Origin of the sequence: Rhodococcus sp. LW-XY12, assembly GCF_019317345.1 — a bacterium.
GTDB lineage: Bacteria > Actinomycetota > Actinomycetes > Mycobacteriales > Mycobacteriaceae > Rhodococcus > Rhodococcus pyridinivorans.
Map to the genome: position 1 here is coordinate 4,426,566 of NZ_CP079225.1, position 458,102 is coordinate 4,884,667.

The 458,102-nt window shown below is 66.9% G+C and carries 432 protein-coding genes, 1 tRNA gene, 12 pseudogenes and 1 riboswitch (1 of these 446 only partly in view); of the genes and pseudogenes, 222 read left to right on the forward strand and 223 right to left on the reverse strand.

The genetic code is table 11. The annotated features are described in order from the left end of the window. Positions 1-175 precede the first annotated feature (175 nt). From ahpF to KXC42_RS20265, 3 genes are all read right to left on the reverse strand, one after another. Entirely contained in the window at positions 176-1,771 is a 1,596-nt protein-coding gene (ahpF, locus tag KXC42_RS20250) for an alkyl hydroperoxide reductase subunit F (RefSeq protein ID WP_033096297.1), read from the reverse strand. A gap of 146 nt (positions 1,772-1,917) precedes the next feature. Beyond that, positions 1,918-2,481 (reverse strand): alkyl hydroperoxide reductase subunit C, encoded by a 564-nt coding sequence (ahpC, locus tag KXC42_RS20255; protein WP_006552642.1) that lies wholly within the window; start codon positions 2,479-2,481, stop codon positions 1,918-1,920. A gap of 406 nt (positions 2,482-2,887) precedes the next feature. After that, entirely contained in the window at positions 2,888-3,130 is a 243-nt protein-coding gene (locus KXC42_RS20265; RefSeq protein ID WP_006552644.1) for a DUF2630 family protein, read from the reverse strand. A 100-nt stretch (positions 3,131-3,230) separates the two neighbouring features. On the opposite strand from KXC42_RS20265, the gene KXC42_RS20270 reads away from it, so the two are divergent. Further along, a complete protein-coding gene (locus KXC42_RS20270; protein ID WP_033096299.1) occupies positions 3,231-3,653 on the forward strand; it encodes a hypothetical protein in 423 nt (140 codons plus the stop codon). Between the two features lie 18 nt (positions 3,654-3,671). On the opposite strand, the gene KXC42_RS20275 is transcribed toward KXC42_RS20270, so the two are convergent. Then, positions 3,672-4,607, reverse strand: a complete 936-nt coding sequence (locus KXC42_RS20275; RefSeq protein WP_219129483.1) for a DUF1214 domain-containing protein — start codon at positions 4,605-4,607, stop codon at positions 3,672-3,674. Between the two features lie 124 nt (positions 4,608-4,731). Beyond that, entirely contained in the window at positions 4,732-5,238 is a 507-nt protein-coding gene (locus KXC42_RS20280; protein ID WP_219129484.1) for a VOC family protein, read from the reverse strand. A gap of 237 nt (positions 5,239-5,475) precedes the next feature. Between KXC42_RS20280 and KXC42_RS20285 the strand changes: the two genes are divergently transcribed. After that, a complete protein-coding gene (locus tag KXC42_RS20285; protein WP_006552647.1) occupies positions 5,476-5,904 on the forward strand; it encodes a hypothetical protein in 429 nt (142 codons plus the stop codon). 3 nt (positions 5,905-5,907) lie between these two features. Here the strand turns inward: KXC42_RS20285 and KXC42_RS20290 are convergent, their stop codons facing one another. Further along, positions 5,908-6,693, reverse strand: a complete 786-nt coding sequence (locus KXC42_RS20290) for a DUF1206 domain-containing protein (protein WP_219130527.1) — start codon at positions 6,691-6,693, stop codon at positions 5,908-5,910. A gap of 180 nt (positions 6,694-6,873) precedes the next feature. On the opposite strand from KXC42_RS20290, the gene KXC42_RS20295 reads away from it, so the two are divergent. Continuing rightward, positions 6,874-10,185: a bifunctional proline dehydrogenase/L-glutamate gamma-semialdehyde dehydrogenase gene (locus tag KXC42_RS20295; RefSeq protein ID WP_219129485.1), complete on the forward strand. Its 3,312-nt coding sequence runs from the start codon at positions 6,874-6,876 to the stop codon at positions 10,183-10,185. Positions 10,186-10,251: 66 nt separating this feature from the next. After that, entirely contained in the window at positions 10,252-10,632 is a 381-nt protein-coding gene (locus KXC42_RS20300; protein WP_016696235.1) for a hypothetical protein, read from the forward strand. 4 nt (positions 10,633-10,636) lie between these two features. On the opposite strand, the gene KXC42_RS20305 is transcribed toward KXC42_RS20300, so the two are convergent. Next, positions 10,637-12,211 (reverse strand): hypothetical protein, encoded by a 1,575-nt coding sequence (locus KXC42_RS20305; protein ID WP_219129486.1) that lies wholly within the window; start codon positions 12,209-12,211, stop codon positions 10,637-10,639. A gap of 110 nt (positions 12,212-12,321) precedes the next feature. Between KXC42_RS20305 and KXC42_RS20310 the strand changes: the two genes are divergently transcribed. The 3 genes from KXC42_RS20310 to aroD all read left to right on the forward strand — a co-directional run bounded on the left by KXC42_RS20310 (position 12,322) and on the right by aroD (position 15,219). Continuing rightward, positions 12,322-12,645 (forward strand): hypothetical protein, encoded by a 324-nt coding sequence (locus KXC42_RS20310; RefSeq protein ID WP_024102029.1) that lies wholly within the window; start codon positions 12,322-12,324, stop codon positions 12,643-12,645. A 117-nt stretch (positions 12,646-12,762) separates the two neighbouring features. Then, positions 12,763-14,406 carry an MDR family MFS transporter gene (locus KXC42_RS20315; RefSeq protein WP_006552653.1) on the forward strand — a complete coding sequence of 548 codons (1,644 nt, stop codon included), beginning with the start codon at positions 12,763-12,765 and terminating at the stop codon, positions 14,404-14,406. Between the two features lie 42 nt (positions 14,407-14,448). Next, positions 14,449-15,219, forward strand: a complete 771-nt coding sequence (gene aroD / locus KXC42_RS20320; RefSeq protein WP_219129487.1) for a type I 3-dehydroquinate dehydratase — start codon at positions 14,449-14,451, stop codon at positions 15,217-15,219. Here aroD and crcB read toward each other — a convergent pair whose 3' ends face one another. The 3 genes from crcB to KXC42_RS20335 are packed head-to-tail and all read right to left on the reverse strand — an operon-like array spanning position 15,220 to position 16,930. Then, entirely contained in the window at positions 15,220-15,588 is a 369-nt protein-coding gene (gene crcB, locus KXC42_RS20325) for a fluoride efflux transporter CrcB (protein ID WP_006552655.1), read from the reverse strand. Further along, complete coding sequence (locus tag KXC42_RS20330) at positions 15,585-16,046, reverse strand: CrcB family protein (protein ID WP_219129488.1); 462 nt, start codon at positions 16,044-16,046, stop codon at positions 15,585-15,587. Before KXC42_RS20330 ends, crcB begins: the two co-directional genes overlap by 4 nt. Then, entirely contained in the window at positions 16,031-16,930 is a 900-nt protein-coding gene (locus KXC42_RS20335; protein ID WP_006552657.1) for an alpha/beta fold hydrolase, read from the reverse strand. The genes KXC42_RS20330 and KXC42_RS20335 overlap by 16 nt, the downstream gene beginning before the upstream one ends. A gap of 85 nt (positions 16,931-17,015) precedes the next feature. Here KXC42_RS20335 and KXC42_RS20340 point away from each other — a divergent pair. Together KXC42_RS20340 and KXC42_RS20345 are read left to right on the forward strand one after the other, a co-directional pair. After that, a pseudogene (locus tag KXC42_RS20340) lies at positions 17,016-17,267 on the forward strand (cytochrome P450); the annotation flags it as partial. A 9-nt stretch (positions 17,268-17,276) separates the two neighbouring features. After that, entirely contained in the window at positions 17,277-19,397 is a 2,121-nt protein-coding gene (locus KXC42_RS20345; RefSeq protein ID WP_219129490.1) for a thiamine pyrophosphate-dependent enzyme, read from the forward strand. Between the two features lie 16 nt (positions 19,398-19,413). Here the strand turns inward: KXC42_RS20345 and KXC42_RS20350 are convergent, their stop codons facing one another. Both KXC42_RS20350 and KXC42_RS20355 read right to left on the reverse strand, forming a co-directional pair. Next, entirely contained in the window at positions 19,414-20,121 is a 708-nt protein-coding gene (locus KXC42_RS20350; protein ID WP_024102037.1) for an HNH endonuclease family protein, read from the reverse strand. 41 nt (positions 20,122-20,162) lie between these two features. Further along, positions 20,163-21,185, reverse strand: coding sequence for a beta-ketoacyl-ACP synthase III (locus KXC42_RS20355; protein WP_064852312.1), 1,023 nt, complete (start codon positions 21,183-21,185; stop codon positions 20,163-20,165). A 163-nt stretch (positions 21,186-21,348) separates the two neighbouring features. Between KXC42_RS20355 and KXC42_RS20360 the strand changes: the two genes are divergently transcribed. Beyond that, positions 21,349-21,957, forward strand: coding sequence for a bifunctional 2-polyprenyl-6-hydroxyphenol methylase/3-demethylubiquinol 3-O-methyltransferase UbiG (locus tag KXC42_RS20360; RefSeq protein ID WP_219129491.1), 609 nt, complete (start codon positions 21,349-21,351; stop codon positions 21,955-21,957). 97 nt (positions 21,958-22,054) lie between these two features. Then, a complete protein-coding gene (locus KXC42_RS20365) occupies positions 22,055-23,890 on the forward strand; it encodes an acyl-CoA dehydrogenase (RefSeq protein ID WP_006552663.1) in 1,836 nt (611 codons plus the stop codon). Between the two features lie 230 nt (positions 23,891-24,120). On the opposite strand, the gene KXC42_RS20370 is transcribed toward KXC42_RS20365, so the two are convergent. Beyond that, on the reverse strand, positions 24,121-26,796 hold the full coding sequence (locus tag KXC42_RS20370) for a VanW family protein (protein WP_257605899.1): 2,676 nt from the start codon (positions 26,794-26,796) through the stop codon (positions 24,121-24,123). Between the two features lie 231 nt (positions 26,797-27,027). Further along, on the reverse strand, positions 27,028-28,341 hold the full coding sequence (locus tag KXC42_RS20375) for an acetyl-CoA C-acetyltransferase (RefSeq protein WP_006552665.1): 1,314 nt from the start codon (positions 28,339-28,341) through the stop codon (positions 27,028-27,030). A gap of 124 nt (positions 28,342-28,465) precedes the next feature. Between KXC42_RS20375 and KXC42_RS20380 the strand changes: the two genes are divergently transcribed. Then, entirely contained in the window at positions 28,466-29,812 is a 1,347-nt protein-coding gene (locus tag KXC42_RS20380; RefSeq protein WP_024102043.1) for a 3-oxoacyl-ACP reductase, read from the forward strand. Next, the gene (locus tag KXC42_RS20385) at positions 29,813-30,670 is read left to right on the forward strand and encodes a MaoC/PaaZ C-terminal domain-containing protein (protein ID WP_219129492.1); all 858 of its coding nucleotides are present in this window, start codon (positions 29,813-29,815) and stop codon (positions 30,668-30,670) included. It begins immediately after the preceding gene. A 114-nt stretch (positions 30,671-30,784) separates the two neighbouring features. On the opposite strand, the gene KXC42_RS20390 is transcribed toward KXC42_RS20385, so the two are convergent. Further along, on the reverse strand, positions 30,785-31,393 hold the full coding sequence (locus KXC42_RS20390) for a TetR/AcrR family transcriptional regulator (protein ID WP_024102045.1): 609 nt from the start codon (positions 31,391-31,393) through the stop codon (positions 30,785-30,787). A gap of 75 nt (positions 31,394-31,468) precedes the next feature. Next, entirely contained in the window at positions 31,469-32,647 is a 1,179-nt protein-coding gene (locus KXC42_RS20395) for a glycoside hydrolase family 3 N-terminal domain-containing protein (protein WP_024102046.1), read from the reverse strand. A 113-nt stretch (positions 32,648-32,760) separates the two neighbouring features. Between KXC42_RS20395 and KXC42_RS20400 the strand changes: the two genes are divergently transcribed. The 4 genes from KXC42_RS20400 to KXC42_RS20415 all read left to right on the forward strand — a co-directional run bounded on the left by KXC42_RS20400 (position 32,761) and on the right by KXC42_RS20415 (position 38,947). Next, positions 32,761-33,228, forward strand: a complete 468-nt coding sequence (locus KXC42_RS20400; protein ID WP_019290888.1) for a universal stress protein — start codon at positions 32,761-32,763, stop codon at positions 33,226-33,228. Positions 33,229-33,283: 55 nt separating this feature from the next. Continuing rightward, positions 33,284-34,366, forward strand: a complete 1,083-nt coding sequence (locus tag KXC42_RS20405; protein ID WP_219129493.1) for an isochorismate synthase MenF — start codon at positions 33,284-33,286, stop codon at positions 34,364-34,366. A 140-nt stretch (positions 34,367-34,506) separates the two neighbouring features. Further along, positions 34,507-34,680 carry a DUF2613 domain-containing protein gene (locus KXC42_RS20410; RefSeq protein WP_006552672.1) on the forward strand — a complete coding sequence of 58 codons (174 nt, stop codon included), beginning with the start codon at positions 34,507-34,509 and terminating at the stop codon, positions 34,678-34,680. After that, the gene (locus KXC42_RS20415) at positions 34,661-38,947 is read left to right on the forward strand and encodes an alpha-(1->3)-arabinofuranosyltransferase (RefSeq protein WP_219129494.1); all 4,287 of its coding nucleotides are present in this window, start codon (positions 34,661-34,663) and stop codon (positions 38,945-38,947) included. The genes KXC42_RS20410 and KXC42_RS20415 overlap by 20 nt, the downstream gene beginning before the upstream one ends. On the opposite strand, the gene KXC42_RS20420 is transcribed toward KXC42_RS20415, so the two are convergent. Continuing rightward, entirely contained in the window at positions 38,836-40,008 is a 1,173-nt protein-coding gene (locus KXC42_RS20420; RefSeq protein WP_071935768.1) for an acyltransferase, read from the reverse strand. The genes KXC42_RS20415 and KXC42_RS20420 overlap by 112 nt on opposite strands. Positions 40,009-40,254: 246 nt before the next feature. On the opposite strand from KXC42_RS20420, the gene KXC42_RS20425 reads away from it, so the two are divergent. After that, positions 40,255-41,490: a DUF3068 domain-containing protein gene (locus KXC42_RS20425; protein ID WP_072740554.1), complete on the forward strand. Its 1,236-nt coding sequence runs from the start codon at positions 40,255-40,257 to the stop codon at positions 41,488-41,490. Between the two features lie 28 nt (positions 41,491-41,518). Here KXC42_RS20425 and KXC42_RS20430 read toward each other — a convergent pair whose 3' ends face one another. Then, positions 41,519-42,820 (reverse strand): polysaccharide biosynthesis protein, encoded by a 1,302-nt coding sequence (locus KXC42_RS20430; protein WP_083543673.1) that lies wholly within the window; start codon positions 42,818-42,820, stop codon positions 41,519-41,521. Between the two features lie 42 nt (positions 42,821-42,862). Here KXC42_RS20430 and KXC42_RS20435 point away from each other — a divergent pair, with 42 nt between their 5' ends. Next, positions 42,863-44,614: a hypothetical protein gene (locus tag KXC42_RS20435; RefSeq protein WP_219129495.1), complete on the forward strand. Its 1,752-nt coding sequence runs from the start codon at positions 42,863-42,865 to the stop codon at positions 44,612-44,614. On the opposite strand, the gene KXC42_RS20440 is transcribed toward KXC42_RS20435, so the two are convergent. Continuing rightward, entirely contained in the window at positions 44,525-45,754 is a 1,230-nt protein-coding gene (locus KXC42_RS20440; RefSeq protein ID WP_019290883.1) for a glycosyltransferase family 4 protein, read from the reverse strand. The genes KXC42_RS20435 and KXC42_RS20440 overlap by 90 nt on opposite strands. A 165-nt stretch (positions 45,755-45,919) precedes the next feature. On the opposite strand from KXC42_RS20440, the gene KXC42_RS20445 reads away from it, so the two are divergent. From KXC42_RS20445 to KXC42_RS20455, 3 genes are all read left to right on the forward strand, one after another. Continuing rightward, a complete protein-coding gene (locus KXC42_RS20445; protein WP_064853020.1) occupies positions 45,920-46,675 on the forward strand; it encodes a class I SAM-dependent methyltransferase in 756 nt (251 codons plus the stop codon). A gap of 22 nt (positions 46,676-46,697) precedes the next feature. Next, positions 46,698-47,600: an ROK family protein gene (locus tag KXC42_RS20450; protein WP_006552682.1), complete on the forward strand. Its 903-nt coding sequence runs from the start codon at positions 46,698-46,700 to the stop codon at positions 47,598-47,600. A 106-nt stretch (positions 47,601-47,706) separates the two neighbouring features. Further along, entirely contained in the window at positions 47,707-48,138 is a 432-nt protein-coding gene (locus KXC42_RS20455; protein ID WP_024102052.1) for a CBS domain-containing protein, read from the forward strand. A 6-nt stretch (positions 48,139-48,144) separates the two neighbouring features. Here KXC42_RS20455 and KXC42_RS20460 read toward each other — a convergent pair whose 3' ends face one another. Next, entirely contained in the window at positions 48,145-48,561 is a 417-nt protein-coding gene (locus KXC42_RS20460; RefSeq protein WP_200358731.1) for a hypothetical protein, read from the reverse strand. A 110-nt stretch (positions 48,562-48,671) separates the two neighbouring features. On the opposite strand from KXC42_RS20460, the gene KXC42_RS20465 reads away from it, so the two are divergent. Both KXC42_RS20465 and KXC42_RS20470 read left to right on the forward strand, forming a co-directional pair. Then, entirely contained in the window at positions 48,672-49,193 is a 522-nt protein-coding gene (locus tag KXC42_RS20465; RefSeq protein WP_064256136.1) for a nucleoside deaminase, read from the forward strand. A 73-nt stretch (positions 49,194-49,266) separates the two neighbouring features. Beyond that, positions 49,267-50,715: an aldehyde dehydrogenase gene (locus tag KXC42_RS20470; RefSeq protein ID WP_006552686.1), complete on the forward strand. Its 1,449-nt coding sequence runs from the start codon at positions 49,267-49,269 to the stop codon at positions 50,713-50,715. 88 nt (positions 50,716-50,803) lie between these two features. On the opposite strand, the gene epsC is transcribed toward KXC42_RS20470, so the two are convergent. Together epsC and cysK are read right to left on the reverse strand one after the other, a co-directional pair. Then, positions 50,804-51,382: a serine O-acetyltransferase EpsC gene (gene epsC / locus KXC42_RS20475; protein WP_016932540.1), complete on the reverse strand. Its 579-nt coding sequence runs from the start codon at positions 51,380-51,382 to the stop codon at positions 50,804-50,806. An 8-nt stretch (positions 51,383-51,390) separates the two neighbouring features. Continuing rightward, entirely contained in the window at positions 51,391-52,326 is a 936-nt protein-coding gene (gene cysK / locus KXC42_RS20480; protein WP_219129496.1) for a cysteine synthase A, read from the reverse strand. A 463-nt stretch (positions 52,327-52,789) separates the two neighbouring features. Between cysK and KXC42_RS20485 the strand changes: the two genes are divergently transcribed. Genes KXC42_RS20485 through KXC42_RS20495 form a run of 3 tightly spaced genes read left to right on the forward strand, consistent with a single transcriptional unit; the run spans position 52,790 to position 55,061 of the window. Beyond that, positions 52,790-53,356 carry an SRPBCC family protein gene (locus KXC42_RS20485; protein ID WP_219129497.1) on the forward strand — a complete coding sequence of 189 codons (567 nt, stop codon included), beginning with the start codon at positions 52,790-52,792 and terminating at the stop codon, positions 53,354-53,356. Next, positions 53,356-54,525, forward strand: a complete 1,170-nt coding sequence (locus tag KXC42_RS20490; protein WP_200360252.1) for a zinc-dependent alcohol dehydrogenase — start codon at positions 53,356-53,358, stop codon at positions 54,523-54,525. Before KXC42_RS20485 ends, KXC42_RS20490 begins: the two co-directional genes overlap by 1 nt. Positions 54,526-54,584: 59 nt before the next feature. Then, a complete protein-coding gene (locus tag KXC42_RS20495) occupies positions 54,585-55,061 on the forward strand; it encodes a glyoxalase/bleomycin resistance/extradiol dioxygenase family protein (RefSeq protein ID WP_019290872.1) in 477 nt (158 codons plus the stop codon). 419 nt (positions 55,062-55,480) lie between these two features. On the opposite strand, the gene KXC42_RS20500 is transcribed toward KXC42_RS20495, so the two are convergent. The 4 genes from KXC42_RS20500 to KXC42_RS20515 all read right to left on the reverse strand — a co-directional run bounded on the left by KXC42_RS20500 (position 55,481) and on the right by KXC42_RS20515 (position 60,036). Beyond that, a complete protein-coding gene (locus KXC42_RS20500; RefSeq protein WP_064853025.1) occupies positions 55,481-57,313 on the reverse strand; it encodes a phosphoenolpyruvate carboxykinase (GTP) in 1,833 nt (610 codons plus the stop codon). A gap of 280 nt (positions 57,314-57,593) precedes the next feature. After that, positions 57,594-57,971: a DUF6802 family protein gene (locus KXC42_RS20505; RefSeq protein WP_006552695.1), complete on the reverse strand. Its 378-nt coding sequence runs from the start codon at positions 57,969-57,971 to the stop codon at positions 57,594-57,596. Between the two features lie 38 nt (positions 57,972-58,009). Next, complete coding sequence (locus tag KXC42_RS20510) at positions 58,010-59,395, reverse strand: hypothetical protein (protein WP_219129498.1); 1,386 nt, start codon at positions 59,393-59,395, stop codon at positions 58,010-58,012. Next, the gene (locus KXC42_RS20515) at positions 59,392-60,036 is read right to left on the reverse strand and encodes a hypothetical protein (RefSeq protein ID WP_219129499.1); all 645 of its coding nucleotides are present in this window, start codon (positions 60,034-60,036) and stop codon (positions 59,392-59,394) included. The genes KXC42_RS20510 and KXC42_RS20515 overlap by 4 nt, the downstream gene beginning before the upstream one ends. Positions 60,037-60,171: 135 nt before the next feature. On the opposite strand from KXC42_RS20515, the gene trmB reads away from it, so the two are divergent. From trmB to KXC42_RS20530, 3 genes are read left to right on the forward strand one after another with little or no spacing between them, the layout of a single operon-like run. Next, the gene (gene trmB / locus KXC42_RS20520) at positions 60,172-60,918 is read left to right on the forward strand and encodes a tRNA (guanosine(46)-N7)-methyltransferase TrmB (RefSeq protein WP_219129500.1); all 747 of its coding nucleotides are present in this window, start codon (positions 60,172-60,174) and stop codon (positions 60,916-60,918) included. Further along, positions 60,915-61,607, forward strand: a complete 693-nt coding sequence (locus KXC42_RS20525) for an NYN domain-containing protein (protein WP_006552699.1) — start codon at positions 60,915-60,917, stop codon at positions 61,605-61,607. Before trmB ends, KXC42_RS20525 begins: the two co-directional genes overlap by 4 nt. A gap of 9 nt (positions 61,608-61,616) precedes the next feature. Further along, positions 61,617-65,000, forward strand: coding sequence for an MMPL family transporter (locus tag KXC42_RS20530; protein ID WP_219129501.1), 3,384 nt, complete (start codon positions 61,617-61,619; stop codon positions 64,998-65,000). 57 nt (positions 65,001-65,057) lie between these two features. Here KXC42_RS20530 and KXC42_RS20535 read toward each other — a convergent pair whose 3' ends face one another. The 3 genes from KXC42_RS20535 to macS all read right to left on the reverse strand — a co-directional run bounded on the left by KXC42_RS20535 (position 65,058) and on the right by macS (position 67,623). Beyond that, the gene (locus KXC42_RS20535) at positions 65,058-65,732 is read right to left on the reverse strand and encodes a DUF1707 domain-containing protein (RefSeq protein WP_006552701.1); all 675 of its coding nucleotides are present in this window, start codon (positions 65,730-65,732) and stop codon (positions 65,058-65,060) included. 62 nt (positions 65,733-65,794) lie between these two features. Next, entirely contained in the window at positions 65,795-66,421 is a 627-nt protein-coding gene (locus tag KXC42_RS20540; protein ID WP_006552702.1) for a response regulator transcription factor, read from the reverse strand. After that, a complete protein-coding gene (gene macS / locus KXC42_RS20545; protein ID WP_024102063.1) occupies positions 66,421-67,623 on the reverse strand; it encodes a MacS family sensor histidine kinase in 1,203 nt (400 codons plus the stop codon). Before macS ends, KXC42_RS20540 begins: the two co-directional genes overlap by 1 nt. A gap of 174 nt (positions 67,624-67,797) precedes the next feature. Here macS and KXC42_RS20550 point away from each other — a divergent pair, with 174 nt between their 5' ends. The 5 genes from KXC42_RS20550 (at position 67,798) to KXC42_RS20570 (ending at position 73,273) form a co-directional block, all read left to right on the forward strand. Next, on the forward strand, positions 67,798-69,306 hold the full coding sequence (locus KXC42_RS20550; RefSeq protein WP_219129502.1) for an adenylate/guanylate cyclase domain-containing protein: 1,509 nt from the start codon (positions 67,798-67,800) through the stop codon (positions 69,304-69,306). 84 nt (positions 69,307-69,390) lie between these two features. Beyond that, the gene (locus KXC42_RS20555; RefSeq protein WP_232237983.1) at positions 69,391-70,512 is read left to right on the forward strand and encodes a YbhN family protein; all 1,122 of its coding nucleotides are present in this window, start codon (positions 69,391-69,393) and stop codon (positions 70,510-70,512) included. Positions 70,513-70,601: 89 nt separating this feature from the next. Continuing rightward, complete coding sequence (locus KXC42_RS20560) at positions 70,602-71,156, forward strand: YceI family protein (protein ID WP_219129503.1); 555 nt, start codon at positions 70,602-70,604, stop codon at positions 71,154-71,156. A gap of 134 nt (positions 71,157-71,290) precedes the next feature. Then, the gene (locus KXC42_RS20565; RefSeq protein ID WP_006552707.1) at positions 71,291-71,671 is read left to right on the forward strand and encodes a DUF3054 domain-containing protein; all 381 of its coding nucleotides are present in this window, start codon (positions 71,291-71,293) and stop codon (positions 71,669-71,671) included. A 129-nt stretch (positions 71,672-71,800) separates the two neighbouring features. Continuing rightward, positions 71,801-73,273 carry a peptide MFS transporter gene (locus KXC42_RS20570; RefSeq protein ID WP_033096407.1) on the forward strand — a complete coding sequence of 491 codons (1,473 nt, stop codon included), beginning with the start codon at positions 71,801-71,803 and terminating at the stop codon, positions 73,271-73,273. A 22-nt stretch (positions 73,274-73,295) separates the two neighbouring features. Here KXC42_RS20570 and KXC42_RS20575 read toward each other — a convergent pair whose 3' ends face one another. From KXC42_RS20575 to KXC42_RS20585, 3 genes are all read right to left on the reverse strand, one after another. After that, positions 73,296-74,033: a sulfite exporter TauE/SafE family protein gene (locus tag KXC42_RS20575; RefSeq protein ID WP_071935777.1), complete on the reverse strand. Its 738-nt coding sequence runs from the start codon at positions 74,031-74,033 to the stop codon at positions 73,296-73,298. 74 nt (positions 74,034-74,107) lie between these two features. Then, on the reverse strand, positions 74,108-75,787 hold the full coding sequence (locus tag KXC42_RS20580) for an NTF2-like N-terminal transpeptidase domain-containing protein (protein WP_071935778.1): 1,680 nt from the start codon (positions 75,785-75,787) through the stop codon (positions 74,108-74,110). Positions 75,788-75,865: 78 nt separating this feature from the next. Beyond that, positions 75,866-77,635 (reverse strand): penicillin-binding transpeptidase domain-containing protein, encoded by a 1,770-nt coding sequence (locus KXC42_RS20585; protein WP_219129504.1) that lies wholly within the window; start codon positions 77,633-77,635, stop codon positions 75,866-75,868. A gap of 193 nt (positions 77,636-77,828) precedes the next feature. On the opposite strand from KXC42_RS20585, the gene KXC42_RS20590 reads away from it, so the two are divergent. Both KXC42_RS20590 and KXC42_RS20595 read left to right on the forward strand, forming a co-directional pair. Beyond that, complete coding sequence (locus tag KXC42_RS20590; protein WP_219129505.1) at positions 77,829-79,364, forward strand: ABC-F family ATP-binding cassette domain-containing protein; 1,536 nt, start codon at positions 77,829-77,831, stop codon at positions 79,362-79,364. Between the two features lie 22 nt (positions 79,365-79,386). After that, positions 79,387-80,199: an alpha/beta fold hydrolase gene (locus KXC42_RS20595; RefSeq protein ID WP_219129506.1), complete on the forward strand. Its 813-nt coding sequence runs from the start codon at positions 79,387-79,389 to the stop codon at positions 80,197-80,199. A 16-nt stretch (positions 80,200-80,215) separates the two neighbouring features. Here the strand turns inward: KXC42_RS20595 and KXC42_RS20600 are convergent, their stop codons facing one another. Together KXC42_RS20600 and KXC42_RS20605 are read right to left on the reverse strand one after the other, a co-directional pair. Further along, positions 80,216-80,806 (reverse strand): hypothetical protein, encoded by a 591-nt coding sequence (locus KXC42_RS20600; RefSeq protein ID WP_041803855.1) that lies wholly within the window; start codon positions 80,804-80,806, stop codon positions 80,216-80,218. 329 nt (positions 80,807-81,135) lie between these two features. Further along, entirely contained in the window at positions 81,136-82,362 is a 1,227-nt protein-coding gene (locus KXC42_RS20605) for an acyl-CoA dehydrogenase family protein (protein WP_033096324.1), read from the reverse strand. 134 nt (positions 82,363-82,496) lie between these two features. On the opposite strand from KXC42_RS20605, the gene KXC42_RS20610 reads away from it, so the two are divergent. Further along, positions 82,497-83,615 carry an energy-coupling factor ABC transporter permease gene (locus KXC42_RS20610; RefSeq protein ID WP_219129507.1) on the forward strand — a complete coding sequence of 373 codons (1,119 nt, stop codon included), beginning with the start codon at positions 82,497-82,499 and terminating at the stop codon, positions 83,613-83,615. A gap of 26 nt (positions 83,616-83,641) precedes the next feature. Here the strand turns inward: KXC42_RS20610 and KXC42_RS20615 are convergent, their stop codons facing one another. Beyond that, a complete protein-coding gene (locus KXC42_RS20615) occupies positions 83,642-84,277 on the reverse strand; it encodes a TetR/AcrR family transcriptional regulator (RefSeq protein WP_081263394.1) in 636 nt (211 codons plus the stop codon). Positions 84,278-84,373: 96 nt separating this feature from the next. Here KXC42_RS20615 and KXC42_RS27810 point away from each other — a divergent pair, with 96 nt between their 5' ends. From KXC42_RS27810 to KXC42_RS20640, 6 genes are all read left to right on the forward strand, one after another. Beyond that, positions 84,374-84,424, forward strand: a complete 51-nt coding sequence (locus KXC42_RS27810; protein WP_367880875.1) for a hypothetical protein — start codon at positions 84,374-84,376, stop codon at positions 84,422-84,424. Between the two features lie 114 nt (positions 84,425-84,538). Next, positions 84,539-85,054 carry a DUF4242 domain-containing protein gene (locus KXC42_RS20620; protein WP_016694511.1) on the forward strand — a complete coding sequence of 172 codons (516 nt, stop codon included), beginning with the start codon at positions 84,539-84,541 and terminating at the stop codon, positions 85,052-85,054. Between the two features lie 7 nt (positions 85,055-85,061). After that, on the forward strand, positions 85,062-86,111 hold the full coding sequence (locus KXC42_RS20625) for an acyl-CoA dehydrogenase family protein (protein WP_006553696.1): 1,050 nt from the start codon (positions 85,062-85,064) through the stop codon (positions 86,109-86,111). Further along, on the forward strand, positions 86,087-86,827 hold the full coding sequence (locus tag KXC42_RS20630) for an ABC transporter ATP-binding protein (protein WP_033096325.1): 741 nt from the start codon (positions 86,087-86,089) through the stop codon (positions 86,825-86,827). The genes KXC42_RS20625 and KXC42_RS20630 overlap by 25 nt, the downstream gene beginning before the upstream one ends. Then, positions 86,824-87,996: an ABC transporter substrate-binding protein gene (locus KXC42_RS20635; protein WP_006553698.1), complete on the forward strand. Its 1,173-nt coding sequence runs from the start codon at positions 86,824-86,826 to the stop codon at positions 87,994-87,996. The genes KXC42_RS20630 and KXC42_RS20635 overlap by 4 nt, the downstream gene beginning before the upstream one ends. Before the next feature lie 47 nt (positions 87,997-88,043). After that, positions 88,044-88,814: an ABC transporter permease gene (locus tag KXC42_RS20640; RefSeq protein ID WP_373922199.1), complete on the forward strand. Its 771-nt coding sequence runs from the start codon at positions 88,044-88,046 to the stop codon at positions 88,812-88,814. Between the two features lie 7 nt (positions 88,815-88,821). On the opposite strand, the gene KXC42_RS20645 is transcribed toward KXC42_RS20640, so the two are convergent. The 4 genes from KXC42_RS20645 to KXC42_RS20660 are packed head-to-tail and all read right to left on the reverse strand — an operon-like array spanning position 88,822 to position 92,620. Then, on the reverse strand, positions 88,822-89,295 hold the full coding sequence (locus tag KXC42_RS20645; RefSeq protein ID WP_019290849.1) for a nitroreductase family deazaflavin-dependent oxidoreductase: 474 nt from the start codon (positions 89,293-89,295) through the stop codon (positions 88,822-88,824). Between the two features lie 4 nt (positions 89,296-89,299). Next, entirely contained in the window at positions 89,300-90,172 is an 873-nt protein-coding gene (locus KXC42_RS20650) for an alpha/beta fold hydrolase (RefSeq protein ID WP_019290848.1), read from the reverse strand. Then, the gene (locus tag KXC42_RS20655) at positions 90,162-90,803 is read right to left on the reverse strand and encodes a TetR/AcrR family transcriptional regulator (RefSeq protein WP_219129509.1); all 642 of its coding nucleotides are present in this window, start codon (positions 90,801-90,803) and stop codon (positions 90,162-90,164) included. The genes KXC42_RS20650 and KXC42_RS20655 overlap by 11 nt, the downstream gene beginning before the upstream one ends. Next, a complete protein-coding gene (locus KXC42_RS20660) occupies positions 90,800-92,620 on the reverse strand; it encodes an amidohydrolase family protein (protein ID WP_219129510.1) in 1,821 nt (606 codons plus the stop codon). Before KXC42_RS20660 ends, KXC42_RS20655 begins: the two co-directional genes overlap by 4 nt. A gap of 71 nt (positions 92,621-92,691) precedes the next feature. Here KXC42_RS20660 and KXC42_RS20665 point away from each other — a divergent pair, with 71 nt between their 5' ends. From KXC42_RS20665 to KXC42_RS20680, 4 genes are all read left to right on the forward strand, one after another. Further along, positions 92,692-93,753: a D-TA family PLP-dependent enzyme gene (locus tag KXC42_RS20665; protein WP_219129511.1), complete on the forward strand. Its 1,062-nt coding sequence runs from the start codon at positions 92,692-92,694 to the stop codon at positions 93,751-93,753. Positions 93,754-93,845: 92 nt separating this feature from the next. Next, positions 93,846-94,292 (forward strand): MaoC family dehydratase N-terminal domain-containing protein, encoded by a 447-nt coding sequence (locus KXC42_RS20670; RefSeq protein ID WP_019290845.1) that lies wholly within the window; start codon positions 93,846-93,848, stop codon positions 94,290-94,292. Beyond that, a complete protein-coding gene (locus KXC42_RS20675) occupies positions 94,289-94,726 on the forward strand; it encodes a MaoC/PaaZ C-terminal domain-containing protein (RefSeq protein ID WP_219129512.1) in 438 nt (145 codons plus the stop codon). The genes KXC42_RS20670 and KXC42_RS20675 overlap by 4 nt, the downstream gene beginning before the upstream one ends. A 56-nt stretch (positions 94,727-94,782) precedes the next feature. Next, on the forward strand, positions 94,783-95,919 hold the full coding sequence (locus tag KXC42_RS20680) for a sorbosone dehydrogenase family protein (RefSeq protein ID WP_219129513.1): 1,137 nt from the start codon (positions 94,783-94,785) through the stop codon (positions 95,917-95,919). Between the two features lie 3 nt (positions 95,920-95,922). Here the strand turns inward: KXC42_RS20680 and KXC42_RS20685 are convergent, their stop codons facing one another. Genes KXC42_RS20685 through KXC42_RS20695 form a run of 3 tightly spaced genes read right to left on the reverse strand, consistent with a single transcriptional unit; the run spans position 95,923 to position 98,328 of the window. Next, complete coding sequence (locus KXC42_RS20685) at positions 95,923-96,375, reverse strand: MaoC family dehydratase (RefSeq protein ID WP_219129514.1); 453 nt, start codon at positions 96,373-96,375, stop codon at positions 95,923-95,925. Positions 96,376-96,403: 28 nt separating this feature from the next. Then, positions 96,404-97,150, reverse strand: a complete 747-nt coding sequence (locus tag KXC42_RS20690; RefSeq protein WP_016694498.1) for a GntR family transcriptional regulator — start codon at positions 97,148-97,150, stop codon at positions 96,404-96,406. A 26-nt stretch (positions 97,151-97,176) separates the two neighbouring features. Beyond that, positions 97,177-98,328, reverse strand: coding sequence for an acyl-CoA dehydrogenase family protein (locus tag KXC42_RS20695; protein ID WP_059383737.1), 1,152 nt, complete (start codon positions 98,326-98,328; stop codon positions 97,177-97,179). 213 nt (positions 98,329-98,541) lie between these two features. Between KXC42_RS20695 and KXC42_RS20700 the strand changes: the two genes are divergently transcribed. Then, the gene (locus KXC42_RS20700) at positions 98,542-99,417 is read left to right on the forward strand and encodes a CoA ester lyase (RefSeq protein ID WP_059383736.1); all 876 of its coding nucleotides are present in this window, start codon (positions 98,542-98,544) and stop codon (positions 99,415-99,417) included. A gap of 5 nt (positions 99,418-99,422) precedes the next feature. Further along, a complete protein-coding gene (locus KXC42_RS20705; protein WP_219129515.1) occupies positions 99,423-100,466 on the forward strand; it encodes a MaoC family dehydratase in 1,044 nt (347 codons plus the stop codon). A 69-nt stretch (positions 100,467-100,535) separates the two neighbouring features. Here KXC42_RS20705 and KXC42_RS20710 read toward each other — a convergent pair whose 3' ends face one another. From KXC42_RS20710 to KXC42_RS20725, 4 genes are all read right to left on the reverse strand, one after another. After that, positions 100,536-100,718, reverse strand: coding sequence for a hypothetical protein (locus KXC42_RS20710; protein WP_019290838.1), 183 nt, complete (start codon positions 100,716-100,718; stop codon positions 100,536-100,538). A gap of 129 nt (positions 100,719-100,847) precedes the next feature. Next, positions 100,848-101,918, reverse strand: coding sequence for a 2-oxoacid:ferredoxin oxidoreductase subunit beta (locus KXC42_RS20715; protein WP_219129516.1), 1,071 nt, complete (start codon positions 101,916-101,918; stop codon positions 100,848-100,850). Then, entirely contained in the window at positions 101,915-103,849 is a 1,935-nt protein-coding gene (locus KXC42_RS20720; RefSeq protein ID WP_219130529.1) for a 2-oxoacid:acceptor oxidoreductase subunit alpha, read from the reverse strand. The genes KXC42_RS20715 and KXC42_RS20720 overlap by 4 nt, the downstream gene beginning before the upstream one ends. Before the next feature lie 130 nt (positions 103,850-103,979). Further along, entirely contained in the window at positions 103,980-104,693 is a 714-nt protein-coding gene (locus KXC42_RS20725) for a dienelactone hydrolase family protein (RefSeq protein WP_219129517.1), read from the reverse strand. Between the two features lie 114 nt (positions 104,694-104,807). Here KXC42_RS20725 and KXC42_RS20730 point away from each other — a divergent pair, with 114 nt between their 5' ends. Further along, positions 104,808-105,500, forward strand: coding sequence for an SDR family NAD(P)-dependent oxidoreductase (locus KXC42_RS20730; protein ID WP_219129518.1), 693 nt, complete (start codon positions 104,808-104,810; stop codon positions 105,498-105,500). A 5-nt stretch (positions 105,501-105,505) separates the two neighbouring features. Here the strand turns inward: KXC42_RS20730 and KXC42_RS20735 are convergent, their stop codons facing one another. Together KXC42_RS20735 and KXC42_RS20740 are read right to left on the reverse strand one after the other, a co-directional pair. Beyond that, on the reverse strand, positions 105,506-105,820 hold the full coding sequence (locus KXC42_RS20735) for a WhiB family transcriptional regulator (protein WP_373922167.1): 315 nt from the start codon (positions 105,818-105,820) through the stop codon (positions 105,506-105,508). A 176-nt stretch (positions 105,821-105,996) separates the two neighbouring features. Beyond that, complete coding sequence (locus KXC42_RS20740) at positions 105,997-107,217, reverse strand: CaiB/BaiF CoA-transferase family protein (protein WP_219129519.1); 1,221 nt, start codon at positions 107,215-107,217, stop codon at positions 105,997-105,999. Between the two features lie 205 nt (positions 107,218-107,422). On the opposite strand from KXC42_RS20740, the gene KXC42_RS20745 reads away from it, so the two are divergent. Further along, complete coding sequence (locus tag KXC42_RS20745; RefSeq protein ID WP_219129520.1) at positions 107,423-108,838, forward strand: MFS transporter; 1,416 nt, start codon at positions 107,423-107,425, stop codon at positions 108,836-108,838. A 52-nt stretch (positions 108,839-108,890) separates the two neighbouring features. Here the strand turns inward: KXC42_RS20745 and KXC42_RS20750 are convergent, their stop codons facing one another. Next, a complete protein-coding gene (locus KXC42_RS20750) occupies positions 108,891-109,787 on the reverse strand; it encodes a LysR family transcriptional regulator (protein ID WP_219129521.1) in 897 nt (298 codons plus the stop codon). Positions 109,788-109,859: 72 nt separating this feature from the next. Between KXC42_RS20750 and KXC42_RS20755 the strand changes: the two genes are divergently transcribed. From KXC42_RS20755 to KXC42_RS20765, 3 genes are all read left to right on the forward strand, one after another. Further along, the gene (locus KXC42_RS20755) at positions 109,860-110,777 is read left to right on the forward strand and encodes a CoA transferase subunit A (protein WP_219129522.1); all 918 of its coding nucleotides are present in this window, start codon (positions 109,860-109,862) and stop codon (positions 110,775-110,777) included. Next, on the forward strand, positions 110,774-111,550 hold the full coding sequence (locus KXC42_RS20760; protein ID WP_006553723.1) for a 3-oxoadipate--succinyl-CoA transferase subunit B: 777 nt from the start codon (positions 110,774-110,776) through the stop codon (positions 111,548-111,550). The genes KXC42_RS20755 and KXC42_RS20760 overlap by 4 nt, the downstream gene beginning before the upstream one ends. 134 nt (positions 111,551-111,684) lie before the next feature. Next, a complete protein-coding gene (locus KXC42_RS20765; protein WP_019290832.1) occupies positions 111,685-112,695 on the forward strand; it encodes a DICT sensory domain-containing protein in 1,011 nt (336 codons plus the stop codon). A 16-nt stretch (positions 112,696-112,711) separates the two neighbouring features. Here KXC42_RS20765 and KXC42_RS20770 read toward each other — a convergent pair whose 3' ends face one another. Continuing rightward, positions 112,712-113,938, reverse strand: coding sequence for an EAL domain-containing protein (locus tag KXC42_RS20770; RefSeq protein ID WP_019290831.1), 1,227 nt, complete (start codon positions 113,936-113,938; stop codon positions 112,712-112,714). A gap of 293 nt (positions 113,939-114,231) precedes the next feature. On the opposite strand from KXC42_RS20770, the gene KXC42_RS20775 reads away from it, so the two are divergent. Beyond that, a complete protein-coding gene (locus KXC42_RS20775; protein ID WP_052039944.1) occupies positions 114,232-114,654 on the forward strand; it encodes an STAS domain-containing protein in 423 nt (140 codons plus the stop codon). Positions 114,655-114,878: 224 nt separating this feature from the next. Next, positions 114,879-117,491, forward strand: coding sequence for an AMP-binding protein (locus tag KXC42_RS20780; protein ID WP_373922168.1), 2,613 nt, complete (start codon positions 114,879-114,881; stop codon positions 117,489-117,491). 113 nt (positions 117,492-117,604) lie between these two features. Here the strand turns inward: KXC42_RS20780 and KXC42_RS20785 are convergent, their stop codons facing one another. The 7 genes from KXC42_RS20785 to KXC42_RS20815 all read right to left on the reverse strand — a co-directional run bounded on the left by KXC42_RS20785 (position 117,605) and on the right by KXC42_RS20815 (position 124,979). Beyond that, positions 117,605-118,645, reverse strand: coding sequence for an acyl-CoA dehydrogenase family protein (locus KXC42_RS20785; RefSeq protein ID WP_019290827.1), 1,041 nt, complete (start codon positions 118,643-118,645; stop codon positions 117,605-117,607). Beyond that, complete coding sequence (locus tag KXC42_RS20790) at positions 118,642-119,787, reverse strand: acyl-CoA dehydrogenase family protein (RefSeq protein WP_219129523.1); 1,146 nt, start codon at positions 119,785-119,787, stop codon at positions 118,642-118,644. The genes KXC42_RS20785 and KXC42_RS20790 overlap by 4 nt, the downstream gene beginning before the upstream one ends. After that, complete coding sequence (locus KXC42_RS20795) at positions 119,784-120,392, reverse strand: TetR/AcrR family transcriptional regulator (protein WP_230826499.1); 609 nt, start codon at positions 120,390-120,392, stop codon at positions 119,784-119,786. The genes KXC42_RS20790 and KXC42_RS20795 overlap by 4 nt, the downstream gene beginning before the upstream one ends. Continuing rightward, complete coding sequence (locus tag KXC42_RS20800) at positions 120,389-121,420, reverse strand: AMP-binding protein (RefSeq protein WP_219129524.1); 1,032 nt, start codon at positions 121,418-121,420, stop codon at positions 120,389-120,391. Before KXC42_RS20800 ends, KXC42_RS20795 begins: the two co-directional genes overlap by 4 nt. Positions 121,421-121,422: 2 nt before the next feature. Next, on the reverse strand, positions 121,423-122,580 hold the full coding sequence (locus KXC42_RS20805) for an acyl-CoA dehydrogenase family protein (protein ID WP_006553733.1): 1,158 nt from the start codon (positions 122,578-122,580) through the stop codon (positions 121,423-121,425). Positions 122,581-122,619: 39 nt separating this feature from the next. Beyond that, positions 122,620-123,429 (reverse strand): crotonase/enoyl-CoA hydratase family protein, encoded by an 810-nt coding sequence (locus KXC42_RS20810; RefSeq protein ID WP_219129525.1) that lies wholly within the window; start codon positions 123,427-123,429, stop codon positions 122,620-122,622. 113 nt (positions 123,430-123,542) lie between these two features. Further along, positions 123,543-124,979 (reverse strand): AarF/ABC1/UbiB kinase family protein, encoded by a 1,437-nt coding sequence (locus tag KXC42_RS20815; RefSeq protein ID WP_051121662.1) that lies wholly within the window; start codon positions 124,977-124,979, stop codon positions 123,543-123,545. 186 nt (positions 124,980-125,165) lie between these two features. Here KXC42_RS20815 and KXC42_RS20820 point away from each other — a divergent pair, with 186 nt between their 5' ends. Further along, positions 125,166-126,185, forward strand: coding sequence for a sigma-70 family RNA polymerase sigma factor (locus tag KXC42_RS20820; RefSeq protein ID WP_219129526.1), 1,020 nt, complete (start codon positions 125,166-125,168; stop codon positions 126,183-126,185). 9 nt (positions 126,186-126,194) lie between these two features. On the opposite strand, the gene KXC42_RS20825 is transcribed toward KXC42_RS20820, so the two are convergent. Both KXC42_RS20825 and KXC42_RS20830 read right to left on the reverse strand, forming a co-directional pair. Continuing rightward, a complete protein-coding gene (locus tag KXC42_RS20825) occupies positions 126,195-126,653 on the reverse strand; it encodes a VOC family protein (protein WP_064060482.1) in 459 nt (152 codons plus the stop codon). A gap of 118 nt (positions 126,654-126,771) precedes the next feature. Next, entirely contained in the window at positions 126,772-127,305 is a 534-nt protein-coding gene (locus KXC42_RS20830) for a hypothetical protein (RefSeq protein WP_039585044.1), read from the reverse strand. Positions 127,306-127,421: 116 nt separating this feature from the next. Between KXC42_RS20830 and KXC42_RS20835 the strand changes: the two genes are divergently transcribed. From KXC42_RS20835 to KXC42_RS20850, 4 genes are all read left to right on the forward strand, one after another. Beyond that, the gene (locus tag KXC42_RS20835) at positions 127,422-128,624 is read left to right on the forward strand and encodes a sensor histidine kinase (RefSeq protein WP_219129527.1); all 1,203 of its coding nucleotides are present in this window, start codon (positions 127,422-127,424) and stop codon (positions 128,622-128,624) included. Continuing rightward, positions 128,621-129,277: a response regulator transcription factor gene (locus tag KXC42_RS20840; RefSeq protein ID WP_019290820.1), complete on the forward strand. Its 657-nt coding sequence runs from the start codon at positions 128,621-128,623 to the stop codon at positions 129,275-129,277. Before KXC42_RS20835 ends, KXC42_RS20840 begins: the two co-directional genes overlap by 4 nt. A gap of 53 nt (positions 129,278-129,330) precedes the next feature. After that, complete coding sequence (locus KXC42_RS20845; protein ID WP_006553741.1) at positions 129,331-129,942, forward strand: DUF1707 domain-containing protein; 612 nt, start codon at positions 129,331-129,333, stop codon at positions 129,940-129,942. 173 nt (positions 129,943-130,115) lie between these two features. Further along, complete coding sequence (locus KXC42_RS20850) at positions 130,116-131,039, forward strand: PaaI family thioesterase (protein ID WP_019290818.1); 924 nt, start codon at positions 130,116-130,118, stop codon at positions 131,037-131,039. 158 nt (positions 131,040-131,197) lie between these two features. On the opposite strand, the gene KXC42_RS20855 is transcribed toward KXC42_RS20850, so the two are convergent. Next, complete coding sequence (locus KXC42_RS20855; protein ID WP_219129528.1) at positions 131,198-132,403, reverse strand: serine hydrolase domain-containing protein; 1,206 nt, start codon at positions 132,401-132,403, stop codon at positions 131,198-131,200. Between the two features lie 112 nt (positions 132,404-132,515). Between KXC42_RS20855 and KXC42_RS20860 the strand changes: the two genes are divergently transcribed. Further along, complete coding sequence (locus tag KXC42_RS20860) at positions 132,516-134,486, forward strand: M13 family metallopeptidase (protein ID WP_094979993.1); 1,971 nt, start codon at positions 132,516-132,518, stop codon at positions 134,484-134,486. Positions 134,487-134,585: 99 nt separating this feature from the next. Here KXC42_RS20860 and KXC42_RS20865 read toward each other — a convergent pair whose 3' ends face one another. Further along, positions 134,586-135,308 (reverse strand): M23 family metallopeptidase, encoded by a 723-nt coding sequence (locus KXC42_RS20865; protein ID WP_019290816.1) that lies wholly within the window; start codon positions 135,306-135,308, stop codon positions 134,586-134,588. A gap of 360 nt (positions 135,309-135,668) precedes the next feature. Next, positions 135,669-137,003 carry a cytochrome P450 gene (locus tag KXC42_RS20870; RefSeq protein WP_064852270.1) on the reverse strand — a complete coding sequence of 445 codons (1,335 nt, stop codon included), beginning with the start codon at positions 137,001-137,003 and terminating at the stop codon, positions 135,669-135,671. Between the two features lie 733 nt (positions 137,004-137,736). On the opposite strand from KXC42_RS20870, the gene KXC42_RS20875 reads away from it, so the two are divergent. The 3 genes from KXC42_RS20875 to KXC42_RS20885 all read left to right on the forward strand — a co-directional run bounded on the left by KXC42_RS20875 (position 137,737) and on the right by KXC42_RS20885 (position 140,266). Continuing rightward, complete coding sequence (locus KXC42_RS20875) at positions 137,737-139,029, forward strand: cytochrome P450 (RefSeq protein ID WP_006553750.1); 1,293 nt, start codon at positions 137,737-137,739, stop codon at positions 139,027-139,029. Continuing rightward, on the forward strand, positions 139,026-139,214 hold the full coding sequence (locus KXC42_RS20880) for a ferredoxin (protein WP_006553751.1): 189 nt from the start codon (positions 139,026-139,028) through the stop codon (positions 139,212-139,214). The genes KXC42_RS20875 and KXC42_RS20880 overlap by 4 nt, the downstream gene beginning before the upstream one ends. Positions 139,215-139,615: 401 nt before the next feature. Further along, complete coding sequence (locus tag KXC42_RS20885) at positions 139,616-140,266, forward strand: TetR/AcrR family transcriptional regulator (RefSeq protein WP_219129529.1); 651 nt, start codon at positions 139,616-139,618, stop codon at positions 140,264-140,266. 28 nt (positions 140,267-140,294) lie between these two features. On the opposite strand, the gene KXC42_RS20890 is transcribed toward KXC42_RS20885, so the two are convergent. Both KXC42_RS20890 and KXC42_RS20895 read right to left on the reverse strand, forming a co-directional pair. Further along, entirely contained in the window at positions 140,295-141,713 is a 1,419-nt protein-coding gene (locus tag KXC42_RS20890; protein WP_219129530.1) for a DUF4038 domain-containing protein, read from the reverse strand. Positions 141,714-141,838: 125 nt separating this feature from the next. Further along, positions 141,839-142,720 carry a DMT family transporter gene (locus KXC42_RS20895; protein WP_219129531.1) on the reverse strand — a complete coding sequence of 294 codons (882 nt, stop codon included), beginning with the start codon at positions 142,718-142,720 and terminating at the stop codon, positions 141,839-141,841. Between the two features lie 37 nt (positions 142,721-142,757). Here KXC42_RS20895 and KXC42_RS20900 point away from each other — a divergent pair, with 37 nt between their 5' ends. After that, positions 142,758-144,161, forward strand: coding sequence for a PLP-dependent aminotransferase family protein (locus KXC42_RS20900; protein WP_033096347.1), 1,404 nt, complete (start codon positions 142,758-142,760; stop codon positions 144,159-144,161). Positions 144,162-144,174: 13 nt separating this feature from the next. Here the strand turns inward: KXC42_RS20900 and KXC42_RS20905 are convergent, their stop codons facing one another. The 3 genes from KXC42_RS20905 to fgd are packed head-to-tail and all read right to left on the reverse strand — an operon-like array spanning position 144,175 to position 147,155. After that, a complete protein-coding gene (locus KXC42_RS20905) occupies positions 144,175-144,474 on the reverse strand; it encodes a WhiB family transcriptional regulator (protein ID WP_219129532.1) in 300 nt (99 codons plus the stop codon). A gap of 3 nt (positions 144,475-144,477) precedes the next feature. Next, positions 144,478-146,130 (reverse strand): glucose-6-phosphate isomerase, encoded by a 1,653-nt coding sequence (pgi, locus tag KXC42_RS20910; protein ID WP_112320127.1) that lies wholly within the window; start codon positions 146,128-146,130, stop codon positions 144,478-144,480. Between the two features lie 20 nt (positions 146,131-146,150). Further along, positions 146,151-147,155 carry a glucose-6-phosphate dehydrogenase (coenzyme-F420) gene (gene fgd, locus KXC42_RS20915; RefSeq protein WP_138844654.1) on the reverse strand — a complete coding sequence of 335 codons (1,005 nt, stop codon included), beginning with the start codon at positions 147,153-147,155 and terminating at the stop codon, positions 146,151-146,153. Positions 147,156-147,361: 206 nt separating this feature from the next. Between fgd and KXC42_RS20920 the strand changes: the two genes are divergently transcribed. The 3 genes from KXC42_RS20920 to KXC42_RS20930 are packed head-to-tail and all read left to right on the forward strand — an operon-like array spanning position 147,362 to position 148,987. Further along, the gene (locus tag KXC42_RS20920; protein WP_019290809.1) at positions 147,362-148,123 is read left to right on the forward strand and encodes a DeoR/GlpR family DNA-binding transcription regulator; all 762 of its coding nucleotides are present in this window, start codon (positions 147,362-147,364) and stop codon (positions 148,121-148,123) included. A 30-nt stretch (positions 148,124-148,153) separates the two neighbouring features. Next, the gene (locus KXC42_RS20925; RefSeq protein WP_006553668.1) at positions 148,154-148,495 is read left to right on the forward strand and encodes a helix-turn-helix transcriptional regulator; all 342 of its coding nucleotides are present in this window, start codon (positions 148,154-148,156) and stop codon (positions 148,493-148,495) included. Between the two features lie 3 nt (positions 148,496-148,498). Next, positions 148,499-148,987 carry an SRPBCC domain-containing protein gene (locus KXC42_RS20930; RefSeq protein WP_219129533.1) on the forward strand — a complete coding sequence of 163 codons (489 nt, stop codon included), beginning with the start codon at positions 148,499-148,501 and terminating at the stop codon, positions 148,985-148,987. Here KXC42_RS20930 and KXC42_RS20935 read toward each other — a convergent pair. The 6 genes from KXC42_RS20935 to KXC42_RS20960 all read right to left on the reverse strand — a co-directional run bounded on the left by KXC42_RS20935 (position 148,953) and on the right by KXC42_RS20960 (position 155,144). Beyond that, the gene (locus KXC42_RS20935; protein ID WP_006553670.1) at positions 148,953-150,065 is read right to left on the reverse strand and encodes an ABC transporter ATP-binding protein; all 1,113 of its coding nucleotides are present in this window, start codon (positions 150,063-150,065) and stop codon (positions 148,953-148,955) included. The genes KXC42_RS20930 and KXC42_RS20935 overlap by 35 nt on opposite strands. An 11-nt stretch (positions 150,066-150,076) precedes the next feature. Next, positions 150,077-151,411, reverse strand: a complete 1,335-nt coding sequence (locus tag KXC42_RS20940) for an ABC transporter substrate-binding protein (protein ID WP_373922169.1) — start codon at positions 151,409-151,411, stop codon at positions 150,077-150,079. A gap of 18 nt (positions 151,412-151,429) precedes the next feature. Beyond that, complete coding sequence (locus KXC42_RS20945) at positions 151,430-152,323, reverse strand: carbohydrate ABC transporter permease (RefSeq protein WP_006553672.1); 894 nt, start codon at positions 152,321-152,323, stop codon at positions 151,430-151,432. Continuing rightward, positions 152,320-153,246, reverse strand: a complete 927-nt coding sequence (locus KXC42_RS20950; RefSeq protein WP_052040160.1) for a carbohydrate ABC transporter permease — start codon at positions 153,244-153,246, stop codon at positions 152,320-152,322. The genes KXC42_RS20945 and KXC42_RS20950 overlap by 4 nt, the downstream gene beginning before the upstream one ends. 115 nt (positions 153,247-153,361) lie before the next feature. After that, complete coding sequence (locus tag KXC42_RS20955; RefSeq protein WP_006553674.1) at positions 153,362-154,303, reverse strand: Ig-like domain-containing protein; 942 nt, start codon at positions 154,301-154,303, stop codon at positions 153,362-153,364. A gap of 211 nt (positions 154,304-154,514) precedes the next feature. Beyond that, positions 154,515-155,144 (reverse strand): hypothetical protein, encoded by a 630-nt coding sequence (locus tag KXC42_RS20960; protein ID WP_064060821.1) that lies wholly within the window; start codon positions 155,142-155,144, stop codon positions 154,515-154,517. 140 nt (positions 155,145-155,284) lie between these two features. Here KXC42_RS20960 and KXC42_RS20965 point away from each other — a divergent pair, with 140 nt between their 5' ends. Then, the gene (locus KXC42_RS20965) at positions 155,285-156,622 is read left to right on the forward strand and encodes a wax ester/triacylglycerol synthase domain-containing protein (RefSeq protein WP_219129534.1); all 1,338 of its coding nucleotides are present in this window, start codon (positions 155,285-155,287) and stop codon (positions 156,620-156,622) included. A 57-nt stretch (positions 156,623-156,679) separates the two neighbouring features. Further along, the gene (locus tag KXC42_RS20970) at positions 156,680-157,117 is read left to right on the forward strand and encodes a PaaI family thioesterase (RefSeq protein ID WP_019290802.1); all 438 of its coding nucleotides are present in this window, start codon (positions 156,680-156,682) and stop codon (positions 157,115-157,117) included. A gap of 26 nt (positions 157,118-157,143) precedes the next feature. Here KXC42_RS20970 and KXC42_RS20975 read toward each other — a convergent pair whose 3' ends face one another. From KXC42_RS20975 to KXC42_RS21015, 9 genes are all read right to left on the reverse strand, one after another. After that, positions 157,144-158,112 carry an MsnO8 family LLM class oxidoreductase gene (locus tag KXC42_RS20975; protein WP_064060870.1) on the reverse strand — a complete coding sequence of 323 codons (969 nt, stop codon included), beginning with the start codon at positions 158,110-158,112 and terminating at the stop codon, positions 157,144-157,146. Between the two features lie 48 nt (positions 158,113-158,160). Beyond that, positions 158,161-158,388, reverse strand: a complete 228-nt coding sequence (locus KXC42_RS20980; RefSeq protein WP_006553679.1) for a hypothetical protein — start codon at positions 158,386-158,388, stop codon at positions 158,161-158,163. After that, positions 158,385-158,648, reverse strand: coding sequence for a hypothetical protein (locus KXC42_RS20985; RefSeq protein WP_006553680.1), 264 nt, complete (start codon positions 158,646-158,648; stop codon positions 158,385-158,387). The genes KXC42_RS20980 and KXC42_RS20985 overlap by 4 nt, the downstream gene beginning before the upstream one ends. Positions 158,649-158,676: 28 nt before the next feature. Further along, positions 158,677-160,353, reverse strand: a complete 1,677-nt coding sequence (locus KXC42_RS20990) for an FAD-dependent oxidoreductase (RefSeq protein WP_219129535.1) — start codon at positions 160,351-160,353, stop codon at positions 158,677-158,679. Positions 160,354-160,478: 125 nt separating this feature from the next. Next, positions 160,479-160,703 carry a dodecin gene (locus KXC42_RS20995; RefSeq protein WP_006553682.1) on the reverse strand — a complete coding sequence of 75 codons (225 nt, stop codon included), beginning with the start codon at positions 160,701-160,703 and terminating at the stop codon, positions 160,479-160,481. Between the two features lie 92 nt (positions 160,704-160,795). Beyond that, positions 160,796-162,055, reverse strand: coding sequence for a serine hydrolase (locus tag KXC42_RS21000; RefSeq protein WP_006553683.1), 1,260 nt, complete (start codon positions 162,053-162,055; stop codon positions 160,796-160,798). A gap of 106 nt (positions 162,056-162,161) precedes the next feature. Beyond that, positions 162,162-162,713, reverse strand: coding sequence for a DUF6764 family protein (locus KXC42_RS21005; RefSeq protein WP_006553684.1), 552 nt, complete (start codon positions 162,711-162,713; stop codon positions 162,162-162,164). A gap of 117 nt (positions 162,714-162,830) precedes the next feature. Next, positions 162,831-163,883, reverse strand: coding sequence for a DNA polymerase domain-containing protein (locus KXC42_RS21010; protein ID WP_094979985.1), 1,053 nt, complete (start codon positions 163,881-163,883; stop codon positions 162,831-162,833). A 1-nt stretch (position 163,884) separates the two neighbouring features. Next, complete coding sequence (locus KXC42_RS21015) at positions 163,885-164,949, reverse strand: ATP-dependent DNA ligase (RefSeq protein WP_006553685.1); 1,065 nt, start codon at positions 164,947-164,949, stop codon at positions 163,885-163,887. 58 nt (positions 164,950-165,007) lie between these two features. Here KXC42_RS21015 and KXC42_RS21020 point away from each other — a divergent pair, with 58 nt between their 5' ends. Both KXC42_RS21020 and KXC42_RS21025 read left to right on the forward strand, forming a co-directional pair. After that, a complete protein-coding gene (locus KXC42_RS21020) occupies positions 165,008-165,592 on the forward strand; it encodes a hypothetical protein (protein WP_219129536.1) in 585 nt (194 codons plus the stop codon). A 107-nt stretch (positions 165,593-165,699) separates the two neighbouring features. Next, positions 165,700-166,479: a 3'-5' exonuclease gene (locus KXC42_RS21025; RefSeq protein WP_064851662.1), complete on the forward strand. Its 780-nt coding sequence runs from the start codon at positions 165,700-165,702 to the stop codon at positions 166,477-166,479. Between the two features lie 16 nt (positions 166,480-166,495). Here KXC42_RS21025 and KXC42_RS21030 read toward each other — a convergent pair whose 3' ends face one another. Continuing rightward, positions 166,496-167,356: a LuxR C-terminal-related transcriptional regulator gene (locus KXC42_RS21030; RefSeq protein WP_200358781.1), complete on the reverse strand. Its 861-nt coding sequence runs from the start codon at positions 167,354-167,356 to the stop codon at positions 166,496-166,498. 195 nt (positions 167,357-167,551) lie between these two features. On the opposite strand from KXC42_RS21030, the gene KXC42_RS21035 reads away from it, so the two are divergent. From KXC42_RS21035 to KXC42_RS21075, 10 genes are all read left to right on the forward strand, one after another. After that, positions 167,552-169,132 carry an acyl--CoA ligase family protein gene (locus tag KXC42_RS21035; RefSeq protein ID WP_230826516.1) on the forward strand — a complete coding sequence of 527 codons (1,581 nt, stop codon included), beginning with the start codon at positions 167,552-167,554 and terminating at the stop codon, positions 169,130-169,132. Between the two features lie 36 nt (positions 169,133-169,168). Beyond that, a complete protein-coding gene (locus KXC42_RS21040) occupies positions 169,169-169,915 on the forward strand; it encodes a TetR family transcriptional regulator (RefSeq protein ID WP_219129537.1) in 747 nt (248 codons plus the stop codon). 123 nt (positions 169,916-170,038) lie between these two features. Continuing rightward, on the forward strand, positions 170,039-171,196 hold the full coding sequence (locus tag KXC42_RS21045) for an acyl-CoA dehydrogenase (protein ID WP_006553691.1): 1,158 nt from the start codon (positions 170,039-170,041) through the stop codon (positions 171,194-171,196). 59 nt (positions 171,197-171,255) lie between these two features. Next, positions 171,256-172,104, forward strand: coding sequence for a 3-hydroxybutyryl-CoA dehydrogenase (locus KXC42_RS21050; RefSeq protein WP_006553692.1), 849 nt, complete (start codon positions 171,256-171,258; stop codon positions 172,102-172,104). Between the two features lie 290 nt (positions 172,105-172,394). Then, entirely contained in the window at positions 172,395-172,670 is a 276-nt protein-coding gene (locus tag KXC42_RS21055; RefSeq protein ID WP_257605906.1) for a hypothetical protein, read from the forward strand. Beyond that, a complete protein-coding gene (locus KXC42_RS27415) occupies positions 172,667-173,287 on the forward strand; it encodes a hypothetical protein (protein WP_257605907.1) in 621 nt (206 codons plus the stop codon). The genes KXC42_RS21055 and KXC42_RS27415 overlap by 4 nt, the downstream gene beginning before the upstream one ends. Before the next feature lie 415 nt (positions 173,288-173,702). Next, entirely contained in the window at positions 173,703-174,638 is a 936-nt protein-coding gene (locus KXC42_RS21065) for a hypothetical protein (protein WP_219129538.1), read from the forward strand. Positions 174,639-174,833: 195 nt separating this feature from the next. Next, positions 174,834-175,472 carry a hypothetical protein gene (locus tag KXC42_RS21070; protein ID WP_257605908.1) on the forward strand — a complete coding sequence of 213 codons (639 nt, stop codon included), beginning with the start codon at positions 174,834-174,836 and terminating at the stop codon, positions 175,470-175,472. Next, positions 175,472-175,813, forward strand: a complete 342-nt coding sequence (locus tag KXC42_RS27420) for a hypothetical protein (protein ID WP_257605909.1) — start codon at positions 175,472-175,474, stop codon at positions 175,811-175,813. The genes KXC42_RS21070 and KXC42_RS27420 overlap by 1 nt, the downstream gene beginning before the upstream one ends. 41 nt (positions 175,814-175,854) lie before the next feature. Next, a complete protein-coding gene (locus KXC42_RS21075) occupies positions 175,855-176,397 on the forward strand; it encodes a hypothetical protein (RefSeq protein WP_219129539.1) in 543 nt (180 codons plus the stop codon). A 15-nt stretch (positions 176,398-176,412) separates the two neighbouring features. Here the strand turns inward: KXC42_RS21075 and KXC42_RS21080 are convergent, their stop codons facing one another. Together KXC42_RS21080 and KXC42_RS21085 are read right to left on the reverse strand one after the other, a co-directional pair. Next, positions 176,413-176,988 (reverse strand): IS630 family transposase, encoded by a 576-nt coding sequence (locus KXC42_RS21080; RefSeq protein ID WP_197481974.1) that lies wholly within the window; start codon positions 176,986-176,988, stop codon positions 176,413-176,415. Then, entirely contained in the window at positions 176,967-177,113 is a 147-nt protein-coding gene (locus KXC42_RS21085; protein WP_219129540.1) for a winged helix-turn-helix domain-containing protein, read from the reverse strand. Before KXC42_RS21085 ends, KXC42_RS21080 begins: the two co-directional genes overlap by 22 nt. Before the next feature lie 58 nt (positions 177,114-177,171). Here KXC42_RS21085 and KXC42_RS21090 point away from each other — a divergent pair. After that, positions 177,172-178,445, forward strand: a protein-coding gene (locus KXC42_RS21090; RefSeq protein WP_156354424.1) for an IS3 family transposase whose coding sequence is annotated in 2 segments (ribosomal slippage) — positions 177,172-177,451 and positions 177,451-178,445 — 1,275 coding nt in all. Because the reading frame shifts where the segments join, the coding sequence is not laid out codon by codon here. Here the strand turns inward: KXC42_RS21090 and KXC42_RS27815 are convergent. Beyond that, complete coding sequence (locus tag KXC42_RS27815) at positions 178,397-178,849, reverse strand: helix-turn-helix domain-containing protein (RefSeq protein ID WP_219129541.1); 453 nt, start codon at positions 178,847-178,849, stop codon at positions 178,397-178,399. The two genes, KXC42_RS21090 and KXC42_RS27815, sit on opposite strands and share 49 nt — an antisense overlap. A 733-nt stretch (positions 178,850-179,582) precedes the next feature. Here KXC42_RS27815 and KXC42_RS21100 point away from each other — a divergent pair. Further along, positions 179,583-180,404 (forward strand): hypothetical protein, encoded by an 822-nt coding sequence (locus KXC42_RS21100; protein ID WP_156665116.1) that lies wholly within the window; start codon positions 179,583-179,585, stop codon positions 180,402-180,404. Between the two features lie 287 nt (positions 180,405-180,691). Here KXC42_RS21100 and KXC42_RS21105 read toward each other — a convergent pair whose 3' ends face one another. Further along, positions 180,692-181,117: a putative quinol monooxygenase gene (locus KXC42_RS21105; protein WP_006554891.1), complete on the reverse strand. Its 426-nt coding sequence runs from the start codon at positions 181,115-181,117 to the stop codon at positions 180,692-180,694. Between the two features lie 230 nt (positions 181,118-181,347). On the opposite strand from KXC42_RS21105, the gene KXC42_RS21110 reads away from it, so the two are divergent. From KXC42_RS21110 to KXC42_RS21130, 5 genes are read left to right on the forward strand one after another with little or no spacing between them, the layout of a single operon-like run. Beyond that, complete coding sequence (locus tag KXC42_RS21110; protein ID WP_230826533.1) at positions 181,348-181,647, forward strand: hypothetical protein; 300 nt, start codon at positions 181,348-181,350, stop codon at positions 181,645-181,647. Beyond that, the gene (locus KXC42_RS21115) at positions 181,644-182,642 is read left to right on the forward strand and encodes a hypothetical protein (protein WP_257605911.1); all 999 of its coding nucleotides are present in this window, start codon (positions 181,644-181,646) and stop codon (positions 182,640-182,642) included. The genes KXC42_RS21110 and KXC42_RS21115 overlap by 4 nt, the downstream gene beginning before the upstream one ends. After that, complete coding sequence (locus tag KXC42_RS27430; RefSeq protein WP_230811164.1) at positions 182,639-183,583, forward strand: hypothetical protein; 945 nt, start codon at positions 182,639-182,641, stop codon at positions 183,581-183,583. Before KXC42_RS21115 ends, KXC42_RS27430 begins: the two co-directional genes overlap by 4 nt. Beyond that, the gene (locus KXC42_RS21125) at positions 183,580-184,107 is read left to right on the forward strand and encodes an LpqN/LpqT family lipoprotein (RefSeq protein WP_219129542.1); all 528 of its coding nucleotides are present in this window, start codon (positions 183,580-183,582) and stop codon (positions 184,105-184,107) included. Before KXC42_RS27430 ends, KXC42_RS21125 begins: the two co-directional genes overlap by 4 nt. After that, positions 184,104-185,033, forward strand: coding sequence for a hypothetical protein (locus KXC42_RS21130; protein WP_257605912.1), 930 nt, complete (start codon positions 184,104-184,106; stop codon positions 185,031-185,033). Before KXC42_RS21125 ends, KXC42_RS21130 begins: the two co-directional genes overlap by 4 nt. Before the next feature lie 85 nt (positions 185,034-185,118). On the opposite strand, the gene KXC42_RS21135 is transcribed toward KXC42_RS21130, so the two are convergent. From KXC42_RS21135 to KXC42_RS21145, 3 genes are all read right to left on the reverse strand, one after another. Next, entirely contained in the window at positions 185,119-185,811 is a 693-nt protein-coding gene (locus KXC42_RS21135; RefSeq protein WP_024102151.1) for a GTP pyrophosphokinase family protein, read from the reverse strand. A gap of 172 nt (positions 185,812-185,983) precedes the next feature. Then, positions 185,984-187,258: a nitrate/nitrite transporter gene (locus KXC42_RS21140; protein ID WP_064851670.1), complete on the reverse strand. Its 1,275-nt coding sequence runs from the start codon at positions 187,256-187,258 to the stop codon at positions 185,984-185,986. Positions 187,259-187,298: 40 nt separating this feature from the next. Next, positions 187,299-188,303 (reverse strand): aldo/keto reductase, encoded by a 1,005-nt coding sequence (locus tag KXC42_RS21145; RefSeq protein ID WP_039957943.1) that lies wholly within the window; start codon positions 188,301-188,303, stop codon positions 187,299-187,301. A gap of 114 nt (positions 188,304-188,417) precedes the next feature. Here KXC42_RS21145 and KXC42_RS21150 point away from each other — a divergent pair, with 114 nt between their 5' ends. Continuing rightward, positions 188,418-188,984 (forward strand): TIGR03086 family metal-binding protein, encoded by a 567-nt coding sequence (locus KXC42_RS21150; RefSeq protein WP_033098423.1) that lies wholly within the window; start codon positions 188,418-188,420, stop codon positions 188,982-188,984. After that, on the forward strand, positions 188,981-190,678 hold the full coding sequence (ilvD, locus tag KXC42_RS21155) for a dihydroxy-acid dehydratase (RefSeq protein ID WP_019290782.1): 1,698 nt from the start codon (positions 188,981-188,983) through the stop codon (positions 190,676-190,678). The genes KXC42_RS21150 and ilvD overlap by 4 nt, the downstream gene beginning before the upstream one ends. Positions 190,679-190,712: 34 nt before the next feature. On the opposite strand, the gene KXC42_RS21160 is transcribed toward ilvD, so the two are convergent. Further along, the gene (locus tag KXC42_RS21160; RefSeq protein ID WP_006550994.1) at positions 190,713-191,375 is read right to left on the reverse strand and encodes a hypothetical protein; all 663 of its coding nucleotides are present in this window, start codon (positions 191,373-191,375) and stop codon (positions 190,713-190,715) included. 48 nt (positions 191,376-191,423) lie between these two features. Beyond that, complete coding sequence (locus tag KXC42_RS21165) at positions 191,424-192,260, reverse strand: DUF6319 family protein (protein ID WP_219129543.1); 837 nt, start codon at positions 192,258-192,260, stop codon at positions 191,424-191,426. 140 nt (positions 192,261-192,400) lie between these two features. Here KXC42_RS21165 and KXC42_RS21170 point away from each other — a divergent pair, with 140 nt between their 5' ends. From KXC42_RS21170 to KXC42_RS21180, 3 genes are all read left to right on the forward strand, one after another. Further along, positions 192,401-193,498, forward strand: a complete 1,098-nt coding sequence (locus KXC42_RS21170) for an adenylate/guanylate cyclase domain-containing protein (protein WP_006550996.1) — start codon at positions 192,401-192,403, stop codon at positions 193,496-193,498. Beyond that, positions 193,495-193,923: a hypothetical protein gene (locus tag KXC42_RS21175; RefSeq protein WP_064851674.1), complete on the forward strand. Its 429-nt coding sequence runs from the start codon at positions 193,495-193,497 to the stop codon at positions 193,921-193,923. The genes KXC42_RS21170 and KXC42_RS21175 overlap by 4 nt, the downstream gene beginning before the upstream one ends. Positions 193,924-194,042: 119 nt before the next feature. Next, the gene (locus KXC42_RS21180; RefSeq protein ID WP_006550998.1) at positions 194,043-194,975 is read left to right on the forward strand and encodes a diiron oxygenase; all 933 of its coding nucleotides are present in this window, start codon (positions 194,043-194,045) and stop codon (positions 194,973-194,975) included. Positions 194,976-195,081: 106 nt separating this feature from the next. Here KXC42_RS21180 and KXC42_RS21185 read toward each other — a convergent pair whose 3' ends face one another. After that, the gene (locus KXC42_RS21185) at positions 195,082-195,921 is read right to left on the reverse strand and encodes an IclR family transcriptional regulator (RefSeq protein WP_006550999.1); all 840 of its coding nucleotides are present in this window, start codon (positions 195,919-195,921) and stop codon (positions 195,082-195,084) included. Positions 195,922-196,299: 378 nt separating this feature from the next. Between KXC42_RS21185 and KXC42_RS21190 the strand changes: the two genes are divergently transcribed. Then, the gene (locus KXC42_RS21190; RefSeq protein ID WP_006551000.1) at positions 196,300-197,613 is read left to right on the forward strand and encodes a bifunctional o-acetylhomoserine/o-acetylserine sulfhydrylase; all 1,314 of its coding nucleotides are present in this window, start codon (positions 196,300-196,302) and stop codon (positions 197,611-197,613) included. Positions 197,614-197,684: 71 nt separating this feature from the next. Here KXC42_RS21190 and KXC42_RS21195 read toward each other — a convergent pair whose 3' ends face one another. The 5 genes from KXC42_RS21195 to KXC42_RS21215 all read right to left on the reverse strand — a co-directional run bounded on the left by KXC42_RS21195 (position 197,685) and on the right by KXC42_RS21215 (position 203,214). Next, positions 197,685-198,050 (reverse strand): hypothetical protein, encoded by a 366-nt coding sequence (locus KXC42_RS21195; RefSeq protein WP_019290778.1) that lies wholly within the window; start codon positions 198,048-198,050, stop codon positions 197,685-197,687. Beyond that, positions 198,047-198,751: an ABC transporter ATP-binding protein gene (locus KXC42_RS21200; RefSeq protein WP_219129544.1), complete on the reverse strand. Its 705-nt coding sequence runs from the start codon at positions 198,749-198,751 to the stop codon at positions 198,047-198,049. The genes KXC42_RS21195 and KXC42_RS21200 overlap by 4 nt, the downstream gene beginning before the upstream one ends. Beyond that, the gene (locus tag KXC42_RS21205) at positions 198,748-199,491 is read right to left on the reverse strand and encodes an ABC transporter ATP-binding protein (protein ID WP_006551003.1); all 744 of its coding nucleotides are present in this window, start codon (positions 199,489-199,491) and stop codon (positions 198,748-198,750) included. The genes KXC42_RS21200 and KXC42_RS21205 overlap by 4 nt, the downstream gene beginning before the upstream one ends. Then, a complete protein-coding gene (locus KXC42_RS21210; RefSeq protein ID WP_219129545.1) occupies positions 199,484-201,754 on the reverse strand; it encodes an ABC transporter permease in 2,271 nt (756 codons plus the stop codon). Before KXC42_RS21210 ends, KXC42_RS21205 begins: the two co-directional genes overlap by 8 nt. 65 nt (positions 201,755-201,819) lie before the next feature. Beyond that, positions 201,820-203,214, reverse strand: coding sequence for an ABC transporter substrate-binding protein (locus KXC42_RS21215; protein ID WP_193903964.1), 1,395 nt, complete (start codon positions 203,212-203,214; stop codon positions 201,820-201,822). A 304-nt stretch (positions 203,215-203,518) separates the two neighbouring features. On the opposite strand from KXC42_RS21215, the gene KXC42_RS21220 reads away from it, so the two are divergent. Then, a complete protein-coding gene (locus KXC42_RS21220; RefSeq protein ID WP_198040676.1) occupies positions 203,519-205,156 on the forward strand; it encodes a class I adenylate-forming enzyme family protein in 1,638 nt (545 codons plus the stop codon). A gap of 16 nt (positions 205,157-205,172) precedes the next feature. Here KXC42_RS21220 and KXC42_RS21225 read toward each other — a convergent pair whose 3' ends face one another. After that, positions 205,173-206,051, reverse strand: a complete 879-nt coding sequence (locus tag KXC42_RS21225; protein ID WP_200358801.1) for an amidohydrolase family protein — start codon at positions 206,049-206,051, stop codon at positions 205,173-205,175. 127 nt (positions 206,052-206,178) lie between these two features. Beyond that, positions 206,179-206,397: a hypothetical protein gene (locus KXC42_RS21230; protein ID WP_006551008.1), complete on the reverse strand. Its 219-nt coding sequence runs from the start codon at positions 206,395-206,397 to the stop codon at positions 206,179-206,181. Here KXC42_RS21230 and KXC42_RS21235 point away from each other — a divergent pair. From KXC42_RS21235 to KXC42_RS21245, 3 genes and pseudogenes are all read left to right on the forward strand, one after another. Further along, positions 206,375-206,992 (forward strand): annotated as a pseudogene (locus KXC42_RS21235) (iron chelate uptake ABC transporter family permease subunit); the annotation flags it as partial. The gene KXC42_RS21230 and the pseudogene KXC42_RS21235 sit on opposite strands and share 23 nt — an antisense overlap. Continuing rightward, entirely contained in the window at positions 206,979-207,989 is a 1,011-nt protein-coding gene (locus KXC42_RS21240) for an iron chelate uptake ABC transporter family permease subunit (protein ID WP_257605915.1), read from the forward strand. The pseudogene KXC42_RS21235 and the gene KXC42_RS21240, both read left to right, overlap by 14 nt. Next, entirely contained in the window at positions 207,986-208,744 is a 759-nt protein-coding gene (locus tag KXC42_RS21245) for an ABC transporter ATP-binding protein (RefSeq protein WP_033098433.1), read from the forward strand. Before KXC42_RS21240 ends, KXC42_RS21245 begins: the two co-directional genes overlap by 4 nt. A 12-nt stretch (positions 208,745-208,756) precedes the next feature. Here the strand turns inward: KXC42_RS21245 and KXC42_RS21250 are convergent, their stop codons facing one another. Beyond that, positions 208,757-209,275 carry a ribonuclease H gene (locus tag KXC42_RS21250; RefSeq protein ID WP_033098456.1) on the reverse strand — a complete coding sequence of 173 codons (519 nt, stop codon included), beginning with the start codon at positions 209,273-209,275 and terminating at the stop codon, positions 208,757-208,759. A 153-nt stretch (positions 209,276-209,428) separates the two neighbouring features. Between KXC42_RS21250 and KXC42_RS21255 the strand changes: the two genes are divergently transcribed. From KXC42_RS21255 to KXC42_RS21275, 5 genes are all read left to right on the forward strand, one after another. Continuing rightward, positions 209,429-210,391: a DNA-3-methyladenine glycosylase gene (locus KXC42_RS21255; RefSeq protein ID WP_006551013.1), complete on the forward strand. Its 963-nt coding sequence runs from the start codon at positions 209,429-209,431 to the stop codon at positions 210,389-210,391. 43 nt (positions 210,392-210,434) lie between these two features. Then, positions 210,435-210,914, forward strand: a complete 480-nt coding sequence (locus KXC42_RS21260; RefSeq protein ID WP_019290768.1) for a MarR family winged helix-turn-helix transcriptional regulator — start codon at positions 210,435-210,437, stop codon at positions 210,912-210,914. A gap of 33 nt (positions 210,915-210,947) precedes the next feature. Beyond that, positions 210,948-211,487: an acyl-CoA thioesterase gene (locus KXC42_RS21265; protein WP_019290767.1), complete on the forward strand. Its 540-nt coding sequence runs from the start codon at positions 210,948-210,950 to the stop codon at positions 211,485-211,487. 195 nt (positions 211,488-211,682) lie between these two features. Continuing rightward, on the forward strand, positions 211,683-212,282 hold the full coding sequence (locus KXC42_RS21270; RefSeq protein ID WP_024102171.1) for a bifunctional 2-polyprenyl-6-hydroxyphenol methylase/3-demethylubiquinol 3-O-methyltransferase UbiG: 600 nt from the start codon (positions 211,683-211,685) through the stop codon (positions 212,280-212,282). Positions 212,283-212,357: 75 nt separating this feature from the next. Further along, a complete protein-coding gene (locus KXC42_RS21275) occupies positions 212,358-213,197 on the forward strand; it encodes an alpha/beta fold hydrolase (protein ID WP_219129546.1) in 840 nt (279 codons plus the stop codon). Between the two features lie 30 nt (positions 213,198-213,227). Here the strand turns inward: KXC42_RS21275 and KXC42_RS21280 are convergent, their stop codons facing one another. The 14 genes from KXC42_RS21280 to KXC42_RS21345 all read right to left on the reverse strand — a co-directional run bounded on the left by KXC42_RS21280 (position 213,228) and on the right by KXC42_RS21345 (position 232,729). Next, a complete protein-coding gene (locus KXC42_RS21280; protein ID WP_006551018.1) occupies positions 213,228-214,379 on the reverse strand; it encodes an acyl-CoA dehydrogenase family protein in 1,152 nt (383 codons plus the stop codon). Between the two features lie 40 nt (positions 214,380-214,419). Continuing rightward, positions 214,420-215,937, reverse strand: a complete 1,518-nt coding sequence (locus KXC42_RS21285) for an acyl-CoA synthetase (RefSeq protein ID WP_064851683.1) — start codon at positions 215,935-215,937, stop codon at positions 214,420-214,422. Between the two features lie 57 nt (positions 215,938-215,994). Continuing rightward, positions 215,995-216,810, reverse strand: coding sequence for an enoyl-CoA hydratase (locus tag KXC42_RS21290; RefSeq protein ID WP_006551020.1), 816 nt, complete (start codon positions 216,808-216,810; stop codon positions 215,995-215,997). A 26-nt stretch (positions 216,811-216,836) separates the two neighbouring features. After that, positions 216,837-217,685 carry an SDR family oxidoreductase gene (locus tag KXC42_RS21295; RefSeq protein ID WP_039586499.1) on the reverse strand — a complete coding sequence of 283 codons (849 nt, stop codon included), beginning with the start codon at positions 217,683-217,685 and terminating at the stop codon, positions 216,837-216,839. Beyond that, positions 217,685-219,637, reverse strand: a complete 1,953-nt coding sequence (locus KXC42_RS21300) for a hydantoinase B/oxoprolinase family protein (protein ID WP_006551022.1) — start codon at positions 219,635-219,637, stop codon at positions 217,685-217,687. The genes KXC42_RS21295 and KXC42_RS21300 overlap by 1 nt, the downstream gene beginning before the upstream one ends. Then, positions 219,634-221,736: a hydantoinase/oxoprolinase family protein gene (locus KXC42_RS21305; protein WP_219129547.1), complete on the reverse strand. Its 2,103-nt coding sequence runs from the start codon at positions 221,734-221,736 to the stop codon at positions 219,634-219,636. The genes KXC42_RS21300 and KXC42_RS21305 overlap by 4 nt, the downstream gene beginning before the upstream one ends. 196 nt (positions 221,737-221,932) lie before the next feature. Then, on the reverse strand, positions 221,933-222,610 hold the full coding sequence (locus KXC42_RS21310; RefSeq protein ID WP_219129548.1) for a carbon monoxide dehydrogenase subunit G: 678 nt from the start codon (positions 222,608-222,610) through the stop codon (positions 221,933-221,935). After that, positions 222,607-225,135 (reverse strand): aerobic carbon-monoxide dehydrogenase large subunit, encoded by a 2,529-nt coding sequence (gene cutA / locus KXC42_RS21315; protein ID WP_019290759.1) that lies wholly within the window; start codon positions 225,133-225,135, stop codon positions 222,607-222,609. Before cutA ends, KXC42_RS21310 begins: the two co-directional genes overlap by 4 nt. Beyond that, on the reverse strand, positions 225,132-225,803 hold the full coding sequence (locus tag KXC42_RS21320) for a (2Fe-2S)-binding protein (protein WP_006551027.1): 672 nt from the start codon (positions 225,801-225,803) through the stop codon (positions 225,132-225,134). Before KXC42_RS21320 ends, cutA begins: the two co-directional genes overlap by 4 nt. Continuing rightward, positions 225,800-226,714: a xanthine dehydrogenase family protein subunit M gene (locus KXC42_RS21325; RefSeq protein ID WP_019290758.1), complete on the reverse strand. Its 915-nt coding sequence runs from the start codon at positions 226,712-226,714 to the stop codon at positions 225,800-225,802. Before KXC42_RS21325 ends, KXC42_RS21320 begins: the two co-directional genes overlap by 4 nt. Before the next feature lie 87 nt (positions 226,715-226,801). Next, positions 226,802-228,250: a uracil-xanthine permease family protein gene (locus tag KXC42_RS21330; protein WP_006551031.1), complete on the reverse strand. Its 1,449-nt coding sequence runs from the start codon at positions 228,248-228,250 to the stop codon at positions 226,802-226,804. 177 nt (positions 228,251-228,427) lie between these two features. Further along, the gene (locus KXC42_RS21335) at positions 228,428-230,152 is read right to left on the reverse strand and encodes a PucR family transcriptional regulator (RefSeq protein ID WP_219129549.1); all 1,725 of its coding nucleotides are present in this window, start codon (positions 230,150-230,152) and stop codon (positions 228,428-228,430) included. A gap of 54 nt (positions 230,153-230,206) precedes the next feature. Further along, the gene (locus KXC42_RS21340; protein WP_006551033.1) at positions 230,207-231,310 is read right to left on the reverse strand and encodes an XdhC family protein; all 1,104 of its coding nucleotides are present in this window, start codon (positions 231,308-231,310) and stop codon (positions 230,207-230,209) included. 21 nt (positions 231,311-231,331) lie between these two features. Beyond that, positions 231,332-232,729, reverse strand: a complete 1,398-nt coding sequence (locus KXC42_RS21345; RefSeq protein ID WP_019290755.1) for an amidase — start codon at positions 232,727-232,729, stop codon at positions 231,332-231,334. Positions 232,730-232,870: 141 nt separating this feature from the next. Between KXC42_RS21345 and KXC42_RS21350 the strand changes: the two genes are divergently transcribed. After that, positions 232,871-234,046 (forward strand): MFS transporter, encoded by a 1,176-nt coding sequence (locus tag KXC42_RS21350; protein WP_064851690.1) that lies wholly within the window; start codon positions 232,871-232,873, stop codon positions 234,044-234,046. Here the strand turns inward: KXC42_RS21350 and KXC42_RS21355 are convergent. Together KXC42_RS21355 and KXC42_RS21360 are read right to left on the reverse strand one after the other, a co-directional pair. Further along, on the reverse strand, positions 234,016-235,008 hold the full coding sequence (locus KXC42_RS21355; RefSeq protein ID WP_219129550.1) for an alpha/beta fold hydrolase: 993 nt from the start codon (positions 235,006-235,008) through the stop codon (positions 234,016-234,018). The two genes, KXC42_RS21350 and KXC42_RS21355, sit on opposite strands and share 31 nt — an antisense overlap. Before the next feature lie 88 nt (positions 235,009-235,096). Continuing rightward, positions 235,097-236,068, reverse strand: coding sequence for an LLM class F420-dependent oxidoreductase (locus tag KXC42_RS21360; RefSeq protein WP_039957951.1), 972 nt, complete (start codon positions 236,066-236,068; stop codon positions 235,097-235,099). A gap of 1,320 nt (positions 236,069-237,388) precedes the next feature. On the opposite strand from KXC42_RS21360, the gene KXC42_RS21365 reads away from it, so the two are divergent. Both KXC42_RS21365 and KXC42_RS21370 read left to right on the forward strand, forming a co-directional pair. Further along, positions 237,389-238,603: a cytochrome P450 gene (locus KXC42_RS21365; RefSeq protein ID WP_219129551.1), complete on the forward strand. Its 1,215-nt coding sequence runs from the start codon at positions 237,389-237,391 to the stop codon at positions 238,601-238,603. A gap of 97 nt (positions 238,604-238,700) precedes the next feature. Continuing rightward, positions 238,701-239,741, forward strand: coding sequence for an NADH:ubiquinone reductase (Na(+)-transporting) subunit F (locus KXC42_RS21370; RefSeq protein ID WP_257605917.1), 1,041 nt, complete (start codon positions 238,701-238,703; stop codon positions 239,739-239,741). A gap of 604 nt (positions 239,742-240,345) precedes the next feature. Here the strand turns inward: KXC42_RS21370 and KXC42_RS21375 are convergent. Together KXC42_RS21375 and KXC42_RS21380 are read right to left on the reverse strand one after the other, a co-directional pair. Next, on the reverse strand, positions 240,346-240,528 hold the full coding sequence (locus KXC42_RS21375; RefSeq protein WP_138941515.1) for a hypothetical protein: 183 nt from the start codon (positions 240,526-240,528) through the stop codon (positions 240,346-240,348). Between the two features lie 399 nt (positions 240,529-240,927). After that, positions 240,928-242,022 (reverse strand): VOC family protein, encoded by a 1,095-nt coding sequence (locus KXC42_RS21380; RefSeq protein WP_006551040.1) that lies wholly within the window; start codon positions 242,020-242,022, stop codon positions 240,928-240,930. 222 nt (positions 242,023-242,244) lie between these two features. On the opposite strand from KXC42_RS21380, the gene KXC42_RS21385 reads away from it, so the two are divergent. The 5 genes from KXC42_RS21385 (at position 242,245) to KXC42_RS21405 (ending at position 246,959) form a co-directional block, all read left to right on the forward strand. Next, complete coding sequence (locus KXC42_RS21385; protein WP_219129552.1) at positions 242,245-243,123, forward strand: acetaldehyde dehydrogenase (acetylating); 879 nt, start codon at positions 242,245-242,247, stop codon at positions 243,121-243,123. Next, on the forward strand, positions 243,120-244,175 hold the full coding sequence (dmpG, locus tag KXC42_RS21390; protein ID WP_006551042.1) for a 4-hydroxy-2-oxovalerate aldolase: 1,056 nt from the start codon (positions 243,120-243,122) through the stop codon (positions 244,173-244,175). The genes KXC42_RS21385 and dmpG overlap by 4 nt, the downstream gene beginning before the upstream one ends. 14 nt (positions 244,176-244,189) lie before the next feature. Then, entirely contained in the window at positions 244,190-245,668 is a 1,479-nt protein-coding gene (locus KXC42_RS21395) for an aldehyde dehydrogenase (protein ID WP_219129553.1), read from the forward strand. Positions 245,669-245,755: 87 nt separating this feature from the next. Continuing rightward, complete coding sequence (locus tag KXC42_RS21400; protein WP_024102192.1) at positions 245,756-246,508, forward strand: SDR family NAD(P)-dependent oxidoreductase; 753 nt, start codon at positions 245,756-245,758, stop codon at positions 246,506-246,508. Positions 246,509-246,533: 25 nt separating this feature from the next. Next, complete coding sequence (locus KXC42_RS21405; protein WP_006551045.1) at positions 246,534-246,959, forward strand: tautomerase family protein; 426 nt, start codon at positions 246,534-246,536, stop codon at positions 246,957-246,959. A 67-nt stretch (positions 246,960-247,026) separates the two neighbouring features. Here the strand turns inward: KXC42_RS21405 and nphA are convergent. From nphA to KXC42_RS27825, 3 genes and pseudogenes are all read right to left on the reverse strand, one after another. Beyond that, positions 247,027-247,553 (reverse strand): annotated as a pseudogene (gene nphA / locus KXC42_RS21410) (NADH-dependent flavin reductase). A 28-nt stretch (positions 247,554-247,581) separates the two neighbouring features. Continuing rightward, on the reverse strand, positions 247,582-248,334 hold the full coding sequence (locus KXC42_RS27820) for a 4-hydroxyphenylacetate 3-hydroxylase C-terminal domain-containing protein (RefSeq protein ID WP_373922200.1): 753 nt from the start codon (positions 248,332-248,334) through the stop codon (positions 247,582-247,584). A gap of 18 nt (positions 248,335-248,352) precedes the next feature. Continuing rightward, a pseudogene (locus tag KXC42_RS27825) lies at positions 248,353-249,086 on the reverse strand (4-hydroxyphenylacetate 3-hydroxylase N-terminal domain-containing protein); the annotation flags it as partial. Positions 249,087-249,294: 208 nt separating this feature from the next. On the opposite strand from KXC42_RS27825, the gene KXC42_RS21420 reads away from it, so the two are divergent. Both KXC42_RS21420 and KXC42_RS21425 read left to right on the forward strand, forming a co-directional pair. After that, positions 249,295-250,293, forward strand: a complete 999-nt coding sequence (locus tag KXC42_RS21420; RefSeq protein WP_024102196.1) for a helix-turn-helix domain-containing protein — start codon at positions 249,295-249,297, stop codon at positions 250,291-250,293. A gap of 367 nt (positions 250,294-250,660) precedes the next feature. Further along, positions 250,661-251,686: an AraC family transcriptional regulator gene (locus KXC42_RS21425; protein ID WP_219130535.1), complete on the forward strand. Its 1,026-nt coding sequence runs from the start codon at positions 250,661-250,663 to the stop codon at positions 251,684-251,686. Between the two features lie 414 nt (positions 251,687-252,100). Here the strand turns inward: KXC42_RS21425 and KXC42_RS21430 are convergent, their stop codons facing one another. The 6 genes and pseudogenes from KXC42_RS21430 to KXC42_RS21455 form a co-directional block, all read right to left on the reverse strand. After that, complete coding sequence (locus KXC42_RS21430) at positions 252,101-252,298, reverse strand: tautomerase family protein (protein ID WP_006551052.1); 198 nt, start codon at positions 252,296-252,298, stop codon at positions 252,101-252,103. Positions 252,299-252,300: 2 nt separating this feature from the next. Continuing rightward, a complete protein-coding gene (locus KXC42_RS21435; RefSeq protein ID WP_037216937.1) occupies positions 252,301-253,089 on the reverse strand; it encodes a 2-keto-4-pentenoate hydratase in 789 nt (262 codons plus the stop codon). Next, positions 253,086-253,667 (reverse strand): annotated as a pseudogene (locus KXC42_RS21440) (2-keto-4-pentenoate hydratase); the annotation flags it as partial. The pseudogene KXC42_RS21440 and the gene KXC42_RS21435, both read right to left, overlap by 4 nt. Before the next feature lie 50 nt (positions 253,668-253,717). Further along, on the reverse strand, positions 253,718-255,001 hold the full coding sequence (locus tag KXC42_RS21445; protein ID WP_071936707.1) for an IS256 family transposase: 1,284 nt from the start codon (positions 254,999-255,001) through the stop codon (positions 253,718-253,720). 130 nt (positions 255,002-255,131) lie between these two features. Continuing rightward, positions 255,132-255,362: pseudogene (locus tag KXC42_RS21450) on the reverse strand (2-keto-4-pentenoate hydratase); the annotation flags it as partial. Between the two features lie 35 nt (positions 255,363-255,397). Continuing rightward, on the reverse strand, positions 255,398-256,222 hold the full coding sequence (locus KXC42_RS21455; protein WP_033097545.1) for an IclR family transcriptional regulator: 825 nt from the start codon (positions 256,220-256,222) through the stop codon (positions 255,398-255,400). A gap of 196 nt (positions 256,223-256,418) precedes the next feature. On the opposite strand from KXC42_RS21455, the gene KXC42_RS21460 reads away from it, so the two are divergent. From KXC42_RS21460 to KXC42_RS21520, 13 genes and pseudogenes are all read left to right on the forward strand, one after another. Continuing rightward, a protein-coding gene (locus KXC42_RS21460; RefSeq protein ID WP_219129554.1) for an IS3 family transposase occupies positions 256,419-257,668 on the forward strand; the annotation gives its coding sequence in 2 pieces (ribosomal slippage) (positions 256,419-256,749 and positions 256,749-257,668; 1,251 coding nt in all). A gap of 429 nt (positions 257,669-258,097) precedes the next feature. Further along, complete coding sequence (locus KXC42_RS21465) at positions 258,098-259,507, forward strand: IS1380 family transposase (RefSeq protein ID WP_102032069.1); 1,410 nt, start codon at positions 258,098-258,100, stop codon at positions 259,505-259,507. A gap of 151 nt (positions 259,508-259,658) precedes the next feature. After that, positions 259,659-259,904, forward strand: a pseudogene (locus KXC42_RS21470) (IS21 family transposase); the annotation flags it as partial. Beyond that, positions 259,892-259,999, forward strand: a pseudogene (locus KXC42_RS21475) (ATP-binding protein); the annotation flags it as partial. The pseudogenes KXC42_RS21470 and KXC42_RS21475, both read left to right, overlap by 13 nt. Positions 260,000-260,758: 759 nt before the next feature. Continuing rightward, a complete protein-coding gene (gene dnaK / locus KXC42_RS21480) occupies positions 260,759-262,639 on the forward strand; it encodes a molecular chaperone DnaK (protein WP_219129555.1) in 1,881 nt (626 codons plus the stop codon). Between the two features lie 8 nt (positions 262,640-262,647). Beyond that, a complete protein-coding gene (locus KXC42_RS21485) occupies positions 262,648-263,172 on the forward strand; it encodes a nucleotide exchange factor GrpE (RefSeq protein ID WP_064257369.1) in 525 nt (174 codons plus the stop codon). A 5-nt stretch (positions 263,173-263,177) separates the two neighbouring features. Next, positions 263,178-264,098 carry a DnaJ C-terminal domain-containing protein gene (locus tag KXC42_RS21490; RefSeq protein WP_219129556.1) on the forward strand — a complete coding sequence of 307 codons (921 nt, stop codon included), beginning with the start codon at positions 263,178-263,180 and terminating at the stop codon, positions 264,096-264,098. Next, complete coding sequence (locus tag KXC42_RS21495) at positions 264,095-264,424, forward strand: chaperone modulator CbpM (protein ID WP_006930777.1); 330 nt, start codon at positions 264,095-264,097, stop codon at positions 264,422-264,424. The genes KXC42_RS21490 and KXC42_RS21495 overlap by 4 nt, the downstream gene beginning before the upstream one ends. Further along, a complete protein-coding gene (gene clpB, locus KXC42_RS21500; RefSeq protein ID WP_219129557.1) occupies positions 264,406-267,036 on the forward strand; it encodes an ATP-dependent chaperone ClpB in 2,631 nt (876 codons plus the stop codon). Before KXC42_RS21495 ends, clpB begins: the two co-directional genes overlap by 19 nt. A gap of 14 nt (positions 267,037-267,050) precedes the next feature. Further along, on the forward strand, positions 267,051-267,503 hold the full coding sequence (trxA, locus tag KXC42_RS21505) for a thioredoxin (RefSeq protein ID WP_039957929.1): 453 nt from the start codon (positions 267,051-267,053) through the stop codon (positions 267,501-267,503). After that, complete coding sequence (locus KXC42_RS21510; RefSeq protein ID WP_006551064.1) at positions 267,500-267,766, forward strand: UBP-type zinc finger domain-containing protein; 267 nt, start codon at positions 267,500-267,502, stop codon at positions 267,764-267,766. The genes trxA and KXC42_RS21510 overlap by 4 nt, the downstream gene beginning before the upstream one ends. Then, positions 267,744-269,459: an FAD-dependent oxidoreductase gene (locus KXC42_RS21515; protein ID WP_219129558.1), complete on the forward strand. Its 1,716-nt coding sequence runs from the start codon at positions 267,744-267,746 to the stop codon at positions 269,457-269,459. The genes KXC42_RS21510 and KXC42_RS21515 overlap by 23 nt, the downstream gene beginning before the upstream one ends. A 13-nt stretch (positions 269,460-269,472) precedes the next feature. Next, on the forward strand, positions 269,473-269,913 hold the full coding sequence (locus KXC42_RS21520) for a DUF1931 family protein (RefSeq protein WP_010595771.1): 441 nt from the start codon (positions 269,473-269,475) through the stop codon (positions 269,911-269,913). A gap of 92 nt (positions 269,914-270,005) precedes the next feature. Here KXC42_RS21520 and KXC42_RS21525 read toward each other — a convergent pair. The 6 genes and pseudogenes from KXC42_RS21525 to KXC42_RS21550 all read right to left on the reverse strand — a co-directional run bounded on the left by KXC42_RS21525 (position 270,006) and on the right by KXC42_RS21550 (position 274,277). Continuing rightward, a protein-coding gene (locus KXC42_RS21525; protein ID WP_219129559.1) for an IS3 family transposase occupies positions 270,006-271,183 on the reverse strand; the annotation gives its coding sequence in 2 pieces (ribosomal slippage) (positions 270,006-270,896 and positions 270,899-271,183; 1,176 coding nt in all). Positions 271,184-271,344: 161 nt separating this feature from the next. After that, a complete protein-coding gene (locus KXC42_RS21530; RefSeq protein WP_257605918.1) occupies positions 271,345-271,644 on the reverse strand; it encodes a cysteine hydrolase family protein in 300 nt (99 codons plus the stop codon). Next, positions 271,632-272,120: pseudogene (locus tag KXC42_RS21535) on the reverse strand (ParA family protein); the annotation flags it as partial. The gene KXC42_RS21530 and the pseudogene KXC42_RS21535, both read right to left, overlap by 13 nt. Before the next feature lie 179 nt (positions 272,121-272,299). Next, positions 272,300-272,689, reverse strand: coding sequence for a DUF5313 family protein (locus KXC42_RS21540; RefSeq protein ID WP_024102225.1), 390 nt, complete (start codon positions 272,687-272,689; stop codon positions 272,300-272,302). Then, complete coding sequence (locus tag KXC42_RS21545) at positions 272,686-273,216, reverse strand: MarR family winged helix-turn-helix transcriptional regulator (protein ID WP_072740544.1); 531 nt, start codon at positions 273,214-273,216, stop codon at positions 272,686-272,688. Before KXC42_RS21545 ends, KXC42_RS21540 begins: the two co-directional genes overlap by 4 nt. A 446-nt stretch (positions 273,217-273,662) precedes the next feature. Further along, positions 273,663-274,277: a TetR family transcriptional regulator gene (locus KXC42_RS21550; protein ID WP_037215953.1), complete on the reverse strand. Its 615-nt coding sequence runs from the start codon at positions 274,275-274,277 to the stop codon at positions 273,663-273,665. A 551-nt stretch (positions 274,278-274,828) separates the two neighbouring features. Here KXC42_RS21550 and KXC42_RS21555 point away from each other — a divergent pair. After that, complete coding sequence (locus KXC42_RS21555) at positions 274,829-275,056, forward strand: hypothetical protein (protein ID WP_219129560.1); 228 nt, start codon at positions 274,829-274,831, stop codon at positions 275,054-275,056. Between the two features lie 114 nt (positions 275,057-275,170). Here the strand turns inward: KXC42_RS21555 and KXC42_RS21560 are convergent, their stop codons facing one another. Beyond that, positions 275,171-276,259 (reverse strand): helix-turn-helix domain-containing protein, encoded by a 1,089-nt coding sequence (locus tag KXC42_RS21560; RefSeq protein WP_033097421.1) that lies wholly within the window; start codon positions 276,257-276,259, stop codon positions 275,171-275,173. 14 nt (positions 276,260-276,273) lie between these two features. After that, positions 276,274-277,536, reverse strand: a complete 1,263-nt coding sequence (locus KXC42_RS21565; RefSeq protein ID WP_306835747.1) for an alpha/beta hydrolase — start codon at positions 277,534-277,536, stop codon at positions 276,274-276,276. Between KXC42_RS21565 and KXC42_RS21570 the strand changes: the two genes are divergently transcribed. Continuing rightward, positions 277,418-278,599: a serine hydrolase gene (locus KXC42_RS21570; protein WP_219129561.1), complete on the forward strand. Its 1,182-nt coding sequence runs from the start codon at positions 277,418-277,420 to the stop codon at positions 278,597-278,599. The two genes, KXC42_RS21565 and KXC42_RS21570, sit on opposite strands and share 119 nt — an antisense overlap. A 324-nt stretch (positions 278,600-278,923) precedes the next feature. On the opposite strand, the gene KXC42_RS21575 is transcribed toward KXC42_RS21570, so the two are convergent. From KXC42_RS21575 to KXC42_RS21585, 3 genes are all read right to left on the reverse strand, one after another. Next, positions 278,924-280,432 carry a sigma-54-dependent Fis family transcriptional regulator gene (locus KXC42_RS21575; protein ID WP_257605919.1) on the reverse strand — a complete coding sequence of 503 codons (1,509 nt, stop codon included), beginning with the start codon at positions 280,430-280,432 and terminating at the stop codon, positions 278,924-278,926. A 682-nt stretch (positions 280,433-281,114) separates the two neighbouring features. Further along, entirely contained in the window at positions 281,115-282,176 is a 1,062-nt protein-coding gene (locus KXC42_RS21580; protein WP_219129563.1) for an alpha/beta fold hydrolase, read from the reverse strand. Positions 282,177-282,295: 119 nt separating this feature from the next. Continuing rightward, on the reverse strand, positions 282,296-283,894 hold the full coding sequence (locus KXC42_RS21585; protein ID WP_019288300.1) for an NAD(P)-binding domain-containing protein: 1,599 nt from the start codon (positions 283,892-283,894) through the stop codon (positions 282,296-282,298). 735 nt (positions 283,895-284,629) lie between these two features. On the opposite strand from KXC42_RS21585, the gene KXC42_RS21590 reads away from it, so the two are divergent. Further along, positions 284,630-285,220: an MHYT domain-containing protein gene (locus tag KXC42_RS21590; protein ID WP_231912027.1), complete on the forward strand. Its 591-nt coding sequence runs from the start codon at positions 284,630-284,632 to the stop codon at positions 285,218-285,220. A gap of 96 nt (positions 285,221-285,316) precedes the next feature. On the opposite strand, the gene KXC42_RS21595 is transcribed toward KXC42_RS21590, so the two are convergent. From KXC42_RS21595 to KXC42_RS21605, 3 genes are all read right to left on the reverse strand, one after another. Then, positions 285,317-286,762 carry an NAD-dependent succinate-semialdehyde dehydrogenase gene (locus KXC42_RS21595; RefSeq protein WP_219129564.1) on the reverse strand — a complete coding sequence of 482 codons (1,446 nt, stop codon included), beginning with the start codon at positions 286,760-286,762 and terminating at the stop codon, positions 285,317-285,319. Between the two features lie 136 nt (positions 286,763-286,898). Continuing rightward, positions 286,899-287,768, reverse strand: a complete 870-nt coding sequence (locus KXC42_RS21600; RefSeq protein ID WP_019288297.1) for an alpha/beta fold hydrolase — start codon at positions 287,766-287,768, stop codon at positions 286,899-286,901. A gap of 34 nt (positions 287,769-287,802) precedes the next feature. After that, entirely contained in the window at positions 287,803-288,210 is a 408-nt protein-coding gene (locus tag KXC42_RS21605; protein WP_006553284.1) for a hypothetical protein, read from the reverse strand. Here KXC42_RS21605 and KXC42_RS21610 point away from each other — a divergent pair. Next, positions 288,209-289,396 carry a LysR family transcriptional regulator gene (locus KXC42_RS21610; RefSeq protein ID WP_269466036.1) on the forward strand — a complete coding sequence of 396 codons (1,188 nt, stop codon included), beginning with the start codon at positions 288,209-288,211 and terminating at the stop codon, positions 289,394-289,396. The genes KXC42_RS21605 and KXC42_RS21610 overlap by 2 nt on opposite strands. Before the next feature lie 331 nt (positions 289,397-289,727). Here KXC42_RS21610 and KXC42_RS21615 read toward each other — a convergent pair whose 3' ends face one another. Continuing rightward, positions 289,728-291,203: an aldehyde dehydrogenase (NADP(+)) gene (locus KXC42_RS21615; RefSeq protein WP_019288295.1), complete on the reverse strand. Its 1,476-nt coding sequence runs from the start codon at positions 291,201-291,203 to the stop codon at positions 289,728-289,730. A 162-nt stretch (positions 291,204-291,365) separates the two neighbouring features. On the opposite strand from KXC42_RS21615, the gene KXC42_RS21620 reads away from it, so the two are divergent. The 10 genes from KXC42_RS21620 to KXC42_RS21665 all read left to right on the forward strand — a co-directional run bounded on the left by KXC42_RS21620 (position 291,366) and on the right by KXC42_RS21665 (position 302,834). Next, positions 291,366-292,502, forward strand: coding sequence for a CaiB/BaiF CoA-transferase family protein (locus tag KXC42_RS21620; protein WP_071936074.1), 1,137 nt, complete (start codon positions 291,366-291,368; stop codon positions 292,500-292,502). Positions 292,503-292,552: 50 nt separating this feature from the next. Further along, positions 292,553-293,671, forward strand: a complete 1,119-nt coding sequence (locus KXC42_RS21625; RefSeq protein WP_219129565.1) for an acyl-CoA dehydrogenase family protein — start codon at positions 292,553-292,555, stop codon at positions 293,669-293,671. Positions 293,672-293,678: 7 nt separating this feature from the next. After that, positions 293,679-294,878 (forward strand): CaiB/BaiF CoA-transferase family protein, encoded by a 1,200-nt coding sequence (locus KXC42_RS21630; RefSeq protein ID WP_019288293.1) that lies wholly within the window; start codon positions 293,679-293,681, stop codon positions 294,876-294,878. After that, a complete protein-coding gene (locus tag KXC42_RS21635; protein WP_033097427.1) occupies positions 294,875-296,029 on the forward strand; it encodes a zinc-binding dehydrogenase in 1,155 nt (384 codons plus the stop codon). The genes KXC42_RS21630 and KXC42_RS21635 overlap by 4 nt, the downstream gene beginning before the upstream one ends. Continuing rightward, on the forward strand, positions 296,026-297,150 hold the full coding sequence (locus KXC42_RS21640; RefSeq protein WP_006552212.1) for a glycoside hydrolase family 88 protein: 1,125 nt from the start codon (positions 296,026-296,028) through the stop codon (positions 297,148-297,150). Before KXC42_RS21635 ends, KXC42_RS21640 begins: the two co-directional genes overlap by 4 nt. Before the next feature lie 55 nt (positions 297,151-297,205). Continuing rightward, positions 297,206-298,387, forward strand: a complete 1,182-nt coding sequence (locus KXC42_RS21645) for a GAF domain-containing sensor histidine kinase (protein ID WP_024102243.1) — start codon at positions 297,206-297,208, stop codon at positions 298,385-298,387. Then, a complete protein-coding gene (locus KXC42_RS21650) occupies positions 298,384-299,022 on the forward strand; it encodes a response regulator transcription factor (protein ID WP_006552214.1) in 639 nt (212 codons plus the stop codon). Before KXC42_RS21645 ends, KXC42_RS21650 begins: the two co-directional genes overlap by 4 nt. A gap of 129 nt (positions 299,023-299,151) precedes the next feature. Further along, positions 299,152-300,462 (forward strand): MFS transporter, encoded by a 1,311-nt coding sequence (locus KXC42_RS21655; protein WP_033097428.1) that lies wholly within the window; start codon positions 299,152-299,154, stop codon positions 300,460-300,462. A 174-nt stretch (positions 300,463-300,636) separates the two neighbouring features. After that, positions 300,637-301,398, forward strand: coding sequence for an SDR family oxidoreductase (locus KXC42_RS21660; protein WP_219129566.1), 762 nt, complete (start codon positions 300,637-300,639; stop codon positions 301,396-301,398). Positions 301,399-301,412: 14 nt separating this feature from the next. Beyond that, positions 301,413-302,834, forward strand: a complete 1,422-nt coding sequence (locus KXC42_RS21665) for a TrkA family potassium uptake protein (protein WP_238588776.1) — start codon at positions 301,413-301,415, stop codon at positions 302,832-302,834. Positions 302,835-302,921: 87 nt separating this feature from the next. Here KXC42_RS21665 and thiC read toward each other — a convergent pair whose 3' ends face one another. Both thiC and KXC42_RS21675 read right to left on the reverse strand, forming a co-directional pair. Continuing rightward, on the reverse strand, positions 302,922-304,706 hold the full coding sequence (gene thiC / locus KXC42_RS21670; protein ID WP_257605920.1) for a phosphomethylpyrimidine synthase ThiC: 1,785 nt from the start codon (positions 304,704-304,706) through the stop codon (positions 302,922-302,924). Continuing rightward, a riboswitch (TPP riboswitch) is annotated at positions 304,704-304,814 on the reverse strand. (Overlaps the previous gene by 3 nt.) Positions 304,815-305,110: 296 nt before the next feature. Further along, complete coding sequence (locus KXC42_RS21675) at positions 305,111-305,662, reverse strand: hypothetical protein (RefSeq protein WP_200358841.1); 552 nt, start codon at positions 305,660-305,662, stop codon at positions 305,111-305,113. A gap of 183 nt (positions 305,663-305,845) precedes the next feature. On the opposite strand from KXC42_RS21675, the gene KXC42_RS21680 reads away from it, so the two are divergent. Then, complete coding sequence (locus KXC42_RS21680; RefSeq protein WP_006554673.1) at positions 305,846-306,574, forward strand: MOSC domain-containing protein; 729 nt, start codon at positions 305,846-305,848, stop codon at positions 306,572-306,574. A 6-nt stretch (positions 306,575-306,580) separates the two neighbouring features. On the opposite strand, the gene KXC42_RS21685 is transcribed toward KXC42_RS21680, so the two are convergent. Continuing rightward, entirely contained in the window at positions 306,581-308,014 is a 1,434-nt protein-coding gene (locus KXC42_RS21685) for an acyl-CoA synthetase (RefSeq protein ID WP_219130537.1), read from the reverse strand. Between the two features lie 141 nt (positions 308,015-308,155). Between KXC42_RS21685 and KXC42_RS21690 the strand changes: the two genes are divergently transcribed. From KXC42_RS21690 to KXC42_RS21700, 3 genes are all read left to right on the forward strand, one after another. After that, entirely contained in the window at positions 308,156-308,893 is a 738-nt protein-coding gene (locus KXC42_RS21690) for an IclR family transcriptional regulator (protein ID WP_019288282.1), read from the forward strand. Between the two features lie 123 nt (positions 308,894-309,016). Then, the gene (locus KXC42_RS21695; RefSeq protein WP_006554670.1) at positions 309,017-309,688 is read left to right on the forward strand and encodes a hypothetical protein; all 672 of its coding nucleotides are present in this window, start codon (positions 309,017-309,019) and stop codon (positions 309,686-309,688) included. Then, positions 309,688-309,906, forward strand: coding sequence for a helix-turn-helix transcriptional regulator (locus tag KXC42_RS21700; RefSeq protein ID WP_094979910.1), 219 nt, complete (start codon positions 309,688-309,690; stop codon positions 309,904-309,906). Before KXC42_RS21695 ends, KXC42_RS21700 begins: the two co-directional genes overlap by 1 nt. Before the next feature lie 98 nt (positions 309,907-310,004). Here the strand turns inward: KXC42_RS21700 and fahA are convergent, their stop codons facing one another. From fahA to KXC42_RS21720, 4 genes are all read right to left on the reverse strand, one after another. Continuing rightward, the gene (gene fahA, locus KXC42_RS21705) at positions 310,005-311,189 is read right to left on the reverse strand and encodes a fumarylacetoacetase (protein ID WP_219129567.1); all 1,185 of its coding nucleotides are present in this window, start codon (positions 311,187-311,189) and stop codon (positions 310,005-310,007) included. Beyond that, positions 311,186-312,067 (reverse strand): hypothetical protein, encoded by an 882-nt coding sequence (locus KXC42_RS21710; RefSeq protein ID WP_219129568.1) that lies wholly within the window; start codon positions 312,065-312,067, stop codon positions 311,186-311,188. Before KXC42_RS21710 ends, fahA begins: the two co-directional genes overlap by 4 nt. Further along, a complete protein-coding gene (locus KXC42_RS21715; protein ID WP_219129569.1) occupies positions 312,064-313,266 on the reverse strand; it encodes a homogentisate 1,2-dioxygenase in 1,203 nt (400 codons plus the stop codon). Before KXC42_RS21715 ends, KXC42_RS21710 begins: the two co-directional genes overlap by 4 nt. Positions 313,267-313,382: 116 nt before the next feature. Further along, entirely contained in the window at positions 313,383-313,913 is a 531-nt protein-coding gene (locus tag KXC42_RS21720; protein WP_006554665.1) for a MarR family winged helix-turn-helix transcriptional regulator, read from the reverse strand. A gap of 157 nt (positions 313,914-314,070) precedes the next feature. Between KXC42_RS21720 and KXC42_RS21725 the strand changes: the two genes are divergently transcribed. Genes KXC42_RS21725 through KXC42_RS21735 form a run of 3 tightly spaced genes read left to right on the forward strand, consistent with a single transcriptional unit; the run spans position 314,071 to position 316,484 of the window. Further along, on the forward strand, positions 314,071-314,721 hold the full coding sequence (locus KXC42_RS21725) for a DedA family protein (RefSeq protein ID WP_006554664.1): 651 nt from the start codon (positions 314,071-314,073) through the stop codon (positions 314,719-314,721). 9 nt (positions 314,722-314,730) lie between these two features. Beyond that, positions 314,731-315,822 carry a sensor histidine kinase gene (locus KXC42_RS21730; RefSeq protein WP_219129570.1) on the forward strand — a complete coding sequence of 364 codons (1,092 nt, stop codon included), beginning with the start codon at positions 314,731-314,733 and terminating at the stop codon, positions 315,820-315,822. After that, complete coding sequence (locus KXC42_RS21735) at positions 315,810-316,484, forward strand: response regulator transcription factor (RefSeq protein ID WP_219129571.1); 675 nt, start codon at positions 315,810-315,812, stop codon at positions 316,482-316,484. Before KXC42_RS21730 ends, KXC42_RS21735 begins: the two co-directional genes overlap by 13 nt. 13 nt (positions 316,485-316,497) lie before the next feature. Here the strand turns inward: KXC42_RS21735 and KXC42_RS21740 are convergent, their stop codons facing one another. After that, positions 316,498-316,902, reverse strand: a complete 405-nt coding sequence (locus tag KXC42_RS21740) for a hypothetical protein (protein WP_033097552.1) — start codon at positions 316,900-316,902, stop codon at positions 316,498-316,500. 216 nt (positions 316,903-317,118) lie between these two features. Here KXC42_RS21740 and KXC42_RS21745 point away from each other — a divergent pair, with 216 nt between their 5' ends. Together KXC42_RS21745 and KXC42_RS21750 are read left to right on the forward strand one after the other, a co-directional pair. Then, the gene (locus tag KXC42_RS21745; protein WP_006554660.1) at positions 317,119-318,624 is read left to right on the forward strand and encodes a YhgE/Pip domain-containing protein; all 1,506 of its coding nucleotides are present in this window, start codon (positions 317,119-317,121) and stop codon (positions 318,622-318,624) included. A gap of 132 nt (positions 318,625-318,756) precedes the next feature. Further along, positions 318,757-320,322 (forward strand): bifunctional 3'-5' exonuclease/DNA polymerase, encoded by a 1,566-nt coding sequence (locus KXC42_RS21750; protein WP_219129572.1) that lies wholly within the window; start codon positions 318,757-318,759, stop codon positions 320,320-320,322. Here KXC42_RS21750 and KXC42_RS21755 read toward each other — a convergent pair. Genes KXC42_RS21755 through KXC42_RS21770 form a run of 4 tightly spaced genes read right to left on the reverse strand, consistent with a single transcriptional unit; the run spans position 320,295 to position 322,804 of the window. Then, the gene (locus KXC42_RS21755; RefSeq protein ID WP_219129573.1) at positions 320,295-321,191 is read right to left on the reverse strand and encodes an AlkA N-terminal domain-containing protein; all 897 of its coding nucleotides are present in this window, start codon (positions 321,189-321,191) and stop codon (positions 320,295-320,297) included. The two genes, KXC42_RS21750 and KXC42_RS21755, sit on opposite strands and share 28 nt — an antisense overlap. Next, on the reverse strand, positions 321,188-321,775 hold the full coding sequence (locus KXC42_RS21760) for a methylated-DNA--[protein]-cysteine S-methyltransferase (protein WP_071936527.1): 588 nt from the start codon (positions 321,773-321,775) through the stop codon (positions 321,188-321,190). Before KXC42_RS21760 ends, KXC42_RS21755 begins: the two co-directional genes overlap by 4 nt. Next, the gene (locus KXC42_RS21765) at positions 321,772-322,287 is read right to left on the reverse strand and encodes an RNA polymerase sigma factor (protein ID WP_037215917.1); all 516 of its coding nucleotides are present in this window, start codon (positions 322,285-322,287) and stop codon (positions 321,772-321,774) included. The genes KXC42_RS21760 and KXC42_RS21765 overlap by 4 nt, the downstream gene beginning before the upstream one ends. Then, positions 322,274-322,804, reverse strand: a complete 531-nt coding sequence (locus tag KXC42_RS21770; protein WP_006554655.1) for a methylated-DNA--[protein]-cysteine S-methyltransferase — start codon at positions 322,802-322,804, stop codon at positions 322,274-322,276. Before KXC42_RS21770 ends, KXC42_RS21765 begins: the two co-directional genes overlap by 14 nt. A 108-nt stretch (positions 322,805-322,912) precedes the next feature. Here KXC42_RS21770 and KXC42_RS21775 point away from each other — a divergent pair, with 108 nt between their 5' ends. After that, positions 322,913-323,635, forward strand: a complete 723-nt coding sequence (locus KXC42_RS21775; protein WP_071936057.1) for a ribulose 1,5-bisphosphate carboxylase large subunit — start codon at positions 322,913-322,915, stop codon at positions 323,633-323,635. A 40-nt stretch (positions 323,636-323,675) separates the two neighbouring features. On the opposite strand, the gene KXC42_RS21780 is transcribed toward KXC42_RS21775, so the two are convergent. Beyond that, positions 323,676-324,296, reverse strand: a complete 621-nt coding sequence (locus KXC42_RS21780; RefSeq protein ID WP_219129574.1) for a TetR/AcrR family transcriptional regulator — start codon at positions 324,294-324,296, stop codon at positions 323,676-323,678. A 95-nt stretch (positions 324,297-324,391) separates the two neighbouring features. Here KXC42_RS21780 and KXC42_RS21785 point away from each other — a divergent pair, with 95 nt between their 5' ends. Continuing rightward, positions 324,392-325,771: a cytochrome P450 gene (locus KXC42_RS21785; protein WP_219129575.1), complete on the forward strand. Its 1,380-nt coding sequence runs from the start codon at positions 324,392-324,394 to the stop codon at positions 325,769-325,771. A gap of 4 nt (positions 325,772-325,775) precedes the next feature. Here the strand turns inward: KXC42_RS21785 and KXC42_RS21790 are convergent, their stop codons facing one another. The 5 genes from KXC42_RS21790 to KXC42_RS21810 form a co-directional block, all read right to left on the reverse strand. After that, positions 325,776-326,510, reverse strand: a complete 735-nt coding sequence (locus KXC42_RS21790; protein ID WP_019288270.1) for an SDR family oxidoreductase — start codon at positions 326,508-326,510, stop codon at positions 325,776-325,778. Then, the gene (locus KXC42_RS21795; RefSeq protein WP_219129576.1) at positions 326,507-327,535 is read right to left on the reverse strand and encodes a phosphotransferase family protein; all 1,029 of its coding nucleotides are present in this window, start codon (positions 327,533-327,535) and stop codon (positions 326,507-326,509) included. The genes KXC42_RS21790 and KXC42_RS21795 overlap by 4 nt, the downstream gene beginning before the upstream one ends. After that, positions 327,532-328,743, reverse strand: a complete 1,212-nt coding sequence (locus KXC42_RS21800; RefSeq protein ID WP_071936053.1) for an acyl-CoA dehydrogenase family protein — start codon at positions 328,741-328,743, stop codon at positions 327,532-327,534. The genes KXC42_RS21795 and KXC42_RS21800 overlap by 4 nt, the downstream gene beginning before the upstream one ends. Before the next feature lie 94 nt (positions 328,744-328,837). After that, positions 328,838-329,464, reverse strand: coding sequence for a TetR/AcrR family transcriptional regulator (locus KXC42_RS21805; RefSeq protein WP_219129577.1), 627 nt, complete (start codon positions 329,462-329,464; stop codon positions 328,838-328,840). 66 nt (positions 329,465-329,530) lie between these two features. Continuing rightward, positions 329,531-330,658: an NDMA-dependent alcohol dehydrogenase gene (locus tag KXC42_RS21810; protein ID WP_024102299.1), complete on the reverse strand. Its 1,128-nt coding sequence runs from the start codon at positions 330,656-330,658 to the stop codon at positions 329,531-329,533. A gap of 150 nt (positions 330,659-330,808) precedes the next feature. On the opposite strand from KXC42_RS21810, the gene KXC42_RS21815 reads away from it, so the two are divergent. Then, positions 330,809-331,249: an SRPBCC family protein gene (locus KXC42_RS21815; protein WP_219129578.1), complete on the forward strand. Its 441-nt coding sequence runs from the start codon at positions 330,809-330,811 to the stop codon at positions 331,247-331,249. A gap of 8 nt (positions 331,250-331,257) precedes the next feature. Here KXC42_RS21815 and hppD read toward each other — a convergent pair whose 3' ends face one another. Next, a complete protein-coding gene (hppD, locus tag KXC42_RS21820; protein ID WP_006554688.1) occupies positions 331,258-332,463 on the reverse strand; it encodes a 4-hydroxyphenylpyruvate dioxygenase in 1,206 nt (401 codons plus the stop codon). Between the two features lie 186 nt (positions 332,464-332,649). Between hppD and KXC42_RS21825 the strand changes: the two genes are divergently transcribed. The 3 genes from KXC42_RS21825 (at position 332,650) to KXC42_RS21835 (ending at position 336,040) form a co-directional block, all read left to right on the forward strand. Then, positions 332,650-333,159, forward strand: a complete 510-nt coding sequence (locus tag KXC42_RS21825; RefSeq protein ID WP_006554689.1) for an Lrp/AsnC family transcriptional regulator — start codon at positions 332,650-332,652, stop codon at positions 333,157-333,159. A gap of 141 nt (positions 333,160-333,300) precedes the next feature. Beyond that, on the forward strand, positions 333,301-334,554 hold the full coding sequence (locus tag KXC42_RS21830) for a Glu/Leu/Phe/Val dehydrogenase dimerization domain-containing protein (protein ID WP_219129579.1): 1,254 nt from the start codon (positions 333,301-333,303) through the stop codon (positions 334,552-334,554). Then, positions 334,547-336,040, forward strand: a complete 1,494-nt coding sequence (locus tag KXC42_RS21835; protein ID WP_373922170.1) for an amino acid permease — start codon at positions 334,547-334,549, stop codon at positions 336,038-336,040. The genes KXC42_RS21830 and KXC42_RS21835 overlap by 8 nt, the downstream gene beginning before the upstream one ends. Here KXC42_RS21835 and KXC42_RS21840 read toward each other — a convergent pair. Further along, positions 336,022-336,438 (reverse strand): VOC family protein, encoded by a 417-nt coding sequence (locus KXC42_RS21840; protein ID WP_006554692.1) that lies wholly within the window; start codon positions 336,436-336,438, stop codon positions 336,022-336,024. The two genes, KXC42_RS21835 and KXC42_RS21840, sit on opposite strands and share 19 nt — an antisense overlap. 131 nt (positions 336,439-336,569) lie before the next feature. Between KXC42_RS21840 and KXC42_RS21845 the strand changes: the two genes are divergently transcribed. Then, a complete protein-coding gene (locus KXC42_RS21845) occupies positions 336,570-337,184 on the forward strand; it encodes a dihydrofolate reductase family protein (protein ID WP_219129580.1) in 615 nt (204 codons plus the stop codon). Positions 337,185-337,205: 21 nt separating this feature from the next. Here the strand turns inward: KXC42_RS21845 and KXC42_RS27830 are convergent, their stop codons facing one another. Continuing rightward, positions 337,206-337,418 (reverse strand): hypothetical protein, encoded by a 213-nt coding sequence (locus KXC42_RS27830; protein WP_219129581.1) that lies wholly within the window; start codon positions 337,416-337,418, stop codon positions 337,206-337,208. Positions 337,419-337,486: 68 nt separating this feature from the next. On the opposite strand from KXC42_RS27830, the pseudogene KXC42_RS21855 reads away from it, so the two are divergent. Together KXC42_RS21855 and KXC42_RS21860 are read left to right on the forward strand one after the other, a co-directional pair. Beyond that, positions 337,487-338,770: pseudogene (locus KXC42_RS21855) on the forward strand (cytochrome P450). Between the two features lie 61 nt (positions 338,771-338,831). After that, entirely contained in the window at positions 338,832-339,671 is an 840-nt protein-coding gene (locus KXC42_RS21860; RefSeq protein WP_060652688.1) for a mycofactocin-coupled SDR family oxidoreductase, read from the forward strand. Between the two features lie 51 nt (positions 339,672-339,722). Here KXC42_RS21860 and KXC42_RS21865 read toward each other — a convergent pair whose 3' ends face one another. Then, positions 339,723-339,920: a helix-turn-helix transcriptional regulator gene (locus KXC42_RS21865; protein WP_060652687.1), complete on the reverse strand. Its 198-nt coding sequence runs from the start codon at positions 339,918-339,920 to the stop codon at positions 339,723-339,725. 1 nt (position 339,921) lies between these two features. Beyond that, on the reverse strand, positions 339,922-340,398 hold the full coding sequence (locus tag KXC42_RS21870) for a hypothetical protein (protein WP_083543754.1): 477 nt from the start codon (positions 340,396-340,398) through the stop codon (positions 339,922-339,924). 148 nt (positions 340,399-340,546) lie between these two features. Between KXC42_RS21870 and KXC42_RS21875 the strand changes: the two genes are divergently transcribed. Then, positions 340,547-341,167 carry a class I SAM-dependent methyltransferase gene (locus KXC42_RS21875; protein WP_071936047.1) on the forward strand — a complete coding sequence of 207 codons (621 nt, stop codon included), beginning with the start codon at positions 340,547-340,549 and terminating at the stop codon, positions 341,165-341,167. Positions 341,168-341,177: 10 nt separating this feature from the next. On the opposite strand, the gene KXC42_RS21880 is transcribed toward KXC42_RS21875, so the two are convergent. Beyond that, a complete protein-coding gene (locus KXC42_RS21880) occupies positions 341,178-342,434 on the reverse strand; it encodes a VWA domain-containing protein (protein ID WP_071936046.1) in 1,257 nt (418 codons plus the stop codon). Positions 342,435-342,576: 142 nt separating this feature from the next. Here KXC42_RS21880 and KXC42_RS21885 point away from each other — a divergent pair, with 142 nt between their 5' ends. Beyond that, entirely contained in the window at positions 342,577-342,822 is a 246-nt protein-coding gene (locus KXC42_RS21885) for a hypothetical protein (RefSeq protein ID WP_219129582.1), read from the forward strand. A gap of 57 nt (positions 342,823-342,879) precedes the next feature. Then, positions 342,880-343,392, forward strand: a complete 513-nt coding sequence (locus KXC42_RS21890) for a DinB family protein (protein WP_219129583.1) — start codon at positions 342,880-342,882, stop codon at positions 343,390-343,392. Positions 343,393-343,404: 12 nt separating this feature from the next. Here KXC42_RS21890 and KXC42_RS21895 read toward each other — a convergent pair whose 3' ends face one another. After that, positions 343,405-344,019 (reverse strand): YdcF family protein, encoded by a 615-nt coding sequence (locus KXC42_RS21895; protein ID WP_219130539.1) that lies wholly within the window; start codon positions 344,017-344,019, stop codon positions 343,405-343,407. 1,006 nt (positions 344,020-345,025) lie between these two features. Between KXC42_RS21895 and KXC42_RS21900 the strand changes: the two genes are divergently transcribed. Then, positions 345,026-345,250 carry a hypothetical protein gene (locus tag KXC42_RS21900; protein WP_257605922.1) on the forward strand — a complete coding sequence of 75 codons (225 nt, stop codon included), beginning with the start codon at positions 345,026-345,028 and terminating at the stop codon, positions 345,248-345,250. Here the strand turns inward: KXC42_RS21900 and KXC42_RS21905 are convergent. The 4 genes from KXC42_RS21905 to KXC42_RS21920 all read right to left on the reverse strand — a co-directional run bounded on the left by KXC42_RS21905 (position 345,247) and on the right by KXC42_RS21920 (position 349,706). Further along, positions 345,247-346,020 (reverse strand): PASTA domain-containing protein, encoded by a 774-nt coding sequence (locus KXC42_RS21905; protein ID WP_219129584.1) that lies wholly within the window; start codon positions 346,018-346,020, stop codon positions 345,247-345,249. The two genes, KXC42_RS21900 and KXC42_RS21905, sit on opposite strands and share 4 nt — an antisense overlap. 525 nt (positions 346,021-346,545) lie before the next feature. Then, the gene (eutC, locus tag KXC42_RS21910) at positions 346,546-347,310 is read right to left on the reverse strand and encodes an ethanolamine ammonia-lyase subunit EutC (RefSeq protein ID WP_033097452.1); all 765 of its coding nucleotides are present in this window, start codon (positions 347,308-347,310) and stop codon (positions 346,546-346,548) included. Then, complete coding sequence (locus KXC42_RS21915) at positions 347,307-348,719, reverse strand: ethanolamine ammonia-lyase subunit EutB (RefSeq protein ID WP_024102317.1); 1,413 nt, start codon at positions 348,717-348,719, stop codon at positions 347,307-347,309. Before KXC42_RS21915 ends, eutC begins: the two co-directional genes overlap by 4 nt. 120 nt (positions 348,720-348,839) lie before the next feature. Then, the gene (locus tag KXC42_RS21920; protein ID WP_006554708.1) at positions 348,840-349,706 is read right to left on the reverse strand and encodes an SGNH/GDSL hydrolase family protein; all 867 of its coding nucleotides are present in this window, start codon (positions 349,704-349,706) and stop codon (positions 348,840-348,842) included. Between the two features lie 158 nt (positions 349,707-349,864). On the opposite strand from KXC42_RS21920, the gene KXC42_RS21925 reads away from it, so the two are divergent. Beyond that, positions 349,865-351,190 (forward strand): serine/threonine-protein kinase, encoded by a 1,326-nt coding sequence (locus KXC42_RS21925; RefSeq protein WP_219129585.1) that lies wholly within the window; start codon positions 349,865-349,867, stop codon positions 351,188-351,190. A gap of 6 nt (positions 351,191-351,196) precedes the next feature. Here KXC42_RS21925 and KXC42_RS21930 read toward each other — a convergent pair whose 3' ends face one another. Continuing rightward, positions 351,197-352,204 carry a LacI family DNA-binding transcriptional regulator gene (locus tag KXC42_RS21930; RefSeq protein WP_371683086.1) on the reverse strand — a complete coding sequence of 336 codons (1,008 nt, stop codon included), beginning with the start codon at positions 352,202-352,204 and terminating at the stop codon, positions 351,197-351,199. A 120-nt stretch (positions 352,205-352,324) separates the two neighbouring features. On the opposite strand from KXC42_RS21930, the gene KXC42_RS21935 reads away from it, so the two are divergent. Both KXC42_RS21935 and KXC42_RS21940 read left to right on the forward strand, forming a co-directional pair. Continuing rightward, complete coding sequence (locus tag KXC42_RS21935) at positions 352,325-353,512, forward strand: acyl-CoA dehydrogenase family protein (RefSeq protein WP_019288237.1); 1,188 nt, start codon at positions 352,325-352,327, stop codon at positions 353,510-353,512. Next, the gene (locus KXC42_RS21940) at positions 353,509-354,612 is read left to right on the forward strand and encodes a CaiB/BaiF CoA-transferase family protein (protein WP_039584222.1); all 1,104 of its coding nucleotides are present in this window, start codon (positions 353,509-353,511) and stop codon (positions 354,610-354,612) included. Before KXC42_RS21935 ends, KXC42_RS21940 begins: the two co-directional genes overlap by 4 nt. A 13-nt stretch (positions 354,613-354,625) precedes the next feature. On the opposite strand, the gene KXC42_RS21945 is transcribed toward KXC42_RS21940, so the two are convergent. From KXC42_RS21945 to KXC42_RS21955, 3 genes are all read right to left on the reverse strand, one after another. Then, positions 354,626-354,838, reverse strand: coding sequence for a DUF4287 domain-containing protein (locus KXC42_RS21945; RefSeq protein ID WP_200358886.1), 213 nt, complete (start codon positions 354,836-354,838; stop codon positions 354,626-354,628). 120 nt (positions 354,839-354,958) lie between these two features. After that, entirely contained in the window at positions 354,959-355,717 is a 759-nt protein-coding gene (gene fabG / locus KXC42_RS21950) for a 3-oxoacyl-ACP reductase FabG (RefSeq protein ID WP_006554714.1), read from the reverse strand. 32 nt (positions 355,718-355,749) lie between these two features. After that, positions 355,750-356,511: an SDR family NAD(P)-dependent oxidoreductase gene (locus KXC42_RS21955; protein ID WP_024102324.1), complete on the reverse strand. Its 762-nt coding sequence runs from the start codon at positions 356,509-356,511 to the stop codon at positions 355,750-355,752. Positions 356,512-356,803: 292 nt separating this feature from the next. Between KXC42_RS21955 and KXC42_RS21960 the strand changes: the two genes are divergently transcribed. The 9 genes from KXC42_RS21960 to KXC42_RS22000 all read left to right on the forward strand — a co-directional run bounded on the left by KXC42_RS21960 (position 356,804) and on the right by KXC42_RS22000 (position 363,573). Continuing rightward, a complete protein-coding gene (locus tag KXC42_RS21960) occupies positions 356,804-357,406 on the forward strand; it encodes a TetR/AcrR family transcriptional regulator (protein ID WP_094979891.1) in 603 nt (200 codons plus the stop codon). Between the two features lie 103 nt (positions 357,407-357,509). Continuing rightward, positions 357,510-358,793, forward strand: coding sequence for a PPE domain-containing protein (locus tag KXC42_RS21965; protein ID WP_219129586.1), 1,284 nt, complete (start codon positions 357,510-357,512; stop codon positions 358,791-358,793). A gap of 5 nt (positions 358,794-358,798) precedes the next feature. Beyond that, complete coding sequence (locus KXC42_RS21970) at positions 358,799-359,542, forward strand: ESX secretion-associated protein EspG (RefSeq protein ID WP_200358890.1); 744 nt, start codon at positions 358,799-358,801, stop codon at positions 359,540-359,542. A gap of 37 nt (positions 359,543-359,579) precedes the next feature. Further along, entirely contained in the window at positions 359,580-360,053 is a 474-nt protein-coding gene (locus KXC42_RS21975) for a DUF309 domain-containing protein (protein WP_006553195.1), read from the forward strand. After that, positions 360,053-360,673 (forward strand): LON peptidase substrate-binding domain-containing protein, encoded by a 621-nt coding sequence (locus KXC42_RS21980; protein WP_006553194.1) that lies wholly within the window; start codon positions 360,053-360,055, stop codon positions 360,671-360,673. Before KXC42_RS21975 ends, KXC42_RS21980 begins: the two co-directional genes overlap by 1 nt. 101 nt (positions 360,674-360,774) lie before the next feature. Next, entirely contained in the window at positions 360,775-361,257 is a 483-nt protein-coding gene (locus tag KXC42_RS21985; RefSeq protein ID WP_006553193.1) for a nuclear transport factor 2 family protein, read from the forward strand. Continuing rightward, on the forward strand, positions 361,257-362,087 hold the full coding sequence (locus tag KXC42_RS21990; protein ID WP_219129587.1) for an SDR family NAD(P)-dependent oxidoreductase: 831 nt from the start codon (positions 361,257-361,259) through the stop codon (positions 362,085-362,087). The genes KXC42_RS21985 and KXC42_RS21990 overlap by 1 nt, the downstream gene beginning before the upstream one ends. A gap of 148 nt (positions 362,088-362,235) precedes the next feature. Beyond that, positions 362,236-362,312 (forward strand) — tRNA-Met (locus KXC42_RS21995). Between the two features lie 130 nt (positions 362,313-362,442). Continuing rightward, a complete protein-coding gene (locus KXC42_RS22000; RefSeq protein ID WP_019288228.1) occupies positions 362,443-363,573 on the forward strand; it encodes an AI-2E family transporter in 1,131 nt (376 codons plus the stop codon). 55 nt (positions 363,574-363,628) lie between these two features. On the opposite strand, the gene KXC42_RS22005 is transcribed toward KXC42_RS22000, so the two are convergent. Together KXC42_RS22005 and KXC42_RS22010 are read right to left on the reverse strand one after the other, a co-directional pair. Beyond that, positions 363,629-364,276 (reverse strand): CoA transferase subunit B, encoded by a 648-nt coding sequence (locus tag KXC42_RS22005; protein ID WP_019288227.1) that lies wholly within the window; start codon positions 364,274-364,276, stop codon positions 363,629-363,631. Continuing rightward, complete coding sequence (locus KXC42_RS22010) at positions 364,273-365,019, reverse strand: CoA transferase subunit A (RefSeq protein ID WP_064852563.1); 747 nt, start codon at positions 365,017-365,019, stop codon at positions 364,273-364,275. The genes KXC42_RS22005 and KXC42_RS22010 overlap by 4 nt, the downstream gene beginning before the upstream one ends. Positions 365,020-365,173: 154 nt before the next feature. Between KXC42_RS22010 and pcaB the strand changes: the two genes are divergently transcribed. The 5 genes from pcaB to KXC42_RS22035 all read left to right on the forward strand — a co-directional run bounded on the left by pcaB (position 365,174) and on the right by KXC42_RS22035 (position 370,245). Further along, positions 365,174-366,523 (forward strand): 3-carboxy-cis,cis-muconate cycloisomerase, encoded by a 1,350-nt coding sequence (gene pcaB, locus KXC42_RS22015; protein ID WP_006553188.1) that lies wholly within the window; start codon positions 365,174-365,176, stop codon positions 366,521-366,523. Continuing rightward, a complete protein-coding gene (pcaD, locus tag KXC42_RS22020) occupies positions 366,520-367,692 on the forward strand; it encodes a 3-oxoadipate enol-lactonase (RefSeq protein ID WP_219129588.1) in 1,173 nt (390 codons plus the stop codon). The genes pcaB and pcaD overlap by 4 nt, the downstream gene beginning before the upstream one ends. Further along, positions 367,689-368,510 (forward strand): IclR family transcriptional regulator C-terminal domain-containing protein, encoded by an 822-nt coding sequence (locus tag KXC42_RS22025; RefSeq protein ID WP_219129589.1) that lies wholly within the window; start codon positions 367,689-367,691, stop codon positions 368,508-368,510. The genes pcaD and KXC42_RS22025 overlap by 4 nt, the downstream gene beginning before the upstream one ends. Before the next feature lie 22 nt (positions 368,511-368,532). After that, entirely contained in the window at positions 368,533-369,744 is a 1,212-nt protein-coding gene (locus KXC42_RS22030) for an acetyl-CoA C-acetyltransferase (RefSeq protein ID WP_219129590.1), read from the forward strand. Between the two features lie 66 nt (positions 369,745-369,810). Beyond that, complete coding sequence (locus KXC42_RS22035; protein WP_174556246.1) at positions 369,811-370,245, forward strand: hypothetical protein; 435 nt, start codon at positions 369,811-369,813, stop codon at positions 370,243-370,245. A gap of 34 nt (positions 370,246-370,279) precedes the next feature. On the opposite strand, the gene KXC42_RS22040 is transcribed toward KXC42_RS22035, so the two are convergent. The 9 genes from KXC42_RS22040 to KXC42_RS22080 form a co-directional block, all read right to left on the reverse strand. After that, the gene (locus tag KXC42_RS22040) at positions 370,280-371,314 is read right to left on the reverse strand and encodes an NADP-dependent oxidoreductase (RefSeq protein ID WP_024102335.1); all 1,035 of its coding nucleotides are present in this window, start codon (positions 371,312-371,314) and stop codon (positions 370,280-370,282) included. Between the two features lie 87 nt (positions 371,315-371,401). Then, positions 371,402-371,566 carry a hypothetical protein gene (locus KXC42_RS22045; RefSeq protein WP_169823814.1) on the reverse strand — a complete coding sequence of 55 codons (165 nt, stop codon included), beginning with the start codon at positions 371,564-371,566 and terminating at the stop codon, positions 371,402-371,404. Between the two features lie 165 nt (positions 371,567-371,731). Then, a complete protein-coding gene (locus tag KXC42_RS22050) occupies positions 371,732-374,218 on the reverse strand; it encodes a glycoside hydrolase family 2 protein (protein WP_219129591.1) in 2,487 nt (828 codons plus the stop codon). 15 nt (positions 374,219-374,233) lie between these two features. Continuing rightward, entirely contained in the window at positions 374,234-375,193 is a 960-nt protein-coding gene (locus KXC42_RS22055; protein ID WP_039584236.1) for a DUF1839 family protein, read from the reverse strand. Continuing rightward, the gene (locus KXC42_RS22060; protein WP_219129592.1) at positions 375,190-376,146 is read right to left on the reverse strand and encodes an amino acid--[acyl-carrier-protein] ligase; all 957 of its coding nucleotides are present in this window, start codon (positions 376,144-376,146) and stop codon (positions 375,190-375,192) included. The genes KXC42_RS22055 and KXC42_RS22060 overlap by 4 nt, the downstream gene beginning before the upstream one ends. After that, complete coding sequence (locus tag KXC42_RS22065; protein ID WP_006553179.1) at positions 376,143-377,330, reverse strand: acyl-CoA dehydrogenase family protein; 1,188 nt, start codon at positions 377,328-377,330, stop codon at positions 376,143-376,145. The genes KXC42_RS22060 and KXC42_RS22065 overlap by 4 nt, the downstream gene beginning before the upstream one ends. Beyond that, a complete protein-coding gene (locus KXC42_RS22070) occupies positions 377,327-377,569 on the reverse strand; it encodes an acyl carrier protein (RefSeq protein WP_024102340.1) in 243 nt (80 codons plus the stop codon). The genes KXC42_RS22065 and KXC42_RS22070 overlap by 4 nt, the downstream gene beginning before the upstream one ends. Then, on the reverse strand, positions 377,566-377,994 hold the full coding sequence (gene acpS / locus KXC42_RS22075; RefSeq protein ID WP_033097557.1) for a holo-ACP synthase: 429 nt from the start codon (positions 377,992-377,994) through the stop codon (positions 377,566-377,568). The genes KXC42_RS22070 and acpS overlap by 4 nt, the downstream gene beginning before the upstream one ends. 235 nt (positions 377,995-378,229) lie before the next feature. Beyond that, the gene (locus tag KXC42_RS22080; protein WP_219129593.1) at positions 378,230-379,603 is read right to left on the reverse strand and encodes an NAD(P)/FAD-dependent oxidoreductase; all 1,374 of its coding nucleotides are present in this window, start codon (positions 379,601-379,603) and stop codon (positions 378,230-378,232) included. Positions 379,604-379,757: 154 nt separating this feature from the next. On the opposite strand from KXC42_RS22080, the gene KXC42_RS22085 reads away from it, so the two are divergent. After that, the gene (locus KXC42_RS22085; protein ID WP_006553175.1) at positions 379,758-380,654 is read left to right on the forward strand and encodes a LysR family transcriptional regulator; all 897 of its coding nucleotides are present in this window, start codon (positions 379,758-379,760) and stop codon (positions 380,652-380,654) included. A 528-nt stretch (positions 380,655-381,182) separates the two neighbouring features. Here the strand turns inward: KXC42_RS22085 and KXC42_RS22090 are convergent. Together KXC42_RS22090 and KXC42_RS22095 are read right to left on the reverse strand one after the other, a co-directional pair. Next, positions 381,183-382,862, reverse strand: a complete 1,680-nt coding sequence (locus tag KXC42_RS22090; protein WP_219129594.1) for an ABC-F family ATP-binding cassette domain-containing protein — start codon at positions 382,860-382,862, stop codon at positions 381,183-381,185. Between the two features lie 205 nt (positions 382,863-383,067). After that, positions 383,068-383,814, reverse strand: a complete 747-nt coding sequence (locus tag KXC42_RS22095) for an MBL fold metallo-hydrolase (RefSeq protein WP_071936012.1) — start codon at positions 383,812-383,814, stop codon at positions 383,068-383,070. Between the two features lie 128 nt (positions 383,815-383,942). On the opposite strand from KXC42_RS22095, the gene KXC42_RS22100 reads away from it, so the two are divergent. Together KXC42_RS22100 and ygiD are read left to right on the forward strand one after the other, a co-directional pair. Continuing rightward, the gene (locus KXC42_RS22100) at positions 383,943-384,779 is read left to right on the forward strand and encodes an alpha/beta hydrolase (RefSeq protein WP_219129595.1); all 837 of its coding nucleotides are present in this window, start codon (positions 383,943-383,945) and stop codon (positions 384,777-384,779) included. 37 nt (positions 384,780-384,816) lie between these two features. Beyond that, a complete protein-coding gene (gene ygiD / locus KXC42_RS22105) occupies positions 384,817-385,659 on the forward strand; it encodes a 4,5-DOPA dioxygenase extradiol (protein ID WP_039584244.1) in 843 nt (280 codons plus the stop codon). 4 nt (positions 385,660-385,663) lie between these two features. Here the strand turns inward: ygiD and KXC42_RS22110 are convergent, their stop codons facing one another. The 5 genes from KXC42_RS22110 to catA form a co-directional block, all read right to left on the reverse strand. Further along, the gene (locus KXC42_RS22110) at positions 385,664-386,632 is read right to left on the reverse strand and encodes an alpha/beta hydrolase (RefSeq protein WP_219129596.1); all 969 of its coding nucleotides are present in this window, start codon (positions 386,630-386,632) and stop codon (positions 385,664-385,666) included. 74 nt (positions 386,633-386,706) lie between these two features. Next, the gene (locus KXC42_RS22115; RefSeq protein ID WP_006553168.1) at positions 386,707-387,843 is read right to left on the reverse strand and encodes an alkaline phosphatase family protein; all 1,137 of its coding nucleotides are present in this window, start codon (positions 387,841-387,843) and stop codon (positions 386,707-386,709) included. Positions 387,844-387,877: 34 nt separating this feature from the next. Beyond that, positions 387,878-388,159, reverse strand: coding sequence for a muconolactone Delta-isomerase (gene catC, locus KXC42_RS22120; protein WP_006553167.1), 282 nt, complete (start codon positions 388,157-388,159; stop codon positions 387,878-387,880). Between the two features lie 37 nt (positions 388,160-388,196). Further along, entirely contained in the window at positions 388,197-389,324 is a 1,128-nt protein-coding gene (locus KXC42_RS22125; RefSeq protein ID WP_219129597.1) for a muconate/chloromuconate family cycloisomerase, read from the reverse strand. Between the two features lie 151 nt (positions 389,325-389,475). Then, on the reverse strand, positions 389,476-390,327 hold the full coding sequence (gene catA / locus KXC42_RS22130; RefSeq protein ID WP_006553165.1) for a catechol 1,2-dioxygenase: 852 nt from the start codon (positions 390,325-390,327) through the stop codon (positions 389,476-389,478). Between the two features lie 190 nt (positions 390,328-390,517). On the opposite strand from catA, the gene KXC42_RS22135 reads away from it, so the two are divergent. Next, positions 390,518-391,315: an IclR family transcriptional regulator C-terminal domain-containing protein gene (locus tag KXC42_RS22135; protein ID WP_219129598.1), complete on the forward strand. Its 798-nt coding sequence runs from the start codon at positions 390,518-390,520 to the stop codon at positions 391,313-391,315. A 10-nt stretch (positions 391,316-391,325) separates the two neighbouring features. On the opposite strand, the gene KXC42_RS22140 is transcribed toward KXC42_RS22135, so the two are convergent. After that, positions 391,326-392,246, reverse strand: a complete 921-nt coding sequence (locus KXC42_RS22140) for an AraC family transcriptional regulator (protein WP_219130540.1) — start codon at positions 392,244-392,246, stop codon at positions 391,326-391,328. A gap of 254 nt (positions 392,247-392,500) precedes the next feature. Here KXC42_RS22140 and KXC42_RS22145 point away from each other — a divergent pair, with 254 nt between their 5' ends. From KXC42_RS22145 to KXC42_RS22155, 3 genes are all read left to right on the forward strand, one after another. Continuing rightward, positions 392,501-393,067: a flavin reductase family protein gene (locus tag KXC42_RS22145; RefSeq protein ID WP_219129599.1), complete on the forward strand. Its 567-nt coding sequence runs from the start codon at positions 392,501-392,503 to the stop codon at positions 393,065-393,067. Between the two features lie 34 nt (positions 393,068-393,101). After that, on the forward strand, positions 393,102-394,715 hold the full coding sequence (locus tag KXC42_RS22150) for a 4-hydroxyphenylacetate 3-hydroxylase family protein (RefSeq protein WP_024102359.1): 1,614 nt from the start codon (positions 393,102-393,104) through the stop codon (positions 394,713-394,715). 90 nt (positions 394,716-394,805) lie between these two features. After that, positions 394,806-395,300, forward strand: a complete 495-nt coding sequence (locus tag KXC42_RS22155; protein WP_024102360.1) for a hypothetical protein — start codon at positions 394,806-394,808, stop codon at positions 395,298-395,300. Positions 395,301-395,377: 77 nt separating this feature from the next. On the opposite strand, the gene KXC42_RS22160 is transcribed toward KXC42_RS22155, so the two are convergent. Then, positions 395,378-396,301 (reverse strand): AraC family transcriptional regulator, encoded by a 924-nt coding sequence (locus tag KXC42_RS22160; RefSeq protein ID WP_112320135.1) that lies wholly within the window; start codon positions 396,299-396,301, stop codon positions 395,378-395,380. A 165-nt stretch (positions 396,302-396,466) separates the two neighbouring features. Between KXC42_RS22160 and KXC42_RS22165 the strand changes: the two genes are divergently transcribed. The 9 genes from KXC42_RS22165 (at position 396,467) to KXC42_RS22205 (ending at position 408,757) form a co-directional block, all read left to right on the forward strand. Continuing rightward, a complete protein-coding gene (locus KXC42_RS22165) occupies positions 396,467-397,678 on the forward strand; it encodes a cytochrome P450 (protein WP_006553158.1) in 1,212 nt (403 codons plus the stop codon). 2 nt (positions 397,679-397,680) lie between these two features. Further along, positions 397,681-398,673 carry a 2Fe-2S iron-sulfur cluster-binding protein gene (locus KXC42_RS22170; RefSeq protein WP_198162535.1) on the forward strand — a complete coding sequence of 331 codons (993 nt, stop codon included), beginning with the start codon at positions 397,681-397,683 and terminating at the stop codon, positions 398,671-398,673. Between the two features lie 322 nt (positions 398,674-398,995). Beyond that, the gene (gene benA, locus KXC42_RS22175; protein WP_006553156.1) at positions 398,996-400,369 is read left to right on the forward strand and encodes a benzoate 1,2-dioxygenase large subunit; all 1,374 of its coding nucleotides are present in this window, start codon (positions 398,996-398,998) and stop codon (positions 400,367-400,369) included. 14 nt (positions 400,370-400,383) lie between these two features. Next, positions 400,384-400,887 carry a benzoate 1,2-dioxygenase small subunit gene (benB, locus tag KXC42_RS22180; protein WP_006553155.1) on the forward strand — a complete coding sequence of 168 codons (504 nt, stop codon included), beginning with the start codon at positions 400,384-400,386 and terminating at the stop codon, positions 400,885-400,887. Between the two features lie 32 nt (positions 400,888-400,919). Continuing rightward, the gene (benC, locus tag KXC42_RS22185) at positions 400,920-402,539 is read left to right on the forward strand and encodes a benzoate 1,2-dioxygenase electron transfer component BenC (RefSeq protein WP_200358902.1); all 1,620 of its coding nucleotides are present in this window, start codon (positions 400,920-400,922) and stop codon (positions 402,537-402,539) included. Further along, the gene (locus KXC42_RS22190) at positions 402,536-403,333 is read left to right on the forward strand and encodes a 1,6-dihydroxycyclohexa-2,4-diene-1-carboxylate dehydrogenase (RefSeq protein WP_033097475.1); all 798 of its coding nucleotides are present in this window, start codon (positions 402,536-402,538) and stop codon (positions 403,331-403,333) included. The genes benC and KXC42_RS22190 overlap by 4 nt, the downstream gene beginning before the upstream one ends. A 100-nt stretch (positions 403,334-403,433) precedes the next feature. Continuing rightward, entirely contained in the window at positions 403,434-404,777 is a 1,344-nt protein-coding gene (locus tag KXC42_RS22195; RefSeq protein WP_019288830.1) for an aromatic acid/H+ symport family MFS transporter, read from the forward strand. After that, a complete protein-coding gene (locus tag KXC42_RS22200; protein WP_219129600.1) occupies positions 404,774-407,503 on the forward strand; it encodes a LuxR family transcriptional regulator in 2,730 nt (909 codons plus the stop codon). Before KXC42_RS22195 ends, KXC42_RS22200 begins: the two co-directional genes overlap by 4 nt. Before the next feature lie 3 nt (positions 407,504-407,506). Then, positions 407,507-408,757 carry a benzoate/H(+) symporter BenE family transporter gene (locus KXC42_RS22205; protein WP_373922171.1) on the forward strand — a complete coding sequence of 417 codons (1,251 nt, stop codon included), beginning with the start codon at positions 407,507-407,509 and terminating at the stop codon, positions 408,755-408,757. Here KXC42_RS22205 and KXC42_RS22210 read toward each other — a convergent pair. The 3 genes from KXC42_RS22210 to KXC42_RS22220 form a co-directional block, all read right to left on the reverse strand. Then, positions 408,747-411,146 (reverse strand): excinuclease ABC subunit UvrA, encoded by a 2,400-nt coding sequence (locus tag KXC42_RS22210; RefSeq protein WP_219129602.1) that lies wholly within the window; start codon positions 411,144-411,146, stop codon positions 408,747-408,749. The genes KXC42_RS22205 and KXC42_RS22210 overlap by 11 nt on opposite strands. Before the next feature lie 80 nt (positions 411,147-411,226). Further along, positions 411,227-411,637: a VOC family protein gene (locus tag KXC42_RS22215; RefSeq protein ID WP_033097560.1), complete on the reverse strand. Its 411-nt coding sequence runs from the start codon at positions 411,635-411,637 to the stop codon at positions 411,227-411,229. A gap of 5 nt (positions 411,638-411,642) precedes the next feature. Beyond that, positions 411,643-412,092 carry a helix-turn-helix transcriptional regulator gene (locus KXC42_RS22220; RefSeq protein ID WP_039958298.1) on the reverse strand — a complete coding sequence of 150 codons (450 nt, stop codon included), beginning with the start codon at positions 412,090-412,092 and terminating at the stop codon, positions 411,643-411,645. 157 nt (positions 412,093-412,249) lie between these two features. Between KXC42_RS22220 and KXC42_RS22225 the strand changes: the two genes are divergently transcribed. Both KXC42_RS22225 and KXC42_RS22230 read left to right on the forward strand, forming a co-directional pair. After that, complete coding sequence (locus KXC42_RS22225) at positions 412,250-413,257, forward strand: NAD(P)H-dependent glycerol-3-phosphate dehydrogenase (RefSeq protein WP_006553146.1); 1,008 nt, start codon at positions 412,250-412,252, stop codon at positions 413,255-413,257. Positions 413,258-413,367: 110 nt separating this feature from the next. Further along, the gene (locus KXC42_RS22230) at positions 413,368-414,042 is read left to right on the forward strand and encodes a nitroreductase (protein WP_219129603.1); all 675 of its coding nucleotides are present in this window, start codon (positions 413,368-413,370) and stop codon (positions 414,040-414,042) included. A gap of 22 nt (positions 414,043-414,064) precedes the next feature. On the opposite strand, the gene KXC42_RS22235 is transcribed toward KXC42_RS22230, so the two are convergent. Further along, positions 414,065-415,252 carry an ATP-binding protein gene (locus KXC42_RS22235; protein WP_006553144.1) on the reverse strand — a complete coding sequence of 396 codons (1,188 nt, stop codon included), beginning with the start codon at positions 415,250-415,252 and terminating at the stop codon, positions 414,065-414,067. A gap of 217 nt (positions 415,253-415,469) precedes the next feature. Here KXC42_RS22235 and aztD point away from each other — a divergent pair, with 217 nt between their 5' ends. Both aztD and KXC42_RS22245 read left to right on the forward strand, forming a co-directional pair. Continuing rightward, positions 415,470-416,711: a zinc metallochaperone AztD gene (gene aztD / locus KXC42_RS22240; RefSeq protein WP_006553143.1), complete on the forward strand. Its 1,242-nt coding sequence runs from the start codon at positions 415,470-415,472 to the stop codon at positions 416,709-416,711. Between the two features lie 232 nt (positions 416,712-416,943). After that, positions 416,944-418,182, forward strand: a complete 1,239-nt coding sequence (locus KXC42_RS22245) for a glycosyltransferase 87 family protein (protein ID WP_219129604.1) — start codon at positions 416,944-416,946, stop codon at positions 418,180-418,182. Here the strand turns inward: KXC42_RS22245 and KXC42_RS22250 are convergent. Next, complete coding sequence (locus tag KXC42_RS22250; RefSeq protein ID WP_200358911.1) at positions 418,152-418,481, reverse strand: branched-chain amino acid transporter permease; 330 nt, start codon at positions 418,479-418,481, stop codon at positions 418,152-418,154. The genes KXC42_RS22245 and KXC42_RS22250 overlap by 31 nt on opposite strands. Next, on the reverse strand, positions 418,474-419,172 hold the full coding sequence (locus tag KXC42_RS22255; protein ID WP_006553140.1) for an AzlC family ABC transporter permease: 699 nt from the start codon (positions 419,170-419,172) through the stop codon (positions 418,474-418,476). Before KXC42_RS22255 ends, KXC42_RS22250 begins: the two co-directional genes overlap by 8 nt. A 53-nt stretch (positions 419,173-419,225) precedes the next feature. On the opposite strand from KXC42_RS22255, the gene KXC42_RS22260 reads away from it, so the two are divergent. Then, the gene (locus KXC42_RS22260) at positions 419,226-419,957 is read left to right on the forward strand and encodes a M50 family metallopeptidase (RefSeq protein WP_006553139.1); all 732 of its coding nucleotides are present in this window, start codon (positions 419,226-419,228) and stop codon (positions 419,955-419,957) included. Here the strand turns inward: KXC42_RS22260 and KXC42_RS22265 are convergent. Further along, complete coding sequence (locus KXC42_RS22265) at positions 419,926-421,710, reverse strand: 2-isopropylmalate synthase (RefSeq protein ID WP_257605924.1); 1,785 nt, start codon at positions 421,708-421,710, stop codon at positions 419,926-419,928. The two genes, KXC42_RS22260 and KXC42_RS22265, sit on opposite strands and share 32 nt — an antisense overlap. Before the next feature lie 187 nt (positions 421,711-421,897). On the opposite strand from KXC42_RS22265, the gene KXC42_RS22270 reads away from it, so the two are divergent. Further along, entirely contained in the window at positions 421,898-422,569 is a 672-nt protein-coding gene (locus KXC42_RS22270; RefSeq protein WP_219129605.1) for a FadR/GntR family transcriptional regulator, read from the forward strand. Between the two features lie 49 nt (positions 422,570-422,618). Here KXC42_RS22270 and KXC42_RS22275 read toward each other — a convergent pair whose 3' ends face one another. After that, positions 422,619-423,269, reverse strand: coding sequence for a cyclase family protein (locus KXC42_RS22275; protein ID WP_219129606.1), 651 nt, complete (start codon positions 423,267-423,269; stop codon positions 422,619-422,621). Between the two features lie 19 nt (positions 423,270-423,288). Further along, positions 423,289-424,095 (reverse strand): acyl-CoA thioesterase domain-containing protein, encoded by an 807-nt coding sequence (locus KXC42_RS22280; RefSeq protein WP_088898082.1) that lies wholly within the window; start codon positions 424,093-424,095, stop codon positions 423,289-423,291. A 59-nt stretch (positions 424,096-424,154) separates the two neighbouring features. Between KXC42_RS22280 and KXC42_RS22285 the strand changes: the two genes are divergently transcribed. Continuing rightward, the gene (locus KXC42_RS22285; protein ID WP_219129607.1) at positions 424,155-425,231 is read left to right on the forward strand and encodes a nucleoside hydrolase; all 1,077 of its coding nucleotides are present in this window, start codon (positions 424,155-424,157) and stop codon (positions 425,229-425,231) included. A gap of 37 nt (positions 425,232-425,268) precedes the next feature. Then, a complete protein-coding gene (locus tag KXC42_RS22290) occupies positions 425,269-425,667 on the forward strand; it encodes an Lsr2 family protein (RefSeq protein WP_219129608.1) in 399 nt (132 codons plus the stop codon). Between the two features lie 63 nt (positions 425,668-425,730). On the opposite strand, the gene KXC42_RS22295 is transcribed toward KXC42_RS22290, so the two are convergent. Further along, on the reverse strand, positions 425,731-427,143 hold the full coding sequence (locus KXC42_RS22295; protein WP_219129609.1) for an FUSC family protein: 1,413 nt from the start codon (positions 427,141-427,143) through the stop codon (positions 425,731-425,733). 70 nt (positions 427,144-427,213) lie between these two features. Here KXC42_RS22295 and KXC42_RS22300 point away from each other — a divergent pair, with 70 nt between their 5' ends. Further along, positions 427,214-427,726: a MarR family winged helix-turn-helix transcriptional regulator gene (locus KXC42_RS22300; protein ID WP_006553131.1), complete on the forward strand. Its 513-nt coding sequence runs from the start codon at positions 427,214-427,216 to the stop codon at positions 427,724-427,726. Positions 427,727-427,739: 13 nt separating this feature from the next. On the opposite strand, the gene KXC42_RS22305 is transcribed toward KXC42_RS22300, so the two are convergent. Together KXC42_RS22305 and KXC42_RS22310 are read right to left on the reverse strand one after the other, a co-directional pair. Next, positions 427,740-428,255 carry a hypothetical protein gene (locus tag KXC42_RS22305; RefSeq protein ID WP_006553130.1) on the reverse strand — a complete coding sequence of 172 codons (516 nt, stop codon included), beginning with the start codon at positions 428,253-428,255 and terminating at the stop codon, positions 427,740-427,742. Continuing rightward, on the reverse strand, positions 428,252-429,064 hold the full coding sequence (locus KXC42_RS22310) for a DUF72 domain-containing protein (protein ID WP_024102382.1): 813 nt from the start codon (positions 429,062-429,064) through the stop codon (positions 428,252-428,254). Before KXC42_RS22310 ends, KXC42_RS22305 begins: the two co-directional genes overlap by 4 nt. Positions 429,065-429,162: 98 nt before the next feature. Between KXC42_RS22310 and KXC42_RS22315 the strand changes: the two genes are divergently transcribed. After that, on the forward strand, positions 429,163-429,744 hold the full coding sequence (locus KXC42_RS22315) for an HdeD family acid-resistance protein (RefSeq protein WP_033097483.1): 582 nt from the start codon (positions 429,163-429,165) through the stop codon (positions 429,742-429,744). 25 nt (positions 429,745-429,769) lie between these two features. Here the strand turns inward: KXC42_RS22315 and KXC42_RS22320 are convergent, their stop codons facing one another. Next, entirely contained in the window at positions 429,770-430,177 is a 408-nt protein-coding gene (locus KXC42_RS22320; protein ID WP_006553127.1) for a TIGR03618 family F420-dependent PPOX class oxidoreductase, read from the reverse strand. Between the two features lie 127 nt (positions 430,178-430,304). Here KXC42_RS22320 and KXC42_RS22325 point away from each other — a divergent pair, with 127 nt between their 5' ends. Continuing rightward, the gene (locus KXC42_RS22325; RefSeq protein WP_006553126.1) at positions 430,305-430,634 is read left to right on the forward strand and encodes a GYD domain-containing protein; all 330 of its coding nucleotides are present in this window, start codon (positions 430,305-430,307) and stop codon (positions 430,632-430,634) included. Positions 430,635-430,709: 75 nt separating this feature from the next. After that, positions 430,710-431,706: pseudogene (locus KXC42_RS22330) on the forward strand (MFS transporter). 38 nt (positions 431,707-431,744) lie between these two features. Here the strand turns inward: KXC42_RS22330 and KXC42_RS22335 are convergent. The 5 genes from KXC42_RS22335 to KXC42_RS22355 all read right to left on the reverse strand — a co-directional run bounded on the left by KXC42_RS22335 (position 431,745) and on the right by KXC42_RS22355 (position 436,930). Further along, positions 431,745-433,442, reverse strand: coding sequence for an AMP-binding protein (locus KXC42_RS22335; protein ID WP_219129610.1), 1,698 nt, complete (start codon positions 433,440-433,442; stop codon positions 431,745-431,747). After that, positions 433,439-434,314 carry an alpha/beta fold hydrolase gene (locus KXC42_RS22340; RefSeq protein WP_024102387.1) on the reverse strand — a complete coding sequence of 292 codons (876 nt, stop codon included), beginning with the start codon at positions 434,312-434,314 and terminating at the stop codon, positions 433,439-433,441. Before KXC42_RS22340 ends, KXC42_RS22335 begins: the two co-directional genes overlap by 4 nt. Further along, positions 434,311-435,051, reverse strand: coding sequence for a hotdog fold domain-containing protein (locus KXC42_RS22345; protein ID WP_219129611.1), 741 nt, complete (start codon positions 435,049-435,051; stop codon positions 434,311-434,313). Before KXC42_RS22345 ends, KXC42_RS22340 begins: the two co-directional genes overlap by 4 nt. Beyond that, positions 435,048-436,244, reverse strand: a complete 1,197-nt coding sequence (locus KXC42_RS22350) for an acyl-CoA dehydrogenase family protein (RefSeq protein ID WP_006553121.1) — start codon at positions 436,242-436,244, stop codon at positions 435,048-435,050. Before KXC42_RS22350 ends, KXC42_RS22345 begins: the two co-directional genes overlap by 4 nt. An 86-nt stretch (positions 436,245-436,330) precedes the next feature. After that, a complete protein-coding gene (locus tag KXC42_RS22355) occupies positions 436,331-436,930 on the reverse strand; it encodes a TetR family transcriptional regulator (RefSeq protein WP_219129612.1) in 600 nt (199 codons plus the stop codon). A gap of 125 nt (positions 436,931-437,055) precedes the next feature. Here KXC42_RS22355 and KXC42_RS22360 point away from each other — a divergent pair, with 125 nt between their 5' ends. Genes KXC42_RS22360 through KXC42_RS22370 form a run of 3 tightly spaced genes read left to right on the forward strand, consistent with a single transcriptional unit; the run spans position 437,056 to position 439,537 of the window. Beyond that, the gene (locus KXC42_RS22360; protein WP_006553119.1) at positions 437,056-437,553 is read left to right on the forward strand and encodes a nuclear transport factor 2 family protein; all 498 of its coding nucleotides are present in this window, start codon (positions 437,056-437,058) and stop codon (positions 437,551-437,553) included. Then, positions 437,550-437,924 carry a DUF485 domain-containing protein gene (locus tag KXC42_RS22365; protein WP_219129613.1) on the forward strand — a complete coding sequence of 125 codons (375 nt, stop codon included), beginning with the start codon at positions 437,550-437,552 and terminating at the stop codon, positions 437,922-437,924. The genes KXC42_RS22360 and KXC42_RS22365 overlap by 4 nt, the downstream gene beginning before the upstream one ends. After that, positions 437,921-439,537, forward strand: a complete 1,617-nt coding sequence (locus KXC42_RS22370) for a cation acetate symporter (RefSeq protein WP_016692584.1) — start codon at positions 437,921-437,923, stop codon at positions 439,535-439,537. Before KXC42_RS22365 ends, KXC42_RS22370 begins: the two co-directional genes overlap by 4 nt. Positions 439,538-439,541: 4 nt before the next feature. Here KXC42_RS22370 and KXC42_RS22375 read toward each other — a convergent pair whose 3' ends face one another. The 4 genes from KXC42_RS22375 to KXC42_RS22390 all read right to left on the reverse strand — a co-directional run bounded on the left by KXC42_RS22375 (position 439,542) and on the right by KXC42_RS22390 (position 442,351). Continuing rightward, entirely contained in the window at positions 439,542-440,888 is a 1,347-nt protein-coding gene (locus tag KXC42_RS22375) for a phosphotransferase family protein (RefSeq protein WP_033097489.1), read from the reverse strand. A gap of 79 nt (positions 440,889-440,967) precedes the next feature. Continuing rightward, positions 440,968-441,150 carry a hypothetical protein gene (locus KXC42_RS22380; protein WP_006553115.1) on the reverse strand — a complete coding sequence of 61 codons (183 nt, stop codon included), beginning with the start codon at positions 441,148-441,150 and terminating at the stop codon, positions 440,968-440,970. A gap of 42 nt (positions 441,151-441,192) precedes the next feature. Next, on the reverse strand, positions 441,193-441,579 hold the full coding sequence (locus KXC42_RS22385) for a VOC family protein (protein ID WP_006553114.1): 387 nt from the start codon (positions 441,577-441,579) through the stop codon (positions 441,193-441,195). Positions 441,580-441,592: 13 nt separating this feature from the next. Continuing rightward, positions 441,593-442,351 (reverse strand): ArsR family transcriptional regulator, encoded by a 759-nt coding sequence (locus KXC42_RS22390; protein WP_006553113.1) that lies wholly within the window; start codon positions 442,349-442,351, stop codon positions 441,593-441,595. 68 nt (positions 442,352-442,419) lie between these two features. Here KXC42_RS22390 and KXC42_RS22395 point away from each other — a divergent pair, with 68 nt between their 5' ends. Both KXC42_RS22395 and KXC42_RS27440 read left to right on the forward strand, forming a co-directional pair. Further along, complete coding sequence (locus tag KXC42_RS22395) at positions 442,420-443,703, forward strand: APC family permease (RefSeq protein WP_219129614.1); 1,284 nt, start codon at positions 442,420-442,422, stop codon at positions 443,701-443,703. A gap of 94 nt (positions 443,704-443,797) precedes the next feature. Further along, the gene (locus tag KXC42_RS27440) at positions 443,798-444,001 is read left to right on the forward strand and encodes a hypothetical protein (protein WP_064061480.1); all 204 of its coding nucleotides are present in this window, start codon (positions 443,798-443,800) and stop codon (positions 443,999-444,001) included. On the opposite strand, the pseudogene KXC42_RS22400 reads toward KXC42_RS27440, so the two are convergent. Together KXC42_RS22400 and KXC42_RS22405 are read right to left on the reverse strand one after the other, a co-directional pair. Continuing rightward, a pseudogene (locus tag KXC42_RS22400) lies at positions 443,980-444,609 on the reverse strand (carotenoid oxygenase family protein); the annotation flags it as partial. The gene KXC42_RS27440 and the pseudogene KXC42_RS22400 sit on opposite strands and share 22 nt — an antisense overlap. Before the next feature lie 315 nt (positions 444,610-444,924). Continuing rightward, the gene (locus tag KXC42_RS22405) at positions 444,925-445,404 is read right to left on the reverse strand and encodes a TspO/MBR family protein (protein ID WP_033097491.1); all 480 of its coding nucleotides are present in this window, start codon (positions 445,402-445,404) and stop codon (positions 444,925-444,927) included. 98 nt (positions 445,405-445,502) lie between these two features. On the opposite strand from KXC42_RS22405, the gene KXC42_RS22410 reads away from it, so the two are divergent. Further along, complete coding sequence (locus tag KXC42_RS22410) at positions 445,503-446,501, forward strand: MBL fold metallo-hydrolase (protein ID WP_219129615.1); 999 nt, start codon at positions 445,503-445,505, stop codon at positions 446,499-446,501. 7 nt (positions 446,502-446,508) lie between these two features. Here KXC42_RS22410 and KXC42_RS22415 read toward each other — a convergent pair whose 3' ends face one another. After that, the gene (locus KXC42_RS22415) at positions 446,509-448,878 is read right to left on the reverse strand and encodes an FdhF/YdeP family oxidoreductase (protein WP_219129616.1); all 2,370 of its coding nucleotides are present in this window, start codon (positions 448,876-448,878) and stop codon (positions 446,509-446,511) included. Between the two features lie 122 nt (positions 448,879-449,000). On the opposite strand from KXC42_RS22415, the gene KXC42_RS22420 reads away from it, so the two are divergent. Next, positions 449,001-450,572: an FMN-binding glutamate synthase family protein gene (locus KXC42_RS22420; RefSeq protein WP_219129617.1), complete on the forward strand. Its 1,572-nt coding sequence runs from the start codon at positions 449,001-449,003 to the stop codon at positions 450,570-450,572. 153 nt (positions 450,573-450,725) lie between these two features. On the opposite strand, the gene KXC42_RS22425 is transcribed toward KXC42_RS22420, so the two are convergent. Together KXC42_RS22425 and KXC42_RS22430 are read right to left on the reverse strand one after the other, a co-directional pair. Further along, positions 450,726-452,261, reverse strand: coding sequence for a long-chain fatty acid--CoA ligase (locus tag KXC42_RS22425; protein ID WP_008382189.1), 1,536 nt, complete (start codon positions 452,259-452,261; stop codon positions 450,726-450,728). Between the two features lie 115 nt (positions 452,262-452,376). After that, positions 452,377-453,015, reverse strand: coding sequence for a TetR/AcrR family transcriptional regulator (locus tag KXC42_RS22430; protein WP_067715176.1), 639 nt, complete (start codon positions 453,013-453,015; stop codon positions 452,377-452,379). Between the two features lie 98 nt (positions 453,016-453,113). Here KXC42_RS22430 and KXC42_RS22435 point away from each other — a divergent pair, with 98 nt between their 5' ends. The 5 genes in view from KXC42_RS22435 to KXC42_RS22455 are tightly spaced (at most 52 nt apart) and all read left to right on the forward strand, a layout consistent with a single transcriptional unit that may run on beyond the window. Beyond that, positions 453,114-454,001 (forward strand): CoA transferase, encoded by an 888-nt coding sequence (locus KXC42_RS22435; RefSeq protein WP_008382193.1) that lies wholly within the window; start codon positions 453,114-453,116, stop codon positions 453,999-454,001. Between the two features lie 23 nt (positions 454,002-454,024). Next, positions 454,025-455,230 carry a thiolase family protein gene (locus KXC42_RS22440; RefSeq protein ID WP_006897083.1) on the forward strand — a complete coding sequence of 402 codons (1,206 nt, stop codon included), beginning with the start codon at positions 454,025-454,027 and terminating at the stop codon, positions 455,228-455,230. A gap of 52 nt (positions 455,231-455,282) precedes the next feature. Then, on the forward strand, positions 455,283-456,956 hold the full coding sequence (locus KXC42_RS22445) for a long-chain-fatty-acid--CoA ligase (protein WP_219129618.1): 1,674 nt from the start codon (positions 455,283-455,285) through the stop codon (positions 456,954-456,956). Further along, the gene (locus KXC42_RS22450; protein WP_008382197.1) at positions 456,953-457,750 is read left to right on the forward strand and encodes an enoyl-CoA hydratase/isomerase family protein; all 798 of its coding nucleotides are present in this window, start codon (positions 456,953-456,955) and stop codon (positions 457,748-457,750) included. Before KXC42_RS22445 ends, KXC42_RS22450 begins: the two co-directional genes overlap by 4 nt. Before the next feature lie 23 nt (positions 457,751-457,773). Beyond that, positions 457,774-458,102, forward strand: partial view of an acyl-CoA dehydrogenase family protein gene (locus tag KXC42_RS22455; RefSeq protein WP_219129619.1) — the beginning only. Its footprint extends 835 nt past the window's final position; 329 of the gene's 1,164 nt are visible here — the first part of the coding sequence; the start codon lies at positions 457,774-457,776; its stop codon lies beyond the right edge, outside the window.

Here is a 458,102-nt window from a genome sequence, read left to right on the forward strand (position 1 = left end):
GGACACACGTACGCATTTCAGTGAAGCGCCGGGGTAAAGAGCGCGTCAATGCCTGTGCTGGGTGAATCGGGGGAGGATATGGGCGATTTCCGCAGAATCTTCGACAACAACCTCCCCGAGGAAGCAACGTGGCCGCCACCCGGAAGGGGTGACGGCCACAGGGCTGCAGTGACGCCTAGACGGTCGCGGCGACCGCTTCCTCAGCCTGGGCCGGGGCGCTCGTGCGGATGAGGTGGTCGAACGCGCCGAGCGCGGCCGTCGCACCCGCACCTGCGGAGACGATGATCTGCTTGTACGGGACGGTCGTGCAGTCGCCGGCGGCGAACACGCCGGGCACCGAGGTGCGGCCGTGGTCGTCGACGACGATCTCACCGCGCGGGCTGAGTTCGACCGTGCCGGTGAGCCATTCGGTGTTCGGCAGCAGACCGATCTGGACGAACACGCCGTCGAGCTCGAGGGTGCGCGACTCGTCGGTGGTGCGGTCGGTGTAGGTCAGGCCGGTGACCTTCGAACCGTCGCCGAGGACCTCGGTGGTGAGGGCGCTGACGATGATGTCGACGTTGGGCAGGCTGCGGAGCTTGCGCTGCAGCACCTCGTCGGCGCGCAGGACCGAGTCGAACTCGATGAGGGTCACGTGGGCGACGACGCCGGCGAGGTCGATCGCGGCCTCCACACCGGAGTTACCGCCACCGATGACCGCGACGCGCTTGCCCTTGAACAGCGGGCCGTCGCAGTGCGGGCAGTAGGTGACGCCCTTGTTGCGGTACTCCTGCTCGCCCGGCACGTTCATCGCGCGCCAGCGGGCACCGGTCGCGAGAACGACGCTGCGCGAGAGCAACCGGGCGCCGCTCTCGAGCTCGACCTCGACGAGGCCGCCCTCGGTGGGGGCCGGGGTGAGCTTCGAGGCCTTCTGGACGTTCATGATGTCGACGTCGTACTGGCGGACGTGGTTCTCGAGCTCGGCAGCGAACTTCGGGCCCTCCGTGTAGGGGACGGAGGAGAAGTTCTCGATGGCCATGGTGTCGAGCACCTGGCCACCGAAGCGCTCGGCGAGAACGCCGGTGCGGATTCCCTTGCGGGAGGCGTAGATCGCGGCAGTCGCGCCGGCGGGGCCGCCACCGACGACGAGGACGTCGAAGGGATCCTTCTCGCTGATCGCGGCGGCGGTGCGCTCGGCGGAACCGCTGTCGAGCTTGCCGACGATCTGCTCGAGGTTCATGCGTCCGGAGCCGAACAGCTCACCGTTGAGGAAGACGGTCGGCACTGCCATCACCTGGCGTGCGTCGACTTCGTCCTGGAAGAGCGAGCCTTCGATCGCGGTGTGCTTGATGCGCGAGTTGGTCACACACATCACGTTCAGGGCCTGCACCACGTCGGGGCAGTTCTGGCACGACAGTGAGAAGTAGGTCTCGAAGTGGAAGTCGCCCTCGAGGTCGCGCACCTGCTCGAGCAGCTCCACGGCCTCCTTCGAGGGGTGGCCGCCGACCTGCAGCAGGGCGAGCACGAGGGAGGTGAACTCGTGGCCGAGCGGGATGCCCGCGAACTCGACCGCGATGTCGGTGCCGACCCGGCGGATCAGGAAGGAGGGGCGACGGGTGGCTTCACCGTCGCGCACATGGGTGACCAGATCGGACATGCCGGCGATCTGATCGAGGAGATCGGCGAGTTCCTTCGACTTCGGCCGGTCGTCGAGGGACGACACGAGCTCGATCGGCTGGGTGACCTTTTCGAGAAGGGACTTCAACTGGGCGGCGAGGGAGGCGTCGAGCATGAGGATTCACTCCAGAGGTGGAAGAACTGTGACCGGAAGAGATGGGAGTCGGCGAACTTCTCAGCTCGAGCCGAGCGGACCCGGACGGTGCCCGGTGGCACGGGACGTTCGATCCCGTGCCACCGGAACGAATTTCCGTCGACGAATCAGATCTTGCCGACGAGCTCCAGCGACGGAGCGAGGGTGTCGTCGCCCTCTTCCCACTTGGCCGGGCAGACCTCGCCCGGATGGCTGCGGACGTACTGAGCAGCCTTGACCTTGCGAACGAGCTCGGCGGCGTTGCGGCCGATGCCTTCAGCGGTGACCTCGGTGAACTGGACGACGCCGTCCGGGTCGACCAGGAAGGTGCCGCGATCGGCGAGGCCCTGGTCCTCACGGAGGACCTCGAAGTCGGTGCTGATCTGCAGGGTCGGGTCACCGATCATGGCGTACTTGATCTTGCCGATGGTCTCGGACGAGCCGTGCCATGCCTTGTGCGTGAAGTGCGTGTCGGTCGAGACGGAGAAGACCTCGACGCCGAGCTTCTGCAGCTCCTCGTAGTGGTCCGCGAGGTCGCCGAGCTCCGTCGGGCAGACGAACGTGAAGTCTGCGGGGTAGAAGAAGAAGATCGCCCACTTGCCCTTGATGTCCTCGTCGGACACGGTCACGAAGGCGCCGTCCTTGAAAGCCTCGGCCTTGAAGGGCTTGATCTTCTTGTTGATCAGCGACATGTAGAAACCTCACTCGTCTCGATGGGGTTGACGGCTTCGACGTTATCCGCGAACTATTAATTGTGCCAATCGATAGTTTCTAGAAATTCGATAAGCAAGGGCTATAACACGGCATTCGGCCAGGTCGTTGCTTTTCCTTCCTCACGAATGTGACAGAACACACAGCCTTTGCGACAGAGCACTCCGGCCCGTCCGGAAGGGAAAGATGGAACCGGTGCACTCACGACCGAGCTACCGCCGCACCGGATCCGGTGAACCCCTACCCCTCCTGCACGGGATCGGCGCCACGATGGACGACTTCTCCACCCTCGTCCCGCACCTCGCCCAGCACTTCGACATGCTGAACGCCGAACTACCCGGCTACGGTTCGTCGCCGAAGCAGAACGGTCGACCCACCGTCGGCGCCCTACTGTCGGTAGGACTCGACCTCGTCGACCGGCCGCGCCTGGGCGTCGTCCGGGTCGTCGCCGAACTCGGCTTTCGCGCGACGCTGCCGCAGCAGGTCCCAGCACTGGTCGAGCCTCTTCTCGACAGCGGCCAGCCGCTGCAGGTCCTCGTCGCTCGGACCGTCCGCGCCGGTTCGTGAGCGCAGTGTCTTCTCTTCGTCCACCAGCTTCTCGATGTGCTGGAAGAGTTCGTTCTCGTCCATGGGAAACTCCCTCGATGTGGTGTTCCGTCGGCATAGCCTCATCCGGCAGGAGTGAAACCGCCGCCGGTTTCGCACCGGGCCGGCCGGGTATCTCCTCGACATGAGCATCGAAGACGGTCCCGGCGACACCCTCAGCCCCAGCGAAGGCCTCGACGCCGACGAAGTGCGGAACGACGACGGCGACGAGGTCGTCGACCCGCCCGAGGACTGGAGCGGCGCCGACAAGTTCGGAACGACCCAGCGTGAAGAGCAAGAAGGCGAGTCGCTGGACCAGCGCCTCGCCGAGGAGGAACCCGACGTCGAACCCGCCGAGCCGCTGGACAAGCCTGTCGCGGCGACACCGGCGGACGAGCTCACCGAGGACGTCGACGAGGTGATCGACGACGCCACCACCGGCGCCCCCGAGGACTCGAAACTCGCCGACGAGGTCGACGGAGTGATCGTGCAGGATTCACGTGTCGACCGCGGTCAGATCAGCGGCGCCCCCGAGGACGGGGAGTCGATCTTCCCGATCGTCGAATAGCAAGCGTGTCCGGGGCGGTCACCGTGCGGGCGTGAGTTCCGGCAGCGTCCAGCTGCCGTCGATGATCGCCGCCCTGGGCCGGTAGAGACGGACGAGGAAGTTCCAGCCGTCCGGAGTCGGAATCGCGTTCGGCGTGCCTTCGGGGAAATCGCCGAAGCGCACGGTGACCGAACCGTCCTCGTTCGCCTTTCCCGTGATGTTGTTGACGCTGTACGCGTCGCGTGGGTTCGGTTCGAAGAAGCCCTCTGCGTTGTAGACGGACACCGACCAGAATCCGTCGACGGGAACGTCCTTCAGCGTCAGCTCGTAGTTTCCCGGCGGCAGCTGGGGCGCGACGCCGATGTAGGCGGCCTCGCTGCTGGGCAACCCACCCCATCCGGCCGCGGTGCCGATGAGGTGCCGTACCGGATCGACCTCGTCGGGACGACCGAACGTCGAATCGAAACCGGTGAGCCCGGAAGCGAGCTGGAGCAGCGCCGTGCGGGTCGCATCGAGACTCGTCGTGTCGTACTCGGTTGCGATGAACGGCCGCGCCGACGCCGCGTCGATGCGGATTCCGTCCTGGATCGCGGCGGCTGCCTTCAGGTCGTCGGGGTCGGCCGGATCCGCCAATGTGCGAACGGCGACGACCACATAGGGCGACTCGGCGTCGAGGCGGTGACTGCCGGCGTCGTGGTGGACGGCGCGCACGAAATGATCCCGGTCGAGGATCATCGCAGAGACGTAGCGCTCGCCGTGCTCGGGCAGGGTGAGCGTCGCGCCCTCCGAGACGTCGACGACCGCAAAGCTGTAGAGGGTGTCGCGGTTGAGGCGGATCACGGTCTGCCGGTCGATCGCCGCCGGCTCACGGTTGTGCAGCAGGAGATTCACGCCCCCGGCATCGCGTTGCAGATCGGCGAACATCCGATCGGTCTCGGCCCGGACGAAGTTGTCGACGTTCACGTGCACTGCCATGCGGACTCCTTGTGTCGAAAGCGCCACTTCCTGCGCGACGACGATAAGCGAAGGGGAGGTTGTGTGCGTGTCACTCGGACGAACACGCACACAACCTCCCCTTACTTCGTGCCAAAGCTTCGCGCTAGAGCACCTTCGAGCCGTACATCTCGCCGAGCGGGTCGGCGATCAGCTCGAGGCGAACACCGTCGGGATCGCGGAAGTAGAGCGAGACGTCGCTGTGTTCGACGAGCTCGACACCTGCGTCGATCAGCTTGGCGCGCAGGCGCTCCCAGGTGGGAAGGGCGACGCTGATCGCGATGTGGTGCAGACCGCCGAAGACCTCCCGATAGGGGCCGACGTCGAGACCGGGGAAGTCGAAGAAGGCCAGCAGATTGCCGTTGCCGATGTCGAAGAAGAAGTGCGAGGAGCCGGGATAGTCGCGGTTCTCGATCAGCTCCGTCAGCGGGAACTCGAGGAGATCCTGGTAGAAGCGCACGGTCCGTTCGACGTCGCTGCTGATCAGCGCAGTGTGGTGCAGCCCCCGCGCCGACGACTGCGGGCGCGCGTCGGCAGGCTTCAGGTGTGCGTCGCGGATGAGTGCACGCCGACGCTCGAATTCTTCGTAGCGCTGCTGCTCGTCGGCGATCATCGATCCACCTTCTTTCCGATGTGGTTGCTTTCTCGACCAGGATGATCCCAACTAGTTGCGTTGTCAACTAGTTGGGTCGAGGCGGTAGCTCTTCGTGACCCGGGGAGTCACGGACCGGGTACGACGATCTCGTCGCCGTCACGTCTTCTTCACGAACATCCGATTCGCCCGTTCCCCCGGATGTCGAGTGCGGACGATGAATATGTCGGAGACTCACCGCGGTTCCGAGGAGATCCCATGAACCATCGCAGGACCCTGCGTGCGACGGTCTCGTTGCTCGCACCGCTCGCACTGCTCGCCGGTTTCGCACCTGCCGCGAGCGCAGCGGCGGATACGGACACCCGAGGATTGTGGACGGTCAGCACCCGCGGAGACACCGTGCTGGTGAAGCTGATGTACACGTCCCCACCGGACGAGGACCACCCCTTCATCTGCGTCGCGGCGCTCGGCACCGGCGAGTCCGGAATCGCGGAGATCTTCGGAGCGAACTACCAGACCCTCGAGTTCACCGGGATCGCCGCAGGACTCAACATCGCGACCGCCAGTTGCGAAGACAACGACGGGGAGCTGCGGCCGGTGGGCGCGATCGAGTTCGAGTTGCCCGGCCCACCGACCCTCCACTACGTCGCGACCGAGTCGTTCTGGTTCGACGACGCAGACGACTGAGCGTCACATCTTCGCGTCGCGGGCCATGACGAAGCTGTAGAGGCCGTAGACCGCGATGCCGAGGCCCATGAGAACGAGCAGCACCGTACCGAAAGGCTGCGAGCCCAACGTCTTCAGAGCACCGTCGAGGCCCGCTGCCTTCTGCGGGTCGGCCTGGAAGACCGCGACGATCACCAGAACACCGACGAGACCGAGCGCGAGACCCTTCGCGACGTAACCGACAAGCCCGAGACGTTTCACGAACGTGCTCGGGTGGCTCTTCAGATCGTCGACGAAGTTCTTCGACGCGCCCTTGTAGACGTGGTAGGCGCCCACACCGAGGATGACGAGTCCCGCGGCGACGAGGACGAACTTGCCGGCACCGGACTGCAGCAGCTTCGCCGTCAGACCCGCGTTCTGTTCACCACTGGACTTGCCGCTGCCGCGGGCGAACCCGAACGCGGTGTACGCGAAGGCGAGATAGACGACACCGACGCAGGCGGCCTTGAACCGGTCGAACGCTTTGTCCTTCATGTCGGCGTCGGGTTGTTCCGGTTCGGACGCCTTGCCGAAGGTAGCCTCGGCGAACCGCCACAGGCCCATCATCACGAAGACGACGACGGCGATCCACAACGCGATCTTCCCGCCGGGCTGCTCGCCCAGTTCCGCCATCGCACCGGACTGCGACGCCTCCTGCTCGCCGCGACCGAACGCGACCCTGATCGCGAGGTAGCCGATGAGCAGGTGCACGATGCCACTGCCGACGTAGCCGGCACGTGCGAACTTCTCGAATACACCGTTCTGCGCCATGCGCTCGGCGGATGACGCCGCGCCACGTGACGCGGGGGCCTGACGGTTCACTCTCGTCTCCTCATCGGTCGGGACTGTCCCCTTCGCGCTGTATTCCCGGCACCGCGGACCGCAAACGCGAACCGGCTCCGGTGGGTAGATTGGCGTCAGGTTCGAAACGCCGTCGATCGGAGGCGCATCGTGCGGATCGTCGAGGATGCTGTCGCTCTGGCCCGCCGGTGGGTGGAGGAATCGTCGAAGGTCGCACCCGACCGTGCGGCCCGCCACCTCGCCGACGTTCTGAAGGATCCCCACGGACTCGAGTTCACCGTGCGCTTCGTCGACGAGGTCATCCGCCCCGAGGATCCGGCGACCGCAGCGCATGCCCTTGCCGAATTGTCGCGGAACATACCGGATTTCCTTCCCGTCCACCTCCGCGCGGCCGTGCGGGCGGGCGGTGCGATCGGTCCCCGCTTCCCGCACCTCGTCGTCCCCGCCGCGCGTCGCGCGCTCCGGACGATGGTCGGGCACCTCGTCGTCGACACCGACGATGCCGCGCTGGGCCGGGCCATCGCACGACTGCAACGCCCCGGCATCCGGCTCAACCTCAACCTGCTGGGCGAAGCCGTCCTCGGCGAGGCCGAGGCGCGTCGCCGTTTCGAGGGCACCCATGCGTTGCTGGCACGTGACGACGTCGACTACGTCTCGCTCAAGGTCTCGGCGGCCGTCGCGCCGCACTCGCCATGGGCGTTCGACGAGACCGTCGCGGACATCGTCGAGCGGCTCACCCCGATGTACCGTCTCGCCGCGACCTCGCCGACGCCGAAGTTCGTCAATCTCGACATGGAGGAGTACCACGACCTGGACGTGACGGTCGCGGCGTTCACGACGCTGCTCGACCGTCCCGAGTTCCTCCATCTCGAGGCCGGAATCGTGCTGCAGGCGTATCTGCCCGACGCCCTGACCGCCATGATCGAACTGCAGCGGTGGGCGGCGGCGCGACGCGCAGGCGGCGGCGCCGCGATCAAGATCCGGGTGGTCAAGGGCGCCAACCTTCCGATGGAACGGGTCGACGCGTCGCTGCACGGATGGCCGCTCGCGACGTGGAGCACCAAGCAGGAGACCGATACGAACTACAAGCGGCTGCTGCACTACGCGTTCACGCCCGAGCGGATCGAGAACGTGCGGATCGGGGTGGCCGGGCACAATCTCTTCGACATCGCCTACGCGTGGGAGCTCGCCGGTCGCCGGCAGGTGCGCAACGGGATCGACTTCGAGATGCTCCTCGGCATGGCGCAGAGCCAGGCCGAGGTGATCCGTCGACACGTCGGCAGCCTGTTGCTCTACACACCCGTCGTCCGCCCCGACGAGTTCGACGTCGCGATCTCGTATCTGGTGCGTCGGCTCGACGAGGGTTCGGGGCAGGAGAATTTCATGTCGGCGGTGTTCGATCTGGCCGACGATCCCGCCCTGTTCGGACGCGAGGAGCAGCGGTTCCGTGCGTCGGTGGCGGCGCTCGACGACAGCGTCCCCTCCCCCAACCGCACGCAGAACCGGCAGGGTCCTCCCACCCCTGCGCCGCCGGTGTTCACGAACACACCGGACACCGATCCGTCCCTGCCGCAGAACCGGGAGTGGGGGCGCCGCATCCTCGAGCGGGTGCCGTCGTCGAAACTCGGTATCGACACCGTGCGCGCCCACACCCTCTCCTCCGAGGACGACCTCGAGCGCGTGCTGGTCGACGCGAACGCGGCCGGTCGTGTCTGGGGTGCCCGCAGCGGTGCCGAACGCGCACGGATTCTCGAACAGGTGGCCGATGTGCTCGAGGCGCGGCGCGCCGATCTGCTCGAGGTGATGGCGGCCGAGGGCGGTAAGACGCTCGACCAGTCCGATCCGGAGGTCTCGGAAGCGATCGACTTCGCGCGGTACTACGCCGAGCGGGCCCGCGCGCTCGACGAGATCGACGGTGCGCGGTTCGTGCCGTCGACCCTCACCGTCGTGACGCCGCCGTGGAACTTCCCGGTCGCGATCCCGGCGGGGTCGACGCTCGGGGCGTTGGCGTCCGGTTCGGCGGTGGTCCTCAAGCCCGCGACGCTCACGGCTCGGTGCGGGTCGGTGCTCGCCGAGGCGATGTGGGATGCCGGCGTGCCTCGCGACGTCCTGCACCTCGTCCACGCCGACGAACGGTCGCTGGGCACGAAGCTCGTCTCCGACCCGCGCGTCGACCGGGTGGTGCTCACCGGTGCCTACGAGACCGCCGAACTCTTCCGTTCGCTGCGTCCGGGGATGCGACTGCTCGCCGAGACGAGCGGCAAGAACGCGATCGTCGTGACGCCGAGCGCCGATCCGGATCTGGCGGTGCGCGACATCGCGCAGTCGGCGTTCGGGCATGCCGGGCAGAAGTGCTCGGCGTCGTCGCTCGTGATCCTCGTCGGCTCCGTGGCGACCTCCCGCCGGTTCCGCGACCAGCTCGTCGACGCGGTGCGGTCACTGCCGGTCGGGCCTGCGCACGATCCGCGAACACGTATGGGGCCGTTGATCGGACCGGCGCAGGGCAAACTGCTCACCGCGCTCACCGAACTCGACGACGGCGAGTCGTGGCTCGTCGAACCGCGCCGGCTCGACGAGGAGGGCCGGCTGTGGACGCCCGGTGTGCGCACCGGGGTGCGACGCGGGTCGCGCACGCATCTCGTCGAGTTCTTCGGTCCGGTGCTGGGGGTGATGACCGCGGCCGATCTGGACGAGGCGATCGCGATCCAGAACGAGGTGGACTACGGGCTCACGGCGGGTCTGCATTCGCTGGATTCGGACGAGATCGCCCGCTGGCTCGATCGGGTGCAGGCCGGGAATGTGTACGTCAATCGCGGTATCACCGGTGCCATCGTGCGACGGCAACCCTTCGGGGGTTGGAAGAAGTCGTCGGTGGGAGCGGGCTTCAAGGCGGGCGGGCCGAACTATCTCTTCGGCTTCGGTTCCTGGGAACCGTGCATCTGGGACGAGGACACGCTGCGCCGGGCGTTCGAGGACGACGAGCGGGCATGGACGTCGGAATTCGCTGTGGCACAAGATGTCACAGGACTCTCGGCAGAGCGGAACCTGTTCCGGTACCGGCCCGTTCGCACACACGTACGCCTCGGTGAGGCCGGGCGGCCCGACGAACTCGTGCGCGTGCTCGGTGCCGCGGCCCGGGCGGGCGCGCCGGTGGAAATCTCTTCGGCTTTCGCCGTCGATCTCGTAAGATGCTCGAATACAGCACGTTTCGGCGGTCGCGTGCGCGTGGAGAGTGATATGGAATGGGAGGAACGGATCGTCGACACGACCCCGGCGCGTGTCCGCCTGATCGGCGCAGCGCCGCCCGCCGAATGGAACACCCGATGCGACATCGCGGTGTTCGACCATCCGGTGACCGGATCCGGACGAATCGAAATGCTGCCGTTCCTGGCCGAACAGTCCGTCACGATCACCGCTCATCGATTCGGCACACCGCACCGGCTCACCGACGAGATCATCTGAAAACAAACCCCGAAGCGGTTCTGCCGAAGCCCTGTGAACCCCGACACTGTGAGGTGGAATAGGAAAATGGATATCGCCACGACACCCCCTACCGAACGTCGCAAGCTCGCGCTCGCCGCAGTGAAGGAACTCGGACCCCAGCGCACCGAGAAGGCCGTCCTCAAGGTTCGTTGTCCCAAGGGCCACACCGTAGCGGCGGTGTACAACACCACCGAGGGTCAGGTCGTGGTCTCCCGCAGCGGTCCCGGCGGCCGCGGCAACCGCGACCGCGAAGCGACACCGCACAACGGCACATCACTCAATTCGGAGTATGTGGACACCCTGGAGGTGACGCAGTTCGAGGACGACGCCATTCCGTCGGGATGCGCATGCGGTCCGCGCTCGCTGTCGCGGAAGAAGATGCAGGACGCCGTGGCGACACACGCTCACGTCATCAACCTGACCTGATCCCTCACAGACCGAAACGCAACTGCACCCGGAACACGTCGAGCACCTCGTCGACCCACCCCAGGATCGACAGCGTCGAATCGATGTTCTGCGGTGGCGTACACACAAGGGTGTCGTGCCGGAGCAGACGCTCGAAATCCACGGCGACAGGACCGTTTCGCACCGTTCCGTTCGGCGACCGGAATTCGACGCCGGCACGCACCATCACGTCGATGATCTCCTGGGCGAGGATCCCGTAGGCGACCGTCGTCGGGTGCACACCGTCGAGGGAGAACAATCCCCCGCTGTCGCGACCGCCGTGACCGTCGGCCGACAGGAAACGCGTGTCCGGTACCGGGTCGAGCGCGGCGAGCGCCGGCGGTAGCGGGTACGGCTGCCACCACGCGGGTCGCGCATCGAGGTCGTCGACGTAGCGGCGCGCGGCCAGGCGGTCGAGGATGCCCGCGGTGTCGAGCAGATACCAGTCCAGTCCGGCACGTCGCGCGTCGGCGACCGCTTCGGTGATCGTCTCGTCGAACAGGTCGATCGCGGCGTCGACCATGCGGGCCTGCGCACCGGTGATGTGTTCGTCGCGGCTCGCATCGAAGCGGCGCGCGTCCACCCACGGCCGGGTGTAGTAGGGGAAGTACGGCGAGCCGTTCTTCGTCCCGATCCCCCGGGCGATCGGAGCGATGGTGACGTGCGGGACGGTGCACAGCACCACGTGCCGCGCGTCGATGTCGCGGAGCTTCGCGACGACCTCCGCGAACTCGCTGTCGAAATGTTCGGGCCGCCAGATCGTGTAGGCCTGTTTCGCGTCGAGGTCGCGGAAGTCGTCGCCGCTCCACACGACCTGCAGTTCGGTGACGGTCTGCAGCGCGTTGTTCGAACCGAGGAAGACGACGAGTGTCTCGATGCCCGCCTCGGTGTCGCCGTCGTGCTCGGCACCGAGTTCGGCCGCGACGTCGAACAGTGTCATCTCGCGGCGCCGGTCGTCGGTGTTCGGATAGACGTACAGCGCCGCCCGCTCCCCGTTGTTCTCGACGAGTTGCCGCACGAGATCGTCGCGGGGTGTGGCGATGCGTTCGGCGCAGACGCGGGCGGTCTTCTGCAGCGCGTCGCGCAGATCCCAGCCGAAACACGACAGGTTGTGGAGATATCCGACGAGCGGTGGTGTCGCGCCGGGTCCGCGTTCCCAGTAGTCCTCGACCTCGTCCATGAAGCCGCGCGCCGTGAACAGCGCCGTCGGCAGCTCCCACGGTTCGAGCGTCGATCCGTGCCGCTCCTCGATCCGGCGCAACAGCACTTCGACGTTCAGCGGCAGTCCGCCCGGTCCACCGAAGCGCGGGTATCGGAGATCGGCGCCGAGCTCGTGGGCGACGATCGCCGGGACGGAGACGTCGGTGTTGTAGATCGCGCCGCTCTGGAAGCCCTGCAGCAGGGAGTCGCCGAGCGCCACCAATCGGTGTGGCGGTGTGCCGCGGAAGGACCGGGGAACGTCGATGCCGAGGGTCGGGTCGAACACCGGCACCCGCGGCGGCCGGGCGGCACGGGCCACGACCGTGTCGGGTGTGCCCTCCGGGATCTCGTCGGCCGTCATCACGCCTCCTCGGCCCCCTCATCGAGGGTAGACAGACGGCAGCACCGTCGTGGCCGGATCCGGGATCGTCGACGGTGAACCCGGTCCGGGCCGGCGCGTACCTTCGGAGCATGAGCGACGCCGACTTCGCCCACACCGATCGCGCCGAGAAGAACCGGCGGGACAAGGCCGTGACCCTGGCCCGGTATGCATGGAACCGCGGCATCTCGGGAGCCGAACTGCTCGCCATGACCGACGAGACGCGACGCAAGCTGGCGCGGGCCGCGGATGCGCATCCGCCGCGGACGATGGAGACCTGGGAACTCGCCGCGAGATTGATGGACGAGAAGACGGCGTGGGCGCAGAAGCACCCGGATCATCCGGCAGCGGTCCGCACCGACGAGGACGAGAAGATCATGTGGGTCAAACCGCCCGTGCGGTCCTGGTTCGAGTGACCTGGAGGAAATTGCCTTGCAGCAGAAGTTACCGAGTGCAACAATTTCCGATCGCCTCACCTCTGTGCGGGCCACCTTCGCCTAACAGCTCGATATTCCTATTCCGACAGGAACACCGTGACCACCACTTCGGAACCTCTGGTTCTCACCCAGCGACGGATCTGGATCATCTTCTCCGCGCTCATCGCGGGCATGATGCTCGCCAGCCTGGACCAGACGATCGTCTCCACCGCCATGCCCACGATCGTCGGGCAACTCGGCGGCGTCGAGCACCAGGCGTGGATCACCACCGCCTACCTGCTCGCGGTGACCATCGTGATGCCGATCTACGGCAAGTTCGGCGACGTCTTCGGGCGCCGGTACCTGTTCCTCATCGCGATCGGCGTGTTCACCCTCGCCTCCGCGGCGTGCTCGATGACCGACGACTTCTGGACCTTCGTGGTCTTCCGCGCGATCCAGGGCTTCGGCGGTGGCGGTCTGATGATCCTGTCGCAGGCGATCATCGCCGACATCGTGCCCGCGAGCGAACGCGGTAAGTACATGGGCCCGCTCGGCGCGATCTTCGGTCTGTCGGCCGTCGGTGGCCCGCTGATCGGCGGCTTCTTCGTCGACCACTTGACGTGGGAGTGGTGCTTCTACATCAACGTGCCGGTCGGCATCATCGCGTTCGTCATCACCTGGTTCGCGCTGCGCCTGCCGGTGAAGAAGCCGACGAAGCGGATCGACATCCTCGGCGTGCTCACGCTCTCCCTCGCCACGACCTGCCTGATCTTCTTCACGGATTTCGGTGGCGACGCCGATCGCGGCTGGACCGCTCCGCTCACGTGGATGTTCGGCGCGGGACTCGTGGTGTTCGTGTGCCTGTTCGTGCTCGTCGAGTCGCGGGCGCAGGACCCGATCATCCCGCTGTCGCTGTTCCGCAACTCGATCTTCGTCAACGCCACGGCCATCGGTTTCGTCCTCGGCCTCGGCATGTTCTCGGCGATCGCGTTCATGCCGACCTTCCTGCAGATGTCGTCGGGCACCTCGGCCGCGGTCTCGGGTCTGTTGCTGCTGCCGATGATGGCCGGTCTGATGATCACCTCGATCGGCTCGGGTCTGGCCATCACCAAGACCCAGCGCTACAAGATCTATCCGATCGTCGGTTCGCTCATCACCGCGGCGGGCATGCTGTGGCTGACCACCCTCGAGGGCGACACCCCGCTGTGGGTGATCTGCTCGATGCTGTTCGTCTTCGGTCTGGGTCTCGGCCTGATCATGCAGGTCGTCATCCTGATCGTGCAGAACGCGGTGCCCGCCGACGAGATCGGCACCGCGACGAGCTCGAACAACTACTTCCGTGAGGTCGGTGCGGCGCTCGGTGTAGCGATCTTCGGCACCATCTTCACCAACCGCCTGGCGGAGAAGCTCGTCGAGGTCTTCACCGCGGCCGGTGCGACACCGGAGCAGGCCGGCCAGGCCACCGCGACCGTCGATCCGGCGGCGATGAAGCTGCTGCCCGATCCCGTCCGCGAAGGCATCGTCGACGCCTACGCCGACTCGCTGGCGCCGGTGTTCTGGTACCTCATCCCGTTCCTGCTCATCGCATTCGTCCTGGCGTGCTTCATCAAGGAGATCCCGCTCTCCGACGAAGCACTCATGGTCGCGCGTGGCGAGGCGATCGCCGACCCGTCGAAGGCGGCGAAGGACGACGCCGTCGTGGTCGTCGAGGGGACCGAGTCCGGTGCGGACACTGCGGACAGCGGTTCGAAGCGGTCGTGATCGAATAGGGCCGATCATCGGACTAGGGAACGGAGACGGCACGTGGGACGAACGATCACACCGGTTCGCGTCAAGGACGTGGTGATCGGTGAAGGCGCACCCACGATCCTCGTCCCCGTCACCGGCCGCACCCCCGAGACGCTGCGCGAACAGATCGCGGCCGTCGCCGAGCGGGCCGACGTCGTCGAATGGCGCGTGGACTTCTTCCACACCGTCGACGACGTCGCCTCGGTGGTCGCGCAGGCCGGCTCGTTGTCCGAGCAGTTGCAGGGCACTCCCCTGCTCGCGACCTGCCGCACCGCCGACGAGGGCGGCGAGATCGCGATCGACGACGAGGCGTACGCCGATCTGACGGTCGCACTCGCCGAGAGCGGCGCGGTGGATCTGGTGGACGTCGAGTACCGCCGCGACCGTGCCGCCGTCGAGCGGATCGTCGCGGCGGCCCACGCCTGCGGTATTGCGGTGGTGGCGTCGAACCACGACTTCGACGCCACTCCGCCGAAGGACGAGATCGTCGCGCGGCTACGCGAGATGCAGGAACTCGGCGCCGACATCTGCAAGATCGCCGTCATGCCGCAGTCGACGGCCGACGTGCTCACCCTGCTCGACGCGACCCGCACCATGCACGAGGACCACGCCGACCGCCCGTTGATCACCATGTCGATGGGCGGCATCGGCGTGGTGTCGCGGATCGCCGGGCAGGTCTTCGGATCGGCGGCGACGTTCGGGATGGTCGGCACCGCCTCGGCACCCGGGCAGGTCGACGCCGACGAACTGCGCTCGGTGCTCGGCCTCATCGACCGCGCTCGCTGATCACCACACGGCGGTGAGAGCGAGCCCGGCGGCCGCCGCGATGAGCGTGGTCGCCAGGGTGCCCAGCGCGATCGCGCAGGCGGCACCGTAGCGGCGCGCCACGATCAGGCGGACGGAGTCGACGCTGGTCGTGCTGAAGGTGGTGAACCCACCGCAGAACCCCACCCCGACGACGGCGAGCAACTCCGCGGCGGCGTCGTGGAACAGCACCGCACCGGTGAGCAGCCCCAGCAGCAACGAACCGATGACGTTGATCAGCACGGTCGGCCACGGCAGGGACGACCCGGAGCGGGCACGCAGAGCACTGTCGACGACGAACCGCGTCACCGCACCGGCGCTGCCTGCCAACGCCACCCACACCGCGATCATCGCCGTGCCGCTCGGCGACTCCCGAACCACGCGCCCAGCGCGACACCGATGCCGGTCGCGAGAAGGCCGACGAGCACCGTGCCGAGCGCATAGGTTGCCGCGGCGACGATTTCACCGTCGCGCAGCAGCAGGTCGGTGTCGACCGCGAGCGCGCTGTAGGTGGTGAACGAGCCCAGCGCACCGGTGCCCACCCCGAGCCGGACCACCTGACGCCAGGAGGTGTCGGGACCGATGCGGATCAGTGCCTCGAGCAGGAATCCGAGCAGCAGCGCACCGAGGACGTCGATCGCGAAGGTCGTGACCGGCCAGCCCCCGGACTCGACGGGGAACCACCGGCCGAGGCCGTAGCGGGCACTCGTCCCGAGCAGACCGCCCACGGCGACCGCCGCCAGCGCCGACGGTCGCAGGTGCAGCGCTCTCGGCAGCGGGCGTTCGCCCTCGGTCAGTCCTGGTCCCACAACTTCAGAACCGTAGTGAGGATCTCCTCCGACGCACCGAGACCCCCGAGATGACTCTCGCCGGGCAGGTGGTGGAACTGGGCGTCGGGCAGCAGGTCCACCATGTGCAGGCCGTGCTCGATCGGGATGATGTGGTCGGTGTCGCCGTGCCACCACCGCACGGGCACCTTCACGTCGGAGACGCGGAAACCCCAGTCGCGGGTGAATACGACGATGTCGGCGAACGGCGCGGAGATCTGACGTCGGCTGCCGTTGAGCAGGTCGTCGAGGAACATCGTCTTGAACTCGGGACGGGCGAGCAGGCGGCGGTCGGCCTCGGGTGAGAACCGTCCGTACAGGTCGATGATCGGCGACGCGAACGGGCGCACCACGCGGATCGCCGCGCTCATCGCCACGCCGATGGGGACGCCCGCGGTCTGCAGTGCCGGCGCGACGAAGGCGCCCAGCTTCATCAGGTTGCTGTCGATCGACTCGGGACCGACGACCGGTGCCACACCGCCGAGGACCGCAGCCGCGACGACCCGTTCGCGCAGTGCATAGGCCGCGGCGAGGGTGTAGGGGCCGCCGCCGGACAGTCCGACGAGGGCCATGCGGTCGACCCCGAGGGTGTCGGCGACGATGCGCAGGTCGTCGCTGAACGCGAGGACGTTCTCGTAGATGTGCGGTGTCGACGAGCCGATCCCCGGGCGGTCGATCCCGATGAGGCGGATGTGGTTCCGTTCGGCGAAGGCGCGGGCCTCGATGGGAACCTGGCGGCGCGCACCCGGCGTGCCGTGCAGCCAGAACACCGTGCGGCCCTGGGCCGACCCGAACTCGGCGAAACCGAGCCGGCGGCCCTCCCCGACCGCGACGGTGCCTTCGAGCTTGGGGCGTTCGACGTCCATGGCGCCAGCATGGCACGCACCCGCACGCCCGACCAGCGACCGTCCCGTGGGACGAATCGACGCAACCGAGATGTGATGCACGCTTCCCGAGCGGTTCTCGCCGGAGCGCCGCAAGGACAAGGTGCACAAGTACGCGTGGGCGCCCTTCGGCGGTGGCGCGCATCGGTGCCTGGGCATGCATTTCTCGGGAGCGGAGACCAAGACGGTGCTGCACCATCTGCTGTTGCGTTTCCGCTGGCACGTGCCGGCCGACTACGTCGCGCCGATGAACTTCACGTCGTTGCCGTTCCCGAACGACGGGGGCCGATCCACCTCCTTCCGAGGTGATCGGGCGTAGAAAGAAGGAGTGACCGCCGCCGACGAACTCGACGAACGTTTCGTCACCGCGGTGCGCGCTCTGCCCGGGCACGCACCGCCGACGCGTCCGGTCGACCGGCGGGTCGACGACGACCTGTTGGTGCGGTACTTCGACGCCCAGGTGCAGTCGCGGCACCTCGATGTCGCGGCCCGCACCCTGCAGGGACGCGGCGAAGGCTTCTACACCATCGCATCGGCGGGCCACGAATCGAACGCCGCGCTGGGCCTGTGCACGCGGGTGACGGATCCCGCTCTGCTGCACTACCGTTCGGGCGGTTTCTACGCGGCTCGCGCGTCGCTCGTCGAGGACAGCACCCCGATCCGCGACGTGCTCGCCGGATGTGCGGCGTCCACGCTCGATCCGATCTCGGCGGGCCGGCACAAGGTGTTCGGCAACGCCGGCCTGAACATCCTGCCGCAGACGTCGACCATCGCCTCGCACATGCCGCGGGCCGTCGGTCTCGCCCTCGCGCTACCGCGGATGCAGCGACTCGGGCTCGACGCAGCGTGGCCGTGGGATTCGGTGGTGATGTGCAGTTTCGGTGATGCCTCGGCGAACCATTCGACGGCCGTCGGCGCCCTGAACGCGGCCGCCTACTGCCGGCACCGCGGGTTGCCGTTGCCGTTGCTGCTGGTGTGTGAGGACAACGGACTCGGCATCAGTGTGCCCACCCCGCCCGGCTGGCTCGAGCGGTCACTGTCGTCGTATCCGGGGATCGAGTACCGGTCGGTGGACGGCGCCGATGCGGTGGAGATGCTCGCTGCCGCAACCGATGCCGTGGAGACGGTGCGCACGACCCGGGCTCCGGTCCTGTTGCACGTGCGGGCAGTGCGTTTCCTCGGCCATGCCGGTTCCGACGTCGAGTCGGCCTACCGCAGCCCGTCGGATCTTGCCGCGGACCACGAGCGGGACCCACTGGTGGGTACGGCCCGTGAACTCGTCGCACGCGGAATGCTCGATGCGGCAGGGGTTCTCGACCGGTACGAGCGGATACGGGTCGAGGTCGGCTCCGTCGCGGACTCACTGACCCGGCCGCCGCGACTGGCGACCGCCGCCGACGTGATGCGCCCGCTCGAATCCGGGCTCGTGCTCGTCGACGACGATCCGCATCCTGCCGGTGAACCGCTCACGCTCTCCCGGGCCGTCACCCGCACGCTCGGACAGCTCCTCGAGGAGGATCCCCACGCCTGCGTGTTCGGCGAGGACGTCGGCCTCAAAGGCGGGGTCTACGGCGTCACCCGAGGGCTGCAGGAGCGCTTCGGGCGCCTGCGCGTGTTCGACACCCTGCTCGACGAGCAGACGATCCTCGGCACCGCGCTGGGCTTCGCCGTCGCGGGCATGCTGCCGATCCCGGAGATCCAGTACCTGGCTTACCTGCACAACGCCGAGGACCAGTTGCGCGGGGAGGCGGCGAGTCTGGCGTTCTTCTCCGACGGGCGGTACCGCAATCCGATGGTCGTGCGCATCGCTGGCCTGCCCTACCAGCGCGGCTTCGGCGGGCACTTCCACAACGACGATTCCGTCGCCGTGCTGCGCGACATCCCCGGTCTCGTGCTGGCCGTGCCGAGTTCACCCGCCACGGCCGGCGCCCTGCTGCGCACGTGCGTCGAGCTGGCTCGTCAGGAGGGCCGGGTGTGCGTCTACCTGGAACCGATCGCGCTGTACCACCGGCGCGACCTCTACGACGAGGGCGACGGACTGTGGCAGCAGATCCCCGACACCGCCGGGCTTCCACCGGGATCGGTGTGCGTCTACGGCGACGGGCGCGACGTGCTGGTGGTGACTTTCGGGAACGGGGTGCCGATGAGTCTGCGTGCCGTCCGTCGCGCGGGAGTCGCGGCAACCGTCCTCGACCTGCAGTGGTTGTCGCCGCTGCCGACGACCGCGCTGCTCGAACACGTCCGCCGCTTCGAGCGCGTGGTGGTGGTCGACGAGACGCGCCGCAGCGGAGGTGTCGCGGAATCGGTCGTCGCGACGCTCGTCGACGATGCGTGGCAGGGCCGGATCACGCGGGTCACCTCCCACGACAGCTACGTGCCCCTCGGGCCGGCCGCGGCGCACGTACTGATGTCGGAGGACGACATCGCGCGGGCCCTGCTGGAGGCGTGATCAGCAGGAAGCGGTATCAGCAGGAGGAGAGGATCCGCGACATCGCGTCGTGTTCAGCCTGGGTGACCCACAGTTCGTAGGTCGTCTTCACCTCGATCTGCCGCACGACGTACTCGCAATGGAAGGCGGTATTCGGCGGCAGCCACTCCGACGCGTCGGAGTCGCCCTTGCCCTGGTTGGTGGGGCCGTCGACGGCGATCAGGTTGCGCGGATCGTTCGCAAGATTCCGCTTCTGCTGGTCGTCGAGATGGCGGGCGCCCTTCTTCCACGCATCCGACAGGGCGACGACGTGGTCGATCTGCACGGCGGACGAGGTCTCGACCCCGCGACGGAAGGAAATCGTCTTCCCCGTGTACGGGTCCTCGAGCGTGCCGGCAGTGACCGTGCACTGCTTCTTCCCGGGCTCGAAGGAGACGTCGACGAGATCGCGCTGCAGGATGTCGTTACGAGTGTCGCAGCCGTTGCGCCCCAGGTCGACGGTCACTTCGTCGGTCCACGCCGAGCCGAACAGCGAGCGGTCGTAGCCGCTCTGCGATTCGGCGGGCCGGACGGGCAGTGCCTCCAGCGCCTCGAGGGCTTCGGAGGGGTTCTCGACCGTGCCCCCGCCGGTACCGCCCGGCTCGTCGTCCCCCATCGGTTCGAGGAGGACGACGGCCACGGAGACCACGACGAAGCACAGGATCCAGACCCAACGGGGAACGGACGACGTGCGAATACTCGCCATATGTCGATACTGCTACGAAGTCGTATTGCTACCGCTGCTTCCTACTTCCCGAGCGGGGGCATCTTCACGACCTGGCCCGCATAGGACAGGCCGGCACCGAACGCGAGGAGCAGCGCGGTGGATCCGACCCCGACCTGGCCGGTGCGTAGCATCTTCTCCATCGCCAGCGGGATGGACGCGGCGGAGGTGTTGCCGGTCTCGATGATGTCGTCGGCGACCGCGACGGTCTCGGGCAGTTCGAGCTGCTTGACGATGACGTCGTTGATGCGCAGGTTGGCCTGGTGCGGGACGAAGGCGTCGAGGTCCGCGAGGGCCACGCCGGCCTTGTCGGCGATCTGCCGGGCGAACTTGCTCATCTCGAAGGCGGCCCAGCGGAAGACCGCGGTGCCCTCCATGATGATCCAGGGACGCTTCTGGTCCGGGTTGGTGGCGAAATCGACCCAGTCGGGTTCCTGACGGATCGCGTTGGCCTGCGAACCGTCGGAGCCCCAGACGGTGGGACCGACGCCGACCTCGTCGGACGGGCCGACGACCACGGCACCGGCCCCGTCGCCGAAGATGAAGCGCACCGAGCGATCGGTGGGCTCGGTGGTGTCGCTCATGCGCTCGACACCGACGACGAGCACGTGCTCGGCCGTTCCGGCGCGCACGAGATCGGAGGCGACACCGAGGGCGTAGCAGAAGCCCGCGCAGCCGGCCTGGATGTCGAGCGCCGCGGCGCCGCCGGTGCCGATGCGGTCGGCGACGAGAGCTGCCGCCTGCGGGGTCTGGAAGGGGTAGGTGGAGGTCGCGACGATCACGGTGTCGATCTGCGCACCCGTGAGGCCGGCGGCCACGAGGGCCTGCTCGGCGGAGCTCGTCGCCATGTCGACGACCGACTCCTCCGGATGCTGCTTCGCGAAGCGGCGCTCCTTGATGCCGGACCGCGACTGGATCCATTCGTCGCTCGAGTCGATCTGCTGGCAGATCTCGTCGTTGGTGACGATGCGCTCGGGGCGGTGCACACCCAGACCGAGCAGCGCGCTGTTCCTCAGCGGGGCAGGGACAGCGATCTGTGCACCCATCAGACGAACTCCTCCTCCTCGACGTACCGCGTGTCGGCACATCGCATCCGGTCAACGATATCGCAGGTCACGATTTCGTCACAGCGCTACCCCGACGATGCGCTTCCGTAACCCTCACCGCAAGCGGGGGTCCCAATCGCCACGCGAGGCTAGCGTCGCGGTCATGGATGCACAGGCCTGGAACGAGAAGTACGCGGCGTCGGAACTGATCTGGGGCGCGCCGCCCAATCCGGTCATCGTCGAACACGTGACGTCGCTACCGCACGGTCGCGCCCTCGATCTCGGCTGCGGTGAAGGTCGTCACTCCCTGTGGTTGGCGACGCGCGGATGGGAAGTCGTGGGCGTCGACTTCTCCGAGGTCGCCCTCGACAAGGCCCGGCAGGTCGCTGCGCAGGCGCCGTCCCGCTCACGAGACCGGCTCCGCTACGTCCGCGCGGATGTGACGATCGACTCGTTCGACGGAGAGTATGACCTGATCCTCTCGGTCTTCCTGCATTTTCCTCCGCCACAGCGGAAGGCGCTTCTCGACCACGCGATCAATTCACTGAAACCTGAAGGAATCCTCATATTCCTGGGGCACGACGCAATAAATCCCGACGAAGGAGTGGGCGGACCCCAGGACAAGGAAATCCTCTACACACCAACCGATCTCGTCGAGGAAATCGACGGCAGATTGGACATCAGGATTGCCGAACGGCGATATCGGGAAACCGATGCAGGAACCGCGATCGACGCGCTCGTCGTGGCGAGCAAACCACCTCTTGGCAGTTAGTTGCCCGACGAGTAACATGGAGATGTTACCGACGAGTAATAACTTGGGCGGTACTTGAAGCCAGCTGGACCGCACCACACTGGGAGACACCGACGACATGGGCCATTACAAGAGCAACCTCCGCGACCTCGAGTTCAACCTCTTCGAGTTCCTGAAGATTCAGAAGGTCCTCGAAGCAGGCAAGTTCGGCGACCTGGACGAGGACACCGCGCGCGGCATCCTCGCCGAGGTCAAGACACTGACCGAGGGGCCGGCAGCCGAAGGCTTCGCCGACGCCGACCGCAACCCGCCGGTCTTCGACCCCGAGACCCATTCGGTGTCGCTTCCCGAGCCGTTCAAGAAGTCGTTCCGCGCCTGGTGGGACGCCGGTTACTGGTCCATGGGCATCCCCGAGGAGCTCGGCGGCACCGACTCACCGCGCAGCCTCCTGTGGGCCGTCAACGAGATGATGCTCGGCGCCCAGCCCGCGGCCTTCATGTACGCGGCCGGCCCCGCCTTCGCAGGCGTGCTCTACGACAACGGCACCGATGAGCAGAAGAAGTGGGCCGCCACCTGCGTCGAGCGCGGCTGGGGCGCCACCATGGTCCTCACCGAGCCCGACGCCGGTTCCGACGTCGGCGCCGGTCGCACCAAGGCGATCAAGCAGGACGACGGCTCCTGGCACATCGAAGGTGTCAAGCGGTTCATCACCTCGGCCGACTCCGACGACCTGTTCGAGAACATCTTCCACCTCGTCCTCGCCCGCCCCGAGGGTGCCGGCCCCGGCACCAAGGGCCTGTCGCTGTTCTTCGTCCCGAAGTTCCACTTCGACTTCGAGAAGGACGAGTTGGGCGAGCGCAACGGCGTGTTCGTCACCAACGTCGAACACAAGATGGGCCTCAATGCCTCCGCGACCTGCGAGGTCACCTTCGGTGGCCACGGCGTTCCGGCCAAGGGCTGGCTCGTCGGCGAGGTCCACAACGGCATCGCACAGATGTTCGACGTCATCGAGCACGCCCGCATGATGGTCGGCACGAAGGCCATCGCGACCCTGTCGACCGGCTACCTCAATGCCCTCGACTACGCCAAGGAGCGCATCCAGGGCGCCGACCTGACCCAGATGTCCGACAAGACCGCCCCGCGCGTGTCGATCATGCACCACCCGGACGTGCGGCGTTCGCTGGCGATGCAGAAGGCCTACTCCGAGGGCCTGCGCGCCGTGTACCTGTACACCGCGGCGCACCAGGACGACGTCGTCGCCGAGCAGGTCTCGGGTGCCGACGCCGCTCTCGCGCACCGCATCAACGACCTGCTGCTGCCGGTCGTCAAGGGTTGCGGCTCCGAGCGGGCCTACCAGTACCTGAAGGATTCGCTCCAGACCCTCGGCGGTTCGGGCTTCCTGCAGGACTACCCGATCGAGCAGTACATCCGCGACTCGAAGATCGACTCGCTGTACGAGGGCACCACGGCCATCCAGGCGCAGGACTTCTTCTTCCGCAAGATCGCCCGCGACCGTGGCGTGGCGCTCGCCCACATCGCCGGTGAGATCAAGAAGTTCGTCGAGCGCGACGACGCCGACCAGCGTCTGAAGAAGGAGCGCACGCTCCTGGCCACCGCGCTCGGCGAGACCCAGACGATGGTCGCGACGCTCACCCAGTACCTCATGGGTGCGCAGGAACAGCCCACCGAGCTGTACAAGGTCGGCCTCGGTTCGGTCCGCTTCCTCGAGGCGTTCGGCGACCTGATGATCGGCTGGTTGCTGCTCGAGCACGCCGAGATCGCTCTCTCCGCGCTCGACGCCGGCGTCGATGCCTCGGACAAGGCGTTCTACGAGGGCAAGGTCGCGGCCGCGTCCTTCTTCGCCAAGAACGTCCTGCCGGAGCTGAGCGTCGCGCGTCAGATCATCACCGACGTCGACCTCGACATCATGGAGCTCGACGAAGCAGCGTTCTGATCGAACCGCTCACGGCGGTAGCGCGATAGACGAGACCGACGTTGTGCGCGATTTCCCCACAGATTTCGCACACGACGTCGGTCTCGTCGTTTCTCGGGAGCAGCTCCGCATCCTCGACGGCCAGATCCCCGACGTGGTGCCGCTTCCGGAGTGACGAAGTAAGGGGAGGTTGTGTGCGTGTTCCTTCACCGGAACCGCACACAACCTCCCCGAAGTTTCGAGGACGTCCGCTACTCCTCTTCGGTTCCACCCGCTGCAGGTGCCTCGACTGCCGGCGCTTCGGCCGCAGGCGATTCGGGTGCGGGCGCCGGTGCGTCCTCGGCCTCGGCGTCCTCCGATCCGGTGTCGCCGGAGGTCGCGTCGCCGCCGCCCGAGGGCTCGTCGCTCGGTTCCGGTTCGGGGCTGATGCACTTCACGATCGGGACCGGGTCGTACCGGACCGTGCGGGTCGCGCTCGAGATCTGCGCGCCCGTCCGTGCGTCGGTGACGATCCGGGTGTCGGTGACGGTGAAGCCCTGCGCGCCGCTCGACGGAATGCAGGCCGAACCGGCGGGCAACGTGATCGTGTTGGGCGAGGTGAAGTTCGTGCGGTTGCCGGTGACCGACTGGACGTCGACGGTCTTGGTGCCCCAGATTCGCACCGTGATGTCCGAGCTCGTGCCGATCGTCTGGATCAGGACGCCCGTGTCGAACGGGTTGCGGAACTTCAGGTCGATGGCGCCGTCGTAGATCGTGGCCTCCCGGGCCGTCGGGTACCGGGAGATGTAGTAACTGTGCTCGGTGTGCTCGACGTCCTCCATCCCGGCGAAGTAGGTCGCGTTGTAGAGGGTGGTCGCGAGCTGGCTGATGCCACCGCCCACGGCCTTACCGGGACGTCCGGCCTCGATGATGCCCGACTCGATGTACCCCTGCGCCGCACCACGCGGACCGGTGTAGTCGTTGAAGGAGAAGGTCTCCCCCGGCTTCACGATGGCGCCGTTGATCTCCTGCGCGGCCAGCCGGATGTTGACGCCGGAAGCGTATTCGAAGCCGCTGGTGGTGAACTCCGAGACCACTTCCCTGATGCCGAGCTTCTCGGCGCCTTCGGTGGTGAGTTCGGGTTCGGCCTTCCTGTACACCGCGTCGGTGCTGCGGTCGCCCTCTTCCTTCAGCAGGTCGGGCAACCTCTCGAGGGTGACGGGCCAGTCGACCATCTCGCCGGTCTCGCTGGGCACGATCGTCGGACGACCACCGTCGAGGACGATCCGCGCATCCTTCGGTTCGGTCTCCGACGGGGCGAGCTGCGGCGCCAGGATGCCGATCGCGGCCTCGGTGTCGTACTGCGGTTCGAGTCCGCCCGAGCCGTCCGGCACGAACGACAGGACAGCGCCCACCGCATCGCGCGGCAGCACACCGACGGCCCCGTCGAGTCCCCGGACGACCAGATCCTGTGCCACGGCCGGAACGGCGACCTCCGCCAGCGCCCGGTCGAGGCCCTCGCGGGTGACGGTGACGTCGACGCTCTCGACGGGCAGCGAGACATCACCGTACGGCCAGCGCTCGGCGAAGACGTCGCCCGCGACTGCGACGTCGAGCTGCTGGCCGGGCTGCGGCGTCACCGGAACGGGTGTGCCGTCCTCGAAGACGATGTTGCCCTCGCGCGGTTCGTGCGCGGCGGCAGCGGCGGCCTTTTCGATGGCTGCGGACAGGGCGACCTCGTCGCGTGTGGAGACCACGCCGACTTCGTCGTTCCCGAAGAACGACGCGAGTCGCGTGAACGGATTGAGCGGCTGCGAACCCACCTGGTCGAGGGTCGCGGGCCAGTCGATCCCGATCCCGGCCTCCGAGGGCACGATCTGCCCCTGAGTGTCGCCGGCGGTGACGTCGACGGGCATGTCGAGCCGCGGCGTCAGTTGTTCGGTGAGCTCTGCCTCCGCCGCGTCGAGCGACATGCCGCCGATCTCGACACCTGCGACGGTGACACCGCGCGGCACCTTGCCCGACGACAACGCCAGATCGGCCACGTAGAACACGGCGAACAGTGCGACGACGCCACCGACGACGAGCGCGATCGTGCGCCGGGGCAGATTCGATCCAGGCTTGCCCGGTTCGTCGCCGTCTCCGCCGGAACCTCGCGGTCCGCCGGTGGGCGGAGGAGTGACAGGAGGCGGTCCCTGCGGCGGCGGACCCGCCTGCATCTGCTGGGTCGGCTGGTCGCCTTGCGGCGGGTGGGCGGCCGAGGGCATTGCCGTCGACGTGGGTGGGACGGGAGCCCCCGCCTGTTCGGGACCGGGCTGTGCCGGGTTCTGTTCCCCCTGCAAACGGAGGAGCCGATCGGTGGCGGCGGACGATCCGTCACCCGGTGCCCGGTTTCCCGGCGCGACGACCGGGATGACCGCGGTGGGCTCCTCCGAGGGATGGACCTTCTGGGTCGGGGGTTCGTCAGCACCGGTGGGAGCCGCCTGGTTCGTGCCATCGGCTCGGACCTCTGTGGGAGCCTGCGAGGCAGCCTGGGCCTCGGTTTGCGGCTCGGTCACATCACTCGCCTGCGACTCGGTGACACTGCTCGCCTGCGACTCGGTCACATCACTCGCCTGCGACTCGGTCACATCACTCGCCTGCGACTCGGTCACATCACTCGCCTGCGACTCGGTCACATCACTCGCCTGCGACTCGGTCACATCACTCGCCTGCGACTCGGTGACACTGCTCGCCTGCGACTCGGTGACACTGCTCGCCTGCGACTCGGTGACACTGCTCGCCTTCGCCTCGGCCACGTCCCGGTGAGGATCGACCGCTTCGAACCGCTCGGTAGGAGCCGACGCGCCTTCACCCTCACGAGCGGATTCCGGCGACGAACCGATGTTCTCGGTCCGTGCGTCGTCGTGCTCGTGAGGGGACTCGTCGGTCCCGTTGCTGCCGCTCACCCAGATCCCTTCGCAAAGCTGGGCACGCCTTCGAATTCGCGCGCCGACTACCTGCTTTCAAGGGTAGTGCCCCGGTTCAGAGCGGCTGCGCCCGGAATGCGAAGACCCCGCGTTGCTACCAGGTCGGGGGTCAGGCAGCAGCGCGGGGTCGATGGGTCTATCGCTGTCCGTCGCGGAGCGTTACACACCGAACGGAACTTTCCTCTCTCAACGACTTCCGAGGGGTATCGATCAGGCCTCGAGAATCGCCGTCACACCCTGTCCACCTGCGGCGCAGATGGAGATCAGGCCGCGGACGGGCTTGCCGGTCTCCTGCTTCTTCTCGTGCAGCATCTTGGCCAGCGAGGCCACGATCCGGCCGCCGGTCGCGGCGAACGGGTGGCCGGCCGCGAGCGACGAGCCGTTGACGTTGAGCTTGCTGCGGTCGATCGAGCCGAGCGGGGCGTCGAGGCCCAGCTTGCCCTTGCAGTACTCCTCCGATTCGAACGCCTGGAGGGTGGCGAGCACCACGGAAGCGAACGCCTCGTGGATCTCGTAGAAGTCGAAATCCTGCAGGGTCAGGCCGTTGCGCTGCAGCAGGCGCGGGATGGCGTAGGTGGGCGCCATGAGCAGCCCGTCGCCACCGTGGATGTAGTCGACCGCGGCGGTCTCGGAGTCGACGAGGTAGGCAAGCACGGGGAGCTTACGCTCGGCGGCCCACTCCTCGCTCGCCAGCAACGCGGCCGACGCGCCGTCGGTGAGCGGCGTCGAGTTACCGGCGGTCATGGTGGCGTCGCCCAGCTTGGTGCCGAAGACCGGCTTCAGCGTCGACAGCTTCTCGACCGACGAGTCGGGACGCAGGTTGTCGTCGCGGGTCAGCCCGAGGAACGGGGTGACGAGGTCATCGAAGAAGCCCCGGTCGTAGGCGGCGGCCATGTTGCGGTGGCTCGCCACGGCCAGTTCGTCCTGCGCCTCGCGGGAGACACCGAATTCCTTGGCGGTGATCGCGGCGTGCTCACCCATCGACAGGCCGGTACGCGGCTCGCCGTTGCGCGGGATCTCGATGCCGAGCATCGACGGGCGGACGTTGCCGAGCAGCTTGACCCGGTCGGCCGTGGTGCGGGCCCGGTTCAGGGAGAGCAGGAACTCGCGGAGCTGGTTGTTCACGGCGATCGGGGCGTCGGAGGTGGTGTCGACGCCGCCGCCGATACCCGCCTCGATCCGTCCGGCGGCGATGGCGTCGCCGACCGCGATGATCGACTGCAGGCCGGTGCCGCAGGCCTGCTGGAGATCCCAGGCCGGGGTGTAGGGGCTCAGCGCGCTGCCGAGCACGCTCTCGCGGACGAGGTTGAAGTCGCGGGCGTGCTTGAGGACCGCACCGCCGACGACGGCACCGAGGCGCTCACCCTGCAGGTTGAAGCGGCCGACGAGACCGTCGAGGGTGGCGGTGAACATGTCCTGGTTGGACGCGCGGGCGTACTTGCGGTCGGACCGGGCGAACGGGATCCGGTTGCCTCCGAGAACGGCGACACGGCGCTGCTGCGTGGAACGGGCTTTGGTGGTCACTGGTGTCTCCCGGTTTCGGACGGATTCGAATTCTGGCTACTATTCTTACTCACGGGTAAGTTTGTTGTCGAACACGCTTGCTGTCGAACACTGCACCGACGACCGAATCGAAGAAGGTGGAATCGTGGCCGAAGCCAAGGGCGCACCCAAGCTCTACGCCCAGCTCATCTCGTCCGCACCCGGAGCGTTCCTCGCCAAGCAGTTCGGTCTGCCACAGCCCGAGAAGCTCCGGCGCTACCAGCCCGGCGAGCCCCCGCTCCCCGGCCCCGTCCTGCTCGGCGGCAACGGCCGCCTGGTCGAACCGATCCGCAACCTCCTGAGCGACTACACGTTCGCCGAGCCGTCCGACACGAAGTTCGGCGCACTCGTCTTCGACGCTACCGGCATCACCGACCCCGCGGGGCTCGAACAGCTCTTCACGTTCTTCCAGCCCACCTTGCGCAATCTCGCCCCGAGCGGCCGCGTCGTCGTCCTCGGCACCACGCCCGAGGAGGCCGGGTCGGTCGACGAGCGCATCGCCCAGCGCGCCCTCGAGGGCTTCACGCGCAGCGTCGGCAAGGAACTGCGTCGCGGTGCCACCGTGCAGCTCGTCTACGTCTCCCCGAAGGCCGCGACCGGCCTGACCGGCGTGGAGTCGACGCTGCGCTTCCTGCTCTCGGCGAAGTCGGCCTTCGTCGACGCCCAGGTGATCCGTATCGGTGAGGGCGACGCCACCGCCCCCGAGTCCTGGGACCGTCCGCTTGCCGGCAAGGTCGCGGTCGTCACCGGCGCGGCCCGCGGCATCGGCGCGACGATCGCCGAGGTCCTCGCCCGCGACGGCGCGACCGTCGTCGCCGCCGACGTCCCCGCTGCAGGCGACGCGCTGACCCAGACCGCCAACAAGGTCGGCGGCACCGCCTTCGCGCTCGACGTCACCGCCCCCGACGCCGGCGAGAAGCTCGCCGCTCACCTGCTCGAGCGTCACGGCGGCGCCGACATCATCGTCCACAACGCCGGCATCACCCGCGACAAGCTGCTCGTCAACATGGACGCCGCTCGCTGGAATTCCGTGATGGGCGTGAATCTGATCGCCCCGCGGAAGATCACCGACGTGCTCGTCGAGAAGGGCGCGCTGAAGGAGGGTGGCCGGGTCATCGACGTGTCGTCGATCGCCGGTATCGCCGGTAACCGCGGCCAGACCAATTACGGCGCCTCGAAGGCCGGTGTCATCGGCCTCGTCCAGGCGACCAGCGAGGCGCTCGCCGACAAGAAGATCACCGTCAACGCCGTCGCCCCGGGCTTCATCGAGACCGCCATGACGGCCGCGATCCCGGTCGCCACCCGCGAGGCCGGTCGTCTGATGAGCTCGCTGCAGCAGGGCGGTGAGACCGTCGACGTCGCCGAGACCGTCGCGTGGTTCGCGAACCCCGCGTCGAGCGCCGTGACCGGGCAGGTCGTGCGCGTGTGCGGCCAGTCCATGCTGGGGGCCTAGATGGCACGGATCGAACTGCCCTCGCTGCCGTCGACCTTCGACATCTACAGCCGGGCCGTACTCGGGGCGCTGCCCGTGGTGGGCGCGTCGGGCGACAGTCTGCCCGAGGACGTCCTGGTCCTGCGGTCGCTGAAGGTCGATCCCGACGATCTCGCCGAATACACCAAGGTGTGCGGGTTGCGGTTCGGCGACAGCCTGCCGCTGACCTATCCGTTCATCCTCACGTTCCCGCTCGTGATGAAACTGATGGTGTCGAAGGGCTTTCCGTTCGCCGCCGTCGGTTCGGTGCACGCCGAGAACGTGATCGAGCAGTTCCGGCCGATCTCGGTCACCGAGCCGCTCGACATCGCGGTGCACGCGGAGAACATGCGCGAACACCGTAAGGGCCTGCTCGTCGATCTCGTCAGCGAGGTCAACGTCGGACGCGAGTTGGTGTGGCGGCAGACGTCGACCTTCCTGCACCAGCAGCGCACGTCGCTGTCGGGTCAGCCCAAGCCGGAGCCGAAGGAGGAGGAGATCCCCCCGGTCCCCACCTCCACACTGCGGGTCGACCAGAAGGTCATCGACCGCTATGCGGCGGTCTCCGGTGACCGCAACCCGATCCACGTGTCGACCCTGGGCGCCAAGGCCTTCGGATTCCCGAAGACCATCGCCCACGGCATGTGGAGCGCGGCGGCCACCCTCTCGGCCGTCGAGGGACGGATCCCCGGCAAGGTGACCTACGCGGTGCGATTCGGGAAGCCGGTCCTGCTGCCGTCGTCGCTGAGCCTGTACGCGCAGCACGTCGCCGACGGATGGGATCTGGCACTGCGGCATCCGAAGAAGCAGTACCCGCACCTGACCGCCACCCTGCGGTAGGGCGGGGAATCACCGAGATTTCGGGCGGGGCGGGACGCGATGGGGGCGTCCCGCCCCGCCCGAACCCTCGTGCGGTGAATATCCTTGTGGCCGAGGTGTTCCCGGCGGGACGGATCAGTGCATCCGATCGGAGCGCTTGCGTCCCGCGAGACCGCGCCACGCGAGGTTCTCGAGCAGATCCGCTGCCTGCTGCACATCGATCTCACCGCCGGCGATGCGATCGGCGACGGCCTCACCGGCACCGACGAGCGCGACGGCCATGATCGTGAAGTTCGTGTCGGGTTCCGGATCGCGCGTGCTCGATTCGAGCAGGTGCGCGGTGAGTTCGATCAGCCGGTCGCGGCTGCCCTGCACCTGGGGCGCGAAGGCCTGCTGCGACAGCGCTTGACGATAGAGGACCATCCACGACGGCCGGTGCTCGTCGACGAAGCCGAGGAACGACTCGAGCGCGACCCGCAGTTGTTCACGCGGGGCGAGGGTGGGGTCGCCCGCCGGTGTGAGTGCCTCGACGAACCGCTGCCCTTCGCGGGCGATACACGCCGCGAACAACTCGTCCTTCGACCCGTAGTACAGGTAGAGCATCGGCTTGGAGATCGACGCCCGCGCCGCGATCGCGTCCATGGATGTGTTGTGGAAACCGTGCTCGGAGAACACTTCGACGGCGGCGTCCAGCATCTGTTGCTCGCGGACCGCACGCGGCAGTCGCTTGGTTCCGCCCGCCATGACTCCTCCCGGACTCCTCGAATGAAGTTCTTACTCTACGGTAGGAAGCCTGCGGTCGAAGCAACCTGCGACATTTCAGCAGTCCAGAGCGCCCTTCGCGCGTGTCACGGTCCGTACCGACTCGTCGACCCATTCCGGTGAGAGCGTGCCCTCCGCGACGACCTGCTCGAGATGGTCGAGCACGGCGGGCACCTCGTCGGTGGTCAGCCACAGTGCCTGGTTCACGCCCGCCACCATCGCGGCCTCGACGGCCTCGGTGATGCCGTAGGTGTCGGTGATCGCGCGCATCCCCGACAGATCGTCGGTGAAGATCACGCCACCGAAGGCGGGGCCGCCGTAGGCACCCGAGCGGAGCAGGTCCACCGCTGCCGGGCTGATGCTCGCGGGCAGCCCGCCGGTCAGACCCGGCACGTCGAGGTGGCCGAGCATGACGCCCACCTCGGGCGAGACCAGGCTGCGGTACGGCACGAGATCGCTCTGCTGCAGTTGCTCGATCGGCGGGGTGGTCACGGCACCGGTGTGCGAATCACCGGAGGCCGAGCCGTGTCCCGGGAAGTGCTTGAGCACCGGCATGATGCCCGCGTCGATCAGTCCCCGCGCATAGGCGCCGGCGTACTGCGTGACGACCTCGGGATCGTCGGAGAACGAGCGGTCGCCGATGACGGAGTCGTCGGGCTGGCTGCTCACGTCGACGTCCGGCGCGAAGTCGACCGTGATGCCCAGCGACTTCAGTTCCTGTCCACGTTCGAACGCCATTCGGTAGGTCTCGTCGACCGTCATCGTCTGCGCCGTCACCCGCGCGGACGGATCGGGCCCGAACAGGTCGCCCACGCGCGACACGCGGCCGCCCTCCTCGTCGATCGTGACCATGAGCGGCAATGCGCTCCGCGCGGCCACCTGCGGCACGAGACGGTCGGTGAGCATCGACGCGTCGGTCCAGCTGCCGATGAAGATGCCACCGATCTGCTCGGATTCGACGACGGCCTGCGCGTCGGCGGCTCCGGTGACCCCGACGTTGAGCAACTGGGCGAGCTTCTGCCGCAGCGTCAACCGGGCGAGCAGATCGTCGCCGCAGGTCGCCGACGTCGCGGCCGCGGTCGCCTCGGTGGTCGTGGCGGTCGCTGTGGTGGACGAGGCGGGCGCGGTGTCGGACGTCGTCTCGACCGGGTCGTCGCCGCCCGAATCGGACGAACCGCATCCCGCGGTGGTGAGGGCGACCGCGAGCACGGCGGCGACAGTGTGACGGATCCGCATGGTGCCGACGGTAGCGGACGAACCTCGCGGATCCACAGCTCGAACCTCCCCCGGGGACGCTCCGGCGGGTTAAGGTGCACCCGAGCATCCGAATCCGACCCAGGGGGTACGCGGTGGGCGCAGATCTGATCCTCATCGCCTACGACGGTTCCGAGAACTCGAAGCGTGCCGTGCAGTATGCGGGTCGTTTCCTCGAGTCGTGCCGTGCCGTCGTCGTCACCGCCTGGGAGCCGATGGTCCGGCAGGCCGCCCGCATGTCCGGCCTGTCCGGTGTCATGCAACCCGACTGGGTGCCCGACGAGGACAGCGAGGACGTCGCCCTGTCCGACGCGCGCATCACCAACGACGAGGGGCTCGAGATGGCCCGCTCGGTGGGTCTGCACGCCGAGGGCCGCACCGTCGAGGTCGTCAACGCGGTGTGGTCGGCGATCATCGAGGCCGCCGACGAGCTGGACGTCGACATCATCGTCACCGGCACCCGCGGCACCACCGGTCTGCGGTCCCTGTTGCAGTCGTCGGTGGCCGATCACGTGCTCCGGCACAGTCACCGGCCGGTCCTGATCGTGCCGCCGGGTCGCTGACGCCCCGCACCGGGTCACCGGCGCCGGGTGCGGGCAGGGATATTGTCGATCCACCATGGACGGATTCCTGCTCTCGCGCACCGAACGCTCGGTGCACGCCACCGGCACCCGCCGGTTCTTCGACGACGTCCACTCCGCCACGCAGGCACTCCGCAGCGGTAAGGCGACGATCGTCGTCGGTGCACTGCCGTTCTCGCGGCACCGTCCGGTGGCCCTCGCGCAGCCCGACGACGTCGAGATCCTCGACGGCCCGTGGCAGGCCCCGCCCGACCTGTCGGACCTGCCGCCGGTGCGGATCTCCGCCGAACTGCCACTGCCCCGCGTGCACGTCGAGCGGGTGCGCCGGCTCGTGGAGCAGATGTCCCTCGGGGAGATGGAGAAGGTCGTCGCCGCCCGGCGGGTCGCCCTCGAGGCCGACGCACCGCTCGACCCGCTCGCTCTCGCGGCCCGCATGATCGAACGCCATCCCGACGCGGCGACGTACGCGCTGGATCTGAGCGCGGCGGGCGAACGCTATTGGGGTCACACGCTGGTCGGGGCGACGCCCGAACTGCTCGTGAGCCGCCGTGGCGAGACCGTCACGTGCCGTCCCCTCGCCGGGACCGCCGCGCGCCGGGCCGATCCGGACGAGGACCGCCGCGCCGGTGAGGATCTGCTGACCTCGGACAAGAACCTCACCGAGCACGGTTACGTCGTCGACTGGATCCGCACGCGACTGGCCCCGCTGTGCAGCGACCTCGACATCCCCGACAAGCCCGAGCTCACCGCGACACCCGATGTCTGGCATCTCGCCACGCCGGTCACCGGCACCCTCCGCGACCCCGACACCGACGCGCTCACCCTCGCCCACGTTCTGCACCCCACCCCGGCCGTGGCGGGCACCCCCACCGAGGCCGCGCTGGACGTCATCTCCCGGGTCGAGGGCGACCGGCGCTTCTACGGCGGCACGGTGGGCTGGTGCGACGAACAAGGCGACGGCGACTGGTTCGTCGCCATCCGGTGCGCGGAGCTCAGTTCCGACGGCCGACGCGCCGTGGCCTGGGCAGGAGGCGGCATCGTGGCCGACTCCGACCCCCTCACCGAACTCCACGAGACCACCGCGAAACTGCGCACACTGCTCGGCGCACTGGGCGTCTAGCGCACCGCGGCGACGGTAAAGAGCGACTCGGAGGCTCGCACCGTCCACCACCGCCTTCCGGGGTGATAGTTTGGCGCGGACCGATAGACAGCGTGGCGGCCGGCAATGACTGCCTGCGTCACTGGAGATGGGGAGACGGAATGGGGAAGTTCCTGGGACCGGGCCTGGGTAGCGTGGTCGTCGGTGCCGTACTCGGCGCCGTGGCGGTCTTCGGCGTAACGGCCGCTGTGCAGGAGAATTCGCGCCCTCAGATCGATCGCAGTGGCAACGCCGATTCGTCCCTCCTGAACCAGGTTGAGTACGGCAGCCGCTGACGGCGCCGGCAACGCTTCGAGTTCACGCACGTACCGAGGCGAGACGGAGCTCCCGTCCGCCGAACCGCTGTCCCGCCGGTGGCTGTACGCAGTCACCGCGGTGGCGGTGGTCCTGTCCTTCGCCCAGGTTCCGGGCCTGGTCGTCGCCGACACCAAGTACGACCTGACGCAGAACCCGATCGGATTCCTCACGCGCGCCGCTCACCAGTGGAGCAGTGTGGCGCCGCTCGGGCAGGTGCAGAACCAGGCGTACGGCTACTTCTTCCCGCACGGCTCGTTCTTCGCCGCGGGTCAACTGCTGCACATCCCCCCGTGGATCACCCAGCGGGTGTGGTGGGTGCTGCTGCTCGTCGCCGGATTCTGGGGCCTCGTCCGCCTCGCCGAAGCCCTCGGTATCGGGAGCCGTAGCTCCCGTCTGATCGCGGCGACGGTGTTCGTGCTGTCCCCGCGCGTCCTCACGACGCTCGGTTCCATCTCGTCGGAAGCACATCCGATGATGTTGGCGCCGTGGGTGCTGCTGCCGCTGGTGCGGTATCTGAACACGCAGAATCCGGGCTCGGCCCGCCGGCTCGCCGCGCAGTCCGCCGTGGCGGTGGCGCTCATGGGCGCGATCAACGCGGTCGCGACCGCCGCGGCCTGTCTCGTCGCGGCGCTGTGGTGGGCCGCGCACCGTCCGAACCGGCGCTGGTGGCGCTTCACCCTGTGGTGGCTGCCGCTGTGCGTCGTCGCGGTGACCTGGTGGATGGTGCCGCTGCTGCTGCTCGGTCGCGTCAGTCCGCCCTTCCTCGACTTCATCGAATCGTCCGGTGTCACCACCGAATGGACGTCGCTCGCCGAGGTGCTGCGCGGCACCAGCAGCTGGACGCCCTTCGTCTCCCCCGAACGCATCGCGGGCGCCGTGCTCGTCACGCAACCGGCCGCGGTCCTCGTCACCGGCGCCCTGGCCGCGGCCGGTCTCGCCGGTCTCGCGATGCGGTCGATGCCCGCGCGCGGTCGTTTCACCCTGATCCTCGTGGTGGGTCTCGTCGGCATGGGCGTCGGTTACGTCGGCCAGCTCGACTCGCCGTTCGCCGAGCAGGTCCGGTTGTTCCTCGACACCGCCGGTGCGCCGCTGCGCAACGTCCACAAGCTCGAGCCGCTCGTGCGACTGCCGATCGTGCTCGGGATCGCGCACCTACTGCGCGCCGTTCCTCTGCCCGGATCGGTGCCGTGGACGCGTGCCCGGAACGCCTTCGCGCATCCCGAACGCAATCCGATGGTCGCGGTGACGACGCTGATCCTCGTCGCGATGACGCTCGCGACCTCACTCGCGTGGACCGGGCGGCTCGCTCCGCGCGGCGCTTTCGACGAGGTCCCCGAGCACTGGCACGCCACGGCGGCCTGGCTCGAGGACAACACGAGCGAGCGCGGCGAACGCGCCCTCATCGTTCCCGGCGCGCCGTTCGGCAGCCAGATGTGGGGGCTCACCCGCGACGAACCGCTGCAGGCACTCGCATCGACGCCGTGGGCGGTGCGCGACGCCGTCCCGCTCGTGCCACCCGGCGCCATCCGTGCCCTCGACGCCGTGCAACGCGACATCGCCGACGGCCGCCCGTCCGACGGTCTCGCCGCGACCCTGCGCGGTCAGGGCATCGGCTTCCTGGTGGTGCGCAACGACCTCGATCCCGACACCTCTCCCGCCGCGCGACCGGCACTCGTGCATCGCGCGCTCGACGGTTCGCCGGGCATCGAGCGGGTCGCCGAGTTCGGTGACGACATCGTCTTCGACAACCCCGACGACTTCGTCACCGACGCCGACCTGCGACCTGCCTATCCGGCCGTGGAGATCTACCGCGTCGCCGAACCCGCCGCGGCACCCGTCGGTCCCTACGTCGTGGACATCGCCGACGTGCCGGTCGTGCAGGGCGGCCCCGAAGCGCTGCTGCGCCGCAACACCGCGCAGCCCGAGTTCGTCGGTCCCACGCTCCTCGCCGCCGACGCGGCCCGCGCGGGTCTGCCCGTCGACGAGGTGACGGTCACCGACACCCCGACGGACCGCGAGACGGACTACGGGCAGGTCGACCATCATTCGTCGACGATCCGGACCGCCGACGACCCGCGTCGCACCCACAACGCCGTCCCCGACTATCCGGTGCCCGACACCGAACTCGTCCGGGCCGAATGGGAAGGCGCCCGCATCAGCGTGTCCAGCGCGGCGTCGGATGCCACCCAGCTCGGTGGCACGTCGGTCGCAAGCAGCCCGGCCGCGGTGGTCGACGGCGATCCGACGACCGGCTGGCACAGCAACGGACTCGAATCGGCGATCGGCCAGTGGCTGCAGCTCGACCTCGACCGGCCGATCGAAGCGGGTCTGCTGCACCTGACGACCAGCTCCGGTGCTCTCGGCGATCCCGTCAAGTGGCTCGAGGTGTCCACCGACCGGGGCAGCACGGCGGTGCGCGTCGACGAACCGGGACGCGAACAGACGGTCGCGCTGCCGCTGGGCACCACCTCGTGGATCCGCATCACGTCCGTGCACACCGAACGCGGCACGGTCGGCAACCAGTTCGGTCTCACCGAGGTGGTCGTCGAGGACTTCACCGACCGGAACGAACCACACCCGATCGACATCCGTCGCCGCATCGTGGTGCCGGGCCCGGTCGAGGACGCCGCGGTACGCGGGTGGCAGCTCGGCCAGGAATTCCCCGGACGCGGCAGCTGCGTCGACACCGACGACCGTGTCCGTTGCGCGCGGGGACTCGCCACCTCCGCCGAGGAACCCGGCATGTTCACCCGCACCCTGGACGTGCCGCAGGAGACCTGGGTCCGCCCGGAACTGCTCCTGCGCGCGCGCCCCGGGCCGGCGCTCGAGGACCTCGCGGACCGTTCGGATCGGGTCGTCGCGCGCGGTGACGCCGACGTCGTCGACCTGTATGGCTCGGCGTTCGCCCTCACCGACGGTGACCCGCGGACGTCGTGGACCGCGGAGGAGAGCTCGCTCGAAGCGGGTGCGCCGCGGCCGTCGCTCACGCTGGAGCTTCCTGAGGAACAACGCGTCACGGGATTGGAGATCAGGACGGCGCTGGGAGCGCTGCCGGTCGCGCCGTCGCGGGTCGCGGTGAATCTCGGCAACGGACCGCAGGTGCGCGAACTCGACGGTGACGACACGATCGTCGATCTGACCCCGCACGTCACGGACCGGATCGAACTCACCGTGGTGCACTGGCGCGACACCCTCGATCGCACAGTGCTGGGTTTCTCGAAACTCACCCCGCCCGGGCTCGCCGAGGTGTCGGTGCTCGGCGACGACGGGCCGATCGGGGCACAGGGATCCGTCTACGACGAGACGGTGACCGTCGACTGCGAGCGCGGACCCGTCGTGGAGATCGACGGACGCAGCTACCGCACGTCGCTCACCGCGCGGGTCGCCGATCTCGCGGCGGGCGTGGAGGTCCCCGCGACACTGTGCGGCACCGACGTCGTCGGCATGAACCCGGGCCGGGTCGACATCGACGTCGATCCCGGTGCGGCCTTCGTCGTCTCGGGCCTTCGGCTCGACGTCCCCGGTCCCGACGCGCCCGTCTCGGAGCCGACGGAACTCGACAAGGGCCGCTGGACGGAGAACCTGCGCGAAGTGATGGTTCCGGCGGGCGACGAGGACCGGCTCGTGGTGGTGCCCGAGAGCACCAACGTCGGCTGGGTGGCGCGCACCCCGGACGGTGCCGTGGCGACGCCGGTCGTCGTGGACGGCTGGCAGCAGGGCTGGATCGTGCCGGCCGGGCCGGAGCAGACGCTGACACTCGAGTTCGCGACCGACCGCTGGTACCGGCTCGGGATCTTCGGCGGGTTGCTGTTGCTCGTCCCGTTGTTCGCGGCGGCCGTGTGGCCGCGGCGGCGGGTCGAGGATCCGGGTCCGATGCCGCGCACCTGGGGTTCGTCGGTTCTCGCGCTGACCGGTGTGCTGGTCGCCGCGACGCTCCTCGCGGGATGGGCCGGTGCCGCCGTCGCGGTCGCCGGCGCGGTGGGGATCGGTGCGCTCGCGGTGCGCCACGGCCCCGTCCTGGCGTCGCGTGTGCTCGTAGGCACCGCGGGTGGCGCGACGATGCTGGCGATGGCGCTGCTGTCCACCGGGCCGTGGCGATCACCCGACGGATATGTCGGGCACTCGTTCCTGATTCAGTTCGCGGCGCTCGTCGGCGTGGTCGCGGTGGGCCTGGCGGCGGTACCGCGCCGGGCCTTGTCCCAGCGGTGGAAGGCGGCCCGCGCCGGCTCCTCGACGAGGGCGTAGCTGACGGACGCGACGGCCAGACTCAGCACGACCGTCACCGTCAGGACGAACCAGAAGTGCCCCGCAAAAGCCGGGATCCCGAAGACGGGGAAGACGATCGACAGCACCGCGAGATGCCAGATGAACACGCCGTACGACCAGCGTCCGACGGCCAGTGCGGCCGGGCTCGCCAGGACGCGGTGCTGGCGGCGCGGTGCGAGGGTCAGCGGGGCGAGCAGGGCGAAGCTCATGATCGCGCCCAGGGCGATCTTGGCGAGATATTCGGTGGGTGCGAGATCGGTGAGCGTCTCCGGTCCGGCCAGCGGGGTGGTGGCGGCAGCGAAGGCGGCGACGGCGATCGCTCCCATCACCGTGCGCCGCGCCGCGAACCGGTGCATCCACGTCTCGGGGCCGGTGACGAGTTCGGCGAGGATCATTCCCGCCGCGAACCAGGGCAGGTAGCCGGGCAGCCAGTTGGTGTGGTTGATGTGGTCGGGGGTGCCGACCGGTAGCCACGCCCACAGCAGCGACAGTGCGCTCACGGCGAGCAGCAGCGGGACGCGGTAGCGGGCGGCGTCCCCGCGCAGCCCGCTCACCGCCAGCGCCAGCAGCGGCAGCACGAGATAGAAGGCGACCTCCACCGACAGACTCCACATCTGGGTGAGGCCCTCGGTGAGGGTCAGTGGGACGAACACTTGCACGAGCGCGAGATTCGACCACCACACCGTCGCGCCGCCGCCCGCGCCGGGCAGCAACCACAGCACCAGGATCACGACGGTCCAGTAGGCGGGGAGGATGCGGGTCGCGCGGGAGAGGAAGTAGCGGGTCGTCGAGGGGGACGGCCCGAGCGCGCGGGCCGCGGCGGCGTGCGGTCGCCACAGCAGGAAGCCGGACAGGGCGAAGAACAGGGCGACGGCGAGGTCGAACCGCGCCCACACCCGGCCGATCAGTGGGTCATGCACCGCGCCGGTCTGGAACGCGACGTGGGTGATCAACACGCCCACTGCGGCGAAACCGCGCATTCCTTCGAGTGCCGGAAGGAATCCGCTCATGCTGCGGTTCCGGTCGGTGGTGGTGGTCATCGGGCACCAGTGTGCCGTGTCGCGGGGGCGGTGGACAGAGCAGGATCACCCGGCACGGGACGATCCCGGCAGCGACGAAGATCGACTACCGATCCGTCCCAGCGGCGAGCGAGCGCGCATATTGCCATACCGGGCTGTTAGTGTCTGAGCTCACGTGGTGTTCGCGGGCCGGATGCCAGGCGATCCGTGCAGCCCTGCTGCTGCCGGTGGGGGTACTCGATGACAACCGTTGAGTGAGGAGAAAGCATGGCTGAGCGTTCGAGCTCCGGCCGGATACTGGCAATGATTCTGGTGGGCCTGGGGGCCTTCCTCCTGGTGATCGCGATTCTCGTGCCGACGTACACGCTCGGGAAGCTGAGAACGACACCGCTCGATCTCGAGGTGACCACGGTCGCCGAAGGCACGGGCGACATCCTCAATTCCCGTCAGCTGCTCGCCGGCAACGCGCAGGTCGACCGCGACGTGCCGATCGTCGCGCAGCGCTTCGTCACCGTCGAGGATCCCTCGAACGCCGAGGTCATGACGCTGCAGGCAGGCCAGACCGTGCGACGACTCGACATGCAAGGGGACACGGGCCTGGTCTCGGCCGTCGTCGACCGTCTCACGATCGACCGGAAGACCTCCATGCCCGTCTCGGAGGAGGAGTTCCCGGAGCGCGTGAGCACGATCCAGGTGAGCGCCGACAAGCCGCCGGTGGAGATCGACAACCGCGCCGGACTGCAGTACAAGTTCCCGTTCGACGTCCAGCAGGAGTCGTACCCGTACTACGACATCAACGCTCGCGAGAACTTCCCCATCGACTTCGTCGGTGAGGAGGAGATCAACGGCATGAAGGTCTACCACTTCAGCCAGGAGATCGGTCCGGTCGACCTCTCGAAGGCCGACCCCGAGGTCCCGACCTACAAGCTCAGCCTGCCCGCCTCCACCTGGGGTGTCGGTGAGGGCGACGAGCCGATCACGATGACCCGCTGGTACAACAACATCCGCGACCTGTGGGTCGACCCGGTCACCGGTGTCGTCGTCAAGGGCCAGGAGCAGCAGGACCAGTACTACGCCCGCGAGGCCGACAAGCCCGAGGTGACGGTCCTCAACGTGACGCTGCCGTTCGACGAGGAGACGATCGAGTACCAGATCGGCCAGGCCAAGGACGGCCAGGACACCATCTCGCTGTTCGGCCGCACCCTGCCGATCATCCTCGGCATCCTCGGCGTCATCCTGCTGATCGTCGGCTTCGTGCTCGGCATCCGCGGTGGCGGCAACCGTCGTCCCGCCACCGCGACCGGCGGTCCCGCCCCGGCAGGTCCGGCCACGACCACGGTCGGCCCGGCGCATTCGGGCGGCGCGCAGCGCGATCACACCGAGGACCGCACCGAGGTCATCCCGCGCCAGACCGATCCGAACGCGCAGCAGCGTGATTGGACGACGGATCGAACGCAGGAGATCCCGCGCACCGATCTGCGGAAGCCTCCGACGCAGGAGTGATCGTCCGGTAGACGAACCGAGCCGCCCCTCACCGATCCCGGTGGGGGGCGGTGTCGTTCGCGGGTGACTCGTCGGTGGACGGGGTCGCCGCGTCGTCCGTGGACGACCGGGTCGCCCCAGCACCGCGCAGAGCGAGCACCGCGACCACCGCGGCCGTCGCGGCGGCCACACCGACAGCGACGGCGATGAACTGCCGCAGGGTCGACGCCACCGTGAACATCAGCACCGCCTCGAGGGCGAGGCCCACCCACGCGACGAGCGCGAGATGGGTACGTTCCCCGGCGATCGCCGACAGCAGCGCGCCCTGCAGGACGGCCAGACACGCGCCCTGCAGTGCGAACAGCCACAGCAGCGACTGCACCGGCCCGTAGGCGTCGCCGACCAGCATCGGGACGATCGGTGCGCAGATCGCCGCGCCGGCGACGAGCACCGCGCCGATCGCGACGAGGACGGTGAGCGCCGACCGCACCGCGGCCGCCGACTGGGCGGGATTCGCCATCCGCGGATAGAGCACCACACCGACCGCCTGCGGCAACCAGAAGGCGACCTTCGTCGCCACCGCCCCCAGCGCGTACAACCCGGCGGAATCGGGATCGAGCAGCATGCGGGCGAGCAGCAGGTCGAGCGACGTGAGCGCGATGAGGGCCAGCTGCACCTGGGAGGCACGCAGCACCGCCCCGGCGGTCGGGACCCGTTCCGTCCGTCCACCCGACGTCCGGCCCACGAGCACACTCGCGGCCAGCGCGACCGCACCCGTGCCGAGCGCCCCGGCGAACAGCGCGGCACCGGGGCCGCCTCCGACGGCGAGCACCGCCACGGCCGGCACCACCTTCGCGACGCCCGCGGCGGACAGGACGACGCTGAGCGCTGCGAACCTGCCCCGCCCCTGCAGCAGGCCCTGTTCGGCGGCGAGGAGGACGAGCAGCGGCGCGGTGACGAGCGACCCGAACGCCCCGCCGACACTCGTGTCGAGCGCCCACGCCACGACGGGCACAAGGAGCATCGCGACGACGATGGCGAGCACGGCGCAGCGGTAACCGAGACGACGCAGCGCCGCGGCGCCGGTGCCGTGCACGGCCTCCCGGGCGACGACCGTCTGCAACGCCAGTGCCGGCACGGCGAGGACGAGCTGCGCGGCGAGCAGGCTCGCGAACTCGCCGTATCCGGCGGGCCCGAGCCAGCGTCCCGCCGGCAGGTGCAACAGATAGGACGCGAGGTTCGCGGTCATCGCGCCGACCGTCACCAGTGTCATGCCGGTGACGGCGGTTCCCGTCGTCGAACCACGAGTGGTCTCGGTTCCCTCCGACGCGGGTCGGGGTGTTCGCGGCATCCGCTCATCCTCCCATCCGGAACAACACCGTATTCTGCCGCCATGTCCCGCCCGGAGTCGTCCCGCATGTCCACGACGGCGGCTCTCCCGGCGGTCTGGTCCCTCGTCCTGACGGTCGCGGTGCTCGGTCCGTTCCTCGTCTCCCCCGGCTACCTGCTCTTCCGCGACGCGGTGAGCACTCCCCGATCGTTCCTCACCGATTCTGCGCTCGGTCTGTCCGACGCCGCCGCCCGCGCGGTGCCGCAGGACGCCCTGCTGGCGTGGGTGAGCACCGTCGTCGACGGTGGTGTCGCGGTCACGGCGCTGCTCGTCGCGTCGTTGTGGGCGGCGGGATGGGGTGCGGCACGGCTGGTCGCGGTGGTGCTGCCGACGAGCGGAACCGGCGCCCGGCTCGTCGCGGCGACGGTCGCGATCTGGAATCCCTATGTCGCCGAGCGGCTGCTGCAGGGCCACTGGAGTCTGCTCGCCGGGTACGCCGCGCTGCCGTGGACGATCTGTGCGGCCGTCGCGATCCGGCGACGGAGACGCGGCGGCTGGGCGTCGCTGGCGGTCTGCCTGGCCGCTGCGGGGCTGACCCCGACCGGTGCCCTGCTGGCGATCGTGACGGCCTGCGCCGTCCTCGTCGCGCCCGGTGGGCGGACGCGGGTGCTGCCGCGCGTGGGCGGCGCACTCGCGCTGGGTGTCGCGGTGTCGTTGCCGTGGCTGATCGCGACTGCGCTCGCCGGTGGCGGTACCGAAGCGGACCCGGCCGGTGTGCGCGCCTTCGCCGCCCGGGCCGAACCACTGCTCGGCACGATCGGTTCGGTGGCAGGGCTCGGCGGGATCTGGAACGCCGAATCCGTCCCCACCTCGCGCACTACCGCATGGGCGCTGATGGGCACCCTGCTGCTGCTCACGGTGGTGGCGTGCGGGGTGCCGGCACTGTGGCGGCGACGTAGGAACTCCGTGATCGTCGCGGTCGCGGTGCCTGCCGTCCTTGCGGTGCTCGTCATCGCCCTCGCCGCGACCGGCCCGGGACTCGCCGTCGGCGAATGGGCGATGGTGAACGTGCCCGGCGCGGGACTGCTGCGCGACACCCAGAAGTGGGTCGCGTGGGCGATGCCCGCCTACGCGCTCGCCGCGGCGGCCGGCACGACCGTCCTCGCCCGGCGCTTCGTGGCGCCCGAACCGGTGTGGGCGGCGGCTGCGATCGCCGCCGTGCTGGTCGCGTTGCCCGACCTGGTGTGGGGTGCGGGCGGGCAACTGCAGCCCGTGCGCTATCCGTTGGGCTGGGAGAAGGTGTCGCAGATCGTCACGGCCGACGACGGCGACGTGGCGGTGCTGCCCGTGGGCATGTTCCGGGTCTTCGACTTCTCCGGGCCCGTACCGGTGCTCGATCCGTCCCCGCGCATGCTGCGCGCCGACGTCCTGCAGACCGGAACCCTGGTCGTCGCCGAGGGCAGTGTCGCCGGGGAGGGTCGTCGCGCGGAGGACGTCGAAGCCCTGCTGCTGTCCGGCGCGGATCCGAGTGCGCTCGCCGCCCGCGGGGTGGGCTGGGTGCTCGTCGAGCACGGCACGCCGGGCGAACTCGGTGACGCGCAGAGCACGCTCGGAGCCCTCGAGACCGCTTATCAGGACGAGGATCTGAGCCTGTACCGGGTGGAGGGAGTCACTTCGACTCCGTCACCCCATCGCGCCCTGGCGATCGGGGCGCACGTCGTGTGGCTACTGGTACTGGCCGGCGGCGCTGGCTGCGCGCTCGGGCAGCGGGTCGGCGAGCGTCGACGGCTCGTCGGCGCGCGGGAACAGTCCTGAGACGGTGTGCCCGAAGGTCGTGACGGACAGGACCTCGTGCACGCCCTCTCCCGTGGCCTCCCACGAGAACTCGCCCGCGCGGATGCGGGCCTTGTTGCCGAGCTGACGACGACGGTCGGCGTCGGCGATCAGATCGGCGACGGCGGCGGTCAGTTCGGCGGGCGAGTCCACGAGCACACCGGTCACGCCGTCGATGATCGAGTCGGTCAATCCCTTGGAGCTGCGGTAACCGATGGTGGGCACACCGTGCTGGGCGGCCTCGACCACCGCCAGTCCCCACCCCTCCTTGCGCGAGGGCATCACGTGAATCCAAGCGCGGGAGAGCAATTCGTGCTTGCGCTGCTCGTCGACATGGCCGTGGAAGGTGACGGCGTCGCCGATGCCGAGTTCGGCGGCCGCATCGCGGAGGTTCTGCTCCCACCAGCCGCCGCCGATGACGTCGAGATGCAGACCCGGGACGGTGCCGCGCAGCGCCGCGACCGCGGCGAGGGCGTCCTCGATCTGCTTGTGCGGCACCAGCCTCGAGAGCACGCACACGCTCGGGTGGGCCGTGCGCGTGTCGTCGCCACCCACCGCGACACCGGCGGGAACGGCGTCGACACCGTTGCGGACCACCGCGATCCGCTCCCGGTCGACCCCGAGAGCGCGCAGTTCGTCGGCGGACGGAAGGGAGACGGTGAGGTACTGGTTGCGGTGGTGCACGCGCGGCGAGAGCGACGACTCGATCCACCAGCCGAGCTTGGCCATCAGCCTGCCCGCGACCGGCCACTGTTCGCGGTGGCAGTGGTGCACGAGCACCGTGACGGGCGCACCGGCGACGAGCCGGGCGAAGAACGGAATGCCGTTCTGGGTGTCGATGACGGCGTCGGGACGGATACCGGCGAGGGGGCCGACACCGAATCTGCCTGCGAGGATCGCGGCGAGCGCGCGCGGATAGACGGTGAGCCGTCCCCCGCCGCGGCTGACGGTGATGCCGTCGATCCGGTCTCGCTCGGCGGCTCCGGGATAGGAGGCAGTCCGCAGGACGACGCGGACGCCGCGCGCCGCGAGCTGCGCCCCGACCTGTTCGAGATACCGCTCGCTGCCACCACCCTGCGGATGTCCGCTATCGCGCCAGCAAAGCAGCAGAACCTCCCGCACGCGGTGACCCCCTGTATGTCGACTCGACCACCCGGCCGGGCAGATGTGACTCGGACGATGACAGGGACACAGTAGCGGGTGCCGGGCGGCAACAGGTGAGGGACGAGTGTGAGGCCCGCACTAAGGTGACTGGACGTGCCATCGACGACCCGACCCCGCACCGACGTGACCCGGCTGTTCGCCCGCCGCGCCACACTGCGCCGCTCCGTGGGGTTGCTCGGCAGCTTCCGGTTCGAGCAGACGGCACCCGAGAAGTTCTACGGCGGTCTCGCGCGCGACACCGTCGACCTCATCGGCGATCTCTACACGGGTCTGACCGGCGCCGATCTGACGGGCACCACGGTCGTCGACGTCGGCGGCGGACCGGGCTACTTCGCCGACGCGTTCACCGAGGTGGGTTCGCGCTACGTGCCGATCGAGCCCGACCCGTCGGAGATGCACGCCGCCGGCCTGCAGGTGGGCGGCGCGATCCGCGGCTCCGGCCTGGCGCTGCCGTTGCGCACCGGGTCGGTGGACGTGTGCTTCTCGTCGAACGTCGCCGAACACGTCGCGACGCCGTGGGTGATGGCCGACGAGATGCTGCGCGTCACGCGGCCCGGCGGACTGATGGTGCTGTCGTACACCCTGTGGTGGGGACCGTTCGGCGGGCACGAGACCGGTCCGTGGCACGCCTTCGGCGGCGAGTACGCGGCCCGGCGCTACGCGCGCAAGCACGGCAGGGAGCCGAAGAACCGGTACGGGGTGTCGCTGTTCGACGTGGGCGCGAGCGACGGTCTGCGCTGGGCACGTTCGACACCCGATGGCGAACTGCTCGCGGCCTTCCCCCGCTACCACCCGAGTTGGGCGTGGTGGCTCGTGGACGTGCCCGGCGTCCGGGAGTTCCTCGCCAGCAACCTGGTACTGGTCCTGCGCCGACGCTGACCCGTCGCTTAGTGTCGTCGCCATGACCGCATTGGCCCTGGACGTCGGCGGCACCAAGCTCGCCGCGGCCGTCGCCGCCGACGACGGCACCCCGCTCGAAGCCCGATCCGTGCCGGTTCCCCGGAAGGACGTGTGGGGCGCGTGCGCGGGACTGTTGCGGGAGGTCGCGGAGATCGGCGAGGGACCGGTGACCGCCGTGGGTATCGCCGCGGCAGGACCGGTCGACACGAACGCCGGGACGATCGGCCCGATCAACATCTCCGAGTGGAGCTCCGGCTTCGCACTCGTCGACGCCGTGCGTTCGGTGTTCCCCGACGCCCGCGTCGATCCGGTGATGGACGGCGCGGCCGCGACCCTCGCCGAACAGCGCTTCGGTGCCGGACGCGATGTCGCCGACCTGCTCGGGGTCGTGCTCGGCACCGGCATCGGCGGCGGTCTCGTGCTCGGCGGCCGGATCGTGCGCGGCCGCACCGGAAACGCCGGCCACATCGGGCACGTCGTCTCGCCCTACGGCACGACGGTGTGCGCGTGCGGAGGCGTCGGCTGCATCGAGACCGTGGCGAGCGGCCCGTCGGCGGTGCGCTGGGCCCGTGCCCACGGCTGGGAAGGCCCCGACGGTGTCGCGCTGGCCACGGACGCCGAGGCCGGGGTCGGCGTCGCCGCCGCGGCCCTCGAACGGGCCGGGACGGCACTGGGCCAGGTCATCGCGTCGGCAGCAGCACTGACGGATGTGGGACGCGTGGTCGTCGGCGGCGGCTTCGCGCAATCGGGCGGGCACCTGTGGCGGCCGATGCTCGCGTCGGCGGCCCGGCACGCCCGCCTACGGTTCGTGCAGGACCTGCAGATCGTCCCCGCCGAACTCGGCGCACTGGGCACCCTCACCGGCGCATCGATCGTCGCCGCAGGTCACGACTGGATAACCTGACCGGGCACACCCGGTTTTCCGGCCTACCCTGAGGACCACATCGGAGTCCCGGCGGAAACCGGTGAGGGGCCGCCGGGATGCTCTGCGAGCAGATCGGCGGTACCGGATGCGGATTGCTGACATTGTGCGGAACAAGGGCTCGGCGGTGCACACGGTCGAGCCCGACACCACGGTGTGCGAGCTCATCGGCGACTTCGCGCGGTTCAACATCGGCGCGATGGTGGTGTGCGAGGGCAAGACCGTCGCCGGGATCGTCACCGAACGCGACGTCGTACGCGCCCTGCACGAACGCGGACCGTCGATCCTCGCCGCCCCGGCACACGAACTGATGTCGCGGACGGTGACGACCTGCCTGCCCACCGATTCGGTCGACAGTCTCGCCGAGACCATGACCGAACAACGGATCCGGCACCTACCGGTCGTGGTGGACGCTCGGCTGGTGGGGATCGTCAGTATCGGCGACGTGGTCAAGAGCCGCATCGACGAACTACAGACCGAACGCGACCAGCTCGCCTCCTACATCCACGATGGTGGCTAGAACTGATCAGTTCTCGCCGGTCGCGGCGTCGTCGGGAGCGGTGTCGCCGGTGGCACCCTCCTCTGCGGCACCGCCCTCGGTGGCGCTCGGGCGATCGAGGATGCTCACGCTCATCCCGTAGGGCAGGAACCGCACCGAGCGTCGCGGGTCGGTGTTGCCCTTGAGCGTGCGCAGCGCGTCGAGTTCGGTGCGATGGACCTGGTCGACGCGGGCCACGCCGTCGTCCTCGGTGGTGTAGACGACCCAGACGCCGTCGCCCTTCTCACCGGTGGTCTCGGGCCGCGGCTGCGTGCGCGTCGGCGCCACCGGCGGTTCGAGGAAGGAGAAGATACGGTCCTTCAGTTCCCGCAGTTCCTCACCGGCTTCCCGCACCACGCGGTCGAGATCTTCGGGGTCGAACCCGAACGGATTGTTCTCCGCCATGACATGTCTCCTGACCGTTGGGCACCCTCCAGTGTGGTGACGGTCGCCGATTCGCGCCACCCGGCTCCTCCCTCGCCCTACGGTGCAGTCGAGGGAGGAAGGAGACGTCCATGGTGAACGACACGGATCTGCAGCATCTGCGGCGGTGCGTCGAACTCGCGGAGGAGGCGGTCGCGGCAGGTGACGAGCCGTTCGGGTCGGTGCTCGTCGACGCGGACGGCACGGTCCTGGCCGAGGACCGCAACCGCATCGCCGGCGGCGACCGCACCCGGCATCCCGAGTTCGCGCTCGCGCGGTGGGCGGCCGAACATCTCGAACCCGACCGGCGTGCCACCGCCACCGTCTACACCTCCGGTGAGCACTGCCCGATGTGCGCGGCCGCGCACGGCTGGGTGGGCCTGGGGCGGATCGTCTACGCGGCGTCCTCCGAGCAACTGGTCCGGTGGCTCGGCGAGATGGGCGTGCCGCCGGCACCGGTCCGTCCGCTGCCGATCCGCGAGGTCGTGCCGGAGGCCGTCGTCGACGGGCCCGTTCCCGAGTTCGAGCAGGAGATTCGGCTCCTGCACCGTCGCTGCCATCTCGGAGATCGAGCCTTCCCGTCCCGTCCGGTCTGGTCACCCCCTGGTCAATAGTTGTAACGTGTTCTAGTGTTCGAGGTCACACGAATGCGGCCGATACACGAGCACAGCCAGGTGAGGAAGCGACATGACCGACTACGACAAGTTGTTCATCGGCGGCCGATGGGTGGCACCGTCGACCGACGAGAGACTCGAGGTGTTCTCCCCCGCCACGGAAGAGCGCGTCGGTTCCGTGCCCGTCGCGGGACCGCAGGACATCGATGCCGCGGTGTCCGCCGCCCGCACGGCCTTCGACGAAGGCCCGTGGTCGCGCACCACCCCGAGCGAGCGCGCCGAGATCCTCGGCAAGGCAGCAAAGCTCATCGAGGAGCGTCGTGCGGAGATCGGCGCCTCGCTCACCGCGGAGATGGGCCAGCCGCCGGCCTCGGTCGAGATGATGCAGCTGACGTCGGGCCTGGCCACACTCGACTACTATGCGGGGCTTGCCGATTCGTTCCCGTGGACCGAGGAGCGCACCGGCCTGTTCGGTCGCAGCCGCGTCAGCCGCGAACCCGTCGGCGTCGTCGCCGCCGTCATCGCGTGGAACGTGCCGCTGTTCCTGATGCTCAACAAACTCGGACCCGCCCTGCTCGCCGGATGCACGGTGGTCCTCAAGCCCGCTCCCGAATCGCCGCTGACGACGAACGTCCTCGCCGAGATCTTCACGGAGGCAGGACTTCCCGAGGGCGTCCTCTCACTCGTGCCCGGCGGCGCCGAGACCGGCGAGTACCTGGTCTCGCACCCCGACGTCGACAAGATCACCTTCACCGGTTCGACGGCCGTGGGTCGTCACATCGGTGAGATCGCCGCGCGCGGACTCAAGCGCTGCTCACTCGAACTCGGCGGCAAGTCGGCAGCGATCATCCTCGAGGACGCCGACCTCGACTCGACGATGCCGATGCTGGTGATGTCCGGCCTGATGAACACCGGTCAGGCCTGCGTCGGGCAGACCCGCGTCCTCGCGCCGCGGTCGCGCTACGACGAGGTGATCGAGAAGATGACCGCGACCGCGGCCTTCTTCCCCGTCGGACTGCCCGATACCGAAGGCGCACAACTCGGTCCGCTGATCTCCGCGAAGCAGCGCGATCGCGTCGAGTCCTACATCGCCAAGGGCAAGGAGGAAGGCGCGCGTCTCGTGCTCGGCGGTGGTCGCCCCGAGGGCATCGAGACGGGCTACTTCGTCGAACCGACGATCTTCGCCGACGTCGACAACTCCATGACGATCGCCCGCGAGGAGATCTTCGGACCCGTCATCTGCGTGATTCCCTACGACAGCGTCGACGAGGCCGTGAAGATCGCCAACGATTCCGACTACGGCCTGGCCGGTTCGGTGTACACCACCGACGTCGAGAAGGGCCTCGAGATCGCCTCGCGCGTGCGCACCGGCACGTACGGAATCAACTGGTACGCATTCGATCCGGGTTCACCGTTCGGCGGCTACAAGAACTCCGGCATCGGCCGCGAGAACGGTCCCGAGGGCGTCGAGGCGTACTGCGAAACCAAGTCGGTGCTGTACCCGCTCGGTTACGAGGGCTGATCCCGGAAAGAAAGGGGAGGATATGTGCGTTCTCGACGGAGAACTCGCACATATCCTCCCCTCTTTCGTGTTTCGGGAGGACGCGACCTCAGATGTACATCGCGGGATCGATGTACGTCGTCGGATCCACGAGCGGTTCGTGCTTCTTGCGGGACCGGACGGTCGCGGGGATACCCGTGGCGATCGAATCCGCCGGCACGTCGTGGGTGACCACGGCGTTGGCGCCGATCGCGCTGTCGTCCCCGATCACCACCGGGCCGAGGACCTTCGCCCCCGCCCCGACGGTGACCCGGTTGCCCAGCGTCGGATGACGCTTCTCCTTCGCCAGCGACCGGCCGCCGAGCGTCACGCCGTGGTAGAGCATCACGTCGTCGCCGATCTCGGCCGTCTCACCGATGACCACGCCCATGCCGTGGTCGATGAAGAAGCGCCGGCCGATGGTCGCACCGGGGTGGATCTCGATGCCGGTGAGGAACCGGGTGAACTGCGCGAGGATCCGCGCAGGTCCCTTCAGGGCGGGCACCTGCCACATCCGGTGCGCGATGCGGTGCGACCAGATCGCGTGCAGCCCCGAGTAGACGACGGCGTTCTCCGCGTCGCTGCGCGCGGCCGGATCGTGGCCGCGCGCAGACTGCAGATCCTCCCGCAGAGTGTGCAGGATACCCACGACGGCGATCAGTCCCGGATGTGTTCGAACAGCGGGGTGGAGATGTACCGCTCACCGAAGTCGCAGACGACGGCGACGATCAGCTTGCCGGCGTTCTCGGGACGCTTCGCCAGCTCGAGGGCCGCCCAGACGATCGCACCCGACGAGATGCCTCCGAGAATGCCTTCCTGGGTGCCCAGATCACGCGCGATACGAATCGAATCCTCGAACGACACGTCGACGATCTCGTCGTAGACCTCGCGGTCGAGCACGTCGGGCACGAAGTTGGCGCCGATGCCCTGGATCTTGTGCGGTCCGGGCTCGCCACCGTTGAGGATCGGCGAGTCGACCGGCTCGACACCGACGACCTTCACGTCCGGCTTGTACTCCTTGAGCCTGCGGCCCGCGCCCGTGATGGTGCCGCCCGTACCGATGCCGGCCACGAAGATGTCGACCTCACCGGCGGTGTCCTTCCAGATCTCCTCACCGGTGGTGTTGTAGTGGATCTCCGGGTTCGCGGGGTTGCCGAACTGGCGGGCGAGGATCGCGTTCTCGGTGTTCGCGACGATCTCCTCGGCCTTCGCGACGGCACCCTTCATGCCCTCGGCGCCGGGGGTGAGGACGATCTCGGCGCCGTAGGCGCGGAGCATCACGCGACGCTCGGTCGACATCGTCTCGGGCATCGTGAGGATGACCTTGTAGCCGCGCGCAGCGCCGACCATGGCGAGCGCGATACCGGTGTTGCCGGAGGTGCCCTCGACGATGGTGCCGCCGGGCTTCAGCTCACCGGACTTCTCGGCGGCGTCGACGATCGCGACACCGATGCGGTCCTTGACGCTGTTGGCCGGGTTGTAGAACTCGAGCTTCGCGGCGACGGTGGCGCCGGCTCCCTCGGTCAGACGGTTGAGCTTGACGATCGGGGTCCGTCCGACCAGCTCGGTGACGTTGTCGTAGATCCTGCTCATGCTCGATCCTCCTCATGGCCACACACGGCGGCTCGGGTCGCGGTCTCGGTCTATTGCACCATTTCGCCGTCATCGGACGACTCGGCGGGCCCATCGATGTACGAACGTATCCGTACGCCGTCGTTATTCCCCGGCGAGTCGACGTGTCGTCGCCCGGCCCGGCCTCGACGGGTTCGTGCCCCGCGAGATTTCGGACCGGCTCGACCGGGTTTGCCCGGCCACCGAGCACGGGTAGCCGACCATATGAGTCGTCACGATCTTCCCGTCCCCGATTACGACGAACTGGCGCCGGGCACGCTCGCGCCGAGGATCCGTGCACTCGACGAAGCACAGTGGACGATCACCCCCGCTACGGCACGGTGTCGCCGAACAGACGCCGAAACGCGGAAGACCCTGACTAGACCGAACACCGAACACCGACCCGAGCATCCGAGCATCCGAGCATCCGAGCAAGGAGACGACCGTGGTCGACTTCAACAGAGTCGTGCAGAACGCGAGCCGAGTCGTGGAGAACGCGAACAGGGCGATCGACGACGCCGGTCGCTCGGTGGGCGGATTCGTCCGGCGCGCCGTCGACCGGCCCGTCGACGCTCGGAAACCGCAGACGGTGACCGTCGCGGCTCCGCGCGCACAGGTCATGCAGTTCTGGCGCGATCCCGAGAACCTGAGCAGAGTCTTCGGCGACCACGTCCGGGTGGAGACGGTCGAAGCGAACCGGCTGCGCTGGACCTGGGAGAGCCCCGACGGGACGACGACCTGGGACACCCGCGTCGACGTCACCTCGGAAGGACTCGCGTTCGTCGGCGAGGACGACGCGGACACCCCGGGTCCTCGCGTAGTGCTCGCGGTGTCCGACGCGCCCCGAGGCGGCACCGAGATGACCCTGCGCGCCGAGGTTCCCGTCCCCGATCTCGTCACCGGCGCCCTGACCTTCACTGCGCTCTACCGTGCGCGGGCTCTCATGCAGACCGGTGAGATCCCCACCCTGCAGGGCAGTCCGAGTGCCCGTGCATCGGAAGGAGACGCGTGATGCGAGCCCTGTGCTGGATAGGGGTGAACGAGTTGTCGGTGGAGACGGTCGACGATCCCGGCCTGGTCAACCCGCACGACGTGATCGTGGCGGTCCGCCTCACCACGACCTGCGGGTCCGATCTGCACTTCCTCGGCGGGTACCTGCCGGGGATGCGGGTGGGCGACGTGATCGGCCACGAGTTCATGGGCGAGATCGTCGACACCGGCCCGGAGGTGACGAACGTGCGGGTCGGCGACCGGGTGGTCGTGCCGTCGTTCATCGGATGCGGGAAGTGCCCGTACTGCGCCGACGGCCTGCACGCGGTGTGCGACACCACCAACCCGAACGCCGCGATGCAGCAACCCGTGCTGGGCTATCCCACCGGCGGAATCTACGGCTACACCCATCCCTTCGGCGGGTACCAGGGTTCGCACGCCGAGTACATCCGCGTGCCCTTCGGCGACGTCAACTGCTTCCAGATCCCCGACGGTGTCGGCGACGAACAGGCCCTGTTTTTGTCGGACGCGGTACCGACGGGCTACATGGGCGCCGACTTCTGCGACATCACCCCGGGCGACACCGTGGCGGTCTGGGGCGCCGGCGCCGTCGGTCTCATGGCCGCGGCAAGCGCGAAGATCATGGGCGCCGACAGGGTGATCGTGATCGACCGTTTCCGAGACCGCCTCGACCGCGCCGCGAAGAAGGTCGGCGCCGAAACCGTGGACTACGCCGAGGTCGACAGCGTCTACGAGACGCTCCGCGAGAGCACCGGCGGACGCGGACCGGACGCCTGCATCGACGCTGTGGGCATGGAGGGTCACGGAACCGGCGTCATGCAGGCCTACGACAAGGTCAAGCAGGCGCTGCGGATGGAGAGCGACCGCGCGACCTCCCTGCGCGAGGCGATCCTGTCCTGCGGCAAGGGCGGAGTCGTGTCGGTGCTCGGCATCTACGGTGTCACCGACAAGTTCCCGATGGCGGTGCTGACGAACAAGAGCTTGACCCTGCGGACGGCGCAGCAACACGGCCAGCGGTACATGCCCACCCTGTTCGAACACGTCCTCGAGAGCAGGTTGGACCCGAGTTGGCTCATGACGCACGACCTTCCGCTCACCGACGCGGTACGCGGCTACGAGATGTTCAAGAACAAGGAGGACGACTGCCTGCGCGCGGTCTTCCGCCCCTAGGTCGTCACCGGTCGGATTTCTTCAATACGAGCGCACGGTCGGCGTCCGACACTGGCGCCATGACGAATTCGGTGAACCCCATCCCCGAGGGATACACCTCCCTCACCCCCTTCCTCGTCGTCGACGGTGCCTCCCGCGCGATCGACTTCTACTGCGACGCGTTCGGAGCGACCGTCGTCGAGCGGATGGACGGCCCCGACGGGACGGTGATGCACGCAGAGCTCGACTTCGACAACGGCCGACTGCAATTGAGCGATCCCCATCCCGGCATCGGCCTGCACGCGCCGAGCGGAACGAACGACGTCGACCATTCGTACGTGCTGTACTGCGCGGACGCCGACGCCGTGTTCGCGCGGGCCGTCGCCCTCGGTGCCCGGGTGTTCGAGGAACCGTCGACCTTCGTCACCGGCGACCGGTTCGCGTCGATCCTCGATCCGTTCGGTCATCGGTGGGCCGTGATGACGCGGGTCGAGAACGTGCCCGCGGAGGAAGCGAAGCGACGGCTCGACGAGTGGGCGGCAACGCAGAACGCGTGAGGTGTAAAGCAGTTGCCCACGGAGCACCCTTCGGTGCACGCTGACTAGGATCTTCCTCCCGGATGTTCCGTACGAGAGCCGGGGGGATCAGTGTTCGACAAGAGGCGTGCGCAGAAGCGATTCGACGACGGCGTGATGGCCCTGGGCTATTTCGTCAAGGGAAGGCGACAGCGCACGGACTGCGCCGTCGCCCGGCAATGCCCCCACCAGTGCCGCACACTTCCGACCGATACGACTCGAACCACGCACGAGACGACCCGCTCGCCGACGGAAGTAGTTGCAGTGCATCGTCGAACTACGTCACCGGTCGGCGTGGCACAACCGAGATATCCGCTGTGAACGATTTCCCGGATTTCACCCCACAGACGGCGATGCCGCCCCCGGGAAACCGGGAACGGCATTCGTCGTCGTGTACGGACTCAGCCGAGGCGCTGCTTGAGGGCCTCGAACTCGTCGCGGATGCCCGAGGGCACCTTCTCACCGAGGAACTCGAACCACTCGGCGATGCCGTCGATCTCGGACTTCCACTCCTCGACGTCGACCTTCAGGGCCTCGTCGACGTCGGCGGGATCGACATCGAGACCGTCGAGCGTGAGGTCGGCGGCGCTGGGCACGTAGCCGATCGGCGTGGACTGCGCGCCGGCCTTGTGCTCGATGCGGTCGACGATCCACTTGAGCACGCGCGAGTTCTCGCCGAAGCCGGGCCACAGGAAGCGGCCGTCGTCGCCGCGACGGAACCAGTTGACGTAGAAGATCTTCGGCAGCTTGTCCTCGTCGGCGTTCTTGCCGAGCGTGATCCAGTGGTTCAGGTAGTCGCCGGCGTTGTAGCCGAGGAAGGGCAGCATCGCCATCGGGTCGCGACGGACGCTACCGACCTTGCCCTCTGCCGCGGCGGTCTGCTCGGACGACAGGGTCGCGCCGAGGAAGGTGCCGTGCTGCCAGTCGAAGGACTCGCTGACGAGGGGCACCGTCGTCTTGCGGCGGCCACCGAACAGGATCGCGGAGATCGGCACACCCTGCGGGTCGTCCCACTCGGGGGCGAGGATCGGGCACTGCGACATCGGGGTGCAGTAACGCGAGTTCGGGTGCGCGGCGTTGGTGCCGGACTCGGGGGTCCAGTCGTTGCCCAGCCAGTCGGTGAGGTGCGCCGGGGTCTCGCCGCCGATGCCCTCCCACCAGATGTCGCCGTCGTCGGTCTTCGCGACGTTGGTGTAGATGGTGTTGCCGGCCTCGATGGTCGCCATCGCGTTCGGGTTCGAGTCGGCGCTGGTGCCCGGCGCGACGCCGAAGAAGCCGAACTCGGGGTTCACGGCGTAGAGGCGGCCGTCCTTGCCGAAACGCATCCACGCGATGTCATCGCCGAGGGTCTCGGCACGCCAGCCCGGAATGGTCGGCTGGATCATCGCGAGGTTGGTCTTGCCACAGGCCGACGGGAACGCCGCGGCGATGTAGTAGGCCTTCTCCTCGGGCGAGATCAGCTTGAGGATCAGCATGTGCTCGGCCAGCCAGCCCTCGTCGTGCGCCATGGCCGACGCGATGCGCAGCGAGTAGCACTTCTTGCCGAGCAGGGCGTTGCCGCCGTAGCCGGAGCCGAAGCTCCAGATTTCACGGGTCTCGGGGAAGTGGGTGATGTACTTCGTGTCGTTGCACGGCCACGGGACATCCTGCTGACCGGCCTCGAGCGGCGCACCCACGGAGTGCAGCGCCTTGACGAACGGACGGTCGGTGCCGAGCTTCTCGAGAGCCGCGCTGCCCATGCGGGTCATGATGCGCATCGAGACGACGACGTACTCCGAGTCGGTCAGCTCGACGCCGAGCTTCGGGTCCTCGGCTCCGAGCGGGCCCATGCAGAAGGGCACGACGAAGAGGGTGCGTCCGCGCATGCTGCCGCGGTACAGCTCGGTCATCGTGGCACGCATCTCGTCGGGGTCGACCCAGTTGTTGGTCGGGCCCGCGTCGATCTCGCTCTTCGAGCAGATGAAGGTGCGCGACTCGACGCGTGCGACGTCCGACGGATCGGAATTGGCCAGGAACGAGTTCGGCTTCTTCTCGTCGTTCAGACGCGTGAAGGTGCCTGCCTCGACCAGCTGAGAGGTCAGACGATCCCATTCCTCATCGGATCCGTCGGCCCATACGACACGATCGGGCTGGGTGAGCTCGGCAATCTCCTGGACCCAGGCAAGCAACTCGGCATGCTGGGTCGGGAGCTTGTCGTCGGTACCGTTCAAACCGGGAATGGTCGCTGAGGTCATCAAAACTCTCCTGGGGTGTGCCCGGAACCGGGATCCCACCTCCGACCTGCACGTTCTTCTGTGCGGACGAGGGCAGACCCGGGCTTGCCCCTCTCGGCAGGGGTACCACCTACTTCGTCCGTGGCCGAACAGGCGAAGTAGGCGCCGGATGTCCTTTTCATAGAGGTTAACGTCGGAATGCCGACCGGCGTCACTCGGGGCCGGTCGGAAATCTCACAGAAACGATTCAGAACTTGCGCACAATACCGTCCCCTCCCCCTGCTGCGCAGCCGGATATGAATCACTTCGACTCTTCTCCGTGGTGTACGTCGTATTCAAGGCTACCTGTGTCCAGTCGACTCCACCGACCCGATCCGTCGAGCTCGCGACAGTATTCCCACACGCCGTAACGGCCGTCGTCCGCGATCACCGAGAGGCGATCGCTGCTGCCGTCGAGATCGGTGTCGGTGGCCACCACCAGACCGTCGCCCCAGTCGCCACCGACTCCCCAGTGCTCGGTATCGGCGACGACCGTCTCGGCGGCGCCGTCACCGTCGAGGTCGGTCGTCGGGGCGAGCTCGTCGGCCCAGGCGGCCAACTCGGACGGATCGAACCCGGACGGATCGAAGGGATCGGTGAACGGCTGGGGTGTGCCACCCGAGCCGGCGAATTCGGCCATCGTCTCCCCTTTCCGACCCGGCACGCGCCGGATCGCTCCTATCCGGTTGGACGCACCCCGGCACCTTGCGGTTCCGGGATGTGTCCGAGTGCCGCCAGGTCGCGTTCGCACGCGGCGGTGCGGGCACGCCGCTCGCCCCGGCGACGGGTGATCTCCGCGTCGATCGCGGCGACGCGTTCCCGCACGCGGGTCGCGTGCCGGTCGCGCGCAGCGACCGCGAGCGCGGTGGACTGCAGTTCCGTCTCGTGGATGCGGGTGCGGATCCAGGTGTCGAGTTCCGCCCGTACGGTCGCGAGCTCGTCGGCGATCCACCGCCGCATCCGGTCGCGGTAGGCGATTCGCCTACGGATCCGCATCAGCCATCCGGCGGCCGGAACCGCGCACGCGATCGCGACCACCAGCGACATCCAGCCCGGCAGGTCCCCGAACGGGGTGAGGAGCAGTCTGCCGAGACCCGCGCCTGCCGACGCACCGAAGACCACCGTCAGCGTGTCCTCCATCGACCGCGCGGTCTGCGGTGGGCGGGCCGTGCGCGTGGGTTCCGGCGCCGGAGTGCCCGGTGCGATCCGGGCCGTCTCGTCGGTGAGCCGCGCACACAGGTCGTCGACGTGGGTGTCGATCGTCGTGACCACCGCATCCGCGTCCGCGGTCTCGACCACCTCGCCCGCGGCGGTGGACGCCGCCCGCACGCGCATCGCGACCTCCTGCAACAGCGTCACCTGCAGCCGGCGCAGGTCGGGGCCGGAGGTCGCGGGTGGTGCTGCGACGGTGAGGCGGGAGCGCTCCGCACGCAGGCCCCCTTCCTCGTCCTCCGCGCTCAGTCGTCCGATCTCCTCCTCGATCATCGGCCGGGTGGCGGCGACGACCGCGGCGCGTGCTCGTCGCGGGTCGTGCGACGACCGGACCGTGGCGGCCAGGACGTCCCGCAGTTCGACGAGTCCGGACGCGGTGAGCAGGGTCTGCCGGACCGCCTCGCTCGCGTCGTCCTCGAGTTCGCGTGCCCGCCGAGCGGCCGCGGCGCTCACGGGCAGGACCACGACCCTCGGCAGCCAAGATGCGTGCCGCTGCAGGATCTCGACGTCGGCGTCGCGGACCGCACGCCAGTCGGGAAAGCGGTCGATGCCCGTCAGTGCGCAGACGACCTCGATCGACTCGGCTGCCGCCGAGCGGACGAGGTCGAGTTCGGTGCGGCCGATCGTCGCCGACGGGTCGAACACCACGAGGGTGACGGCGCGGCCATCGTCCGTGATGTCCAGCCCGCCCAGAGGTCGTAGCTCCGCTGCCAGCGTGCCGGCGCCGGAACCGGGCACTCCGACGACCCGCACGCCGGTCGCGGCCGGCCGGTGCAGTCCCATCCATCCGCGCGGGTTCCATCGGCGCAGGACGTCGTCGGCCGGATCCACGAGTCCGCTCGGCGGTGTCACCGTAGTCCCGCGGCGACGGACTCCATCGGGTCCAGCCCGACCAGGTCGAGTGTCTGTTCGACGAGTTCGCGCACCTGCGGTGCCGCCGGGACACCTGCCACGACCCGGGCGAACTCCTCGTCACGTAGGCGGCGCGCCACGACCGCACGCGCGGCGAGCCGTTCCCCGAGCAGTTCCTCATCGCGGACCGCGGCCACCTGATCCGGCGGCACCCCCGTCGCACGCGCGACGAGAGCGCACTCGCTGTCATCCGTCCCACCCGTCACCACGAGGACGAGGCGACAAGGATCCACGGCCGTCAGCGCGGCGCGGTCGGCCGGATGGGCGACGGCCGGGTCGAGACGACGCGGCACGACGTAGACGACGACGTCACCGTCGAGGACCGGGTCGGGACCGTCCGGCGTGTCCACTGCCACTCCGCCCACGGCCGCGTCTACCTGCCCACCCTCGATATCGACCCTGCGGAGCAGCAGTTCGCGTACCTGCGTCTCGACGCTCTCCCGGCCGGTCCCGGCCCGCCCCGCGACCTGCACCCGCAGCGCGGCCGTATGCTCGGTCAGCGCCCTGCGAATCAACCGCCCTGCCTGCGCATCCAGTTGTTCGACCTGCGCGGCGAGGTGGTGCCACAACTCCCCCGTCATGATCCCCCGATCGTCGGCGGAAATTGTCGCAGAGAGATCGCTGACAGGCAGCCGAACGAATGCTTCCCTGAGAAAACACTGTGGCCACTCAGGTCACTCCCGCCACACACTCTCGGAATACGCGACAATGGACCGGTGAACGAAGCCGATCAGCACACCACCGAGACGCTCGAGGAGCGCCCGACCCGCGGGAACCGCCTATACCCCAGGGTGACGAGTTTCCGGTCCCGCCGTGGATCGCTGACCGACCCCCAGCAGCAGTGCTGGGACCGTCGTTGGCTCGAACTCGGCAAGGAAGTCGGCGACGAACCGCTCGACGTCGACGCCTGGTTCGGTCGCTCCGCGCCCCTCGTCCTCGAGATCGGATCCGGAACAGGAACCGCCGCGGTCGCTATGGCCCAAGCCGAGCCCGAGGTGAACCTCATCGCCGTGGAGGTCTACAAGCCCGGCATCGCCCAGACACTGCAGAACATCGAACGCAGCTGCAACACCGACGCGCCGATCCGGAACCTGCGGATCCTGCGCGGCGACGCCGTCGAGGTGCTCGAGAAGATGCTGACCACCGCGTCACTCACCGGCGTGCGGGTGTTCTTCCCGGATCCGTGGCCCAAGGCCCGCCACCACAAGCGCCGACTCCTGCAGGCCCCGACGTTCGCCCTGATCGCCGACCGATTGAAGCCCGGTGGAGTGCTGCACGTGGCCACCGACCACGCCGATTACGCCGAGGCCATCGCCGAGGTGGGCGATGCCGAACCGCGCCTCGCCCGCTTCACCGGCACCTCCCCGATCAGCCTCGAACGCCCCGTCACCAAGTTCGAGGACAAGGCACACCAGGTGGGTAGCGCTATCAACGAGTTCGTCTGGGGGAAGATCGGAGCATGAGTGTCCATGAAGAGCTTCCCGGCGTGACCGACCCCTCCGCGATCGACGGTGTCGAGCCGGTCCGAAAGGTCCTGCTCGTCTGGGACGCACCCAACCTCGACATGGGCCTCGGCGCGATCCTCGGCGGCCGGCCCACCGCGGCCTACCGCCCGCGCTTCGACGCTCTCGGCCGGTGGCTGCTCGGACGCACCGCCGAACTGTCGCGTCTGCACTCCGCGACCCTCGAACCCGAAGCCACGGTGTTCACCAATATCGCCCCCGGCAGCGCGGACGTCGTCCGCCCCTGGGTCGAGGCCTTGCGTAATGTGGGCTTCGCGGTGTTCGCCAAGCCGAAGATCGACGAGGACAGCGATGTCGACTCCGACATGCTGGACCACATCGAGCTGAGGCACCGGGAAGGTCTCGCGGGTGTCATGGTGGCCTCCGCCGACGGGCAGGCGTTCCGTGAACCCCTCGAGCGGCTCGCACAGGAGGGCATCGCGACCCAGGTGCTCGGTTTCCGCGAGCACGCCAGCTGGGCGGTGACCTCCGAGATCATCCAGTTCCTCGATCTCGAGGACATTCCCGGTGTGTTCCGCGAACCGCTGCCCCGCGTCAGCCTGGAATCGCTGCCCGACGAGGGTGCCTGGCTGCAGCCGTTCCGACCGCTTTCTGCTCTCCTGGTGGGGCGCAAGAGCGTCGCCGAATAGGAGACTTACGTGTTCGACCGTTGGGGAGAGCTCGTCTACCGCGCGCGCTTCACCGTCATTGCGGTGATGGTCGCGGGGTTGCTCGCGCTCGCCGGGTACGGGCTGAGCCTGAACGATCACCTCAGCCAGAGCGGCTGGGACGATCCCGGTTCGGAGTCCGTCGCCGCTGCCAAGCTCGCCGACGGCACCTTCGGCCGCGACACCGCGGGCGACGTGCTGGTGCTGTACACGGCACCCGAGGGCAGCACGGTCGACGATCCCGAGTTCGCGGCGAAGGTCACCGACAGCCTGAACTCGCTGGTCGCCGAGCATCCCGACGAAATCCTCAAGATCAACGGTGCGTACTGGCCCACCGACGACGCGCCGTCGCTGCCGTCGCTGGCCGATCCGTCGCGTCAGCACGCGATCGCGTCGGTCGCGATCGCCGGCGAGGACGACACGGAGCTGACCGGCAACTTCCGCGAGATCAAGGACGCCTTCTACATCGACGGCGTCGACGTGCAGCTCGCCGGTCTGCAGCCGATCTCCGGCGCACTGAACGACACGATGGCCAACGACATCAAGCGCATGGAGATCCTCGCGATCCCGGCCGTCGGCATCCTGTTGTTCTTCGTCTTCGGTGGCGTCGTCGCGGCCGCTCTCCCGCTGATCACCGGTGGTCTCACGATCGTCGCGGCGAACGGCATCGTCCGGTTGATCACCAACTTCACCGAGGTCAACTCGTTCGTCGCACCGGTCGTCTCACTGATCGGCCTGGGCCTGGCGATCGACTACGGCCTGTTCATGGTGTCGCGGTTCCGTGAGGAACTCGCCGAAGGTTACGACACCCCGGCGGCGGTGCGACGCACCGTCGTCACCGCAGGTCGCACGGTGGTGTTCTCGGCGACGATGGTCGTCACCAGCCTCGGTGGTCTCGTGCTGTTCCCGCAGGGCTTCCTCAAGTCGGTCGCCTACGGCGCGATCTCGGCGGTCTCACTGGCTGCCCTGCTGTCGATCACGATCCTGCCCGCCATCCTGAGCATCCTCGGCAGGCGCATCGACAAGTTCGGCATGAAACGCTTCGGGCAGATCCAGTCGAACGAGCAGGTCGAGAACAGTTTCCTCGGCCGCCTGTGCCGCTGGGTGATGGTCAACCCGATGAAGGTGACCATCCCGACGGTCATCGGCCTGCTGCTGCTCATCATGCCGCTGACCGGCATCAAGTTCGGCGGCATCAACGAGACCTACCTGCCGCCCGAGCACCCCACGCGCGTCGCGCAGGAGACCTTCGACGAACTGTTCCCCGGCCAGCGCGCCGAGCCGGTCAAGCTCGTGGTCCGCGGCGCCGAGGGCGGCGACCTCAACAAGATCATCACGACGGCCAGCGAAGCTCCCGGCCTCGTCGAGAAGTTCCAGATCACCGGCCCCGCGAAGGACGGCGTCCGTGTGCTCAAGGCCGGTCTGACCGACCGCAACGAGTCCGCCGACACCGTCGAGTACCTGCACGCAGCCGAATGGCCCGAGGGTGTCGAAGTGCTCGTCGGCGGCACCCCGGCGATCGAGCAGGACTCCATCGGGGCCCTGCTCGAGACCCTGCCGCTGATGGTCGTGGTCGTCGTGCTGTTGACGACGTTGCTGATGTTCCTGGCGTTCGGCTCGCTCGTGCTGCCGGTCAAGGCCGTGTTGATGAGCGCCCTGGGTCTCGGCTCGACGCTGGGCATCCTCACCTGGATCTTCATCGACGGCAACGGCGCCGACCTGCTCAACTTCACCCCGGGGCCGATCATGTCGCCGGTGCTCGTGCTGATCATCGCGATCGTGTACGGCCTGTCGACCGACTACGAGGTGTTCCTGCTCTCCAGAATGGTCGAGGCGAGATCGATGGGGGCGAGCACCACCGAGTCGATCCGTATCGGTACCGCCCACACCGGTCGCATCATCACCGCGGCCGCCCTGATCCTCATCGTCGTCACCGGTGCCTTCGGGTTCTCGGAGCTGGTGATGATGAAGTACATCGCGTTCGGCATGATCGCCGCGCTGATCATCGACGCGACCGTCATCCGCATGTTCCTCGTGCCCGCCGTGATGAAACTGCTCGGCGACGACTGCTGGTGGGCTCCGGCGTGGATGAAGCGGATCCAGGAGAAGATCGGCTTGGGCGAGCCGATCCTCGCCGACGAACTGATGCCCGAGGACGTTCCCGAACTCATCACCGTCGGCATGTTCGGGCCGGCGACGGTCGCGGCCACGGGCGCGCACCGCTTCCCGGCAGGTGCCTTCGAGGGCGGCTCCGACCTCACGCAGCCGCTGCCCAAGATCGCTCCGCCGAGGCCGGCCGCCGAACAGCGCAAGCTCCGCGATCTCACGCCGCCGCCGGTGCGACGGCAGGCCCCGGGCCGCCCCCCGGTCCGTCCGGCCGCGCCCGCGTCCGGTCGTCCCCCTGCTGCTGCTCCGCGGAACGGCGAACGGGTGCCGCCCGCAGCCGGGCGTCCGATGCCGGCGAGCCGTCCGGAGCAGCCCGGTACGGGTCCGGGGCGTCCGTCGCGTCCGATCCCAGAGCCGCGTCGTCGCCCGGAGGGTCGGCCGCCGGTGGACGAGCGCAACGGCTCGGCTCTTCCGGGGCTCGGAGGCCCGGAGAAGGGTGTCCCGGAGAAGCCCGAACGTCGTGCCCCCGAGATGCCGCAGCGCGATGTCACGCAGCGCGGTGCGCTCGATCAGACACAGCGCGGTGCGCTCGATCAGACACAGCGCGGTGCGCTCGATCAGACACAGCGCGGTGCGCTCGATGCCACACAGCGCGGTGCGTCCGACCCGTCGTCGCCGTCGTCGGTGCCTCCGCTCCCCCGCCGTCAGCGCGGGGAGGTTCCGCCGCCGCTGCCGCAGTCCTTCATCCGACCGCCCGCTGTCCCGGGCGATGCGGAAGCTCTGCCCGGTGCCCCGGCTCCGCGTCCGAGCGAACCCGGCACCGGTCGTGGACGGGATCCGCAGGCGATCGAGAACTGGCTGTCGCAGTTGCGCCGTACGTCGCCCGGCGGGGAGTCTTCGGCCCAGCGACCGAGGCCCACTTCCGACGCACCGCGCCCCTCGGCGCCGGACTCGCAACGTCCCCCGACATCGGAGGCCCAGCGACCTCCGGCGCAGGGACCTGCCCGACCGCCCGTGCCGGGCACTCAGCAGCCGCCGACGCAGGGCATGCAGCCGCCGACACAGAACGGTCCCCGTCCGCCTCTGCCCTCCCGGTCCCGTGGTCCGGAGCAGCCGCCCCGCCCGGCCGGCGAGCGGCCGGAAGCGCGAGCGGACGAATCGCAGCCGGAGCAGAACGACGCGGAGTCGCGGAGGCGTGGACGCCACGGTCCCGACAGCGGCCGTTCGATCAGCGTCAGTGAGCTGATCGCCCGGCAGCGTCGCGACTGATCTGACGAACGAACCCGAGGCGACCCGCAGAGCGGGTCGCCTCGGGTGTTTCCGGGGTCAGCTGCCGTTGAAGAACTTCCGCAGCCGCGTGGACAGCGGATGGGTGACGTTGAAGCTCCCGCCGCGGACCTTGCCTGTCACCACGACGTGCAGCGGTCCGTACGGCGCTCCGCCGCGCACCTTCGACGACACGCTCGACGCGACGTTCTCGACGCCGTTGACGTCGGCCGTGGCCTCGGCGGGGAGCACGATGTTGATCGAGCTGAGGTAGTCGCTCACGTCGATCCGCACGACCTGCGTCTGCATCACCGCTTCGGTGAAATCGAGGGTCACGGAGGACGCGACGGTGTCGAGAACGACGGCGGGCGGCACGTGCCAGCGACCCTTGCGTTCGATGCCGGAGACGCGGCCCTTGATCACGAGAGGAGCGCCCTGGCCGGTCGCGGGGAAAGCAGCTGCACTCGGCGCGGGGTAGCCGGCCGCACTCGGCGCCGGATAGTGCGCCTGCGACATGCCCGGCAGATTCTGCTCCTGGAACTCGGGCCGGATCTGGATACCGGGCAGGTCGACGAGCACCTGGTTCAGGTCGCCTCGGGTCTTGGCCGCGAGGACGGTGTCCATCCGTTCGGTGAACTCCCCGAGCGAGAGCATTCCCTGCCCGACCGCCCGCTGCAGAAGTTCGCCGACGTGCTCGCGCTCGGCGTCCGACACCCGCAGATCCTTCGGTTCCATGCCCTGAGCTTAACGGGACGAACGGTATGCCTCCGAAGTCGTCGGAGCCACTGTGCGGAGCGCTATTCGAGGCCCTGTTCGATGACGTAGCGGGTGAGTTCGACGCGGTTGGCGAGCTGCAGTTTGCGTAGCGCCGCTTGGACGTGGTTCTCCACCGTGCGGTGGCTGAGCGTCAGTCGCGCTGCGATCTGTTTCGCCGACAACCCTTTCGCGACGAGACGCAACACTTCGGTCTCCCGGCCGGTCAGGGTCGGTGGGGGTCTCCGGTCGGCGACGTCGTTCGACATCCGGCGGTACTCGCCGAGCACGAGCCCGGCCAGTCCGGGGGTGAAGACGGCCTGTCCCCGCGCGGTCGCGAGGACGGCGTCGACGAGTTCGTGCACCGAGGCGCTCTTCACGAGATAGCCGGACGCGCCCGCCTTGACCGCGCCGAGGACGTCGTCGCGTTCGGAGGACGCCGACAGGACCAGCACCCGGCTGTCCGGGGAGACCTCGAGGACCGCGCGGGTCGCCTCGGTGCCGGTGCCGTCGGGCATCGCCATGTCCATGAGCACGACGTCGGGGCGGACGACGGCGGCACGGCGCGCGGCGCTCGCGACACCGTCGGCCTCGGCGACGACGGTGAACCCGGCCTCCTCGAGGTCACGTCCGACGGCGTTGCGCCAGATCGGGTGGTCGTCGACCACCATCACGCTGACGGTGCTGCGTTCCTCTGTGCTGTTCTCGTGTGTTTCCGCGCTGATCTCGGCCACTCATTCCCCTTCGGTACCCGGATCTCCCATTCGGTTCCTTCGCCTACATCGCTGTCGAGCAGTGCGACGCCGCCGAGCCATTCCGCTCGCCCGACGATCGACTTGGACACCCCCATGCGTCCCTGTTCGCGAGCTTCGTCGAGTCTGCCCGGTTCGATCCCGACGCCGTCGTCCCGGATGCTGAGTACGATCTCGTCGCCGAGATCCTCGAGGAGGATGTAGGCGGCGGCACCGGCGCCGGCGTGCAGTTGCGTGTTCGACAGCGCCGCTGTCGTGAGCGCCGCGAGTTCCTCCGCTCGATCCCGCGGGATCATGATCGGGCCGGCGGGGGCGGACACCGTCGCACCGGTCCCGGCCCTGGCCCGGACGAGGGCGGTGAGGTCGGCATGCTCACCGCCGCGGTCGACGTCGGTGTCCTGTTCGGAGATCAGCTGCCGCAGCGCGGTCTCCTGTTCGCGGGCCAACTCGGCGAGTTCCGTCGCATCACCGCCCAGCTCGAGTCCGCGCCGCTGCACGAGCGCGAGCACCTGCAGCACGCCGTCGTGCACCTGCCGGGCGAGCCGGTCCCGTTCCTCGGTGGCCGCTGCCACGCGCACGGCCTGCTCGAGTTGCCGGTGCGCACTGCGCGCGGTGGTGGTGGCGAAACCCATTGCCACACCGCACGCGACGAGCACCGGCGCCGTCGCGTCGCGCCACAGGTCGAGGTTGATCTGGTCGCGCACCACCGCGCTGACGACGGACATCAGCAGCGCCGAGCCGATGCCCGTGAGCGGACCGCCGAGGATCGCGGCCGACAGCACGGCGTTGGCGACCCACAGCGTGGTGGGCATGGTCTGGTGGTTGCTGTACCAGTCGTGGTCGGCGACCAGCCGGGTCGCCGCCATCAACGCGACGGCGAGGATCTGGTCCACCACGGTGACCGTGCGGCGCAGTCGTGCCTCGCGGGAGAGCAACACCGCCGAGACGAGCGACCACGTCACGAGCACCCCGGTGAAGAACCACGACAAGCCCGGACGGGTGTAGTTCACGACGGTCGAGAACTGCGATCCCACCGCATATGCGACGGTCACGAGCCGGAAGACCTGGGCGGCCCGCCACAGGGGTGCATCCGCGTCGGGACCGGTCGGAGGCGGCCTCATGTGTACGTTTCGCACCTTTCGTCACAGTAGGTGGGGCGAGTGAATCCAACCACTCCGCGCCTCCAACAGTGACCGCCCCATCCTGTGACCGTCCGCACAGTGGTTTGATTTGAAGTCGTGCTGAGGTCGTACCGAGCTGTCGCCGCCACCTTGCGGAGTCGTTGGCCGCTCTACATGGTCTCCATGGGCGCGTCGAACCTGTTCGGTGCGATGCTCGTGTTCGCCTTCGTCCGGTACGGCGTCCCCATCGCCGAGACCGACGCCATCATCGCGGATCGGGTCCGCAACTTCGCGGTCTTCGCGGTGTACCTGGTCTTCGCCGGCATCGTGAGCCTCGGCGCCGCAGCGATCACGCTGCGCTCTGTCGTCCGGTGGCAGCTCCGCGGCGGCCCGCCCACCCGGGCCGAACAGATGGCGGCCCTGCACGCCCCGCTGCGACAGGCGATCGTGCACCTCGGTCTGTGGCTGCTCGGCGGCGTGCTCTTCGTCTTCCTCACCGCCGAGGAGATGCCGTCGCTCGCGGTGGCGGTCTCGGTCACCGTCGCGATGGCCGCGACCAGCACCTTCGGTTTCACCTACATGCTCGGTGAACGCATCCTGCGGCCGGTCGCCGCGCGGGCGCTGAGCGAGGGGAACTTCGACCGGACGATGGCTCCCGGCGTCGGCACGCGCCTGGCCATGACCTGGGGCCTGGGCACGCTCATGCCGGTCGCCGGGATCGTGCTGCTGTGCGTGACGCAGTTGAGCGCCAACACCGACTTCGACGCCGACGCGCTCGCCCTGTCCGTGCTCGCCCTCGCGGTGACGTCGATCGGTCTCGCGCTCGTGTTGTCGCTGCTGACGTCGGCGCAGATCTCCGACCCGATCAAGCAGTTGCGCTGGGCGATCGAACGCGTGCAGCGCGGCGCCTCGGGAGTGCAGGTCGAGGTGTTCGACGGCAGTGAGATCGGACGCCTACAGGTCGGCTTCAACCGCATGATGGCCGAGTCCGACGAACGCCGGCGTCTGCGGGAGTTGTTCGGTCAGCACGTCGGTGAGGACGTCGCGCGCCGGGCCCTGCAGTACGGCACCGAGCTCGGTGGTGAGACGCGCTACGTCGCGGTGCTGTTCGTCGACATGGTGGGTTCGACGGCGACGGCCGCCGAGCGCCCACCGAGCGAGGTCGTCGAACTGCTCAACGAGTTCTTTCGTGTCGTCGTCGAGGTGGTCGACCATCATCACGGCTTCGTCAACAAGTTCATGGGCGACGCGGCATTGGTGATCTTCGGCGCTCCCCTCGACCGGCCGGACGCCCCCACGGCGGCGCTCGCGGCGGCCCGCGAACTGCGTTTCGCTCTGGACGAGATCACCGGACTCGATGTCGGGATCGGCGTGTCGGCGGGACTCGCGGTGGCCGGCAACATCGGCGCGGCGGAGCGCTTCGAGTACACGGTGATCGGCGACCCGGTCAACGAGGCCTCGCGCCTGACCGAGCTGGCGAAACTGCGTCCGAGTAGGGTTCTCGCGTCGTCGAGCGCGTTGTACTTCGCGGACGACGAGGAGCGCAGCCACTGGGAACTCGGCGACGAGGTGCAGCTTCGCGGCCGGCGGCGGATGACCCATCTCGCATGGCCGGTTCGCTATCCCGGAGCCCCCGGAGAAGCGAACGGGACGGACGAATCGAACACTTCGACGGACGAGTGACGGTCCGTCCCGCGACACCCGCGAACGACGCGGAACGGCCACAGCGCCCTCTTCGTGACCCGAGGGTCGGTTACGGTGAACAGCGTGGCGCAGCCGCACGACGATCCTCCATGCCCCGACGCCACGCCGCGTCGGGGCTCGTTCCGGTGGATCAAGTGGGTGTCGGCGATCGCCCTCGTGGCTCTGCTGACGGTCGAGGCGATCTACCTGTGGCCGACGATGAGCGACTCGTGGCGCGCGGTCACGGAGATGCACTGGGGCTGGTTCGCGGCGGCCGTGCTGGCGCAGATGATCTCCCTCAGCGGCTTCGCGGGAGTGCAGCAGCGACTGCTCCGCGCCGGCGGGGTGCGCGTCGGGCACTGGCGTTCGGCGTCGGTGATCTACGGCAGCACGGCGATGGCGGTGACCCTGCCCGCAGGTCCGGTCTTCTCCACGGCCTTCACCTACAAGCAGACCCGCAAGTGGGGTGCGACCCCCGTGGTCGCCTCGTGGCAACTCGCGGTTTCCGGCGTCATCGCGGCCGTGACCCTGGCGTCGGTGGGCATGATCGGTGCGTTCGCGGTGGGCAGCCGGATCAGCCCCGTCACTCTCGTGTTGTCGCTCGCGGGCGCGATCGCGTTGATTTTCGGCCTGCGGTACGTCGCGAAGAACCCCACGTCGATCGAGGCGGCGGGCACGTGGGTGCTCCGTCGGGTCAACCGCATCACGAGGAAGCCGAGGGACACCGGCTTCGACGTCTTCGAACGCACCCTCGCGCAGCTCGAGTCCGTCGAACTCGCGCGTCGCGACGGTGTGGCCGCGGTGGCGTGGTCGGCCGTGCACCGTGCAGCCGATGTCGCGTGCCTCGGACTGGCGTGCTGGGCTGTCGGCGGCTCTCCGTCGGTGGCGGGGTTGTTCATCGCGTTCGCGGCGGCGAAGGCCGTGGGCAGCGTGCCGCTCGCACCGGGCGGCCTCGGATTCGTGGACGGCACCCTCATCGCGACGCTCACCGCTGCCGGGCTGAGCGCGTCGCAGTCGCTGGCAGCGGTCTTCGTGTATCGGATGGTGAGCTTCGCGTTCGTGGCCCTGGCGGGCTGGGCCACCGTCGCCGCGATGTACCGGGGCAACGGACCCGACGAGATCGATCCGATCGCCGAGCGCGCAGAACACGAGCGCAGCACCCTGGAGCGGCGGCGTCGTCCGGTCGAGAATCCCGAGCCGGCGTGATCCACCTCACGATGTAGTTGCGCATGCAACTATTTGGTGGCATGATTGTCGACAAGCAGTTGAAAGTTTGACCATCGAGGAGGACCACCATGACGACCACCACCACCACCTTCCCCGGCCTGACCACCGGCACCTGGGCCATCGATCCCGTCCACTCGAACGTGGGCTTCACCGTCCGGCACCTCGTCGTCAGCAAGGTTCGCGGCACCTTCGAGAACTTCTCCGGCGCCATCACCGTCGCCGAGGACGGCACCGCATCGGTGAACGCCGAGATCGACGTCAAGTCGATCAACACCAAGAACGCCGACCGCGACGCGCACATCCGCTCCGCCGACTTCTTCGACGCCGAGCAGTTCCCCGTCGCCACCTTCACCTCGACCGACGTGCGTGCCGACGGTGATAACTACATCGTCACGGGCGACTTCACGCTCCACGGCGTCACCCGCCCGGTCGACCTGAAGCTCGAGTTCAACGGCGTCAACCCCGGCATGGGCCAGGGCCCGGTCGCCGGCTTCGAGGCCACCACCGTCATCAACCGCAAGGATTTCGGCATCAGCATCGAAATGCCGCTCGAAGGCGGCGGAGCCGTCGTCGGCGACAAGATCACCATCACCCTCGAGATCGAGGCCGTCCTGCAGGCCTGACCCCTCTCGCACAGACAGCGCCCCTGCTCCGGCAGGGGCGCTGCCGCGTTCCACCCGCTCTACCGGTCCGGATCGTGCTCGAGAGCACGCGCCGGAGATTCCGACGCGCCCCGCGCCGCCGCTACTCTGGACCCGTGAAGAAGTACATCCCGGCGTTGGCGATCGACGTCGTTCTCGTCGTCGTATTCGCCGTGCTCGGTCGTTCCAGTCACGACGAAGTGCTCGATCTCGTGGGGCTCGCAGGAACGGCGTGGCCGTTCCTCGGCGGCCTCACCGTCGGATGGTTCTTCACCGCGTGGCTCTACCGCGACAAGTTCGACGCCTTCGCGGCCGTTCCCACCGGACTGCTCGTGTGGGTGAGCACCCTCGTCGTGGGGATGCTGCTGCGGGCCGTCACCGGTCAGGGCACCGCAACCGCCTTCATCATCGTCGCGACGATCTTCTTGGGCCTGTTCCTGGTGGGCTGGCGCGTGGTCGTCGGACTGCTCCAGCACCGCAAGGTCGACGCTCACTGACCTCGCCGAGGTCGACCGGTACCGACCCTCCGGTCGCAGCTCTCGCACTCGCACGCGAAGTGTGATCTGCGACCGCGGGATACGCGAATTTTTCGCGCTCGCGCCCCGTGCGGTGGAACAGTGGAGATCATGTCCACGCTGGAACCACCTACTCTGACCGGGTCGCGATCCGACCATCGGTTCTTCGGTCAGCCACTACCCCTGGCCAACCTGTTCGGTGTCGAGATGTGGGAGCGATTCTCCTTCTACGGCATGCAGGGCATCCTGATCTACTACCTGTACTACTCGGCATCCGAGGGCGGGCTGGGGATCAGCCAGGGGGCTGCGACCTCCATCGTCGGCGCCTACGGCGGCACGGTCTACCTGTCGACGATTCTCGGGGCGTGGATCGCCGACCGGCTGCTGGGTTCCGAACGGACCCTGTTCTACAGCGCCGTGCTCATCATGTTCGGCCACATCGCGCTCGCGGTGCTGCCCGGTTTCGTCGGGGTGGGTATCGGCCTGGTGCTGGTCGCGTTCGGTAGCGGTGGTCTGAAGGCCACGGCGACGTCGATCGTCGGCGATCTCTACGACGAGCAGGACCCGCGACGCGACGCCGGTTTCTCCATCTTCTACATGGGCGTGAACATCGGCGCGCTCGTCGGCCCGCTGCTCACCGGCTTCCTACAGACGCGTTACGGCTTCCACTGGGGCTTCGGTCTCGCCGCGGTCGGCATGTTCCTCGGCCTGCTGCAGTACACGATCTACCGCAAGCATCTCGGCGACATCGGCAAGGTGCCACCCCATCCGCTTCCCGCCGAGACGCGCACGAAAGCCGCCGGGATCGGTCTGGTCGCCGTGGTCCTCATCGCGGTCGCCGCGCTGACCGGCCTCGTCACGACGAGCAACATGTCCGACATCGTCGTCGCCCTGACCATCATCGCGACGATCACCTACTTCGTCCTCATGCTGTCGAGCAAGCAGATCACGCCGGTCGAGCGCAGCCGGGTGCTGTCGTTCATCCCGATGTTCATCGCGAGCGCGGTGTTCTGGTCGCTCTTCCAGCAACAGTTCACGATGGTCGCCGTCTACGCCGACACACGCCTGGACCGTAATCTGTTCGGGTGGGAGTTCCCGCCGTCCTGGGTGCAGTCGATCAACCCGGTCTTCATCATCCTGTTCGCGGGTGTCTTCGCCGCCGTGTGGACCAAACTCGGACCGCGTCAGCCCTCGTCGCCCATCAAGTTCGCCGCAGGCACGATCATCATGGGCATCGCCTTCCTGTGCTTCATCCCCATGGCCGGTGGCGGCCCCAACAGCGCTCCGCTGCTCGGACTGGTCTTCATCCTGCTGCTGTTCACCTTCGCCGAGCTGTTCCTGTCCCCCGTCGGACTGTCGCTGTCGACGAAGCTCGCGCCGAAGAACTTCCACACGCAGATGGTCGCGTTGTTCTACCTGTCCGTCGCATGCGGTACGGCCATGGCCGGCACCCTCGCGGGGTTCTACGACGAGAACAACGAGGTGCCGTACTACCTGTGGATCGGCGGAGCGTCGATCGCAGTGGGCATCGTGCTGGCCCTCTTCGCGCCGCACATCAAAAAGCTCATGCACGGCGTGCAGTAGCCACCACTGCACAGGACGCTGCTCAGCGGAGAGCGAGCCATACCGCCAACCCGAACCCTGCGAGCGCGACACCCACGCGCAGCAGGTTCGGGGGTATGCGCCGCACGAGCGGCGGACCGCAGTAGCCACCCGCGAACGCGCCGACGGCCATGGCGGCCGCCGCACCCCAGTGCACGGGTCCGAAGACTGCGAACCCGATCGCCGCGACCAGGTTGGCGACGCCGAGCAGGTAGCTCTTGAGGATGCTCGCGCGCCAAATCTGCTCGGACGTGCAGATAAGCACCAGCGCGTAGAAGACGACGCCGGCGCCGGCACCGAAGTATCCGCCGTAGACCGCGACGACGAAGACCGCCACGGAGAACACCCGCGGCAGGTCGCGACCGCCGGCCAGGGTGCGGATGCGTGGTTGGAGCAGCAGCGCGAGAGCGGCGAGCGCGACGAAACCCGGAACGATCGCCTCGAACGAGTCGGGCGGCGCGACGAGCAGGACAGCCGCGCCGACCACGCCGCCGAGCGCGGCGTAGAGCGTCCACCACCACACGCGGGGGCCGGTGTCGACGACCTCCTGCGCCGAATTGGTCAGCGCCCCGACACCCACACCGACCATCGCGACGGTGTTGGTGACGTTCGCCGCGACCGGCGGGAGGCCGACGGCGAGCAACGCCGGATACGAGACGATCGACGCCAGGCCGGTGACGAACCCGACGACACCCGCGAAGAATCCGGCAACCACGAGCAGTGCCAGGTCGAGGACGGTCACGGTCGCTCAACGTACCTGTACGCCGCGGACCGGCCTCCGGCCGATCAGCGCACCATGGACCGGCCTCCGGCCGATCACTCCCCGAGCAGGGGTTCTCCGAGCTTGCGCAGGAAGGTGTCGGCCATCTTGATCGCGCGGTCGCCGCCGTCGGCATCGGCGACGAAGACCGCGAAGGCCAGGTCGCCGCCGGTGTAGCCGAAGAACCAGCGGTCCTCACCGCTCGCCGCGGCGATACCCGCGAGACCGGCGTGTCCGCGGAGGAAGGACGCCGGACCGTTCTGCACGTTGTCGATCATCATGCCGCGCAGGGCGTCGATCACAGAACCGGGCAGCGCCTCGGGGGCGTCGTGGACGACCGTCTCCTGGCCCTGCACGAGCGTCGGGGCAGCGACGCTGCCCCGTGCGACCGAGGCGGCCAGCACCGCGGCGCCGAGCGGCGTGATCAGGTTCTCGTCGGAATCCGATCCAGCGAACTGGACAACTCCGGAGCGGTTGTGCCCGATCTGCGAGGTCTCGAACTCGAAGCCCGGCACGTCGTAGTCGACGCCGAGGCCGAGGCGACGGGCGGTCGAGGCGACGTCATCGGATCCCACGTCGTTCGGATCGACGCCGCGCTCGAGGCCGGCCGCGAGCCGGACCGGATCGAGAACGCCGCCGGCCGGGTAGAGACCGTGGGTGATGACGGGACCGAGTTCCATGGCCCAGTTGTTGACGTCGGCGGCGAGGATGCCACCGGTCGAGGGCTGGATGGCGACCACCGCGGCCGGGGTACCTGCGGTGACGACCGCTTCCTTCGCGGCGAGCTGCACCTGGGAGTCGACGGTCGCCTGCAGGTCCGGAGGCGGCGGGCCCTGGAAGCCCGCCACCTGGATCGGGCCCTCCTCGGGATCCTCGAGGGTGACCGCCCAGCCTGCCGTCCGGTCGCGTTCGAGCTGCCAGGCCGAGCGCAGCGAGTCGAGCAGCGGCGTGGAGATCCGCCGATCGGCGCTGATCAGGGTGGGTGTCGTGAGCACCTCGACCCCGGGGATCGACACGATGCCGCCCTCGAGGAACTGGTAGTCCTGGTCGCGGAGCTTGACCGCGGTGATCCGGTTTCCGGGGTTCTCCGCCATCCGCTCCTGCATCAGCTGGGCGGTGATGACGGGTGCGACCGGCTCGAGAACCGCCGCGAGACGAGTGGTGGTGTCGACGGGGTCGGGCATCGCCGCCGGGTCGAGCACCACGGCGTTGATGGTCTGTTCCTCCATGAGGAGGCGGCCCGTGCGGTCGAAGATCTTCGGCGGCGCGGCGTCGGTGCGCACGTGGTGGACGGTGCGTCCGCCGGACAGGTCGGGGACGACGACCTCCGGGTCCCAGGACACACGCCAGCCGACGGCGAGCTTCCGCACCGAACCGGTGACCTGATACGACCAGTCCTTGCCCTCACCGAAATTCCAGCCGGCGGAGAGCGTGAAGTATCCCGAGTCGTCGTTGAGTTCGACCAGCTGGGTGACGTCGTAGTCGACGGTGCCGTCGGACAGACCGTCGTACATCTGCGAGATCGTTTCCTCCGCCGCGTTCGGGTAGGAGGTCAGGGCCGCCGCTGCGCCCGCATCACGATCGTCGAGGGCGGCAACGAAGTCGTCGACGAGGCGTTGCGCCTCGCTTCGAGAATCCGAGAACACAACCGTCGTCAGAGCGACGACAGCCACGACGAGGCACACGGCCAGCGCGACGATGCGCCCCCGCTTCCCCCGCCAATCACGAAATCTCATATGTAACAACCTTCACTTCAGTCACACGAGACACCAGCACGCGTTGTGCACGAACACATCACAATTGCGCCACCCGTCCTACCCCCTCAGCCATCGCCCCGCCGCCTCGACGGCAGGGGCGGAGCCGTCCGCCCCCGACACGAACACCGCAAAGGCAAGATTATCCTGTGATCCGATAAACCAGCCGTGCGCCCCGACGTTGTCACCGTACTCCGCCGTCCCCGTCTTCCCCGCCAGATCGGGAATGTCGCGCAACGTGCCGGCTGTACCCTCGATCACAGTCTCGCGCATCATCTCTCGCAGTGCCGTCAGCACGTCCCCGGGCATCGGTTCGGCCTCCCGATCCGCGGTCGCCGGCTGCCCCTCCACGATCGTCGGAACCGGCGTGCGGCCGTTCGCCGCCGAGGCTGCGACCAGCGCCATCCCGAAAGGCGACGCCGTCACCCGACCTTGTCCGATCGCTGCCTCCACGCGGGCAGCATCGGTGTCTGCGACCGGCACGTTACCCGTGACCGTGACGAGACCGGGCGTGACGTAATCGATGCCGAGACCGAAGCGTTCCGCGGTGGCGCGCAGGGCGTCGGGCGGCAGGTCCAGAGCGAGCTGCCCCATGGTCGTATTGCACGAGAACGCGAACGCGGTGTGCAGCGGCACGGGGCCGAGATCGAAGTTCTCGTCGTTCGGGATCGTTCGGGAGCCGACCGATGCGACGCCCGGGCACGGCAGCACGGTGTCGGGTTCGGCGAGCCCGGCATCGAGCGCCGCCGCCGTCGTCACCACCTTGAACGTCGACCCCGGCGGATAGAGGCCGGTCGCGGCGATCGGCCCCTCGGCGTCGGCCGCGTCGTTCTGGGCCATCGTGCGGATCGCGCCCGTCGAGGGTTCGATCCCGACGATCACCGCGGGCGTGTCGAAACCCGCGAGGACCTCCTCGGCCCGTCGCTGCAGGTCGAGGTCGATCGCGCTGGTCAGGTCGGGTGCCTCCGGTCCGGCTTCGCCAGCGACCTGGCTCGTCGTGCCGTCCGCCGCGACCCGCCGGATCACCCAGCCGGCCGAGGCGTCCTGCCCCTCCTGCCACAGTTCGGCGAGGCCGGACCACACGGGCGAGGCGAGGTCGCGCTCGGTGGTGAGCAGACGGGTCTGCGGCACGAGCGTCACGCCGGGCAGCGCGGCGAGGCGATCCTCGATCGGTGCGAGGTCCTCCTCACGCAGCGTGATCACTCCCGCAGCGCCGCCGGCGGCCACCGCGACCTGCTCGGCGAGACTCTCCGCCGTGATCGTCGGAACGACCGTGGCCAGCACGGGAGCGACCGCGGCGGGATCGGCGGTGGCATCCAGGTTCACGACGGTGACGACCTGCTCCCCCATGAGCGGCCGCCCGGCCCGGTCGAAGATCGTCGGCGGGGCGCCGACGGTGGTCAGATACTCCAGCGACGCGCCGCCCGCCAGTTCCGGTGACAGCACCGTGGGGTCCCAGCGGACCCGCCACGCGTCGGCCTCGGGGTCCTCCGTCGCGCTGCCGGTGGTGCGGTACGACCAGTCGCGGCCCTCCCCGAAGCTCCACGTCACGTCGAGGTCGAAGGTGTCGCCGTCGCCCGTCCCCGCGACACTCACGGTCGGGTCGTCGTGGCCGAGGCCGGCGAAGAGGACATCGATCGCGGACTCCGCGGCCACCGGATCGGTGGTCAGCGCTGCCGCTCCGGAGACATCGCCGGCGTCGAGAGCGGCAGCGAACTCCTCCGCGATCGTCTCGGGCTGATCGGGGCCGAAGGCACACGCCGACAGCGACAGCACCGTGACTGTCGCGACTCCCATACCGATCAGTCGGATCCACACGGTCCCGATCATGCCTGCACTTTCGAGCCCGTGCCTGTTATCGCAGGTAGGAGTCGGGGTGAAATATTCGGTTGCATCCCGGACGGTGCGGGCTCACCATGGTGTTCGCATCCCGTACCCGTCGATCGGAGAAGTCCGTTGCTCCTGTGAGAGGTCCCGTCCCCCGCGCACGCGCGCAATCGACCCTCACCCTTCGGGAGCCATCATGTCTTCATCCGGTATCACGCTGTCCGCACTCTCCTACGCCCATCCGGACGGCACCATCGCCGTGCAGGATCTCGACGCCGTCGTCCCGGCGGGGCGGATCGGCCTGGTGGGACGCAACGGAAGTGGGAAGACCACCCTGCTCCGGTTGATCGCGGGTGAACTCCGCCCGACCTCCGGTTCGTCGACGGTGCGGGGACGGGTCGCCTACCTCCCTCAGGACGTGACCCTCGATCCGACGGTGCCGGTCGATTCCGTCCTCGGCATCGGAGATATCCGAAAGTCCCTGCGCCGCATCGAATCAGGATCGTTCGACGATCGGGACTTCGAGGTCGTAGCCGATCGGTGGGACATCGAGGACCGCGCTCTTGCGCTCATGCATCGCGTCGGCCTCGACCGGATCCTGCACGACGTCGGGGATTTCGACCGCACCGTCGGTCAGCTCTCCGGCGGGGAGACGGTGCTGCTCGCCTTCACCGCACGCCTGCTCGACGAGCCGGACGCGCTGTTGCTCGACGAGCCGACGAACAATCTCGACGCCGACGGACGTGCGCGCCTGCAGGATGCGCTCGACCGGTTCCCCGGCACGGTGCTCGTCGCCGGGCACGACCGGGAACTGCTCGACCGCATGGACTCGATCGCCGAACTGCGCAACGGGGCTCTGCGCCTGTTCGGCGGCGGATTCAGCGAGTACGAACGGATCGTCGCGGAGGAGCAGGAGGCGGCACGGGCCGCAGTGCGGGACGCCCGTAACGACGTGCGGCGCCAGGCACGCGAATTGGCGGCGGCGCACGTCACGCTCGCCCGGCGGCAACGCTACGGGCAGAAGATGTACGAGCAGAAGCGCGAACCCAAGATCGTCATGGGCGCGCGCAAACGGCAGGCGCAGGAATCCGCCGGGCGATTCCGCCGTGAGCACGAGGAGGATCTGACCACTGCACGGGAGAACCTCGATCGCGCGAAGGACGCCGTGCGCGACGATCCGGAGATCCGCATCGACCTGCCCGGAACCGCGGTTCCACCCGGCCGGCGTGTGGCGGACGCACCGCTCGAGATCGTCGGGCCGGAACGGATCGCGCTGCGCGGCCCCAACGGGTCGGGGAAGACGACCCTGCTGCACCGCATCGTCGAGGCGGAACCCCACGTTCCCTTCGCGTTGCTCCCGCAGCGGCTCGACATCTTCGACGACGATCGTTCGGTCGCGGAGAACGCCGAGGATCGTGCGCCACACCTGACTCCGCAGCAGGTGCGGGCACGTCTGGCGCGCTTCCTGTTCCGCGGCCGGCACGCCGAGGTCGCCGTTGGGGCACTGTCGGGTGGGGAACGACTGCGGGCCGCGCTCGCGATCGTGCTCGCGGCCGATCCCGCTCCGCAGTTGTTGCTGCTGGACGAGCCCACCAACAACCTCGACCTGGCCGGTCTCGCGCACCTGACCCAGGCCCTGCGTGCCTACAGCGGTGCGCTCGTGGTGGTCTCGCACGACGAACGATTCCTGGAGGAGGTGGAGGTGGATCGGTCGGTCGAGCTCGGGCGGTGAGCCGTTCGGCGATACTGCTGGGATGAGCCACGCGACGAATCCCGCCGACGGCACCCGGATCCGGTTCACCACGGCAGGTCCCGAGGGGGCACCGGTCGTGCTGCTGGTCCACGGCAGTGCCCTGTCGTCGGCGGTGTGGCGGGCCTTCGGCTACGTGAAGGCGCTCAGCGGGGATTTCCGGCTGGTCATGCCCGACCTGCGTGGGCACGGCCGCAGCGACACCCCTCACGACGAGGACGCCTACGCGATGGACGCGATCGTCGGGGACCTGCTGGCCGTCCTGGATGCGGCCGGGGTCGACCGGGTGCACTACGTCGGCTATTCGTTCGGCGCCCGTGCGGGACTCGCGCTCGCCGTCGACGCTCCGGACAGACTGCCGAGTCTGACGCTGCTCGGCGGGAGCGCACGCCCCCAGGCGGGATCGATGGACGCGATGTTCTTCCCCGGCACCGTCGACGTGCTCGAGCGCGAGGGCATGGACGGTTTCGTCCGTGCCTGGGAGGAGCGGCGTCGCACGCCGGTCGATCCCGCGACGCGCTCGGCCTTCCTGAAGAACGACGCGCAGGCTCTCGCCGCCTATTTCCGCCGGTCGGATCGGGAACCGGGGATCGACGACGAGATGCTCGCCGACATCGACGTGCCCGTGCTCGCCGTCGTCGGGTCGGACGATCGCCTGCGCGTGGAGGACACCCGCGCGTTGTCGCGCACCGTCCCCGGTGCGCGACTCGCGATCCTGCGCGGGGTGGACCATGCCGAGACGGTCTCGGCCGCGCTGCCTGCGGTCGAGACCTTTCTCTCGGCACGCGCCGGTCGGAAACCGACCGACACGCTCTGATGCTCAGGCCGGGCGCTCAGGCCGGGACGACGACCTGTTCCCGCGGTGTCATCGCCGGCACCGGCCGGGACTGCTGCGCCCTCCGGTGCGGTGCGACCGCGGCCTTCTCCTGCGCAACACGGGCCACCGCCTGCTGCCGGCCGGCTCCGGATGCCTCCGCGAGCAGCGCCGACACCGACCGCTTCATGACCTCGACGGCTTCGGGCACCGGCAAACGCAGTACGTCCCGCAGCGACACCCAGGTGGGCCAGGTCGTCGACACACCCAGCAGGTTCTCGATGTGGGTGCGGACGGTGCCGTCGACGCCCTCGAACTGGTCGGAGAACAACGCCCCGATCTCGTATCGCGCCCGGTCGAGATAACGCACGCGGTTGCGCTGCAACTCGCGCGAGAACGGCACCCGGATCTCGGACGACCGTGCGAACGGCGCGATGTATTCGAGCATCTCCGCCCGCTGCCTGCAGTAGGCGTCGATCCGCTCCTCGAGCGGCAGCGACGGATCGATCGGCTCGTAGGCGTCGACCTGGCGCCGCATCAGCTCGGCGCCGGTGACGGCGAACAATGTCTCGAGGTCGCCGAAGTGTCCCCACAACGATCGCAGGGACACCCCGGCCCGCGAGGCGATCTGCGCCCCTGTGGGTTTGAGCTCTCCCGCCCTGATGAGCGCGATATGAGCCTCTATGACGGCCTGCCGGGTGCGCTCTGCGCGAGCGCTCCTGCCGTCCGTCGTGACCGACGGCTTTTCGCCGTCCCTTCGTTCCGCGTACATCGCTCCCCCGATTTCCGCTCGGACTCCCCTCCGGACCGGTCGCTCCCCTCGTCGGCGACCGGCATAACTTTTCTCATGGCGAACAATAGTCGACACAGTGGGGGAATTGTCATCCCCCCCTCCGAAAATTGTCCTTTTTGCTAATTTCGAGCGGTCGTATTCAGGGCTTACTGTGCGAGCAATCCCTTCGCGATATGTGTTACTTGAATTTCGTTACTACCGGCGTAGATCATCAACGATTTCGCATCACGCGCAAGTTGTTCGACGCGATATTCGGCCATGTATCCGTTTCCTCCGAACAGCTGCACGGCCTCCATCGCCACCTCGGTCGCAGCCCGCGACGAGTACAGCTTCATCGCCGACGCCTCCGACAGGCTCACCGGCTTCCCCGCCTGCGTACGTTCGATCGCGCTGAAGACCATGTTGCGGACGTTCACCCGCGCGATCTCCATCTCGGCGAGCTTGAGCTGGATCAACTGGAACTGTGCGATCTCCTTGCCCCACAGCTTCCGCGACTTCGCGTACTCGGTGCACAGCTTCAGACACTGCTCGATGATGCCCAGGGCCAGATAGGCGATGCCGATACGTTCGGTGGCGAAGGATTCGCGCGCGCTGTCCTTGCCGTCGCTGCGACCGCCGTCCTCGGTCTCACCCAGCAGCCGGTCGCGGGTCAGGCGCACGTTGTCGAAGAACAGCTCGCCCGTCGGCGAGGAGTTCATGCCCATCTTCTTGAAGGGCGGGCTCTGGGTGAGCCCTTCCATGCCCTTGTCCAGCACGAATGCGAGCACCTTGCGGTCGCGGCGATCCACCGAGGAGTCGCCCTCGTCGAGCTTCGCGTACACGATGATCACGTCGGCGTACGGACCGTTGGTGATGAAGGTCTTCTGGCCGTTGAGGACGTAGTCCTCCCCGTCGCGGCGCACCGTCGTCTTCATCCCGCCGAAGGCGTCCGAACCCGAATCGGGTTCGGTGATCGCCCATGCTCCGACCTTCTCGAAGGTCACCAACTCGGGCAGCCATCGCTTCTTCTGCGCGAGGGTGCCGCGGCTGCGGATCGTGCCCGCGGTCAGGCCCAGGCTGACGCCCAGCGAGGCGATGAGCCCGAGGCTCACCCCGGCGATCTCGATGTTGAGCAACGCCGCCATCCCCGGCGACCCGCCGGTACCACCGGACGACCCCGAAGGCTTCTCTCCGCGTTCCTCTTTCGCGAGGGCGCGTTCGAGCGACTCACGGGCCATCTCGTCGATGCCGAAAGTCGCGTACAACTTCCGGATGATGTCGTACGGCGGCAGTTCTCCCGATTCGAGACTGTCGACGTGCGGGCGGATTTCCTTCTCGATGAAACCGCGAAGCGCATCGCGGAACATGAGGTCTGTGTCGGACCACTCGTACATGACGCAAATATAGAACGGGTTTCACTTTTTGCCCAGGCTCCCGTCCCGCCGAGCTCTCGAAAACGCTCCGCCTCCCCCGATGCCGGTACTAGCCTTCGCCGCAGAGCACTCCGTCGGTGGGAGGGACATCGGAGATGGTCGATACGAGTGGGTTCGCCGGCACGGACGTCCTCGCCCTGCACATGGGCGACGGCCTGATCGCCGACCGCGCGTCCGCGTGGTTCTTCGTCATCGCCGTGATCGGGGTCAGCATCGCCGCCTGGTACGCACGCAGCGACCTGAGCAAGAGGTCGGTGCCCACTGCGGCGGTGGTCTGCGCCCTGTTGTTCGCCCTGCAGGTGGTCGACGTTCCGGTGCTGCCGGACGTGAGCGGCCACGTCGTGGGCGGCGCGCTCGCGGCGATCCTGCTCGGCCCGTTCGTGGGTGCGGTCGCATTGACGATCGTCCTCGTGGTGCAGGCCTTCGTCTTCGCCGACGGCGGCCTGTCGGCACTGGGCGCCAACGTCACGAACATGGTGCTCGTCGCCATCGCCGCCGGTTTCCTCGCCGCGACGGTGCTGCGCGCACTGTGCGAACACCACGGGGTGCGGCGGTTCGTCATGCTCGGTCTGGTCTCGTTCGTCGCAGGGTTCGTCTCGGTCCTCGCGGCGGTGACGGGTTTCGTCGTCGAGTACGCCCTCGGCGGCACCTTTGCGGTTCCGGTGTCGAACATCGGATTCCTCTACGCCACGCACATTCCCGTCGGGCTGGTCGAGGGTGTGGTGACGGCCGCCGTCGTGCTCGCCGTTGCGCGGATCTCCCCGGAATCCGTCCATCTCACCCGGCTTCCGGTCAATCCTCTCGACTCGACCGCCTCGCCGCCCCCGCCTCCGCGTCCGCGCGCTCGCGGGACGCTGTTCATCGGCCTGGCGTTCACCTCGCTCGTCGTCGCGGGGATCCTCGCGCCGCTCGCCGTCGACACCCCCGGCGCTCTGGAGGTGGCCACCTCACGCGGCTGCGAGATCGACTCGCTCGCCGAGGATCTCACAGGCGACTGCATGGCACGGGACGTCGAGGAACATCGGCTCGCCGACAGCGCACTGGCCGACTACACCATCGACGACCGTCCCGGTTCGACGGGTGTGGCCGCGGTGCTGGGAACGCTCGGCACCTTCGTGTTGGCCAGCGTGTGTTTCCGCGCTCTCGTGCCGCGGCCGGCAATCTCCGCGACCACGGAGCGCCGCACACAGCAACGGAGCAACTCGGCAGGCTGAGTCCACAGGTCGACGCGGACCCCGGGTCAGCGGGGGAGATGCGTCTCGATGATCGCTGCAGCCATGTCGCGGCCGAGCCGGATCGGTTCGACGGAGTGCTCGAACTTGCTGCCGGACAAGGCACCGTCGTAGATCAGTTGCACGCGCCCGGCCACCACCTCGGATTCGGTCACCCCGGAGAGATTCAGCAGGTCGACGAGCGTCGAATTCAGCCATTCCCGGTGCGCGAGCACCGGTTCGAGAGGCTCCTGGGGGAATTCCGTCGCGGCGTTGGCGTACTGGCATCCCCGGAAGTTCTTCTTCGGCGCCGACTGCATCGCGAGATCGAAGAAGGTGAGGATCTTCGCGATCGGATCGTCGAGCGGTTCGGCGGCGGCGTGCCACCGCTGCCGGTCGCGCTGGTCGAGATCCTCCAGATAGGCGAGCACCAGTGCATCCTTCGACCCGTACGACGAGTAGAGGCTCGCGCGGGCGACGCCGGCCTCGGCGAGGATGCGGTCGATGCCCACCGCACGGATGCCGTGCTCGGCGAAGAGCGTGCTCGCGGTGTCGAGCAGACGTGTGGAGGGTGAGGGCTTGGACGGCGATCGCTCGGCTTTCCCCTTCGGACCGGCCGTGCCCTTCGGAGTGCCGATCGATTCACTCTCGACGAACGTACGCACGTACCCAGAGTAACGGACAGGGCGCGATAGACAGACCGTTCTATTCACAGTACGGTGGAGCACGTGACACACAGCCTTCTGACTCGCCGCCTGCACGTGGATCTCGTGCGGGTGTCGACTGCTGCGTGTTGTCGCTCCTCTCTCTGACCGGCCTCGTCTGCGTGCGCCGCATGCCGTAGTCGCCCCGTCCGAAGACGAAACGGCGCCCCGCCGTGCCCGGACCGGTCACAGTTCCAACCCGCTTTCCCGGAAGGTGACCCCATGTCGCTGTATCTCTACGAACTCGTCCCCACCGAGGGCCAGGCCGAAGCTGCCATCAAGGCCTTCGACGATGCTGTCGTCGCCGCCGGCGGCGAACTGATCGAATCGCAGGTCACCACTGGCGGCACGCGCGTCTTCGCGATCGCCGAGTTCGACGCCTGCCGCCCCGCCCAGCTCGAGTCGGCCTCCCTCGATGTCGCCGAGATCGTCGGCCCGAACGAGGTCCGTCTGGTCGGCGCCGAGCTCGACCAGATCAAGGCCACCCGCCCCGAGGCCGGTTACCTCGTCGAGTGGGACATCCCCGACACCATCGACATGGAGACCTACCTCGCGCGCAAGAAGGCGAATTCACCGAAGTACGCCGACGTCCCCGAGGTGAGCTTCCTGCGCACCTACGTCCGCGAGGACATGGACAAGTGCCTGTGCTTCTACAACGCCCCCGACGAGGCCGCCGTCGTGCGCGCCCGCGAGGTCGTCAGCACGCCCATCGACCGTCTCCACTCCCTCGAAGGATAAGCATCCGATGACCGCGGCCATTGACCGGACGAGCGAGGAACAGCGCGCGGCGATCGCAGAGTTCGTACGCGATCGCGCAGCTGCTCTCGATCGCGGAGAAACCGACATCCGCACCGACATCGCCCGTACAGGCGAGCTCGGCCTGCTCCGCAAGGGGCTGAGCGGGGAGTGTCTCTCCGAGATGGTCGCGGTCATCGACGAGGTCGCCGCCGAATCGCTCACCGTCGGCTTCTCGCTGTGGGCGCAGCGCATGGCGCTCGAATACATCGATCGCGCACCGCAGTTCCTGCGCGATCGTTACCGGGACGACCTCGCGTCCGGCCGCACGATCGGCGTCACCGCCATGGCCGCGGCGCTCAAGCATCTTGCCGGTCTCGGCGAGCTCCCCCTCGTCGCCGAACGAACCGACGACGGCATCACCGTCACCGGCCCGATCCACTGGGCGTCCAACGTCTTTCCCGACTCGGTGATCGTCTTCCCGGCCCGCACCGCCGACGGGGATCGCCTCGTCGCCGTCGTCCGCGCCGACGCCGAGGGCATCACCATCGCGGATTCACCCGAACTGCTCGCGCTCGGCGCCACGTCGTCGACCTCGCTGAAGCTCGACGGTGTGCGGATTCCGCAGTCGCACATCCTCACCGAGGATCTCGCAAACTTCTGCGGTTCGATCCGGCCCACCTTCATGATGCTGCAGACCTCGTTCTGCGTCGGCATGGCACGCGCATCGCTCACTGAGGCCGTCGGCCGTCTTCACGGACTGGGCGAGCAGTTCACCGGTGAGTACGAAGAGCTTTCGGCGCAGTACGAGTCACTGCGCGAACGGCTGTACCGCTTCGCCACCGATCCCACCTCGATCGCTCCTGCGGAGTTCATCCGCCTGCGTCTCGACGGTTCGGTCGTCGCCGTCGCCGCGACCCGCCTCGAAGCGACACTGCGCGGCGGTGCCGGATACGCGACGGCCAGCGCCACCAACCGCCGATTCCGTGAGGCGGCCTTCCTGCCCATTCAATCGCCGTCGGAAGGACAGCTGCGGTGGGAACTGTCGCAGTACGAATAGCGAACGGATACAAGAGTTTCGCCGGTCGCCGTAGCCCGGTTCTCCAGGGGGTGGATCTGGATATCGCGGCCGGCGAGTTCCTCGTGGTGCTCGGCAGCAGCGGTAGCGGCAAGTCGACGCTGCTGCGGATCGTCGCGGGTCTCGATCACCTCGATCGCGGTTCCGTCGACTGGCCCGACACCGAGGGCGACAACCGTCCGCACACCGGGATGGTCTTCCAGCAGCCCTTCCTGATGCCGTGGCTCACCGTGCGCGAGAACATCGCCTTCGGTGGACGGTTCGCCGCGCACCGCGAGCGGTTCGACACCGCCTACGCCGATTCGCTCCTCGAGCGTTTCGGCCTCTCCGCGCTCGCCGGCTACTACCCCGACCAGCTGTCCGGTGGTCAGGCCCAGCGCATCGCCGTCATCCGCGCCGTCGCGGTGCGTCCGCGACTGCTGCTGCTCGACGAACCGTTCAGCGCCCTCGACCCGGCCACCCGCTCCGATTTGCGGTCGTGGCTCGGCGAACTCGCGCGCGATCTCGGTTTCACGACGGTCCTCGTCACCCACGACATCGACGAGGCGCTCGAACTCGCCGACCGCATCGCACTGTTCGGGAGTTCGGGTGTGGTGCAGCAGGAATGGGCGCTCGGCGGCATGTCTGCGCTCGACCGCGACGCGCTGCGTCCGGCCATCCTGGCGCACTACCGCGATTCGTCGCTGTCCGCGACATGACCGATCCGGGCCTGTTCAGCCGTCGCACCCTCATGCGCGGTGCGCTCGGCCTCGCGGCAGCCGGGGGTATTGCCGGCACGATCGACCTCGCGCGCACCGCGACCACCGACCGCGCCAATCGCACGGGGCAACTGCGCATCGGCTACCTGCCGATCACCGACGCCGCGCCGCTGCTCGTCGCGCACGGGTCGAGCCTGTATCCCTCCGGCGTCGTCGATTCCGCGAAGCCGGTGCTCTTCCGCAGTTGGGCGTCGCTCGCCGAAGCCTTCATCAGCCGGCGCGTCGACGTCGTGCACCTGCTCATGCCCATGGCGGTCCAGTTGCGGTACAGCCTGGGTAGTTCCGTGCGGATCCTCGGCTGGAACCACACCAACGGCTCGGCGCTGACGGTCGCCCCGCACATCACCGACCTGAGCGATCTCGCAGGTCAGACGGTGGCGATCCCGTTCTGGTGGTCGATCCACAACATTGCTCTGCAACAGCTGTTGCGGGCGCACGGACTGACACCGGTCGTGCGGGAGGCGCCGTCGAAGTCCGCCCGTACCGTGGGCCTCGTCGTGATGGGTCCGTCCGACATGATCCCGGCCCTGGCGAACGGCTCGATCGCCGCGTTCACCGTCGCCGATCCGTTCAACGCCGCCGCGGAGGTCCGCGGGGTGGGGCGGATCCACCGTTTCCTCGGTGATGTGTGGCGCGACCACGCGTGCTGCGCCCTGCTCGTGCACGAGGACCTGATCGAACGCGACCCCGTCGCCGTACAGTCCCTCACCGACTCGGTGGTCTCCGCCCAGTTGCAGATCGGCGCCGACCGTCAGGCCGCGGCCGCGATGTTGTCCGCCGGATACCTTCCGCAGCCATTGCCCGCGATCACGAAGGCCCTCACCTATCCCGACCGCGAGGCCGGCACGATGCACCCGCAGTGGCAGCCGCAACGCATCGGGTACCAGCCGTTCCCCTTCCCGACCTTCACCGCGGCACTGATCGAGGCGATGCACGACACCGTCGTCGACGGCGACACACGGTTCCTCTCTCGTCTCGACCCTGCGACGGTGCACGACGACCTCGTCGACGACCGCTTCGTCCGCACATCCCTCACCCGCGTCGACGGCACCGATGCCTTCGGCCTTCCCGCCGATCTCACCCGCACAGAGGAGGTCGATCCTTCGTGAGCGCCCCGACCGGCACGGCGCCGGAGACGGCCCGCACCGTCCGGCAGCTGCCCCTCGTCCCCCAGGCCGTCGCCATCGTCATCGCGATCGCCTTGTGGTGGCTGGTGACGACGGTGCTCGTCGCGCCGGATTCGCTCGTGCGGGACTTCGCCCCGCAGTACGTCTTCCCGGCGATCGTCGACCTGTTCGCACGCGGCGTCCTGCTGCCCGACACGCTCGCGAGCCTGTGGCGGTTGCTGGTGGGTCTGCTGATCGCCGCGACGCTCGGCATCCCGCTCGGGTTGCTGATCGGACTCAACCCGTTGGTCGAGCGCGCGACGATGCCCATCATGCAGTTCCTGCGGATGATCTCGCCGCTGTCGTGGGCGCCGATCGCCGTGGCGTTGTTCGGCATCGGCCACCAGCCCGTATTCTTCCTCATCGCCGCCGCCGCGATCTGGCCGATCGTCATCAACACGGCGGCCGGTGTGCACGGCATCGACCAGGGCTATCTGATGGTGGCCTGCTCGTTCGGTGCGACGCGACTCGAACTGCTCATCACCGTCGTCCTGCCGGCCATCCGCGCGCAGGTGCAGACCGGTCTGCGGGTCGGTCTCGGTATCGCGTGGGTCGTGCTCGTCCCCGCCGAGATGCTCGGCGTGCGGTCCGGTCTCGGCTACCAGATCCTCAACGCCCGCGACCAGCTCGCCTACGACCAGGTCATGGCCGTGATCGTCGTGATCGGTTTCCTCGGGTTCTGGCTCGACTGGGCGGCGCGGCACCTGCTGCGCGAACGGCGGAGGCCGGTGAGCGTCGAGGAAGCCGACCGCCCGCTCTGACCTGCGATCAGGACTCGAGCGGCGTCAGTACGAAGACGGGGAGCACCCGGTCGGTGCGCTTCGCGTACAGCGCGTAGTTCGGCCACGTCTCCAGCAGCACCTGCCACAGCCGCGCGCGTTCGTCGCCCTCCGCGATCCGCACCGACACCGCGTGCTCGTGCCCGTCGTACAGCACCTGCGCCTGGTCGGCCGCGCGCAGGTTGATCGCCCAGGACGGGGCTTTCGGGTGTCCCCAGTTCGACCCCACCACGAGCCATCCCCCGTCGTGCGGCACACACAGCAGCGGTGTGGACCGCGGCACCCCGCTCTTGCGGCCCTTCACGGTGAGCACGAGCGAGGGCAGTCCCGCGATCGCGAGCAGGGTGACCTTGCCGCGCGTGGCCCGTTGGATGGTCTTGTCCACCGCGATGATCGGCTGTGAATACCGCGGCAACCACGGCAACGCTCCGATACGGACGGCGACCGGTCGGAGCGGATTCATGCGGTCATCTCCCCCAGGCTGCCAGCAGCGTCCGGGCTGCGGCGACGACGGCCAGCGGCTGATCGATCATCGGATGGTGGCCCGAGGCCGGAAGATCGATCAACAACGCATCAGGACCCAGATTGTCGACCATCCGCCCGTAGAGCGCGTCGTCGATGATGCCGCGTTCGCAGCGGAAGTAGGCGACGGCGCATCCCGGACTCATCGCCTCGAGGCTACGGCGCCCCTCACGTCCCATGCGGAGATTGTCGAATTTCCACGACCAGCCGCCGTCGACCTGCTTCAGCGATCCGCGGGCGATGTGCTCGAGCACGTAGGGTTCGGCATCGTCCTGCGGCGGCACGAGGCGGAATCGGGCGACGGCGTCCTCCGCCGCGGCGTACACCTTCGGCGGTCCGGCGTTCGCGACGGCCTTCGCGCGCATCTCGAGTTCCTCGGGCGTCATGTCGCGGATCGGCGAATCGATGATCACCACACCGGCGAGTTCGTCGCCGTGGAGATGTGAGGCGGCGAACGAGACGATCCCGCCCATGCTGTGACCGATGAGGACCGGTGGACCGCTGATACCGCCGGCGCGGGCCGCAGCGACGACCTCCGCGGACCACGCTTCCAGGGTGTAGTGCTCGCGGTGGTCACTGTCGCCGTGACCGCTCAGATCGAGCGCGACGACACGACGTCCGGCGGCAAGCTGCGGGCCGATGTGGTCCCACCACCCCGAATGCGCCATGCCGCCGTGGACCAGCACGATGCCCGGCAGACCGGATTCGCCCCACGCCCGGTAGGCGATGGTCGCACCGGCTGCCTCGACCTTCCCGGTCTCGACGGGCGTGGCCAGGGCGTCGACGAACCACTGAGGAGCAGATCCACTATTGCTCATTATTCGAACTTATGTCAGATGTGACGAGCGCCAACATCCGGGCCATCAGTTCGATCCGTCGCACCTCGAGTTCCGGCTGCGGATGCACCGTCGACGCCAGCGCTTCGCCGTCGAACATGTGCACGAGCGACAGCAGGAGGGTGTCGAAGACGTCGGCCGGGAACCGTGCCGCGACAGGCAGCGACCTGCCGAGATCGACGATCTGGGCGTGGTAGCGCTCGGCCATCGGCGTTAGATGCTCCCGCAACGCCGGGTCGGTGCGCGCCGCGCCGAGCAGTTCGTACCAGGCTGCGTTCATCGGGGCCCGGCAGGCGGTGCGCAGCAGTTCGAGGCACACCCGCAGCGACTCGGAGATGTCCGCGTGCTCGTCACCGAGCGCCGCGAGACCCGCTTCGAAGTTCGCGAACTGGCGTTCCCGGACGGCGTCGGCCGCCGCGATCATCAGGTCGAGTCGCGTGGGGAAGTGCCGGAACACCCCACCCGACGACACCCCCGAGCGCCGGCACACCTCACCGATCGTGGTCGCGGTACAACCGAGCTCGGCGAGGGCAGTGATGGTCGCGTCGAGGATGCGGCCGATCGTCTCCTCCCTGCGCTCCTGCTGGGTACGGCGTATTACGGATGCACTCACGCGACGGGCTCACCCGCCGAGATGCGCATCGGCGCGGGTCCGCGCTCCTCCACCCCGGCGCGCAGGAACCGGCCGGTGCCGACGGTATGTCCGTAACCGGGCACGAACTCGCCGTCGCGGAAGACCACCCGGCCGGCGACCGCCGTCGCCGTCACCGCGCGGTCGTTGCGGTTGACCATGCGGCGGATTCCGCCGAACTCCTCGAGCGGCGACTCGTGATAGGCATCGACGTCGGCGTTCAGTCCGGCAGGATCGACGACGACGAAGTCGGCGCGGTCGCCCACCCGCAGGTGGCCGGCGTCGATTCCGTAGAAGTCGCCGAGTTCGCCGGTGAGCTTGTGGACGGCTTCGGGCAGCGGGAGGAACGGCCTGCCCGCCTTCTCGGCGTCGTGGACGCGGCGGAGCAGGCAGATCGCGAAGTTGTAGAAGGCCATGTTCCGCAGGTGGGCGCCGGCGTCCGAGAACCCGACGGTGACGCCGGGCGTGCGGATGAGCCGGTCGGCGACCTTGCTTCGGTCGTTGGCGATCACGGTGTGCCACCGGAACTTCCTGCCGTACTCGACGACGAGGTCGAGGAAGGTGTCGACAGGATGCAGCTTCCTCTCGCGCGCGACGTCGCCGATCGACCGGCCGACGAGCGAGGCGTCGGGACATTCGACGATCCGGGTGTCGTCGAAATCGCGGTGCCACACGCGCGGTGAGAACTTCTTCTCGAAGTCCTGCCGGAACCAGCGGCGGTAGGCCTCGTCGCGCAGCAGGTCGTTGCGGACGAGTTCGTCCTGCAGATGCAGTGCGGCACGGCCTGATCCGAATTCCTCGAAGACGACGAGGTCGATGCCGTCGGAGTACACCTCGAAGGTCGTGGGCAGGTGTTGCCAGCGGAAGGCACCCTTGCCGATCCGGTTGGCCGCGAATGCAATCGGACCGAAGATGCGGTTGACCCACCGTTCGGCCTTCGTGTCGGCCGCTGCGAGCACCGACGTCTTCATCGGCTTGCGCCCGATGCCCGTGCCGGCGAGGGCGAAGAACACGACGTCGTACTTGGTGTTGAGGTTCGGCACGGCCTGCAGGGTGCGACCGCGTCGGCGCAGGATCTTGTGCAGGCGGCGGAATTCCGACCACGACGCGTGGGTCGACGGCAGGGTGCGCGAGCGATAGCGGTCGCCGTCCATCTTGTCCCACGGGTTCGTCATCGTCGACACGCCGAGGAAGCCCGCGTCGAGGGCGTCCTCGATGCGGGCGTCGATCTCGGCGAGTTCGGCGCGGGTCGGTCGGTTCGCCGACTCGGTAGAGCGTCCGAGCCCCATCACCGACGCGCGGACGTCCGAATGTCCCACGAAGGCCGTCACGTTCGGGCCGAGGGGCAACTTGTTCAGCGCCTCGATGTATTCGCGGGGCGTGCTCCAGGTCTTGGACTTCTCGAGGGCTGAGAGGACGTGCTCGCGCGGGAGTGCTTCGACGCGACCGAACAGGTCGGCGGCGTCGACCGGCGGCACGAAGACCGTCGAGATCGAGCAGTTGCCCATGAGCACGGTCGTGACGCCGTGCCGCACCGATTCGGACAGACCCGGACCCACGAGCACTTCGGCGTCGTAGTGGGTGTGGGTGTCGACGAAGCCGGGCATCACCCAGCGGCCGTGCGCGTCGACGACCTCGGTGTCCGGGCCGGCAGGAAGGTCGTCGGAGGTCGCGGTGACGACGAGTCCGTCGCGGATACCGAGGTTGCGGACGACGCCGGGTGCGCCCGTCCCGTCGAACCAGAGACCACCTCGGACGATGACGTCGAAATCCCCATAATTGTGATCCACACCACTCATGGCGCGAGGGTACATGAAAAAGAGGCCGCGCACTCTCTAAATTCCCGGTTCCGACGGTCTACGGTTCGGCCATGGACCTCGACACCACCCCGGCACTGCTCGTCGACCGCGACATCCTCGACCGCAACATCGCGCGGATGGCGCAGTCCGCCGCCTCACGAGGCCTGTCGCTGCGACCCCACGCGAAGACGCACAAGTGCTCCGAGATCGGACGACGCCAGCTCGGTGCGGGAGCCCACGGCCTGACGGTCGCGACCGCCTCCGAAGCCGAAGTCTTCGCCGACGAGGGTTTCGACGACCTGTTCGTCGCGTACCCGCTGTGGGTCGACGCTGCCCGCGGTGCACGGCTGCGCGCGTTGACCGACCGGGTGCGCCTGACGGTCGGGATCGATTCCGCGACCGGAGCCCGGCAATTCGTCGAGCACGCCGGCACCGCGATCGGGGTGCTCGTCGAGATCGACAGCGGGCACCACCGCACCGGCGTGTTGCCCGAACAGGCCGGAACCGTGGCGTCGGCGGCCCGCGAGGCGGGCCTCGACGTGCGCGGCGTCTTCACCTTCCCCGGCCACTCGTACGCACCCGACGCGCCCGACAGCGCAGCACGGGAGGAAGTCGACGCACTGGCGGCAGCAGCGGCGTCGCTACGAGCAGCGGGGATCGAGCCGACCGTGATCAGTGGGGGTTCCTCCCCCACGGCACATCTCGACGTGCCCACGGTTGCAACCGAGTTGCGTCCCGGCGTGTACGTCTTCGGTGATGCGCAGCAACTCGAACTCGGCGCGGTGAGCGAATCCGACATCGCGCTGACCGCCCTGGCGACCGTCGTTTCCGCTCGCGACGAGGTGGTCGTGCTCGATGCCGGTTCCAAGGTGCTCGGCGCCGACCGGGCCGCGTGGGCCACGGGGTACGGGCGCATCCTCGGAGAACCGGACGCACGCATCACCGCGCTGTCGGAGCACCACGCGACGGTGCAGTGGCCGGAGGCGTCGACGCGCCCGCGGCTCGGCGACAGGGTGCGAGTGATCCCCAACCATGTGTGCAACGCCGTGAACCTCGCGGACGAGTTGATCACGGTCTCCGGCGACGCGGTAGTCGAGCGATGGAAGGTCGCGGCAAGAGGGTGTAACACGTGATCCCGAGACGGTCCCCACACGATCACCTCGAATTCGGCGTGTAGGTCACGAACACGACACCGATCCTCCCCGCGCGCCGCTACGCTGCGTTGATGCCGCTGAACCCCGACCTTGCCGGACGCATCTTTCCGCCGACGTCCTATCTCGTCGGCCGGGAGAAGATCCGGGAATTCGCCCGCGCCGTCCGATCGACGCATCCGATCCACCTCGATCCGGAGGCAGCCCGGGCCGCCGGCTTCCCTGATGTCGTGGCTCCTACGACCTTCACCACCGTCGTCCAGAGTCCGTCGGTGACACAACTTCTGGAGACGCCGGGTACCGGTCTCGAGCTGCACCGGGTGGTGCACGGGTCGGAGAAGGTCGAGCACCGGCGCCCGATCGTGGCCGGCGACGACCTGACCGCGACGCTCACCATCACGGAGGTCACCGAACGCGCCGGCAACCACATCCTGTCCACGATCTGCGAGATCCGGGACGACACGGACGATCTGGTCGCGGTGGTCACTTCGACACTGCTTCACCGAGGAGACGACGCATGACACTCGGCACCGCACTACGATTCGACGAACTCGAGGTCGGTGCGATCATCGCGAAGACCGAACTGACGGTGACCCGCAACGATCTGGTCCGCTACGCCGGTGCCTCGGGCGACTTCAACCCGATCCACTACGACGACGTCGTCGCGGCCGGCGAAGGGCTCCCCGGCGTGCTCTGCCAGGGAATGCTCACCGCGGCCCTCGCCCTGCAGACCCTCACGGAACGGCTCGGCGATCCCACCGTGGTCGTCTCCTACGAGACACGGTTCACGCGACCCGTTGTGGTCGACCCGATGCACGGTGCCGTCCTGTCGGTGTCTGCGAGGGTCGCCCGCCGCGACGAGGCGGAGCGCATCGCACGGATCGATATCACCGTATCCGTCGACGACCGGCGGGTGCTCGGCAGGACCCAGGTCCAGCTCGCGTTCTCGTCCTGACTCCGAACGCCGGGAATTCGCCGACGGAACGGACCTCGGTAAGAGAGGATCGACCCATGTCGCGGACACTTCTCGTCGGCTTGGCCGCCGCAGCAACAGCTGTGTACCTCGGGGCATGTGCGTCCCCGTCGAGTCCGTCCGTCGACGAGGGTCCCGCCGGGGTGAGCCGTACCATCGTCGAGCACTCGGCGTCCGAGACGGCCACTCCGCGCGTGACCGGCATCGTCGCGTCCGGTCTCGACACTCCGTGGGGAGTTGCTTTTCTTCCCGGTGGTTCTGCACTGGTGACCGAGCGCAACACCGGCCGGATCGTCGAGATCACCGACGGCGAGGTCCGCGAGGTCGGTCGCGTCGGCGAGACCCTCGCGCAGGGCGAATCGGGACTGCTGGGGATCGCGGTGTCGCCGACCTTCGACACCGACCGCTTCGTGTACCTGTACGTGACAACCGGCAGCGACAACCGGGTACTCCGAGCCGTTTTCGACGGCACCACGCTCGCCGAACCGGAGGTGATCCTCGACGGTATCCCGGCCGGGCGGATCCACGACGGCGGGCGGATGATCTTCGGTCCCGACGGGATGCTGTACGTCGCGACCGGCGAGGCGGGCCGACGCGAACTTGCCCAGGACCCGAATTCACTCGGCGGCAAGATCCTTCGCATCACGGGCGACGGCGAACCCGCGCCCGGCAATCCCGATCCGGCGTCGCCGGTGTACTCGCTCGGTCACCGCAACGTACAAGGACTCGCATTCGACGACCGGGGACGGTTGTGGGCGTCGGAGTTCGGACAGAACGACGTCGACGAGCTGAATCTCGTGACGGCCGGTGCGAACTACGGCTGGCCCGTGGTCGAAGGCGCCGGCGGGTCCGACGAATTCGTCGACCCGGTGCTCACCTGGCCGGTCTCGCAGGCGTCGCCGTCGGGCCTGGCGTGGTTCGAGGGCAGCCTGTGGATGGCGACTCTTCGTGGAGAACGATTGTGGCGCATCGACGTCCAGGACACCGATGTCCAGGACACTGACGTTCAGGGCACTGCAGCCACCGCGACCGACTTCTTCGTCGGCGAGTACGGAAGGTTGCGGACCGTCGTCGCCACACCGGACGGCTCACTGTGGCTGACGACATCCAACCGGGACGGTCGCGGCAGCCCGGCCGGCGACGACGATCGCATCCTCCGGATCGAGATCTCCTGACGATCAGGGGACGAGAACGACGACCGTCTCGGCGACCAGTGCCGGACGCTCTCCGCCCTCGATCTCGATGGTGTATCCGACGACGAGGTTCGCGCCCTTCGCCGTGCGCTCGAGCGATGTGAACTCCGCGCCGGCGCGGATCCGCGAGCCGACGGGGACCGGCGCGGGGTAGCGAACCTTGTTGCTGCCGTAATTGACCTTCATCTTCAGGCCCTCGAGGGAGAAGATCTGGGTGCCGAGCACCGGCAGCAGCGACAGGGTCAGGTAGCCGTGGGCGATGGTCTTGCCGTACGGGCCGTCCTTCGCGCGCTCGGGGTCGACGTGGATCCACTGGTGGTCGCCGGTGGCCTCGGCGAACAGGTCGATCCGCTTCTGGTCGATCTCGAGCCAGTCGCTGTGGCCGAGGTGCTCGCCGACGGCCTTCTCGACCTCGTCGATTCCGTTGAAAACCCGCATTGTTGCTCCTGTCGATGTGCGGCGACGGTCAGAGACCGGCTCGCCTGAGGGTGACGCGATAGGTGTAGTGCTCGGGCAGAAAGTAACTCACCGACAACTCGGTGGGCACGCCGTCGTCGTTCGAGTACAACCGGTCGACGCGCAGCAGGGGATGTCCCACTTCGCAATTCAGTTCGGTCGCCACCTGTTCGGTGGCGAGCGCGACCGTGATGGATTGCGCGGCCTCGACGATCGGGCTGTCGAGATGCGGTTCGAGCAGTCCGATCATCGTGTTGCGGCTCGACGCACCCGCTTGAAGTTCCGGCGCGTCGAGCACGTGGGCGGCGACGGATTCCGGAAGGTGAACGGTGGTGAGCACGAACGGGATTCCGTCGTGCAGGCGCTTGAAGACCGCCGTGTACAGCACGTCGGTGTCGAGGCGCAGCCGGCTCGCGGCGTCGATGTCGACTCCGCGTCGCAGCGGCGAGACGATCTGCATGACCGTGTCGGCCGACAACGCGAGCAGATCCTCGATCGAGCCGAGCTGACGCCGGTAGCGCCGGCCCGACTCGTTCGCGAACGTGCCGCGGCCGGGAACGCGGTAGACGATGCCGTCGGCGACGAGATCCTGGAAGGCGCGCCGCACCGTCTGCCGGCTCACGCCGTGTTCCTCGGCGAGTTCGGCCTCCGTGGGCAGCCGCGTGCCGTCGCTGTACCGCCCCGCCTCGACGGCCTCCCGGAGCTGGCGCGCGAGTTGCGCGTAGGCCGGTTCCGTTTCCCGCACCTTGTAGTCCATGACGGACCGATCCTAGCGGCCGGTCGTCACAGTCCGCCGCGTGCTACGAGCTGGCTCGCGATGACGTTGCGCTGGATCTCGTTGGTGCCCTCGCCGACGATCATCAGCGGCGCGTCGCGGAAGTAGCGCTCGACGTCGTACTCGGTGGAGTAGCCGTAACCGCCGTGGATTCGCACCGCGTTCAGGGCGATCTCCATCGCGATCTCCGAGCAGTACAGCTTGGCCATGCCGGCCTCCATGTCGCAGCGCTCACCGCTGTCGTACTTCTCCGCCGCGTAGCGCGCCAGCTGCCGCGCGGCGGTGAGCTTGGTGGCCATCTCCGCCAGGTAGTTGCCGACGGACTGGTGCTTCCAGATCGGCTGGCCGAAGCTCTCGCGCTGCTGCGCGTAGGCGAGCGAATCCTCGAGCGCGGCGGTCGCGACACCCAGGGCGCGGGAGGCGACCTGCAGACGACCGGTCTCGAGTCCCTTCATCATGTGGGCGAAGCCCTTGCCGGGCTCGCCGCCGAGGATCGCGTCGGCGGAGATGCGGTAGTTGTCGAAGCTCAGCTCGCACGACTCGACGCCCTTGTAACCCAGCTTGGGCAGGTCGCGCGAGACCGTCAGGCCCGGGCCGTGCTCGACGAGCACCACCGAGATGCCCTTGTGGCGCGGCTGCGCGGTGGGATCGGTCTTGCACAGCAGCGCGATCAGCCCCGAGCGACGCGCGTTGGTGATCCACGTCTTGGCACCGTTGATGACCAGCTCGTCGCCGTCGCGCTTGGCGGTCGTCGTCATCGCCTGCAGGTCGGAGCCGCCGCCGGGCTCGGTCAGCGCCATCGTCGCGCGGATCTCACCGGTGGCCAGCCTGGGCAGGTACTTGCTCTTCTGCTCCTCGGTGCCGAACAGGGTCAGCAGCTTGGCGACGACGGTGTGCCCGCCCATCGCACCCGACAGCGACATCCATCCGCGGGCGAGTTCCTCGGTGACCTGGACGTAGCAGGGCATCGACACCGGCGATCCGCCGTACTCTTCCGGCACGGCGAGCCCGTAGATGCCGATCTGCTTCATCTGCTCGATCCACTTCTCGGGGTACTCGTTGGCGTGCTCGACCTCCTGCACCGACGGCTTGACCTCCCGATCGATGAAGTCGCGGACGGTCTTGACCAGAAAAGTCTCTTCGTCGTTCAGGTAGGTCACGGGGGCACCCTTCGTCGGGGACGGGCCACACGGACCCGGGAAACTTTGTACGGCCATTTTGTGGACCAAGTTCGGGCGTTGTCAACGCGAAGACACTCATTCGACGTCGTGATTGCAGAGTTTTAGCCGATACGAACGACTGCACCTTCCTATGGGCACACCTCTCCGTGGGGTGGCATACCGCCAACAATGGCCGTACATTTAGCGCCGTCATTGCCGACCGAACTCCCCGAGGTCCCCGTGTCTTCCGAGCAACACCTCCGCCGGCGCGCCGTTCTCGTCGCCCCCGGCTCCGACGAACGCAAAGCCGGTAAGGCCCTCGCCTCCGCCGCCGACGAGGTCGTCCTCGACCTCGAGGACGCCGTCACCGCCGCCCAGAAGGACGCCGCCCGCGAGCTCGTGGCTCCGCTGGTCCGCGAGCACGGCGCCACACGCACCGTCTCCGTGCGCATCAACGGACGCGGCACCCCCTGGTTCGAGGACGACCTGCGCGCGTGCGCCGCACTCGGCGACGCCCTCGCCTCGATCGTGATCCCCAAGGTCGAGAGCGCCGACGATCTCGTCGAGGCCGACCGCATCCTCGGTGAATCGACCGTCCCGGTGCAGGCCCTCATCGAGACCCCCGCCGGCGTGCAGCGCATCGACGAGATCGTCGCGGGCTCCCGGGTCGCCGGCGTGATCATCGGCTACGCCGACCTCGGCGCCTCCCTGGGCCGCGCCCGCACCGCCGCCCCCGAGCACTGGCTCTACGTGCAGGACCGCGTACTGCACGCCGCCCGCGCCGCCGGTGTCCAGGCGATCGACGGGCCGTTCCTCGGCATCGCCGACGACGACGCCTTCCGCCATTCGGCGCAGTGGGTGTCCGATCTCGGATTCGACGGCAAGTGGGTCATCCACCCCGCGCAGATCACCTCTGCCGCAGCAGCCTTCACACCCACCGACGATCAGGTCGACGCCGCCCGCAAGGTCCTCACCGCACTCGAGGAAGCCGAGAACCGCGGCGCCGGAGCCGCCCAGCTCGACGGCCAGATGCTCGACGAGGCCGTCGCTGTCGCCGCCCGCCGCACCCTGTCGAAGATCGGAGCCTGAAAGCCATGACCACCTCGTACGTCGGCGGACCCTACTTCGACGAACTGACCGTCGGCCAGGTCTTCGACACCGCCCCCGCCGTGACGCTCACCGACGGTCTCGCCGCCGCGCACCAGAGCATTCTCGGTGACCGCCTGCGTCTTCCGCTCGACAAGCACCTCTCGGCCGCCGTCGCGGGTGGGCCGGTCGCGCACGCCGGCTTCGTCACCGACATCGCGATCGGGCAGTCCACCCTCGTCACGCACCACGTCAAGGCCAATCTCTTCTACCGCGGTCTGCGTTTCCGCCGCTTCCCGCACATCGGCGACACCCTCTACACCACCACCGAAGTCGTGGGGCTGAAGGAGAATTCGGCCAAGCCCGGACGCAAGCCCACCGGTCTCGCGGCGCTGCGCATGAACACCGTCGACCAGGACGGCAACACCGTCCTCGACTTCTACCGCTGCGCAATGCTGCCGTTGAGCGAGAATCCCGACCCCGACCGCGTGGTGCACTCCGACGACCTCTCGGCCATCGGGCCGCAGGACGAACCGCAGTGGTCCGCGCCCGCCGACTGGGATCTGAGTGTCTACCGATCGAAGGTGCCGGGTGAGCACTTCGACAAGTGCCTCGCCGGCGCCGTGCTGCAGTCCAGCGGCGACGTCGTCTCGAGCGCACCGGAACTCGCGCGCCTGAGCCTCAACATCGCGGCGACGCACCACGACGAGCGGGTCGGCGCATCCGGTCGTCTCGTGTACGGCGGCCACACCATCGGCCTGGCCTTCTCGCAGGCGACGCGCGCGCTGCCGAATCTCGTGACGGTGCTGGGTTGGAAGTCGTGCGACCACACCGGTCCGGTGCAGGAGGGCGACACCCTCACCAGCGACCTGCACATCGAATCCGCCGAGCCCCTCGCCGAGGGCGGTGGCATGCTGAACCTGCGGTCGGTCGTCTACGCGCACCGCGGCGGTGCCGCGAATGGCAACCGCGGCGGTGCCGCGAATGGCAACCGCGGCGGTGCCGAGCCGGCGCCCGTGCTGGATTGGCGGTTCACCGCACTCATGGCCTGACAGCCCCTGCCGAAACCGACGTTGTGCGCGAAATCGTTTGGGAAATCGCGAACAATGTCGGTTTCGTCGTTATGCGTCGACTCGTTTGACGAGACGGATGGCGCCGAGCGGGTCGAGCATCTCGGGGTGCGACTGCCTGGCCCGTTGTTCGGGAGTGCTGCCGTGCCGTTCGGCGATCCGGAACAGCCCCGCGTACTCACGATGGGCGCGTTCGCGACGCGGATCGGGTGGGGTGAAACCTTCCTCGGACATGATCCCAGGACGGCGCGTGAGCAAGTTGTTGTCAACAAATTGTTCACACATGCCCGATCCGCAACGACTTCGACCATCCGCCACAGCAATTGCGGCGGCGAATAGCCAGGACGGTAGCGGATACGGGCATCAGGGCACGGTCCACGTGTTGTCGCCCCGCAACAACTGCTGCAGGTCGGCGGTGCCGGACTCCCGCGCGGTCCGCACCCGAGCGCGCTCCGCGTCGTCGTAGGTCGTCCGCCCGACCTGCCGCACGATCCCCGTGACGACGTAACGAAGGTCCTGGTCCGACAGCCGCGACAGCGCGTACGCGTATTCGGGGTCGTCGGTGTGCGCGTCGTGCACGACGATGTCGGCGGCGTCCACCTCGGAGCGTTGCGCCACACGCAGACCGAAACCCTTTCGGACGACGCACCGCTCGTCGTCGACGCCGAAGATGATCGGTTCGCCGTGCCGCAGCGGGATCAGGTGCGACGGCGCTTCGTCCTTGCGCAGCACGTCGAACGATCCGTCGTTGAAGATCGGGCAGTCCTGCAGGATCTCGACGAAAGCCGCACCGCGGTGGTGTGCCGCCGCGCGCAGCACGTCCGTCAGACCGGCACGATCGGAATCCAGGGCGCGTGCCACGAAGCTCGCCTCGGCACCGAGTGCGAGCGACAAGGTGTTGAACGGAGCGTCGACCGAGCCCGAGGGCGACGACTTGGTGACCTTGCCGACCTCCGAGGTCGGCGAGTACTGGCCCTTGGTGAGTCCGTAGATCCGGTTGTTGAACAACAGGATCCGCATGTTCACGTTGCGGCGTAAGGCGTGGACGAGGTGGTTGCCGCCGATCGACAGGGCGTCGCCGTCGCCGGTCACGACCCAGACCGACAGATCCGGGCGGGTGACCGCGAGTCCGGTCGCGAGCGTCGGCGCGCGTCCGTGGATCGAGTGCACACCGTAGGTGTCGAGATAATAGGGGAACCGCGACGAGCATCCGATGCCGGAGACGAACACGAGATTCTCACGCCGGACACCCAATTCGGGAAGCAGACTCCGCACCGTCGCGAGGATGACGTAGTCGCCGCAGCCCGGACACCACCGCACCTCCTGATCGGACGTGAAGTCCTTCGCCTTCTGCGGATCGTCGGTGCGGGGCACACCGTCGAGCGCGTCGATGTGCGGGCGGAGTCCGAGATCGTGGCCGACGAGTCCGGTCATGCTCGTGCCCTCTCTTCTGTGGGGCCGAGTTTCGTCGACGAGGCGACCGCGGCCGGCGTCCGGGATCGTTCGGTGTCGGCGAGCGTTCCGGCGAATTCGGCTTCGATGGCGTCGTGGAGCTCGTCGGCGCGGAACGCCATGCCCGATACCTTCGTCACCGGCTGGATGTCGGCGTCGAACCGCGACCGCAGCAGGAACGACAGCTGACCCAGGTTCATCTCCGGGACGAGCACGCGCCGGTAGCGGCCGAGCACATCACCGAGGTTCTTCGGCATCGGCGCCAGATGACGTAGGTGCGCTCGGGCCACCCGGTGCCCGGCCCGTCGGGCACGGCGCACCGCCTCCCCGATCGGCCCGTACGACGATCCCCAGCCGAGCACCAGCACCTCGGCGCCACCGGTGGGGTCGTCGACCCCGAGATCCGGGACGTCGATGCCGGCCACCCGCGCGACCCGCAGCCGGGTCATCAACTCGTGGTTGGTGTGGTGGTACGAGATGTCGCCCGTTCCGTCGGCCTTCTCGAGACCGCCGATCCGGTGCTCACGACCTGCGGTTCCGGGAATCGCCCAGTCGCGGGCGAGGGTGTCGGCACGGCGGGCGTAGGGCAGGTAACCGGGGTCGTCGTCACCCGGCGACGCGGCGAAGCGCGGATCGATGCGGGGCAGGTCGTCGATGTCGGGGATCCGCCACGGTTCGGATCCGTTGGCGATCGCACCGTCGGACAACAGCATGACCGGGGTGCGGTAGGTGATGGCGATGCGCGCGGCTTCGAGTGCGGCATCGAAGCAGTCGGCGGGTGACTGCGGAGCGACGATCGCGACGGGCGATTCGCCGTTGCGGCCGAACATCGCCTGCATCAGGTCGGCCTGTTCGGTCTTCGTCGGAAGGCCCGTGGACGGTCCCCCACGCTGGACGTCGATGACGATCAGCGGTAGTTCGGTCATCACCGCCAGACCGATGGCCTCGGATTGCAGGGCGATTCCCGGACCCGACGTGCTCGTGACCCCGAGCGCGCCACCGTAGGACGCGCCGATCGCAGCGCCGATACCCGCGATCTCGTCCTCGGCCTGGAAGGTGTGCACTCCGAAGCGTCCGAGTCTGCTCAGTTCGTGGAGGATGTCGGAGGCCGGGGTGATCGGGTAGGTGCCGAGGAAGACGTCCATCCCCGCCGCGCGACCCGCCGCGACGAGACCGTAGGCGAGGGCGGTGTTGCCGGTGATCTGCCGGTACGTGCCGGGTGGCAGTGCCGCGCGGGCCACCTCGTAGGTCGTGGCGAACGTCTCGGTGGTCTCCCCGTAGTTCCAGCCGGCGCGCAGGGCAAGGACGTTCGCGTGCGCGATGTCGGGCTTCGACGCGAACTTGCGCTCGAGGAACGTCTCGACCGGCGCGATCGGCCGCCCGTACATCCACGACAGGAGACCGAGCGCGAACATGTTCTTCGAGCGCTGCGCATCCTTCTTGCCGACGCCGGCGGGTTCGACGGCTCCAGCGGTGAGCGTGCTCATCGGCAGGGCGTGGACGGTCAGGTGCTCCACCGCGTCGGTGCCGAGCGGATCGGCGTCGTAGCCCGCCTTGCTCAGGTTCCGTTTGGTGAACTCGTCGCTGTTCACGATGACCGTGCCGCCTCGGGGCAGGTCGCCGACGTTGGCCTTGAAGGCCGCCGGGTTCATCGCGACCAGCACGTCGGGCCGGTCGCCGGCGGTGAGGATGTCGTGGTCGGCGATCTGGATCTGGAAGCTCGAGACCCCGGGAAGAGTGCCCAGAGGCGCGCGGATCTCGGCGGGGAAGTTGGGCTGGGTGGCCAGGTCGTTGCCGAAGGCCGCCGCCTCGGCGGTGAACCTGTCACCGGCGAGTTGCATGCCGTCGCCGGAGTCGCCGGCGATGCGGATGACGACCTGTTCGAGTTTCGCGCTCGACGCCATGCGCTCCATCGTGGCCCTCACGCGCCCATGTGCAACCGTTTCTCCCGAAAAATTCTGCTCATCCGCTACAAGATCGGCTTTCCGCTACAGCAATTGCCGGCAATCACCGCAGCGGAAAGCCAACTTTGTAGCGAACGCGTCAGGAGCGGACGGTATCCCCGATGAAGCTCAGCGCCTGGGGCCACGACACGGCGTAGGCATCGGCATTGACGGGATTGCCGTGCCGGCCACGGGAGGCGAAACCGTGTTCGGCGCCCGGGTAGACGTGAGTGAGGGTCGCGCCGATCTCGCGCTGTTGCAGCGTCGCCTGCAGATTCGCGAAGGTCTCGGCGCTCATGATCGTGTCGGCGCCGGCGTGCAGCACCATGACGGGTGCAGCGACGCGACCTGCCTGCTCGACGGCGTCGATCGTATGATTCGGGGCGGGTGGCACCGCGATCGACGGGTGGTAGGCCACCACGTTCGTGACTCGCGTGTCGCGGGCGCCGAGGATGAGGGCGAGGCGTCCGCCGAGGCACCATCCGATCACGCCGACCTTCTCCAGTCGGAGTTCACCGAACGCATGGTCGAGCAGGGTCGCCATCTCCGCGAGGCACTTCTCGTCGTCGAGACCACGCATCGACTCCGCGAGCGCCTCGCGCGAGGTGTCGTCGGCGCTCGGTCCGTGCCACGGGTCCCAGACGAGTGCGGTCACGCCGGTTCCGGCGATGTCGTGCGCATATTCGCGGACCTGGGCGTCGATGCCGGTGATCATGGGCAGCAGCAGCATTCCTCCGGTGGCACCGCCGAGCGGCCTGGCCAGATAGGCACGCAGGCCTGCGATGTGAACGAATTCCGCCTCGATGTCGTCCATCGGCCGTCCTTCCCCTTCCTCCGATTGTTCGTCATGATCTTCGTACGAAGCCGTCTCTCGTGCGGCGGGTTTTCGGAGCACGACAGACGGCACGCTCGAAAGGGATACAGGCACATGGCTCGCACCGTATTGGTCAGTGGTGGCACCGGCGGCCTCGGCAGCGCCGTGACGAAACATCTCCTCGACACCGGATGGCGGGTCGTGGTGCCGTGGCTGGTCCGTGACGAGCTCGAGCGCGTGGGCATGCATCCGAACCTCCAACTCGTCCAGGCCGACGTCTCCGACGAGCAACAGCTTGAGGACGCCCTGAACCTGGCGTGCGACGATCCCGACGCTCCCCTCTTCGGCGTCGTCAACCTCGTCGGCGGCTTCACCTCCGGACCGCGGGTGCACGAGACTCCGATCGAGGTCCTCGACTCCCAGCTCGATCTCAACCTGCGCACCGCCTATTCCGTCAGCCAGGCGGTGCTGCCCCACCTGATCCGCCGCGGCGGTGGATCGATCGTCTGCATCTCCACCGCCGCGACGCTCAACCCCTTCCCGGGCGGCGCCCCCTACATCGCTTCCAAGGCTGCGGTGTCGGCGCTGGTCGAGACGATGGCGCTCGAGTACCGCGACGACCACATCCGCGTCAACGCGCTGCTGCCCGTCGTCATCGACACCCCGGCCAACCGCGCCGCGATGCCCGACGCCGACACGAGCCGCTGGTCGAAGCCGGCCGACATCGCGAAGGTCATCGAGTTCCTGATCTCCGATGCGGGCGCCTCCGTCACCGGTGGTCTGATCCCCGTCACCAACGTCGGCTGACAGCGTCAGACCGACTGGAGGCGACCGAGTTTCATCGCACGTTCGAACGCTCGCCGTTCGGCGTAGTTCATGCCGCCCCACACGCCGTGCGTCTCTCCGGTGCGCACGGCGTGCGCTCGGCACGCGTCGATCACCGGACAGGAGCGACAGACCTCCTTCGCCTGCCGCTCGGCCCGGAGCACCGCACCGCGGCCGTCCTCGGGCTGAGGGAAGAACATCGACGCGTCCACCCCGCGGCACCGCGCCGCGACCACCCAGTCACGGTCGCCGGATCCGTACATCGCCGCCTCCTTGCCCATCGGGTCATCGCGGACCCGCACTCGTCGAACGAGTGTTTGTACGGCCATTTTTCGGTACCCGGCGGGGATCGTCAATCCTTGAGCAGCGCGGATCCATCAGAATCGACGATGGCAGTCGCTTCGGATACCTATAAGCACCGGACGCTATGGCCGCACATTTGGCGAGCGGGCGAGGCCGAGCGGACCAGCGGGGCGGATCAGCCGACGATGCCGGCCTTCTTCAGACCCGCGATCTGCTCGTCGGTGAGCCCGAGATCGGCGAGCACCGTGTCGGTGTGCTGACCGAGACCCGGAACCGCACCCATCGGCAGTTCGACGTCGCGGAAGTTCATCGGCGGCAGGATGCCGCGCACCGGACCCGCCTCGGTCTGCACCTCACGCCAGCGGTCGCGCGTCGCGAGCTGGGGGTGTTCGATGAGCCCGCGTAGATCCCGCAGCTGCGCGGCCGGCACACCGGCGTCGGCGAGCTTGCCGTCGAGCTCCGCACTGGTGAATTGCTTGGTGGCCTGCCCGACCAGCGCATCGACCTCCTCGCGGCGACGCACCCGCTCGAGATTGGTGGCGTAACGCGGATCGTCGCCCAGTTCGGGCATGCCGAGCACATCGGTGAGCGTGCGCCAGCCCCGATCGTTCTGCACGCCGATGAGGATCTCGCCGTCCGAGGTGGGGTACTTGTCGTACGGCGCGATCGACGTGTGCGACAGACCCATCCGCGGCACCTGGCGCCCCTGATACATCTGCAGGTACATCGGATAACCGAGCCATTCGGCGGTCGCGTCGAACATCGACACGTCGATCGTCGCGCCGACACCCGTGCGGTGCCGGCGCAACAGCGCCGCCTGGATGGAGGTGAGCGCATACATGCCCGCGGCGATGTCCGAGGTGGGGATGCCCGTCTTCACCGCAGTCTCGGGCGTGCCGGTGATCGAGCACAGGCCGGTCTCGGACTGCACGAGCATGTCGTAGGCCTTGCGGTCGCGCATCGGTCCGTCGGTGCCGTAACCGGACATGTTGACCACCACCAGTTCCGGGTGGTCGGCACGCAGGTCGTCGGCACCGAGTCCGAGACGCTCCACCGCGCCGGGAGCGAGATTCTGCAAGAAGACGTCCGCACCGCGGATCAGCGCCTTCACCGCATCGATGCCCTCGGGAGCCTTGAGATCCACCGCGAACGATTCCTTGCCGCGGTTGAGCCAGACGAAGTGTGCGGCCAGGCCGTGCACGGCACCGTCGTAGGCGCGCGCGAAGTCGCCGTCGCCGACGCGTTCGACCTTGACGACACGGGCTCCGAGGTCTGCGAGATGGCGCGTCGCGAGGGGCGCGGCGACCGCCTGTTCGAGGCTCACCACAGTGATGCCCTCCAGCGGCAGGCCGGCGGAAACCTCCACCTCGGTCCGATCGGTTCGGTCGCTCGTCACCTGATGTCCTTTCGCGTTCGCGGTTCCCCCATCCGGCGTCGCTGCATGTCTACCAGGACGAACACGGACTCCTCAGTAATACCTCTGCGGTATCGATTCGAGTCCTATTGGGTATTGGACTGGAAATCCGAGCCCTGCCACTCTCTGTTGAGACGCAGACCACATTCCACCCGCCTCGTCCGGGGGCGTAGCAGACGGAGGGCGCATGAGTTCGTCCACACCCACCGATCAGGAGATCGCGAGGAAGGCCCGCAAGGCCGGTATCGCCTCCTTCATCGGCACCACCATCGAGTGGTACGACTTCTACATCTACGGCACGGCCGCCGCGCTGGTGTTCGGCCAGGTCTTCTTCTCGGACAAACTCTCGAGCGGTGTCGCGACCCTCCTCGCGTTCGTCACCCTCTGGGCCGGCTTCCTCGCCCGCCCACTCGGTGGCGTCATCTTCGGCCATCTCGGAGACCGCCTCGGACGCAAGAACACCCTCGTCATCACGCTCGTCATGATGGGCATCGCGACGGTGGGCATCGGTTTGCTCCCCACCTACGCGCAGATCGGAATGTGGGCGCCGGTCCTGCTGGTCTTCCTGCGCATCGTGCAGGGCGTCGCGGTCGGCGGCGAATGGGGCGGCGCCGTCCTCATCGCCAGCGAGAACGCCCCGAAGGGCAAGGGAATCCTGTATTCGGCGTTCGCGCAGCAGGGTTCGCCCGCCGGCAACCTGCTGTCGACGATGGCCTTCTTCTTCCTCGCAGCGCTGCCCACCCCGCAGTTCATGATGTGGGGCTGGCGCATCCCGTTCCTGCTGTCGGGCGTGCTGGTCGTCATAGGCATGGTGATCCGCCTCAAGCTCGAGGAATCGGACGCGATGAAAGCCGTTCTGGCACGCAAGAAGACCGTCAAGCTCCCGATCAAGGAAGTGCTGTGCAAGCACTGGGTCCTGGTCCTGCTCGGCGCCGGTGCACTGCCCCTCGCCCAGGTGACCTATTTCAAGAACACCTTCGCCCTGTCGTGGGCGACGAGCGAACTCGGTTACGAGCGTGGCACCTTCCTCGCGATCATCGCCATCGCCCTCGTCGTGCAGTTCATCGTGCAGCCGTTCGGTGCCGTGCTGGTGTCGAAAATCGACATGCGCAGGGCCATGCTCCTGATGATCGTCCCGGAGCTGTTCCTCATGCCGGCGATGTTCTTCGCGATCCGCACCGAGACCTTCGCGGTCGCCGTGATCGGTATGTGTCTCGCGACGATTCCGCACTCGATGTTCTACGGCGCGATCGCCGGCATCCTGGCCCGCGCCTTCCCGGCAAACATCCGGTACTCGGGCCTGTCGCTCGCCTACCAGCTGTGCTCGCTGATCGTCGGTGGTGGCACCCCGGTTCTCGCCCAGTACCTGCTCAACTCGTCCGGTGACGTCACCGGCGTGGCCATCGCGGCGGCCTGCTACGCAGCGGTTTCCCTCGTGTGCACCCTGGCACTGCTCGAGCGCACCGGATACGACCCGAAGGCACCCTCGGTCGCCGAGAAGTCCGACGCCGACGAACTCGCCCTCGAGCAGTCGGAGGCGGCCGAGCACGACCGCCGTACTCCGGGAACCGACGACACCCCACGAGATCGCGTCCATGCCTAGGACGGATCGCTCGCACTCGGGGCCGGCCGGCGCAGTCGCCGGCCGGCCCCGGTCAATCCGGAGTCGGCAGCGCTTCCTCGGAGAGGCGGAGAACCTCCCGCAGCGCGGCACTGTCGTCGTCCTCCCGCCACACGAGCCGCACGTCGAGCGGTTCGGGATGATCTGCGAGAGGAACGAACACGACCTCGGGGTTGATGACGTTCGCTGCGACCGACGAGACCGTCATCGAACATCCCGCCCCGGCCGAGACCAGGGCGATCAGCGACAGCGAATCCGGGGCGCTCTGAACGATTCTGGGCGTGAATCCGACGTCGTGGGCGATACGGAGCAACAGCTCGCGCAGCATCGATCCGGGTTCGGCGGGCAGCATCACCCACGCCTCGTGCGCGAGGTCCTCGAGCCGGACCTGCTCACGGTCGGCGAGCGGGTGCTCCTTGGGCAGCGCCACGACGAGGTTCTCTCGGGCCACGACGCGCGACGCGATCCCCGGTGGGAAGAACAACAGGCGCACGATGCCGATGTCGAGCTTGCCCGCGGCGAGCTTGTTGAGCGCCTCGCTCGCGTACGCCGAACTGTCGAGCACGAATTCGATACCGGGATGAGTGCGCCGCACGAGCTTCGCCCACCGGCCCACGAGATAGTGCGAGGACGAACCGGCGAAACCGATACGGACCCTGCCGGTCTGGCCCGATCCCGCGGCGGTCACCGCCATCTCGGCCAGCCGGCAGGCGTCGAGGATGTTCCGGGCCGGCTCCACGAGCGCGCGACCGCTCTCCGTCAACCGCACGCTGCGGGTGTTGCGTTCGAAGAGTTCGGCTCCGAGTTCTTTCTCGAGCCTGCGGATCGTGCGGCTGAGCGGCGGCTGGGCCATGTGCAGCCGCTGCGCCGCGCGACCGAAATGCAGTTCCTCCGCCACCGCCAGGAACGCCTTCACCTGCTGGATCTCCACCCGTCGATTATTGCGCCTGCGGGCGCCTGATATCCGACACCGAATTACCGACCACACGGAGGACGACCGGGTATGCCGGACAAACTCATGACCCTGCGCGAGGCGATCGCCACCTATGTCGAGGACGGCATGACCGTTGCCCTCGAGGGTTTCTCGCACCTCATCCCGTTCGCCGCGGCGCACGAGATCATCCGGCAGGGCAGGCGCGACCTGACGTTGTGCCGCATGACCCCCGACATCATCTCCGATCAGCTCATCGCCGCCGACTGCGTGTCGAAGCTCGTCGCCTCGTTTTTCGCCAGCGGCTCGGCCGGGTCGCTGTACGAGATCCGCCGGCGCATCGAGAGCCACGACCCCGTCGCACTCGAGGTCGAGGAGTACAGCCACTACGGCATGGTCTGCCGCTACCAGGCCGGCGCGGCCGGGCTGCCCTTCTTCCCGCTGCGCTCGTATGCCGGCAGCGACCTGCCGAAGATCAACCCGAACATCCGGCTCGTCGAGGATCCCTTCAGCGGCGGCAGCGTCTACGTCGTGCCTCCGCTGAACCCGGACGTGACGATCATCCACGCGCAGCGCGCCGACCGCTCCGGCAACGTCCAGATCTGGGGCATCGCCGGTGTGCAGCAGGAAGCGGTCTACGCTGCGAAGAAGGCCATCGTGGCGGTCGAAGAGATTGTCGACGACGACGTGATCCGCTCCGATCCCAGCCGCACCCTCGTCCCCTCGCACGCGGTGGACGCGGTGGTGCTGAGCCCGCGCGGAGCGCACCCCTCATACGCGCAGGGTTACTACGACCGCGACTGCGCGTTCTACCGCCGATGGACCGCGATCAGCAAGGACCCCCAGCAACTGCGCACCTGGTTGAAGGAATGGGTCCTCACCACCGCCGATCACGCCGAATACCTCGAGAAACTGGGCGAAGAGTACTGGGCCGACCTCGAGGTCGCGCCGCGCCCCTCCGGGACCGTCGACTACGGGAGCCGAAAGTGACCACCACCGAAACCTTCTCCACCACCGAACTGATCGTCTCCGTCGCCGCGCGGGCCCTGGCCGGCAAGGCCCGGGTCTTCGCCGGGGTGGGTCTGCCCACCCTCGCCGTCGACCTCGCCGCCCGCACGTCGAACCCCGACGTCGAGCTGATCTACGAATCCGGGGTCTGCGGTGCGCACCCCGAGGCGATGGCCGAGGGCATCGCCGACTCCGTCGTGGTCTCCGGCGCCGAATCCGTGGTGTCCATGGCGTCGCTGTTCGGGTACGTGCTCCAAGGCGGCAACGTCGACGTCGGGTTCCTCGGGGCGGCGCAGATCGACCGCGACGGCAGCCTCAACACCAGCATCATCGGCGACTGGGACAAGCCCACCGTGCGCCTGCCCGGCGGCGGCGGAGCCGTCGAGATCATGCCCAACGCCGGCGAGGTGTTCGTGATCATGCGACGCCACGATCCGAGTGCCTTCCCCGCCGAACTGGACTTCTGCACGACCCCGAGCCCGGTGCGCGCCCGTGAGGCGGGCGTCGGCATCATGCCCCGCGGCCGCGGGGTGACGAAGGTGTTCACCAGTCTGGGCGTGCTGTCGCGGCAAGATTCCTTCGACGAACTCGAACTGACCAGCATCCACCGCGGTGTCACCGTCGACCAGGTCCGCGCCGCCACCGGCTGGGATCTGAAGGTCTCCGACGAGCTGACGCTGACCGAGGATCCCACCGCCGAGGAGATCGACCTGCTGCGCAACGAGATCGACAAGGTCCGTCTGTATCTGCGGTGATCCCGTCGACGTGACCGACGTGGCGGCTGGCAGGATGTCCGCAACGGACGACGCCCCGGATCCTGCGAGCCTGCGCGCGTCCGGCGTGATGCTCGGCGGACGGACCGCCGCGTGATGCGGGAAGGCGGCACGTCATGCACGCGAGCACGATCCACGACCTCGTGGACGGCACGGTCGTCGCGGCTGTGATGCCGTTGACCGACCTCGCGCACAGGCCGGTGGCCGGACGCGATGCCGTCGCACTGCTCGACGAGCACGAGGTGTTCGCCGATCCCCCGACGGTCCTGCACCGGATCGCCGCTGTGCGCGAGCGCGGATTCGCCGTGGCGGTACGCATCGCGGAATCGGCGTCCCGCGCCACGGTCGTCCTGGCTCTGGTCGAGCCGGAGGTGGTCGTCGTACCGGCCGAGGCGCTCGTCGCATCCGACCTGCGGGCCGCCACTACCCTGCTGTCGTTGCGGGCCCACTGCGAGCGCACGAACTCCGTCGTTCTCGCCGAGGGCGTCGACTCCGACCTTCATCGCGAGGCGGCCCTCGCCCACGGTATCGATTTCGGTTGCGGTACAGCACTACACGTTGCGGAGGGTGAAGCCGGCCCTTCGTCGCCGCGCGGCGGGTTGTTCCGTGAACCCACCTGGAGTGCGCCGCTCGACGACGCGACCGCCGCGCCCTTCCGCATCCTGTCTGCCGGTCGGGAACGCGTGCGGAGCGGCAAGGGTCTGCTCGTGTCCATGAGCGCCGACCTCGAGGCGCGAGCCGGGGAGGCCGGACCCGACACGATCGCCCTCGGCACCTTCCAGCACCACGACCACTTCACCGGGGCCGCACGCAGACGATGGCTGTCGATGGCCGACACCCTCGCGCACGTCGCGGTCTTCGCGGTCGGGTTCGGCACGAGCACCTCGGGCCCGGACCTCGTCCCGATCGAGCCGCACGATCCCCTCGTCGACGAGTGGAACGTCATCCTCCTGGGAGAGTCGTTCGCGTGCGCGCTCTCTGCCCTCGACCTGCACCGTCGAACGGCCGGCGGCGAGCGGGAGTTCGAGTACGTCGTCTCCTACGACCGGGAGGCCGTCGCCCGCGCGGCGCGCGCGACCCTGTCCCGTCCCCGACCGGTCCCCTTGGAGGTCCCACCCTCGTCCTGAGCCGCTCTCCCTCGGGTCACCCCTCGAAACGCGCCAGGATGCTGTGGGCGCACCGGATCACGGTGCCGCGGTCGTAGGACAGCACGTAGCGGAACTCGCGGTCGAGATCCTCTGCGTCGGTGTGCATGTCGAGCGCGGCGAGTACGCACGCGAAGTGCGGACCGAGGACGACGACGTTCCATTCGTCGACGATCGGATCGTTCGGGTCCAACGGCGCGTGGTGTACCGCGGAGTCGACGTAGGGATCGATTCCGACGCCGTAGACCCCGGTGTAGGCGACCTGCTCGGCGAGCTGCGCCCATCGAACCCGGGAGGTCGGGGTGAAGTGCTCGGCGCGCTGGAAGGTGCCGAGCACGATCGTCTCCGGTCCGGCTCCCACCGCGTTGGTCTCGAGCAGCTTGCTCATCGACACCAGAAGTCGCTTGAAACTACTTGTGCGTCTGCGTCCTTCGGACGCCAGAGCGAAGGGAGTGAGTTCGGGGCCGCCGGGAACGGCCCGTCGCGGACGCAGCGATATCGGTTCGACATCCGAATCCGCTTGCGCGGCATCACCGGTCGATCCGACTGTCGGATACAGCGCGCCCATTCCGTATTCGGCGGCCAATCCCAGAGCGCGGCGGCGATGCAGTTCCGAATCGACGCCCTGCGCGATGACGACCGCGCTGCTGGATTCGATGTACGCGGCGACGGCGTGGGCAATCCTCGCCGTCGAGGCGTCGGCCGCACGCGCGATCAGGGCCGGCGACGTGATGATCACATCCGGTTCGACGAGCGGCAGCAGCGCGAGGGCCTGAGCACGCGCTCCCACACCGTCCACCGCGACGAGCATGCCGGCGGTGCGCGCCGCCGCAATGGTGCGCAGCGTCCTGGCAGGGGCGGCGATCAGCGCCTGCTCGGTGATGAGAGCGACCGTGGTCGGGCCCCCTCGATCCCCGAGCGCGCCGAGTTCGTCGAGCGAATCGAGATCGACGGTCACCAGATGCGGAACCGCCGACTCGGCTTGCCGTCCGGCCCTGCGCCACTTGATCCGGTCCAGTTCCGACTTCTGATGCATCGCCCGGGCGGCCTCGCTCAGAGCGGTCGCATCGTGCAACGATGATCCTCCCGGACCACGCAGTTGCAGTTCGACGGCGGACAGCGCACCGCTGCCGAGCCGATGGATGGGGGCGAGCTCCGTCTCCACGACGAGGCCGCCGAACGCGGCCTCCGCGTCGGCGGCAGCGTCGGCAGGAACAGCGCTCATGGATCCAGCATCGCATCTCCGGCCACCGATCGTCCGCTCGGGCCGACGGAGCCAGGAACATAGGATATTTTCGCAGCTCCGAACGCCTACGTTACAGAACCGTGATGTTTCGTTATCGTTCCGTTATGGAACGGGTGGTGGCGAAGCGACATCCGTCGGACAGGCTCTGTGCAAGCCCGAGGCGAGTTCTCACCGGACCCCGACGTTCTCACCACGACCCCAGCAGGCCGACCGTCTGCTCGTGATCCAGCCCGCACCGGACGGCACGAAATCCACGCCGACAGGAGACCGCAATGAGCACACGTACGAGCACCACCCGCAGGATCGTCACCCACACCGGCGCACTCTCACGAGTCGGTGCAGAGACGGTCGCCCGAGCACCGCGCTACCGTCTCGACGTCCACTCGCCCTCCCGTCGCTGCAGCGTCCTGCGGGCTAAGGGAGATCTCGACATGACCGCCCGAGCGGAGTTCGCCTCCACTCTCGGCGACCTCGCACACTCGGGCGACCACGTCGTCGTCGACCTGTCCGAGGTGACCTTCATGTACTCCGAGGTCGCCTCGATGCTCGCCGATGCCGTTCACATCCGGCCCGGCCGTTTCCACGTCGTCGCACCCACACGCCAGGTGCGCATGCTGCTCGACATCCTCGCTCCCGACCTCGACGTCACAGCCGATGCCGCACCCTGCGACGCGGGCACAGCACCCGCTGCCTGATCACAGCAAGGGGCGCGTGACGGCGTCCGGCCGGCGTGCAACCGACTGCTGTAGCAGTGCGCCCGCCACGTGCGCGCGTCGCGACACCTCGGACACGACTGCAGCATCGGATCCACCCACGACCGCGGCGACATGTGTGTGTGGGGGGGCGAACCCCATAAGGTGGTGGTAAAGGCCAATTCAAGCCCTCGGTTGTCAGGTTTGGCAGCCCTTACACTCTATCGGTGCTCAGCCCGTTCTTCCGCAAGGAACATCGTCGCGTGCGTTTCGTCCTCCATCTGGAAGACTTCGGTGACGCCCCAGCCTTGATCACCCAGCAGGAAACCGTCACCTACAGCGACCTGGCCGACCGAGTCCATCGGGCAACTGCCCGGCTGGGCAACACCCGCCGACTGGTGTTGATCGCAGGTGCCAACGAGATCGATGTTCTTGTCGTCTACCTTGCAGCCCTACTCGCCGGACATCCGGTTCTGCTGGCGCCGGGCGACCACCCCGCAGCCTTCGAAGGCCTGATCGCCGCATACCGACCCGACGTGGTGGTGCGCAGTATCGACGGGACCGTGACGATCGAGGAACGGGGTGACGGTTCTGCGCATGTACTGCACCCCGACCTGGCGCTGCTGCTGAGCACCTCCGGCTCGACGGGCTCCCCGAAACTCGTCCGCCTGTCCCATCGCAACGTGCAGTCCAATGCAGAGTCGATCGCGGAGTACCTCGACATCCGTAGTACCGACCGGGCAGTGACGACGCTGCCGATGCATTACTGCTACGGGCTCTCTGTCATCCACAGCCACCTACTGCGCGGAGCCGCAGTGATCCTCACGAGCCGCTCGGTGACCGACCCGGCGTTCTGGGAGCTGTTCCGAGACCACCGCGGCACCAGCTTCGCCGGCGTGCCCTACACGTTCGATCTGCTCGATCGGTTCGGATTCGACGAACTGGACCTACCCGACCTGCGCTACATCACCCAGGCCGGCGGTCGACTCTCACCGGATCGGGTCCGCGCCTATACGCAGTCGGGCCGTGAGCGGGGCTGGGATTTCTTCGTCATGTACGGGCAGACGGAGGCGACCGCACGGATGGCGTACCTGCCTCCGGAACTCGCCTCCGACTATCCGCAGTCGATCGGACGAGCTGTTCCCGGTGGATCCTTCCGGCTCGAGCCGATACCGGACGCTCCGGACGGCACCGGTGAACTGATCTACACGGGGCCGAACGTGATGCTCGGCTACGCGCACACGCCCGAGGATCTGGGTCTCGGGGACGTCCTCGAGGGTGAACTGCGGACCGGCGACCTCGCGCGGCAGATCGACGGCGGCGTGTACGAGGTGGTGGGCCGACGCAGCCGTTTCCTCAAGATCTTCGGGCTACGGATCGACCTGCAGCAGGTCGAGTCGACCCTCGCCGAACAGGGACTGACGGCATGCTGTGTCGGCGGGACGGACGACATGATCGTGGCGGTCGAGGGTGCGAGCGATCTCGAGGCGATCCGGTCCGCGAGCGCACGGGCCTGTGGTCTTCCCGTCGCGGCCGTGCGTGTGTGTCTCGTCGACGAGCTTCCGCGGACCGGCACGGGCAAACCCGACCTTCGGGCAGTGGCCGAGCTCGTGCACCACGCGACGCCCGATTCACCCGAGGCAGAGAGCACCGTCGTGGACACGGCCGCCCTGCGGACCCTGTATGCCGAGGTGCTGCACAGTGGGCAGGTCACCGACGACAGCTCGTTCGTGAGCCTGGGCGGCGACTCGCTGTCCTATGTGCAGATGTCTCTGCGGCTCGAGCGCATGCTCGGCTATCTACCCCAGAACTGGCACACCACCGCGATCAAGGATTTCGTGCCTACGCCCCGGCGACGATGGTGGCGGGCGGTCGAGACCAACGTGCTGCTCCGCGCTGTTGCGATCGTGCTGATCGTCGGTTCGCACATCCGGTTGTTCGGGGTTCTCGGCGGCGCGCATGTGCTGCTGGGGGTCGCCGGATACAACTTCGCACGCTTTCATCTCGCCACTCCCCGTACCGAACGGGTGCGGCATGTCCTGGGCAGCGTCGCCCGAATTGCCGTACCCAGCATGGTGTGGCTCGGCGTCGTGATCGCACTGACCGGGGACTATCTCGTGACCAGTGCGTTGTTGCTCAACGGCATTCTCGGCCCCGACGGGTGGACGCCCGAATGGCGGTACTGGTTCATCGAAGCGATCGTGTACATCCTGCTCGTAGTCATCGCGGTGTTGTCCATCCCGCTCATCGACCGTGTTGAGCGCAGGCACTCGTTCTGGTTCGCGATGGCCTTGGTGGGTGTGGGTCTGCTCCCCCGCTACCGCGTGATCGAGCTCGGGGACGGCAACAATCTGATTCTGAGCGCGTCGATGGTCTTCTGGTTGTTCGCCCTGGGCTGGGCTGCCGCTACGTCGACGACCGTGTGGCACCGAATGATCGTCACGGCGGTGATCGCAGCCACGGTGCCCGGATACTTCTCGGGTGATCTCCAGCGAGAACTTCTCGTCATCGGTGGGCTGGGCCTGCTGGTGTGGCTCGAGTCCGTTCCCTGCCCACCTGTGCTGAGCCGGATCGCAGGGGTGCTGGCGAGCGCGTCGCTCTACATCTACCTGACGCACTTCCAGGTGTATCTGCCGCTGCGAGAGGACCATCCCTGGTTGGCGTTCGCCCTGTCGATTCTGGTCGGCATTCTCTTCTGGCAAGCCGTGACGGTCACCCTTGCTCTGCGTCGACGGGTCGGTGCTGCGCGGGCGAAATCCGATCCGAATCCGGCCGGTACCAGCAGTGGTTCGCCCCCGTCCCACGCTGCGGAGATGCCGGGGAGATCCCCGGTGGCGTGAACTGTCACTGCTACTGGTTCGAAGATCCCGGGACGCGTGGTGTGCAGTCCTCGCCCCTGTGAACGACATCGATAAGACCGCGTTGAAGCATGCACCGACATGTCTCGTGCTCGTCAGCGTGCCGGGCCACCCGTGATCAACGCCCACACGTCCCCGGCTTCACCGGCCGCGGCGAGCAGTTCGGAATCCCACGACGCGACCGTGCCGAATTCGCTGCGCCACGACAGGATCCGGTTGGCGTGCCGATGCAGCTCGTGTTCCATCGTGAAGCCGATCGCACCGAGCGCCTGATGCGCGTTGCGGGCGACGACCGACGCCGCATGCCCGGCACACGACGCGGCCGCCGCGATCGCGAAGCGGGTCGACGCGTCATCGAAACCGCCGGCGAGAACGGCATCGACCGCACCATCCGCGGCGGCGTGCACGAGCGAGGCCTCGGTGGCGATGTCGGCGACGAGCGCCTGCACCGCCTGGAACTTGGCCAGCGGACGACCGAACTGCACGCGGGCAGTGGTGTGATCGACGACGAGCTCGAGAACCCGATCCATCGCACCCGCGGTGGCCAGCGCACGGACGAGCGCGCCCCGGTAGCGGAACTCGTCGGCGGTGCCCGCCGGAACGTCACGTCCCGACAGTGCCGACAGGTCGACGCACACGTGGTCGCGGGGCTCCGCCGCCAGGTTCACGGCCTCGACGATCTCGACATCGCCGCGAGCGACCTCGGCGACCTGCCATCCCTGCGGTGACTCCCACAACACGACGATCGAGTCCGCGAACCGGGCCCACGGCACGTGGCGTGCGCGGCCGTCGGCGTCGAGCACCGCGGCGGTACGCACGGCCGGCACCGCCTCGAGGCCTGCCTGCTCGAGGAGCCAACCCGCGAGCAGATCGTTCTCGGCCACCGGCACGGCAGCAGCAGCACTGCCGGCAGCTTCGAGCAGCAGGGCGGCTTCGAGCCATCCCGCGCCGCTTCCACCACTGTCCTCCGAACCGGTGAGCCGATCGAGGCCGAGCTCGGTGAGGGTGCTCCACAGGGCACGATCGAGTTCGACGACGTCACCGATGCGGTGGTCGTCGCCCGAGGTGAACACCTCGGACAGCATCTGTGCGAAGTCGCGCAGTTCCGTCGACTGCAGTGCGTCCTGCCCGCTCATCTCATCCCCAATCCTCGTGCGATGACCCCGCGGAGGATCTCGCTCGTGCCGCCGCGCAGTGTGAAGCCCGGTCGTTGCATGACTCCTGCCCGGACGAGCTCGGCCAGATGTGCGTCGGCCGCGGTGTATCCCGCGACCTCGTCGGCGAGATCCGCCAGGTCCCCTTCGGTCTTCGTGCCGAGCACCTTCACTACCGACGCCGCGAGTTCGGCGTTCTCGCCACGTTCGAGGGACTCGGAGACCGCGGTGGACATGCGGTGCAGACCCGCGATGCGCGCGATGGTCGCTCCGATGCGGGTGTCCGCTTCGACGCTGCCGTCGGCCACACCGTGTACGAGGGATTCGAGCACCCCGAAGGTCGACAGGAAACGTTCGGGACCGCTGCGCTCGTAACCGAGCTCGCTCGTCACCTGTTCCCAGCCGGCGCCGATCTGTCCGAGCACCAGGTCGTCCGGGACGAAGACGTCGTCGAGCAGCACCTCGTTGAAGTGGTGGTCGCCGGACATCGACAGGATCGGGCGGATGGTCACGCCCGGGGAGTCGAGCAGCACGATGAACTGGCTCAGCCCGTCGTGGCGGTGCGCGGGATCGAGCGGGGCGGACCGCGCGAGGCCGAAGAAGGCGTCGGCGTGGTGGGCCCCGGACGTCCACAACTTGGTGCCGGAGATCCGCCACCCACCGTCCACCTGCGTGGCCTTCGTCTTGACGCTCGCGAGGTCGGATCCGGAGTCGGGCTCGGACATTCCGATGGCCCAGCAGATCTCACCGGCCGCGATGCCCGGCAGGAACCGCTGCTTCTGCTCTTCGGTGCCGTACTTCAGCAGCGACGGTGCGGCCTGGCGGTCGGCGACCCACTGGGCGGCGACCGGCGCGCCCACCGCGAGCAGCTCCTCGGTGACGACGAAGCGCTCCATGAAGGTTCGTCCGTGTCCGCCGTACTCGACGGGGATCGTCATGCCGACCCAACCGCGAGCGGCGAGTGCGCGCGTGAACTCGGGGTTCCATCGCGTCAGCCAGGTGTCGATGCCTGGGGTGAACACGCCCGCGTCGATCTGTTCCTTCAGGAACGCCCGTACCTCGGCACGGAGTTCCGTCAGTGCCGGGTCGGGGGTACCCGCCCTCGGTACGAGTCGTGCACTCATCGTTGATCTCCTTCTCCACCGGTGATGGTGGGACACAACAGCGCCAGCGACAGGTCCGCGTAGCGTTCTGCGATCTCGTCCGGGCCGTCCGGACCCGCGGGGTCGTACCAGTTGGCGATAGCCGAGACCATCGCCAGAATCGATCGGCGGCAGTCGTCGGGATACTTCGTGGTGAAGACACCTTGTGCGACACCGCGATCGATGATGTCGCGGATCCGCCTTCGGCCGGCACGCCGGCCTTCCTCGTACAGCAGCGCACCCTCGGGTTCGAGATTGCGCACCTCCGTCGCGATCATGCGTCCCTGCTCGGGGAACTGCGTGCGGAAGATGACGTTCCCCTTGACGAACGCGCGGATCTGCTCGACCGGATCGTCGCCGACGCGGGCGAGTTCGGCGTCACAGACCGCGTCGTAGGTGTCGACGCCGTCGAGCAGGATCGCCAGCAGCAGATCCTGTTTGTTCTTGTAGTGGTAGTACAGGGCGGACAGGCTCACGCCTGCCTCCTGCGCGATGGCCCGGATCGACGACGAGCCGTATCCGTTGCGCACGAACTCTTTCCGGCCCGCCTCGATGAAGACGCGTTGCTTCGGCGACAGCACTCTCACGACAACGCTCCGGTATCGGCGTACTGCGCGATCAGCTCGCCGAGCCTGCCCTTGACCATCTTGCCCGTCGGCGTGCGCGGCAGTTCGTCGACGAACCGCACGTGCCGGGGGCACTTGAAACGCGAGAGGCGCTCCCGGCAGAACCCGATGATGTCGTCCTCGGCGTCGTCGGATCCCTCTGCCTCGGGGACGAGCTGCACGAACGCTTCGACACGTTCACCGCGGTCCGCATCCGGCACGCCGACCACCGCGACATCCGCGATCGATGGGTGCAGCGCGAGGACGTTCTCGATCTCCTGCGGGTAGATGTTCACCCCGCCCGAGATGATCGTGAACTTGTCCCTTCCGGTGAGGAACAGATAGTCGTCCTCGTCGAGATATCCGACGTCGCCTGTGGTGAACCAGTTCTTCTCGAAAGGGTGCCTGGTGGACGCCGTCTTGTCCGGATCCTTGCGGTACTCGAACGAGAAGTCGTCCCGCTCGAAGTAGACGGTGCCGATCTCGCCGGTGGGTAGCCGATTGCCGTTCTCGTCGCAGATGCGCGCCAGGCCGAGTGTGCCCGGGCCACCGAGCGCCTGCGTCGACACGCCGTACCGCAAGAGCGCGGCGTGGTAGATCGGTGCCGGCGACAGGTAGACGGTGTTCTCGTCGAAGGCGACACGGTGCGTCACCTTCGGGGTGAGCGGCACGATCGCCTCGGCGAGGTCGGCGAGCGGCGCCGAGACGACGAGCACCTTCGCGTCGCAGTCGTCGACGAGGTAGGCCGCCTCGACGGGAGCGAGATGCGTGTTGACGAAGGTGACGTAGACGCCCGAACGAACTGCCCCCCAGTATAGTTCGAACGCAGTGGCGTCGTTGACGGTGACGACCGCGATGTGGTCGCCCTTCCCGACGTCGTGTGCGCGCAGCCAGTGCGCGAACCGGACGGACGCGCCCTCGAGCTCCCGATAGGTGAGTGTCCGGCCGGTCGCGGCCTCGTGCACGGCGGGCCGATCCGGGGCGACGGCGGCGTAACGGCCCGGGTACATGCCTACAGCCCCAGATCCTTGGAGATGATCGTCTTCATGACCTCGCTGGTGCCACCGTAGATCCGGGTCACGCGGGTGTCGGCGTACAGCCGGGCGATCGGATACTCGGTGATGTAGCCGTAGCCGCCGTGCAGTTGCAGGCACTTGTCGATGACGCGACCGGAGACCTCGGTGCAGAACAGCTTCGCGCGGGCCGCATCGGCGACCGTCAGTTCCTTGCGGTCGAGCAGTTCGAGGCAGTGGTCGACGTAGACACGCGCGGCCTGGGTCTCGGCCGAGCACTCGGCGAGCACGAACTTGGTGTTCTGGAACGAGGCGACGGGCTTGCCGAAGACCTTGCGTTCCTTGGTGTATGCGATCGCGTGGGCGATGGCGGCCTCGGCGAAGCCGACCTGGTTCAGAGCGATGCTCAGACGCTCCTGCGGCAGGTTGTGGGTGAGGTAGCCGAAGCCCGCGCCTTCCTCACCGAGGAGGTTCTCGACCGGCACCTTCACGTCGGTGTACGAGAGCTCGGCGGTGTCCTGCTGGTGCAGGCCGATCTTGTCGAGCTTGCGGCCTACCGCGAAGCCCTCGGTGTCGGTGGGCACCGCGATGATCGACAGGCCGCCGCGGCGGTTCTCAGGATCGAACGGACTCGTACGGCAGACCGTGAGGATGAGGTCGGCGGTGACGCCGCCGGTGATGAAGGTCTTCGCGCCGTTGATGATGTAGTGCTTGCCGTCCTCGGACAGCTTCGCCGAGGTCGCGATGTTGGCGAGGTCGGAGCCGGTGCCGGGCTCGGTCATCGCGATCGCGGTCATGATCGAGCCGTCGGCGAAGCCGGGCAGCCAGCGCTGCTTCTGCTCCTCGGTCGCGTACTCGAGCAGGTAGGGCAGGATCAGGCAGGCGTGCACGGTGTAGGAGCCGAACGAGACTCCGGCGCGCGCAACCTCTTCGAAGACGATCGTGTTGAACTTGAAGCCGGACTCGCCCCCTCCGCCGAACTCCTCGGGGACCTGGATCCCCAGGATGCCGAGTTCGCCCAGCCGGCGGAAGAACTCGCGGGGCGGGCGACCCATCTCGTCCCATTCCTCGCGATGCGGCGCGACCTCACGTTCGATGAAGTCGCGCACCATCTTCCGGAACTGCTCGTGTTCTTCGGTGAAGATCGTCCGCTGCATGGCTTGTCCTCCGGGGTGTGGGGCAAGGAGAGGGGAAGGTCAGTTGCCGGTGAAGTCGCCGGTGCGTCGTTCGAGGAACGCCGAGAGGGCTTCACGGTGGTCCTCGCTGTGGTGCGAGAGCGCCTGGAAGGAGGCCGACAGTTCGAGGAGCGTGTCGAGATCGACGCGCTGACCCTCGCGCAGCAGCTTCTTCGTCATTCGCAGTGCGTTCGGGGGGTTGACGGCGACGCGGGCGGCGAGCGCGTTCGCGGCGTCGAGGAGATGCTCGGGTTCGACGACCTGCGAGACCATGCCCCAGTCGAGGGCCGTCGCGGCGTCGACGCGGTCGCCGGTGAAGGCCATCTCGGCGGCGCGTGCCGCACCGACCGCGCGCGGCAGCAGCCAGGCACCGCCGTCGCCGGGGATGATGCCGAGCTTGACGAAGCTCTCCGCGAAGAACGCCTTCGTCGAGGCGATCCGCATGTCGCACATCATCGCGAGGTCGCAGCCGGCGCCCACGGCGGGTCCGTTGACGGCCGCGATGATCGGGACCTCGCAGTGGTAGATAGCGCGGGGCAGGCGCTGGATGCCGCGGCGGTAACCCTCGCGCAGGGCGTGGGGGCTGCCGCCGAACATGCCGCGACGCTCGTCCATGTCCTTGACGTTGCCGCCGGCGGAGAAGGCCGATCCGGCGCCGGTGAGAATGACGACGCGGGTGTCGATGTCGCGGTTGACCTCCTCGACGAGCTCGACGAGACGGTCGACGACGTCGTCACCCGAGATCGGGTTGCGCGCCTCCGGAAGGTTGATCGTCCAGGTCACGACGTTTCCGTCGCGCATGCTCAGTACGACGTCCTGCGAAGTTGCCATTGCGGTCGCGGTCCTTCCGGTAGCCAATGTGTGGCTCGCACCATAATTTGGTCGAACGATCGTTCAAATTACGGGGCCGGTCGGATCCTGTAAAGACCGAACGGGCTCGTGGCTCAGTCGGGCAGGCTCACGTTCGATTCGGCGATTCTTATGGCTACCTCGTCCGGGAAGATGTTCCGGAAGACGAAGGGATCGCGGCCGAGCACCCAGCCCGGCGCCAGCGCGGTCGCGTAGCGCTCGAAATATCCGAGCTGCTTCCCGAACAACACGAGTTCCTCGGGCGTCGACGTGTTCCACTTGCGGCCGAGCGAGACGAGCGCACCGATCAGTTCGCTGAGCCGCAACTCCCCCACGTCCTGACCGAGCAGCGGACCGAAGATCTCGGCAACCTGCCGGCCGACCGCCGCGTCGTCGACGTCGAGATCGGCGGCGACACCGAGCGCCCGCACACTCTGCGCGACCGCCGTGAAGTCCCCGTCGAGCAGGGCCGCGCGGAACAACGCCCGCAGCAGCGCGCGCCACTTCTCGGGCAGTTCGCCGACGATGCCGAAGTCGAGCAGCGCGACACGTCCGTCGTCGAGCAGCCAGAGATTGCCCGCGTGCACGTCGCCGTGGAACGGGCCGTGACAGAGCACCGCCTCCATCCACACCTTCACTCCGCGGCGCACGAGCAGGGAGGTGTCGAGATCGTCCTGGCCCGGCACCACCCGGTCGACGGGCTTGCCCTGCAGGCGCTCCATGCAGATCACCCGCGGACCGCACCACTGCCAGTACACCTCGGGCACCGTGACGTAGACGTTGTCGCCGAACGCGGAGATGTTGCGGCGGAAACGATCCTGACGATCCGCTTCGACCGCCGCGTTGAGCTCGGTCATCGTCGCGTTGTAGAGATCGCGGATGATCCCCGGAGTGTTCGCGATACGGAAGAACTCGAAGAGCTGCAGCAGCTTCGCGCCCATGTAGGCGGCGCGCAGATCGACGAGCATGCGGTGCGCGATCCCCGGTCGCTGCACCTTCACCACGGCCCGTCGGCCGTCGCGCAGCACGCACCCGTGCACCTGGGCCACGGACGCCGCGGCGAGCGGCACATCGTCGAACGACTCGAACATCTCGTCGATGCGGTGTCCGAGATCCTCCTCGATCACCGCGCGGGCCTGCTCGGAAGGGAAGGTCGGCACGTCGTCGAGCATGCGCAGGCACGCGTCGGCGAGGGCCGCGGGAAACAGTCCGGGTGACGACGCGATGAGCTGGCCCAGCTTCACGAAGGTCGGCCCGAGATGTTCGAAGGCGTCGACGGTGCCGTGCGCGGCCGCTTCGACGACGCTGTGCTGCCGGGGCCGGACGGTCCACCGCAACACCGCCCACACCACGAAGGCGATCAGGACGGCGGCGACGACCACGGCCCGTCCGAGCTCGGCCGGCCCGAACCGGTCGAGCGGAGGCCGCTCGACGTCCAGTGCCCCGGGTGGAAGGACGTCGGCGAAGGGGCCGACGGGCCCGTTGCGCTCGGGCCTGCTGTGACCCCGCGCTCCGGATACGCCTTCGCGCAGCGTGTACTCGTGCACGACCTGTCCCCACTCCGTCCACCACGCGCTCACCTCGGCGCGACTTCGTGCACGGTACCTGTATCCGGCCCCCCGATCGAGACCCGGCGATCATCTGTCTTCTGTCGGTGCCCCCGACTACTCTCTGACGGGTAGCGGATTCGGGTCCGACCAGCCGGGGGTATCGCGCTCATGACCGAACAACTGCTCGAAGAATCTGCCGGTTCGACATCGACGTCGACCGATTTCATGGAACTCGCCGAGCCGTTCCGTCGCGAATTGCTCGCCCACTGTTATCGCATGAGCGGGTCGCTGCACGATGCGGAAGACCTGGTCCAGGAGACCTACCTGCGCGCCTGGCGCGGTTACGAGAACTTCGGCGGCCGCTCCTCACTGCGCACGTGGCTGCACCGGATCGCCACCAACGTGTGCCTGACGGCGCTCGAAGGCCGCAGTCGCCGGCCGTTGCCCACCGGGCTCGGCGCGCCCAGCTCCGATCCCACCGACGATCTGGTCACCCGCCCCGAGGTGCCGTGGCTCGAGCCGTTCCCCGTGGGGTACGCCACCGACGATCCGTCGGATCCCGCCACCATCGCTGCCTCCCGCGATTCCGTCCGCCTCGCCTTCGTCGCGGCCCTGCAGCATCTCTCCGCTCGTCAGCGCGCGGTCCTGCTGCTCCGCGAGGTCCTGCAGTGGCGCGCCACCGAGGTCGCAGCCGCGCTCGACACGTCGACGGCGGCGGTCAACAGCCTTCTGCAACGGGCACGTGCGCAGCTGAAAGACGCCCAGGTCCGCGACGACGACCTCGCCGAACCCGACAGCACCGAGACCAAGGCGTTGCTGCAGCGCTGGGTCGACGGCTTCGAGAAGTACGACATCGATTCGCTCGTCGAGATGCTCACCCAGGACGCCGTCTGGGAGATGCCGCCCTTCGAGGGCTGGTACCAGGGCCCCGACGCGATCGTCACCCTCATCAAGCACCAGTGCCCCGCGAAGGGCCCCGGCGACCAGGTGCTGCTTCCCACCGTGGCCAACGGCCAGCCGGCATTCGGGCTGTACATGCGAGGGGAGGACGACCGCCACCGCCCTTTCCAACTGCAGGTGCTCGACATCGTCGACGGTAGGGTCGCGCACGCCACCGTCTTCTTCTCCGACGACACCGCCGGGTTGTTCGCCAGGTTCGGGCTGCCGGAGGACCCGGCAGCCCGCTGACGTCGAAGGTCACGCCTCGGCAGGCGCAGCTTCCGTAGCATCGGCCTGCTGAGCGGCGGCCATGTCCATCCACATGACCTCCCAGACGTGGTTGTCGAGGTCGCGAAACGCCCGCTGGTACGCGTAGTCCCCCATCTCCTCCTGCGCCTTCTGCGCGCCGGTCGTCACCCATTCGCTGCCACCGGCCGCGATCGCGCCGTCGACGAGCGCGTCGACACCGTCGCGACTGTCGGCCGACACGCACATCAGCACCTCACGGGCCTTCGTGGTGTCGCAGATGTCGTCGTTGGTGAACATCCGGAACATCTGCTTCTCGAGCAGCATCACGTAGGTCTGATCGTTGATCTTCAGGCAGGCGGCGTTCTCGTCGCAGAACGACTCGTCGAACGTGAATCCGAGCGTGTCGAAGAATGCGCGGGTGGCGGTGATGTTCTCGACGGCGAGATTGACGAACAGCATGCGCGACATGGTTTCTCCTGTGGTCGGCCCGTCCTGTGCGGGACGCGGTGCGGGTGTCACCGATACAGACCGGCCGCCCCGTGAGAACTCATCGCGCACCCCGAGATTTCTCGGCGCGGTGTGGTCGTCACTGTTTACCGAGCACCCAGACCGGGCCCGTGATCAGCCAGATCACCGTGATCGTGGCGAGGGTGGGGAAGATTCCGTACAGCGCCGAGGCCTGTTCGCCGTTCGCGACGGTCGACCCGAGCCCGAGCACGGCTGCCGCACTGATCCCGGCCGCGAGCAGCCATCGCCCGAAGTCCACACATTCCTTGCGGAAGGCCTCCGGGCCCTCCTTCGGAGCGCGTTCCGGTTTCGGACCACCCGCGAGGTGATAGGCGAACCGCCGGTCGGCCCACCGGACGACGCTCGGCCCGAAGGCGACACTCGCACCGAGATAGATACCCGCGGCGCGGTGGACCCAGCCGACCTCCGCCCCGTTGTGCAGATCCACCGCGACGGCCGCGAGCAGAACGACGTCGATCAGCGGGATCAGGGCGAGCAGCACCGTGCCCGTCCTCCGGAGCCGGAGCAGATACCGGCACACGAGGCCGGCCGCGAGCACGACCCAGAACGCGATCTCGCACCCGACGATGAAAGCGGCGATGTGGCTGAACATGACCTCAGAATCGCGCGCACATCCCCCCGCGCGCGTCGCCCGATGGGCGGCAAATGCCTCATCACTTCGGGTGACGCCGACCCTGATCCTCCCCCGGTTGTGGTCGAATCGTTGCCGTGGACAACCGTGAATCCGAGATTCGAGTGGGATTCGTGAACCCGCGCTACAACTCCCTGCTCGTCGCCCTCGCGTACTTCGCGGGTGGCTCGCTGTTGTACGCCCTGGATCTCGGTGTGCTCGTCGAGGACCGGCCGCCGCAGCCGCTGTGGGTGTGGCTGGTTCTGCTCGCGTGCGTGTGTGCACCGATGACGATGCGTCGCACACGACCGCTTCTCGCACTCCTGCTGGGCACGGTTCCGGTACTGGTCGACCTCGTCGTCGGCCCTTCGCTGCCGGTCTGGATCGCATACGGCGACCTGCTGTACACCGCAACGCTCTTCGGCTCGGCGCGGACCAGTCGCTTCCTCGAACGCGCCCCGTTGGTCCCGATCGTCGTCGGCGCCGTCGCGCTCGGTGTGTACTTCGGAGAACTGCGCATCGTCGTATGGGCCGTGTCGATCGCCGCGCTCGTGATCGTCGTCCCGATCTGGTGGGCCCGATCCGTCCGCACACATCGGGACGCCGCCGAGATCGAACGGGCACGCGCCGAGGCTCTCTCGCGGGTCGCGGAACTGGACCGTCGCGCCGCCATCACCACCGAGCGGCAGCGTCTGGCCCGCGACCTGCACGATGTCGTGGCTGGGCACCTGTCGTCGATCGCGATCCAGAGCGAGGCCGCGCTCCGCCTCCGCGATTCCGATCCCGACCGAGCGCTGACCGTGCTCGAGTCCGTGCGCTCCGGCAGCGTGGCCGCCCTGCAGGAGATGCAGTCGATGGTGCGTCTGCTGCGCAGCGACGACACCGACGAGATCACCACCGCGGGTCGCCTCGCCGACCTCGAACCGCTCACCGCCTCCGCACGCGCCGCCGGCACCTCCGTCCGGATCGACGGTCGTCCACCCGCAGACCTCGACGCGGAGGTCGATCTCACGGCCTACCGCATCGTCCAGGAGACCCTGACGAACGCGGTCAAGCATGCACCCGGACGGCCGGTGACCCTTCGTTTCGACGACGCCGACGGCCGCCTCGGGATCGAGGTGGTGAACCCGATCGGCGACCCGGACACCCCGGACCCGTCACCGGCCCGCGGCGCCGGGCACGGCCTGCGCAACATCGCCGAACGCGCCGCCGCGGTGGGCGGGTACGCCCGCTCCGGTCGCGACGGGAACGAATGGAGGACATACGTGCAACTGCCGATCGCGAACAGGAGTACGACGTGACGATCAGGGTGTTGCTCGCCGACGACCACAGCGCCATCCGCGCGGGCCTGCGGCTCCTGCTCCACACGAGCGAGGACATCGAGGTGGTGGGCGAAGCCGCCGACGGTGCCGTCGCGGTGTCGCAGACGCGCGCCCTCGCCCCGGATGTCGTCCTCATGGACATCCGCATGCCGCACGTCGACGGGATCGCCGCGACCCGCACCATCACCGAGGAGACGAGTGCCCGGGTGCTGGTGCTGACGAGTTTCGAGATCGACGAGTACGTCTTCGAGAGTCTTCGGGCCGGAGCGGCCGGATACCTCCTCAAGACCGCCTCGGCGGATGCCATGCTCGACGCGATCCGGGCGGTGCACTCCGGGGAGTCCGTGCTCTCACCGCAGATCACGCGAACCGTCATCGACGCGTTCGTCTCGAAATCGACTCGGCGGGAGGATGTTCCGGACGGTCCGGATATCGACGCCCTCACCGCACGCGAACAGGAGGTCTTCACGTGCCTGGGCGAGGGATTGTCCAACCGCCAGATCGCCACCCGCCTCGGCATCGGTGAGAACACGGCGAAGACACACGTCGCCCGGGTGCTCCACAAACTCGGGCTGCAATCGCGGATCCAGGCGGCCATCCTCGCCCGGGACATGCCCGACCATCAGCTCTAGGATCGGGGATGCACCAGGATTCGACAACCGACTCCGAAAGCGCGGGAAAAACAATGACCGGCACTTCCGATCACGACGACCTGCTGCTCAGCGACGCCGAACGCATGCACGCGTTGAACGCACTCGGCGAACACTACGCCGCGGGCCGGCTCGACAGCGCCGAGTTCTACGAACGATCCGGAGAGATATCTTCGGCGCGAACGTTTTCGGCGTTGCTCCCCTCCTTCCGGGGGCTACCCGGCGGTGTTCCCCTCGAACAGGTCGACGGTCACATCCGGATGACCCACGACTCCTCCGCGCCGGCGGTCAGCCACGACAGCTCCTCTGCGACGGCACCCCAGTCCCCGGAGGACGAACTGGCCTCGCTCCGCGAACGGGGCAGCATGGTCGAGACGCTGGACTGGATCATCATCGGCGTCACGCTCGTGACCTTCCTCGTCCTGCAGATCGCTCTCGACTGGAGCTACGCGTGGATCGTGTGGCCGTCGCTGATCGTCACGCTCAGCGTTCCGCGGTTGATCCTGAAGTACAGCGACGACGACGAGAAGGTCTACGAAGAGCTCAAGAAGTCGGAGGCCGCCGAACGGAAGAAGCGGCTCGAGGAGGCGTCGAAGCGGATCCGGGAACTCGAGGGTCGTCGCGGTCCGGAGACGCCACGGAGCTGAAGCGACCGACAGTCACGGAGCTGAAGCGACCGACAGTCACGGGGCTGAAGCGACCGACAGTCACGGAGCTGAGCCGAGGGGTGACCGCAGAGCGGGGTCGACCGGTGATCGCGGACCGGGACGAACCACTCCCCGATTGCTCTTTATTGCGCTGTTCCTGGTAGAAGCAAGGAATGGCAATCGAGACCGCACAGTTCACCGTCGATCGTCCGGGTCGTTTCATGGGCGTCGGCATCGAGGTCGCCGACGACGCGTCGGTCTCGGTCACCCAGTCCGTCGGATCGCACCTGTTCGACCACCGCGGGCAGACCACGCTCGCCTCCATCGGCGTCTTCACCGACGTCGCCGCGGGCGCACCCGCCGGTATCGCGCGATTCGCGGAGACCGGTGAGCGACCACAGAGCGTGCTGTCGCACGTGACGGCGACGCTCGCCCACCCCTTCCCCGCCTCGGGGGCCCTCGTCGGTCACGGCAGCAGCCTGTTCTTCGACGAGTCCACCGCCGTGTCGGGCACCGACGTGCGCGACGAGCAGGGTGCTCTCGTCGCGCACCTGGTCGGCCGCTCCATCGTCGTCGGGCGCACGCCGATGGAACTCGGCGCCGAGGCGTCGGAGGCCGTGCCGGAGCGGGACGAGCCGGAACCGTGGTCCGATGTGGCGATCCTGGCCGAACTGCCCGGCCTCGACATCGTCACGGGCATCTCCACCGGGACTCTTCCGCGCGGACCGCTCGCCGGGCTGCTCGGACTCGAGGTGACAGCCGCCGAGCGCGGCGTCGTGCAGGCCCGGCTGTCGCCGCGCGAGTGGATGGCCAACGTGATCGGTTCGGTGCAGGGCGGTGTGCTCGTGTCGATGGCGGAGGCCGTCACCGGCCTGGCCGCACAGACGCTGACCGGCATCGATCAGGACTATCGCGTGCTGGAGATCGGCCTCGACTACCTCCGCTCGCCCGCCGTCCCCGGGCCGGTCATCGAACTGCGATCCGAAGCGGTGCGGGCCGGACGGCGACTCGCGTCCTTCGAGACGACGCTGTGCGCCGCCGACGGCACCGTCTACGTGCGCGCACACGCCAACGTCCAGCTGTTCCCCCGCGCGTAACGGATTCGCGGGAATCTCCCAGCTCTCTCGCACCGTGCCTCGAGCGTCCCGACGCACGATGGTCGGAACGAGGACGCACGGAGGAGAGATCATGAACGAGGACCGCACGTGAGGGTGACCGGGTCCTCGCCGCGGTCAACGTGGGTGTCGACGTCTGATCACGCTGCTCTGCGCGCGGCCGTCACCGCCGCGGCGCCGAGCCTCGGGAACCGGCCGTCGGAGATCGTGGTGAAGGTGTTGCCCATGCGGTTGGTGACGAACGCGACCGACAGTCCGGTCTCCGGGTCGGCGAACGCTCCCGAGCCGCCGAAGCCGTAGTGGCCGACCGACCGCAGCGGCTGCTGCCTCAGGGCGACCCATCCGGGGTGGTAACCCAGCCGCCAGTTGGGCCGGATGCCGAGGACGTAGTCGCGTCGCCGGGTCTGCACTTCGAGCAACTGGCCGACGGTGTCCTCCTTCAACAGGCGGGCACCGTCGATCGCTCCGCCGTTCGCGATCGCCGCGTACATGCGGGCCAGGGCCCGGGCGGTGAACACACCGTTCCATCCCGGCATGACGGCGTCGTGCGCGGACGGACTGCGCATCAACTCGTCGAAGCCCTCCGCCATGCCTGCCTCGGCGAGACCCCGCACGCCCGGCGCGTGCGACAGCACCGCCGACGCCGTCGTCCACGGTGCCGGCAGGAAGTTGACCTTGGGGAACACCCGGGCGATGCGGTGCCGTTGGTCCTCGGGCACGTGGTACCAGAACTCGTCCGTGCCGAGCGGCTCGGCGATCTCGGTGCGCACGAGTTCCTGGAAGGACACCCCGGTCACGCGCGATGCGATCTCGGCGACGAGGTTGCCGTAGGTGACGGCGTGATAACCCGGCCCGTGGAAACGTCGTGGATCGGGTGGGGAGGCGGCGAGCGCGGCGGCCACCGCCTCTGAATCGAGCAGTCCTTCCCTGCCGGGCACGAGACCGCGGGACCTGTGCAGTCCGGCGCGATGCGACATGAGCTGTCGCAGGGTGATCGTCTCCTTGCCGGCCGCGGCGAACTCCGGCCAGTACTCGGCCACGGCTGCGTCGTAGTCGAGCAGGCCACGCTCGGCGAGGCGGTGCACCACCGTGCTGGCCACCCCCTTGCCGGTGGAGAACGACAGCACCACGGTGTCGCGGGTCCACCGCTTGTCGCGCGCGGCCCAGCCCGCCCAGATGTCGAGGACGGGTTCGCCGTGGAGACAGCAGGCGAGAGCGCCGCCGCCCTGGCTCGGCTTGTAGAACATCCGGAAGAACAGATCCGCGACAGGCATGAAGCGCGGATCGACCAGCATCTGTGTGGACGGGGTCGCCACGGGCGGCTCCGTCGTGGAACCTTCGGTCATGAGGGCGATGGTAGGAGTATGTAAACGCTCCCGAGGGTGTTCTCCCACTTCCGCGGCGGTCCGGTCCGCAGGGTGACTGCACGACCTGTCCTTCCGGTGTAAGGATGGGAGCATGACCCTCGCGCAGAACTCGGAGATTCGCTCCGGCATCGATCTCGGACACGTCGACGAACGGGTCCGCCCCCAGGACGACCTCTTCGAACACGTGAACGGCCGATGGCTCGCCGAACACGAGATCCCCGCCGACCGCGCGCTCGACGGAGCCTTCCGCACGCTCGCCGACAAGGCCGAGGTCGACGTGCGGACCATCATCGAAGAGGCCGCGGCGTCCGGCGCCGAGCCGGGCACCGACGCCCAGAAGATCGGCGACCTGTACACCTCGTTCATGGACACCGCGACGATCGAGGCAGCCGGTCTCGATCCGATCCGCGGGGAACTCCGGGCGGTCTCCGGCGCTGCCGACCGCGCCGCGCTCGCGGCAGTACTGGGCGGGTTGCAGCGCGCCGGCGTGACGGGTGCGCTCGCACACTACGTCGACACCGATTCGAAGAACTCCGAGCGGTACCTGATGCACGTTTCGCAGGGCGGGCTCGGGCTGCCCGACGAGTCGTACTACCGCGAGGACCGCTACGCCGAGATCCGTGACCAGTACACCGCCCACATCGGCCGGATGTTCGCCCTCGCCGACCTGCCCTACGACGCGGCGAAGGTGGTCGCGCTCGAGACGAGGCTGGCCGCTGGGCACTGGGACGTCGTCAAGCGTCGCGACGCCGACCTGAGTTACAACCTGCTCACCCTCGACTCGCTGCGCACCGATCTTCCGCAGTTCGACTGGACGGGATGGATCACCGCGACCGGCGCGACCACCGAACAGTGGGCCGAGATCGTCGTTCGTCAGCCGAGCTTCCTCGAGACGTTCGCGACGTTGTGGGCCGACGAGGACCTCGACGACTGGAAGGCCTGGGCGGTGTGGCGGGTGCTGCGCGCGCGGGCTCCGTACCTGTCCGAGGCGTTCGTCGACGAGAACTTCGCGTTCTACGGCCGCACGCTCACCGGTACGCAGGAGATCCGCGACCGCTGGAAGCGCGGTGTGTCGCTCGTGCAGGACCTGCTCGGCGAGGCCGTCGGAAAGCTCTACGTCGAACGGCACTTCCCCGCCGAGGCGAAGACGCGCATGCAGGTGCTCGTCGACAATCTCACCGAGGCGTACCGGCAGTCCATCACCGACCTCGAATGGATGAGCCCGGCCACGCGCGAGGCCGCGCTGCGCAAGCTCGAGAAGTTCACCCCCAAGGTCGGCTATCCCGACACCTGGCGCGACTACTCCGCTGTGACGATCACCCCGGACGACGTGGTGGGCAACTACCGCAGCGGGTACGCCGCGGAATACGACCGCGATCTCGGCAAGCTCGGTGGTCCGGTCGATCGCGGCGAGTGGTTCATGACCCCGCAGACGGTCAACGCCTACTACAACCCGGGGATGAACGAGATCGTCTTCCCCGCCGCGATTCTCCAGCCCCCGTTCTTCGACCTGCATGCCGACGACGCCGCAAACTACGGCGGTATCGGCGCGGTCATCGGGCACGAGATCGGCCACGGATTCGACGATCAGGGCGCGAAGTACGACGGCGACGGCAATCTGGAGAACTGGTGGACCGATTCGGACCGCGAGGAGTTCGGCAAGCGCACCGCGGCCCTCATCGCGCAGTACGACGAGTTCGAGCCGAAGGCCCTTCCCGGACAGCGTGTCAACGGCAGCTTCACGATCGGCGAGAACATCGGTGATCTCGGTGGCCTGTCGATCGCGTTGAAGGCCTACGAGATCGCGCTCGACGGCAAGCCCGCGCCGGTCATCGACGGCCTGACCGGCCTGCAGCGCGTGTTCTTCGGATGGGCGCAGGTGTGGCGTACGAAGGTTCGCGACGAGGAGGCGTCACGACGCCTCGCCGTCGACCCGCACTCGCCGCCGGAGTTCCGCTGCAACGGCGTGATCCGCAACATCGACGCTTTCTACGAGGCGTTCGACGTCACCGAGGGCGACAGGCTGTATCTCGATCCTTCGGAGCGCGTGCGCATCTGGTAACTCCACGCACGACTCTGCCCCGACGCGGACAGCGTCGGGGCAGTGGTCGTTTCGGGGGCGTTCGTTTCGGGGGCCGTTCTCGGGCTGTCGCCTACCGGATCAGCCGAGGTGCGAGCTCGGCACCGGAACGCCGCGCGCGTGGAACCACGGGATGGGGTCGACCTTGGCGCCGCCCGGCTGCCACACCTCGTAGTGCAGGTGCGGGCCGGTGGACTGGCCGCGGTTGCCCATCGTGGCGATCTGCTCACCGGCGCGGACGTGCTGGCCGACCGAGACGAGGGACTGATCGATGTGGCCGTAGACACCGGTCGTGCCGTCGTCCTGCGCGATGCGCACCCACAGGCCGAAGCCCGAGGCCGGACCGGATTCGATCACGACGCCGTCGGTGACGGAGAGGATGGGCGTGCCGATCGAGTTGGCGACGTCGATACCGTTGTGGTTGGTCCCCCAGCGCGGACCGTAGCCCGAGGTCAGCGTTCCTGCAGCGGGGAAGGCGAGCGCGGGGCGACGCGCGGCCTCCTCACGAGCGGCCTGCTCGGCGGCCTCGCGGGCGATCCGCTCGGCCTCGGCACGCTGTGCTGCCTCCTGGGCAGCGATCGCCTCGGCGACACGCTGTGCTTCCCTCTCGGCGGCGCGGTTCAGCTTCTCGGTGTAGTGCGATGCGTCGACACCGGCGACCTTCAGCACCTGCGGTGCGGTCGAGAGGTTCTCCCCGGCGCCCGTCCATGCGGTGGCGGACTCGACGCGGACCCGGTCGCCTGCGGCGTTCGCGACCGTCGTTCCGCCGACGGTGACGGCGCTCGCGAGGACCGCGACTGCCATCCACCTGCCGGCGCGGGTTGCGCGCCGTCGCAGATCGGTAGCTTTTCGGGTGTGGGTGGATTCAGGATTTCGGATCACAGCAGTTTCCTCTGGGACAGGCCCTCGGTAACGAAAGGGTCACGATTCCATCACAGAGTACTTCGACCTTTGACGAACTCAGCGTGTCGCCTTGACTCCAAACCGACCGGTATCGGACAAAAAGCGCCCGATTTTCCCTACTCGATTCACATCGACACCATCGACCTCACGCGTTGGTCGCAAAACCGGGGTGAACCGTGAGTGACGTCACGCCATCGGATAACGGGGAAACGATCTCCGAGGGGGTATCGAGGCGGTATTGCGGCCCCAGCCGAGAGAGCCCTACCGCACCGCGAAACGCAGACCGAAATTGTCGAACGTCGCGGGCAGCGGACGCGCCGGATCCGGCTTCATATCCGACACCACGGTGAACTCGGCGGACCGGAGCAGAGTCGCAAGGAAGGTGCTCGCCGCGAACAGCACGATGCTGCGCCCGGGGCACACCGTCGGTCCGGCGCTGAACGGCACGAGCGCGGGATAGCGCTCGGCGCGGCCGTCGAGCCAGATCTCGGGTTCGAAGGTGTCGGCGAACGGCAGGTCGTCGGAGCGGTGGAAGGCCGAGGACAGGATCACGAAGCCCGTACCGGCGGGAATCGTGGAGATACCACTCGCACCGTCGCTCCACGTGGTCTCTTCCACGGAGTCCCGGAGGATCACCGGAGTGGTCGGCCACAGCCGGGTCGTGTCCAGCACGCAGGCCCGCAGGTACTCGTAGACCTGCGGTGTCCCGGCTTCGGTTCCCGACAATTCCGACTCGACGCGCAGACGCTGCTCGGAATGGGTCGACAACACCGCCAGGGTTCGGGCGCTGACCATGCCTGCGGCGTCGAACGCGAACAACCAGTGCGGCATCTGCCCGATCGGGTCGACGGACGCCGGCGCTGCGAGGTCCCGGACCACCCCGGCCAGACTCTCGGACGGAGCCGCCGTGACATGACGGTGCAGGTTCTGGGTGAACCGATCGCGCAGGCGGTGCCGGAGCGGATGCGCGAACGACCAGTTCCCGTTCGAGCGCAGCGTCCACAACTGGTCGGTGATGCTCTCGTCGTCGCGGGCGGCGTCGCCGAACGCGAGTCGCCGAACGAGGCGCCACCAGGTCTTCACGAAATCAGGAGCGTCGAGTTCACCGCGCGACCTCGCGTGCTCGAGCAGATTCTGCGCCTCCTGCTCGATCACGGGAACCCACTCGGCCGCGAGACGGTGCAGGGCGTGTTCCGGTTCGAGGACCGACTCGTTGAACGCGCGTCGCTGGGCGCGGATGTCCCCTCGGGAGATGAGCACACCGTTGGGCTGGAACGGGCTGAGTGCGGCCACCTTCTCCTTGTTGGCCGCAGTGAACGACGCCGTGTCGGTGCGCAGGATCCGGTCCACATCCTCGGGTGTCAGGACGATCGCGAGGGTGCGGCCGGGGATCGGCACGACCACCGGTCCGTCACCGTGCCGCTTCCGTAGATCGGCGACCAGGCGGACCACGCCGGCATCGGACTGGTTCTTCTCGAGCAACTTCATCGCCCAACGCCGACGAGCGATCGGTCCCACCGCCACGAACGGCACGGCCACCTGCCCGAGGAGCCGAGCGGCGTCGGTGGGCGAAACGGTCGCGGTCGTTGCAGGCACAGGTGCTCCCGGCGTCGGAGGGGCAGGACTTGTGAAGGCTTCCCGTCGGGAGCACATCCAAACGTCCGTCCGGACCCGCAGAGGGAGATCACCGCAACCCCGGAACGAGTAGGCTTGCACGGTCCGCGGACAGAAGCACGCCTTCGGACGGCATGCAACTGTCTTCAAGGCGCGCAAACGGTCGGCGCTGCAGTGACAACTACCCGTCCCGATTTCCCCTGCGCCCTATTTTCCGCGCGCCTGCTTGCCGCGAGAGCACCTTGTCGGCCGCTTCCCAGTGCGCATCGAACAGATCGCCACGAACGTCGGAAAACCCTGCGACGGTGTGGAAGTGAGCATCGCCGACGACAGCGAGGTGCTAATCCGCGGATACAACGTGATGCAAAGGTCGTCGCGTCGCTCTTCCTCCCGTCGACTCTACCGACCCATCGTCGGCGTGAAGTCACCCATCGGACATTCCGACGATGAACACATCCCGTGCCCGTACCCGAACTTTCCGAGGCTCGAGTACGGGCATGTTGTCGCTTCTGCAGTTACACACATTTCAAGATCGAACACAGCACATCGATCGTCGTCACGTTATCCATCACAAGTCCGAAATGCACGAAAGATCCTCTCGCGCCCAACTTTCGAACCCGTGGTTGGATGTGCGGTCGAGATACGGACTCGAGCGCGCGACGCCGCGTGGCGAAGCCGAACTCCATCACAGCCACCGCCTGCCCCGGGAGGAACCATGACCGACATCGAGACGAAGAACTTCTTCACCGATCCGGAACTCGTCGAGGACCCGTACCCCTACTACGACGCCCTGCGCGAGGGATGCCCGGTCACGCGCGAACCCCACCACAACGTCATGATGGTCACCGGCTACGAAGAGGCGATCCAGGTCCTGAGCGACGAGCAGACCTTCTCGTCGTGCATCTCGGTGACCGGTCCGTTCTCCGGCCTTCCGGCCTGCCCCGAGAGCGACGACATCACCGACTTCATCGAGGAGCACCGCCCCTCGCTGCCGATGAACGACCAGCTCCCCACCATGGATCCCCCGCAGCACACCGACCATCGCGGCCTGCTGATGCGGCTCATCACGCCCAAGCGCCTCAAGGAGAACGAGGCCTTCATCGAGCGCATCGCCGACCGCCTCCTCGACGATCTGCTCGCCCGAGGCGAGGGCGACTACATCACCGGCTTCGCCGCTCCGTTCGCGATGCTCGTCATCGCCGACCTGCTGGGCGTGCCGGAGAGTGACCATCAAGAATTCATCGAGGGCCTGAAGATCCAAGTGGAGAAAGGCTTCTCGCTCGGCAGCACCGAGGGTGAGACGCTGAAGCTCAACCCGCTCGAGTTCCTGTACAAGAAGTTCGGCCAGTACATCGAGGACCGCCGCGCGAACCCCACCGACGACGTGCTGACGGGTCTCGCCACCGCAACCTTCCCCGACGGCACCCTGCCGCCCGTCGACGACGTCCTGCGTATCGCCGCGAACGTGTTCTCCGCCGGCCAGGAGACCACCGTGCGTCTGTTGAGTTCCGCGTTGCGGATCATCGCCGAGCAGCCCGAACTCCAGAAGACCCTGCGCAGCGAGCCCGATCGCATCCCGAACTTCATCGAAGAGACGCTGCGTTTCGAGAGCCCGATCAAGGGCGACTTCCGGCTCGCGAAGACCCCCACCACCGTCGGCGGGGTCGACGTCTCGGCCGGCACGATCATGATGCTGGTCAACGGCGCCGCCAACCGCGACCCGCGCCAGTTCTCCGACCCGAACGAGTTCGACATCGATCGCCGCAACGCACGCACCCACATCGCGTTCGGTCGCGGCGTGCACTCGTGTCCTGGCGCCCCGCTCGCCCGAACCGAAGGACGCGTGGGCATCGCGCGCCTGCTCGAGCGCACCAGCGAGATCCGGATCTCCGAGAAGGTGCACGGCCCCGAGGACGACCGGAAGTTCGGTTACCTGCCGACCTTCATCCTGCGTGGCCTGCTCGCCCTGCACCTCGAGTACACGCCGGCGGAAGGTGAGTCGAAGTGAAGGTCGTCGTCGACGACGACGCCTGCCGCGGACACGGCGTCTGCCTCGCGGCCTGCCCGGAGGTCTTCGACCTGAGCGACGGCGGATACGCCGTCACCCTGATGTCCGAGGTCCCGGCCGAACACCAGGACTCCGTGCGGGAGGCCGCAGGGGGTTGCCCCGAAAGGGCGATCCGGCTCGACTGAGATCAGAGCGCACCGTTCTTCGACGGGTCCGGCGTCCGGCCTTCCATTCTCCAGCAGAGAATCCACCTCCCGAGCCTCTTGCGGGGAATGACCCGCCTACGGGGGCCGGGTGCGCTCCGATCCCCGCGTTGGTTGTCAGGATGTCTCACGGCCATCCTGACAACCAGCGAATTGCCGCAGCGGATGGCGAGAACGGCAGCGGATTCCGTCCCGGGTGCGCATTCCGACTTGCCTCTTTCCGGCCCCGAATCAGCCGTATCGGGATGAGAACAAGGTTTCTTTTTCTGATAGCAACAGTCTCGAGTCGGGACGGAAAGCGGAAGGACGGCCCCGCGTTGCCTCCCTATCCTCCGGTACAGTGTCCCCATGTCCACTCCACGCGACACAGGGCGATCCGGGCAGTGACGGGCGCCAGCGAAGAGCCGGCCTGGAAGCAGCGCGCGGTGGAGCGTTCCATCCGGACCGCGAAGCTGCGCGCCGAGCAGCGCGTTCAGCGCTTTCTCGATGCCGCACAGGCGATCATCGCGGAAAAGGGCAGCACCGACTTCACGGTTCAGGAAGTTGTCGACCGGTCGAAGCAGTCGCTTCGCAGCTTCTACCTACAATTCGACGGTAAGCACGAGCTGTTGCTGGCACTCTTCGAGGATGCTCTGAGCCGCTCTGCCGATCAGATCCGTGCCGCTGCCGCCGACGAGAAGGATCCTCTCGATCAGCTGCGCGTCGCAGTGGAACTGCTGTTCGAGTCGTCCCGACCCGATCCGGCGGCCCCGCGACCCCTGTTCACCGACCTCGCGCCGCAGCTGGTGCTCACCCATCCTGCCGAGGTGAAGGTCGCACACGCACCGATGCTCACGCTGTTCACGGAGCTGATGGAGAAGGTCGATGCCGAGGGCAGCCTTCGCGAGGGAACGAACGCGAAGCGAATGGCCGCCATGACAATGCAGACCGTGATGTCCATTGCCCAGTCGAGCGGGGGCGACGACACCACGACCCTTCACATCTCGGCCGACGAGGTATGGAGTTTCTGCTCGCAGGGATTCGCCGCCCGCTGACGAGAGCAGCATTCTCGAACAGCAAAGTTCATCCCTCTCGCTCGGTGATCACGAGAAGCCAATCCCCGTCTCCATCCGTGTTCGGCCCCGGTATGGGGATGTCGCCGTTCTCGTCGGAAGTCGCCGGCTGCCGAGGCCCGGTCGCGTCGGCGGGGTCGACCCACTCGAGGGTCGCCTCCTCCGGTACCAACGCAGGATCGAGCCGGATCGTGCGCTGCGTCGGAAGGTAGACGACGGCGAGTGAACCGTCGGGTGTCCGGGCAGCGGTGACGTACTCGTCGTCGAGAACGTCGATCATCTCGTCACTCGTCCACGGGGTGCCGCGACCTGCGACGACGAGCGGTTCGTCGATATCCGGCACGAGCTCCCACCACGGCCACGACTGCCACAGTTCACGTATCGCTCGCAGCTGTGCGACAGCGGGAGTATCCAGACGGGTTTCCCACCCGTCCGGGAACTCCCAGTCGTCGGAACCCCGGAACTCGCCGGGCGAACCGGAGGTCAGTGCCCACAACGCCTGACGTCGGAGTGTCTCGTCGGTGGTCGGTGCCGTGTCCTCCTGGTTGTTCTCACCTTCGTAGTTGCCCTCCGAGAACAGTGCGGGTCGCGGGTCGCGGGTTCCGTCGGCACGCTCGTAGGCCTGCAGGACGGCCTGATAGGTGGGCGCGTAGGTGTAGACGAAGTTCCAGTCCACGACCGGTTCCCAGAACGGGTGATCCGTGGACAGCAGCTTGTCCCACCCCAGTTGGATCGTGAACGGTGCGTCGGAGCCGGCATCACGGATCCCGTCGAGCATCGCGTGCAGCACGAGATCCGACTCGGCACCGGCCGCGAGATCCTCCGCCTCCGGTGAGTAGTCCCCGCCGGTCATCCAGACGATGTTCGGGAATTCCGTGTACCGCTGCGCGAATCTCCGGCCGTATTCGAAGGCTTCCTCTGGTGTGGTCGAGGCGAACACGTGGGTGAGATTCCATCCGTCCATCGGATACAGGAACACCGTGTTCCCGTGGCGGCACGCGATCCGGAGATAGTCGTCGACGCGCGACCAGTACGCCTCGTTCCACTGCGTGATGTCGCCGTCGACGAACGGTTCGATGCCGTCGAAGGTGGCGCCTTCGTAGCTCGGCCCGCCGTTCACCGGCACGACGATCGCCGACATGATCGATGCGTTGAATCCGTTGCTCTCGCGGTCGGTGAAGTACAGCTCGGCCTGCTCGGGCGACCAGTCGGCCATCCCCGACCACGGCGAGTCACCGCGGACGAGGACGGGATCGCCGTACTGATCCTCGAAATAGCGACCGTCGGCGCTGACGGACGAGACGAAGCGATGGTCGGCGGCATCGCAGTCCGCTTCGACCGCCGGGACGTTCGTCCGCTGTTCCTGCTCTCCCGCGTTCGAACAGGCCGCGACCAGCAGCAACACCATCACAAGGACTGCCTGTTTCATCGTCACCCCACCGCGCCCGTGGTACGTCCAGGCTACGGAGGAGATCGTGGCTCCGAGCGAAAACACGGAACCCGTCGTCGGCGACAACCCGCGCTGGGGACTTCCTCCTCGACAAGGACCGACGTTCAATTCCGACGGACGCGGACGGCGGTGCCGGCGCACAGCACGACGACGGCACCGCCCGCAAACACTGCCCATGTCAATGGTTCTCCCAGCAGCCAGGCGGCCCAGCCGACCGTCATGATCGGCTGGGTCAGTTGCACCTGCCCGACCCGAGCCATCGGCCCGATGGCCAGACCTCGGTACCACGCGAAGAACCCGAGGAACATGCTGACGATGCCGAGGTACGCGAACGACGCCCAGTGCGTCACCCCACCCTGCGGCGGTCCGTCGGCGAGCGAGACCAGGGTGAGTGTCACCATCAACGGTGACCCCAGCACCAGTGCCCACGAGATCGTCTGCCACGCACCGATCTCCCGCGCCAGAAGCCCGCCTTCTGCGTAACCGACGGCGGCGGCGACCACCGCGCCGAGCAACAGCAGATCGGCTCGGCCGAATCCCGCGAAACCTCCGCCACGCAGGCCCGCGAAGGCCATGACGGCGACCGTCCCCGCACCCGCCGCGACCCAGAACGGGGTGGGCGGCCGTTCGTGGGCCCGCAACACCGCGACCACCGCGGTCGCAGCCGGAAGGATCGCGATGACGATCGCGCTGTGGTTCGCCGGTGCCATGGTCAGGGCGTACGAGGTGAGCATGGGGAATCCGATCACCACCCCACCTGTGACGACGGCGATCCTGCGCCACTGATGCGTGTTCGGGAGTCGTTGCCCCGTGAGCGCGAGCGCCAGAGCGGCGAGAACCGCCGCGACGACCGCGCGGCCGGCGGCGACGAACAGCGGTGACATCGCCCCGTTCTCGACGGCGATGCGGGTGAGCGGCACGGTCAGGGAGAATCCTGCGACGCCGAGCAGACCCCAGGCGAGCCCGCGAGGATCGGACGATAGCACTGGCCTGCCGGACACGATAGCGCTACTCTTCAATCTCATGTCGAACAGTAGCAGTTCCCAGCTCGTCGCGGAACTGACCCGGTGGATCGCCACCGCAGCACCCGGCGCCCGGTTGCCGTCGACGAGATCGCTCGTCGCGCAGTACGGCGTCAGCCCCGTCACGGTGCAGAAAGCATTGAAGACACTCCAGACCCGGGGTCTCGTGGAGAGTCGCACCGGTGTGGGAACCTTCGTCCGCCGGATCCGCACGTCGAACACGATCGATCACAGCTGGCAGACGGAAGCGCTCGGAACGGCTCCCTCGTTGCCTCGCGCCTCCGCCGCCCTGCGCACCGTGTCCAACGATGTGGTCTCACTCCACTCCGGCTATCCCGACCGCACGCTGCTTCCCGAACGCCTTGTCCGCGGAGCATATTCACGCGCAGCCCGCAGCGACGCCGCCGTAGGACGGACACCTGCTGCAGGACTTCCCGAACTGCAGGAGTGGTTCGCCGCGGAGCTGTCGGAAGCGACGAACGCGCGCACGGCCCCGCCGTCCGCGGGCGACGTGATCATCACCCCCGGCAGTCAGAGCGGGCTCGGGTCGATCTTCCGCGCACTCGTCGGCGCCGGTAATCCCCTCATCGTGGAGTCACCGACCTATTGGGGTGCAATTCTCGCGGCCACGAAGGCCGGCGTGCAGCTCGTACCGGTTTCCAGCGGACCCAACGGGCCCGATCCCGACGAATTGGCCCGCGCCTTCGATCGGACCCGGGCCCGCGCCTTCTACGCACAACCGAACTTCGCGAATCCCACCGGGGCGCAATGGCCGTCGTCGACCGGCGAGCGGGTCCTCGACGTCGTGCGCGATGCGGGAGCGTTCGTCATCGAGGACGACTGGGCCCACGACTTCGGGATCTCGGCCCCGTCCGTTCCGCTGTTCGCCCGCGACGATTCGGGCCACGTCGTCTATGTCCGCTCCCTGACCAAGAGTGTCGCGCCGTCGGTGCGGGTCGCGGCGATCGTCGCGCGTGGACCGGCTCGCGAACGCATCCTCGCCGACGTGCAGGCCGAATCCGTCTATGTGAGCGGCGTTCTCCAGACGGTCGCGCTCGACGTCGTCACCCAGCCGGCATGGCAGACCCATCTGCGGGCGGTGCGGCGCGAGCTCGAATCGCGCCGCAACCTTCTCGTGAGCGAACTTCGTGAGCTCGCACCGGATGTGGCTGTCGACGGGCTGCCGTCCGGTGGGCTCAACCTGTGGGGCAGGCTCCCGGACGACGTCGACGCCGAGGCCGTCGCGCACGAGTGCGAGGCCGCCGGGGTGCTCGTCGCGGCAGGTGACGAGTGGTTCCCGGCGGAGCCCACCGGTCAGTACCTCCGGCTCAACTACGCAGGACCGAATCCGGCGGCCTTCCGGGAGGCCGCGCGGGTCATCGGAAAAGTCGTCTCCGGCGGGTGAGGGCGAGCGGACGTCACCGGCTCGTGCGGCGCCGGCGGGCCTTCCTCACCCGAGTGCGTTCGTCCTCTGTGAGCCCACCCCAGATCCCGTAGCGTTCACCGGAATCGAGGGCGTACTGCAGGCACTTCTCCCGCACCGGACAACGAGCGCAGATCTTCTTGGCCGAGGCCATCCGGTTCTCCCTCGCGTCGCCCCGCTCGTTGTCCGGGTGGAAGAACAACGATCCGTCTGCGTCGCGACAAGCCGCGTCCATCTGCCAATCCCATTCCTCGGTAACGGGAGGCGGCAGATAGAGCAACTTCAGCGCGGGCATGTCCTATCTCCCTCCGTTGCGCAGGGTGCGGTAGACCTCGATCAGGTGGTCGGTGGACGCGTCGCCGGTCTCTGGGATCTCGTCGCCGGCGAGCACCGTCTGCAGGGCGGTGGCCTGGGTCTTGCCGAGTTCGACGCCCCACTGGTCGAACGAGTCGATCCCCCACACGACGCCTTGGACGAAGGTCTGATGTTCGTAGAAGGCGATGATCTGCCCGACCACCGACGGGGTCAGTTCCGGGGCGAGGATCGTCGTCGACGGCCGATCCCCGGGCATCACCTTGTGCGCCACCAACGCCTCGTCGACGCCGTCGGCGCGGACCTCGTCGGCATCACGCCCGAAGGCCAACACTTTGGCCTGGGCGAACATGTTCGCCAGCAACAACACCTGCATGCTGGTCCGCCCGTCGCGCGCCGGCAGGTCGTCGCCGCTACGGGCCAGGCCGAGAAAGTCGACGGGGACGATCTCGGTGCCCTGGTGCAACAGCTGGAAGAAGGCGTGCTGACCGTTGGTACCGGGCTCACCCCAGAACACCTCCCCGGTCGGACACACCACCGGTGTGCCGTCGGCGCGCACGGATTTGCCGTTCGATTCCATGGTCAGCTGCTGCAGATAGGCCGGCAGCCGCGCCAGATCCTGCGCATAGGGCACCACCGCGCGCGACCGATAACCGAGGATGCTCGCATTCCACACCCCGATCACCCCCGCCAGCAACGGTGCGTTCTGTGCCGGGGCGGTGGTGGCGAAGTGGGTGTCGATGGTGTGCATGCCGGCGAGGAACTCGGCGAACCGCTCGCGTCCGATGGCGCACATCACCGCCAGCCCGATCGCCGAGCCGACCGAATAACGGCCGCCGACCCAGTCCCAGAACTCGAACATGTTCGCCGGGTCGATGCCGAACTCGACCACCCGCTCGGTGTGCGTCGACACCGCGACGAAATGCTTCGCCACCGCATCTTCCCCGAGGGCGTCGACGAGCCAGCGGCGGGCGGCGGTGGCGTTGGAGAGGGTTTCGAGGGTGGAAAACGTCTTCGACGCGACGATGAACACGGTCGTCGCCGGGTCCAGGTCGGCCAGCGCCGCGGTCAGATCGGCGGGGTCGACGTTGGAGACGAACCGCGTCGCCGGCCCGTCGTGGAAGCGCCGCAGTGCGCGGGTGACCATTGCCGGGCCGAGATCGGAGCCGCCGATGCCGATGTTGACCACCGTGGTGATCTGCTGCCCGGTGGCGCCGCGCCAGTCGCCGCTGCGGAGGCGGTCGGTGAACTCGCCCATCCGGTCGAGCACGGCATGGACATCGGCGACGACATCGACCCCGTCGACGATCAACTGCGCATCGCGGGGCAGACGCAGGGCGGTGTGCAGCACCGCCCGATCCTCGGTGACGTTGATGTGCGCACCCGAGAGCATCGCCTCCCGAGCCGCGGCCACACCCGTCTGCTCCGCCAGCTGGAGGAGCAGTTCGAGAGTGCGACCGGTGAGACGTTGTTTGCTGAAGTCGACCACCAGATCCCCGGCGTGCGAGGTCAACGCCTGCGCGCGCTGCGGTTCGATCGCGAACAGCTCCCGCAGGGACACCGCGGCGATCTCGTCGCGATGGGCATCGAGGGCTCGCCAGGCCTCCGTGGTCGTCACATCCTGTGTTTCCGTATCCATGTTTCTGCCAACGCCTTTCGTCACGCCAGTGCGCGCAGGCGCGGGGCGAGGTCGCGCTCGAACAACTCCAGGAACCGCTTCTGATCATGACCCGGCGCATGGAACACCAGATGATTCAACCCCGCATCGACATACGCCCTGACCTGCTCGACCGCCTCGTCCGGATCCGACGCCACGATCCACCGCTTGGCGACCTGCTCGATCGGCAACGCATCCGCCGCCGCCTCCATCTCCATCGGATCATCGATCGAATGCTTCTGCTCCGGCGTGAGCGACAGCGGCGCCCAGAACCGGGTGTTCTCCAACGCCTTGTCCGGATCTGTGTCGTACGAGATCTTGATCTCGATCATCTTGTCGATCCCCGCCACATCCCGCTCGGCCTTCTCCGCCCCCTCGGCGACGGCCGGCAACAGCTTGTCGGTGTAGAGCTCCATGCCCTTGCCGGAGGTGCAGATGAACCCGTCCCCCGCGCGTCCGGCATAGCGGGCCACGACCGGGCCGCCGGCGGCGACGTAGACCGGGATGCCGCCTTCGGGCACGTCGTAGATCGACGCCCCCTTGGTGGTGTAGTACTCGCCCTCGAAATCGACCCGGTCCCCGCGCCACAGCTCACGCATCAACCGCACCGATTCGCGCAGCCGGGCGAAGCGTTCCTTGAACTCCGGCCACTGGCCGGCGTAGCCGGTGGCGATCTCGTTGAGTGCTTCGCCGGTGCCGACCCCGAGGAAGATCCGTCCCGGATACAGACACCCCATCGTCGCGAAGGCCTGCGCGATCACCGCCGGGTTGTACCGGAACGTCGGCGTGAGCACACTCGTGCCCAGCTGCAACCTTTCGGTGCGCTCCCCCACGGCGGTCATCCACGCCAACGAGAACGGCGCATGCCCACCGTTGTGCCGCCACGGCTGGAAATGATCCGACACCGTCGCCGAATCCATCCCGTGCGCCTCGGCCAACACACCCAACTCCACCAGCTCGCGCGGCCCGAACTGCTCCGCCGACGCCTTGTATCCCAACTTCAGCATTACCGTGCAACCTCCGAACAACGTGGTGCCAGCGAAACGATCACGCACTATCGCGCAAATCCTGCACGAAATCATGCACACTGAGCGCAGACAGTGTCAATATCCACGCAAAGGTGTGTCGCCCGTGCGTTATGGTCGTGCACCGACCCCCGACCACGGCGTCCGAGTACCCAGAAATTCGAGTGCCCAGAGCCCTAGGAGCAATCGTGTCAGCGACCGCACGGCGACGTGAAATCTTCCACCGAATCCTCGCCGACGGATATGTCGATGCGAAGACCCTCTCGGCCGATCTCGGCGTCGACGCGTCCACGATCCGTCGCGACCTCGATTCGCTCGCCCGTGAAGGGAAGGTCGAGCGCACGCACGGGGGCGCCCGAGCGGTCGAGGGCGCGGGCCTCGAGGTGCCGTACGCCCTCGAGAAGGACGTACGCCGTGAGGAGAAGGTGGCGATCGCGGCGGTAGCGGCCGCCATGGTGTCCGACGGCGACAGCGTGGTGCTCGACAGTGGATCCACAACCTACGAGGTAGCGGTCGCACTGCGACACAAGGCGTCACTGACGGTCCTCACCAATGACCTGCGTATCGCGAAATACGTTGCGGCATTTCCCGATGTCCGGCTTCTCGTGTCCGGAGGCGAGCTCCTCGGCTCGGTCTACACCCTGGTCGGCGACCATGCCGTGCAGTTCCTCTCGGACTACTCGGCCGACTGGGCGTTCCTCGGTGCCGACGCCGTGCACCCCACTGCCGGCATCACCAACACCAACACGCTGGAGATCCCGATCAAGCGGGCGATGATCCGGTCGGCCGAGAAGACGATCGTCGTGGCGGATCGTTCGAAGTTCGGAGAGCGCGCGCTCGCCCGGGTCGCGAGCCTCGACGAGGTCTCGTGCATCGTCACCGACGGCGGCCTCGACGAGGAGAAGCGGGCAGCCTACGGCGACCGACTCGTGATCGCTTCGAACTCTTGACATACAATCATTCGGTTGTACATTTGGGATGTGAGCGGAGACGACGAGGACCGGGCCGATGCCCTGTTCCACGCGCTCTCCGACCGGACCCGACGAGACATCATGCGACGCGTCCTGGCCGGGGAGCACTCGGTGTCCGCTCTCGCAGCGAACTACGACATGTCCTTCGCCGCAGTACAGAAACACGTCGCCGTGCTGGAGAAGGCCGGTCTGCTCGTGAAGCGACGCAGCGGTCGCGAGCAGTTGGCCAGTGGTGACGTGGCGGCAGTGCGGTCGGTGGCGTCCATGCTCACCGAGATGGAGCAGCTCTGGCGCGGTCGCATCGCGCGCATCGACGAACTCATCGCATCCGAATCCTCCGAGGAAGGCTGAGAAATGCCTGTAACCGACGTCCGGCACGACTCCGACCAGCCGACCCTGACCATCACCGCGGAGTTCGTCGCCCCGGTGTCCCGCATCTGGCAGGTCTACGCCGATCCCCTTCAGCTGGAGAAGATCTGGGGACCCCCGACCTTCCCCGCGACGGTGGTCGACCACAATCTGAAGCCCGGCACCCGTACCACCTACTTCATGACCGGCCCCGATGGTGAGAAGTACGCCGGCTACTGGGATATCACGACCGTCGACGAACCGACGGGCTTCTCGTTCCTGGACGGCTTCGCGGAGCCGGACTTCACCCCGAAACCGGAACTACCCGTCTCACGGTGCGTCTACAGTTTCGAGGAGTTCGAGGGCGGCACGCGGGCAACCTATGTCAGCACCTACGAGAGCGCCGAAGCGCTCCAGCAGGTTCTGGACATGGGCGTGGTCGAGGGCGCCTCGTCCGCCATCAACCAGATCGACGCATTGGTAGCGGAGCAGTAGCACCGAGCCGAACCCCGGTCCGTGCGGAGAAGAAGTACACCTCGTCGGGTTTCGGGATCACGTGGATCTCGGAACCCGACGAGACGGGCACATGCCGATCCCACCGGACGACGATCCTGTCGGCATCTCCGTCCACGGTGTCCTTCGGCACCGCGTACACGAACGACTCGGCACCGAGTTCCTCGACCAGGACCGTCCGTAGCGACCAGGAGTCGGATCGCCACGCCCCCACGGTCGTCCACGATTCCGGACGGACCCCGATCACCACGCGATCGGAATCCACCGAACGCGGAACGCGGATTCGCAGCGCTCCGAGTTCGGCGTACCCGTCGTGTACAGCTGCCTCGACGAGGTTCATCCCCGGCGACCCCACGAACCCGGCGACGAAGGTGTTCACCGGCTCGTCGTACAACTTCCGAGGCGACGCGACCTGCTGAAGGCGGCCGTTCTCCAGGACGGCGACACGATCTCCCATCGTCATCGCCTCGACCTGGTCGTGGGTCACGTACACGGTGGTGGTGCCGAGCGACCGCTGCAACTCGGCGATCTGCGCGCGGGTGCTGACCCGCAGTTTCGCATCGAGATTCGAAAGCGGCTCGTCCATGCAGAACACTGCCGGGTGACGGACGATCGCGCGCCCCATCGCGACACGCTGACGCTGACCACCCGACAGCTTTCCGGGCTTGCGGTCCAGCAGTGATTCCAGTTCGAGCATCCGGGCGGCTTCGAGCACTCGGGCCGTGCGCTCGTCCTTCTTCATCCCCGCGTTCTGCAGAGCGAAAGCCATGTTCTCCGCCACGGTCATGTTCGGGTAGAGCGCATAGTTCTGGAAAACCATCGCGACGTCACGGGCCTTCGGTGGCAGTCCTGTGACGTCACGACCACCGATCTCCACGCGCCCGGAGTCGACCGCCTCGAGACCGGCGAGCATGCGCAGGCTCGTCGACTTGCCGCATCCCGAGGGCCCGACGAGGACGAGGAATTCCCCGTCCTCGATGTCGAGGTCCAGTCGGTCCACGGCAGGACGATCGGCACCGGGATACCGATGGGTGACGTTGCGGAAGGCGATGGCAGCCAATGGTGTTCCTTCTACTTCAGGTTGGGGGTGATCTGCCTGTCGACGACCGCCTGCAGCTGCTGCTGCACGTCGGCGAGGGTCGTTGCGACGTCGGCGTTCTGCAGTGCGATCCGTTCCAGGCCGGTCCCGATGATCTGATCGCCACCGGGGACGAACACCCGGGCGTAGTCCTGGGAGCGCGTGACGGCCAGCTGGTCGACCGCGGTCCGTGCGTTGGGGTTGTCCTCGAGGTACTCCTTCATGGCGGGGTTGTCCACCGCGGACTTCCGGACCGGCATGTAACCGATGTTCTGTGAGAAGTACGCGGTGTTGTCGCCGTTGGTGACGAACTCGACGAACTTCAGGGCATTGCGCTTGCGTTCGTCGGAGATACCGGACGGAATCGCCAGACCCGCACCACCGGTGGGGCATCCCGCGACGCCTTCGGGAGCCGGCAGGAAGGCCGTCCCGAATTCGAAGGACGCGTTCTGCGTGATACCCGACAGGTCTCCCGTGGACGCGATCGTGGAGGCGATGAGACCGGCGGAGAAATCGTTCGCGATATCGGTCGTCACCGCGGCGTACTTCTTGTCGTGGATCATGCGCTTCAGGAATTCACCTGCCGCAATCGTCTTCTCGTCGGTGAACTTCAGGTCCCATCCGTCGGAATAGGCACCACCGAAGGTCCAGATCGGGCCCTCGAAGGTCCATCCGAGGTAATCCTTGGCGTTGCCCCAGCCGTGCGCGAGCCTGCCGTCGCCGACCACCCCCTGGATGCGGGGACCCCACTCGTCGAACTCCTCCCAGGTGTCGGGTCCGCGATCGGGAAGTCCGGCCTGCTGCCACACCTGCTTGTTGTAGTAGAACAGCGGAGTCGACCGCGCGTACGGAAGAGCGAAGTGACTCCCCTCGTAGAGATAGTCCGCGAGCAGGGAATCGACGTAGTCGCCGGTGTCCACTCCCACCTCGCGGAACAGATCGTCGAGCGGGGTGATCGCACCGGTGATCGCATAGTTGAACCACCACACGTCCGACAGCACGACCACGTCGGGCAGGTCGCCGCCGGAGAGCGCGGCGTTGAACTTCTGTGAGACCTCCTCGTAGTTCTTGCCACCGTCGATGAGATCGACCGTGATGCCCGGGTTCGCGTCCTGGAACCGCCGGATCAGCTCCTTCTCCACGTCCTGGGATTTGCCGGGGTGGTTGGACCAGAAGCTGATCCGCGATGCATCGCCGGATACCGATCCCGTTCCCGAAGTCTGGGACGAGCCACCGCCCGTCCCTGCACATGCGGTCAGCGCAGCGCTCGCAGCCACGAGACCGGTCAGCCCGAGGAAACGACGCCTGTCGATGTTCCTGATGTCCATTCCCAGCTCCCTGAGGATTCAGCCCTTGACCGCACCGGAGGTGAGGCCCTTGATCATGTGCTTTTGCAGCACAAGGAAAATCACGAGAATCGGCAGCATCGCGAGCACGGTGCCGGCCATGACCGGACCCCAGTTCGTGACACCGTCGTTGTTCTGGAGTTGTGTCAGCCCGATCGGTAACGGCGCAACGGATGCGTCGTCGGCCATCAGGAACGGCCATAGATACTCGTTCCACTCGTTCACGACGGTGATGAGCGCGAACGCGACCATGGTCGGGCCGGATACGGGGAGGACCACGCGCCACAGCAGCCGGAACGGGCCCGCTCCGTCCATCCGTGCGGCTTCGATGATCTCGGCCGGAATGGACAGGAAATGGTTGCGCATGAGGAACGTTCCGAAGGCCACGCCTGCCAACGGCACGATGATGCCCTGGAAGGTGTTGCGCCAACCCCAGTCCGCGACGAGCGCATAATTGGAGATGACGGTGATCTGGTTCGGCACCATCAGCGCGGCGATGATGCCGAGGAAGACGATGTTCTTGCCGGGGAACCGCAGGAACACGAGACCGAACGCACTGAACACTCCGAGGACGAACTTCACCGTCGCCAGTATCGTCGTGATGACGATCGAGTTGCGCAGGAACAACCCGAACGGCACAGATTCGGTTGCCTCCGTGTAGTTCTGCGGATGGAAGACGCTCGGCCACCAGGTCACCGGCAGCGTGTAGATGTCGGGCCGCTCCTTGAACGATGTCACGACAATCCAGTACAAGGGCAGAGCCACCACCAGCAGCACGAGCACCATGGCGACATAGGCCAGAGCCGTGACGGCGCGCTCTCGTCTTCGGTGCGAACGCGTTTCGTCCGCGGGTGCGACCAGGTGCACGACAGACTTCTCCGCGACAGCGGTCACGAGTGACCTCCTCGGTCCATGATGCGCACCTGATAAACGGTCACCGCGAGCAGTACCAGGAACATGATGGTGGCAACGGTGGCGCCGTAGCCGGCACGGAAGTTGCGGAACGACTCGTCGTAGATCTGGTAGACCATCGTGGTCGTGCCGGTCCCCAACGGACCCCCACGAGTCATGACGTTGATGATGTCGAAGACCTGGAACGAATTGAGCAGCACGGTGATCGACAGGAAGTAGGTGGTGGGCCGCAATTGCGGAAGGACGACGCGCCGGAAGCTCGTTCCCCGGGAGGCACCGTCGATGGCGGCGGCTTCGCTCAACTCGGGCCGGAGTCCCTGCAGTGCAGCGAGATAGATGACGAATGTGTAGCCGAGATTCTTCCACATGTACGTCAGGGTCACCATCACCAACGCCCAGTTGGAGTCCTGGTAGAAGTCCGGCGTCGGAATTCCCACCCGGGTCAGGACGTCCTGCACCAGACCGAAGTTCGGATCGAAGACGAACTGGAAGGCGATTCCGACGGCCGCACCGGAGATGACGAACGGTGCGAACAGCGCCGACCGGACGAGATTGCGTCCATGGAGCCTACGGTCCAGAAGCAGTGCGAGCCCGAGTCCCAGTGCCATCGAACCGGCAACGGTCGCCACGGTGAACACGATGGTGTTGCCGACGATCTCCCAACTGTCGGGACGCGTGAACCATTCTCGGTAGTTGGCGAGTCCGACGAAGGTCGAGTTCGGGCTCGCGATGTTCCACTCGAAGAAGGAGAGCCGGATGTTGTCGGCGAGAGGCCGGTAGGTGAACAGGATCAACAGCGCGAGATTGGGCCCGACCAATGCCGCGAAGAGCGCGTAATCGCGCCACGGGCGGTGGCGGAGGCCGCGTTCGTGTTGCGGCAGGGTTCGTTCCGGACTCGGTGACACCGGAGCAGTGTGTGCCGACAGAACGAACCATGGGTTACGAAAGGGCGACGCCCCCTGCTATTCCGGACGAACGTTACGAACCGGAAGCAGGGGGCGTCGGAGATGTGCGTCGGTGTCAGAGATTCCAGTCGCCGAGACCGTCCCAGCCGTTGAGGGTTCCACCGGCCGTGTTCTGCACGATCACCGGATCGCCCTTCTTGGCGTTCTCGTAGAACCACTTGCCGTCCTCGGTGCTCACGTTGAGGCAACCGTGGCTGACGTTGGTGTTGCCCTGCGCGCCGACCGACCACGGTGCGGCGTGGAGGAAGATGCCGCTGTTTGACATCCGCGTCGCGTACTCGACGTAGGTGCGATATCCCTCGGGGCTGTCGACGGGCACCCCGTAGGTCGACGAGTCCATGTACATGTCGCGGTACTTCTCACCGACGATGTACGTGCCGTTCGGGGTGTCGTGGCCGGGCTTGCCGAAGGACGTCGGCATGGTGCGGACGACCTCGCCGTTACGGGTGACGGTGATGGTCTTGGTGTTGTTGTCGGCGACCGTCACCAGAGCGTCACCGATGGTGAACGACGACTGAGTGTCGCCGGCCTTCACGGTCACCGCGGTGTTCGCGGGCCAGAACTCGAACGGCTTCCAGCGGACCTGCGTGTTCGACGCCCAGTAGAAGTGCCCGTCGACGGGCGGCTGCGTGGTGATGCGGATGGCGCGTTCGGCGGCTGCACGATCTCCGACGGCCTCGTTGAAGCGGATGATGATCGGCTGCGCGACACCCACCGTCTCCCCGTTCGACGGGTTGACGGACGGAGCGGAGAACGGGGCGGCCGGCTCGGGAGCGAGCTGGGGCGGAAGCTGCGGCGGCGTCACCCCGGGCGGCGTGAGCCCTTCGATCAGCTCTTGGACACTCGGCACCTCGGGCCCACCGGGCCACAGCGGTGCCGCGCTCGCAGGACCGGCGGTGGCCAGTGCCACGGCGGCTGCGCCCACGAGTGCAGCACCGATCCGCGCAGATCGGCGGCCCGTGCGGCGACCGTTCGACAAAGCTCGCTTTTCGAACATTCCACAACCCATCGTTCAGCGGTGCGCCGCGCCTTACTTCCCCTGCGCGGCGTGCTCGTACCCGTTCATTAGACACAGGACGGTTACGGACGGGCAATTCGAATGCGGACGGTCTCGGCGTTTTCCCAGTTCAGCGGACCGAGTGGTCTATTACGAATGCGGACGGCCACGGCGCGGGTGAACGGATATCACCCGCGCCGCAGACCCGCGGTCACACCATTTCCGGGACGTCGAGGTGGGCGATGACGAGCTCGAACTCACCGGTATCGAGCACCCTGGCGCCTGCTGCCCGAGTCACCTCGGAGCGGATGTCGTCGACATGTGCTCTGGTGCGGTCCATCGCCTCGGCACTGTCGAACGTCAACGAGGTCACCCCGCGACCACCGGCACGGTCGAGCATCAGGCTGGCGCTGCAGAAACCCTCGAGTTCCTCCATCCGCGGCAGCGCGGCCATCTTCCACATGTCCACACCGCGATCCACCTGCGCGGGATCGATGTCGACCCAGGTGACACTGCAGCAGGACCCACGGGTCGAGTGGTGATCGCGGTGCATGACGGCGATCTCCCAGTTGGCCACGTCCGTGGTGGCATGGAACATCCGGGCCGCCTCGTCCCGGAGCATGCGGGCCATGCCTTCGCTGGAGCGCAACACGTCCTCGTCCCGCCAGGAGCTGGTGGCGATGCATCGGCCCGAGCCGCGGTCGATCAGCAGGGACAGCCCCAGGCAACCGTTCATGTCCGCCAGGGCAGGCATCACGATGTCGCGTACGTGCTTGATCCCGGCGTCGATGTACGACGGATGCGCATGAATTGTGGTGGAGCGTGCAAACACGATCGGCACCCCTCTCCTCAGGGCGGCGCCGACGCGGCGTCGCCGGTCGTTTCGGCGCGACCCCCCACCCGAAACCACCCGTGTTCACACTGCTCCCCTACTCGGCCGTAGGCAATAGACGGACAGCGTGCGTCTGTCATCCTCGAAGGGTGGCGGCCTCGAACGGCATCGACCGCATCGGTCCCGGAGACCTGATCGAACTCGTCTCGGACGTGGGACGGGTACCCATGAATGTCGGTGCTGCGATCTTCTTCGCCGGTGAGAACCTGACGAACCCCACGACACTGATGACCGTGCTCGCCGAACGCCTCGTCCGGGTTCGACGCCTGCGGCAATGCCTGATCGAGCCGGCCTTCGGACTCGGGCGTCCCTACTGGCTCGACGACGCCCACTTCGACATCGATGCCCACTTCTCCCAGGTGCGGTGCCCCGGTCCCCGCGACAGGGACGCCGCACTGACGCTCGCCGCGGACGCCCTTACCCGGCCGCTGCCCCGATCGCAGCCGTTGTGGCGCGCGCTGCTCGTCACCGACATCGCGGACCCGAACGGGCACACGGCGTTGGTGATGGTGCTGCACCACGTCCTGGCCGACGGGATCGGTGGTCTGTCGATCCTGGCGCATCTCGTCGACGGCACGGACAGCACACCGCCCATGCCCGAACAGCGCGCTTCAACGCAACCAACCAGACGAGAGTTGTTCTACGACAATGCAATCGGTCACTTGCGGGCGCTCCGCCGCGCACCGCGAGCCGTCGCACGTCTTCCTGCAGCATGGACAGAACTCGGGAGGGGCGGCGGCGGACGTGCCCCGCGGTGTTCGTTGAACGCGCCCATCGGGTCTCGTCTGGCGCTCGAGACCGTCGAGGTAGATCTGGACACGCTCCGTCGGGCGGGACGGCAGTGGGACGCAACGATCAACGATGTGCTGCTGGTCGCCGTCGGGGGCGCCCTCGCCACCATCCTGCACAAGCGCGGCGAGTTCCCGTCCGAGCTGATGATCTCGGTGCCGGTCTCCGCCCGCACCGCTGCCACGGGTGGGCAACTGGGCAATCGCGTCGGCGTCATGCCCGTCCGGGTACCGCTGGACGGGACCCCGGGGCACCGGTCGGTATCCGTCTCCCGCACGACCCGACTGCAGAAGGCGAACGTGCGGGGCCTGTCTGCCGAACTACTGGGTCCGGTCTTCCGCGCCCTTGCGGCCGTCGGGGCGTTCCGCCGGTTCGTGGACCGGCAGCGCCGGGTCAACTCGTTCCTGTCCGACCTGCCGGGACCGTCGTCGACGCTCACCGTTGCCGGAGTGCCTGTCGCGTCGATGGTGCCGATGATCGTCACCACGGGCAACGTCGCGGTCGCTTTCGCGGCCCTGTCCTATGCCGGCACGCTGACCGTGGCGGTCGTCGTCGACCCCGATCTCGTCCCCGAACACCGTGACCTCACGGAGGCCCTGCGCGAACAGTTCCGCTCGATCGTCGCCTCCGCACAGTGACTGCCGGCCGCTCCGATGTGGCGGTCGGGAACCGAGGAGCGGAGTACCTTGCTGTGCATGTCGGAGGAGATCGCCGAGATCCGTACCCTCGCCGATGCCCGGAAGGTGTTGGCATCGCAACCGTTCAGCGTCCTGATCGGAGCCCGTCTGACCGAGTACGAGCGCGGCCGGGCAGTCCTGGAAATACCGCTCAGGGAGGAACTGCTCCAGCAGTTCGGCTTCGCGCACGGAGGTGTTCTGGCCTACGCGGCCGACAATGCGCTCACGTTCGCCGCAGGCACGGCCCTCGGGCCGTCGATCGTGACGACCGGCATGAGCCTCGACTACCTGCGGCCCGCCGGGGGCGTACTCCTACGCGCGGTCGCCACGATCGTCAGCACCAGTCGCAGGCAGGCACTGTGTCGTTGCGAGATCTACGCCGTCACCGAGGACGGGACGGAGAAGATGTGTGCGGCGGCGCAGGGCAGTGCTCGCCTGATCGATCTGAATCGTTGAGCGGGACAATCTGTTCCACCCTCCGTTCAGAGACCGAAGATCCTCGCCAGTCGCGCATCGGAGTCGTACAGGGCGTCGGTGTCGAAAGTGGATGCGGAGCTGAGCACCTCGTTCGCCCCGGTGGAGGCGAGCAGTTTCTCGAGCCCTTCGGCCACCTGGTCCTCGGTGCCGGCCAGCGAACCCTTCGCGGTCTCGTCGACGATGCGGCGGCGCCGCTCGGTCATCGGCTGCCGGCGGATCTCCTCGATCGGGGACAGCGGCGGGAACGCCCCCTCTTCGCGTGAGACGGCCATCGCCCAGGCCTCCGGAAGCTGCAGTTCCCGAGCCTCGGCTTCGGTATCGGCGATGAGGATGTCCAGGCCGACGACAACATAGGGCTCAGCGCCGGGTGTGGCCGGGCGGAAGTCGGCGCGATAACGGTCGAACGGTTCCGATCCCTGCCGCAGAAGCGGTCCGGCGACGACGACGGGCAGACCCAGACGCGCCGCCAGCCGCATACCCTGCCCGGTGCCGAGGACGAAGATCGGAGGCGGCTCGGACAGTCGAGGACGCACCGTCACTTCGGCGGTGCCGTGCAGATAACCGCGCAGTTCCTCGATGTCGGCGGCGAAGTCGTCCGCGTCGGCCTTGTGGGTCCGCAGCGCATCGCGCACAGGCGCGGTGAATCCGAGGGAACGACCGACACCCAGATCGATCCGTCCCGGGTGCATCGCTTCGAGCATCGCGAACTGTTCGGCGACGACGATCGGTTGATGGTTGGGCAGCATGACGCCGCCGGATCCCACTCGGATCCGGCTCGTCCGCTCCGCGATCGTGCCGATGAGCAGCGGTGGAGCTCCCGACGCGATGCCTGGGACGGCGTGGTGCTCGGCCACCCAGAAGCGGTGGTAGCCGGCCGCCTCGGCGAGTTCGGCGCGACGCAGGGTCTGCTGCAATGCGGCAGCGTCCGGCTGCCCCTCCCGGGTCCGGGAGCGGTCCAGCAACGACAACGCCACCTGCACGGTCGTCTCAACACCGCGACCGTCCCGGATCTTCCCTGCAGGTCAGGGATCTTCGGGACCCCAAGCGCGTCCGGCTGCGATCCGGTCCCCGTGGAAGTGGAGTTGCCCGTGCTCCGAGGCCTTCTGCGCCGCGGCGACACCGTGTGCATCGGCGAGGTACAGCAGGAGATCGGCGATCGCGTCTCCGACCGCGACGACCTGGTCGCGGGCATCACCCGCTCGGATCGCCATCTCGGCGAGTACGCGCCCGGTGCCGATCGCCCCTGTCACCGCGGCCGGTCGTTGCGGGTGGCCGCCGTGCAGCGACGACACGGGACGACTCCGTGTTCACCCAACTCCGCCAGGTACAGCGCGTCGCTCCACGGCACGTGCGGAAAGCGGTCGAGTCGGGCACGGGAGAGCGGCACCCCGCACAGGGTCTGATTGGTGCCGGGCGTCCATGCGTGGGTGTCGCCGGACGGGTAGCGGATCCCGTCGGTATCGATCCATCGTCCCGACGCAGCGACTGCCGGGTGGGAGTGCTGAGCCATGGGGCCGGGTTCCCGCCACCGGACGGGATTACTCGATCCGCGACGCTGCGAGCATCTCCTCGATCGAGACGAACTTCAGGCGCGAGCGTCCCGCCGCCGATCCGCGGGCCTTCTCCTGCTTGTCGATCTGCAGCCAGCCCCGGTAATCGATGTACTCCGGACGCCGCTCGGCGACCAGCGCCGCCAGCTTCTCCCGATCGGCGACCGGCTCGGGCAGCTTGCCCTCGACGAAATCGTCGAGGATCTTCTCGACCGTTTCGGCAGAGCACTGCTTGTTGGTGCCGATCACGCCGCTGGGACCACGCTTGATCCAACCGGCGGTGTAGACACCGGGCACCGGTGCTCCGGCCTCGGCGTCGATCACCCGGCCGCCCTCGTTCGGGATGACCCCGCGCCGCTCGTCGAAGGGCAGACCGGCCGGCGCGGTGCCGCGGTAACCGATCGAACGCAGCACCAATCCCGCCTCGAGGATTTCGGTCTGTCCGGTCGGGCGGGCCTCGAGACGGCCGTCGACCACGACCAGTTCGTTGCGCTCGAGGGTGATCGATTCGACAACACCGTCGCCGGAGATCTCCACCGGCGAGGCGAGATAGCGCAGCACGATCCGCTTGTTGCCCTCGGTGGGAGTGCGCTGCGCGAAGCCCTCGACCTGCCGCACCTTGAGCGTCAGGCGGGGTTCGACCTCCGGATCGTCGATCAGCGCGCGGCTGACCGGGTCGAGTTCGACCTCGACCGGGTCGACGACCACATCGACACCGGGCAGCGAGCCGAGCGCGAGCAGCTCCGGGTTGGTGTAGGCGGCCTGCGCCGGGCCGCGCCGGCCCACGACCACGACCTCGCGGATGTTCGACTTCCGCAGCGCCTCGAGCGCGTGCTCGGCGATGTCGGTGCGCGCGAGCTCGTCGGGGTCCATCACCAGGGCTCGCGCGACGTCCAGGGCGACGTTGCCGTTGCCGATGATCACCGCGCGTTCGGCCGACAGATCGAAGGTGTGGTCGGCGAAATCAGGGTGTCCGTTGTACCAGGCGACGAACTCGGTCGCGGCGCGGCTGCCCACGAGGTCCTCTCCCGGGATGCCCAGCGTGCGGTCGCCTGCGGCACCGACGGCGTAGATCACGGCGTGATGATGCGCGAGCAGTTCCTCGTGGGTGATGTGGGTGCCGACCTCGACGTTGAAATAGCACTGGGTGTTCTTGTGGCCGATGGCGCTGCGGAAGAGGTCGCCGACTCCCTTGGTGCTCTGATGATCGGGGGCCACACCGGCACGCACGAGCCCGTAGGGGGTGGGCAGGCGGTCGAAGATGTCGACCTGCACCGCCGAGTGCGTCACCAGATCCATCGCGGCATAGCACGCCGCAGGACCCGAGCCGACGATCGCCACCCGCAGGGTGCCCAGCTCGGCGGGCAGCTTGCGGCGCGTGCGCAACTCGGGCCAGTCCGGCCCGATCGGGTAGCGACGGTAGTACTCGGCGTTGATCTCGAGATACGGCTCCTGCGCCGGCGTGAGTTCGTTGTCGGCGGCGATCGCGTCGACCGGGCACTCGTCGACACAGGCCCCGCAGTCGATGCACGTGTCGGGATCGATGTAGAGCATCTCCGTGGTCGCGAAGGGTGCTTCGTCGGGTGTCGGGTGGATGCAGTTGACCGGGCAGACCTCGACACACGAGGCGTCGTTGCAGCACGCCTGGGTGATTACATAAGCCACAGTTGTACCTGCCTACAGTGCCGATTCCGGACAACGAACGAGCCTCAGACTAGTACACGTTCCAGTTTCGGTCGAGAACCACGTTCTCAAAACCATATCATCGAATTTCCGGCTGTCGAGGTGCCTCAGATGTCCGTTTCGGCGCTCGATTCGATGCGGAAACCGATCTTGAGAGTGACCTGCGTGTGGGCCACCCGGCCGTCGTCGATGTGGCCCCGGATGTTGACCGTCTCGAACCACTCGAGATGCCGCGTGGTCTCCGCTGCTCGCGCCACCGCTTTCGCGATCGCGTCGTCGACTCCCGTCGTCGACGATCCGACGACCTCGATCACCCGGTAGACATGACTCATGGCTGAACTCCTCGAATCGACGATGCTCCGATTCGGATCGTCCCGCCCTCGAGGGACCCCCGTCCCCGGAACCACGAAAATGACAGAAAGATTCAGGCACGACGCGCGAGCGACCGGGCGAGTTCGCCCAGCCGCGCCAGACGCAGGTCCCCGAGCGGGATCGCGCCGGCACCGAGCCGGTTGGTGACGAAGGCGAGCGACAGACCGGTGTCGAGATCGGCGTACGCCCCCGAGCCACCCACTCCGTAGTGCCCGAGCGCACCGCGCGGACGCTGGATGCTCGCGAATATGGGCTGGTGGTAGCCGAGCCGCCACGCCATCGGCACACCGAGCACGTAGTCCCGGCTGCGCACCCGCACGCGCGACATCTCGTCGATCGTGGTGGCGTCGAGGAACTTCACGCCGTCGATCGTCCCGCCGGCGGCTATCGCCCCGTACATACGCGCGAGCGAGCGGGCGGTGAACACACCGTTCCAGCCCGGCATCACCGAGTCGTGCACGGCCGGGTCGCCGACGAGCCTGTCGAAGCCGTCGGGCATCGCGGCCTCGGCGAGACCGCGGGTCGGTTCGAGTCGCGACAGGACCGCGGCGCTCGCACCCCAGTGCAGGCCGACCGGGGCGAGCCGCGGGAAGAGCTTCGCGATACGGCCCCGTTCGTCGTGAGGCACGCGGTACCAGAAATCGGGATCGCCGAGGGGCCGGGCGATCTCCTGCTCCACGACCTCCACGAAGGGCAGACCGGTCACCCGCTGCACGAGTTCGGCGACGAGCCATCCGTAGGTGACGGCGTGGTAGCCCGAGCCGCGTCGCCGCCGTCGATCCGGTGCCGCCTGCTCGAGTGCCGCGACGGTCGTCTCGTAGTCGAGGATCCCGCGCGTCCCCGGAACCAGACCGCGCACCCGGTGCAGTCCGGATCGGTGGGTCATGACGTCCGCGACGGTGATGTCATCTTTGCCGTTCGCGGCGAACTCCGGCCAGTACTGTGCAACGGGCGCGAAGTAGTCGATCACTCCGCGCTCGGCCAGACGGTGCACGACGGTCGACGCCACGCCCTTGCCGGTCGAGAACGACAACGCCATGGTGTCGCGGCTCCACCGCTTGTCGGGGGCCGACCAGCCGGACCAGATGTCGAGGACCTTCTCACCGTGGAGATAGGCGGTGAGTGCGCCGCCGCCGTCCCGGGGCCGCTTGTACAGCGAGAAGAACGCGTCGGCCAGCCGCAGGAATCGCGCATCGACGACCATCTCGGTCGGCGCCGCCGGGCCCGGCCGGGCGTCGATCCGCCCCGGGACGTGCACCGGTGCGAACGACGCTGTCGCCCCGGCAGGTTCGAAGACTGCTCCGGTCGTCATCGCGACACCTCCATCGGCATGTGCGACAGGCTACGACGACACGGAACGTAAAGGAAGGGTTTACGTACAGTCTGTCTGTCGAGGATCCCGGCGAGACGCGCCGAATCTACGGCAGGGGCGACGGCGGCGTCTGCGCGCCAGGAGTGAAGTACCGGAAGTCGCCCAGCACGACACACCCGCGTGCGGCCTCGAGTTCGAACGCGGCCGCCGCCGTGCCCTCGCACAACACCGGATCGTCGGCGTCGCCCACATAGGCCTGCGACTGCGGACCCGCGGCGACGACCGCCGTGCCCGGACTTTCGAGCACACCGAGCGCCAGGGCCTCCTCCCCCACGCCGATCGCGAACAGCCGTCCCGACGTGCTTTCCCCGGCGCCGACACCGCCGTCGAATCCGGCGGCCACCACCTGTGCGGCACTGCGGGCATCGGCGAATCCCACGCCCCGCTCGGCATAGCTCCACGCCTCGGCGGTGCCGTCGGTGGACGCACCGCACGCTTCGCCCCCGTCGATCTGCACGATCTCGGCCGGGGCACCCGGCGGTGCCGTGCACGTCGTGGCCGCGGACGCGGTCTGAGGAATGAGGAAACCGACCCCGATGGCGGCAGCGAATACTGCCCCGACGCCGAGAACCCGACCGGACGCCCACGAGCGAATCACGACATCGACCCTTCCGAACCTCGAGTGACTGTTCTCTCGGACAGTTTATGGACTCGCACCTCGGGAGGACTCATACTCGAGGTCACGACAGGGACGCGATTCCCCGAACGTTCCGGTTCACGTGTCCTTTGTCCGGTCGGTGTCGCGGGATGGTTGGACGCGCTTCGGCTCCCCCGGCATCTTCGGGTGATTCGGCGGATACGGCAGGTCGCCGATACCGTCCGCCTCGTCCCGTTCGGCCATCTCGAGCAGAACGTCCAGCGAGTGCGCATGCGCATCGAGATCCGCCATCGGATCGCCGCGCTTCGCCAGCAGATCCGGCACCGTGGCGATCGTGAAGTCGTCAGGTTCGGCGTCGACCAGCTCGTCCCAGGTCAGCGGAGTCGAGACGGTCGCGATCGGGGTGCGACGGACCGAGTAGGCCGAGGCGATCGTCTTGTCGCGCGCGTTCTGGTTGTAGTCGAGGAAGAGCCGCTCTCCGCGCTCCTCCTTCCACCACGCCGTCGTCGCCCGCCCGTCGCTGCGCCGCTCGATCTCACGCATGAGCGCGATCCCCGCACGACGGACTCCGACGAAATCCCATTCGGGCACGATCCGCAGATAGATGTGGAGTCCCCGCCCACCGGACGTCTTGGGATATCCGGCGAGTCCCAGTTCGTCGAGAAGCGGGCGCACGACCTCCAGCGCCACGGCCCGCGCGTCGCCGAAATCGGTTCCCGGTTGCGGGTCGAGGTCGATGCGCAATTCGTCGGGACGGTCGGTGTCGCCGCAGCGCACCGGCCACGGATGGAAGGTCACGCACCCGAGATTGGCCGCCCACACCACGTCGGCGGCCGAACACACACGCAGCGCATCGGCGGTACGCCCCGACGGGAACGTGATCTCGCAGGTCGCCACGTGGTCGGGTCGCTTGACCGGTGCCCGCTTCTGATAGATCTCCTCCCCCTCGATGCCGTCGGGAAAGCGCTGCAGATGCGTCGGCCGATCGCGCAGAGCCGTCAGGATCGGTGCGTCGAACTCGGTGGCGACCCTGCGGTAGTACTCCACGAGGTGCCGCTTCGTGCCACCTGCGGCGCCGAGCTGCGGGAAGTAGATCTTGTCGGGGTTCGACAACCGCACGGGCGTGCCGTCGACGTCCAACTCCTCCGCGGGCGAACGCTTCGTGGCCATGTCAGTCCTCCGTCCGGTCGAGCACATCCGACAGGTCGTAGCGCACCGGCACCTCCAGCTGGTCGAACGTGCAGCTCTCGGGGTCACGGTCGGGACGCCACCGCAGGAACTTCGCTGCGTGCCGGAACCGCATCCCCGCTCCCGACACACCTTCCATCTGGTCGTACGCGACCTCCACGACACGTTCGGGACGCAACGGCACCCAGCTGCGGTCCACCGCCGAACGCCACCGCGTCGGTTCGCCCTGCTCGACGACGTCGTCCCCGAGTCGCAGCGGTTGCAGTTCGGCGAGCAGTTCCTCGCGCCGCTCCCGCGTGAACGCCGAGGCTCCGCCGACCATCGCGAGTTCGCCGTCGTGATAGAGCCCGAGCAGCAACGACCCGATGCCCTCGACGCTCTTGTGCATGCGGTAGCCCATGAGGACGCAGTCGGCGGTGCGGGCATGTTTGAGCTTGAGCATCTCCCGCTTGTCGGGCACATAGAGCCCGTCGAGTCGCTTGGCGATCACGCCGTCGAGGCCGGCCCCTTCGAACTCCTCGAACCAGCGGCGGGCGGTATCGGTGTCGGTCGTGGCCACGGTGACATGACAGCTCTTACCCCCGCCGATCTCGGACCGCAGCCGCGCGCGCCGCTCCGCGAACGGGGTCTCCATGAGATTCTCGTCGGCGAGAGCGAGCAGATCGAAACCGACGAACACGGCCGGTGTCTGCTCGGCGAGCATCGTGACCCGGCTGGCGGCCGGATGGATCCGCTCGGACAGCGCCTGCCAGTCGAGTCGGGTGCGGCCGTCGTGTTCGCGCGGGACGACGATCTCCCCGTCGACCACGCACCTGCGGGGCAGTTCGGCGCGCGCGGCGTCGGCGAGTTCCGGGAAGTAGCGCACGAGGTCCTTGCCTCCGCGCGAGCCGAGAACCACCTCGTCACCGTCGCGGAAGACGATCGCCCGGAAACCGTCCCATTTGGGTTCGTAGGACCACTCGTCGGGACCGTCTTCGGGTTGGGAGGGGACGGTGGAGGAGACCTTGGCGAGCATCGGGGCGAGCGGCGGCACCACAGGCAGGTCCATGCGGCACATCGTTCCACCCTGTACGGGTACCGGCAGCACTTCCGTAGGCTCTTCGACCATGAACATTCTCCGAGGGGCGGCCGGTGCCGCGATGGCGTTGGCGGCAGCAGGGGTGCTCGGAGGATGCGCGACCCAGGTCGAAGGGCAGGCCGTGCCCGCCGCGAACGCCCTGGACACGTCCACGGCGCCGTCCTTCTCCCTACCCACCACGACCCCGTCGGCGTCGTCGTCGACCGAGTTGAGCGTCGACGTCGCAGCCGGCGAATGCGTCGCGCTCGGCGGCACGGTCGACGACGCGACCATCGACTACGCGGTGTGCGGCAGCCCGAGCTCGAATTACAAGGTCGTCGACGTCGTCGATGCCAGTGCCATGTGCCCCGGCGACATCGACCAGACCTACTACGAGTCCTTCGGCGGCATCGAGGTCGGCGCGTTGTGTCTCGACATCGACTGGGTGGTGGGCGACTGCATCGACCTCGGCGGCGAGGATCCGCAGCGCATCGACTGCGGTGAGCCCGCGATCCAGGGCGAGGAGGTCACCGAGATCCTGTTCGACACCTCCGACGTGAACGACTGCTCCACGTCCGAGGGGGGGTTCGTGTACCGGGAACGCAACTTCGTGGTCTGCACCGACACCATCTGAGGTTCTCTCCTTGTGCGGATGCCCGTCGCGGCCGCGACGGAGCATGTCGGTGCCTCCCGCAACAATGCGTTCGACAGATCATCATCCGACGGACGCGAGGACGGAACATGACGCACTGGCCGGACAGACCGATCTGCGCGTTCGATCTCGAGACCACCGACCGGGATCCCCGCAACGCCCGCATCGTCACGGCATGCGTCGCGACCTTCGACGGCGATCGCATCGGCACACGCTCGTGGCTGCTCGACCCGGGTATCGCGATACCCGAGGAGACCACCGCGATCCACGGCATCACCACCGCCCACGCCCGCGCCGAAGGACTCGACTATCTCGAGGGATACAAGCAGATCCGGCAGGCCGTGAGCGACGCGTGGGCGCGCGGCCACATCGTCGTCGCATTCAACGCCAGCTACGACCTGACGGTCCTCGACGCCGAAGGACGCCGGCTCGGCCTGACGGGGCTCGACATCGGCACGGTCGTCGACCCGTACGTCATCGACCGGGAGATGGACCGCAGCCGGCCCGGCAGGCGCACACTGCAGGCGGTGTGCGAGGCGTACGGGGTGTCGCTGCCGAATCCGCACGAGGCCGAGGCCGACGCGCTCGCCGCCGGCCACCTGACCCGCGCGCTCGTGGCGAGATTCCCCGAGCTCGCCGAACTCGACATCATGGCCGATCAGGCCGCCTGGCACGCCGAACGGCAACGCAGCTTTGCCGAGTACCTGCGCGGGCTGGGTCGCGAGGTCGTCGACGTCGACGACAGCTGGCCCGTCCGGCTCCCCACGCCGGTGGGTACCGATGTCCTCGAGCGTCCCGCGACCGAGACCAGGTTCCGGCGCGCGCTGCGCGCGATCCGCGAGTTCTTCCGGCGACTGCGCCGCCGCTGATCAGGAGTGCGGTCGATCAGGGCAGCAGTCCCTGCCGCCGCGCCTCGACGACCGCCGCGTGCCGACTGTGCACATCGAGTTTGTCCATGGCGTTGCGCAGATAGGTCTTCACCGTCTCCACGCGCAGCGACAACCTGTCGGCGATCTCCGCGTTGCGGCAGCCCAGCGCCACATGGCTCAGCACGTCGTGCTCGCGCGCGGTCAGATGCGTCCGCGGCTGCGACGCACCGTCGCGCGCCCGGGCCAGTGTCTCCTCGACGTTCCGCACCTGTTCCCTGATCACCGGGTCGTCGGTGCGCGCCGCGATCGCCCGCAACGCGACGAGGCTTTCCGTCAGCGCTTCGGAGACGGAGGCAGGCACGGTGGCGCCGTGCGCGGCCCGCGTGTTCCCGATCAGCGACACGCGGCGATCGACCTCGTCGCGGATTTCGATCTCCCGCGCGAGCTCCGCGGCCGACCGCACGACCTTCTCCGCTACGACGTCGCCGATGGGCCGGTTGACCCTCAGCCCGCCGTAGATCGCCGCCCGGGTGCGTCCGCGCACCACGACCGGCACGGCGAGCAACGACTCGATTCCCTCCCCGGCGACCTGCCGGTCGTAGTGGTGGGTGATGTGCGGGGAGGTGAAGTAGTCGGCGACCGCGCCGGGTCGTTGTTCGACGACCACCCGACCGCCGAGTCCACGTTCGGCGGCGATCACCAGATTGCGCAGGGCACGACCGCGGGTTCCGACGAATCCGGACAGGACGACGTCCGAGCCCTGCACCGCGCCACCGAAGAGCACCGGTAGTTCCGTCGTCGCCTCGAGGTCGCGCAGCGTGGCGCGGAGGGTGTCGAGATCGTCGGGACGCAACACACCCGGCACGGCGACATCCATCGATTGCTCCTGCTCTTCCCTCCGAACACCCACTTTCGAGGGTAGAGGGGCCAGTTCCACGATTTGTAACCTGCACATCGCCCGGTGTTGCAACGATCACAGAAGACGCCGGAATCCGAGTAGGCCACCCCGGAGGTATCCGTGTCCATCGCCCCCGTCCGTCCCGGCTCGACCGGAGCCGCGAACTACAGCCAGATGAGCCCGCTGCGCTTCCTCGAACGGTCCGCGGCGGTGTTCCCGGATCGCACCGCGATCATCCACGGCGACCGCACGTACACCTACGCCGAGTTCGCCGACGAGGCGCAGCGGCTCGCGCGCGTGCTGCGCAGCCGTATCGAGCCGGGCGACAAGATCGCGTACCTGACTCCGAACGTGCCCGAGATGCTCATCGCGCATTTCGCGGTTCCGCTCGCGGGCGGTGTGCTGGTCGCGCTGAACTCGCGCCTGGCCGGGCCGGAACTCGAGTACATCCTCGACCACTCCGAGACGAAGCTGCTGTTCGTCGACTCAGAACTGCTCGGATCGGTCGCGAAGGTCCGCGACAACGTTCCGGGCGTCGCCGAGATCATCGAGGTCCCCGACTCCACCGTGCCCGCTCCCGAGGTACCCGCCGGGGTGGCCACCGCCCGGTACGACGAGTTCCTCGCGCAGGCCGACTCGCTCGATGCGACGCCGCTGCCGTGGAGCGTCGACGACGAGCTCGGCGTCATCACCCTCAACTACACCTCGGGCACGACAGGCAAACCCAAGGGCGTGATGTACACCCATCGCGGCGCGTACCTGAACTCGCTGGGCGAGACCTTCCACAACAGCTTCGACGGGCAGAGCAAGTATCTGTGGACACTGCCGATGTTCCACTGCAACGGCTGGTGTACGCCCTGGGCGGTGACCGCTGCGGCGGGCACCCACATCTGCCTGCGGGCGGTGCGGGCCGACGCGATCTGGGATGCCATCGACAACCTCGGTGTCACCAACCTGTGCGGTGCGCCCGCGGTGTGCTCGACCATCGCGAACGCCGAGCAGGCTCATCCACTCGACCGTCCGTTGCGGATCACCACGGCCGGCGCGCCGCCGTCGCCGACGGTGATCGCCCAGCTCGAACAGATCGGCATCACGGTTGTCCACGTCTACGGACTCACCGAGGTGTACGGCCCGTACACGATCTGCGAGTACCAGGACAGCTGGGACGACAAGCCGGCCGACGAACGCGCCGCGCTGCTCTCCCGTCAGGGTGTGGGCATGCTGCAGGCCGAGACCGCGCGGGTCGTCGACGAGGACATGAACGACGTGCCCGCCGACGGCGAGACCATGGGCGAGATCGTGCTGCGCGGCAACAACGTCATGCTCGGCTACTACAAGGACCCGGACGCGACCGAGGAGGCGTTCCGCGGCGGCTGGTTCCACACCGGCGACCTCGGCGTGATGTACCCGGACGGATACATCCAGCTCAAGGACCGCGCGAAGGACATCATCATCTCCGGCGGCGAGAACATCTCGACCGTGGAGGTCGAGCAGGCGATCGTCAGCCACCCGGCGGTGCTCGACGTCGCGGTCGTCGGCGTTCCGGACGAGAAGTGGGGTGAGCGTCCCAAGGCGTTCGTGATCCTGAAGAAGGGCGAATCGGTCACGGCCGAGGAGATCATCGACTACACGCGCACGCTGCTCGCCGGGTACAAGGTGCCGCGCGACATCGTCTTCCCGCTGGAGCTGCCCCGCACCTCGACCGGCAAGATCCTGAAGTTCGAGCTGCGATCGGCCGAAGCCGCCGAGGGGTGAGCCGACCCCTCACGACTGCATTGGATACTCGACGCCATGACATCCGGTACCGGTAACAGCACCCGTCGCCTCGATTCGACGGGCCCCGATCCCGCCCAGTTCCGGGTGCATGTCGTCACGCAGGCGATCCGTTTGTTCTCCGAGTTCGGCTACGAGTCGACCACCGTCGAGCAGATCGCCGCGGCCGCAGGGGTGTCGCGGCGGACCTTCTTCCGGCAGTTCCGGTCGAAGGAGGACGGGATCTTCGCCGATCACGAGTCGCTGCTCGAGCAGGTCGCCGAGTACCTCTCGCAGGATTTCGACGATCCGTGGGCGGCGGCCTGCGAGGGGGCCAAGCTCGTCTTCGGGCACTTCCGGGACCGGCGCGAGCTGGCGGTGTGGCGGTATCGGGTGGTGCAGCGGGTGCCGGCGCTGCGGGAGCGCGAACTCGTCACCACCTACCGCTACGAGCGGTTGTTCACCGATTTCCTGCGCGCCGCCGTCCCGACGGAGAAGCCGGTGCGCACCGTCAGCTTCGCGGCGGCGATGACCGCCACGCACAATTTCGTGTTGCGCGCGATGATCCGCGGCGACGAGACCGCCACTGCCGAACGCCTCGAGCAGGAGCTGCTCGAGCTCCGCCGCACGTACGGGGTGGTTCCGGTGCCCGAAGGCGCGACGAACGGGAAGGTCGCGCCGGCTCCGCCGGCGGTCGCGGTGGTGACCTATCCGGCCCACCTGACACCGGCCGAGATCGCCGAGCAGGTTCGGCTCCAACTCGAAGGCGCACAGCAGCGCCGTTGACCTGGCACTGAGTGCCGTGGTTACAATCGACTCATTCCGTCACGTCGCGAACCCTCGCCCCGATATCGTCGAGGGAGCTACGTTCGCAAATCTGGCACCGCGTGCCGTTAGGAGTCCGCCGTCATGGCCCTCAATCCCGACTTCGATCTGTTCAAGCTCTCCGAGGAGCACGACGCGCTGCGCGAGGCCATCCGCGCGCTCGCCGAGAAGGAGATCGCGCCCTACGCCAAGGACGTCGACGAGAACTCCCGCTTCCCGCAGGAAGCCCTCGACGCCCTCAACAAGTCGGGCTTCAACGCCATCCACGTGCCCGAGCAGTTCGAAGGCCAGGGCGCCGACTCGATCGCCGCCTGCATCGTCATCGAAGAGGTCGCCCGAGTATGCGGCTCCTCCTCGCTGATCCCCGCCGTCAACAAGCTCGGCACCATGGGCCTGATCCTCCGCGGCTCCGACGAACTCAAGGCCAAGGTCCTCCCCGACATCGTCAACGGCGCGATGGCCTCCTACGCGCTGTCCGAGCGCGAAGCCGGCTCCGACGCCGCCTCCATGCGCACCCGCGCCAAGGCCGACGGCGACGACTGGATCCTCAACGGCTCCAAGTGCTGGATCACCAACGGTGGTAAGTCCACCTGGTACACCGTCATGGCCGTCACCGACCCCGAGAAGGGCGCCAACGGCATCTCCTCCTTCATGGTCCACAAGGACGACGAGGGCTTCGTCGTCGGACCGAAGGAGAAGAAGCTCGGCATCAAGGGCTCCCCCACCGCCGAGCTGTACTTCGAGAACTGCCGCATCCCCGGCGACCGCATCGTCGGCGAGCCGGGCACCGGCTTCAAGACCGCTCTCGCGACCCTCGACCACACCCGCCCCACCATCGGTGCGCAGGCCGTCGGCCTCGCCCAGGGCGCCCTCGACGCGGCGACCGCCTACGTCAAGGACCGCAAGCAGTTCGGCCGCCCGATCTCCGACAACCAGGGTGTGCAGTTCATGCTCGCCGACATGGCGATGAAGGTCGAGGCCGCACGCCTGATGGTCTACACCTCCGCCGCTCGCGCCGAGCGCGGCGAGCCCAACCTCGGCTTCATCTCGGCCGCCGCGAAGTGCTTCGCGTCGGACGTCGCCATGGAGGTCACCACCGACGCCGTGCAGCTGTTCGGTGGCGCCGGCTACACCACCGACTTCCCGGTCGAGCGCATGATGCGCGACGCGAAGATCACGCAGATCTACGAGGGCACCAACCAGATCCAACGCGTCGTCATGTCGCGCGCGCTGCTGCGCTGACACCGGTCGCGTAGGTTACCCCCGGAACATCGAAGCGATCAGGAGTTACCGCAGTGGCAGTGGAAAAGGTAGGCGTGATCGGTGGCGGCACCATGGGTGCCGGTATCGCCGAGGTGTGCGCCAAGGCCGGTAGCGACGTCCTCGTCAAGGAGACCACCGAGGAGTTCGCCGCCGCGGCACGCGAGCGTCTGAAGAAGTCGATCGGACGTGGCGTCAAGTCCGGCAAGATCACGCAGGAGGACGCCGACGCGGTCCTCGGACGGATCCGCGTCACCCTCGACCTGAAGGAGTTCGCCGACCGCGACCTCGTCGTCGAGGCCGCCCCCGAGATCGAGTCTCTCAAGGTGGAGATCTTCTCCGAGCTCGACAAGATCGTGAAGCCCGAAGGCATCCTCGCCACCAACACGTCGTCGATCCCCGTCATCAAGATGGCGCAGGCGACGCAGCGGCCCGGCAAGGTCGTGGGCGTGCACTTCTTCAACCCGGTGCCGGTGATGCCGCTCGTCGAGATCATTTCGGCGCTCACCACCGACGAGGCCACCGCCGACACGGTGTTCGACTACGCGAAGAACACCCTCGGCAAGACGGCCGTGCGCGCAGGCGACCGTGCGGGTTTCATCGTCAACGCCCTGCTCATCCCGTACCTGTGCTCGGCAGTGCGCATGCTCGAGTCGGGCTACGCGACGAAGGAAGACATCGACGCCGCGATGAAGGGCGGCTGCGGCTACCCGATGGGACCGCTGACCCTCATCGACACCGTCGGCCTCGACATCACCCTCAACGCCGCGCAGTCGCTGTACGACGAGTTCGCCGAGCCGCACTACGCACCCCCGGCACTGCTGCGCCGCATGGTCGACGCGGGTCGCCTGGGTCGCAAGACCGGCGAGGGCTTCTACAGCTACAAGTAGGCCTCACTCGGACGCCCCTGCCGTTCCTTCTCGGAACGGCGGGGGCGTCTGCGCATCCGGACAGCCGGGGGGTACGCAACAGCAGTTCCGGGTTCGCAACACGGCCAGCAACTGCCGGCGTTGCGAACCTTCACTACGTGTTGCGTACCTCGCGTACGACCGATGCCCCGCTCGAAGTCGCCCGACGGTCCGCTCCGGCTCCGTGAGGGCGCCGTCTGCTATCGTCCCCACCCGGACGTATCGGGGGATTCTGTCGGGGGGCAGTGGTGACATTGCACGTAGATCCTGAAGTGCTGCGCACATTCGCAACCTTCGTGGCGGACACCGCCGACGCGATGAACGACTGGGACGTCGGCGAACCGTATGCCGTGTCGCAATCGGCACTTCCCGGAACAGAATTCGCGGCCGTCTGCGCACGAGCCTTCACCGCCACCGATCAAGCACTCGGCAACGTGTGCAGTCGCCTGCGCGAGATCGTCGACATCACCGACGGCGCCGCGAACGATTACGTCGTCGCAGAGACGGACTTCGTGGCTGCACTCTCGGCGATGGATCAGCACGGATGAGACCTGGAGTCGCTGCGGTCCGGTCCTGGAATCCCGACGCGCTGCGAATCACCGCCGACCACCTCGACGTGCTCGTCGACACACTCGACGACCGCATGAAAGCTCTGCTCACCGAGCAGGATGTGCTCGCCGAGCGATGGTCCGGCGACGCCGCGCGTGCCGCCGCCGCGCGAGTGGTCCGCGAACGCTCATTGGGCAGCGCCATCGCCGAAGCCCTCCTGCAGATCGCGGAGGCGTACCGCACCGGCGCGTGGCTCGTCGAAGGCACCCGCCTGCACCTCCTGTCGGTCGTGGGCGGCGCCGAACAGTCCGGGTTCACCGTGCACGACGACGGCACCGTCGACCCCTCCGACCAGATCCACATCCTCTCGGCGACGCTGCCGGCCGAAGCCGTCGCAGAGACCCGCGTCCGCCTCGAACACGAAGCAACGGAACTGACCCACACCGTCACCGGCGCTCTCGAACAGGCGTCGCGAGCCGCAACCGAAACAGCCGATCGCATCACCGCCGCCGTTGCGGTACTCGAAGCAGCCAGGGATGCCGCGGTGCCGGGAAGGTCGTGCAGAACGAGAACGGCGAGTTCTCCTGGTGGCCTCCGGATTGGCCGGCCTCTATAGCGGGAGCCACTATCGGGTTGACCGCAGACTCGACGAAGGAGGGACTGAAGAGTGCTGCGACAGCGTCCGGGGACGACGTTGCCGGCCGTATTGCGTCTCGAATTGGGCCCGTGGGAGCAGCATTAGGAGTGATCCCCGCGATCTCGAACGACATCGAGACCGGAATGGACCCGGCCGAAGCAGTCGTTACCGAGAGTATTGGCGCTGCATTTGGATACAGGATCGGCTCCGGTTTGGGCAAACTTGTCGGAGGAGTGGCAGGGTCATTGATCGCACCGGGCGTGGGAACCGGCGTAGGTCTTGTTGCCGGGACCGTGCTCGGTGCCACGATTGGGCTGGGTGTCTCGAGAGGATTACAAGGACTATGGCGTTGAGCAATCTATTCAATTGGCGCTCAGCGCTCTTCAGGTCACGCATGATGAAGCCAGACAAGCCACCTGAAAATGCGTGTGCCATCCATTGGCCGTGGCCACAGCACTTTCATGTTGTGGCAATGTTGATCTCAGTACTCATGATTGCGCTGGTGCCTGTCTTCGCTGCACTCACGCTGCAACAGTGGACACAGGATGATGTCCTAGCCGCCGCCGGTTTCGCAGGAATCACGCTCGGACTCGCCCTATCGAGTCCGATCTGCTTCCACGAAGCGGGAATCCGTCATCTCTCCTTGTCACGGCTGGTGGTTCATCACCATCATCCCGAGCACGGTGCTGGAATCCGGATACCGACACGCCGTTGGGGAATCTCGACTGTCGTCGGTACCGCACTCGCGCTCGGAACCTACAGTCTCGCTGCAGCGATCGCGGTTTCACATCGGTCCGGCGAAAGCCTTCTCCCACACGGTCGAACCGAGAGCGAGGGGCTTCCCTTCTTGATTGTTCTGGTATTCGTCTGCTTTGCGACGGCGGTGTTTCTTCTGGTCGTCCGATCGGACACGCGACTCGACATTTATCGCGGGGGTATCCGGAGGCGGGTCTGTAGACGAGTTCTGACTCATGCGCAGCTGATCGATCACTTCATTCCCTGGAACGAGATCGAGCGTATCGAGGTCGGAGATCTCGGCGTCCGCTTGGGGTCCGCACAGTATCCGGTAGTCGACCTTTTCACCGTTTCACCGACGGCAGAAGACCTCCGGACCCGTCACGACGGAGTCAACAGGTTTGCGGTGATGGTTCATCAACTCGCTGTGGAGCCCAACACTCTGTTCACACTCATGAAACGTCTGGTAGAGAATCCGTGCGATCGTGGACTCCTCACGGGATCCGGTGCAGTCGACCTTTTGCGCCCTCCGCCGCTGCGGGAACGATTCCGCGCAGCACGCCAGCCGTCGCGTCAGCACGGGAACAGTCGGTAGGTACGCAACAGCAACATCGGGTTCGCAACGCGGCCAGTAACTGACGGCGTTGCGAACCTTCACCACGTGTTGCGTACCTCGTGTACCACCGATGCCTGTCGCTTTCTGCTATCGTCCCGACCCGGACGTATCGGGGGATTCTGTCGGGGGGACAGTCGTGACGTTGCACGTAGATCCGGCGATGGATCGACACGGATGAGACCGGGAGTCGCTGCGGTCCGGTCCTGGAATCCCGACGCGCTGCGAATCACCGCCGACCACCTCGACGTGCTCGTCGACACACTCGACGACCGCATGAAAGCTCTGCTCACCGAGCAGGATGTGCTCGCCGAGCGATGGTCCGGCGACGCCGCGCGTGCCGCCGCCGCGCGAGTGGTCCGCGAACGCTCATTGGGCAGCGCCATCGCCGAAGCCCTCCTGCAGGTCGCGGAGGCGTACCGCACCGGCGCGTGGCTCGTCGAAGGCACCCGCCTGCACCTCCTGTCGGTCGTGGGCGGCGCCGAACAGTCCGGGTTCACCGTGCACGACGACGGCACCGTCGACCCCTCCGACCAGATCCACATCCTCTCGGCGACGCTGCCGGCCGAAGCCGTCGCAGAGGCCCGCGTCCGCCTCGAACACGAAGCAACGGAACTGACCCACACCGTCACCGGCACTCTCGAACAGGCGTCGCGAGCCGCAACCGAAACAGCCGATCGCATCACCGCTGCCGTTGCGGTACTCGAAGCAGCCAGGGATGCCGCGGCGCCGGGAAGGTCGTGCAGAACGAGAACGGCGAGTTCTCCTGGTGGCCTGACTGGGCAGCTACGACCGCAGCCTCCACTATCGGCGTGATGGCCGACGGAACGAAAGAGGGTCTTACAGCGGCAGCAACAGCGTCCGGTGACGACCTCGCCCGTGGAATCGCGCAAAAGCTCGGGCCGGCTGGGGCGGCACTCGGAGTGGTCCCAGCGATAGTCAACGACATCGAAGGTGGGATGCATCCTGCCGAGGCAGTCGTAACAGAAGGCGCCGGCGCTGCGCTCGGCTACTGGGGCGGCCTGAAGGCCGGAGCTTTTGTTGGATCCCTTGTCGCCCCGGGGATCGGAACCGCAGTCGGACTGGTGGCGGGTGCGGTGGCCGGCGCTTCCATTTCCTGGTTGACCTCCAAGGTTCTACAAGCAGCACTGCATTGATTCGAGTCGTCCACCGCGTTGAAAGGAACAGGGCCAGACTTATGCAACACCAGCACCCGACGATGCCCGTCGGCCTTCCGGACGACAACCAGGCATGGCCTCAGTGCCTTCGCTGCACAGATGCCGTTTTCTCCGTCGCCATGTTCAGTCTTGCAATCCTTCTCGCACACTCGTCTTTCCAGGGCGCCGAGCGTGGGGACGCTACCTACTTCGTCGGCTTCGCAGGTGGAACAGCACTAGCAATTTCGCTCTTCATCATCGGCATCCGTGATGCCGGAATCCGATATCTCGGGTTATCCCGGTCGATTACGGTTCATGAGGATCCCGTGCGAGGACTCGGCTTGGCGATCCCGGTTCGAAAATCGAACACCCGGATCCTCTCGGGAATCCTTTTCGGCACCGCCGCATATGGTGCTTCCGCTTCACTTGGATGGTTCCTGGGATTCGGCGAGTCCCTGATGCCTTCCGGTCGCGACACACTCCCCGGTGCCGTGCTTCTACTCGCCGGTGCAATCGTCATGACCGCTCTTGCGCTCTTTGTCTTCGCCTTCCGCGCAACAACCGAATTACAGATGTTTCGGTAATTGAGTGAGTGGGGATCATAAGGAAAGTCCGGTGTGGTCGAGGAAACCGAGGCACAGGTCGTAGCTCGAGCCGATCCGGGCCAGCCCGGTCTCGGTCGCGGTGCGGACCTCGTCGAGGGTATCGGGACACAGGTTGGCCAGTTCGGTGGATTTCATGTTCCCCCAGACCTGTTCGATCGGGTTGAGTTCGGGCGCATACGCCGGGAGGCGTTCGACGTGGAGCCAGTCACGTTGGGTGGCCAGCCAGGCAGTCATCGCCCGGGACCGGTGGGCCATGAGCCCGTCCCAGAGCACGATGAGCTTCTCACCGGCGAAGTGGGCGCGGAGTTCGGTGAGAAACTCGATGAGCCTGTCGGTGTTGTAGGCGCCGTCGGTCATGGAAAACACGAACGCGCTTTCGCTGCGGTCGGGGCGATAGGCCAGCACCCCGGCCATGGACATGCGCTTCCACGAGAAACGGTGACGGAGTACGGGTGTGACACCTTTCGGCGCCCAGGTCGCGCGGACCACCGGGAGCAGCGATACGCCACTTTCGTCCTGGAAGCAGATCCATGCACCTCGGCGCCGCGCTATTTTTTTATCCGCGGCCACTCGTTCTCGCGCCAGGCCACGATGGCATCCTCGTCGCGTTCGACCGCCCGCCGCGTCGGCCGCTGCCGGCTCCAACCCAGCCGGGTCCGCAGGATCGTCCAGGTCTGGGTGGGACCGTAAGTCACGCCGGTGTGATCCCTCCCGGGATTTCCGGAGGGCTCCTCTCAAGGGAGGATGAAACCTATGGCAGCAGGATCGAAGCGGTACTCGGCTGAGTTGAAGCGAGACGCCGTGGACATGGTGGCCCAGTTGGTGGCCCACGGGTCGGCGGAGTGGCCGGCGATGCGCAAGACCGCAGATCTGTTGGGGGTGACCTCGGCGGAGACTGTCCGTCAGTGGGTTCGTAAGGCCCCGGCCGCTGATGCGGAAGGCGCCTCGAGGGCCGACAACGAGGAGATCCGCAGGCTCAAACAGGAGGTCGCCGAACTCAAACGGGCCAACGGCATCCTGAAAGCGGCGTCGGTTTTCTTCGCGGCCGAAATCGACCGGCCACACCGGTAATTGTGGACTTCATCCGCACCCACCAGGGACATCGGGTGGGTGCGGATGGTCTTATCTGGGGTGTCGATTCGATGTGCGCCGTGCTCTCTGAGCACGGCTGGCGCATCGCCCCGTCCACATACTACGACCACATCAACCGCGGGCCGAGCGCCCGTATGCTCGCTGACGCGCAGGTCATCGATGCGATCTTCATGCTCCGCAAGAACAAACCCCTGACCCGCGTTCTGGGCTCACGAAAGACATGGATAATGCTGCGCAGCAACGGATTAGATGTCGCCCGTTGCACGGTTGAACGGGTCATGCGGGAGATGGGATGGCACGGCGCGATCAAGAAGAAACGGGTGCGCACGACCATCCCTGACGCGGCGGCCAAGCGGCCGACGGATCTGGTCGACCGGCAGTTTTATGCCGCGGCACCCAACCGCCTGTGGGTGGCCGATTTCACCTACTGCCGCACCGAATCCGGTTGGGCGTACACAGCCTTCGTGACTGACGTGTTCGCCCGCAAGATCGTCGGCTGGAAGGTGGCCACGGAGATGACGGTGAACTTGGTGACCGATGCGATCAACAATGCGATCGACAACAGAAAACGTTGCGGGGTAGTCGATTTGAGCAAACTCGTCCATCATAGCGACGCCGGATCGCAGTATACTGCCATCGTGTTCGGGCAGCGATTGGCCGAGGAAGGGATCGCGGCCTCTATCGGCACCGTCGGGGACAGTTTCGACAATGCCCTGGCCGAATCGGTGAACTCGGACTACAAGAACGAACTGGTCGACAACCAGCCCCTGTTCCATGGAGCCACTGAGTTGTCGCTGGGCACCGCCGAATGGGTGGCGTTCTACAACCGAGAACGACCACACAGCTACTGCCACGACCTCACCCCCGACCGGGCAGAGCAACTCCACTACGATCGCATGCGCACCCTCAATCCGGAGGAAGCGCTCACACCATGAGCTCTCCGGAAACGCCGGGAGGGATCAGTGAGCCGCTCGATCACGATCGCGACCCGGTCCAGGGTCCACACCCCGGTGGCGAAGCCGTGAGCCTGGGGTCCTTTGAGCAGTTCTTCTCGGATCACCTCGACCTGGGTGTCGTCGAGACGCGGCCTGCGACCCGCCCGACCTGCACCTTCGAGCGCTTCACTTCCGCCTTCGGTCCACTGCCGAAACCAGCGGGACGCAGTCTGCTGGGACACCTCCAGCTCGACCGCGACATCGATCTGCCGCCGCCCCGCAGCGAACATCTCCGCCGCCCGCATCCGCCGCTCACGCAACGCCCCCAGATCACGGCGGGTACCGCGCTGCTTGACTTTCCGGGGGTCGGGTTCCTCGCCGGAACCGGTCTTCTTCCCTGCCATTCGTCAATGATCAAGCAGCACGGCGCGAATCACGTGCAACGACACGCCCTATTACCGAAACATCTTTAAGGATCTTTCCGTCCGGGGTGGAGCGACTTCGGAGGCGACGATCATTCCTCTCTGTACGAGATGATTCGACTTTCCTACCCTGGGACGATATCGGTCGCATAGAACCCAGGGAACTACCACCACGTACAGGATCCGCGGGTCGGCCGATCATCCACCTTTACAGCGCAACTGGAGCCGACACTTCGAGCACCGGGCATGATTCGACCCACCCCGTAAGCATTACAGCGCATCAACTGGTGGCGGAGCCGAACACACTTTTCGCGCTTCTCGAACACCTACGGACGAATCCGGATCAGCGGAGCTATGTAGGACAAAGGGGGGCAGTCGAACTGCTCCGCCCTCCCCCGCTTCGAAAACGGCTTCGTGAAGCCAGAATTGCTCACACGACGCGGTGAGGAAACACGTAGGTTGCGCGCGGACGCGTCAGAGAATCCACCGGCCGGAGTCCCAGGTCATTTCGCGGTTTCAGGTCTTGGCCAGTAGGCGTGGAAATGATCTCATCCCTCACGTACGAGCGAGGTGCTTGTTGAAGCGAGGAAAAAAAGTTCGGACACCTGACGAACTCGTCGACAACATCCGATCGACGCCATCCGAAGCGCCCTGGCCACAACCGCTCAGGATAGTGCCACTAGTTCTGTCGATTGCGCTGCTTATCGCAGCTTGCGTGAGCTTCGCATTCGTCCAGGACACGATCCGAACGAACGACTTCCAAGTCACACTCGGTGCGGCAGGCGGCTCGATTGCGCTGTTCGTCATCGCCCGATCCTCGTTTCGGCGTGCGGGTCTTCGGGACCTTCGACCGCACCGCGACATCAAATTTCGTCACGATCGCGACCGCGGTCCGGGTATCAGCATCCCAACACGAAGAACCGAAGTGTGGACAACAGTCGCAGTCATGCTGGGGTTGGCCGCCTATGGTTCCGCAGCAGCATTCACATGGCACAGCGGCCTCGGCGAAGCACTGTTGCCGATCAACCGAGACAACAGTGAGAGTGCCTTCTTCATAGCGGTATGCGCCGCCGGCATGGGCCTGATCGCGGTCCTGATCGTCTCCATCCGTTTCGAGACGACCCTGTGCATCAGCCCACGAGGTGTACGCCGCTACGTACGTCGTCGAGTCTTCTTCAAGAAACAGGTATTCGACATCTCCCTGTCCTGGGAAGGTATTGCCCGGATTGGGGTAGGTAGCCTCGGAGTCGGTGGTGGAACTACGGTCCACCCGGTAATCGATCTTCATACGAACGAACCGATTCCACCAGAAGCTCGGACTCGACATGATTCGGAGTGTCGAGTGGCGGTCATGGCCCACCAGCTCGTGACGGAGCCGAACACTCTGTTCGCGCTTTTGGAACGGTTGGCAGAGAACCCGCGCGATCGCGAACTTCTCACGAAATCCGATGCAGTCGAACTCTTGTGCCCTCCGCCGCTGCGGGAACGATTCCGCGCAGCACGCACGCCGTCGCGTCAGCACGGGAACAACCGGTAGGTACGCAACAGCAACATCGGGTTCGCAACGCGGCCAGTAACTGACGGCGTTGCGAACCCTCACTGCATGTTGCGTACCTCGATCCCCTGCCGCAGCAAGTGACGACCGGTTCGTCACCCCAGAGACAGCGCCGCCACGCCGTACACATTCAAAATGATTCAGGGAGTTGTAGTGACAGCCGGACACAACCGACCTTCTGGGACCGACTTTGCGAGAACGATTCGGGATGGCACGCCACCAGGAGGCGTCTCGATGAACGCTTCGATTCAGACGACTACAAGTAGGCCTCACTCGGACACCCCTGCCGTTCCTTCTCGGAACGGCGGGGGCGTCTGTGTATCCGCACCCTCGATCTCGTACCGGCGCCCGATACCGACGGTCAGCCGTCCCCACTCACTGCGGGCCACCCGCGTTCGATGCATCTCGAACGCGGTGACGTCGACGAAGGTTTCCTCGACGCGCCACACCATAGGGTCGTCGGTCGGCAGGACTTCGAACGAGACACAACCGGGTTCGGCGCGCGTCAGGTCAATATGACACTGCAGATGGCCGAGCATGATCTCACGCTCGGCCTCGCTGTGGCACAGCAGTTCTCCCCTGAGACGGACGTAGGACATCTCGGCTCCTTCCACGGCACCCCGACCGATCTCTGCTACCGTCACGCGCGGCGTATCGGAGAATTCAGTCGGAGTGTAGACGATTTCGCGCAGCACGCACCTCGTCACGCCAGCGCGCACACAACCGGTAGGTACGCAACAACAGTTCCGGGTTCGCAACACGGCCAGCAACTGCCGGCGTTGCGAACCTTCACTACGTGTTGCGTACCTCGCGCACGACCGATGCCCCGCTCGAAGTCGCCCGACGGTCCGCTCCGGCTCCGCGAGGGCGCCGTCTGCTATCGTCCCCACCCGGACGTATCGGGGGATTCTGCCGGGGGGCAGTGGTGACATTGCACGTAGATCCTGAAGCGCTGCGCACATTCGCAGCCTTCGTGGCGGACACCGCCGACGCGATGAACGACTGGGACGTCGGCGAACCGTATGCCGTGTCGCAATCAGCACTTCCCGGAACAGAATTCGCGGCCGTCTGCGCACGAGCCTTCACCGCCACCGATCAAGCACTCGGCAACGTGTGCAGTCGCCTGCGCGAGATCGTCGACATCACCGACGGCGCCGCGAACGATTACGTCGTCGCAGAGACGGACTTCGTGGCTGCACTCTCGGCGATGGATCAGCACGGATGAGACCGGGAGTCGCTGCGGTCCGGTCCTGGAATCCCGACGCGCTGCGAATCACCGCCGACCACCTCGACGTGCTCGTCGACACACTCGACGACCGCATGAAAGCTCTGCTCACCGAGCAGGATGTGCTCGCCGAGCGATGGTCCGGCGACGCCGCGCGTGCCGCCGCCGCGCGAGTGGTCCGCGAACGCTCATTGGGCAGCGCCATCGCCGAAGCCCTCCTGCAGATCGCGGAGGCGTACCGCACCGGCGCGTGGCTCGTCGAAGGCACCCGCCTGCACCTCCTGTCGGTCGTGGGCGGCGCCGAACAGTCCGGGTTCACCGTGCACGACGACGGCACCGTCGACCCCTCCGACCAGATCCACATCCTCTCGGCGACGCTGCCGGCCGAAGCCGTCGCCGAAGCCCGCGTCCGCCTCGAACACGAAGCAACGGAACTGACCCACACCGTCACCGGCGCTCTCGAACAAGCGTCGCGAGCCGCAACCGAAACAGCCGATCGCATCACCGCTGCCGTTGCGGTACTCGAAGCAGCCAGGGATGCCGCGGCGCCGGGGAAGGTCGTGCAGAACGAGAACGGCGAGTTCTCCTGGTGGCCGGACTGGCCATCCACCATCGCAGCGTCGTCCATCAGCGCAATGTCCGGAGCTACCAAGGAACTCCTGACCGACGCGGCGGTGGCCTCGGGCGACGATGTCGCACGCAACATCGCGCGCGGAATGAACCCGGCTGCCGCTGCAGTAGGCACCGTTCCTGCGATCGTCAACGACATCAAGGGAGGGATGGATCCCACCGAGGCAATAGTCTCCGAGAGCGCCGGAACCGTTGCCGGCATGCTCGGTGCCGTAGCCGCATCGAAACTTTCAGCGGCGTTCATCGGGGCAGTGGGCGGTTCGGTCGTCCCGGGAGTCGGCACTGCAGCGGGCTTCGTTGCCGGCCTCATAGGTGGCGGCGCAGCCACATGGTACGCATCCAAGAAAATCCAGGAGTTGTGGTGACGACCGAAAACGTTCCGCCGGACCGATATCGAACTCACATCGATTCGTTCTTCGACCCTCGTTGGCCGCAGCAACTGCGAATCGGGTGGTGCATGGGCGGGGTCTTCGCTGCTGTTCTGGCTGTATGGTCCCTCGGGGATGCACTGGTGAACGTCGGGCACGAAGAATCGATATCCACAATCGGCTCGGTAGTGTTCGGAACGTCGATGCTACTCATGAGTGTCGCAGCGTTCAGGCACGGCGGGATTCGAAATGTATTGCATTCCAAGCGGGTCAGGAGTAATAAACATTCTGAACTCGGAATCGGAATCGTTGTGCCGGGAGGACTCACCCTTCCCAGCCTGGCTGTTGCCATGCTTATCTTCAACGGCCTTACCGGTTTGGCCATCTCTGCTCTGAACGTCTACATCACCGACAGATCCGAGTTGCCGCATGGTTACGACCCCCGAACCACTGCAATCTTCGCGCTCGTGGGTGGGATCGTTCTCTTGCTCATGGCGGCGGCGTTCATCTGGTTCCGACTTCCCACCACACTGGGGTTGTATCCACACGGAATCGAAAGAGTCGTACGTTCTCGCAAGCTCCGACGAAACAATGCCACCGTGCAATTTGTGCATTGGAACGATATCGAGGGCATCGCCGGAACGGATATCGTGACCCGTTCCGGATACGGCGACGTCCGGACTCCGATGATCCACATCCACACGACCGGACGGATTCCCCCGGAAGCGCGCATCCCCCACGACGAAGAACACATTCTCGCCATCGTCTGCACTTGGCTCATCGCAGAACCCAACACACTCCTGGCCCTGGCCCGACGAATGCATGAACGTCCACACGACCGCACACTCCTCGCTCGGGAGGACGCGGCCGAACTTCTCAGACCACCGCCTTTGCGAGGGCGATTCCGGATGGCACGCCACCAGGAGGCGTCTCGATGAATGCTTCGCTTCAGACGACGCTCTCCGACTACCTCGCAGCACGCGAAGTCGAACTGAGCCCCTGCGACCCGGACGATCCGCGGCACCCGCAACCGGAATCCCAGGCGCCGGAAGGCTGGATCACACTCCCCCGCGATGTCTTTCCGCACGCACATACGGTTCTCGTAGCTCCCCAGTCCGTCATGGATGATTGGGCACCCAACGCCGTACTCCTCCACGGCGCACTGTCGAAATGGCGGCCGACGGACGAACTGCTGGAGGTCGCGGGGAATGAAGTTCGCGAACTGCCCGCATGGAGGGAGAGGTTCCGCGACACATCCGATTTCCGCGGGCACCGATCGGTGATCGTCCAAGGCTCCTATCGAGTGGACGACGTCGAGTACACCGCCGTGACGCGATATCTCGTGATCGACCACGAGTACGATCGCTACCTGACGCAACTGACGGCAACCGCACGTTCCGACAACGCCGAGTCTCTTATCGCTCATCTGCATGCAATCCACGAGGGACTGAGAATCCGGTGAGCGATTCCATCGAGCCGTGCCCGTACGGAGAACGATCCGAACCTGCTTGGCCGCAACGGTTTCGTACGGGATCGCTCTGCCTCGGCGTGTTCCTGGCCGGGGCCGGAATCCTTGTGCTGCAGAAGACCATGGACGATCGGCGAGCGGATGACCTCGGAGCCATCGCCCTGGGGTTCTGTCTCGCTCTGATGACGGCGTTAGGTTCGGCCTGGGGCTTCGAGCGGGCCGGCTTCCACCGATTCGGTTTGCATCCGAGGATCCGGCAGTGCCGAGACGACATTCACGGCCCCGGCATCGAGATTCCCTACGTGAGAATACTTCCCGTTCAGCTGTCCGCTGTGTTCTCCTGCATCACAGTGTCGGGCGCATTCATGATTCGTGCGTCGAACCGACCGGACGGAGCGATGCTTCTTGCGAGACACGAGCTCCCCCACTCCGGCTCGTTCATCGCATGGACGACATGTGCAACCGTGGCGGTGTGCGCTCTACCCTTCTTGATCCACCCCCGGGGATCCACCCGTCTCCATGCCGACGGTATTCGCCGCCGCACGACATGGCTCGTGCGGCGTGGCGTTTCGGACGTGTTCGTTCGATGGGACGAGATCCAGGAGGTGGATGCCGATGTCTACACCGTCTCGGGCCGCGGGGCGTCTACGCACAATCCACTCATCCGTCTCCACGTACCCGGCTACGAACCGACTCCGCCTCGCGTGGCGCACGACAAGCCGGATTCGTTCACCGTGCCGGCGTACGTTCTCGTGAGCGATCCCAACACGCTGCTCGGACTCATCGACCGCCTCCATGGGTGTCCCGAAGATCGCCATCTCGTCACCACACCCGGGGCCCCAGAACTCCTCCGTCCCCTCCCGGTGCGGGAACGCTTACGTATCGCGCGGAAGATTCCGCGTCAACAGTGGGAATGGTGATGGGCACGCAACACCGGTGGTGGGTTCGCAACGCCGACAGTGACCGACCACGTTGCGAGCCTTCACCCCACGTTGCGTACCTCGGTCAGTTCCCGTTGTTCGGGCCGTGGACGCGGCGGTGCAGTGCTTCCATCCGCAGGTCCAGATCGCGCGCAGTTTCCGCGGCGAGGCGGAGCTCCTCGCGCAGTTCGTCCGGTACCTCGCGATCGTGCTTGTAGTAGATCTTGTGTTCCAGGCTCGCCCAGAAGTCCATGGCGACCGTGCGGATCTGCAGTTCGACGTAGACGCGCTCGACCCGGTCGGACATGTACACCGGGATCTGGACGATCACGTGCACGCTGCTGTACCCGTTGGGTTTCGGGCGCGCGATGTAGTCCTCGATCTCGACGACCGTCACGTCGAGCTGGCTCGTGATCATGTCGATGATCCGGTAGACGTCCGACGTGAAGCTGCACGTGATGCGGATGCCTGCGATATCGCGGACGGCCTCGCGGATGCCGTCGAGCGAGGCGGGCGCACCCTTCCGTTCCGCCTTGGCGAGGATCGACTCGGGACTCTTCAACCGCGACTTCACGTGCTCGATCGGGTTGTACTCGCGGGCGTAGGTGAACTCCTCGCGCAGGATGTTGATCTTCGTCATCATCTCGTCGATGCCGAACTTGTACACCATGAGTGCGCGTCGCAGATCTTGCGCGAGATGCTCCACTGCGACCAGCGGTGCCTGCACGTCGTCCGGTGTCGGTAGTCCCGGTTCGGGTTCGCCCACCGTCGTCTTCACTCGATTCCTCCTCGATCACTTCCGGGATCGAGTCTGCCAGTCCGACCACGACAGGCGGTTCTGACCGCCCTGAACTGCAGTGATGCGAGACGGTCCACTCGAACAGGACTCCCGCCGATCGTCGATCGAGGCATCCGGACGCCTCGAAGCCCAGTGCTTGCCCCAACCGAGTTCAGCGCTTACCCCGACCGAGTCGGTCGAGCACGACCGCCCGCAGCGAACGCGCTTCGATGCCGGCCTCGCGGCGGGCGCGTCCTCGGGTCACGAGCACCCCGATGAGCGCGATCACCCAGATCGGGTACTGCGCGAACCACGCGACGCGGAAGGCGTCGAAGGTGTAGCCGCCGAGCCGGTCGAGCACGATGCCCATCGTCTGCACGACCAGCAGTGTCGCGAGGAAGCCACCGATGTTGACGATGCCGTTGGCCGTGCCGAGCGCGGTCCCGGGATTGAAGGTGCGGGCGTAGTCGAAGCCGATCATCGATCCCGGCCCGCCCACCGAGATGACGACGACGAGCACCACGAGCAGCCACAGCGGTGCGGGTCCGGGCAGGGCGAGCACCGCCGACCACGTCACTGCGCTGGCGAGGATGATCATGAGCACAAGCCACGAGCGTCTGGTCGGGAAGCGTCCCGACAGCACGCCGAGGATGGGTCCGGCGGAGATGGCGGTGACCACCGAGACGGTCAGCATCGAGCCGGCCGCCGCGGGTGACAGGCCCTGCGCGGAGACCAGATACGGCACGCCCCACATGAGCGCGAAGGTCGTCACCGAGAACTGCGTGCCCATGTGGGTGAAGAAGCCGAGCTTGGTGCCGGGACGCCGCCACACCGTGCCGAGCCCGCCGATCACCTCCCGCAGCCCTGACGCGGTGGCTTCGCGCGTCTCACCGGGCGGGGTGTCGCGCACGACCGCGAACACCAGCACGCACGCGAGCAGGCCGAGCGCCGCGGCACTGCCGTAGGCGGCCGTCCATCCGGTGCCGGTGAGCAGCAGGACGAACGGCACCGCCGACAGCACCTGGCCGAGCTGGCCGAAGATGCCCGTCAGCTGCGAAACGACAGGCACGCGGCGCGGCGCGAACCACACCGGCACGAGCCGCAGCACCGAGATGAACGTCAGGGCGTCACCGACACCGACCAGCACTCGGGCCAGATACGCGACCGGCAGCGACTCGGTGAGGGCGAGGATCGCCTGACCGACGGCGAGGATCACGGCGCCGGTCGCGATCATCCGCCGCGAACCGAACCTGTCGAGGAGCACACCGGCCGGGATCTGCATCCCCGCGTAGACGATGAGCTGGAGGACGACGAAGCCGGACAGCACCGACGGTGAGATCTCGAAGCGTTCGGTGGCGGCGAGTCCGGAGACACCGAACGCCGTCCGGTGGAGGACGGCGACGATGTAGGCGAAGACTCCGATACCCCAGACCAGCCATGCCCTCATGTCACAAGGACGATACGCGTCGGTCTGTTAACGGTGCTGATTACTCACGCCCGAGCGACACCCACGTCGGGTCGGCCGCACGCGGACCGGCGACCTTGCCGGCGAGACGATCCAGCCGTGCAACCTGCTCGTCGGTGAGCGTCACGTCGAGCGCTCCGGCGTTCTCGGTGACGCGATTCGCGTAGCGGGTGCCGGGGATCGACACCGACGGCAACCCGAACTCGCGCCCCTTCGCGTCCAGCCATGCCAGGGCGATCTGCGCGATGGTCGCGTCCGCCTCCTTCGCAACCGCCCGCACCTCTTCACGGACCGAGAGGTTGGTCGGCAGGGCGTCGGCGTCGAAGCGCGGGAAGCGCTTGCGCAGGTCGTTCTCGGCGACCTGTCCGGGATCGAAGGCGTCGGTGAGCAGCCCCCGGCTCACCGGCGAGTACGGCACGAAGCCGATACCGAGTTCGGCGGCGGTGGGCACCACGTGCCGTTCGACGTCGCGCGAGACGATGCTCCACTCCGACTGGATCACCGCGATCGGGTGGACGGCGTGCGCGCGGCGCAACTCGTCGCCCGTGGCCTCCGACAGTCCGATGTGCCGCACCTTGCCGGCCTGCACGAGTTCGGCGAGGGCACCGACCGTATCCTCGACCGGCACGTCAGGATCCACGCGGTGCAGGTAGTACAGGTCGACGTGGTCGACGCCGAGACGCCCGAGCGACTCGTCGATGGCCTGCTTCGCGTATTCGGGACGGCCGTTGATGCGACGGTTGGCGGTGCCCGTGCCGCCGACCGCGCCGACGAGACCGAACTTCGTCGCCAGCTGGACCTCGTCCCGCCGGTCGGCGAGCAGCGTGCCGACCACCTTCTCGCTGGTGCCGTCGCCGTAGACGTCGGCGGTGTCGATGAAGGTGATGCCCAGATCCACGGCGTGGTGCAGGGTCGCGAGCGCCTCGTCGAGATTCACCTCGCCGTATGCGGGGGCGACGGACATCGCGCCGTAACCCTGGGCGCTGACGACGAGACCGGGCGCGAGCTGGACGGTGGGGACAGGCATGTACTTCTCCTCGACGACGACACGGTGCGACTCCCGATCGTCCCGCATCCCGCGCATGATCGCAGGAGTTGAAATCGCCGTGATCCGAGCAGCCTGCGCCCTAGGCTGAGATCCATGGTGACCGACTGGCTCTCCCTGCAACGAACCGCGCGTCGCGAGTTCGACGACCGTGTCGCGCAGATCCGCGACTGGCACGCACCCACCCCGGACACCGAGTGGGACGTCACCGACCTGGTGTGGCACATGGTCGACGAGCAGCGCTGGATCCAGCCGCTGCTCTCCGGCCGTTCCCTCGACGACGCGAAGGCCGTACTCGAACCGATCGGGGACGATCTCGCCGCCGAATGGGCACGCTTCGCCGAGCAGGCGACCGCCGCGTGGGCGATGGCGTCACCGTCCCAGGAGGTCCACCTGTCCTACGGCACCGTCCCGTGCCTCGACTACATGAAACAGCAGGTCGCGGACATCACCGTGCACACCTGGGATCTCGCCCGGGCCATCGGTGCCGACGAAACGCTCGACGCCGACCTCGTCGACGCCGTGCTCGCCGACATCGAACCGCAGAAGGACATGCTCGCCTCGAGCGGTCTGTTCGCCGATCCCGTCCCGGTCCCCGACGATGCGTCCCCGCAGGACCGGCTCATCGCCCTCACCGGCCGCGACCCCAGGAAGGCGTCATGACGGACCGACCCGATATCAAGCCCCGTAGCCGCGACGTCACCGACGGCATGGAGAAGGCCGCCTCGCGCGGCATGCTCCGTGCGGTGGGGATGGGAGACGAGGACTGGGGCAAGCCGCAGATCGGTGTGGCGTCGTCGTGGAACGAGATCACCCCCTGCAACCTCCCGCTCGAACGCCTCGCGCGATCGGTGAAGGAGGGCGTGCACGCCGCGGGCGGTTACCCGCTCGAATTCGGCACCATCTCCGTGTCCGACGGGATCTCGATGGGGCATGAGGGTATGCACTTCTCCCTGGTCTCCCGTGAGGTCATCGCCGACAGCGTCGAGACGGTGATGCAGGCCGAGCGACTCGACGGCTCGGTGCTGCTCGCGGGATGCGACAAGTCCCTGCCCGGCATGCTCATGGCTGCCGCCCGCCTCGATCTCGCCGCCGTCTTCCTGTACGCCGGGTCGATCCTGCCGGGCATCGCGAAACTGTCCGACGGCACCGAACGCGACGTGACGATCATCGATGCCTTCGAAGCGGTCGGGGCGTGTGCGCGGGGCCTGATGTCCGAGACCGACCTCGACGCGATCGAGCGTGCCATCTGCCCCGGCGAGGGTGCGTGCGGCGGCATGTACACCGCGAACACGATGGCCGCCTCGGCCGAAGCGCTCGGCATGTCGCTGCCGGGAAGCGCGTCGCCGCCCGCCACGGATCGTCGCCGCGACGGTTTCGCCCGGCGCAGCGGACAGGCGGTGGTCGAGTTGTTGCGTCGCGGAATCACGGCCTCCGACATCCTCACCAAGGAGGCGTTCGAGAACGCCATCGCGGTGGTCATGGCCTTCGGGGGATCCACGAACGCCGTGCTCCACCTGCTCGCGATCGCGCACGAGGCGCAGGTGGATCTGAGCCTCGACGACTTCGTCCGCGTGGGTGCGCGGGTGCCGCATCTCGCCGACGTCAAACCGTTCGGCCGGCACGTGATGAAGGACGTCGACCACATCGGCGGCGTCCCGGTCATCATGAAGGCGCTGCTCGACGCGGGTCTGCTGCACGGTGACTGCCTCACCGTCACCGGGAACACCGTGGCCGAGAACCTCGCCGGCATCAGGCCACCCGACCCGGACGGCAAGGTGCTGCGTGCCCTGAGCGACCCCATCCACCCCACGGGGGGCATCACGATCCTGCGGGGCAGTCTCGCTCCCGGCGGAGCGGTGGTGAAGTCCGCAGGCTTCGACGAGTCGGTCTTCGAGGGAACGGCGCGGGTCTTCGAACGCGAACGCGCCGCGATGGACGCGCTCGAGGACGGCACCATCACCGCAGGCGACGTGGTGGTCATCCGGTACGAGGGTCCCAAGGGCGGCCCGGGCATGCGCGAGATGCTCGCGATCACCGGTGCGATCAAGGGTGCCGGGCTCGGTAAGGACGTCCTGCTGCTCACCGACGGACGATTCTCCGGTGGTACCACCGGGTTGTGCGTCGGGCACGTCGCCCCGGAGGCCGTCGACGGCGGCCCCATCGCCTTCGTCCGCGACGGCGACCGGATCCGTCTCGACGTCTCGAACGGCCTGCTCGACGTGCTGGTCGACGAGAAGGAAATGGAAACGCGGCGACAGGGCTGGGAGCCACTGCCGCCGCGCTACACCCGGGGTGTACTGGCGAAGTACACGAAGCTGGTCGGTTCCGCATCGAACGGTGCGGTGTGCGGATGAGGGTCGGGTGAACCCTCCCGCTCCGGGGGTGCTGCTAGATCGGACGGAAACCTGCGCCCGGCCCGCCCCGACCGTTGATGTCGGCCATGATCACGTCGATGTTCGTTCCGACCTCGGGGCCGGCGCACGGCGCGAGCAGGTAGGCGTTGACCATCGCGACGAGCGTCGTGCCCACCACGAGCGGTGCGCCCGAGTCGCCTTCGATGACGCACACCTGCGTCCAGGTCTCCTGCGAGCCGAACACGTCGCCCCAGACGATGCCGCAGGTGTTGCCCGTGGTGCGGCCTTCCTTGCAAGCGATGTTCGGGAAGCCCGCGGGGGCACCGAGGCCGGTGATCGTCACGTTGCCGACGCGGTTGACCGGAACGACCTTGCTCCGGTCGAACTCGATCACGGCGTAGTCGAGCCGTTCGTTGGTCGACACGATGCGGCCCACCGAGCCGGCAGCGAGGTCGTATTCGGCTTTCACCGTCATGCCGGGAGAGCCGCAGTGCGCGGCAGTGAGACCCACGAGGCGTCCGGCGGCGTCGTTGCCGATCGTGGTGAGCGTGCAGTCGAAGATGTCCTGCCCGTTGTCTCCGAGAGTGATGCCCGAACCGCCACCGAGGGTGACCGGAGGAGCCGCGACGGCCACCCCGGAACCCGCGCCGACCAGCGCGACCGCGCTCGCGATTGCAACAACCAGTTTTCTGAACATGGAGGCCCTCCTGCGCTGCGCCGTCCGGCAGCCGTCGGGCTGAGCGTACTAGAGGTTTCCGCCGGATTTCCGGGTTGCGCCCAAGCTTTCCAGAGCTTGACGGGCCTCCTCGAGCTCGCGGCTGAGCTGCGCGACCCGCTCCTCGGCCGCGCGACGCGCCTCCTCGATCACCGACTGGACGGCCTCGGTGGCCGTGGGATCGCCGAGTTCCTTCACCGCACGTTCGACGGCGTCGGGTGCGACCGTTGCGGGCTTACCGACCTTGCGGGTGCCGTGCGCGACCCCCACCGTCCACTCGTTCTCCGGGTCGATCGTGACGGTGATCGTGATCGACGGCGCCTTCTTCGCTTTGCGGGCCGGGGCCTTCGGCTTCGCCGGTGCCGGCGGCCGGGAGGCGGGAGTGTCGGACGAAGCGGGGGTCGTCTGGGTCACGGGCTTCTTCTCCTGGGCGCGGGGAACCGCAGCGACTGCTGGGCTCTCGGATTTCTGGGGGGCAGGCTTCTGTGCAGCAGGCCTGGATGCGGTAGCCCGTGGGGTCGCGGGTTGCACAGGTGGCACCTTCGCGGGAGCTGCCTTCGCCGGAGCGGGCTTCGCACCACCGGACGTGCGCGCGGTCTTCGTCGGTGCGCGCTTCGTTCCGGCCGGCTCGCGGGTGGCGCGCAGTTCGTCGGTCTCGAACGGCAACTCGTCGTCGACGCCCTTCGGCCGCACCATCACGGTGCTGCCGCTGATCGATACCACCCGCGCCGACGTCCCCGGGTCGATGCCGAGACTCGGAATGCCCTCGACGAGGTAGACGGTCGCGCGGCGCCCCTCGGCGAGAGCGGCACCGAGCTCTCCGAGTTGTTCCTCCGTCAGGTGGTCCGCGCGTCTGCGGGGCGACATGCGACGTCCTTTCTCGGTTCGCCGAAGGGTCGGCAGGGCTTCGATGTCGGTCACTGTCGCACATCCGTACGACACGCCTGTACACCTGTTCGATACGACCTGCCGCGCGCATGGGCCCGGGGCACGGTAAGGATGGAGGAGTGACCCCGTCCGATCCGGCACCTGCCTCAGGAACCGACGTGCTGTCCGTGATCCAGTCACAGCTGGAGAACGCGCTGCTCGGTGGTCCTCTTCGTTACACCCTGAACGAGGTGGCCGAGTTGTGCGGGCTCGCACCTGCGCGGGTGCGCCGGCTGTGGCAGGCACTCGGTCTGACCGTCGATCCCGATCCCGACGTCGTGATGTTCACCGACGGCGACGTCGAGGCCCTGCGTGCGACGGCGGCCATCATCGCGAGCGGCGCGATCGACGAAAGCCTCGAGGTGCCCGCGGCCCGGTCGATCGGACAGTCGATGTCGCGGCTGACCGAGTGGCAACTGAATCTGCTCAACACCCACGTCTTCACCCAGTTGGCCTCCGCCTACGCGAAAACGGAGACTCCCCCGCAGGAAGAGGAGATCCGCGCGCTGATCGACCACATCGTCGATCGCACGACCGAGCTCACGCTGAGCCTCCAGAGCCACATGTGGCGTCGGCACCTGGTGGCCACGACCGCCCGGGCCGCCGCGCGCCCGCAGGATTCCGGGGAGCTCCACGAGTTGGTCGTCGGTTTCGCCGACATGGTCGGCTACACACGGTTGACCCGGCAGATCGATGCGGCCGCGCTGAGCGAGCTGCTCGACTACTTCGAATCGGAGGTCTCCGACGTCATCGCCCGGCACAACGGCTGGGTGATCAAAACCGTCGGCGACGAGGTGATGTTCGCGGCCGAACGTCCGGTCGACGCCGCACGGATCGCCCTCGAACTGCAGGATTCGTTCAGGTCCCAGAAGGACTATCCGGACCTGCGGATCGGACTGGCGTGGGGCCAGGCGTTGCCGCGCTTCGGCGACCTGTTCGGTTCGGTCGTCAACATCGCGGCCCGTCTCACCGGCGCGGCGCGGCCGGGCACGATCCTCGTCGACGAGAACCTCGCCGACGCCCTCTCCGACTGCGAGGAGTTCCGCTTCCAGACGGTGCGCACGCTGCGGCTGCGGGACTTCCAGCATTCGCGGCTGTACGTCCTGCGTCGTCCGCGCGAGGAGAAGAAGGCGGCGGTGGGCGTGGAGGGTCTGCACGACGAGGACATGGGTCTGTGACCGGCAGGCTGACAACAGTCGACGAGAAGCCCGATACTCCCTCATACCCACTGATACTTCTTCCGACCTCCTTCGCCCTCGAGGAGACCACGAAGTACCGCCCCCGTGCGGCGGTCGACGACGCGACCCGCGAGATCGGTGCGGCGATCGGTGTTGCGATCACGGGCAGCGTCCTGGCCGCAGCCTACGGGCACGGCATCGATCCGGTGGCGCCGATGATCCCCGAGCCGGCCCTTGCCGCCGTGCAGGATTCGCTCGCCGCCGCGATACAGGTCGCCGAGCATGCGGGTCCGCAGGGCGAGCAACTCGCCGAACTCGCACAGAACGCCTTCCTCGACGGCTTGCAACAGGCATCGTGGGCAGTCGCCGCGATCTTGCTGGTCGGAGCGTTGATCTCCGCCTTCTGGCCACCCCGGCGCTCGTAACCCTCTTCTCTCTATTTCTTTCTCGATGCCCGCGACGCAGGTCGCGGGCATTGTGCTGTGCGCGTGATCACGCTAACCTGGATAACAGTTACTAGTCGTCACACTAAAAAGGTGGAGGCATGACCGCATCGCTCACCCGCGAGACCAGCAAGGGCTTCATCCCCGGCGTCGCACTGTCCGATCGCGAAGAAACCGCCGGACGACTGCTCGCCTCGTCCGCACGTAAGTCGTACGACCCGGTCGTCGAGGTGGACTGGGAAGCCCCCGTCCCCGACGACAAGTTCGGAATGACCCCCGAATGGAGCACGCTCTACGGCACCGCACTGTGGGACGAGCTCACCGACGAACAGCGCATCGAGCTGACCAAGCATGAGGCCGCGAGCGTTTCGAGCGTCGGCCTGTGGTTCGAGATCCTGCTCATGCAGATGCTCCTGCGCGACGTCTACGACCGCGACAAGCATTCGCGTCACGTCCAGTTCGCCCTCACCGAGGTCGCCGACGAGTGCCGCCACTCGGTGATGTTCGCGCGCGCCGGCGAACGGCTGAACATGCCGGGCTACGGTCCGGCCCGCTACATCCACCAGCTCGGTCGCCTGTGGGGCCATTTCTTCAAGGGCGCCAACGCCTATGCATCGGTCATGGCTGCCGAGGAGATCCTCGACATGATGCAGCGCGACTTCATGCGCGACGAGCGGGTGCAGCCCGTCACCCGCGCGGTGTCGAAGATCCACGTCCTCGAGGAAGCGCGCCACATCCGCTTCGCCCGCGAGGAGGTCGCACGCCGACTCGCCGGTGCGAGCCGCACGCGACTCGCGTTCGAGCGGTTCAACACCGCGCTCGTGGTGTTCTTCGTCGTCAAGAGCATGATCCACCCCGACGTTTACGCCAATGCGGGCCTCGATCGCGAGCGCGCTCTGCAAGAGGCGAAGGGCAACAAGCACTATCACGATCGCGTGCGCAAGTCCGGCGCGAAGCTGATGACCTTCCTCGACAACGTCGGCCTCATCGGCGGACCGTCGAAGATCCTCTACAAGAAGGTCCACCTGCTCTGATACGGCCTACGGCCATACAACGAACTGTGCGCAGTTCTCGTCGATCTCTTCGAGGGATTTCCGACGAGAACTGCGCACAGTCCTTCGTGGCGAAAACCGAAAGGCGTCAGCCCACCTTCTCGGTGGCCCGCAGGCTGTCGTCGCGCTCCTGCTCCGGGAACAGCGTGCGCGTGATCTTTCGAGCGGTATCGGCGACGATCGGCGCCACCCACTCCAGGCGGGTCGAACGCGCGTCCGCTGCCAGCGACAGGGCGGCGACCGGGCCGTCGACGCCGCGGAGCGCGACGCCCACGCATCCGATGCCCCGCGCAGCTTCCTCACGTTCGAACGCGACGCCACGACGCTTGCGAATGCGGTTGAGCTCCTGGTGCAGTGCGACGTGATCGCGGATGGTGCGCTCGGTGCACGGCACGAGAGTCTTGCCGTACAGCGCGTCGATGCGTTCGGGCTCGAGCCACGCGAGGATGGACTTGCCGGCCGCGGTGGCGTAGGCGGGGAACCGACCGCCCACCCGTGACGGCACGCTCGACGCGAACTGTCCACCAACCTTGTCGAGGTAGAGCACCTCGTTGCCCTCGAGGACCGTCAAGTGGACGACGGCGCCGGTCTGCATCGCCAGGTCGTGGAGATGCGGCGCAGCGGCCTCCCGGATGCGGCGGTGGCCCGTGTCGCTGCCACCGAGACCGAGGGCACGCGGGCCGAGGCAGTAGCCGAAGGATGCGTGCTCGATCCAGTCGCGACGCACGAGGTGATCGAGGATGCGGTGCACCGTCGAACGGGGCAACCCGGAGCGACAGGTGACCTCTTCGAGAGTGAGTGCGCCGCGGCTGTCGAAGGCCTCCAGGATGAGGGTCATCCGATCGACCATCGATGGTGGAAGTTCTCGTTTCGACGAGGTTCCGACGGGCTCGAGCGCGGAGTCGACGGCGGTCAACTGCACCTCCATAAGTCCTGGCCACGACCCTGCGCGCCTCATGAAACTGGAATCTGTTCCAGAACGTTAGCAGTAACAGAGGTCACACCGGAAGGGGTACACACAGACTGTAGGTACTCCGGAGTCAGTTTCCTGGCGAGAGCGAATTCCTATGAGTCTGGTCGGAATCGTGCGGACAGGTTATTGTCGGGACCGTGAGCAAGACGTACGAGCGCGCGAGCCGGTCGCCGCACCGTCGTGCCCAACTCTCGTGTATCAGCGGGTGCCTGGCCCGCTGACCGCCGCACCCGTTCCTGCCCCCTCCACACCGCCGTACGGTGATGTCGTGTAGCGGGGCCCGAAGGTCAGCATGTCGACGATCAGAACATATCCCGAATCCGGAGCAGAGCCATGAGCGACACCACCCCTGAAGCAACCGATCCCAGCGCGAACTGGAGCTTCGAGACCAAGCAGATCCACGTGGGACAGCCCGCCGGCGGCGACACGAAGGCCCGGGCCCTGCCCATCTACCAGACCACCAGCTACACCTTCGACAACACCGATCACGCCGCGGCGCTGTTCGGTCTCGCCGAACCGGGCAACATCTACACCCGCATCATGAACCCGACGCAGGACGCGGTCGAGCAGCGCATCGCTGCCCTCGAAGGTGGCGTCGCCGCCCTCCTCCTCGCGTCCGGACAGGCCGCCGAGACCTTCGCGATCCTCAACCTGGCGCAGGCCGGCGATCACATCGTGTCGAGCCCGTATCTCTACGGCGGCACGTACAACCTGTTCCACTACACGCTGCCCAAGCTCGGCATCGAGGTCACCTTCGTCCAGGATCCCGACAACCTCGACCAGTGGCGCGAGGCCGTCCGCGACAACACCCGCGCGTTCTTCGGCGAGACGATCGCCAACCCGAAGAACCACATCCTCGACCTGCCCGGCATCTCGGGTGTCGCCCACGAGAACGGGCTACCGCTGATCGTCGACAACACGGTCGCGACCCCCTACCTGCTCCGCCCGCTCGAGCACGGTGCCGACATCGTCGTGCACTCGGCCACCAAGTACCTCGGCGGCCACGGCACGGCCATCGCCGGTGTCATCGTCGACGGCGGCACGTTCGACTGGACGCAGGGCCGCCACGTCGGTTTCACGACCCCCGACCCGAGCTACCACGGTGTCGTCTTCGCCGACCTCGGCGCTCCGGCCTACGCACTCAAGGCGCGCGTGCAACTGCTGCGCGACATGGGCGCGGCGGTCTCCCCGTTCAACGCCTTCCTCATCTCGCAGGGCATCGAGACGCTGAGTCTGCGCATCGAGCGGCACGTGGAGAACGCACAGAAGGTCGCCGAGTTCCTCGAGGGACGCCCGGAGGTCACCTCCGTCGCCTACGCCGGCCTGAAGTCCTCGCCGTGGTACGACCGCGCCCAGCAGCTCACCCCGCGCGGCGCCGGTGCGATCGTGGTGTTCGAGCTCTCCGGCGGCATCGACGCCGGCAAGCGCTTCGTCAACGCGCTGACCCTGCACAGCCACGTCGCGAACATCGGCGACGTCCGTTCGCTGGTCATCCACCCCGCGTCGACCACCCACTCGCAGCTCACCGGCGAGGAGCAGATCGCCGCGGGTGTCACCCCGGGTCTCGTGCGACTCGCCGTGGGCATCGAGAACATCGACGACATCCTTGCCGACATCACCACCGGTCTCGAGGCTGCCGGCAGCTGATTCCGGCACATCGACAACGGCGACGGCCCATCCCTCGGGGTGGGCCGTCGCCACGTTCGGCGTATGTGCGCTCAGTCATTGCGTGCGAGCGCCTGCGCGATCCGCTCGGCCTGCGTGCTGCTCTCGAGCAACTGCCTGACCAGCCACAGACGCAGGACACGAGTGACCGCGGCGGCGAGATGGACCGCCACACCGATCAGAGTGACAGCCACGAAGCCGAGAGCGAGCAACTGGTAGGACAGCAGGTCACGGGTATCGGAGAGGGTCAGCGACGCAATGTAGACGACGAAGATCGCGATGGCGCCGATCACCATCAGGGCCAGGCCGACGATGCGGGCCTTTCCTCCCGAATCCGGGCGGGGAGCGTCGAGACCCAGCGCTGCAACGTCCTTCTTGAACTGTTCACGTCGCTCGTCGGCGAGTGCGGTCATGGTCATCCTCCTAGATAGGTGGTGGAAAGTTCTTCTTCGATCTCCGCCGGATCGCCCGTGCGCACCACCCGGCCCTGCAACATCAGCGCGGCACTGGTGGCGATCGGGAGCACCGCTCGCGCGAACTGTTCGGCTACGAGAATCGACACCCCTTCGGCGGCGAGTTCGCCGACGATGTCGTAGATCCGGGAGACGATGCGCGGTGCCAGACCCATCGACAGTTCGTCGAGCAACAGCACCGTGGGATGGGTACCGAGCGCCCGCGACAGCGCAAGCATCTGCTGTTCGCCGCCGGACATCGAACCGGCCAGCTGTGATCGGCGCTCACCGAGAACGGGGAATCGCGTGTACGCCACCTCTTCGAGGTCTGCGAGAGGAACACCGGTGCCGGTTCCGATCCACAGGTTCTCGCGGACGGTGAGGTTGGGGAAGATGCCGCGTCCCTCGGGAATCGAGCACACCCCCAGACGTGCGAATTCCGCTACGGACACACCGTTGACGACACGGCCGGCCAGCCGGAACTCACCCGACGAGACCGGATGGATACCCGAGCACACGCGCAGGGTCGTCGTCTTACCTCCGCCGTTGGGCCCGAGCAGGGCGACCACCGCGCCCGGTTCGAGTATGAGATCCACGCTGTGCAGCACCTCGATCGCACCGTATCCGGCCCGGACACCCGACAGTTCGAGCAACGGTTCGACGCTCATACCGCTTCCTCCTCGGTGCCGATGTAGGCGTTGATCACTGCCGGATCGTTCTTGATCTCGTCCGGGACGCCACTGGCCAGCACCGCGCCGTAGTCGAGCACGTGAATCCGGGAGCAGATCTTCATCACGAGCGGAATGTCGTGCTCGACGAGGCAGATCGCGAGACCCGAATCGGCCAGATCGCGGAGCAGGGCGGCGAACGCCTCCGTTTCCTGTTCCGTCTGCCCGGAGGCGGGTTCGTCGAGCAGCAGCACCCGCGGCGAGGTCATCAACGCGCGGGCGACCTCCACGACGCGGGCGCGGCCGGTGGGTACGTCCGAGACGTCGGTGCTCGCGATATCGGCCAGGCCGGTCAGCTCGAGGAGCCGGTCGACTTCCTCGTCCAGATCGATCTTGTTGCGTCCGTTGGCATTGTGGATGTCCCCGGCCACTCGGAGGTTGTCGCGCACGGACAGCGACACGAACAACTCGAGACGCTGGAACGTGCGGGCCATACCCATGCGGGCCCGCTTGTAGGGCGGTAGCGACGTGATGTCACGACCATCGAGGAAGACCTTGCCTACCGTCGGCCGTTGCAGGCCGGTGATCGTGTTGAACAGGGTCGTCTTCCCGGCCCCGTTGGGTCCGATCAGGCCCGTCACCGTTCCCGGTTCGATTCCGAGGCTCACGTCCTTGACCGCGACGTGTCCGCCGAATCGGACTGTGATTCCGCGTGTTTCCAGAATGGGTGTCTCAGCCATGAGGAATCAGTTCCTTCTCCGACCCGGTGGCACGTGCGGCCAGAAGTTCGTCGATGCCGAGTTCACGGTCGATCTCGTCCCGTGCCTGCTCGTTGTAGGGCTCGTCGATTCCGATCCGTTCGGGAACCAGCGGCGCGCGACGTTGCGCTTCCTCTGCGCCGAGCACAGCTTCGGGCATCAGCCACTGTCCCACGACCGGAAGCATGAACACCGTCGCGATGGTGATCGACGCGAACCACCAGTTGTCGAGCGCGCCGACGAGCGCGAGCAGGTAGGACACGAGCACCACCGCGGCACCCCCGACCAGCACGGGCTCCGCGTTCTTCAGGTGACGGTAGCCCTCCACCATCTGGTGGACGCTGCCGCTCGGGTTGGCCGCGACGCCGATACCGATGAGCGCGGGGCTCACTGCGGCGACGTGACCGAGGAAGGTCCACATTCCGGCCAGTTCCGGCTGTCCCGCAGCGAGATCGGAGAACGAAACCATGATGACGGCGAAGCCGATACCCGACATCAGACCACCGAACAGCGCACCGGAGACGTAACCGATACCGGCCACGACGGTGAGCATCAGCAGCGACAAGCTCACCATGATCGAGAAGCTTTCGTTCGACACCGAGCCCATCGCACTCGACATGAACAGCCCGCCCAGTCCGGCGATGCCCGCCGACAGGGTGAAGACCCCGAGCTTCAGACGCACCAGGCTCTGGCCGAGCATCGCCGCCGCGGCGGGGCTGTCCTTCATCGCTGCGAGCCGGCGGCCGTAGCCGCTGTTGCGCAGGGCGATGAGGCCCACGCCGAGAACGGCGAAGATCACCGTCACCGTCATGAGGAAGGCCGTCTCGTTCCGCAGGTCGAGTGGGCCGACCTTCAACGGCGGGATCGCGATGTTGCCGTCGGTGAACAGCGAGAACCTGATGCCGAACAGCTCGTGCTGGGTGGTGTCGCGCAGCACCATGTTCGACAGGAACACACCGAACGCCATCGTGGCCAGGGCGAGATAGAGGCCGCGCAACCGCAGGGCCGGAAGCGCAATGAGCCCGCCGATCACGGCCGTGACGGCGACGCCGAGCGCCACGCCCCACAGGTTCAGGTGGGCAGCCAGTCCGCTCCCGGAGATACCGAAGTGGAACGCCACGATCGTCGCGATGGCACCGAAAGATACCGGCGCGAGGTTCATCTCGCCCGCGTATCCGGTCAGCAGGGTCAGCGACAACGCGATGATCGCGAAGGCCATGCCGATCGTGAGGGTCGTGACCGCCGACGTCACCATGAGCAGGCGGATGGCATAGACGATGACGACGAGCGCGACCGCCCAGGCGATCGCCTTGCGCACCGACGGCACGTGGTAGCGCTCCCGGGTACGGGTGACGGCACCGCGCAACCGATCCTGCGGCAGTACGACGAGAACCACGAACAGCGCGATCATCGGCAGGGACACCCGCAGATTCGACGTCCACGTCCACGCGGTCGGGAAGTAGGCGAGCACGTATGTGGCTGCCAGGCCGAGGAACAGCGCACCGGCGAAGGTGCGCGGAATGCTGCGCAGCCGACCGAACATCGCCGCCGCGAACGCGTCGATGACGAGCAGGGTCAGCATGTTCGCTTCGAGGGTGCCACCGTTGATCGGTGTCACGAGGACACCTGCCAGCACCGCGAGGGTCGAACCCATCATCCAGGACAGCGCGGCGAGCCGGTCGGGGTCGTGCCCGTTCAGGCGCAGCAGATCGGGATCATCGACCACACCTCGCATCGCCACTCCGACGCGGGTGCGCACGAACATGATCCGCAGTCCCACGGCGATGAGCACCGCGGCGGCGAGACAGATCAATTCGTGGTAGCGAATGGTGACGCCGAAGAGGTCGATCCTTGCCTGGTCGCCGAAGAACATCGTCATGGTGCGTGCGGTCTCCGGATGCCAGAACCAGTGCGACACCGAGACCATGCCGAGCAGGATCGACACGGTGACGACGATTTTGGTGACCTCGGCGGTGTCACGCATGCCGCGCATGATCACGACGTAGAGCAACAGGCCCGTCATCGGGCCGAGGACGCCGAGGACGAGAAGCAACGCGACGGGTGTGGGCAGCCCCCAGCCGTAGCGCAGTTGCCAGTAGGCGAACGCACCGAGCATCGCCTGTGCGCCGTGCGCGAAGTTGAAGATGCCGGACGTGTTGTAGGTGAGAACGAGGCCCGATGCAGCGATCGCGTAAACCGATCCGAGCACCAACCCCACGATCGTGAAGGTCAGAAAGGTGTCCATACGAGTACCTCTGGTCGGGGTGCCGGCGAGTGCGTGTCAGGCCTCGCCGGCACCGGGCGCTCGGATCAGACGGTCGGTCTGATGATGTTCGGGTTCAGGTATTTCGTCGCGACGCGGTCGGGTCCGAGTTCGGTGCCCCACGTGCTCGGATCGGTTGCGACGCGGTAGCGGTCGTCGCACTTGAAGGTGCCGGCCTCCGTGGGGAACGCCTGGGTGTATTCGGCGCCGGTGAGCCTCACGACGAGCCCGCAGGTTGCCGGCATGTTGTTCCCGGGATCGGTGACGGCGTGCAGCCCGCCTCCGTCCCACTCGTCGATTCGGGACAGTTCGTCGATGACGCACTGACGGGACAGGTCCGATCCGCAGGCGTCCGCAGCGGTCGCCCACAACAGGAACGAAGAGGTGGCCTGCATGCCGAGCAGCGCGGTCTTGCCGTCCTGCTCGGTGACCAGCTCGACGTACTTCTTCACGGCCGGTACGGCATCAGCGTTCTCGATCATCTGGAAGGTCATGCCGGCGTGGAGGTTGTCGAGCAGACCGCTCTCCCCGTTCCACGCCTGGGCGGCGTTGCCGTACCAGGTGGCCTCACCGAGCAGGATCGGGTCGATGCCGGCCTGGTCGAGTGCCTTCACGAAGTTGAACTCGGCCGGCACCGGGGAACGGGACGTCCACAGGCCCTTGACGCCGCACTGCTTGAACTTCTCGGCGAAGGGCGCGTAACTCGACTCGCCCTCGTAGTTGAGCGTGACACCGCAGTTCTTCAGCGTGAAGCCGGCGGCCTCGGCGATGGACCGGATCTTGGTGCTCGCCGAGATGATCGTGGGCATCGTGCTGTCGATGACGTCGAACTCGCCGACCAGGTCCGGGTACATCTCGGCGATCTGGAACCACTGCGAGCCGTTCGCGTAGTCGACCGGGAACGGGACGCCCTGGTAGGTCATCGGGCCGTTGGCCGCGTCGGGGGACACGGTGAAGGCGGGGACAGCGGCGAGATTGCACGCGACCCGAGTCTGCTCGGACGTCTGGTCCATGGCGAAGCCGTGACCGACCATCATGAACTCGCTCGCACACGCGTTCTGCATCACGGCGTTGGCCTGCGTCATCGCAGCGTCGTAGTGGGTACCGACGATCGTGCGACCGTTGATGCCACCCTGGGCATTGCACCAGTCGATCATCGCGGAGACGGCGTCACCGATCTCCTTGTTGAGTCCGGGACTTTTCGAGTAGCCCCGGTCGTCGCCGTATCCGATGCGGATCTCGGTATCCGACACTCCCTGGTCGGTGCTTCCTGCCGCATCCCCCGGCCCGCACGGAGACGCGAGGGTTCCGAACGATTCCTCGGCCGTGGGGGCCGCCGCTGCGGCGGCTGCCGCCGGAGCGAGGGCGCCCGCCGACGGGTCGGCGCCGCGGTCCGACGCACAAGCGGACGTCGCTACTACGACGGCGAACAGACCCGCCATCGATTTCGAGGCAGCGCTGAGTTTCACGACGATGGACTCCTTGGTCTCGGTCTGGGCTGAAGCGCAATTCCGGGGCGTCGGACGGTAGGCCGGGTGTCGCGAAGGTAGCCACCCCACAGAGTGAGACCTGGGCCACTCTCACTGACCGGGACAAATCTGTGACAATGAACACAGCGCCTAGGGTTCGATGCACTACGTCACCCGAAACAGTTCTCCGATCCCCCTGTGTACGCCCTGCTGCGCGACGAAACCGTGCGGGACCGAGAAAGGCGAATCCTTGACAGCACAAGCAGATCTGCAGCAGATGTTGCAGATGGTCGTTTCCCAGCTCACCGGCCCCGGTGGCCGATTCGAAATCGTCGAAGAGGACGTGCGCGGCAACCGGATGCAGGTCATGCGCAACCGCGACCGCCGCATCGGCGACCTCGTCGCCGCGTCCCGGCAATGGGGCGACCGCGACTACCTCGTGACGGCCGATCGCCGCCTCTCGTTCAGCGCGCACGCCGACGCCGTCGCCGCCCTGGCGACCGTCCTGCGCGACGAGCACGGCGTGAAGAAGGGCGACCGCGTCGCGCTTCTCGCGGCCAACTCTCCCGAATGGATCATCACCTTCTGGGCCGCTCAGTGCCTGGGTGCAATTGCAGTGGGCCTGAACTCCTGGTGGACGCCGCCCGAGATCGCGTACGGCGTGAACCTGGTGCGGCCCAAAGTGATCGTCGCCGACGCCAAGCGCGCCGCGTTGCTGGCGAGAGCGGGGGTCTCCGGGTTCGATCTGCTCACCACCGAGCAGGACGTGCCCCGGATCGTGGCCGCGGCGTCCGGCGCCGAACTGCCGTCGGCGGACGTGGAGGAGGACGATCCCGCGGTCATCCTGTTCACGAGCGGTACCAGTGGGCGTCCCAAGGGGGCACTGCACTCCCACCGCAACGTGCTCGCCGTCGTCGACTATCACCGATACTCCGACGCGCTGGTTGCCGCGATGCAGCAGCGCCCCTATGACGACTCGGTGCCCAACGACAACCGGTATCTCCTGACCTCACCGTTGTTCCACATCGCGAGCCTGCACAACCTTGCGGTGCCGCGACTCGCAACGGGAAGCGCCGCTGTCATGACGGAAGGCGGGTTCGACGTCGACAAGGTCTTCACGCTCATCGAGCGCGAGAGGGTGACCAACTGGGGTGCGGTGCCGACGATGGCTTCGCGCATGCTCGAGCACGAGAACACCGACAAGTACGACCTCGGCTCGCTCACTGCGTTCGCGCTGGCTTCTGCTCCGTCCTCCCCCGAGTTCAAGCAACGCCTGCAGGCGAAGTTCCCCTTCGCGCGACAGGCTCTGGTGGACAGCTATGGGCTGACCGAGTGCAGCACCGCGATCGCCATGGCGACGGCCCCGGAAATCGAGGCCTTCCCCGGAACCCTCGGCTCCCCCATCATCACGGTGAGCATGGAGATCCGCGATCCGTTCGGCGAACGGGTGCCCGACGGCACCGAGGGTGAGATCTGCGTCCGCAGTCCCTACGTAATGCTCGGCTACTGGGAGGATCCGGCCGCAACGGACGCGGCCATCACCCCGGAGGGATGGTTGCGTACCGGCGACTACGGCGCGATCGAGAACGGACGTCTGCGGCTCACGGGCCGACGGTCCGATCTCATCCTGCGCGGCGGCGAGAACGTCTATCCCACGGAGATCGAACAGTGCCTCGACGAGCACCCCGGGGTCGTCGAGAGCGCCGTGATCGGCGTGGACCACGAGGATCTGGGACAGGAGATCGCCGCCGTCGTCGTGCTGCGACCCGGCAGCACGATCACCGAGGACGAGTTGCGAGCCTTCTGCGCCGAGCGACTGGCCTACTACAAGGTCCCTACTGTCTGGCGGATCACGCAGGATCTGCTCCCCCGCAACGCGACCGGCAAGATCGTCCGACGCTCGATCACCGTCTGACCGGCGAACCCGTCGATCACTCGCCGAGCCCGAACAGCGACGTGGCGTTGTCGCGGCACACCGCGCGGATCCACTCGCTGTCGGGCGCGACGCGCTCGAGCACCTCGAGCTGGTGCAGATAGTCGTACGGAATGTTCGGAAAATCCGTGCCGAGCAGGATCTTCCGACGCAGCGCGTCGAGACGCGGCAGCTGATCCCTCGGGAAGGGTGTGTCCTCCTCGACGAAATCGGTGAACGCCATCGTCGTGTCGAGATACACCCGCTCGTACTGTTCCGCGAGGTCAAGGAACTCGCGGTACTCGGGCATACCCATGTGCGCGACGATCACCGTCAGCTGCGGGTACCGGCGCATGAGTTCCTGCATCGGAGCCGGACCGGTGTACGTGCCGGGCGCCGGGCCCGACCCGCAGTGCACGACGATGGGCACGCCCGAGTCCTCGAGCAGGCCCCACACGTCGTCGAGGAGCGGATCGAGCGGCGAGTAATCGCCGACCTGGATGTGGGATTTGAACACGCGCGCGCCCGCCTCGATCGCCGACGCGACGTACTCCTTCGCCTCGGCCTCCGGGTAGAAGGTGGCGGTGTGGAGACAGTCGGGGGTCCGGGCCGCGAAGTCGGCCGCCCACGAGTTGAGCCACGCCGCCATCTCCGGCTTGTGCGGGTACAGCATGGCGGTGAACCGGCGTACCCCGAAGTCGCGGAGACGCGCGACGCGTTCCTCCTCGTCGTGCCGGTAGGTGATCGGCCAGGGCCGTCCGACGAGCGGGCCTGCGGAGTCGAAGTACGCCCAAACCTTGTCCATGACCTGGCGGGGCATGAAGTGCGTGTGGACGTCGATCAGGTGATCGAGACCGTGGGTGCTCCGAAAGCGTGCGACCGACTCGACTTCGTTCATGCCGCGACCCTATCCGGCGACCCTCAGCAGGGGTGACGTGAGTAGTTGATATTCGCTCCGGGAGATCGTTGTCACATACCCCCAGCAGGACAAAGGTTTGCCTTACCAATACTATGTGAAACTTGAATTACCGATCCGCGAGCGTCTTGGCGCATGTCAGCACGCCGTCCGACCCTTCCTCGGACGTCACCCCGTGAAACTGAATCTCAAGCGCCTGCTCCTCGCACCGGCCCGCGCCGGGGCGCTCGTCCTGACCGCCTGCGGTGACAGCGGTATCGACAGCGCCGACGCCGAGAACGGCGCGACCGTCACCATCGAGACCGTTCGCGGGAACGATGGTGTTCATCGTCGTCCTGCGCCGGATCGCGCTGAAGTCGTCGATCATCGTGCCGCTCGTCGGCATCATGCTCGGTGCCGTGGTCGGCTCGATCACCACTTTCCTCGCCGGCAAGTTCGACCTGCTGCAGTCGATGTCGGCGTGGCGTTCGGGTGGCTTCAGCAGCGTGGTTCGCGGCTTCTACGAACCGCTGTGGGCGGTGCTCGCCGTCGCCGTCCTCGCCTATCTCCTCGCCGACCGGTTCACCATCGCCGGTCTCGGTAGAGACCTCGCCACCAACGTGGGGCTGAAGTACGAGCAGGTCGTCTTCCTCGGCGTCATGCTCGTCGCGATCGCCACCGGCGTCACTACCGTGGTGGTGGGCTTCATCCCGTTCCTCGGCCTGATCGTCCCGAATCTCGTGTCGATGATGCTCGGCGACGACATGCACAGGAACCTGCCCTGGGTCGCCGTCATCGGCGCCGGACTACTTCTCGCGTGCGATCTCGTCGGCCGCACGATCGTCGCCCCCATGGAGATTCCCGCGTCCGTCGTCCTCGGCGTCGTCGGCGCCGTCGTCTTCATCACTCTCGTTCTGAGGCAGCGTCGTCATGTCAGTGCTTGATTCTGTACGCGCCCGGGCCGTCCCGTCCGGCAAGGGTGAGCGCCGTCGCCTGTCGCCGGGAGTGCGCCTGGCCATCGTCGCCGCGATCGCCGCCGTAGCGGTCGCCTGCTATCTGTTCCTGTTCATCCGCGGCTCGTTCGACTTCACCTTCCCTCGCCGGCTCACCGTCCTGGGAGCCATGGTGGTCGCGGCGTTCGCGCACGGCATGGGGACCGTCGTGTTCCACACGGTCACCGACAACCGCATCCTCACGCCGTCCATCATCGGGTTCGATTCCCTGTACACGCTGATGCAGACGCTGACGGTCTTCTTCTTCGGAGCCACCGCGATCGCGACCTCCGAAGGCATCCCGAAGCTCGTCCTCCAGACCGGGCTCATGGTGGCACTGGCGACGCTGCTCTATCGCTGGTTGTTCTCCGGCCGTTTCGGCAGCCTGTTCCTGATGCTGCTCGTCGGCGTCGTACTCGGAATGGCGTTCGACAGTCTCTCGACGTTCATCCAGCGGGTGCTCTCCCCCACCGAGTACGACATGCTCTCGGTCGAGCTGATGGGTCGCCTGTCGTCCGTACCCGGCGACTATCTGCCCCTCGCATTCGGCATCTGCATCGTCGTGGGGGTGATCCTGTGGCGCCGTCGCCACCGTCTCGATGCGCTGCTGCTCGGCCGCGACACCGCAACCAACATCGGTGTCGCCTACAAGCGCGAGTTGACGCTGATGCTCGTCCTCATCGCGCTGCTCGTGGCGTTCGCGACCGCATTGGCCGGGCCCATGACCTTCTTCGGCTTCCTCGTCGCCACCCTCGCCTACCAGATCGCCGGTTCGTACAAGCACCAGTACGTCATGCCCATGGCGTTCCTGCTCGGCGTGATCACCCTCGCCTTCGGCCAGTTCTTCATGCAGCACATCTTCTACGCGGGCGGGTTCCTGACGGTGATCATCGAGTTCGTCGGCGGCATCCTGTTCCTGTTCATGCTCCTGAGAAAGGGAACGCTGTGATCGAGTTCCACGACGTCTCGATGTCGTACCAGGACAAGCGGGTCCTCGGACCCGTCTCCGGCACGATCCGCGAGGGCGGCATCACCTCCCTGATCGGACCGAACGGTGCCGGCAAGTCGACGCTCATGACGATCATCGGCCGACTGCTGCAACCCACCAGCGGCACCGTCACCGTGGGCGGACTCGACGTGCATTCCACGAAGACCCGGGAGCTGGCCAAGCATCTGTCGATCCTGCGGCAGGAGAACCACATCACCGCGCGCCTGACGGTCCGCGAACTGGTCGGCTTCGGTCGATTCCCGCACTGCCAGGGCAGACTCACCGCGGAAGACGTGCGGCACGTCGACGAGGCGATGGAATTCCTCAACCTCACCGACCTCGCAGACCGCTTCCTCGACCAGCTCTCCGGCGGTCAGCGGCAGCGCACCTTCGTGGCGATGGTGCTGGCACAGGACACCAAGTACGTGCTGCTCGACGAGCCGCTCAACAACCTCGACATGAAGCACGCCGTGCTGATGATGCGTCAGCTGCGGCGGGCAGCGGACGAACTGGGCAAGACGATCGTGCTCGTCATCCACGACGTGAACATCGCCGCCGCGTACTCCGATCACATCATCGCGTTGCGCGACGGCCTGATCGTCACCAGCGGCACGTCCGACGAGATCATGCGGGACGAGATCCTCACCGACGTGTTCGATACCCCCGTGACCGTCCACGCGATCAACGGGCAACCCACCGCGGTCTACGCGCGCTGAGCGGAACTTCGCTCAGAACAAGGTCAATTCGGCGTCGTCGGCGCACTTCGGCGGCTTGTGCGCGACCACGGGCGTGCTCGGCACCTCGATCGGTCCGGGCTGCGCCGCGATCTCGCGGGCGGCCTGGCCGGCGAGCGTGTCGGCCATCTCGTTGAAGTGGTTGCCGACGTGGCCGCGCACCCAGCGGAACCGCACCGGACCGGTGCGGTCGGTGAGCTCGCGGTCGATGGCGCGCACGAGTTCGAGGTTCTTCACCGGCGCGCCGGTGGCCGTCTTCCAACCCTTGCGCTTCCATCCGGGCAGCCATTCGGAGGCGCACTTGATCGCGTACTGCGAATCGGATTCGATGATCATCGGCTCGGCGCCGGGATGCGCGCGCAGTGCCTCGAGCACCGCCCGGAGCTCGGCGATCTGATTCGTGCCCGAACGCTCACCGCCCGACGCGCTGGGCCCCTCGTGATTGACCCACGCCCACCCGATGGCGCCACCGGGATTGCGAAGGCAGGATCCGTCGGTGCTCACGATGATCATGCGCCCGACCATAGCCGCACCCTCCGACACCACGAAAGTCGGCTCGAGCGCACAGAGTCGCGAAAGTCGGCTCCAGCGCACAGAGTCGCGAAAGTCCGCTCCAGCGCACAGAGTCGCGAAAGTCCGCTCCAGCGCACAGAGTACGGTAGGACGGTGACCGTGTCCGACGAGCGAGGCCGTCGCATCGCGAGCGTGGCGGACGAAGCACCCCTCGACACCCGCGTGCGCGTGCCGTGGCCGGTCGACGTGGTGCGCACCCTGCGCCCGCTGCAGCGCGGGCCGTGGGATCCGTGTCATCGCGTCGTCGCCGGCGCCGTCTGGCGTACCTCCCGGATGAACACCGGTGCCGTGACGTACCGACTCACCCAGGACGGTCCGCACGGCGCGCGGTGTCTGGCGTGGGGTCCGGGCGCATCCGAGTTGGTCGATCGGCTTCCGGCGCTGCTCGGCGCCGACGACGACCCATCCGGCTTCGTACCCGAGCATCCCCTGCTCGTCGAGGCGCACCGACGCATGCCTGCCCTGCGCATCACCCGCACGGGCCGGGTGCTCGAATCCCTGGTGCCGGCCATCCTGGAACAGCGGGTGCACGGGGTGGCGGCGTTCGCGTCCTGGCGTCGTCTCGTCACGTGGTTCGGCGATCCGGCGCCCGGTCCGGCCCCGGAGGGCATGCGCGTGCCGCCCTCCGCGGCGACCTGGCGGACCGTGCCGTCCTGGGAGTTCCATCGGGCGAACGTCGACCCCGGCCGCGCACGCACTGTGGTGCGCTGCGCGCAGGTCGCCGACTCCCTCGAGCGCCTCGTGCATGAACCGGCCGCCGACGCCCGACGGAAGTTGCGGGTCGTGCCGGGGGTGGGCGTGTGGACGGCCGCGGAGGTCGCCCAGCGCGCGTTCGGCGACACCGATGCGCTCTCCGTCGGCGACTACCACCTCGCGAAGGTCGTCGGATGGGCGCTGCTCGGTAAGCCCCTCGACGATCCCGGCATGATCGAATACCTTGAACCCCTGCGCCCGCAACGCTATCGGGCGGTTCGACTGATCGTGGAGTCCGGTGGGTACGCGCAGGTTCCGAAACGCGGCCCTCGCACCCCCATCACCGACCACCGTCGGCGGTGACGGGGTCTCGATCCACAGGGCCCGTAATCGTAGACTCGGTCGCATGTCCGCCACCCACGACGCGGCCGGCCCCGATCGGCTCGGACACCTCCCGAGCTATCTGATGACCCTGGCGGCGCGACACGTGCATCGCGTCGTGTTCGACCGCCTCGATTCCGCCGATGCCCGAGGTCACCACTACCGGATCCTGGCCGCCCTCGAGGTACACGGTCCGTCCAGTCAGATCGACCTCGCCCGTCGCTGCGGACTCGATCGCAGCGACGTCGCCGCCGCCGTCGACGCACTCGTCGACCGGCGTTTCGTCGAACGAGCACCCGACCCGACCGATCGGCGACGCAACATCATCACCCTCCCCCAGCGCGGGCGCCGGCGACTGTTCGATCTCGACCGGATGCTCACCGCGGCGCAGGACGAGGCGTTCGCTCCCCTCGACGCGGCCGAACGCGCACAGCTCACCGCCATGCTGACCAGAATTGTCGAGTATCACACCAGGCCTGCGCCGATTTCCGCGCAGCAGTCGTAGGCTTGTAGAGGTGCATCCGGCGGAGATCCCGCCGTGAGCACGATCTACGAAAGGACCATCGGCGTGCAGGCCAAACCTTGCCGAGAATCGCGAGTCGTCAAGACCAGCAGGGTGTTTCCCAACGACGTCAACGACCACAACACGTTGTTCGGCGGGAAGCTGATGAGCGACATCGACATGACCGCGTCGATCTCGGCGACCCGTCACAGTCGTGCCTCGGTTGTGACGGCGTCGACCGATTCCGTGGCCTTCCTCGAACCCGTCCGTCCGTCCGATTCGGTGTGCCTCGAGTCGTTCGTGACGTGGACCGGACGTAGCTCGATGGAGGTCTTCGTCAAGGTCACCGCCGAAGATCTGCGCAGCGGGGAGCGGCGCATCGCCGCCACCGCCTTCCTCACCTTCGTCGCCGTCGACGACGGCGGTCGAACCATGCAGGTCCCACCGGTGCTGCCCGAATCCGACGAGGAACGCAAGCTGAACGAGTCCGGTGACGAGCGGGCGGAGCACCGCCGCATGCACCGCGCGCAGAGTCAGGAGATGGCGAAGTATCTCACCACGAGCCGGCCGTGGTAGGTGCCTTCACCCGGTGAAGGTCCGTCAACGGCCCGTCGCGAAGGCCGGCGAGCAGCCTCGTGAGGTAGATCGGGCAGTGGGACACTGCGCGGACGACATTCGCAGCATCCTCGGGTGGTACGGCGTCGAGTCGCCGGCTCGCGTTCCGGAGGATCGGTCACCCTGACACGTTCCCGACGACGAGAAAGGAGCATCGTGACCGAGTATTGGAATCACAACACGGCCTTCCACTCGGAGTTGCTCGCAGCGGTTCCGCACCGTGACAGCAGCGTCCTCGATATCGGCTGCGGCGACGGACTTCTCCTTCGGAAACTCGCCACGGCAGCCGCATCGGTCACCGGCATCGATTCGGATCACTCGGCTGTCGCCCGAGCGCGCGCACGCCTTGCCGACACCCCCGACGCGCACGTCGTCGAGGGAGATGTCCTCACCTCGTCGGAACTCGATGATCGGCGCTTCGACCTGATCACGTGCGTCGCCACCCTCCATCACATGCCGCTGATCATCGCGCTCGAACGCATGCGAGAACTTCTGGCCCCGGGAGGGAGCCTGCGCATCGTGGGGCTGTCTGCCAACAAGACCGTGATCGATCGGCTCGTCGCCGGGGCCCTTGTTCTTCCCGTTCGCGTAGCGAGCACCATCCACCGCGAATCCGGCTACCCCGGCATGACGACCGAACAACCCCGCGAGTCACTCGCCGATATCCGTCGCGCGGCCGCGATGGTGCTGCCCGGAAGCCGTATCCATCGACGCTTCTACTACCGCTACACGCTGGACTGGACCAAGCCCCTCTGAGGGAATCAGTGAAATCCCGGTGATCGGCGTCGAACTGTGGAAGTATCTCGACGACTCGACGCGAAGGGGGATCGCGTGTTCGACATCGAGCTTTCGGCAGGAACGATCGAGTACGAGGACACCGGTGGCGACGGACCGGTTCTCGTGTTCATCCACGGTCTACTGATGGACGGAACCGCGTGGCGAAACGTCGTGGAACAACTCCGCGGCACCTACCGCTGCATCGCGCCGACCTGGCCTCTCGGCTCGCACCGCATACCGATGCGCCCGGAGGCAGACCTCACCCTCGTCGGCATGGGCCATCTCATCGGGGAGTTCCTCGACGCTCTCGACCTGCGTGACGTCACGCTGATCCAGAACGATTGGGGCGGCGCCCAGGCCTTCTTCGCCGTGTCGAATCCCGAACGGGTCTCGCGACTCGTGCTCGCCGCGTGCGAGGCATTCGACAACTACCCTCCCGGCCCGGTGAAACGACTCCTGCCGCTGGTCAAGCTTCCGGGTGGGGTACGCCTGCTCATGGCGGTGCTCGGCACGAAGTTCGGCCGGCGTGGCCCCGGCACCTGGGGATGGATGAGCAAACGTCCGGTACCCGGACCCGTCATGGACGCCTGGTTCCGCCCGGCCACGGTCGACCGGAACATCCGGCGTGATCTGGCCAAGTACGCACTCTCGTCCCCGCCCAAGCAACAGCTGCTCGAGATCGCTGCGAAAGCGGCGCAATTCTCCGGGCCGGTGCTGGTCGTGTGGGCCACCGAGGACCGCATGATGCCGCGCGATCACGGGCGACGCCTCGCCGAGGTCTTCCCCGACGCGCGGCTGGTGGAAATCGACGACAGCTACACCCTGCTGGCCGAAGACCAGCCCGAGAAGCTCAGGGCGGCGATCGAAGAGTTCTTGACCGCCACAGCCCGCTGAGACGTCCCGCATCCGGATACGACTCGGCGGTTACAGCGCCCGCGCGATGATCTGCTTCATGACCTCGTTCGCGCCGGCGTAGATCCGCTGGACGCGCGCGTCCTCGTACATCCGCGCGATGAGGTATTCGCGCATGTAGCCGTAGCCGCCGTGCAACTGCACGCACCGGTCGATGACCTCGCACTGCTTGTCGGTCAGCCAGTACTTGACCATCGCGGCATCGGACGGATCGAGTTGGCCCTTCAGGTGCTGCTCGATGCAGTGGTCGAGGAAGATGCGGCAGGTGCGGGCGATGGTTTGGCACTCGGCGAGTTCGAAGGCCGTGTTCTGGAACTCGAACAGGCTGTGCCCGAACGCCTGTCGCGCCTTGGTGTAGCGGACGGTCTCCTCGACGGCCCGGTCCATCGCACCGGCGGCCTGCGCGCCGATGATCAGACGTTCCTGCACGAGCTGTGCCATGAGCTGACCGAAGCCGAGACCTTCGGATTCGCCGAGCAGGTTCGTCACGGGCACGCGCACGTCGACGAACGACAGCTCGGAGGTGTCGGCGGCGTGCTGGCCGACCTTGTCGAGCACACGGCCCACCGAGAAGCCCGGGGCGTCACGGAGATCCACGATGAGCAGCGACACACCCTTGGCGCCTGCCTTCGGGTCGGTTTTGACGGCGAGGACGATGACGTCGGCCGAAGAACCGTTGGTGATGAAGGTCTTCGAGCCGTTGACGACGTAGTGGTCGCCGTCGCGCACCGCGGTGGTCTTGATCGCTTTGAGGTCCGAACCCGCGCCGGGTTCGGTCATGCCGATGGCACCGAGGATCTCGCCGGTGGCCATGCCCGGCAGCCACGTCTTCTTCTGCTCCTCGTTGCCGTATTCGAGGATGTAGTGCGCGACGATGCCGCTGTGCACGGAGTTGCCGAACGCGAGATCGCCGGAGTAGCCCTGCGCGTCGAACACCGCGAGGTCGTGCGCGAAGGTACCGCCGCCACCCCCGTATTCCTCGGGGATCGAGCAGCACAGCAGACCGAGTTTGCCGGCCTCGAGCCACACCTCACGATCGATACGACGCTGCGAATCCCACTTCTCGGCCTTGCCCATGACCTCGCGATCGAAGAACTCGCGCGCGAGATCGTAGACGGCAGAGACCTCGTCGTCGTACCAGGAGGCGACGTGCTTCTTCGGCATCGGGTTCGGATTTCCTTTTCGCAGTGTTCGGTCGGAGTGGTCAGGATCCGCGCAGTTCGCGCTTGAGGAGCTTGCCGCTCTGGTTACGCGGCAGGACGTCGGCGAAGCGAACGGCCTTGGGCACCTTGAACGGTGCGAGGCGCTGCTTGACGTGGTCGATCAAGGTGGGCTCGTCGAGCTCGTGACCGTCCTTGAGGACGACCACCGCGGTCACCGCTTCGATCCATTTCTCGTCCGGAGTACCGATCACCGCGACCTCCGCGACGGCCGAATGCGTGTAGATCGCGTCCTCGACCTCACGTGAGGCGACGAGGATGCCACCGGTGTTGATGACGTCCTTGATGCGATCGACGACGGTGATGAAGCCTTCGGCGTCGCGGGTGACGAGGTCGCCGGAGTGGAACCAGCCGTCGCGAAAGGCCTCCTCCGTCGCGGCGGGATTCTCCCAATAGCCCAGGCACAGTTGCGGTGAGCGGTACAGGATCTCACCGGGTTCACCGTCGGGGACGTCGTTGCCGTCGGCGTCGACGACGCGGGTTTCGACGAACAGCACGGCCCGGCCGCACGAGGCGGGACGCGCGTCGTGTTCCTCGGGGCGGAGGACGGTGGCGAGCGGACCGATCTCGGATTGGCCGAAACAGTTGTAGAAGCCGAGCTCCGGGTAGCGGCCGCGGAGTCGCTCGAGGACGGTGACGGGCATGATCGACGCTCCGTACTGCGCCTTGCGCAGCGACGACAGGTCGCGCTCGTCGAGGTCGGGATGGTTGGTCAGCGGCACCCACACCGTCGGGGCGAGGAACAGCGATCCGATGCGCTCCTCCTCCACCAGCCGCAGGATCTCGGCGACGTCGGGTGCGGGCAGCAGCCGCACGGTCGCACCGACCGCGAAGTACGGGATGAGGAAGACGTGCATCGCCGCGGAGTGGTAGAGCGGCATGCACACGAGCGGGTCGTCGCCGGCCGACAGGTCGAGCGCCTCGATCGACGACATGTATTCGAAGGTGAGCGCCTGGTGGGTCATCATGGCGCCCTTGGGCTTCGACGTCGTGCCCGAGGTGTAGAGGAGCTGGACGAGGTCGGTGTCGGCCACGGCGACGTCGAGCGTCGGCACGTCGCCGGTCTGCGCGACCGTCACCAGGGAGTCGTCGGCGTCGCGGAGCGGGACGACGGTCTCGGCCGGCACGTCGGCCAGGACGGCGTCGAGATTGTCGCGCAACACGGGGTCGACGAGCACGGCTTTCGCGCCCGACTGACCGAGCAGGTACGACAGTTCCTCGCCGCGCAGTGCGTAGTTGATCGGCACGTGCACCAGGCCGGCGCGGGCAGCGGCGAGATATCCGATCGCGTAGCCGTCGGAGTTGGTGCCGTAGGCGGCCACGCGGTCGCCCTTGGACAGGCCCAACGAGAGCAGGTGCGCAGCGGCACGGGTGACGGCGTCGTCGAGTTCCCGGTAGGTGAACTGCCGGTCGCCGAAGCGGAGTGCGACGCGGGCGGGATAGCGCGCGGCGGTGCGGTGGAGGATGCCGTCGACGGTGCTCTGACGCGGGTCGGGGGTCATGCAGTGAACTTTATAGGACGTCCAACCAACTAGTCCAGACCTAGCGATCGCTCGGGATCAGCGATCCTTCCAGACCGGTGCCCGCTTCTCGAGGAAGGCCGTCATCCCCTCCTGCGCGTCGTCGATCATCGCGTTCGACGCCATCGTCTCCGCCATTGCGGCATAGGCCGTCTCTTGCGGCAGATCGATCTGCCGGTAGAACGCCTCCTTGCCGATCCGCATCGTCTCGGGGGACGACGTGGCGATCTTCAGGGCGAGCTCGGTGGTCGCGGTCTCCAGCGTCTCCGGTTCGACGACGTAGTTCACCAGGCCCCAGTCGGCGGCGGTCTGCGCGTCGATGGTGTCGCCGGTCAGCAGCATCTGCAGCGCCCGCTTCCGGCCGATCGCGCGGCTGACCGCGACCATCGGCGTCGAGCAGAACAACCCGATCCGCACACCCGGGGTGCCGAAGCGAGCGTCGCCGGCAGCGACGGCGAGATCGCACGCAGCGACGAGCTGGCATCCCGCCGCGAGCGCCGTGCCCTGCACCGATGCGATCACCGGTTGAGGGATCGACTGCACGGTCCGCATCATCTCGTTGCACGTCTCGAAGATCGCGCGTTCCTCGTCGAGCGTGCGTCCGATCATCTGCCGCAGGTCGTGCCCGGCCGAGAACACCGGGCCTTCCGCGCGGACCACGATCACCTTCGTGTCGGCCGCGAGCGCCGTCAGGCCGGCGATGACCTCGCGCATCGTCTCCACCGACAGCGGGTTGCGCTGCTCCGGGCGGTCGAGGGTGAGCACCCCGATACCGCTGGCCTCGTCGACAGCGATGAGCACGGGCGGGGGCAGGGTGTCGACGGCGTCGGGGCCGTCCGCAGAGCGATCCGTCACGTTCCCTTTCCTACACCACCGGCGGGTTACCGGCGCGGCATCGACGAGACGAGATCCGCGACGCGGGCGGGCGCCCGACCGAGCAGCGCCGCCGTCACGGCGCTTCCCGCGACGAAGCCGTGATCGTCGTAGAAGTCGAACATCGCCGCCAGACGCTCCCGGGTATCCGCGGGCAGGTCGCGGCCGTGGCGCTCCATCCACACCGGGACGGACACCTGCTCGATCTCCACCGACCGCCCGGCGACCGCGCACAGCTGCCGCACACTCACCGAGTCCGGTCCCCCGAGCTCGTAGGTGGCGCCGTGGTGGATGTCCGTACCCTCGACGAGGACACGGGCCGCCACCGTCGCGACGTCCGACAGGGCGACGAACGAGAACGGCGCGTCGGGGTCGTAGGGGACGTCGAGTGCATCGACCGAGCCGTCGAGGACGGATGCGAAGTTCTCCGTGTACGCGCAGGGCTGCAGAACGGTCCACCGCACCCCGGAAGCGTGCAGGATGTCCTCGCAACGCGCCTTGTCGAGGTGGTGCGGCATCGCCGGCGTGTACGGCCAGGCGACGGAGTGGTAGACGACATGATCGACACCTGCCTCGGCCACCGCCGCGAGGAACCGTTCGAACAGCGCCGGTTCGTCGGGGTGCATGTTCGGGGCGATGAAGTAGACGCCACGGCAGCCCGACAGGGCGTCGACGAGCCCGGCACCGGTCTCGAGGTCGACAGCACGATCCCCCGCCTGCCGAGCGGTGTGCACCACTCGGCGGACGGGGGTCGTGTCTGCTGTCTCCAGCGCCGCGATGACAGCCGTTCCGGTCTTCCCCGCGGCACCGATCACTGCGAGATCGGTGCCGCGGGAGAAAGTGGCCGTCGTCGACATCAGTTGCCGATGAAGTCGTACTCGGCGAACTCGGCACCACCCGACAGGCGGGCGTAACCGGGACCGCGGTCGAAGAAGGGCTCTTCCTCGCCGCGCTCGGCGCGCATCTGCGCACGCAGCGCCTCGGTGGCCTCGACGTCGGCGACGGGCTCCTCCGCCGAGGTGTCCTTCAGGATCACGCCGTAGTCGTCGCGGGCGCCCTCGACGGACACCTTGCGCCACAGCACGTCCCGGACCACCTCGTCGATCGGACGATCGAGCGGGTCGCCCCAGCCACCGCCACCGGTGGTGCGGATGCGCACGACCTCGCCGGCCTTGATCGGCTCGGCGTCCGTGAGGGCGTCGAACTCGCGCTCGTTCGGGCCGCCGGGATCGAGGGTGACGGAGAACGGCTTGCCGGCCTTGCCGCCCTTGACGCCCCAGCAGGCGAGGATCGAACGGTCCGCGATGGACATGAAGTTCGCATCCTTGAGCATGCGGATGTGCTTCTCGTAGCCGAGACCACCGCGGTAGCGGCCGGCCCCACCGGAATCGATTGCCAGACCCAGCTTCTCGACGATGAACGGGAAACGGCTCTCGGTGAACTCCGTGGGCAGGTTCCGCGAGTCGGGCACCACGTGGATGGTGTCCTCACCGTCGGCGTAGTGCCGGCCGCCGGAGCCGCCGCCGAGCACCTCACGCATGAGGTAGGAGTGGCCGTCGAAGTCCTCGCCGTACACACCGGTGTAGCGGATGGTCTCCTGGTCGGCGGGCATGTTGCCGTCGACCGCCTTGGCGACCACACCGGAGAGCACACCGAGCAGACGCAGGATCACGAACGTGCGAGCGTTGGTGGGAGCGGGGAAGATCGGCGTGATGAGCGTGCCCGGCTCCGGGAATCTCATCTCGATCAGCGGCACGACACCTTCGTTGACGTCCAGTTCCGCCATGCGGTCCGGGGTGTCGGCCAGGTTGCGGAGGATCGGCGCCAGCCACTTGATGAGGAAGTTGCCGTCGGCGTAGTCACCGCAGTGGTTGATCGGGCCCTTCGCCTGCGGACCGGTGCCGTTGAAGTCCAGGATCAGGCGCTCGCCGCCCTCGTCCTCCGGGGAGGTCTTGGTGAGGGTGATGCGCTGCACGTGCAGCATGGGTTCGTCCACACCGTCGTGCTCGGCGTAGTCCTCCCAGGTGTACGTGCCCACCGGGATCTTGCTGAGGATCTCGCGGCGGTAGGTCTCCGTGGTGGCGTCGAGGATCGCGTCGAAGCAGGCCTCGACGGTCTCGACACCGTAGCGTTCGAACAGTTCCGACAGTCGACGCGCACCCATGAGGCACGCCGAGCACTCGGCGTCGAGGTCGGCGGCGAGCGAATCGGGCATGCGGGAGTTGCGGGTCATGATCCGCAGTGCCGCCTCGTTGGGAACGCCCTGGTCCCACAGCTTGATCGGCGGGACCATCAGTCCCTCCTCGTACACGGTGGTCGCACCCGAGGGCATGGAGCCCGGGCAGCAACCGCCGATGTCGTCGTGGTGGCCGAAGGCCTGCACGAACGCGACCACCGAAGGCTCGGTGTCGCCGGGGCGGGTCGCGAAGACCGGGACCGTGACGCACAGGTCGGGCAGGTGCCCGATGCCGCCTTCGGAGAGGTAGACGTCGTTGTGGAAGAAGACGTCGCCGGGCTTCATCGTCTCGAGCGGGAAGTCCCGCGCCACCGGATGCACGAGCGCCGAGTACGAACGACCGGTGAGCTTGCGCAGGTTGCGGTCGTGGATGCCGGCACGGAAGTCGTGGGCGTCGCGGATCATCGGCGAGCGCGAGGTCCGGGAGATGGAGGTCTCCACCTCCATCTCGACACTGGCGAGGTAGCCGGCGACGATCTCGACCAGCACCGGATCGGGAGCGCTACCCGAAGCGTCGGTCAGCCGGAAGGGCTTGCGGGTCGTGGCCGCGGCGGGTTCGAGAGTCGCAGTCATCGGGTGGCTCCGTTCGAGTCGGACGTCTTGCTGAGGCGGATGTTGCCGAAAGTGTCGATGCGAGCGCGGAATCCGGGATGAACCGGGATGGTCGAGCTGAATTCCTCGATCACGGCGGGACCTTCGAGTTCGTCGCCGGCGCCGAGGCGGGCGCGGTCGTACACGCGGGTGGTGACCCACTCGTCGAAGTACGCCTGACGGGTGCCGGTGAGCGCGTCGTCCGCCCCCGTGCCCGGGGCGATCTCGGCGAGTTCCGGTCGCTTGATGGGGCCGATACCGCTGACGCGGAGGTTGACCCATTCCACGTGCTGGTGGGGATCGTTGCGGAAGTCGTAGCCGTAGAGCTCGCGATGGGCCTGGTGGAAGCGTTCGGCCGCCTCGTCCATCAGTTCCTGGGTGATGGGGCCGTCGCCGACCGGCACACGCACCTCGAAGGCCTGGCCGAAATAGCGCAGGTCCGCCGAGCGGGCGTACTGCCGCTGATCGGGCCCGAATCCCTCGTCCTCCAGGGCACGTTCGGCCTCGGCCGCGAGGGCGTCGAGTCCGGCCTGTAGTTCCTCGATCTCCAACCGGTCGTGGCGGCTGACGTGCGTCTGCACATAGTCGTTGCGGACATCGACGGTCAGCAGCCCGAAGGCCGAGACGTTGCCGGGCTCGAGCGGCACGAGGACGTCCTTGAGACCGAGGATGTCGATGAGGCGACAGGCCAGCAGCGACCCGGAGCCGCCGAAGGTCACCAAGGTGAAGTCGCGGACGTCGAGACCACGCTTGACGGTGATCTGGCGCAGCGCGTTGGCCTGGTTCCAGGCCGACACTTCGAGAATGCCCGTGGCGCACGCCTCGAATTCGAGGCCGAGACGGTGTGCGAGCTCCTCGACGCCCTTGCGGGCGAGTTCGGTGTCGAGCGGGATCTCACCGCCGAGCAGGTGGGGAGGGATGCGACCGAGCAGGACGTGGGCGTCGGTGATGGTCGGCTCGTTGCCACCCTTGGCGTAGCACAGGGGTCCGGGATCGGCGCCCGCCGACTGCGGGCCGACGCGCAGGGTGCCCTCGGGGGTCATCCACGCGATGGAGCCACCGCCGGCGCCGACGGTCACCACGTCGATCATGGGGATCTTGGACGGGTAGACACCCACGCGACCTTCCGTGGTGAGTGCCGGCTCGCCGCCGACGACCACGGTGACGTCCGTGGAGGTGCCGCCACCGTCGCAGGTCAGCACCTGGTCGACACCGGCGACGCCGGCAATCAGGGCCGCACCCAGGGCACCGGCTGCAGGGCCGGAGAGCACGGTCGTGATCGGCTGGTGCACGACCTCCTTCGCCGACAGCACGCCACCGTTGGACTTCATCACGTAGAACGGGATGTCGCGCTGTTCGCCCTCGGCGGAGGAGAACTCGCGGAGCCGGTTCGCGATGTTGTTGACGTAGTTGCGGATGTTGGGCTTGACCGCGGCGTCGACGAGGGTCGTGATGGACCGCTCGTACTCGCGGTACTCGCGCAGCACCTCGCTGGAGATGCTCACGGTCGCCTCCGGGTACTCCTCCATGAGGACGTCGCGGACGCGGCGCTCGTGCTCGGGGTTGGCGTAAGAGTGCATGAGGCACACGCCGACGGTGCGGATCTCGCGGTCCTTGAAGAAGCGGGCGGCGGCGCGGACGTCGTCCTCGTTCAGGGGACGAATCTCGCTGCCGTTGTAGGCGAGACGACCGCGGATGGTGCGGACACGGTCGGCCGACACGATGCGGTCGGGCTTGACCCAGAAGTAGGAGTTGCCGTAGCCGTCGGGGACCGACTGGCGGGCGATCTCGAGGACGTGTTCGTAGCCCTCGGTGGTGATGAATCCGAGGGTGCCGACCTTGCCCTCGAGGAGCTTGTTGGTCGCGACGGTGGTGCCGTGACTGACGGCGTCGATCGCGTCGCCGGTCTCGCCGAGCTGCGCGAGGACCTTCTCGATGCCTGCGAGGAAGCCGATGGCCGGATCCTGCGGTGTCGACGGGGTCTTCGTGGTGACGATGGCGCCGGACTCGTCGTCCACCGCGACCACGTCCGTGAATGTTCCGCCGGTATCGATACCGACCCGAATCTTCCTGGATCCCATGTTTCCTCCTGGGTTCGTCTCGCCGGTGTCCCACCTGACGTCTGATGACATTCCACCCCCTGAGCGGCGGTGTTTCTTTGTCACATCTCGCCGAACTCGTCGCCTGGAGTTCGGGGTTCGTGCACCTGCCACCTGCAGACGACGGCACCCCCGGGCCGTGATGGCCCGGGGGTGCCGTGGAGATTCGACGAGAAGGTCAGCGTCGGGCGAGGATCGCTCCCAGGGCGACGCCCGCCAGCGCGATACCGGCGCCCACTCCCGCGGACAGCAGAACGGTTGCTAACGAAGGTGTTCCGGCCGGTACCGGTGCAGCTGCTGCGGCGGCCACGGGCAGCGCGGTGGTCTTCACGCCCGCACCCTCCGCAACCTCGGCCACCTCGACTCCGTTCACGCCTGCGACGGCTGCTGCTTCGGCGGCACTCGGTGCCGCCGGCAGACCGTTGGCGATCACACCGTCGATGCCGTTGAAGAACACGCCGGCCATCTTCTTCGCGACACCGGTGATCATTCGCTGTCCGACGCCCCCGACCATGCCGCCGACGACCGCGTCCGCGTCGTAGGTGAGCACGGTGCCGCCGTCACGTTCTTCGAGACGCACCGCCACGTCGGCCTTGACCGTTCCCGGAGCGCCGGAGCCCGATGCCGTCATGACGAACGATTCGGGACGATTCTGCTGCGACAGAACCACTTCCCCGTCGTAGGTGCCCTTGATGGAGGCCACTCCGGCGGTGATGGACAGCTTGTAGTGGTTGTCGTTGATCTGCTCGAGCGACTGCACGCCCGGGATCGTCGCCGCGAGAACACGGCCGTCCTGCAGGCTGTCGTACACCACGTCGGGAGGTGCCTGCAGTTGCGCGGTACCGGCGATTCTCATTCGTTCTCCTTGTTTCGGGACGCCGCGTGGGTCAGACGCAGCTCGAACAACTCCGAGGGGGAAATCGGCATGCTGGTGATCGGGATACCCTCCGCGTCCTCGACGGCCGCGGCGATCACCGCCGACGTCGGGATGACACCGGCCTCACCGGCGCCCTTCATCCCGAGGGGATTGAGTGCGGACGGGGTGACGGTGTGGTCCATCTCGAGAGAGCCGGGCATCTCCGTCACGAAGGGCATGAGGAAGTCCATGTACGACGCGTTGAGCATCTGCCCGTGCTCGTCGTAGACGATCTTCTCGTAGAGTGCGCCGCCGATGCCCTGCGCAACCGCGCCCTGCACCTGGCCTTCGACGATGCGCGGGTTGATGACGTTGCCGCAGTCGTGCACCACCGCGTACCGGAGCACCCGGATCTCGGCGGTGACGGGATCGGTCTCGACGATCGCCGCGTGGATTCCCGACGCGAACGTCGAGGTGGGCGGCGAGTAGTAGCCGGTCGCCTCCAGGCCGGGCTGCTCACCCTCGAGGACGGGCGGCACCGACATGTCGGTCTCGGCGTTCGCGAATCCCGTTGCGCGACGGGATGCGTCGTCGAAGGCGTAGCGGAGCGGGTTCGACAGTACGGCCACGACACCGAGTGGGATCGAGGTACCCTCCGCGCCGGGTTCGGTGCCCACCACGCACACGTGCCCCTCGCGCAGTTCGAGATCGGCGACGTCGGCGTGGAGGTGGTCCGCGGCGATCTTCTTCGCCTTCTCCGCCACCATCTGCGCGGCGACGTGGAAGGCGGATCCGGACATCACGGCACCGCGCGAGGCGAACGTGCCGACCGCGTACCCGAATCGGCGGGTGTCGCCGGTGACGATCTCGACATCGGAGACCGGCACACCGAGATCATCGGCGACGATCTGCGCGAAGGAGGTCTGGTGTCCCTGGCCCTGGGTGGTCAGGCCCGTGGCGGCCTTGACCTTGCCCGAGGTCTCGATGAGCACGTGGGCGCCCTCGTACGGGCCCGGTCCCGTGCCCTCGACGTACGCTCCAACACCGATTCCGACGCGGCGGCCCTCGGCGCGGGCACGTTCCTTGTACTCGGCGAACTCGTCCCAGCCGATGAGCTTCTTGAGCTTGTCCATTCCGGCCTGGTAGTCGCCGGTGTCGTAGATGAGGGGACGGCCGTCCTGGAAGATCAGGTGGAAGTCGTAGGGCATCTCCTCGGGGCGGATGAAGTTGGTCTCGCGGACCTCGAGGACATCCTTGCCGAGATGCTTGGCGATGGCGTCCATCGCCCGCTCCATTGCGAACACGCCCTGGGGTCGTCCCGCGCCGCGGTAGGGCGTGACGATGACCGTGTTGGTGTACAGCGAATAGGCGTCCACCCGGAAGGCGCGCGGTTTGTAGGGGCCGAGCACCTGGGTGGAGGTGTTGAGCAGCACGATGATTCCGTACGGCAGGTACGCGCCGTTGTCGTGCCAGATCGAGAAGTCGAAGGCCAGCAGCCTGCCGTCGTCGTCGAACCCGACGGTGACCTCGTGGACCTGCCCGCGCTCGTGGGCGCTCGAGATGAAATGTTCGCGCCGGTCCTCGACCCACTTGACCTCGCTGGAGATCCCGGCCTGCCCCAGCTTGCGGGCGGCCCAGGTGACCATGACCTCCTCGGGCCACGGGTGGACGATCTTCACACCGAAACCACCACCGACGTCGGGGGCAATGCAATGGACCTTGTTGTGCGCCATGCCCAGTCGCGCGGCGATCGCAGCACGGGCGGACGTCGAGGTTTGGGTGGACGTCCAGAAGGTCAGCACCTTCTCGTCGTCGTCCCAGCGGGCGTAGACGCCCTTGCCCTCCATCGGCATCGACGCCGAACGTTCGATCTCGAGGTCGAGGGTCAACGTGTGCGGTGCCGCGGCGAGTTCCGCCTCGATGTCGCCGAACCCGTGCTGGAGGTGCGCCGCGACGTTGTCGGGCACATCCGGATGGACGACGTGCTCGGCGTTGCGTGCGGTGTCGACACCGACCACGGCCGGAAGGGCCTCGTAGGTGATGTCGATCAGCGCGCAGGCGTCCTCGGCGATGTACCGGTTGTCGGCCACGACCATCACGATCGCCTCACCGACATGGTTCACCTCGTCCTTGGCGAGCGGATATCCGTTGCGCGGAGCGGTGATCGCGGGGTGCGGGATGAGCAGTGGGAGATTCTCGGCCATCTCGGGCGAGTCGGCCTCGAGATCGTCGTAGGTGTAGATGGCGTGCACGCCCGGCAGTTCGAGAGCCGCATCGACGGCGATGTCGAGGATGCGGGCGTGCGCGTGCGGCGACCGGACGAAGGCCGCGGCGAGCGCGCCGTGCCCGAGATCGTCGAGATAGCGGCCGTTACCGCTGACGAGCCGGTTGTCCTCGACACGCGGGATGGGCTTGCCGAACGACTTGCCCGACTCGGTGGCACCACCGATGTCGGCGGGGGCGAGGTCGGTTGCCGTGCTCGTCGAGACCGAGGTGGAGACGGGCGAATCGGAGACGCTGGTCATGCTCGTCCTGCCTTTCCTCCGACCGGAGCGGTGGCGCCGCGGACCTTGGCGTCGAGCGAGGCGCGTGCCGCCTCGCTGTCGGGGCCGAGCGGTGAGCCTCCGGACCGTTCGCGCTTGATCTCGGCGGCGCGCAGCACGGCCGCCCGGATGTTCTGGTAGCCCGTGCACCGGCAGAGGTTGCCGGCGATCGCATCGGTCGCCTCCTCGTGGGTGGGCGACGGGTTCTCCTCGAGGAAGGCGGCGATCGTGGTGACGAATCCCGGTGTGCAGAAACCGCATTGCAGACCGTGGCAGTCGACGAACGCCTCCTGCACGGGATGCAGGGTGCCGTCCGGTTCGACGAGCCCTTCGACCGTCGTCACCGAGCGGCCCTCGAGGCTCGCAGCGAGCACGAGGCACGACCGCACCGGCTTGCCGTCGAGCAGCACCGTGCACGCGCCGCACACACCGTGCTCGCATCCCACATGGGTCCCGGTCTGGCGGAGGTGATGACGGATCGCGTCCGATGCCAGCGTGCGCGAGGGCAGCACCACGGTCTGCGTCACGCCGTTGAGGGTGAAGGTCACGGCGACGTGGTGCTCGCCGGTCTCCGCCTGCAGCTCGTCGACCTGTTCGGCGACGGTCCGCCGCGAGGCATCGCGACCACCCTTGTGGATCGAGCTCGTCATCGACTTCCTCCCGTGTGCATCGGTACCCGTGTGTCGTCGCGGATCGCGTCCTGCGCGGCCGCGAAGCCGACACGGCCGGTCAGTGCCGCCACCAGCTGCGACCGGTAGCGGTCGGTGGCGTGGATGTCCGCCTCCGTCTCGACGGTCTCGCGTGCCTTCTCCGCGACCTGCTGCCAGAGCGGGTCGCGCTCGTCGTGCGCCGAGGCTCCGCGCAGGATGTCGGTGTAGTCGACGACCTGCCCGAGTTCTCCCGCGGAGACGTAGGTCATCCGGGCGGACGTCACCGCGCCGTCCTCGACCTCCACCTGCGCGACCACGCCGACGAGTGCGTAGTCGCCGTGGCGTCGTGCGATCTCGTCGATGGCGGTGCCGGTGCCCGGCCGCGCAGCCGGCACCGTCACGCTGGTGGCGATCTCGTCGGCCTCGAGGGTCGATTCGAGCGGCCCGGCGAACAGCTCGGCGGCGGGGATCTGCCGGACTCCGCGGACGGAGCGAACGGTGAGCGTTCCCCCGAGCAGCGACAGCACGGCCGGCATCTCCGCGGACGGATCGGCGTGGACGATCGATCCCACGGTCGTTCCGCGATTGCGGATGGTCGGGTGTGCGACCAACCGGAGCGCGCGGCCCAGCAGGGGCTGGACCTGCGCGACCGTCGAATCGGATTCGAGCGCTGTGTGGGTGGTGAGAGCGTCGAAGGTGACGCCGAGTTCCGGTGAAGCGGAGATCGCGTCGAGGCGCGGGATCGAGCCGATGTCGACGAGGTGAGCCGGTGCCGCCAGGCGCATCGACAGCAGTGGAATCAGTGACTGGCCGCCGGCGAGCACTTTGCCCTCGTGCGCGACCCCCGCGAGGATCTCGCAGGCTTCATCGATCGACCGCGGTCGGTGGTAGGTGAGTGGCGACGGTTTCATTGAACAGATCCTGCCCGCATAGTGTGATCGGCGTTTCGTGGAGAAGTGACAAAGCTCACCGGTCGACAATGTCAGATGTAATAGAGGTCACGCGAACTCCTTCAGCCTCCCGGCGCCGCTCTCCCCGTCGGGATCGGGCTCCGTCCGGACCGGTTCTCCCTGATCGGAGGGGGTATCGGGATCCTCGGGGGCGATGTCCTTGGGGGCGATGACCCGGCACAGGTGGTAGAGACCGATAACGACGATGGTGCCCAGCGCGATGCCGCTCAGCGAGAACGTGTCGGTGAACTCGAGGCTGGTGTCGCCGATGGCGATGATCAGGCCGGCCGCGACGGGCATGAGGTTGCGCGGGTCGCCGAAGTCGACGCCGTTCTCCTTCCAGATCTTGGCGCCGAGCAGGCCGATGATGCCGTAGAGGACCACGGTGATGCCGCCGAGCACGCCGCCGGGGGTCGCGGAGATGACCGCGCCGAACTTCGGGGAGAAGCCGAGGAGCATCGCGATGACACCGGCCGCGGCGTAGGCGGCCGTCGAGTACACGCGGGTCGCGGCCATGACGCCGATGTTCTCCGCGTAGGTCGTCGTCGGGGAACCGCCGACACCGGTGGCGAGGGCCGTGGCGAGACCGTCACCGGCCAGCGCGCGTCCCATCATGGGGTCGAGATCGGTCTTGGTGATCTCGGCGACCGCTTTGACGTGTCCGGCGTTCTCCGCGATCAGGGCGATGACGCCGGGCAGCACGAGCACGATGAAGGTGAGGCTGAACGACGGGGCATGGATGCCGACGACACCGGCGGCTTCGTCCGTGAACGGCGGCAGACCGAACCACGGCGCGGACGCGACGCCGTCCCAGTTCACGCGGAAGTGTTCGGTGACGGCGTCGGCACCGGCGTCGTAGGAGGTGATCGGTCCGCTGATCCGGTCGAGGATCCACGACAGTGCGTAGCCGAACAGCAATGCCAGGAAGATGGCGACGCGGCCGAGGAAGCCGCGCAGCACGACACTGCCCACGATCAGCGCGATCATCACCGTCAGCGCGACCCACTGATCCTGCGGCCAGTAGGTACCGGCCACCACCGGCGCCAGGTTGAAGCCGATGAGCATGACCACCGCGCCGGTGACGACCGGCGGCAGGATCTTGAAGACCAGCGAGCCGCCGAGGAAGTGGATCACCACACCGATCGCGGCGAGCACGAGCCCGGAGACCATGATCGCACCGGTGACCTCCGACGGCGAGCCGCCCTGGGCGTAGATCGCGGCGATGCCGCCGACGAAGGCCGCGGAGGTACCGAGATAGCTGGGGATCCGGCCCTTGACGACAGCGAGGAAGAACAGGGTGCAGAAGCCCGAAAGCATGACTGCGAGTTGCGGGTTGAGTCCCATGATGATGGGGAAGACGAAGGTGGCGCCGAACATCGACACCACGTGCTGGCCGCCCAGGCCGATGGTGCGGCCCCAACTCAGGCGCTCCATCGGCGCCACGACCTGTCCCGGTTCTATGTTCTTGCCGTCTCCGTGCACTGTCCAGATGGGCATATCGGACCTTTCAGCAGAGTGTGGGTGCCGATAGCGTTCACGTGGATCGTTACGCCTGTGTTACCGATCACACGTGTACTTCGGTAGCCGCAAACGCTAACGGAGCAGCTCCGGCCCGGCGTGGGAGGAATCTGCCAGGAGCGACCTTCCGAAATTGGCAAGATCGGTGGTTGATCGTCAGGAATCGATCCCGCGCATCGCGATGATCTTGAGGGCGAGCGAAAGGTCCAGCCGCAGTTCGGGCTGCTCGGTGAAGGGACCGAGGATCTTTTCGAGTTTCGCCACACGATAGCGCAGAGTGTTGTAATGAAAATGTAACTGGCGCGCGGCTTCTGCGATGTTGATGTTGGTGGCGAGGAGCACCTCGAGGGTACGGCACATGTCCTGCGCCTCGGCCGTGCCGTCGGTCAGTTCCTTGAGCGTCTCGCGCGCGAACGACTCGAGTTCCTCGGTGTCCTCGACGAGGCTCAGCAACCGGTACACACCCAGATCGTCGAAATGGGTCACCGCCCACGGCCCGGAGATCTTGCGCCCCACTTCGAGTGCCGTGCGCGCCTGGGCGTAGAGCACCGGCAGGTCGTCGGTGGACGACGACGCACGCGAGACCCCCACACCGAACGGGCGACGTCCTCCCCCACCGGCTCCGCGCACCTGGGCGACGAGTTCGTGCACGAGGGTCATCGTGTCGCTGCCCTCACCCATGAGCACGACGGTCTCGGTCGCCAGGGCCGTGACGGACGCTCCGGAATCGCGGCCGGCGAGCGCACCCGCGAACGCGCGGGCCTGCCGTTCCACGACGGGCAGTCGCGCCGGTGCCGCCGAGGAATCGTCGTCCACGCGATCGGGTTCGACGGCGACCACCACCACCGGGCGGTCGAGATTCCAGCCGAACATCTGGGCGTGCACGATCACCTGTTCGGGTTCACCGGCGCGGCCGCGCAACAGGTCCCGGACGAAGTTGGCCCGGTGCTTCTCCTCGACCGCCGACACTGCGAGTTCACGACTGACGACGAGCGCACACACCGTCGCCGCCTGCTCCACGAGATACAGATCCGGCGCGGAGAGATCGCTTGCGGGACAGAAGAACACGAGCCGGCCGTGGTCTATGCCATTGGCGGAGATCGCGGCGATCGCCACGTACTCGTTGCCGAATCGGTGCAGACCGAGCCCGCCCTCGATCGAATCGGTCCGCACCCGGCCAGTCGCGTCGACAGCCGCCGTCGAGGACAGCCAGGCGAAATCGGACTCTTTTCCGGCCCTGTAGGTCTGGCGTCCGTCGGGCGTGGTGATCAGAACCGCCCCGCCGAGCCGGCGCGAGATGCCTTCGGCGAGCGCCCTGTGCCCACCACCCGCCATGACGATCTCGAGCAGCCCGCGACGGAGGTGATCCGCCTCGAAGACCGCTTCCACCTGAGCGACAGCCATGTCGCGGAGATCCCGCGCGAGACGGTGATCCGCGACGACCTCCTCCGGCGTCGTCAGCACAGGGAGGGGAACGTCGTCCGTGAGACCCTGCGGCATCGGGTGTCCGGTGTCGAGTCGGACCACCAGAGCCGAGACCTCGCTCCGGTCCAGCCGCGCCAGGAAGTCGGCGATCGGCACGGCGAGTCGCGCGAGCACGGTGGTGGAGGTGACGAGCAGCAGTCCCGGACGCAACCAGGGACCGATCTCGGGGAGCATCATCACCGCGACCCCGGTGACGGCTCGCGCCGTGGAGACGTCACCGGCGATCACCGTCGGTGCGACGAGGAAGCCCGAGGAGACGACGTCCGTGAGCGGGCAGGGTTCGAATGCGACCGCTGCGCTGTCCTCCGGATCGGCTGCGCTGCGATCCGGATCGGCTGCGCTGCGATCCGGTTCGGCTGCGCTGGGCCCCGGTTTCTCAGCCTTGCGCACCGTCACAGCAATACCCGTCCACCTGCCAGTCGTTCACCCCTGCGTGGGAGACACGTGACATTAGAGGGCTGTGGCAACACCGTCAATCGCAGGCGGACAAGCCGCAGGTCGGGCAGCACGTCCCGCCGGGACCCGGTGGATGGGTCCGCGCAGTGTCGCGAGGCTGCGTCCGGTGGCACCGCGCGTGCTCACGAGGACCTCGGCGAAGATCGACACGGCCGTTTCCTCCGGGGTGCGCGCCCCGAGGTCGAGTCCGATCGGCGAGTGCAGCCGTCCCAGTTCGTCGGCGGACAGACCGGCCTCGCGCAACAGGGCGACCCGGCGCTCGTGCGTGGAGCGGCTGCCCATCGCCCCGATGTATCCGGCCTCGCAGCGGAGGGCCCGTTCGAGCAGTGGGATGTCGAACTTCTCGTCGTGGGTGAGCACCGCGACGACCGTGGTGGGGTCGATCGGCGCCGACTCGAGGAAGACGTGCGGCCACGCCACCACGACCTCGTCGGCGTCGGGGAATCGGGCGGGCGTCGCGAAGACGGGCCGGGCGTCGATCACCGTCACGCGGTAACCGGCAAACTTCCCCAGCGTGCACAGGGCGGACGCGAAGTCGATGGCACCGAAGACGTACATCCTCGGTCGCGGCGCGAAGATCGCCACGATCTGCGCACGCCCCTCGTCGACATAGACCTCCGAATCGCCGTAGGACAGGCGCAGGCGCACCTCGTCCCCGACGTCGGTGCCGTCGTCCCCGTCGAGGGTGACCACACGATGGTCGGCGGACTCCCGATCGGTAACGACGGCGACCGGCTCTCCAGCCCCGATCCGCCGTGCCACCTCGGGGAACTCGGGATAGGTCGCGGCATCGACCCGCTGCACGAACACCTCGATGGTGCCGCCGCAGGTCAGACCCACTCCGAAGGCGTCGTCGTCAGTGACGCGGAAGACCTCGGTCCGTGCACGCCCGTCGGCGAGCACGTCACCCGCGATGTCGTACAGCGCGCCTTCGATGCACCCTCCCGAGACACTGCCCACCACCTCGCCCGACCGCGAGACGGCCATCGCGGCGCCGGGTTCGCGCGGCGACGACTTCCAGGTGCGCACGACGGTTGCGAGCGCGAACGTCTCACCGTCGTCGAACCATCGCGACAGCTCGTCGAGAATGTCCCGCACAGCGGTCTCCTTACCGGTGTGTCACAGACGCGCGGCGACGGCCAGCGCGACGTGGTCGTGGAAGGGGCGCGCGACGACCTGCACGCCGATGGGCATGCCGTCACTCGTCCGCCCGACAGGGACGACGACGGACGGGAGGCCGGTGACGCTGATCGTGCGGCAGCTCGCCAGTGCCTCCTGCCAGGTGAGCAGCCGGTCGCCGACAGCGAAACGATCGTCGCTGAGCGGAGGCGCCCCGATGGACGCGACCGGCAGCACCAGCACGTCGCCCATCTCGTCGAGCAGGCGATGGATCAGCGCGGTGCGCCACGCCCAGAGGCCCTCCACCTCCCGATGTTCGGCGCGACCGGCCGTGGACAGCAGGTCGCGGATGACAGCACCGAAGCGGTCGGTCCTCGCCAGCGCGTCGATGTCGGCGTGGGTCTGGGTGGCCCTCAGCCGCCCGAACAACTCGTTCCCCTCTACCAGGGCCGACCCGCGGTATTCACGGGCACCGAGGCGCCGCGCGCTCTCGCGGACGACGTCCTCGATCTCGTCGTCGACGGGCACGGTGCCCTCCCCGGGCGCCCAGGTGATCGTCAGCGTGTCGACGTCGACGGTCTCCGGGTCGGTCCACGCGACGTGCGGTTCGGAGATCATGCGCAGGGCGAGGACGAGGTCGCCGAGGTTCCGTGTCATGGGCCCGACGGTCTGCAGCGCGCCGTGCACCGTCGTCGGATTGGCACGTACATGATCGCCGACGAGCACCCCCGGGTACTGGCCGTCCGCGGACACCCGGCCGACGGTGGGGCGGATCGAGCACAGGCCGGTGCAGTGCGCGGGCCAGCGCACGGACCCGCCGAAATCGGTGCCCAATCCGAGGACGCTCATGCCCGACGCGATCGACGCGGCTTCGCCCCCGCTGGATCCGCCGGGTGAGCGCGGCGACTCGGGGCTGCCGAGCGGGTTCACGGCCGGTCCGAACATCTCGTTGTCGGTGAGCCCGGAGGTCCCGAATTCGGGCGTGTTGGTCTTGCCGACGAGGATCGCGCCGGCCGCCTTCATCGCGGCGACGGCCGGTGCATCGACGACGGGGACGTTGTCGGCCAGCGCCCTCGAGGCGGCCGTCGTGCGCACGCCTGCGGTGGCGATGAGGTCCTTGACGGTGAACGGCACCCCGGCGAGCGGACCGGCCACCTCGCCGCGGTCGAGGCGTCGGTCGAGGGCGTCGGCCTCGGCGAGGGCACTCTCCGCCGCGACGGTGACGATCGCGTTGAGGCGCGTGTTCTGCTCGGCGATCAGGGCGAGATGGTCCTCGACGACCCGACGGGCGGTGACCTCGCGGTTGCGGACCACGGCGGCGATCGACCGCGCGTCGGCGCCGGTCCACGTGCCGGTGCGCTCGGTGTCGAGCGTCGGGGATCGACCGTCTACCGCCACTGGCCCTCCTTGGTCTGCGTTCGACGAGAACGCTATGGCCGGCTCCGGGCCCCTCCTACGTCCACACTCCACAGGAAGCCGGTCGCCGCGGTGTGAAGAGTTGATACTTTCCCGCCGGAACGGGCCTGAGAGGATCGGGGAATGATTCCGTCCTGGGCTCGTCTCGCGTTCGCCGTATTCGCGGTGAGCTGGGGCGCCAATCAGTTCGCTCCGATGCAGCTCGTCTACCGCGACCACCTGGGACTCGGCAGCGACTCGTTCACCGCCATGCTCGGCTCCTACATCGTCGGGTTGATCCCCGCCCTGCTCTACTTCGGGCGCGTGGCCGACCGGATCGGGCGTCGTCCGGTGATCCGGGCGATGATCCCGGTGAGCATCGTGTCGTCGATCGTCCTGCTTCTCGGCGCCGATATCCCGGCGTTGCTGTATCTCGGCCGGGTCCTCGCCGGATTGGCATCCGGGATGGCGTTCGGAGCAGGCACCGCGTGGATGAAGGAACTGAGCGAAGGTCCAGGTGTGGGAGCGCGCCGAGCCGCCGTCTCACTGTCGGCGGGATTCGGCAGCGGCGCCCTGTTCGCCGGTCTCATCGCGCAGTGGCTGCCCGACCCCGACCGTCTGCCCTATCTCGTGCACATCGCTCTGATGGTGGTCGCGCTGGTACTGGTGTGGACCGTCCCCGACGCCCACCGGCCCCGCACCGTGCAGGGCTCGTGGCGCCTGTCGACGCTGTCGTCCCCGCGCTTCCGCTGGGGTGTCGTGCCGTGGGCCCCGTGGGTCTTCGGATGCGCGACCGTCTCGTTCGCCACGATGCCGCCGATCGTCTCGGGCCGCGTGGACAGCGTGGCCGTCGCGTTCACCGGCGTGGTCGCCGCCCTGACCCTGCTCACCGGTGCGTTGATCCAGCCCGTGGCCCGGCGCATCACCCGGCACGGTGAGGACCGTGGCGTCTGGACGGGGGTGGGTCTCGGTGTGCTGGGCTTCGTGACCGCCGGCGTCGCAGTGCTCGTCGACGGCCCGGTATCGGTGCTTGCCGTCCTCGTCACCGCCGTCCTTCTCGGCGGGGGTTACGGCATGCTGCTCGTCTCCGGTCTCGTCACCGTCGAGCACATCGCTCCGCCGGACGAGCTGGCGCAGACCGTCGCCGTCTTCTACTGCCTGATCTATCTGGGTTTCGCGGTGCCCTTCGTCATCTCGCTCGCCGCACCCCACGTCGGGTTCGTCGCATGCTTCGCGGTCGCCGTGGCACTGCTCGTGCTCGCGCTCGTCCCCCGGAAGTTGCTCGCCGATCAGGAAGCGACCCTCGTCGGCTCGCGCTGAGCGAGGCCGACGGGGTCCAGGCCGACGGGGTCCAGGCCGACGGGGTCCAGGCCGACGGGGTCCAGGGCGCGCACGTGCCCGAGCAGATCCGACAGCGCACCGGCGACCTCCTGGGGACGGTCGGCGAGCACGCGGTGACCGGCACCGACGAACCGCACGAGGTTCGCGTGCGGCAGCCGCGCCGTCATCATCTCCGACAACGACAAGGGCACGAAGACGTCCTCCGTGCCCGCCGCGACGACCACCGGCACTCTGGCGAGCACATCGAGGGCGGCGGACTCGTCGAGCACCGCGAAGTCGGCCAGCAGTCGCGACCAGGTGACGACGGAGGTCTCGTTCGACAGCGCCGATCCGACCACCCGCAGCCACGATTCCTCCGTGCGCCTGCGTGCGGCAACCGTGCACACCCGGCCCCCGGCGCGTTTCGACAACTCCATGACGCGCGGTGCACGCGACACCGCCCGGTGCACGATGGAGGCGGCCGGATGCCGCAGATAGCGTCCGATACCGCCGTCCGCGAGTCCCGATGCTGCGGTGGCGAACAGGCCGACACCCACGATGCGGTCGCCGACGGCGTCAGGGTGACGACGGACGTAGGACAGTGCGACCATGCCGCCCATCGAATATCCCGCCAGCACCACCGGTCCGTCCGGCGCGAGGGTCCGGAGCACCGCGTCGAGGTCGTCGGCCATCCCGGAGACCGTGCACGCCGTGACGTCGCCGGTCCCGGAACGACCGTGTCCTCGCTGGTCGTAGCGGACGATGCGCAGACCCGGCAGGTCCACCGATTCGCAGACGGCATCCCAGCTCGCGGCGTCCTGGCAGTGGCCGTGCAGGCACACGAGGGTCAGACCCGCATCCCGCGATCCGGTCACCGTGGTGGCCAGCGGCACTCCGTCGTCGGCAACCACGGTCACACGAGCGATCGTGTTCGGGTCCGTACTCGACGTCGGCTCGGCCATCTCGCCTCCTGCACAGCGCATCTGCAGGAGTTGTCGCGTCGCCCTCGGGTGCCGTTAACCACCGACATCGAATCGTGACGTCCGGTCGTCAGCGCGGGGCGAGCGCCCGGATCATCGGTGCGGGATCGCCCGAGGGCACCAGGGCGATGGCCGGGGTGGTCACACCTGCCTCGACGTAGCGCTCCACATGCTCGCGGCAGGCCTCGGGTTCGCCGTGGATCACGAGGGCGTCCACGACGTGGTCCGGGATCGCTTCGAGGGCGGCCTTGCGGTCGCCTTCCGCCCACGCCTTCCACATGCCGGCGAAATCGTCCGAACGGCCGAGGAATTCGTGGAAGGCCCGATAGACGGGGACGTTCATGTAGGCGGCGATCATGCGGCGGCCGATGGCGCGGGCGGTCTCGGTGTCGAAGCCGGGGAGCACGAAGATCCGCGCGACGATCTCCTTGTTCTCGCCGCCCTCGTGGACGTAGGGCGCCACGGTGCGGACGTCGTCGGCGGACAGCCAGTTGATGATGGCGCCGTCGGCCTCACGCCCGGCCAGACGCAGCATGCCCGGGCGCAGTGCCGCCAGCAGCACCGGCGGCGCCGGGTCGGGTACGACGCCGGCCCGGAAGCCGTCGACGGCGAAGGTGTCGTACTTCTCGGAGACCTTCTCCCCCGCCAGCGCCGCACGCAGGAACCGCAGGGTGTCACGGGCACGCTTGAACGGTTCCTCGAAGGGGATGCCGTTCCACTTCTCCACGATGACGTCGGAGGAGGTGCCCACCCCGAGCACGAAGCGGCCGGGTGCGGCGGCGGCGAGGCTCGCGGCCGACATGGCCAGCGTCGCGGGGCCGCGAGTGTAGACGGGGACGATCGCGGTACCCAGGCGCAGGCCGGGAGCCCACACGCTCGCGAGGGTCAGCGGGGTGAACGCATCGGCAGCGCCGGCCTCGGACGACCACACGTCCGTGTACCCGAGATCGGGGAGCTCTTCGATGATGCGTCGCTGGTCGGACAGGGGGATGCCGTCGAGCGGGACGGTCAGGCCCCATCGTCGTGTCGTGTTCTCCGTCATGACCGTCACCCTAGCCACACTGTGGTTCAGGTCATATCCGGGCGTGTCCCGCCCCGGGCCCACTCCGGTCCTCGGTGTCCGGTCAGCTGTGTCCAGACTCTGTCCGAAGGTGCGCAAAGGAAGTCACGACGACCGCATCAGCCGATCGGTGCGTTGAGGCTAAATCCTGTTGACGGCGCTCGGAAGTCGGACAGTTCCGACCACGCTGATGCCGTCCCGACGGAGGTCCGCGATCTGGATCCGCTAGTCTTCGGGCAGACAGAGGGAACTGATCTCGCGGACGACGAGGCGGTCGAGTGGGGCGACGGTCGTGATCGATCTGCCGTCCCACTCGAGGATTTAGCCGTCGGCCCAACTCCCCGGCGGCAGGTCGGGCTCCAACCTGTCGAGCGACGGTGCGTACGCCCTATCGGCGGGCACACAGCTCGAGGAATCGTCGGGGTTTGGCAGACTGTGGGCGCCGCCCCGCGCCCTATTGACATATCGAGTCGACGGCACAGCCTCCAGATGTGCAGGTGCGTGTCGCACACGATGGAGTGCGACCACCTCGGGGCCAGCTGCTCACTTTTCGACCGGACCCAACAACGAAGCTCAGGGATGCTCCCCGAATCATCCCTGACACGTCTCATTTCCGGTGCAGCCGAAAATGTCCCGACGATTCACCCTTTCCGTTCGGCTATCCCGAACAGTGCGACGCACAGCCGACGATTCCGACCATCCTCGTGACATCAGACACAAACCGACGCGGTTCGGTGAAGTTGGGAAGCCGGATCCTGCGGGCTCATGTCCGACGCTATTCGTGTGCGCGCCGCCACCCGCCGGCCGCCACACCACCTCTCACTCCGCCGCAGGTGACGAAGGAGAACGACGCATGAGTGACCGCCGCGACCGGTTCGATATCCAATCTCTGGCGCACGCGAAACCACTGAGCCTCCAACCCCGGGGAACTGAGATCGTCTTTACGCGGTTTCTAGGCGTGGACGGGGACCCATAGTGAGGTCCGAGCAGCTTGTCTGCGCTGCTACGAAGATCCGCGCCAGTGACGTCCGAGGATGAACGAGGCCCCTGACATACGACTCGACCGTGCAGCACTTCGTACCAGCTCTCTCGACGCTCTCGAGCGCAGCACACGCTAGCGATCAGGTCCCATCAGACATCCCGATAATCGGCACACCCAACTGACGTTTGTCGCGGCCAGCTCACAGACATTTACCAGCGCTTCGCTGACCCGACGATCACCTCCGCCTGGCCAACCGAAGCAGCTCACAGCCGCCTCAGCCCGCCTCCCGGCTCAAAGCACCCGAAATCAGAAGGAGCATGATGACTTCCACCCACAGCTTCATCGACGAAATCACCATCGAGGAGCTCGAGGCCGATCCATACCCGTTCTACGAGCGCCTCCGCAAAGAGGCACCCATTGCCTACGTTCCCGCCCTCGGCATGCACATCGTCTCGACGAAAGAACTGTGTGCTGAGATCTCCAAAGACGACACAACCTGGCCTGCGGTGATCTCCGCTGCCGGCGGCCGCACCTTCGGCCCTCAGGCATTGCTGAATACCAACGGAGACGAGCACCGCAACCTGAGGGACATGGTCGAACCACACCTGCAGCCCTCAGCCGTCGACAAGTACATCGACGATCTCGTCCGACCGTTTGCGCGACAGCGCATTGCCGAGTTCGAGAACGACGGGCACGCGGATATCGTCGCCGCCTACTGCGAGCCGGTGAGTGTCCGCGCACTGGGCGACCTGCTCGGTCTCGGGGATGTCAGCACCGAAAAACTGCGCGAGTGGTTCCACAATCTGAGCGTGTCGTTCACCAATGCGGCAGTCGACGAAAACGGTGAGTTCGCCAACCCCGAAGGGTTCGCCCCCGGCGACCGCGCCAAAGCGGAAATCATCGCGCATGTCGACCCGAAGATCGACAAATGGATCGTCGAACCGGACCATTCAGCCATCTCGCACTGGCTGCACGACGGGATGCCGGAGGGCCAGACCCGCAGTCGCGACGTCATCTACCCCAACCTGTATGTCTTCCTGCTCGGAGCAATGCAGGAGCCCGGTCATGCCATGGCCACGACCTTGGCCGGACTGTTCAGCCGACCGGACCAGCTCGAACGTGTCATCGACGATCCGACTCTGATCCCCCGCGCCGCATCCGAGGGCATGCGCTGGGTTGCCCCGATCTGGTCCGCCGCGGTCAAGCGCGCCGCGAGAGAAGTTACCGTGGGCGGGGTCACGCTTCCTGAGGGTTCAATCGTGATGCTGTCGTACGGTTCGGCCAATCAGGACGAAAACGCGTACAACGCCCCCACCGAATACGACCTCGATCGTGCCCTGGTGCCGAACATGACCTTCGGCGGCGGAAAACACGCATGCGCCGGAACCTATTTCGCCAATGCAGTCGTCCGAATCGGACTCGAAGAATTGCTCGAGGCAATTCCGAACATCGAACGAGACGAAACCCACGAGGTGGACTTTTGGGGATGGGGTTTCCGCGGCCCCAAGCAGCTGTTGGTCGAATGGGAAGTGTAGGCGACCTCGACCTCACCCCTCCTGAATCATCTGCACAGATACGGCGAGCATCGGGAACACCCGAGGTTATCGATATTGAATTGGAGCGCTACCGGAAATGTCTGATCAATATTTGGTCCGTATAGAGGGAAAGAACACGGACATTGCCGTTGAAGAAACCCAATCCATTCTCGATGCTGCCCTGCGGGCCAACGAGTGGCTGCCCCACTCGTGCACTCAGGGAACCTGCGGGACATGCAAACTCAAGGTGCTGCGCGGTGAGGTCGACCACCGTCAGACTCCGGAGTACACCCTGACCGTCGAGGAAAGGGCCGAAGGACTGGCTCTGGGGTGTATGGCCACTCCCCGCTCGGACTTGACCGTCGAGCCGCTCGGCAACGTCAGCGATGACGGCGTGCCTCGTCATCCTCTACGCGACTATGAAGGCACCGTCGTCGTGTTGGACGACATCGCTGCCAACACGCGCAGACTGGTGATCGAGTTGGACACTCCGATGCAGTTCAATGCCGGTCAGTACGCCGAACTCATCGTTCCTGAGCACGCAGGGGCGCGGCAGTACTCGATGGCTAATCCTCCGACCGAGACTCGGCGGCTGGAACTTCACATCAAGCTCACCGCGGGCGGGTTGTCGACCGATGGGTGGATCTTCCGCTCAATGACGCTCGGGGAACGAGTCTCGCTGCGCGGCCCCCTCGGGCAGTTCAATCTCGTCGCGAAACAGGATGAACCGGCGATCTTGATCGGCGGTGGGACGGGGTTGGCTCCACTGAAATCGATCGTCCAACACGCCCTCGTCGAGGACCTCGTCCCAGAACTGTTCCTCTACCACGGCGGCCGCCGGCGGGAAGACCTCTACGATGTCGAATTCTTCCGCGATCTCGAACACCGGCACCCGCATTTCCACTACCGACCCGTTCTCAGCGAGGAGCAGTGGGAAGGGGCAACCGGGCTGGTCACCGATGTCGTGGTCAGCGACTTTCCCTCGTGCAAGGGGATGAGCGCATTCCTTTGCGGCCCACCCGCGATGGTCGATGCGGCAGTCAAGGCACTCAAGCGCAGGCGTATGGCTCCTCGATTGATCTTCCGCGAGGAGTTCGCCATCACGCCCGCAACCAGCACAGCGCCGGCAGTGCTCTGACCTTCAGGATCCACCACGACAAGAGTCTGGGGCAGCGCGTATGTACTCGCTGCCCCAGACTTTGTTCGTTGCCAGTTCATTCGCCCGGGGACGTAACCCGCAGATCTTCCGCAAAGCTGGACCCGAAGGCCGTTCTGCAACCCCGCCCCCGTGAACCGCCGAGCATGCAAGAACCCCAATTGCGCGACTTCAGTGACGTCGGCGGATGCACGGTCCTGCGCGGTTAGGCGTCACCGTATCCAGCTCGCGTCCTCGGATGTTCCGAGTCCCGATTTATCGAGCATGGCAAGTGGCGGGAAATATTGCCTTCAGCCCGAGTAATCCGAGGAGGCTGGCTCGCCCGGCAGCTCGCTCTGCGCTCTGCTGCAGTTCACCAACGGCATCGGTCCATCAGTCTTGACCACCGTGTTCACAGGCAATCGCCCCTCCGAACCAGGGGCGGCCATCACCCCTGGCCTTCGTCACAATCCTTGGTATCGCGACTGCCGGCCTTTTTCGCATTCCTACCCCTGCCCGCCACAGCTCTAGGCGAGCACAAGCATCTCGTACAGGCCAGTTCTACTGTGCACCAGAGCAATGCACCATCGAATTCGACAGTATGTCTTCACAACTGATGCGGGATACCCACACGAGACATCCTCTCGAGGTCGAGAGCAGACTCGACAGCCTCGATATCAACGGCCTCCATAGGGCGACCGGTCAGCGCTTGCAGCACTACCTCGAGATCGCGTGCGGTCACCGATTCGGTCGTCGAATCTGATACTCGATAACGAATGGGATATTCCATGACATCTCCTGACAGGATAGGGAGACAAGACATCTGGTAGCACTGCTCAACGGACCCAGCTGGGCTGCGACGGTATCCCTGCGAACTTCGCCATCAGCGCCAGCATCCCTTCCCAGGGTGGAGTTGACGCTCAATGCCGTCATCCCGAACCGACACCGATTTCCTTCACAGCAGAGGAAGAACTCGACCGCCCCGGACCTCATTCGAGACCACCCGCCGATGGACATCGCCCCTCAGTCCGTCGATTCGACTACACCAACGGCAATTCTGTATGGGAAGCGCTCCTGTACACACAAAGGTCTCCGATGTGGAGAGTTGTTCAACTCGCTGTCCACATCGGAGACCTCAGGCTCTCAACAACAATCACACGATTGCGGTTGAGCGGGTGCACGATCCCAATCAGGCGGGCGAACCGGAAACCGCCCGCGAGTGGTCGATGTCGTCCGGGATGGCCTGCTCGGCAGCAGCCACATCCGGATCCTCGATCGGCGCGCCGGGACCGAAGTGGGCGAACTTCTCGATGTGCTGATCCAGCGCGAGCGGATTGGGAGTGCCATACGTAAAGTACGTTTCCCACGGCAGCTTCGCACCGCCAACAGCGAGACCGGTATCGATGTCGGACATCTGCCAGGTCTTGGTCTCAGCGTCAGGATCAAGATGCAGATAGCCGGCTTCACCGAACAGCTCGATACGGTTTCCACCGGGCTCGAACACGTACAGGAACTGCCCCTGGGTGATGCCGTGCTTATCCGGACCAGCCTCGATCCGGATGTCATAGTCACGGAACATCTCGACCGCGTCGGCCAGGTGCTGTCCGGTGCCGTAGTAGAACGCTACGTGATGAAGCTTGCCGTTCCCACCGGTCATGTCGCGCATACAGGCAACTTCGTGACCGAGCAGGTTCGAGCTCATCCACGCCCCGATTTCGACGTTGCCGTCGACGACACGTTCAGTGGTCCGGAACCCGAGGTGCTGCTCGAACGATTCCTTGAGCGCGGTGACATTCGACGCCATCAGGTTGAGGTGATCGATGCGCTTGACCGGAATACCCGACAGCGGCTTCTTGGAAGGACGCGAAAGGATCTTGCTCTGCAGTGCCGTCGGGGCGACGTACTTCTCGACCTCCCACAACAACTGCAGGTTGTGTCCATCCGGGGACTGGAACTCGAAGGTCTTGCCGTAACCGAACTGGTCCTCGCTCCACTTACCGTCGACGTTGCCCTGCTCGAGCGATGCCACCCGACGTTCGAGTGCTTCCGGAGAGCTCGCGCGCAGCGCGGCGTGACCCATTCCTGCCTCGGGTGCCTCGGTGACCTTCAAGCTCCACTGGTACGGATCCTCGTAGCCTCGAAGGTATACGGACTGACCCTCCCGATGAGTGACATACATGCCGAGGAACTTGGTGAAGAAGTCGAGCGTCTCCTGCGGCTTGGGAGTGAACAGTTCGGTGCGGGCGAGATGCGCGATATCGAATCGAGCAGTGAGTTCGGTCATGGCTACTCCTGATCTGAGCTGTCCGGGCGAGCTGCACCGGGCCGTGGTGGTGACCACGAGCTTGCGGCGATGTAAACCAGGCAGTCGCTGACATCCGGGATAACCGAACAGGGACGTTCCCGACCGCGCACATGTTCAGGACCACGGGATTTCCGCCTTCCGACCAGCAACCCCTTCCTAGCGTCGAGCCCATTACCCGAGAGTTCAGGGAAGGCCGCACAGATGAGTCGATTGAAAGCTGCGATCGTCGGATCCGGCAACATCGGAACAGACCTGATGTACAAGTTGCTGCGATCCGAGCACGTCGATCCCATGTACATGATCGGTATCGATCCGACCAGCGAGGGGCTCGAACGAGCCCGACAGGAAGGCCTCGAGGCCTCCGCAAAGGGAACCGACTGGCTACTCAACCGGCCCGACCTTCCCGACGTGGTCTTCGAAGCGACATCAGCGAAAGTCCACGCCGCCGCTGCCCCGCGCTACGCCGAAGCCGGCATCCGCGCGATCGATCTGACACCTGCCTCAGTGGGCCCGTACGTGGTGCCGGCCGTGAACCTCAGCACGCACCTGGACGCGCCGAACGTGAACATGGTCAGTTGCGCCGGCCAGGCCACCATCCCGATCCTGTATGCCATCAACGAGGTCGCCGACGCGTCCTACGGCGAGATCGTCGCTGCCATCGCCTCGCACAGCGCCGGACCCGGCACCCGGCAGAACCTCAGCGAATTCAGCGAGAAAACCGGCAAGGCACTTGCCCAGGTCGCCGGAGCCGATCACGCCAAGGCCATCTCGGTGATCAACCCAGCCGAACCACCGATGAACATGCGCGACACGGTCTACGCCAAAGTCCGCAACCCCGACCCGGCCGCGATCGAGCGCGCAGTGATCGACATGGTCGCCAAGGTCCAGCAGTACGTCCCCGGCTACACCCTGCGCCTGGTCGACGTCGACGGCGACCAGGTCACCGTCATGCTCGAGGTCGTCGGCGCCGGCGACTTCTTGCCCACCTACGCCGGAAATCTCGACATCATCACTGCCGCCGCCGTGCAGGTCGCCGACGTCATGGCCCAGCGCACCCTCGTCAAGGAAGCAATCCAGTGACCACCACCGCCACCACCGATACACCCCGCAAGGTCACCCTCGTCGACACCACACTGCGCGACGGCATGTCGTCGGTCTCGCATCAGTTCACCACGCAGAACGTCGCCGATATCGCCCGCGGACTCGATCAGGCCGGCATCCCGACCATCGAGGTCGCCCACGGCATCGGCCTCGGCGCCTCGTCCATCCAGTACGGCTTCGCCGCCGCCACCGACCCCGAGTACGTGCGCGCCGCGGTCGACGCCGTCGACAACGCCGACATCGCCGCGCTCTACGTGCCAGGCATCGCTACCCTCGCCGAACTGCAAAGAGCGATCGACGCGGGCATCAAAACCGTCCGGGTAGCGGTGCACTGCACCGAAGCCGACTGCGGCCAGCAACCCATCGAATGGGCGAAAGAACACGGCCTCAACGTCATGACGTTCCTAATGATGAGCCACAAACTCGACCCCGAGCCGCTCGCCGAGCAAGCCGCCAAGCTCGATTCCTACGGCGCCGACGTCGTCTACGTCGTCGACTCTGCCGGCGCCATGGTGCCGCAGCACGCCGGCGAGCGCGTCGCCGCGCTGCGGCAGGCGATCTCCGCCGACATCGGCTTCCACGCCCACAACAACCTCGGGGTCGGTATCGCCAACGCTTTGGCCGCCGCGGAGAACGGGGCGACATTCATCGACGGATCTCTGCGCGGGCTCGGCGCCAGCGCCGGCAACGCCCAGACCGAGGTATTGGCCGCCGCGTTCGAACGAGCCGGCTGGGACACCGGCGTCGACCTGTTCACACTCATCGACACCGCCGAGCACATCGTCGCGCCGCTGATGAAAGAACCCCAGATCGTCGACGAGACCGCACTGATCCTCGGCTACGCCGGTGTCTACTCGACATTCTTCCACCCCACCAAACGCGCCGCGAAGAAATTCGGTGTCTCCACCCGCGACATCCTGATCGAACTCGGCCGACGCGGTGTCATCGGCGGCCAGGAGGACATGATCATCGACGTCGCTTCCGAGCTCGCCGGCCGCACCTACGAACTCCCGGCCCGCGCCGGAGTCTGACACAGGAGACTGTCATGACCCACACCCACAACGCACCGTCGACCACACAGGTCCGTCATCTCATCGGCGGCGAATGGAAGCACGCATCGGACGGAGCAACTTTCGAATCGATCGATCCGCACGACGGGTCGCTACTCGGTGTCGTACCCAAGGGCACCGCCGAAGACGGACAAGCTGCGATCACCGCCGCCCGCCACGCCTTCGACAGCGGGCCCTGGCCACAGATGTCGCCGAAGGAACGCGCAAAGATCCTGCACGCGGTCGCCGACAAGGTCGACGAGCACCGCGAAGAACTCGCCCAGCTCGAAACCCGCGACGGCGGTAAGGGCATCAACCAGTCCCTGCACGCCGAAATCCCGCGCGTGGCGCACAACCTGCGGTTCTTCGCCGACTACGCGTCGATGGCCGCCAACGAGGCCTACCCCGACGGGGATCTGCTGTCCTACGTGCTCTACCCGCCTGCCGGCGTGGTCTCGGCGATCAGCCCCTGGAACGCACCCCTGATGCTGGCCACCTGGAAGATCGCGCCCGCCCTGGCGTTCGGTAACACCGCAATCCTCAAACCGGCACCCCAAACCCCACTGACTGCACACCGCTTCGCCGAACTCGCACTCGAAGCCGGACTGCCCGACGGAGTACTCAACGTAGTACACGGTTTCGGTGGCGAAGCCGTCGCCGGCCCGCTGACCTCCGATCCGCGAGTCGACCGGATCACCTTCACCGGGTCGAGTGCCACAGGAGTCAAGATCCTTCAGGCAGCAGCACCCAACCACACGCCGGTCTCGGCCGAGATGGGCGGAAAGTCCGCAAACATCATCTTCGCCGACGCCGACCTCGACGTGGCCGTACCGATGTCGATCCGTGCGATCTTCGGCGGCAACGGACAGGTGTGCCTGGCCGGATCCCGACTGCTCGTGCAGAACAGCATCATGGACGAGTTCCTCGAGCGGTTCGTCGACGAGGCGAACACGCTCAGCGTCGGCGATCCGAAGGATCCGTCGAACTTCATCGGCCCGCTCATCGAACAACGCCATCTCGACAAAGTCCACGGCTATGTCGAACTCGCGCAGCAGGAAGGCGGGAAAGTCGTCACCGGCGGCGCCCGTCTGACCGGCGACGCCCACGCCAAGGGCTTCTACTATCCCCCCACCGTCATCACTGGGCTGACCAATGACTCCCGGACCGCGCAAGAGGAGATCTTCGGGCCCGTCGAAACCGTCCTGGGTTTCGACACAGAAGACGAGGCACTGCGCATCGCCAACGACTCACGCTATGGCCTGGCCGGGATGCTGTTCACCCAGAACCTCGACCGCGCCCACCGGATGGCCGCGCGCTGGAAGGCCGGCACCGTATGGATCAACTGCTTCTTCGAACGCGACCTGCGTCTCCCCTTCGGAGGCGAAGGCGCCAGCGGCCTGGGACGTGAAGGCGGTCAGTACTCCCGCGACTTCTTCACCGAACCGCGCGCCGTGACCCTTCGGCTGCGCGGCTGATCCGGTCCTTCGACTCATCCACGTGGGCGGCCGGTGCAGTAGGTGCTGCACCGGCCGTCCCCGCTTCTCCCCGAGGAGTAATCACCCGTGACCTGCCCCAAGTTGTGTGTCGTCGTCGGCGCCACCGGTGCGATGGGCACCGAGTTCACCCGACGCCTGGTCCGTCGAGGCCTACGCGTGATCGCGGTCGCGCGCAACGCCGAAGACCTCAAAACCCTTGCAGCCGAAAACAGCCTGATCATCCCCTGTGTCGCCGACATCAGCGACGACAGTGCGATCGAGGCGATCTCCGCCTATGTCGACGCGCCGATCCGGATGGCCGTGTTCGCCGCGGGTCTGCCGGTACGTGGTTCCGCCGACACCATCAGCCCCGGCGAGCTTGCTGTAGGGGCGAACATCAAGGTCGGCGGGCTGGTACGGCTGCTGCACGCAGTCCGCGGCCAGCTGGTCCCCGGATCGCGATTCGTCGCCGTCGCCGGATCGCTCGGTTTCGAACCCGGCCCGCTCGACGCCGCGCCGGGCACCGTCAACGCCGCAGTGTTCAATCTGATGCGCCAGCTCAGCGCCCTGTACGGACCGAAGGGCATCACCACACACACCATCGCGCCCGGCCCGGTCGACACGCCACGGCTCCGCAAATTCGTCGAAACCGAAGCAGCCGAGACCGGCCGCGATCTCGACACCATTTGGGAGCGCTACCGCGCCAAGACCACGCTCGGCCGGTTACCGACGCTGGACGAGCTCGGCTGGATCCTCGAGATGCTGCTCGCCCCCGAGGCGAGCGTGCTGCACGGCAGCGTCCTCAACGTCGACGCCGGCACACGCCACGGCGTCCAATAGAGCACCACTCCCGAAAGGCCCTCTCATGCCTGTTGCACATTTCCATCTGCTCGACGGACGGTTCACCGTCGAGCAGCGGCACCGTCTGCTTGTCGAGGCGAGCCACTGCTATTCGGAGGTTCTCGACTCCCCGCTCGAGCGAGTTCGGACCTTCATCGTCCGCTACACCACCGATGATGTCGCGGTCGCCGGCGCGGTTGCCTCCGAGAGCAGCACGGCTGCACCGTACTTTACAGCCATCGTGCTGGCGGGTCGTCCTCGCGCACAGCGCGAGGAGCTCGCGGCCCGGTTCACCGACCTGATCGTCGATGTACTCGGGGTGCCGCGTTCGGCCGTCCGTGGTCGGATCATCGAGGTGGACCCGGCGAACTGGTTCATCGGCGGCCACTCAGCAGCGGGGGTACGCGCCGACGAGATCGCCGCTCGCGCGGACAGCGGATCGTCCATCTGATCTACCCGACACCGCAAGGGGGTGGGATCGACCTTCGGCAATCCCACCCCCTGTCCGAGGGGTTTACTCAGAATCCCCACGGGTCGTCGCGCAGCAACTCGAGCGACCGGAAGCTACCGGTGTAGAAGACGAGCGGATGTCCGTCGTCATACCACAGTTGCTCCACTCGGCCCACGTGCAACATGTGGTCACCGGCGGGATACGAGGCGTCCACCGAACAGGCCAGGTGCACCAGCGCGCCTTCGAGGAGAGGAACCTCCCGGCGCCAGACGAATCGCACCAGATCGGGTTGATGGGCAGCTCCTGCGAAGTGCAGTGACAACGGCTCCTGATCTGTCGCCAGGATCGAAACACCGTACTTGCCGGTCTTGTTGATCCGCTCGTTCATCTTGGCTCGGTTCGCGATGGATATCAGAACAAGCGGGGGGTCGAGCGAAACGGAGGTGAATGCGTTGGCCGTCATACCGTGCACGACGCGTCGTCCTCGCTTTCGGCGGTGGTGACGATGGTGACGCCGCTGGCGAACCGGCCGAGGGCCTTCCGCATCTGTAGGGGTGTGACCTCGATTCCGCCGTTCGGGGTGTTGTCGGTCATGGTCGTGCTCGTCATCGTCGCGTCCCGTTCAACCACGCACGATCTTCAGATCATCATTGCTGATCAAGTCCGGACGTGTCCACCCGTCGACGTTGTACTCGGACATGCACTTCTCGGCGAAGCCCTTGAGCTCGGTATCCAGTCCCTGGGCCTGGTAGGCGAACAATGTCTGGAAGCGGACGGCCTCGTGGTCGCCACCGTAGTTGCGCTCGTACAGCTCGTGCCGACCTCCGAACTCGGTGCCCACGGCATCCCACAGCAGCTTGAGCAGCTGCACACGATCGATCGCGGTGATGCCGTTGGACCCGCGCACGTACTGGTCGAGGTAGGGCCGGATGTCGGGGTTACCCCAGTCGCTCGAATGCGAATTCAGGTAGATCAAGCTGCTACCGAGCGTCTGCTGGATGATCTCCTTGATCCGCGGATAGCCCACCCCCATGAACGTGCGATAGGCCAGACCGTAGTTCAGGTTCGGCTGCACAGCCCCGTTCACCCACTCATCGGGAGACTTGGCCATCGCATCCGACAAGCCCCAGAACATATCGCGCCAGTTGAGGATCTCGCCGATCTGCATCTGGACACCACGAAAATTGTTGGTACCTGTCGTCTCCACCGCCTTCAGAACACAGCCGGCGATGAAGTCGAGCTTGACCGCCAAGCGTGCACAACCATGGAACATGAACCGAGCCATGAACCCGGACTTCGTCACAAATCCGTTCGTGGTGTCCGCGTCATAGGCAAACACGTTCTCCCACGGAACCAGCACACGATCGAACACCATGATCGCGTCGTTCTCGTCGAAGCGGCTCGACAAGGGATTATCGAACGGGCTGCCCATCACTGCAGCGTTCATCTCGTAGGACGTCCGACAGAACAGCTTCAAGCCCGGAGAGTCCATCGGAACAGTGAAGATCAACCCGAACTTCTTGTTGCGCAGCGGAAGTCCATAATGGGCGATTAAATTGGCATTGGTGATCGCAGACCCGGTCGCCACCACTTTGGCGCCGGAAACGATCACGCCGGCGTCGGTTTCCTCCACCACATGTACGCAGATGTCCGCGGTCTCGTCGGCAGGCTTATCACGGTCGATGGGCGGATTGACGATCGCGTGATTGAGATAGAGCACCCGCTCCTGCGCCTTCTTGTACCAGTCGAGTGCGTTCTGCCTGTACTCACCGTAGAAGTCCGCGTTGGCACCGAGGGTCCCGAGGAAAGAGGCCTTGTAGTCGGGCGACCGGCCCATCCACCCGTACACCTCACGTTGCCACGCGACGATCGCGTCGCGGGACAGAAGAGATCGTCGGAACTGTGGGCGGTCTTGAAGAACGGGTGCGTGAATCCACCGTTACCCGTATCGGTCGGCACCGCCAGCACCCCCTGGGCTTCGGGGGTATGAAGCGCGTCGTACATCCGAGCGATCGAGCGAACCGAATTCCGGAAAGCCGGATGAGTCGTGACATCCGGGACACGTTCTCCGCGGAAATACACTTCGCGTCCATCCTTCAAGGACTCGATGTACTCCGCGCCGGTCATCGGCCGGACATCGTTGGGGGTTCCGGTGGAGGTCTCGAGAATAGTTGGCGTCGTCACGTGCTCACTCCTGTTGTCGAGCTCAGACCGAGACGGTGTTCTCGGCCGATGCGAATCCAGGCGCCGCTCCGAGGAAATTCCGCACTCGACGGTCCGTACAGAGCCAGCTCCCTGTGACACGGAACACTAGATTCCGGAGGTACCGATAAACATGACTGAGCGCGAACGATGGAGTGACTCCACGCGTAAATCCACCAAACCCACTGTGGTATCTCTCGATACGCGAGGACTCGACTCCACGGAAGGCCGTAATCTGTGGGCGAACACAGTCGGCACCCTCTATTGCGAGTCGGACGTGGCATGGCCCAATCCACGCCAACCGTTCATCGCAGAATGGGGCGGTCATCCCATCGGAGAACTGCATGTCAGCACGATGCGCGCGGACGTCCACTCGGTCATCCGTTCGCCGGCGATGGTGCGTTCGGACGACGCGGGAGACTTCCTCGTGTTGGTGGTGACCGACGGTAACGTCCGCGTCACCCAAAACGGACGCAGCGGAGTTCTCGAGCAGGGATCGTTCGCGTTACTGGACTGCGCCGCCCCGTTCGAATTCGAAGCCGAGTCGAATTTTCGTCAGGTCGTCATCGACACTCCCAGACCCCTGCTCGAAGCGCGGTTACCCCAGCGAGTACTCGAGCAGGGAACCGGGCTGCCCATCAGTGGGATCTCGGGAACGGGCCGACTCGTGAGCAGGTTCCTCCTCGACGTCGCCGAACAGGACCGGACACTGCCGACGAGGTCAGCGGTCTCGATATCATCCGTCGCTCTCGACCTGCTGGTCACCGCCCTCACCGACAGCGCCACCGAGACCGACCCGACGAAGATCAGTCACGCACGTGATCTGGCCGAAGTGCAGCGGATCGTCGAGCGACAGCTACACGATCCCGCTTTATCACTATCCAGGGTCGCTGCAGAAGCGGGGATGTCTGTGCGACACATTCAGAACCTCTTCCGTGAGCAAGGCACGACCCCCCGCGCCTGGCTGTACCGCACACGGGTGGAGCGAGCACGTAAGTACCTCCTGAGCACCGATCTGACAGTCGCCGAAGTGAGTGAGCAATCAGGCTTTCGCGATGTGTCCCATTTCAGCCGCACATTCCGCGCCGCATACGGTTCCAGCCCTGGCCGTTATCGAACCGAACACCGCTGACCTACACAGGTGGCCCGATTCGCTCCGGGTCACCTCCGCGGCTCATGCCGACAGTCGAGCCGGTCCTGCGCCCTCTACCGCGAACTCTTCCGTCGAGACAGTTCGCGAGATCGACACCAGATGCATGCCGACTACGCGGACGTAGGACACGGGTGCTTCGCGGCGAAGTCGAGCGTCATGGGGTTCCGGTCGGTGTCACTCCTTCAGGTGATCCAATCGCCCCAGGCGGAGCAGCGCGGGTCACGATCTACTCCGTTCGGGACGAGTGCGGACGCGGAAGCTGTGGGCGTGACTCCGGGGAGCGAATACCTCCTATATTCGAAGCCGGTGTGATCTGCAACACTAGAATATGGAGGTGAGCAGCGACATGCCCGACAGTGCACAGAACAATGACTCCGATTGCACCGACAAGGCCAGCGCCAAGGTCGTAATCAGCACACGCGAGCTCGAATCGAGCGAGGTACGTTCGCGGTGGATAGACACACTCGACTCGACATACTGCGAACTCGACGTCGACTGGCCTGACATATCGGACTCGTTCGGGGCGGAACTATCGGTGCGTCCCTTCGTCGACGTCACAGTCAGTGTCGTACGCGCAGACCCACACACAGTAATCCGCACCCCGAACATGATCTCGTCCGATCCCAACGACGACTACCTACTGTGCTTGATCACGAGCGGTACAGCGGTCATCGGTCAACACTCTCGGTCCGCAAAGCTCGAAAGCGGGGCGTTCGGAATCCTCGACTCATCGGCGCCGTTCATCGTCGACGCCCAGACCGAGTTCGAGCAGATTGTCGTCCGCGCGCCGCGCGCGGTGTTTGCGCCACATCTTCCCCTGGAAGCCGTAGCGGAGATTACCGGTGAAGGTTTTTCCGGCCGCAGCGGCATCAGCCGATACGTCTCTCGCCTATTCGTCGACATGGCAACTGACGACTCCCTTCTTTCGCCCAACTCCTCAGCCTCCGTTGCCGCGTGCGCGATGGACCTACTCGTATCCGCCATCAGTGAACGCACAACTCCGTTCAACACCACCAAACGAGTTCACAACAAGGACTTTCGAGTCATACAGCAGGCAATGCAACGACACATGACAGACCCCGATTACTCGATCAGCGACCTTGCAGCCGAACTGGGAATGTCCGTGCGGTACATCCACAAACTATTCAGCGCAACAGGCACGACACCACGCACACGGCTGAATCAACAGCGGCTCGAGCGAGCTCGCAAACTCTTGCTGAGCACCGACGCCACGATCTCTACCATCAGCGTCCGCGTAGGTTTCCGCGATGTCTCGCATTTCAGTCGAGCGTTCCGACGTCGCTTCGGGACCAGCCCACTGCATTTCCGCATGCAGCAACTCGGCACCAGCACCAGCAGCGACAACAGGTGACCAGACCGCCACGTTCTGACCTGTAGCCGTCATCGTGTATCCAATAGCGGTTTTCGCACTCCCGCAACGGTGTTCAGCAACCGCCGGCAAGCTGTTGAGCAATCTCGTCTACCCGGCGTGCTGGCGCGTCCGCAAATCGGACGCGCCAGCACCAGCGTTGAATCTCGTCGACTCCCTCGTAGATTTCCGACGATCTCGCCTGCGACGTCCAACCGCAGCCATCTGCGACGTTGCTCGTCTGTCCCCGGTCAAGGCATTGCCGGCGACGACGTGCCGTCGTCATAGCGACTCCCCGAACGAGAAAAGGAACAGGGCAGTCCGCCCCAACTCCGGTCTACGTGTCCCTTGCACTCATCGTCTTGTCCCGACTCGCTTGCATTGACACGAGAATCGTTCGGGAGAATCAAACGAAAGTCATTGAGCAGGAGATCGTTCTGCAATCGTCACATCACCGGCGGCAAAGTGAGTAGCCGGAACTTCACGCAGCACCACCCGAATGTTGCTCAACGGCGCGTCCACGGCCCGCTGGGCGGCAAAGGTGAGTTCATGTATCAGTGCGCGGAGCTGTTCGGGCGAACGCCCTGCGGAAATAGTCACCTCGATGAACGGCATCATCAGCCTCCTGACACATTTACGGTACCGAGATGAGTGAAGTGAGCAGCGATCCGCGCCCCCGGCCGGACCGGAACCGCATCCGTCATCCCCCCGGTGAGTATCACCCAGCCCGGCTCGATTGCCAGGCCACGCTCGGCGAGGGTGTTCGCCGCGAAAGCCAGCGCCTCCGCCGGATGGCCGTGCACAGCAGCTCCTGTCGCCGAATCGACGATCTCTCCGTCCACTTCGAGCAAGCAGGCTTCGAGACCGAGGTCCAGCGAGTCCGGCCGCACACTGATGGGACCGGTGACGTACCGGCCGGACGAATTGTTGTCCGCGACAGCATCCATCATGGAGAACTTGTAACCCGAGAACCGGCTGTCGATGATTTCGATCGCACCGACCACATGGTCGACCGCCGCGAGCGCAGTCGCCGCCGAGACCCCGGGCCCTTCGAGTCGACGTCCCATGACGAACGCAATCTCCGGTTCGGCACGCGCGTGGATCATCTTCTCCCGGGGCACCGGCTCACCGATCGGAAGGATCATCGCGTCCGTCAACCACGCCGTCGACGGCGAGTCGACTCCCACCTGACGCTGCTTCGCCTTGGAGGTCACACCCAGTTTGACACCGGTGACCCTCTCCCCCCGCGAGATCCGCATTTGCAGCGCAATATCTTGAGCCTCATATGCCGCGGCCAGATCGAGACCGTCCCATTCTGCGAGAATCGACGTCTGCGCGACGCCGCTATCCTCCGCTCGTATAAGAACATCGGCCACTTTGGCCGGGCTCCATAGTTGCTCGGTCACTGTTCGTCCTTTCCGCCGAGCACGGCGGTGACGGTGCCGAGCCCACTGATAGTCGCAACGATGGAATCGCCGGGTGCGACAGGATACGCACCGGTCATCGAGCCGGGCAGCACCACGTGCCCCGGCTCGAGGGTCACGCCGAGCGGACCCACCGTGTTGGCCAGCCACACCAGCGCACTGAGCGGTGACCCGAGAACTGCGCCACCGGCACCGGTTGCGACGAGCTCGCCGTTGATGTGCAGGTTACAGCCAGCCAGACGCAGATCCAGCTGGTCCAACGAGACCGGGCAACTGCCGAGTATGACCCCGCCGGATGAAGCGTTGTCGGCGATGGTGTCGAAAATTCCGATCTTCCAATCCTTGATCCGCGAATCCACGATCTCCAGCGCAGGCAGGACGAAATCCACTGCCCGCGCTGCCTCTGCGGCAGTCACGCCTGGGCCGGCCAGTGGACGACCAAGGACGAATGCAATCTCCGGTTCGATACGCGGTTGCAGAAATGTGCCGCTGGCGATGGGATGGTGCTCCAGATGAAACATGCTCTGGGTGAGATGCCCGAAGTCGGGCTGATTGAGCCCCGTGAAGTGGTGTAAACCGTTGTGCGCGTTGCGCTGTGAGGCTGTGTTGATTATGCCGTAAGGGGCGTCTGCTCGTCCACCACCTCTCCGGGACGGGCGGGTCGGACTGCGTCGAGGACGGTCGGTGCCGGCGGGGACAGCAATGTCATCGACTCTTCCGACAGGTAGCGACGATCACTGACCTGCCATTCCTCGTGTGCTTCGATGAGCACACAGGTGGCCAGCCGCAACAGTGCGGTGGGGTTCGGGAAGATCCCGACTACGTCGGTTCTGCGCTTGATTTCCCGATTGAGCCGCTCGATCGGATTGGTGCTCCAGATTTTCTTCCAGTGCGCCTCGGGGAAGTCGGCGAACGCAGTGATCTGTTCCTTGCACTCGATCAGCATCGCTGCCACCGTCGGGAATTGCGACTCCAAGGTGCTGGCGACGGTGTCCACGTGGTCGCGCACCAGCATCCCGGTGGGCTGGGAGAAGATGGTGCGTATCGCCGCGGCGACCATCTCGAACTGGCCTTTGGGGATCCGGGCGGCGACGTTGCGCAGGAAATGCACCCGGCACCGCTGCCACGCCGCCCCCACCAACACCTTGTCGATCGCGTTCATCAGACCGCGGTGGTGGTCGGAGATCACCAACTGCACCCCGTGCAGACCACGTTCGCGCAGGCTCCGCAGGAATTCGGCCCAGAACACCTCGGTCTCGCTGTCGCCGACCGCGCAGCCGAGGACCTCCCGCCGGCCGTCGGCGGCGACACCGGTGGCGATGACCACCGCTTGGGACACGACCTTCGCGCCCTTGCCGCGGTTGTCCCCACCGACGCGGGCCTTGCAGTAGGTGGCATCGAGAAACACGTACGGGTAGGCGTGGACATCGAGTTCACGAGTGTTGAACGAGCGGACCTCGTCGTCCAGGTCCCCGCAGATCCGTGATACCTCGGACTTGGAGATTCCGGTGTCGGCACCCAGTGCGACGACCAGGTCGTCGACTTTGCGGGTCGAGACGCCGTGCACGTAGGCCTCCATGATCACCGCATGCAGGGCCTGGTCGATGCGACGGCGTGGGTGCAGCAGCGACGGGAAGAACGAGCCGTGCCGAAGCTTGGGAATCTTCACCGTCACGTCGCCGCTGGTGGTCGAGACAGTCTTGTCGCGGGTACCGTTTCTGCTGGTGGTGCGGGTGTCGGTCCGTTCGTAGCGTCCGGCACCGATATGGGCGGTCGCCTCGGCGTCGACCAACGCTTGCAGAATCGTGGCGAGCAGGGTGCGCATGATGTCGCCGCCGTCGGCGGTGCGTAGCGACTCGGTGAGCTCGAGTAGGGCAGACTGGTCCAGGGCCATCGCGGTGTCTTTCTCGTGTGAGTTTCTTGGTCGTTACCCACACAGCTTCACGCGGTGGCCCTTCTACGTTCAGGACCGACACGGTCCCGATTCGGGAGCCCGGTTTCACACCACCCCAGGGGACTTACCCCTCGGGCTGGTCGACCCCCATCTGTCGCTGAATTGCTCGCGACGCGAGGCCTACCTTGTGTCCCTTGACTACATCGCCGGCCGACGTCCACTGCTCTACTTGCGCCTGCTGGATGCGGTATGCCACTTCTAGGGACGCGTCGGGATACTCGGGCGTCAGCGGGTCGATCGGCTCGGCGGTGCGATACGCGTCGAGCAGACGATCCGCTGCCTTCTGAACAGCAATATCCATAGTTCCTCGGTTGTGTCGTGCGGTTGATACAGATGTCAGGACGCTCGGGGACAGCTACCGACCGGCTCCAGCGATGGGTGGTTCCGGGATTCGAGTGGAACGATGTCCGCCGCCTCGGCAATAGAGCGAGTGATCTTGTTGGCGGCAGCGATCACAGCACGCTCGAGTTGAGCTCGCCGCGAAGCGAATCGGGTGGCCGGAACACTTATGCTCACTGCAGCAACCACCGAACCCATGTCGTCTCGTACCGGTGCGGCGACACAGTGCACCTCCGACACCGTCTCGCCCATGTCCACCGCGACACCAGCCATGCGAGTCATTTCGAGAGCATCGGCGAGCGCATGCGGACTCGTAGTCGTCGACGGTGTCAATCGACGTAACGGACGCGCTGTCAAGTACCGCTGCAATTCAGTCTTGTCGAGTTGCGCGAGCAGGACCTTGCCCACAGCTGTGGAGTGGGCATCGAGCCGGGTGCCCACTCGAGCCCCCTGCACGGTGATGTTGTGCGTACCGATCACCTTGTCGACGTAGAGGACACTCCAGCGTTCCATGATGGCCAAGTGTGTCGTTTCTCCATAGTTTTCGACCAGCTCTTCCAACACAGGAGCGGAACAGGACCGTACGTCCACAGTGCTGCGGAGTGTTTCCCCCAATTCGACGATGCGCCAGCCGAGCCGGTATCGGCCGCGATTCCGGCACTGCAACAACCCGGTGTCGACGAGACTGGCCAGCAATGCATGAGCACTCGACCGGGGCACGTCGATGGCCGCTGCAACTTCGGAAACACCCCATTCCGGACGCTGAACTGTGAACAGATCGAGCACCGGACCAATCTTTTGCACTGTTTGCAGACCAGCCACGCCGACAGCCACCTTTCAAAGTTCAATCTGGATGACGGTTGAGCAACCCCGTCGCATCGCTGTGAGGTGGAACACTAGGTGGCCGAGCAGAGAACGAACATGTCCTGAAGCGCACGAATGAATGACGGGGATAGCCCCTGGGTGGTGGACACGCTGAGACTGGCCCATACTGGGCCGGAGAATGCAGGACATCATCATGACGAAGAAGAAGTACTCGGATGAGTTCAAAGCCGATGCTGTCCGGCTTTACGAGACTCGTCCGGATGCGTCGTACTCGACGTTGGCCGCGGATCTGGGAGTCGCTCGGGGGTCGTTGAAGACATGGGTGCACCAGGCGCGTAAGAAGGCCGCGTCGGCGCAGTCCGAGGCCACGCCAGAGCGCGGGGCCTCCGAGACGCCGCAGGATCAACTCGCGCGAATGCAAGCCGAGATTGAGCAGGTCCGGGCCCGCAACCAGGCTCTGGTCGCGGAAAACGACAGGCTCAGCGAGGAGCGAGACATCCTGCGCAAGGCCACGAAGTATTTCGCGGCAGAGACGAACTGGTGATCCGCTTCTGGTTCGTTGATGACCACCGAGACGCCCATGAGGTGAAGCGGATGTGCACGGTGCTCGGCATCCACCGGTCGAGCTACTACAAGTGGCGAGCCGGAAAGGCGGCACGCCAGGCCCGGCAGGAGGCCGATGCGGCGCTGGTGGACCGAATACGTGCCCATCACCAGGAATGGGACCACACGCTGGGCTACCGGCGGATGACCGCCGAACTGGCCGATGATGACCAGGTGCCGGGCACGGTGAACCACAAGCGGGTGGCGCGGTTGATGCGATGCAACAACATTGTCGGCGTGCACCTGCGTAAACCGAAGAACACGACGATCAAAGATCCTGGGGCGCAGGTCTTCGGAGACCTGGTCAAGCGCGATTTCACCGCTGCCGAGCCCGGGAGCGTTTTCGTCGGCGATATCACCTACCTTCCACACAGGGGCACCGGTAAGTTCCTCTACCTGGCGACCGTGATCGACGTGTGTTCCAGGCGCCTCGTCGGCTGGTCGATCGCAGATCACATGCGTACCGAACTCGTCGAGAACGCGCTCGACAACGCGGCCGCGGCACGAGGATCGCTGGAAGGAGCAATTTTCCACTCGGATCACGGACGTCAATTCACGTCCTCGGACTACCAGGCGACATGCCGCCGGCACGGCGTGCGGCAATCGATGGGCCGAATCGGGTCGAGCGCCGACAACGCGATGGCCGAGTCCTTCAACGCGTCCTTGAAACGGGAGACGCTTCAGGGGGCGAAACGCTGGCTCGACGAAGCACAATGCCGCACCGAGGTTTTCCGCTGGATCACCCGCTACAACACCCGTAGAAAGCACTCGGCATTGCAGAACCGATCACCAATTGACTACGAGACCGACCGCATGTCTACCCTGGATCAGGCCGCCTAACGAACACACCCAAGTGTCCACTCTTCAGGGGCCACGCCCAACCTCGAGCGCACGAGTTCACGACCGACAGCCCACCAACCGCGACCTTCGATCCCCCGAGTGCCACACAGATATCTCGGCCCGCGTGTCGCTACCCTCGTCTCCGCTGACCGGATCGAACCATGCGGTTCCTGCGGTTGTCAGCGGTCATGCAATTCCCCATCCGCAAGTACCTGGCCCCTGCGCTGGAGGCGGGGCTGCCCCCGGCGACGGCCACAAATTCGACGAGAACCTGTGGTGCGAGTTGATCGGGGCCTGGTTCCCCTAAGCCTCGATCCACCGATGGGGAGGCTTGCTGAGTTGGCGTCGTAACGCAGAAATGCCCCTCTGACCAGGAAGAATAGAGCTTGTCTAAGGTCCTATTTCCCGAGTCTGAGAGGCATCTCGTAGGTGCAATTCAAGCATGCTCCCGTTGCCGTGTCGGCTGTGTTCGATGATCCGAATCTCGTGTCGGTCGCGGGGCTGGTCCCGATGCTCCGTCTTGCCCGTTCTGCGGGGCTTGATGAGCTCGCGCAGTCGCGATTGAGCGTCCCGACGGACAAGGGTGCGAACGCCGGCGGCAAGGTGATGGCGCTGGTCGCGGGGATGCTCGCTGGCGCGGACTCGATCGACGACATGAATCTGCTGCGTCATGGCGGGATGGGCCGGTTGTTCGATCGGACGTATGCACCGTCGACGCTGGGCTCGTTCCTGCGGGAGTTCCGGTTCGGGCACGTCCGCCAGCTCGATGCCGTCGCCTCACGGACGCTGGTGAACCTCGCATCGGCCGCGCCGCTGCTGCAGATCCGGGACGGTGAGCGGGTGATGGTCGACGTGGACGACACGATCATCGAGGTCCACGGGTACCAGAAGCAGGGAGCGTCGTTCGGGTACTCCGGCGTCCGCGGCCTCAACGCCCTCGTCGCGACAGCGTCGACGACGACCTCAGCGCCGGTGATCCTCGCCCAGCGGTTGCGGCAGGGGAAGACCGGTTCCCCGAAAGGCGCGGCCAGGATCGTCGCCGACACCCTCGCCACGCTTCGCCGCATGGACCTGGGCAGCAGTGTTCGGCCGTTGCTGCGGGCGGACTCCGCGTTCTACGGCCACGCCACCATCGGCACCGCGATCAAGGCCGGCGCGGACGTGTCCATCACCGTTCGGATGGACCCCGCGGTGAAGACGGCGATCGCGACGATCCCCGAGGACGGGTGGGAGACGATCGAGTACCCGAACGCGATCCGTGACGAGGTCACGGGCCGGTGGATCTCGAAGGCCGAGGTCGCCGAGGTGCCCTTCGTCGCGTTCCGTTCCCGGAAGATCGCCGAACGGGTTGAAGGACGACTGGTGGTCCGACGGATCCCAGACCTGAACCCCAAGCAGGTCGAGCAGCCGACCTTGTTCGACAGCTACCGGCACCACGCGTTCTTCACCACCACCGACAAGCAGACAATGGGAACCGTCGCGGCGGACAAGACCCACCGCGGGCACGCGATCATCGAGCAAGTTCACGCCGACCTGAAGGCGGGCCCGCTCGCTCACCTGCCCTCGGGAGTGTTCACCGCGAACAGCGCATGGCTCGTCCTCGCCGTGATCGCATTCAACCTCACTCGCGCCGCTGGACTCATCGCCGACCGAGGCGGGCGGCTCGCCCGGGCAACGACCGCGACGATTCGCCGCACCCTCATCTCAGTGCCGGCACGACTGGCACGGACGGCGCGCCGCATCATCCTGCACCTGCCGGACGCCTGGCCCTGGCAGACCGCGTTCGACCGACTCTTCACCGCGACGCACGCACCACCACCACCGGCCGCGGCCAGCTGACCACCGCCGCCACCAGCGGCACGACCGAGAACGAAGTGGACAACCGGGATGAGACGCCCGGAACTCACCCCTGCCCGCAGCCGATCACGCCGCGCCCATCACGCCGACGCCACCCGCCGAAGGCTCATCGGTGGATCGAGGCTAAGTGGTGGACCCGACGGCGCGGGCGGTGACCTGGCCGGCGATCGCCGCCCACCACACCTGGATCGAAGGCCAGCTCGACGAGTCGGTGACCGTAGCAACGATCGCCCAACGGCTGCGCGACGACCACGGTGTCCCGGTATCGGAATCAACTGTGCGTCGCTATATTTCGGCGTGATTCGCCGAACGGGTCGCGGCGTCGAAAGCCACGATGCCCCGCGGAGCGGTCCCGCCGGGCGACGAAGGTCAGGTCGAGTCTTCGGTGATCAGGCCGTCGCCGCCGCGATGATCGACCGGATCGTCCATCACGCCGACGTGTTGACGCTCGAAGGTGCCAGCTACCGCCTTTGAGGACGCGGAATCGACAGTCTTCCCAGGATCAGAATGGAGAATCAGGCAGACTAGCCACACACCGACACGGTGCTCTCGTTCTCCACCGTCGCATCGGCCTCGAATTCAAGCGTTGCCGACACTCGACTCCCGTTTTGCTCTCTTCGTCCCATCCGCACACTTCTCTCCAATCAGCAGGGTTACGACCAATACTTGAACCCGCCGCGTCGATTCCCCCATTCCATGACGGTAGGCACCGTTCTGGGCGATACTGAGAAGTGCCCCGGACCGAGGCAGAGGCCAGGTACATGCAGGACTCACGCAATCCTGACGCGACAATTCTCACTGCGGCCGAACCGCATCGGATGACACTGGGACTGCCCCTACGCAAAACCCCAGGCATCCGCGGCAGCGGCAGCACACGTCGAATAGGTCATCGGCACACTGAACTACCGCTGGACCGCGCCCGCGCCGCCGCGGGCGCGTGGACAGCTACACCATTAGGCTGGATCTTTTGATTACTCCACCGAGGCCGGCCGCCGTGTACCCGCCTCGATCTCAGCTTCTACGCGCCGATCTTCGGTGCCGTTGTCGGCGCTCCGTTCGGCCTGCTCATGCACGCATCACCGGACAGGGCAGCCAGCGCGACTTCACCTCGTTCCCAGTCCTTACGACCATGTCCCTACACAACCACGGCACTCCGAAGTCCTCGCCGACGTCGAAGTCGCGGACCGAGCCGTCCGCCGACTCACCGGCCGGACCAATCGAAAGGAATGAATCATGGCAACTGCGGTAGGCATCGACTTGGGCACCACCAACTCGGTCATCGCAAGCTGGCAAGGCGGCGAACCGGTGGTGATCTCCAATGTCGAGGGTGCGCGGACGACGCCGTCGGTGGTGGCATTCACCGATAGCGGCGAGCGCCTGGTGGGTCAGCTGGCCCGACGACAGGCGATCCTGAACCCGAAGGGCACGATCTACTCGGCGAAACGCTTCATCGGACGTCATTTCGACGAGATCTCCGAGGAGGCCAAAGCGGTCAGCTTCGACGTCGTACCGGGCGACAACGGTGAGGCACGATTCGACGTGCGAGGTAAGAAGTACGCACCAGAGGAGATCAGTGCCCTGGTGCTGCGCAAACTCGTCGACGACGCCAGCAAGTTCCTTGGCGAGAAGGTCAAGGAAGCGGTCATCACCGTTCCGGCCTACTTCAACGACGCGCAGCGCAACGCCACCAAGGACGCCGGCCGGATCGCGGGCCTCGAGGTCCTGCGGATCATCAACGAGCCGACCGCGGCGGCATTGGCGTACGGCATGGACAAACAGACCCACGAGACCGTACTGGTCTTCGACCTCGGCGGCGGCACGTTCGATGTGAGCCTGCTCGATGTCGGCGAGGGAGTAGTCGAGGTTCGCTCGACGGCCGGCGACTCCCACCTCGGCGGAGACGATTTCGACCGGCGCCTGGTGGACTACCTCGCCGACGAGTTCCAGAGCGCGGAGAACATCGATCTGCGCAAGGATCCACAAGCGCTGCAACGACTCTTCGAGGCGGCGGAGAAGGCCAAGGTCGAGTTGTCCTCGGTAACTCAAGCCCAGGTCAACCTGCCCTTCGTCACCGCAGACGCGAACGGCCCCAAACACCTCACCACCACGATCATGCGATCGAAGTTCGAGGATCTGACGGCAGATCTGGTGGAACGCTGCCTCGGTCCGGTAAAGCAGGCGATGAGTGACGCCAAGATCACCGCCAACGACATCCACGAGGTGATCCTGGTCGGTGGTTCGACACGCATTCCGGCGGTACAGGCACTCGTTCGCCGGCTCACCGGCGGTAAGGATCCCCACATGGGCGTCAACCCGGACGAGGTCGTGGCGCTCGGTGCCGCGGTCCAGGCAGGCGTGCTCAAAGGCGAGGTCTCCGACGTACTGTTGCTCGACGTCACCCCACTGTCCCTCGGCGTCGAGACGCAGGGCGGGGTAATGACCAAGATCATCGAGCGCAACACGACGATCCCCGCCCGACGCAGCGAAGTGTTCTCCACAGCGGAAGACAATCAGTCCGCCGTGGACGTCGTAGTCCTGCAGGGCGAACGCGAACGCGCCGCCGACAACCGGGTGCTGGGCCGGTTCCGGCTGGAAGACATCCGACCTGCGCCACGCGGCGAGGCGCAGGTCGAAGTCACATTCGATATCGATGCCAACGGCATTCTCAACGTCACCGCCCGTGACAAAGACACCGGCAAGGAGCAGAGCATCACGATCAGCGAACAGGGCAACCTCGACCAGAGCGAGGTCGAGCGCATGCTCGCCGAGGCCGAACGGAACCGGCGTGAGGACGAGGAGCTGCGCAAGGCGGTCGACGCACGTAACGCCCTCGATTCGGTTGCCTACCAGGTGGAACGGCGACTTTCCGAACTGGGTGACAGTGCGCCACCGCACGAGAAAGCGCGTGCCGAGATGTTGATCGCCGACGCGAGGAAGGCTGTAGAAGACGGTGCTCCACCCTCGGAGGTAGAGCCACTGACCTCGGAGCTGCAGCAGTTGCTCTACGGGCTTGCAGCGGTTCAAAACGGCGGCGAGGGATACCAGACCGGCGGAAAAGACGCTGCGTCGTCGGATGACGACGACGTGATCGACGCCGAGTTCGATCGGAGCTGAGGCACCTGATGGACAGATCTGCTGATCATTCGACGACCGAGCAGGCTACCGACCGTACTGACACGGACCAGACCGAGACGAGGCCTGATCACACCGATACCGAAGCCAAGCTGGCTCAACTCGAGGACCGCTGGCGCAGAGCACTCGCAGATCTGGACAACCTGCGCAAGCGGTATGCCAAAGATCTCGACCGTGAACGCGCCGCGGAGACAGCGAGGGTATCGGCGGCGTGGCTGCCTGTCCTGGACAACTTGGAGCTCGCGCTGGCCCATGCGGATAGCGATCCTCAGGCCGTCGTCGAGGGTGTGAAGGCAATCCGGGACCAAGCGGTGCAGATACTGTCACGGCTCGGCTTCGAGCGCCACGACGAGGTCGGTGTGCCGTTCACCCCGGAACTCCACGAAGTAGTCAGTGTGGTGACCCAACCCGACCTTCCCTCCGGAACCGTGATCGAGGTCTTGCGGCCAGGTTACGGAGAAAACGGACAGCAGTTGCGTCCCGCCACCGTGGTCGTCAGCCGACCTGAGGAGTGAGCGCCATGGCGCGTGACTACTACGAAGCGCTCGGGGTCCCGCGCAGCGCCGACACCGACGAAATCCAGCAGGCCTACCGCCGACTTGCCCGCAAATATCACCCCGACATCAACAAAGACCCCACTGCGGAAGACAAGTTCAAAGAGATCAATGAGGCCTACCAAGTGTTATCCGACCCAGACACCCGGAAACGCTACGACCGATTCGGGGACGACTTCCGTCGGGTACCCGAGGACTACGACGAACGGGTCCGGGCAAGCGCCGGCGGGTACGGCGGCGGAAGGTACAGCGGTGGGGGCCGGAGGGTGCACTTCGGACACGGCACAGACGGCGAGGGGGGCGTCGACTTCGAGGACCTCTTCGAACAGATGTTCGGCGGCGGTGGCGCGTACGGCCCGATTCCCGGCGCCGATCAGGAAGCGGAACTGGAACTGACCCTGGAAGAGGCGTACCGGGGCGGCAAACGCACTCTCCGTCTGGACGGACGGCGATACGACGTCAACATTCCGGTCGGTGTCCTCGACGGCCAAAGAATCCGGCTGGCCGGGCAAGGGGGCCGAGGCAACGGCGGCGCACCGCCCGGGGATCTGTACCTCGTGGTCCGGATCAAACCGCATTCCCGGTTCCGCGTACAGGGCCGGGACATCTACGTCGACCTTCCCGTCTCCCCCTGGGAAGCAGCCCTCGGCGCGACGGTCGCCGTTCCCACTCCCGGCGGTGAGGCGAAAGTCAAAGTCGTACCGGGCTCGTCGACAGGTAGGAAGCTGCGCCTGCGCGGAGAAGGCATGCCCAACCCGCGAGGCTCCAACGGCAACCTCTACGCCGAAATCAAGGTGATGGTGCCATCGAAACCGACAGCACGTGAACGCGAGCTGTTCGAACAGTTGGCCGCCGAATCGAACTTCGACCCGAGGAAACAGCCATGAGCACCCCGACCCCGGGCACCCAGTACATATTGGTTCGCCGTACCGGAATGTCGCTGGATGTCTTCGCCGAACGTACCGGGCTGCACCCCGACCTGGCAAGAAAACTCGTGGCTCTCGGCCTGATCGACGCACGCCGCGACCCCGGCGGCGAAATATTGTTCGAACCGTCAGCAGTGGCCCACGCTGCCCGCATCCAACGGTTGCGGACGGGTCTAGGCCTGAACTACTCGGCAATCGGGCTCGTGCTCGATCTGCTGGATCGAATCGAGAAACTCGAAGCAGCGTCCCACGGAAGGAAGACACCCCCATGGACACCGGCAGTCTGACTGAAAGGTCACGAGAAGCCCTGCAGGAGGCCCAGAACATCGCGACCAGAATGGGCCACACCGAGGTCGACGGAGAGCACCTGCTGCTCGCGTTGGTCGATCAGCAGGAAGGGCTCGTACCGCGACTGCTCGAGCAGGCCGGTGCGAACGTCGACGCCCTACGCTCCGATCTGGAACAGGCACTCATGCGTAGACCGAAGGTCAGCGGCCCCGGTGCGACGCCCGGTCAGGTGATGATCACCCAGCGCCTGGCCAAACTGCTCGACGCCGCCGAACGAGAGGCAAAGCGACTCAAGGATTCCTACGTGTCGGTGGAGCATCTCGTGATGGCCCTCTCCGAGGAGGGGTCGGCCAGTGCGGCCGGACGGGTTCTCACCAGCCATGGGGTCACACGAGAGACCTTCCTCGCCGCCTTGACCACAGTGCGCGGCAACCAGCGCGTCACCTCGGCCACCCCGGAGGGGGCGTACGAGGCGCTCGAGAAGTACGGACGCGACCTCGTCTCCGAGGGCCGAGCAGGCAAACTCGATCCGGTCATCGGGCGAGACGCCGAAATCCGCAGGGTAACGCAGATCCTGAGCCGGAAAACGAAGAACAATCCGGTGCTGATCGGCGACCCCGGCGTCGGCAAGACCGCGATCGTCGAGGGACTCGCCCAGCGGATCGTCCGCGGCGACGTGCCCGAGGGCCTACGCGACAAAACGATCTTCTCGCTCGACATGGGTTCCCTGGTGGCCGGCGCGAAGTACCGCGGCGAGTTCGAGGAACGGCTGCAGGCGGTGCTATCCGAGGTGAAAGCGGCCGAGGGGCGCATCCTGTTGTTCGTCGACGAGTTACACACCGTCGTCGGCGCAGGATCGGTCGGCGGCGAGGGATCTCTCGACGCCGGCAACATGCTCAAACCGATGCTCGCCCGCGGCGAACTGCACATGATCGGTGCCACCACTCTCGACGAGTATCGCAAGCACATCGAATCCGATGCAGCATTGGAGCGTCGATTCCAGACCGTTCTCGTCGACGAGCCCAGTGCCGAGGATGCAATCTCGATTCTGCGCGGACTTCGAGAACGCCTCGAGGTGTTTCACGGCGTGAAGATCCAGGACGGCGCACTGGTGGCCGCCGTGACCCTCTCGCACCGGTACATCACCGACCGTTTCCTTCCGGACAAGGCGATCGACCTGGTAGATGAAGCGTGCGCCCGGCTACGAACCGAAATCGACTCGATGCCCGCCGAACTCGACGAACTCACCCGGAAAGTGACCCGGCTGGAAATCGAAGAGGCCGCCCTGTCCAAGGAAACGGACGCCGCCAGCAAGACACGCCTCGAGGAGTTGCGTAAGGAACTGGCCGATCTGCGGGCCGAGACCGACGCCCGGCACGCTCAGTGGGAGGCAGAGCGCCAAGCGATCCGTCGGGTGCAGGAGCTGCGGGGAGAGCTGGAACGATTGCGACACGAAGCCGAGGAGGCCGAACGCAATTACGACCTCAATCGGGCCGCCGAGCTGCGATACGGCGAGATCACCGAACTCGAACGCAAACTCAAGGCGGCGGAGGAGCAATTGGCCACCAGGCAAGGCCGCAATCCGTTGCTGCGCGAGGTGGTCACCGAAGACGAGATCGCAGAAATCGTGGCCGCATGGACGGGTATCCCGGTCGCTCGACTGCAGGAAGGCGAGCGGGAGAAACTGTTGAAGCTCGACGAGATCCTGCACGAGAGAGTCATCGGTCAGGACGAGGCGGTGCAACTGGTCGCAGACGCGGTAATCAGAGCAAGGTCGGGTATTCGCGATCCGCGCCGGCCGATCGGTTCGTTCATCTTCCTGGGCCCGACAGGTGTGGGGAAGACCGAACTCGCAAAGACGCTGGCCAGTGCCCTCTTCGACAGCGAAGACAACATGGTGCGCCTGGATATGAGCGAGTACCAGGAACGGCACACGGTGAGCAGACTCATCGGTGCACCCCCCGGGTACGTCGGGTATGACGAGGGGGGTCAGCTCACTGAGGCGGTGCGTCGCAAGCCGTACTCCGTGGTGCTCTTCGACGAGATCGAGAAGGCCCATGCCGACGTCTTCAATACCCTTCTACAGGTGCTCGACGACGGCCGGATCACCGATTCTCAAGGCAGGCAGGTCGATTTCCGGAACACGGTGATCATCATGACCTCGAACATCGGATCCCAGCATCTCCTCGACGGAGTCACAGCGGACGGCGAGATCAAGCCGGACGCCCGGGCGCGGGTGCTGGCGGAACTGCGCGGGCACTTCCGTCCCGAGTTCCTCAACCGGATCGACGACATCGTGTTGTTCACCCCGCTCACGCTGCCCCAGATCGAACATATCGTCGAGCTACAACTCACCGATCTTCGGAACAGATTGTCAGAGAGACAGATACACTTGAATATCACACCGGAAGCACGCCGGCTCATCGCCGAACACGGTTTCGACCCGGTCTACGGTGCACGACCCCTGCGCAGGTATATCGCCCATGAGGTCGAAACCAGGATAGGTCGTGCGCTGTTGCGCGGCGAAATCGAACCGGGCGGCACCATCGATGTCACGGTCGATGACGGCGAACTGTCCGTCGCATATACGGAACCCGCCATCGCGGCCTGAGAAGGGGTGTCGTCATGGGATCCGACAAGGTGAAGTGCCCACACTGCGGCAAGGTCAACAGGGTACCGGCGGCCGGGAACGGGAGACCCCGCTGCGGAAATTGCCACGAGCCGCTGCCCTGGATCGCCTCGGCAGGAGACGGCGACTTCGCGGAGGTCGCCGAGAAATCCTCGGTGCCTGTACTCGTTGACCTCTGGGCGACGTGGTGCGCTCCGTGCCGAATGGTCAGCCCCGCGCTCGAGCAGCTCGCCACAGAACGCGCAGGTCAGATCAAGCTCGTCAAGGTTGACGTGGATGCTGCACCCCAGACGGCCGAACGGTTCACCGTCCGCGCCGTACCGACGCTGCTGGTGATGGACCGGGGTGAAGTCCTCGCTCGTCAGGCGGGCGCCGCTCCGGTACCGGTGTTGCGCACATGGCTCGATCAGGCGCTCTCGGAAAAAGCAGGCAAGGAGGCGAAGCCATGACCTCGGTCCATGCCGACCCGCACGTGACCGCGATCCGGGCCGTGGCGCCCCGCACTCCACAAGGTTGCGAGGAATGTCTTCGCCTCGGCACCCCGTGGGTACATCTGAGGCTGTGTCTGTCGTGCGGACACGTCGGATGCTGCGACTCCTCGCCGGGCAAGCACGCGAGCGCACACGCTCACACCCTTGGCCATCCGATCGTCCAGTCGATGGAACCCGGTGAAGATTGGCGCTGGTGTTATGTCGACCAGAACTTCGTCTGAGGACGCCCCCCGCCTCGGCGACGGTCAGCTCGTCGACGACGAGACTCCGGATGCAGTCGGGGCATTCCCGCGGTTGACGGACGCCCAGGTAGCGACGCTCGAGACCGGAGGCACACGTCGATCGGTTCACGCCGGCGAGGTGCTGATTCGAGCGGGCACCCGCAGCAGCGACTTCTTCGTCGTCCTTTCCGGCAAGGTCGCGATCATCGACGAGGGCGCCGAGGACGGTGAGCGTCGGATATTGCGCCTGCACGGTCCGGGCCGATTCCTGGGCGAGCTCGGACTGCTGGATGGCCAGGTGGCGTTCTTCACCGCCGAGGCGATCGAGGACGGCGAGGTGCTCGTCGTCCCAGCCGAGCGGGTGCGCGAGCTCGTCGCCCACGACCTCGTGCTCAGCGATCTGATCCTGCGGGCCTACCTGGTGCGCCGGCACCTACTGATCGGGCTCGGTTCGGGGTTCCGAATCATCGGCTCCTGCTATTCCCCGGACACGTTGCGGCTTCGCGAGTTCGCGATGCGCAACCGGCTGCCCCACAAATGGATCGATCTGGAGCAAGACGAACGGGCGGAGCAACTGCTGCAAAGCCTGGGTGTCGCCCCAGAGGACACTCCCGTCGTGATCTGGCACGGCGAGAAGGTGCTGCGCAATCCGACGAACGCCGAACTCGCCCGCATCGTCGGGCTTCCGGTCCCGGACGCAGCGCACGACGTATGCGACCTCGTCGTCGTAGGTGCCGGACCGGCGGGTCTGGCCGCGTCCGTGTACGGCTCATCCGACGGGTTGAACACGGTGACACTGGAGTCGATCGCTGCAGGTGGGCAGGCTAGCACCTCCTCCCGGATCGAGAACTACCTGGGCTTTCCGGCGGGGATCTCCGGTGCCGAATTGGCGGAGCGGGCCGTGATTCAGGCCGGGAAGTTCGGTACCCGCCTTCTCGTGTCGGCGGAGGTGACCGGTTTGGGATCCGAGGGCGGGCACCATGTGCTCCAACTGGCGGACGGCGGCGAGATCCGCGCCCGGGCGGTCGTGCTCGCCACCGGGGCGCGATATCGCAAGTTGGAGGTTCCGGGAATCGAGGCACTGGAGGGGAGAAGCGTGTATTACGCCGCAACCAATCAGGAAGCGCGGCTGTGCGGCACCGACCCTGTAGCCATCGTCGGCGGCGGAAACTCCGCCGGCCAGGCCACCGTCTTCCTCGCAGACCAAGTTTCCCACGTTCACCTCCTCATCCGCGGCCACGACCTCGGAAAAAGTATGTCCCGGTATCTCGTCGACCAGATCGAACGCCATCCGCGCGTGACCGTGCACCGAAATGCCGAGATTCGTGAGGTCCACGGCGACAAGCACCTCGAAGAGATTGCAATCGAGGACAATCGCACGGGCGACAAGGCCAGGATCCGGGTGCACGCTCTGTTCGTCTTCATCGGGGCGATGCCGCATACCGGGTGGTTGACCGACGCGATCGCGCTCGACGATCACGGCTTCGTCCTCACGGGCGTGGACGCCGTCCCCGCCCGTGAGGACGGCAACCAGAGAATCGACGCCCCGCCGTCGAGAACACTCGAAACGAGCCGGGCCGGTCTGTTCGCAGCGGGTGACGTCCGCAACGGCTCGGTAAAACGGGTCGCATCCGCTGTCGGTGAAGGAGCGATGGCGGTACGACAAATCCATGAATACTTCGAGAGGAGCTGACGACATGCCAGTGATGGGCACTGCAAAATTCCAGCGGTTCTTCCGGGTAGCGGCTGGACTGCACGTCGACCGGAACGATCTCAAACGCTATACAGATTTCATCGACGACAAGATCTACGACGTGATCCTCATCGGCAAGGCCTCGGCAAAGGCAAACCTGCGGGACGTGATCGAACCGTGGGACCTGCCGATCACCAAGGGGCTGCAGGAGAGCATCGACCGATTCGAGAAGCTGGACGAGGAGATCGAACTACAACCTCTGCTCGACCAACTGGCGGCCCAACCGCCCTTGGACGTAGCCCTCTCCGAGAGAACCGAGCAGAGATTGCCGCTGATTGCCGGCGGCTTGAGCGTGGCGCTGGCGCGCACTTTCGTCACTGTCCAGCCGGACCGCAAAAACCCCGGGACCGCCGAGTGGAACGTCACCCTCGACATCTTCCATCAACTCCTCTGAACCCAGCCAGCGACCGGGCACTGATGGCGGACAAACGTGCCAGACACATCGAGGACGATGGGGACTGCTGCACGATCAGGTGACAGGTTCGGTCACGCAGCCTGAGTGGCTGGTGTGGTCATGATGGTCTCGTATTCGACAGGGGTCAATCTGCCGAGCCTGGCTTGGCGTCGGCGGCGGTGGTAGGTCCGTTCGATCCAGGTGATGATCGCGATCCGGAGCTCGTTCCGGATCGCCCAGGGCTGGCGGTCGAGGACGTTCTTCTGCAGCAGTGAGAAGAACGATTCCATGGCGGCGTTGTCGTCGCAGGCGCCGACTCGGCCCATCGATCCGACCATCGCGTGCCGGCCGAGAGCGTGGACGAATTTCCTGGACCGGAATTGCGATCCGCGGTCGCTGTGGACGATGCAGCCGGCGACCTGATCTCCGGCCGCGGCCCGGCGGGCGACGGCGGAGTCGAGGGCGTCGACCGCGAGTCGGGCTTTCATTCTCGAGTCGATGAAGTAGCCGACGATCCGGTTCGAGTGCACGTCCTTGATCGCGCACAGGTAGAGCTTGCCCTCACCGGTGTGATGCTCGGTGATATCTGTGAGCCACAATCGATTCCGCTTATCGGCGGTGAAGTTGCGGGCGACGAGGTCGTCGTGGACCGGCGGCCCGGAACGGACGTGTTTGGTGCCGCGTTTCTTGCCGAACGAGCTCCACCACTTGTTGGCTGAGCAGATCCGCCACCCGGTGCGCTGCGCCATCGTCTGGCCGGCGTCGGCGGCCTCGTCGACGAGGAACCGGTACCCGAATTCGGGGTCGTCGCGGTGGGCGTCGAACAGGGCGTTGGCCCGGTAGGCCTCGTCGAGTTCGGCAGCGGTCACCGGGTCGGCGAGCCACCGGTAGTACGGCTGGCGCGCGATTTTGAGGACCCGGCACGTCACCGCGACGGGGATGCCGTCAACGGCCAACTCACGGACGAGCGGGTACATCATTTTCCCGGCAGGTTCGCCTGCGACAGATATGCCGCGGCGCGACGCAGGACCTCGTTCTCCTGTTCGAGCAGCCGGATCCGTTTCCGGGCTTCGCGCAGCTCGGCGTTCTCACTGGCGGTGGTTCCGGGCTTGACGCCGTCCTCGACGTCGGCGGCCTTCATCCAGTTCGCCAGGCAGGACTCGCTGATCCCGAAATCGGCGCCGATCTGCTTCAGTTGCTGACCGGGCTCACGGCCACGGGCAACACGGACGACGTCGTCATGGAACTCTTTGGGATACGGCTTCGGCACAGGGCACATCCTTCCAGCAGTGCCTTGCGGCACCACAGATCAGATGTCACCTATCCGTGCAGCAGTCCCAACTGCTGATGTAGACGGTTTTTTGGTCTGAGATCAGCAATGTGAGGGTGGATAGGCATCGACGCGCTGTGCCCGAGAACTGGTGTCGGCGGTCAAACCGGGGTGCCGTTGATCGTCGTAGCCAAAGCAGCGCGGACTTCGTCGACGGTGCTGATCTCGGCCAGTAGCGCGAGGGAGTCGATGCTGGCTTGATGCGCTGCGAGAGTGGCCGCAGAGCATGCATCCTCGACGATCACCACTCGGTATCCGAGATCGCCTGCGACCCTGGCTGTTCCCTCGACGGAGGCGTTTGTGGCCACACCTGCGAAGAGGAGGGTGGTGATGCCTTTGCTGCGTAGGATGGTATCGAGGTCGGTACGGGCGAAGGCTCCGATGCGCTGGTGAGTGAGCACGGTGTCCTCATCATGCGGACGAACTCGCAGGTCTGTTCGAGGTCGACCTTGCCGTCGCGGGGATCCCAATTGTTCACCACGACAATGAATTTCTTGCCGAGCGGTTCGATGACCTGCTTGATCGTGCGCGCGGTGGGATCGAGACACAGCGGCTCGGGTTCGATCGGAACGATGACCGGATCGGCGACCTCGAGCACCGCGCGCAACGCGTCGGCGGAACTACCGGTGCCGAGGACATCGGTGCCGTCGTCGGCACCGGACAGGTCGATCCAGCCCGGGGTGTCGACATAGACGTGCTTGATGCCGGGCAACTTGTCGAGATTACGTAGCACGTCGAGGTTGTCGTGGACCTGGTCGATCATAAACGGCAGTTCCTCGACACGTGAGGCCCACCAGACTGCGGAGCCCTGGGGGTCGACGGAGATCGCGGCGACCGGGGACTGAACATCGTCGTCGTCACCGCCGACGAGTTGATCTTCTTCTCCCCGGCTTGCGCAGCACCGCTACTCCGAACGACGACTGTCGCCGCCATATGCAGTACACACTCACCCTCCGGTTACACCGGGGATGGCCCTGCTGCCCGACAACCCGCCGACATGGGTGAGATAGGCGCCGGTCCGCAACCCTGACTCCGCGTCAGGGTTGCGCACATTGCCTAGGCTGCGCGACCGAACCGACGTTCGTAGTCCTCGCGTTCACGCGAGGCACGCGCCTGCGCCTTCGCACCGAGCAGATCAGGATCGAGACCGTGTTGCTGAAGTCGATGACGTTGCCAGATGCTCATCAACGCCACAGAAAAGTACGTCCAGGGCAAGAGCAGCAACATCATCATGGAGACGGGAATCCATACCGGTCCCGGGATCAGCAGGAACAACAGCAGCAGCGGGATGACCGGTACATTCCACCTGAGGAGATAGCGGCGCACGCCGCCCGGCCCCAGGATGTCGTTACGGACCCAGTCCTGCATCTGCGGAGGCAGGGGGCGGCCAACCACATAGGCCAGGCGCTGAATTACGGTAGGTCGTGTGCGAAGTGGGGTCGTCACAGTGTTCCCTTCGTTGTATCCGGTGGCTCGGATGGATCTCGGGACGGACGTCGATCCGAACTGGTTATTGCATGTGCTGCAGCATCATTGAGAAGGGTCAGTGCCCGATGCAGCTCCTGGAGCTCCGCCGGCGAAACACCGAGCTTCTCGACCACGGCGACCGGGACTTTCTGGGCTTCGTTCCGCAGGGCTCGACCTTGGGCAGTGAGATCGATGACCAGTTGACGTTCGTCTACACGACTGCGCGAACGAGTGATCAGTTGTGAGGCTTCGAGGCGCTTCAACAAAGGCGAGAGCGTGGGCGAGTCCAGAGCCAGCGCTTCGCCGATCGCCTTGACCGACATCGGAGCTTTCTCCCACAGCGCCAACATCACCAGGTATTGCGGGTGAGTGAGGCCTAGAGGCTCGAGGATAGGCCGGTAGACAGCCAGGACGGCCCGGTTGGCAACGGCAAGCGCGAAGCAGACCTGCCGGTCCAACGCCAGGAGGTCGTCGTTCCCGATCGAAGCGAGGTCACCTGTGGTCACAGGACGAGCATACCGGACTCAGTCGTGCGCGAACGAATCGTGTGCGAGCAATATTTGAGATGTGCATCACCGGCACGACCTGCGATGCAGTTCGATATCCGAACAAGTGCGCCTCGCACCTGCGCACCCACTCCGATCCCTCGAAGTGTCGCGAATACCGAACCCAGCGGCGCCACGCGCATCACCGGCCAGATACTTCATCAGTTCCCATTGGGTCGAGCGGCGACGAACCCTGCCTGGCCTGCGGGTCGGCACGATGCGGCGCCTCACGATCGACTGCCGGCATTCCGGACGGCGACGGGTCGGGAAACGGTGGGTCCCGTCCGGGGGCAGACCACCACCGCCACCGGCGGTGCATCGATCCGGTACATCGATGATGCGCACGTCACTGGACCTCGGGTACATCTCGCACGTAGGTCCGCCACTGCAGAGGAGGCCGATGCGCCTTACTTGTAAGGTTGTTCGTCGATCCACTTCTGCAGGCTGTTCCCCAGCGAAGCCAACGACTTATCGAGAGTGGTCAACACCTCACCGGGGGATGCGGGAGACCTCACTCCCTCGCGCAGGACGGCGAGCACCACGGACTGCACCGCACCCCCGACAGCAGCCGGCACCACCGCCGCCGGACGCGTACCGATACGGGACGCAACGAACGTCGAGACGACCTCGGACCACACCAACCACCGTTGAGCACCCTCGGCCTGCAATTCCGGTGAGGCGTCGAGGATCCGAATCTGGGCGGTCCAGACGCCCTCGTCGTCGAGTCGGGCCGCTACCGTATCGATCACCCCGGCCCGGATCGCCTCCATGACCGGCACCTCGTCGTCAACCGTGCCGAAGGAGCGCTGGAGATCGCGGGTACTTTCCTCGAAAGGAAACCACACGAGTGCCGCTTTGCTGGAGAAGTACCGGAAGAAGGTGGTCTTGCTGATCCCCGCGGCCGCAACGATATCCATGATCGACGTCTCCGCATAGCCTCGTTCGAGGAACAGTTCGAACGCGGCGACCTCGACCTGCGCGCGAGACGACACCCGAGGACGCCCACGTCTGCCGGTAGCCATCGCATTCCCCCCTCTTTTCGACCCGAGACTTGATTTTGGGTACTCGGTACCGCAAATATAGGCGACGCGCGATGCGACCGATAAAGACGATCTTGCAACACCACCACGATCCGTCACCCCCTGTAGGCGGACCGTGGTTCCCGGTCGGTGAACCGACCCCGCCCCGGATGCCCTGCCTGCCCCCTCCAACGGGCAGGGCATCCGGGAACTTCCACGCCGACCCGTGTAGGGCGGGTTGTGTCCTATCCGTTCGATTGAAGGGCCCGCCATGTCCCATCGATGCCGTTCGTCGGTGTTTGCTTGCGGGACAGCCGGTACGCCGATCGCTCCCACCGTCGGAGCGCTCTCCCTTATCGGAATCCTCTTTACGCTTTCCCACGAACGAGGGCAGTGTCGCTCACAGAGACCGATTCGGGAGTCCGGCTGCTCGTTCGGCGCGTGACATGATCGACTTGATTTTCGGAACCGGGTAGCATAATTATAGTTGAATACTCGATTACCGCTGCTGTCGTCCGAGCTGAACCGCCCGGACGATCACCTCCGGCACGTAGATGGCAGGTCTGATCGCGATCGGCAGACCCGTTCTCCCGACGGGACGCCTCGGCTCCACCGAACGACATACGACCAAGGAAGACCGTTCTCTGGTGATTTCCAGCCTCGTAATCCGGCCTCTGGCTCGCGCAATCGCAGTCGTACTGATCGTCGCCGATACCGCCCTCGCCACCCGAGTGCCGGCCCTGCCCGACTGGGATGAAGACGGCTCCGCCGCCCGGAGCTGACGTCGCAGGGACATCACCCGCACAACGCTGTGCCGCTTCCGGCGATCACCGACACGCCAACGCACCGAACCGGCACCGAGATGACCGAGACCACATCATGAAGCGTTGACGGCCTCATACCGTCGCGCGGCGAGCAGGACCGAGCACGGCGACATTGCCGGGTGCCGCAGCCGCCGGCAGGTCGAGGACCGTCGACGTACGCAAGCGATGCAGCAGGAACGCTGCCCCGAGCCGGCTGCGCCCGAATCCCTCGAACGGGTTGAAACCGAGTGTCGCAGTGATGGTATCGATCCTGCTCTGAAGCGTGCTGTGGTGGATGTTGAGCAGTCGCGCCGCTTCCCGAACGGACTGCGCAGCGACGACGGCATCGATCGTCGCCATCCCCCAGGCGTAGTGTGCGATGGCCTCGACACGGTCGGCGTCGCTGTGCGGAGCGTGCTCATCGGCGTCGGCAAGCAGTTCGATCAGACCCCCGTAGGAGTCGGCCACAACCTGGGGTTCCTTCGGGGTTCGGCACAGGCGCAGAGCGACCATCGCGGTCCGGAACGACCGATCCAACGAGTCCGGCGGCGTGGCTGTTCCGATACCGCACGGCGAAGCGCCGAACGGCGGGTACCGCTCCGGCACAACGATGGCGTGGACCGGACCGAACGGGGTGGCGATCACGTCCTCCGGGCCGGCGGGATGATTGCGCCACACCGCGAACAGCGGTGCCACAACGAGGCGATACAGGCCCGTTGCCGACAATCCGAGCGCACTCGCCGCGGTCAAGCGCTCGTCGGGAATGCTCTCGCGACCGGTGAGTATGCCGAGGTGGCGGCGATTGTCGATCTCCCGGGCTCCACGCCCGTTCCGGATCCGCACAGCCAGTGCCAAGCGCTCGAGGATGAGTGCGTCGTTCGGCCCAGCAGCACCGTCGCGTTCGAGCCAGACGTCGATGCCGTCCTCCGACGCCACGTGCAGATTCGAAGGATCTGTCGGCGATTGACCCTGCACTGCTTCTCCTTTCGGAGTGACTCGTAGAGTCCGCGGCGGGACGCTCTGCCGGAACCCTGCAGTACAACCGGCCAGCGCGGCAGCGGTTGCGAGCAGGGCACGGGTGTTGACGTTGCCGACGATCAACTCGTCGAAGCACGCGATGACACGCAGACCCAAACTGGCGCTGGGATCGAGGCGGGCGATCCGTCCGAGTAGCTCTTGCATATTCGTTCCTGCCCTCAGTCCGCAAGGATTTTCTCGACCCAGGTGTTGCGGGTCCGGATCATGGACCGGCCCACTCTGGTGTGCGGGGCGAAAATGTCGCACGCGTGAAAGGCGCCGGACCATACGTGCAACTCGGCATCGCCACCGGCTTGCCAGATCCTGTTGGCATAGTCGATCGCCTCGTCCCGGAAGATCTCGGCCGCACCGACGTCGATGAAGGCCGGCGGCAATCCGCGCAGATTCTGCGCGCGGGCCGGGGCTGCATACGGCGAGACAAGGTCGGTGCCCCGCTGCTCACCCAGCAGGGCGGTCCAGCCGGTTTCGTTGCTGATCCGGTCCCACACACCGATACCGTCGAACTGCTCGATCGAAGCGGTCGTGCACCGGTCGTCGAGCATCGGATAGTCGAGCACCTGCCCACACAACCGGGGACCACCGCGGTCCCGCGCAGCCAGCGCGAGACCGGCTGCCAGTCCGCCACCGGAGCTGGCACCTGCGACCAGGATCCGGTCCGCCCGCACGTCCAGATCGGTGACATGCGCAGCCAACCACTCCAGGGCGGCATACATGTCCTCACGCGGGTAGGGGTCGGGATACTCAGGGGCCAAACGATATTCGACCGTGACAAGAACCGCCCCCAGTTCGGTCACCCAGTCCAGCACCAGGTCCAGGCCGCTGAACATGTCTCCGAACATCAATCCTCCGGAGTGCGCGTACAGCACCGCAGGACGGGGCCCGCTGAAGTCCCGGGAACGAAGCACCGCAGCGTTGACGGCAGCGCCATCACCCCCGGGGAAGGTCACGTCGTTCACCGCGATCCGTCGGCGGTCGAATTCCTCGTCCATCGGAGGGGACGCATAGGACGTACGCATGAACTCGATCAGGTCCGCAGTGATGGTCGGAGGGAACATACCGCCTACCACAGCCAATCCCGCCTTGAGTTCGGCATCGAATGGTGGACGGGGCACGGCTCGGGCCATCGTCACGTCACCTCCTCGAAGACTCGGATCGAGGATACGGCGGCCGCTCGACCGAGGGACCCGCCATTCGGCGGGGAAACAGAGCGAAACTGCGCCGCTGCGTCGGTTGAGACACCCATCACACTCTTGTGAAACTTGGAGCAGCGTCACTGTCGGCCGAACGAGAGGAACAACCCCCATGTCCGATACCCAACGCGTCGTCGACTCAGCCCGCGAAGTCATCCACACCACGGTGAACAGCGGTGCCGTGCCCGGAGTAGTAGCGGGCATGACGAACGACCAGGAAACCCTGTTCATCGAGTCCGCTGGGGTACGGTCTGTCGACAACGATCAACCGATGACCGATGACACCGTCTTCAGCATCTTCTCGACCACCAAAGCCCTCACCGGCACCGTGGCGCTGCAACTCGTGGAATCCGGTGATCTCGACCTGGATTCCCCGGCCGAGGAGTACGCGCCCGCGATCGGCGAACTCCAGGTCATCGAGGGCTTCGACTCGAACGGCGAGCCGATGCTGCGAGCACCGAAGACCGACATCACGACCCGCCAACTACTGCTGCACACCGCCGGCTTCGGATACGACTTCTTCAACGAGACGTACAACCGCCTCGCCGAGAACCACGGTCAGCCCAGCATCGTCACCGCCACCAAGGACGCGCTCGAGACACCGCTGCTGTTCGATCCCGGCACCCAGTGGGAGTACGGCTCGAATATCGACTGGGCAGGCCAGGTGATCGAAGGCATCGTCGGCACCCGCCTTGGCGAGGCGCTGAAGACACGAGTCCTCGACCCCCTCGGCATGACATCGACGTCCTTCACTCCGTCCGACGACATGCGCGCGCGTCTGGCGACCATGCACCAGCGCACCGACGACGGACTCCAGGCCACCGATTTCGTCATCCTTACCCCGCCCGAGGTCGACATGGGTGGGCACGGACTGTTCTCCACCGTCGGTGACTACCTCGCCTTCATCCGGATGTGGCTCAACGACGGCGAGGCAGACGACGGCACCGTCATCCTCCGCCCCGACACCGTCGAGTGGGCGACCAGAAACGACCTCGGCGACCTGACCGTGAAGATGCTTCCGGGTGTCATCAGGTCTCTGTCGAACGACGCCGAGTTCTTCCCTGGCCAGCGCAAGGGCTGGTGCTACACGTTCATGACCAACGAAACCGAAGCACCCACGGGCCGTCCCGCAGGGTCTCTCGCCTGGGCAGGCCTGGCCAACCTCTACTACTGGATCGACCGGCACAACAAGATCGGAGGCTACTGGGCGACGCAGATCTTCCCGTTCGCCGACCCCAGCTCGCTCGGTGGTTACCTCGACATGGAGACCGCCGTCTACCGAGCCCTTTCCTGACCCCGGTTCCATCCCGGGCCGCGGCACCGGACATCGACCTCGATCCGTTGACCGCTCGCGTAACCGGCGCGCTCGCCGAACAGCCACACGACGACATCAACGAGATCGGGTGAAATCCCCACCCGACGCACGGACACCACACCGCTGCGGGTGTCGAAACACCCGCAGCGGTGTGGTGTTGCCACGCTGTTCGAGGTCTGGGTGCAACAGGTCGAGCGCGAACACCGTCGTCTCCCACGGGCTTGCCGCGAGGGCCGCACCTTCCGACAGTCACCGCTACCGCACGCAAGGCCATAGGACTCTCGGATCACGCATTCTGCGCGATCACACGTGGATGCCGAACGTGTCGATCTTGCGGTAGAGAGACGACCTTGCGATCCCCAGCAATTTCGCGGCGGCGACACGATTGCCACCGCTGTCCCGTAGCGCAGCCACTATGGCATCGCGCTCGACTCTTTCCATTGCCGTCATCGTCCGGCGAGCCGCGGAGCTGAGCGCTGGAGGCAGATCAGCTACTGCGATCGTTCCCGCGGGCTTGGCGCGAAGTACGTGATTGAGAGTGCCGACCAGTTCACGGACGTTGCCGGGCCAGTGGTACTTCTTCAGGGTTCGCATCGTGTCGTCGCTGAAAGCGGTTTCGCGGTGAGGTGCAAGGTGCATTCGGATGATGTCCGGGATGTCATCGGGGTGATGACGCAATGCGAGGACCTCGACGGTGGCGATGAAATGCTCGGCGAGAGCAGAATCCTGAAGTGCTTCCCCATCAGTGGATGTGGTCGCGACGATCCACCGAGCGGGGTATCGGTGCTGGTCGGTGGATATGAGGTCGGCAAAGAGCTCATCGGTGCCCACGTCGAGTCGGTCGATGCGACGAAGGACGATCGTGGTCGCCGCGGAGTCGAGCGCAGTGCGCAATTCCCCGTGAGCGGACTTTTCAGCAGAGCAATCCACGACGACAATCGGGGCCTGCGGATTCTTGTACAGGTGCATGCCCCGAACGAGAGTGAGTTTGCCGCTTCCTGGTTCACCTTTGAGGATCACGTTGGCATCTGTCGCGGCGAGGGACGTCAACTCCCCTCGACACCGGTTCCATTGGAGCGAAGACCCCGCCACCCCCGGAAACACGGGAACCGTGCGCCGGGGTTGCATGATCTTCGTGGGACACGATGTCGCCTCGACTTCGAAGACGATGCCGGCGATGTCGCCGCCATGTTCGACGAGAGTGCGCTTGACGGTGATGCTACCTCCGGACGGAAGGCGCAGGTCGAACTGGGCAACTCGTGACGGATCGAGCATCGACTGTGCTTCCTCGCGGAGAAAAGCCTCGTCGATCGGGTCGAGAAGGCGCGAGCCGATCTCGTTCGACATGAAAACACCGCAACTGAGTGAGTACACCGCCGTCTGCCGGCGCCGACAGGCGACGAGGAACTCGCCGAGCACGAGTTGTTGCTTGATCGATCCCGTGGCGCGAAGAGCCGACTCGATATCACGAGCCGCTCCAAGGGCGAGCTGGCGCATCAACGGGTTCGATGTGTGGGTCAAGCCTGTGATGTCGATCAGTCCTTCGACACGGCCGGTGGTGGGGTTGTGAATGGGCGCGCCGGCACAGGTGAAATACTGGATCGATTCGTGATAGTGCTGAGCGCCGTCGACGTAGACGGCCATCCCGGTCTCGAGGGCTGTGCCCACTCCATTGGTACCGACGAGCTCTTCGGCGTAGGTGAACCCGGGAGCGAAGTACACCTTGTCCAGCTTCGCGGCGAGGACGGGATCATTGTCCCGCCGGACCAGCACACGCGCATGCTCGTCACTCAACGCGACACTGAGGGACATGTCGGACAGGTCGTCATGGAGCCGATCGAGGATCGGCAGGGCGCATCGCACCAGTCGTCGGCGAAGATCGAGGTCTTCGACGTACTGCAGCTGTGGAAGGTGCGAGCCGTCCGGGATGACACCCGCCTGACGTGAGCGTCGCCATGACTGTGCGATGAGGGGCGAGACGTCCTCGGAGGGGGAACCGGCGAGGTCATGGAGATGCCGGGCGGTGGTCACGCGGCGCCGGCGGTTATCACTGTCCATCACATTTCCTTGCAGGTCGCAGTACTGCCATCCCCTTCAATGTGCCGCACATCACATTCTATGAATGTCCCAGAATAGGACATCGATCTGCCGCCTCCAACGGCAGTAGCGGGGCGTGTACGGCCACCCCGCCGGCCGGAGATCGGCACTCGCGGTCCGCACCGCGCCTACTCCTCGGACCACCGACTGCCGCGATCCGGGGTGCACACCACCATCAGGAGACTGACGTCAGGTCGTCGACGGCGACCGGATCACCGGGCTCGGCTTCACCCCCCCAGGGGGGCCGAGCCCGTTCCATCACCTGCCCCGCCCTACGCATAGAGGTCGACATCGCCGGCAACCGCGCAAGAATCTCGATGTTCTCTGCCGCCACGACCGCAGGCGGGCACACTCACTACCGTCCCGCCACGTGGACCGTTGTCGTGGCGGCACCGCTTCAGACCTCGATCGCGAGAAGATCCGCAAGGTGGCGGTCGATCTGCGGCATGTAGGTCGGGGCGACAGCGAACAGGCCCAAATGCCCGAGCACATCTTCGACCACGCGCAGTTCACTGCCCTTGATCAGTTCCTGCTCGGCAGCACAGTCGCGGACCGGGAACAACTGGTCTTCGTCGATGGGAATCACGAAGGTCTTGGCGGTGATCCGTCCGAGTGCAGCGGCCAGGTCTCCCCCGGTATGCCGAGAGACGTCGCCGCGTTGCCAGGCCCAGGATTGAGTGAGGAGTGCGTTGGGATCCATCGCCGTGAAGTAGGGCTCGAGGAATCGGGTCAGGAACGCGTCCAGGGATTCGAACTCCATTGCTCGCCATACTTCTTGCTTCCAGAACTCGGTAGAGAATCCGAGCACTCCCCAGATGTGAGCCTGCCTGGTGAGGCCGTCGACGACCTGCGTATGCGAGGTGTATTCGCCGCCGTTCCAGCCCGGATCCGACAGGATCGCTTCGCGCATGATCTCCGCGATCAAGAAATCACCGGGAGTGTTGCGTGCCGTACCGGCAATCGGTGCGGCGCGCAGAACCTTGTCGGGGAACCTCACCGCCCATTCGTAGGTCTGTTGAGCTCCCATGGAGCCTCCCGTCACCAACGCGAGGCGTTCGATACCGAAATGCTCCCGGAGCAGCCGCTCCTGGGCCACGACATTGTCCCCGATCCGAACACGAGGGAAGTTCGACATGGCGATCTCTGCGTTGACGCCGGTGGCGTTGTGGGGAGACGTCGACAGACCGTTGCCGATCTGATCCACGCAGACGATGAAATACTTGCTCGGGTCGAGAGCATGGTCAGGACCGATGTATGCGTCGCGCCAGATCTGGTGGGTCCCCGAGTACCAGGTGGGGATGAGGATTGCGTTGTCCTTGGCTTCGTTCAGCGTTCCGAACGTTGCCACTGCGAGCCGGCAGTCCGGGATCGAGCCACCCTCCTCGAGGTCGAGGGCTCCGATGCCGATCAGGTCGTAATCACCGTGGAAGTCGTGCGTGTAGTACGGGTTGTCGATCATCGAGATCGTCCTCCTGAGCTATGAGAAAGCGGTAGCAGCGCGTGCTCACCCGATGACATGTGCGTACGCCGCCGTGAGACGAGCAGTGGTCGACCGCAGGGGTCGGATATCCGAGAAGGTCAGCTCAGCTGGAATCCCTTGTAGCCGGCCGCGGCGGCCGCGAGAGTGAGTTCTCGATAGGTGCCGACCCCGCCGGTGTAGGACAGCACGCGGCGAGGTTTTCCGGGAACGTTCGCGCCGTTGTACCAGGAATTGGTCTTCGAGATCAGCGTGGCATTCGCGGTTTCGTCGTGGTGGGCGACCCATTCGCCCTCACCCTCGACGGTCGGTTCGATGACGGTGTACCCGTGCTCACGCATGTGCCGGATGCATTCGGTGATCCATTCGGTCTGTTGCTGCAGACAGGTGGTCATGTTGCACAGAGCCGCGGAGGGGGCGAGTGGGGCACCGGTGGTCAGCATGTTGGGATAGCCGTGCACCATCAGGCCCATCGTCGTGCGGATGTCACGCGACCAGTCGCTCGTGAGCGATCGGTCCTCACGTCCACGGATGTCGATTCGTGTCAGCGCGCCGGATCCCGCATCGAATCCCGTGGCCAGGATGATGACGTCGACTTCGTGCAGCGTGCCGTCGTCCAACAGGATCCCTTCCGGGACGATTCGGCTGATCGGATTGGTGCGCACCCCCACTGCTTCGACATTCGGACGGTGGTAGACCTCGAGATAATTGGTTTCCAGCGGTACCCGGTGTGTACCGAAGCCGTAGTCGGTCGGAATCAACAGTTCACACAGCTTCGGATCCTTCAGTCGCGCACGCATCTTCTCTCGCACGAACTCGGACACCTGCTCACTGACCTCTTCATCGGAGAACACCTCCGCGAAAGAAGCGAGCCAGAGCTTGAGTGAACCGTTGTCATAGATCTCTTCGAGCCTTTTCCGCCGTTGCTCGGGAGTCAGGTCGACCCATGCATGCTCGAAGTCGTACTCGAAGCCACTGAACGTATGCGGCAACGTCGCGCGAAGCTCCTCGAAGCGCTCCTTGTACGCGGCAACATCCCGGTCGTCGTAGGACGGATTCTTCATCGGCAGGGCGTACTGCGGTGTACGGATGAACACCTTCAGATGTTCGACCTTGTCGGCGATGGTCTGGATGACCTGGATCCCGGTGGCGCCGACACCGATCACTGCAACTTTCTTGCCCGCGACATCGGCGCCCTCCTTCGGCCATCGAGAGGTGTGGAAGATCGGGCCGGCGAAGCTTTCCTGACCCTCGAACACCGACGACATCGGTGCCGACAGCATGCCGGCGCAGGTGATCAGGAACTGGGTGGCAATCGTGTCCCCGCGATCGGTGCGCACGATCCATCGCTTCGAGTCCTCGACGTAATGCGCACTGGTGATCGTCGTCGAGAATTGGATGTCGCGACGCAGATCGAGACTGTCGGTCACATAATGCAACCACTGCTCGATCTCGGGTTGGCCGGGGAAACGCTGACTCCAGCTCCAGTTCTTGTACAGCTCATCGGAAAACAGGTACTGGTAGATGTAGGCCTCCGAATCGAATCGAGCACCCGGATAACGATTCCAGTACCAGGTGCCGCCGACGTCGGAGGCGGTATCGAAGGCGCGCACCCGCAGCCCCAGCTCGCGAAGCTGATGCAGCTGATACAGGCCGGCGACTCCCGCACCGATGATCAACGCGTCCAGCTCGAGTGACACCTCGGTATCAGCAAGTCCGACCGCAGAGGAAGAGTGAGGCGACATGTCCTAGCCTTTCTGTAGTTCAGGTCACGTGGATGCCATCATCGTGATGTGCGCCTCACTCAGCTGTCCCATCTTCGGACACTTCCCGGCTTCGCAGACACGGATATCACCGAGTCCGGCGCCTCTCGCACCGCCAGCACCCCAGCAGAACCGATTTACAACTCGGGGGGTGTTTTCGACGACGCGGTGGGCAGCCTTCGGCAAAGAGGCCTGCAGTATATCCGGAATATACTGTTACGCAATGATTTCTACCACCAGTCCAGTTCCGGACCCATCTTGCCGCATGCTCGACACCGTCGCGATCGCCATCTCGATTCGGGTCGCCGCCGCACCGATATGAGCACACAGTCGGCGATCCGACACATTCCGGCCTTCCAACCGCGACCGTTGGATGCCACAGAATCCGAACTCTGTTCTGGTAGCTGCAATTCGAATTGCCATCGTCTGATCCCTCATCCCCCGGTAGCCGCCACGAAGACGGGACGAACCACAGCTTCCCGACTACCCGAATGAAAGGGAAATTCACCGAATCATGGCCACGAGACCGAATAAACCTGTTCAGAGTACGCATGATCATGCAAAACGAACAGTCTGTCGCTGCTCGGAGGGCCGAGATCGCAGTCCTGCCCGAACGGTTCGGCGCATCACCGCCGGCGCAGGTGCTCGAGCGTGTCTTCGTAAGGAACACTGATGTCACACGAAATGCACCATCTCGATCTGGGACTGTGGGCGCTCTTTCTCGCCTACGGCACCTCGATCGCCGGGTCCTTCGTCGGCCTGTCCTGCGCTCGCCGAGCCGCTACCACCCCACTCGGTCCGACATGCTGGCGCTGGTTGGTGATGGCAGCCTTGTCCATCAGCGGTGTCGGGATCCGGATGACCCACTTCATCGCCATGATGGGCTTCGCGGTGAGCCTGATGCACTACTGCGGCATGGCTGGATTTCACGCGTCCTTGGACTCGACCGCCACCACGCCGGAGGGCGTGACGCTCCTCGATTCGATGCTTCAGGCATACATTCTCGGCACGACCATACTGGCGGCGCCGCTCGTCGCATTGGTGCTCGCTCGTCAGAGTGCCGACACCGAGGTCGACGAAGCGATCGCCACGTGGAGCGCGGAGATCAATGATGCTGTCCCCTACCCCGGTGACCGAGGGCAGGAGGCCACAGCTGAACTCGACACCCGTCGAGACGTTCCGCGTCGACCTGCCGACCCCCTTCGCAAGGGTGATGTGCAGGTAGTGCCACACGAACGAGTGCGGCAACCACCTCTCTGGTGAAGGACCCACCGTTCGGCGGGTCCTTCACCAGCCCCCGGCGCACGAGTGTTTGTTGAGAGCAGGGGCATTCGCCGGTCTGGATGCTGCCACTGGTGATCAGTGTGCGATGTACTTGGTGGCGAGATACTCGTCGATACCTTCGACCGATCCTTCGCGGCCGAAGCCGGACTCCTTCACCCCTCCGAAGGGCGCGGCCGCGTCGGCGATGATGCCTCGGTTGATTCCGACCATGCCGGTCTCGAGTGCGTTGGCGACTCGGGACGCTCGGTCGAGATTCTGGGTGTAGAAGTACGCAGCGAGGCCGTATTCGGTGTTGTTCGCCGCCGCGATCGCTTCGTCCTCCGTATCGAAGGTGGTGATCGCGGCTACCGGGCCGAAAATCTCCTCACGCAGCAGACGCGCGTCGGGACTCACGCCGTCGAGAACGGTGGGGGAATAGAACGTTCCCGGCCCGTCAGGACGGCCACCGCCGATGCGGATACGCGCACCCTTCGCGACGGCGTCTTCGACCAGAGCATCGACGGTGGCGCACTGCTTCGCGGTGATCAGCGGTCCGATATCGGTTCCTGCGTCGAGACCGTGTCCGGTGCGCAAGGCACCGATGCGTGCCGTGAACTTCTCGCTGAACTCTTCTGCGACGCTACGTGCGACGTGGAATCGGTTGGCTGCTGTACATGCTTGGCCGCCGTTGCGGAATTTTGCAGCCATCGCGCCGTCGACCGCTGCATCGACATCAGCGTCATCGAACACGAGGAAGGGGGCATTGCCTCCGAGTTCCATAGACATCCGCAGGAGCCGATCCGCTGATTGACGAACCAGCATCTTGCCGACACCGGTGGATCCGGTGAACGTGATCTTGCGCAGATCAGCGCTGCTGATCAGTGGTGCGGTCAGCGCTGCAGCATCGGAGGTCGGCAGAATCGACAGCACACCCTCGGGCAGACCCGCATCGGCGAAAATCTGACCGACGAGCAGCATCGTCAAAGGCGTTTCGGCCGCTGGTTTGACGATGATCGAACATCCGGCCGCCAATGCTGGACCGATCTTGCGCGTGGCCATGGCCAACGGAAAGTTCCAGGGGGTGATGGCCAGTACCGGCCCGACCGGTTCTCTGGTGACGACGATGGTGCCGGTTCCCGAGGGGGACGGCGAGACTCGCCCGCTGATTCGGTTCGCTTCCTCGGCAAACCAGTGCAGGAATGATGCGCCGTACTCGATCTCCGCATACGCCTCGTGGAGCGGTTTACCCATCTCGAGAGTGATGGTGCGCGCGAGGTCGTCTGCCCGTTGGTGGATGAGTTCGAATGCGGTGCGCAGTATTTCGGAACGTCGACGCGAGGGAGTCCGCGCCCAGTCCCCCTGCACAGCAGTGGCGTGTTCGAGAGCTCGGCGTCCATCCTCGGGCGCGGCATCGGCGACATGCGCAATCACGGCACCGGTCGCGGGGTCCTCTACGGGGAAAGTGGTGCCGGTAGACGAATCGACGAGTTCTCCACCGACCCAGAGTTGGGTGGGGACGCCCGCGGGGAGAGTGTGGGTCATAGCTCCTGCCGAGTGTGTGAAGGTTCATCGCCACGCCCGACCAGTCGGCACCCGAACCGGGAGCCGAGGCCGATGCAGGTCGCTCGGGTGTAGCCACGCGCGTTCGGTGGCCACACCCGAGCGGGCGAGCGGGGTACTAGCTGGTGGTGATGGACTTGCGTGCCTTGTCCTGGAGGGTTTCGAGTGCCCGGATGAGGTATCCACGGAAGACAGTGTGGTTTTCGCTCATCGGGAAGTGGCCGATCTCCTTCATCTCGATGAACTCGGCGTTCGGGATCTGCGCCGCGGTCCGGGCGCTGTCCTCGGGGGTGGTGAGGTAGTCGTAGTCACCGGTCAGCATCACAACCGGGCACCGGTCACCGTCGATGTCCGCGAGCTTTCCGCGCAGGTCGTGATCGACCGAGTAGAAGTGCAGGTCACCGCGGAAGGACTCGGAACCCTGGCTGTAGTAGAACCAGGTCTTCCAGCGATCCGCCTCCGGCGACTGAGGTGCCATCAGGTCCCACACGCCGCTCGCGCAGACCTGTGCCGCGTTGGCGTGGGGGTGCTGCCACCAGTCGAGGTAGAAGCCCGGCGAATAGTCCGCACCCTCGACAGGGATGACGCCGGCGAAGCGGTCAGGGTGCCGAAGCGCAAGCTGCAGGGCGATGTTCCCACCGAACGAGGATCCCATGAAGATCGGGTTCTCGAGTTCGAGCGCGTCGCACAACGCCACGATGAAATTGGCGAAGTGGTCCGCGGAAAGCTGGTACTCCTCGGTCCACCATTCGGTGTTCTCCGGCGGATCGGACTTGCCGTGCCGCGGCAGGTCGTAGGCGATGACACGGTAGTTGGCGGTGATCTCCTCGTCTTCGAGCAGACCGCGCCACTGGTGGTTGTGGCAGCCGGCGGTGTGCTGGCACACCAGCGGCTGGCCGGTGCCGTTCTCGAGGTAGAAGACCTTGTACAGCAGTCCGTCGACGTCGACGTCGACGTAGTGGCCGGTGACCGGGGAAATCTTGCTCATCAGTGTTCCTTACGGCTCAAAGGGGGTGGGAGGATCAGACCGGGACGCCGACGGTGCGCAGGAGTTCGATCTGGCGGGTGATGCACCGCAGGTTCTGCATCAACACCAGGATGTCGCCTTCGAGCTTCATGTCGCGCTGGAAGCTCGCGGCCCAGATGCCGTGGTACATCGGGGCGGGCACCGGGACGCCGAAGTTGCGCCAGGTCTCGGCGCTGGCACGCAGCGCGAACTGGTACGGCACATCCAGCGGACCGGGGTCGATCGCGATGTCCACCACGTTGCCGCGGCTCATCTGGATGACGAACGTGTGGTCGGTCATGTCGAGCAGGTACGAGCAGGTGAAGTACTTGCCGTGTGCCTGGATCTCGGGGTCGGTGTTGTTCGCCTCGGTGAACGAGGCAGCCCAGTCGGCCGTGTCGAGGGCACGCGTAGTGACGGTCATGTGGGATTCCTTCGATGAGGGAGACAGCGAGGCCGAGTGCGAGCACTCGCTCCGGTATGCCGACCCGAATCCGGAAAGTGCTGGCCTCCCGGATGCCGTGCCGGCCATGACAGCCATCACACCTCGTGTCCGCCGGGTGCGTCCAATACCTATCCGGCCCGGATCGATAGGCAATGACTACTGGTCTCCCGGGGTGGTGTTGGCTATCTTCGAAAACATGCAACCCCAGCTCGACCTGCGACTTCTGTCCTATTTTGTGGCAGTTGCGGAAGAGCTGCACTTCGGGCGCGCAGCCGCCCGTCTGCACATCGCTCAGCCCTCATTGAGCGTGCAGATCCGCAAACTCGAGCAGAACCTCGGCGCGGTGCTGCTGCTGCGCAGCAGCAGGCATGTCGAACTGACCCCTGCCGGCCAGATCCTGCTCGACGAAAGCCGCCGGTTGCTGGCGAACGCCGAACGAGCCGTCAACCTCACCCGCGAAGCCGCCCACGGCGTCAGTACCCGCAAGTTGGTCATCGGCTTTCAAGGCAACGCAGCTGCCGAGCTCACACCGCACATTCTCAGTACGTTCCAGTCGCTGCATCCGGGCATCCAGGTGCAGATGCATTCCTACGATTTCTCCGACCCGTATGTCGGGTTGGCCGACGGATCCTCCGATGTCGCCTTCGTCCGGCCCCCGCTGTTGATGCAGGACTGGCTGGGCATGGAAGCCCTGTTCGTCGAACCCCGGGTGATGGTCGTGTCCGCGAATCATCCGCTCGCCCAGTTGCCCGAGGTGAGCGTCGAACAGGTCACCAACGAGTTCTTCGTCGCACGCAAAGCCCCCGAGAACTGGCGAAACTACTGGCTGGCCACAGAATCGCGCCAAGGCGAACCGGTGCGGGTCGGCGCAGACGTCGCCACCGTCGACGAATGCTTCGAAGCGATCCTCGCCGAGCGCGGCGTGGCATTCTCACAAGCATCGACGCAACGCTTCTACAGCAGACCGAGCCTGGCATTCGTGCCGGTGACCGACATCCCGCCCACGGCGCTGTCCATCGCCTGGCGCACGGATGTCGCGTCCAAACCCGTACAGGATTTCATCGACACAGCACGCGCTGTGGCCTCGCTCCACACCGTGCCCGGAGCATGGTCCACCCGGCCTCACAACTCGATCACCGAAGGTGCCCACCGCACGACAGGCTGACTTCTCCTGGCCCCTCGAATCAGCATTCCGATCACTGGTGTCTTCTTACCGAACCCATTGCTCAGCGTGCGAGTACCGCTCGACGTCACGAACGGTCACGGTCTTTCCCGAGCCGACGTGGACCTGTTGCAGACACCCAACGACACGGCGGCCTCCCTCCGGAGACCGCCGTGTCGTTGGTTGTGCAGCACACCTGGGCGTGACTACCCGCGCTGCTCCGGAAGGCCGTGTGACACAACGCCACATGCAAACCCGGTCCGGAGCCACGCAACAGACGCAGTCCTCTGCGCACCCAGTCCGAACCGAGGCGACATCGCGAGCAGCGATGGCCCTACGACAGCCGGCCGTTCACCCGGCGGGGGATACCCCACGGGTTCGCATCGACGAGAGCGGACGGCAGGTTCGCTTCGGGCACCGACTGGTAGGCGACCGGACGCAGGAACCGCCGAATCGCGGTCGCTCCGACGGAGGTGTGTACCGAGTTGGTGGCCGGGTAGGGACCACCGTGGTGCTGAGCCCAACCCACGGCCACACCGGTGGGCCATCCATTCCAGATGACGCGCCCCGCACGGCGCGCAAGCGCACCGAGCAGTCCCGCAGCATCGGGATCGTCATCGGTTCCGTGGACGGTCGCTGTCAACGTGCCCGGCAGGACAGCCATCGCCGCGTACAACTCCTCGATCGATGCGTAGGTCACGATCAGCCCGAACGGACCGAAGCATTCTTCGAGCAGGTCCTGAGGGTTTCGACGCAGTGCCCGAGCGTCGGTCACGCCGATGACCGGGCGCACCGACAGTTCGTCCAGACCACTTTGCTCGGGCACTGCCACCGGCCGGACCTCGGGATGGTCGAGGATCTGCTGGGACACCTCGAGAAACGACTGCCTGATCCCTGCGTGCAGCAGACGGAACGAATCATCGGCGACCGCGGTTCGAACGAGCCACTCGATCGAACTCTGCTCGGGAACGAACAGCAGCCCCGGCTTGGTGCAGAACTGACCCGCACCGAGCAGCAACGATTCGAGGAACTCGCCGGCGATCTTGCCCGACCGGTCCTCGGCGGCCGCAGGTGTCACGAACACCGGATTGGTGCTGCCGAGCTCACCGTAGAACGGGATGGGATCCGGGCGACCGGCTGCCAGATCGGCCAGCGCACGGCCACCCGATGTCGAGCCGGTGAACCCGACGGCGGTGATACGCCGATCCTGGACGAGCTGACGTCCGATCTCGGCGCCCTGCACAACCCCGAAGGTGCCGTCCGGGGCGCCGCACGCCCGCAGTCCCTCGTCGATCGCCCGCGCATAAGCGGCGGTCAATCGCGGCTGAGCAGGGTGGGCTTTGGCCACGACGGGGCAGCCGGCAGCCAATGCCGAAGCAGTGTCTCCGCCGCCGAGTCCGAATGCGAACGGAAAGTTGCTCGCACCGAACACTGCGACAGGTCCGGTGGGTACGAGCATCCGGCGCAGATCGGGACGCGGAGCAGGGTGCGCATCCGGATCGGCCGTGTCGATGATCGCTTCCAGCCAGGAGCCCTCCTCGACGACCTCGGCGAACATCCGCAGCTGCGTCGTCGTCCGCGTGACTTCGCCGCGCAGGCGCGGCTCGGGCAGTGAACTGTCGGCGGCCGCCAGCGGTACCAGTTCCGACGCTGTGGCGTCGAGCGCATCGGCCACCGACCGCAGAAGGTGCGCTCGCTCGTGCAGGTCCGTACGAGCAAGAGGCGCCGCGGCGGCCTCGGCGGCGTCGAGAATCCGCTCGTAATCCTGCGCGGAGGTGTCGAGAAGAGTGTCTGTCGCAGTGGTTTCCATTGCTGTCCTGTCGAATTCGGAGCATTCCGTGCTGAGTGTGTGGATCTCAGTGTGCGGGAGAACCGATGTGATGCGACATCTCCACATGGAGATGGTGTGAGTGCAGTCACCGCCTCCAGGATGGGCATCACACGAGATACCGGATGACTTTGGAGGACGACGATGACCGCAACGACAGGACCACTCGCGGGGGTTCGGGTACTGGATATGACACGTCTGGCGCCCGGACCGTACGCGAGCATGCTGCTCGCGGACCTCGGCGCAGAAGTGATCGCAATCGGTGGTGGTCGTTCCGGGCTTCCGGTGCCCGCGCTGTCGCGAGGCAAGGAATTCATCTCGCTCGATCTCAAGACCGCCGACGGCCTCGACGCCCTGCACACCCTCGTTTCGGAAGCCGACGTCTTCATGGAAGGATTCCGCCCCGGAGTGGCAGACAAGCTGGGCGCCGGCTACGCGGAACTGTCGGCCCTCAATCCCGGACTCGTCTACTGCAGCGTGACGGGCTACGGCCAGAACGGGCCCATGGCGCAGCGCGCCGGGCACGACATCAACTACCTGGCCATCGCCGGTGCCCTCGGGACCTTCGGCCCCTCGGATCACCCGCCGACACTGCCGCTGAACCTGGTCGCCGACTTCGCAGGCGGCGGATTGCTGTCGGCATTCGGCATCATGTCCGCCCTCTACGACCGCACGCGTACAGGCAAAGGCCGGTACATCGATGCCGCCATGGTCGACGGCGTGCTGTCGATGATGGGAATGAACTTCGTCGACTGGCAGACGCCGACGCTGCCCGGACGTGGACACGGCGTACTGACCGGATCGATGCCGTTCTATCGATGCTACCGCTGCTCCGACGATCGCTACGTCGCAGTCGGGGCACTCGAGACCGCCTTCTTCGAACGGTTGTGGACCACCCTCGACCTCGGCGCCGTTCCGAACCATTTCGACGAGTCCACCTGGGACCACATCGAAAAGTCACTGACCACAGCATTCGAGACGAAGACGATGGCGGAGTGGACCACAGTGTTCGCCGATGTCGATGCCTGCGTGACACCGGTACTCGAACCGCACGAACTGGCCACCTTCGATCAGATCGTCGCCCGGGACCCGGACTTCGCACTGGATTCGGTCCCCGTGGTCCCGGTGTTCTCCGACGGCCCGACACGGCGCGCCACCGACACCCACGTCAAGACCGAGGAAGTGCTGCGCCGTGCCGGTGTCGCCGAAGACCTCGCCCACCGGGCGGCCGCAGCCGGTATCCCCTCGTCCGTGACGGGTCTGAGCTGGCCCCCACTGTGACCGTCGAACTTCCGAATCATCACCTTCCCCACACAGACCAGGAGTAATTCATGAGTATCGAGTATCGCGAATTCCGCGAGAGCGTCCGCAAACTCGCGCAGACCAAGATCGCACCGCACGCCGCCGATGTGGACGACAAGGAACGATTCCCCTCGGAATCCTGGGCAGCCCTGCGCAGCAACGACCTGCCCGGACTCGCCTACCCCGAGAGCCTCGGCGGCAGTGGAGCCGACCTGCTCGCCCAGGTCATCGCTGTAGAAGAAGTCGCAGCGTCCTGTGCAAGCACGGCACTGGTCATGCTGGTCAACTGGGCCGGCACCTCCACCGTGCTCCGTCAAGGCTCCGACGAACTCAAGCAACTGGTGGTACCGAACGTCGCATCAGGCGCCGCCGGCGCCGCATGGTGCATGACCGAGCCGCGCGTGGGCTCGGACCTGTCGGCGATCGCAACGACCGCAACCCAGGATGGGTCCGACTGGATCCTCAACGGTCAGAAGCGGTTCATCAGCAATGCGCCGTGGGCCGACTGGTACGCCGTGCTGGCGAAGACCGGCGAGAAGTCACTCGGCATCTTCATGGTGCACAAGGACGACACCGGCGTCAGTTTCGGCGCTCCCGAAAAGAAGATGGGTATGCGCGGCAGCCCCACGACCGACGTGAACTTAGACGAGTGCCGACTGCCCGCCGTCCGGGTCGTCAACGACCCCTATCAGGGGTTCGCGTACATCTCCGAGGAACTGAACGTCAGCCGGGCACTCATCGCCGCGCAGGCTCTCGGCATCGCACAGGGCGCATTCGATGCCGCCGTGTCGTACACGACCGACCGCGAGCAGTTCGGCCAGTCCATCTCCCGCTTCCAGCTTCTGCGCGGCATGGTCGCCGATATGGCCGTCAAGATCGAGTCGGCCCGCACGCTGCTGTACGACGCAGCCCGTCTCATCGACGACGGGGAACCGGCGGGACGGACGAAGGCGGCCATGGCGAAGCTGCTGTGCAGCGACACCGCCATGTCGGTGACCACCGATGCGCTCCAACTGCACGGCGGATACGGCTATGTCCGTGATTATCCGGTCGAGCGGATGATGCGCGACGCCAAGATCACCCAGATCTACGAGGGCACCAACCAGATCCAGCGACTCATCATCGCCAAGTCGGTATACGGAAAGTAGGCGCACCGTGCACCACCCCCAGCAACAACAAGCGCTGAGCGGCATCCGGGTCCTCGACCTCGGCGAGATCATGCAGGCGCCCGTGGCCGCGCAGGTTCTCGGCGACCTCGGCGCCGAAGTGATCAAGGTCGAGCGCGGTGTCAACGGAGACATGCTGCGAGGCCTCGATCGCGAGTCACTCGACGAAGGTCGCCCCAGTGCCTACTTCGCCGCGGTCAACCGCAACAAGCGCAGCATCGCACTGAACCTGAAAACCTCTGAGGGGCAGGACATTCTCCATCAGCTCCTCGCGGAGGCGGATGTTCTCATCCACAGCTACCGGACCGCGGCAGTCGAACGACTGGGCTTGACCTACGACGATCTGCACGAGCGCTATCCTCGGCTCGTCTACGGCACTGCGACCGGATTCGGCGAGACCGGGCCATACGCCCACAAAGCAGGCCAGGACATGCTCGCGCAGGCACTGAGCGGAATGGCACGCGCGTGCGGCGACCCGTCGATCTCGGCATACGTACATCCGGTACCGACCGTGGACTACGCCTCGGGTATGGCCCTCGCCCAGGGAATCTTGGCAGCACTGTTCGAACGCGAGCGCTCCGGCCGCGGCCAGAAGGTCAGCGTCAACCTCTTCGATACAGCACTGGCCCTGCAGACTCTCGAAAGCTCCACACTGCTGGCGTACCAGCGTGAGACCAACTGGGTCAGCGACTGGTACAGCGGCATCTTCGAAACGACCGACGGTCTGCTCTTGGTACTCGGCCTGTTCCGCGAGAACGCTCTGGGTCTGGCATGCAAAGCTCTCGACATCGACGATCTGTCCGTCCAGCCGACGTTCGCCACACCACAGCTCCAGGCAGAGAACAAAGAGGCCGCCAACGCGGTTCTGCGTCCGCTGGTCGCACAGTTGAGCACCGCCGAGGCGGCACAGTTGTTCGACGGGGTCGATCTGCTGTGCGCACCGCTGCTCACCCTGCAAGAAGCGCTCGATCATCCCCAGACGCGGCACAACGGCACGCTCGTCGACGTCGAGATCGAGGGTGTGCGCACCACCCGGTTGATGGGCAACCCTGTCACGTTGTCCCGCACCCCCGCCCAGGTGCACCGTGGGGTGCCGGCGGTCAGTGAACATGCCGACGAAATCCTCCATGAGCTCGGTATCTCCGAGTCCGATGTCCAGACCTTGCGCAATAAGGGAGTGATCCGATGAGTAATGCGATGCAGACGGACCCGACGAGCCCGACCACCGGCACCGCCACCGCGATGGTGCTCGAAGGCTTCGGACAGACCATGACCGCGACGACGTTTCCGCGCGTGACCCCCGATGCCGGTGCGGTCGTCGTCGACGTCACGCACGCGGGAATCTGCGGAACCGACATCCACCTGCAGCAAGGTCGCCTGCCCATTCCGGTACCGCTCATCCTCGGACACGAGGCGGTCGGTCGCGTACACGCCCTCGGCGAGGGAGTCACCACCGATGCCCGGGGCGAGCAACTGCACGTCGGGGACGCGATCTCATGGGCGTCCAACATCCCCTGCGGGCACTGCTACTACTGCCAGGACCAGCACGAACCGTCGCTGTGCGAGACCCGCAAGGTGTACGGCATCAACCAGTCGTCGGCCGACTGGCCCCATCTGTCGGGTGGGTGGTCCGAACAGATCTACCTCCAGCCCGGCTCGACGATCATCCGCATCCCGTCCTCGGTGACCCCGCAGCAGGTGATCGCACTCGGCTGCGCCGGCCCGACGGCTGTGCACGCCGTGAACGATATCGCCAAGCCGCAGACAGGTGATGTCGTCGTGGTCCAGGGCAGCGGACCGGTCGGCCTGGCCTGCGCCATGTACGCCACACTCGCCGGCGCAGCGAAAGTGATCATCGTCGGCGGGCCGGCCAACCGTCTCGAGGTCGCGCAGGCCGCCGGCATCGGCGACATCCACATCGACATCTTCACCGAGACCGATCAAGAGGCCCGTCTGGAACGGATCCTCGCGCACACACCGGACGGGCGCGGCGCCGACGTCGTCATCGAGGCCACCGGCGTCCCGACCGCAGTAGCCGAAGGCATCGACCTCGCCCGCCGCGGCGGCAAGTACCTCGTCGTCGGGCAGTACACCGACCACGGCACCACTCCGATCAACCCCCACTACATCACCAAAAAGCAGCTGCAGGTGCTGGGAAGCTGGGCGTTCTCTCCGCAGAACCACCTCGAATACGTCGAATCCCTCCCCCGGCTGACCGCCCACTTCGATCTCGCGTCGATGGTCACCGAATACCCGCTCACCGAGGCGGACGATGCCATGACCGATATGCGGGACGGGCGCACGCTCAAGTCGGTCCTCACCACCGGAGGCCGGTCGTGACCAACTCCCGGTACACCGCGGCGATCGAGGCGATGCTAGAGCGGATCGACTCGACCGCCAAGCAGACCGACGGCACCTTCCCGCACTACGGCGACATCGAATCCGGCGAATGGACCACCACCGCCGACGGAAACTGGACCGGAGGATTCTGGGGTGGCCTGGCCGCACTCGGCTTCGCCGCCTCGGGTGACAAGCGCCTGGCGCACCTCGCCGACGACATCACCGCGCAGATCCTGCCCCGGCAGAATTCCGACACCGCATTCCGCGGTTTCCTCTTCTGGTACGGGGCCGCAGTCAACCACCTCGTCACCGGAAGCGACGACGCGGCGCAGACCGCTCTGGCAGGTGCCCACGGCCTGCTCACCAGCTTCAACGATCGCGCCGGCATCATCCCACTCGGAGCAGAAGCAGAAGAAGCAGAGGCGGTCGGAGAAGGCGCCGCGAACATCGACGCCGTCCCGGGCACTGTCGCGCTGCTGTCGTGGGCCTCGGCACATACCGGCGACCCGCGCTTCCTCGACGCCGCGATCCGCCACGCGCAGCGGCACATCGAACTGTGCATCCGCACCGATGGCTCGGTCTGCCAGTCGGCACGATTCGACACATCCAATGGTGCACTGCTGGATCGCTACACCCACAAGGGCATGAACGCCGACAGTACCTGGGGCCGGGCACAGGCGTGGGCGATGGTGGCATACGCCCAGGCTGCGCAGTGGGCATCGCCGTCCTTCCTGCCGACCGCCGTCCGACTGGCCGAATGGTGGCTCGACCGCACACCGAACGGCGGCGTCGTGTCCTGGGACTTCGACGCCGGCACCGGTCCGGACGTACCGATCGACACCTCCGCCACGGCCATCGCCGCTGCCGCGCTGCTCAAGCTCGATCGGCTCGTCCCTGAGCGGACCGACTTCCGGGACCGGGCCGTCGCCCATGTCGAGGCACTCCTCGATCACCTCACCCCCACCGGACCACACGACAGCAGACCGGCCGGGATCCTGATGGACGGTTGCTTCGACAAACGCCGCGACTTCGCGACCCGAAACGAACTGATCTGGGGCGACTACTTCTTGCTCGAGTGCCTGATCAACCTGAACAACCGGTCCGATACGCTGAAGTTGTGACCGAACCACCATGACGGGTCACCCGAGACCCCGGAAAGAAGATCGAGGAAAGCCGGTGTCGGAAAATACACCTACTGCAGCTCACGAGTTCACCCACTCGGACCTCAAACCGTCGATCCTCGACAATCTCGCACTTTCGCGCGCCGAGCTGCTGGTTCTGACCGACGAAGCGTCGGCGATGACCACAGCAGGCCAGCGGATCCGGGAGATCGGCGACTTCGACATGTCGCTCATCGGGCGCGTCGAGGTCGATGGGGTGATGGTTCACCGCAGTTGGCAGGGCACGAAGAGCAACGCTCTGCACCGACTGGTGGTGCCGGAAGGGATCGGGCTCGGCGGCAAGAGCATCATGCTCCAACAACCCGTCTGGGTACGGGACTATCTGTCCGATCCTGGAATCACCCACGACTTCGACGCGCTCGTCGAACAGGAGTCACTGCGAGGAATGCTTGCCGTGCCCATGGCTTATGAAGGCCATGTACTCGGCGCCATGTATGTCGGCACCCGCGAATATTCGTCCTTCGGTGATCGAGTCATCGCAGAGATCCAATCGATCGCCGAAACGGCCGCCGTCACTCTCCTCAGCGCCCAAAGGGCCGCCACCCAGACAGAACTCGCCCTCGAAGCCGAACGGAAACGGCTCGCCGAATCCCTACACGATTCCGTGAGCCCGGTCCTTTTCCGGATCGGTGCCGAACTGCAGAGCCTGCGCGCCCTCGCTGACGCGCAGGCGATCCACGATCGCCTGCAGGAGATCACCGAACAGGTACACGCCGTCAATGCTTCCATCCGCAGATCGCTGACCGACCTCACCGCGCGGCCCCCCGAACGGAATCTTCCGGTCGGCATCGAGGAGGACTGCCAGGCATTCACGCTCCGGACCGGTATCCCGGCCCGTTTCGTGCCACTGACCGAATCCCCCGACCTCGATGTCAGCCGCGTCGAGGCACTCCAACGCCTTGTTCGCGAAGCGCTGGTCAACGTGGAGAAACACGCCGACGCGTCCACTGTGGTGGTCAGCTTGTCGGCGCGGTCGGGCAAGGTGACGGTCGTCATCAGCGACGACGGCCGGGGCGTCGACGGCACCGACGATCCGATGCGAGGAAGCCAGCTGGGGCTCGGATTGGCTGCAGGGCGCCTCGAGCGGCTCGGGGGCGGTATGTCGGTGGTCAGCGACGACGAAAGCGGCACCACCGTGCGCGGCTGGGTAGACGCTCTGGAGGGACCGAGCACATGACCGCGCCACCGAAGACCATCCGCATCCTCGTCGTCGACGATCATCCGATCGTGCGTGGCGGCGTGGAACTACTCGCCCGCGAGGACACCGACCTCGAAGTCGTGGGAGGTGCACTGACCGGCTCTGCCGCGGTCGAATTGGCCCGCACCCTGTCCGTCGACGTCATCCTCCTCGATCTTCGGCTCCCCGATATCCCTGCACCGGAACTGATTCCGCGTCTTCGTCGAGTCGCGCCGCACGCGCGGATACTGCTGTTCACCGCGTTCGCCGATCACGGTGCCATCGATCTACTGATGGAAGCAGGCGCCGACGGCTGCCTCGTCAAGGACATCAGCGGACAGGACTTCGCCACAGCCATTCACCGTGTGTCCAGCGGAATCCGGGTGGTCGACCCGAGGTTGACGGGACCACGAAAAGTCGTGACCTCCGAGGCGCTGTACCGGGCCGGCCTGACCCGGCGCGAGTACGAAGTGCTGCGTTTTGCGGCCATGGGTCACAGCAATCCCGAAATCGCTCAGGAACTGTCTCTCACCCGCAACACCGTGAAGACCTATCTGCAGAGCGCCATGCAGAAACTGAACGCGCGCAATCGCGTCGAAGCCATTGCACGCGCTCACGAACTTCGCTTGCTCTGAATCGAATTCGCTATACCCGGAGCGCACTCCACCTCTCCACATGGAGATGTTATGTGTTCTGGGTCACCCATATATTGAGCCGCAGAAATCATCTCGCGCTCGCGGCAACGGAGGCCCCACATGCCAAAAATGTCCCAAACATCGAAAGTAGGCTTTGCCAGCGGTGTCGGCACAACAGTCGAATGGTACGACTTCTTCATCTACGGCACCGCAGCCGGACTCGTCTTCAACAAGATCTTCTTCCCCGAGTTCGACTCTCTGATCGGCACTCTGCTCGCGTTTGCCACGTTCTCTGCCGCCTTCGTGGCGCGCCCGCTCGGCGGAGTGGTGTTCGGTCACTTCGGTGACCGGATCGGACGCAAGTCCATGCTCGTGATCACCTTGACCATCATGGGCTTGACCACTCTCGGAGTCGGGCTGCTCCCGAGCTACGAGACCATCGGCGTCGCCGCACCGATCATCCTCGTCACCTTGCGTTTCGTGCAGGGTCTCGCACTCGGTGGTGAGATCGGCGGGGCGATCCTCATGGCCGTCGAACACGCTCCCGCCGACAAACGCGGCTACTACGGCAGCTGGGTGCAGATGGGCGTGCCGGCAGGACTGATGCTCGGTAACACGGTCTTTTTGTTGATGGCCGGACTGTCTCCCGAAGCATTCGAATCCTGGGGATGGCGCGTTCCCTTCCTGATCGGCGGCGCATTCGTCGCGATCGGCCTGTTCGTCCGACTGCATGTCGGCGAAAGCCCGAACTTCGCCCGCGTCAAGAAGAACGCACAGTTGGAGAAGCTGCCCATCGGGGTGGTCCTTCGCCACTACCCCAAGCAGGTCCTCCTGACCTGTGGTGCCTACTTCGCCATCGGCGTCACCTTCTACGGCACTACGGTATTCGGCCTCAGCTACGGCGTCACGCAGGTCGGCTACACCCGAAACCAGATGCTGACACTCGTCCTCGTCGCCATGGCGGTCACGTTCGTCGCACTACCGTTGTTCGGCAAGCTGTCGGACGCCTACGGCCGAAAGCCGGTCTTCCTCGCCGGGGTTCTCGCCATGCTGCTGTTCACCTTCCCCTGGTTCTGGCTGGTCAACTCCGGATCCTTCGCGCTGGCGATGATCGGGTTCGTGGTGTTCTGCCTCGCCTTCGCCACCTCCTACGGTCCCCTCGCAGCCTTCTTCGCCGAATCCTTCGACACCCGCATCCGCTACACCGGAATCTCCTTCGGCTACACGATCGGCACCCTCGCCTCGAGCGCTCCCGCACCGATCGTCGCCACCTACCTGCTCGATCGCACCGGCTCGTACGTCGCCGTGGCGCTGTTCATGGTCGCAATGTGCGCCGTCTCCGTCGTCTGCGTGATCGCCATGCGCGAGACCTACCGACAGGACCTGTCCGACAACGACGAAACCTCCGGACAGGAACAACTGTCACCGACCTCTCACTGAGCACGCTCACGCACCGGTCCCCGGTCGCCGACGCCCCGCCCCCTTCGGCCGGCCGCCGATTCGTCCGCACACGATCCCACGGCCGTGGACCTCGACAGACATCCATCCCACCCCGATTCCCGGGGGCGCGGAACTCCTCCCCCCGCGCCCCCGGCACCCTCGAAACGAGTCCAGATGAGCATCGCCGAACCGTCGCTGCACCCGTTGGCTCTACCCACCACCTCACTGCGTGTCCTGGTCACCGGCGTCGAACAGAACGAAGGCGCCCACGTGGCCCGAACGTTGGCAGCCGCTGGACACCACGTGTTCACGCACAGCTTCACCCTCGATGCTGCCGAGTACCTCGCCGGCCGAGTCGCCGATGACGACGGGATCGCTCATCCGGTCGCGGCCGATCTGACCCTCGAATCCGACGTCGACAACATGTTCACCCACCTCGAGCGACGATATGGCGGCATCGACGCGCTCGTGCACACCGCATGGCTACCCGGCCCGGAAACAGCATGCCACTCACTGAGCGAGATCCGCCCCGCCGACTGGGGCCGGTTCACCTACGACCACATGGCGTTGTTGTTCCACACGACCAGACGTGCTGCCGTATCCCTCCACCGCACCGGCGGCATCGGATCGATCGTCACCGTCACCGGCCTGGACACGCTCCGCAGAATCACCGACACCGATCGAGGACCGGCGCGAGACTCCATGGACGGTGCAATCGAATCCTTCGCTCTCGCCGCCGGACGTGAACTCGGCAGTAACCTCTTGCGGATCAACAATATTCGTCTGGTACCCACCCCGACTCCGGAGACAAGTGTCACCGCTGCTGCCCCGATACGCCTCGAAGCGGTGCTGCCGGAGCTGATCGACCCAACATCCGATATCGGCTCCGGTGGCATCTTCACTGCCTACACCTCGTTCCCTGCACCTGTGCGGTGATCGGCGTCGGCCCGATGTCCCCATTCGTTGTCATCGGCGCGTCGAATGTTGCCCGGCTCGTGTGCGCGTCGCTCACCCAACGCCACTTCGATGTTGTCCACCTCGATGCACCCGACGACCCGGAACTTCTGCAGATCACCCAGCACGACCCGGCCGGGGTCGCCGTCGTCACCCACGACGACGCGGTCGCCGTCCGTTATGCCCTCGCCATCGCCCACATCAGTCCCCACACACCGATGGTCGTGACCGTCTTCGATCGCACCATCGCCAACCAGCTCACCCGATTGATTCCCCACTGTCAGGTAACCTCCCCCGCAGACCTCGCGACACCGTCCCTGGCCGGCCCGTGCATCGCTGCCACGATCGACGCCGCGCACACCGCGCCCGATGGCACCACACGCGTCCTCCGGCAATCCGCCCACGGTGACCAACCGACCTGGCAGCCGTTACCCCACAGCCGCACCAGCAGAATTCGCCGCCGATTCGTCCACTCCGTAGGCACACTACGATCCCACGACGCCGGCACCCGCATGCTGCTCACCGGCCTTATCGGACTGCTCGCCATCCTCCTGATCGATTGGATATGGCTCACCGTCGGCAAAGGCCATCACTGGGTCGAGTCCCTCAAAGAAGCAGTCCAGGTCGTCGCCACCGTCGGTCCCGCACCGGCCTCACACGGCGACCACACCTATGACGTGTTCGCGGCTCTGGCGATGTTGGCGGCGATCGTGTTCACCGCCATGTTCACCGCCGGGATAATCGAACGTCTGCTCGGAACCAGCCTCATCGGCTTGATCGGTCAACGGGTTCTCCCCCGCCGCAACCACGTCATCGTCGTCGGATTGGGACAGGTCGGTCTCCGGTTGTGCCTCGAACTCCGCAAACTCGGCATCCCCGTCGTCGCCATCGAACGCGACGATCGAGCCCGCAATCTGCGCCTGGCCCGAGCACTGAACATTCCCACCATCGTCGGGCACGGTACCGACAGAACCCTCCTCGAACGCGCCCGCCTCGACCGGGCCCGATGCCTTGCCGCCGTGGGCTCCGACGACCGTGACAACATCGCCGTGTCCGTAGCAGCCCATGGAGTGCACCCCGACGCCAGACTCGTCCTCAGAGCCGGCGAACACGAAGCCCTCACCGACACCGGATCCCTCCTCCCGCTAGGGATCACCAGGAATGTCGCAACCTTGAGTGCAACCTTCGTCGTCGCCCGACTGCTCGGTCTCGACGCACACCGTGTGGTAGTCGCAAACGACACGATCCACCTCGAACTCGACGGGTCCTTCGAACAGTTCGTCCTCGCCGCACGACACCATTGCCCCCATGTCACCGGGACAGATGCTCACTACCCCTCGTTCGAGGTACGACTCCGACGAGCGCCTTCGAGGCAGCGCACATCAACATGGCACGAATCCGGAGCCGACAGACAATAGCGTCGACGATTGTCCAGTCATGCAGCGCTGGCGAGTTTCCTCCGTCGCACTGTGACCGCCAGCGACATTGGGAACTCACCCGACTCCTTACGTGGGCACACCGCCCGTTTCGGCTCCAATCGACTCGTGCCCCGCCACATCCTCGAAGGCCGGAACGGTGGGCGCGTTCAAGTACACCGTGCTGCCGGCGGCCCTGAACTGGTCGGACATATGTTGCATCCCGGCGACGGCGGCCTGGTCGGCGGCGTCACCGAACCTGGTCCGGATGTCTTGGGAGATACGCATCGAGCAGAACTTCGGCCCACACATCGAGCAGAAGTGCGCTGTCTTGGCCGGTTCGGCCGGAAGCGTCTCGTCATGGAACTGCTCGGCCGTATCCGGATCCAGCGACAGAGCGAACTGATCCCGCCACCGAAACTCGAAACGCGCCTTCGACAACGCGTCGTCGCGCTCGACGGTACCGGGATGGCCCTTGGCGATGTCGGCGGCATGAGCGGCGATCTTGTACGTGATGACCCCGGTCTTCACGTCGTCCCGATTCGGCAGTCCCAGATGCTCCTTCGGGGTGACATAACACAGCATCGCGGTGCCATGGCGGGCGATCTCGGTGGCCCCGATCGCGGAGGTGATGTGGTCGTAGCCCGGAGCAATGTCGGTCACCAGCGGCCCCAGGGTGTAGAAAGGCGCTCCATGACATAGCTTCTGCTGACGCTCCACATTTTCCCGCACCCGATGGATCGGGATGTGGCCAGGGCCTTCGACCATCACCTGAACGTCGTGAGCCCAGGCACGGGTGGTCAGTTCGGCAAGGGTGTCCAGTTCGGCGTACTGCGCGGCGTCGTTGGCGTCGGCGATCGACCCCGGTCGCAGCCCGTCCCCGAGGGAAAATGCCACGTCGTAGCGGGCGAAGATCTCGCACAGTTCGTCGAAGTGGGTGTAGAGAAAATTTTCCTCGTGATGGGCGAGGCACCAACCGGCCATGATCGACCCACCTCGGGAGACGATGCCGGTGAGCCGCTCGGCCGTGAGCGGTACGTAGCGCAGCAGCACTCCGGCGTGGATGGTCATGTAGTCCACACCCTGCTCACACTGCTCGATCACGTTGTCGCGGAAGATCTCCCACGTCAGCGCATCGGCCTGGCCGGCGACCTTCTCCAGAGCCTGGTAGATCGGCACCGTGCCGATCGGCACCGGGGAGTTGCGAATGATCCATTCTCGGGTGGTGTGGATATCTTCGCCGGTGGACAGGTCCATCACAGTGTCCGCGCCCCAACGGGTGGCCCAGCGCATCTTGTCGACTTCGTCGACGATGGAGCTGGTAACCGCTGAGTTGCCGATGTTGGCATTGATCTTCACCAGGAAGGACTTGCCGATGATCATCGGCTCGGACTCGGGGTGGTTGACGTTGGCGGGGATGATCGCCCGACCCGCCGCCACCTCCGAGCGCACCAGTTCCACGTCGCAGTTCTCCCGCAGCGCCACGAACCGCATTTCCTGGGTGATGATCCCCGCCCGGGCATAGTGCATCTGCGTGACCGTCCGGCCTGTCTTCGCTCGCACCGGGACAGGTCGGGGCCCCTTCCACTCCTGGGACGCCTCTCCACGCCGCACAGCCGAGCGGCCATCGTCGAGCAGATCCCGTTCTCGCCCCGGGTAGTGCTCGACGTCGCCGCGAGCAGCAATCCAGTCGGCGCGCGTCGGCGGGAGCCCGACCAGCGGATCGCTACCGGGACCTGCAGTGCGGTAGACCTGCAGCGGCGGGTTCGGCACCCCGCCGGGAGAGTCGTTCAAGCGGATCTCTGTGACAGGTACACGCAGGCCGTGTTCCTCGTCGAGGACATAGCTCAGGGCATGCGAATTGGATGCACTCATCGGAATCGTTCCTACTTCCTTCGCCGGCATTACCCGGGCAGGTTCGACGGTCGCAGGCTGCCTCAGCCCGATCTCAGCCCCTGCAATAGGGCTCCCGTGGGGACGTCACAGACCCTAACACCCGACTCGTCTCGCTGCAGATGTAGCTGGTCCGGTCGTCGGAGCGGTGCGAAGTCGGCCCGTCCTGTACGAGCTACGAGGAGGTACTCTTCTATACGTCATCGACTGTTGACTCGAGGAGATCGGGATCTCGTCCGCACAGCTGGCCTTCGATGGGGACTGCTGCACGATTCGGCGACAGTTTCGGTCACGCAGCCTGTGCGACTGGTGTGGTCATGATGGTTTCGAACTCGACCGGCGTCGATCGGGGGAGAGGCAGGTCCGGGACACCAGCAGGTCGACGGTCACGCCGAGAGGCCGTAATGCTTCGGCGATCTCTTCGAAGTGTTGCGCCGAGCGAGAATATCGGTCGGGGCCATGAGGACCGCCTGAAAGCCGCCTTCGATTACCAGTAACGCAAACGCAGTGGCTGCCAGGACAGGGGCCTTTCCGGCGCCGACGTCTCCCTGCAGCAGCCGATTCGTCGGCCGGAGGCGGTCATGTCGGTGTGGATATCGGCTATCACCCGCAGCTGTGCACCTGTGGGTGTACGGCAGGCCGGCCAACCATGCATCGAGCAGTCGCCCGGTGGGCTTGTGGGCGATGCCGACTTCTGCGGCTTGTGCGTTTCGAAGCACTCCGAGGGCAAGCTGCGACCGCAGGAGTTCGTCATAGGCCTGTCCGTCCCGTCCCTTTTCTGCGTGCTGTTTGGATGCGGGGACATGGACAGCGCGTAGCGCGGTCAGCTGCGACGGCAGCTTCCGTTGAGCCAGCAAGGTCGAGGGATTCGGGTCATCCAGCTTCGGGAGTCGGCGGCGTGCATCGACCGCGGCACGGCGCAGCATCCACGTGTCCACCTCATGTTTCTGCGATTGGGGTAGATCGCGAGCAGTGGTGCGGTGGATTCGCTCATCGGTTCCAACAGTGGTGAGGTCATCTGCAATGCGCCGTTGAAGAACATGGCGGAGACTCGGGTGTTTTCGTCCGCGAGTTGGAATCGCACGTAACATTTTCCCCAGTTCCCCGTATGCTCACGAGTCGTGCGTATCGATCAGGTGTGGCGTTATCCGGTGAAATCGTTCGGAGGAGAACGGATCGACGCCGCAGCGATCGAAGCGGACGGTGTGCGCGGCGACCACCTGTGGGCGCTGGTCGACGCCGAAACCGGAAACATCGCGAGTGCGAAGCGTTTCCGACGCTACGGACTGCTGTTGACCTGCTCCGCACGACTTCTGAACGACGACGACCCCCGCGATCCGGCGGCACTCGAACTCACGCTCGCCGACGGCACGGTGGTGCGCGGCGACGATCCCGAGGTCGACGACCTGCTGTCGAAGCTGCTCGGTCACGACGTGCGGCTCGAACCGCGCGACCGCACCTACGACGAGGCGCCGGTGCATCTCGTCTCCCGCTCCGCGGTCGAAGCGCTCGGCACCGGCGACCCCACCGATGTCGCGTTGCGGCGGTTCCGGCCGCAGCTGGTCGTCGACACTCCGGACACGACCGGTTTCGTGGAGGACGAATGGATCGGCCGACGGGTGTCGGTGGGCTCGGCAGTCCTCGAACCGCACAAGCGCACCGCGCGGTGCGTCATGGTGACGCTCCCCCATCAGGAGGTTCCCGCGCGGCGCGACATGCTGCGTGAGGTGATGACCGCGCATCAGGTGCCCAATGTGCCGGAGGGCAAGCCGATGCCGTGCATCGGTGTCTACGCGACCGTCCCGACTCCCGGCGACATCACCGTCGGCGACGAAGTCCGGATCGGGTAGACCGGGTCACTTCCCGGCGAGGTAGTCCTCGACGAGAAGCTTCTTCTGCACCTTGCCCATGGCGTTGCGCGGAAGTGCGTCGGCGGTACGGATCTCGCGGGGGCGCTTGTGGATCGACAGGGTCTGCGCGACGAAGTCCGAGAGTTCGCCCGGATCACGGAGATCCCCGACGACGTAGGCGACGATCCGCTGTCCGAGATCGTCGTCCGGCACACCCACCACCGCGGCCTCCTGCACGCCGGGATGGTTCAGCAGCGCGTGCTCCACCTCGCCGGCGCCGATCCGGTAGCCACCGGACTTGATCATGTCGACCGATTCGCGGCCGACGATGCGGTGGAAACCCTGGTCGTCGATCACGGCGATGTCGCCGGTCTTGAACCAGCCGTCCTCGGTCATCGACTCGGCGGTCTTCTCGGGGTTGTTCAGGTAGCCGTCGAACAGGGTCGCGCCGGACACCTCCAACTGGCCGAGGGTTTCGCCGTCGTGCGGCACGAGGTTGCCGGCCTGGTCGCGCAGGCGGGTGGAGACGCCGTGGATGGGCAGTCCCACCCAGCCGGGCCGGCGCTCACCGTCGTGGCGTGTGCTGATCGTGATGATCGTTTCGCTCATCCCGTACCGCTCGATCGGCGCGGAACCGGTGAGGGCGAGCATGCGCTCGAAGACCGGAACGGGAAGGGGCGCACTGCCCGACACCAGAAGTCGCGCGGACGACAGTGCGCGAGCGGACGATTCGTCGGCGGCGACCCGCGACCACACGGTAGGAACACCGAAGTACAGCGAACCACCGGCTGCCGCATAGGCTTCGGGTTTCGGTCGCACCGTGTGTACGAGTGGCGAGCCCTGCCGGAGCGCGCCGACGACACCGAGGATGAGTCCGTGGACGTGGAACAGCGGAAGTCCGTGGACGAGCGTGTCGTCGGAGTTCCAGTTCCATGCCTCGGCGAGACCGTCGAGACCGGCCGCCACGGCGGACCGCGAGAGCACGACTCCCTTGGGGGCGCCCGTGGTTCCCGAGGTGTACATGATCATCGCGGCACTGCCCGGATCGGCCTCCGCGTGCGAGGACGACGAACGCGCGCTCGCGTCGACAGGGATCGCAGGCAGGGTGACGTCCTCGGGGGCCGCGCCGAGCCACAGCTGCGCACCCGAGTCCTTCAGGATGTGGGCGCGCTCGGTCGGACCGGAATCCGGCGGCACCGGCACGGCGGCCACACCGGCCATGAGGCATCCGGTCGTGGCGATCACCGTCTCGATGCTCGCGGTGGCGTCGACAGCGACCCGCGAGGAGCCTGCGACCTCGTCGGCCACAGCGGCGGCAGCCGCGATCAGTTCGGATCGGGTGAGCGAGACGTCTCCGACGCGGACAGCGCTGCGGTCGTCACTGCCTGCTCCGGACTCGGTGAGCGAGGTCAGCAACGGCACGGGCGTGGTGGTGGTCATCGGTGGTGGTCCCTTCTCGACGTCCTGCCGGACGGTGTCGCGCGGTGCACGGTCCACATTGTGGACCAGCGTGCTACGATGCGGTCCGGCTCAACCTATAGCCCGTGCCGCCTGCCGTCAACGACCGCGCGAAAGGTTCCGATGAACAGCGTTCTCACCGCACTCCGCGTGTTCGAGGAGGTCGCGACCACGCAACCGGTCGGACTCTCGGACTTGAGCAAGCGACTCGACGTCCCCAAGAGCACCGTTCAGCGATGCCTCAAGACCCTTGCCGAAGCCGGCTGGCTGCGCCCCTCGACGACGAACGCCGGGCAGTGGGTCATCACCGGCCGCGCATTCAGCCTGGGCAGCGCGATGTCGTCCGGCGACGACCTGCGCGAGGTCGCACTCCCCGAGCTGAACCGGCTGCAGACCGAGACGGGCGAGACCGTCCATCTCGCCGTGCCGGACGGGAACGAGCTGGTCCTGATCGAGCGACTCGACAGCGCCCATCAGCTGCGCGCCTTCCTCGCCCTCGGCACGCGCCTGCCTCTGCACGCCGCGTCCACCGGCAAGGCCTATCTCGCGTCGCTGCCCGACGAACGGATCGAGAATTTCCTCGCGACCGAACTCCCCTCGCTGACCGAGCACACCGTCACCGATCCGGCGGCTCTGCGCGAGGAGATCGCCGAGATTCGCGCCCGCGGGTACGCCGTGACCGAACAGGGGCTGCATGACGGCATCGCCGCCGTCGCCGTCGCCCTGCGCGGGCGCGGTGGCACCGTGCGCGGCTGCTTCAGCATCTCCGGCCCGGCTTCGCGACTGACCCCCGACCTCTTCGCCGACTACGGCGCGAAGGCGCTGGCAGCGCGGGACGCGATCGAGCGTCGCCTACCCTGATCCGCTCCGAGCAGGACTGGCGGGCGCCCCCACCTCTGGACATATCGTTTATCGATAGGTATAACGAATATCGATGGTATCGACAATCGATAGCCCCGCCGTCCGGCGAGTTCGGAGACGACCATGAATTCCACCCACGACACCGACCGCCCCCAGGGCCCGGGCGCCGAACCCGACACGCTCTCCCCCACCGAGACGTCGAAGAAGGACCGCACCGAACTGTGGGCGTCGCTCTCGGTCTTCGCGCTGACCTCGGTGATCGTGCTCTTCGACTACGTCGGCGGGCTCCTCCGCTCGCTGAACGAGGGCATCGTGACGGCACGGGTCGAGTTCGACGACCCGACCTCCCCAGTGCTCACCACGCCGAACGGCACCGACCTCGCGACCGCTTCGACCACCGTCGTCGACGCCCCCACCGACACGCTCTCCCCCGTCACCGTCGGATTCCTGCGCTCCGCCGAAGCCCTGCAGACCCTCGGCTACCTGGCGGCCCTGGGCCTGCTGAGCTGGATCGTGGTCCGATTCGTCCGCGGGCGACTGTTCGACCGTGGCGTCATCCGGCTCGTGAACGCCGCCGCCACCATCGCCATCGCAACGGTCTTCGTGCCGACCATCCCTCGAACGCTCGGCACCAACATGCTCATCCGCGACGTGGACATGAACGACGTCCTCGACAACGCCCCGATCGGCCCGGAGTTCTGGTACGCGTACGTCTTCTGCATGGCGTTGTCCGCCGTGGCAGTGGTCCTGCGGATCGGAAGCCGTATGGCCCGCGACAACGAAGGCCTGGTCTGATGCCACCCGAGAGTGAGCATGCCGTCCTGTGTCACCTCGACCGGCTGCTCGCGGACCGCGGGATGACGTTGACCGAACTGGCCGAGCAGGTGGGAGTGAGCGTCGTAAATCTGTCCGTGCTCAAGAACGGACGCGCCCGCGCGATCCGATTCTCGACCCTCACCGCCCTGTGCCGTGTGCTGGATTGCTCTGTGGGCGAAATTCTTTCGGTCGACTGACCGACCCCGAACACGGCGATGCCCGGAACCTCGTGGGTTCCGGGCATCGCCGATGGTCCGGCCGGTGGCGCTCCGGCTGACGCACGGACCTGTTTCTTTCATTCCCCGATCGCGGGAAGAATGCGGGTGCGGACCTCACCGAAGCCGATGCGCGTCCCGTTCGGGCCGGGAGCGGTGGCCGAGATGGCGATCTCGTCGCCGTCCTCGACGAAGGTGCGCGTCTCGTCGCCGACCTGCACGGGTTCTGCTCCGCCCCAGGTGAGTTCGATGAAGGCACCGCGCTGGTCCTTCTCCGGGCCGGAGATGGTGCCGGATCCGAACAGGTCGCCGGTGCGGGTCGCGGCACCGTTGACCGAGGTGTGGGCGAGCATCTGCGCCGGCGACCAGTACATCTGCGCATACGGCGGACGCGACACGACGTGCCCGTTCCACTCGACCTCGAGATCGATGTCCAGACCCCACTTCTCGGTGCCCTTCAGGTACGGCAGCGGTTCCGGGTCCTGCACCGGGGTGTCGATACGGGCGGCCTCGAGGGCAGCGAGCGGAACGACCCACGGCGAGATCGACGTCGCGAAGGACTTGCCGAGATTCGGGCCCAGCGGCACGTACTCCCACGCCTGGATGTCGCGGGCCGACCAGTCGTTGAGGATGACCGCACCGAAGCAGTGGTCGGCGAACTCGTCGGGCCGGATCTGCGAACCCATCGGGGAGCCGACACCGACAATGAAGCCCATCTCGGCCTCGATGTCGAGGCGGATCGACGGACCGAAGACCGGCACAGGATCGTTGGGGCCCTTGCGCTGTCCGCACGGACGCACGATGTCGACGCCCGAGGTCACGACGGTGCTCGACCGGCCGTGGTAGCCGACGGGCAGGTGCTTCCAGTTCGGCATCAGCGGGTCGGGATTCTGCGGCCGGAACAGCCGGCCCAGGTTCGACGCGTGGTTCTCCGACGCGTAGAAGTCGACGTAGTCGGCCACCTCGATCGGTAGGTGCATCGTCACGTCGGCGACGGCGAAGACGGCCTCGTCGTCGACGTCACCGGCGACGAGTTCCTTGATCGCAGCGCGGACTTCGTCCCACCGGGCGCGGCCCCGGGCCATGAACGCGTTGAGCGACGGCTCGGCGAAGACGATGTCGTCCTCGAAGACACGGCTCAGGTCGAGGACCGAATCTCCGACGCGGACACCGACGCGGGGTTCGCTGTCGGCCGTGGAGAAGATGCCGTACGGCAGGTTGTCGAGGCCGAAGAGCGAGCCCTCCGGAATGGCGATGGTGGTCATGCGTTCGTTCCTTCGGTGATCGGGGAAACGGTCGAGGGTGCCAGACCGAGGCCGAGCAGATCCTCGAGCGGTTCGGCGATGCTGCAAGTGCCGTACGACAGGAAACGGCGCCGGACCTCTGCGGCCCGGTCGTCGGAGAGTGCGCCGAGACGTGCGGAGAGCACTGCCCCGTCACGTTCGGCCAGCACGGACGCGACCTCGTCGATGTCGGCTCCGGACAGCACCGCGTCCACCGCGGCCAACAGGTTCACGAACCCGTGCTGTTCGAAGCCCGTCCTCGGGTCGGTGTTGCGCACCGCGTGGTGCAGACCGGCGGTCGCCTTGAACGGAACTCCCGTGGTGACGACCGTCGAGACCGCTGCGGCGAGCTCGGCTTCGTCCGGATACGCCTCCGCCACGATCCCGCCGGTGCGGAACTTGGCGGCGTACGGCGTCCCGGTCAGTCGGGCGAGGATCTCGGCTCGGCGCTCGTCACGCGGAACCTCGACGAATACATCGATATCCGGTCGACTCACCCTGATCTCGTCGAGCGCCGCGAACAGCTCGTCGACGGATTGCTCTGCGGGGACCGCGATCTCGAGGGCCACCACGGACACCGAGTCCATTGCGTCGACCTGCTCGAGTGCGGGCCGGACGGCGGCGGTGCCGGTCGGTGCGGTCAGGCTCAGGGCCAGCTCACCGGGATACGGGTGCTGCGCCAGGTGATCTGCGAGTTCATCGAGGCGACCGGCCGGGAAGACGAACGCTCCGACGAGCGGTGCGTGCGCGGACGAGCGGTGCCCGGCGTGGGCGGGAACGGCGACGGGCAGCGGGGTGTTGCCCGGAGGGAACAGCGCAGCGTCGTCGCACAGTCCGGTCAGGAGAGGTCCGAAAGTCATTCGGCCGCTCCTGCATTGCGGTTCCAGCTGCCGGCGTAGGCGGCGTCCTCGCACGCGAGCGCACCCTCACCGAGTTCGAGCGGGCGGAAGGTGTCGACCATGACGGCGAGTTCGTCGAAGAACTCGACACCGATGCTGCGCTCGTAGGCACCCGGCTGCGGGCCGTGCGCGTGACCACCGGGGTGCACCGAGATCGAACCCTGGCCGATGCCCGATCCCTTGCGGGCCTCGTAGTCGCCGCCGCAGTAGAACATGACCTCGTCGGAGTCGACGTTCGAGTGGTAGTACGGCACCGGTACGGCCAGCGGGTGGTAGTCGACCTTGCGGGGCACGAAGTTGCAGATGACGAAGTTGTTGCCCTCGAACGCCTGGTGCGCCGGCGGCGGCTGGTGGACGCGACCGGTGATGGGCTCGAAGTCGTGGATCGAGAAGGTGTACGGGTACAGGCAGCCGTCCCAGCCGATCACGTCGAAGGGGTGGTGCGGCATCAGGTAGCGGGTGCCGACGATGCCCTGCGAGGTGCGGTGCTTGACCAGCACCTCGACGTTCTCCTCCTCGACCTGCATGAGCTCGGTCGGTCCGTGCAGGTCGCGTTCGCAGAACGGCGCGTGCTCGAGGAACTGCCCGAACTTCGACAGGTAGCGCTTGGGCGGCACGATGTGGCTGTTGGCCTCGATCGTGTAGGCGCGCAGCGGTGCGTCGCCCTTGGGTACCCAGCGGTGGGTGGTGGCCATCGGCAGCAGGACGTAGTCGCCGGCCTTCGCCTCGAGCGGACCGAAGACCGTCTCGACGGTGGCCTCACCGGACTCGACGTAGACCATCTCGTCGCCGACCACGTTGCGGTACAGCGGCGAGGGCTCGGTCGACACGACGTACGAGATGCGGACGTCGGCGTTGCCCAGGACCAGACGACGACCCGTCACGACATCCGTCTCGGCCCAGATCGTCTCGGGGAACAGATCGTGCAGCTTCAGGTGCCGCGGCTCGAGCGGATGGTTGGGCCTGGTGGTCTGATCGGGCAGCTTCCACTCGGTCGCGTCGACGATCGCCGACGGGATGTACCGGTGGTAGAGCAGCGCCGAGTCGGACGAGAAGCCCTCCTCGCCCATCAGCTCTTCGTAGTACAGGTTGCCGTTCTCGTCGCGGTGCTGGGTGTGACGCTTAGGCGGGATGACGCCGAGCTGTCGGTAGAACGCCATGATCTGACTCCTCGCGGATCTCGGGCGTGCGAGGGAAGGTCGCTCGCCTGGAATTAGTAAATACGTTAACTAATCCGAGGGTGTGAGCGCAACCACGGAGAGGTCACGAGGCTGTGTCAGTTGCGTCCGCGCACGTCGAACTGGCTGCGGTTGGTGATCAGCTTGTTCAGGAGCATCACGAGAATCTGCTGCTCGGTGGGGGTGAGCACCTCCACCCAGGCCTCCTCGCGCTCGTTCTGAGCACGGAAGCTGTCGCGGATCTCCTTCTCCCCTGCTTCGGTGAGCGACAGCTGCACCGAACGCGCGTCGTGACTGACCGGAGTCTTCTCCAGGATTCCCGCCTCGACCAGCGGTTTCGCGAGGTTGGACACGGCGGCGCGGCTCATCCCGGTGAGCCGCGCGGCGACGTTCGGTTCGATCGGGCCCGCGAGCCAGATGACGAACATGAGCCGATAGGCCGACCACGACCGGCCACGCGGACGGTGGACCGCGGCCTCGAGGTCGTAGGTGACGATATCCGAGGCCCGATTGAGGGTGAGCAGGACTTCGGTTGCGCTGCGGTGATGTTCGCCGCCGAACTTGCTGTTCAGACGCTCCTGTGCGAGTTCGACGAAGGACCAGTAGTCGAGGTCGCGGGGTCTGGACATGCGGTCACAGTACCGCAGATCCGGGATAATTCATCTATTTACTATCCGGTCGAGCGACCGGCATTCGGCAGGACTGTGGAAAACCGCACTCCGAACGCCGCGAAGTCGGCGGAAAACCGCAGCGACCTGCACGTTCATCGCTCATAGTGTTCCGGACATGAACCTCGCACACACCCTCACGCAGTCCCCCACGGACGAACTCCACGGCCTCGCGGGTCTGTCGCTACAGCTGATGGAGATGCTCGGAGCACCCGGTGCCGGTGTCGCGGTCGCCGCGGAGAATCTCTTCCCGCCGATCCCGAGCGAGGTGATCCTTCCCCTCGCCGGCTTCGCGGCCTCCCGCGGGGAGATCTCCCTCGTCTCGGCCGTCGCGTGGACCACCCTCGGCTCCCTCGTCGGCGCACTGCTGCTCTACCTCGCCGGACGCGCCTTCGGCCGTCAGCGGATGTATGCCGTTGTCGAGCGACTCCCCCTGGTGAACACCTCCGATCTGCGGCGCGGCGAAGAGTGGTTCGCCCGGCACGGCGAGAAGTCGGTGCTCCTCGGCCGGATGGTGCCGCTCGTGCGGAGCGTGATCTCGGTTCCCGCCGGGGTGGAGGCCATGCCCGTCGGTCGGTTCGTCGTCCTGACCGCCCTCGGTAGCGCCCTGTGGAACTCGATCTTCGTACTCGCCGGATACCTCCTCGGTGAGAACTGGGGAGTCGTCGAACCGTATGCCGATGTGCTGCAGAAACTCGTGATCGTCGCGGTGGTCGCAGCAGTGGCGGTGTTCGTCGTCCGCCGTGTCCGATCGATTCGCGCCCGTTAGGGTCGGTCCGTGATCGATCACCTTCGGCGCTCACTCGGGACCTCGGTCCGCGCCGTCGTCGGGCTTCTGCTCGGGATCGTCACCGCGGTGACGGGTGTGGCGGCATCGGCTCGCCGTACCACCGACGGACCGGGTCGCGCGGCCGAACGCGACCGTATTCGTCTCGTGCGATGGTTCGACGCCGAGGCGGTCCGGGATCTTCCGGATCGCGAGCCGACCGGATATTTCCTCGTCCGCCTGGCCTACGGTCCGCTCGTCGGCCTCGTCGTCCTGCTCGTCCTGATCTCCGCGACCGGCTACGGGGGCTGGGCGTTCGTCCTGCTGGCAGGCGGTCGCATCTCCGTCGCCGACGGTCTCGTCTCGCTCCTCGTCGCCGCCGTGATGATCTATCTCTCCGTCCGGATGGCGATGATCGTGGGCCAGTGGGACGTCCGCACAGCCCTGCGGTTGCTCGGCGACGATGCCACGCAGCATCGCCTCCGCGACCTGCAGCGCACCCGCGCCGACGTCGTCACCGCCATCGACGACGAACGCCGGCGGATCGAACGCGCCCTGCACGACGACGTCCAGCAGCGGGCCGTCGCGCTCGCACTCGACGTCGGTCGCGCGCGTCGCACCGCCGAACGCGGCGGCGGGAACCTCGTCGCCGACCTCGACAACGCCGTCGCCCAGGCGCAGGCGTTGCTCACCGAACTGCGCGACGTGGCGTGGCGGATATACCCGGCCGCGCTCGACGAGCACGGAATCGCCGCGGCGCTGGAAGGGTTATCCGCGCACACCTTCCTCCCCGTCGACCTGGATCTGTCGATCGACCCGGAACCACCACGCGATGTCGCGGCAGCCGCGTACTACGTTGCCGCGGAAGGGGTCACGAACTCGACGAAGCACTCCGGCGCCGACAACGTGTCGGTGACCGTCGCGGCGGACGGTCACGTCGTCACGGTCACGGTCGTCGACGACGGATGTGGCGGGGCCGAGATGACGGGCTCCGGGCTGACAGGTCTCGCGCGCCGTGTCGCCGCGCTGGACGGGCAGTTCTCCGTACACAGCCCCCGCGGAGGGCCGACCGTCGTGGAAGCGAGGATCCCGTGCGCATCGTGATAGCCGAGGATTCGACCCTTCTTCGCGATGGCCTGTCCCGGTTGCTCGCGGACGAAGGCCACGAGGTGGTTGCCGGTGTGGGCAACGCCGTCGAGCTGCACCACGTCGTCGAGCGCGAGGTGCCCGACCTCGTGTTGCTCGACGTGCGTATGCCACCGACCTACTCGACGGAGGGCATCGACGCGGCGCGGTGCATCAAGGAGGAGCACCCGCAGGTCGCTGTGCTCGTGCTGTCGCAGTACGTCGAGCACCGGAACGCGACCGGCCTGCTCACGAACGGCTGGGGTGGCGTGGGCTATCTGCTCAAGGATCGCGTGTCGGACGTGGGGGCGTTCCTCACCGACCTGGAACGTGTGGCCGCGGGCGGGACGGCCTTCGATCCCGAGGTGGTGCGGCAACTGTTCGCGAGCACCCGCCGCACCGACCCTGTCGCCACCCTCACCGAACGCGAACGCGAGGTGCTCGAGGCCCTCGCCCAGGGGCTGACGAACACCGGCATCGCCGATCGTCTGACCATGTCGGTCAGCGCCGTCGAGAAGCACGTCAATTCGATCTTCGTGAAGCTCGACCTGCCGCGCGAGGCCGACCGTAGTCGGCGGGTACGGGTGGTTCTCCTCTATCTCGAGAGCACAGGCACCCCGAGCTCACGGGACGACCGCTGACGCCCCGTACGGATCAGAAGAGCGGATACACGAAGTGCCCGACGCCTCCGCCGGGTGCGCTCGACCCCGTCACATTCGGAAGGTTCGCGGGCAGACGCTGAAGCTTATGTGGACGGCCCTCGAGGTCGGCCTGCCAGCAATCGGTCGTCACGCCGTGGAAGCCCTGACACACGATGCGGGTGTTCGTGCCGAAGGGCGAGGTCAGCCGCGGCTCGTTCACCAGCGGATTCCAGTAGGCAAGCTCGTCCGGCGTGAGCCAGTTGGCGGGGTCCACGTCGTACACGTAGATCGGACTGTTCGGTTGCTGGACCGGCCACTCGTCCTGCGCCGCCGCGATGCCGGCGCCGCCGAGGACGATCCCTCCTGCCACTGCGGCGACCGCTCCCGCTCGCAGTACCCGCCGAAATCCGTTCGCCATCGTTCCCTCCACCCATTCTGTCGGATCCGTCCGTCGACCACATCGAAACACGGACCGCGGGGTCCGATACGACAAACCGAAATTGTCGATCTCCGACGCTTTCCGGCAATTCGGGCGGGGAGGACGCCTTCGAGTGACAGATCACGCAACCCGACCTCGCGTGCATTCGAGCACTCGAGCCCTCCAAGAGCACACATCTGTGTGCACAATTGATAGGTGAGTTCAACCCAGTCGACCACCGATCCGCACCACGGCACCCTTCGCAGCCCGCGCTTCTGGCTCGCGCCCTTCGCTGTCGTCGCAGCGATGATGAGTGCCCTGGCCTACTTCTATCTCGGCGCACTCCTCGATCCGAGCGAGAACCTGAGACAGTTCCCGATGGCCATCGTCAATCAGGACGTCGGCGATGTGCTGCCCGGATCGGACGAGCGACAGAACTTCGGCGACCAGATCACCGAGGGCATCCTCGACGGCATCGATCCCGAGGAGATCGACCTCCGACGGATGGGAATCTCGGCCGCCAACCAGGGCCTCGACGACGGCAGCCTGTACGGCGCGATCGTCATCCCGAGCGACTTCACCAAACGCATCTCGATCCTCGCGCAGGCCTCGGTCGTTCCCGGTGACATCGAGAAGCCGATCATCACCCTCTACACGAATCCCCGGACGGGCGCGTTCGCGACGGGCATCGTCACGACGATCGGCGACCGCGCGCTGACCCAGGTGAACGACACGGTCGGGCAGCAGCTGACCGAGACCGTCACCGCGACGCTCGCAGAGTCGGCACCCGACCTGCAATTGTCCGGAGCTTCCAGCCTCGTCCTGACCCAGCCGATCGATGCACTCACCGTCGAGCACAAGCCGCTGCCCGACGGGACGGGCGCCGGCCTGTCCGCCTTCTTCTACACCCTGCTGCTGATCCTGGCCGGCTTCACCGGCGCCACGATCATCAACGCGGTCGTCGACAGCGCCCTCGGTTTCGTGCCCACCGAATACGGCCCCCTCTACATCGCGCGGGAGACCACCCGGATGTCGCGCCTGCAGGTGCTGGCACTCAAGTGGGGCATCACGGTGGTCATGTCGTTGATCGTCTCGGCGTTGTATGTGTGGATCGCCACCGCACTCGGTATGCCGGCGCCGCGCGCGCTGCTGCTGTGGGAGTACGGGGCGCTCGCGATCTCGGCCGTGGGCATCACGTCCCTCGCGGTGATGTCGATCTTCGGCGCGGCGGGCCTGCTGGTGAACCTGATCGTGTTCATCGTGCTCGGCCTGCCGTCGTCCGGTGGCACCATTCCGATCGAGGCCACCCCGCGGATGTTCGAATGGTTGTCGACCTTCGAGCCGATGCACCAGATCTATCTCGCGGTGCGGTCCATCCTCTACTTCGACGGACGACCCGACGCCGGGCTCGGCCACGGCGTGACGATGACGATCGTCGGCGTCGTGTTCGGTCTCGTCGTCGGCGCCCTGGTGACGTGGATCTACGACCGCGTCGGTTTCCACCGGGCCGCGGACGCACCCGTGCGTCTGCCCTGGCGGCCGTCGCGACAGCAGGTTCGGGATTCTGCGGTCGCGACCGACACGGTTCGTTCGAACGACAGCGTGGACGCCGGTGAGGACGATCGTGACGATACCGGCGAATCCTCCGGCAGCTCCGAGCATGCGGGCGAAAGCGACGGGCCCACGAACGAAATGGGGGACCCCGCCGCGCGTCGGGGGTAGCGGCGGAGTCCCTCCACTACCACGGTAGTGGCGGTTCTCGCGGCGATCGCTCTCGATACGGGTGAATTCGAGGGTGAATCGGGGGGTCACCGCGCGTCGGGGTCTGTCGCCGTGATGGAGCACACTGTATGGGTGCGCACGGTCGTCGTTCCTCATCCTGCGGACGGCCGGGGCCGTCGCGGTGCAAGCATCGTCGAGGTCGACGCATTCGGTGCGCCGCTCGGTTCGGTGCGGGAGTACCCCGGATTCGCGGATGCAGTCGCTGCGATCGAAGCCGAATCGCGACCGCGCTGGGTGTGGACCTCGACGGCATCGGTCTATCCCGAGCTGCTCCGCGCCGATGTTCGGGTGCAGCGATGCCACGATCTCGCCACCACCGGCACCATCCTTGCCGTACGCGAGGGCCTGCCCCCGCCCACTGCGGAGGAGCCGGTCGACGAGCGGCCCGGCCTCTTCGATGCGGCTCCCGCGATCGACGTCGAGGCGGTGGTCGAGCAGTTCGCCGAGCAACGTCGCCGCATCTCCGGCGACGCCCGCCTCGAGTTGCTCACCGCCGCCGAATCGGCCGGCACTCTCGCAGCGGCCGAGATGGGTTTCGACGGGTTGCCGTTCTCGGCGCAAGCGCATCGTCGCCTCCTCGAGGACACCCTCGGGCCGCGCCCGACCGGCTACGACCTGCCGAGCCGTATCGCCGAAGTGGTCGAGGAGGTCAGCGCGGTCTTCGGCCGCCCCGTGAATCCCGCCTCCCACAGCGAGGTGCTCGAGGCGTTCCGTCGCGAGGGCATCACCGTCGAGTCGACCCGCAAGCATGTGCTGCAGCGGATCGACCATCCCGCGGTGCCTCTGTTGCTGCGGCACCGCGAGCTGTCGAAGTTGTACAGCACGAACGGCTGGCACTGGCTCGACACCTGGGTCCGCGACGACCGGTTCCGTCCGGTCTATGTTCCCGGCGCGGTCGTATCGGGCCGGTGGGCGAGTCGCGGCGGTGGCGCTCTGCAGATCCCCAAGGCACTGCGGTCGAGCGTGATCGCCGATCCGGGCCGGTCGTTCGTCGTCGCCGACGCGGGCCAGCTCGAACCGCGCATCCTGGCGGCGATGTCGGGCGATCGGCGCATGGTCGCGGCGGCCGGTTCGGACGATCTGTACGCCCCGGTCGCCGCGGCGTCCTTCGGCGGCGACCGCGCGAAGGCGAAGGTCGCGGTGCTCGGCGTACTGTACGGCGCCACGTCGGGCGACGCGCGTGCCCTGCTGACGGTGCTGCGTCGCAGCTTCCCGACCGCCGTCGACTTCGTCGAACGTGCCGCCCGTGCGGGTGAACGTGGCGAGGTGGTGCATTCGTGGCTGGGCCGTGCGTGCCCACCCGCTCCGGAAGGCTTCCACTCCCACGGTGATGCGCATGCGCGGGGCCGGTTCACGCGGAACTTCGTCGTGCAGGCCACCGCGGCCGAGTGGGCGCTGTGCGTGCTTGCGGAACTGCGACGGCGGCTGACCACCGATCCCGACCCGACGGCCGGCGATCTCGTGTTCTTCCAGCACGACGAGGTGGTGGTGCACACCGGCAACCCGGAACTCGCGTCGTCGCACATCACGGCGTCGGTCGAGGTGGCGACGCGCCTGATGTTCGGCGACACGCAGGTTCGTTTCCCGATGGACACCGCCGTGCGCAGCGTCTACGCCGAGGATACGGGCGGCGAGTAGGTGGCGTGTGTCCACAGATGCATGACGGCGTAAGCCCGCCACGGCCGCCATTGTTCGGCGCGCTCGGCGGCTTCGCGCGCACTCTCCACCTGCAGGGCTCGTCGGAGAACGAGGTCGCCGGACGGATACGCGTCGCGGTCGCCGAGTCGTAGAGCGAGATAGTCGACGGTCCACGGTCCGATCCCGGGAAGCGCGAGAAGGTCTGCCGCGAACGACAGATGCTCCGGCGCCACCCCGTCGGCTGCGGCCCGGGCCAGTTCGGCGACGGTGCGGGCGCGCGACTGCGTCGTGCCGATGACGGCACGCAGCTCGCTCTGCTCGACCGTCGCGAGTCGGTGCGGCGTAGGGAAGCATCGCAACCCACCGGGTGCACCGTCGCCGAAGGCTGCGACGAGTCGTCCTGCGAATGTGCATGCCGCAGCCACACTCACCTGCTGTCCGAGCACTGTCGACACGGCGGTGGCGAACCAGTCGGTGGTGCCGAGCACGCGCAGACCGGGGTGGGTCTGCACAAGAGGCCCGAGCACGGGATCGGGCTCGAATGCCGCATCCACGACGGACGGGTCGACGCCGAGATCGAGCCACTTCCGGACCCTCTCTTCGATCTCCTCGACATCCGCGCGACCTGCGGTCTCGACATGAACCTCGAGATGTCGCACATCCCCGTGTCTCCCGTCGTCGGGTGTCGCAAGGTCGGCGAAGCGGACGGCGACGTGCGCGGCGCCGCCGTTCGTGCGGATCGCGCGGTGATGGGTGCCGGTAGCGCTGTTGTGGTGTTCACAGCCGGGGACGGTGTGGCATCGCAGCGACGCGAGCATCGGCCCCACCGCAACGGGTTCGGCCACCGGGATCCGGAGAGTGGTGATCATGCCACCGACTCGAGTTGCAGCAGCGCCCTCTTCGCCTCGACTCCCCCGACGTACTGCCCCATGCTGCCGTCGCTGCGCACCACCCGATGGCACGGCACCACCACGGGCAGCGGGTTCTTCGCGCACGCCGTACCGACCGCCCGCACCGCGCGCGGGCTCCCGGCCGCGGCGGCGATCTCGGCATAGCTCGCCGTGCGCCCGTATTCGATCTCGGGCAGACGCGTGATCACTTCACGACGGAATCCGTCGGCGAGACGCAAATCGAGCGGAACGTCGAAATGTGTCCTCGTACCGGCGAAGTACTCGTCGAGTTGCCGGACCACCGGGTCGAGTCGCCGCGGCGCGTCGAGCACGCGCGGGCTGATCCGGCGGGAGAGTTCGTCGAGCACGGCGTCGGATCCGTCGGCGACGTAGGCGACCCGCACGAGTCCGACGGGGGTGGTGGCCAGCAGGAGCGGACCGACGGGGGTGTCGACGACGCGGAACGCGACATCGAGCAACCCGGCCGCCTCGGCATCGAGTACGAGCTTCTCCCGCAACCACGCGAGATCGGCCGATCCGACCGAGGGTTGTGGAAAGTTCATGAGCGACACCCTGTTCCGTGTTCGATCCGACGACGCAACGCAACCCGACCGTCGGCCGCCGCGCGACGTGCCGCGGCCGGGCTGTTGCCGAGGATCGTGCCTATCTCCGCATAGGGCAGGCCTCCGACATAGTGGTAGACCAGCGCCGCACGCTGCGTGAAGGGAAGTTCGGCGACCGCGCTCCACAGTTCGTCGTCGCCCTCACCGGGGTTTCCCGTGGCCGACGCGGGTTCGGGAAGGTTCTCGGTGGGCACCGGCGTCCGCCCGCGCACCCGGTGGATGTCGACGGCCTTGCGGTGCGCGATGGTCACGAGCCACGCTTCGATGTTGCTGCCCGGTGGCAGGTCGGGATAGGCGCGCAACGCCGCGAGGAAGGTCTCGGACCAGGCGTCGTCGGCGTCGACCGGTCCGAGCAGTGCGCGGCAGACCCGGAGGACCGTCGCGCCGTGGCGGGTGACCACCTCCTCGAAAGGAGGCAGGCTCGCCCGCGGTAGGTGATCAGGCAGGGACATGGGTATCGCCGGCGACATCGGGCTCGGCGGAACTCAGCACCCGTGCCTCCTGGTCGAGCAGGAAGCGTTTGCGCTCGAGACCACCGGCGTAACCGGTGAGCTTGCCGCTGCTACCGATGACGCGATGGCACGGCACGATGATGCACAGCGGGTTGCGGGCATTGGCCGCAGCGACCGCCCGTACCGCAGTGGGCCGGCCGAGGGCGAGTGCAATCTCCGAGTAGGTGCGCGTGGTGCCGTACTCGATCGTCATCAGCGCCTCCCACACCTCGCGTTGGAACGGGGTGCCGACGGGAGCGATGGGGACGGTGAACCGGGTACGGCGACCCGCGAAGTACTCATCGAACTGGGTGATCGCCTCGTCGAACCCCCCGGTGACCTGCTCGCCGAAACCGGCGCGGTCGGGCGCGGGGTGATGCTCGGCCATGTACACGCCGCTCAGGACGCCGTCGGTGTTCACCAACGTCAACTCGCCGATCGGTGTGTCGATCACGGTGTGGGTGCGCAATGCGGTCACGGCCTCGATCCTTCCATCCGGTGTGTGCTCTGTACCGGGTAGACGAACGGGACGCCGAAAATGTGAGGTCCGCGATCACGACGATCGGACGTACTGCACTATGACGACATGATCTCGCTGCCTGTGCCCGCGCTCGGAGTCTCGGTCGCCGGTTCCATCGTCGACGTCACCCGGACCGTGCTCGGACGCACCCGCGAGACCGCCGAGTTCGCACTGTCGCTCCCGACGCGGGTGGAAGGCCTGCTCAACGAGGCCGAATCGCTCATCGACTCGGTCGAATCGCTGATCCGCCGCATCGACAGCGTGGTCACCGACGCCACCGACATCGTCGAGGGAGCGTCGGTGGCCGTCGCGCAGGCCACGCAGGTGATCGCCTCGACCATCGGTGTGGTGGAGGAAGCCGCCGATGCGGTCACGCGCGCCACAGAGATCATCGACTCGACGGGCGGGGTCGTGCGCGACGCGACGGTGGTCGCGGCCGACGCGCGGATCGTCGTCGAGTCCGCCGGCCGCAGCTCCGACGCCGCCGGGGAACTGCTCGAGACCTACAAACCCCTCGCCGAACGTGCCGCTCCCCTCGCCACCCAGTTCGTCGAGGAGTTCTCACCAAAAGAACTGCGCGCCGCGATCAAGCTCATCGACCGGCTCCCCGAGATCACCGAGCGGGTCGACGCGGTCCTGCCCATCATGGCGACACTCGACACCGTCTCCCCCGAGATCCACGAACTGCTCCTCGTCGCCAAGGACGTCCGCCAGGCCATCGTGGGCGTGCCCGGGTTCAACTTCCTGCGCCGACGCGGCGAGGAGAAGGAAACCAACGGTGATGATTGACCGCACCGCGGTCGGTGATGATTGACCGCCCCGGACGGCTCTACTGATGGGCCGTGGAGAGGAACTGGTGCGTCGCCACGTCGACGATCTCGTCGGGCGAGATGGCGATCTCGTCGTTCAACCACGCGGTGACCAGTTCGGCCAGACCCCCGACGAACAGCAGTCCGTTGATCTCGCCCCGTTCGGGCGGCCACGCCCGGTCGCCGTACATGCGGGTCGCTTCGTCGGCGACCATCTGGGCGAAACTCCGTAGCGACGCTCGTCTGTGGGTGCGCAGGGGTTCGAAGCCGGCGGACTCGATGAGTGAGACCCGGCCCTTGCGCGGGTCGTCGGTGAGGATCGCGACGAACGACGCGATGGCGTTCCGCACGAGGTCTTCGAGTGTGCCCGTGCCGGTGCGGAGCGCGGCGAGTACGGCCTCGCGCACCTCGTCGGCGATCTTGTCGAGGACCTGCTGCAGCAGATCGTCCCTGCTGGTGAAACTCTCGTAGAAATACCGCTCCGTCAGCTTGGCGTGGGCGCACATGGCGGTCATGGTGGCGCCGCTCTTCCCCGACGCCGCGAACAGTTCCAGTCCTGCTTCGAGCAGGGCTTCGCGCCGCAGCGCGACACGCTGTTCGCCGCTCAGACCGGCATAGCGGCGGGGCGCGGGGGAAGTCATGGGACCGATCTTGACAGACCGGACCGATGTGACGCAGACTACACCCCAATCTGACAGGGTCTCCTGTCAGATATTCGCAGAACTGGAGGCTCGTCGTGACCCGGATCCTGGCGGCTCCCCCCGCCCACTCCCATCTGCGCCCGGTCCCGGGACGATCGGGAATACCCGGTATCGGGCACGTCCTCGAATACATCCGCGATCCACTCGCGATGATGCAGAAGCACTGGGACCGATACGGCGAGGTCTCCTGTTTCTCTGCGGCCGGTCGACGCTGGATCTCGGTTCTCGGACCCGACGCCTGCCAGGAGGTGCTGCAGAACAAGGACCGGGCCTTCGCCAACGGCGACGGCTGGTCGGCACTGATCGGGCCGTTCTTCCACGGTGGCCTCATGCTCCTCGACTCGGAGGAACATCTCCGACACCGCCGCATCATGCAGCAGGCGTTCACCCGATCACGCCTCGAGAAGACCGTCGATGCCATGAATCCGTCGATCGCCCAGAAGCTCGACAGGTGGGTTCCCAGCGACGGATTCCGCGCCTACACGGCACTGAAGACACTCACGCTCGATCTTGCCACCGACATCTTCATGGGCGGCGCCGAGGACTCCACGCCGGCCGAGATCGAAGTGGTGAAGAAGGCATTCATCGACTGTGTGCAGGCTGCGACCTCGATCGTGCGGTATCCCGTCCCCGGCACCAGATGGAAACGCGGACTCGACGGACGCCGAGTGCTCGAGGACTTCTTCCGGCACTATCTACCGGCACGACGCTCGCGCGAGACGGACGACCTCTTCTCCGTGTTGTGCCACATCGAATCCGAAGCGGGACAACGGTTCAGCGACGACGAGATCGTCGATCACATGATCTTCCTGCTGATGGCCGCGCACGACACGTCGACCATCACGATCTCCACGATGATGCAGCATCTCGGGCAACACCCGCAGTGGCAGGACCGGTGCCGGGCCGAGTCGCTCGCGCTGGGCACCGCCGCACCGAGTCACGCCGATCTCGACGCGCTCGGCAGCCTCGATCTGGTGATGAAGGAATGCCTCCGGCTGGTCTCCCCGGTCCCGGTCCTGGCGCGACGGGCCGTGCGCGACACCGAGGTCCGGGGATACTTCGTGCCGGCCGGTACGTATGCCTCCGTGGCACCGCACTTCACGCACCACATGGCGGAATACTGGCCGGAGCCCGAACGTTTCGATCCCGAACGCTTCGCGGAGCATCGACGCGAGGACAAGGTGCACCGCTATGCGTGGGAGCCGTTCGGTGGGGGCGTGCACAAATGCCTCGGCATGCACTTCGCCGGGGTCGAGGTCAAAGCGATCGTCCACCAACTGCTGCTGCGCTTCGAGTGGCACGTCGACCCCGGCTACGTCGCCCCGCTCGACTTCACGTCGTTGCCGTTCCCGTCGGACGGACAGCCGGTCGACCTGCGACTGCGGTCGACCGACCCCGATCGTCAGGCCGTATAGACAATCAGGCCGTGTAGAGACCTGCGCCCGCGCGGCTGAGCACGAGCTTGGGCACCACCGCCCGCGATGACAGCTCGAGCAGCGCGTCGACGATCTCGACGACGTCGTTCACCTCGATCATGGACTCGGCCGGGATCTTGTCCTTGATCCAGTCGGACATGTCGGTGTCGACGTAGGCAGGGGCGAGCGCCGATGCCGAGATGCCGTTGCCGGACTCCTCGGCGTTGAGCGTCTCCACCAGCGAGATCAACGCGGCCTTCGTTGCACCATAGGCGGCGAGACCGGCCTCGGCGTAGACACCTGTGATCGACGAGAGCGCAACGATCTTCGATCCGCGGGCTGGATCGTTCTCCGCCTCGGTGCGCAGCAACGGCAGCGACGCCTGGATGAGCGCGAACGGGGCGTTGAGGTTCACGGCGACCGTCTTGTCGAACCGCCGGGCCGGGAACTCGGCGATCGGACCTGCCGTGCCGACACCGGCATTGAGGATCAGAGCCTTCATGGAACCGAACGCTTCGCGGTGCGTCTCCACGACGCGTGCGGTGGCTTCCGGATCAGCGAGATCGGCTGCGACGGCGCGTACCTCCTTGGCACCCGCCTCCAGCAGACGCTCGGCGACGCTCTCGAGGCGTTCCGCTCCGCGGGCGCTGATCGTCAGTGAATAGCCGCGTTCGGCGAGACGGGTTGCGATACCGAGGCCGATTCCCCTCGATGCTCCGGTCACGAGCGCGCTGGTCACGCGTGGGCTCCCTTCAGTGCTGCGAGTCCTGCTGCCACCAGGTCCGGCACGGCTTCACCGGCACAGTCGAAACCGTCGCCGACGGTCGCCCCGGCACGCCACCGATGGTTGATGCCCTCGGCGATCACGGCGAGCTTGAGGTAGGCCAGACCCATGTAGAAGTTCCAGTCGGCGATGTCGCGACCCGACGCCGTGGCGTAGCGCTGCACCAGATCGTCCGCTGCCGGCAGGCGGTCGCTCGACCATGCCGCCGGGAATCCCAGGATGTCGTCAAGGGCCGGATGCCGGTACGCGCACATCATGGCGAGATCGGTGAGCGGGTCGCCGAGGGTGGACAGTTCCCAGTCCACCACGGCGACGACGCATGTCGGATCGGCCGGGTCCAGGATGGTGTTGTCGATGCGGTAGTCGCCGTGCACGATCGACGGAGCGGGTGATTCCGGAATCGACTCGGCGAGCGCGGCGTGCAGCCGTTCGAGGTCCGGAAGTTCGCGGGTCTTCACGCGCCCCCACTGGCTCGCCCACAGCTTCACCTGCCGGGTCACGTAGCCGTCCGGCCGGCCCAGTCCCCCGAGACCGACGGCCTCGAAGTCGACGTTGTGCAACTCGGCGATGATGCGCACGAGTTCACCGACGCAGCGGTCGATCTCGTCGTCACCGAGCGCATCGAGGTCGGCCTTGCTGCGCACCACACGTCCGTCGACGAACTCGACGACGGTGAACGGCGCACCCATCACCGAGTCATCCTCGCACTGGACGACGGTGGGCGCGACCGGCACACCGGTGCCCTTCAGCGCCGACGTGATGCGGAACTCTCGGGCGACGTCGTGCGCCGACGGGGTCAGACCCGTGGTCGGAGGGCGACGCAGGACCCAGTGGGACTTCTCGTCGCGCAGCCCGTAGGTGAGGTTGGACTTGCCGCCCGAGATGAGCTCCGCCCGGAGTTCACCCTGAACGGTCACACCGCAATCGGCGAGGAAGCGCTCGAGGACGGCGAGGTCGAGTCCCTCGTGCACTGCGGTCATTTCGCGGCCTCGCGGGCTGCCTTGCGGACGGCGCCGACGGCACGCTTGGCGATGGCCCAGCGGTGAACCTCGGACGGGCCGTCGTACACGCGGAACGGCCGGACCTCGCGGGTGAGGCGTGCGATCGGAAGGTCCTCGGAGACACCGAGACCGCCGCACATCTGAGCGGAGCGGTCGACGATGCGGAAGATCGCCTCGGCGGCGAAGGTCTTGGCGATCGACGTGGCGTTCGACGCGTGCGAACCCTGGTCGAGTTCCCAGCACGCCTGCACGAGCAGCGCGCGGGTCGCGGCGATGTCGATCTCGTTGTCGGCGATCATCTTCTGGATCATGCCGAGATCGCCGAGGCGGGAGCCGAATCCTTCACGCTCCGCGACGTAGCGGACGGCGGTGTCGTGACCGCGGCGGGCGGCGCCGAGCCAGCGCATCACGTGCGTCATGCGGGCAGGGCCGAGGCGCACCTGCGCGTAGGCGAAGCCCTGATCGACCTCGCCGAGCACGGCGGAGTCGGGGACGAACAGGTCCTCGAAGTCGACCTCGCAGTGACCACCGATCATGGAGCGGTCGAGAGTGTTGATGTGGCGGCCGACCTTCAGGCCCGCGGTGTCGGCGGGCGCGAGGAACATCGTGGCGCCGCCGCGCTGGCCGGGTTCACCCGAGGTGCGGGCCATGATGATGAAGAATCCGGCACCGTCGGCACCGGTGATGAAGTGCTTGCGGCCGTTGATCTTCCAGCCACCGGAGACCTTCTCGGCGCGCGTGTTCAGAGCGTTGGGATCGGCGCCGGCACCGGGGGCGGGCTCGGTCATCGCGAAGGCCGAGCGCACGTCGCCGGCGGCGAGGGGCGCGAGGAACTGCTGCTTCTGCTCGTCGCTGGCGATGTGCGCGAGCATGTGCACGTTGCCTTCGTCGGGGGCGGCGATGTTGAGCGCGGTGGGGCCGAAGAGCGAGTAGCCCGCGGCCTCGAAGACCGGGGCGCGGTCGGACATGTCCAGGCCGTGGCCGCCGTATTCGACGGGCGCGTGCGGAGCGAAGACACCGGCAGCCTTGGCGGCCTTCTGCAGATCCGCCCGGATCGCGTCGCCACCGGCTGCGGTGATGTCGCCACCGTGGGTGTCCTCGACGGGAAGCACCTCGTCGCGGATGAACTGCTCGGTCCGCGCGATGAGGTCCCGGACGTGGTCCGAGTAGGACAGGTCGACCGCCATGCTGAGCTCCTTCCATACCGACCGATCGATCGCTCGGTCGAGTTCACGGTGGCATATCCCCCGCCATCGGGTCAAGCCCGGACGGGGTGCTCGGCTACCTCGCTCCGACCGCGTTCCGCGCGACCTGCAGGTAGCGGTGCACGATCTCGTCCGGCGACAGCGAACCGTCCGGCCGGTACCAGCTCGCCACCGCGACGCACATCGTCGTCACGGCGCGACTGGCGTCCTTCGGATAGGGCGTGGAAAAGGTGCCGTCGGCGACACCGGCCTCGACGATCTCGTCGATCATGCACTGCTGCTCGTCGCGCAGGGCGACGAATGCACGGCGGGCCTCGGGTTCCATGCTGCGCATCTCGGTCGACGCCACGAACGCCTGATCGCGGCGGAACATATGGAAGCGCAGCAGCGACTCGACGACGGAGTCGAACTTCTCGGAGGGGGTTGGTCCGGCTTCATCGATCGCCTGCCGGCTGCGGGCGAGCAGGTCGTGCAGCACGGTGGTCGTGAGCGAGACGAGCAGCGCCTGCTTCGAGGGGTAGTGGTGGTACAGACCCGGCACCGACAGACCGGACCGCGACGCGACCTCGCGGATGGACGTGCCGTCGTAGCCGCGTTCGGCGAACGCCTCGAGCGCAGCGGCGAGCGGCTTGGGCAGGTCGGTCGGGCCGTAGTCCCGCCAAGAGCCGACGTCGCCGGAAACCGAATCCTCACGCGTGTCCATGCTCAACACCGTAAGGGACGGTTCCGGCGACGTCGGCGCTCGCAGGATCGGTTGTCGCTCGCAGGATCAGTAGTCGTCCTCGCCGTAGAGAACGAGACCGCGGAGGTTCTTGCCGGCGTGCATGTCGGCGTAGCCCTCGTTGATGTCCTCGAGCTTGTAGGTCTTGGTGATGAGGTTGTCGAGGTCGAGCTGCCCGTTCCGGTACAGCTCGAGCAACTTGGGGATCTGCGAGCGCGGGCCGGTGCCACCGAAGATGGCCCCCTGCAGACGCTTCTGCAGCAGCGTCAGCTCGAACAGGCTCATCGTCACCTGCGAGTCGGTGGCGTGACCCATGCCGACGACCACGACCTGGCCACCCTTGGCGGTGAGACCCAGTGCGGGGCCGATGATGTCGCCGGTGATCTCGCCGACGGTGATGACGGTGACGTTGGCCATCTGACCCCACGTGATCTCACCGATCACCGGTGCGGCCTCCTCGATCGACGCGAAGACATGCGTCGCGCCGAACTCCTTGGCCTTCTGCCGCTTGAACTCGACCGGGTCGATCGCGACGACGAACCGCGCCCCGGCGTGCGCCGCTCCCTGGACGGAGTTGATGCCGACACCGCCGACACCGATGACGACCACGGTGTCGCCGAGCTTAGTGCCGCCGATCTCGGTGGCCGAACCCCAGCCGGTCGCGACACCGCACCCGAGCAGGGCCGCCTTCTCGAGCGGGATGTCCTTCTCGATCTTGATGACCGACGCCTCGTTGACCGTGACGTACGGCGCGAACGTGCCGAGCAGGCACATCTGCAGCACCGGGTCGCCGTTCAGCGTCGCGCGGTAGGTCTTGTCGGAGATCGCCTGACCGGTGAGCAGGCCGGCACCCTCGTCGCAGATGTTCTGCATGCCCTTGGCGCAGGCCCGACAGCGGCCGCAGGCGGGGATGAACGCGAGGACGACGTGGTCGCCCTCCTCGAGACCCCGCACTCCCGGACCCACCTTGGTGACCACACCCGCGCCCTCGTGACCACCGAGGACCGGGAAGGACGGAAGCGGTGTCGCCCCCGAGCGCAGATGCTCGTCGGAATGGCACAGACCCGAGGCCGCGAGGCGGATCTGCACCTCACCTGCGACGGGATCGCCGAGATCGATCTCCTCGATCTCCCACGGCTGGTTGATTCCCTTGACGACTGCTGCCTTCGTCTTCACCCGAGCCTCCTGAACCGAAAGTGTGTGTGATGTGCGTCACGGCATTCAAACACTTATCGGACGTTAGAGCAACGGGTTCGGACCTCTTCCACAGCGGGCAGTTACCCGCTACATTCGGTAACAGACAACTTCTCGTGAAGGGCTCCAGCCATGATTCACGTCCGCCACAGCGCCGTCGCAGACATCCCTATCGACCTCGCGTTCACCTACGTCGACGACTACCGGAACGTCCCCGACTGGATGTTCGGGGTGGACCGCTTCCAACCCGTGAGCGAGCAGGTCTCCGGCCTCGGTGCCATCTACGACTCGACCATGCGGATCGGCCCCAAGGATCTCGACTCGCGCGTGGAAGTCGTCGAATGGGAACGCAATCGCGTGATCGTCCTCGACTCGATCGCCGGATTCCGCGCCGCGTCGTCATGGACCTTCACGGACCTCGGCGACGCGACGCGGCTCGACGTCGACTTCGGCTACCGACTGCCCGGCGGGATCGCCGGCCGCACACTCGGCATGCTTATCGAACCGATTGTGGGAACGGCGATCCGGCAGACCGAGCACGCGTTGCGCACGCGGCTCGGTCAGCTCGTCTAGGACCGGACTCAGAAATTGCCGCGCGCGGCCTGCTCCCGCTCGATCGCCTCGAACAGCGCCTTGAAGTTGCCCTTGCCGAAGCCGAGCGAGCCGTGGCGCTCGATCAGCTCGAAGAACACGGTCGGGCGGTCGCCGACGGGCTTGGTGAAGATCTGCAGCAGGTAGCCGTCCTCGTCGCGGTCGACCAGGATGCCCCGCTTCTTCAGCTCCTCGATCGGCACCCGGACCTCACCGATACGGGCGCGCAGCTCCGGATCGTCGTAGTACGCATCGGGAGTCGCGAGGAACTCGACGCCCTCCTCGCGCAACTGGTCGACCGCCGTGAGGATGTCGTTGGTGGCCAGCGCGAGGTGCTGTGCACCCGGTCCGCGGTAGAAGTCGAGGTACTCGTCGATCTGCGAACGCTTCTTCGCGATGGCGGGCTCGTTGAGCGGGAACTTCACGCGGTGGTTGCCGTTGCACACCACCTTGCTCATGAGCGCCGAGTAGTCGGTGGCGATGTCGTCGCCGATGAACTCCGCCATGTTCGTGAAACCCATGACGCGGTTGTAGAAGTCGACCCACTCGTCCATGCGCCCGAGTTCGACGTTGCCGACGACGTGGTCGAGCGCCTGGAAGATGCGCTTGGGCGCACCCTCACGCTTGCGGTAGGTCGAGGTGCGCTCGATGTAGCCGGGCAGGTACGGGCCGTTGTAGCGCGACCGGTCGACGAGCGTGTGCCGCGTGTCGCCGTAGGTCGCGATGGCGCCGATGCGGACGGTGCCGTTCTCGTCGCTGATCTCGTAGGGTTCCTCGAGGACGGTCGCCCCCTGCTTGCGGGCGTGCTCGATGCACTTGTCGACGTCCGGAACCTGGAGCGCGATGTCGACGACGCCGTCACCGTGGAGGCGGTGGTGCTCGATCAGCGGGCTGTCCGGATCCACCGCACCCTTGATCACGAATCGCACGGCGCCGCTGCGCAGTACGTAGGCGTGATGGTCGCGGTTACCGGTGGTGGGTCCGGAATAGGCGATGAGTTCCATGCCGTAGGCGGACTGGTAGTAGTGCGCCGTCTGCGTGGCGTTTCCGACCACCCACACCACGGCGTCCCAGCCGCTGACGGGGAAGGGATCCCGTTCGCTGTCGTACTCCACGAGACCGACCAGGCGCCGGAGCTCCTCGGCGTCGAGCTGAGCGAGTCGTTCGCTGTCGGTCAGGGTGTATTCCAGAGTCATCGCTGCAACCTCCTGCCGCTCACTGCGGCACAGTCGTTGTGTCGTGTGTCACCAGGAGAAACCCACCCGTCGGTGCGACGCAACGTCGCCTTCGGCAACTGGCCCGACTGACTGGAATTCGCCGGAATCTGCACACTCACCTATACAATCGGACTAGTTTTCGGCGCTCGATGGGAAGGAACCGCGATGCGCGAGCCTGTGCAGCTGGACGAATTGGATTTCGCCCTCCTCGAGGCCCTGCACGCCGACCCGAAGATCGGCGCGCTCGAGTTGTCCCGTCGATTGAAGGTCGCGCGCGCCACCGTCTCGGCCCGCCTGCGACGCCTCGAGGACACCGGGGTCATCGCCGGTTACGAACCCCGGATCAACCTCGCCGCAGCAGGTTTCGAAGTGCAAGCGTTCGTGACGATGGAGATCGTGCAGGGCGCCCTCGAAGACGTCACCGAGGTCCTCGAAGGCATCCCCGGTGTCCTCGAGGCGTTCGCCACCACCGGCGCGGGCGACGTCCTGTGCCGCATCGGAGCCGAATCACACCTCGGTCTCCAACAGACCCTCATCGAGCTGAACCGCTCCTCGATCGTCGCGCGGTCCACGAGTGTGATGGTGCTGTCGGAAGTGGTGCACTACCGGGCGATGCCGCTGCTCCGCACCCTCGAGCCGGAACGATCCGCGAAGGCACCGGCCTACCGCCGCTGAACCGATCACGTCCACAATCCGTCTCCGACTAGTCGGATTGCACAGAAAAAAGCGCTTCGGGCATCCGGACCCTCCGCACGCTGCACAGTTCGATGAAGCACAGTTGCGCAGCATTTGTTACTGCCGTCACAGTCTTTCGCCATGAAGAACCTGCTGACGCGATTCGAAGAAAAGGCCCCCGAGATCGTCTTCGAGTGGCACGACACCGAGACCACCGCCCGGGGCTGGGTCGTCATCAACTCGCTGCGGGGCGGCGCGGCCGGCGGCGGCACCCGCATGCGCCGCGGCCTCAACCGGCGCGAGGTCGAGTCGCTGGCGAAGACCATGGAGATCAAGTTCACCGTCTCCGGACCTGCGATCGGCGGTGCCAAGTCCGGCATCGATTTCGATCCGTCCGACCCCCGCAAGGAAGGCGTGCTGCGCCGCTGGTTCGCGGCCGTCACTCCCCTGCTGCGTGCCTACTACGGCACCGGCGGCGACCTCAACGTCGACGAGATGAACGAGGTCGTTCCCCTCACCGAGTCCAACGGCTTGTGGCACCCGCAGGAAGGTGTCGTCAACGGACACTTCGGCAAGGACGAGCGCCAGCGCATCCAGCGGGTGGGCCAGCTGCGACTCGGCGTCGCGAAGGTTGTCGAGGACGCGCGGTTCACCCCTGCCACCAGCACGAAATACACTGTCGCCGATCTGATCACCGGCTACGGCGTCGCCGAGTCGGTCCGTCACCACCAGCTCGTCTATCGGGGCACCGACCTCGCCGGCAAACGCGTCGTGGTGCAGGGCTGGGGCAACGTCGGCGCCGCTGCTGCCTACTATCTCGCTCAGGCCGGCGCCTCGATCGTGGGCATCATCGACCGCGACGGCGGCATCCTCGCACCCGAGGGTCTCTCCTTCGACGAGGTCCGCACCCTGCTGCTCGAGCGCGACGGTAACGCCCTGCACAGCGACCGCATGATCCCCTTCGACGAGGTGAACGCCCGCATCTGGGATCTCGGAGCCGAGATCTTCCTCCCCTGCGCCGCGAGCCGCCTCGTCACCCGCGAGCAGGTCGACCGCATGGTCGCCGCGGGACTCGAGTCGATCGCTTCCGGCGCCAACGTTCCGTTCGCCGACGACGAGATCTTCTACGGCCCCACCTACGAGCACGCCGACAAGTCCGTCGCCGTGATCCCCGACTTCATCGCCAACTGCGGTATGGCCCGGGCCTTCGCCCAGCTCATGGAGGGCGACGTGGAGGTCTCTGACGCCGCCATCTTCGGCGATGTGTCCACCACCATCGAGACGGCACTGCGCCGCTGCCACGACCGGTCGACCGAGCTCACCGGGCTCGCCGCGACCGCCTTCGAGATCGCGCTGGACCAGCTGGTCCCGGCCGGGGAGCGCATTGATGACTGACACCCTGGCCACGGCGACGACCGGCACCCAGAGCACCGCCGGGACGACGACCGGCACCCAGAGCACCGCCGGGACGACGACCGGCACCCAGAGCACCGCCGGCCTGCATCGTGCCATGCGGCCCCGCCAGCTCGTCATGATGAGCCTCGGTGGCGCCATCGGGGCCGGCCTGTTCGTCGGGTCGGGGGCGGGTATCGCCGTCGCCGGCCCGGCGATCCTGATCTCGTTCCTGGTGGCGGCCGTTCTCGTCGTGTTCGTGATGCGCATGATGGGTGAGATGGCCGCGGCCAACCCCGCCAGCGGTGCGTTCTCCGAGCACACCGAGAACGCGCTGGGCCCTGTCGCGGGACGGACCATCGGGTGGTTGTACTGGGTGCAGGTCATCATCGTGATCGCCGCGGAGGCCACCGGCGCCGCCGCGATCACCGCGGTGGCGCTGCCCGGCATCCCCCAGTGGGCGTCCGCGCTGTTCTACATGGTCGTGCTGACGGGCGTGAACCTGGTCGGCGTCCGCCGCTTCGGTGAGGTCGAATTCTGTTTCGCCGCAATCAAGATCGTCGCGATCGTCGGCTTCCTGGTGATCGGCATCGCGATGATCGCCGGGTGGATGCCCACCTTCGAGACGACCGGCTTCTCCAACCTCACGGCGCACGGCGGGTTCGCCCCCACCGGTATCGCCGGTATCGCCGCCGGCCTGCTCATCGTGGTCTTCGCGTTCGGTGGCACCGAGATCATCGCGATCGCCGCCGCGGAGACCGCCGATCCCCGTCGCAACGTGGGCCGCGCGGTGCGCACCCTGGTGTGGCGCATCCTCGTGTTCTACATCGGGTCGGTGCTCGTGATGGTGACGATCCTGCCGTGGACCTCCGAGGATCTCGCGACCGGTCCGTTCGTCGCCGTGCTGCAGGCCGGGGCCGTCCCGGGCGCCGCCGCGGTGATGACCGTGATCGTCGTGGTCGCGCTGCTCTCGTCGCTCAACGCGATGCTGTTCAGCGCTTCCCGGATGATCTTCTCGCTGTCGCACCGCGGATCGGCGCACCCCGTCTTCGGGCGGCTGTCGTCCAACGGCGTTCCCCGCAATGCGGTGCTCGCCTCGGTGGCGTTCGGCTTCGTCACGGTCGGACTGAACTATCTCTACCCCGACCGGGTGCTGCCGCTGCTGCTCAACGCCGTCGGCTCCACGATCCTGGTGCTGTGGACGTTCGTCGCGGTCTCGCACCTCGTGCTCCGTCGTCGCGCACGCCGCAACGGCACCGAGGATGCACTGCCGCTGAAGATGTGGGGCTTCCCGTACCTGTCGTACGCGACGCTCGGTCTGCTGGCCGGCATCGCGGTGCTCGCCCTGTTCGACACCGCTGCCCGCACGCAGCTGCTCGCGACCGGCGCGTTGACCGCAGCGATCGCCGGTACCTGCACGGTGCTGGCACGGCGACGCGCTGCGGCCGGGACGGCTCGGGTCGAGACGGTTCAGGAGCGCCAACCGTAGGGACGCGTGATTATCTCCATGAAGTGACCGGCGGGGTCGAGGAAGTAGGTTCCTCGACCCCCGTCGTTTCTGTTGATGCCGTGCGCCGACTGCCGGGGATCGGCCCAGTGTTCGATCTTCTGCTCGAGGATCCGGGCGTAGATCTCGTCGAACTCCTCCTCCGACACCAGGAATGCGTAGTGCTGCGGCGGATACTCCACATCCGGTGGCGGTTCGGCGAAATCGAGGGTGACGCCGTTGGCGAGTTCGACAGCGAGGAAGTGCCCGGCGGGCACCGGATCGGGCAGCCCGAACAGGGTGGTGAGGAAGTAGGCCGAATGCTGCTTGTCGTCGGCCGCGACGATGGTGTGGTTGAACGCAATACTCAAGGAGAACTCCTTGTGGTCCCGCGCCTCCATGCCTGACGCAGTCCGTCATCGACACGCGACGCTGCGTCCAGAGATACCTTCCGTGCCGGAGGGATGCAAGCGATGAGTTCTTCGCGCTCCCCGGGTCGGTATTCGTCGACGACCTTCGAAAGGGGACGACGATGAAGCTCACGGTGACGACCTTCGTATCGGCCGACGGTGTGGCCCAGGGACCGGGTGGCCCCGACGAGGACCGCAGCGACGGCTTCGACCGCGGCGGTTGGGTGGTGCCGCTGTTCGACGAGGACACCGGCAAGTTCATCGACGAGGTGTTCTCGAAGGTCGACGCATTCCTGCTGGGCCGGAACACCTACGAGATCTTCGCTGCGTCGTGGCCGAACTCGACCGATCCCGACGATCCGGTCGCCCGTGCACTCAACACCCTCCCGAAGTACGTCGCCTCCACGACGCTCACCGCCCCCGAGTGGCAGAACACGACGGTCCTCGAGGGCGACGTGCCCACCGCGGTCGCGGAACTGAAGAAGCAGCCGGGACGGGAACTGCAGGTGCACGGCAGCATCCGTCTGGTCCACACCCTCTTCGAACACGGTCTCGTCGACGAGTACCGCCTCATCACGTTCCCGGTCGTCCTCGGTCAGGGGCGGCGGCTGTTCCCCGTCGGGGGTCGCGACACGAAGTTCGATCTCGTCGAATCGCGCACCACCTCGTCCGGTGTCCTCATCACCGTGTACCGGCCGGCCGGGCGACCCGAGTACGGACTCGCCGAAGTCGAGTGACCCCGACAACGAGGGGCGCGGTCAGGAGTCCTGGCCGCGCCCCTCGCGTTGCGCAGCCTCGTACCCCGTGGTCAGCCAGTAGACCGTGCGATCGATCGTCGGCATGATTTCGGCGATCCCGATCTGCCCCTCGATGCACCGGCCGACGAGGCTCGACCTTTCCGACGACGACATCGCAACCTGCGACGAGAACCCTCCGGAAAGACTATGGCCCAAGGCATATTCCGCCGCCACCGCCTGTCCTCGGCAGGCCATCGGCATCGTCGAGAACCTCCCCTCCTCCCCGAAAGGTCAGTGATCCGATGACCGATCTCGCATCCTCCGACTACTTCACCGACGGAGAGATCGCCCAGAGTCCGTTCGAGTACTTCGACCACATGCGCAGTCGCAACCCGGTGTACCGGGAACCCCACTACGGGGTCGTGGTCGTCACCGGCTATCAGGAGGTGGTCGAAGGATTCAAGAACAGCGAGGGACTGTCGGCCGTCAACTCGATCGGAGGTCCGTTCCCGCCGTTGCCCTTCGAACCCGAAGGCGACGACATCACCGAACAGATCGAGGCCCACCGTCACCAGTTCCCGATCTTCGAGCACATGGTGACGATGGACCCACCCGACCACACGCGCGCCCGGTCGCTGCTCGGACGACTCCTCACCCCGAAACGACTGAAGGAGAACGAGGAGTACCTCTGGGGACTGGCCGACGACGTCATCGACGAATTCGTCGGCGAGGGCCGATGCGAGTTCCTCGGCGATTAAGCAAAACCCTTCGCCACCATGGCGATCACCGACCTGCTCGGTGTGCCGGAAGAGGATCGCGAGGAGTTCCGGCGGGTACTCGGCGCAGGTGAACGGCCCGGCACGCGGGTCGGCGCACTCGATCACGAACCCGTCGGGATCAACCCCCTCGAATTCCTCGACGGACGTTTCGAGAAGTATCTCGCCGACCGGCGTCGCGAACCCCGCAACGACATCCTCAGCGGTCTGGCCGCAGCGACCTATCCGGACGGCTCGATACCCGAACTCCTCGAGGTCGTCCGACCTGCAACCTTCCTGTTCGCCGCCGGCCAGGAGACGGTGACGAAACTCCTCAGTTCGTCGCTGCGGGTCCTATGCGAACGTCCCGAGTACCAGAAGATCCTGCGCGAGGACCGCAGTCTCATCAAACCGTTCATGGAGGAATCGCTGCGCTTCGACAGCCCCACGAAGGTGGACTTCCGCCTGGCGCGCAAGTCCACGACCATCGGCGACGTCGAGGTGCCGGCCGGGACCGTCGTGATGCTGAGCCTCGCCGCTGCGAACCGTGATCCGCGTAAGTTCGATGATCCCAACGAGTTCCGGCTCGATCGGAAGAACTCGCACGATCACATCGCATTCGGCCGCGGTCTGCACACCTGCGCCGGTGCACCGCTCGCACGCATCGAAGGGCACGTCACCCTCAACCGCCTGCTCGATCGGATGGAGGACATCCGCCTCAGCGAGCAGGCACACGGCCCGGAGAACGACCGCGTGTTCGCCTACGAACCCACCTTCCTCCTTCGCGGGCTCGTCGATCTGCATATCGAGTTCACCCGCAGCACGCAGTAACCGGGCAATCCCATGGCTCTGCATCGCCCGACTGGACGGTGCACGAAGTGAGAGGTGTTCAATGGCAGGAAGAGTCGAAGGCAAGGTCGCGTTCATCACCGGAGCCGCACGCGGACAGGGGCGCAGTCACGCCATCCGGCTGGCACAGGAGGGTGCCGACATCATCGCACTCGACATCTGCGGCCCGATCCGGGAGAACGCGCAGATCGAACCGTCCACCCCGGAAGACATGGCCGAAACCGTCGAAGCCGTCAAGAGTCTCAACCGACGGATCGTCACGGCCGAAGTCGACGTCCGCGACTTCGACGCGGTGAAGGCCGCCGTCGACAACGGCGTCGAACAACTGGGCCGTCTCGACATCATCGTCGCCAACGCCGGCATCGGCACCGGTGGCGCGATGCTGCACGAGACGGACGAGTTCGACTGGCAGGAGATGCTCGACATCAACCTGTCCGGCGTGTGGAAGTCGATCAAGGCCGGAGTGCCGCACATCATTGCGGGCGGGAACGGTGGATCGATCGTCCTGACGAGCTCGGTCGGAGGATTGAAGGCATACCCCACCATGGGGCCGTACATCTCCGCGAAGCACGGGATGGTCGGCATGATGCGCACCTTCGCCGTCGAACTGGGGCAGCACTCCATCCGGGTCAACACCGTGCACCCCACCAACGTGAACACACCGATGTTCATGAACGAGGGTGCCATGAAGATGTTCCGTCCCGACCTCGAGAACCCGGGTCCGGAGGACATGAAGGCGGCTACGCAGTTCATGCACGTCCTGCCCGTGGGGTGGGTGGAACCGGAAGACATCAGTAATGCCGTCCTGTTCCTGGCATCCGACGAGTCCCGTTACGTCACCGGACTCACGCTCACGGTTGACGCTGGTAGTACGCTCAAGTGATCGGGCAAGTGGCCGAGCGGGTTCTGTCGGGGAATCCGCTCGGCCACTCCGTTATTCCTCGTCGGGTACGAAGATGTCCTCGATGCGACGCCCGAACAGACGCGCGATGCGGAACGCCAACGGAAGGGACGGGTCGAATCGTCCCTTCTCGATCGAGATGATCGTCTGCCGCGAGACGCCGAGTTCGTCGGCGAGCCTCTGCTGCGACCATCCGCTCTCCGCGCGCAGGGCCGCGAGCGAGTTGCGCACCTCAGACCTTCCGACGCTGCACGGCGTAGCGCACACCGAACGACGCGAAGGCCACGAGAACGACCGCCATCAGCGCGTGCAGGCCCTCGACCTCGATCGGTGCGAACGCCAGAGCGGTGCATCCGAGGCCCGTGACGAGAAGGATGTCGGTGAAAGCGCCCGAGGCGGCTTTCTCGTACCAGGACGCCTCGACCGAATCCTCCGGCCGGTCCGTTGCACCTTCGAGAGTCGACCGATCCACGAGGAGCACCCATGCCAGACCGACCAGCGGAGACACGGTCGCCAACGCCACGGCGATGCCCGAGACGACAGGATGTTCCGGCACCAGTTCGAGTAGTGCACCCACCACTCCGAGTGCCACCGCCGCCACCATGCCGAGGACGATGGCCGGCGGTACGGCGGCGATCCACCGTGTGCCCACTCGAACCTTGCCCCATTTGCTCCGCGCCACCGCCGATCCGGCACCCCCGCTGTCCATCATCGCCCCTTTCACCGTAAAGCGTGCTTTACATGTAAAGGTAACTTAACAGCCTCCTCGGCGCAGCGGAAACGAGGGGTTCCGTTCGGCCGGGCAGGTGTCATGATGGATCGAGCAGATCGAGACGCCACGAGGCGAAGGGACTGCCATGGGCCTCTACAACGATCACGTCGTACCGCGACTGGTGAACATCGCCTGTGCACCGTCGTTCACTGAATCGAACCGCAAACGAGTGTGCGCCGGCCTCAGCGGCCGCGTCGTCGAGATCGGATTCGGATCCGGTCTCAACGTTCCCTACTACCCCACCACCGTCGAGTCCGTCAGCGCCGTCGAACCCGCGGACCTCGGATGGAAGCTCGCACGTCCGCGCATCGAGGGCTCCCCCGTGCGCATCGAACGATCCGGCCTGGACGGGCAGTCACTCCCGTTCGAGGACAACACCTTCGACAGCGCACTGTCGACGTGGACCCTGTGCACCATCCCCGATGCCGACGCGGCTTTGCGCGAAGTACGTCGTGTCCTCGCACCGGGCGGCACCCTGCACTTCGTCGAACACGGGCTCGCCCCGGACGAGAACGTCCGACGGTGGCAGCACCGGCTCGAACCGATCCAGAAGCGCGTCGCGGGTGGCTGTCATCTGACACGGCGGATCGCCGACCTCATCCGCGGGGCGGGGTTCGACATCCGCGAACTCGACACCTTCTACGAGGAGAAGACGCCGAAGTTCTTCGGTGCGTTGTCGCTGGGAGTCGCCGAGGCCTCCCGGTAATCGGCGTTTTTCAGCCGACTATCCCCGCGTTCTTCGCCGCCTTCAGCCAGTCGGGGAACTCACTGAGCATGCGCCGGTACAGCTCGGCGTCGGTCACCTTCGAAATGTCGTCGACGCTGAAGAAGCCGGCATTGTCGACGCGGCGGCCGGACATCGTGTTGAGCCGTTCGAGCACACCGTAATTGGCCTTGCCCAGCCCGACGAACTGCCAGAACGCCGGCAGAGCCGAGGCGCTCTTCATCAGGTCGGCGATCTTCTGCTTCTGGGTGAAGCCACCATCGGTGAAGAACAGCACCAGCGTGGGCATCGTCGCTCCCGGGACGAGCGAGTCGATGATCTCGCTCATCACCGGTAGTTCGTCGTTGACGCCGCCGATCCGTCCGTAGTCGATACCGCCATGTGTTCCGCTGAGGTGCAGGTAGGTGGACGACCACCCGTCGACCTCGTGGACGACGATGTCGGGCAGCCGCGCGAACGACTTCGCGTACAGATACGGTTCGAGCTTTCCGTCGTCGTCGACCTGCACCGCGATCGGCACCATACGTTCGACGACCTCGTGGATGCGTTTGCTCGAGTACTCCCGGTTCATGCTGCCGGTCTTGTCGATGACAAGCACGACGCGAGCCCGAACCCCCGGAGCACCCTTGTCGAGCAGCACCTTCGCGACCTCGCGCTTACGCATGTCGAGCTTCTGTCGCTTCTCGAGGGAGAGCTTCTCCTCACCCGCCACGGTGCGCACACCGTGCGGGTCGACGGCGGGCGCGGCAGGCTCGTCGTCGACCTGCACGCCGTGTTCGCGCACGAGCGCGGACAGTCCGGCGTCCCAGCCCGCGGAGACGTTGCGGACCTTCCACGAGTCGTTCCGACGATAGATCTCGAGCAGCACCGCGGCGCGTTCCGTCGTCAGATCCAATGCTCGCGCAGAGGCCGTGCCGGCCGGGTGCGCGACCTCCACACCCAGGCCGGTCACCGTCGCCAGGCTCCCGGGGACGCTGTCGTCGAGTGCGACGGCGATCGACAACCGCTCGATGGCTGCCGGCACCGCCGTGAGGTCGATCGAGAGTTTGTCCGCTGTGACCAGGCGAACCGCGCCCTCCGGTGAGGACGGTTGGTTGAAGAACACGAAGTCGGCGTCGCTGCGGACGCGCGAGTCGGCGCCGAGCTGGAAGACCATCAGGTCGACGGTTCCCTGCCTGGCTCCCGCCACCGAGACCGTGACGACCCCGGTTGCGATTGTCGTGTTCTCACCGCGCGCAAGTTCGGTCATGGGGTTTCCTCGGGAAGGGGACGGACGTCGTGACATCCGCACCCTATCCAGCAAGCGGGCCTTCATGTTCTCAGAGGGGTAACGATCGGGACGAATGTAACGATTTCCCAATGACTGTCCGTACGTCGAAGGGAACTATCGAATGAAGCGTCGCATCCTCGCAACCGGTGTCGCGTGCCTGGCCGCCGTGCTCGTCTCCCCGGCAACAGCGTCCGCTGCTCCTACCGGAAGTGCGGATTCCGGAAGCGCCCAGGTCGCCAACAACTACATCCAGATTCTGCCGCACCTGGCGGAGGCTGCGATCAACTGCCTCATCACCGGAACTCCACTGCAGCAGTGCGGTTACACCGGTATCGATCCCGCACCCCTGCCGCTGCCCCAGAACTGATAGACCTTCTCACGAAACCTGTTTGATCGGGCCTCGATCGTCCCGGATCATTCGAATATGACTTCCGACGGCCCCACCCTCGCGGCGCGCACGCTGCTGAAGCAACTCGACGTGGTCTGGCTCTTCACGGAACAACACGTACTGCCGCGGATCGACGAGACGGCCGTGCACTGGGAGCCGTCGTCGAACTGTGTGGGCGTTCGACCAGTCGACGGTCGCCTCGTCGCCGACTGGCCGGACGAGACGGCCGAGGTCCTTCCCGAGCCCACGATTGCGTGGCTGCTCTGGCACATCGAGTGGTGGTGGACGAACACCGTGGCGGTCTGCAGTGGGGGAACTGCGGTCGGGCCGGACGCCTACGAATGGTCCGGCTCGACCGGCCGCATCCGGGCTCTTCGCACCGAATGGGCCGCGCTTCTCGAGACTGCCGACATCGAGAAGACGATCGTCGACCTCATGCCCGAACCTACACCTCTGTGGGAAGTAGCCGGGTGGGTCAACTTCGAACTGGCGAAGAATGTTTCGGAGATCAGTCAGGTACTGGCGCGGAAGATGAACACGCCGGGCTGAGAATTCCGGCGCTCACGCTGCGACGATGCCCGCGACCGGAATACGCGCGTCGACCGCCTGCCGGAAGTTGATCATCGCGCGTTCGAGGTGGTCGCGGTTCGTCACGAGCACAGCGCCCGTGGCTCGCCGTTCGAGCAGAACGTCGTTGGTGAAGCGTGCGTTCTCGACGGTGGAGGTCGATTCCGATTCCTCGGTGATGCGTTCGGGTGGAATGCCTCGCGCGACCAGCCAGTCCTTCATGGCCTGAGCTTCGGTGACGCCGTTGCGCGGGACGCCACCGGTGACGACGATCGGCGACTCCGGATAGCGTTGCGCTGCACGAAGAGCCGCTTCGAGCCGTTCTTCGAGCACCGGCCGGATCTTGCCGTCATCGGTGAGTCCGGCCCCGAGCACGACGAGATGCGTACCCCGCGGATTCAGGTCGAGCATCAGCGGGAAGTGCGGTGTCAGCTTCTCGAGCTCGGTGCACGCGATGATCAGCGCGTCGATGGTTCCCTGGCACAGCGGGGTGACGGACAGTGCACCGTTCACGACGGTGTCGATTGCAGGAGTCGCCGCTGCCTGCCCCGTCGATACACCTACCGCGGCTGTGGCCGCGACTGCGGTCGCCACCACCGTGCGTCGCACAGCTCCCACGCGAGTCCCCTTCTTCTCGGATGTCGGCCGTGCCGCACGGTGCCATCTCGACGCGCACGTGTGGGAAGTTGGAGCTCGACGCGAAGAAGTCTCACCATAGGCCGCGTCGGATTCGATGACGGCTGACAATCGGTTTTACATCCGAACCACTGGTCTATCCATGAACAAGCGCGACAATCGTTGCAAGAGGCGCCATTCGGACGAATCACTGCGCTTCCCGTACTTGCAGAACAGACAGAAACAGAACGTGTGTTCGAGTTGACGACTTCGCACACCCGTGCGACCATCCCTCCACCGACCTGAAAACAGGTCGACCCCGGAAGGTGCGCCAACACCTCACCGGGGTCTGGGCACAAGACAGATAGGGACTGTCATGCACCGTAGGGTGGAGTCTATCCACACGCCTTCGAGAGGCGTATTCCAGCAACGAGCCGCGAGCGCATTCGTCCGCGCCGGTCGCCGCACACCCGCTCCCCCGGGTTCACGCCCGACGTCCTGACTTTCCAGCCCTCCGATCCACCGTGATCGGAGGGCTCGAGGCGTTTCACCTGCATCGTCGCGCACGAGGGCCGTTCCGGTAGCCGAGGCGCGTCGACGCAGCTCGTCGCTCGTCTCCCACAGTCCGACGTCAGCGCGCCGACGCTGCGAGCCGGGGCCGTTCCCTGTCTCGAAACCGACTGGGCACCAGTATCCCTCGTCTCCACAGCTGGTGGTGGAGCACCCGATCGTGCGGGTCGACACGAACGACCGGGTCCAGTGCGAGCCGCACGTCCTCCGCGACGTGGGGCTATCCGTGCTGGCCGAGACGGTCTATCGGGGCATGGCGACCGGGCAGCCTTGGGGAAGGGGACGACGACTCAGGGACCCGAAGGGTCTCCGATCGGTCGGGGCAGCCGCCCGCAGGGCGCCCGATTCGTTCCCGATCGAATTCATTCTCGTTGCGCGAACCCCGGGTGGCGTGCTGTGATCGAAGCACGGGTCTACGGGAGGGGCCGACGTGACCGGCGCCGTTCAGTTCCGCGAGCGGAACGACACCCCGAAGGAACAGGCCTCTTCCGGCCGAATCGCCTCGACCATCAAGGATCTCGGACTGAAGGCCGCGATGGCGGGCCTGCGGGTCGAGGCCCTACGGCCGGGAACGATGGCATTCCTCGAGGGCGGCCGGCATCCGTCGAACACCGCCACCGAGGATCTCTCCCGCACGGAGCAACCGATGGCCTAACAACCGCTGAACTCGTCCTCTTTCAGAACCGACAGCACTGGGTCGCCTTCACCGATCGATGCTCCCGCCGAGGGAGTCTGGTCGACGACGACCCAGTTCCTGTCCCATACCTGCGCGCGTCCCTGACCGGTCGCGTCGACGCTCGTGGAGTAGAACACGCCGGCGGCCTGGATGGTGTCCTGTGCCGCTTGAAGATCCATGCACACGACGTTCGGCATCACCGCGGTGGACGCGACCGCCGCGACCTGCGTGGTGGAAACTCTCGTGGCGGGAGTGGTTTCCGGAGCGACGGTCCGTGCGGTGGTGGCAGCCGAGGTCGTGTACGGCGTGGTGGTCGTCGGTGCGGCAGCGCGAGGAGTCGCACTCGCGTCGTCCTTCGTGGGTGAATCCAGCCCGTCCGAGATGTCACCGATGATTCCCATGAGGACGATCAGTCCGGCAACGGCAGCGGCGATGACCACCCCGCGCCGGATCCTCGGAGGCTTCGGCGGCTCGGGCGGCGGCGCCATCGCGGCCCGCACATCCCCCGCGAGGAACGCGCGGTGGCCGGCTTCGGCGCGTGCGGCGATCGCGTCGTGCTCGGCCTTGATCCGCCTGCGACGGTCGCGCAGAGGCTTGCCGATCGCGAGATATCCCAGGCCGGCCGCGAATGCCACGAACAGGATCGCGTCGGCAAAGTTGCCGTTGACTATTTCCACGATCGCCAGCCACAGCGTGATGGCGGCGAACATCCCCGCTACGACTCGCAGGTAGGGGACGACGAACTTCATGTTTCTCCTTCAACCCGACACCAGGCCCCGTGTGCCGCTGCTTTCTCGACCGCACACGCGCTGACCCGCTCAACGAGGTCGCCGATCGGCTGGCGGTCGCGGCGAGGCGCTGCCACGACGCGAACGTTTCGCCGGAGGTGGCGTCGACGATCGCGAACAACATCGTCGCTTCGTTGAAGAACCCGCTTCCCGAAACCGCTTGACCCGAACAAGTTCCACGAATTGCAAATAGGAGACCCAATGAGTACTCGAGATTTCGACCAGCGCTACAACGCACATCTGATCGCGTCGCTCGCCGCAAGCGTCGGCATCATGCTCGGCAGCATCGGCCCCTGACCCAGATGGTCGACCAGCAGGGTTGTGAGCCTCATCTTCAGGTTGTCTACCTCGCGAGAAGCTTGCTCGGGCACAGCAACATAGGCAGTGGGACGAGTGAGATGTACCCTGGCAATCTGCACACAACGGCGCAATCCTCCGCCCTCGACCGAGGGCAGCAGAGCGCGAAGTGGTCATAGGTGCGCGCTATTACGCGCTCTGCTGACCGTTTCGCGCTCCGCTGTCGGGGTCGGTGAGTGCGGGATCCCGCGAGGTGTCCTTCAGCGCGACCCCCGAGGCCCCCAACTGTCGCGCGCCGTTCACGAGGGCCGCGACGACGCGCGCTGCATGCTCGTAGGTCATCCCGCCGGGCGGGTGGATATTCGACACGCAGTTGCGTTCGGCGTCACTGCGTCCCGGCGTCGGGTGGTGCGTCAGGTACACGCCGACACTGTCGGCCACCGACAGGCCGGGCCGTTCGCCGATGATCACGAGCATCGTCGTGACGCCGAGCCGCTCACCGATATGGTCGCCCAGCGCGACGCGGGCCTGCGTCGCGATCACCGGTGACGCCACGGTCAACCCGGGCAGGGCAGCGACGATCGCCGCGAGCAGATCGGGTCCGTGGGCGTCGAGAGCGGTGGACGACAACCCGTCGCACAGCGCGATACCGAGATCGGCCTCTGTTCGCGGCAGCGTGGTCCCCTCGGCGAGCTGCCGGCCGAGGTCGGGGCGACGCAGATACGTACTGCGATCTCCTGCTGCGCTTTCCACGATCAATGGCTCACCGAGCCCGAGATCACGAACCCGCTGAGCCAAGGAATGCACATCGAGCGGGACGTGCACGGCGTCGCGCGCCTCGGCATGGGCCGCCACGAATTCCAGATGACGGCGCGTCGGGATGCTGTTCCCGGTGCGTCCCAGGCCGATCCGTGCCTGGGTGTTTCGGCGCAATTCGTCCCACAGGTCGCTCACAAGGCACCTCCGAGTGCGCGCAGAGGGGACGTGCCGACGTCCACCGGCAGGATGCGACCGATATCGTCCGCCATACCCTGCCTGCGTAGCCAGTCCTCGAACTCCGGTGCCGGCCGCAGGTCGGCGGCCTCCCGCACGTACAGCGCGTCGTGGAACGACAGCGATTGATAGCCGAGCATCACGTCGTCGGCACCCGGCACGGTGATGACGAATGCTGTTCCGGCAACGGCCAACAGGGTCAGCAGGGTGTCCATGTCGTCCTGATCGGCCTCGGCATGATTGGTGTAGCAGACGTCCACACCCATCGGCAGGCCGAGGAGTTTGCCGCAGAACTGGTCTTCGAGACCCGCGCGGATGATCTGCTTGCCGTCGTACAGGTATTCCGGTCCGATGAACCCGACGACGGTGTTGACGAGCAGCGGTTCGAACTCGCGCGCAACGGCATACGCGCGCGCTTCGAGGGTCTGCTGATCCACCGGCCTGCCACCGGTTCCGAAATGGGTTCCCGACGACAACGCCGAACCCTGCCCGGTCTCGAAGTACATGACGTTGTTGCCGACGGTCCCCCGTCGCAGCGACCTGCCGGCCTCGTTGCCCTCCCGCAGCACTGCGAGGTCCACACCGAAGCTGCGGTTGGCGCCCTCGGTGCCGGCGACCGATTGGAACACCAGGTCGACGGGTGCGTCCTTCTCGATCAGATCGATGGTGGTGGTGACGTGGGTCAGCACGCACGACTGGGTGGGAATCTCGAATCGTTGCCGGATCTCGTCGAGCAGGTGCAGCAGGTCGGACACGGCGTGCGGCGAGTCGCTCGCCGGATTGATGCCGACGACCGCGTCGCCGCATCCCATCAGCAGGCCGTCGAGAACGGACGCGGCGACCCCACGCGGGTCGTCGACGGGATGGTTCGGTTGCAGGCGCGTCGCGAGCCGCCCGGGCAATCCGATGGTCGTGCGGAACGCGCTGGTCACCGTCGCAGCGCGGGAGACCGCGATGAGGTCTTGATTGCGCATGATCTTGCTGGTCGCCGCGACCGTCTCCGGGGTGAGTCCCGGCGCGAGTGCCGCGAGCACGTCGGCGGAGTCCGGTCGGGCCGCGACCTCCAGGAGGTGGTCGCGCAGTTCCCCGACGGTCATGTGCGAGACCGGCGCGAAGGCCGTCGCGTCGTGGGTGTCGACGATCAGCCTGGTGACCTCGTCGGTCTCGTACGGGACGACTGCCTCGGTGAGGAAGGTGGTCAGCGGGAGGTCGGCGAGGGCCAGCTGTGCCGCGGCGCGTTCGGCGTCCGAGGTGGCGGCGCAGCCGGCGAGCTCATCACCCGAGCGGCGCGGGGATGCTTTGCCGAGCAGATCGACGAGGCCGTCGAAGACGTAACCGGTTCCGCCGAGCTGTTGTCGGTAGATCGTCATCGAGGCCTCCCGCGCAGGACCGGTTCGACGGATGTGAGCACGCAGTGGAGTGCAGCATTCCACTTTTTCGCTGTCGTGTCCGGCGAGTGTCGCGAACGAAACGTCGCTGGTCGTCGGTTCCTAGCCTCGCTGGTACCAGACGTTCGTCACCCGCTGCGCCATGTGCCGCATCCCCGCAGCGGTGGGGTGCAGTGCCTTCGCCAGCGACAGCGACTGCCGTCCCTCGTAGAAGCGCTGCTCGGAGGGCGCACACGCATCGTGCCCTTCCGATCCGGCCATGACGTCGACGAACTCGGCACCGGCCTCGCCGGCGGAGCGGGCGAGTACTCGGTTCATCCGCACGAAGAAGTTCGTCACGAAGGAGGCGTCGGCATCGCTGGTGGGGATGTTGGGCCAGCAACCCCGGTTGGCGAAGACACCGCCGTGCCCGACCAGCAAAACCCGTGCGCGCGGTGCGCGTTGCTGGACGGCGGTGAGTGTCGCGGTGAGCTTCGGTCCGAGTGCACTCAGGGCGGTGTCCATGCGCGACGTGGTGCCCGGATCGGTGCGGCAGTGCGCATCGCCGCCCGGAAGCTCGGTGTAACAGGCCGAGACGAGCCCCGCCCAGCCGACATCGTTGCCGCCGATGCTCAGCGTGACGAGATTCGTGTCCGGAGGGAGCGAATCGATCTGCGGCGGGACCGATCCGGTCGACGTCTGCTGCGGGACGGACGTGATGTGCTCGGTGCGTGCACCCGAACACGCGACGTTGACGAAGCTGACGGTCTGAAGCGAACCCGCGACGAGGTTCGGATATCCCGCATCCGCGCGGGCACATCCGCTGAGCATCGCCGCTGCGTCGAGGTAGGGTCCGGCGGCACGCGAGTCACCGAGCGCGACGTATCGGATGCCCTGCTCGCTACCCGGGTCGCTCATCGCGGACACCGGCCACACCATCGATGCAGCTGCCATGCCGGCGACGATCCCGGCTCGCACAATCGTCTTCATCCAGACCCTCCGGCAGCGTGGTTCTCCCGGGCATGAGATCGGCACGAATTACAAACGCGTTACGAGCACCGGGTGAAGATCACGGATGAAGCTCGGGCACACATCCTCCCACCAGCGCATTTTGTTTACTCCCCCCTTCGAACGGCTACCGTCCCCCTGTGACCGTCCACAAAGTTCTCGACGGCCGCTACGAGCTGAGCGGTCTGCTCGGCGTGGGCGGCAGCGGCGAGATCCACGACGGTTGGGACACCCGCCTCCACCGGCCCGTCGCCGTCAAACTGCTCGGACGGGAGGTCTGCAGCAGACCGGACGTACGACGTCGTTTCGAAGTCGAGGCCCGGGCCGCCGCGGCCCTGAACCACCCTCGCATCGTCGCCGTGTACGACACGGGTGAACACGACGGACGTCCTTACATCGTTATGGAACGGCTCTCCGGGCGGACCCTCGCCGACGACATCACCCGCGGACCCCTACCCGCCGATCGGGTGCGCACAGTGCTCGCCGGAATTCTCGAGGCGCTCGTCGCCGCGCACGGTGCGGGGATCCTCCACCGGGACATCAAGCCGGCGAACGTGCTCATCACAGAGAACGGCGAGATCAAGGTCGCCGACTTCGGTATCGCGAAGAGCGTCGGCGACGACCTCACCCACACCGGTGAACTCGTGGGGACCGTCGCCTATCTGAGCCCGGACCGCATCACCGGACACCCCGCGTCCGTGACGGACGATCTGTACGCGGTCGGGGTCGTCGGCTACGAGTCCCTTTGCGGGCGGAGGCCGTTCGCCGAGGACAACATCCTCGCGCTGGCACGGGCCATCACGCACGACCGTCCACGGCCACTTGCCGATCTCCGCCCGGACGCCCATCCGGGGTTCGTCGCAGTGATCGAACGGGCCATGGCACGAGAGCCTTCCGACCGGTTCCGCAGTGCGCACGAGATGCTCGCGGCATTGCAGAATTCCGACGGAAACCGCGCTGCGACAACCTTCCTGCCGGCGAGTGAGATCGGCGGACCGACGACCACTGCAGGCACGGACCGTTCACGTGGAGTTCTCGTCGCAGCGGGTCTGACGCTGGTCGGGGCGCTCGCCGTGGGCGGTCTCGCACTCGGATTCGGGCGGGGCGATTCCCCGCCGGCGGCCACACCGGAGACGCGGACGCCGGGCATGTCCGCATCGACGCCCGAGCGGGTACCGGCAACCACCGAGCTTCCTGCGACCCCCGAATCCACGGTCGCCCCGGCGCGCACAGTGGACGAGACCGCCGTGGTTCCGCCCGTCGTGCCCGCTCCGGAGACCGCTCCCGTCGCACCGCCTGCGGATGCCGGGCCCACGAGGTCCGAACCCGAGTCCCGCGGAAACAGCGGACCCGGCAACAACAACGGTAACGGAAACTCGCAGGGGAACAACGGGAAACACAACGGCAACAACGGCAATGGGAACGGGAACACCGGCAACGGGAACAGTGGCCGCGGTAACGGGTGAGATCGCTCAGCTCGAGGCGCGCACCACGAGTTCGACGGGAAGTCGCGTCGATTCCGTTTCTCCGTTTCGCACGAGTTCGAGGAGCCGCTCGATGGCCGTCACCCCGATATCGTGCGCGGGCGATCGCACGGTGGTGAGCGGAACCGGCAGCTGCGCCACGACGGGGATGTCGTTGTAGCCGACCACGGCGAGATCGTCCGGGATGGACAGACCGAGGTCGCGGGCGACACCGAGGATGCCGATGGCGATGGTGTCGCTGACCGCGAAGATCGCGCGGGGACGGTCGGGGCGGTCCAGCAGCGCACGCGCGGCCTCCACACCCCCGGCGACGTCGAAGCTCGACCGCATGATCCGCTCGGGCGGCAGTGGCGCCGACGCTTCCTTCAGAGTGTCGACGAAGCCGTCGCGGCGGTCGCGGGCGGTGCTGGCGTGGTCGGGGCCGGCGATGATCGCCAGGTCGTCGTAGCCGCGGTCGAGAAGGTGCCGGGCGGCCAGTGCTCCACCCCGGTAGTCGTCGCCCACCACGAACGGCAACCCCGCATCGGCGTGCCGGGTGACCGCGAGGATGGGCAGCGATCCGAGTACCAGCGACTCGACGAACGGACCACCCGGGAGGTGCATGCTGCTCAGCAGCAGACCGTCGACCTGCCGGCCCACGAGCAGCGCGATGGCGCGACGTTGTGCCTCGAGGTCGTCGGGTGGGCTCGACAGCAGTACCGAGTAGCCCGCTTTCGTGGCGGCTTCCTCGATGCCCTGGTAGGTCGTGGCGACCACGCCGTCGGTGAGTCGCGGCATGACGACACCGAGGGTCGTGGTCTTGCGGGTCCGCAAGCTCGCCGCCCACAGGTTGGGGCGATATCCCAGTTCGACCGCGACCTCCCGCACCCGTAGTGCCGAGTCCGACCAGCCGTCGACCGGTTCGGGCTGGCGCAGCACACGGGATGCCGTCGAGACGTGGACACCGGCGCGCTCGGCGATCTCCTTGAGCGTCGGGGCGCGGTCGGGACGGGGCATGCGGCTCTCCTGCTCGTACGGCATCGAGTTCGTATTCCGAGTTGACGTGCCCGGAACGTATCTTTAGCGTAGGCCATGCAATCGATCGCGCAAACGTTTCCTCGACCACCGGAGAAGGCCATGTCCAACGCTCAGTCGCTCACCCAGCTGTTCGCCCTCGACTCCCTGCTCGAGCAGGAGGAGATCGACATCCGCGACACCGTCCGCAAGTTCGGCAACGAGCGCATCCGCCCGCACGTGGCCCAGTGGTTCGAGGAAGCCAAGCTCCCGGCACGCGAGCTCGCCAAGGAACTCGGACAGCTCGGTGTGCTCGGCATGCACCTCGACGGCTACGGCTGCGCCGGCATGAGCGCCACCGCCTACGGCCTGGCCTGCCTCGAACTCGAGGCCGTCGACTCCGGCATCCGCAGCCTCGTGTCCGTGCAGGGCTCGCTGGCGATGTTCTCCATCCACCACTGGGGCAGCGAGGAGCAGAAGCAGGAATGGCTCCCCCGCATGGCCGCCGGTGAGGCCATCGGTTGCTTCGGCCTGACCGAGCCCGACTTCGGTTCCAACCCCGCCGGGATGCGCACCAACGCAAAGCGCGACGGCGACGACTGGATCCTCAACGGCACCAAGATGTGGATCACCAACGGCTCGATCGCCGACGTCGCCGTCGTCTGGGCGCAGACCGACCTCGAAGAAGGCGCCAAGGGCATCCGCGGCTTCGTCGTCCCCACCGACACGCCCGGTTTCTCCGCACCGGAGATCCACTCCAAGATGTCGCTGCGCGCCTCGGTCACATCGGAGCTCATCCTCGACGGCGTGCGTCTGCCCTCCTCGGCGATGATGCCGAAGGCCGAGGGTCTGCGCGGACCGCTGACCTCCCTCGGCGAGGCCCGCTTCGGCATCGTCTTCGGTGCCATCGGTGCCGCCCGCGACTGCCTCGAGACCGCCGTCGAGTACTCGCAGTCCCGCGAAGTGTTCGACAAGCCGCTCGCCGGCTACCAGCTCACCCAGGCCAAGATCGCCGACATGGCGCTCGAGGTCGGCAAGGGCCACCTGCTCGCCTACCACCTCGGTCGCATCAAGGACCGCGGCGAGATCGCCCCGGAGCAGGTCAGCCTCGGCAAGCTCAACAACGTGCGTGAGGCCATCGCCATCGCCCGCGAGTGCCGGACCATCCTCGGCGCCAACGGAATCACGCTCGAGTACCCCGTCATTCGTCACGCCAACAACCTCGAATCGGTGCTGACCTACGAGGGCACCTCCGAGGTCCATCAGCTGACCATCGGCAAGGCGCTGACCGGTGAGGCAGCCTTCCGGTGAGCGGAGCGTTGGAAGGGCTGGTGATCGCCGACTTCGGTCGCGTGCTCGCCGGCCCCTACGCCACCATGCTGCTCGCCGACCTCGGGGCAGAGGTCGTCAAGATCGAACGACCCGGCTTCGGGGACGACACCCGGCACTGGGGACCACCCTGGGCCGGCGACGAGTCGACCTATTTCCTCGGCGTCAACCGCAACAAGAAATCGGTGGCCATCGACCTGACCACCGACGAAGGACTCGAGCAGGCACGCGATCTCGTCGCCCGCGCCGATGTCGTCGTCGAGAACTTCCTGCCCGGCACGATGACTCGGCTCGGGCTCGGATACGAGCAGGTCCGGGAACTCGACCCCGGCATCGTCTACACCTCGATCACCGGCTTCGGCGGGCACAACGACCTGCCCGGTTACGACCTGCTCATCCAAGCCGTCGGCGGTCTGATGAGCATCACCGGGCCCGACCATGCGACACCCACCAAGGTCGGTGTCGCCGTGGTCGACATCATCACCGGAATGCACGCTGCGCTCGGCATTCTCGCCGCGCTACGGCACCGCGACCGCACCGGCGAGGGCCAGCGTGTCGAGGTGAACCTGCTGTCGTCCCTGTTGTCGGCGCTGGCGAACCAATCGTCCGGCTACGTCGCGGCAGGGGTGGTGCCGAAGGCGATGGGCAATCGCCATCCGAGCATCGCGCCCTACGAGGTGTTCCACACGGCAGACCGGCCGTTCGTCCTCGCCGTGGGCAACGACCGTCAATTCGCTTCCCTGGTCGCGGTTCTCGGCGCGCCCGAACTCGCCACCGACGAGCGGTTCACCACGAACACCGCCCGCGTCGCGAACCGGGAGGAGCTGACGAAGATCCTCGACGAATTGCTGTCGACGGACACCGCCGACGCGTGGTTCGACGCTCTGACCGCAGCCCGGGTGCCATGCGGACCGCTCAACGACATCGCCGACGCGGTCGCGCTCGCCGAACGACTCGGCCTGTCGCCGGTGGTGTCGATCGACGATCCCGACCGGGACGCTCCGCTTCGTCAGATCGCCAACCCGATCCGGCTCAGCGCCACCCCTGCGACCTACCGCACCGCACCCCCGCGGCTGGCGTAGTCGGACGCTCTCGTCACTCGGACTTCTGTTCCTTCAGAGTGTGGGCGACGAGAGCATTCGCGTGCCCGTGGCCCATCCCGTGTTCCTGTTTCAGCCAGTTCACGAGCTCCATGTGCTCGGCGAGATCCGAGGCGCGGATCATGTTCTTCCACTCCTCGATCGAGCGTCCGTACTTCTGCTCGATCGACGGAAAGTACGACTGGGGCCCCTTGACCTTCTCGCTCATGCCGGAGAGGTCAACCGCGGCGACCGACACGGTCGGGCCGTTCCGTTCGATCCGCAACAGAAAAGACCGCGGCGCCGCAGTCCCGGATGGGACGCGGCGCCGCGGTCGTACGGAAGGGGATCAGGCCTTCGGGCCACCGGCCACGTAGATGACCTGACCGGACACGAAGCCCGCGCCCTCGGACGCAAGGAACGATGCGGTGTGGGCGATGTCGTCGACCTCGCCGATACGGCCGACCGGGATGTCGGCCGCGATGTTCGACTTGAAGTCGTCGAACGACAGGCCGAGACGCTCGGCGGTCGCGGCGGTCATCTCGGTGGCGATGAAGCCCGGCGCGATGGCGTTGGCGGTGACACCGAACTTGCCCAGCTCGATCGCGAGGGTCTTAGTGAAGCCCTGCATGCCGGCCTTGGCAGCGGAGTAGTTGACCTGGCCGCGGTTGCCGAGGGCCGAGGTGCTCGAGAGGTTGACGATGCGACCGAACTTGGCGTCGACCATGTAGCTCTGGACGGCACGCGTCATGAGGAAGGCGCCACGCAGGTGCACGTTCATGACGGCGTCCCAGTCCTCGACCGTCATCTTGAACAGCAGGTTGTCGCGCGTGATGCCGGCGTTGTTGATCAGGACGGTGGGCTCGCCGAGTTCGGTGGCGACCTTCTCGACGGCAGCGGCGACGGACTTCTCGTCGGAGACGTCGGCGCCCACGGCGAGTGCCTTGCCACCGGCGGACTCGATAGCCGAAACGGTGTCCTTGCAGGCGGATTCGTCGAGGTCGAGGACGGCGACCCGGTAGCCGTCGCCGGCGAGCCGCTTCGCTACGGCTGCGCCGATGCCGCGTGCGGCTCCGGTGACGATGGCAGTGCGGGGCTGTGTGCTCATAGCGTTCCTCCGTTGGGGGATGGGTGGTGCCGTCAGGTGATGGTGAGTCCGCCGTCCACGGCGATGGTCTGACCGGTGACGTAGGCGGCGGCGTCGGATGCCAGCCAGACTGCGGTGGCCGCGATCTCCTCGGAATCGCCGGTCCGGCCGAGGATGATTCGCTGCTTCATCGAGTCGAGGTATCCGGGCTGGTATTCGTCCGTCATCTCCGTCCGGAAGAAGCCGGGTGCGATGGCGTTGACGCGGATTCCCTTGCGTGCTCCCCACTGCTGCGCGAGGTCGCGCGTGAGGCCGATGACGCCCGCCTTACTGGCCGAGTACGCGGCCTGCGGCAGGCCTGCCGTGGTGAGACCGAGAACCGACGAGATGTTGACGATCGAGCTACCGGGCTGCATCACACGGCCGACGGCCTGTGCCGCCCAATAGGATCCGTTCAGGTTGATGTCGATGACCTGCCGGAACTGCTCGGGGGTCTCCTTGGTGGCGGGCACGGCGGTGCCGATACCGGCATTGTTGATGAGGATGTCCACCCGGCCGAGTTGCTCGACCGCATGATCGACCATGCGCTGCGCCTGTTCGGGATCGGCGATGTCGGTCTCGACCGTGACGGCCTGCCGTCCGGCCTCCCGGACCAGCGCGGCGGTCTCCTCGAGACGGTCGAGGCGGCGTGCGGCGAGCACGACGTCGGCCCCTGCCTCGGCCAGCCCTCGGGTGAATGCGACACCGAGGCCCGAAGAGGCACCGGTGACGATGGCAACGCGGCCGTCGAGACGGAAGCGGTCGAGCACGGACATACGTCATCTCCTCGCTGTGACGGGGCCTACAGGAACTGTATAGCCGACCGCCTTCTCATCCACCAAACAGCCTGTATCCAATTTGATTGGACAGCACTGCCTTTCAGAGCCAGTTCCTATTCTTCTCTTCGGCGGATCCTATGTTGCCGCGGGCGTTGCAGCGCGGAGAGGACCCCGCGTCGCACCCACCGTTACCAAGTCGATAAGCACTGGCTTATTTCTAAGCGCTCGCTTATCGTGCGATGCCGTAGCGGGCTTGTCAACACCAACCGGACAGAACGGAAGCGCTCTCGTGAGTGATGCATGGGACGACGTCGTCGGCGGATCCAAGGCCGCGGCTCGCATCCGCACGGCCGCGATAGACGAGTTCGCGGAGCACGGCTACGGCGGCACCACGACGCGCCGGATCGCGGCGCGACTCGGCATGAGTCCCGCCGCGATGTATCCGCACTACGCGTCCAAGGAGGAGCTACTCTTCGCCATCGCCTACGAGGGACACGCCCTCGCTCTGCAGGTCGTCGAGAACGCTGACCGCCCCGATGCCGAGCCGTCCGTTCGGCTCGCCTCCGTCATCGGCCGCTTCGCCGCCTGGCAGGCGGAGAACCACCGATGGAGCCGGGTCATCCAGTACGAGCTGGCCGCGCTCGACCGCGAGCACTACCGCACGATCGTCGGACTACGACGGCAGACCACGCAGGTCGTGCGGGGTGTCGTGGACGCCGGCCACGTCTCGGGCGAGTTCACCCTCCCGGATGCCGAAGGTGTCACTCTCGCCCTGATGTCGCTCTGCGTCGACGTGTGCCGTTGGTATCCCTCGGGCCGCTACGACGACGCCGCGACGATCAGCGACCTGTATGCCGATCTTGCCCTGCGTCTGGTCGGTGCCGTGCGTTAGCATCGTCGCCACCATCGGATCGGGGGGATCTACGTGGGCAGGGGGATATCGCGCCGCCGTCGGCTCCTCGAGACGCGAGAGCATCGAGGGGGAGCTGTCGTCCATGTCCACGAATGACAACGTCGTCGACCGACTACTGGTGTCGCTCGGGGTCGACGCCCCAGCCCCCGACTCCGTCGCCCGCCGGCAGTCCAATTACGACGCGCTGGCCGCGCGCATCGACGCGGGAGTCGATCCCGAATACATCGCAGCATTCGAGAACTTCCACGGCATGGAGCATGCCGACATCCACCGGCTCGCCCAGAGCATCAATCCCGTCGCGATGACCACCCTGGCCACCGAATGGGCCGAACTCGGAAAGGGTTTCAGCCTCACCGTCGCGTGGGGAACGCTGATGATCCGCAAGCTCATCGGCCAACACTGGGAGGGTCCGGCGGCCGACGCCGCGATGGGCGCGACGGTGCGATTCGGCGAATCCGCACAACAGTTGTCCGATGCCGCACGCGCGACGTCCGAGAAACTCCGTATTGCCGCCGACGTCGGCGAACGGGTGCGAGCGTCCGTGCCTCCACCCACGGTGATTACGTCGTCGGTGCTGCACGCGCTCGATCCCGTCGCAGGTGCTGCTGCCGCCCGCCAGGAGGAAGCCGTTCGCGCCCAGGCCGTGCGGGTGATGGAAGCCCTCTACAAGCCGTACTACCGCGATTCCGGCACGGCGGTTCCGGTCCTGCCCTCCCCGTATGCCGCCACGACGAGTCGCGCCACGGAGGCATTCGTTCCCCAGGGTTACGGCACACCAGGTGTCGGCGGCGCCCGGACCACCGGCGACCCGACGGGAATCCCGGGCGGGGACGGAGAACGTCCGGGTGGGCAGCCCGCCACGGAAGCGGAGAACCGTACGGACGCACCGCCGTCCGGTGAAGGCACGGACGGCCGGGCGGAAGGTACCGATTCGGCAGGTGGCGTGGGTTCGAACGAGTCCGCAGCGACCACTCCTGCATCCACCTCCCCGGCCGCGGGCGGCAACTCCGCGAGCCCGACCGGTCAGTCGTACGGTTCGCCGCCCTCCGGGTCGGGCGGAGGTGTCGGCGGTGGCCTACCGGGCGCCGGGGGTGTCGGCTCTGCGGGCGCATCGCCCGCGGCGGGTCCCGCTCCGCTCGTCGCCGGAGCTGCGCCCGCCGGTGGTGTCGCCGGTGGGCCCGGTGCCGCCGCAGCGCGGGGTGCCGGCGCCCGTCCGTTCGGCATGATGCCGGGAATGATCCCGCCGGCCTCGTCCCGCGGCGACGAGCAGGACAAACGCGCGGCCGGTTATCTCGTCACCGGCGAGAACGGGAACGAACTGATCGGGTCGCTGCCCGACACCGCTCCGCCGGTTCTGGGGGCCTGAGCGCTGTGGACCGGTATCTGACACCCGATCGATTCCTGGCGTCGTGGACCGCTGCGGGTGGCGACGAGTTCCCCTTCCCCCTGCGCTATCGCACCTCGGCGATATGGGAGGACGAGCACGCCGCAAACATGCAGGCCGCCCGCACGTGGCTGCACGAGACACCCGACCCTGCCCTGGACGACGCGATGCGGATCCTGCTGATCGGGGAGGTCGCGGTGGAGGTCTACGGCCGCTCCACCGATCCGAGCTGCGAGGTCTTCGTCCGCGCCGCCGCGACCGACGAGCAGGCCGTCCTCGCCCGCCAGGCTCCCGCCGCGGGCGACATCCGCATCACCACGACCACCGATCTCGCGGGTGCGATCGTCGGACACCTGCCGGTCGTGGCGCCGGGCCGCGAACCGGCACGCACCGCGCCGAGCCGGGATGTGCTCGAGCCGTCCGAATTCGGCGCTGTCCGTCGTCCGGCGGGTGGCACGCACGCAGAGTCGTTGCGCCGGTTGCTGCGTCGCGAACGCTCGGCCACCGGCAGCATCCGCATCCTGCGGTACTCGAATCCGGGGTACACACCCGTCGCCGACATCGGCTGGTTCGACGTCGTGGGCGACGGCCGGTATCTCTTCGTCCCCGGTCCCGACCTCCGCGTCGCACCGGGCACCGTCGACGCTTTCGTCCGGGAACTGTCGGCGCAACTGTCCCGGATGCGCAGGCCCTCGCACGAGGGTCGGAGCGGCGTTCTGCGACGCCAGTGATCCCTTCCCGAAGCGGCCGTTCGTCTAGGCTGGCGACATGACGGACCGGGACCGCACACCCGACGGCAGGCCGCAGAACGCGCGTCCGCGCGACGCCCTGGGGCGTCCGTTGCCGCCGGGCGAAGAAGGCGTCGAACGTGTTCCCGAAGACCTCGATCTGGATGTCGAGGAGACCATCGCCGAAGGTCAGCGTCTCCTCGACCACGGTTTTCCGTTCCATGCCCACGAGGTCTTCGAGGCAATGTGGAAGAAGGCACCACCCGAGGAACGTCCCCTGTGGCAGGGCCTCGCCCAGCTCGCCGTGGGGCTGACCCACCTGCTCCGGGGAAACCCCACCGGCGCGGAGTCACTGTTGAAGCAGGGACAGGCGCGGGTGCGGCACTACGAGGACGAACCGCCGTACCGGCTCGACATCGACGGCCTGGCGAGTTGGGCCGATCATCTGCTCACCGAGATCGCTCGCGACGAACCGATCCCCGCTCCCCCGACCCCGCGCCTGAGGATGCCCTGATGCCGACACTGCCCATGTTCCCGCTCGGCACCGCGCTGCTTCCCGGGTCCGACCTGCCGTTGCGCATCTTCGAGCCGAGATACCAGCAACTCGTCCAGGACTGCACGGCATCGCCGGACGGCCCCCGCTTCGGAGTCGTCCTCATCGCCCGGGGACACGAGGTGGGCGGAGGCGAGCAGCGACACGACGTCGGCACCGTCGCGCGGATCATGGTCGACACCGACGTCGGTGCAGGTCGCCGCGAACTCGAATGCATTGCAGAGGAACGCATTCGCGTCACCCGATGGTTGCCCGACGATCCCTACCCCATCGCCGAGGTGGAGCCCTGGCCCGACACCGATTCGGGGCCGGTGGATTTCGCCGCGATCACCGGACCGATGGGCCGGTTGTACGGGGTGCTCGACCGCCTCACGGGTGGCCGTGCTCCGTTGCCTCCCGCCACCACCGAACTACCGGAGGATCCCGGGGCGCGACTGTTCGCGCTCGCCCGGTACGTACCGATGGGCGAAGCGGACCGGTACGCGGTTCTCGCCGCACCGGGTCCGGCCGAACGTATGGCCGTGCTGCTCGAAGCGATCTCTACCGCAGTCGATCTCGCGGAATGGAAGCTGAAGGGCTGAGACGCGTGCGCCCACCCGGTGAGTGGGAACATCGCTCCGCCGGTCTCGCGGTAGCGGGCTAGAGTCCGGGACGCCGTTCGTCCCCGACCGGAAGGCACCCGATGGACACCGTCGAACAACGGTTGGCCCGACTCGAAGCCCTCGAAGAGATCAGGATGCTCAAGCATCGCTACTTCCGGGCGTGCGACGCCAAGGACCCGGAGGCGATGCGTGCATGCTTCGTCGCGCACGGCGCCGACATCTACTACGGACCGGCGCTGGGCAGCTTCGACGATGCCGACGCCCTGGTCGACATCTACTCCCGGATCGCTCTGGAACGGGTCGACGACCGCTACGTCGTGCTCGACATGCATCACGGCATGCATCCGAGCATCCACCTGACCGGGTCCGACACCGCGACCGGCGCCTGGACGCTGCGATTTCGGCAGGTGGATCTGCGTGCGCGCACCGAACGGGTCACCGCGCTCGACTACGACGACGACTACGTGGTCGAGAACGGCGAATGGAAGATCTCCCGCTGCCACGTGAAGGTGCTGTGGTCGATCCAGCGGGCTCTCACCGACGACGTGGAAGTGGTGCAGTGATGACAGAAACAAAGGTCGCGCTGGTCACCGGCGCGAGTCGCAGCGTCGGCAAGGGCATCGCGTGCGCGCTCGGCTCCGACGGCTGGACCGTCTACGTCACCGCCCGCGGCCTCGTCGGCGTCGACGGACCACTCGACCGCACCGCGGCGGAGGTCACCGAACGCGGCGGGTACGGCATCGCGGTGCAGTGCGACCACCGCGACGACGCGCAGATCCACGAACTGTTCGGCCGGATCGCCGACGAGCAGGATTCCCGGCTCGACCTGCTCGTCAACAACGTGTGGGCGTCACCGCCGGGATTCGCGGGTTTCTCGGAACCGTTCTGGAAGCGCCCGATCAGCGACTGGGACAGCCTGATCGGCGTGGGTCTCCGCGCGCACTACGTCGCCTCCGCCGAAGCCGCGCAGCTGATGGTGCCGCGCAACAGCGGGATGATCGTCAACATCTCGTCGTTCGGCACCCGCGGCTACCTGCATTCGGTGCTGTACGGCATGTCGAAGGCGGGCCTGGACAAGATGGCCGCCGATATGGCCGTCGAACTCCGCGGCACCGGGGTGACCACCCTGTCGCTGTGGCCGGGGCTGGTGAAGAACGAGGCCATGCTCGCCCGCGGCATCGACAACTTCGAGGGCTTCTCGCTGGCCAACGCCGAGACACCGGAGTTCATCGGACGGGTGATCGTCGCGCTCGCGGCCGACCCCGAGGTGAACGCGCGCAGCGGTCGCACCCTCATCACCGCCGAAACCGCACTCGACTACGGCATCGTGGACGCCGAAGGCAACCAACCCGATTCACACCGGGACATCTTCGGGGGCGGGCCGTTGTTCTGACGACGACCGCGGCTGTCGGGAGGCGAAGCCAGGGGAGGTTGTGTGCGTCGGAACCGCGGAAGTCGCACACAACCTCCCCCTCGATTCGGCGGCCCGGACGAGGGGTGGTCGGAGCACCCTCGGAAGTCGTGTATGGTTGGACATGCAACGCGGGGTGGAGCAGCTCGGTAGCTCGCTGGGCTCATAACCCAGAGGTCGCAGGTTCGAATCCTGTCCCCGCTACCACCGACCGGCCCGGACTCACACGAGTCCGGGCCGGTTCTTTTGTGAATGCTCCTCGGCCTCGGTACGGCTCCCCCGGCCGCGCTCACCGAGTAGATTTCGCGGCAGAGTCTCTGCAGAGCGGGAGGGTGTGATGGCCAAGCGCGCAACCGTCGCCGATCGACCACGAACTCCCCGCTGGCTCCGGCCCACGATCGTCGGTGTTCTGCTGGCCGTCGCCTTCTATCAGATGTCGGGCTGGCTCTTCCACAATCTGAAGGGTTTCCTCGGCCTGCTGTTCCTGGCGTGGTTGTTCAGCATCACCATCGAACCGATCGTCGACCGCCTCGAACGGTTCGGGATGCGTCGCGGTGCCGGCACCGGCCTCGTGCTGTTCTCCCTGATCGCACTCACCATCGGGTTCTTCGCGGTGTTCGGCACGCTCCTGTTCGACCAGATCGCCCAGTTGCTCACCACACTTCCGGATGCGCTCACACGCATCACCGATTGGGCGAACCGCACCTTCGACACCAACTTCAAGACCGGGGACGAGCTGTTCAAGATCACGCCCGATACGGTTCGCGATCTGGCGCAACGGTTCACGCCCGGTGTCCTCGGCGTCCTCAGCACTCTGGTCGGTGCCCTGTTCCAGATCCTGACGATGCTGCTGTTCGTCTTCTACATGTCGGCCGAGGGGCCGAAGATGCGCCGGACGATCGCGAGCTGGTTCCCGGCCCGGCAGCAGCAGCTGATCGCGAACGTGTGGGAGACCTCGGTGGAGAAGGCCGGCGGCTATGTCGTCTCCCGGTTGATCCTCGCCGCCGCGGCGTCGATCTTCACCGGAATCTTCTTCCTCATCATCGGGGTTCCGTACTGGCTGCCCCTCGCGATCTGGACCGGGGTGGTCTCGCAGTTCATCCCCACCCTCGGCACCTATCTCGCGATCGGGCTCCCCGCGCTCATCGCCGCGGTGCAGCAACCGCTCGACGGCGTGTGGGTGATCGCCTTCGGCACGGTCTACCAGCAGATCGAGAACTATGTGCTGCACCCGCGCATCACGGCCCGCACGGTGTCGATCCACCCGGCGGTGGCGTTCGGTTCGGTGATCGTCGGCGCCACCCTGTTCGGCCCGGTGGGGGCTCTGGTGTCCGTGCCGGTGGTGGCGATCCTGCAGGCGCTGGCCGAGTCGTTCGGGCACCGCTACGAACTGATCCCGGAGGTGGGTGGAGAGGAACCGGAACCCGACGCCCCGGAGCTCACGGCAGACAACGACGACTACGACTGAGAGACGAGAGGGCCGGGCGTGAGATCTTCTCGCGCCCGGCCCCGTCGTCGTCCGATCAGACGATCAGCTTCGCCGCCGTCGCAGCGACGACGTCCTCGGTGGTCACGCCGGGTGCCGTCTCGACGAGCTTCAGTCCCTCGTCGGTGACGTCGATGACCGCGAGGTCGGTGATGATGCGCTGCACGCATCCACGACCGGTGAGCGGCAGGACGCACTCCTCGAGGATCTTCGGGTCGCCCTTCTTGGTGACGTGATCCATCATCACGATGACGCGCTTGGCGCCGTGGACGAGGTCCATCGCGCCGCCCATGCCCTTGACCATCGCACCGGGCACCATCCAGTTGGCGATGTCGCCCTTGGCGGAGACCTGCATCGCGCCGAGGACGGCGACGTCGATCTGGCCGCCGCGGATCATGCCGAACGACTGCGCCGAGTCGAAGTACGACGCGCCGGGGATCGCGGTGATCGTCTCCTTGCCGGCGTTGATGAGCTCGGGGTCGAGTTCGTCCTCGGTCGGGTACGGGCCGACGCCGAGCACACCGTTCTCCGAGTGCAGGATGACCTCGACGCCGGATTCGAGGTAGTTCGGCACGAGGGTGGGCATGCCGATTCCGAGGTTGACGTATTGGCCGTCCTCGAGTTCCTTGGCGACGCGTGCCGCCATTTCCTCGCGGGTCAGCCCCTTCTTCGTTGCCTGTGTCATGAGCGCACCGTCCGGTTCTCGATGCCGACCTCGACGGGGCCGACGTGTACGACACGCTGCACGTGGATGCCGGGCGTGTGGATTTCGTTGGGGTCGAGTTCGCCGGGTTCGACGAGGTGCTCGACCTGCGCGATCGTGATGCGACCCGAGGCGGCGGCCGGCGGGTTGAAGTTGCGGGCGCTTGCTCGGTAGACGAGGTTGCCGTGGCGGTCGCCCTTCCAGGCGTGCACGAGCGCGTAATCGGCGACGATGCCGCGTTCGAGCACGTAGGTTTCGCCGTCGAACTCCCGGGTCTCCTTCGGCTGCGACGCGAGGGCGATGCCGCCGTGACCGTCGTAGCGCAGCGGGAGTCCGCCTTCCTCGACGGCAGTTCCGACGCCTGCCGGGGTGAAGAAGGCGGGGATGCCCGCACCACCGGCGCGCAGGCGCTCGGCGAGCGTGCCCTGCGGAGTGAGTTCGACTTCGAGTTCACCGGCGAGGTACTGGCGCGCGAACTCCTTGTTGGAGCCGACGTACGACGAGATGGTGCGGCGGATGCGGCCCTTCTCGAGCAGCAGGCCGAGCCCGAAGCCGTCGGTACCGCAGTTGTTGCTGACGGTCTCGAGGTCGGTGGCGCCCTGATCGAGCAACGCGTTGATGAGGATCTCGGGGATGCCGACCAGACCGAACCCTCCGACAGCGAGCGTGACGCCGTCGGGGATGTCGGCTACGGCCTCGGCGGCGGAGGCAACGACTTTGTCCATGTGTGCCACGATACCCTCAGGTGTACGTCATGTGAACTCCCGTCCGCAATGCGAACAAATTCGCGTAGGATCGTTGCAAGCGCAGAACGGCCGCACTAGCCTGTTCGCATAGCGTCCATCCGTCCACATAGCGAACGTTTCGGATCGGAGGTCCGTGTCCCCCTCATCCCCCGACCCCGGATATCGGGGTCCGCTGTTCGATCCCGTCTTCGGCGCGGACGAACTCGGCGTCGCCCTGTCGGATCGCGCGTGGATCGGTGCCCTGCTCGACGTGGAGGTCGCGCTGACCCGCGCGGCCGCCGCACTCGGCCGTGTCAAGAACACCCACGCCGACGCCGTCGCGACAGCCGCGGCCTCGCTCGCCGAAGAACTCGATCCCGCCGACCTCGGTCGACGGTCCGCGGCGGGGGGCAACGCCGTCATCCCCCTGGTCTCCCTGCTACGCGAGCGCGCCGACGCCCCTGCTCGCGCCGTGCACGTCGGCGCGACCAGCCAGGACGTGCTCGACACCGCGCTGATGCTGCTCGCCCGCCGCGCAGGAGGGATCGCCCTGGCGAACCTGCGCTCCGCAGCCGACGGCGCAGCCCGCCTCGCTGCCACCCATCGCGAGACACCGATGGTCGCGCGCACGCTCGGCCAGCAGGCACTGCCGACCACCTTCGGCGCGCTCGCCGCCGGCTGGCTCCTGTCCCTCGACGACGCCGCCGGCGCACTCGACCGCGTGTTGTCCGCCCTACCCGCCCAGTACGGCGGAGCCGCCGGCACGCTCGCCGCCGTCCATCCCGACGGTTTCGCGTTCGCCGACGCGGTCGCCGACCTGCTCGGGCTCGCGCGTCCCGTCGCGCCGTGGCACACCGCCCGCACCCCCGTCACGACCCTCGCGGGCACACTCGGTGTCGCCGCGGGCGCGGTCGCGAAACCCGCCACCGACGTCGTACTCATGGCGAGCACCGAGTTCGGTGAGGTGAGCGAGGATGCGCCCGGCGGTTCGTCGGCCATGCCGCACAAGCGCAATCCCGTCGCGGCGATCACCGCGCGCGCCGCTGCCCGGCGCGTTCCCGGTCTCGTCTCGACGATCCTGTCGTCGACCGACCACGAGTTCCAGCGGGCCGCCGGCGCCTGGCACGCCGAATGGGAGACCCTCGCCGACATCCTGCGCCTCACCGGCGGTGCCGCGCACCAACTCTCGACGAGCCTGAACGGTCTGCACGTCCACACCGACGCGCTCGACCGCAATCTCGCGCTCACCGGAGGGGCGATCCTCGCCGAGAAGGTCACGGCCGCACTCGCCGAACACACCGACGACGCCCGCTCGATCGTCACCGATGCGGCGGTCGCCGGTAGGTCGCTCGACGAGGATCCCGCCATCACCGCACATCTCGACCCGCAGGACGTGCGCGAACTTCTCGATCCCACGCGCTATCTCGGCCATGCCGCAGACATCGTCGATCGCGTTCTCGCCCGTCACGACAGCACGAACCGAACCACAGGAGATGCCCGATGACCGTCACGCTCAACTACGAACAGTACGGCGACCCCACGAAGCCGACCGTCCTGTTCCTCGGTTCGCTGGGTTCGGACCTGTCGATGTGGGGACCGCAGATCCACGCCCTGGCGACCGACTGGAACGTCGTCGCGGCCGACCATCGCGGGCACGGCGCATCGCCCGCGCCGTCCGGTCCCTACACGATCGAGGAACTCGCCGGTGACGTCGTCGCCCTGCTCGACTCGCTCGAACTCGGCGCCGTGCACTACGTCGGACTGTCGCTCGGCGGTGCCGTCGGGCAGTGGCTCGCGGCGCATCACCCCGAGCGCGTGCGCACGCTGACGCTGCTGTGCACCTCGCCGGCCTTCCAGCCCGCCCAGCCCTGGTACGACCGGGCGGCATCGGTCCGCAACGACGGCCTGGCCTCGATCGCCGATTCGATCGTCTCGCGGTGGTTCACTCCCGAACTGGCCGAACACGATCCGGAGCTCGTCGCCCGCCACGTCGAGATGGTGAAGGGCACCACCGACGAGGGCTACGCCGCGTGCTGCGAGGCACTGGCGACCTGGGACGGCCGTCCCGACCTCGCCCGGATCGTCGCGCCCACCCTGGTGATCGCCGGTGAGCAGGACCCCGCCACCCCGCCGTCGACGATGCAGCAACTGGCCGACGGAATCGCCGACTCCACCTTCCACGTCCTCTCCCCCGGCGCACACCTCGCCAACGTGGAGCAGGCAGGACGGGTCACGAAGCTGATCCGCGAGCACATCTCGTCGCGCGTCACGCCGTCCGCCGCACACCGCACCGCGGCGTTCGAGGAGGGTCTGCGGGTGCGCCGATCCGTCCTCGGTGACGCACACGTCGACCGGTCCATCGAGTCGGCCACCGAATTCACCCGGCCCTTCCAGGATTTCATCACCCGCACCGCGTGGGGAGACATCTGGGCGCGTCCGGGTCTGGACCACCGCACCCGCCGGCTGTTGACCCTCGCGATCCTCACCGCGGTCGGCAACGAGCACGAACTCGACATGCACATCCGTGCAGCCCTGCGCGCCGGGATCGATCCCGACGACCTCGTCGAGGTCTTTCTGCACACCGCAGTCTACGCGGGTGCCCCCAACAGCAACCGGGCATTCGCGCTCGGCAAGCAGGCACTCGCCGACACCGAGGGAGGTGCGGGCTCGTGAGCACTCCCGACGTCACCGCCCCCGAGGTCGTTCGCGAGAACCCCGGGGCGTCGCCCGATTACGTGCAGTCGCTGGCACGTGGCCTGTCGGTCATCAAGGCCTTCGGTGCGCACGCCCAGCGGCAGTCGCTCTCCGACGTCGCCCGCGCGACCGGACTCACCCGCGCTACTGCGCGCCGATTCCTGTTGACTCTCATCGAACTCGGTTACGTCCGCACCGACGGATCCCAGTTCTGGCTCACCCCACGGGTGCTCGAACTCGGCTACAGCTACCTGTCGGCACTGACGCTGCCGGAGGTCGCGCGACCCCATCTCGAGGCGCTCGCCGAGAAAGTCAAGGAATCGACCTCGGTGTCGGTGCTCGACGGCACCGACGTCGTCTACGTCGCACGAGTTCCCGTCAGCCGCATCATGACCGTCACCATCACCCTCGGCACCCGTTTCCCCGCCTACGCGACCTCCATGGGACGGGTACTGCTCGCCGGTTTGAACGACGACGAACTCGACGCCTACCTCTCGCGCGCCGAATTCGCTCCCATCACCGGCAACACCGTCACCACCGCCGAGGAATTGCGCGCCGAGATCGCCACGGTACGACGCAACGGATACTGCATCGTCGACCAGGAACTCGAGGAGGGCCTGCGCTCGCTCGCCGCGCCCATCCGCGATGCGTCGGGAACCGTTGTGGCGTCGGTGAACCTGTCGACCCACGCGGCCCGCTACCGGATGGAGACCGTGCACGACGAGCTCGTCCCGGCGTTGCTCGCCACCGCCGGAGCGATCTCCACCGATCTCGCCCGCACCCAGACCCACCAGTGAACAACCCCGATCGAGGTACATCATGACCGACGTAGTGATCTGCGAACCCCTGCGCACCCCGGTAGGTAGGTTCGGCGGCGTCCTGAAGGACATCGCCCCCGAGGATCTCGCGGCCACCGTCATCCGCGAACTCGTCGCCCGCACCGGTATCGCCGGTTCCGACATCGACGACGTCTTCCTCGGCCAGGCATCCCCCAACGGTGAGGCCCCCGCCCTCGGCCGCGTCGCCGCCCTCAACGCCGGCCTCGGGGTGGACGTTCCGGGCCTGCAGGTCGACCGTCGCTGCGGCTCGGGTCTGCAGGCGATCGTGCAGGCCGTCATGCAGGTGCAGACCGGCGCGAGCGATCTGATCCTCGCCGGCGGCGCCGAATCGATGAGCCAGGCCGAGTTCTACGCCACCGGCATGCGCTGGGGCGTCAAGGGCGAAGCCGTCGCTCTGTCCGATCGCCTGGCCCGTGCCCGCGTCACCGCCGGCGGACGCGACTTCCCTGTGCCCGGCGGCATGATCGAGACCGCCGAGAACCTGCGCGCCGAGTTCTCCATCAGCCGTGAGGACCAGGACGCCCTGGCCGTGCAGTCGCACCAGCGGGCCGTCGCCGCGCAGAAGAACGGTGTGTTCGCGCAGGAGATCGTGTCCGTGAGCGTGCCGCAGCGCAAGGGCGATCCGCTCGTCGTCGACACCGACGAGCACCCCCGCGCCGACACCTCGATGGAGACCCTCGCCAAGCTGCGCCCGATCCGCGGCAAGATCGACCCCGAGTCCACCGTCACCGCCGGCAACGCCAGCGGCCAGAACGACGGTGCCGCCCTCGCGATCGTCACCACCACAGAGAAGGCCGCGGCGCTGGGTCTGCGTCCGCTGGCCCGCCTCGCAAGCTGGGCGGTGGCCGGTGTGCCGCCGCGCACCATGGGCATCGGCCCGGTGCCCGCCAGCGAGAAGGCGCTCGGCCGCCTCGGACTGACGCTCGCCGACATGGACGTCATCGAACTCAACGAGGCGTTCGCCGCACAGGCCCTGGCCGTCACCCGCTCGTGGGGCATCGAGGCCGACGACTCGCGCCTGAATCCCAACGGCTCCGGCATCTCCCTCGGACATCCGGTGGGCGCGACCGGCGGACGCATCCTCGCCACCCTGCTGCGCGAACTCGATCGTCGTGAGGGTCGCTACGGACTCGAGACGATGTGCATCGGCGGCGGCCAGGGGCTCGCCGCTGTATTCGAACGCATCGCCTGACGTGACCTACGGTGCTCGCGACGCGATCCCCGTCGCGAGCACCGTACAGTCCGTACGCTCGTGATCATGAGCGAAGTTCAGATAACTCCCCCGACCGAAGCCCCTGCTCCGCCCACGACACGAGCCCGGACCCTCGCGCGTTATCTGCTGGCCGCCTCACTCGTCTTCGCCGGACTGAGCCATCTCTTCTGGGCCCGCAAGGACTTCCAGGCGCAGGTGCCCGACTGGGTGCCGATGGACAAGGACGGCGTGGTCATGGCGTCCGGCGGTGTCGAGATCATGCTCGGCGCCGGACTCGCCGTGGCGAACCGCGACCGCGTCCGTGTCGGCCGCCTGGCCGCACTGTTCTTCGCCGCCGTCTTCCCGGGCAACATCGCCCAGTATCTCGGCAAGCGCAGCGCCTTCGGTCTCGACACCGACCGTAAGCGCCTGATCCGCTTGTTCTTCCAGCCCGTGCTCGTCCTGTGGGCCCTGTGGTCCACCGGAACCCCCCGACGCTGACGCGGCCGGCGCCGGAGGGCGGACCTGGTGCCCGTTACTCCGGCGCGACCCGCACGAGCATCTTCCCGAAGTTCTTTCCTTCGAGCATGCCGATGAACGCCTCCGGGGCGTTCTCGAGTCCGTCGACGATGTCCTCGCGATACTGGAGCTTTCCGTCGCGGACCCATGCCGAGGCTTCACGCAGGAAGTCGCCGTACATCTCCTTCACGAACTCGCTCTGGATGAAGCCGCGGATCGTGAGGCTCTTGGTGAGGATCGAGTTGAACAGTCCCGGAAGACGGTCCTTGCGGTTGAGGTCAGCACCGTTGTACTGCGCGACCAGACCGCACACCGGGATTCGCGCATAGGTGTTGAGCAGCGGCCACACCGCCTCCTGGACGGGGCCGCCGACGTTCTCGAAGTACACGTCGATACCGTCGGGCACCGCCTCCGCCAGCTTGTCGGCGAAGTTCGGGTCGCGGTGGTCGATCGCCGCGTCGAAACCGAACTCGTCGATCAGTGCGCGGCACTTCTCCGGGCCGCCGGCGATACCGACCGCGCGGGCGCCCTTCAGCTTCGCGATCTGCCCCACCGCCGATCCCACGGGCCCGGTGGCGGCAGCGACGACGACGGTCTCACCCTTCTTCGGCTGCCCGATCTTCAGGAGCCCGGAATAGGCTGTGAAGCCGGGCATTCCGAGGACTCCCACAGCGGTGGAGATCGGTGCGGCCTGCGGATCGAGCTTACGAACGGTGGAGCCGTCGAGGACGGCATGCGACTGCCAGCCGGCTCCGGCCAGCACGTAGTCGCCCGGCTCGAGGCCGTCGTACCGCGATTCGACGACCTGGCCCACCGTTCCGGCGACCATCACGTCCCCGAGTTCGACGTGCGCGGCATACGACTTCGCTGTGCTCATCCGACCGCGCATGTACGGGTCGAGGGACAGGTAGACGACGCGCAGGAGGATCTGGCCGTCGCCGACCTCGGGCAGATCCACCGTCTCGAGACGGAAGTTGTCGGCGGTGGGCGCCCCCTCCGGGCGCGATGCGAGAACGATGCGGGTGCTCTGACTCGTCGTGGCTTCACTCATGCCGACAGTGTGCCGCACGCGCTGGCGTCCTAAACGCCGCGCGGGAGCACCCCGGCAGGCACGATGCCGCGCCTGAGGTGGTCCCGATCAGGCGCTGTGCTGCACCTCGCCGCGCGGCACCTGGTAGTTCGAGAACAGCTGCGAGTGGATGACCTCGGTGAAGGACGGTCCGTCCTGCTCGACCCGGACAGGACGGCGAGTGGACGAAGCGGTGCGCGAAGCACCCATCTGTGACGTGGAGCGGATCGCCATGTCGATCTCCTCTCGGAAGGCGGGGAGAGGTGGCCACCGGCACCGTGCAGAAGGTGCAAATCGGGTGAGCGACCCCTTGGGAAATACATATACCCCGTCGATGCCCGATATGCACCTGTCGATTTCGGCGCGCCGCACACCGCCCCCGCCTGCAGCCCCAGGGGGTTACCCGTCGACCTCGTTGCCCTCGGAGGTCGGAAGCACCCGGATCGGCACACTCGTGGCCGAGTTCGATGCCCCCACCCAGCCGCTCAACGTCGCGGCCGGAACGCAGGCCCGCACGGCGATCGTGCGAGTACCTCCGGGCGGCAGGTGGAACCAGGAATCCTGCAGGTCACCGCCGGTGATGTCGAGATGCACGTACTGTGCCGCACCCTCGGTCCGCACCTCCACACTCCACCCGTCCGGGACGGGTCGAGCGGTCGCCGCGAGACCGATCCCGCGCTCGACGGGACGTGCCGGACCACCCACGAGATACACCGACTCCGCCAACACTGCGCCGGTGTGGTCGACCAGTCGGGCGGTCGCCGTGTCGAAAGTGCGCGGCCCGAATCGATACGCAAAATTGACATCGGTGAAACCGCCCGTCACCGCGGCCCACGAGAACACCCGGGTCTCGTGCGGTTCGAGACGCAGCGGCACCGACACGTCCACCGGTACCGCACCGGAGGGCGTATGGGCCTGCAACTGCAGCGTGACGTCGAGGATCTCGGCGGTGTCGTTGATCGCGTCCACGCGCAGGCCGTCGAGCCCGTCGTCGGTGAGGAGCACGGTGACGGGGGCGAACACCCGTGCCAGGACCCACCACGGCGCCTTCGGGTTCCCGTCGGCGTCGAGCACGCCCCACCCGGCACCCGGCTGCAGGTCGCGGGCGGACAGGATCAGGGCACCGCGACATCCTGATCCGGATCGTCGCCAGTACTGCAGTACCTCGGTGAACGCTTCGCAGATCGCTGCCCGTCCGAGCGCGAGATATCGCGTGGGGTCCACCCACCGCACCTCGGCGGGGTCGACCCCGAAGATCGTGCGCACATAGTGGTCTCGCACGTCCTCGAAGTCCCACGACGCCCCGTTGTCGCGCGGCACAGCCGCCTTCCATCGTGGATGGTGACCCGCGACATTCACACTGCCGAACTCGGCCTCGATCGCCATGTCGGAAGGCGGAATCGAGAACGCGAGGCATTCGGCGGCGAAGCGCACGCCGGCGGCACGCACGTCGCCGAGGGGACGGCGGTAACCCCCGACACCGAAGTAGTGCGCCACACCCGAACCCACTGCGATCGGCAGTACGTCGCTGCGCGGGGGCGCGGATGGTGACGACGACACCCACACCGTGCCCGGTAGCTCACGGTCGACGATTGCGGGCAACCAGTCGTCGATCGCCGGGATGGATGCCTCCATCAGTCCGAGCATGGCAGGTTGCTGCTCGGTCTCGCTGCCCCCACACATCACCACGGGTGCCGGGTTCCCGCCCCATCGGCGCGCCAGCGCACGGATCTCGTCCTCGAGCAGCGAGCGGAAGTGCGGGTCGTCGGGCGGGTCGGTGGTGGCGAGCATGACGTCCTGCCACACCATGATGCCCAGTTCCGCACACGCCGAGTAGAACTCGTCGTCCTCGTAGACCATCGTGCCGGGGATGCGGATCGTGTCCACGCCCGCCGACACGCAGCGTTCGAGGATGCGCCGGGTTGCGCTCGGGTCGTTCAGCGAGATCGGATCGGTCGGTGTCCACACCAGGCCGCGGCAGAAGACGTCGACGTCATTGATCCGTAAGCCGAACCCGTCGCCCGGTGAGCGCTCGACCGACCGGAATCCGATGTTCCCCAGCGTGATTCGTTTCCCATCCAAAATCAGATGTGCGGCGTACAGGTGGGGGGCGCCGTAGGTGTGCGGCCACCACCGTTCCACCTCGGGGAGCGTCACCTGCATGTGCACGCGTGCTGTCCCGTCCGGCCCGTATTCGGGTCGGACGTGCACCGTCGCCCCTCCGATCTCCACAGTCACCTCGGGGACGGCGGTGCCTGCCAGCACGAGATCGGCGTCGACGATCCCGTCGGATCCCCGCAGAGCTGTCCGTATCCCACGTTCCAGCACAACGGGCTCACCGGAATCGACGAGACGCACGGGACGCCACGGACCGACCGGCGCCGGAGCCCCCGCGTACACCGGGGCTCGCCCGAGCATGGTGGTGCGGAACCACCGCAATCCTTGGGCCGACACGAGCGACGAACGCCACCGTCCGCGTGGCCGACGCTTGCGGAGAGCAGCGTCGAGCGAGGCGCACCGGACCGCGATCCGCATCGTCGACGGCAGGTAGCCGAGGACGACGGTCAGCGGCACGAACATCGATTCCGACGTCGCGACGAGTGTGCCGTCGACCCACACGTCCGCGAGTGTCGCGAGCCCGTCGAAGGTCAGACGCCACGGTCCGTCGCCGGACACCTCGACGTCGGTGACGAACCACCAGTCGTCGCTGTCGGGAGACGACACCCTGGCCGCCGCGACTCCCTCGGATTCCCGGATCGCGCCTGCCGCCGTCCCGGGTATACGGACCGGCAGCCAAGGACCGTCCGCCGGAAAGTCACCGGGGTGCTCGACTGCCCCGGGAGCGGCACGGAGACAACGCCATCGCGCATCGTGCAGGAGATCCATGTGCGTCGAATCCTGTCACCGCACCCCGGCGGCGCGGACGACGGTCGCCATGGCGTCCTCCCAGGCAGCGGCCATCGCTATCAGCTGGTCGCCGGGGTCGACATTGCGGCCGCGTGCCGCACGCGCCATCCGGAACTGCACGCTCTTCGCGCCCTCGGCGACCGCGCGGAATCCGTCGGCTGCGGCAGCCGCACCGGGATATCCGCGACCGTCCATGTAGACGCTGACGTCCGCGGCAAGTTCGGCGGTGGCACCGCACTGACGGAGCACCCCGAACGTCCACGGATGGAAGACGTCCATCCCTCCGGTGCGAATCGGGTCGATGTCGGCGAGCACCCGCTCGCCGAGCTCGCGCACCGGATTCGAGCCGGCGCGCATGCGCAGGTGCCGGAGCACCACGGTGTCGAAGGCGTCGCACTGCGGTTGTGCCGCGTCGAGGCGCACCTGTTCGAGATAGGGAGGCCAGGTGGGTACCGGCTCGTCGAGGCCGAAGACTCCGCGGAAGTCCTCACCGGTGAGAACGTGATAGCCGCTGTTGTGGAAGTACTCGAGCGTCCCGCTGTCGCGATCGATGAGATTGGGCACGATCGTCGTCTTCGAACGACTCTCCCGGTAACCGGTTCCCTCGGTGTCGGGCAACCAGAAGGCGTCCACCTCGATCGTCGACAGCAGTCCGGCGGCGGCATTGTCCTCGAGGTGATCCACGGGGCGGCGCCAGACGTTCATCTCCGCGACGTCGATCCCGTACAGCGCCAACAGATCCTCGGGGCGGAACTTGAGGAAGGTCCATTGGGCGCCGTCGAACCGGGCCGAGAACGCGCACGCGGCAGCGGGGACCGGATCGTGGCCGAGCGAATGCAGCACCTCTACCCACAGGTCGACGTAGCAGTTGGTCTCGGTCCAGATCCGGTCGGCAGCGTGCACGAAGTGCGGCGAGTACCCGTCGACGCGGACGTCGATGAGCCGATCGCTCACGGGAACAGCCTGTCGCGTACCGGTGCGGGCCAGCGGTCGACGTCGAGTCCGTGGGTCCGCAACAGCGCCAGGACGATCCGCTCCATTCCGAATCCGACGCACGCGCTGTGCGCGACTTCGCCGTCGGCAGTGCGGATCTCGAAGGTCTCGCCGAAGTGCTCGCGGTGGCAATTGCACGAGACCACGGCGGTGCCGTCGTCGAGGTCGCCGTAGAGCCGGACCGTCAGCTCGGTCTTGAGGTTCTCGATGCGCTGGTTGACGGCCAGCATGCGCCCGGCCCGCCCGAAGAACGGGTCGTTGGCAGGTACAGCGGTCGCGTCGAGGCCCAGCGAGTCGAGCACCTCGAGTCCTCGCTCCACCCAGGAATCACGATGCTGCGCAGCGTCGTTCTCGGTACCGATACGCACGAACTCGTGCATCCGGAAGGCCTGCATGCGAGCGGGGTCGACGGCCGGCTCGTGCCGGAAGCAGTAACCGAGAACGTCGAGCAGTTCACCGCCCTCACGCAGCGTACCGGTGTACCGCGAGTAGGCGGGATGGCATGCGGCGGAGACGAGCACGGTGTCGGCGGGTTCGAGCCACGGATCCCACGCCTCGCCCTTCGACCGCGCGGCGAGCAGTTCGGCGTGCTCGGCGTTGCTGCCCGTAAAGGTGTTCACCGCTCCGGTCAGGTGCGGGAAGGAGGCGATGTAGTCGGTGCGCTCGAAACTCGTCCGCGGGAAGACCGGCGGGAAGCGCAGGCGCGTCGCGGCCCGGCCCGGACCTGCCGCGACCACCACGCGGTCGATGCCGTCGACGATGTCCTCGAAGACACCCGACCGACCGTAGAGGCCGGGAACACCGGTCTCCACGAGCAGTTCGGCCTCGAGCAACTGCTGCTGGAAGTCGAGGCGGGCACGCTCGAGCTCGGACAGCTCGTCGGTTGCGGTGCTGGCAATGGCTGTACTTGTCACAGCGTCCCCCGGTAGGCGATCGACAATTGGGCCGAGTTGTTCATGATGCGGTCGTTGTTGACCATCACGGCGGCACCGTGCGCGTCGCGCAGGTGGCGGCCGAGTGAGTACTGCGAATCCTCGCGGTATCCGGCGATCCCGCAGATGAGCATCGCGCGGTTCACCAGATCCACGACGAGCGTGGACGCAGTGACCTTGAGGTTGTTCATGGCGAGCGAGAAACCCATGCCCGACATCGATTCCTCCTGCGCCGACGCGGCGGCGTCGAACCGGGCGGCGGACGCGGCGACGAGATCGGAGAACTGCTGGTGCACGGCGGCCGCTTCGGCGAGTCGCAGCGCACCGGGCGGGGTGACCCCCGGGCTGCGGCGGGCCGCCGAACGCACGAACGAGCGGGCCTTCTCCAGCGCCGCGTCGGCGATTCCGAGCCACACCGCCGACCACACACTGTGTGAGACGGGAAGCATGGTGCGCGAGGAGATCTCGGCGTAGGCCGTGCCGACCACGAGATCGGCGGACGTCGTGGCGGTGAGGACGAATCCGGGGCTGCACGTGCCGCGCAGCCCGAGGGTGTCCCAGCTGCCGGTGGGTTCGAGGGTCACGTCGTCGCGTCGGCACACGACGAGCACCTGGTCGCTGGGCGGGCTGTCGGCGGTGCGACGCGCGGTCACCAGGATCGCGTCGGCGTACTCGCCGTACGAGATGACCGGCGCGTTCTTCGTCAGCGTGACGGTGTCGCCGTCGCGGGCCACGGCGCAGACGCTGCTGCGCACGTCGCCACCGGTGCCGAGTTCGGTGGTCGCCGAAGCGATCAGGTAATCGTTCGCCACCGCTTCGGCGACGAAGGTGGCCACACCGGGAGTGGAGTGATGCACCAGCGACAGGATCTGCGTCTGGTGCATCGCGAAGATCATCGCGGTGGAGGCGCAGTACCGGCCGAGGATTCGGGCGACGGCGCACAGCTCACCGAGGGATGCTCCCTCCCCACCCTGATCGACGGGGACGGCGCAGTTCAGCAGCTTGTGGGTGCGCAGCGCGTCGACTGCCTCGTGCGGGAACCGTCCCTCACGATCCACCGCGGCGGCCGCGGGGCCGGCGCTCTCGCGTCCGACGAGTTCGGCACGGGCGAGCAGCGACAGCCCGGCCTTCTCCGCGACGGTGGGGGGCGCGGACGTCGACGTCACGCGACGCCCAGTTCCGTCAACGCCGACCTGATGGCGCCGACGCTCGCGAAGGTGCTCTTGCGCAGCAGTTCGTCGGGGAATTCCACGTCGAAGGCGTCTTCGAGGGCGAGCATCACGTTCACGCTGGCGTGCGATGTCAGGCCGAGCTCGTAGAGGTCGGCGGCGGGGTCGAGCGCCGTGCTGTCGACCGACAGCTTCGCGTGCTCACCGAGGACCTTGCGGATCACCTGCTCCGTCATGGGTGTTCTCCAGTTTCTGCTTCGTCGACGCGGGTCGCCACGACCGTCGCGATGGCGTATTCGGACTCGTGGGAGATCGAGACCTGTATGTCGGTCACCTGTTCATCTCGCGCCAGGGCGGCCGCGTTACCGGCCAGTACGACAGCGCATCCGCCCCAGTCCGCGCGGCGGATTTCGATGGCCTGCCAGGGAACCGCGTGCTCGCGCGGACGCAGGACCTTCATGACGGCTTCTTTCGCGGCGAAGCGCGCCGCGAGGCGTTGGGCGCGCCCCGGTCCGGTGCATACGTCCAGCTCGTGCGGGGTGAACACACGCTGCAGGTAGCGGTCGCCGAACCGGTCGATGCTCGACGCGATGTCTCGGACGGTGACGACATCGCAGCCGACACGTGTCGTCGCGACGCGGGGGCCGCTGCCATCGTTCATGGTCACTCCTCGGGATGCGCTGCACACGGTAGCCGCAGGTCGGCCGATGTACACCAGCCGAACGTCTCTGGCTTGCAGGACATCCCGGAAATCACCCCGACTTTCACCCGCCGGGCGCGTCGGTTCACGTGGTGAACCGGGGCTCGCCACCGCAACACGCGGCGTCGATCCCGATTCGGCGCGTCAACGACGAAAGGCCCCGACCGGGTGGTCGGAGCCTTTCGGGGATCTGAAGTTATGCGGACGTCCGCACGGGTTCCTTGTCGCTCTCCGGCTCGTCCTTCGCTGCCGGCTCCTCCTTCTCCGCAGCGGGCACCGGGACGGCGTCCTGCGCATAGTAGAAGTGGGGGCGGCGGTGTCCGAGGAAGGAACCGCACCACGACATGACGGCGATGTAGCGGTTGCGGAAGCCAACCAGGTAGACGAGGTGGACGGCGAGCCACAGCACCCACGCGATGAAGCCGGTGAGCTCGATCTTCCCGACCCGCGTGATGGCGCGGAACCGGTTGATGATCGCCATGCTTCCCTTGTCCTTGTACTGGAACGGGGTGCCCATCGCGACCTTGCCGGTGATCATCTTCGCGACGTGGCGGCCACCCTGCATGGCGAACGGCGACTGCGCCGGCAGGTTGTCGAGGGTGACCATGTCGCCGATGGCGAAGATGTTGTCGCTGCGGCCGACGGTGAAGTCGGGGTCGACGAGCAGGCGTCCGCCGCGGACCGTCTCGCAGCCGGTGCGCTCGGCGAGTACGTCGGCGAAGTCGTTGGCCTGGATGCCTGCCGACCAGATGATGGTCTCCGCGGTGAGGCGGCGGGTCTCCTCGGTCGTGGGCGTGGTGAGCGTGGCACCGTGCTCGTCGATGTCGGTGACCATCGTGCCGAGGACGACGTCGACACCGCTCTTCTCGAGCGACTCCTTGGAGTACTCGCTGAGCTTGCCACCGAACGGGGGCAGAACCTTGTCTGCGCCCTCGACGAGCGTGACGGTGACGTCGTCGGCGCGGATGTTGCCGATGTTCTCGGCGAAGTAGCGCTGCGCGAGCTCCTTGATCTGTCCCGCGAGCTCGACGCCCGTCGGGCCGGCGCCTACGACGATGAAGCTGAGCAGGTTCTTCCGACGCTCGGCATCGGTGGTGACGTGTGCTTCCTCGAAGCAGCGCACGATCTGGCGACGCAGCTTCTCGGCGTCCTCGACGGTCTTCAGCGCGTACGTCAGGTCGGCGAACTCGTCGCGTCCGAAGTACGCCTGGCGGGCGCCGGTCGCGGCGACGAGGTACTTGTAGCCGAGACGCAGGCGCTGACCGCCGGCCTCGTAGACAACCGTGTTCTCCTCGGGGAGCACATCGACGACGCGGCCCAGGCGGATGTCGGCGTTGGGGTATTCGGCCAGGATCGCGCGCACGGACGGGGCGATCTCGCCGGGCGAAAGGACGCCGGTGGCGACCTGGTAGAGCAAAGGCTGGAAAAGATGCTCGGTGGTCTCCGAGATCAGAACGAAGGGCGTGCCGGCCTTGGCGAGCTTCTTGGCGGTGGCCAATGCTCCGAAGCCGGAACCCACGATGACGACGTCCGTCCGATCGACCAGGGTCGCTGTGTCCGCATCGTCCATGCTGTCGTAAACCTCCACGTACTTGTCATCTCCGTTGATGTATGACTACCAAGGTAGGTACGAAGTACCCTCGCTATCCACTAACCTGGGATATTCGAAAAACTGTTATCTGTTTCGCTCATAAATGCGGATGGCACGTTCCCCGGGAGGAGCCATGGATTTCCGTCAGTTGCGCTACTTCTTCGCCGTCGGCGAGGAGGGCAGCTTCTCCCGTGCTGCCCAGCGCTGCTTCATCTCGCAGTCGGCGATCAGCCATCAGATCGCGAAGCTCGAGCACGAACTGGGCACCACCCTGTTCGACCGCACCACCCGTTCGGTCAAGCTCACCTCGGCCGGCCGACGCCTGATGCCGATCGCCGCCGAGGTGCTCAGCCTCGAGGCGAAGGCCCTGGAAGTGGGCCACGAACCGCGGGAGAGCATCCGCATCACGGCGAACATGAGCTTCGCGGCGCAGAGCCTCGACGCCATCTCCAGCGTCCGCGAACGTCACCCCAAGATCGACGTGGAGTTCGTCATCAAGGACTTCACCGACCGCGTCAACGCCGTCGCGTCCGGGGATGCCGATCTCGCGCTCATCCGCGGCGACGTCGACCGCCCGGGGCTCGAGGCGATCCGTCTCGGCATCGAAGAGCTCGTCATCGTCACGTCGAGCGAGCACCCGCTGTCGGCGTTCTCCACCGTCGATCTCGGCGACCTCGCCCACTACCCGCTGCTGCTACCGCCGCGCGGCAGCCAGGTGCTGTTGCACCGCGTGGTCGAGGACGCCTTCGTCGAGGTCGGTCGTCGCGTGCGCCTCGGACCTCCGATCGCGAGCGACCACACCGCGACTCTCGAGGTGCTCACCAACCCGAGGGCGTGGACCGTGCTCTACGCCGGCACCGCGGCCGACACACCCCGCAAGGGGCTGAAGTTCATGCGCGAGATCCACCACCGGCTGCAGGTTCCGGTGTGCGGGGTGGTGCGGAGCAACGCGACGCCCAATCCCGAACTCGAGTTCCTCATGCGGGCGCTCGCCCATTCGATCGTGCCGCCGACGGACAGCACGCCGTGATCCGATCGCACACGTCGGAGCGCGAAACGGTGTGGGCGGCGTCGCGCACCGGGGCGTAGTCCAGCGGGGTGGACATCCATTCGCAGAAGGCCCGGATGCCCTCCCCGGTGATCGAGTACCGGGTCTTGGTGCTGTTGGGACCCCAGCGCACCTGTTCGCCCTCGACGAGACCCTCGTGCTCCATCCGGCGTCGGTTCTGCCATCGGCATCGGCCGAGCAGGCGCCATCCTCGCACCGACCGCGGCCGGTGTGCTCCTCGATGCGGGAGGACGCCCGAACAGCTCTACTTCGGAGTGGCCGGCGTAGTCGTGCTCGCCGCGGTGGCACTGTTCGCGCTGCGCCCGGCGCGCTCGGCGGACGCCTCGTCCGAGCCGGCGCCTGCCGTCTCCACGGAGTCGCGGAGCTGACCGACGCCCGGGAATCGGAGCGCGAAGTGGTCATCAGAGCGCGTAATTCCGCGCTCCGATGACCACTTCGCGCGTCGATCCGGTGGCCCCTGCGGCGAACAACTCCGCGGCACCCGGACTCTCATGGCTTCGGCCCCTTCCGGGTGCATTCCTTCGGGGCGAGCCCCAGCGCCAGATGCGGCCAGTGGGCGATGTCGCGTCGCATCTGCCGGTCGTGGGTGGCCACGGCGACCGCGGCGTCGGTCGCCCCCAGGGCGTCGGTCAGTTCGTCGACCAACGTGATCGACAGGTGGTTGGTGGGCTCGTCGAGCAGCAGCACGTGCGGTCGCGCGGCGAGAACCATCGCCAGGTCGAGGCGTCGTTGCTGGCCCATCGACAGGTCTCGGACCCGCTTGCCGAGGTCACGTTCGGTGAACAGTCCGAGTTCGTCGAGATCGACGGCTCCCTGGTCGGGGACGAGGCCGGCGACGATCAGTTCGCCGACGTGCGCGTCGTAGACCTGCTGTACCCGCGCCACCGACGGTGCCGGCGACTCCTGGGCGAGCCGGCCGATCCGTACGACGGGATCACTCTCGCGGGTTCCCGCCGTCGGTTCGACCTCGCCGGCCAGGACCGCGAGCAGCGTCGACTTGCCGGCGCCGTTGGGTCCGGTGATGACGAGCCGCGAACCGGCGAGGACGGCCAGATCGACCGGACGGTCGAGTCGGCCGCGCACCATGACGTCCTCGACGCGCACCAAGGGTGTGTCCGGGTCGATCCCGTCGGCCTCCGCGCCGAGCGCAGGCATGGAGAACTGCAGCGGCGGTACCGGTACCGCCACGGCATGGTCGTCCAGCGCTTCCTGACGGCGGTGCACCGACTGCACGAGCGCCGGCGCGCGGGTGGCACGCTGGTGCTTGCCGGTGCCCTTCTCCGGCCGCCAGCCGGTGACGAGCCGATCCTGCGCGGACTCGAGGTCCGATTCCAGCCGGGCCCGCTCGGCCTGCTCACGGGCGTATTCGCTCACCCAACGGGCATATTCGGCCTCGCGTCCCGTCCGGAAGCCGGCGTATCCCCCGCCGTACAGGCGTGGACGACCGTCGCGGCTCGGGTTCAGGTCGAGGATCGACGTGGCGACGTCGGTCAGCAGGGCGCGGTCGTGGCTGACGAGGACCACGCCGCTGCGGGTCTGCTGCAGGCGTTCGGTGAGATAGTCGAGCCCCGATGCGTCGAGATGGTTGGTCGGCTCGTCGAGCAACAGGAAATCGTGTTCGGCGCCGAGCAGTGCGGCCAGGCGCACGCGGTAGCGCTGCCCGACCGACATCTCCGCCAGCGGTCGCGAGCGGTCGGTGACGGCGCCGAGCGCTTCGAGGGCGGTGTCGACGCGACGGTCGGCGTCCCACGCGTCGAGTTGCTCGGCGATCTCGAGGGCGTCGGCGTACGCGTCGGCGGCGCCCGGACGTTCGTCGGCGAGTGCTGCGGTGCTCTCGTCGAGCGCCCGCAGCGCGGCGCGGACGTGCGCCAGCTCGATGTCGACGAGATCGCCGACGGTGCGCCCCTCGGCGACGGTCATCTCCTGCTCGGCGATACCGAACGAGCCGAACCGACGCACCGTCCCCGAGTCCGGTTCGAGGCGGCCGGCGAGGACGTGCAGCAGCGTGGACTTGCCGCGCCCGTTCTCCCCGACGACGCCCAGCCGGGAGCCCGGCGTGACCGCGAGGTCGACGCCGCGCAGGACGGGATGACCGTCGCGGGCGAGGTGGACGTCGACGGCGCCGAGTTGGGCGCGAGAGCGCCGGGGCATGGTGATGCTGATGGTCATGTGGTTTCCTCCGTGCGGAGGCGCACTCGTCCCCGGATCACGGGTGGGAGGATGCGCTCGCTGACGAACGGCCGGACACTCGGCCGTATTCGGGTACGGCTCGAACCGCGACCTCGGAGGACGTCCCGAGCCGCGGAGGGGGTGTCGTCAGTGGAAGTAGAGCGCCTGGATCATGATCTCCAGGGTACCGAGCGCCCGAGCACCGTCAATCGGATTTCGGTCCTCGGCCACGGCGCACGTCCGCCTCGGCGGCGAACCGTTCCTCGTATGCCGCAGCAAGTTCCTCGAGGGTCGCGGCGCAATCACCCTCGTAGGCCGGGGCGTGCATGGGTGCGAGAGTGCTCGGGTGCAGGTCCGCGAGTGCGCGGATGGTGGGTCCGAGTTCGGGGGTCAGGCACGTCGCGCGACCCAGGTCCTCCGCCTGCAGAGCGGGGCCGACGATCTCGCTCGTCGTCCGTGCCGGATATCTACCGAACGCCGTGAACAGATCACCGCACAACAGGGTGGATGTCGTTTCCTCGAACATCAGACCTGCATCCCATCCGTGTGGAACGTGCGGGGTGTCGATGTGCCGCACCCGACGGCGCCCGGTGGCCAGGACGTCCCCGTCCTGCAGGGGATGCGGTGGACGATCCGCAAGATCGGCGACCTGGACGAAACAACCCATCGCACCGTGGGCGACCTCCGCCGCCGGCGCCACTTCGAGCCAGGAGTTCATCGATCCGCACTCGTCGGCCTCGACGTGCCCGAAGGTGATCCACCGCAACCGATCCAGCGGTATCAACCGTGCTATCGCCTCCGACACCGACGGGAACAACGACCGATATCCGGTATGGAACAGCAGAGGCTCGTCACCGTCCACGAGGAACTGGTTCATCGTCAGGTTCGCCGCGTCGAGAAATGTGGACACGCGGTAGACATCCGGAGCGATCTCGGTGATCTCGGTTTCCATCACAGGTGTCCTTGGTCGCACCCCCTTCTTTCGAGCGTGCCTCTGTCTCCGGCCGGACACAAGCCTCCGAGCCGGTACTCGTGCGAAGATGCGAGGAACATCTGTCGACGAGGCCGCAGGAGGCGCTCATGGAGCACACCGAATCGTCGTTCACCGGCGTCGGCGCGATCCCGATCGTGTACGACGTGTGGTCGCCGGAGGCCCCTACCGGCGTGCTGATCCTCAGCCACGGGCTGGGTGAGCACGCACGTCGCTACGACCACGTCGTCGCGCGGCTCACCGATCTCGGCCTCGTCGTGTACGCCCCCGACCACCGCGGTCACGGACGGTCGGGCGGCAAGCGTGTGGGCGCCCGGGAGATGCGCGAGTTCACCGACGACCTGGACAGCCTGATCGATCTGGCGACCCATGCGCATCCCGGCCTGCCGGTCTTCATGCTCGGTCACTCGATGGGCGGTGCGATCGCTCTGGCCTACGCGCTCGACCATCAGGACCGGCTCGACGCGCTCGTGTTGTCGGGGCCGGCGGTGATCGTCACGTCGGGCACGCCGAAACCGGTCGTGGAGATCGGCAAGCTGATCGGGCGTTTCCTGCCGGGTGTGCCGGTGCAGAAGCTCGACAGCAAGGCGGTCTCGCGCGATCCCGCAGTGGTCGCGGCGTACGACGCCGATCCGCTCGTGCACCACGGTCTCGTGCCCGCCGGGCTTGCACGGGTGCTGGTGCTCAACGAGCAGAGCCTCGAGCGGCGCCTCCCGAACCTGAGGCTGCCGTTGCTCGTCATGCACGGAACCGCCGATGCGCTCGCCGATCCCGCCGGGTCGCAGCTCATCGCCGACCGCGCGGGTTCGAAGGACTTGACGCTGAAGTTGTACGACGGGCTGTACCACGAGGTGTTCAACGAGCCGGAGAAGGACCGCGTGCTCGACGACCTGACGGCCTGGTTGAAGACACGACTCGACAACTGAGGCTCGACAACCGGAAGGAGAGGGCGTGTCGTCACGCATGCCGGTCGCGTTCGTCGGCCACGGCAGTCCGCTCAACGCGCTCGAATCGAATCGGTACACGCAGGCCTGGGCGGCGTTCGGGCGATCCGTGCCGACGCCCCGCGCGATCCTGGCGATCTCCGCCCACTGGTTCATCAACGCCACCGCGGTGACCGCGATGCGGTCGCCGCGCACGATCCACGACTTCTTCGGGTTCCCGCAGGAGTTGTTCGACGTCGAGTATCCGGCGCCGGGTGCTCCGGAACTGGCGGAGGAGATCGCCGACCTCGTCCACCCGACGTGGGTGGGTGCCGACGTCGACTCGTGGGGTATCGACCACGGCACCTGGTCGGTGCTCACCCACGCCTTCCCGGAGGCGGATGTCCCGGTGGTGCAGCTCAGCCTCAACGCCTACAAGCCGCTCGACTATCACGTCGAACTCGGAGCCCGTCTCGCCGGACTCCGCGATCGCGGGGTGTTGATCGTCGCGAGCGGCAACGTCGTCCACAACCTCGGCACGCTGGATCCGCGACGCCCGGGCGCGGGGTTCGACTGGGCGCACCGATTCGACGAGGATGCCTTCGCCGTTCTGCGCGACCGTCCCGGTGACGCCGCGGCGCTGGGTGAGCACCCCGATTACCGCCACGCGGTGCCGACCCCCGATCATTTCCTGCCGTTGCTGTACGTCGCGGGTCTGGCCGCCGAGTCCGGGGAGCAACCGGAGACCCTCGTCGACGGTGTCGAATACGGATCGCTGTCGATGACGTCCTACGCCGTCGGCGGGAACTGTCCGCCGCGCGACGGGGACGGCCACGGCGCCGGACTGCCCGAGAGCCCGGAGCCGCCCGACACCAACCTGTGAGCGTTCAGGCGGCGTCGTCCACTGCGACGATCGCGCGTCGCGCGAACCGGGTGCTGAGCCCGATCAGTTCCATGGCTTCGGGGATCGCGCGGGCCAGGACCGGCCACGCGTGGATCTGCCCGCGCCACAGATGTGTCTCCACGGTGCGTCCCGCCGACGCGAGTCGTTCGGTCATGATCTCCACGTCCGGCCTGGTCAGATCGTATTCGGCGGCGCACATGAACATGGGAGGGAACAGCGCCGGATCGGCGTCGACAGGGTTCGTCTCGCCCTCGATCGCCTCTTCCCCGGCGAACCAGCGCGGACTGATCTTCCCGAGTGCCTTGATGGGCAGGTAGGCGTCCCTCGCCATGTACTTCGGGTCGTGCTTGTCTAGGTCGAGGTTGAGCAGCGGCGAGTACCCGATCACCGCGGCCGGTCGCTGGATGCCGCGACGCGCGGCGAGTTCGGCGACCTTCGCCGCGAGATAACCGCCGGCCGAGTCGCCGCCGACGACGATGCGCGTGGGATCGTCGGCCACCTCGAGCAGAGCGGTGTACGCGTTCATCGCGTCCTGCACCGAACCTGCGATCGGCACCGCGGGCACCTGCCGGTAGTCCATCGAGTACACCGGGGCACCGGAATCGAGCGCGAGCTGCACGCACAGCTGACGGTGGGTGGACGGGCCGCAGAAGATGAAGCCGCCGCCGTGGAAGTAGAGGATGGTGGCGTCGTCGAGCGGATCGTCGACCGGCTTCGGGGAGATGATCCGCTCACCGGGCACTCCGCCGAGTTCGGTCTGCGTGACGTGCACGGCGCGCGGCGTGGGCGTGATCCTGTCGACCACCCACGACAGCCGGCCGAGCACGGCGATGCCGAAGTCGTTGCTCGGCCAGAGACTCAGAATCGGCTTGAAGAGGATCCGGACCACCCACAGGAGGATCAGCGCGACCCTACTGCTGCGGTCGTGCCAGGTCACCGCATCGGTACGCATGTGCACACACTATGTGACCGATACGTCTCAGGCATCGAGAGTTCCGACACCCGGCGGCCCGGACCTCGAACGCGTCACCCGATCCGCAGCAGCGGCACGAGCAGTTCCTCGTCGGTCAACGCCCCGTGCTGCCCGGGAAGGTTCGACATGACCTGCTCGCCGTCGCTGCGGATCACCGTCGATTCGCCGCGTCCGACGGCCACGATGTCGCCGATCCGTTTGGCCAGCGCCGGATCGGGATCGGATCCGAACAGGCACGCCGCGAACGCGTCGTCGCGGGTGCCGACCCACGCGTGGTCGCCGAGTTCGTTGCGCCAGCGTTCGAGGACCCGGTCGACGTGGTAGGTGTAGATGTGGCGGCACCGCGGTTCCCCGGCGATGACGGTGACGTCCTCACCGAGACCCGGGGTGTGGTCGAAGTCGATGCGGCGACCCCGCGAGGCGTCGACCATGCCGTGATCGGCGGTGACGAGCAGGCGGGTGCCGGTCGGCAGCGCGTCGGCGAGTTGCTCGACGAAACGATCGACCACCGTGAGTTGCGCGAGCCACGCCGCGGACTCCGGTCCGTAGACGTGTCCGAGGGTGTCGACCTCGCCGATGTAGCAGTAGACGAGGCTGCGGTCGCCGGCGCTCACCGCGGCGACGACCTGGGCGAGCAGATCGCCGTAGGCGGAGACCCCGACGAAGTTGCCGCCGCGCAGCACGGCCCGGGTGAGGCCGCTGCCCTCGAAGGCATTCGGCACGACGGTGGTGACGGTCAGGCCCGCCTCGCGGCCGCGTTCGAACACCGTCGGGTGGGGCTGCACGGTCTCGGGTACAAGATCGTCGCGCTGGTCGATCGCGGTTCCGGCGAGGGTCCAGCGGAGCCAGTTGACCGGGGCCTCGATCTCGTCGACGTACGACTGGTAACCGGTGATGCCGTGGAGGCCGGACGGCAGCCCCGTCCCGAGGGAAGCGAGGCTGACGGCGGTGGTCGTCGGGAAGCCGGCACGCATCGGGCTCCCCGGCGCCTGCGTCAGGTACGGAGCGGCTTTCGCGTTGCGCTGCAGCAGCTCCCATCCCATCCCGTCGACGAGTAGGACGACGGTGTGATCGACTGGAGTGAGATCGAGTCGGTTGGTCTCACCGGCGACCCCCGCGGACGAGAGCACCGAAGGCATCAGGTCGGCGAGGGTCGGCTCGGCGTAGACGTCGCGCAGTGGCAGGCTCATAACCCGAGTATGAGCCACTCGCCTGCGCCGAGGGTCACTTGATGTCGGAGCCGTGCTTCGTCAGCGGCATGACCTCGATGTTCATGTAGGGGAACAACGGCAGGTTCCACAGGATCTCGTGCAATTCGTCGGCCGACTCGACGTCGAAGATCGAGATGTTGCTGTACTGGCCGACGATCCGCCAGATCTCCCGCCACTTGCCCTGGCGCTGGAGATCCTGGCTGTAGGCCTTCTCCTTCGCGACGGTCTCGGCGCGCACGTCGGGGTCCAGATCGCGGGGGATGTCGACGTCCATCCGAACGTGGAACAGTGCCATGATGTTTCTCCTTCTTCTGTTCTGACGAGAGCGCGAATCAGGAACGCGCGTACTTCTTCACGACGTCCATGTCGAGTTCGACGCCGAGTCCCGGCCCCTCGGGCAGGTGCACCTGGCCCTCGGAGTAGTCGAGCGGCTCCTGCAGCAGTTCGACGGCGAACAACTGCGGACCGAACAGTTCGGTGCCGTAGTCGATCCCCGGTTCGGCGCAGGCGAAGTGGACGGACGCGGCGGTCCCGATGGGGCCTTCGATGGAGGTCGCACCGTGGCACCGCAGGCCGGCCGCCTTCGCGACGGCGACGACCTGCTTGCTGCGCTGCAATCCGCCGCACTTGGTGGTCTTGAGCGCGACGACGTCGGCGGCGCCGAGCTTGGCCACCTCGTACGCGTCGTGCGGGGTCTGCACGGACTCGTCGGCCATCACCGGCGCCGAGACGCGTCGGTTGATCTCGGCGAGCACGTCGAGTTGATCTGCGGGAGTGGGCTGTTCGATGAGCTCGACTCCACCGTCGACGAGCTGCGGGACGTGGCGCAGCGCGGTGAAACGGTCCCAGCGGGCGTTGACGTCGATGCTGAATCCGACCTCGCCGCCGAACGCCTCGACGATCTTGACGACACGATCGGTGTCGAATGCCGGGTCGAGCGCACCCATCTTGAGCTTGAAGGAGTAGTTCAGACGCTGCTCACGCTTGTGGGTGACCTCCTCGACGATCTCTTCGAGCGGCGCGGCGCCGAGCGCCCACCGCACGTCGACGCCGGTCCGGAAGGCACCGCCGAGCAGCGACGCGACCGGCACACCCAGCGCGCGTCCCCACGCGTCGTGCATCGCGACGTCGACGGCGGCCTTCGCGAATCGCGCGTTGGCGACGATGCGCTCGATATCGACCATGACGCCACTGATCTCGTCGACTCCGCGTCCGATGATGTAGGGCCCGATGTAGCGATCGACGATCTGCTGCATCGTCTCGACCGATTCGCCGCCCCACCACGGCCCGCCCGGCACGACGCCTTCACCGTAACCGGTGACGCCGCCCTCGGTGGTCACCGCGACGAGCAGGATCGGCTGCGCTTCGGCGGTGGTGGTGGCGAACTTGTGGGGTCGGATCAGCGGTACATCGATGATCGTCGTGGTGACGGAGGCGATCTTCAGATCGGGGTCGGACATCGGAATTGCTCACAATCGGATCGGGGTGTGACGGGGAATACGTCGACCCTGCATTCAGCACGAATGCCGGTACCCCAGTGGGGCACCGGCATTCGTTACGCAGAACCGACTCGCGCGCGGGGGCCGGATCGGGCGGTTTCCGCGGTGCGGATCACGCTTCGGGGTCGAGTACGAAGTTGTAGGTCACTTCGTCGATGCCGTCGGCGTTGGGCTGCGGATCCAGGATGAGCTCGGGCTTGACGGCCGTGGCGACGTCGTCCTCGACCCACTCGCCGCCCTTGAAGTACAGCTGGGTGGTGATGGCGCGCTTGCCGGGAGCCTTCACCATGAGGTGCAGGTGGGCCGGACGCCAGGGGTGTCCGCCGTAGGAGCTGATGAACCAGCCGGTCGGTCCGTCGGCCGGGATCTTGTAGGGAGCCGGCTTGAGCGTGGTGATCTCGAAGTTGCCGTTCTCGTCGACCTCGACGGTGCCGCGCAGGTTCCACTCGGGGATACCGGGGGCGAACTGCGAGTAGAAGCCCTCTTCGTCGGCGTGCCACAGCTCGACGGTGGCGCCATGCAGGCCGTTGCCCTCGAGGTCGGTGACCTGGCCCTTGAAGACCAGCGGCGGCGCGACCTTGTCCTTCTCGCGCATCGGCATCGTGCACTTGGCCGGGAGCTTCGGGCTGTCCGGGACGTAGTAGGGGCCTTCGATGGAGCCCTTGGTGCCGGTGAAGCCCTTGCGGTTGTAGTGCACCTTCTCGATCTCGTGCTCGAGGAAGACGTCCAGCCACAGCGGCCACTCGCCGTATTCACCCACGTCGATGAGCCACTGCTTGAGCACCCGGTACTCGTCGTAGGTCACCTGGTGCTTCTGGATGATGTCGGCGAAAGCCCCGATCACGTCCTGGTAGATCGCCGACGCACGCTCGACCGAGGTGTCGGACGTGACCCGCTCGGACTTGAACTTGTCGGTCGCAGCGTTGCCGGACCCGTGGGCGGTGGGGTTCTCCATGGTGGTCATGGCTCTCCTCGTGGGGACTGAACTATCGGAAGTGTGGGGCCGGTGCGACACAGGGGCTGCGGTGATCACCGGTCAGTACGCTGTGCGTACTTGTGTATCGCAGTGCGTACATCACATACTGTGCGTGGTGTCACACAGCTTGTCAACACCGGATCGGGCAGTATCAACAAGTACGCAGGTAGGAGGCAGGATGCCGAGCATCGACCTAGGTAATGGCCCTAGCAACGATCGAGACTTCATCCAGAGCATCGAACGTGGTTTCGCGGTATTGCACGCCTTCGACGACAAGGACCCGAACCCCAGCCTGGCCGAGCTGGCCGCCAAGACCGGCCTGTCGCGACCCGCGGTCCGCCGGATCCTGCTGACCCTGCAGAAACTCGGCTACGTCACCTCGCACGGCACGAGATGGTCGCTCACTCCACGCGTGCTCAGTATCGGCCGGCACTACACCGAATCCCACACTCTCGTGGACTCGGCATTGCCGAAACTCGTCGAGATCGCCGAGCACGCCAACGAATCCGCATCCCTCGGCGTACTCGACGGCACCGAGGTCGTCTACGCCGCACGCGTCCCGGTCCGCCGGATCATGAGCATCAACGTCTCCGTCGGCACCCGCGTCCCCGCCTACGCGACGTCGATGGGTCGGGCGCTGCTGGCCTGGTCACCACGCGACATCGTCGATCGCGTGCTCGAGGAAACCGAGTTCGTACGATTCACGAGCGCGACGATCGACAACCCCGACGACCTGCGTGCCGAACTGGCCCACGTGCGCAACCGCGGCTACGCGATCACCTCCGCCGAACTCGAGGAAGGGCTCATCACGATCGCCGCTCCCGTCTTCGACCCCTCCGGCTATGCCGTGGGAGTGCTCGCGTGCTCGACGTCGACCGGTCGGCACACCCTCGACTCGTTCTGCGATCTCGCTACGAAAAGGGTCGTGAACTGCGCCGAAAGGCTCAGCAGCGAGCTCGGCTACCACCACGACTGACGGCCCTCGATCACCCACGCAGCGTGACCGACGGTGCCACCCCATACTTACGCTTGTAGGCCGCCGCGAACCGGCCGGTATGGGTGATACCCCACTTCAGAGCCACATCGGTGACCGACAGTTCCGCCGCATCGCCCACCGCGAGTTCCTCGTGGATGCGCTCGAGGCGCAGGTCGAGCAGATAGTCGCGCGGGCACACCCCGAGATATTCGCGGAACCCCTCCTGCAGGCGCCGCACGCTGACCCCGGCCACCTCGGCCATCTCGGCGGTGGTCCACGCCGAGGCGGGATCCTCGTGCAACCGGTCGAGGACACGCTTGATGATGCGCGGGCGCGCCCCGCCGGTCGGATCCGCGCCCTCCGGCATGACCGCGAGGATGAACGAGGTCGTCAGAGCACCCGACAACTGCTCCGAGACAAGCGGATTCCGCCAGAGCGATTCGTCCGTCTTGAGCTGTTCCACGACCGAGCGCAACAGCGTCATCCAGCTCTGGCCCGCCTGCGTCGTCAGATCCACCCGATTCGGGAGCTGCAGGTCGGGACGGGCGAGGATGCGCGACATCTCGCGCTGTAGATAGTCGCGTTCGAGCTTGATCCCGACGATCTCGCAGTCGTTCGTCCACTTCTGTTCCGGAGCTGCGGTGTCGGGACGGAAGACGGCGGCGTGCCCGACCTCCGACACCAACCCGTTGCCGGCGGCGATCCGACCGGCGATCGGAGTGTTCACCGCGTACGCCCCGGGATGTTCGCTGCGGATCGACACCGCCGCTCCCCAGCCGATGCGCGTGAGACGGATCGGCCCGAGCGGCAGTGTGCGGAGCCGGAGCGAGGGCGCGACGTCGTCGAGCGGCGTCAGTTCGTGCTCGAAATAGGCATTCGAGACAGCCTCTTCCACCCCTTCCCAATCGACCGGCCCCGAAGTCGGCTCCATTGCCATCGGCCCCTCACCTTCGTTTCCAGCTCGTCGTCGGCGCTCCGACCTGCGCATCCGTGTGGTTCGAGCGCGTGCGATCCAGTGTGATGCGGAACACGGCCCCAGGCAAACAGGGCCCTTCGGCCCACTCACCGCGCTAGGTGGATAGTGACCGCGCTCACTGGATCGCACAAGTTCCACGACGTCCATATGGTCTGTGTCACATCGAATCGAAGTCCACCACAACCCGCACCGGACAGGAGGACGCAGACATGGATCAGCGCACACTCCGCGATATCTTCGGACAGTTCGCCAGCGGCGTCACCGTCATCACCTGCGCGAACAGCGACGGAGAGCCCCACGGCGCGACCGTCACCGCCTTCACCGCCGTCTCGCTCGAGCCCCGCCTGTGCCAGGTCACCCTGACCCGCACCTCCAAGGCCTGCCGGTTCCTGTCCGACGCGCCGTTCGCGGTCAACATCCTCGCCGCAAACCAGCTCGACACTGCACTGCACTTCGCAGGACGCCCCCAGTCGCCCGAGCCGGTCTGGGAGCAGGGCCCCACCGCCCCGATCCTCGCCGGCACCGCCGCGACACTGTCGTGCACGCCCTGGCGCGAATACGACGGCGGCGACCACATCATCTACATCGGCGAGATCGTCGACGCCACCTTCGACGAGACGGTCGACCCACTCCTGTTCTACCGCAGCACTTTCCATGATCTCGGCGCCCCGAGCACGTCCACCGCGTGGAACGGCTCGCTCGACGATCCGCACAGCGGATGGTTCGACTCGCAGACCCGCTTCGTGCCGTTCCACCTCGCCGCAGCCCACGCCTGAACATCTTCCACTCCCCCGGACAAGGAGAAATCCCATGACCACCACCGAACCCCGGCCCTCGGAGACCCTCGATCGTTCCAAGGTGAACGTCGCCGCGGACTCCCCGGCCAACCAGCAGAAGAACTTCGCCTCCCGCCCCATGACCGGCGACGAGTACATCGCCTCCATCGACGACGGTCGCGAGATCTACCTGCACGGTGAGCGAGTCAAGGATTTCACCAACCATCCGGCCTTCCGCAACTCGATCCGGATGACGGCGCGCCTCTACGACGCCCTCCACACCGGTGAGCACGTCAACACCCTCACCACCCCCACCGACACCGGCAACGGCGGCGTGACCATGCCGTTCTTCCGCACCCCGAAGTCCGCCGACGACCTGCGGGCCGACCGCGACGCCATCGCCACCTGGGCACGGCTGACCTACGGCTGGATGGGCCGCAGCCCCGACTACAAGGCGTCCTTCCTCGGCACGCTCGGCGCGAACGACGAGTTCTACTCGCCCTTCCAGGACAACGCGAAGCGCTGGTACCGCGAGTCGCAGGAGAAGGTCCTGTACTGGAACCACGCGATCATCAATCCGCCGGTCGACCGTCAGCTACCGCCGGACCAGGTCGGCGACGTGTTCATGAAGGTCGAGAAGGAGACCGACGCCGGCCTCATCGTCTCCGGCGCCAAGGTCGTCGCGACCGGCTCGGCCATCACGAACTACAACTTCATCGCTCACTACGGTCTGCCGATCAAGAAGAAGGAATTCGCGCTGATCTGCACGGTGCCGATGGACGCACCCGGCATCAAGCTCATCTCGCGCGCCTCCTACTCTCAGAACGCGAACATCGTCGGCTCCCCGTTCGACTACCCGATCTCCTCGCGGATGGACGAGAACGACGCGATCTTCATCTTCGACAAGGTGCTCGTGCCCTGGGAGAACGTCTTCATGTACGGGGACGTCGAGAAGATCAACAACTTCCTCGGCGGCTCCGGCTTCCTCCAGCGCTTCACGCTGCAGGGCTGCACGCGACTCGCGGTCAAACTCGACTTCATCGCCGGTCTCCTCATGAAGGCTCTCGACGCCACCGGCGCCGGCGGATTCCGCGGCGTGCAGACCCGTGTCGGTGAGGTCATCGGCTGGCGCAACCTGTTCTGGTCGCTCACCGACTCCATGGTGAACAACCCGGAGCCGTGGATCGACGGCACCGTAATCCCCAAGCTCGAATACGGCCTCACCTACCGCATGTTCGCGATGCAGGGCTACCCGCGCATCAAGGAGATCATCGAGCAGGACGTCGCCTCGGGCCTGATCTACCTGCCCTCGTCCGCCGCCGACTTCAAGAACCCGGACGTGCGTCCTTACCTCGACAAGTATGTCCGCGGCTCCGACGGCATCCAGGCGGTCGACCGCGTGAAGGTCATGAAGGCACTGTGGGATTCGATCGGCTCCGAGTTCGGTGGCCGCCACGAACTGTACGAACGGAACTATGCCGGCAACCACGAGAACGTCAAGGCCGAGCTGCTGTTCGCCGCCGAGAGCCGCGGTGACGTCGCCTCCATGAAGGGCTTCGCGGAGCAGTTCATGAGTGAGTACGACCTCGACGGCTGGACCGTGCCCGACCTGATCGGCAACTCCGACGTCAGCGCGTTCTACAAGTAACCGACTCCCGCGCGCGGGCGGATGATCTCCGTTCTCCTGCCCGTCCGCGCGCGGCCCCCAACATCCACCCACCGCGAAGGAGCGTCCGAGATGACCACGACCGCTTCGACCTCCGTGTCCCATCCCCCTGCACCGGAATTCGACGCGGTAGTCCTCGGACGCTCCTTCGCCTCCCAGCGGGTCTCGGCCCGGTTGCGCGACGAACTACGGCTGGCGGTCCACGAGATCGGCACCGCGAGCGCCGTCCGCTACGACGACATCGACCATCGGTGGGAGATCCTCATCGGCGGCACCGTCGTCGGCCGAGCGAAGTTCGTCGTAGACGGGCACGGCGGCCTCACACTGCAGGGCCGAGACGGCGCCGCGCTCGAGCGCGATGCCCTGACGGTGCACGGCTTCCCGAATCTGTTCCGCCCCATCGTCAGTACGCGCACGGATTCCGTCGGGTACACGGTGTCCTGCATCGAATACATGCGCAGCAACGGTCTGGACTACGTCGAGCGGCGGCTGCGGACGCCGGTCGCGGACGACGACTACCCTGAGCTTTCGTTCGATCGGCCCACACCCATCCTCTGGTTCGGCTGAGCCGTCCGGGAGGACGCACGAGCGGGTGACGACCACGAGGTCGTCACCCGCATACGTGCGTCCGAATCCGCATGCGTTCAGCCCCGCAGGACTTCCGTAGGGGTGACGCCGTACCGCTTCCTGAAGGCGGCGGCGAAACGCCCCGGATGGCCGAAACCCCACCGGAAAGCCACATCTGCCACGGTGATTCCCCCGGCAGTAAGATCCGCGTGGGCGCGATCGAGCCGGATGTCGCGCAGACACGCGGACGGACTGCTGCCCACGTACTCGGAGAACGCCTCCTGCAACCTGCGCACACTGGTTCCGGCGATCTCCGCCATGTCGGCTGCCGTCCAGACACGACCCGGATCCTCCTGCAGAGCATTCAACACCCGCCGGACCATGCCCGGGCGGGGTGCCGGTGACATTTCGTCGGCCGGCGCGACCGCCAGGACGAAGGCCGTGGTGACCGCACCGCCGAGCTGGGCCGACACGAGAGGATTCGTGAGCACCCGGGTCGGCCCGGCGAGCTGCTCGCTCAGCGCTGCCACGAGACGGTGCCATTCCTGCGCCGACCCCCGCAGATCGAGGCGGTCGGGAAGTTCGAGGCGCGACCGCAACGGACCACCGAGAATGCGGTCCGCTTCGCGTTCGAGATGTTCTCGATCGAACTTGATTCCGAGGACCGAACATTCGGCGTCCCACCGTGTGATGAGCGACGGGGTGTCCGCGCGGAAGACTGTCGCCGAGCCGGGTTCGGAGACGACGGTGCCCGAGCGCCCCCGCGATTCGAGCCGCCCGCTCAGCGGTATGTTCACCTCGTAGGCGCCCGGATACTCGCATTCGATCGCGACGTCCGCTCCCCAGCCCATCCGACCGATCGTGACACCTCCGAGATCGGCCGAGACCAATTCGAGCTCAGGACGATCCACCTTTCCGAGGTCCGTCAATCGGTGCGGGAAGTACACGTCCGCCACGACGCGCGAGGCGTCGTCCCAGTCCTCGATCTCGGGCACACTCACGCCTTCGAGACTAACCGCTTCCGAGACCTGGATCACATAGTCGCGTGATTCGTCCAGGGACCGCGCAATGTGCATCGACCGGCCCGTCGGCCGACTCGTATGGTCCTGGCCACGTCAACAACGGCCCGGCCGTCGCCGGACGGCTCCCGACCCGGAGGTACACCGATGACCAGCACCCTTTCGTGGCTCGACGAGATCACCATGGAAGAACTCGAGCGCAATCCGTACCCGGTCTACGAGCGCTTGCGTGCCGAAGCTCCGGTCGCCTTCGTGCCCGTCCTCGGCGCCTACGTAGCGTCCACGACCGAAGCGTGCCGTGCGGTCGCGGCCGGCGACGACTTCGACGGCATCATCACCCCCGCCGGTGGCCGCACCTTCGGTCATCCCGCGATCATCGGCGTCAACGGCGACATCCACCGCGACCTGCGGTCGATGGTCGAACCCGCCCTCCAGCCCGCCGAGGTGGACCGCTGGATCGAGGATCTCGTCCGCCCGATCGCACGACGCTACGTCGAGGCGTTCGAGTCCGACGGCAGGGCCGATCTCGTCGCCCAGTTCTGCGAGCCGGTGAGTGTGCGGTCGCTCGGTGATCTCCTCGGACTGAAGGACGTCAGTTCGGACAAACTGCGCGAATGGTTCCACAAACTGTCGGATTCGTTCACCAACGCAGCGATGGACGAGGACGGAAACTTTCTGAACCAGGAACGTTTCGACGAGGGCGACCGCGCCAAGGAGGAGATCCGTTCCGTCGTCGACCCGCTGATCGACCACTGGATCGAGCATCCCGACGACAGCGCCATCTCGCACTGGCTGCACGACGGGATGCCCGAAGGGCAGACGCGGGACCGCGACTACATCTACCCGACGCTGTACGTCTTCCTCCTCGGCGCCATGCAGGAACCGGGACACGCCATGAGTTCCACCCTGGCAGGCCTGTTCACCCGCCCCGAACAGTTCGAAGCCGTGGTGGACGAACCGGGACTCATCCCCCGCGCGATCGCCGAAGGGATGCGCTGGACCGCCCCGATCTGGTCCGGCACCGCACGTATCGCCAAGCGCGACACCGTCGTATCAGGAATCGAGATCAGCGAAGGGTCGGTGGTCATGCTGTCCTACGGGTCGGCGAACCACGACATCGACGTGTTCGACGCCCCCAGCCGCTACGACCTGACCCGCCCGCCGCTCCCCCACCTCGCCTTCGGTGCCGGCAAGCATGCCTGCGCGGGAATCTACTTCGCGAACAACGTGAGCCGCATCGGTCTCGAAGAACTGCTCGAGACCATCCCCAATCTCGAGCGGGACACTTCCGAGGACGTCGAATTCTGGGGTTGGGGCTTCCGCGGCCCGAAGACCCTGCACGCCCGGTGGGAGATCTGACCATGCCGTACACACTCACCGCGGGCACCGGCGTCGTTCCCTGCGAACCCGGTCGGACGGTGCTGGAAGCGTTCCTGCGCAACGGCAACTGGATGCCCAACTCCTGCAACCAGGGAACCTGCGGCACCTGCAAGATCAAGGTCCTCGACGGCGAACTCGATCATCGGAACTCGCCGGAGGAGACGCTCACCGCCGACGAACTCGCGGCCGGATTCGTCCTCGCGTGCCAGGCCACCCCGCGCGGCGACGTCGCCTTCGAGACCTCCGCAACGGAGGAACCCGCCGGCACGCACGTGCTGCGCGACGTCGTCGTCACCGTCGCCGAGGTACGCGACATCGCCGCCGACACACGCAAGGTGTTGCTCACCGCCGACGAACCGCTCGAGTTCTCGGCCGGGCAGTACGTGGAGGTGACAGTTCCCGGGACCGAGATCCGACGGCAGTACTCACTCGCGAATCCGCCCTCCGAGGCCAAAGAGCTCGAACTGCACATCCGCCGGCAACCCGGTGGAGTCGCGAGCGAATGGGTCTTCGAGCGCATCGACGTGGGTGAACGCGTGACCGTCACCGGCCCGTACGGCGACTTCACCTTCGACCTGGAGGGCACCGGCCCGATCGTCCTGCTCGGCGGTGGGACGGGCCTCGCCCCGCTCGAGGCCATCGTCCGGCAGGCGCTCTCCCTCGTCCCCGACCGGCAGATCCTGCTCTACCACGGGGTCCGTACCTGCGCGGACCTGTACGACGTCGACTTCCTCCGCGAACTGGAGACCCGCCATCCCGGCTTCCGCTACATCACCTGCGTGAGCAGGGAGAGCGGCGGAGACCGCGACGGATACGTCACCGACGCTTTCCTCGAGGACGTCGCGTCCGCGAAGGAGTTCACCGGTTACATCTGCGGATCGGACGCGTTCGTCGAGGCATCGGTGAAGGCGTTCAAGCGTCGCCGCATGTCGCCGCGACGCATCCGGCGCGAACGGTTCACCCCGGCCGGCTGAATACCCTCATCCCCGTACCGCTCGTACGCACGCGCTGCTCCGGCACCGCGATGCGCACGAGCGGTACGGCCGTGTCGAGGGGTCTTTCCGCCTCCGGTCGCTCGAGGGCCTTCCGACCCCCCACCCAGGGGTCCTAGGTATCCCTAGGTATTTGCCTGGTGTGACCGTAGCCACAGGCTGTCATCGTGGAGATATCGCCGGACACATCGCGTCGAGCCGGACCGGAGAAAGACCCCGGTCACCACGAATCTTCAGTACAGGCTCGGCCGCGTCGGACACGCCCTGTCCGTCCCGGGAACGAAGCCGATACCTGGAGGATCCCATGACCGACATCGTGGAGCACGTGCGCACTCGCCTCGACGGCGCACTCGTCGAAGACCCGAGCACCGGGCGGTACCAGATCCGCCGTGACGTCTTCACCGACGAGGAGATCTTCGAACTCGAGATGAAGCACATCTTCGAGGGCAACTGGGTGTACCTCGCCCACGAGAGCCAGGTCCCGAACGTCGGTGATTACTTCACCACGTATATCGGCCGCCAGCCCGTCGTCATCAGCCGCGACAAGGAAGGCGAGCTGCACTGCCTGATCAACGCGTGCAGCCACCGCGGTGCGATGCTGTGCCGTCGCAAGACCGACAACCGCACCACCTTCACGTGCCCCTTCCACGGCTGGACGTTCCGCAACAACGGAAAGCTGCTGAAGGTCAAGGATCCCCGCGACGCCGGCTATCCCGAGCAGTTCAACACCGACGGCAGCCACGACCTGCGGAAGGTCGCTCGTTTCGAGAGCTACCGCGGTTTCCTGTTCGGCAGCCTGAATCCCGACGTCAAGTCGCTCGAGGACCACCTCGGTGACACCACGAAGATGATCGACATGCTCGTCGACCAGTCCCCCGAGGGCCTCGAGGTGCTGCGCGGTTCGTCCACCTATACCTACGACGGCAACTGGAAGCTGCAGGCCGAGAACGGCGCCGACGGTTACCACGTCTCGGCCACCCACTGGAACTATGCCGCGACCACCGCGCGCCGCACTGCCGGTGAGTCCAGCAACGAGACCAAGGCGATGGACGCCGGCACCTGGGGCAAGCAGGGCGGCGGCTACTACTCGTTCGACCACGGCCACCTGTTGCTGTGGATGTGGTGGGGCAACCCCGAGGACCGTCCGCTGTACCCGCGCAAGGACGAACTCGCGAAGGAGTTCGGCGAGAAGAAGGCCGAGTTCATGGTCGGCGCGTCGCGCAACCTGTGCCTGTACCCGAACGTGTACATCATGGACCAGTTCTCCTCGCAGATCCGGCACTTCCGCCCGATCTCCGTGGACAAGACCGAGGTGACGATCTACTGCATCGCACCGAAGGGTGAGAGCGCCGAGTCCCGCGCCAACCGGATCCGTCAGTACGAGGACTTCTTCAACGCGACCGGCATGGCCACCCCGGATGATCTCGAGGAGTTCCGCTCCTGCCAGAAGACCTACCTCGCATCGGCTGCGCCCTGGAACGACATGAGCCGCGGTGCAACCCACATCCTCAACGGACCCGACGAGGTCGCTCAGGATCTCGGCATGACGAAGGTGCTGTCGAGCGGTGTGAAGACCGAGGACGAAGGCCTGTACCCGATCCAGCACGGCTACTGGCTCGAAGCGATGCGCGAGGCCATCGCCGCCGAGAGTTCCGCCGCCGACCCGTCCGCGCTCTGAGAGGAACCGGAATCATGACTGCCGTACACGAATTCACGCAGACCGACATCGAACAGTTCCTCTACCGTGAGGCCCGACTGCTCGACGACCGCGAGTTCGAGCAGTGGCTCGAGTGCTACCACCCCGATGCCGAGTACTGGATGCCGGCCTGGGACGACGACGGTGCTCTCACCGAGAACCCGCAGACCGAGATCTCGCTGATCTACTACCCGAATCGCGGCGGCCTCGAGGACCGGGTGTTCCGCATCCGCACCGACCGTTCGTCGGCGACCTCGCTGCCCGAACCCCGCACAGGACACAACATCACCAACGTCGAGATCCTCGAGCGTCGCGGCACCGAAATCGACCTGCGGCACAACTGGTTCTCGTTGTACTTCCGCTACAACACCACCGACACCTACTTCGGGACCACCTTCCTCACCCTCGATGTCTCGGGCGCACAGCCGGTGATCAAGAAGAAGAAGATCGTCCTGAAGAACGACTACATCCACCACATCGTCGACGTCTACGTCGTCTAGTTCCACCCCGATCACGAAAGGAGGCACGTGCCATGGCTTACCAGGTGGCATTGAGCTTCGAGGACGGGGTCACCCGCTTCATCAAGGTCAACCCGAACGAGACCGTCGCCGACGCCTCGTACAAGGCACGCATCAACATTCCGCTCGACTGCCGCGACGGCGCGTGCGGAACCTGCAAGGCCTTCTGCGAATCGGGCAGCTACGACGGCGGCGACTACATCGAGGACGCCCTCACCGACGAAGAGGCCGAGCAGGGTTACTGCCTGCCGTGCCAGATGATGCCGGAATCCGATCTGGTGGTGCAGATCGCGAGCACCTCCGATGTCGCGAAGACCGCGGCCGCCTCGTACAGCGCGACCATCACGGATCTGCGCCGTTACTCCGAGAGCGTCGTCGGGTTCACCGTCGAGATCGACAACCGTGACGATCTGGTGTTCCTGCCCGGTCAGTACGTCAACATCGGCGTGCCCGGCAGCGACGACGGCACCGGTAAGCCGGCGACCCGCTCGTACTCGTTCAGCACCGGCCCGCACGAGAATTCGCTCGCGTTCCTCGTGAAGATCACCGAGGACGGTCTGATGTCCGAATACCTGCGCGACCGCGCGCAGGTCGGCGATACCCTGGAGTTCACCGGCCCATTCGGCAGCTTCTTCCTGCGCGAGCGCAAGCGTCCGTCGCTGCTGCTCGCCGGCGGTACCGGCCTGGCGCCGCTGCTGTCGATCCTGTCGAAGATCGAGGCCGACGGCTCGGACCAGCCGGTGCACCTGATCTACGGTGTCACCTTCGATCACGATCTCGTCGAACTCGACGCGCTCGAGGAGTACACGAAGCGGCTGCCGAACTTCACGTTCGACTACTGCGTCGCCGACGAAGCGTCGTCCGCCCCGAACAAGGGATACGTGACGGGTCTGTTCGAGCCGTCGCACCTCAACGACGGTGATGTGGACATCTACCTGTGCGGTCCGCCGCCCATGGTGGAGGCGGTGCGTAACCACCTGTCCGAGAACGGTATCGAGCCGACGAACTTCTACTTCGAGAAGTTCAACACCTCGGCCACCCCGGGTGGGGCAACCGCACCCGCTGCCACCGACGCCGAGAAGGCCGCGGCGGAGAAGGCTGCCGCCGAGACCGGTCGTCCGGTGGTGCTCGAGAACCCCGAGCCCGGCAATTACGAGATCGGCGAGGAGCATCCGCCCGTCGCCGAATCGGACGAGCAGTTCGACGCCCGCATGGCCCTCGAACTCGGGGTCGTCGAACTCACGATCGGCCGGCTCACGTCGGAGCAGCTCGTCGAGTTCCGCATCCTCGCCGAGGCGTCCGGCGCGTCGGTCGAAGGCGACCACTTCACCGACGCCGCGGCGTTCACCGACACCAATGCGGCCTTCCACGAGTTCCTCTTCCGCTGTTGCACCAACCCGGTGCTGCTCGAGGCCTACAACAAGCTCGAGGTCACCCGGTTGATGAAGCAGGTCCTGCGCGACGCGCAGTGGATCGAGGAGCACATCGTCGACGAGCACCTGCAGCTCGTCGAGGCGTTCGAGAAGGGCGACAAGGCCGCCGCGCGCGACCTGATCGTCGTCCACTCGCAGCACGCCAAGGAGACGATGCGTCGCGCCATCGCCAGCGGTGCCCCAGCAGGTGTCTCCTCATGATCGCAACGAAGATCTTCCCGGGCCGGTTCGACGGACGGTGCCTGACGATCACCGGCGCCGCGCAGGGCATCGGTCTCACGGTGGCGACCCGCATCGCCGCCGAGGGCGGTGAGGTCGTGCTCGTCGACCGCGCGGATCTCGTCCACGAGGTGGCCGAGCAGCTGCGCGAGGCGGGCGGCAAGGCGCATTCGGTGACGGCGGATCTCGAGACCTTCGAGGGCGCGGAGGAGGCGATCTCCCACGCCGTCCGCACCACCGGCCGCATCGACGTGCTGATCAACGTCGTCGGCGGCACGATCTGGGCCAAGCCGTACGAGCACTATGCGCCGGAGGAGATCGAGAAGGAGATCCGGCGGTCGCTGTTCCCCACTCTGTGGACGTGTCGCGCCGCCGCTCCCCATCTGATCGAGCGACGCGCCGGCACGATCGTGAACGTCTCGTCGGTCGCGACCCGCGGCGTCAACCGCGTGCCGTATTCGGCGGCGAAGGGTGGGGTCAACGCGATCACCGCGTCGCTCGCCCTCGAACTCGCCCCCTACGGGGTCCGCGTGGTGGCGACCGCCCCGGGCGGCACCGTCGCTCCCGAGCGGCGGATCGCGCGCGGTCCGTCGCCGCAGTCCGAGCAGGAGAAGGCCTGGTACCAGCAGATCGTGGACCAGACCGTCGATTCCTCCCTGCTCAAGCGGTACGGCACGCTCGACGAGCAGGCCGCCGCGATCTGTTTCCTGGCCTCCGAGGAGGCCTCCTACATCACCGGCACGGTTCTTCCCGTCGCCGGCGGCGATCTGGGCTGACCGCCCCTCGCTCGGCCTCACCGGAGGCGCCAGTCCCCCCGGTGAGGCCACTTTTCTCCCCGAATCCTCTTGTGACTCCACCCACAGACCGGAGCAACGCATGCCCCACGCCACGCAGACCTGGGCCAGTCCACAACATCGGCGCAGCGTCATCTGGATCGTCGCGCTCGCCACCCTCGCGATCATCTTCGACGGCTACGACCTCGTCGTGTACGGCACCGTCCTTCCGACCCTGATGGCCGATCCGACCCAGCTCGGGGAGATCTCTGCCCAGCAGGGTGGTGCCCTCGGCTCCTACGCGCTCATCGGCGTCATGGTCGGCGCGCTGTTGACCGGTGCGTTCGGTGACCGCGTCGGCCGCCGGAAGATGATGTTGATCAACATCGTCTGGTTCTCCGTCGGCATGGGTGCGGCGGCCTTCTCCACGAGCATCACGATGTTCGGCGCGCTCCGCTTCTTCACCGGCATCGGCGTCGGCGGTCTCGTCGCCACCGCCGGAGCCGTGGTCGCCGAGTTCGCTCCGCCCGGCAAGCGCAACCTGTTCAACGCCATCGTCTACAGCGGTGTCCCCGCCGGCGGTGTGATGGCCTCGCTGCTCGCGATCCTGCTGCGCGACGCGATCGGCTGGCGCGGACTGTTCCTCATCGGCGCGTTGCCGCTGCTCATCCTGCTCCCGCTGGCACTGATGAAGCTTCCCGAGTCGCCCGCCTGGCTGCAGTCGCGGGGACGCTCCGACGAGGCGCAGCGTGTGTGCGAGAAGTTCGGTTTCCCACTGCCGTCCGCAGCACCTGTCGCTTCCACCGAGAAGATCGGTTTCGCGGCACTCGCGACCCGCAAGTACGCCCTCGGTACGGGACTGCTCGGCATGATGAGCTTCGCCGGTCTGCTGCTCACCTACGGCCTCAACACCTGGCTGCCGAAGATCATGGCCGACGCCGGTTACAACGCCAACGGCTCGCTCGCCTTCCTCCTCGTCCTCAACGGCGGCGCCATCCTCGGCGGCCTGCTCGCCTCGAAGGTCGCCGACGGCCGCGGACCGCAGTCCGTCATCGTCACCACCTTCTTCCTCGCGGCCGTGGCCCTCGTGCTGCTCACGCTCGGTTTCCCGCTGCCGGTGCTGCTCACCGCCGTCGCGATCGCCGGTACGGGCACGATCGGCACCCAGGTGCTCATCTACGGGTTCGTGTCCAACTACTACGACACCCCCGCCCGCGCTGCGGGTGTGGCGTGGTGCGCCGGCTTCGGCCGCCTGGGCGGCATCGTCGGCCCGGTCATCGGAGGTCTGCTCATCGGCGCGGGCTTCGCGAACAACGTGAACTTCTACATCTTCGCGGGTATCGCGCTCGCCGGTGGTCTGGTCACGTGGTTCGTGCCCCGCCCGGTCCAGTCCGTCTCGCCGGTCCGCAGTTCCGATCGCCCCGTGCCGACTACCGTGGATGTGTGACGGACAACGTTGTGCTGATCGGCCGGAACTCCGAGTTGATGCAACTCGAACGCCTCCTCGACGAAGCCCGCGCGGGTGTCCCCTCGCTGGTCCTCGTCGAGGGGGCGTCCGGCGTCGGGAAATCCTCCCTCGTTTCGTATTTCGTCGCTCGCCACGACGACCTCGCCGTACACGACGCGACCGGGGCCCGCTGGGAAGCCGGCCATCCGTGGTCCGTGCTCGAACAGCTGCTCGGTGACACCGTCACGGCGGGCGACCCGGTGGAGGCGGCACGCACGCTCCTCGACCGGATCGACGACGCGACGGTGATCGTCGTCGACGACGCGCACTACGCGGATGCCGAGTCGTTGCAGTCGCTGTCGTCGTCGCTGAGGCGAGCGCACGGACGTCCCCTGCTCATGATCTGGATCGTGCCCGACGTGCTTCCCGACGATGTCGCCCCGGCGACCGCCGACCTCCTCTCGAACAGCCACCGCGTGGACACCCTCCACGTCGGCGCGCTGGCGCCCCCGGATGTCGCGCAACTCGCACTGCATCGCATCGGCGTCGACCTGTCCGCGTGGACGGCGCGTCGCCTGCAGGAACACACGCTCGGGAACACCCGCTCGATCCTGCAGCTTCTCGACGAGATCCCTCGCGACGAATGGCACCGCTGGCAGGCGCGTTTCCCAGCACCGAGACAACACGCGGGGAAAGTGGGTCGCATCCTTGCCCGGTGTTCACCGGACACGCGCGCGCTCGTCGAATCGGTCGCCGTCCTGGACACCGCCGCGACACGGGGAGCCACCGAATCCCTCGCGCTCGTCGCCGAACTCGCCGAGGTCGGCGACACGACCGGGCCGCTCGACGAGGCCCACCGGCTCGGTCTGCTCACGATGCGTGAACAGCGGGGCGTGGTGTCGTTGTCGTTCCCCGATCCCATGACCCGCGCCGCCGTGGCCGACGAGATCGGCCCGGCCCGCTGGCACAGCCTGCACGCGCGGGCCGCTTCGCTCGTCGACGACGAGGGCGCCCGGTTGTTCCACCTGGTGTCCGCGACACCGACCGGAAACGAGGAACTCGCCGCCGACCTCGACGCTTACGCCCGGCGATGCGCCGCCGACGGCGCCTGGTCCCAAGCGGCCGAAGCGCTCATCACCGCGAGCCGTATCACTCTCGACCGAGAACTACGGACCCGCAGGATGATCCGCGGTGTCGACGCACTGACCGGTGCGGCGGACCTGCCCCAGGCCCAGACGTTCGTCCCCGAGATCGAGAGCGTGCCGAGCGGACCGATGCGCAACGCCGTGCTCGGCTATCTCGCGATCCAGCGGGGGCGGGCCGCGGAAGCGCACCACCTTCTCACCGAAGCGTGGTCGATGCTCGACGATCCGGAATCCGAACCCGAACTCGCCGCGACGATTTCGCAACGCATGGTGTTGCATTCGTTGGCACGGCTGCGCGGCGACGATCTTGTCCTGTGGGCCGATCGTGCCGCGGACACTCTCCCCGAGACGGCTCCACCCGTCGTCGAGTCCCGGGCCATCCGCGGACTCGGGCTGGCGATGACCGGTCGCGTCGATGAGGCCATCAAGTCGTATTCGGCTCTGTCCGATGTCATCCGGCTCGGAGCGCAGAGCCAGCGCATCCGCATGGCCGAGGGGTGGCTCGCATTGGTGCTCGACCGGCCCGATCTCGCCCGGACCGAACTCGAGGCGGCCGAACCGACCATCTTCCGCGGCGGGTCGCTGCGCATCTCGCTGTGGGCGCAGGCCTGGCTCGCGCGAACACAATTCGCGCTCGGTGCGTGGTCCGACGCGCTGCGCACCGTCGATCGCGCGGCGGCGCAGCTCGACGCGACACAACTCGATCTGCTCCGACCGCTCGTCCACTGGACCGGCGCCCAGGTCCAGGCGCTGCGCGGGAACTGGACCGCGGCACGGGAACACGCCCACCGTGCCCGCGCCGGGAACAACGACTACCCGCTCATGCTCGTACCGGCCTGCCTGTGCCTGGCGCAGTGCGCCGAGGTCGTCTCCGACTACACGAGCGTGTTGCGCTATCTGGAACCGATCGTCACCATGCGCGAGCGGGGCGCCGTCGACGAACCCGGCCACTGGCCGTGGCCGGATCTCTACGGCAACGCCCTCGTGATCACCGGACGCGTCGACGAAGCGGACGAATTCCTGCGGCCGCACGAGGAACTCGCCGCCGAACGCGGTCACCGCTCCGCCAAGGCCCGCCTCGGTTACGTGCGCGGTCGCATCCTCGGAGCCCGCGGCGACATCGACGCCGCCCGCGACGCTTTCGAACACGCACTCGACGAGATCGACACGCTGCCACTGCCCTACGACCGTGCACGCATCAACTTCGCGTACGGCCAGACGATGCGCCGCGCGGGGCGTCGCCGCGACGCCGACGCGGTGATCCGCACCGCCCGTGAGCTGTACGCGTCGCTCGGCGCCGTCTCGTACGTGGAACGTTGCGACCGGGAACTCAAGGCCGGTGGTCTTCGTACCGGCGACGGCGAGACCGAGACCCCGCGTTCGGATTTCACGACCCTCACTCCGCAGGAACGCGCCGTGGCCACACTCGTCGCGTCGGGCCGCACCAACAAGGAAGTCGCCGGTGAGCTGTTCCTGTCCGTCAAGACCGTGCAGTACCACCTGACCCGCGTGTACTCGAAGTTCGGCATCCGCTCGCGCAGCGAGCTCGCCGCGAAGTTCCGACAACAGGATCGAGGTTGATCATTGACCGCCGTGGACGATGGCCCCACCGCCGAGACCGATCTGTTCGAACGCCCCGTGCGTCCCGTCGTCGGACCGCGCGGGATACTCCGGGATCTCGGCCCACGATACGCCGCGAACGGCTTGATCGGGCTCGTCTTCTCGTGCACCGGACCGGTCGCCGTGATCCTCGCCGCCGGCGCCGCGGGCGGGCTGAGCGCACCGCAGTTGGCGTCGTGGATCTTCGGGGTGTTCGCCCTCAACGGGCTGCTCACCATCGTGATGAGCGTCGCCTACCGGCAACCGCTCGGGTTCTTCTGGACCATCCCCGGCACCGTGCTGGTCGGCGGGTCGCTCACCCACCTGAGCTGGGCGGAGGTGGTCGGCGCATTCTTCGTGACAGCGGCCCTCGTGACGGTACTGGGGGCCTCGGGACTGGTGCGCCGAGTGATGGAAGCGTTGCCGATGCCCATCGTCATGGCGATGGTCGCGGGGGTGTTCCTGAAGTTCGGCATCGATCTGGTTTCGGCGCTCGGTTCCGACGTCGCCATCGCCGCACCGATGGTGATCGTCTTCCTCCTGCTCAGTTCCGTTGCGGTCCTCGGTAAGTGGATGCCTCCCATCCTCGGCGCCCTGCTCGCCGGGGTGGGCGCGGTCGCGCTGTCGGGCCGGTTCTCACCGTCCGGGACCGACAGCGCGGTCTTCGCCGCACCGGTGTTCACCGCCCCGCAGTTCACGTGGTCGGCGATCCTCGAACTCGTCGTGCCGCTCGCGATCACCGTGCTGGTGGTGCAGAACGGGCAAGGCATCGCGGTGCTGCGCTCGGCCGGGCACAATCCGCCCGTCAACGTCTCGGCGATCGCGTGCGGACTGTGGTCCTTCCTTGCCGCGTGCGTCGGCGCCGTGTCGACCTGTCTGACCGGACCGACCAACGCGCTGCTCGTGTCGTCGGGCGAACGGTCCCGTCAGTACACCGCGGCGATCACATGCGGGACGCTGGCGATCGTCTTCGGACTGTTCGCGCCGCTGTTCGTCCGGTGGATGATCGCCGCGCCCGCCTCGTTCGTCGCGACTCTCGGCGGCCTGGCGATGCTCAAAGCGTTGCAGGGCGCCTTCGTGGCCGGGTTCGCGAGCAAGCACACCATGGGTGCGCTCGTCGCGTTCGTGGTCACCGCCTCGAACATCACCGTCTGGAACATCGGCGCGGCGTTCTGGGGGCTCGTCGCGGGTGTGGCCGTGTCGTGGCTGATGGAGCGTCCGGACTTCAGCCGCTGACCCCGACCCCGACGTACTCGGCGAGATGCTCGCCGGTGAGCGTCGACCGCTCCTCCACGAGTTCGCTGGGGGTGCCCTCGAAGACGATGCGTCCACCGTCGTGGCCGGCGCCGGGACCGAGGTCGATGATCCAGTCGGCGTGGGCCATCACGGCCTGGTGGTGTTCGATGACGATCACCGACTTGCCGGACTCGACGAGCCGGTCGAGCAGACCGAGCAGCTGTTCGACGTCGGCGAGGTGCAGGCCCGTGGTGGGTTCGTCGAGGATGTAGGTCTCCCCCTTCTCGGCCATCGCGGTGGCGAGCTTGAGCCGCTGCCGCTCACCGCCCGACAGGGTGGTCAGGGGCTGGCCGAGCCGCAGATAGCCGAGGCCGACGTCGGACAGTCGCTGCAGGATCTTCGACGCCGCCGGGGTGCGTGCCTCGCCGTCGGCGAAGTACTCCTGGGCCTGCGCGACGGACATGGCGAGCACCTCGGCGATGTTCTTCCCCGCCAGGGTGTAGTCGAGCACGGCGGTCTGGAAGCGCTTGCCCTCGCAGTCCTCGCAAACCGATTCGACGGTGGCCATCACCCCGAGGTCGGTGTAGACGACACCGGCGCCGTTGCAGGTCGGGCAGGCGCCCTCGGAGTTGGAACTGAACAGGGCCGGCTTGACACCGTTGGCCTTCGCGAACGCCTTGCGGATCGGTTCGAGAAGACCCGTGTAGGTCGCGGGGTTGCTGCGACGCGAGCCCTTGATGGGGCTCTGGTCGATCGTGACCACGCCGTCGCCGTCGGCCACCGAACCGTGGATCAGCGAACTCTTGCCCGATCCGGCCACGCCGGTCACCACGACGAGCACGCCGAGCGGGATATCGACGTCGACGTTCTGCAGGTTGTGCGTGTCTGCGCCGCGGACCTTCAGGGCTCCGCTCGGGGTGCGCACCGTCGGTTTCAGCGACGCCCGGTCGTCGAGGTGACGACCGGTGAGGGTGTCGGCACGCCGCAGTTCGTCGACGGTGCCCTCGAAGACCACCTGTCCGCCCTCGGTGCCGGCGCGCGGGCCGAGATCGACGATGTGGTCGGCGATCGCGATGGCCTCGGGTTTGTGTTCGACGACGAGCACGGTGTTGCCCTTGTCGCGCAGTTGTAGCAGCAGGTTGTTCATCCGCGCGATGTCGTGCGGGTGCATGCCGATCGTCGGTTCGTCGAAGACGTAGGTGATATCGGTCAGCGACGATCCGAGATGGCGGATCATCTTGATGCGCTGCGATTCTCCGCCGGACAGGGTGCCGGTGGGACGATCCAGCGACAGATATCCCAGCCCGATGTCCGCGAAGGAGTCGAGCAGATGACAAAGGTTCTTCAGCAGCGGGGCAACCTGCGGAAGATCCAGTCCGCGCACCCATTCGGCGAGATCGCTGATCTGCATCGCGCACACATCCGCGATGCTCCTGCCGTCGATCTTCGACGACCGCGCCTCGGGGGCGAGACGCGTCCCTTCACAGTCCGGGCATGTGGAGAAGACGACGGCCTTCTCGACGAACGCACGGATGTGCGGTTGCATCGCGTCGAGATCCTTGGACAGGAACGACTTCTGGATCTTCGGGATCAGGCCCTCGAAGGTGACGTTGACGCCCTCCACCTTGATCTTGGTGGGTTCCTTGTAGAGCAGGTCGTGGAGTTGCCGCTTGGTGAACTTCACGATCGGCTTGTCGGGATCGAAGAAGCCGCAGCCGCGGTAGATCCGGCCGTACCAGCCGTCCATGCTGTAGCCGGGGATCTTCAGGGCGCCCTCGTTGAGGGAGAGACCGTCGTCGTAGAGCACGGTCAGGTCGAAATCGGAGATGTTGCCCTTGCCCTCGCATCGCGGGCACATGCCGCCGAGCCGGTTGAAGGTCACCTTCTCGGCCTGGGTCTTCCCGGCGCCCCTCTCCACCGTCACCGCACCACTGGCCCGCACCGACGGCACGTTGAACGAGTAGGCGTTGGGCGGACCGATGTGCGGCTCCGCAACCCGGCTGAACAGGATGCGAAGCATCGCGTTGGCATCGGTGGCGGTGCCCACTGTCGAGCGCGGATTCGATCCCATCCGTTCCTGGCCGACGATGATCGCCGCGGTGATGCCGTCGAGCACGTCGACGTCCGGGCGGGCCAGGGTCGGCATGAATCCCTGCACGAACGCGCTGTACGTCTCGTTGATCAGGCGCTGCGACTCGGCGGCGATCGTGCTGAACACCAGCGAACTCTTGCCCGAGCCGGAGACACCGGTGAACACCGTCAATCGCCGCTTGGGGATCTCCACGCTGATGTCGCGGAGATTGTTCACGCGCGCTCCGTGAACCCGGATCGCATCGTGGGTGTCGGCGACGTGCGCTGCATGTGCCGGTGTGTCCTTCGTCGAGGTCATGTTCGAAGACTCCAGTGGTCGTACGGATGCGGGGCGGAACGGGTGCGACGATCGGAGAGTAAGGCCGATCGTGGGATCGGTCAGCGCAATTGCTGGATGCGGACCATGTTTCCCGCGGGGTCGCGGAGAGCGCAGTCGCGGACGCCGTACGGCTGGTCGGTGGGTTCCTGGACGATCTCGGTGTCGCCGGCCTGCAGCTGCTCGAACGTCCCGTCGAGATCCTTCGTCGCGAGGATGATCGATGCGAAGGTGCCCTTGGCCATCATCTCGGCGATGGTGGCGTTCTCCTCCTCCGTGATGCCGGGGTCGGCGTCCGGCGGGTACAGCACCAGGGACGTGCCGGGAGTGTCGCTGCGGCCGAGGGTGATCCAGCGTTTCCCGGCGTAACCGACGTCGTTGAGGACCTCGAAGCCGAGGGTGTCGCGGTAGAACGCGAGGGACGCCTCGGGATCGGTGTGCGGAAGGAATGTCTGGTGAATGGTGATGTCCATGCCGATCACGGTATGACCGGCGGACCCGTCCGCGCTTCTCGATTCCTGATCGGTCTGGTGACATTCTTCGCCACGCACGACGGGATGCCGTTCGTCTCCTCGGACGCCTGCTTGCGGTACACGCTCGGGGGCACGCCGACGAGTTCCGTGAACCGGGTACTGAAGGTGCCGAGCGACGAACAGCCCACCTCGAAGCACACCTCGGTGACGGTGAGGTCGCCGCGTCGCAGCAACGTCATGGCCCGCTCGATGCGCCGGGTCATGAGATACGAATAGGGCGACTCGCCGTACGCGAGCCTGAACTGGCGGCTGAGATGGCCGGCCGACATGTTCACGCCGCGGGCGAGGGCCTCGACGTCGAGGGGCTGGGCGTGCTCGCGGTCGATGCGGTCGCGGACGCGGCGCAGCAACGCGAGGTCGCGCAGACGCTGATCGGTGACGGGTTTACCGGGCACGGGTCCGATCGTGCCACGATGCGCCGCCTCGATCCTGTCGTCGTGCGCCTCCACAGCACATCCGCCCCGCGAGGATCCCGGGACCACAAACCGGACCCGCCGGGACCGGAAAACTGACACTCTGTCGATACCTGCCCGTACGGACGAAAGGTCACCGATGGCTCGTGCGGTTCGCGTCGTCGTTCTCGGATCGGGATCGTGGGGAACCACGATCGCGTCGTTGGCCGCACGCAACACCCCGACGACGTTGTGGGCCCGCAACGACGACATCGCGCGTGAGATCGACACCGAGCACCGCAACCGTCGATATCTCGGCGAACGGCCACTGCCGCAGGGCCTGCGCGCGACCTCCGATCTCGAAGAGGCCGCCCGCGAAGCCGACGTCCTGGTGATCGGTGTGCCGTCGCATGCAGTGCGCAAGACACTCGAGCAGGTCGTCGACGAGATCCGCGCGTGGGTTCCGGTCGTCTCGCTCGTGAAGGGCCTCGAGCCGGGCACCCGCCTGCGGCCCACCGAGGTGATCGCCGAATGCCTTCCGGGGCACCCCGTCGGGCTGCTCGCGGGTCCGAACATCGCCGGGGAGATCGCCGACGGCATGGCCGCCGCGTCGGTGGTCGCGATGCAGGACGAAGCGGTGAGTGCGGCGCTGCAACCGCTGTTCGCCACGTCGTTGTTCCGCGTCTATCGCAATACCGACGTGCTCGGCTGCGAACTGGGCGGGATCCTCAAGAACATCGTGGCGATCGCGGCCGGCATGGCCGAAGGGCTCAGCGTCGGCGACAACACCCGCGCGATGGTCCTCGCCCGTGGGCTGGCGGAGATGACGCGTCTCGGTGAGGCCATGGGTGCGGATCCGCGCACGTTCGCGGGCCTCACGGGGATGGGTGATCTCATCGCGACGTGCACGAGTCCGTCGTCGCGGAACCGCCGGGTCGGTGAGGCGCTGGCGCGCGGGCTCAGCATCGACGAGGCCGTCGAGGCGCTGGGGCAGGTCGCCGAAGGGGTGAAGACCGCGCCGACGGTCATGGAACTCGCCCGCGAGTACGGGGTGGAGATGCCGATCGCCGCCGAGGTCGCGGCCGTGGTGACCGGGAAGAGCACCCCCACCGATGCCTATCGGGGGCTGCGCCGGGTCACACCCGGCGACGAGAGGGACATCGTCTGACCTTCTCTACCGCTTTCTCGGACGGATCGTAGAAAGCCGAATAGTCGCCTGTCGTGTGCTCCCGACCGGCTGAACGAACGCTCGGTGAAGTGATGTGCCATCGTGGTGACATGACTTCTGCCGCCGACGCGCTGTCGTCCCTGCTCGACACCCGTTTCAGCTGCCGCGCCTTCCTGACGAAACAGGTCCCGCGCGAGGACATCGAACGCATGCTGCAGATGGGTCAGCGCACCGCGTCCTGGTGCAACTCCCAACCCTGGCAAGTGCACATCGTCAGCGGCGACGCCACCAACCGCCTGCGCGACACCGTCTACGCGCAGGCCACCTCGGGGAACATGGATCCCGACATCCCGGGACCCGCCGAATACCGCGGCGTCTATGCCGAGCGTCGCCGCGGCGCCGGCTACGCCCTGTACAACGCGCTGGGCATCGCCCGCGACGACTACCAGCGCCGCACCGAGCAGATGCTCGAGAACTACCGCTTCTTCGGCGCACCGCACGTCGCGATCATCACCTCCGACAAGGCCCTCGGCGTGTACGGCGCCGTCGACTGCGGTGGCTACGTCTCGACCCTGCTGCTCGCCGCCGAGTCGCTCGGCATCGCCGCCGTCCCGCAGGCCGCCGTCGCGATGACGGCCACCGCGCTGCGACGCGAACTGAACATCGGCGACGACCGCGACATCGTCTGCGCCATCTCGTTCGGTTACGCCGACGAGGCGCACCCGGCCAATGCGTGTCGCACGAATCGCGCGTCGCTCGACGAGACCGTCGAGTGGGTCGACTGAACTTTCGATCACCCCGGCCGGGTCAGTCGTTCTGGGCGCGCAGGTACCGCCCGAAGTGCGGAACGGTGAACCCGATGAACCCGCGCTCGGCGGAATAGATCAGGCCCTTCTTGATCAATCCGTCGCGCGCAGGTGACAGGGAGGCAGGCTTCCGTCCGAGTTCGACGGCGATCTTCGAGGTCGCGACAGGCCCGTCGTCGCCCGCCAGATCCGCCATGGCCCGCATGTATTCGCGTTCGGCGGGGGTCGCCCGTTCGTAGCGGGAGCCGAAGAAGCCGACGGCGAGTTCCTCTTCCGCAGTCGGTGCCGCGACCCGCACGTCGTCGGCGGTGATCGGCGAATCCGCTGCGACGTCCCAGGTCGTCTTACCATAGGCCTGCACGAAATACGGGTAGCCGTCGGCGGTTTCGTACAGCAGGTCGAGGGCGTCCTGCGTGAACTCGACGTCCTCTCGTGCCGCAGGCGCGATGAGCGCGAGATCCGCTGCCGCACGGTCGAGCCGGTCGATGCGGTGGTAGGTGAACAGCCGCTCGGAGTAGGACTTCGACGCCGACAGCACCGCGGGCAGGTGCGGCAGACCGGCCCCGACGACGATGAGCGGCGCGGCGTCCTGGCTCAGCTCGTGGCAGGCCCCGCAGATCGCTGAGACGTCGTCGGAGCCGAGGTCCTGCATCTCGTCGATGAACAACGCGATGCCCACGCCCACGTCGCGTGCGAGTCCTGCTGCGTCGACAAGCAGTTCGACGAGGTCGATCTCGATGTCGCCCGAGTCGGCCCGCCCTTTCACGGCCGGAGCATCGATGCCGGGTTGCCAGCGTTCGCGCATGCCCTTGTCGGCGGTAGCCCGCAGCGCGAACGACTTGAGCACCCCGAGGAAGTACTCCACCGATTCCGGGTCCGGATGCGCGGCGGCGATCTCGCGGACCGCCATGTGCAGCGCCGACGACAGGGGGCGTCGCAGTCCTTGATCGGGACGGGCCTCGATCTTGCCGGTGCCCCAGCTCTTCGCGATGGCGGCGGAGCGCAGATGGTTGAGAAGGACGGTCTTGCCGACACCGCGGAGGCCGGTGAGGACGACGCTGCGTTCGGGTCGTTCCCGGGCGATCCGTTCGAGGACCACCTCGAACGCGGTGAGTTGCTTCTCGCGGCCGGCGAGCTCGGGCGGGCGCTGTCCCGCGCCCGGGGCGTACGGGTTGCGGACAGGATCCATCCGTCGATGCTAACGGCGAACTCATCGGATTCTGAGCTCATCTAGTGCGTGTCGTAGACGGCCGTATTCGCGTATGTCCGAGCTCGAAACCGCAGTTGTTGTCGACATTTCGGCGATTTCTCGACAACAACTGCAACCTCGGCCGCCCGGAGCGACATGCACGCATGCGCATTTCAGACTTTGACATTCATTTTCGATAGTAGCTATTTCTTTCCCCATGACAACGCTCTCCCGCTACGGCGGCGCCGCCCTCACCGTCGTCGCTGCGACCTTCGCCGCCGCCTGCGGCGGTACGACCGAGGCCGACACCACTGCGGCCGACACCCCCGAGACGACGACCTCCGCCGCCGCTTCCGAAGTGGCGACGGCGCAGCCGCGCCTCGCCCTGACCTACGACGGCGGCGTCCTCGTCGTCGAGGAAGAAGAACTCACCGTCGTCGACGACTTCGCACTCGACGGTTTCAACCGCCTCTCCCCTGCCGGCGACGGACGCCACGTGCTGATCTCCACCGAAGGCGGATTCCGCGTGCTCGACACCGGCAGCTGGACGGAAGCCCACGGCGACCACGGTCACCACTACACCGGCGCACCCACGCTCACCGACCTGACGTTCGCCGCCGAGAAGCCCGGACACGTCGTGCCGCACGCCGGGGTCACCGCCCTGTTCGACGACGGCACCGGACGCATCGACGTGTTCGACCCCGCCGATCTCGCCTCGGCGACCGACCTGCCGGATCTCGACAGTCGCGCGCTCCCCGAGGCCCACCACGGCGTGGCCGTCCCGATGCCCGACGGCGGCATGCTCGTCACCCTCGGCGATTCCGAGGATCGGACCGGTGTGGCGCTGCTCGACGAGAACGGCACCGAGATCACGCGCACCGAACAGTGCCCGGGTGTGCACGGTGAGACGGTCGCGGCCGACGGGGTCGTCGCCTTCGGATGCGAGGACGGCATGGTGATCTTCCGCGACGGAACGTTCACGAAGGCGCCGGTGCCCGACCCCTACGGCCGGATCGGGAACCAGGCCGGCAGCGAGGACTCGCCCGTCGTCCTCGGCGACTACAAGACCGATCCCGACGCCGAGCTCGAGCGTCCCGAGCGCGTCGCGCTCGTGGACACCCGCACGGCGTCGGTGCGTCTCGTCGACCTCGGTACGAGTTACACCTTCCGCTCCCTCGGTCGCGGACCGGCAGGGGAAGCACTCGTTCTCGGCACCGACGGCAACCTCCACGTGATCGATCCCGACTCCGGCGAGATCGTCCGGCGGATCGAGGTGCTCGAGCCGTGGACCGAGCCCGACGAGTGGCAGGCACCTCGGCCCGCACTCGAGGTGCGGGGCGATACGGCGTTCGTCACCGATCCCGCCACCGATTCCCTGTACGCGGTGGACGTGACCTCGGGTGAGATCCGCTCTGCCGAACTGCCGCACACCCCGAACGAGATCAGCGGCGTCGCCTGACTCCGCTACCGGAGTATTCGTCTTTCTAGCTGTGGAGCTAGAAAGACGAATACTCCCCTCACGTCCGGCCGGTCGAGATCCTTCCGCAACGTGATCCGTCTCACTCCCCAAGTTCGCGAAACGGATTTCCCGACCAAAACGGTTGGGGAGGCGATATTCTCGGCGCCTGATCCCGAAGACAACGATTGTGTAACGTGGCGACGCACCTGTTTCCTACCGGGAGGTACCGCCCGTGCTGTTGACCGAAGTCCGTACCCGACCTGTTCGATCCTTGTTGATCGCCATCGGTCTGACGGTCTCGGCGCTGGCAGTCGCGGGATACCTGCGCGACGCGCTGAACGAGTACCTCATGGATCTCGACGTCTTCCGCGATGCCGGCTGGGCCTTCCTGCACCACACCCCGCTGTACACCGAGGGGTTCTTCAGCCATTCCGGTTTCCGGTTCATCTACCCACCCTTCGCGGCGTTCCTCTTCGCCCCGATGGCGTTGGTGGGCAGCACCGCCCTGCAGGTGTTGTGGACGATCGGACTCATCGCTCTCGTGTGGTGGGTGCTCGAGGTCGTCTACCAGCGACTCGACATGTCGCAGCCGAGCCTGATCGCAGCCGCGTCGCTCGGACCGGTGCTGTGGCTCGAGCCGTTCCGCTCCAACTTCACGTTCGGCCAGATCAACATCGTGCTCATGGCACTGGTGGTCGCCGACCTGCTCGGTGTGATCCCGAAGCGCTTCCGCGGTGTCGGCATCGCACTGGCCGCCGCCATCAAGGTGACCCCGGCCGCCTTCGGCCTGATCTTCCTGCTGCGCCGCGACTGGCCGTCGGCATTCCGCGCGCTGGGCGCCTTTGCCGCGACCGTCGCGTTCGGCTACTGGTTGCGCCCCGATTCGACCGTCTACTTCTGGACCACGGAGTTCTTCGCGACCGACCGCGCCGGCGACCCGTCGTTCTTCCGCAACCAGGCGCTCACCGGTCTCATCGCCCGTTTCGACTTCTCCGACGGCACCGCCAAGGCGCTGTGGCTGGCCGGTGCCCTGGTCGTCGTGGCCGGTACCGCGTGGGCCGCCTACCGCTTCCTGCGTGCCGACGAGCCCGTGGTCGCGGTGGCCCTGGTGGGCCTGGCGTCGCTGCTCGCCGCTCCGATCGCCGTCACCCACCACTGGGTGTACGCGCTGTTCCTCGTGCCGCTGCTCGTCGCGCCGGCCTACCGCCGCTGGTGGCCCGTGCTGGGGCCCGCCACCGTGGTCTTCCTCATCGGACCCAACCACCTGCTGCGTGAGGCGTCCTCCGGCGGCTGGGTCGAGCAGTTGCTCCTCGAAGTCCTCGGGACCTCGCAGTGCCTGGCCGCGATCGCAGTCTTCGTCGCCGCGATGGTCGCCGCGCGCCATCGTCGCCCCGGTGCCGAGAACGCCGTCGAGCGCGAGGAGACCGTCGCCGCGCCGGCTCAGGTCCAGAACGCCGACGCGACGAGATAGAGACCCGTCCCGACAACGGTGCTCAGCGCGGCGTTGCGTCGCCACAGATGCACCGCGATCGTGCCCGCGAGACCGACGGTCGCGGGTAGCCAGGTCGACTCCCCCACGTCACGCAGTGTGTACATCACCAGGATCACCATGACGCCCGCGGGCATCGTACGGCCCAGGAAATCGACGAAGGCGGAGTTCTTCAGCGCCGACAACGCGAGGAACGGCGCCGCGCGCAACGCGACCGTCACGACGAACATCACCGCCAGAACGCCGAGGACATATCCGGCGCTGGGCACCGACTCAGGCACGGGCCACCTTGTTCCGGTAGACGAAACGCACGAACAGGCACACCACGAACAACCCGAGCCCGACGACGAGCATCTGGCTTTTCGCGACCAGCAATGCGACGAGACCGCAGACCAGCGCGAGCACCGGCGCCGGCACGTCGCGGTTGGCGCGGAAGGCATCGATCGCAAGCACCGCGAACAGTGCCGTGAGGGCAAACTCGAGTCCGGCGAGCCCGTCGGGGAGCACTGCCCCGATCAACGCGCCGATCGTGCCCGACACGACCCACATCAGCTGGCAGAGCACCTGGACCGTGAGGATGCGGGTACCCGAGAGCGGCTCACGTGCCTTGGGGGCGACGATCGCGTACGACTCGTCGGTGAGCGCATAGACGCCGTAGAGACGCCCGAGCCGGCTGCGAATGCGGTGCAGCGGGAACGACAGGCCGTAGAAGACGTGCCGGAAGTTCACCAGCAGCGTCGCCGCGGCGACCGAGGCGAGCGGCGTGACCGCCGCGATCAGACCGATCGCGAGGAACTCCATCGACCCCGCGTAGATGACGGTGGAGAAGATCGGCGCCCACCACCATTCGAACCCGCCCTGGGTGAGAACCACACCGAACGCGAGCCCCAGCGGGATCAGTCCCAGCCCGACGGCCCAGGAGTCCTTGATACCCGCGCGGATCTCGAGGGTACGACGGTCGGGCATGCTCATCAGGCTATCGCCGGGCCGGAAGTCTCGGCGCCCGGCCCGGAGGAAGGTGATCTGTGTCCACCTCGTTCACGGAGGTCGTGTCCTCCGCCTGGCAGGCCGTGTCGACCGTCGACCAGCCCGCTCCGACGGTGGTCGTCGTCGGAACGGCGATCGTCGCACTCGTGCTCGTCACCGTTCGGCCGCTGTGGCTGAAGACCCGCCATGTCGTCACGCAGGCGCACGAGGGGTCGCACGCGCTGGTCGCGGCGCTCGTGGGCCGAAAGCTGTCGGGCATCCGTCTGCACAGCGACACCTCGGGGGTGATGGTGTCGTCCGGCAACCCGCGAGGCCCCGGCATGGTCGCGACCACCTTCGCCGGGTACACCGGTCCGGCCGTGCTGGGATTCGCGGCGGCGACGCTGCTGACCCTGGATCGGCCCGCCGCGGTGCTGTGGTCGATCCTCGCCGCGCTCGCCGTCCTGTTGCTGCTGATCCGCAATCTGTACGGATTCGTCTCGGTGGTGATCGCGGGTGCGCTCGTCGGTGCGGCCGCCTATCTCGGGGACCCGATCGTCCGGTACACCGCGGCGTACCTGATCACATGGGTCTTGCTCCTCGGCGCGACCCGCCCGGTCCTCGAACTCGCCCGCACCCATTCGCGCGGTCGTGGCCGGGGTTCGGACGCCGACCAGTTGCGCGGACTGACCCGCGTTCCGGCGGCCGTATGGATCGCGCTGTTCGCGATCGTCACGGCGGGTACCGCCTTCTACGGCGTCACACGGATCGTGGTGACCCAGCTGTCCTGAGTGGCCTCGGGATGCAGGCGGCAGCACGGACGACCGCGTGCAGGCTCGCGGTGAGCACGGAGCGGTGACGCCCCGCTGCCCACCGTGTGTCGTCGCCGCTGCGGAATTCGATCAGGGTGAGTGCGTCGGTGCCGACGCTGCTCTGATGGAGGCCGAGCACCTCGATATCGATGCCGAGACGGGCGAGAGCGTCGGTCGATGCTTCGACGGGCCCCACGCCCTCGTGGACACTGCGGTGTTCGGTGCCGCCGATACCCAGCGTGATCGTGGTGCCCGCGTCGGTCACGTCGAAGGCGCGCAGCACCGGTGCATCCGGGACGTCCGGCCGTGCGAGATATGCGGTGTCGAAGATCTCCCACAGTTCGGTCGCAGTGACCTCCCCGCCGCTGGTGTCGGTGTGGTCTTGCACGTGGCGAGTGAAGTCGATCTGGAGCCGACGCGGAATTTCGATGCCGTATTCGCTCTCGAGCAGGTAGGCGACCCCGCCCTTACCGGATTGCGAATTGACACGGATCACCGCGTCGTAGGTACGTCCTATGTCGGCGGGATCGATCGGCAGATATGGTACTCGCCAATCGATCTCGGACTCGGGACGGCCCTCGGCGACGGCGCGTGCCCGGTGCTCGGCGAACCCTTTCCTGATCGCGTCCTGATGAGTGCCGCTGAAGGCGGTGTGCACCAGGTCGCCGACATACGGGTGCCTCGGGTGGATCTCGATGCGATTGCAGTATTCGACGGTGCGGCGGATCTCGTCGATGTCGGAGAAATCGATCATCGGATCGATGCCCTGTGCGTGGAGGTTCAGTGCGAGTGTCGCAATGTCGACGTTGCCGGTGCGTTCCCCGTTGCCGAACACGCACCCTTCGACCCGCTGCGCCCCGGCGAGGACGGCGAGTTCGGCGCACGCGATACCTGTGCCGCGATCGTTGTGCGGGTGCACGGACAGGATCACCGCGTCGCGTCGCGCGAGGTTGGTGTGCATGTACTCGATCTGGTCGGCATAGACGTTCGGGGTCGCGATCTCGACGGTGGCCGGAAGATTCACGATCACCGGCCGTTCGGGGGTCGCGTCCCACAACTCGGTGATCGCGTCGCACACCTCGAGCGCGTAGTCGGGTTCGGTGAGGTTGAAGACCTCGGGTGAGAACTCGAACCGCACGTTCGGCAGGTCGCCGGCCAGTTCCAGGACGTCGCGGCCACCGGCGACGGTCAGTTCCGTCAGCGCGGTACGGTCGCGGTCGAGGACGACCTCGCGCCAGGTGGGAGCGGTCGCGGTGTACATGTGGACGACGACCTCGTTGCGGACACCCCGGACGGATTCCACAGTCCGCTCGATGAGGTCGCGACGTGCCGGGGTGAACACCACGATGGTGACGTCCGGCGGCGCGATGTCGGTCTCGACGATCAGGCGCACGAAGTCGAAGTCGGTCTGCGAGGCGGACGGATAACCGACCTCGATCTCCTTGTATCCCATCGCGACCATCAGCTCGAAGAAGCGGCGTTTGCGGCCGGGATCCATCGGTTCGGCCAGTGCCTGGTTACCGTCGCGCAGGTCCACCGGCACCCACAGTGGGGCCGCGGTCAGACGTTGTGTGGGCCAGTTCCGTTGCGCCAGTGGAACCTCCACGCGAGAGTACACATCGCGGTAGCGATGTGAGGGCATGGCGGAGTGCCGCTGCCTGTTCCAGACGGGGGCGTCGGCAGGAACCGGACCGGCAGGAGTGAAGATTCGCGGGAACGTGCTGGTGCCCATCGGAGAAGTCCTTCGTCGATCGTCGTTACGAGGGACCGGCGCGTGTTCGACTCCACGACGGGGAGCCGGTCCGGCTAGGCCCCGCCGTGGCGGCGAAGGAGAAGGAACGCGAAGGAGCGCATGTCCCGAAGGCTGACATAACTCCTCGGACAAGTAGAGGAGTAGGCGACTCTGCGATGATGGAACCATGACCGTCGTCCGCCGCGAGCCTCTCGCCGACCAGGCCGCCGAACTGCTCCTCGAACGCATCCGATCCGGAGAATGGCCGCTCGGCGCCAAGCTGCCCGGCGAGACGACGCTGGCTCCGCAGCTCGGCGTCGGCCGCTCCACCGTCCGCGAAGCGATCCGTCAGCTCGCCGGACGCGGCATCCTGACCACCCGGCAGGGCGCCGGCGTGTTCGTCACCGCTCTCGACGCACCCGAGGACTGGACGCGCACGGTCGCGCGCGCCGACATCCTCGCCGTGATCGAGGCCCGCATCGCCGTCGAGGTCGAGGCCTCGGCCCTTGCCGCCGCGCGCCGCACCCCCGCCGAACTGCGGGCATTGAAGAAGTCACTGCGGGAACGCGAAACCCATCGCACGGCCATCGAGGAACACGTCGACACCGACATCGTCTTCCACCGCACCATCGTGGTCGCCGCACACAACCCGATCCTTCTCGACCTGTTCGACGGCTTCACACCCCGTAACCGTCACGCCATGATCGAAATGCTCCGCACGCGCGGCACCCACGGGGACGACGCCGACCACGATACCCGCCGACGCATCTACGACGCCATCGCGGACCGTGACGGGGTGACCGCCGCCGCCGTCACCCGCGACCACTTGTCCTCGCTCACGACGGCACTCGGCCGATAGCCGGGCCGGTTCTCTGCGGACGGTTCTCGACCTCCCGGGTGCGGGACGGTCACTTCTCGATCTGCATCGCGACCGCCCTCACCGGGGCCCCGTCGACGCCCGCGAACGGGATCGGCAGCAAGGACACGAGCGGATCCGCGAAGTCGATCGCGTCGAGATTGCGCAGGTTCTCGCAGATGATCGCCCCCGCGTCGGCGAGCACGTGGTGCGCTGCGAGCGTCTCGTCGCCCGTGGGATCCACGCTCGGCGCGTCGATTCCGACCGTGCGGACGCCGCGGTCGAGCAACCACCGGCACGCGTCGACGCTCAGGGCCGGATGCTCGAAATAGCGGTCGGTGCCGAAATACCGCGACCAGCCGGTGAGGACCAGCGCGATGTCGCCGGAGCCGATCGCAGGCCCACCCCACATGTCGGCGGTGACGAGCGCACCGGCGCCGACGCGGGCGCGCACGTCGAGCACCACTCCGCGTCCCACGAAGTTCTCCGGCGGTACCGCGTCGATCGCGGCGCCGCCGCTGCGCACGTGTCGCGGCGCGTCGACGTGGGTGCCGGTCTGCGATCCCATGTCGATGCGCATCAGGTCGAATCCGTCGGTCTCGACGGTGGCGTGCGGTGTGAACGTCGGTGCCGGATCCCCGGGATAGACCTGGATGGCCGGGGAGATGATGTGGGTCAGGTCGACGATCCGCCGAACACGCATGACATCACTCCTGTTCGGGTCAGCCGAAATCGACCTGCCGCTGCGCATTCGCGAGCGCGGTGACCACACCGGTGCCGAACGCGCCGAGACGGTCGAACAGCACCGCCGTGCCGACCGCGATGCCCTCGCTGCTGATGTGGTTGTCGGCCTCGATACCGACCTCCGGTCCTTCCGGCAGACGGGACAGTGCCAGGGTGACATCGGAATTGATGTAGCCGACACCTTTGTCCGACCAGTTGGTCACGAACGACGTGCCCTCACCGACGGTCGCGGTGTTGACGAACGGCGACAGTTCCTCGCCGACGATGATCGGCAGCTGCCGCGACCACAGCCGCTTGCGATCGGAGTTCTGGTGCTCCGACCGCACCCGCGTCCATCCCGGACCGTCGCTGCCGTACCAGGACGAGTATTCGAGCGGTCCGGGCTGCGTCTCCAGGGAACCGGGAGGGGGCGTCGGGGACTCGCCGCGCAACCACACCGACCCGGGCGGCGGGGCCGACTTGCGGAGGAAGGTGAGCGTCGCGCGCGCCGACACCTCGCCACCCTGCATCAGGTTCGCGTCGGCGACGCGGATGCGGTTGCCGTCGCGCACCCGGGTGGTGGTGAAGGTGATCGGCTCGTTGCGGACCGGCCTGAAGAGATCGAGCGTGAACCGGGACGGGACGAAACCTTCGACGGCATGGTGGATCTCGAGCTCACGTGCGACCAGACCGCTCACACACGGTCCGTTGAGCATCGTGTCCGACCACGGGCTGGACGCATACTTCGTGGGCAGGTAGACACCGTCGTCCTCGGTGAAATAACCGCGGTTCTTGCGCTCGTGCATTCGGGAATTCTCCCAGCACCGGCCGCGGTGCGCTCATCCGGATACCCCAAGATGGGATCGTGCACGTACACGAACCCGATGTTCCGGCTGCCCGTACCCGTCTGATCGTCGACGTCGACACCGGCATCGACGACGCTCTCGCCCTGCTCTATCTCGTCGCGAGTCCGGAAGCCGAGATCGTCGCCGCCCTGTGCACGGCGGGGAACGTGCCGGTGGACCAGGTCACCGCCAACACGCTGTCGTGGCTCGAGGTGTGCGGCCGGCCCGATATCGAAGTGGCTGCCGGATCGCAGGTTCCGCTGGTCGCGCCACTGATGACCACCGAGGACACGCACGGTCCACAGGGGATCGGGTATGCGGAACTTCCCGCTGCGTCGCGGTCGCGGTCGTCGCGATCGGCCGCGCAGGCGTGGGTCGATCTCACCCGCGAGCATCCGGGAGAGCTCACCGGGCTCGTCACCGGCCCGCTCACCAACCTCGCCCTCGCCCTGCGCATCGATCCGGAACTGCCGTCGCGGTTGCGTCGCCTCGTGATCATGGGTGGGTGTTTCCACCATCCCGGTAATACGACGCCGACCTCGGAATGGAACGTCGCGGTGGATCCGGAGGCCGCCAAGGTCGTGTTCGACGCGTTCTCGATCGTCCCTCCGGACCGGCGGCCGATCGTGTGCCCGCTCGACGTCACGGAGTCGATCGAGATGCATCCCGAGCATGTCGCGCGGATCGGGGACGTCGTCGGTGTGCCCCGCTCCGGGGAGCTGTCCCCGGACGCTCCGCGCGGTACGCGGTCGACGGTCGATGTCCCTCTCGTCCGCCACATCTCCGATGCACTGCGGTTCTACATGGAATTCCACCGTGACCAGGGCCTGGGCTTCCTCGCGCACGTGCACGACCCGTTCGCCGCGGCGGTCGCGCTGGGCACGGTTCCCTACACCTCCCGGCCCGCGACGGTCGACGTCGAGCTCGACGGACGCCTCACCCGGGGCACGACGGTCGCCGATCTGTCCGGTATGTGGCAGAGGACGCCGAACGCGGATATCGTGGCGGGCACCCGTCCGGCAGAGTTCTTCGATCATTTCGTCGAGCGGGTGGGATCGTACATTCGCGACTTGAACCTACCCCCGAGTAAGAACTAGCGTCGACAGCGCACAGTTCGGGGACAAGGAGATAAACGTGGCACAGAAAGTGCGCGTCCAATATTTCGACGATATCGACGGCCAACCGATCATGGACGGCCTGGCGCAGTCGTTCCGCATCACGGTCGACGACGACGAGTACGAAATCGACCTGCGGCCGGCGAACGCAGACAAGTTCCTGGCGGTACTCCGCCCGTGGCTGCACGAGAAGACACCCGAGAAGCCCGCTTCGAGCACCCGCACCATCACGCCGAAGCAGACGGCAACGAAGGCCCGCACACGGACGGCGGGGACTCACAAGGCGATTCCGCCCACCCGGTCGCCGGAGCAACTGGCCGCGATCCGGCACTGGGCCCGTAACAAGGGTTACGACGTCAGCTCGCGTGGCCGGATCCCGCGTCACATCCTCGAGCGGTTCGAAGCCGCTCACTCCTGAGCATCACCCGGCTGCCTCCCCCGCGGCAGGCCATGAACGCCACCGACGACCGGTGCCGCCTCGTCACGCGACGAGATGGTGCCGGTCGTCGCGTCGGATGGTCACCGCAGCGACGATCACGCCCACGACCACGCCGATGACGGTGTCGGCGACCCGGTTGACGGCGAGGCCCGGACCCGCGTGCTGCCCGAGACCGGTGAGCAGCAACGCCATCGTCGTCACCCCGACCGAGGCGAGCCCGTAGTTCCGGGTCACCGTGAGTTCGGTGAGCGTCTGGAACAGCACGGCGGCCGCGACCACCGGCCAGTAGCCCAGGTCGAGCGCGAGCAGCACGGCAGCGATCATGGCGCCGCCGACATTTCCGATCAGACGCTGGATGCCGCGCTGAACGGTGTTGCGGTAGTTCAATCCTTGCAGCGCCGCCATGGCACCCATCGCAGCCCACAACGGATGGTCGAGCCCGATCGATGCGGCGAACGACGCGGCGAGCAACGACGCGACGAAGATCCGGGCCGCTCCGATCAGCACGAGACGGTCGAGCAGACGACCGCATCCTTCGCGGACGAAGCCGGGCGGCGTCGGCAGCACCGGCCGACCGTCGGCATCGACACGCGGAATCTCGATGTCGCGCCGCGCTTTCCGAAGTTCCTTCTCGAATCGGGCGAAATCGTCGCAACGTGCGCGGGAGGTGTCGTGCGACCCGCTGTCGAGCACCGTCTCGGCCGCGTCGAGCAGTGCGGCCAGTTCGTGGACATGGGCGTCCGGACGTCGCGAGGCGTTCAGTGCGACGGTCTCGCGCGCCTTCCGGATGCTCTGTCGCGCAGCGGGAACTGCGTCCGCACCGCGGATTTCGACGGCGGAGACCGCCGCGAGGGCGCGTGCGACCGCCAGACGAGCGGGCGTGTGGGGATGGGAGAGCGCGGGGAGCATCGCGATGACATATCCGAGCAGAGCACCGATGGTCGCCGCGGCGGTGACCAGCCCCGCATCGCCCCATCCGTCGGAAAAACCGGCGGCGCCGGCGGCCGCGAAGATGAGGATCACCGGGCCGGGGCCCATGAGCGAGAAGGCCGTGAACACCCAGTACGCGACGGCCGAGCCCAGCGAGAGCGCGACGATCTGCACCCACAGCGGGGCGCCCATCGCGCCGAGCGCAGCCCCGAAGGCGGTGTAACCGACGATGCCGAGGCCGACCCACGGAAGGCGCACGGCGAGACGCGGATACGGTTCGTATCGCAGGAAGGCACTGGTGAGTGCGCCGAGGGCGGCGAAGCCGGCGACTTGTCCGTAACCGAGCAGACCGCCGCCGACGAGGGCGAGCATCGTCGCGAACCCCACGCGCAGCGCCACGGCCACGGTCGGATCGCCGCGCCGCACTTCGAGGGCGTCCTTCCACGCGCTCGCCGACAGCGGATGCGCGAGCGCTCTCCGGGTGTGACGGAGCTGAGGGCGGTCGTCGAGTCGGCGGTCCAGCATCCGTCCACCCTATTGTTTCACTAGTAAAATATCTATGAAATTGTTCGTCCGCTGCCGTTAGACTTGCCACATGCCCTCCGAGACGCCCCAGCCCGATTACGTCGATCGCGTACGTCTCGGATGGACCGCCCACTACCCCGGCCTCGACCTGCGCCCCATCGACGTGATCGGTCGCATCACCCGCATCGGGTCGCTCGCGCTCACCTACTTCGATCGGGAACTCGAACCGAGCGGCATCAGCCGCAGCGAGTTCGAGGTACTCAGCGCGCTCGCCCGCAGCGACCACCCGTTACGCGCCAGCGAGGTCACCTCGATCACGGGGATCTCCGGTGCGTCGACGACGAAGCACACCGAGCGACTCGCCAAACTCGGTCTCGTCGAACGCACACGACTCGAACGCGACGGCCGCGTCGTCCTCCTCACCCTCACCGACGACGGGCGCGCACTCGTCGAGAAGGAGTTCCCGCGACGCCTGGCACGCGAGCGGCAGATGCTCGACGGACTCGACGACGACGAGGTTCAGGTCCTGTCCGACCTGTTGCGCAAGGTCGTCCGCAACGTCGAGAACCACTATCCGGCCTGATCCCCCGAACAGGTCAGGGCATCTCCTGCGTCTCGGCCCGTTCGATCTCGCTCACGGCGCGGCGCAGATACGCCTCGGGAGCCACGCGGCGCGCAGCGACGAGATCGGCGACGACGAGCAGGCCCGCGGCCAGATACTGCTCGGGACGGATCTTCGGGCGTTCGGCGTCGGAATCGGACACTCCGAGCGCACCCGTGAGCACAGCAACAACGGCTTCGGGTTCGAGCGATGGCAGCCATCGCAGTCCGGAACGGACGGAGCGTTCGAGCACGGCCTGCACGTCCTCACCGGCGAGACCGTCGGGATGCAGTTCCTCGAGCAACTCCCGGACCATGCCCGCGTGCACGGCCGTGACCTGCTCGTAGGGCAGGTCGACCAGTACCGCGACCGCCTCGTCGAAGGGCTCGGCCGACTCGCTGCGGGCAGCGGCGAGCGCATCGGCGGTGGCCGTCGCGATCTCCCGCGGCGTTCTCGGCCAGTGGTCGGGCCACACAGCGATCTCCTGTCCTTCCTCCGGACGCCCGGTCACAGGCGTTCCTGCAACGCGAGCGCGTCGTGCGGTGCACAGCCTTTCATGTCGTTGTCGAAGTACACGTAGACGTCCCGGCCGTCGCCCAGCCATCCGCGGATCCGCTCGGCCCACACGTCGAGAACGTCGGGGGTGTACCCGCTCGCATACAGCTCCTTGTCGCCGTGCATCCGCACGTAGACGAAATCGCTCGTGACGTCGGTGAGGAACGGGAACTTTCCGGCCGTGTCGGCGACGACGAGCCCGATGTCGTGCGCGCGCAGCAACTCCACGGCCTGCGGGCTCGCGAGGTCGGGATGCCGCACCTCGACGGCGTGCCGCAGCGGACGCTCGGCGTCCACCTCCACCCACACCCGATCGTCGGCGAGTTTGTCGGTGTGCCGGCGGGCGAGTTCGCCGGCGGCCATCGTCGTGCGGGGCAACCGGGTGAAGAAGTCCGCGAACCTGTCCTCCTCGAAACCGAGGGTCGGCGGGAGCTGCCACAGCACCGGACCGAGTTTCGGGCCGAGCGCGAGCACACCGGAGGCGAAAAAGTTGGCGAGGGCGTCGTCGACACCCGCGAGCCGTTTCATGTGGGTGACGAACCGCCCGCCCTTGACGGCGTAGACGAAGTCGTCGGGTGCGGCGTCCCGCCACGCGAGATAGCTGCTCGGGCGCTGCAGCGAATAGAACGAGCCGTTGATCTCGATCGATCCGAACCGCTGGGCGGCGTATTCGAGTTCCCGGCGTTGGACGAGTCCTTCCGGATAGAAGTCTCCGCGCCAGCCCGGATAGCGCCATCCCGATATCCCGATCCTCGCCCCGGCCACGTTTCCGAGCGTAACCTCGGCTTCGATTCGGCACGCGAAACAGCACGACCGCGCTTATCCTCTGGGCTACAAGATCACATCACACGCCAGGAGCCGTCATGTCCACGAGCTCGGTTTCTTCCAACGATCCGTTCCGATCATTACTGAAGCAGATCTGGTGGGTGGTGCTGCTGCGCGGCATCCTCGCGGTCCTCTTCGGTGTCGTCGCACTCGTCTGGCCCGGCATCACCGTGTGGGCGCTGGTGGTCGTCTTCGCGGCCTACGCGATCATCGACGGCATCGTACTGGTCGTCCAGTCGGTCCGTGACAAGCCCGAGGGCTGGGGCTGGTGGCTCGCCATGGGCGTCGTCTCCGTCCTCGCCGGCCTCGTCGCACTGTTCTGGCCCGGCATCACCGCACTCGCACTGCTGTACGTGATCGCGTTCTACGCCATCCTGTTCGGCATCACCGGCATCGTCGGCGGCATCCGTTTCCGGAAGGTCCCCGAGTCCGGATGGGTGTGGTCGGTGCTCGCCGGCGTCGTCGCCGTCCTGTTCGGCATCGTGCTGCTGATCTTCCCCGGCGAGGGCATCCTGAGCCTGATCGTCCTGCTCGGCATCTACGCGATCCTGTTCGGCGTGCTGCTCATCATCCTGGCGTTCCAGGCACGCAGTACGGCGAAGAAGGCCGGCGTCATCTGACCACCGGCCTTTTCCCCGATCGATCTCAGGCGTTGCGCAGGCGACCCCACGCGTGCCAGCGGTCGATCTCGATCCACGCGTTGACGCGCTTGCCGTCGCGCGCGTGGTACGGCTTGCCCGTGTAGTGGCGAGCGATCCGGTCGATGTCCTCCAGGGACGGATCGTCGGTGAATTCGACGACCCGCCCCTGGAGGCTCACGTGCGTGATCCAGTCCTGCGGATCCATCGCCGACAGGCTCACCCGCGGATCGTTCCGCAGGTAGTCGAGGCGCTTACGGGTGGAGTCCATGTTGACGAGGATGCGGCCGTCCTCGTAGACGTACCAGGTCGGAACGGACACCGGATGACCGTCCGGGCGCAGAGAGCTGATCGTGGCGTAGTTGGGCTGGGTGAGGAATTCTGCGACGGCCCCGGGCACGGGTCGTTTCGGCACGGCACTCCCTTTCGATGCGGTGGATGGATCTCGATATCGAGACTAGGCCGCGATTCCCGGCGAAACCGTCCCGGGCGACGAGGGGAGGACCGACCATGGAGGTCGGGATCCTCGAAAGGAGACGATCATGCCGCGATATCTCTGGCAGGTGAACTACACCGCGGACGGCGCACGCGGGTTGCTCACGGACGGCGGTACGTCCCGGCGCGACGCCATCGTCCGGATGGTCGAAAGTGTGGGCGGGACGGTCGATTCGGTGCACTTCGCGCTCGGTGGTCACGATCTGTACGTGCTCGGCGAGGTGCCCGACGAGATCGCGGCCGCGACACTCGAACTCCGCACCATCGCCTCCGGCGCCGCGCGCTCCACGCCGATCGCCCTGCTCACCCCCGAACAGGTCGACGAGGCCGCGCGCCGCGACGCGAGTTACCGGACGCCGGGGAGCCAGGACGGCTGACCGCTCGCCTCCCGCGACGCACTGCTGGGTATCGTCTGCTCATCCTGTTGCTTTCTCGAAGAAAGTGAATTCGTGATGAGTGTGCGCCCGGCCCAGCGCAGTGACCACCGACCGGCCCGCATCCACCCGGCATGGTGGGTCGCCGCGGTGGCCTTCCTCGCGTTGTTCGGCGCCGCCGGCTTCCGGGCGGCACCCGGCGCGCTCATGGTGCCGCTGCACGACGAGTTCGGCCGGTTCCGCGACCGGCCAGCTGGTGATCCTCCCTCCCGTGGCCGCGCTCGCGGAGAACGTCGGGTGGCGGCAGGCCTCCCTCGTGATCGCCGCGGCGGCGCTCGTCGTCGTCCCGCTGGTGTGGGCGGTGATCCGCGATCATCCCGACGAGCGCGGCGTCCTGCCCTACGGGGCCGACCCCGAGACCTACATCGCGCCGGCGCGGGCGACCGGTGGTGCCGTCGGCCGCGCTCTCGAAGGGCTGGTCTTCGCGGTGCGTCACCGGGCGTTCTGGGCCCTCGCGATCGCCTTCGCCATCTGCGGAGCCACCACCAACGGACTCGTCGGCATCCACTTCATCCCGTCGGCCCACGACCACGGCATGCCCACGACCACCGCGGCGAGCCTCATGGCCGCCGTGGGGATCTTCGACATCGTCGGTACCATCGCCTCCGGATGGCTGACCGACAAGTTCGACCCCCGCAAGCTGCTGGCCTTCTACTACACCTTCCGCGGCGTGGGTCTGCTCCTGCTGCCCTGGTTGCTGCAGGAGTCCGTGCACCCCAGCATGATCCTGTTCGTCGTGGTCTACGGCCTGGACTGGGTCGCCACCGTGCCGCCGACTGCGATGCTGTGCCGCCGGGTCTTCGGCGACCGCGGAACCATCGTGTTCGGCTGGGTGTTCGCCTCCCACCAGATCGGTGCCGCGGCGGCCGCTTTCGGAGCCGGGGTCATCCGCGACAACCTCGGCACCTACACCTACGCGTGGTGGGCCGGAGCGTCCCTGTGCGCGGTCGCCGCGTCGCTGTCGATTCTCACCAGGGGCCGCGTCGCCACGACCGCACCGATGGGCCGCAACTGAGCGACGCGACCGCGTGCGGATCGTGACGACGCAGGACGCTATCCGGCTCGGAAGTCGCGTTCGCTACCGGCCCACTCGCGGGCCCACTCGCGCAGTTCCACGGCGCGGATCTTCGAGCCGTTGCCCCCGACCGTGGTGGGCATCCGTTCGATGACATGGATCGCCGTGGGCACCTTGAAGGCGGCGAGGGTCTCGCGGCACCAGGCCCGAAGGGTCACCGACGTCGTGTCCGCGGGTGCGTCGTCGGTGGGGACGACGAAACCGATCGCCTCCGTGTAGCCGCCGTCGCCGGTGATGCCGACGACCTTGGCCGTGGCCACGCCGGGATGCTCCGCCAGACGCGTCTCGATCTCGGCGGGGTCGACGAGGAAGCCGCGCAGGCGCAGGACGTCGCCCATCCGGCAGACGTAACGGAAACCCCCGTCGCCGAGGTCGACGGCGAGGTCGCCGCTGCGGAACCAACCGTCGGCCGTGAACGCGCGCGCGGCGGCGTCGGGGTTGCCGAGATAGGCGTCGACGACGTTCGGGCCGCGGAACTGCAGTTCGCCCTGTTCGCCGGCCGGGAGGACCCGATCGTCGTAGGGATCGGCGACCCGCAGTTCGATCGCCGTGTCGACCGCGCGTCCGCCACCGTTCCAACGCACCGATTCCGGATCGTCGGCGTTCCACAGCATCGCGAGGGCGAAGACCTCGGACGAACCGAACACACCGGAGGTGTGGGTGCCGAATTCGTCGCGCAGCCATCGGGCGATCTCGTGGGAGCGGCCGAGGAAGTCGGCGATGCCGACCCAGCGCAATGACGACAGATCGACGCGTTCGCCGTCGTGCCAGGCGTCGTAGAGACGGCCGAACAGGTCGTCGGCGCCCACCGCGTGTGTGACCCCGACCTCCCGCATCCGGCGCAGGACCGCATCCGGATCGAAGACCGTCTCCATGAGCAGCGCTCCCCCGCCGGCGAGCGCCGCCATCGCGGTACTGAAACCGAAGACACCCGAGACCGGGAGCACGCACAGCGCCACGTCGCCCTCGGCGACCTTCATGATCGCGGCGTCGGCCCGTCCGTGACGGACGACCGCGTTGCCGCGATGTGCGGCCAGCTTGGGCACGCCCGTGGAACCGGATGTCGTGAACGCCACCGCGATCCGATCCTCGGGATCGTCGTCGATCCCGGCCGGGGTGAGTGTCGCGGTGTCGGGGGTCTCGGGAGCGCTCGCGCCACGCGTGTCGCCGCTGCCGGCCGTCCACGCGCCTCCGCCGAGATCGAAGTCGGCCGGGGACGCCGAGGGGTTCGCCGGTCCGGGCACCACCGCAACCACCGGGGTGGACACATCGGGCACGGACGCCGCGGCCTCGGTGAGCCGACCGAACAGGTCGAGTCCGTGGAAGGCGGCCGGCACGGCCACGACGGCAGGTCGTGCGGCGGTGAGTATGTGCGCGACCTCACGGGTGTTGTAGCGGGTGTTGACACCGATGACGTGGGCACCGAGCGCGGAGGCCGCGAACTGCCACACGAGTGCGTCGGACCAGTTCGGCAACATCACCGCGATGCACTGGCCGGCGCGCAGGCCGATGCCGTCGAGTTCGCTGCGCACGGCCTCGACCCGGTCGCGGAACTCTCCGCGGCTGCGGGCCACCGCCACGTCGTCGACGATGTCGTAGGCGATCGGGGCATCCGGATTCGCGGCGACGAGCCCGTCGAGCAGTGCGGGCAGGGTGTCGGTGCGGGTGGTGGTCACAGCGCTGCCTCCTCGGGAACAGCGACCCGGCGCAGTTCACCGATCCAGGTGTCGGCGAGCGCGGCGAAGTCGTCGATCTCCTCCATCGGATAGTGCCCGATACCGGCCAGTGCCGTGAAGCGGGCGCGTCCGGGAAGTGCGTCGTTGATGGTGTCCGCTGCCCGGGCCACGGCGTCGGGGTCGATCCACGGGTCGTCGACGCCGGCGACGAGGTGGATCGGTGCGGTCACCCGGTCGAGGCGGTCGCGCACGTCGTGGGTTCCCCAGCCGATGAGGTCGGACGACGAGATCTCCGGGTCCTCCCGCTTGTGCATGAGCGCGATCGTGTGCGCCTTCACCTCCGGAACCGAACGTCCCACGGATGCAAGAGTTCCCAGATAGGTGCGCTCGGAGCGCGACGGTCCGGCGACGTCCTCGAGTTCGCGGCGCAGACCGGTGACGTTGACGCGGCCCGGGCCGGGCTCGGCTTCCATCGCCACGGCCCCGGACAGCGGACGGTCCGGGCGGGTCGCGAGTTCGAGTGTGAGCTTGCCCCCGATCGAGCAGCCCATGACGAACGGCCGGTCGATCCCGAGCGCGTCGAGCACCTCGCACAACCAGTCGCCGTAGGTGATCAGGCTCGTGACGGGGCCGCCGGGTGCCGGTTCGGAACGTCCGTGGCCGGGCAGGTCGGGGACGACCACCCGGTAGCCGCGGTCGGCGAGATCCCGGGCCGCGTGGCGCCACTGCACGCCGCTCTGGCCCGCAGTGTGGATACACAGGACGGTGGGCAGATCGGTCGCGTCGAGCGCGTTGCCGGATCGTGCGTCGGGAGTGACGATCTCGACGAAGCCGAGCGCTCCGCCGATCTCCAGGTAGCGGGCCTCGATCATGAGCGGGCCTTTCGGGCGAGGGCACGGGCGTGCCCGATGATCGTGTTGAGCGGCTTGGTCAGGCGTAGGTATTCGTATCCGTCTCCGGTGGAGGAGAATTCGCCGCGGATGGCGCGGCGCATGAAGTCGTTCTCCTCGGACAGGACGAGATCGGTCCAGGCGTGGTCGGACGCGACGAAGGTGAACGTCGCGCCGTGCGGGGTGCGCCGGGTGACGTCGACGATCCGCCCCTTGTAGATGCGCAGGTGCAGTTCGATCTCGCCGCTGCGCAGTCCGATGGTGCCGTCCCAGGTGGACAGCGAGGAAGCAAAGTCCCGGTCTTCCGAGAGGCTCTCGGCGAGCAGTGCGCCCCAGGCGGGTGTGCAGAAGTCCAGTTCGGGAACCGTCGGCTGTTCGTCGTCGAAGGTCCATGTCTCGGTGCCGGATTCGCGTACCGTGCCGGCCTGGTCCACGAGCCGGACGTAGCGGCGCGCGGTCCGTCCGGACACGCGGGTGATCACGGTGTCCGCCGATACAACGTCCGATGCGGAGACCGGATCGTGTGCGTTCCAGTCGAATCCGGACGGTACGCCACCGGGAACGGACGGGACGAGCGAGGCGACGGCCAGGGCACCGAGGACGGGTGAGTTCGCCGGTGCCACCGTACCGGAGGCGGTCAGGACATCGGCCACGGTGCAGGGTTCCGAGGCGGTGCGGTCCCCGACGGTGAGCGGGCGGATGACGGTGTGTGCGCTCATGCCTGCTCGGGCCTTCCCAGGAGTTCGTCGGAGATGATGCGCATCTGGATCTCGCTGGTGCCCTCGAAGATCTTCGTCAGACGTGCGTCGCGCCAATGGCGTTCGACCTGGAAGTCGGTGGTGTATCCGGCGCCGCCGTGGATCTGCACGGCCTCGCTGGTGACCTGCTCGGCCATCTCGGTGGCGACGAGCTTGCACATCGACGCCTCGAGCGAGCACCGCCGGCCGGTGTCGATGTCGGTGGCGACCGAGTACATCAGCTGGCGTGCCGCCTCGATGTCGGCGGCCATCTTCGCGATCTTGAACCTCAGATGCTGGAAATCGCCGATGGGGCGGCCGAACTGGCGGCGGGTGTGCACATACTCGATCGAGTCCTCGAGCGCGGCGCGGGCGAGGCCGATGGCGCGGGCGGCGGTGTGGGCACGGCCCACCTCGAGGCCGGAGACGGCGAGGTAGAAGCCCTTGCCCTCCTCGCCGAGCATCTTGTCGGCCGGGATGCGGAAGTTGTCGAACGACAGTTCCCAGGTGCTCCACCCGAAGTAGCCGATCTTGCGGACCTTGGTACCCGAGATGCCCTCGGGGAACACGCCGCGTTCCTTCTCGACGAGGAAGGCGCTGATGCCGCGATGCGGCTTGGCCGGGTCCTTGTTCGGGTCGGTGCGGGCGAAGAGCACGAGGTAGTCGGCCTCGTCGGCGTAGGTGCACCACATCTTGGTGCCGTTGACGACCCAGTCGTCGCCGTCGCGCACGGCGCGGCACGAGATGTTCGCGACGTCGGAGCCGGCCTCGGCCTCCGACAGGGCGTACGCGCCGAGGTACTCACCGCGCGCGACCTTGGGCAGCAGTGCCGCCTCCTGCTCGGGGGTGAATCCACCGCCCATGCCGTTGCCGCGGGCGAGCAGACCCGACACGCTCATCCATGCCCGCGACAGTTCCTCGGCCACGAGGCAGTACTCGAAGACGCCGAGCCCGAGACCGCCGTGTTCCTCGGGGATCATGATCCCGAAGAAGCCGATCTCGGCCATCTCCTTCTTGAGGGAGTCGGGGATGGCGCCCTGGACCGGGTCGAGTTCGTTGGCGACGGGCAGCACCTTCGTCATCGCGAAGTCACGGGCGAGGTCGCGGATCGCGAGGCGTTCCTCGGTGAGATAGCGCGGGGAATCGGTGCGCGGCTGCGAGGGGCGGTGGGTCATGGGAGGTGCACTCCTTCGATGGACCGGAGTAGGTCATTAACGCTTGTTCACCCAGTACAGCACGGCACCCATGACCCGTCAACGGTTCAGCGCGAATATCCGACCAGATTGAGCGCGTATCCGGCGAAATCGTCGGCGACCTCCTGTGCCGAGAGGGGTCCGCTCTCCCGGAACCAGAGGGGGATGCCGGCGCACATCGTCAGCACCGCGGTGACCCCTTGATGCACTCGTTCGATCGTGAAAAGTCCCTGCTCCACACCGTCTTCCGCGATATCGACGAAGAGTTGTTCCTGCGCGTCGCGTGAGCCCACCACGCGCTTGCGGTCGAGCGGGCCGAGATACCGCAGTTCCGAATTCGCCACCAGGCAGGCCCGCGGATTCCGCGCGGTGTACAGCGCGTGGGCCGCGACCGCCGCGCGCCACCGCTCGGCCGGATCGTCACCGACCTTGCGCAGCGCGTTGCGGGTCGCCGTGAACTGCTCGTCACTCGCGCGGCGGAGAATTTCCACGAGCAGTTCCGACTTGTTCTCGAAGTGGTTGTAGACGTTGGCAGCGCTGCAACCTGCGGCGTTGGCGATATTGCGCATCGTCGCCCCGTGGAATCCGCACTCGTAGAACTCGTCGAGCGCGGTCTCGAGAATCCGTTCCCGAATGGACGCGGACGCTCCGTTCGACCGGCTGTTCATCCCTGCACAGTAGGCACACATCGCGCCGACCAGCAAGAACCTTCCCGTTGACGCGCATGCGCACGCTTGTTATGGTCCAGCTCACATGAACGGACGTTAATAAAACGCACAACGGAGGATCTGCCGTGTCCAGTCCCCATCCCGGACCGTCCCTGCTCGACCGCATCACCCACCTCGAAGACCTCGAGGCGATCCGGAAGCTCGATGCGCAGTACTGCCGCCACCTCGACGACGGCAACTGGGACGCGCTCATGGAGCTGTTCACCGATGACGGCGAGTTCGACGGCCTGTCCCACCCGCAAGGAAAGGAGGAGATGCGCACCTTCTTCGCGGGACTCGCCGACGGCGGCCTGACCTCCTTCTGGCACTTCATCACGAACCTCGAGATCGACCTCGACGGTGACCGCGCCACCGTGCGCTCGTTCCTGTGGCAGCCGTGCGTCACCGACGGCACCCCCGCGATCGCGGCCGGTCGCTACAACGACGAGGTCGTCAAGGTCGACGGCCGCTGGCTATACAAGGTCAAGCAGGTGCGTTTCCACTTCTTCGGACCGCTCGAGGCCGGGTGGGACGAGAACCTCTTCGCGCTCGACAGCGCCCGCGGCGCGGCGGTGCGGGCATGACCGACACCGTGAACGGCGTCCCCACCTCGTCCCCGGAGGACGAGCTCGTCTGGTCGCGGATGCTCCGTCTTCCCGAGATCGCCGAGTTGCGTCGCCGACGCGCCCGCGTGACCAACACGCTCGGTGGCATTACCGTCGTGCTGTTCACGTCCTTCCTCGTCGCCTTCATCGGGTTCCCCGACCAACTCGGCGCCACCGTCGTCCTCGGCATCCCGCTGTCGCTGTGGGTGGTGTTCTCCCAGTTCGCCGGAACCTGGGTGCTGGTCTGGGCGTACTTCCGTCTCTCCCGCACCTACATCGGCCCCGCCGTCGACGACGCCGTGGTGGCCGTCGAACGGAACCGTCCCGCATCCGAGGAGGTCGCATCATGACCGGTGACGCCGATTATCTCGCCATCGCGATCTGCAGCGCCGTCATCTCCCTGACCCTATGGGTGACCTTCGCTGCATCCCGGCGCGCGAAGAGCGCCGACGGATTCTTCGCCGCAGGTCGCTCGATCTCGAGTTGGCAGAACGGATTCGCCATCGCGGGCGAATTCATCTCCGCCGGCAGCTTCCTCGGCACCACCGGTCTGATCTTCTCCAAGGGCGTCGACGGCACCGTCATCCTGTTCACGTCCGTCATCTCGTTCCTGCCGGTGCTGTTCCTCCTCGCGGAGAAGATGCGCAATCTCGGCAAGTACACCCTCGCCGACGTCCTCGTCTTCCGCACCGACTCGCGGAACGTGCGGGTCGCGGTCGCGCTGAGCACGATCGCCACCGGCACCTTCGTGCTGCTCGCCCAGCTCGTCGCCGCGGGTGTGCTCCTCGAATCCGTCTCGGGCATCCCGTTCTGGCTGTCGGTGGTGGTCGCCGGATCGCTCATGGGCATCTACGTCTTCGTGGGGGGCATGCTCGCCACCACCTGGGTGCAGGTCATCAAGTCGACGATCCTGTCGGTGCTCGCGATCATCGTGTGCTTCGGCATCCTGGCGCAGTTCGGGTTCGCATTCCCGAAGGTCCTCGACGCCGCAACCGACAACGCCGTCGCGGGCGACGCGATCCTGTCCCCCGGCCTGATCTTCGGCCAGACCAGCGCGATCAACCTCGTCTCCTACGCGCTCGCGTTCGCCCTGGGCACCGCCGGAATGGCGCACATCCTCATCCGGTTCTTCACCGTCCCCGAGGCCACGACGGCACGTCGCTCGCTCGGCTGGACCGTCGCGCTGTGCAGCCTGTTCTATCTGATCGTCATCGTGATGGGCTTCGGCGCCGCGGCCGTGCTCGGACCGAACGGCACCGATCTCGTCGGGCCCGGCGGCAACCTTGCGGCACCCGTCCTCGTCACCGAACTCGGTGGCGGAGCCGGCACGGTCGGTGGGTCCATCGCGCTCGCACTCGTCGCCGCGGTCGCCTTCGCGTCCATCGTCGCAGTGGTCGCCGGTGTCGTGATCTCCGCGGCCGGCACCTTCGCCCGCGACGTGTGGCCGGCGGTCACGCGGAAGGAACCGATCGAGAATCTCGACGCGGACGAGCAGGCCCGGGAGGACCAGGCCCAGGCCCGCATCGCCCGGTACGGCGCCGTGTCCTTCAGCGTCCTCGCCATCGGCCTGGCCATGCTCATCGGCGACGACACCAACATCACCTTCTTCATGGGCATGGCGTTCATGGTGGCCGGCAGTGCGCATCTGCCCGCTCTCGTGCTGAGTCTGAACTGGCGGCGCTTCAACGCCACCGGCGCGGTCTGGGGTGTGCTCACCGGTCTCGTCTCGACGGTCGTGAGCCTGATGTTCACCGAGGCCCTGTGGATGGGCAGCGGCCCCGCTCCCCTGACCATCCAGCTCCCGGTGATCGTCACCATGCCGCTCGGCATTGCCGCGTGCGTGATCGGATCGATCGTCGGCGAGAAGCGTCGGGGACGAGGCCGCCTCGAGGACGAGAAGTTCGCGGAGATGCTGGTGCGCGCGGAGACCGGCATCGGCGCGGAGGTCGCCGCCACGCACTGATCCGTCAGCGATATTTCGGGTTCGCGACCTTCAGCCGGTTCGCGGCCAACCCCCTGATCACCTCGGCGACCTGCGGGTCGTCGAGGTGATCTCGTCCTGCACGCACACCGAGGGCGAGTTCGGCTTCGGAGCGGTAGCCGAGCCCGGCGAGCCGCACCCGATAGGTCTCCCGCACCGCCGGGGCGAAGAGGGCCTCCCGTGCGGCGATGCCGAGAACGTGCGCCGCCACCCGGCTGCGGTAGCGGGTCTTCGCATCGGCGCCCGCCCCGACCTCCAGGACGAACTCGCGCACTGCCCCGAGCAGCTCCTCGACGGGCGGTGCTCCCAGGAACTGTGGGGTGGCGGGCGGAGTCTCCGTCTCGTCGTGGGGAGGGACGTCGAGCAGGTCCAGCAGGTCGTGTTCGCACTCGGCGACGCGCCGGCCGATGGCGAGCAGTTCGAGGGTGTTGTCGCCTCCCGTCGCCGCTGCGGCGGCCTGCATCCGGCAGATCACCGCCCACCGCAGCGAGCCGTAGACCTCCCACCAGTGGAGGACCTCGGGGTCGGGACTCTCGCCCGATTCGTCGGCGTACCCGCGGAACAGGTCGTCGCGGGAACCGAATCCGCCCACCGGATGCGGCGAACCGAAACGCCAGGTCCGGGTGCACAGCCACCCGAGGTCCTCCATCGGGTCACCGACGTGCGCCAGTTCCCAATCGAGCACCCCGCGCACGCCCTCCGCGTCGACGAGGAGGTTCCCGTTGCGGAAGTCGCCGTGCACGAACGCTTTCCCGGTCGCCGGTGGACGGTTGCGGAGGAGCCACGCGAACGCGGCCTCGAGCGTCGGCACGGGGTTGCCGTTGGTGAGGTACTCGTCGAACAGGGAGGTCAGCGGGTCGTGTTCGGGCAGGTTCGGTACGGCCTCGATGTCCATGCGGTGGATCCGGGCGAGGATGCGTCCGAGTTCGTAGGGCAGTGCGGCGCGGACCTCGGCCAGATTCTCGTCGCGCAACAACTTCTGCGGCAGTGCCTCGCCGGGCACCTTCGACATCACGAGGTAGGCGCCGATCCCGGGGTGCGGTTCGTCGCCGCTGCGGTCGATCACGTCGGGCACGGGCACGCCGATGCGGGCGGCCTCGTCGAAGGACGCCGCTTCCATTGCGATCCTGCGTGCGTCCTCGCGTCCTGGCGGGTCGCGGCGCAGGATCAACTCCCGGGTGTCGCCGGTGGCCGACACCGCGGTGATCGCCCAGGTCTCGCGGCTCGCACCACCGGTGAGCCGTTCGATGCGCCGCAGCGTCCAACTGCCGTCGAGTACCGACGAAAGACGCTTCGTCAGTTCGTCTTTCAATTCACCGCTGACGCCACCCACCGCGACCTCCCTGTTCGGTTTCCTGCGGTGGATACTCCCACGGTGATCCGCGGTGTGCGAGTACTTCGGCCGTGGAGGGTCAGGCCGCGAACCCCACCGCGCCGATCACCGGGATGATCGTCATGAAGACGATGGCGAGCGCGAACAGCGTGATCGTGATCTTCTTGTCCCAGCGTGATCGCGTCCCCGTCGCGGCGAGCATGAAGAAGACGAACCCCACGCAGATGGATCCGATACCGATGACGACGGGTGTTTCCAGCATGCCTCCATCATTACCCATCGCGGGTCGGCGCTTCGGGGTCGGTCATCTGTCGGCCGCCGGCTGGAACAGTTCGATCGGATTGCCGGCGGGGTCGGCGAGCAGGATCTGACGACCGCCCGGACCGGTCACCACATCGCTTCGGAGTTCTATGCCGGCACCACGCAGGCGAGCGATCTCGGCGTCGAGGTCGTCGACGACGAGGTGGATCCGGTTACGGCCCGGACCGACGAACTCCTCGGGGGTGGCGCGGGCCCCGGAACTCGCCGGCCCGGACAGCAGCAGCCGCAGCGAACCCCTGATCACATCGGCGAAAGCGGGCGCGGGGTGGGTGAGCACGGTGAAGCCGAGATAACGGGTGTAGAAGGCGACGGCCGCGGGCACGTCGTCGACGAGGTATCGGACGCTGACGTATTCGTCGGTAGTGGTCATCGGTTGCTCCTGGTCATGTTGTGACGGCATGGGTCTCGCACAGATATCGGATGCGGGTGTCGATCTCGGCCGCGATGACACGGAAGGCCGGATAGGTCTCTTCGTCGGCACCGCCGGCCGCCGCCGGGTCGGGGATACTCCAGTGGATCCGGCGAGTCTCGCCGTCGAATTCGGGGCATACCTCGCGGGCCTTGTCGCACAAGGTGATCACCGTGCCGAACCGGCGGCCGGCGAGGCTGTCGAGGTGGCGGGGATGTCGGTCGGCGATGTCGATCCCGAATTCTTCTCGCAGCACCCGCACCGTGTTCGGGTGCATGTTCCGTTTCGGGCAGGTGCCTGCGCTGGTCGTGTCGACGGTCCCGCCGGTGCGCTGCCGGAGCAGAGCTTCCGCGATTGCGGAGCGCGCACTGTTGCCTGTGCACACGAACAGCACCGGTGAGGGCGTCTCGGATGTGAACGTCACAGGCGGGCGGTTGCACCCCAACCCCGGATGCAGTGCGGCACCTACGCCGACCAGCATCTCGGTGCACCGGTCGAGGTCGAGGTGGTAGTAGCTGTCGCGGCCGTCGAAGCTGCTGCGGGAAACCCGCACCAGCCCGCCGTCGCGGAGCAGGCGGAGGTGATAGGAGACGAGGTTCTGCGGCTCCCCGACCAGTGACACCATCTCCCGGACCCGATAGTCGCCGCCGGACAGCGCCGCGAGCAGCTGCCACCGCACCGGGTGGGCGGCCAACTGCACGAAGGCCGGGACAGGTTGACGCACCGACTTCATCACCCGATGATAGCACCAGATACATCAAATCATTTTGATTCAATTTGGATGCGCGCGAAGGAGCCGTGATGTCGGAGACGACAGGGACGGGCACGCCCGAGGGGTTACAACGGCGCCTCGGGGCGGCCGACGCAGTCGTGATCGGCCTCGGATCGATGCTCGGGGCGGGGATCTTCGTGGCCCTGGCGCCCGCAGCCGGAGCTGCGGGGTCGGGCCTGCTGATCGGGCTCGCGGTGGCGGCAATCGTGGCGTACTGCAATGCGTCCTCGTCGGGACGGCTGGCGGCACGGTACCCGGTCTCCGGTGGCACATATGTGTACGGACGCGAACGGCTCGGCGAGTTCTGGGGATATCTGGCAGGCTGGTGTTTCGTGGTCGGCAAGACCGCCTCGTGCGCGGCCATGGCGTTGACCGTCGGCCTCTACATTTGGCCCGAGCAGGCGCACGCGGTTGCGGTCGCCGCGGTCGTGTTGCTCACGGCGGTGACCTATCGCGGTGTCCAGAAGTCGGCACTGGCGACCCGGATCATCGTGGCGATCGTGCTGGCCGTACTCGCCGCGGTGGTTGTCGCAGGGTCTACCTCCGGCTCCACCGAGGTGGCCCGACTCGGGTTCGGCACCGACATCACCGTGGGCGGGGTGCTGCAGGCGGGCGGGTTGTTGTTCTTCGCCTTCGCCGGGTACGCGCGGATCGCCACCCTCGGCGAGGAGGTACGCGAACCGGCGCGCACGATACCGCGCGCGATCTCGATGGCACTGGGCGTCACCCTGCTCGTCTATCTGGCGGTCGCTTCGGTCGCGCTGCTGGTACTGGGCCCTCGCACGCTGGCCGAAGCGACTGCACCGTTGTCGAGTGTGGTGACCGCGGCCGGGGTCGAGTGGTTGGAGCCGGTGGTGCGCGCCGGGGCCGTCGTTGCCGCTCTGGGTTCACTGCTCGCCCTGGTGCTGGGAGTGTCGCGCACCACCTTCGCGATGGCACGGGACCGGCATCTGCCGCACGCGCTGGCCGCGGTGCACCCCCGGTTCGCGGTGCCACATCGAGCCGAACTCGCTGTCGGAGTGATCGTCGCGGTCGTCGCCGCAACCGCAGATGTCCGTGCCGCGATCGGATTCTCGTCGTTCGGGGTGCTGGTCTACTACGCCGTCGCCAACGCCTCCGCCTGGACGCTTCCGGGCGGGCGACGCGGGCGCATCATCGCTTCACTCGGGCTGGCCGGATGCCTGACCCTGGCGTTCACGCTGCCCGGCTCATCGGTGCTCGCCGGTACGGCCGTGATCGCAGTGGGCGCGCTGATCTACGCCACACGTCGGCGCTTCAGGTACCAGCCGGAACCGGTTGAACCGCAACGGTAGATCCGTCAGAAATGAGATGCCCATCGGCCTACCGCCGGTCGGAGGTAGCGCCACTGTCGGGCCGAAACGCGCCGTGGGAGGTCATCGGCACGTAGTGCTGCAGGATCACCGCCGCGGCCGGTCCGTCGCCCGGTCGGTCGGCGCGCAGGACGAGAAGCCTGCTGCCCCTGCGCGCAGGCTGGTGTTCGAGCGTCAGCGATCAGCCGCCGCCCTCGGCGTCGCTGCCGGTGCGAACAGAGGTTCACAGACGGTGGTGCCGGCCTCGGCCGTGTACCGGTTCGTCGTGCCCGTACGGTGATCGATCATGGTGACCGAGTCGGGATCCCCTCCCGGGACCGATGCCGACGCGGTGTAGCTGTAGCGATGCTCGGTGGTGGCGAACCGCGGGTCGAGTCGAGGGAATTCGCATCCGTGATCGTCGAGCGCGGTGGCGGTGATGCGGCGGGCCCTGCGGTCGACGGTCAGCCGAGTGAGCGTGCCGCCGAAGGCCGGTCCGGCATCGCCCCGATAGTTGCGCAGGTGACCGTTCTACCCTTCCCAGCCGCCGGCCGGATCGTGCGCGACGAGTTCGACGACGGTGCGATCGCCGGCCTCGTGGGCGTTGGTGACGTGAAAGTGGAACAGCGCGTCGTGTTCGAAGGTCGCCGGGTCACCACCGTCCCGCGACACCAGGACGATGGTGGTGCCGAGTTCCGGTCGGTACGACAACGCATCGTCGAAGGGCGCAACCCCAGTGCAACCGGGACGGGATTCCGAACCAGCAAGGGTCCCAGCACGAACACCATGTGCCGATCGGTCAGCGCGAAGTCGTGGACGAATCCGAGCTCGGGAATCGGGATCGTCGCGGGCCCGTGCAGCCGACCACCACGGTCCACCATCTATCGCCGGTACGCATCGAAGGGCCATCTGCTGGGCGTCATCGTGAACCACGAGCTCGACACTCTCGAACAACTTGTCCTCGGTCGCCTGCGATTCGCCGACGAACCGTGGCTCATCCGCTCCGAAAGGGCAGCACACTGGTCGACATCGTCACCGAGGGGGCACTGAAGCACATCACCGGCCCACCCCCTGGCTGGGCACCTCGGGCCGACCCCGGAGACAGCAGTGGAATTCATGGTGGGCGTGGTCTTCAGCCAGTTGCTCTCCCCCGCCCGGCACATGACCCACGCCGACGTCGCCGCATATGTCACGAACGCGATCTACCGTCCTGACTCACGCGGATCAGCGGTTGAGCTGCGTGATCCGTCCGGTCAGCAGCGTGGCGAACGCCGTCCACGCCGAGTACGGAGCCAGCGCGGCGCCCGCAGCCGGATTCGCCTCGGCCGTCCGGCGCGTCAGATCCGCGGTACTGGCGGCGAGTAGGGCGGCGACCACAGTGGCAGGCATCAACCGATGCCACTTGAAGAACACCCACGACCACGACGCGTTGAGAACGAGATTCGTAGCCAGAGCCGCGATGTAGTTGCGACGACCCGCATAGTCGTCGGCGTCGGTGTACTCGTCGATCGCGACGGCCGAGGTGACAGCGATATCGGCATACAGCGCCGTCCAGACGATCGGGAACGCCGCGACCGGAGGCTGGAAACCGGGCTTACGCAACTTGCGGTACCACCGGGAGTTCGTGTCCTGGGAGGCGATCGATCCGACGATCGCGGTGGTCGTGGTGGCAGCGGCGGTCGCGAGAACGGTACTGAGTCTCATGTCTGTCGGCTCCTGTGGATGACGGTTGATCGTCGGCTACCCGAGCCGAAGGCGCACGAAACGGACACCTCGGTAGGGTGGCGGGCCGGGAGGTCGACATGAGTGGATTGCAGCAGGTCGGTGACGGGGTCTGGGCGTTCGTGCGCACCCCCGGCGGTTGGGGTGAGGCCAACACCGGGTTGGTCGTCGCACCGGGAACGGCGTCGCTGGTCGTCGATACCGCATGGGACGTCGCATGGGCGCAGCGCATCGCCGAGGCGCAGGCACCGCTGGTCGCCGATGCTCCGATCACCGACGCGGTGAACACCCACAGCGACGGTGACCACTGGTGGGGCAACGACACGCTGCCGCCCGACGCGCGGATCACCACCAGCGCCGCCGCACTGGACGGGATGCGCGAGGATCTTCCACCGCGCGCCCTCACCGTGCTGGCCGGCACGGGCTCCCTGATCCGGCGCGTCCCCGGCCCCATCGGTGCGGCCGGTGCCTACATGGCGCGGGTCCGCGGCGGTGCCCGATTCCCGCGCCGCACCCCGCGGATGCCCGACACGACCTTCGCGACCGCCACCTCACTGGACATCGGTGGTCGCACGATCGAACTCGAGCAACTCGGACCGTGCCACACGGCCGGCGACCTCGTCGTCCGCGTGGCCGATGCCGGGGTCGTCTTCACCGGCGACCTGCTGTTCATCGGGTCGACGCCGATCCTGTGGCACGGCCCGCTCGGCAACTGGTTGTCGGCGCTCGATCGGCTGCTCGGCTGGGACGCCGACGTGTACGTACCCGGGCACGGGCCGACCTGTGGTGCGGCGGAGATCCGAGCACTGCGCGACTACTGGCTGTGGCTGCGCGATGCCGCCCAGGATCATCACCGGGCCGGACTCACCCCGCTCGAAACAGCGCGGAAACTCTTGCTCACGAAAGATTTCGATGCGTGGCGTCACTGGGAGTCGCCGGAGCGCATCGCACTGAGCCTGAGCACGCTGTTCGACCAGTGGAACGGCAACCCACCGGCACCGCCCACCGTGAGGCGACGCGCTGCGGCCTTCGTGACGGCCGAAACACTGCTGCGCGAAGGAGCATTCGAGGCGTCCTGACCGACGGTCAGGACAGGTGCTTCGGCTCCGGGGTCGTCTTGTGCGACCAGTCCGATCCCGCGGGCGCGGTTCCGAGCGCGTCCGGGCACTCGTCGCGTCCGGCAGGAGCCAGGGAGATCACGATCGACTTGTAGGTGGGGCAGTTGCTCTTCAGTGCAGTCGAATCGAGCGGGACGAGAGGGTTGGTCTCCGGATAGTAGGCGGCCGCACTTCCCCTCGGCAGGTCGTACTCGACGATCCGGAACCTCGTGGCGCACCGTTCGCGGTCGTCGCCGTCCCATCGTGTGAACAGGTCGACGAAGTCTCCGTCGTCGAAACCCAGTGCGGCGATGTCGTCCCGGTGCATGAACACGACGCGACGGCCGCCCTCGATCCCGCGGTAGCGGTCGCTGAGGCCGTAGATGGTGGTGTTGAACTGGTCGTGGCTGCGCATCGTCTGCAGCAACAGATGCCCCGGCGGGACCTGAACCACTTCTACCGGCGAGACGGCGAATTCCGCCTTACCCGAATCTGTCTCGAAGATTCGGGTGTCGCGGGGCGGATGCGGCAGGATGAATCCTCCCGGACGCCGGACGTTGACCTCGTACCCTTCACAACCCGGGACGACGCGGGAGATGCGCGAGCGGATGTTCGCGTAGTCGTCGCGCATCGCCTTCCAGTCGATCCCGTAGCGGTCGCCGAGCGTGGCCTCGGCGATGCCCGTGATGATCGCGACCTCCGAACGCACGTGCCCGCCGGGCGGTTTCAGCGGTCCTCGGGAGGCGTGGACCGCGCACGTCGTGTCCTCGACCGACACGAACTGCGGTCCCGAGGCCTGGACGTCCTTGTCGGTACGCCCGAGCGCCGGGAGGATCAATGCCGTTCTGCCGCAGACCAGATGGGAACGATTGGGTTTCGTCGAGATGTGCACCGTCATGTCGATACCTGCCATCGCCTCCGCGGTGACAGCGGTGTCGGGTGCCGCCTGCACGAAGTTGCCGCCGAGGCCGAGGAAGAACCGCACCTTGCCGTCGCGCATCGCCTTGATCGAATCGACCGTGTCGTAACCGTTCTCACGAGGAGGATCGAAACCGAACTCCTTCTCGACCGCGTCGAGGAAACTCTGCGGCGCGCGTTCCCAGATCCCCATCGTGCGGTCGCCCTGGACGTTCGAGTGTCCGCGCACGGGCATGAGGCCGGCGCCGCGCTTACCGATGTTGCCCTGCGCGAATGCGAGATTGCAGATCTCCTTGATGGTCGCGACCGCGTTGCGGTGTTGAGTCAGGCCCATGGCCCAGCAGAAGACCGTTGCCTTCGAGCGTCGCAGCATCTGCGCGGCCTCGGTGATCTGCTGACGCGACAGGCCGGTCGCGGCGACCACCTCGCCCCAGTCGATGTCCCGGACGTGTTCGACCCATTCGTCGAATCCCCGGGTGCGGCTCTGCACGAAGTCGTGGTCGAGCGCGTCCCATTCGACGAGCAGCGACCCGAACGCCTGCAGCAGCGCGAGGTCGCCATTCACCTTGATCGACAGATGCAGGTCGGACAGATCCGTTCCCCGACCGAGCACGCCGCGCGGTGTCTGCGGGTTCCGGAAGTTGACCAGCCCCGCTTCGCGCAGCGGGTTGATCGTCAGGATCTTCGCGCCGTTCTGCTTGGCCTCTTCGAGTGCGGTGAGCATGCGCGGGTGGTTGGTGCCGGGGTTCTGCCCCTGCAGGATGATCAGCTCGGCGTGGTGCACATCGTCGAGCGTGACGCTGGCCTTGCCGATGCCGATCGACTCCTGCAGCGCGATGCTCGTGGACTCGTGGCACATGTTCGAGCAGTCGGGCAGATTGTTGGTCCCGAACGCCCGCGCGAACAGCTGGTACACGAAGGCCGCTTCGTTCGATGCCCGTCCGGACGTGTAGAAGGTGGCCTGATCGGGGCTGTCCAGCGACTTCAGCTGTTCACCGATGAGGGTGAAGGCCTCGTCCCACTCGATCGGGGTGTAGTGCGTGGCGCCGGGCCGCTTGACCATCGGATGCGTGATGCGGCCCTGCTTGCCGAGCCACAGCTCGCTGTGCTCGGCCAGTTCCGCGATGCTGTACCTGGCGAAGAAGCTCGGGTCGGCACGTCGCTTGGTGCCCTCCTCGGCGACGGCCTTGGCGCCGTTCTCGCAGAACTCGGCGATCTTGCGATGACCGGGGTCGGGATCGGGCCACGCGCAACTCGGGCAGTCGAACCCTTCGGCCTGGTTCAACTCGAGCAGTGCCTCGACCGAACGCACCAGCCCCATCTGCTCGAGGGATCGCTTCACCGCCACGGCGACGCCGGTGACACCCGCTGCGGCCTTCTTCCGGTCTTCGACCTCGAGGTCGCCTTCGTCGTAGTCGGCCCGCCGGTCACGGTTCCGCATTCGATCACCTCTCCCCACGCACGGTTTGCCGAGGAGTACCCCGGTCCGCCGCCTGCCGAAACGGGTCGGCGATTACGCCCGGACCCGCATCGCGCAGCCCCACCCGGACGTACTCTCGGGAAATGGGACGGTCGAAAATGCTCGGAATCCCGGCCGCTGCGGCGGCCGCTGTCGGTGCCTACGATCTTGTGCAGAAGCGACATTCGCTGCTACGCAACTTCCCGATTCTCGGGCACGGTCGCTATCTGCTGGAGTCGCTGGGACCCGAACTGCGGCAGTACATCACGACGAACAACAACGAGGAACGGCCGTTCAACCGCGATCAGCGCCGGTGGATATACGCTTCGTCGAAGAACGTCACCAACACCTTCGGATTCGGCAGCGACAACGACATCGAGTACACCGACGGGTACACGATCATCAAGCACCGCACGTTCTCGGACCTGCCGCCGTCGAGTGCCCCTCACGGGGGCGACAAGGTGTCGCTCCCGTCCGCGAAGGTGCTCGGCGCTGCCCGGGGACGTACCCGTGCCTTCCGTCCCGAGTCGTTCGTCAACATCTCGGCGATGAGCTTCGGTTCGCTGTCCGGTGCCGCCGTGGAAGCACTCAACCGGGGTGCCGGGACGGCCGGATGCCTGCAGAACACCGGTGAAGGCGGCCTGACGACGTACCACCGCAACGGCGGAGAATTGATCTTCCAGATCGGCACCGGCTATTTCGGGTGCCGCGACGAGGACGGACACTTCGACCTCGCACGACTGAAGCGGGTCGTCGAATCGGCACCCGTGCGTGCCCTGGAGATCAAACTCAGCCAAGGCGCCAAGCCCGGACTGGGCGGATTGCTACCCGGAGCCAAGGTCACCCCGGAGATCGCCGAGGTCCGTGGAATCCCCGTCGGCAAGGACTGCGTGAGCCCGTCGCGCCACACGGAGTTCCACGACATCGACAGCCTGCTCGACTGGGTCGAACTGCTCGCAGCCGAAACGGGACTTCCCGTGGGGATCAAGTCCGCCGTGGGCGACACGACCTTCTGGGACGAACTCACACGCCAGATGAGCGAGACCGACCGCGGAGTCGACTTCGTCACCATCGACGGCGGCGAAGGTGGAACCGGCGCTGCACCATTGGTGTTCGCCGACGCCGTATCGCTTCCGTTCCGCAGCGGCTTCGCGCGGGGCTACGCGACATTCGCCGAAGCCGGCTTGACCGACGACGTCACCTTCATCGGTGCCGGCAAACTCGGCCTGCCCGACAACGCGGTGGTGGCGATGGCGCTCGGATGCGACATGGTCAACGTCGCCCGCGAACCGATGTTCTCGATCGGATGCATCCAGGCGCAGAAATGCCATACCGACCGGTGCCCCACCGGCGTGGCGACGCAGAACCGTTGGCTCACCCGAGGACTCGACGTCCCGACCAAGGCCGACCGCGTCGCCGACTACATCGAAGCCCTCCGCCGCGACGTGTTCAAGATCGCGCAGGCCACGGGTGTGGCGCATCCCGGCCTCATCACTGTCGACGACATCGAGATCGCCGACGGCAATCGACGCGCCGTCACCCTGCGGGAGCTGTACGGCTACCGAGACGGGTGGGGACTGCCGTCGCAGGCGGACCGGGAGGAGATCACGCGTCTGATGACCGTGGAAGCGGTGACGACACCGGGTGGGACGGAGGAGTCGACGGCTACGTCGTAATCACCTGTGGTCAAAAGATCGACAAAGCGATGCGGCCGATAATGCCTCGTTATGACAAGTAGGCGATGCCGAGTATCCCGCGAACTCGACCTCTCCCAGAGCGGGCCAAATGGCAGGTGGCTTGGTAGAGGAGCCTAACGAGCTATCCGATTGTTAGCTGGTGGCGACTGTGCCTTCCGTGATTGCATCACGCAGCACGTGCTTGAGAATCTTCCCCGAGGGGTTACGGGGAATGGGCCGGGTGATGAGCTCGCGCGGAAGCTTGTAACCCGCAATGAACTGGGATCCGTACTCGCGGAGCGACTCCAAGGTGACCTCGCGGCCCTCGACCGGGGTGACGACGGCGATGAGGCTCTCCCCGAACATCTCGTCCGGCCGCCCGACGACCGCCACATCGGCCACGTCCGGGTGGCCGGCGAGGGCCTGTTCGACCTCCACCGAGTACACGTTGCGCCCGCCCGTGATGATCATGTCCTTCATCCGATCAACGATCGTGATAAACCCGTCGGCGTCCCGGACCGCCACGTCGCCGCTGTGCAGCCAGCCGTCGCGGAGCGCATCGGCGGTGGCCTCGGGCTTGTTCCAGTAGCCCTTCATGATGGTCTCGCCTCGGTAAATGATCTCCCCGGGCTCGCCGACCGCGGTGTCGTTGCCCTCGTCGTCGACGATCCGCGTCTCGGCGTTAGTGATGGACGCCCGTCCGGTGGCATCTGGGCGGGCGCGTACTTCGTCCGGAGTGAGGAAGATGCCGGTCGGGCCGCCTTCGGTTTGGCCGCACAGCTGGAAGAACTGCACGTGCGGCAGGGTGGCGAGCAAGCTGGTCGCCGCGCTCGGCGGCATTGGTGCGGCGCCGAAGAAGCCCAGCCGCCACGCGGACAGATCGCGCGTGCCGAGCTCGGGGTGCTGCAGCAGCATCTGGTACATGGTGGGCACGCCCAGGAACACGGTGATGCGGTGCTTCTCCAGCGCATCCAGGACCGCCTTGGGCTCGAACGCTGGCAGCACCACGTGAGTGGTGCCCAGGCTGAACCCTGACATAACGAACAGGACCAGCTCCGCGCAGTGGTACATCGGCGCGACGTGCAGATTCCGGTCGAAGATATTCATACCGAGTGCGGAAACCGAGTTCCCCACCCACAGCATGCGGTGATGGTCGAACAACGCTCCCTTGGGACGCCCGGTCGTGCCCGAGGTGTAGAGGATAATGCAGTCGTCGTCCTCGATGACCTCCACTTCCGGCGCGGTGGTCGGCATGGTGTCTGCGAGCCGCGCGATGCCCTGCGCGGCGGGCTCGTCCAGCACCAGACTTTGCGGCGCGGACGGCAGCGGATCGAGTTCGTCGAGGCCGGCCACCACCACCGCGAGCCCCTCGGAGTACAGCAGCACCGTCGCACCGGAGTCCTCGAGCAGGTAGCGAAGTTCGCGGGCCGGCACGCGAGGGTTGAGAGGCACGGCAATGGCCCCCAGTCGGAACGCTCCGTACAGGCCCAGGATGTACGCGTCGGAGTTCGGGCTCAGCAGTGCCACCCTGTCGCCCTTGCCGACTCCGAGCGACGCCAACGCGTGCGCATACTGATTGATCCGGGCCGCGAGCTGCTCGTACGAGTAGGTGCTCTCGCCGAAGATCAGTGCGGTCTTGTCCGGGTGCCGGCGGGCATTGAGCGCGAGGGCGCCTCCGAGAGTGGCCATGGTGACTCCTGAGGTGTCGATGACTCCGGGATCGGATATGTGACCCCGGACACAGCAGGGACAGTAACCGCCAGCGTGATGCTTGTACAGATGTTCAGTGAAAGTGAAACTCGAGTCAGGTGGCTGACCCGTGGGAACGATCGACAGCTCCTCCCCCGGACACGCTCACGCCGAGTTCGGGCTTGCTGCGCCCCTCGGTGTGGGTAAAGGTCCCGAGGTGGGTCCAGACGGCATCCACCAGCGGCTGCAGGAACAGCCGGCCCATCTGGTTGATGATCACGTCGACCACCTGGACGGAGTCGGCGCGACCTCGCGACGCCGCGCCGGTCTCGCGCATCGCAACGACCTCCCGGTGGGTGAGTTCGGTGAGCCGCTCCAGCAGTTGCCCCCGCTGACCACCGGGTTCGAGTAGCGCCCGGCGGAGGTAGTTGACCACCTCCGGGTTTCTGACCAGCATTTCCGAGACAGCCTCGTTCCGCACGCGAGCGATTTGTTCGCCGGACTCTTCGGTCGGCGCCGAAGCAAGAGCCGACGCGAAACGTTCCACGACGATCTGCTCCACGGCCTCGCGGAGGCCGTCTTTGGACCCGTAGTGATGGACCACCAGCCCGACAGTCACCCCGGCGGCGGCCGCGACCGCCCGCATCGGTGTGCGGTCCTCGCCGTTGGCCGCGTAAAGCTCGAGAGCGGCGTTGCGGATTCGCGCTTTGGCGGTGAGATCTTGGTCGCCGGAGTGCTGGGCGGGGCGGTCCACGCGGTCTCCCTTCGGTCGACAAACGAGTCTACGGGGACGCGCCAATCGCTAAAGCTATACAGTGGCTAAGTTTACTGACTACTTGTATAGTCGCTGAAATGAGTCCCAGATCGCTCCGACCCCTGGCCGGCATACAGGTCGTCTCTTTGGCTACCAACCTGCCCGGTCCGCTGGCCGTGGCAGGCCTTCGTGACCTCGGCGCAGCGGTGATCAAAGTGGAGCCGCCGGTGGGTGACGCCTTGGCCGTGGCCGCGCCCTCCTGGTACGCAGAACTGACACAGGGAGTGGAGGTTCGTCGGGCCGACCTCAAAAGTCGTAGCGGCCTGGAGGAGCTGACCAGGCTGCTCGATACGGCGGACGTGTTGGTGACCGCCATGCGCCCGTCAGCGTTCTGCCGACTCGGCCTCGGCGATCTCAGCGACCGCTACCCGCGGTTGTGCCATGTGGAGATCGTGGGCTACGACGGCGCCGACGAGGAGGTCGCGGGCCACGACCTGACCTATCAGGCGAGATACGGCACCATCCGGCCGCCGCACCTGCCGCTGGTCCCGGTCGCCGACACCGTCGGTGGGGAGCGGGCCATCTCGGCCGCCCTGGCCCTGCTGCTGGCCCGGGGACAGCACGACTCCGGCGGACATCAACGCATCACTCTCGACGCGGCCGCGTACGACTCCGCGGCTGCCCTCCGGCACGGCCTGTTTGGCAATGGAGCACCACTGGGCGGGGCTCTGCCCTCCTACAACATCTATGCCACCGCCGACGGCCACATCGCCCTGGGGGCACTCGAACCGCACTTCGAGGCCCGCACCAGAGAAGTACTCGATTGCGACGGCACATCCGCCGCCTACACCCGCGCCTTCGCCGCGCACACCACGGCCCACTGGGAGGATCTGGCCGCGCGCCACGACATCCCGCTCACCGCCGTTCGCGATGCCCACCCGGCCACAGCGCAGACCACTCACGCGCCCACGGCGCCCACCACCTGACCACCTTGAGGAAGGGCCCAGTCATGACCGACTCCCCCCAGCCCCGTAGTTCCCGAGCCACCCGCGAGGCCGTGATCGTCGATGCCGTCCGGACCCCGGTCGGCAAGCGCGGCGGGGCGCTGGCCGCCTGGCATCCCGCCGATCTGCTGGGGGCCACCCTCAGTGAACTGGTTCGCCGCAGTGATGTGGCGCCGGAGAAAATCGACGACGTGATCGCTGGCTGTGTGATGACGCACGACCAGCAGAGCTCCAACATCGCTCGCCATGCGGTGCTCTCCTCCGGCCTGCCCGATTCGGTGCCGGCCGTGACCGTGGACCGACAGTGCGGCTCGGGGCAGCAAGCTGTCGCATTTGCCGCCCACGGTGTGGAGGCGGGGTCCTACGACCTCGCCATCGCATGCGGCGTGGAGTCGATGTCACAGGTGGCGCTGCCATCCTCATTACAACCCGGCGCCCCGCTAGGCCCGCAATACTCCCCCCGCGAACTGGCCCGCTACGACGGCGGACTGCTGGTTCAAGGCCCGTCCAGTGAGCTGATGAACACCCGCTTCGACCTCAGCCGGGAGGAACTCGACGCCTTCAGCCGCCGGAGCCACGAGCGGGCGCTGGCTGCCACCCGCGACGGCCGCTTCGAGACCCAGCTGGTTCCGCTGCGCCGCGACCCGCTCGATGACTCCAGCGAGCCCGTGACCGCGGATGAGGGGATCCGGGCCGAGCTCGACCCAGAGAAGATGGCGTCCCTGCGGGCGGTGTTCGCCGAAGACGGCAAGACCACCGCAGCCAACTCCTCCCAGCTCAGCGACGGCGCCGCCGCACTACTCATCGCCGACCGCGAGTTCGCCGAGGCCCACGGGCTCACCCCCCGCGCCCGCTTCGTGGTCCACGCGGTCGCCGCGGCCGATCCGATCATCCAGTTCACCGCAATCCTCGAGTCCACCCGCAAGGCCCTGGACCGGTCGGGGCTCACGGTGGACGATATCGACCTGTTCGAGGTCAACGAAGCGTTCGCGGGAGTACCGCTGATGTTCCAAAAAGAGTTCGGCGTCCCCGACGACAAACTCAACGTCAACGGCGGCTCGGTGGCTGTCGGCCACCCCCTCGGATCCACCGGCGCCCGCATGATGACGGACCTGCTGACCGAACTCGAACGCACCGGCAGCCGATACGGGCTACAGACCATCTGCGAAGCCCACGGCACCGCTAACACCACCATCATCGAACGCCTCTGACGAGCCCCCTCCGTCCCAGCCACCGTCCCAACCCCACTTCAGGAGCACCAACATGACGTCCCACCCCATCGTCACCGGTCTGCCGTCGACACACGGTGACAGCTACCAGCTCAACACCACCACCCTGCTGCGGCACTCCGCCCGGACCTACCCCGAGCAGGAGATCGTATTTCGCACCATCGACGGGGGCTGGGACCGCTACACCTACGCAGACATGTTCGAGCGGGTCGGCAAGTCGGCCCACGCGCTCTCCGGGCTGGGGGCCGGCCCCGGAACGGTGGTGGGAATCCTGGATTGGAACTCCAAACGCCATATGGAGCTGTACTGGGCGATTCCCGGTATCGCATCGGTGATGCTGCAGATGAACCTGCGGCTCGCCCCGGTGGACCTGGCCTATGTCACCGACCACGCCGAAACCTCGATCGTGCTGGTCGACGAGTCCCTGCTGCCCGTGGCCGAGGCGCTGGTCGAGCAGGGCGTCGGGGTGAAGACCTGGGTGGTCATGACGGACAAGCCACTCTCGGAGATCTCCACCACGCTGCCCGGGGTCGTCCACTGGGAAGACGCGCTGACGGCCGCGGAATCGACCTTCGACTGGCCGATGATCGACGAAACCTCGGCGTACAGCGCGTGCTACACCACCGGCACCACCGGCCGCCCCAAGGGCGTGTACTACTCCCATCGCGGAATCTACCTCCACACTCTTGCCGAGGCAGCGCAGTTGAAGATGGGCGACGACGACACCGTCATGGTCATCACCCCGATGTTCCACGGCCAGGGCTGGGGACTGCCGCAGTCGGCCATCTACTCGGCCGCCAAGGTCGTGCTGCCCGGACGGTATACGGCCGAGGACACCTCTGTGCTGGTTGACGCGATGATCTCCGAGTCCGTCACCGTAGCCAACGGTGCCCCCGCGATCTTCGAGCCGATGCTCGACTACATCCGCACACTCAAGACGCGCCCGGACTTCAGCCGCGCCCGTCTGCTGTCCGGGGCGACCGAACCGTCGCTCACGCTCATGCGCGGCTTCCATGACCTCACCGGCGCCGACATCATCCACGCCTACGGCGCCACGGAGACCACTCCGCTGGTCACCGTCAACGCAGGCCTGAAGCACACGCTGCGGGACGTGCTCAGTGAGAAGGAGAAGTGGGATCTCAAGCGGGCCCAGGGTCTGCTGGTCAACGGGATCGACATCAAGGTCGTCGGACCGGACGGAACCGAACTACCCCACGACGGTGTCTCCCAGGGCGAGGTGCTCATGCGCGGCCCGTGGATCATCGAGCGCTACCACAAGATGGAAGACAAAGGCGGCGCGTTCGCCGATGGGTGGTGGCGCAGCGGCGATGCCGGCACGATCCGCCCCGACGGCTACCTCAAGCTGACCGACCGCATCAAGGACGTGGTCAAAAGCGGCGGCGAATGGATCTCCTCGATCGACATGGAAAACGCGATCGTCGCCCACCCACAGGTCCGCGAAGCCGCCGTGGTGGGGATCGAGCATCCCAAGTGGCAAGAGCGCCCGGTTGCGATCGTCGTCCAAGAAGACGGTGCCGATCTTGACGTCGACGACATCCACGCCGTGTTGGAAGACAAGTTCGCCAAGTGGCAACTGCCCGACACCGTCATCTTCGCCGACGCGCTGCCGCGCACCAGCGTCGGCAAGTTGGACAAAAAGACGCTACGCACCGACCACGCCGATCTCTACCGGGGAGCCGAGGAATGAACAACCGGAGCGGACACGATGATGTGGTGCGCAGCGAACGACGCGGAGCCGTCGCGATCCTGCGCATCAACCGACCCGAGGCCCGGAATGCACTGAACGCCGCGGTGTTCGCAGCCTTGAACGGGCACCTAGCCGAGCTGCGGACCGATGACTCCGTGCGCGCCATAGTTTTGGCCGGCGCGAGCGGCGTGTTCTGCGCTGGAGCAGACATCACCGCGTTCGACGCCCTGCGGGCCGATCCGTTGATCGGGCAGCGGCGGGCCTCCGGGGGGACTCTATGGGCCGACCTGGAGAACTTCCCCAAACCGGTGATCGCAGCCGTCGAGGGCCTGGCCCTGGGGGGCGGGCTCGAACTCGTCCTGGCCTGCGACACCAGCATCGTCGGCCAGGGTGCCCGCCTTGGATTACCCGAGGTCAAGCTCGGCGTCATCCCCGGCGGCGGCGGCACCCAACGACTCATCCGGGCGCTCGGCAAACCTCGCGCCATGGCACTGCTGCTCAGCGGCGACCTGGTCACCGGGACCGAGGCCGCCACCCTCGGCCTGGTGGGAAAGGTGGTCGACGACGACGAGGTCGTCGAACAGGCGATCGCCCTGGCGCAGCGGATCTCGGCTAATTCCCCGCTGGCCGTGGCCCTGGCCAAAGACGCCGCCCTGGCCGCGCAGACCGGGTCGATAGCCGCAGGGCTCGAGCACGAAAAGCGCAACTTCGTCTATTCACTCGCCTCAGACGACAGCCACGAGGGCCAGGCCGCCTTCGTGGCCAAGCGTTCGCCGAACTTCACCGGCCGCTGACCCGGACCGACAAGGACAAGATCATGACCACCACCCTGTTCCCCGACCACCGCCCCACCTGGCAAACCGAGTCCCACGAGTTGCTACGGGACCACGCCCGCGCCTTCTTCGCCAGAGAAGTCACCCCCCGCCAGGCGGACTGGGCCCGGCAGGGCCACGTCGACCGCGAACTCTGGAACAGAGCCGGAGCGGCAGGCCTACTGCTCACCGACATCGCCGAAAAGGACGGCGGCGGGGGAGGCGACTTCGGCCACGAGGCTGTAGTGGCCCAGGAACTGGCGTACGCGCACGACAGCGCGTTCGGCTTCACCGTGCACTCCACGATCGTCAGCCACTACATCAACGCCTACGG

Coding starts and splice junctions, on each gene's coding strand:
- ahpF (WP_033096297.1), bottom strand. CDS start 1,771: ATGCTCGACGCCTCCCTCGCCGCCCAGTTGAAGTCCCTTCTCGAAAAG.
- ahpC (WP_006552642.1), bottom strand. CDS start 2,481: ATGTCGCTGATCAACAAGAAGATCAAGCCCTTCAAGGCCGAGGCTTTC.
- KXC42_RS20265 (WP_006552644.1), bottom strand. CDS start 3,130: ATGGACGAGAACGAACTCTTCCAGCACATCGAGAAGCTGGTGGACGAA.
- KXC42_RS20270 (WP_033096299.1), top strand. CDS start 3,231: ATGAGCATCGAAGACGGTCCCGGCGACACCCTCAGCCCCAGCGAAGGC.
- KXC42_RS20275 (WP_219129483.1), bottom strand. CDS start 4,607: ATGGCAGTGCACGTGAACGTCGACAACTTCGTCCGGGCCGAGACCGAT.
- KXC42_RS20280 (WP_219129484.1), bottom strand. CDS start 5,238: ATGATCGCCGACGAGCAGCAGCGCTACGAAGAATTCGAGCGTCGGCGT.
- KXC42_RS20285 (WP_006552647.1), top strand. CDS start 5,476: ATGAACCATCGCAGGACCCTGCGTGCGACGGTCTCGTTGCTCGCACCG.
- KXC42_RS20290 (WP_219130527.1), bottom strand. CDS start 6,693: ATGGCGCAGAACGGTGTATTCGAGAAGTTCGCACGTGCCGGCTACGTC.
- KXC42_RS20300 (WP_016696235.1), top strand. CDS start 10,252: ATGGATATCGCCACGACACCCCCTACCGAACGTCGCAAGCTCGCGCTC.
- KXC42_RS20305 (WP_219129486.1), bottom strand. CDS start 12,211: ATGACGGCCGACGAGATCCCGGAGGGCACACCCGACACGGTCGTGGCC.
- KXC42_RS20310 (WP_024102029.1), top strand. CDS start 12,322: ATGAGCGACGCCGACTTCGCCCACACCGATCGCGCCGAGAAGAACCGG.
- crcB (WP_006552655.1), bottom strand. CDS start 15,588: ATGATCGCGGTGTGGGTGGCGTTGGCAGGCAGCGCCGGTGCGGTGACG.
- KXC42_RS20335 (WP_006552657.1), bottom strand. CDS start 16,930: ATGGACGTCGAACGCCCCAAGCTCGAAGGCACCGTCGCGGTCGGGGAG.
- KXC42_RS20350 (WP_024102037.1), bottom strand. CDS start 20,121: ATGGCGAGTATTCGCACGTCGTCCGTTCCCCGTTGGGTCTGGATCCTG.
- KXC42_RS20355 (WP_064852312.1), bottom strand. CDS start 21,185: ATGGGTGCACAGATCGCTGTCCCTGCCCCGCTGAGGAACAGCGCGCTG.
- KXC42_RS20360 (WP_219129491.1), top strand. CDS start 21,349: ATGGATGCACAGGCCTGGAACGAGAAGTACGCGGCGTCGGAACTGATC.
- KXC42_RS20365 (WP_006552663.1), top strand. CDS start 22,055: ATGGGCCATTACAAGAGCAACCTCCGCGACCTCGAGTTCAACCTCTTC.
- KXC42_RS20385 (WP_219129492.1), top strand. CDS start 29,813: ATGGCACGGATCGAACTGCCCTCGCTGCCGTCGACCTTCGACATCTAC.
- KXC42_RS20390 (WP_024102045.1), bottom strand. CDS start 31,393: ATGGCGGGCGGAACCAAGCGACTGCCGCGTGCGGTCCGCGAGCAACAG.
- KXC42_RS20395 (WP_024102046.1), bottom strand. CDS start 32,647: ATGCGGATCCGTCACACTGTCGCCGCCGTGCTCGCGGTCGCCCTCACC.
- KXC42_RS20405 (WP_219129493.1), top strand. CDS start 33,284: ATGGACGGATTCCTGCTCTCGCGCACCGAACGCTCGGTGCACGCCACC.
- KXC42_RS20410 (WP_006552672.1), top strand. CDS start 34,507: ATGGGGAAGTTCCTGGGACCGGGCCTGGGTAGCGTGGTCGTCGGTGCC.
- KXC42_RS20420 (WP_071935768.1), bottom strand. CDS start 40,008: ATGACCACCACCACCGACCGGAACCGCAGCATGAGCGGATTCCTTCCG.
- KXC42_RS20425 (WP_072740554.1), top strand. CDS start 40,255: ATGGCTGAGCGTTCGAGCTCCGGCCGGATACTGGCAATGATTCTGGTG.
- KXC42_RS20430 (WP_083543673.1), bottom strand. CDS start 42,820: ATGCCGCGAACACCCCGACCCGCGTCGGAGGGAACCGAGACCACTCGT.
- KXC42_RS20435 (WP_219129495.1), top strand. CDS start 42,863: ATGTCCCGCCCGGAGTCGTCCCGCATGTCCACGACGGCGGCTCTCCCG.
- KXC42_RS20450 (WP_006552682.1), top strand. CDS start 46,698: ATGACCGCATTGGCCCTGGACGTCGGCGGCACCAAGCTCGCCGCGGCC.
- KXC42_RS20455 (WP_024102052.1), top strand. CDS start 47,707: ATGCGGATTGCTGACATTGTGCGGAACAAGGGCTCGGCGGTGCACACG.
- KXC42_RS20460 (WP_200358731.1), bottom strand. CDS start 48,561: ATGGCGGAGAACAATCCGTTCGGGTTCGACCCCGAAGATCTCGACCGC.
- KXC42_RS20465 (WP_064256136.1), top strand. CDS start 48,672: ATGGTGAACGACACGGATCTGCAGCATCTGCGGCGGTGCGTCGAACTC.
- KXC42_RS20470 (WP_006552686.1), top strand. CDS start 49,267: ATGACCGACTACGACAAGTTGTTCATCGGCGGCCGATGGGTGGCACCG.
- cysK (WP_219129496.1), bottom strand. CDS start 52,326: ATGAGCAGGATCTACGACAACGTCACCGAGCTGGTCGGACGGACCCCG.
- KXC42_RS20490 (WP_200360252.1), top strand. CDS start 53,356: ATGCGAGCCCTGTGCTGGATAGGGGTGAACGAGTTGTCGGTGGAGACG.
- KXC42_RS20495 (WP_019290872.1), top strand. CDS start 54,585: ATGACGAATTCGGTGAACCCCATCCCCGAGGGATACACCTCCCTCACC.
- KXC42_RS20500 (WP_064853025.1), bottom strand. CDS start 57,313: ATGACCTCAGCGACCATTCCCGGTTTGAACGGTACCGACGACAAGCTC.
- KXC42_RS20505 (WP_006552695.1), bottom strand. CDS start 57,971: ATGGCCGAATTCGCCGGCTCGGGTGGCACACCCCAGCCGTTCACCGAT.
- KXC42_RS20515 (WP_219129499.1), bottom strand. CDS start 60,036: ATGACGGGGGAGTTGTGGCACCACCTCGCCGCGCAGGTCGAACAACTG.
- KXC42_RS20525 (WP_006552699.1), top strand. CDS start 60,915: ATGAGTGTCCATGAAGAGCTTCCCGGCGTGACCGACCCCTCCGCGATC.
- KXC42_RS20535 (WP_006552701.1), bottom strand. CDS start 65,732: ATGGAACCGAAGGATCTGCGGGTGTCGGACGCCGAGCGCGAGCACGTC.
- KXC42_RS20540 (WP_006552702.1), bottom strand. CDS start 66,421: ATGGTGGTCGACGACCACCCGATCTGGCGCAACGCCGTCGGACGTGAC.
- macS (WP_024102063.1), bottom strand. CDS start 67,623: ATGAGGCCGCCTCCGACCGGTCCCGACGCGGATGCACCCCTGTGGCGG.
- KXC42_RS20550 (WP_219129502.1), top strand. CDS start 67,798: ATGGTCTCCATGGGCGCGTCGAACCTGTTCGGTGCGATGCTCGTGTTC.
- KXC42_RS20560 (WP_219129503.1), top strand. CDS start 70,602: ATGACGACCACCACCACCACCTTCCCCGGCCTGACCACCGGCACCTGG.
- KXC42_RS20570 (WP_033096407.1), top strand. CDS start 71,801: ATGTCCACGCTGGAACCACCTACTCTGACCGGGTCGCGATCCGACCAT.
- KXC42_RS20580 (WP_071935778.1), bottom strand. CDS start 75,787: ATGAGATTTCGTGATTGGCGGGGGAAGCGGGGGCGCATCGTCGCGCTG.
- KXC42_RS20585 (WP_219129504.1), bottom strand. CDS start 77,635: ATGATCGGGACCGTGTGGATCCGACTGATCGGTATGGGAGTCGCGACA.
- KXC42_RS20590 (WP_219129505.1), top strand. CDS start 77,829: ATGTCTTCATCCGGTATCACGCTGTCCGCACTCTCCTACGCCCATCCG.
- KXC42_RS20595 (WP_219129506.1), top strand. CDS start 79,387: ATGAGCCACGCGACGAATCCCGCCGACGGCACCCGGATCCGGTTCACC.
- KXC42_RS20605 (WP_033096324.1), bottom strand. CDS start 82,362: ATGTACGAGTGGTCCGACACAGACCTCATGTTCCGCGATGCGCTTCGC.
- KXC42_RS20610 (WP_219129507.1), top strand. CDS start 82,497: ATGGTCGATACGAGTGGGTTCGCCGGCACGGACGTCCTCGCCCTGCAC.
- KXC42_RS20620 (WP_016694511.1), top strand. CDS start 84,539: ATGTCGCTGTATCTCTACGAACTCGTCCCCACCGAGGGCCAGGCCGAA.
- KXC42_RS20625 (WP_006553696.1), top strand. CDS start 85,062: ATGACCGCGGCCATTGACCGGACGAGCGAGGAACAGCGCGCGGCGATC.
- KXC42_RS20635 (WP_006553698.1), top strand. CDS start 86,824: ATGACCGATCCGGGCCTGTTCAGCCGTCGCACCCTCATGCGCGGTGCG.
- KXC42_RS20645 (WP_019290849.1), bottom strand. CDS start 89,295: ATGAATCCGCTCCGACCGGTCGCCGTCCGTATCGGAGCGTTGCCGTGG.
- KXC42_RS20650 (WP_019290848.1), bottom strand. CDS start 90,172: ATGAGCAATAGTGGATCTGCTCCTCAGTGGTTCGTCGACGCCCTGGCC.
- KXC42_RS20660 (WP_219129510.1), bottom strand. CDS start 92,620: ATGAGTGGTGTGGATCACAATTATGGGGATTTCGACGTCATCGTCCGA.
- KXC42_RS20665 (WP_219129511.1), top strand. CDS start 92,692: ATGGACCTCGACACCACCCCGGCACTGCTCGTCGACCGCGACATCCTC.
- KXC42_RS20670 (WP_019290845.1), top strand. CDS start 93,846: ATGCCGCTGAACCCCGACCTTGCCGGACGCATCTTTCCGCCGACGTCC.
- KXC42_RS20675 (WP_219129512.1), top strand. CDS start 94,289: ATGACACTCGGCACCGCACTACGATTCGACGAACTCGAGGTCGGTGCG.
- KXC42_RS20680 (WP_219129513.1), top strand. CDS start 94,783: ATGTCGCGGACACTTCTCGTCGGCTTGGCCGCCGCAGCAACAGCTGTG.
- KXC42_RS20685 (WP_219129514.1), bottom strand. CDS start 96,375: ATGCGGGTTTTCAACGGAATCGACGAGGTCGAGAAGGCCGTCGGCGAG.
- KXC42_RS20690 (WP_016694498.1), bottom strand. CDS start 97,150: ATGGACTACAAGGTGCGGGAAACGGAACCGGCCTACGCGCAACTCGCG.
- KXC42_RS20705 (WP_219129515.1), top strand. CDS start 99,423: ATGACCACCTCGTACGTCGGCGGACCCTACTTCGACGAACTGACCGTC.
- KXC42_RS20710 (WP_019290838.1), bottom strand. CDS start 100,718: ATGTCCGAGGAAGGTTTCACCCCACCCGATCCGCGTCGCGAACGCGCC.
- KXC42_RS20715 (WP_219129516.1), bottom strand. CDS start 101,918: ATGACCGGACTCGTCGGCCACGATCTCGGACTCCGCCCGCACATCGAC.
- KXC42_RS20720 (WP_219130529.1), bottom strand. CDS start 103,849: ATGGAGCGCATGGCGTCGAGCGCGAAACTCGAACAGGTCGTCATCCGC.
- KXC42_RS20725 (WP_219129517.1), bottom strand. CDS start 104,693: ATGGACGACATCGAGGCGGAATTCGTTCACATCGCAGGCCTGCGTGCC.
- KXC42_RS20730 (WP_219129518.1), top strand. CDS start 104,808: ATGGCTCGCACCGTATTGGTCAGTGGTGGCACCGGCGGCCTCGGCAGC.
- KXC42_RS20745 (WP_219129520.1), top strand. CDS start 107,423: ATGAGTTCGTCCACACCCACCGATCAGGAGATCGCGAGGAAGGCCCGC.
- KXC42_RS20755 (WP_219129522.1), top strand. CDS start 109,860: ATGCCGGACAAACTCATGACCCTGCGCGAGGCGATCGCCACCTATGTC.
- KXC42_RS20765 (WP_019290832.1), top strand. CDS start 111,685: ATGCACGCGAGCACGATCCACGACCTCGTGGACGGCACGGTCGTCGCG.
- KXC42_RS20770 (WP_019290831.1), bottom strand. CDS start 113,938: ATGAGCGCTGTTCCTGCCGACGCTGCCGCCGACGCGGAGGCCGCGTTC.
- KXC42_RS20775 (WP_052039944.1), top strand. CDS start 114,232: ATGAGCACACGTACGAGCACCACCCGCAGGATCGTCACCCACACCGGC.
- KXC42_RS20785 (WP_019290827.1), bottom strand. CDS start 118,645: ATGAGCGGGCAGGACGCACTGCAGTCGACGGAACTGCGCGACTTCGCA.
- KXC42_RS20790 (WP_219129523.1), bottom strand. CDS start 119,787: ATGAGTGCACGACTCGTACCGAGGGCGGGTACCCCCGACCCGGCACTG.
- KXC42_RS20800 (WP_219129524.1), bottom strand. CDS start 121,420: ATGTACCCGGGCCGTTACGCCGCCGTCGCCCCGGATCGGCCCGCCGTG.
- KXC42_RS20805 (WP_006553733.1), bottom strand. CDS start 122,580: ATGCAGCGGACGATCTTCACCGAAGAACACGAGCAGTTCCGGAAGATG.
- KXC42_RS20810 (WP_219129525.1), bottom strand. CDS start 123,429: ATGGCAACTTCGCAGGACGTCGTACTGAGCATGCGCGACGGAAACGTC.
- KXC42_RS20820 (WP_219129526.1), top strand. CDS start 125,166: ATGACCGAACAACTGCTCGAAGAATCTGCCGGTTCGACATCGACGTCG.
- KXC42_RS20825 (WP_064060482.1), bottom strand. CDS start 126,653: ATGTCGCGCATGCTGTTCGTCAATCTCGCCGTCGAGAACATCACCGCC.
- KXC42_RS20830 (WP_039585044.1), bottom strand. CDS start 127,305: ATGTTCAGCCACATCGCCGCTTTCATCGTCGGGTGCGAGATCGCGTTC.
- KXC42_RS20845 (WP_006553741.1), top strand. CDS start 129,331: ATGACCGGCACTTCCGATCACGACGACCTGCTGCTCAGCGACGCCGAA.
- KXC42_RS20850 (WP_019290818.1), top strand. CDS start 130,116: ATGGCAATCGAGACCGCACAGTTCACCGTCGATCGTCCGGGTCGTTTC.
- KXC42_RS20855 (WP_219129528.1), bottom strand. CDS start 132,403: ATGACCGAAGGTTCCACGACGGAGCCGCCCGTGGCGACCCCGTCCACA.
- KXC42_RS20860 (WP_094979993.1), top strand. CDS start 132,516: ATGACCCTCGCGCAGAACTCGGAGATTCGCTCCGGCATCGATCTCGGA.
- KXC42_RS20865 (WP_019290816.1), bottom strand. CDS start 135,308: ATGGCAGTCGCGGTCCTCGCGAGCGCCGTCACCGTCGGCGGAACGACG.
- KXC42_RS20875 (WP_006553750.1), top strand. CDS start 137,737: ATGACCGACATCGAGACGAAGAACTTCTTCACCGATCCGGAACTCGTC.
- KXC42_RS20890 (WP_219129530.1), bottom strand. CDS start 141,713: ATGAAACAGGCAGTCCTTGTGATGGTGTTGCTGCTGGTCGCGGCCTGT.
- KXC42_RS20900 (WP_033096347.1), top strand. CDS start 142,758: ATGTCGAACAGTAGCAGTTCCCAGCTCGTCGCGGAACTGACCCGGTGG.
- KXC42_RS20905 (WP_219129532.1), bottom strand. CDS start 144,474: ATGCCCGCGCTGAAGTTGCTCTATCTGCCGCCTCCCGTTACCGAGGAA.
- pgi (WP_112320127.1), bottom strand. CDS start 146,130: ATGGATACGGAAACACAGGATGTGACGACCACGGAGGCCTGGCGAGCC.
- fgd (WP_138844654.1), bottom strand. CDS start 147,155: ATGCTGAAGTTGGGATACAAGGCGTCGGCGGAGCAGTTCGGGCCGCGC.
- KXC42_RS20930 (WP_219129533.1), top strand. CDS start 148,499: ATGCCTGTAACCGACGTCCGGCACGACTCCGACCAGCCGACCCTGACC.
- KXC42_RS20940 (WP_373922169.1), bottom strand. CDS start 151,411: ATGGACATCAGGAACATCGACAGGCGTCGTTTCCTCGGGCTGACCGGT.
- KXC42_RS20955 (WP_006553674.1), bottom strand. CDS start 154,303: ATGTTCGAAAAGCGAGCTTTGTCGAACGGTCGCCGCACGGGCCGCCGA.
- KXC42_RS20970 (WP_019290802.1), top strand. CDS start 156,680: ATGTCGGAGGAGATCGCCGAGATCCGTACCCTCGCCGATGCCCGGAAG.
- KXC42_RS20985 (WP_006553680.1), bottom strand. CDS start 158,648: ATGGCTCAGCACTCCCACCCGGCAGTCGCTGCGTCGGGACGATGGATC.
- KXC42_RS20995 (WP_006553682.1), bottom strand. CDS start 160,703: ATGAGTCATGTCTACCGGGTGATCGAGGTCGTCGGATCGTCGACGACG.
- KXC42_RS21000 (WP_006553683.1), bottom strand. CDS start 162,055: ATGACGACCGGAGCAGTCTTCGAACCTGCCGGGGCGACAGCGTCGTTC.
- KXC42_RS21010 (WP_094979985.1), bottom strand. CDS start 163,883: ATGGCCACGAAGCGTTCGCCCGCGGAGGAGTTGGACGTCGACGGCACG.
- KXC42_RS21015 (WP_006553685.1), bottom strand. CDS start 164,949: ATGGACCTGCCTGTGGTGCCGCCGCTCGCCCCGATGCTCGCCAAGGTC.
- KXC42_RS21020 (WP_219129536.1), top strand. CDS start 165,008: ATGAACATTCTCCGAGGGGCGGCCGGTGCCGCGATGGCGTTGGCGGCA.
- KXC42_RS21025 (WP_064851662.1), top strand. CDS start 165,700: ATGACGCACTGGCCGGACAGACCGATCTGCGCGTTCGATCTCGAGACC.
- KXC42_RS21030 (WP_200358781.1), bottom strand. CDS start 167,356: ATGGATGTCGCCGTGCCGGGTGTGTTGCGTCCCGACGATCTCGACACC.
- KXC42_RS21035 (WP_230826516.1), top strand. CDS start 167,552: ATGAGCCCGCTGCGCTTCCTCGAACGGTCCGCGGCGGTGTTCCCGGAT.
- KXC42_RS21040 (WP_219129537.1), top strand. CDS start 169,169: ATGACATCCGGTACCGGTAACAGCACCCGTCGCCTCGATTCGACGGGC.
- KXC42_RS21045 (WP_006553691.1), top strand. CDS start 170,039: ATGGCCCTCAATCCCGACTTCGATCTGTTCAAGCTCTCCGAGGAGCAC.
- KXC42_RS27415 (WP_257605907.1), top strand. CDS start 172,667: ATGAGACCTGGAGTCGCTGCGGTCCGGTCCTGGAATCCCGACGCGCTG.
- KXC42_RS21065 (WP_219129538.1), top strand. CDS start 173,703: ATGATGAAGCCAGACAAGCCACCTGAAAATGCGTGTGCCATCCATTGG.
- KXC42_RS21070 (WP_257605908.1), top strand. CDS start 174,834: ATGAGACCGGGAGTCGCTGCGGTCCGGTCCTGGAATCCCGACGCGCTG.
- KXC42_RS27420 (WP_257605909.1), top strand. CDS start 175,472: ATGGCCGACGGAACGAAAGAGGGTCTTACAGCGGCAGCAACAGCGTCC.
- KXC42_RS21075 (WP_219129539.1), top strand. CDS start 175,855: ATGCAACACCAGCACCCGACGATGCCCGTCGGCCTTCCGGACGACAAC.
- KXC42_RS27815 (WP_219129541.1), bottom strand. CDS start 178,849: ATGGCAGGGAAGAAGACCGGTTCCGGCGAGGAACCCGACCCCCGGAAA.
- KXC42_RS21115 (WP_257605911.1), top strand. CDS start 181,644: ATGAGACCGGGAGTCGCTGCGGTCCGGTCCTGGAATCCCGACGCGCTG.
- KXC42_RS21125 (WP_219129542.1), top strand. CDS start 183,580: ATGAATGCTTCGCTTCAGACGACGCTCTCCGACTACCTCGCAGCACGC.
- KXC42_RS21140 (WP_064851670.1), bottom strand. CDS start 187,258: ATGAGGGCATGGCTGGTCTGGGGTATCGGAGTCTTCGCCTACATCGTC.
- KXC42_RS21145 (WP_039957943.1), bottom strand. CDS start 188,303: ATGCCTGTCCCCACCGTCCAGCTCGCGCCCGGTCTCGTCGTCAGCGCC.
- KXC42_RS21150 (WP_033098423.1), top strand. CDS start 188,418: ATGGTGACCGACTGGCTCTCCCTGCAACGAACCGCGCGTCGCGAGTTC.
- ilvD (WP_019290782.1), top strand. CDS start 188,981: ATGACGGACCGACCCGATATCAAGCCCCGTAGCCGCGACGTCACCGAC.
- KXC42_RS21160 (WP_006550994.1), bottom strand. CDS start 191,375: ATGTTCAGAAAACTGGTTGTTGCAATCGCGAGCGCGGTCGCGCTGGTC.
- KXC42_RS21165 (WP_219129543.1), bottom strand. CDS start 192,260: ATGTCGCCCCGCAGACGCGCGGACCACCTGACGGAGGAACAACTCGGA.
- KXC42_RS21180 (WP_006550998.1), top strand. CDS start 194,043: ATGACCGCATCGCTCACCCGCGAGACCAGCAAGGGCTTCATCCCCGGC.
- KXC42_RS21185 (WP_006550999.1), bottom strand. CDS start 195,921: ATGGAGGTGCAGTTGACCGCCGTCGACTCCGCGCTCGAGCCCGTCGGA.
- KXC42_RS21190 (WP_006551000.1), top strand. CDS start 196,300: ATGAGCGACACCACCCCTGAAGCAACCGATCCCAGCGCGAACTGGAGC.
- KXC42_RS21195 (WP_019290778.1), bottom strand. CDS start 198,050: ATGACCATGACCGCACTCGCCGACGAGCGACGTGAACAGTTCAAGAAG.
- KXC42_RS21200 (WP_219129544.1), bottom strand. CDS start 198,751: ATGAGCGTCGAACCGTTGCTCGAACTGTCGGGTGTCCGGGCCGGATAC.
- KXC42_RS21205 (WP_006551003.1), bottom strand. CDS start 199,491: ATGGCTGAGACACCCATTCTGGAAACACGCGGAATCACAGTCCGATTC.
- KXC42_RS21210 (WP_219129545.1), bottom strand. CDS start 201,754: ATGGACACCTTTCTGACCTTCACGATCGTGGGGTTGGTGCTCGGATCG.
- KXC42_RS21215 (WP_193903964.1), bottom strand. CDS start 203,214: ATGGCGGGTCTGTTCGCCGTCGTAGTAGCGACGTCCGCTTGTGCGTCG.
- KXC42_RS21220 (WP_198040676.1), top strand. CDS start 203,519: ATGTTGCAGATGGTCGTTTCCCAGCTCACCGGCCCCGGTGGCCGATTC.
- KXC42_RS21225 (WP_200358801.1), bottom strand. CDS start 206,051: ATGAACGAAGTCGAGTCGGTCGCACGCTTTCGGAGCACCCACGGTCTC.
- KXC42_RS21230 (WP_006551008.1), bottom strand. CDS start 206,397: ATGAACACCATCGTTCCCGCGAACGGTCTCGATGGTGACGGTCGCGCC.
- KXC42_RS21240 (WP_257605915.1), top strand. CDS start 206,979: ATGTCAGTGCTTGATTCTGTACGCGCCCGGGCCGTCCCGTCCGGCAAG.
- KXC42_RS21250 (WP_033098456.1), bottom strand. CDS start 209,275: ATGATCATCGTGAGCACCGACGGATCCTGCCTTCGCAATCCCGGTGGC.
- KXC42_RS21260 (WP_019290768.1), top strand. CDS start 210,435: ATGTCCGCCACCCACGACGCGGCCGGCCCCGATCGGCTCGGACACCTC.
- KXC42_RS21280 (WP_006551018.1), bottom strand. CDS start 214,379: ATGCCGAAGAAGCACGTCGCCTCCTGGTACGACGACGAGGTCTCTGCC.
- KXC42_RS21285 (WP_064851683.1), bottom strand. CDS start 215,937: ATGACCCCCGACCCGCGTCAGAGCACCGTCGACGGCATCCTCCACCGC.
- KXC42_RS21295 (WP_039586499.1), bottom strand. CDS start 217,685: ATGTCGACGACGGCCACTTTCTCCCGCGGCACCGATCTCGCAGTGATC.
- KXC42_RS21300 (WP_006551022.1), bottom strand. CDS start 219,637: ATGACTGCGACTCTCGAACCCGCCGCGGCCACGACCCGCAAGCCCTTC.
- KXC42_RS21305 (WP_219129547.1), bottom strand. CDS start 221,736: ATGGGATCCAGGAAGATTCGGGTCGGTATCGATACCGGCGGAACATTC.
- KXC42_RS21310 (WP_219129548.1), bottom strand. CDS start 222,610: ATGAGAATCGCCGGTACCGCGCAACTGCAGGCACCTCCCGACGTGGTG.
- cutA (WP_019290759.1), bottom strand. CDS start 225,135: ATGACCAGCGTCTCCGATTCGCCCGTCTCCACCTCGGTCTCGACGAGC.
- KXC42_RS21320 (WP_006551027.1), bottom strand. CDS start 225,803: ATGACGAGCTCGATCCACAAGGGTGGTCGCGATGCCTCGCGGCGGACC.
- KXC42_RS21325 (WP_019290758.1), bottom strand. CDS start 226,714: ATGAAACCGTCGCCACTCACCTACCACCGACCGCGGTCGATCGATGAA.
- KXC42_RS21330 (WP_006551031.1), bottom strand. CDS start 228,250: ATGCCCATCTGGACAGTGCACGGAGACGGCAAGAACATAGAACCGGGA.
- KXC42_RS21350 (WP_064851690.1), top strand. CDS start 232,871: ATGATTCCGTCCTGGGCTCGTCTCGCGTTCGCCGTATTCGCGGTGAGC.
- KXC42_RS21355 (WP_219129550.1), bottom strand. CDS start 235,008: ATGGCCGAGCCGACGTCGAGTACGGACCCGAACACGATCGCTCGTGTG.
- KXC42_RS21360 (WP_039957951.1), bottom strand. CDS start 236,068: ATGACGGAGAACACGACACGACGATGGGGCCTGACCGTCCCGCTCGAC.
- KXC42_RS21365 (WP_219129551.1), top strand. CDS start 237,389: ATGACTTCCACCCACAGCTTCATCGACGAAATCACCATCGAGGAGCTC.
- KXC42_RS21370 (WP_257605917.1), top strand. CDS start 238,701: ATGTCTGATCAATATTTGGTCCGTATAGAGGGAAAGAACACGGACATT.
- KXC42_RS21375 (WP_138941515.1), bottom strand. CDS start 240,528: ATGGAATATCCCATTCGTTATCGAGTATCAGATTCGACGACCGAATCG.
- KXC42_RS21380 (WP_006551040.1), bottom strand. CDS start 242,022: ATGACCGAACTCACTGCTCGATTCGATATCGCGCATCTCGCCCGCACC.
- KXC42_RS21385 (WP_219129552.1), top strand. CDS start 242,245: ATGAGTCGATTGAAAGCTGCGATCGTCGGATCCGGCAACATCGGAACA.
- KXC42_RS21395 (WP_219129553.1), top strand. CDS start 244,190: ATGACCCACACCCACAACGCACCGTCGACCACACAGGTCCGTCATCTC.
- KXC42_RS21405 (WP_006551045.1), top strand. CDS start 246,534: ATGCCTGTTGCACATTTCCATCTGCTCGACGGACGGTTCACCGTCGAG.
- KXC42_RS27820 (WP_373922200.1), bottom strand. CDS start 248,334: ATGGTGTTCGATCGTGTGCTGGTTCCGTGGGAGAACGTGTTTGCCTAT.
- KXC42_RS21420 (WP_024102196.1), top strand. CDS start 249,295: ATGACTGAGCGCGAACGATGGAGTGACTCCACGCGTAAATCCACCAAA.
- KXC42_RS21425 (WP_219130535.1), top strand. CDS start 250,661: ATGCCCGACAGTGCACAGAACAATGACTCCGATTGCACCGACAAGGCC.
- KXC42_RS21430 (WP_006551052.1), bottom strand. CDS start 252,298: ATGCCGTTCATCGAGGTGACTATTTCCGCAGGGCGTTCGCCCGAACAG.
- KXC42_RS21445 (WP_071936707.1), bottom strand. CDS start 255,001: ATGGCCCTGGACCAGTCTGCCCTACTCGAGCTCACCGAGTCGCTACGC.
- dnaK (WP_219129555.1), top strand. CDS start 260,759: ATGGCAACTGCGGTAGGCATCGACTTGGGCACCACCAACTCGGTCATC.
- KXC42_RS21485 (WP_064257369.1), top strand. CDS start 262,648: ATGGACAGATCTGCTGATCATTCGACGACCGAGCAGGCTACCGACCGT.
- KXC42_RS21490 (WP_219129556.1), top strand. CDS start 263,178: ATGGCGCGTGACTACTACGAAGCGCTCGGGGTCCCGCGCAGCGCCGAC.
- KXC42_RS21495 (WP_006930777.1), top strand. CDS start 264,095: ATGAGCACCCCGACCCCGGGCACCCAGTACATATTGGTTCGCCGTACC.
- clpB (WP_219129557.1), top strand. CDS start 264,406: ATGGACACCGGCAGTCTGACTGAAAGGTCACGAGAAGCCCTGCAGGAG.
- trxA (WP_039957929.1), top strand. CDS start 267,051: ATGGGATCCGACAAGGTGAAGTGCCCACACTGCGGCAAGGTCAACAGG.
- KXC42_RS21510 (WP_006551064.1), top strand. CDS start 267,500: ATGACCTCGGTCCATGCCGACCCGCACGTGACCGCGATCCGGGCCGTG.
- KXC42_RS21515 (WP_219129558.1), top strand. CDS start 267,744: ATGTCGACCAGAACTTCGTCTGAGGACGCCCCCCGCCTCGGCGACGGT.
- KXC42_RS21520 (WP_010595771.1), top strand. CDS start 269,473: ATGGGCACTGCAAAATTCCAGCGGTTCTTCCGGGTAGCGGCTGGACTG.
- KXC42_RS21550 (WP_037215953.1), bottom strand. CDS start 274,277: ATGGCTACCGGCAGACGTGGGCGTCCTCGGGTGTCGTCTCGCGCGCAG.
- KXC42_RS21555 (WP_219129560.1), top strand. CDS start 274,829: ATGGCAGGTCTGATCGCGATCGGCAGACCCGTTCTCCCGACGGGACGC.
- KXC42_RS21560 (WP_033097421.1), bottom strand. CDS start 276,259: ATGCAAGAGCTACTCGGACGGATCGCCCGCCTCGATCCCAGCGCCAGT.
- KXC42_RS21570 (WP_219129561.1), top strand. CDS start 277,418: ATGTCCGATACCCAACGCGTCGTCGACTCAGCCCGCGAAGTCATCCAC.
- KXC42_RS21565 (WP_306835747.1), bottom strand. CDS start 277,536: ATGAACAGGGTTTCCTGGTCGTTCGTCATGCCCGCTACTACTCCGGGC.
- KXC42_RS21575 (WP_257605919.1), bottom strand. CDS start 280,432: ATGTCCCTCAGTGTCGCGTTGAGTGACGAGCATGCGCGTGTGCTGGTC.
- KXC42_RS21580 (WP_219129563.1), bottom strand. CDS start 282,176: ATGATCGACAACCCGTACTACACGCACGACTTCCACGGTGATTACGAC.
- KXC42_RS21590 (WP_231912027.1), top strand. CDS start 284,630: ATGTCACACGAAATGCACCATCTCGATCTGGGACTGTGGGCGCTCTTT.
- KXC42_RS21595 (WP_219129564.1), bottom strand. CDS start 286,762: ATGACCCACACTCTCCCCGCGGGCGTCCCCACCCAACTCTGGGTCGGT.
- KXC42_RS21600 (WP_019288297.1), bottom strand. CDS start 287,768: ATGAGCAAGATTTCCCCGGTCACCGGCCACTACGTCGACGTCGACGTC.
- KXC42_RS21610 (WP_269466036.1), top strand. CDS start 288,209: ATGTGGGATTCCTTCGATGAGGGAGACAGCGAGGCCGAGTGCGAGCAC.
- KXC42_RS21605 (WP_006553284.1), bottom strand. CDS start 288,210: ATGACCGTCACTACGCGTGCCCTCGACACGGCCGACTGGGCTGCCTCG.
- KXC42_RS21615 (WP_019288295.1), bottom strand. CDS start 291,203: ATGGAAACCACTGCGACAGACACTCTTCTCGACACCTCCGCGCAGGAT.
- KXC42_RS21620 (WP_071936074.1), top strand. CDS start 291,366: ATGACCGCAACGACAGGACCACTCGCGGGGGTTCGGGTACTGGATATG.
- KXC42_RS21625 (WP_219129565.1), top strand. CDS start 292,553: ATGAGTATCGAGTATCGCGAATTCCGCGAGAGCGTCCGCAAACTCGCG.
- KXC42_RS21635 (WP_033097427.1), top strand. CDS start 294,875: ATGAGTAATGCGATGCAGACGGACCCGACGAGCCCGACCACCGGCACC.
- KXC42_RS21650 (WP_006552214.1), top strand. CDS start 298,384: ATGACCGCGCCACCGAAGACCATCCGCATCCTCGTCGTCGACGATCAT.
- KXC42_RS21655 (WP_033097428.1), top strand. CDS start 299,152: ATGTCCCAAACATCGAAAGTAGGCTTTGCCAGCGGTGTCGGCACAACA.
- KXC42_RS21660 (WP_219129566.1), top strand. CDS start 300,637: ATGAGCATCGCCGAACCGTCGCTGCACCCGTTGGCTCTACCCACCACC.
- KXC42_RS21665 (WP_238588776.1), top strand. CDS start 301,413: ATGTCCCCATTCGTTGTCATCGGCGCGTCGAATGTTGCCCGGCTCGTG.
- thiC (WP_257605920.1), bottom strand. CDS start 304,706: ATGAGTGCATCCAATTCGCATGCCCTGAGCTATGTCCTCGACGAGGAA.
- KXC42_RS21685 (WP_219130537.1), bottom strand. CDS start 308,014: ATGACCACCACCACGCCCGTGCCGTTGCTGACCTCGCTCACCGAGTCC.
- KXC42_RS21690 (WP_019288282.1), top strand. CDS start 308,156: ATGAACAGCGTTCTCACCGCACTCCGCGTGTTCGAGGAGGTCGCGACC.
- KXC42_RS21695 (WP_006554670.1), top strand. CDS start 309,017: ATGAATTCCACCCACGACACCGACCGCCCCCAGGGCCCGGGCGCCGAA.
- KXC42_RS21700 (WP_094979910.1), top strand. CDS start 309,688: ATGCCACCCGAGAGTGAGCATGCCGTCCTGTGTCACCTCGACCGGCTG.
- fahA (WP_219129567.1), bottom strand. CDS start 311,189: ATGACCACCATCGCCATTCCGGAGGGCTCGCTCTTCGGCCTCGACAAC.
- KXC42_RS21710 (WP_219129568.1), bottom strand. CDS start 312,067: ATGACTTTCGGACCTCTCCTGACCGGACTGTGCGACGACGCTGCGCTG.
- KXC42_RS21715 (WP_219129569.1), bottom strand. CDS start 313,266: ATGGCGTTCTACCGACAGCTCGGCGTCATCCCGCCTAAGCGTCACACC.
- KXC42_RS21720 (WP_006554665.1), bottom strand. CDS start 313,913: ATGTCCAGACCCCGCGACCTCGACTACTGGTCCTTCGTCGAACTCGCA.
- KXC42_RS21725 (WP_006554664.1), top strand. CDS start 314,071: ATGAACCTCGCACACACCCTCACGCAGTCCCCCACGGACGAACTCCAC.
- KXC42_RS21740 (WP_033097552.1), bottom strand. CDS start 316,902: ATGGCGAACGGATTTCGGCGGGTACTGCGAGCGGGAGCGGTCGCCGCA.
- KXC42_RS21755 (WP_219129573.1), bottom strand. CDS start 321,191: ATGATCACCACTCTCCGGATCCCGGTGGCCGAACCCGTTGCGGTGGGG.
- KXC42_RS21760 (WP_071936527.1), bottom strand. CDS start 321,775: ATGAACTTTCCACAACCCTCGGTCGGATCGGCCGATCTCGCGTGGTTG.
- KXC42_RS21765 (WP_037215917.1), bottom strand. CDS start 322,287: ATGTCCCTGCCTGATCACCTACCGCGGGCGAGCCTGCCTCCTTTCGAG.
- KXC42_RS21775 (WP_071936057.1), top strand. CDS start 322,913: ATGATCTCGCTGCCTGTGCCCGCGCTCGGAGTCTCGGTCGCCGGTTCC.
- KXC42_RS21780 (WP_219129574.1), bottom strand. CDS start 324,296: ATGACTTCCCCCGCGCCCCGCCGCTATGCCGGTCTGAGCGGCGAACAG.
- KXC42_RS21795 (WP_219129576.1), bottom strand. CDS start 327,535: ATGACCGCAGTGCACGAGGGACTCGACCTCGCCGTCCTCGAGCGCTTC.
- KXC42_RS21800 (WP_071936053.1), bottom strand. CDS start 328,743: ATGGCGGTCGACCTGTCCTACTCGGACCACGTCCGGGACCTCATCGCG.
- KXC42_RS21805 (WP_219129577.1), bottom strand. CDS start 329,464: ATGGACACGCGTGAGGATTCGGTTTCCGGCGACGTCGGCTCTTGGCGG.
- KXC42_RS21815 (WP_219129578.1), top strand. CDS start 330,809: ATGATTCACGTCCGCCACAGCGCCGTCGCAGACATCCCTATCGACCTC.
- hppD (WP_006554688.1), bottom strand. CDS start 332,463: ATGACTCTGGAATACACCCTGACCGACAGCGAACGACTCGCTCAGCTC.
- KXC42_RS21825 (WP_006554689.1), top strand. CDS start 332,650: ATGCGCGAGCCTGTGCAGCTGGACGAATTGGATTTCGCCCTCCTCGAG.
- KXC42_RS21830 (WP_219129579.1), top strand. CDS start 333,301: ATGAAGAACCTGCTGACGCGATTCGAAGAAAAGGCCCCCGAGATCGTC.
- KXC42_RS21835 (WP_373922170.1), top strand. CDS start 334,547: ATGACTGACACCCTGGCCACGGCGACGACCGGCACCCAGAGCACCGCC.
- KXC42_RS21840 (WP_006554692.1), bottom strand. CDS start 336,438: ATGGAGGCGCGGGACCACAAGGAGTTCTCCTTGAGTATTGCGTTCAAC.
- KXC42_RS21845 (WP_219129580.1), top strand. CDS start 336,570: ATGAAGCTCACGGTGACGACCTTCGTATCGGCCGACGGTGTGGCCCAG.
- KXC42_RS21860 (WP_060652688.1), top strand. CDS start 338,832: ATGGCAGGAAGAGTCGAAGGCAAGGTCGCGTTCATCACCGGAGCCGCA.
- KXC42_RS21870 (WP_083543754.1), bottom strand. CDS start 340,398: ATGGACAGCGGGGGTGCCGGATCGGCGGTGGCGCGGAGCAAATGGGGC.
- KXC42_RS21875 (WP_071936047.1), top strand. CDS start 340,547: ATGGGCCTCTACAACGATCACGTCGTACCGCGACTGGTGAACATCGCC.
- KXC42_RS21880 (WP_071936046.1), bottom strand. CDS start 342,434: ATGACCGAACTTGCGCGCGGTGAGAACACGACAATCGCAACCGGGGTC.
- KXC42_RS21885 (WP_219129582.1), top strand. CDS start 342,577: ATGAAGCGTCGCATCCTCGCAACCGGTGTCGCGTGCCTGGCCGCCGTG.
- KXC42_RS21890 (WP_219129583.1), top strand. CDS start 342,880: ATGACTTCCGACGGCCCCACCCTCGCGGCGCGCACGCTGCTGAAGCAA.
- KXC42_RS21905 (WP_219129584.1), bottom strand. CDS start 346,020: ATGAAGTTCGTCGTCCCCTACCTGCGAGTCGTAGCGGGGATGTTCGCC.
- KXC42_RS21915 (WP_024102317.1), bottom strand. CDS start 348,719: ATGACGATCTACCGACAACAGCTCGGCGGAACCGGTTACGTCTTCGAC.
- KXC42_RS21920 (WP_006554708.1), bottom strand. CDS start 349,706: ATGAAGACGATTGTGCGAGCCGGGATCGTCGCCGGCATGGCAGCTGCA.
- KXC42_RS21930 (WP_371683086.1), bottom strand. CDS start 352,204: ATGCCCCGTCCCGACCGCGCCCCGACGCTCAAGGAGATCGCCGAGCGC.
- KXC42_RS21935 (WP_019288237.1), top strand. CDS start 352,325: ATGTCCAACGCTCAGTCGCTCACCCAGCTGTTCGCCCTCGACTCCCTG.
- KXC42_RS21945 (WP_200358886.1), bottom strand. CDS start 354,838: ATGAGCGAGAAGGTCAAGGGGCCCCAGTCGTACTTTCCGTCGATCGAG.
- fabG (WP_006554714.1), bottom strand. CDS start 355,717: ATGAGCACACAGCCCCGCACTGCCATCGTCACCGGAGCCGCACGCGGC.
- KXC42_RS21955 (WP_024102324.1), bottom strand. CDS start 356,511: ATGTCCGTGCTCGACCGCTTCCGTCTCGACGGCCGCGTTGCCATCGTC.
- KXC42_RS21965 (WP_219129586.1), top strand. CDS start 357,510: ATGTCCACGAATGACAACGTCGTCGACCGACTACTGGTGTCGCTCGGG.
- KXC42_RS21975 (WP_006553195.1), top strand. CDS start 359,580: ATGACGGACCGGGACCGCACACCCGACGGCAGGCCGCAGAACGCGCGT.
- KXC42_RS21980 (WP_006553194.1), top strand. CDS start 360,053: ATGCCGACACTGCCCATGTTCCCGCTCGGCACCGCGCTGCTTCCCGGG.
- KXC42_RS21985 (WP_006553193.1), top strand. CDS start 360,775: ATGGACACCGTCGAACAACGGTTGGCCCGACTCGAAGCCCTCGAAGAG.
- KXC42_RS21990 (WP_219129587.1), top strand. CDS start 361,257: ATGACAGAAACAAAGGTCGCGCTGGTCACCGGCGCGAGTCGCAGCGTC.
- KXC42_RS22000 (WP_019288228.1), top strand. CDS start 362,443: ATGGCCAAGCGCGCAACCGTCGCCGATCGACCACGAACTCCCCGCTGG.
- KXC42_RS22005 (WP_019288227.1), bottom strand. CDS start 364,276: ATGACACAGGCAACGAAGAAGGGGCTGACCCGCGAGGAAATGGCGGCA.
- KXC42_RS22010 (WP_064852563.1), bottom strand. CDS start 365,019: ATGGACAAAGTCGTTGCCTCCGCCGCCGAGGCCGTAGCCGACATCCCC.
- pcaD (WP_219129588.1), top strand. CDS start 366,520: ATGACCGTCACGCTCAACTACGAACAGTACGGCGACCCCACGAAGCCG.
- KXC42_RS22030 (WP_219129590.1), top strand. CDS start 368,533: ATGACCGACGTAGTGATCTGCGAACCCCTGCGCACCCCGGTAGGTAGG.
- KXC42_RS22035 (WP_174556246.1), top strand. CDS start 369,811: ATGAGCGAAGTTCAGATAACTCCCCCGACCGAAGCCCCTGCTCCGCCC.
- KXC42_RS22040 (WP_024102335.1), bottom strand. CDS start 371,314: ATGAGTGAAGCCACGACGAGTCAGAGCACCCGCATCGTTCTCGCATCG.
- KXC42_RS22045 (WP_169823814.1), bottom strand. CDS start 371,566: ATGGCGATCCGCTCCACGTCACAGATGGGTGCTTCGCGCACCGCTTCG.
- KXC42_RS22050 (WP_219129591.1), bottom strand. CDS start 374,218: ATGGATCTCCTGCACGATGCGCGATGGCGTTGTCTCCGTGCCGCTCCC.
- KXC42_RS22070 (WP_024102340.1), bottom strand. CDS start 377,569: ATGACGGAGCAGGTGATCCGCAAGGTCCTCGGTGAGCACGCGAAGCTG.
- acpS (WP_033097557.1), bottom strand. CDS start 377,994: ATGAACGATGGCAGCGGCCCCCGCGTCGCGACGACACGTGTCGGCTGC.
- KXC42_RS22080 (WP_219129593.1), bottom strand. CDS start 379,603: ATGGACGATGCGGACACAGCGACCCTGGTCGATCGGACGGACGTCGTC.
- KXC42_RS22085 (WP_006553175.1), top strand. CDS start 379,758: ATGGATTTCCGTCAGTTGCGCTACTTCTTCGCCGTCGGCGAGGAGGGC.
- KXC42_RS22090 (WP_219129594.1), bottom strand. CDS start 382,862: ATGACCATCAGCATCACCATGCCCCGGCGCTCTCGCGCCCAACTCGGC.
- KXC42_RS22095 (WP_071936012.1), bottom strand. CDS start 383,814: ATGGAAACCGAGATCACCGAGATCGCTCCGGATGTCTACCGCGTGTCC.
- KXC42_RS22100 (WP_219129595.1), top strand. CDS start 383,943: ATGGAGCACACCGAATCGTCGTTCACCGGCGTCGGCGCGATCCCGATC.
- ygiD (WP_039584244.1), top strand. CDS start 384,817: ATGCCGGTCGCGTTCGTCGGCCACGGCAGTCCGCTCAACGCGCTCGAA.
- KXC42_RS22110 (WP_219129596.1), bottom strand. CDS start 386,632: ATGCGTACCGATGCGGTGACCTGGCACGACCGCAGCAGTAGGGTCGCG.
- KXC42_RS22115 (WP_006553168.1), bottom strand. CDS start 387,843: ATGAGCCTGCCACTGCGCGACGTCTACGCCGAGCCGACCCTCGCCGAC.
- catC (WP_006553167.1), bottom strand. CDS start 388,159: ATGGCACTGTTCCACGTTCGGATGGACGTCGACATCCCCCGCGATCTG.
- KXC42_RS22125 (WP_219129597.1), bottom strand. CDS start 389,324: ATGTCCGACCCCGATCTGAAGATCGCCTCCGTCACCACGACGATCATC.
- catA (WP_006553165.1), bottom strand. CDS start 390,327: ATGACCACCATGGAGAACCCCACCGCCCACGGGTCCGGCAACGCTGCG.
- KXC42_RS22135 (WP_219129598.1), top strand. CDS start 390,518: ATGCCGAGCATCGACCTAGGTAATGGCCCTAGCAACGATCGAGACTTC.
- KXC42_RS22140 (WP_219130540.1), bottom strand. CDS start 392,246: ATGGAGCCGACTTCGGGGCCGGTCGATTGGGAAGGGGTGGAAGAGGCT.
- KXC42_RS22145 (WP_219129599.1), top strand. CDS start 392,501: ATGGATCAGCGCACACTCCGCGATATCTTCGGACAGTTCGCCAGCGGC.
- KXC42_RS22150 (WP_024102359.1), top strand. CDS start 393,102: ATGACCACCACCGAACCCCGGCCCTCGGAGACCCTCGATCGTTCCAAG.
- KXC42_RS22155 (WP_024102360.1), top strand. CDS start 394,806: ATGACCACGACCGCTTCGACCTCCGTGTCCCATCCCCCTGCACCGGAA.
- KXC42_RS22165 (WP_006553158.1), top strand. CDS start 396,467: ATGACCAGCACCCTTTCGTGGCTCGACGAGATCACCATGGAAGAACTC.
- KXC42_RS22170 (WP_198162535.1), top strand. CDS start 397,681: ATGCCGTACACACTCACCGCGGGCACCGGCGTCGTTCCCTGCGAACCC.
- benA (WP_006553156.1), top strand. CDS start 398,996: ATGACCGACATCGTGGAGCACGTGCGCACTCGCCTCGACGGCGCACTC.
- benB (WP_006553155.1), top strand. CDS start 400,384: ATGACTGCCGTACACGAATTCACGCAGACCGACATCGAACAGTTCCTC.
- benC (WP_200358902.1), top strand. CDS start 400,920: ATGGCTTACCAGGTGGCATTGAGCTTCGAGGACGGGGTCACCCGCTTC.
- KXC42_RS22190 (WP_033097475.1), top strand. CDS start 402,536: ATGATCGCAACGAAGATCTTCCCGGGCCGGTTCGACGGACGGTGCCTG.
- KXC42_RS22195 (WP_019288830.1), top strand. CDS start 403,434: ATGCCCCACGCCACGCAGACCTGGGCCAGTCCACAACATCGGCGCAGC.
- KXC42_RS22210 (WP_219129602.1), bottom strand. CDS start 411,146: ATGACCTCGACGAAGGACACACCGGCACATGCAGCGCACGTCGCCGAC.
- KXC42_RS22215 (WP_033097560.1), bottom strand. CDS start 411,637: ATGGACATCACCATTCACCAGACATTCCTTCCGCACACCGATCCCGAG.
- KXC42_RS22225 (WP_006553146.1), top strand. CDS start 412,250: ATGGCTCGTGCGGTTCGCGTCGTCGTTCTCGGATCGGGATCGTGGGGA.
- KXC42_RS22230 (WP_219129603.1), top strand. CDS start 413,368: ATGACTTCTGCCGCCGACGCGCTGTCGTCCCTGCTCGACACCCGTTTC.
- KXC42_RS22235 (WP_006553144.1), bottom strand. CDS start 415,252: ATGGATCCTGTCCGCAACCCGTACGCCCCGGGCGCGGGACAGCGCCCG.
- aztD (WP_006553143.1), top strand. CDS start 415,470: ATGACAACGCTCTCCCGCTACGGCGGCGCCGCCCTCACCGTCGTCGCT.
- KXC42_RS22255 (WP_006553140.1), bottom strand. CDS start 419,172: ATGAGCATGCCCGACCGTCGTACCCTCGAGATCCGCGCGGGTATCAAG.
- KXC42_RS22265 (WP_257605924.1), bottom strand. CDS start 421,710: ATGGGCACCAGCACGTTCCCGCGAATCTTCACTCCTGCCGGTCCGGTT.
- KXC42_RS22270 (WP_219129605.1), top strand. CDS start 421,898: ATGACCGTCGTCCGCCGCGAGCCTCTCGCCGACCAGGCCGCCGAACTG.
- KXC42_RS22275 (WP_219129606.1), bottom strand. CDS start 423,269: ATGCGTGTTCGGCGGATCGTCGACCTGACCCACATCATCTCCCCGGCC.
- KXC42_RS22280 (WP_088898082.1), bottom strand. CDS start 424,095: ATGCACGAGCGCAAGAACCGCGGTTATTTCACCGAGGACGACGGTGTC.
- KXC42_RS22295 (WP_219129609.1), bottom strand. CDS start 427,143: ATGCTGGACCGCCGACTCGACGACCGCCCTCAGCTCCGTCACACCCGG.
- KXC42_RS22300 (WP_006553131.1), top strand. CDS start 427,214: ATGCCCTCCGAGACGCCCCAGCCCGATTACGTCGATCGCGTACGTCTC.
- KXC42_RS22315 (WP_033097483.1), top strand. CDS start 429,163: ATGTCCACGAGCTCGGTTTCTTCCAACGATCCGTTCCGATCATTACTG.
- KXC42_RS22325 (WP_006553126.1), top strand. CDS start 430,305: ATGCCGCGATATCTCTGGCAGGTGAACTACACCGCGGACGGCGCACGC.
- KXC42_RS22340 (WP_024102387.1), bottom strand. CDS start 434,314: ATGATCGAGGCCCGCTACCTGGAGATCGGCGGAGCGCTCGGCTTCGTC.
- KXC42_RS22345 (WP_219129611.1), bottom strand. CDS start 435,051: ATGAGCGCACACACCGTCATCCGCCCGCTCACCGTCGGGGACCGCACC.
- KXC42_RS22350 (WP_006553121.1), bottom strand. CDS start 436,244: ATGACCCACCGCCCCTCGCAGCCGCGCACCGATTCCCCGCGCTATCTC.
- KXC42_RS22355 (WP_219129612.1), bottom strand. CDS start 436,930: ATGAACAGCCGGTCGAACGGAGCGTCCGCGTCCATTCGGGAACGGATT.
- KXC42_RS22365 (WP_219129613.1), top strand. CDS start 437,550: ATGACCGACACCGTGAACGGCGTCCCCACCTCGTCCCCGGAGGACGAG.
- KXC42_RS22370 (WP_016692584.1), top strand. CDS start 437,921: ATGACCGGTGACGCCGATTATCTCGCCATCGCGATCTGCAGCGCCGTC.
- KXC42_RS22380 (WP_006553115.1), bottom strand. CDS start 441,150: ATGCTGGAAACACCCGTCGTCATCGGTATCGGATCCATCTGCGTGGGG.
- KXC42_RS22385 (WP_006553114.1), bottom strand. CDS start 441,579: ATGACCACTACCGACGAATACGTCAGCGTCCGATACCTCGTCGACGAC.
- KXC42_RS22390 (WP_006553113.1), bottom strand. CDS start 442,351: ATGAAGTCGGTGCGTCAACCTGTCCCGGCCTTCGTGCAGTTGGCCGCC.
- KXC42_RS22395 (WP_219129614.1), top strand. CDS start 442,420: ATGTCGGAGACGACAGGGACGGGCACGCCCGAGGGGTTACAACGGCGC.
- KXC42_RS22405 (WP_033097491.1), bottom strand. CDS start 445,404: ATGAGACTCAGTACCGTTCTCGCGACCGCCGCTGCCACCACGACCACC.
- KXC42_RS22410 (WP_219129615.1), top strand. CDS start 445,503: ATGAGTGGATTGCAGCAGGTCGGTGACGGGGTCTGGGCGTTCGTGCGC.
- KXC42_RS22415 (WP_219129616.1), bottom strand. CDS start 448,878: ATGCGGAACCGTGACCGGCGGGCCGACTACGACGAAGGCGACCTCGAG.
- KXC42_RS22420 (WP_219129617.1), top strand. CDS start 449,001: ATGGGACGGTCGAAAATGCTCGGAATCCCGGCCGCTGCGGCGGCCGCT.
- KXC42_RS22425 (WP_008382189.1), bottom strand. CDS start 452,261: ATGGCCACTCTCGGAGGCGCCCTCGCGCTCAATGCCCGCCGGCACCCG.
- KXC42_RS22435 (WP_008382193.1), top strand. CDS start 453,114: ATGAGTCCCAGATCGCTCCGACCCCTGGCCGGCATACAGGTCGTCTCT.
- KXC42_RS22440 (WP_006897083.1), top strand. CDS start 454,025: ATGACCGACTCCCCCCAGCCCCGTAGTTCCCGAGCCACCCGCGAGGCC.
- KXC42_RS22445 (WP_219129618.1), top strand. CDS start 455,283: ATGACGTCCCACCCCATCGTCACCGGTCTGCCGTCGACACACGGTGAC.
- KXC42_RS22450 (WP_008382197.1), top strand. CDS start 456,953: ATGAACAACCGGAGCGGACACGATGATGTGGTGCGCAGCGAACGACGC.